General features: G+C 42.3%; 422 protein-coding genes, 1 tRNA gene, 2 pseudogenes and 1 riboswitch (2 of these 426 cut by a window edge). Of the genes and pseudogenes, 164 read left to right on the forward strand and 261 right to left on the reverse strand.

The features are described from left to right. The 5 genes from FET73_RS03480 to FET73_RS03500 all read right to left on the reverse strand — a co-directional run. Nucleotides 1–267, reverse strand: the beginning of a protein-coding gene (locus FET73_RS03480; RefSeq protein WP_154222512.1) for a VIT domain-containing protein. 1,863 nt of this gene lie to the left of the window's left edge; 267 of the gene's 2,130 nt are visible here — the first part of the coding sequence; its start codon is at nucleotides 265–267; the stop codon falls past the left edge of the window. A 121-nt stretch (nucleotides 268–388) separates the two neighbouring features. Further along, nucleotides 389–1,108, reverse strand: coding sequence for an SPOR domain-containing protein (locus FET73_RS03485; RefSeq protein WP_154222513.1), 720 nt, complete (start codon nucleotides 1,106–1,108; stop codon nucleotides 389–391). Nucleotide 1,109: 1 nt separating this feature from the next. Then, nucleotides 1,110–2,213: a 3-dehydroquinate synthase gene (aroB, locus tag FET73_RS03490; protein ID WP_154222514.1), complete on the reverse strand. Its 1,104-nt coding sequence runs from the start codon at nucleotides 2,211–2,213 to the stop codon at nucleotides 1,110–1,112. After that, nucleotides 2,194–2,784, reverse strand: a complete 591-nt coding sequence (locus FET73_RS03495) for a shikimate kinase (RefSeq protein ID WP_218944255.1) — start codon at nucleotides 2,782–2,784, stop codon at nucleotides 2,194–2,196. The genes aroB and FET73_RS03495 overlap by 20 nt, the downstream gene beginning before the upstream one ends. Before the next feature lie 163 nt (nucleotides 2,785–2,947). Next, nucleotides 2,948–4,660 (reverse strand): hypothetical protein, encoded by a 1,713-nt coding sequence (locus tag FET73_RS03500; RefSeq protein ID WP_154222516.1) that lies wholly within the window; start codon nucleotides 4,658–4,660, stop codon nucleotides 2,948–2,950. Between the two features lie 171 nt (nucleotides 4,661–4,831). Between FET73_RS03500 and FET73_RS03505 the strand changes: the two genes are divergently transcribed. Further along, nucleotides 4,832–6,568, forward strand: a complete 1,737-nt coding sequence (locus FET73_RS03505; RefSeq protein ID WP_179952090.1) for a winged helix-turn-helix domain-containing protein — start codon at nucleotides 4,832–4,834, stop codon at nucleotides 6,566–6,568. Between the two features lie 127 nt (nucleotides 6,569–6,695). Here FET73_RS03505 and hutF read toward each other — a convergent pair whose 3' ends face one another. Continuing rightward, nucleotides 6,696–7,952, reverse strand: a complete 1,257-nt coding sequence (gene hutF / locus FET73_RS03510; protein WP_154222518.1) for a formimidoylglutamate deiminase — start codon at nucleotides 7,950–7,952, stop codon at nucleotides 6,696–6,698. A 57-nt stretch (nucleotides 7,953–8,009) separates the two neighbouring features. On the opposite strand from hutF, the gene hutI reads away from it, so the two are divergent. Next, nucleotides 8,010–9,209, forward strand: coding sequence for an imidazolonepropionase (gene hutI / locus FET73_RS03515; RefSeq protein WP_154222519.1), 1,200 nt, complete (start codon nucleotides 8,010–8,012; stop codon nucleotides 9,207–9,209). Between the two features lie 241 nt (nucleotides 9,210–9,450). On the opposite strand, the gene FET73_RS03520 is transcribed toward hutI, so the two are convergent. The 12 genes from FET73_RS03520 to cutA form a co-directional block, all read right to left on the reverse strand. After that, complete coding sequence (locus FET73_RS03520; protein ID WP_154222520.1) at nucleotides 9,451–10,056, reverse strand: hypothetical protein; 606 nt, start codon at nucleotides 10,054–10,056, stop codon at nucleotides 9,451–9,453. A 241-nt stretch (nucleotides 10,057–10,297) separates the two neighbouring features. Next, a complete protein-coding gene (gene trhA / locus FET73_RS03525) occupies nucleotides 10,298–10,948 on the reverse strand; it encodes a PAQR family membrane homeostasis protein TrhA (protein WP_154222521.1) in 651 nt (216 codons plus the stop codon). A gap of 66 nt (nucleotides 10,949–11,014) precedes the next feature. Then, nucleotides 11,015–12,289: a phosphoribosylamine--glycine ligase gene (purD, locus tag FET73_RS03530; RefSeq protein WP_154222522.1), complete on the reverse strand. Its 1,275-nt coding sequence runs from the start codon at nucleotides 12,287–12,289 to the stop codon at nucleotides 11,015–11,017. A 15-nt stretch (nucleotides 12,290–12,304) separates the two neighbouring features. Next, nucleotides 12,305–13,879: a bifunctional phosphoribosylaminoimidazolecarboxamide formyltransferase/IMP cyclohydrolase gene (gene purH, locus FET73_RS03535; RefSeq protein WP_154222523.1), complete on the reverse strand. Its 1,575-nt coding sequence runs from the start codon at nucleotides 13,877–13,879 to the stop codon at nucleotides 12,305–12,307. A gap of 154 nt (nucleotides 13,880–14,033) precedes the next feature. Beyond that, nucleotides 14,034–14,339: a helix-turn-helix domain-containing protein gene (locus FET73_RS03540; protein WP_154222524.1), complete on the reverse strand. Its 306-nt coding sequence runs from the start codon at nucleotides 14,337–14,339 to the stop codon at nucleotides 14,034–14,036. Then, on the reverse strand, nucleotides 14,336–15,208 hold the full coding sequence (locus FET73_RS03545) for a zinc-ribbon and DUF3426 domain-containing protein (protein ID WP_154222525.1): 873 nt from the start codon (nucleotides 15,206–15,208) through the stop codon (nucleotides 14,336–14,338). Before FET73_RS03545 ends, FET73_RS03540 begins: the two co-directional genes overlap by 4 nt. A 72-nt stretch (nucleotides 15,209–15,280) precedes the next feature. Further along, a complete protein-coding gene (gene prmA / locus FET73_RS03550; RefSeq protein ID WP_154222526.1) occupies nucleotides 15,281–16,153 on the reverse strand; it encodes a 50S ribosomal protein L11 methyltransferase in 873 nt (290 codons plus the stop codon). Nucleotides 16,154–16,176: 23 nt separating this feature from the next. Then, the gene (gene accC, locus FET73_RS03555) at nucleotides 16,177–17,523 is read right to left on the reverse strand and encodes an acetyl-CoA carboxylase biotin carboxylase subunit (RefSeq protein WP_154222527.1); all 1,347 of its coding nucleotides are present in this window, start codon (nucleotides 17,521–17,523) and stop codon (nucleotides 16,177–16,179) included. Nucleotides 17,524–17,534: 11 nt separating this feature from the next. Beyond that, nucleotides 17,535–17,990 carry an acetyl-CoA carboxylase biotin carboxyl carrier protein gene (accB, locus tag FET73_RS03560; RefSeq protein ID WP_154222528.1) on the reverse strand — a complete coding sequence of 152 codons (456 nt, stop codon included), beginning with the start codon at nucleotides 17,988–17,990 and terminating at the stop codon, nucleotides 17,535–17,537. 11 nt (nucleotides 17,991–18,001) lie between these two features. Further along, entirely contained in the window at nucleotides 18,002–18,439 is a 438-nt protein-coding gene (gene aroQ, locus FET73_RS03565) for a type II 3-dehydroquinate dehydratase (protein ID WP_154222529.1), read from the reverse strand. 69 nt (nucleotides 18,440–18,508) lie between these two features. After that, on the reverse strand, nucleotides 18,509–20,698 hold the full coding sequence (locus FET73_RS03570) for a protein-disulfide reductase DsbD (RefSeq protein ID WP_154222530.1): 2,190 nt from the start codon (nucleotides 20,696–20,698) through the stop codon (nucleotides 18,509–18,511). Next, nucleotides 20,682–21,005: a divalent-cation tolerance protein CutA gene (gene cutA / locus FET73_RS03575; RefSeq protein WP_154222531.1), complete on the reverse strand. Its 324-nt coding sequence runs from the start codon at nucleotides 21,003–21,005 to the stop codon at nucleotides 20,682–20,684. The genes FET73_RS03570 and cutA overlap by 17 nt, the downstream gene beginning before the upstream one ends. A gap of 87 nt (nucleotides 21,006–21,092) precedes the next feature. Here cutA and FET73_RS03580 point away from each other — a divergent pair, with 87 nt between their 5' ends. From FET73_RS03580 to FET73_RS03670, 19 genes are all read left to right on the forward strand, one after another. After that, complete coding sequence (locus FET73_RS03580) at nucleotides 21,093–23,339, forward strand: sensor domain-containing phosphodiesterase (protein WP_154222532.1); 2,247 nt, start codon at nucleotides 21,093–21,095, stop codon at nucleotides 23,337–23,339. Nucleotides 23,340–23,548: 209 nt separating this feature from the next. Continuing rightward, nucleotides 23,549–24,166, forward strand: coding sequence for a thymidine kinase (locus FET73_RS03585; RefSeq protein ID WP_154222533.1), 618 nt, complete (start codon nucleotides 23,549–23,551; stop codon nucleotides 24,164–24,166). Further along, a complete protein-coding gene (fmt, locus tag FET73_RS03590; RefSeq protein WP_154222534.1) occupies nucleotides 24,163–25,089 on the forward strand; it encodes a methionyl-tRNA formyltransferase in 927 nt (308 codons plus the stop codon). The genes FET73_RS03585 and fmt overlap by 4 nt, the downstream gene beginning before the upstream one ends. After that, nucleotides 25,086–26,348, forward strand: a complete 1,263-nt coding sequence (gene rsmB / locus FET73_RS03595; RefSeq protein WP_154222535.1) for a 16S rRNA (cytosine(967)-C(5))-methyltransferase RsmB — start codon at nucleotides 25,086–25,088, stop codon at nucleotides 26,346–26,348. The genes fmt and rsmB overlap by 4 nt, the downstream gene beginning before the upstream one ends. Next, on the forward strand, nucleotides 26,345–26,899 hold the full coding sequence (locus FET73_RS03600) for a DUF4390 domain-containing protein (RefSeq protein WP_154222536.1): 555 nt from the start codon (nucleotides 26,345–26,347) through the stop codon (nucleotides 26,897–26,899). The genes rsmB and FET73_RS03600 overlap by 4 nt, the downstream gene beginning before the upstream one ends. After that, nucleotides 26,896–29,049: a sensor histidine kinase gene (locus FET73_RS03605; RefSeq protein ID WP_154222537.1), complete on the forward strand. Its 2,154-nt coding sequence runs from the start codon at nucleotides 26,896–26,898 to the stop codon at nucleotides 29,047–29,049. The genes FET73_RS03600 and FET73_RS03605 overlap by 4 nt, the downstream gene beginning before the upstream one ends. An 8-nt stretch (nucleotides 29,050–29,057) precedes the next feature. Continuing rightward, complete coding sequence (locus FET73_RS03610) at nucleotides 29,058–30,425, forward strand: aldehyde dehydrogenase family protein (protein WP_179952091.1); 1,368 nt, start codon at nucleotides 29,058–29,060, stop codon at nucleotides 30,423–30,425. A gap of 140 nt (nucleotides 30,426–30,565) precedes the next feature. After that, nucleotides 30,566–31,240, forward strand: coding sequence for a response regulator transcription factor (locus FET73_RS03615; RefSeq protein WP_154222539.1), 675 nt, complete (start codon nucleotides 30,566–30,568; stop codon nucleotides 31,238–31,240). Between the two features lie 11 nt (nucleotides 31,241–31,251). Then, nucleotides 31,252–31,644, forward strand: coding sequence for a hypothetical protein (locus FET73_RS03620; RefSeq protein ID WP_154222540.1), 393 nt, complete (start codon nucleotides 31,252–31,254; stop codon nucleotides 31,642–31,644). 8 nt (nucleotides 31,645–31,652) lie between these two features. Further along, complete coding sequence (locus FET73_RS03625; protein WP_154222541.1) at nucleotides 31,653–33,449, forward strand: hypothetical protein; 1,797 nt, start codon at nucleotides 31,653–31,655, stop codon at nucleotides 33,447–33,449. Further along, complete coding sequence (locus FET73_RS03630) at nucleotides 33,449–33,925, forward strand: Rab family GTPase (RefSeq protein ID WP_179952092.1); 477 nt, start codon at nucleotides 33,449–33,451, stop codon at nucleotides 33,923–33,925. Before FET73_RS03625 ends, FET73_RS03630 begins: the two co-directional genes overlap by 1 nt. A 56-nt stretch (nucleotides 33,926–33,981) precedes the next feature. Further along, nucleotides 33,982–35,331, forward strand: a complete 1,350-nt coding sequence (locus FET73_RS03635) for an ATP-binding response regulator (RefSeq protein WP_154222543.1) — start codon at nucleotides 33,982–33,984, stop codon at nucleotides 35,329–35,331. Between the two features lie 139 nt (nucleotides 35,332–35,470). Continuing rightward, a complete protein-coding gene (locus FET73_RS03640; RefSeq protein WP_154223075.1) occupies nucleotides 35,471–36,391 on the forward strand; it encodes an SPFH domain-containing protein in 921 nt (306 codons plus the stop codon). Between the two features lies 1 nt (nucleotide 36,392). Then, nucleotides 36,393–36,842, forward strand: a complete 450-nt coding sequence (locus FET73_RS03645) for an NfeD family protein (RefSeq protein WP_154222544.1) — start codon at nucleotides 36,393–36,395, stop codon at nucleotides 36,840–36,842. Between the two features lies 1 nt (nucleotide 36,843). Then, nucleotides 36,844–38,601 carry a hypothetical protein gene (locus FET73_RS03650; RefSeq protein ID WP_154222545.1) on the forward strand — a complete coding sequence of 586 codons (1,758 nt, stop codon included), beginning with the start codon at nucleotides 36,844–36,846 and terminating at the stop codon, nucleotides 38,599–38,601. A gap of 57 nt (nucleotides 38,602–38,658) precedes the next feature. Further along, nucleotides 38,659–39,189 (forward strand): gamma carbonic anhydrase family protein, encoded by a 531-nt coding sequence (locus tag FET73_RS03655; RefSeq protein WP_154222546.1) that lies wholly within the window; start codon nucleotides 38,659–38,661, stop codon nucleotides 39,187–39,189. 3 nt (nucleotides 39,190–39,192) lie between these two features. Next, entirely contained in the window at nucleotides 39,193–40,164 is a 972-nt protein-coding gene (locus tag FET73_RS03660; protein ID WP_154222547.1) for a hypothetical protein, read from the forward strand. After that, the gene (locus FET73_RS03665; RefSeq protein ID WP_154222548.1) at nucleotides 40,161–40,628 is read left to right on the forward strand and encodes a SixA phosphatase family protein; all 468 of its coding nucleotides are present in this window, start codon (nucleotides 40,161–40,163) and stop codon (nucleotides 40,626–40,628) included. The genes FET73_RS03660 and FET73_RS03665 overlap by 4 nt, the downstream gene beginning before the upstream one ends. A 3-nt stretch (nucleotides 40,629–40,631) precedes the next feature. After that, nucleotides 40,632–41,246 (forward strand): rhomboid family intramembrane serine protease, encoded by a 615-nt coding sequence (locus tag FET73_RS03670; protein WP_154222549.1) that lies wholly within the window; start codon nucleotides 40,632–40,634, stop codon nucleotides 41,244–41,246. A 55-nt stretch (nucleotides 41,247–41,301) separates the two neighbouring features. Here the strand turns inward: FET73_RS03670 and FET73_RS03675 are convergent, their stop codons facing one another. Genes FET73_RS03675 through FET73_RS03695 form a run of 5 tightly spaced genes read right to left on the reverse strand, consistent with a single transcriptional unit; the run spans nucleotide 41,302 to nucleotide 44,738 of the window. Beyond that, nucleotides 41,302–42,168 carry a pseudouridine synthase gene (locus FET73_RS03675; RefSeq protein WP_154222550.1) on the reverse strand — a complete coding sequence of 289 codons (867 nt, stop codon included), beginning with the start codon at nucleotides 42,166–42,168 and terminating at the stop codon, nucleotides 41,302–41,304. Continuing rightward, nucleotides 42,158–42,760, reverse strand: a complete 603-nt coding sequence (scpB, locus tag FET73_RS03680; protein WP_154222551.1) for an SMC-Scp complex subunit ScpB — start codon at nucleotides 42,758–42,760, stop codon at nucleotides 42,158–42,160. Before scpB ends, FET73_RS03675 begins: the two co-directional genes overlap by 11 nt. A 3-nt stretch (nucleotides 42,761–42,763) precedes the next feature. Next, the gene (locus FET73_RS03685) at nucleotides 42,764–43,609 is read right to left on the reverse strand and encodes a segregation and condensation protein A (protein ID WP_154223076.1); all 846 of its coding nucleotides are present in this window, start codon (nucleotides 43,607–43,609) and stop codon (nucleotides 42,764–42,766) included. A 25-nt stretch (nucleotides 43,610–43,634) separates the two neighbouring features. Next, nucleotides 43,635–44,252, reverse strand: a complete 618-nt coding sequence (locus tag FET73_RS03690) for an L-threonylcarbamoyladenylate synthase (protein ID WP_154222552.1) — start codon at nucleotides 44,250–44,252, stop codon at nucleotides 43,635–43,637. Next, nucleotides 44,253–44,738 carry an asparaginase domain-containing protein gene (locus tag FET73_RS03695; RefSeq protein ID WP_154222553.1) on the reverse strand — a complete coding sequence of 162 codons (486 nt, stop codon included), beginning with the start codon at nucleotides 44,736–44,738 and terminating at the stop codon, nucleotides 44,253–44,255. It lies immediately after the preceding gene. 81 nt (nucleotides 44,739–44,819) lie between these two features. Here FET73_RS03695 and FET73_RS03700 point away from each other — a divergent pair, with 81 nt between their 5' ends. Both FET73_RS03700 and FET73_RS03705 read left to right on the forward strand, forming a co-directional pair. Then, on the forward strand, nucleotides 44,820–45,614 hold the full coding sequence (locus FET73_RS03700; protein ID WP_154222554.1) for a hypothetical protein: 795 nt from the start codon (nucleotides 44,820–44,822) through the stop codon (nucleotides 45,612–45,614). A 52-nt stretch (nucleotides 45,615–45,666) separates the two neighbouring features. Continuing rightward, nucleotides 45,667–48,234, forward strand: coding sequence for a hypothetical protein (locus FET73_RS03705; RefSeq protein ID WP_154222555.1), 2,568 nt, complete (start codon nucleotides 45,667–45,669; stop codon nucleotides 48,232–48,234). 16 nt (nucleotides 48,235–48,250) lie between these two features. On the opposite strand, the gene FET73_RS03710 is transcribed toward FET73_RS03705, so the two are convergent. After that, a complete protein-coding gene (locus FET73_RS03710; RefSeq protein WP_154222556.1) occupies nucleotides 48,251–49,036 on the reverse strand; it encodes a M48 family metallopeptidase in 786 nt (261 codons plus the stop codon). A 131-nt stretch (nucleotides 49,037–49,167) separates the two neighbouring features. Between FET73_RS03710 and FET73_RS03715 the strand changes: the two genes are divergently transcribed. Next, nucleotides 49,168–49,689 carry a SixA phosphatase family protein gene (locus tag FET73_RS03715; protein WP_154222557.1) on the forward strand — a complete coding sequence of 174 codons (522 nt, stop codon included), beginning with the start codon at nucleotides 49,168–49,170 and terminating at the stop codon, nucleotides 49,687–49,689. Here the strand turns inward: FET73_RS03715 and FET73_RS03720 are convergent. Continuing rightward, entirely contained in the window at nucleotides 49,668–49,979 is a 312-nt protein-coding gene (locus FET73_RS03720; RefSeq protein ID WP_154222558.1) for a hypothetical protein, read from the reverse strand. The two genes, FET73_RS03715 and FET73_RS03720, sit on opposite strands and share 22 nt — an antisense overlap. A 124-nt stretch (nucleotides 49,980–50,103) precedes the next feature. On the opposite strand from FET73_RS03720, the gene FET73_RS03725 reads away from it, so the two are divergent. From FET73_RS03725 to FET73_RS03735, 3 genes are all read left to right on the forward strand, one after another. Next, nucleotides 50,104–51,468 carry an SEL1-like repeat protein gene (locus tag FET73_RS03725; RefSeq protein WP_154222559.1) on the forward strand — a complete coding sequence of 455 codons (1,365 nt, stop codon included), beginning with the start codon at nucleotides 50,104–50,106 and terminating at the stop codon, nucleotides 51,466–51,468. Nucleotides 51,469–51,733: 265 nt separating this feature from the next. Beyond that, a complete protein-coding gene (locus tag FET73_RS03730; RefSeq protein ID WP_154222560.1) occupies nucleotides 51,734–52,930 on the forward strand; it encodes an efflux RND transporter periplasmic adaptor subunit in 1,197 nt (398 codons plus the stop codon). Further along, entirely contained in the window at nucleotides 52,927–56,103 is a 3,177-nt protein-coding gene (locus tag FET73_RS03735; protein ID WP_154222561.1) for an efflux RND transporter permease subunit, read from the forward strand. The genes FET73_RS03730 and FET73_RS03735 overlap by 4 nt, the downstream gene beginning before the upstream one ends. A 72-nt stretch (nucleotides 56,104–56,175) precedes the next feature. Here the strand turns inward: FET73_RS03735 and FET73_RS03740 are convergent, their stop codons facing one another. Next, the gene (locus FET73_RS03740) at nucleotides 56,176–57,600 is read right to left on the reverse strand and encodes a DNA recombination protein RmuC (RefSeq protein WP_154222562.1); all 1,425 of its coding nucleotides are present in this window, start codon (nucleotides 57,598–57,600) and stop codon (nucleotides 56,176–56,178) included. A 47-nt stretch (nucleotides 57,601–57,647) separates the two neighbouring features. On the opposite strand from FET73_RS03740, the gene FET73_RS03745 reads away from it, so the two are divergent. The 10 genes from FET73_RS03745 to FET73_RS03790 all read left to right on the forward strand — a co-directional run bounded on the left by FET73_RS03745 (nucleotide 57,648) and on the right by FET73_RS03790 (nucleotide 70,373). After that, complete coding sequence (locus FET73_RS03745; RefSeq protein WP_154222563.1) at nucleotides 57,648–58,664, forward strand: SRPBCC family protein; 1,017 nt, start codon at nucleotides 57,648–57,650, stop codon at nucleotides 58,662–58,664. A 120-nt stretch (nucleotides 58,665–58,784) separates the two neighbouring features. Next, nucleotides 58,785–59,159 carry a GntR family transcriptional regulator gene (locus FET73_RS03750; RefSeq protein WP_154222564.1) on the forward strand — a complete coding sequence of 125 codons (375 nt, stop codon included), beginning with the start codon at nucleotides 58,785–58,787 and terminating at the stop codon, nucleotides 59,157–59,159. A gap of 10 nt (nucleotides 59,160–59,169) precedes the next feature. After that, on the forward strand, nucleotides 59,170–59,994 hold the full coding sequence (locus tag FET73_RS03755) for a hypothetical protein (RefSeq protein ID WP_154222565.1): 825 nt from the start codon (nucleotides 59,170–59,172) through the stop codon (nucleotides 59,992–59,994). A gap of 123 nt (nucleotides 59,995–60,117) precedes the next feature. Then, nucleotides 60,118–63,228, forward strand: coding sequence for a bifunctional proline dehydrogenase/L-glutamate gamma-semialdehyde dehydrogenase PutA (putA, locus tag FET73_RS03760; protein WP_154222566.1), 3,111 nt, complete (start codon nucleotides 60,118–60,120; stop codon nucleotides 63,226–63,228). Nucleotides 63,229–63,264: 36 nt separating this feature from the next. Further along, complete coding sequence (locus FET73_RS03765) at nucleotides 63,265–64,797, forward strand: ExeA family protein (RefSeq protein WP_154222567.1); 1,533 nt, start codon at nucleotides 63,265–63,267, stop codon at nucleotides 64,795–64,797. Nucleotides 64,798–64,799: 2 nt separating this feature from the next. Continuing rightward, on the forward strand, nucleotides 64,800–65,600 hold the full coding sequence (locus FET73_RS03770; protein WP_154222568.1) for a general secretion pathway protein GspB: 801 nt from the start codon (nucleotides 64,800–64,802) through the stop codon (nucleotides 65,598–65,600). Further along, nucleotides 65,597–66,229, forward strand: coding sequence for a rhomboid family intramembrane serine protease (locus FET73_RS03775; protein WP_154222569.1), 633 nt, complete (start codon nucleotides 65,597–65,599; stop codon nucleotides 66,227–66,229). Before FET73_RS03770 ends, FET73_RS03775 begins: the two co-directional genes overlap by 4 nt. A 4-nt stretch (nucleotides 66,230–66,233) precedes the next feature. Next, the gene (locus FET73_RS03780) at nucleotides 66,234–67,547 is read left to right on the forward strand and encodes a sigma-54-dependent transcriptional regulator (RefSeq protein WP_154222570.1); all 1,314 of its coding nucleotides are present in this window, start codon (nucleotides 66,234–66,236) and stop codon (nucleotides 67,545–67,547) included. After that, nucleotides 67,544–68,920 (forward strand): Trk system potassium transporter TrkA, encoded by a 1,377-nt coding sequence (gene trkA / locus FET73_RS03785; protein WP_154222571.1) that lies wholly within the window; start codon nucleotides 67,544–67,546, stop codon nucleotides 68,918–68,920. Before FET73_RS03780 ends, trkA begins: the two co-directional genes overlap by 4 nt. Before the next feature lies 1 nt (nucleotide 68,921). Further along, the gene (locus FET73_RS03790; RefSeq protein WP_154222572.1) at nucleotides 68,922–70,373 is read left to right on the forward strand and encodes a TrkH family potassium uptake protein; all 1,452 of its coding nucleotides are present in this window, start codon (nucleotides 68,922–68,924) and stop codon (nucleotides 70,371–70,373) included. A 13-nt stretch (nucleotides 70,374–70,386) separates the two neighbouring features. Here the strand turns inward: FET73_RS03790 and FET73_RS03795 are convergent, their stop codons facing one another. The 8 genes from FET73_RS03795 to queF all read right to left on the reverse strand — a co-directional run bounded on the left by FET73_RS03795 (nucleotide 70,387) and on the right by queF (nucleotide 79,402). Continuing rightward, nucleotides 70,387–71,643, reverse strand: a complete 1,257-nt coding sequence (locus FET73_RS03795) for a Y-family DNA polymerase (protein WP_343032269.1) — start codon at nucleotides 71,641–71,643, stop codon at nucleotides 70,387–70,389. Nucleotides 71,644–71,653: 10 nt separating this feature from the next. Next, nucleotides 71,654–72,076, reverse strand: a complete 423-nt coding sequence (locus FET73_RS03800; RefSeq protein WP_154222574.1) for a LexA family protein — start codon at nucleotides 72,074–72,076, stop codon at nucleotides 71,654–71,656. Between the two features lie 128 nt (nucleotides 72,077–72,204). Next, complete coding sequence (pnp, locus tag FET73_RS03805) at nucleotides 72,205–74,301, reverse strand: polyribonucleotide nucleotidyltransferase (RefSeq protein ID WP_179952093.1); 2,097 nt, start codon at nucleotides 74,299–74,301, stop codon at nucleotides 72,205–72,207. Between the two features lie 107 nt (nucleotides 74,302–74,408). Next, nucleotides 74,409–74,675, reverse strand: coding sequence for a 30S ribosomal protein S15 (rpsO, locus tag FET73_RS03810; RefSeq protein ID WP_154222575.1), 267 nt, complete (start codon nucleotides 74,673–74,675; stop codon nucleotides 74,409–74,411). Between the two features lie 163 nt (nucleotides 74,676–74,838). Then, nucleotides 74,839–75,966 (reverse strand): DnaJ domain-containing protein, encoded by a 1,128-nt coding sequence (locus tag FET73_RS03815; RefSeq protein ID WP_154222576.1) that lies wholly within the window; start codon nucleotides 75,964–75,966, stop codon nucleotides 74,839–74,841. Next, the gene (locus tag FET73_RS15380) at nucleotides 75,963–76,988 is read right to left on the reverse strand and encodes a J domain-containing protein (protein ID WP_154222577.1); all 1,026 of its coding nucleotides are present in this window, start codon (nucleotides 76,986–76,988) and stop codon (nucleotides 75,963–75,965) included. Before FET73_RS15380 ends, FET73_RS03815 begins: the two co-directional genes overlap by 4 nt. 2 nt (nucleotides 76,989–76,990) lie before the next feature. Continuing rightward, entirely contained in the window at nucleotides 76,991–78,676 is a 1,686-nt protein-coding gene (locus FET73_RS03825) for an Hsp70 family protein (protein WP_154222578.1), read from the reverse strand. 369 nt (nucleotides 78,677–79,045) lie between these two features. Further along, complete coding sequence (gene queF / locus FET73_RS03830; RefSeq protein WP_154222579.1) at nucleotides 79,046–79,402, reverse strand: preQ(1) synthase; 357 nt, start codon at nucleotides 79,400–79,402, stop codon at nucleotides 79,046–79,048. A gap of 116 nt (nucleotides 79,403–79,518) precedes the next feature. Between queF and smc the strand changes: the two genes are divergently transcribed. The 3 genes from smc to FET73_RS03845 all read left to right on the forward strand — a co-directional run bounded on the left by smc (nucleotide 79,519) and on the right by FET73_RS03845 (nucleotide 87,267). Beyond that, nucleotides 79,519–83,037: a chromosome segregation protein SMC gene (smc, locus tag FET73_RS03835; RefSeq protein WP_154222580.1), complete on the forward strand. Its 3,519-nt coding sequence runs from the start codon at nucleotides 79,519–79,521 to the stop codon at nucleotides 83,035–83,037. 46 nt (nucleotides 83,038–83,083) lie between these two features. After that, complete coding sequence (locus FET73_RS03840; RefSeq protein WP_154222581.1) at nucleotides 83,084–83,737, forward strand: ComFC family protein; 654 nt, start codon at nucleotides 83,084–83,086, stop codon at nucleotides 83,735–83,737. Between the two features lie 71 nt (nucleotides 83,738–83,808). After that, the gene (locus FET73_RS03845; RefSeq protein ID WP_154222582.1) at nucleotides 83,809–87,267 is read left to right on the forward strand and encodes a DUF11 domain-containing protein; all 3,459 of its coding nucleotides are present in this window, start codon (nucleotides 83,809–83,811) and stop codon (nucleotides 87,265–87,267) included. Between the two features lie 69 nt (nucleotides 87,268–87,336). Here the strand turns inward: FET73_RS03845 and FET73_RS03850 are convergent, their stop codons facing one another. The 5 genes from FET73_RS03850 to FET73_RS03870 form a co-directional block, all read right to left on the reverse strand. Then, a complete protein-coding gene (locus FET73_RS03850; protein ID WP_154222583.1) occupies nucleotides 87,337–89,961 on the reverse strand; it encodes a right-handed parallel beta-helix repeat-containing protein in 2,625 nt (874 codons plus the stop codon). Between the two features lie 124 nt (nucleotides 89,962–90,085). Then, nucleotides 90,086–91,786 carry an ABC transporter ATP-binding protein gene (locus FET73_RS03855; protein WP_154222584.1) on the reverse strand — a complete coding sequence of 567 codons (1,701 nt, stop codon included), beginning with the start codon at nucleotides 91,784–91,786 and terminating at the stop codon, nucleotides 90,086–90,088. A gap of 17 nt (nucleotides 91,787–91,803) precedes the next feature. Then, nucleotides 91,804–92,616: an ABC transporter permease gene (locus FET73_RS03860; RefSeq protein WP_154222585.1), complete on the reverse strand. Its 813-nt coding sequence runs from the start codon at nucleotides 92,614–92,616 to the stop codon at nucleotides 91,804–91,806. Further along, entirely contained in the window at nucleotides 92,613–93,542 is a 930-nt protein-coding gene (locus FET73_RS03865) for an ABC transporter permease subunit (RefSeq protein WP_343032270.1), read from the reverse strand. The genes FET73_RS03860 and FET73_RS03865 overlap by 4 nt, the downstream gene beginning before the upstream one ends. After that, entirely contained in the window at nucleotides 93,542–95,122 is a 1,581-nt protein-coding gene (locus tag FET73_RS03870; RefSeq protein WP_154222587.1) for a GMC family oxidoreductase, read from the reverse strand. Before FET73_RS03870 ends, FET73_RS03865 begins: the two co-directional genes overlap by 1 nt. Nucleotides 95,123–95,380: 258 nt before the next feature. On the opposite strand from FET73_RS03870, the gene FET73_RS03875 reads away from it, so the two are divergent. Both FET73_RS03875 and FET73_RS03880 read left to right on the forward strand, forming a co-directional pair. Continuing rightward, nucleotides 95,381–95,854 (forward strand): (2Fe-2S)-binding protein, encoded by a 474-nt coding sequence (locus tag FET73_RS03875; RefSeq protein WP_154222588.1) that lies wholly within the window; start codon nucleotides 95,381–95,383, stop codon nucleotides 95,852–95,854. Then, on the forward strand, nucleotides 95,851–98,139 hold the full coding sequence (locus FET73_RS03880; RefSeq protein WP_154222589.1) for a xanthine dehydrogenase family protein molybdopterin-binding subunit: 2,289 nt from the start codon (nucleotides 95,851–95,853) through the stop codon (nucleotides 98,137–98,139). Before FET73_RS03875 ends, FET73_RS03880 begins: the two co-directional genes overlap by 4 nt. 85 nt (nucleotides 98,140–98,224) lie before the next feature. Here FET73_RS03880 and truB read toward each other — a convergent pair whose 3' ends face one another. The 8 genes from truB to FET73_RS03920 all read right to left on the reverse strand — a co-directional run bounded on the left by truB (nucleotide 98,225) and on the right by FET73_RS03920 (nucleotide 108,917). Further along, on the reverse strand, nucleotides 98,225–99,142 hold the full coding sequence (gene truB, locus FET73_RS03885; RefSeq protein ID WP_154222590.1) for a tRNA pseudouridine(55) synthase TruB: 918 nt from the start codon (nucleotides 99,140–99,142) through the stop codon (nucleotides 98,225–98,227). Between the two features lie 12 nt (nucleotides 99,143–99,154). Beyond that, nucleotides 99,155–99,532, reverse strand: a complete 378-nt coding sequence (gene rbfA / locus FET73_RS03890) for a 30S ribosome-binding factor RbfA (protein ID WP_154222591.1) — start codon at nucleotides 99,530–99,532, stop codon at nucleotides 99,155–99,157. A 9-nt stretch (nucleotides 99,533–99,541) separates the two neighbouring features. Further along, on the reverse strand, nucleotides 99,542–102,274 hold the full coding sequence (gene infB / locus FET73_RS03895; RefSeq protein WP_154222592.1) for a translation initiation factor IF-2: 2,733 nt from the start codon (nucleotides 102,272–102,274) through the stop codon (nucleotides 99,542–99,544). A gap of 20 nt (nucleotides 102,275–102,294) precedes the next feature. Then, nucleotides 102,295–103,776, reverse strand: coding sequence for a transcription termination factor NusA (gene nusA / locus FET73_RS03900; RefSeq protein WP_154222593.1), 1,482 nt, complete (start codon nucleotides 103,774–103,776; stop codon nucleotides 102,295–102,297). Then, entirely contained in the window at nucleotides 103,773–104,237 is a 465-nt protein-coding gene (gene rimP / locus FET73_RS03905) for a ribosome maturation factor RimP (RefSeq protein WP_154222594.1), read from the reverse strand. The genes nusA and rimP overlap by 4 nt, the downstream gene beginning before the upstream one ends. A 132-nt stretch (nucleotides 104,238–104,369) precedes the next feature. Beyond that, a tRNA-Met gene (locus FET73_RS03910) sits at nucleotides 104,370–104,446 on the reverse strand. A gap of 51 nt (nucleotides 104,447–104,497) precedes the next feature. Continuing rightward, on the reverse strand, nucleotides 104,498–105,730 hold the full coding sequence (locus tag FET73_RS03915) for a cation:proton antiporter (RefSeq protein ID WP_154222595.1): 1,233 nt from the start codon (nucleotides 105,728–105,730) through the stop codon (nucleotides 104,498–104,500). Between the two features lie 97 nt (nucleotides 105,731–105,827). Further along, nucleotides 105,828–108,917: a TonB-dependent receptor gene (locus FET73_RS03920; RefSeq protein WP_179952094.1), complete on the reverse strand. Its 3,090-nt coding sequence runs from the start codon at nucleotides 108,915–108,917 to the stop codon at nucleotides 105,828–105,830. A 319-nt stretch (nucleotides 108,918–109,236) separates the two neighbouring features. On the opposite strand from FET73_RS03920, the gene FET73_RS03925 reads away from it, so the two are divergent. Beyond that, nucleotides 109,237–110,562 carry an alkaline phosphatase D family protein gene (locus tag FET73_RS03925; RefSeq protein WP_154222597.1) on the forward strand — a complete coding sequence of 442 codons (1,326 nt, stop codon included), beginning with the start codon at nucleotides 109,237–109,239 and terminating at the stop codon, nucleotides 110,560–110,562. Continuing rightward, the gene (locus FET73_RS03930) at nucleotides 110,563–112,095 is read left to right on the forward strand and encodes a sensor histidine kinase (RefSeq protein ID WP_154222598.1); all 1,533 of its coding nucleotides are present in this window, start codon (nucleotides 110,563–110,565) and stop codon (nucleotides 112,093–112,095) included. A gap of 71 nt (nucleotides 112,096–112,166) precedes the next feature. Here the strand turns inward: FET73_RS03930 and FET73_RS03935 are convergent, their stop codons facing one another. Genes FET73_RS03935 through FET73_RS03945 form a run of 3 tightly spaced genes read right to left on the reverse strand, consistent with a single transcriptional unit; the run spans nucleotide 112,167 to nucleotide 115,047 of the window. Then, nucleotides 112,167–113,591: an NAD(P)(+) transhydrogenase (Re/Si-specific) subunit beta gene (locus FET73_RS03935; RefSeq protein WP_179952095.1), complete on the reverse strand. Its 1,425-nt coding sequence runs from the start codon at nucleotides 113,589–113,591 to the stop codon at nucleotides 112,167–112,169. Beyond that, nucleotides 113,588–113,905 (reverse strand): NAD(P) transhydrogenase subunit alpha part 2, encoded by a 318-nt coding sequence (locus FET73_RS03940; protein ID WP_154222599.1) that lies wholly within the window; start codon nucleotides 113,903–113,905, stop codon nucleotides 113,588–113,590. The genes FET73_RS03935 and FET73_RS03940 overlap by 4 nt, the downstream gene beginning before the upstream one ends. After that, nucleotides 113,902–115,047, reverse strand: a complete 1,146-nt coding sequence (locus FET73_RS03945; protein ID WP_154222600.1) for an NAD(P) transhydrogenase subunit alpha — start codon at nucleotides 115,045–115,047, stop codon at nucleotides 113,902–113,904. Before FET73_RS03945 ends, FET73_RS03940 begins: the two co-directional genes overlap by 4 nt. A 178-nt stretch (nucleotides 115,048–115,225) precedes the next feature. Between FET73_RS03945 and FET73_RS03950 the strand changes: the two genes are divergently transcribed. Next, complete coding sequence (locus tag FET73_RS03950) at nucleotides 115,226–115,792, forward strand: nitroreductase family protein (protein ID WP_154222601.1); 567 nt, start codon at nucleotides 115,226–115,228, stop codon at nucleotides 115,790–115,792. Here FET73_RS03950 and FET73_RS03955 read toward each other — a convergent pair. From FET73_RS03955 to tsaD, 16 genes are all read right to left on the reverse strand, one after another. After that, nucleotides 115,782–116,813 (reverse strand): MJ1255/VC2487 family glycosyltransferase, encoded by a 1,032-nt coding sequence (locus FET73_RS03955; protein WP_154222602.1) that lies wholly within the window; start codon nucleotides 116,811–116,813, stop codon nucleotides 115,782–115,784. The genes FET73_RS03950 and FET73_RS03955 overlap by 11 nt on opposite strands. Continuing rightward, entirely contained in the window at nucleotides 116,813–117,319 is a 507-nt protein-coding gene (locus tag FET73_RS03960; protein ID WP_154222603.1) for a phosphatase PAP2 family protein, read from the reverse strand. The genes FET73_RS03955 and FET73_RS03960 overlap by 1 nt, the downstream gene beginning before the upstream one ends. Before the next feature lie 72 nt (nucleotides 117,320–117,391). After that, nucleotides 117,392–118,738, reverse strand: a complete 1,347-nt coding sequence (locus FET73_RS03965; protein ID WP_154222604.1) for a TRAP transporter large permease — start codon at nucleotides 118,736–118,738, stop codon at nucleotides 117,392–117,394. Further along, a complete protein-coding gene (locus FET73_RS03970; protein WP_154222605.1) occupies nucleotides 118,738–119,238 on the reverse strand; it encodes a TRAP transporter small permease subunit in 501 nt (166 codons plus the stop codon). The genes FET73_RS03965 and FET73_RS03970 overlap by 1 nt, the downstream gene beginning before the upstream one ends. A gap of 80 nt (nucleotides 119,239–119,318) precedes the next feature. After that, entirely contained in the window at nucleotides 119,319–120,623 is a 1,305-nt protein-coding gene (argH, locus tag FET73_RS03975) for an argininosuccinate lyase (protein ID WP_154222606.1), read from the reverse strand. Further along, complete coding sequence (gene argC, locus FET73_RS03980) at nucleotides 120,616–121,575, reverse strand: N-acetyl-gamma-glutamyl-phosphate reductase (protein WP_154222607.1); 960 nt, start codon at nucleotides 121,573–121,575, stop codon at nucleotides 120,616–120,618. The genes argH and argC overlap by 8 nt, the downstream gene beginning before the upstream one ends. Further along, nucleotides 121,568–122,920 (reverse strand): acetylglutamate kinase, encoded by a 1,353-nt coding sequence (locus FET73_RS03985; RefSeq protein WP_154222608.1) that lies wholly within the window; start codon nucleotides 122,918–122,920, stop codon nucleotides 121,568–121,570. Before FET73_RS03985 ends, argC begins: the two co-directional genes overlap by 8 nt. Continuing rightward, a complete protein-coding gene (locus tag FET73_RS03990; protein WP_154222609.1) occupies nucleotides 122,917–124,041 on the reverse strand; it encodes a M20/M25/M40 family metallo-hydrolase in 1,125 nt (374 codons plus the stop codon). Before FET73_RS03990 ends, FET73_RS03985 begins: the two co-directional genes overlap by 4 nt. Continuing rightward, complete coding sequence (locus FET73_RS03995; RefSeq protein WP_154222610.1) at nucleotides 124,038–125,279, reverse strand: argininosuccinate synthase domain-containing protein; 1,242 nt, start codon at nucleotides 125,277–125,279, stop codon at nucleotides 124,038–124,040. The genes FET73_RS03990 and FET73_RS03995 overlap by 4 nt, the downstream gene beginning before the upstream one ends. 1 nt (nucleotide 125,280) lies before the next feature. Continuing rightward, entirely contained in the window at nucleotides 125,281–126,300 is a 1,020-nt protein-coding gene (locus FET73_RS04000) for an N-acetylornithine carbamoyltransferase (RefSeq protein WP_154222611.1), read from the reverse strand. 360 nt (nucleotides 126,301–126,660) lie between these two features. After that, the gene (gene ppa, locus FET73_RS04005; protein WP_154222612.1) at nucleotides 126,661–127,209 is read right to left on the reverse strand and encodes an inorganic diphosphatase; all 549 of its coding nucleotides are present in this window, start codon (nucleotides 127,207–127,209) and stop codon (nucleotides 126,661–126,663) included. A gap of 96 nt (nucleotides 127,210–127,305) precedes the next feature. Then, nucleotides 127,306–128,619: a thymidine phosphorylase gene (deoA, locus tag FET73_RS04010; RefSeq protein WP_154222613.1), complete on the reverse strand. Its 1,314-nt coding sequence runs from the start codon at nucleotides 128,617–128,619 to the stop codon at nucleotides 127,306–127,308. Then, nucleotides 128,616–129,440 (reverse strand): purine-nucleoside phosphorylase, encoded by an 825-nt coding sequence (locus tag FET73_RS04015; protein WP_154222614.1) that lies wholly within the window; start codon nucleotides 129,438–129,440, stop codon nucleotides 128,616–128,618. Before FET73_RS04015 ends, deoA begins: the two co-directional genes overlap by 4 nt. Then, nucleotides 129,430–131,886, reverse strand: coding sequence for an aldehyde dehydrogenase family protein (locus FET73_RS04020; protein ID WP_218944256.1), 2,457 nt, complete (start codon nucleotides 131,884–131,886; stop codon nucleotides 129,430–129,432). Before FET73_RS04020 ends, FET73_RS04015 begins: the two co-directional genes overlap by 11 nt. Beyond that, nucleotides 131,819–132,772 (reverse strand): deoxyribose-phosphate aldolase, encoded by a 954-nt coding sequence (deoC, locus tag FET73_RS04025; protein WP_218944257.1) that lies wholly within the window; start codon nucleotides 132,770–132,772, stop codon nucleotides 131,819–131,821. Before deoC ends, FET73_RS04020 begins: the two co-directional genes overlap by 68 nt. 56 nt (nucleotides 132,773–132,828) lie before the next feature. Beyond that, nucleotides 132,829–133,866 (reverse strand): tRNA (adenosine(37)-N6)-threonylcarbamoyltransferase complex transferase subunit TsaD, encoded by a 1,038-nt coding sequence (tsaD, locus tag FET73_RS04030; protein ID WP_154222617.1) that lies wholly within the window; start codon nucleotides 133,864–133,866, stop codon nucleotides 132,829–132,831. A 150-nt stretch (nucleotides 133,867–134,016) separates the two neighbouring features. On the opposite strand from tsaD, the gene FET73_RS04035 reads away from it, so the two are divergent. Together FET73_RS04035 and bfr are read left to right on the forward strand one after the other, a co-directional pair. After that, nucleotides 134,017–134,244: a (2Fe-2S)-binding protein gene (locus FET73_RS04035; protein WP_154222618.1), complete on the forward strand. Its 228-nt coding sequence runs from the start codon at nucleotides 134,017–134,019 to the stop codon at nucleotides 134,242–134,244. Nucleotides 134,245–134,289: 45 nt separating this feature from the next. Beyond that, nucleotides 134,290–134,754: a bacterioferritin gene (bfr, locus tag FET73_RS04040; RefSeq protein WP_154222619.1), complete on the forward strand. Its 465-nt coding sequence runs from the start codon at nucleotides 134,290–134,292 to the stop codon at nucleotides 134,752–134,754. Nucleotides 134,755–134,826: 72 nt separating this feature from the next. Here bfr and pyrF read toward each other — a convergent pair whose 3' ends face one another. Further along, complete coding sequence (pyrF, locus tag FET73_RS04045) at nucleotides 134,827–135,630, reverse strand: orotidine-5'-phosphate decarboxylase (protein WP_154222620.1); 804 nt, start codon at nucleotides 135,628–135,630, stop codon at nucleotides 134,827–134,829. Nucleotides 135,631–135,705: 75 nt separating this feature from the next. Between pyrF and FET73_RS04050 the strand changes: the two genes are divergently transcribed. The 3 genes from FET73_RS04050 (at nucleotide 135,706) to FET73_RS04060 (ending at nucleotide 139,329) form a co-directional block, all read left to right on the forward strand. Further along, nucleotides 135,706–137,046: a Do family serine endopeptidase gene (locus tag FET73_RS04050; protein ID WP_154222621.1), complete on the forward strand. Its 1,341-nt coding sequence runs from the start codon at nucleotides 135,706–135,708 to the stop codon at nucleotides 137,044–137,046. 54 nt (nucleotides 137,047–137,100) lie between these two features. Continuing rightward, nucleotides 137,101–137,652, forward strand: a complete 552-nt coding sequence (locus FET73_RS04055) for a DUF5655 domain-containing protein (protein WP_154222622.1) — start codon at nucleotides 137,101–137,103, stop codon at nucleotides 137,650–137,652. A 75-nt stretch (nucleotides 137,653–137,727) separates the two neighbouring features. Beyond that, entirely contained in the window at nucleotides 137,728–139,329 is a 1,602-nt protein-coding gene (locus FET73_RS04060; protein WP_154222623.1) for an AbgT family transporter, read from the forward strand. Nucleotides 139,330–139,364: 35 nt separating this feature from the next. Here FET73_RS04060 and folB read toward each other — a convergent pair whose 3' ends face one another. The 4 genes from folB to FET73_RS04080 form a co-directional block, all read right to left on the reverse strand. Further along, nucleotides 139,365–139,715 (reverse strand): dihydroneopterin aldolase, encoded by a 351-nt coding sequence (gene folB, locus FET73_RS04065; protein WP_179952096.1) that lies wholly within the window; start codon nucleotides 139,713–139,715, stop codon nucleotides 139,365–139,367. Between the two features lie 5 nt (nucleotides 139,716–139,720). Further along, nucleotides 139,721–140,128 (reverse strand): hypothetical protein, encoded by a 408-nt coding sequence (locus FET73_RS04070; protein WP_154222625.1) that lies wholly within the window; start codon nucleotides 140,126–140,128, stop codon nucleotides 139,721–139,723. Between the two features lie 102 nt (nucleotides 140,129–140,230). Continuing rightward, nucleotides 140,231–140,689: a YiiD C-terminal domain-containing protein gene (locus tag FET73_RS04075; RefSeq protein ID WP_154222626.1), complete on the reverse strand. Its 459-nt coding sequence runs from the start codon at nucleotides 140,687–140,689 to the stop codon at nucleotides 140,231–140,233. A gap of 13 nt (nucleotides 140,690–140,702) precedes the next feature. Further along, nucleotides 140,703–141,062: a hypothetical protein gene (locus tag FET73_RS04080; RefSeq protein ID WP_154222627.1), complete on the reverse strand. Its 360-nt coding sequence runs from the start codon at nucleotides 141,060–141,062 to the stop codon at nucleotides 140,703–140,705. 137 nt (nucleotides 141,063–141,199) lie between these two features. Here FET73_RS04080 and FET73_RS04085 point away from each other — a divergent pair, with 137 nt between their 5' ends. Genes FET73_RS04085 through FET73_RS04100 form a run of 4 tightly spaced genes read left to right on the forward strand, consistent with a single transcriptional unit; the run spans nucleotide 141,200 to nucleotide 144,543 of the window. After that, the gene (locus tag FET73_RS04085) at nucleotides 141,200–142,204 is read left to right on the forward strand and encodes a sensor histidine kinase (protein ID WP_154222628.1); all 1,005 of its coding nucleotides are present in this window, start codon (nucleotides 141,200–141,202) and stop codon (nucleotides 142,202–142,204) included. Further along, entirely contained in the window at nucleotides 142,201–142,881 is a 681-nt protein-coding gene (locus tag FET73_RS04090) for a LytR/AlgR family response regulator transcription factor (RefSeq protein WP_154222629.1), read from the forward strand. Before FET73_RS04085 ends, FET73_RS04090 begins: the two co-directional genes overlap by 4 nt. Then, complete coding sequence (hemC, locus tag FET73_RS04095; protein ID WP_154222630.1) at nucleotides 142,878–143,798, forward strand: hydroxymethylbilane synthase; 921 nt, start codon at nucleotides 142,878–142,880, stop codon at nucleotides 143,796–143,798. The genes FET73_RS04090 and hemC overlap by 4 nt, the downstream gene beginning before the upstream one ends. Nucleotides 143,799–143,808: 10 nt before the next feature. Further along, the gene (locus FET73_RS04100; RefSeq protein WP_154222631.1) at nucleotides 143,809–144,543 is read left to right on the forward strand and encodes a uroporphyrinogen-III synthase; all 735 of its coding nucleotides are present in this window, start codon (nucleotides 143,809–143,811) and stop codon (nucleotides 144,541–144,543) included. Here the strand turns inward: FET73_RS04100 and FET73_RS04105 are convergent. Continuing rightward, nucleotides 144,522–144,986, reverse strand: a complete 465-nt coding sequence (locus tag FET73_RS04105; protein WP_154222632.1) for a hypothetical protein — start codon at nucleotides 144,984–144,986, stop codon at nucleotides 144,522–144,524. The two genes, FET73_RS04100 and FET73_RS04105, sit on opposite strands and share 22 nt — an antisense overlap. Nucleotides 144,987–145,053: 67 nt before the next feature. On the opposite strand from FET73_RS04105, the gene FET73_RS04110 reads away from it, so the two are divergent. The 4 genes from FET73_RS04110 to ubiM all read left to right on the forward strand — a co-directional run bounded on the left by FET73_RS04110 (nucleotide 145,054) and on the right by ubiM (nucleotide 149,592). Further along, nucleotides 145,054–145,413 carry a DUF2782 domain-containing protein gene (locus FET73_RS04110; protein WP_154222633.1) on the forward strand — a complete coding sequence of 120 codons (360 nt, stop codon included), beginning with the start codon at nucleotides 145,054–145,056 and terminating at the stop codon, nucleotides 145,411–145,413. A 1-nt stretch (nucleotide 145,414) separates the two neighbouring features. Beyond that, nucleotides 145,415–146,995, forward strand: a complete 1,581-nt coding sequence (locus tag FET73_RS04115; protein WP_154222634.1) for an FMN-binding glutamate synthase family protein — start codon at nucleotides 145,415–145,417, stop codon at nucleotides 146,993–146,995. A gap of 82 nt (nucleotides 146,996–147,077) precedes the next feature. Then, nucleotides 147,078–148,346: a dicarboxylate/amino acid:cation symporter gene (locus FET73_RS04120; RefSeq protein ID WP_154222635.1), complete on the forward strand. Its 1,269-nt coding sequence runs from the start codon at nucleotides 147,078–147,080 to the stop codon at nucleotides 148,344–148,346. Nucleotides 148,347–148,389: 43 nt separating this feature from the next. Further along, the gene (gene ubiM / locus FET73_RS04125; RefSeq protein ID WP_154222636.1) at nucleotides 148,390–149,592 is read left to right on the forward strand and encodes a 5-demethoxyubiquinol-8 5-hydroxylase UbiM; all 1,203 of its coding nucleotides are present in this window, start codon (nucleotides 148,390–148,392) and stop codon (nucleotides 149,590–149,592) included. Nucleotides 149,593–149,641: 49 nt separating this feature from the next. On the opposite strand, the gene FET73_RS04130 is transcribed toward ubiM, so the two are convergent. The 5 genes from FET73_RS04130 to mpl form a co-directional block, all read right to left on the reverse strand. After that, entirely contained in the window at nucleotides 149,642–150,001 is a 360-nt protein-coding gene (locus tag FET73_RS04130) for a hypothetical protein (protein ID WP_154222637.1), read from the reverse strand. A gap of 66 nt (nucleotides 150,002–150,067) precedes the next feature. Next, entirely contained in the window at nucleotides 150,068–150,436 is a 369-nt protein-coding gene (locus FET73_RS04135; protein WP_154222638.1) for a roadblock/LC7 domain-containing protein, read from the reverse strand. Next, nucleotides 150,437–150,955, reverse strand: a complete 519-nt coding sequence (locus FET73_RS04140; protein ID WP_154222639.1) for a GTP-binding protein — start codon at nucleotides 150,953–150,955, stop codon at nucleotides 150,437–150,439. It abuts the gene before it with no gap. Between the two features lie 15 nt (nucleotides 150,956–150,970). Further along, the gene (locus tag FET73_RS04145; RefSeq protein WP_154222640.1) at nucleotides 150,971–151,900 is read right to left on the reverse strand and encodes a hypothetical protein; all 930 of its coding nucleotides are present in this window, start codon (nucleotides 151,898–151,900) and stop codon (nucleotides 150,971–150,973) included. A gap of 181 nt (nucleotides 151,901–152,081) precedes the next feature. Continuing rightward, nucleotides 152,082–153,452: a UDP-N-acetylmuramate:L-alanyl-gamma-D-glutamyl-meso-diaminopimelate ligase gene (gene mpl, locus FET73_RS04150; protein ID WP_154222641.1), complete on the reverse strand. Its 1,371-nt coding sequence runs from the start codon at nucleotides 153,450–153,452 to the stop codon at nucleotides 152,082–152,084. A gap of 127 nt (nucleotides 153,453–153,579) precedes the next feature. On the opposite strand from mpl, the gene FET73_RS04155 reads away from it, so the two are divergent. From FET73_RS04155 to FET73_RS04175, 5 genes are read left to right on the forward strand one after another with little or no spacing between them, the layout of a single operon-like run. Next, entirely contained in the window at nucleotides 153,580–154,365 is a 786-nt protein-coding gene (locus FET73_RS04155; RefSeq protein ID WP_154222642.1) for a lysophospholipid acyltransferase family protein, read from the forward strand. After that, nucleotides 154,334–155,290: a YheT family hydrolase gene (locus tag FET73_RS04160; RefSeq protein WP_154222643.1), complete on the forward strand. Its 957-nt coding sequence runs from the start codon at nucleotides 154,334–154,336 to the stop codon at nucleotides 155,288–155,290. Before FET73_RS04155 ends, FET73_RS04160 begins: the two co-directional genes overlap by 32 nt. Continuing rightward, the gene (locus FET73_RS04165; protein WP_179952098.1) at nucleotides 155,277–157,268 is read left to right on the forward strand and encodes a tetratricopeptide repeat protein; all 1,992 of its coding nucleotides are present in this window, start codon (nucleotides 155,277–155,279) and stop codon (nucleotides 157,266–157,268) included. Before FET73_RS04160 ends, FET73_RS04165 begins: the two co-directional genes overlap by 14 nt. After that, complete coding sequence (locus FET73_RS04170; protein WP_154222645.1) at nucleotides 157,268–158,020, forward strand: undecaprenyl-diphosphate phosphatase; 753 nt, start codon at nucleotides 157,268–157,270, stop codon at nucleotides 158,018–158,020. Before FET73_RS04165 ends, FET73_RS04170 begins: the two co-directional genes overlap by 1 nt. Further along, entirely contained in the window at nucleotides 158,020–158,940 is a 921-nt protein-coding gene (locus FET73_RS04175; protein ID WP_179952099.1) for an alpha/beta hydrolase, read from the forward strand. Before FET73_RS04170 ends, FET73_RS04175 begins: the two co-directional genes overlap by 1 nt. Here FET73_RS04175 and FET73_RS04180 read toward each other — a convergent pair. Both FET73_RS04180 and FET73_RS04185 read right to left on the reverse strand, forming a co-directional pair. After that, nucleotides 158,906–159,244 (reverse strand): P-II family nitrogen regulator, encoded by a 339-nt coding sequence (locus FET73_RS04180; RefSeq protein WP_154222647.1) that lies wholly within the window; start codon nucleotides 159,242–159,244, stop codon nucleotides 158,906–158,908. The genes FET73_RS04175 and FET73_RS04180 overlap by 35 nt on opposite strands. 1 nt (nucleotide 159,245) lies before the next feature. Further along, nucleotides 159,246–159,908, reverse strand: a complete 663-nt coding sequence (locus FET73_RS04185; RefSeq protein WP_154222648.1) for an SDR family oxidoreductase — start codon at nucleotides 159,906–159,908, stop codon at nucleotides 159,246–159,248. A gap of 95 nt (nucleotides 159,909–160,003) precedes the next feature. Between FET73_RS04185 and FET73_RS04190 the strand changes: the two genes are divergently transcribed. Next, nucleotides 160,004–160,849 (forward strand): sulfotransferase domain-containing protein, encoded by an 846-nt coding sequence (locus tag FET73_RS04190; RefSeq protein ID WP_154222649.1) that lies wholly within the window; start codon nucleotides 160,004–160,006, stop codon nucleotides 160,847–160,849. An 80-nt stretch (nucleotides 160,850–160,929) separates the two neighbouring features. Here FET73_RS04190 and phoU read toward each other — a convergent pair whose 3' ends face one another. From phoU to phoR, 7 genes are all read right to left on the reverse strand, one after another. Next, on the reverse strand, nucleotides 160,930–161,643 hold the full coding sequence (phoU, locus tag FET73_RS04195) for a phosphate signaling complex protein PhoU (RefSeq protein ID WP_154222650.1): 714 nt from the start codon (nucleotides 161,641–161,643) through the stop codon (nucleotides 160,930–160,932). A 4-nt stretch (nucleotides 161,644–161,647) separates the two neighbouring features. Continuing rightward, on the reverse strand, nucleotides 161,648–162,553 hold the full coding sequence (gene pstB, locus FET73_RS04200) for a phosphate ABC transporter ATP-binding protein PstB (protein ID WP_154222651.1): 906 nt from the start codon (nucleotides 162,551–162,553) through the stop codon (nucleotides 161,648–161,650). A 19-nt stretch (nucleotides 162,554–162,572) separates the two neighbouring features. Then, nucleotides 162,573–163,847, reverse strand: coding sequence for a phosphate ABC transporter permease PstA (gene pstA, locus FET73_RS04205; RefSeq protein ID WP_179952100.1), 1,275 nt, complete (start codon nucleotides 163,845–163,847; stop codon nucleotides 162,573–162,575). Further along, complete coding sequence (gene pstC / locus FET73_RS04210) at nucleotides 163,840–165,234, reverse strand: phosphate ABC transporter permease subunit PstC (RefSeq protein ID WP_154222653.1); 1,395 nt, start codon at nucleotides 165,232–165,234, stop codon at nucleotides 163,840–163,842. The genes pstA and pstC overlap by 8 nt, the downstream gene beginning before the upstream one ends. 84 nt (nucleotides 165,235–165,318) lie before the next feature. Next, nucleotides 165,319–166,356: a PstS family phosphate ABC transporter substrate-binding protein gene (locus FET73_RS04215; protein ID WP_154222654.1), complete on the reverse strand. Its 1,038-nt coding sequence runs from the start codon at nucleotides 166,354–166,356 to the stop codon at nucleotides 165,319–165,321. A gap of 101 nt (nucleotides 166,357–166,457) precedes the next feature. After that, nucleotides 166,458–168,017: a GGDEF domain-containing protein gene (locus FET73_RS04220; protein WP_179952101.1), complete on the reverse strand. Its 1,560-nt coding sequence runs from the start codon at nucleotides 168,015–168,017 to the stop codon at nucleotides 166,458–166,460. A gap of 149 nt (nucleotides 168,018–168,166) precedes the next feature. Then, nucleotides 168,167–169,459 (reverse strand): phosphate regulon sensor histidine kinase PhoR, encoded by a 1,293-nt coding sequence (phoR, locus tag FET73_RS04225; RefSeq protein ID WP_154222656.1) that lies wholly within the window; start codon nucleotides 169,457–169,459, stop codon nucleotides 168,167–168,169. Nucleotides 169,460–169,626: 167 nt separating this feature from the next. On the opposite strand from phoR, the gene FET73_RS04230 reads away from it, so the two are divergent. After that, complete coding sequence (locus FET73_RS04230) at nucleotides 169,627–170,844, forward strand: putative porin (protein WP_179952102.1); 1,218 nt, start codon at nucleotides 169,627–169,629, stop codon at nucleotides 170,842–170,844. Between the two features lie 602 nt (nucleotides 170,845–171,446). On the opposite strand, the gene FET73_RS04235 is transcribed toward FET73_RS04230, so the two are convergent. The 26 genes from FET73_RS04235 to hisG form a co-directional block, all read right to left on the reverse strand. Beyond that, entirely contained in the window at nucleotides 171,447–172,697 is a 1,251-nt protein-coding gene (locus FET73_RS04235) for an inorganic phosphate transporter (RefSeq protein ID WP_154222658.1), read from the reverse strand. 11 nt (nucleotides 172,698–172,708) lie between these two features. Next, nucleotides 172,709–173,383: a TIGR00153 family protein gene (locus FET73_RS04240; RefSeq protein WP_154222659.1), complete on the reverse strand. Its 675-nt coding sequence runs from the start codon at nucleotides 173,381–173,383 to the stop codon at nucleotides 172,709–172,711. Between the two features lie 187 nt (nucleotides 173,384–173,570). Further along, nucleotides 173,571–173,894: a hypothetical protein gene (locus FET73_RS04245; protein ID WP_154222660.1), complete on the reverse strand. Its 324-nt coding sequence runs from the start codon at nucleotides 173,892–173,894 to the stop codon at nucleotides 173,571–173,573. A gap of 172 nt (nucleotides 173,895–174,066) precedes the next feature. Continuing rightward, entirely contained in the window at nucleotides 174,067–176,481 is a 2,415-nt protein-coding gene (locus tag FET73_RS04250) for a serine hydrolase domain-containing protein (protein WP_179952103.1), read from the reverse strand. Nucleotides 176,482–176,536: 55 nt separating this feature from the next. Continuing rightward, the gene (locus FET73_RS04255; protein WP_154222662.1) at nucleotides 176,537–177,388 is read right to left on the reverse strand and encodes a hypothetical protein; all 852 of its coding nucleotides are present in this window, start codon (nucleotides 177,386–177,388) and stop codon (nucleotides 176,537–176,539) included. A gap of 1 nt (nucleotide 177,389) precedes the next feature. Then, on the reverse strand, nucleotides 177,390–177,773 hold the full coding sequence (locus tag FET73_RS04260) for a GntR family transcriptional regulator (RefSeq protein WP_154222663.1): 384 nt from the start codon (nucleotides 177,771–177,773) through the stop codon (nucleotides 177,390–177,392). Nucleotides 177,774–178,017: 244 nt separating this feature from the next. Then, on the reverse strand, nucleotides 178,018–178,446 hold the full coding sequence (locus tag FET73_RS04265) for a hypothetical protein (protein ID WP_154222664.1): 429 nt from the start codon (nucleotides 178,444–178,446) through the stop codon (nucleotides 178,018–178,020). A 37-nt stretch (nucleotides 178,447–178,483) separates the two neighbouring features. Then, complete coding sequence (locus tag FET73_RS04270) at nucleotides 178,484–179,230, reverse strand: tRNA threonylcarbamoyladenosine dehydratase (protein WP_154222665.1); 747 nt, start codon at nucleotides 179,228–179,230, stop codon at nucleotides 178,484–178,486. Beyond that, on the reverse strand, nucleotides 179,227–179,991 hold the full coding sequence (locus tag FET73_RS04275) for a TatD family hydrolase (RefSeq protein WP_179952104.1): 765 nt from the start codon (nucleotides 179,989–179,991) through the stop codon (nucleotides 179,227–179,229). Before FET73_RS04275 ends, FET73_RS04270 begins: the two co-directional genes overlap by 4 nt. Nucleotides 179,992–179,993: 2 nt before the next feature. Beyond that, a complete protein-coding gene (gene cyoE / locus FET73_RS04280) occupies nucleotides 179,994–180,902 on the reverse strand; it encodes a heme o synthase (RefSeq protein WP_154222667.1) in 909 nt (302 codons plus the stop codon). Beyond that, entirely contained in the window at nucleotides 180,902–181,879 is a 978-nt protein-coding gene (locus FET73_RS04285; RefSeq protein WP_154222668.1) for a COX15/CtaA family protein, read from the reverse strand. Before FET73_RS04285 ends, cyoE begins: the two co-directional genes overlap by 1 nt. Before the next feature lies 1 nt (nucleotide 181,880). Further along, nucleotides 181,881–182,450 (reverse strand): hypothetical protein, encoded by a 570-nt coding sequence (locus tag FET73_RS04290; protein WP_154222669.1) that lies wholly within the window; start codon nucleotides 182,448–182,450, stop codon nucleotides 181,881–181,883. Then, entirely contained in the window at nucleotides 182,440–183,159 is a 720-nt protein-coding gene (locus tag FET73_RS04295) for an SURF1 family protein (RefSeq protein WP_179952105.1), read from the reverse strand. The genes FET73_RS04290 and FET73_RS04295 overlap by 11 nt, the downstream gene beginning before the upstream one ends. A 1-nt stretch (nucleotide 183,160) precedes the next feature. Then, entirely contained in the window at nucleotides 183,161–183,373 is a 213-nt protein-coding gene (locus FET73_RS04300; protein WP_154222671.1) for a twin transmembrane helix small protein, read from the reverse strand. A gap of 64 nt (nucleotides 183,374–183,437) precedes the next feature. After that, nucleotides 183,438–184,307: a cytochrome c oxidase subunit 3 gene (locus FET73_RS04305; protein WP_154222672.1), complete on the reverse strand. Its 870-nt coding sequence runs from the start codon at nucleotides 184,305–184,307 to the stop codon at nucleotides 183,438–183,440. A gap of 17 nt (nucleotides 184,308–184,324) precedes the next feature. Further along, nucleotides 184,325–184,894, reverse strand: coding sequence for a cytochrome c oxidase assembly protein (locus FET73_RS04310; RefSeq protein ID WP_154222673.1), 570 nt, complete (start codon nucleotides 184,892–184,894; stop codon nucleotides 184,325–184,327). Between the two features lie 3 nt (nucleotides 184,895–184,897). Then, nucleotides 184,898–185,059 carry a hypothetical protein gene (locus FET73_RS04315; RefSeq protein ID WP_154222674.1) on the reverse strand — a complete coding sequence of 54 codons (162 nt, stop codon included), beginning with the start codon at nucleotides 185,057–185,059 and terminating at the stop codon, nucleotides 184,898–184,900. Continuing rightward, a complete protein-coding gene (gene ctaD, locus FET73_RS04320; protein ID WP_154222675.1) occupies nucleotides 185,059–186,651 on the reverse strand; it encodes a cytochrome c oxidase subunit I in 1,593 nt (530 codons plus the stop codon). Before ctaD ends, FET73_RS04315 begins: the two co-directional genes overlap by 1 nt. A 13-nt stretch (nucleotides 186,652–186,664) precedes the next feature. Then, nucleotides 186,665–187,816, reverse strand: a complete 1,152-nt coding sequence (gene coxB, locus FET73_RS04325) for a cytochrome c oxidase subunit II (RefSeq protein ID WP_218944258.1) — start codon at nucleotides 187,814–187,816, stop codon at nucleotides 186,665–186,667. A 198-nt stretch (nucleotides 187,817–188,014) separates the two neighbouring features. After that, entirely contained in the window at nucleotides 188,015–189,244 is a 1,230-nt protein-coding gene (gene hisD / locus FET73_RS04330; RefSeq protein WP_154222676.1) for a histidinol dehydrogenase, read from the reverse strand. Further along, on the reverse strand, nucleotides 189,234–190,472 hold the full coding sequence (gene hisI / locus FET73_RS04335; protein WP_154222677.1) for a phosphoribosyl-AMP cyclohydrolase: 1,239 nt from the start codon (nucleotides 190,470–190,472) through the stop codon (nucleotides 189,234–189,236). The genes hisD and hisI overlap by 11 nt, the downstream gene beginning before the upstream one ends. A gap of 1 nt (nucleotide 190,473) precedes the next feature. Beyond that, complete coding sequence (gene hisF, locus FET73_RS04340; protein ID WP_484502564.1) at nucleotides 190,474–191,295, reverse strand: imidazole glycerol phosphate synthase subunit HisF; 822 nt, start codon at nucleotides 191,293–191,295, stop codon at nucleotides 190,474–190,476. Next, nucleotides 191,279–191,887: an imidazole glycerol phosphate synthase subunit HisH gene (hisH, locus tag FET73_RS04345; protein WP_154222678.1), complete on the reverse strand. Its 609-nt coding sequence runs from the start codon at nucleotides 191,885–191,887 to the stop codon at nucleotides 191,279–191,281. Before hisH ends, hisF begins: the two co-directional genes overlap by 17 nt. Then, nucleotides 191,884–192,456 (reverse strand): imidazoleglycerol-phosphate dehydratase, encoded by a 573-nt coding sequence (locus tag FET73_RS04350; RefSeq protein WP_154222679.1) that lies wholly within the window; start codon nucleotides 192,454–192,456, stop codon nucleotides 191,884–191,886. The genes hisH and FET73_RS04350 overlap by 4 nt, the downstream gene beginning before the upstream one ends. After that, nucleotides 192,453–194,093, reverse strand: coding sequence for an aminotransferase class I/II-fold pyridoxal phosphate-dependent enzyme (locus FET73_RS04355; protein ID WP_154222680.1), 1,641 nt, complete (start codon nucleotides 194,091–194,093; stop codon nucleotides 192,453–192,455). The genes FET73_RS04350 and FET73_RS04355 overlap by 4 nt, the downstream gene beginning before the upstream one ends. 21 nt (nucleotides 194,094–194,114) lie before the next feature. Further along, nucleotides 194,115–194,963 carry an ATP phosphoribosyltransferase gene (gene hisG / locus FET73_RS04360; RefSeq protein ID WP_154222681.1) on the reverse strand — a complete coding sequence of 283 codons (849 nt, stop codon included), beginning with the start codon at nucleotides 194,961–194,963 and terminating at the stop codon, nucleotides 194,115–194,117. Between the two features lie 386 nt (nucleotides 194,964–195,349). Here hisG and FET73_RS04365 point away from each other — a divergent pair, with 386 nt between their 5' ends. Then, nucleotides 195,350–196,798, forward strand: coding sequence for a cytochrome-c peroxidase (locus tag FET73_RS04365; RefSeq protein WP_218944259.1), 1,449 nt, complete (start codon nucleotides 195,350–195,352; stop codon nucleotides 196,796–196,798). Nucleotides 196,799–196,840: 42 nt separating this feature from the next. On the opposite strand, the gene FET73_RS04370 is transcribed toward FET73_RS04365, so the two are convergent. The 7 genes from FET73_RS04370 to FET73_RS04400 form a co-directional block, all read right to left on the reverse strand. After that, nucleotides 196,841–198,085, reverse strand: coding sequence for a pepsin-like aspartic protease (locus tag FET73_RS04370; RefSeq protein ID WP_154222682.1), 1,245 nt, complete (start codon nucleotides 198,083–198,085; stop codon nucleotides 196,841–196,843). Nucleotides 198,086–198,156: 71 nt separating this feature from the next. Next, the gene (arsH, locus tag FET73_RS04375; RefSeq protein WP_154222683.1) at nucleotides 198,157–198,873 is read right to left on the reverse strand and encodes an arsenical resistance protein ArsH; all 717 of its coding nucleotides are present in this window, start codon (nucleotides 198,871–198,873) and stop codon (nucleotides 198,157–198,159) included. A 112-nt stretch (nucleotides 198,874–198,985) separates the two neighbouring features. Beyond that, nucleotides 198,986–199,993 (reverse strand): ACR3 family arsenite efflux transporter, encoded by a 1,008-nt coding sequence (gene arsB / locus FET73_RS04380; protein WP_154222684.1) that lies wholly within the window; start codon nucleotides 199,991–199,993, stop codon nucleotides 198,986–198,988. A gap of 59 nt (nucleotides 199,994–200,052) precedes the next feature. Then, nucleotides 200,053–200,508, reverse strand: coding sequence for an arsenate reductase ArsC (locus FET73_RS04385; protein WP_154222685.1), 456 nt, complete (start codon nucleotides 200,506–200,508; stop codon nucleotides 200,053–200,055). Between the two features lie 35 nt (nucleotides 200,509–200,543). Continuing rightward, nucleotides 200,544–200,879, reverse strand: a complete 336-nt coding sequence (locus tag FET73_RS04390) for an ArsR/SmtB family transcription factor (RefSeq protein ID WP_154222686.1) — start codon at nucleotides 200,877–200,879, stop codon at nucleotides 200,544–200,546. A 227-nt stretch (nucleotides 200,880–201,106) separates the two neighbouring features. Beyond that, nucleotides 201,107–203,062 (reverse strand): TonB-dependent receptor plug domain-containing protein, encoded by a 1,956-nt coding sequence (locus FET73_RS04395; RefSeq protein WP_154222687.1) that lies wholly within the window; start codon nucleotides 203,060–203,062, stop codon nucleotides 201,107–201,109. 42 nt (nucleotides 203,063–203,104) lie between these two features. Further along, nucleotides 203,105–203,340, reverse strand: a riboswitch (cobalamin riboswitch). 97 nt (nucleotides 203,341–203,437) lie between these two features. After that, entirely contained in the window at nucleotides 203,438–204,796 is a 1,359-nt protein-coding gene (locus tag FET73_RS04400; RefSeq protein ID WP_154222688.1) for a substrate-binding domain-containing protein, read from the reverse strand. A gap of 106 nt (nucleotides 204,797–204,902) precedes the next feature. On the opposite strand from FET73_RS04400, the gene FET73_RS04405 reads away from it, so the two are divergent. After that, nucleotides 204,903–206,114, forward strand: a complete 1,212-nt coding sequence (locus tag FET73_RS04405; protein WP_154222689.1) for a cysteine desulfurase-like protein — start codon at nucleotides 204,903–204,905, stop codon at nucleotides 206,112–206,114. A 216-nt stretch (nucleotides 206,115–206,330) separates the two neighbouring features. Here FET73_RS04405 and FET73_RS04410 read toward each other — a convergent pair whose 3' ends face one another. After that, a complete protein-coding gene (locus FET73_RS04410; RefSeq protein WP_154222690.1) occupies nucleotides 206,331–206,729 on the reverse strand; it encodes a hypothetical protein in 399 nt (132 codons plus the stop codon). Between the two features lie 130 nt (nucleotides 206,730–206,859). Next, nucleotides 206,860–207,267, reverse strand: coding sequence for a hypothetical protein (locus FET73_RS04415; protein ID WP_154222691.1), 408 nt, complete (start codon nucleotides 207,265–207,267; stop codon nucleotides 206,860–206,862). Nucleotides 207,268–207,556: 289 nt separating this feature from the next. On the opposite strand from FET73_RS04415, the gene FET73_RS04420 reads away from it, so the two are divergent. Beyond that, nucleotides 207,557–208,792 (forward strand): DUF418 domain-containing protein, encoded by a 1,236-nt coding sequence (locus FET73_RS04420; RefSeq protein ID WP_154222692.1) that lies wholly within the window; start codon nucleotides 207,557–207,559, stop codon nucleotides 208,790–208,792. 271 nt (nucleotides 208,793–209,063) lie between these two features. Here FET73_RS04420 and FET73_RS04425 read toward each other — a convergent pair whose 3' ends face one another. The 8 genes from FET73_RS04425 to petA form a co-directional block, all read right to left on the reverse strand. Next, nucleotides 209,064–210,812 carry a hypothetical protein gene (locus FET73_RS04425; RefSeq protein ID WP_154222693.1) on the reverse strand — a complete coding sequence of 583 codons (1,749 nt, stop codon included), beginning with the start codon at nucleotides 210,810–210,812 and terminating at the stop codon, nucleotides 209,064–209,066. 151 nt (nucleotides 210,813–210,963) lie between these two features. Continuing rightward, entirely contained in the window at nucleotides 210,964–214,806 is a 3,843-nt protein-coding gene (gene hrpA, locus FET73_RS04430; RefSeq protein ID WP_154222694.1) for an ATP-dependent RNA helicase HrpA, read from the reverse strand. Between the two features lie 39 nt (nucleotides 214,807–214,845). Then, the gene (locus tag FET73_RS04435; protein WP_154222695.1) at nucleotides 214,846–216,036 is read right to left on the reverse strand and encodes a mechanosensitive ion channel family protein; all 1,191 of its coding nucleotides are present in this window, start codon (nucleotides 216,034–216,036) and stop codon (nucleotides 214,846–214,848) included. A 1-nt stretch (nucleotide 216,037) separates the two neighbouring features. After that, nucleotides 216,038–216,520, reverse strand: coding sequence for a ClpXP protease specificity-enhancing factor (locus FET73_RS04440; protein ID WP_179952106.1), 483 nt, complete (start codon nucleotides 216,518–216,520; stop codon nucleotides 216,038–216,040). Continuing rightward, nucleotides 216,510–217,142 (reverse strand): glutathione S-transferase N-terminal domain-containing protein, encoded by a 633-nt coding sequence (locus FET73_RS04445; protein ID WP_154222697.1) that lies wholly within the window; start codon nucleotides 217,140–217,142, stop codon nucleotides 216,510–216,512. The genes FET73_RS04440 and FET73_RS04445 overlap by 11 nt, the downstream gene beginning before the upstream one ends. 110 nt (nucleotides 217,143–217,252) lie before the next feature. Next, on the reverse strand, nucleotides 217,253–217,993 hold the full coding sequence (locus FET73_RS04450) for a cytochrome c1 (protein ID WP_154222698.1): 741 nt from the start codon (nucleotides 217,991–217,993) through the stop codon (nucleotides 217,253–217,255). Continuing rightward, the gene (locus FET73_RS04455; protein WP_154222699.1) at nucleotides 217,993–219,225 is read right to left on the reverse strand and encodes a cytochrome b; all 1,233 of its coding nucleotides are present in this window, start codon (nucleotides 219,223–219,225) and stop codon (nucleotides 217,993–217,995) included. Before FET73_RS04455 ends, FET73_RS04450 begins: the two co-directional genes overlap by 1 nt. Further along, the gene (gene petA / locus FET73_RS04460; RefSeq protein ID WP_154222700.1) at nucleotides 219,225–219,812 is read right to left on the reverse strand and encodes a ubiquinol-cytochrome c reductase iron-sulfur subunit; all 588 of its coding nucleotides are present in this window, start codon (nucleotides 219,810–219,812) and stop codon (nucleotides 219,225–219,227) included. The genes FET73_RS04455 and petA overlap by 1 nt, the downstream gene beginning before the upstream one ends. A 258-nt stretch (nucleotides 219,813–220,070) precedes the next feature. Between petA and FET73_RS04465 the strand changes: the two genes are divergently transcribed. The 4 genes from FET73_RS04465 (at nucleotide 220,071) to FET73_RS04480 (ending at nucleotide 225,191) form a co-directional block, all read left to right on the forward strand. Further along, nucleotides 220,071–221,141, forward strand: coding sequence for a S1C family serine protease (locus FET73_RS04465; RefSeq protein ID WP_154222701.1), 1,071 nt, complete (start codon nucleotides 220,071–220,073; stop codon nucleotides 221,139–221,141). Further along, nucleotides 221,141–222,520, forward strand: coding sequence for an MATE family efflux transporter (locus FET73_RS04470; RefSeq protein ID WP_154222702.1), 1,380 nt, complete (start codon nucleotides 221,141–221,143; stop codon nucleotides 222,518–222,520). Before FET73_RS04465 ends, FET73_RS04470 begins: the two co-directional genes overlap by 1 nt. A 9-nt stretch (nucleotides 222,521–222,529) precedes the next feature. After that, nucleotides 222,530–224,710, forward strand: coding sequence for a patatin-like phospholipase family protein (locus FET73_RS04475; RefSeq protein WP_154222703.1), 2,181 nt, complete (start codon nucleotides 222,530–222,532; stop codon nucleotides 224,708–224,710). Nucleotides 224,711–224,795: 85 nt separating this feature from the next. Beyond that, the gene (locus tag FET73_RS04480) at nucleotides 224,796–225,191 is read left to right on the forward strand and encodes a hypothetical protein (RefSeq protein ID WP_154222704.1); all 396 of its coding nucleotides are present in this window, start codon (nucleotides 224,796–224,798) and stop codon (nucleotides 225,189–225,191) included. A gap of 9 nt (nucleotides 225,192–225,200) precedes the next feature. Here FET73_RS04480 and ligA read toward each other — a convergent pair whose 3' ends face one another. From ligA to FET73_RS04495, 3 genes are all read right to left on the reverse strand, one after another. Then, on the reverse strand, nucleotides 225,201–227,222 hold the full coding sequence (gene ligA, locus FET73_RS04485; RefSeq protein ID WP_154222705.1) for an NAD-dependent DNA ligase LigA: 2,022 nt from the start codon (nucleotides 227,220–227,222) through the stop codon (nucleotides 225,201–225,203). Then, complete coding sequence (locus FET73_RS04490) at nucleotides 227,219–227,842, reverse strand: cell division protein ZipA C-terminal FtsZ-binding domain-containing protein (RefSeq protein WP_154222706.1); 624 nt, start codon at nucleotides 227,840–227,842, stop codon at nucleotides 227,219–227,221. Before FET73_RS04490 ends, ligA begins: the two co-directional genes overlap by 4 nt. A gap of 66 nt (nucleotides 227,843–227,908) precedes the next feature. After that, nucleotides 227,909–228,628, reverse strand: a complete 720-nt coding sequence (locus tag FET73_RS04495; protein WP_154222707.1) for a YebC/PmpR family DNA-binding transcriptional regulator — start codon at nucleotides 228,626–228,628, stop codon at nucleotides 227,909–227,911. Nucleotides 228,629–228,757: 129 nt separating this feature from the next. On the opposite strand from FET73_RS04495, the gene FET73_RS04500 reads away from it, so the two are divergent. Next, entirely contained in the window at nucleotides 228,758–230,932 is a 2,175-nt protein-coding gene (locus tag FET73_RS04500) for a pilin (RefSeq protein WP_154222708.1), read from the forward strand. Between the two features lie 495 nt (nucleotides 230,933–231,427). Beyond that, on the forward strand, nucleotides 231,428–231,553 hold the full coding sequence (locus FET73_RS15385) for a hypothetical protein (protein ID WP_281347590.1): 126 nt from the start codon (nucleotides 231,428–231,430) through the stop codon (nucleotides 231,551–231,553). Nucleotides 231,554–231,626: 73 nt separating this feature from the next. Here the strand turns inward: FET73_RS15385 and thrC are convergent, their stop codons facing one another. The 3 genes from thrC to thrA are packed head-to-tail and all read right to left on the reverse strand — an operon-like array spanning nucleotide 231,627 to nucleotide 236,410. Continuing rightward, on the reverse strand, nucleotides 231,627–232,934 hold the full coding sequence (gene thrC / locus FET73_RS04505) for a threonine synthase (protein WP_154222709.1): 1,308 nt from the start codon (nucleotides 232,932–232,934) through the stop codon (nucleotides 231,627–231,629). After that, nucleotides 232,931–233,926, reverse strand: a complete 996-nt coding sequence (gene thrB / locus FET73_RS04510) for a homoserine kinase (RefSeq protein WP_154222710.1) — start codon at nucleotides 233,924–233,926, stop codon at nucleotides 232,931–232,933. The genes thrC and thrB overlap by 4 nt, the downstream gene beginning before the upstream one ends. After that, a complete protein-coding gene (gene thrA / locus FET73_RS04515) occupies nucleotides 233,927–236,410 on the reverse strand; it encodes a bifunctional aspartate kinase/homoserine dehydrogenase I (protein WP_154222711.1) in 2,484 nt (827 codons plus the stop codon). Nucleotides 236,411–236,782: 372 nt separating this feature from the next. On the opposite strand from thrA, the gene FET73_RS04520 reads away from it, so the two are divergent. Further along, nucleotides 236,783–237,421 carry an alpha-ketoglutarate-dependent dioxygenase AlkB gene (locus tag FET73_RS04520; protein WP_154222712.1) on the forward strand — a complete coding sequence of 213 codons (639 nt, stop codon included), beginning with the start codon at nucleotides 236,783–236,785 and terminating at the stop codon, nucleotides 237,419–237,421. Between the two features lie 178 nt (nucleotides 237,422–237,599). Continuing rightward, a complete protein-coding gene (locus FET73_RS04525; RefSeq protein ID WP_154222713.1) occupies nucleotides 237,600–238,172 on the forward strand; it encodes a hypothetical protein in 573 nt (190 codons plus the stop codon). Between the two features lie 168 nt (nucleotides 238,173–238,340). Here the strand turns inward: FET73_RS04525 and FET73_RS04530 are convergent, their stop codons facing one another. The 10 genes from FET73_RS04530 to FET73_RS04575 all read right to left on the reverse strand — a co-directional run bounded on the left by FET73_RS04530 (nucleotide 238,341) and on the right by FET73_RS04575 (nucleotide 243,302). Further along, entirely contained in the window at nucleotides 238,341–238,634 is a 294-nt protein-coding gene (locus FET73_RS04530) for a type II toxin-antitoxin system RelE/ParE family toxin (protein ID WP_154222714.1), read from the reverse strand. A gap of 1 nt (nucleotide 238,635) precedes the next feature. Further along, nucleotides 238,636–238,857 (reverse strand): addiction module protein, encoded by a 222-nt coding sequence (locus FET73_RS04535; RefSeq protein ID WP_154222715.1) that lies wholly within the window; start codon nucleotides 238,855–238,857, stop codon nucleotides 238,636–238,638. Nucleotides 238,858–238,985: 128 nt separating this feature from the next. Continuing rightward, nucleotides 238,986–239,354: a VOC family protein gene (locus FET73_RS04540; protein ID WP_179952107.1), complete on the reverse strand. Its 369-nt coding sequence runs from the start codon at nucleotides 239,352–239,354 to the stop codon at nucleotides 238,986–238,988. Nucleotides 239,355–239,423: 69 nt separating this feature from the next. After that, nucleotides 239,424–239,972 (reverse strand): YdeI/OmpD-associated family protein, encoded by a 549-nt coding sequence (locus tag FET73_RS04545; RefSeq protein WP_154222716.1) that lies wholly within the window; start codon nucleotides 239,970–239,972, stop codon nucleotides 239,424–239,426. A gap of 56 nt (nucleotides 239,973–240,028) precedes the next feature. Continuing rightward, a complete protein-coding gene (locus tag FET73_RS04550) occupies nucleotides 240,029–240,442 on the reverse strand; it encodes an SRPBCC domain-containing protein (RefSeq protein WP_246172639.1) in 414 nt (137 codons plus the stop codon). Between the two features lie 38 nt (nucleotides 240,443–240,480). Then, nucleotides 240,481–240,861 (reverse strand): VOC family protein, encoded by a 381-nt coding sequence (locus FET73_RS04555; protein ID WP_154222717.1) that lies wholly within the window; start codon nucleotides 240,859–240,861, stop codon nucleotides 240,481–240,483. A 162-nt stretch (nucleotides 240,862–241,023) separates the two neighbouring features. Next, entirely contained in the window at nucleotides 241,024–241,368 is a 345-nt protein-coding gene (locus FET73_RS04560) for a hypothetical protein (RefSeq protein ID WP_154222718.1), read from the reverse strand. A gap of 287 nt (nucleotides 241,369–241,655) precedes the next feature. Further along, nucleotides 241,656–241,817, reverse strand: coding sequence for an NAD-dependent epimerase/dehydratase family protein (locus FET73_RS04565; protein WP_154222719.1), 162 nt, complete (start codon nucleotides 241,815–241,817; stop codon nucleotides 241,656–241,658). A gap of 27 nt (nucleotides 241,818–241,844) precedes the next feature. Further along, nucleotides 241,845–242,624 carry a peroxiredoxin family protein gene (locus FET73_RS04570; RefSeq protein ID WP_154222720.1) on the reverse strand — a complete coding sequence of 260 codons (780 nt, stop codon included), beginning with the start codon at nucleotides 242,622–242,624 and terminating at the stop codon, nucleotides 241,845–241,847. 171 nt (nucleotides 242,625–242,795) lie between these two features. Beyond that, nucleotides 242,796–243,302, reverse strand: a complete 507-nt coding sequence (locus FET73_RS04575) for a DUF2199 domain-containing protein (RefSeq protein ID WP_154222721.1) — start codon at nucleotides 243,300–243,302, stop codon at nucleotides 242,796–242,798. A gap of 211 nt (nucleotides 243,303–243,513) precedes the next feature. Between FET73_RS04575 and FET73_RS04580 the strand changes: the two genes are divergently transcribed. The 6 genes from FET73_RS04580 to FET73_RS04605 all read left to right on the forward strand — a co-directional run bounded on the left by FET73_RS04580 (nucleotide 243,514) and on the right by FET73_RS04605 (nucleotide 248,059). Beyond that, nucleotides 243,514–244,476 (forward strand): integron integrase, encoded by a 963-nt coding sequence (locus FET73_RS04580; protein ID WP_154222722.1) that lies wholly within the window; start codon nucleotides 243,514–243,516, stop codon nucleotides 244,474–244,476. A 234-nt stretch (nucleotides 244,477–244,710) separates the two neighbouring features. Beyond that, nucleotides 244,711–245,241, forward strand: a complete 531-nt coding sequence (locus FET73_RS04585) for a DUF924 family protein (RefSeq protein ID WP_154222723.1) — start codon at nucleotides 244,711–244,713, stop codon at nucleotides 245,239–245,241. Between the two features lie 66 nt (nucleotides 245,242–245,307). Beyond that, a complete protein-coding gene (locus FET73_RS04590; RefSeq protein ID WP_154222724.1) occupies nucleotides 245,308–246,201 on the forward strand; it encodes a hypothetical protein in 894 nt (297 codons plus the stop codon). A gap of 15 nt (nucleotides 246,202–246,216) precedes the next feature. Beyond that, complete coding sequence (locus FET73_RS04595; RefSeq protein ID WP_154222725.1) at nucleotides 246,217–246,756, forward strand: RNA polymerase sigma factor; 540 nt, start codon at nucleotides 246,217–246,219, stop codon at nucleotides 246,754–246,756. Next, nucleotides 246,753–247,163 carry a hypothetical protein gene (locus FET73_RS04600; RefSeq protein WP_154222726.1) on the forward strand — a complete coding sequence of 137 codons (411 nt, stop codon included), beginning with the start codon at nucleotides 246,753–246,755 and terminating at the stop codon, nucleotides 247,161–247,163. The genes FET73_RS04595 and FET73_RS04600 overlap by 4 nt, the downstream gene beginning before the upstream one ends. A gap of 299 nt (nucleotides 247,164–247,462) precedes the next feature. After that, nucleotides 247,463–248,059 carry a BON domain-containing protein gene (locus FET73_RS04605; RefSeq protein ID WP_154222727.1) on the forward strand — a complete coding sequence of 199 codons (597 nt, stop codon included), beginning with the start codon at nucleotides 247,463–247,465 and terminating at the stop codon, nucleotides 248,057–248,059. Between the two features lie 59 nt (nucleotides 248,060–248,118). Here FET73_RS04605 and FET73_RS04610 read toward each other — a convergent pair whose 3' ends face one another. The 3 genes from FET73_RS04610 to FET73_RS04620 are packed head-to-tail and all read right to left on the reverse strand — an operon-like array spanning nucleotide 248,119 to nucleotide 251,682. Continuing rightward, entirely contained in the window at nucleotides 248,119–248,613 is a 495-nt protein-coding gene (locus tag FET73_RS04610; RefSeq protein ID WP_154222728.1) for an MgtC/SapB family protein, read from the reverse strand. A gap of 37 nt (nucleotides 248,614–248,650) precedes the next feature. Further along, nucleotides 248,651–249,763 (reverse strand): acyltransferase family protein, encoded by a 1,113-nt coding sequence (locus FET73_RS04615; RefSeq protein ID WP_154222729.1) that lies wholly within the window; start codon nucleotides 249,761–249,763, stop codon nucleotides 248,651–248,653. 44 nt (nucleotides 249,764–249,807) lie between these two features. Next, entirely contained in the window at nucleotides 249,808–251,682 is a 1,875-nt protein-coding gene (locus FET73_RS04620) for an ABC-F family ATP-binding cassette domain-containing protein (RefSeq protein WP_154222730.1), read from the reverse strand. Nucleotides 251,683–251,758: 76 nt separating this feature from the next. Here FET73_RS04620 and FET73_RS04625 point away from each other — a divergent pair, with 76 nt between their 5' ends. Further along, nucleotides 251,759–251,980 carry a hypothetical protein gene (locus tag FET73_RS04625; RefSeq protein ID WP_154222731.1) on the forward strand — a complete coding sequence of 74 codons (222 nt, stop codon included), beginning with the start codon at nucleotides 251,759–251,761 and terminating at the stop codon, nucleotides 251,978–251,980. 590 nt (nucleotides 251,981–252,570) lie between these two features. Here FET73_RS04625 and FET73_RS04630 read toward each other — a convergent pair. Genes FET73_RS04630 through FET73_RS04640 form a run of 3 tightly spaced genes read right to left on the reverse strand, consistent with a single transcriptional unit; the run spans nucleotide 252,571 to nucleotide 253,996 of the window. Continuing rightward, nucleotides 252,571–253,017 (reverse strand): hypothetical protein, encoded by a 447-nt coding sequence (locus FET73_RS04630; protein ID WP_179952108.1) that lies wholly within the window; start codon nucleotides 253,015–253,017, stop codon nucleotides 252,571–252,573. An 8-nt stretch (nucleotides 253,018–253,025) separates the two neighbouring features. Further along, nucleotides 253,026–253,319, reverse strand: coding sequence for a hypothetical protein (locus tag FET73_RS04635; RefSeq protein WP_154222732.1), 294 nt, complete (start codon nucleotides 253,317–253,319; stop codon nucleotides 253,026–253,028). Then, nucleotides 253,316–253,996 carry a hypothetical protein gene (locus tag FET73_RS04640; protein WP_154222733.1) on the reverse strand — a complete coding sequence of 227 codons (681 nt, stop codon included), beginning with the start codon at nucleotides 253,994–253,996 and terminating at the stop codon, nucleotides 253,316–253,318. Before FET73_RS04640 ends, FET73_RS04635 begins: the two co-directional genes overlap by 4 nt. Nucleotides 253,997–254,055: 59 nt before the next feature. Between FET73_RS04640 and FET73_RS04645 the strand changes: the two genes are divergently transcribed. The 7 genes from FET73_RS04645 to FET73_RS04675 all read left to right on the forward strand — a co-directional run bounded on the left by FET73_RS04645 (nucleotide 254,056) and on the right by FET73_RS04675 (nucleotide 258,618). After that, nucleotides 254,056–254,547, forward strand: coding sequence for an RNA polymerase sigma factor (locus FET73_RS04645; protein WP_154222734.1), 492 nt, complete (start codon nucleotides 254,056–254,058; stop codon nucleotides 254,545–254,547). Continuing rightward, entirely contained in the window at nucleotides 254,540–254,911 is a 372-nt protein-coding gene (locus FET73_RS04650) for a hypothetical protein (protein ID WP_154222735.1), read from the forward strand. The genes FET73_RS04645 and FET73_RS04650 overlap by 8 nt, the downstream gene beginning before the upstream one ends. Before the next feature lie 37 nt (nucleotides 254,912–254,948). Further along, the gene (locus FET73_RS04655) at nucleotides 254,949–255,458 is read left to right on the forward strand and encodes a DUF4252 domain-containing protein (RefSeq protein WP_154222736.1); all 510 of its coding nucleotides are present in this window, start codon (nucleotides 254,949–254,951) and stop codon (nucleotides 255,456–255,458) included. 70 nt (nucleotides 255,459–255,528) lie between these two features. After that, a complete protein-coding gene (locus FET73_RS04660; protein WP_154222737.1) occupies nucleotides 255,529–255,771 on the forward strand; it encodes a type B 50S ribosomal protein L31 in 243 nt (80 codons plus the stop codon). A gap of 177 nt (nucleotides 255,772–255,948) precedes the next feature. Then, complete coding sequence (locus FET73_RS04665) at nucleotides 255,949–257,238, forward strand: citrate synthase (RefSeq protein ID WP_154222738.1); 1,290 nt, start codon at nucleotides 255,949–255,951, stop codon at nucleotides 257,236–257,238. A 3-nt stretch (nucleotides 257,239–257,241) separates the two neighbouring features. Next, on the forward strand, nucleotides 257,242–257,940 hold the full coding sequence (locus tag FET73_RS04670; protein ID WP_154222739.1) for a class I SAM-dependent methyltransferase: 699 nt from the start codon (nucleotides 257,242–257,244) through the stop codon (nucleotides 257,938–257,940). 114 nt (nucleotides 257,941–258,054) lie between these two features. Continuing rightward, the gene (locus FET73_RS04675) at nucleotides 258,055–258,618 is read left to right on the forward strand and encodes a hypothetical protein (RefSeq protein WP_154222740.1); all 564 of its coding nucleotides are present in this window, start codon (nucleotides 258,055–258,057) and stop codon (nucleotides 258,616–258,618) included. Nucleotides 258,619–258,686: 68 nt separating this feature from the next. Here FET73_RS04675 and guaD read toward each other — a convergent pair whose 3' ends face one another. Beyond that, nucleotides 258,687–260,000, reverse strand: a complete 1,314-nt coding sequence (guaD, locus tag FET73_RS04680; protein ID WP_154222741.1) for a guanine deaminase — start codon at nucleotides 259,998–260,000, stop codon at nucleotides 258,687–258,689. Continuing rightward, nucleotides 259,997–261,451 (reverse strand): peptide ABC transporter substrate-binding protein, encoded by a 1,455-nt coding sequence (locus FET73_RS04685; RefSeq protein ID WP_154222742.1) that lies wholly within the window; start codon nucleotides 261,449–261,451, stop codon nucleotides 259,997–259,999. The genes guaD and FET73_RS04685 overlap by 4 nt, the downstream gene beginning before the upstream one ends. Nucleotides 261,452–261,585: 134 nt before the next feature. On the opposite strand from FET73_RS04685, the gene FET73_RS04690 reads away from it, so the two are divergent. Next, nucleotides 261,586–262,935, forward strand: a complete 1,350-nt coding sequence (locus FET73_RS04690; RefSeq protein ID WP_154222743.1) for a glutamate--cysteine ligase — start codon at nucleotides 261,586–261,588, stop codon at nucleotides 262,933–262,935. A 36-nt stretch (nucleotides 262,936–262,971) separates the two neighbouring features. On the opposite strand, the gene FET73_RS04695 is transcribed toward FET73_RS04690, so the two are convergent. Next, a complete protein-coding gene (locus FET73_RS04695; protein WP_154222744.1) occupies nucleotides 262,972–263,655 on the reverse strand; it encodes an SDR family NAD(P)-dependent oxidoreductase in 684 nt (227 codons plus the stop codon). Nucleotides 263,656–263,892: 237 nt separating this feature from the next. On the opposite strand from FET73_RS04695, the gene FET73_RS04700 reads away from it, so the two are divergent. The 4 genes from FET73_RS04700 to FET73_RS04715 all read left to right on the forward strand — a co-directional run bounded on the left by FET73_RS04700 (nucleotide 263,893) and on the right by FET73_RS04715 (nucleotide 268,221). Next, on the forward strand, nucleotides 263,893–265,440 hold the full coding sequence (locus FET73_RS04700; RefSeq protein ID WP_154222745.1) for a peptide MFS transporter: 1,548 nt from the start codon (nucleotides 263,893–263,895) through the stop codon (nucleotides 265,438–265,440). Nucleotides 265,441–265,461: 21 nt separating this feature from the next. Then, nucleotides 265,462–267,009, forward strand: coding sequence for a peptide MFS transporter (locus FET73_RS04705; RefSeq protein WP_154222746.1), 1,548 nt, complete (start codon nucleotides 265,462–265,464; stop codon nucleotides 267,007–267,009). 79 nt (nucleotides 267,010–267,088) lie between these two features. Next, nucleotides 267,089–267,391, forward strand: a complete 303-nt coding sequence (locus tag FET73_RS04710) for an FmdB family zinc ribbon protein (RefSeq protein ID WP_154222747.1) — start codon at nucleotides 267,089–267,091, stop codon at nucleotides 267,389–267,391. Between the two features lie 74 nt (nucleotides 267,392–267,465). Further along, the gene (locus tag FET73_RS04715) at nucleotides 267,466–268,221 is read left to right on the forward strand and encodes a class I SAM-dependent methyltransferase (protein WP_154222748.1); all 756 of its coding nucleotides are present in this window, start codon (nucleotides 267,466–267,468) and stop codon (nucleotides 268,219–268,221) included. A gap of 83 nt (nucleotides 268,222–268,304) precedes the next feature. Here the strand turns inward: FET73_RS04715 and ypfJ are convergent, their stop codons facing one another. The 4 genes from ypfJ to FET73_RS04735 are packed head-to-tail and all read right to left on the reverse strand — an operon-like array spanning nucleotide 268,305 to nucleotide 272,551. Then, the gene (ypfJ, locus tag FET73_RS04720) at nucleotides 268,305–269,171 is read right to left on the reverse strand and encodes a KPN_02809 family neutral zinc metallopeptidase (protein WP_154222749.1); all 867 of its coding nucleotides are present in this window, start codon (nucleotides 269,169–269,171) and stop codon (nucleotides 268,305–268,307) included. Between the two features lie 46 nt (nucleotides 269,172–269,217). Then, a complete protein-coding gene (locus tag FET73_RS04725) occupies nucleotides 269,218–270,387 on the reverse strand; it encodes an ABC transporter permease (RefSeq protein WP_154222750.1) in 1,170 nt (389 codons plus the stop codon). Next, a complete protein-coding gene (locus FET73_RS04730; protein WP_154222751.1) occupies nucleotides 270,384–271,640 on the reverse strand; it encodes an ABC transporter permease in 1,257 nt (418 codons plus the stop codon). Before FET73_RS04730 ends, FET73_RS04725 begins: the two co-directional genes overlap by 4 nt. Continuing rightward, nucleotides 271,640–272,551, reverse strand: coding sequence for an ABC transporter ATP-binding protein (locus FET73_RS04735; RefSeq protein WP_154222752.1), 912 nt, complete (start codon nucleotides 272,549–272,551; stop codon nucleotides 271,640–271,642). The genes FET73_RS04730 and FET73_RS04735 overlap by 1 nt, the downstream gene beginning before the upstream one ends. 90 nt (nucleotides 272,552–272,641) lie before the next feature. On the opposite strand from FET73_RS04735, the gene FET73_RS04740 reads away from it, so the two are divergent. Genes FET73_RS04740 through ispF form a run of 3 tightly spaced genes read left to right on the forward strand, consistent with a single transcriptional unit; the run spans nucleotide 272,642 to nucleotide 274,127 of the window. Beyond that, nucleotides 272,642–272,950, forward strand: coding sequence for a septum formation initiator family protein (locus FET73_RS04740; protein WP_154222753.1), 309 nt, complete (start codon nucleotides 272,642–272,644; stop codon nucleotides 272,948–272,950). Continuing rightward, nucleotides 272,947–273,651 (forward strand): 2-C-methyl-D-erythritol 4-phosphate cytidylyltransferase, encoded by a 705-nt coding sequence (ispD, locus tag FET73_RS04745; protein WP_154222754.1) that lies wholly within the window; start codon nucleotides 272,947–272,949, stop codon nucleotides 273,649–273,651. Before FET73_RS04740 ends, ispD begins: the two co-directional genes overlap by 4 nt. After that, the gene (gene ispF, locus FET73_RS04750) at nucleotides 273,651–274,127 is read left to right on the forward strand and encodes a 2-C-methyl-D-erythritol 2,4-cyclodiphosphate synthase (protein WP_154222755.1); all 477 of its coding nucleotides are present in this window, start codon (nucleotides 273,651–273,653) and stop codon (nucleotides 274,125–274,127) included. Before ispD ends, ispF begins: the two co-directional genes overlap by 1 nt. A gap of 66 nt (nucleotides 274,128–274,193) precedes the next feature. Here ispF and FET73_RS04755 read toward each other — a convergent pair whose 3' ends face one another. Beyond that, on the reverse strand, nucleotides 274,194–275,054 hold the full coding sequence (locus tag FET73_RS04755) for an SGNH/GDSL hydrolase family protein (protein WP_154222756.1): 861 nt from the start codon (nucleotides 275,052–275,054) through the stop codon (nucleotides 274,194–274,196). 140 nt (nucleotides 275,055–275,194) lie between these two features. On the opposite strand from FET73_RS04755, the gene FET73_RS04760 reads away from it, so the two are divergent. Together FET73_RS04760 and folK are read left to right on the forward strand one after the other, a co-directional pair. After that, nucleotides 275,195–275,563 (forward strand): SirB2 family protein, encoded by a 369-nt coding sequence (locus FET73_RS04760; protein ID WP_154222757.1) that lies wholly within the window; start codon nucleotides 275,195–275,197, stop codon nucleotides 275,561–275,563. 27 nt (nucleotides 275,564–275,590) lie between these two features. Next, the gene (folK, locus tag FET73_RS04765) at nucleotides 275,591–276,082 is read left to right on the forward strand and encodes a 2-amino-4-hydroxy-6-hydroxymethyldihydropteridine diphosphokinase (protein ID WP_154222758.1); all 492 of its coding nucleotides are present in this window, start codon (nucleotides 275,591–275,593) and stop codon (nucleotides 276,080–276,082) included. Here folK and FET73_RS04770 read toward each other — a convergent pair. Then, a complete protein-coding gene (locus FET73_RS04770) occupies nucleotides 276,060–276,725 on the reverse strand; it encodes a DUF4097 family beta strand repeat-containing protein (RefSeq protein WP_154222759.1) in 666 nt (221 codons plus the stop codon). The two genes, folK and FET73_RS04770, sit on opposite strands and share 23 nt — an antisense overlap. Before the next feature lie 40 nt (nucleotides 276,726–276,765). Further along, nucleotides 276,766–277,308 (reverse strand): pseudouridine synthase, encoded by a 543-nt coding sequence (locus FET73_RS04775; RefSeq protein ID WP_154222760.1) that lies wholly within the window; start codon nucleotides 277,306–277,308, stop codon nucleotides 276,766–276,768. A gap of 145 nt (nucleotides 277,309–277,453) precedes the next feature. On the opposite strand from FET73_RS04775, the gene FET73_RS04780 reads away from it, so the two are divergent. Continuing rightward, nucleotides 277,454–278,089, forward strand: a complete 636-nt coding sequence (locus FET73_RS04780) for an energy transducer TonB (protein WP_154222761.1) — start codon at nucleotides 277,454–277,456, stop codon at nucleotides 278,087–278,089. Nucleotides 278,090–278,126: 37 nt separating this feature from the next. On the opposite strand, the gene FET73_RS04785 is transcribed toward FET73_RS04780, so the two are convergent. Continuing rightward, the gene (locus FET73_RS04785) at nucleotides 278,127–278,351 is read right to left on the reverse strand and encodes a hypothetical protein (protein WP_154222762.1); all 225 of its coding nucleotides are present in this window, start codon (nucleotides 278,349–278,351) and stop codon (nucleotides 278,127–278,129) included. 156 nt (nucleotides 278,352–278,507) lie between these two features. On the opposite strand from FET73_RS04785, the gene pyrG reads away from it, so the two are divergent. Genes pyrG through eno form a run of 3 tightly spaced genes read left to right on the forward strand, consistent with a single transcriptional unit; the run spans nucleotide 278,508 to nucleotide 282,264 of the window. Further along, on the forward strand, nucleotides 278,508–280,136 hold the full coding sequence (gene pyrG, locus FET73_RS04790; protein WP_154222763.1) for a CTP synthase: 1,629 nt from the start codon (nucleotides 278,508–278,510) through the stop codon (nucleotides 280,134–280,136). Between the two features lie 9 nt (nucleotides 280,137–280,145). Next, complete coding sequence (gene kdsA, locus FET73_RS04795) at nucleotides 280,146–280,988, forward strand: 3-deoxy-8-phosphooctulonate synthase (RefSeq protein WP_154222764.1); 843 nt, start codon at nucleotides 280,146–280,148, stop codon at nucleotides 280,986–280,988. Further along, the gene (gene eno / locus FET73_RS04800) at nucleotides 280,975–282,264 is read left to right on the forward strand and encodes a phosphopyruvate hydratase (RefSeq protein ID WP_154222765.1); all 1,290 of its coding nucleotides are present in this window, start codon (nucleotides 280,975–280,977) and stop codon (nucleotides 282,262–282,264) included. Before kdsA ends, eno begins: the two co-directional genes overlap by 14 nt. Nucleotides 282,265–282,334: 70 nt before the next feature. Here the strand turns inward: eno and FET73_RS04805 are convergent, their stop codons facing one another. Together FET73_RS04805 and FET73_RS04810 are read right to left on the reverse strand one after the other, a co-directional pair. Continuing rightward, nucleotides 282,335–282,592, reverse strand: coding sequence for a hypothetical protein (locus FET73_RS04805; protein ID WP_154222766.1), 258 nt, complete (start codon nucleotides 282,590–282,592; stop codon nucleotides 282,335–282,337). Continuing rightward, nucleotides 282,570–283,019, reverse strand: a complete 450-nt coding sequence (locus tag FET73_RS04810; protein WP_154222767.1) for a DUF6491 family protein — start codon at nucleotides 283,017–283,019, stop codon at nucleotides 282,570–282,572. The genes FET73_RS04805 and FET73_RS04810 overlap by 23 nt, the downstream gene beginning before the upstream one ends. 142 nt (nucleotides 283,020–283,161) lie before the next feature. On the opposite strand from FET73_RS04810, the gene glnA reads away from it, so the two are divergent. From glnA to FET73_RS04830, 4 genes are all read left to right on the forward strand, one after another. Next, on the forward strand, nucleotides 283,162–284,565 hold the full coding sequence (glnA, locus tag FET73_RS04815) for a type I glutamate--ammonia ligase (protein ID WP_154222768.1): 1,404 nt from the start codon (nucleotides 283,162–283,164) through the stop codon (nucleotides 284,563–284,565). Between the two features lie 118 nt (nucleotides 284,566–284,683). Further along, nucleotides 284,684–285,079, forward strand: coding sequence for a large-conductance mechanosensitive channel protein MscL (gene mscL / locus FET73_RS04820; RefSeq protein WP_343032271.1), 396 nt, complete (start codon nucleotides 284,684–284,686; stop codon nucleotides 285,077–285,079). A 95-nt stretch (nucleotides 285,080–285,174) separates the two neighbouring features. After that, nucleotides 285,175–285,624 (forward strand): GAF domain-containing protein, encoded by a 450-nt coding sequence (locus FET73_RS04825; RefSeq protein WP_154222770.1) that lies wholly within the window; start codon nucleotides 285,175–285,177, stop codon nucleotides 285,622–285,624. A gap of 95 nt (nucleotides 285,625–285,719) precedes the next feature. Further along, nucleotides 285,720–286,178 carry a hypothetical protein gene (locus FET73_RS04830; RefSeq protein ID WP_154222771.1) on the forward strand — a complete coding sequence of 153 codons (459 nt, stop codon included), beginning with the start codon at nucleotides 285,720–285,722 and terminating at the stop codon, nucleotides 286,176–286,178. Here FET73_RS04830 and FET73_RS04835 read toward each other — a convergent pair whose 3' ends face one another. Beyond that, nucleotides 286,179–290,399 carry an ATP-binding protein gene (locus FET73_RS04835; RefSeq protein ID WP_218944260.1) on the reverse strand — a complete coding sequence of 1,407 codons (4,221 nt, stop codon included), beginning with the start codon at nucleotides 290,397–290,399 and terminating at the stop codon, nucleotides 286,179–286,181. It lies immediately after the preceding gene. Nucleotides 290,400–290,464: 65 nt separating this feature from the next. After that, on the reverse strand, nucleotides 290,465–294,763 hold the full coding sequence (locus tag FET73_RS04840) for an ATP-binding protein (RefSeq protein WP_179952109.1): 4,299 nt from the start codon (nucleotides 294,761–294,763) through the stop codon (nucleotides 290,465–290,467). 92 nt (nucleotides 294,764–294,855) lie between these two features. On the opposite strand from FET73_RS04840, the gene FET73_RS04845 reads away from it, so the two are divergent. The 8 genes from FET73_RS04845 (at nucleotide 294,856) to FET73_RS04880 (ending at nucleotide 301,731) form a co-directional block, all read left to right on the forward strand. Beyond that, nucleotides 294,856–295,344: a DUF4442 domain-containing protein gene (locus FET73_RS04845; protein WP_154222774.1), complete on the forward strand. Its 489-nt coding sequence runs from the start codon at nucleotides 294,856–294,858 to the stop codon at nucleotides 295,342–295,344. A 6-nt stretch (nucleotides 295,345–295,350) separates the two neighbouring features. Further along, nucleotides 295,351–297,402, forward strand: coding sequence for a phenylacetic acid degradation bifunctional protein PaaZ (gene paaZ, locus FET73_RS04850; RefSeq protein WP_154222775.1), 2,052 nt, complete (start codon nucleotides 295,351–295,353; stop codon nucleotides 297,400–297,402). Between the two features lie 3 nt (nucleotides 297,403–297,405). Next, entirely contained in the window at nucleotides 297,406–297,966 is a 561-nt protein-coding gene (locus FET73_RS04855; protein ID WP_154222776.1) for a lysophospholipid acyltransferase family protein, read from the forward strand. Nucleotides 297,967–298,043: 77 nt separating this feature from the next. Continuing rightward, entirely contained in the window at nucleotides 298,044–298,571 is a 528-nt protein-coding gene (gene pal, locus FET73_RS04860) for a peptidoglycan-associated lipoprotein Pal (RefSeq protein ID WP_154222777.1), read from the forward strand. A gap of 96 nt (nucleotides 298,572–298,667) precedes the next feature. Beyond that, complete coding sequence (gene ybgF, locus FET73_RS04865; protein ID WP_154222778.1) at nucleotides 298,668–299,534, forward strand: tol-pal system protein YbgF; 867 nt, start codon at nucleotides 298,668–298,670, stop codon at nucleotides 299,532–299,534. Beyond that, a complete protein-coding gene (gene queE, locus FET73_RS04870) occupies nucleotides 299,531–300,187 on the forward strand; it encodes a 7-carboxy-7-deazaguanine synthase QueE (protein WP_154222779.1) in 657 nt (218 codons plus the stop codon). The genes ybgF and queE overlap by 4 nt, the downstream gene beginning before the upstream one ends. Nucleotide 300,188: 1 nt before the next feature. Then, nucleotides 300,189–300,890 carry a 7-cyano-7-deazaguanine synthase QueC gene (gene queC / locus FET73_RS04875; protein ID WP_154222780.1) on the forward strand — a complete coding sequence of 234 codons (702 nt, stop codon included), beginning with the start codon at nucleotides 300,189–300,191 and terminating at the stop codon, nucleotides 300,888–300,890. Further along, nucleotides 300,793–301,731: an MOSC domain-containing protein gene (locus tag FET73_RS04880; RefSeq protein WP_154222781.1), complete on the forward strand. Its 939-nt coding sequence runs from the start codon at nucleotides 300,793–300,795 to the stop codon at nucleotides 301,729–301,731. The genes queC and FET73_RS04880 overlap by 98 nt, the downstream gene beginning before the upstream one ends. On the opposite strand, the gene FET73_RS04885 is transcribed toward FET73_RS04880, so the two are convergent. Continuing rightward, complete coding sequence (locus FET73_RS04885; RefSeq protein WP_154222782.1) at nucleotides 301,681–302,754, reverse strand: YeiH family protein; 1,074 nt, start codon at nucleotides 302,752–302,754, stop codon at nucleotides 301,681–301,683. The two genes, FET73_RS04880 and FET73_RS04885, sit on opposite strands and share 51 nt — an antisense overlap. Before the next feature lie 23 nt (nucleotides 302,755–302,777). On the opposite strand from FET73_RS04885, the gene FET73_RS04890 reads away from it, so the two are divergent. Next, nucleotides 302,778–303,686 carry a DMT family transporter gene (locus FET73_RS04890; protein ID WP_179952110.1) on the forward strand — a complete coding sequence of 303 codons (909 nt, stop codon included), beginning with the start codon at nucleotides 302,778–302,780 and terminating at the stop codon, nucleotides 303,684–303,686. A 106-nt stretch (nucleotides 303,687–303,792) separates the two neighbouring features. On the opposite strand, the gene FET73_RS04895 is transcribed toward FET73_RS04890, so the two are convergent. After that, nucleotides 303,793–305,817, reverse strand: coding sequence for an FG-GAP repeat protein (locus FET73_RS04895; RefSeq protein WP_179952111.1), 2,025 nt, complete (start codon nucleotides 305,815–305,817; stop codon nucleotides 303,793–303,795). Nucleotides 305,818–305,981: 164 nt separating this feature from the next. Between FET73_RS04895 and nhaB the strand changes: the two genes are divergently transcribed. Together nhaB and FET73_RS04905 are read left to right on the forward strand one after the other, a co-directional pair. After that, on the forward strand, nucleotides 305,982–307,487 hold the full coding sequence (gene nhaB / locus FET73_RS04900; protein ID WP_154222785.1) for a sodium/proton antiporter NhaB: 1,506 nt from the start codon (nucleotides 305,982–305,984) through the stop codon (nucleotides 307,485–307,487). Between the two features lie 91 nt (nucleotides 307,488–307,578). Next, entirely contained in the window at nucleotides 307,579–311,973 is a 4,395-nt protein-coding gene (locus FET73_RS04905; protein WP_154222786.1) for a PA domain-containing protein, read from the forward strand. A gap of 87 nt (nucleotides 311,974–312,060) precedes the next feature. On the opposite strand, the gene FET73_RS04910 is transcribed toward FET73_RS04905, so the two are convergent. From FET73_RS04910 to FET73_RS04920, 3 genes are all read right to left on the reverse strand, one after another. Then, on the reverse strand, nucleotides 312,061–312,651 hold the full coding sequence (locus FET73_RS04910) for a hypothetical protein (RefSeq protein ID WP_154222787.1): 591 nt from the start codon (nucleotides 312,649–312,651) through the stop codon (nucleotides 312,061–312,063). A 24-nt stretch (nucleotides 312,652–312,675) separates the two neighbouring features. After that, nucleotides 312,676–313,272, reverse strand: coding sequence for a hypothetical protein (locus FET73_RS04915; protein ID WP_154222788.1), 597 nt, complete (start codon nucleotides 313,270–313,272; stop codon nucleotides 312,676–312,678). Between the two features lie 409 nt (nucleotides 313,273–313,681). Continuing rightward, entirely contained in the window at nucleotides 313,682–314,371 is a 690-nt protein-coding gene (locus tag FET73_RS04920) for a helix-turn-helix transcriptional regulator (RefSeq protein WP_154222789.1), read from the reverse strand. Nucleotides 314,372–314,495: 124 nt separating this feature from the next. Between FET73_RS04920 and FET73_RS04925 the strand changes: the two genes are divergently transcribed. After that, nucleotides 314,496–314,882, forward strand: coding sequence for a VOC family protein (locus tag FET73_RS04925; protein WP_154222790.1), 387 nt, complete (start codon nucleotides 314,496–314,498; stop codon nucleotides 314,880–314,882). Nucleotides 314,883–314,948: 66 nt separating this feature from the next. Here FET73_RS04925 and FET73_RS04930 read toward each other — a convergent pair whose 3' ends face one another. After that, nucleotides 314,949–317,060 (reverse strand): winged helix-turn-helix domain-containing protein, encoded by a 2,112-nt coding sequence (locus tag FET73_RS04930; RefSeq protein WP_154222791.1) that lies wholly within the window; start codon nucleotides 317,058–317,060, stop codon nucleotides 314,949–314,951. Nucleotides 317,061–317,222: 162 nt separating this feature from the next. Here FET73_RS04930 and FET73_RS04935 point away from each other — a divergent pair, with 162 nt between their 5' ends. Further along, a complete protein-coding gene (locus FET73_RS04935; RefSeq protein ID WP_154222792.1) occupies nucleotides 317,223–318,089 on the forward strand; it encodes an alpha/beta hydrolase in 867 nt (288 codons plus the stop codon). After that, nucleotides 318,086–318,979, forward strand: a complete 894-nt coding sequence (locus FET73_RS04940) for a TolB-like translocation protein (RefSeq protein ID WP_154222793.1) — start codon at nucleotides 318,086–318,088, stop codon at nucleotides 318,977–318,979. Before FET73_RS04935 ends, FET73_RS04940 begins: the two co-directional genes overlap by 4 nt. A gap of 52 nt (nucleotides 318,980–319,031) precedes the next feature. On the opposite strand, the gene FET73_RS04945 is transcribed toward FET73_RS04940, so the two are convergent. After that, nucleotides 319,032–320,132 carry a helix-turn-helix domain-containing protein gene (locus tag FET73_RS04945; protein ID WP_154222794.1) on the reverse strand — a complete coding sequence of 367 codons (1,101 nt, stop codon included), beginning with the start codon at nucleotides 320,130–320,132 and terminating at the stop codon, nucleotides 319,032–319,034. Nucleotides 320,133–320,375: 243 nt separating this feature from the next. Between FET73_RS04945 and FET73_RS04950 the strand changes: the two genes are divergently transcribed. Continuing rightward, nucleotides 320,376–321,209 carry a DUF2306 domain-containing protein gene (locus FET73_RS04950; protein WP_154222795.1) on the forward strand — a complete coding sequence of 278 codons (834 nt, stop codon included), beginning with the start codon at nucleotides 320,376–320,378 and terminating at the stop codon, nucleotides 321,207–321,209. A gap of 395 nt (nucleotides 321,210–321,604) precedes the next feature. Here the strand turns inward: FET73_RS04950 and FET73_RS04955 are convergent, their stop codons facing one another. The 8 genes from FET73_RS04955 to FET73_RS04990 form a co-directional block, all read right to left on the reverse strand. Continuing rightward, nucleotides 321,605–322,075 (reverse strand): hypothetical protein, encoded by a 471-nt coding sequence (locus FET73_RS04955; protein ID WP_154222796.1) that lies wholly within the window; start codon nucleotides 322,073–322,075, stop codon nucleotides 321,605–321,607. Nucleotides 322,076–322,091: 16 nt separating this feature from the next. Further along, entirely contained in the window at nucleotides 322,092–322,673 is a 582-nt protein-coding gene (locus FET73_RS04960; protein WP_154222797.1) for a hypothetical protein, read from the reverse strand. A 480-nt stretch (nucleotides 322,674–323,153) separates the two neighbouring features. After that, the gene (locus tag FET73_RS04965; protein ID WP_154222798.1) at nucleotides 323,154–323,525 is read right to left on the reverse strand and encodes a hypothetical protein; all 372 of its coding nucleotides are present in this window, start codon (nucleotides 323,523–323,525) and stop codon (nucleotides 323,154–323,156) included. 59 nt (nucleotides 323,526–323,584) lie between these two features. Then, complete coding sequence (locus FET73_RS04970) at nucleotides 323,585–324,211, reverse strand: hypothetical protein (protein WP_154222799.1); 627 nt, start codon at nucleotides 324,209–324,211, stop codon at nucleotides 323,585–323,587. Between the two features lie 321 nt (nucleotides 324,212–324,532). Next, nucleotides 324,533–325,153, reverse strand: a complete 621-nt coding sequence (locus FET73_RS04975; RefSeq protein ID WP_154222800.1) for a hypothetical protein — start codon at nucleotides 325,151–325,153, stop codon at nucleotides 324,533–324,535. A gap of 123 nt (nucleotides 325,154–325,276) precedes the next feature. Next, the gene (locus FET73_RS04980) at nucleotides 325,277–326,458 is read right to left on the reverse strand and encodes a ribonucleotide-diphosphate reductase subunit beta (RefSeq protein WP_246172640.1); all 1,182 of its coding nucleotides are present in this window, start codon (nucleotides 326,456–326,458) and stop codon (nucleotides 325,277–325,279) included. A 78-nt stretch (nucleotides 326,459–326,536) separates the two neighbouring features. Beyond that, nucleotides 326,537–329,410, reverse strand: a complete 2,874-nt coding sequence (locus tag FET73_RS04985) for a ribonucleoside-diphosphate reductase subunit alpha (RefSeq protein ID WP_154222801.1) — start codon at nucleotides 329,408–329,410, stop codon at nucleotides 326,537–326,539. 207 nt (nucleotides 329,411–329,617) lie between these two features. After that, nucleotides 329,618–330,967 (reverse strand): MATE family efflux transporter, encoded by a 1,350-nt coding sequence (locus tag FET73_RS04990; protein ID WP_154222802.1) that lies wholly within the window; start codon nucleotides 330,965–330,967, stop codon nucleotides 329,618–329,620. Nucleotides 330,968–331,004: 37 nt separating this feature from the next. Between FET73_RS04990 and FET73_RS04995 the strand changes: the two genes are divergently transcribed. Both FET73_RS04995 and FET73_RS05000 read left to right on the forward strand, forming a co-directional pair. Beyond that, entirely contained in the window at nucleotides 331,005–331,985 is a 981-nt protein-coding gene (locus FET73_RS04995; protein ID WP_154222803.1) for an NAD-dependent epimerase/dehydratase family protein, read from the forward strand. Continuing rightward, nucleotides 331,982–332,695 (forward strand): YjjG family noncanonical pyrimidine nucleotidase, encoded by a 714-nt coding sequence (locus tag FET73_RS05000; protein WP_154222804.1) that lies wholly within the window; start codon nucleotides 331,982–331,984, stop codon nucleotides 332,693–332,695. The genes FET73_RS04995 and FET73_RS05000 overlap by 4 nt, the downstream gene beginning before the upstream one ends. Here FET73_RS05000 and FET73_RS05005 read toward each other — a convergent pair. The 7 genes from FET73_RS05005 to speD form a co-directional block, all read right to left on the reverse strand. Beyond that, on the reverse strand, nucleotides 332,678–333,217 hold the full coding sequence (locus FET73_RS05005; protein ID WP_154222805.1) for a hypothetical protein: 540 nt from the start codon (nucleotides 333,215–333,217) through the stop codon (nucleotides 332,678–332,680). The genes FET73_RS05000 and FET73_RS05005 overlap by 18 nt on opposite strands. Nucleotides 333,218–333,228: 11 nt before the next feature. Next, nucleotides 333,229–334,965 carry an OPT family oligopeptide transporter gene (locus tag FET73_RS05010; RefSeq protein ID WP_154222806.1) on the reverse strand — a complete coding sequence of 579 codons (1,737 nt, stop codon included), beginning with the start codon at nucleotides 334,963–334,965 and terminating at the stop codon, nucleotides 333,229–333,231. Between the two features lie 138 nt (nucleotides 334,966–335,103). Continuing rightward, nucleotides 335,104–335,394, reverse strand: a complete 291-nt coding sequence (locus FET73_RS05015; protein ID WP_154222807.1) for a hypothetical protein — start codon at nucleotides 335,392–335,394, stop codon at nucleotides 335,104–335,106. 94 nt (nucleotides 335,395–335,488) lie between these two features. Continuing rightward, nucleotides 335,489–335,677, reverse strand: a complete 189-nt coding sequence (locus tag FET73_RS05020) for a hypothetical protein (RefSeq protein ID WP_154222808.1) — start codon at nucleotides 335,675–335,677, stop codon at nucleotides 335,489–335,491. Nucleotides 335,678–335,855: 178 nt separating this feature from the next. Next, complete coding sequence (locus FET73_RS05025; RefSeq protein WP_154222809.1) at nucleotides 335,856–337,043, reverse strand: type III PLP-dependent enzyme; 1,188 nt, start codon at nucleotides 337,041–337,043, stop codon at nucleotides 335,856–335,858. Further along, a complete protein-coding gene (speE, locus tag FET73_RS05030) occupies nucleotides 337,043–337,894 on the reverse strand; it encodes a polyamine aminopropyltransferase (RefSeq protein ID WP_154222810.1) in 852 nt (283 codons plus the stop codon). The genes FET73_RS05025 and speE overlap by 1 nt, the downstream gene beginning before the upstream one ends. Then, nucleotides 337,891–338,409: an adenosylmethionine decarboxylase gene (speD, locus tag FET73_RS05035; protein ID WP_154222811.1), complete on the reverse strand. Its 519-nt coding sequence runs from the start codon at nucleotides 338,407–338,409 to the stop codon at nucleotides 337,891–337,893. Before speD ends, speE begins: the two co-directional genes overlap by 4 nt. 216 nt (nucleotides 338,410–338,625) lie before the next feature. On the opposite strand from speD, the gene acs reads away from it, so the two are divergent. Continuing rightward, complete coding sequence (gene acs / locus FET73_RS05040; RefSeq protein WP_154222812.1) at nucleotides 338,626–340,578, forward strand: acetate--CoA ligase; 1,953 nt, start codon at nucleotides 338,626–338,628, stop codon at nucleotides 340,576–340,578. 12 nt (nucleotides 340,579–340,590) lie between these two features. On the opposite strand, the gene FET73_RS05045 is transcribed toward acs, so the two are convergent. From FET73_RS05045 to FET73_RS05085, 9 genes are all read right to left on the reverse strand, one after another. Next, complete coding sequence (locus tag FET73_RS05045) at nucleotides 340,591–341,481, reverse strand: hypothetical protein (protein WP_154222813.1); 891 nt, start codon at nucleotides 341,479–341,481, stop codon at nucleotides 340,591–340,593. Next, nucleotides 341,471–342,805 carry a hypothetical protein gene (locus tag FET73_RS05050; RefSeq protein ID WP_154222814.1) on the reverse strand — a complete coding sequence of 445 codons (1,335 nt, stop codon included), beginning with the start codon at nucleotides 342,803–342,805 and terminating at the stop codon, nucleotides 341,471–341,473. The genes FET73_RS05045 and FET73_RS05050 overlap by 11 nt, the downstream gene beginning before the upstream one ends. Beyond that, on the reverse strand, nucleotides 342,795–343,700 hold the full coding sequence (locus tag FET73_RS05055; protein ID WP_154222815.1) for a hypothetical protein: 906 nt from the start codon (nucleotides 343,698–343,700) through the stop codon (nucleotides 342,795–342,797). Before FET73_RS05055 ends, FET73_RS05050 begins: the two co-directional genes overlap by 11 nt. After that, entirely contained in the window at nucleotides 343,690–344,886 is a 1,197-nt protein-coding gene (locus FET73_RS05060; RefSeq protein ID WP_154222816.1) for a hypothetical protein, read from the reverse strand. Before FET73_RS05060 ends, FET73_RS05055 begins: the two co-directional genes overlap by 11 nt. A gap of 100 nt (nucleotides 344,887–344,986) precedes the next feature. Further along, a complete protein-coding gene (locus FET73_RS05065) occupies nucleotides 344,987–345,901 on the reverse strand; it encodes a hypothetical protein (RefSeq protein WP_154222817.1) in 915 nt (304 codons plus the stop codon). Next, nucleotides 345,891–347,177, reverse strand: coding sequence for an AAA family ATPase (locus FET73_RS05070; RefSeq protein ID WP_154222818.1), 1,287 nt, complete (start codon nucleotides 347,175–347,177; stop codon nucleotides 345,891–345,893). The genes FET73_RS05065 and FET73_RS05070 overlap by 11 nt, the downstream gene beginning before the upstream one ends. Continuing rightward, nucleotides 347,167–348,075 (reverse strand): hypothetical protein, encoded by a 909-nt coding sequence (locus tag FET73_RS05075; RefSeq protein WP_154222819.1) that lies wholly within the window; start codon nucleotides 348,073–348,075, stop codon nucleotides 347,167–347,169. The genes FET73_RS05070 and FET73_RS05075 overlap by 11 nt, the downstream gene beginning before the upstream one ends. Beyond that, on the reverse strand, nucleotides 348,065–349,375 hold the full coding sequence (locus tag FET73_RS05080) for a hypothetical protein (RefSeq protein ID WP_154222820.1): 1,311 nt from the start codon (nucleotides 349,373–349,375) through the stop codon (nucleotides 348,065–348,067). The genes FET73_RS05075 and FET73_RS05080 overlap by 11 nt, the downstream gene beginning before the upstream one ends. 34 nt (nucleotides 349,376–349,409) lie before the next feature. Continuing rightward, complete coding sequence (locus FET73_RS05085; RefSeq protein WP_154222821.1) at nucleotides 349,410–350,264, reverse strand: substrate-binding domain-containing protein; 855 nt, start codon at nucleotides 350,262–350,264, stop codon at nucleotides 349,410–349,412. A 97-nt stretch (nucleotides 350,265–350,361) separates the two neighbouring features. Here FET73_RS05085 and FET73_RS05090 point away from each other — a divergent pair, with 97 nt between their 5' ends. Further along, nucleotides 350,362–351,114, forward strand: a complete 753-nt coding sequence (locus FET73_RS05090; RefSeq protein ID WP_154222822.1) for a hypothetical protein — start codon at nucleotides 350,362–350,364, stop codon at nucleotides 351,112–351,114. 8 nt (nucleotides 351,115–351,122) lie between these two features. Here the strand turns inward: FET73_RS05090 and FET73_RS05095 are convergent, their stop codons facing one another. Genes FET73_RS05095 through hemL form a run of 3 tightly spaced genes read right to left on the reverse strand, consistent with a single transcriptional unit; the run spans nucleotide 351,123 to nucleotide 355,786 of the window. Beyond that, on the reverse strand, nucleotides 351,123–352,589 hold the full coding sequence (locus tag FET73_RS05095) for a multiheme c-type cytochrome (protein ID WP_218944262.1): 1,467 nt from the start codon (nucleotides 352,587–352,589) through the stop codon (nucleotides 351,123–351,125). Nucleotides 352,590–352,603: 14 nt separating this feature from the next. Further along, nucleotides 352,604–354,493, reverse strand: a complete 1,890-nt coding sequence (locus tag FET73_RS05100) for a DedA family protein (protein WP_154222824.1) — start codon at nucleotides 354,491–354,493, stop codon at nucleotides 352,604–352,606. A gap of 15 nt (nucleotides 354,494–354,508) precedes the next feature. Then, nucleotides 354,509–355,786, reverse strand: coding sequence for a glutamate-1-semialdehyde 2,1-aminomutase (gene hemL / locus FET73_RS05105; RefSeq protein WP_154222825.1), 1,278 nt, complete (start codon nucleotides 355,784–355,786; stop codon nucleotides 354,509–354,511). A 71-nt stretch (nucleotides 355,787–355,857) separates the two neighbouring features. Here hemL and FET73_RS05110 point away from each other — a divergent pair, with 71 nt between their 5' ends. Next, nucleotides 355,858–357,297, forward strand: coding sequence for a gamma-glutamyltransferase (locus FET73_RS05110; RefSeq protein WP_179952112.1), 1,440 nt, complete (start codon nucleotides 355,858–355,860; stop codon nucleotides 357,295–357,297). Nucleotides 357,298–357,309: 12 nt separating this feature from the next. Here the strand turns inward: FET73_RS05110 and FET73_RS05115 are convergent, their stop codons facing one another. The 4 genes from FET73_RS05115 to nadA are packed head-to-tail and all read right to left on the reverse strand — an operon-like array spanning nucleotide 357,310 to nucleotide 361,038. Then, nucleotides 357,310–357,771: a hypothetical protein gene (locus FET73_RS05115; RefSeq protein WP_154222827.1), complete on the reverse strand. Its 462-nt coding sequence runs from the start codon at nucleotides 357,769–357,771 to the stop codon at nucleotides 357,310–357,312. A 26-nt stretch (nucleotides 357,772–357,797) separates the two neighbouring features. Then, nucleotides 357,798–358,397 (reverse strand): pentapeptide repeat-containing protein, encoded by a 600-nt coding sequence (locus tag FET73_RS05120; protein WP_179952113.1) that lies wholly within the window; start codon nucleotides 358,395–358,397, stop codon nucleotides 357,798–357,800. Then, nucleotides 358,394–359,992, reverse strand: a complete 1,599-nt coding sequence (nadB, locus tag FET73_RS05125; RefSeq protein ID WP_179952114.1) for an L-aspartate oxidase — start codon at nucleotides 359,990–359,992, stop codon at nucleotides 358,394–358,396. The genes FET73_RS05120 and nadB overlap by 4 nt, the downstream gene beginning before the upstream one ends. Nucleotides 359,993–359,997: 5 nt before the next feature. Further along, entirely contained in the window at nucleotides 359,998–361,038 is a 1,041-nt protein-coding gene (nadA, locus tag FET73_RS05130) for a quinolinate synthase NadA (RefSeq protein ID WP_218944263.1), read from the reverse strand. Between the two features lie 214 nt (nucleotides 361,039–361,252). On the opposite strand from nadA, the gene FET73_RS05135 reads away from it, so the two are divergent. From FET73_RS05135 to FET73_RS05150, 4 genes are all read left to right on the forward strand, one after another. Continuing rightward, entirely contained in the window at nucleotides 361,253–362,413 is a 1,161-nt protein-coding gene (locus FET73_RS05135; RefSeq protein WP_154222829.1) for a hypothetical protein, read from the forward strand. After that, complete coding sequence (locus tag FET73_RS05140) at nucleotides 362,413–363,597, forward strand: heme biosynthesis protein HemY (RefSeq protein ID WP_154222830.1); 1,185 nt, start codon at nucleotides 362,413–362,415, stop codon at nucleotides 363,595–363,597. Before FET73_RS05135 ends, FET73_RS05140 begins: the two co-directional genes overlap by 1 nt. Nucleotides 363,598–363,945: 348 nt before the next feature. Beyond that, a complete protein-coding gene (locus tag FET73_RS05145; RefSeq protein WP_154222831.1) occupies nucleotides 363,946–364,422 on the forward strand; it encodes a hypothetical protein in 477 nt (158 codons plus the stop codon). Between the two features lie 151 nt (nucleotides 364,423–364,573). Beyond that, nucleotides 364,574–366,364 carry a tetratricopeptide repeat protein gene (locus FET73_RS05150; protein WP_154222832.1) on the forward strand — a complete coding sequence of 597 codons (1,791 nt, stop codon included), beginning with the start codon at nucleotides 364,574–364,576 and terminating at the stop codon, nucleotides 366,362–366,364. A gap of 55 nt (nucleotides 366,365–366,419) precedes the next feature. Here the strand turns inward: FET73_RS05150 and FET73_RS05155 are convergent, their stop codons facing one another. The 10 genes from FET73_RS05155 to polA all read right to left on the reverse strand — a co-directional run bounded on the left by FET73_RS05155 (nucleotide 366,420) and on the right by polA (nucleotide 375,172). Then, nucleotides 366,420–366,953, reverse strand: coding sequence for a hypothetical protein (locus FET73_RS05155; RefSeq protein ID WP_154222833.1), 534 nt, complete (start codon nucleotides 366,951–366,953; stop codon nucleotides 366,420–366,422). A gap of 198 nt (nucleotides 366,954–367,151) precedes the next feature. Beyond that, nucleotides 367,152–367,493, reverse strand: a complete 342-nt coding sequence (locus FET73_RS05160; RefSeq protein ID WP_154222834.1) for a 2OG-Fe(II) oxygenase — start codon at nucleotides 367,491–367,493, stop codon at nucleotides 367,152–367,154. After that, nucleotides 367,490–368,104, reverse strand: a complete 615-nt coding sequence (locus tag FET73_RS05165) for an acyl carrier protein phosphodiesterase (RefSeq protein WP_154222835.1) — start codon at nucleotides 368,102–368,104, stop codon at nucleotides 367,490–367,492. Before FET73_RS05165 ends, FET73_RS05160 begins: the two co-directional genes overlap by 4 nt. Before the next feature lie 6 nt (nucleotides 368,105–368,110). Continuing rightward, nucleotides 368,111–368,566, reverse strand: a complete 456-nt coding sequence (locus FET73_RS05170) for a DMP19 family protein (protein ID WP_154222836.1) — start codon at nucleotides 368,564–368,566, stop codon at nucleotides 368,111–368,113. A gap of 29 nt (nucleotides 368,567–368,595) precedes the next feature. Next, complete coding sequence (locus FET73_RS05175) at nucleotides 368,596–368,982, reverse strand: VOC family protein (protein ID WP_154222837.1); 387 nt, start codon at nucleotides 368,980–368,982, stop codon at nucleotides 368,596–368,598. 1 nt (nucleotide 368,983) lies between these two features. Next, nucleotides 368,984–369,475, reverse strand: a complete 492-nt coding sequence (locus tag FET73_RS05180) for a GNAT family N-acetyltransferase (protein ID WP_154222838.1) — start codon at nucleotides 369,473–369,475, stop codon at nucleotides 368,984–368,986. Between the two features lie 4 nt (nucleotides 369,476–369,479). Beyond that, nucleotides 369,480–370,076, reverse strand: a complete 597-nt coding sequence (locus FET73_RS05185) for a hypothetical protein (RefSeq protein ID WP_154222839.1) — start codon at nucleotides 370,074–370,076, stop codon at nucleotides 369,480–369,482. A 60-nt stretch (nucleotides 370,077–370,136) separates the two neighbouring features. Then, entirely contained in the window at nucleotides 370,137–370,577 is a 441-nt protein-coding gene (locus FET73_RS05190; protein ID WP_154222840.1) for a T6SS immunity protein Tdi1 domain-containing protein, read from the reverse strand. Nucleotides 370,578–371,062: 485 nt separating this feature from the next. Continuing rightward, nucleotides 371,063–371,650, reverse strand: coding sequence for a M23 family metallopeptidase (locus FET73_RS05195; protein WP_154222841.1), 588 nt, complete (start codon nucleotides 371,648–371,650; stop codon nucleotides 371,063–371,065). Between the two features lie 834 nt (nucleotides 371,651–372,484). Then, the gene (gene polA, locus FET73_RS05200) at nucleotides 372,485–375,172 is read right to left on the reverse strand and encodes a DNA polymerase I (RefSeq protein WP_154222842.1); all 2,688 of its coding nucleotides are present in this window, start codon (nucleotides 375,170–375,172) and stop codon (nucleotides 372,485–372,487) included. A gap of 166 nt (nucleotides 375,173–375,338) precedes the next feature. Here polA and FET73_RS15480 point away from each other — a divergent pair, with 166 nt between their 5' ends. Then, entirely contained in the window at nucleotides 375,339–376,964 is a 1,626-nt protein-coding gene (locus FET73_RS15480) for a tail fiber domain-containing protein (RefSeq protein WP_154222843.1), read from the forward strand. Between the two features lie 40 nt (nucleotides 376,965–377,004). Here FET73_RS15480 and FET73_RS05210 read toward each other — a convergent pair whose 3' ends face one another. Continuing rightward, nucleotides 377,005–377,940, reverse strand: coding sequence for a hypothetical protein (locus FET73_RS05210; protein ID WP_154222844.1), 936 nt, complete (start codon nucleotides 377,938–377,940; stop codon nucleotides 377,005–377,007). Between the two features lie 78 nt (nucleotides 377,941–378,018). Here FET73_RS05210 and FET73_RS05215 point away from each other — a divergent pair, with 78 nt between their 5' ends. The 4 genes from FET73_RS05215 (at nucleotide 378,019) to FET73_RS05230 (ending at nucleotide 382,488) form a co-directional block, all read left to right on the forward strand. Next, a complete protein-coding gene (locus FET73_RS05215) occupies nucleotides 378,019–378,855 on the forward strand; it encodes a hypothetical protein (protein WP_179952115.1) in 837 nt (278 codons plus the stop codon). Then, nucleotides 378,839–379,540 (forward strand): hypothetical protein, encoded by a 702-nt coding sequence (locus FET73_RS05220; RefSeq protein WP_154222846.1) that lies wholly within the window; start codon nucleotides 378,839–378,841, stop codon nucleotides 379,538–379,540. The genes FET73_RS05215 and FET73_RS05220 overlap by 17 nt, the downstream gene beginning before the upstream one ends. Before the next feature lie 173 nt (nucleotides 379,541–379,713). Next, a complete protein-coding gene (locus FET73_RS05225; protein WP_154222847.1) occupies nucleotides 379,714–381,651 on the forward strand; it encodes an acyltransferase family protein in 1,938 nt (645 codons plus the stop codon). Between the two features lie 87 nt (nucleotides 381,652–381,738). Beyond that, complete coding sequence (locus FET73_RS05230) at nucleotides 381,739–382,488, forward strand: sulfotransferase domain-containing protein (protein WP_154222848.1); 750 nt, start codon at nucleotides 381,739–381,741, stop codon at nucleotides 382,486–382,488. Between the two features lie 215 nt (nucleotides 382,489–382,703). Here FET73_RS05230 and FET73_RS05235 read toward each other — a convergent pair whose 3' ends face one another. Continuing rightward, complete coding sequence (locus tag FET73_RS05235) at nucleotides 382,704–383,390, reverse strand: class I SAM-dependent methyltransferase (protein WP_154222849.1); 687 nt, start codon at nucleotides 383,388–383,390, stop codon at nucleotides 382,704–382,706. A gap of 477 nt (nucleotides 383,391–383,867) precedes the next feature. Here FET73_RS05235 and FET73_RS05240 point away from each other — a divergent pair, with 477 nt between their 5' ends. Together FET73_RS05240 and FET73_RS05245 are read left to right on the forward strand one after the other, a co-directional pair. Beyond that, nucleotides 383,868–384,659, forward strand: a complete 792-nt coding sequence (locus tag FET73_RS05240) for a sulfotransferase (protein WP_154222850.1) — start codon at nucleotides 383,868–383,870, stop codon at nucleotides 384,657–384,659. Nucleotides 384,660–384,724: 65 nt separating this feature from the next. Beyond that, nucleotides 384,725–385,465 (forward strand): hypothetical protein, encoded by a 741-nt coding sequence (locus FET73_RS05245; protein WP_154222851.1) that lies wholly within the window; start codon nucleotides 384,725–384,727, stop codon nucleotides 385,463–385,465. A gap of 41 nt (nucleotides 385,466–385,506) precedes the next feature. Here FET73_RS05245 and FET73_RS05250 read toward each other — a convergent pair whose 3' ends face one another. Further along, complete coding sequence (locus FET73_RS05250) at nucleotides 385,507–386,538, reverse strand: acyltransferase family protein (RefSeq protein ID WP_154222852.1); 1,032 nt, start codon at nucleotides 386,536–386,538, stop codon at nucleotides 385,507–385,509. A gap of 306 nt (nucleotides 386,539–386,844) precedes the next feature. Here FET73_RS05250 and FET73_RS05255 point away from each other — a divergent pair, with 306 nt between their 5' ends. The 3 genes and pseudogenes from FET73_RS05255 to FET73_RS05265 form a co-directional block, all read left to right on the forward strand. After that, entirely contained in the window at nucleotides 386,845–388,395 is a 1,551-nt protein-coding gene (locus FET73_RS05255) for an LTA synthase family protein (protein ID WP_218944264.1), read from the forward strand. Next, nucleotides 388,385–389,290 (forward strand): sulfotransferase family protein, encoded by a 906-nt coding sequence (locus FET73_RS05260; RefSeq protein WP_154222854.1) that lies wholly within the window; start codon nucleotides 388,385–388,387, stop codon nucleotides 389,288–389,290. The genes FET73_RS05255 and FET73_RS05260 overlap by 11 nt, the downstream gene beginning before the upstream one ends. Before the next feature lie 165 nt (nucleotides 389,291–389,455). Beyond that, nucleotides 389,456–389,634, forward strand: a pseudogene (locus tag FET73_RS05265) (transposase); the annotation flags it as partial. Between the two features lie 42 nt (nucleotides 389,635–389,676). Here the strand turns inward: FET73_RS05265 and FET73_RS05270 are convergent. The 22 genes from FET73_RS05270 to ccoN all read right to left on the reverse strand — a co-directional run bounded on the left by FET73_RS05270 (nucleotide 389,677) and on the right by ccoN (nucleotide 412,326). Beyond that, complete coding sequence (locus FET73_RS05270) at nucleotides 389,677–390,507, reverse strand: sulfotransferase (RefSeq protein ID WP_154222855.1); 831 nt, start codon at nucleotides 390,505–390,507, stop codon at nucleotides 389,677–389,679. Next, on the reverse strand, nucleotides 390,504–392,588 hold the full coding sequence (locus FET73_RS05275) for a metallophosphoesterase family protein (protein ID WP_154222856.1): 2,085 nt from the start codon (nucleotides 392,586–392,588) through the stop codon (nucleotides 390,504–390,506). Before FET73_RS05275 ends, FET73_RS05270 begins: the two co-directional genes overlap by 4 nt. Continuing rightward, nucleotides 392,585–393,544: a glycosyltransferase family 2 protein gene (locus tag FET73_RS05280; protein WP_154222857.1), complete on the reverse strand. Its 960-nt coding sequence runs from the start codon at nucleotides 393,542–393,544 to the stop codon at nucleotides 392,585–392,587. Before FET73_RS05280 ends, FET73_RS05275 begins: the two co-directional genes overlap by 4 nt. Then, nucleotides 393,541–394,266: a class I SAM-dependent methyltransferase gene (locus FET73_RS05285; protein ID WP_154222858.1), complete on the reverse strand. Its 726-nt coding sequence runs from the start codon at nucleotides 394,264–394,266 to the stop codon at nucleotides 393,541–393,543. Before FET73_RS05285 ends, FET73_RS05280 begins: the two co-directional genes overlap by 4 nt. After that, complete coding sequence (locus tag FET73_RS05290; RefSeq protein ID WP_154222859.1) at nucleotides 394,263–395,729, reverse strand: hypothetical protein; 1,467 nt, start codon at nucleotides 395,727–395,729, stop codon at nucleotides 394,263–394,265. Before FET73_RS05290 ends, FET73_RS05285 begins: the two co-directional genes overlap by 4 nt. Before the next feature lie 43 nt (nucleotides 395,730–395,772). Then, nucleotides 395,773–396,723, reverse strand: a complete 951-nt coding sequence (locus FET73_RS05295) for a glycosyltransferase (RefSeq protein WP_154222860.1) — start codon at nucleotides 396,721–396,723, stop codon at nucleotides 395,773–395,775. Between the two features lie 30 nt (nucleotides 396,724–396,753). After that, nucleotides 396,754–398,886, reverse strand: a complete 2,133-nt coding sequence (locus tag FET73_RS05300) for an FG-GAP repeat domain-containing protein (RefSeq protein WP_154222861.1) — start codon at nucleotides 398,884–398,886, stop codon at nucleotides 396,754–396,756. Between the two features lie 45 nt (nucleotides 398,887–398,931). Continuing rightward, entirely contained in the window at nucleotides 398,932–400,170 is a 1,239-nt protein-coding gene (locus FET73_RS05305; protein WP_154222862.1) for an ABC transporter permease, read from the reverse strand. Beyond that, complete coding sequence (locus FET73_RS05310; protein ID WP_154222863.1) at nucleotides 400,167–401,372, reverse strand: efflux RND transporter periplasmic adaptor subunit; 1,206 nt, start codon at nucleotides 401,370–401,372, stop codon at nucleotides 400,167–400,169. The genes FET73_RS05305 and FET73_RS05310 overlap by 4 nt, the downstream gene beginning before the upstream one ends. Continuing rightward, on the reverse strand, nucleotides 401,369–402,319 hold the full coding sequence (locus tag FET73_RS05315) for an HlyD family secretion protein (protein ID WP_154222864.1): 951 nt from the start codon (nucleotides 402,317–402,319) through the stop codon (nucleotides 401,369–401,371). Before FET73_RS05315 ends, FET73_RS05310 begins: the two co-directional genes overlap by 4 nt. Beyond that, entirely contained in the window at nucleotides 402,316–403,263 is a 948-nt protein-coding gene (locus FET73_RS05320; RefSeq protein WP_154222865.1) for an HlyD family secretion protein, read from the reverse strand. Before FET73_RS05320 ends, FET73_RS05315 begins: the two co-directional genes overlap by 4 nt. Next, nucleotides 403,260–403,925, reverse strand: a complete 666-nt coding sequence (locus FET73_RS05325; RefSeq protein WP_154222866.1) for an ABC transporter ATP-binding protein — start codon at nucleotides 403,923–403,925, stop codon at nucleotides 403,260–403,262. Before FET73_RS05325 ends, FET73_RS05320 begins: the two co-directional genes overlap by 4 nt. A gap of 77 nt (nucleotides 403,926–404,002) precedes the next feature. Continuing rightward, entirely contained in the window at nucleotides 404,003–404,695 is a 693-nt protein-coding gene (locus tag FET73_RS05330; protein WP_154222867.1) for a sulfite exporter TauE/SafE family protein, read from the reverse strand. A gap of 2 nt (nucleotides 404,696–404,697) precedes the next feature. Then, on the reverse strand, nucleotides 404,698–404,919 hold the full coding sequence (ccoS, locus tag FET73_RS05335; RefSeq protein WP_154222868.1) for a cbb3-type cytochrome oxidase assembly protein CcoS: 222 nt from the start codon (nucleotides 404,917–404,919) through the stop codon (nucleotides 404,698–404,700). Beyond that, complete coding sequence (locus FET73_RS05340; RefSeq protein WP_154222869.1) at nucleotides 404,919–407,318, reverse strand: heavy metal translocating P-type ATPase metal-binding domain-containing protein; 2,400 nt, start codon at nucleotides 407,316–407,318, stop codon at nucleotides 404,919–404,921. Before FET73_RS05340 ends, ccoS begins: the two co-directional genes overlap by 1 nt. Beyond that, entirely contained in the window at nucleotides 407,311–407,514 is a 204-nt protein-coding gene (locus FET73_RS05345) for a FixH family protein (RefSeq protein WP_154222870.1), read from the reverse strand. The genes FET73_RS05340 and FET73_RS05345 overlap by 8 nt, the downstream gene beginning before the upstream one ends. Before the next feature lie 11 nt (nucleotides 407,515–407,525). Continuing rightward, on the reverse strand, nucleotides 407,526–408,944 hold the full coding sequence (gene ccoG, locus FET73_RS05350) for a cytochrome c oxidase accessory protein CcoG (RefSeq protein ID WP_154222871.1): 1,419 nt from the start codon (nucleotides 408,942–408,944) through the stop codon (nucleotides 407,526–407,528). 6 nt (nucleotides 408,945–408,950) lie between these two features. Further along, complete coding sequence (locus FET73_RS05355) at nucleotides 408,951–409,265, reverse strand: hypothetical protein (protein ID WP_154222872.1); 315 nt, start codon at nucleotides 409,263–409,265, stop codon at nucleotides 408,951–408,953. A gap of 32 nt (nucleotides 409,266–409,297) precedes the next feature. Further along, entirely contained in the window at nucleotides 409,298–410,179 is an 882-nt protein-coding gene (gene ccoP / locus FET73_RS05360; RefSeq protein WP_154222873.1) for a cytochrome-c oxidase, cbb3-type subunit III, read from the reverse strand. Then, the gene (locus tag FET73_RS05365) at nucleotides 410,172–410,327 is read right to left on the reverse strand and encodes a cbb3-type cytochrome oxidase subunit 3 (protein WP_154222874.1); all 156 of its coding nucleotides are present in this window, start codon (nucleotides 410,325–410,327) and stop codon (nucleotides 410,172–410,174) included. The genes ccoP and FET73_RS05365 overlap by 8 nt, the downstream gene beginning before the upstream one ends. Next, a complete protein-coding gene (gene ccoO / locus FET73_RS05370; protein ID WP_154222875.1) occupies nucleotides 410,324–410,938 on the reverse strand; it encodes a cytochrome-c oxidase, cbb3-type subunit II in 615 nt (204 codons plus the stop codon). The genes FET73_RS05365 and ccoO overlap by 4 nt, the downstream gene beginning before the upstream one ends. After that, nucleotides 410,935–412,326, reverse strand: a complete 1,392-nt coding sequence (gene ccoN / locus FET73_RS05375; RefSeq protein ID WP_154222876.1) for a cytochrome-c oxidase, cbb3-type subunit I — start codon at nucleotides 412,324–412,326, stop codon at nucleotides 410,935–410,937. The genes ccoO and ccoN overlap by 4 nt, the downstream gene beginning before the upstream one ends. Before the next feature lie 101 nt (nucleotides 412,327–412,427). On the opposite strand from ccoN, the gene FET73_RS05380 reads away from it, so the two are divergent. From FET73_RS05380 to ppx, 4 genes and pseudogenes are all read left to right on the forward strand, one after another. Beyond that, a complete protein-coding gene (locus tag FET73_RS05380) occupies nucleotides 412,428–413,156 on the forward strand; it encodes a Crp/Fnr family transcriptional regulator (protein ID WP_154222877.1) in 729 nt (242 codons plus the stop codon). 79 nt (nucleotides 413,157–413,235) lie between these two features. Further along, complete coding sequence (trxA, locus tag FET73_RS05385; protein ID WP_154222878.1) at nucleotides 413,236–413,562, forward strand: thioredoxin; 327 nt, start codon at nucleotides 413,236–413,238, stop codon at nucleotides 413,560–413,562. 245 nt (nucleotides 413,563–413,807) lie between these two features. Beyond that, nucleotides 413,808–415,061: pseudogene (gene rho, locus FET73_RS05390) on the forward strand (transcription termination factor Rho); the annotation flags it as partial. A gap of 39 nt (nucleotides 415,062–415,100) precedes the next feature. Further along, a complete protein-coding gene (gene ppx / locus FET73_RS05395) occupies nucleotides 415,101–416,591 on the forward strand; it encodes an exopolyphosphatase (protein WP_154222880.1) in 1,491 nt (496 codons plus the stop codon). Here ppx and FET73_RS05400 read toward each other — a convergent pair. Continuing rightward, a complete protein-coding gene (locus tag FET73_RS05400; protein WP_154222881.1) occupies nucleotides 416,584–417,003 on the reverse strand; it encodes a VOC family protein in 420 nt (139 codons plus the stop codon). The two genes, ppx and FET73_RS05400, sit on opposite strands and share 8 nt — an antisense overlap. Nucleotides 417,004–417,075: 72 nt before the next feature. On the opposite strand from FET73_RS05400, the gene FET73_RS05405 reads away from it, so the two are divergent. After that, entirely contained in the window at nucleotides 417,076–418,230 is a 1,155-nt protein-coding gene (locus FET73_RS05405) for a glycosyltransferase family 4 protein (protein ID WP_154222882.1), read from the forward strand. Here the strand turns inward: FET73_RS05405 and nhaA are convergent. Next, entirely contained in the window at nucleotides 418,227–419,414 is a 1,188-nt protein-coding gene (gene nhaA / locus FET73_RS05410) for a Na+/H+ antiporter NhaA (protein ID WP_154222883.1), read from the reverse strand. The two genes, FET73_RS05405 and nhaA, sit on opposite strands and share 4 nt — an antisense overlap. A 122-nt stretch (nucleotides 419,415–419,536) precedes the next feature. Here nhaA and pepQ point away from each other — a divergent pair, with 122 nt between their 5' ends. Next, nucleotides 419,537–420,814, forward strand: coding sequence for a Xaa-Pro dipeptidase (gene pepQ / locus FET73_RS05415; protein WP_154222884.1), 1,278 nt, complete (start codon nucleotides 419,537–419,539; stop codon nucleotides 420,812–420,814). Between the two features lie 91 nt (nucleotides 420,815–420,905). Here pepQ and FET73_RS05420 read toward each other — a convergent pair whose 3' ends face one another. Continuing rightward, nucleotides 420,906–423,083, reverse strand: a complete 2,178-nt coding sequence (locus FET73_RS05420; protein WP_154222885.1) for a carboxy terminal-processing peptidase — start codon at nucleotides 423,081–423,083, stop codon at nucleotides 420,906–420,908. Nucleotides 423,084–423,330: 247 nt separating this feature from the next. Between FET73_RS05420 and bamJ the strand changes: the two genes are divergently transcribed. Further along, entirely contained in the window at nucleotides 423,331–424,077 is a 747-nt protein-coding gene (gene bamJ, locus FET73_RS05425; RefSeq protein ID WP_154222886.1) for a BamJ family beta-barrel-assembly machinery protein, read from the forward strand. 81 nt (nucleotides 424,078–424,158) lie between these two features. Here the strand turns inward: bamJ and FET73_RS05430 are convergent, their stop codons facing one another. After that, nucleotides 424,159–426,327, reverse strand: coding sequence for a primosomal protein N' (locus FET73_RS05430; RefSeq protein WP_154222887.1), 2,169 nt, complete (start codon nucleotides 426,325–426,327; stop codon nucleotides 424,159–424,161). A 356-nt stretch (nucleotides 426,328–426,683) separates the two neighbouring features. Then, nucleotides 426,684–427,604, reverse strand: coding sequence for a GTP cyclohydrolase FolE2 (gene folE2 / locus FET73_RS05435; RefSeq protein WP_179952116.1), 921 nt, complete (start codon nucleotides 427,602–427,604; stop codon nucleotides 426,684–426,686). Between the two features lie 333 nt (nucleotides 427,605–427,937). Here folE2 and FET73_RS05440 point away from each other — a divergent pair, with 333 nt between their 5' ends. Then, complete coding sequence (locus FET73_RS05440) at nucleotides 427,938–430,298, forward strand: collagenase (RefSeq protein WP_154222888.1); 2,361 nt, start codon at nucleotides 427,938–427,940, stop codon at nucleotides 430,296–430,298. 84 nt (nucleotides 430,299–430,382) lie between these two features. Here the strand turns inward: FET73_RS05440 and FET73_RS05445 are convergent, their stop codons facing one another. From FET73_RS05445 to FET73_RS05455, 3 genes are read right to left on the reverse strand one after another with little or no spacing between them, the layout of a single operon-like run. Next, nucleotides 430,383–431,654, reverse strand: coding sequence for an NAD(P)/FAD-dependent oxidoreductase (locus FET73_RS05445; RefSeq protein WP_154222889.1), 1,272 nt, complete (start codon nucleotides 431,652–431,654; stop codon nucleotides 430,383–430,385). Nucleotides 431,655–431,684: 30 nt separating this feature from the next. Then, on the reverse strand, nucleotides 431,685–432,620 hold the full coding sequence (locus FET73_RS05450) for a proline racemase family protein (RefSeq protein ID WP_154222890.1): 936 nt from the start codon (nucleotides 432,618–432,620) through the stop codon (nucleotides 431,685–431,687). Further along, the gene (locus tag FET73_RS05455; RefSeq protein ID WP_154222891.1) at nucleotides 432,621–433,580 is read right to left on the reverse strand and encodes a dihydrodipicolinate synthase family protein; all 960 of its coding nucleotides are present in this window, start codon (nucleotides 433,578–433,580) and stop codon (nucleotides 432,621–432,623) included. It lies immediately after the preceding gene. A gap of 139 nt (nucleotides 433,581–433,719) precedes the next feature. Between FET73_RS05455 and FET73_RS05460 the strand changes: the two genes are divergently transcribed. Both FET73_RS05460 and FET73_RS05465 read left to right on the forward strand, forming a co-directional pair. Then, on the forward strand, nucleotides 433,720–434,466 hold the full coding sequence (locus tag FET73_RS05460) for an AraC family transcriptional regulator (RefSeq protein WP_154222892.1): 747 nt from the start codon (nucleotides 433,720–433,722) through the stop codon (nucleotides 434,464–434,466). Between the two features lie 28 nt (nucleotides 434,467–434,494). Further along, a complete protein-coding gene (locus FET73_RS05465) occupies nucleotides 434,495–436,012 on the forward strand; it encodes an aldehyde dehydrogenase (NADP(+)) (RefSeq protein WP_154222893.1) in 1,518 nt (505 codons plus the stop codon). A gap of 106 nt (nucleotides 436,013–436,118) precedes the next feature. Here FET73_RS05465 and groL read toward each other — a convergent pair whose 3' ends face one another. After that, nucleotides 436,119–437,765 carry a chaperonin GroEL gene (gene groL / locus FET73_RS05470; RefSeq protein WP_154222894.1) on the reverse strand — a complete coding sequence of 549 codons (1,647 nt, stop codon included), beginning with the start codon at nucleotides 437,763–437,765 and terminating at the stop codon, nucleotides 436,119–436,121. A gap of 27 nt (nucleotides 437,766–437,792) precedes the next feature. Then, nucleotides 437,793–438,083 carry a co-chaperone GroES gene (locus FET73_RS05475; RefSeq protein WP_154222895.1) on the reverse strand — a complete coding sequence of 97 codons (291 nt, stop codon included), beginning with the start codon at nucleotides 438,081–438,083 and terminating at the stop codon, nucleotides 437,793–437,795. Between the two features lie 241 nt (nucleotides 438,084–438,324). Between FET73_RS05475 and FET73_RS05480 the strand changes: the two genes are divergently transcribed. Then, nucleotides 438,325–439,764 carry a catalase gene (locus tag FET73_RS05480; RefSeq protein ID WP_154222896.1) on the forward strand — a complete coding sequence of 480 codons (1,440 nt, stop codon included), beginning with the start codon at nucleotides 438,325–438,327 and terminating at the stop codon, nucleotides 439,762–439,764. Between the two features lie 76 nt (nucleotides 439,765–439,840). Here the strand turns inward: FET73_RS05480 and FET73_RS05485 are convergent, their stop codons facing one another. Together FET73_RS05485 and FET73_RS05490 are read right to left on the reverse strand one after the other, a co-directional pair. Continuing rightward, the gene (locus tag FET73_RS05485) at nucleotides 439,841–440,611 is read right to left on the reverse strand and encodes an ABC transporter permease (protein WP_154222897.1); all 771 of its coding nucleotides are present in this window, start codon (nucleotides 440,609–440,611) and stop codon (nucleotides 439,841–439,843) included. After that, the gene (locus FET73_RS05490; protein ID WP_154222898.1) at nucleotides 440,608–441,531 is read right to left on the reverse strand and encodes an ABC transporter ATP-binding protein; all 924 of its coding nucleotides are present in this window, start codon (nucleotides 441,529–441,531) and stop codon (nucleotides 440,608–440,610) included. Before FET73_RS05490 ends, FET73_RS05485 begins: the two co-directional genes overlap by 4 nt. A 73-nt stretch (nucleotides 441,532–441,604) precedes the next feature. Here FET73_RS05490 and FET73_RS05495 point away from each other — a divergent pair, with 73 nt between their 5' ends. Further along, a complete protein-coding gene (locus tag FET73_RS05495) occupies nucleotides 441,605–441,775 on the forward strand; it encodes a rubredoxin (RefSeq protein ID WP_154222899.1) in 171 nt (56 codons plus the stop codon). A gap of 12 nt (nucleotides 441,776–441,787) precedes the next feature. Here the strand turns inward: FET73_RS05495 and FET73_RS05500 are convergent, their stop codons facing one another. After that, complete coding sequence (locus FET73_RS05500) at nucleotides 441,788–442,165, reverse strand: MerC domain-containing protein (protein WP_154222900.1); 378 nt, start codon at nucleotides 442,163–442,165, stop codon at nucleotides 441,788–441,790. A gap of 322 nt (nucleotides 442,166–442,487) precedes the next feature. Here FET73_RS05500 and FET73_RS05505 point away from each other — a divergent pair, with 322 nt between their 5' ends. From FET73_RS05505 to FET73_RS05520, 4 genes are read left to right on the forward strand one after another with little or no spacing between them, the layout of a single operon-like run. Beyond that, a complete protein-coding gene (locus FET73_RS05505) occupies nucleotides 442,488–443,450 on the forward strand; it encodes an integrin alpha (protein WP_218944265.1) in 963 nt (320 codons plus the stop codon). Next, nucleotides 443,345–444,097 (forward strand): integrin alpha, encoded by a 753-nt coding sequence (locus FET73_RS05510; protein ID WP_425481525.1) that lies wholly within the window; start codon nucleotides 443,345–443,347, stop codon nucleotides 444,095–444,097. Before FET73_RS05505 ends, FET73_RS05510 begins: the two co-directional genes overlap by 106 nt. A gap of 27 nt (nucleotides 444,098–444,124) precedes the next feature. Next, complete coding sequence (locus FET73_RS05515; protein ID WP_154222902.1) at nucleotides 444,125–445,501, forward strand: integrin alpha; 1,377 nt, start codon at nucleotides 444,125–444,127, stop codon at nucleotides 445,499–445,501. Nucleotides 445,502–445,533: 32 nt separating this feature from the next. After that, nucleotides 445,534–446,568: a TIGR03032 family protein gene (locus FET73_RS05520; protein WP_154222903.1), complete on the forward strand. Its 1,035-nt coding sequence runs from the start codon at nucleotides 445,534–445,536 to the stop codon at nucleotides 446,566–446,568. A 118-nt stretch (nucleotides 446,569–446,686) separates the two neighbouring features. Here FET73_RS05520 and FET73_RS05525 read toward each other — a convergent pair whose 3' ends face one another. Together FET73_RS05525 and FET73_RS05530 are read right to left on the reverse strand one after the other, a co-directional pair. Then, complete coding sequence (locus tag FET73_RS05525) at nucleotides 446,687–448,156, reverse strand: tetratricopeptide repeat protein (RefSeq protein WP_154222904.1); 1,470 nt, start codon at nucleotides 448,154–448,156, stop codon at nucleotides 446,687–446,689. A gap of 2 nt (nucleotides 448,157–448,158) precedes the next feature. Beyond that, nucleotides 448,159–449,391, reverse strand: a complete 1,233-nt coding sequence (locus FET73_RS05530) for an ATP-binding protein (protein ID WP_154222905.1) — start codon at nucleotides 449,389–449,391, stop codon at nucleotides 448,159–448,161. Nucleotides 449,392–449,686: 295 nt separating this feature from the next. On the opposite strand from FET73_RS05530, the gene FET73_RS05535 reads away from it, so the two are divergent. The 6 genes from FET73_RS05535 (at nucleotide 449,687) to FET73_RS05560 (ending at nucleotide 456,933) form a co-directional block, all read left to right on the forward strand. Continuing rightward, nucleotides 449,687–450,685 carry an ATP-binding protein gene (locus FET73_RS05535; protein WP_154222906.1) on the forward strand — a complete coding sequence of 333 codons (999 nt, stop codon included), beginning with the start codon at nucleotides 449,687–449,689 and terminating at the stop codon, nucleotides 450,683–450,685. Continuing rightward, nucleotides 450,685–451,989: a vWA domain-containing protein gene (locus FET73_RS05540; RefSeq protein ID WP_154222907.1), complete on the forward strand. Its 1,305-nt coding sequence runs from the start codon at nucleotides 450,685–450,687 to the stop codon at nucleotides 451,987–451,989. The genes FET73_RS05535 and FET73_RS05540 overlap by 1 nt, the downstream gene beginning before the upstream one ends. A gap of 38 nt (nucleotides 451,990–452,027) precedes the next feature. Continuing rightward, entirely contained in the window at nucleotides 452,028–455,072 is a 3,045-nt protein-coding gene (locus FET73_RS05545; protein ID WP_154222908.1) for a hypothetical protein, read from the forward strand. Nucleotides 455,073–455,227: 155 nt separating this feature from the next. Continuing rightward, nucleotides 455,228–455,941: a bifunctional 2-polyprenyl-6-hydroxyphenol methylase/3-demethylubiquinol 3-O-methyltransferase UbiG gene (gene ubiG, locus FET73_RS05550; protein WP_218944266.1), complete on the forward strand. Its 714-nt coding sequence runs from the start codon at nucleotides 455,228–455,230 to the stop codon at nucleotides 455,939–455,941. Further along, a complete protein-coding gene (locus FET73_RS05555; protein ID WP_154222909.1) occupies nucleotides 455,938–456,594 on the forward strand; it encodes an HAD family hydrolase in 657 nt (218 codons plus the stop codon). Before ubiG ends, FET73_RS05555 begins: the two co-directional genes overlap by 4 nt. Before the next feature lie 15 nt (nucleotides 456,595–456,609). After that, the gene (locus FET73_RS05560) at nucleotides 456,610–456,933 is read left to right on the forward strand and encodes a hypothetical protein (RefSeq protein ID WP_154222910.1); all 324 of its coding nucleotides are present in this window, start codon (nucleotides 456,610–456,612) and stop codon (nucleotides 456,931–456,933) included. Nucleotides 456,934–456,956: 23 nt separating this feature from the next. Here the strand turns inward: FET73_RS05560 and FET73_RS05565 are convergent, their stop codons facing one another. The 7 genes from FET73_RS05565 to FET73_RS05595 all read right to left on the reverse strand — a co-directional run. Continuing rightward, a complete protein-coding gene (locus tag FET73_RS05565) occupies nucleotides 456,957–457,496 on the reverse strand; it encodes a hypothetical protein (protein WP_154222911.1) in 540 nt (179 codons plus the stop codon). Between the two features lie 13 nt (nucleotides 457,497–457,509). Continuing rightward, nucleotides 457,510–458,193: a glutathione S-transferase family protein gene (locus FET73_RS05570; protein WP_218944267.1), complete on the reverse strand. Its 684-nt coding sequence runs from the start codon at nucleotides 458,191–458,193 to the stop codon at nucleotides 457,510–457,512. A gap of 51 nt (nucleotides 458,194–458,244) precedes the next feature. Next, the gene (locus FET73_RS05575) at nucleotides 458,245–458,859 is read right to left on the reverse strand and encodes a DUF4124 domain-containing protein (protein WP_154222912.1); all 615 of its coding nucleotides are present in this window, start codon (nucleotides 458,857–458,859) and stop codon (nucleotides 458,245–458,247) included. A gap of 4 nt (nucleotides 458,860–458,863) precedes the next feature. Next, a complete protein-coding gene (locus FET73_RS05580; RefSeq protein ID WP_154222913.1) occupies nucleotides 458,864–459,061 on the reverse strand; it encodes a YHS domain-containing protein in 198 nt (65 codons plus the stop codon). Nucleotide 459,062: 1 nt separating this feature from the next. Then, a complete protein-coding gene (fghA, locus tag FET73_RS05585) occupies nucleotides 459,063–459,947 on the reverse strand; it encodes an S-formylglutathione hydrolase (RefSeq protein WP_154222914.1) in 885 nt (294 codons plus the stop codon). 53 nt (nucleotides 459,948–460,000) lie between these two features. Then, complete coding sequence (locus tag FET73_RS05590) at nucleotides 460,001–461,122, reverse strand: S-(hydroxymethyl)glutathione dehydrogenase/class III alcohol dehydrogenase (protein ID WP_484502566.1); 1,122 nt, start codon at nucleotides 461,120–461,122, stop codon at nucleotides 460,001–460,003. An 80-nt stretch (nucleotides 461,123–461,202) separates the two neighbouring features. Continuing rightward, nucleotides 461,203–461,373, reverse strand: the final stretch of a protein-coding gene (locus FET73_RS05595) for an MATE family efflux transporter (RefSeq protein ID WP_218944268.1). 1,143 nt of this gene lie beyond the right edge of the window; the window shows 171 of its 1,314 coding nt (coding positions 1,144–1,314); its start codon lies beyond the right edge, outside the window — the gene reads right to left on this strand; it ends in the stop codon at nucleotides 461,203–461,205.

A 461,373-nucleotide genomic window follows, 5' to 3' on the forward strand; every position in this document is an offset into this window, starting at 1 on the left:
CATGCCGCTGGCAATGTCATCAAAATTAACTGCTTCACCGCCCGGCTGCTGTGCATGAACATTGATGTTGTACATCAAGCCAATCACCATGGTGAATGAAAAGATAACAGCATCTTTCCAGTTTAATTGTAAGCTCTGGTGTTTCTTGGGTGTGTTATCGACTGATTGACGTGCTTGCGCTTTTTGGCTATTTGTATCATGTGACTTACGCTGTGCAATACCTTCCAGCTGCTCACGGATGCTGTTTTTGTTATTTTGAGTTGCCATACTGACTCCTTGGTTAATGATGAGTCACTATTTAACCAAGTCAATGCGGCAACAAAATGCGCATAAAATGAAATGTTGTGGTGAATTATGTCAAAATTATGGCAAAGGCCAAAACCACTGATTAATCCAAAGTTGTGATGCCATTTATGGGTCTAGGCCAAGCTGAACTTGCCCAAGAAGCACCCTCATCAACAGCCGCCATTTTGAAGGCCAGCGCTTGTTCTCGATTGTCAAACAAGCCAACCAGGACAATATGCCAAGGCGCACCCTTTACCTCTGTGGTAGCAATTGACATCGTTTGATTACCTAATTGATTGTCTGTAATAAATCGCTCAATGTTGGATAAATTTGTGGTTCCGACAGCCTGTAAAGTCCATTGTTGGTTGTGGTTTGCTTTCCAGTCTGAAAACACATTACTTTGGTGCTCAGGTTGTTGTTCACTTTTTTGAGTCTGTTGAGGTGATGGGTTTTGATTGATAACCGTTGATTCTTTAGCAACTGTATTTTCAACTTCAACGCCACTGGATTCAATTGCATCTGAGGCATTGGCGGTGGTTGATTCCTCAATCACAACGTCATTCCATTCTTCTTCAACTGGAATGGTTTTGATAACCACATCGTCTGTTTGTGATTTTTCTTCTATCAAACGCATGGCTTTGTCTTTGGCCTGTTGTTGATCAGATGCTGGAGCACAAACCCACTTTTCCTTGGCCGCAAAACAAATGATTTCAGTTTCAGATGGTGGTGAATCTTTTTCTACCGGCAATTCTTTTTTTGCTTCTGCAGGCGCATTCAATCCAATCAAAAGGATGACAAGTATCAAAAAAGCGTTTTTTACCATATTACCTACAAGCTTCAATGGCTTTGAGCAAATCACTTTCCTCAACCCCAGTTTCTATGAACGCCTGACCCAGTCCTTTCATTAATATCAAACGGTGTTTACCCGATTGCACTTTCTTATCCAAGCGCATCAATTGCACCAATTTGTCAGCCGTGATTTCTTTATTAAGCTTAATCGGCAAGTCAAAACCTTGCAACAAGTTTTCCAGTGTTTTTCGTAGACCATTGTCACAAAAGCCCAACTGTGCTGACAGTTCAGCTGCCATTATCATACCCAATGCAACGGCCTCTCCATGCAAATAGCCCTCATAATTGGTTGCAGTTTCAAGGGCGTGGCCAAATGTATGTCCCAGGTTCAATAAAGCACGAATGCCTTGTTCTTTTTCATCTTGTTCAACCACCTGTACCTTAAAGTCACAACACTGCGCTATCAACTCAACCAAAACTTCAGGTGATTTGCTCATAATTGTTTGTTGCCGCTCACTTAACCAAGCAATGAATTGTGGCTGATTGATGCCGCCATATTTAACAGCTTCACCAATACCTGCTGCAAATTCTCGCTGAGGCAGTGTATTTAATGTGTCTGTGTTAATGATGACTGCCAATGGCTGATGAAACGCACCAATCAAATTTTTGCCTTTGGCGTGGTTGATACCTGTTTTACCGCCTACTGATGCATCAATCTGGGATAATAAGGTGGTTGGGATTTGAATAAAATCAATACCACGCATCCAGCTTGCGGCTGCAAAGCCTGTCATGTCACAAATCACACCACCGCCTAAAGAAACCAATACATCGGTGCGACTCATACCATGGTCAGCCATGTCGTCTAAAACCTTCAACCAAGACTGGCTGTTCTTGTGCACTTCGCCATCAGGCAAAACACATAAACTCACATCACATTCACCCAAAGCATCAATGACTGTATTGGCATACAAGGGAGCTACCGTTTCATTACTGACTAACAAGACCTTCTTGCCATTGAGTTTGTCTGAAACTGCGGCGAAATCAAACGATTGTTGGTTGATGATTATGGGGTAACTTCTGTCACCTAAATTAATGTTTAATTGCTGACTATCTGAAAGTTTATTGGCTGCTTTGTTCATCTTCTTTGTTTTGCTCCAACACATAATTAACCACTTTGACTGCCATTTTATGCGGGTTGGTTCGTCCACTGGTGAATGACAATTGCGCCACTGACTCATACAAAGGGTTTCGCATTCTTGCCATGTTCAACAAACGTTCACGCCGTCCTGTTCCTTGTAGCAAAGGCCGTTGTTTGTCACGCTTCAATCTTTGAAGTTGGTGCTTAACTTCGGTTTTTAAATAGACCACCAAATGACCAGTCTCTTGCAAAATATTTCTGTTTTCTTCCGTCACCACGATGCCACCGCCGGTCGCAATCACCGCATTTCGTTCATGCATCAGGTCTTGTAACATCTGTGTTTCACGAACACGAAACCCTTGCTCTTTTTCAATGTCAAATATTAAGTTCACAGACACACCGGTGCGTTTCTCCAGCTCCTGATCGACATCATAAAAAGATTTACCAAGTAATTTGGCGATGTGTTTGCCCACAGTGGTTTTTCCGGCGCCCATGGGGCCTACCAAAATGATATTTAAGTTGCTGTGGTCAAATGTGCTCATGGAGCAGGATTCTAACATTGCCACAGACATTTGCTCAGTTTTTTTTGAATGGAGTTCAATCGCTAGCAGAAAAATATTGCGATAAAAATACAGAGAATGAAGGTAATTAAAAGGGAAGTCTTGAGTAAAATAGCAAACCTGTCATCAGGCACAGCGGAAAACACCTGATGACTGTTTTGCTCCTATTTAATGCTTATTCAAAACCACTTCTGAAGATAATATCTGGTGCATATTCATAAGCTCCCGCATCATAAGTACCAAAAGCATTGTTCACACTGGCCATATCAAAGCCTCGAGGGTTGTTATTCATATCATTGAACTGAGCGGGAAACAAGCTGTTATCGCAAAAATCTATCGCATCAGATGCCAATGACGGCCTGTAGTCTGCGATAGCCGCATTGATAAACAATGGGTCATTGGTCAACACAGCACCTACATTACCGCTCAATGAGGCAGACTCATGAACAATTGTGCAATCTATTTGTGCAGTAGCGGGACCGTTAAAGTTAAATATCGTGCCGTTATCCCAGATGATGCTGTTAAAGACATTCAAAACTTGTCGCCCACTGATGTTATTCGCGGTAAAAATGCGATCAACATCGTTTGCAACCACAGTATTATATAAGTAATCAAGCTGGGAAGGCTCGCTTCCAGCTTCTCCAATATGAAATAAGGAATATGCTGGGCTTTGTCCAAGACCATCATTTTGTCTGATTAAATTACCTTCTAAACGCAGATAAGCAGCCTCATCAAGATTGAAAACATTCACCAAAATCGATTTATTGTGACTGATTTCAGTTTGAGAGATGTTTACTTCAGCATAATCACTGATATAACCCGCACCTCCACTGTAATTAACAACCTGAACCCAATTATTTGAAATTTGTGAACAGTACTCTGCTTCTAAATATTCACAACCTTCAGCTGCTTGACTCATATACAAAGTGGCATGATCTGTAACAACCATTCCCGCACCATGACCACTGGAATCATTGTTAATTATATGGCTGTTTATCAATACTGCAGTGGTGCCTTCGCCAGTCAAATAAAGACCGCCACCACTTAATCCATTGGCAGCATCAGTGTAATTACGCTTGATAATTCCAGGATAATAATAAGTGCCACTCATTTCTATTTGAGCCCCTGTTTGCAAGTATATTCCACCGCCTTTATTGGCAGTATTAAATGACACACCTTGCCTGTTCCGACCGTCCACTAACCAACCACTGTTATTCACAATGTCACAATCATTACCGCCAAATAAGCCACCACCATTTAAAGCGGCTTCATTGTCATGAATGGTAGAATTGCCATCAATATTTAAATGCGCACCATCAGAACAATATATACCACCACCATAGCCTGTCGCTGTGTTGTTCCTGACCACCGTATTTTCTAAAGTCAAAATGGCGTCTTCACCAAAAACATGTAGCCCACCACCTTCATTACCTCCATTGTCATAAATGATTGAATCTCTAATAATGACATTTGATTTGCCAGATACTTTGATACCACCTGCCCCTGAGGCAGATTCATTTTTACCGTCATAAATTTCAAAGTTTTCAATGATTACTGTTGCTAAAATAGCAAGATTGACATCCACTTCAATGACCGTATTATTCAATGCATTCAGACCACTCCATTTCGACTTTTCATTACCAACCACTCCAGCCTGAGCGGCCAAACAGTTGTCATAACCCCCTTTGATTATTTTAAATTTTTCAATAATAAAATTATTTGTAAACACCTGTTCATTGGTTACCCTGATTTCCAAATCATTGTCTTCATAAGCGGTAAATAAATTATTATAATCACATTCCTGACCCTGGCCTACCGTCACAAATGCATTAACCGTACCTGAAATCAATGTGATTAGGAGTGTGGCTAAATACTTAGCTTTGTTCATATGTACCTCTGCTTGTTAGAAAGCTAAATTTATACAATTTGAAATCTGAAACAGCCTGAAAAGATTCTGAATATAATTGCAATGCTGCCAATTTGTGAAACATTTGGCAGTTTTTGTCGGTTCAGGTATAATTTAAACACCACAATTAAAAGACCTACATTCAGCCCGGTAATGAAATTTTTTCGTAAAAACCAATTCAAAATCATAAAAAATAAAACTTATTGGAATGGTAAGGAGCTCTTACTTTCTGAAAAAGGTCATGCTTGTTTAATTATATTTTTAGAGTCCAAGCAACAAGTCATAAGTAAGGAACAGCTGATAAAAAGTTTATGGCATAAAGTGGCTGTCAGTGATGACTCTCTTTTCAAAGTCATACAAGAAATTCGAAAATCTTTGCGACAATTAGGTATCCAGGAAGACTTAATAGGCAATGTATATGGCAAAGGTTATCAATGGTTACAATCCGAAAAACCACCACACACAAAACCCTGGTTTATCTTTCCTGCTTTTGGCCTGATAATCATTGCTGTAAGCTTTTTCTGGGCTGGCAACAAAACCACGCCCCAAATAACTGAGCAAGCGTTCCAACAACTGGTGCAGCAACTGAAACATGGAAACAAAACTGTAGTAACCACCCAGCTAACTAATTCAAACCACCCATTGGACCAACTCAGAGCTTCCTACCTGACTGGGTATGCGTATTATCAGTCTGGAAATTATGAACAAAGCATTCAACAGTTAGAGCAAGGTATCACAAAATATGGCAACAATAAAACTTCAACTGTTTTAGCAGACAGCTTTTTACTGCTGGCTAAAATGTACATTTATCGTGATGACAAAACGACCTTAAAATCTTATTTAGCACAAGCACTCAAACACTATCAAGATATAGAAAATCCAAATGGCATCTTTAACACCAAAATTGAGACGGCTCGATACCACCAGGCCATTAATGAGTACCCAGAATCCATCAATCAACTGAATGAGATTTACGACGAAGCAAAAGCAGTTTCAAACACAAAAATACAACTTCGTGCATTGGCGAATTTAGCGCACTCTTATGAACAAACTCAACAACCCGAAGCTGCCATAAAGGCATTAGAGGATACTTTAGAGCTGGCCCTTTCAACTTCTGATGGGGACTATGCAGCCTATGCCCATGGTGCATTATCTACCAAAGCCATGAAGTCCCAAAATTATAATAAAGCCATGAAGTACGCTCAAGCGGCATTACAATTTTCACTCTCCCAACATGACACCAATCAGTTTCAACAAAGTTTCAGTGCATTTTATTTACTGCTGCTTCCTTTAGGCCATATAGAGCTGGCTGATAAATATTTGGATCTGGCACTGGAAATTCAAAACCAATTCAACTCAGAAGGCGTGCTATACCATGCAGAAATTCAAAAAATTGAATCATTGACCATACAACATCAACATGCGGAAAGTCGCGAACGGTTAAAACGGTTAAAGACTGAATCTCTCAGCCAGGTTGAACAACAAGAAGTTCAAGCATTAATGGCATTCAACAGTCACTTCCTCCAAGACAATATCAATGCTTATACCAAAGCCAAGCCCATTTTAGAAGACCACAACAGCAGCAACAAATTCAGGATTTATGCAGGTATGGCTTTTGTTTTAGCTGCTTTAGAATTAGAAAGAACCAACGAGGCTAAAACTGCATTTCAGCTTCTTGAGCAGTTACCCACAAGCCAAGACAATACTGTATATACGGCTTATTTAGATATGTTAACTCGGGTGCCAAAAGAGTGGATAAACCCTGACTCCCTTCAATTTGATGCGAAACAATTTGAACAGCGCATGGCTCACTTGCAAGCCACCACATCACCACAATCCGAACTGCTACAAACTTTAGATAGTTACATCCAAAACATCACATTGAATTAAAGCACCATGATGCTTATTGGGTGTGTATTTCAGGTGTTGCTGTAAAAGGAAGCGGTTACTCAGCCCATAAGCCAAAGCCTTTCGTCGTACAAAAGTAATAACCTCATCCAGCCGACAATATTGCAAATCATAACAACAACGACTCATGTATTACATGATCTGAAAAAACGTAAGCGTCTAAAATTGATTCGTGATTGGCTGCACCTACCACCCCGCTTTGCCCATCCAAACTGATCACATGTGCCTGCTCACCAACTTTTATACCATTGGTGTTTAAGCCACTGGCTTGTGAACCACCATCAACAGACTTTAGCCACATCCATGTCGCCACATGCGGCTGTTCTTCGTCACAACACACATTGCGTTGTTGCTGAGCCAGTCTTTGTGAATACTCCAGCATTTTTAATTCTTCGGCCGGATTCAGTTCAATGTGACTGTCTGAACCAATCGCCCAAACACCTTGCTGTGAAATAAAGCTTGGCATATCAAATATACCATCACCCAAATTCGCCTCTGTGAGTGGACACAGCACGACCACTGCTTTTGATGCTGCAATTAAGCTTTTCTCAGCTTCATCTAAATGTGTGGCATGAACCAATGACCAACGCCCATCCACATCAAAATTATCATACAACCATTGCACGGGTCGCTTACCATGGAAGTCAGTCGACTGATCAATTTCCGCCTGTTGTTCTGCAATGTGGATATGAACAGGTGCATCTTTTGGTAAAGCCGACAACACTTGTTCCATCATTTTTTTATTCACAGCTCGGATGGAGTGGAAACATATACCAACGCGCTGTTCAGGGAATTTGACACAGTTTAATTCCTTTGACAACTGTATGTATTCGTCTGCGGTCAGTTCAAAACGTTTTTGTTCAGGGTTTAAAGGTGCATCACCCACAGCTGAAAAAGCATACAACACAGGCAACATGGTCATGGGCAAACCCACATCATGTGCCGCTTGCATCACCGCTTTGGACATCTTCAGCGTATCAGCACTGTTTTCCAAGTCGCGATGAACATAGTGAAACTCACACACTGCACTGTATCCAGCATCTAACATGTTTTGGTAAACACCCTTTGCCAGCTCATAGAGCTCGTCAGCAGAAATTTTGTTCGCCAAACGATACATCAAATCCCGCCAAGACCAAAAGCTGTCATTGTCCTTCGTTTTGTATTCACTCAATCCAGCCATGGCCCTTTGAAATACATGCGAGTGTGCATTGGGCATGGCAGGTATCACCACTTTTTTCGACACATCTTCACTCTGCGGCTCCTGATTGACATCAACAGCAACATAACGACTACCCGCTACAACAACGCGGACCCCTTGAGACCAACCCTCTGGTAACAAGGCATACTCAAAAAAATAACTTTTCATGGCTTTTTGATTTTACAATAGCAAGCCTTACTCTAAGCAATACAGCAGCTGAACGCAATGACAAAATGTGACCTATTGATCAAACACGCCGAACTCATCACCTGTACCGATAATGGACAAGTCTGTGGCTTGATTTCAAACGGTGCTGTTGCGGTTTCTGATAATAAAATCATTTGGACAGGGTCAAGTGCATCCTGTAAAAATTTTGATGCGCTGTCCACAGTCGATGCCCAAGGCCAAGTCGTCACGCCTGCGCTGATTGATTGTCACACCCATTTGATTTTTGGTGGTAATCGGGCGAATGAATTCGCCATGCGATTGGCCGGCGCCAATTATGAAGACATAGCACGAGCAGGTGGTGGTATTTTATCCACGGTCAAAGCCACTCGAGAAGCCAGTATTGAAACACTGGTTGAAGCTGCTTTGCCCAGGGCTGAACACCTGATGTCACAAGGCGTCAGAACCGTTGAAATAAAATCTGGATATGGCTTGGACTTGGATAACGAGCTAAAAATGCTCAAGGCAGCTAAACTATTGGCCGAACACACTGGGCTTAAAGTATCTACCACACTGCTCGCCGCACACGCTTTACCACCTGAATACAAAGACAACCGAGCGGGATATATTGATTTGATTTGCAAAGAAATCATTCCACAAGCGGCCAAGTTGAAATTGGCCGATGCCGTTGATGCATTCTGTGAAGGCATCGGATTCACTGTTGACGAAACCCGTCAAGTCTTTGAGGCAGCAGCACGTTGGGGCTTGCCTGTCAAATTACACGCCGATCAATTAAGTAACTTATCAGGTGCCGGACTGGTGGCTGAATTCGGCGGCCTGTCTGCCGACCACATTGAATACACCGATGAAGCCAGCATCAAAAAAATGGCACAAGCCGACACAGTCGCGACTTTGTTGCCTTATGCCTTTTATGCGCTACAAGAAACACAAAAACCACCGATAGATTTATTCAGAAAACACGGCATTGACATGGCGATAGCCACCGACTGTAATCCTGGAACGGCACCGACCACCAATTTATTACAATGCCTGCACATGGCCTGTACACAATTTGGTTTGACAGTTGAAGAAGCCATTTTAGGTGTCACCAAACACGCGGCCAAAGCTTTGAACCTCGATGAAGCGCGAGGACAAATTGCAAAAGGGTTTGATGCACAGCTGCTTTTGTGGCCAATCAAAGATGTGGCCGATATGGTTTACTGGCAAGGCAATAAATTGCCACAAGTAATAACCGACTAAAATCAAGCAACCAAGAAACATTAAAGAACAGACGTTTAAAATCTTTGAATAGGGTTTAATGGGTACTGACCCATTTACTTGAAAATCTAGTCGAACAATCACAATACCTGTCAAATTTATAAAAAAAAGAGGCCAAAAAATTAATTTCAACCTCTTATGTAGTGCCTGCCCCAAATTAGTTTTCAAAAAAACGCTGAAATTATTTATCAGCGTTTTTTATTACAAATATTAGGAATATTCTTTAAGGCTCATCACACCAATGACCTGGGAGATATTTAAAACCTTTATTAACCCATCCAATAGAATTAGGGCCTATATTTTTACATTCATAAGTGTATTCAAAATAACCACAAGTACCTGCTTCAGTAAACTTGTAAATAGTTCCTACTCCATAACCATTACAGCCATACCATCCATTATTTTTTTCAGCCAATTGTCCTTCATCTATTGTATAGCGACTACCTGATTCACTTATAAACATAGCAAAATCGACAATAGAATCTGATTTATTCTCGGTAACAAAATTGTCATATCTATAAGGAATTGTGACTTCAACTCCTTTTTTCATGCCAGGCATTCTACCCAAATCATGGAGTCTATTGTCAACAGTAGACTTATCTTTGACTAAAATTGTTGAATCTTCTACTAACTTTACTGTTAGCTCTACTTTTATGACTTTATTGTCTGGGTTTTTATTAAAAACATCAGTAATAAAGTCTGTTAAAGATATATCACCTGGATAAAACTTTTCCATGCTTTTTTGATGTTTTTCGAATTCCTCTGAAGAAATTTGTGCTTTTATTGAGAAACTAGAGCACAACAACAGTAACAAAATTATTCTTTTCATTTTTCCTCTATATGTGTATGAGTTTTTTCATCATAGCAAAAACCTTTGCACAATAATAATATTCGTATATTGAAAAATTGTGCACATTTATTTTTTACCACAACAAAGACACATGATTTAAAATCAAGTAGAAACTCAACGACTATGGGCTGCAAAATAAAAGGAATCAGTACCCTTTATTCCTTTTGTTGTCTTATATACATAATACTTTACAAAAAAACACCCGCAAACTTAAACCCAGCTATACATACTTATAAATACAAACAAAGTGGCAAGCACTGCCTAGTAATACAAACAGATGGAATATGGCGTGATTGAAAGGGATGGCTTTGATGGCATAAAGTATGGCGCCTAGGGTATAAGAGATGCCGCCACCAATCAACCAATACAATCCTTCAGATGCCATACTGGCTGCCAAGGGTTTGATGGCAAAGGCAATGGCCCAACCCATAAACACATACAGCAAGGTTGATATCAAGGAAAAGCGGCCGGTAAAAAACAGTTTCAAGACAATACCTAATGCGGCCATTGACCATGCAGCGATCAAAATTCCATAGCCCAAAGTTACATATTCAGGGTGGCCAGCTAAAGTCACCAACATGATTGGGGTATAAGTGCCTGCGATTAAGACATAGATGGCCGCATGATCAAGCACCCGCAATCGCTGCCTGCGAACGGGGTCTTTGGCCAAATGGTATAAAGTAGAGGCGCTGTACAACACCACCAAACTGAGGGCGAATACCAACTTACCTAACCAGCCAGCCCAGCTGCTTTGTGCAGAATCAGTGGCCAACAATAACGGCAGTCCAATCAGCCCCAAAATCAGGCCCAATGCATGGCTGCCGATGTTCAGTTTTTCTTCAAAAGGCGGGTAAAATTTAACTTCAGACATAGGTTTTGACCACAAAAAAGGGCACTTGAAAAAGTGCCCATTCTAACAGTTAAACAAACGTTCAAACTATTTTATCGCCTTGAAACCTATGTCCGTGCGGTAGTATTCACTGCCCCATGAGATGGCTTTCACACCTTGGTAGGCTTTTTGTTGTGCTTGTTTCAGGTCTTCATCCAAAGCACAGACACACAACACACGGCCGCCCGCTGTCACTACATTGCCCGCTTGTTGTGCCGTTCCTGCATGGAACACCTTAATGTCGGCAGGCACTTCATTCAAACCTTGGATCACATTGCCCTTGTCGTTGCCTAGTGGGTAACCGGCTTCTGCCATCACCACTCCGATGGCAAATCTTGAATCCCATTGGATGCTGTGTTGATCTAATTCGCCCGCAATCGCTGCCAAACACAATTGATCCAAATTACTTTGTAAACGTGTCATGATGGGTTGGGTTTCTGGGTCACCAAAGCGCACATTGAATTCCAAGACTTTTGATTCACCGCTTGAGTCAATCATCAATCCTGCATACAAAAAACCTGTGAATGGCATCCCGTCTTTGGCCATACCCGCCAAAGTGGGCTTAATCACTGTTTCAACCACTTTCGCATCGATGTCAGCAGTCACCACTGGCGCCGGAGAATAGGCTCCCATACCGCCTGTATTGGGACCAACATCACCATTGTCTCTGGCTTTGTGGTCTTGCGAGGTTGCCATGGCCAAGAAGTTTTCACCGTCTGCCATGACAATATAAGAAGCTTCTTCGCCTTGCAAAAACTCTTCAATGATGATGCGACTGCCCGCATCACCAAAGGCATTGGCCTCTAACATGTCTTCCACTGTCGCTTCGGCATGTGCCAAATCTTCAGCAATGATGACACCTTTACCTGCTGCCAAACCATCAGCCTTGATGACAATAGGAAATGACTTGTCTTGTAGGTAAGTTTTGGCCTCTGCCACAGTGATGAACTCACCATAAGCCGCTGTTGGAATGTTGTGCTTTTCTAAAAATTGTTTGGCAAAAGCTTTAGAACCTTCCAGTTGAGCTGCCGCTGCTGAAGGACCAAAACATGGAATACCTGCTGCTGACAAATCATCCACCATGCCATCAACCAAAGGTTGTTCAGGTCCTACCACCACCAACGTGACGTTTTGTAACTGACAAAACTGAATCACTGCTTGGTGATTATTGACATCCAAAACCACATTATCGATGCCATCTTCAATCGCAGTACCTGCATTCCCAGGTGCCACAAAAACTTGTTCAACTGTGGTTGATTGTGCCAATCGCCATGCCAGCGCATGCTCCCTGCCACCAGAACCAATAACCAAAACTTTATTCATGTTTGCTACCCTTAATTAATGGTTAAAGTGACGCATGCCAGTAAAAATCATGGCAATGTCATGTTCATCAGCCGCTTGAATCACTTCTTCATCACGGATCGAACCACCGGGTTGAATCACTGCTGAAATCCCAGCTTGTGCTGCGGCATCTATGCCGTCACGGAAAGGGAAAAAGGCATCTGAAGCCATCACAGAACCGGGCACTTTCAATCCGGCATCATCGGCTTTCATTGAAGCAATACGTGCAGAAACCACACGACTCATTTGTCCTGCACCCACACCAATGGTTTGCCCGCCTTTGGCATAAACAATGGCATTAGACTTGACCCATTTTCCAACCTTCCAAGCAAACTGCATATCGGCCAATTCATCTCGTGTAGGCTTTCGCTTACTGACGATTTTAGATTGTTCAACATCTAACATATCAACGTCTGCATCTTGAACCAACAAACCACCACTGACACGCTTATACATCATCCATGGCTCTGGCTTATCTGACCATTCACCACAGCTGATGATTCTTAAATTTTTCTTGGTAGCAAATACAGCCAATGCTTCTTTATCAAAACTGGGCGCAATGATCACTTCGGCAAACTGCTTGTCCAAAATGCTCTCAGCTGTTTTGCCATCTACCACACCATTGAAGGCCAAAACACCACCAAAAGCCGATGTTGGATCAGTTGTGAATGCTTTCAAATAGGCCAAAGTCAAGTTACTTTCAACCGCAACACCACAAGGGTTGGCATGTTTAACAATCACACAGGCAGGCTCGGTAAATTCTTTGACACAAGACAATGCCGCATCAGCATCTGCAATGTTGTTGTATGACAAAGCCTTGCCTTGAATTTGTCTGGCATAACCTATGGTGCCAGCTTTGGCATTGGGCTCAATGTAAAAAGCCGCCGATTGGTGTGGATTCTCACCGTACCTTAATTCACTGCGATGCGTGAATTGAGTGGTCAAATAACGAGGAAACTCTTTTTTCTCTTCAGTGTCGGTTATGGCACTTAAGTAATTCGCAATCAAGCCGTCATATCGTGCGGTGTGTGCAAAAGCCTTGGCCGCCAACACATGGCGATTGGCATGTGACATACCGCCATAAGTACTGAACTCTTCTAGCATTTCTTGGTAATCAGCCGGGTTAACCAAAACGGTTACACGGTCATGATTCTTCGACGCTGCTCGTATCATGGCAGGTCCGCCGATGTCAATGTTCTCTATCGCCTCGCTCAATTGAACGTCAGCTTTTGCCACCGTTTCTTCAAACGGATATAAATTAACCACCAACAAGTCGATGCCTTCAATGTCATGCTGCTCCATCACATCTTCATCGACTCCTGAGCGACCTAATAAAGCGCCATGTACTTTAGGATGTAAGGTTTTTAAACGGCCATCCATCATTTCAGGAAATTGGGTATACTCTGATATTTCTGTCACCACCAAACCCGCTTCTGCAAGTAATTTAGCCGTTCCTCCAGTAGAAAGTAATTCGACACCTAATTTACTTAAGCCTTGGGCCAATTCAATGACATTGGTTTTATCTGAAACACTGATTAAAGCCCTGCGGATGGGCACACGATTTTGGGTCATGGTTCTAAAGAATTTTCAAGAAGGTGGCTATTATAACGCCAATTGAACAAGCCGCATCAGATTGGTAAAAAAAATACAGCATTTAATGTGGATTTACTGATTTCTAATTGAGGACGACACAAGTCACCTGCTCAATAGATGGACAACCTGACAATTACAGTCCAAGTTTTCTGATTTTATTTCTCAATGTCGTTCTGGTAATGCCCAACAATTGAGCCGCTTTACTTTGGTTGCCTTTACACCAATCAAGCACTTCTAAGATCATGCCCTTTTCTGTTTCTGCGATGACCAAATCATAAAGGTCATTGGTTACCGTTTCATGACCATTTAAGTTTTTTAAATAATGGTGGACGGCACGTTGTGTACACCCTTTTTGAGACTTGCCATCATGCTCAGTTTTTTGCGCTTTAAAGTCATTGACTAACTGATTATTATCTTGCTTGGAATTAATGATTTTCATGGCTGAACAAACCCAATCTCAAATGCCACGGCATTGTCACCAGGGCTCTCAATTTCTAAGCTGAAAGGCACCAAAGTGTTTTTTACAAAGCCACTGGCTATGATTTCATCGGAAACATATTCGTCAGGCAAAAACCTGCGCATTCCAACCACTTTTCCATTCAAGTCAGATAATTTGATTTCAAGCACTGGGAATTGTGCGCTGCTTTCATTTGCATTGATCATACTGGCTGAAATCATCAAAGCTTGGTCTCTACCTGGGTGTGGTCTGATGTTCCTAGAAACCAATGAAATCGCTCCCAAATCCACCTCTTTTTTAATTTGAGCACAAGCAACCCATGAACAAACAGCTTCTGCCCATGGCTTCTCTGGCAATTTCAAAGTACCATTTTGTAACACCAAAACCAACTGCCAACAAATCAATACCACCATGGCTGTAGCCAACAAACCCCAAAAGCCCGAACCAGTAGGTGATTTTTCTTTCTTGACCTTGTTTTCTGTGAACATCGGCGCAACTTCTTCAGCTGACTCTTGTTCATCACCCCATTCCTCTGCATCACCAACAACTTCAAAAGGCTGTTCGTCAATTTCATTAGGGGGTAAATTTTCTGGTAGCAGGTCGTTCAATACTTGCAGCACATCATCATCTGGCTCGACATCCATATCGTAAACGTGAGTCAATAAAGGCGGCGCATTATCAAAATCATGCAACAACAAATCTTCATCTTCAAGAGGTTTTTCTGCACTCAAAGTTTCCAGTGCATCAAACACTGTGCCACACATGTTGCAACGCACTTGGCCACGTGAATGCACCAACTGCTCAACTTCTAGGATGAATTTTTCTCCGCAACCGCGACATTGGGTAAACAAAATATTTGGCCTGTCTTCAGGGTCATGGCCCTGATTTCTGATTCAACCCGTTTTAATCGGGTCAGTTACTCCTCAACGCTTACGCGCACTCACTCGACACCAATCTTGTTCAATTTTTCCTTCAATGTCAACAAAACATGATTCATATTTATCCATGACCTGTTTTTGCTGCTCTGCCAATATACCACTGAGCACAATAAAGCCTTTGTCTTCCAGCATTTCAGAAAACACTGTCGACAACTGCATCAAAGGGGCTGCCAAAATATTGGCCAATACACCGTGTTGGTTTTTTATGCTGGCTACTTGATCAGGTTGAACCACCTTGATGCCATCAGCGACGCCATTTTTGGTCGCATTTTGAAGCGTGGCCTCAATGGCTTGGTCATCAATATCAACACAGATAACCTCTTTTGCGCCGTGCAATAACGCCATAATAGCCAATACCCCTGAACCACAACCAAAATCAACCAGGCGTTTGTCTTTAACATCATGTAAATCCAACCACTCTAAACACAAAGCAGTGGTAGGGTGTGTGCCCGTACCAAAGGCCAAGCCTGGGTCAAGAATCAAGTTAACCGCAGATTCATCAACCACATCAAATCCATCTGGAACCACCCAAGAGTTTTGTCCAAAACGCATGGGTTTGAAATGGTCCATCCAAACACGCTCCCAAACTTGATCTTTTAACTTGGTTGCCAACACTTCTAACTGTGGAAATTGAACTTGTAACCATTGCTTAGATTGTTCATAAAGCTTTAAATCATCATATAAAGCAATGACCTTGATATCCTCCCAGAGTGGCATTTCACCTGGCAAAGGCTCGTATATAGGAGCGTCTTCGGCGTCACTGTATGTGATCCCTACTGCACCCAACTGGGTCAGCATGGCATCCATTGCCTCAACCTGAGGTTGAGGCAATGACATGGTGAGTTCGTAAAAATCCATTTTTTATTTCTGCCTCTGTGGCCTTATTTTTGTTGGTTGAGGCGTTTTTCTAAGTAGTGGATGTTTTGTCCACCAGTAACAAACCCTTGATCTTGCATGATGCGTTGCTGCAAAGGAATGTTGGTTTTGATACCAGAAACCACAGTTTCTGCTAATGCCAATCGCATGCGACGTATTGCTGTGATTCTGTCTTCACCATGTGTGATGATCTTGCCTATCATTGAATCATAATTAGGTGGCACTCGATACCCATCATAAATATGTGAATCAACACGTACACCAGGCCCACCTGGCGCATGAAAAATATCCACAGTTCCAGGACAAGGCATGAATGTATCAGGATCTTCTGCATTGACTCGGCATTCTATTGAATGTCCAGAAATCACAATGTCTTCTTGTTTAATAGACAAAGGCTCACCTGAACCAATCAACAACTGTTGTTTAATCAAATCGACACCTGTAATCGCTTCTGTGACAGGATGTTCCACCTGAATGCGTGTGTTCATTTCAATGAAATAAAACTCACCATCGTCATACAAAAACTCAAACGTACCCGCACCTTCATATTTGATGCGTTTACAGGCTTCCACACACACTTGGCCAATGGCTTGGCGCTGTGCCTCTGTGATACCTGGGGCTGGCGCCTCTTCTACCACTTTCTGGTGACGCCTTTGCATTGAACAATCTCGTTCACCCAAATGAATCGCATTGCCAAATGCATCTGACAACACTTGTATTTCAATGTGGCGTGGGTTTTCTAAGAATTTTTCCATGTAAACGGTATCATCACCAAAAGCCGCTTTGGCTTCTGTTTTTGTGGTGCTGATTGCATGATTTAATGCCGCTTCTGTATGCACCACTCGCATACCACGACCACCACCGCCTGCTGCTGCTTTGACAATCACAGGATAACCAACTCGCTTGGCAATCTTGATATTTTCCTCAGGATCATCTCCCAATGGGCCACCAGAACCGGGAACACACGGCACGCCAGCGGCATTCATGGCATCAATGGCTGCCACTTTGTCGCCCATCAATCGAATAGTTTCGGCTTTGGGTCCTATGAATTTAAAACCCGACTCAACAACAGACTCTGCAAATTCGGCATTTTCAGCCAAGAATCCATAACCTGGGTGAATCCCTTCCGCATCTGTCACTTCAGCTGCAGCTATGATTTTAGGAATGTCTAAATAAGATTCCAAAGAAGATGGCGGGCCAATACATACCGACTCATCGGCCATGCCCACATGTTTTTGGTTACGATCGACCGTAGAATGAACGGCCACCGTTTTGATGCCCATGGTTTGACAGGCCCTGAGAATCCTCAAAGCAATCTCACCACGATTGGCAATCACTATTTTACTGAACATGATGTCCCCCTTTATTCAATTTCAAACAAAGGTTCATCAAACTCAACTGGCTGACCGTTATCAACCAAGATGCGTTTCACAGTACCTGAAAACTCTGATTCAATTTGATTGAACATTTTCATCGCTTCAACCATACACAAAGTGTCTCCCGCTGCTACTTTTTGACCCACTTTAATAAAGGGTTCAGCATCAGGAGATGGTGCGGCATAAAAAGTACCAACCATAGGACTTCTCACCACTTGACCACTCAAAGCAGGTGCCTCATTTGTCACTGGTGTCGCCTCAGCCGCCGGCGCAGCAGAGGCAACAGGTGCCGCTTGCGGAACGGCAAAAGTTGCTTGGGCAGGTGCAGCCATTTGACTGGTGCGAGACAACTTCACTGTTTCTTCACCTTCGGTGATTTCCATTTCTGTTAAAGAGGAATGCTCTAACAGCTCAATGAGTTTTTTAATTTTTCTGATATCCATTGATAGACCTTTTATTTAATTGTGGTGGAAAAGTAGCGAAGCGCCGCCAAATAACCTTCAGAACCCAAGCCTGTGATTGTGCCCAATGCAATATCAGAGAACCAAGAATGGCTTCTGAATTCCTCACGTGCATGCACATTAGACAAGTGCACTTCAACAAAAGGAATCTGAGTGCCCAATAGTGCATCACGCAAAGCAACACTGGTGTGGGTGAAAGCAGCCGGATTGATAATGATACCATCAACGCCTTGTACTGACATCTGATGAATAAAGTCAACCAACTCATGTTCAGCATTAGATTGACAAAACTGCGTTTTGATATTCAGATCATCGGCCAGTTGAGTGATACTTTGATTGATGTCATCTAATGTTTGGCTGCCATACACTTCTGGCTCTCGTGTACCTAACAGGTTCAAGTTAGGCCCATTGACAACAGCAATTTGCATCATATTTATTAAAACTTCGCTTCTAAGTGCGTCGATTTTGAAGCAAACGTCTTCGAATGTCCAGAAACTTGCTTAATTTAATATTTTTTCAAACGTTTGTTTTAATTCCTTTGCTGACTTATAACCAAAGAAATTATGCTGAACCAATGGCGCACCACCGGCTGCAAAAAATAAACTGGCAGGCGGGCCGACAATTTGAAAGTGGCCCATCAATGCCGCATCGATTTCATCATTGGCAGTCACATCTGCCTTTAATAGCGTCAATTGCGAAGACAAGGCAACCAAGTCTGGATCTTGAAATGTGGTTGCCTCCATGCGCTTGCACTCGGTACACCAGTCAGCATAAAAATCAAAATACACAGGCTTGTCACTGGCTTTTAAAGCCGCTTGCAACGCTTCAAGTGATTTGATTTTGGTGAACTCTAGTTTCTTAATTTCTGCTTGACCAACAACTGAAAACACACCTTTCAATGGTTTAATTGGGTCAGTCCCTCCAGCCATTGCACCTACAAGTTGTGCAGCACCAATTAATACCCCCACTACCTTCACTGCATCAAAAAATGAGGCCCATACACCTGTTAATCCGTTGTTTTTTGCATAAGCACTCCACATGAATGCGGAAGTTATGATTAAACCCGCCCACATAAACAACACCACATTGGCATCCAAAATTCGCGACATAAACCAGATTGCCATACCCAATAAAGCGATACCAAAAAATGCTTTAACCACATTCATCCAACCACCTGATGACGGCATCCACTTACCCGCAGAAGTGCCAATCGCAATCAAAGGAATGCCCATCCCCATAGACATAGCGAACAAAGCCAAGCCACCCAAAACGGCACCACTATGCTCTGTAGAAATATAAATCACAGCGGCAGCCAAAGGCGGTGCCACACAAGGACCAACAATCAATGCCGACAAAAAGCCCATCACAGCCACTCCTAAGATGGAGCCACTTTTTTGTTTGTTAGAAATATTGGATAATTTGTTTTGCCATTTGGCAGGCAATTGCAGCTCATAATAACCAAACATCGACAAAGCCAGTAACACAAAGACCACACTGAACGAAATAATGATCCACGGCTTTTGAAATATGGCCTGTAAATTAGCGCCCATCAAACCCGCAACTATGCCCACAACCGTATAGGTCAATGCCATCGCCAACACATAGGTCAATGACAAAACAAATGCGCGTGAGGTACTGGGGTTCTTTTGACCAACAATCAAGCTAGACAGGATGGGAATCATCGGAAACACACAAGGTGTTAGTGACAGCAGCAAACCAAATCCAAAGAATTTTAAAACCGTCAACCACATTGGGTTTTGAGAGATGTTTGCTGTTAATTGCTGTGTTTCCGACAATGACTGAACCTGAATTTCTGGTTCAACAGTTTTTAAAGGTGCCACTTCCAACTGTTCTGCTTTAGGCAAATCTACAGCCACCATTCTTGAATCAGGTGGATAACAAATTTTACCGTCTTCACAACCTTGAAAGGCAACCTCTATATCAACTTGAGACAGTTCAACGGAACGCGAAAATGGAACAGTAATTTCAACCACATCATAATAAACATCTACCAAACCAAACTCAGGGTCGTCTTTCTTCACTGCAGGTGGAAATTCAGGTGAAGCCAAAGCGATACCTTGAGTATATGTTGAAAACTGAATCTGATCTTTGTAAAGATAAATATGAGGCGCCATCGTAAACCTGGCACTCAACGCCTTATCCGACAAGGCAATCACTTCAAATCGAAAAGCTTCACTGACTGGTAATGAAGTGGCACCGCCAAAGAATGAATTCCCTTCATTTGAGAATGACAAAGTAGATGATGTGCTCGAAACCAGCTGATCTCTTGACTCAGGCACATCAAACAACCGTTTCTGCGGCGGGTAACAAATACCCGCATCTGCACAACCTTGGAATTTGACTTCTAATTGTGACCCTGCTTGCGCATCTTGATAAGGGATGTTGATGACCACTTGTTTTCGGTAGGTTTCCACTTCTCCAAAAAACTCATCAGTTTTTTTCTTACCCTGAGGAATCTGTGCTTCAGACAATGAGACTCCCAGTCCATCGAACTTAAATGCATGACGATACAAATAATACCCATCAGCGATATCAAAGGTAACCGCTGCCATACCATCAATTGCAACAACTGTTTGCTTAAAGGCCTCATCAACAGGCAATATTTTTTCTTCAGACCACACCGGCCCAACCAACAGCCACAAGGCCAGCACATTAAATAGTTTCTTCATCTATCCACTTCTTATAAGGTTTTGATAGCGCCACCAGAGGTGTGGCAATTATTTCTGGCACATCATAACTGTGTTGTGTCAAAATTTCCTGTTCTATCCGCTCAAACAAGGCTTCTTTTGTTTTTAATAACAACAAACATTCGTTAGCAGATGCTATTTGACCCTGCCAACGATAAAATGATTGCATTGAATCGATAATTTGTCCACAGGCCACCAACCTTTGGGACAACAACAACTTGACCAAAGCCACTGCCTCCACATCTGACGAACAGCTCACAGTCACCTGTATGTACTTTTCTTCTGACATATTAATCTCGTTTCTGTTTCAATTTATTTAAAATTTAACACAAGCATTTTTGTAATCAAAGACAACTGTGGTTAAACTGTTTGGTCTATGCCTGATATCAGCCACCAAAAATTAAATCAAATTTTAGACGCGCAAAACCAAGCTTTGGGGCTGGTTGTTTCAGATGCGCCATTAACTGACTGTTTAAATCAAATTTGTTTGCTGCTTGAAAAATCGATTCAAAACAAAGACATTATCGTCGGCATTTCAATTCAAAAAGACGACTTTTTCAATCACAGAATTTGTCCCAGCTTACCGGAAGTTTGCTCGCTCAGCATACAAAGAGAATCCAGCCCTTGCACTACACTTCAGTCGATACTTAAAAACCAACCCGTGTTTTCTCAAAATATCAGTACGACTGAACACTGGATATGTGGGCAACAAGTTTTACAGAAAGCAGGCATAAAGGCTTGTGGTTCTTGGCCTATTTCAATCACTGAAAATGAAGTTTATGGTAGCTTAGACATTTACCTCAAATCCCATATGGAACCGAATCGTTTTGAAGTGGCATTGACTCAACACTACGCGCAATTTGTTGCTGTCACCATCGAAAAAAATCAGCTTCATAAAAAACAAAAATCTTTGACTCAGTCAATCCAAGACAGCAACCACCGAATGAAAGCTTTTTCTAAACTGATCCCTGACTTGATGTTTGTACTAAACCATGATGGCACCATAGAAAATTTATTGGGAGGCAGCCCAGACTTGTTGATGATGGCTGAATCTGAGTTTATAGACAAAAAGTATAATGAAGTTCTTCCACCCGATGTCTCCACAAAAGTGGAACATGGCATCACTCAAGCACTGGATAACAATAAAATTCAAGTCATTGAATACAGTTTAGATTTGCCTATTGGAAAAACAGATTTTGAAGGTCGCATCATTCCTGCCGAACAAGACAGAGACACACATGAAAGGCGCCTGCTTTATATGGCGAGAGATGTTACCCAACAAAACAAAGACAAAGCACAAATTGAAGAGCTGGCCTATTATGATTCATTGACTCAACTGGCTAACAGAAGTTATTTAATGGAACGCCTTGAAGAAAAAATTCAGCTGGTGGCCCGCAACCAACTTCATGGGGCTTTAATTTTCGTTGACCTTGATGACTTCAAAAAAATCAACGATTCACTTGGCCACAGCATTGGCGATGAATTCTTGATAATGATTGGTTTAAGGCTAAAACAAGTCATACCTTTGAACGCCGCTTTGGCTAGAATTGGTGGTGATGAGTTTGTCATCTTACTAGATGATTTAAGCATTGACGCTGAACAGTTGAAGTCACATGCAGTAGCACTTTCAGAAATGTTGATTAAACAGGTCAGCAAATCCTTTTTCTATAATAAAGCTGAGTATCAGATTGGTTGCAGTATTGGCATTTCAATATTTGACGGCAACCAAGCGGCCACTGCAGACCAGGTGCTTCAACAAGCTGACATGTGTATGTACCAAGCCAAAAAGATGGGAGGCAAACAATTGGTTGTGTTTGACCAACAATTCAGCGACAACACAGCTCAAAGATTTAAAATTGAGAGTGACATACAAAAAGGCATCAAAAATCATTCCTTTCACGCCTACTTTCAACCGCAATTTAATCATCACAATCAAATCATTTCAGCTGAAGCACTGATTCGCTGGCAAGTGGGCGGAAAAACGGTAGTACAACCTTCCGAATTCATTCCCATTGCTGAAAACTCGGGGCTAATCAACCAATTACAACAAATCATACTTAAGCAATCCTGTCAGCTTATCCAGCAAATAGACTGCCTATTGGGTCATCAAGATTTCACTTTAAGTATCAACATCAGTACCACTCAGCTGAGAACAAAATTGGGGCAGATGTTATTACAAACCATCATGGAACACGGACTTGAGCCCCGTCGGTTCAAATTAGAAATCACAGAGTCGATACTGTTAGATCGATCTCAAGTTGTATCTGAACAGATTGAAGTTTTACAATCGATGGGCTTTCAGTTTTCTATTGATGATTTTGGCATGGGTTTTTCGTCTTTGGCCTATTTACATGATTTACCCATACAAGAGCTTAAAATTGACAAAGCCTTTATCGAACAACGAACCAACCACAAAAAACAACGCGCCATAGTCAAAGCCATTACCACCTTAGCCAATGAACTGGATTTGAATGTCATTATTGAAGGCGTAGAAACAACCCAACAACACCAATTGATTGAAGGACTTAATTATACAGCCCTCCAGGGGTTTTTGTTTGCCAAACCCATGCCCATCAGTGAATTCATGGCATTAATGAAACAAACAGCAAACACGGTCATATAAAGGAACCTTCCCCCCTCTTCTTTTGCCTTTCAAACAAAAAAGCTGCTCAAGTTGACGTATAACTCAACAATTATCCCTGTAACACGCCATTATTTGTAAGACATTCAGCACAAAGCAGTTCATTTTTAAACTTTTTAACTTGATTCACGAATCAAGCAAAGGCCTCTTGTAGTAAAATGCCTGTTTCAATCAACCCGAAATTTGCCACAATGGCCAAACTGTATTTTTATTATTCAGCAATGAATGCCGGTAAAACAACCCACTTATTGCAGTCCAGTCACAACTACCGAGAACGAGGAATGACTTCTCTGATATTGTCTTCATCCATTGATGACCGGTATGGTCAAGGTGTCGTCACGTCAAGGATTGGGCTTTCTGCACCTTCAATTATTTTCAATCAAAGTGAAGATTTGTACGACTTGGTGAAAAGCCAGCCACCGGTTGATTGTATTTTGGTGGATGAAGCACAGTTTTTAAGCAAAGCACAAGTTTTTCAACTGGGTGACATTGTTGACCAAATACACGTACCCGTTCTCGCCTACGGTTTACGCACTGACTTTCAAGGAGAATTATTTGAAGGCAGCCAATACCTTTTGGCATGGGCTGATGAGTTGAAAGAATTGAAAACCATTTGTCATACAGGTAAAAAGGCCACCATGGTGGTGCGGATTGATGATGACGGCAAAGCCATTAAAACGGGCGCTCAAATTCAAATAGGTGGCAATGAAAGGTATGTTTCCGTTTCACGCGCTGAATACAAAAGAATTTTTCATGACGAAGGCAGCATCAAACCTTCACAAATTTCATTACCATTGGACGACATATGAATATTATTTTTTGTGGCACGCCTGACTTTTCCGTTACAGCACTTCAACATCTGATAAACGCTGGACACCACATCCAAGCCGTATTCACTCAGCCAGACAAACCCAAAGGCAGGGGACAAAAAGAGCAAAAAACGCCCGTCAAACTAGAAGCAGAAAAGCATGACATCCCGGTATTTCAGCCAATAAACCTTAAAAGTGAGGTTACACAAGAACTGCTGGCCTCTTTTAAATGTGATTTGATGGTTGTAGTGGCATATGGTCTGATCATTCCCCAAGTAATTTTGGACATGCCCAAACACGGCTGTTGGAACATACATGCTTCAATTTTACCTCGTTGGCGCGGAGCGGCACCTATACACAGGGCCATTTTGGCAGGTGACAAAAAAACCGGCATCAGCATCATGCAAATGGAAGCGGGGCTAGATACTGGGCCTGTTTATAGGATTTATTCCACTGACATCGATGCTCAAGACACGGCCCAAACCTTGCATGATCGCTTAAGCGACCTGGGTGGAAAGGCCATTGTTGATTGTATTCAGTCGCTTGAAAACAAAACATTAGGCAAAGCAGAGCCTCAAAACAACAACCTGGCAACCTACGCACATAAATTACAAAAATCAGAATCTGTTATTAATTGGCACCAACCTGCAGCAGTGATTGAAAGACAGATTCGTGCATTCACACCTTGGCCTGGTAGCAGCTGTGAAGTGGCAGGAGAAGGCTTAAAAATTTGGCAAGCTGAGGTCGTCACAACAAACAATGAAAACACAAAAAACTCTGGAGACATAGCCTTTGCAGATAAAAAACAATTGCATATACAATGCCACCCTGGCCAATTGTCTTTACTCGAAATTCAAAAACCGGGGAAAAAGCGCATGCCCATCACCGCATTGATGGTCAGTAAACCATTGTGGTACACATGAAGAACACATCAAAAAACAACCGGGTACTCAGTTGCCAAGTGCTATATCAAGTGTGCTATAAACACCAACACATCAAACCTGCTTTAATACAAGTTTTACCCAGCGACTTGCCCCAACAAGACAAAGCTTGGATTCAAAACTGTTGCTACCAAACCATGCGTCATTTTCAGGAAATGCAAGCAAGGTGGCAAAAATTTGTGCCTAAAGCCATCAAAGACCAGTTGGTGGATTTGATATTAACCCTCAGTGTGACACAAAAATTTGTCATGGGCGCACCTGACCATGCAACTGTCAATGAAGCCGTCAAAGCATGTAAAAAGTTGAAAAAGCATTGGGCCACAGGGCTGGTCAATAAAGTGTTAAAGAAAGCACTGAATGACACTGCATTTGAACCTCAAACAGCTTCACAAAAGCACAACCACCCAGAATGGTGGATTAAGCAACTCAGAAAAGACTGGCCAGAACATGCAGACCAGATTTTGCATGCCAACAACCAAAAGCCACCTTTGTGGCTGCGAGTCAAAAACCCGGATGCAGCTTTACCACCTGGCCGCCCGCATGCATCAATGAAACAAGCTTGGTTATGTGAAGATGCATCAATTGATATTGGCCAACTATTGAAGCAAGGCGACGTTTCTGTTCAAGATGCAGCGGCTCAATTTACTGCCAGCTTGTTAGACCCTCAAGCAGGGGAAAGAATACTTGATGCCTGTGCAGCACCCGGCGGGAAAAGTTGTCACCTGCTTGAATACCAACCACAAATCATCCTTGATATCCTCGAGTTAGATCCTGATAGGATGAAACTTGTTGAACACAACTTGCACCGCCTGGGCTTGTCAGCCAATCAACTGCTGGTTGCCGATGCTGAGCGTCCTGACAAATGGCATGATGGTCATGCTTATGATAAAATTTTGTTGGACGTGCCTTGCAGTGCCTCTGGCGTAGTCAGGCGAAACCCAGACATGAAAGTGATGCGCCAAGCGGGTCATATCAAACCATTGGTCGACTTGCAGCAATGCATCCTGCATGCCCATGCCGAAATATTAAAACCCAAAGGCAAGTTACTGTATGCCACATGCTCTATGTTTAAGGCTGAAAATGAACGCCAGATGGCTCGCTTTTTAAAGTCCCACCCGCACTTTCAAGAAATACCTATCACTGTTCCAGGAGCGGTTGTCGGGAAGCACGGGCAACAAATCATCACAGGTACAGATGAAATGGATGGTTTTTATTACTGCCTATTGGAGCGTTGCGAATGAGGTTTATTGGTTTCATTTTTTGTCTCATCTTGTCCACCCATTCTCAAGCCGGTGACATACAAGTTCAAAGCATAGAAACTCAGTGGGGTGCGCTCCAACTAACAGTCAACCCACATTACAACATAACGGCCTCAGAAGTGATTAACGAAGCCATAAACAGTGGCATTGTGCTGTCTTTGATTGCCAAGTTACACAGCCGCCAAAGCCGAGACTATTGGTTTGACAACACCATCAGTAAGCACCAACAAACTTTTGAGGTGCGGTACTTCTCACTCAGTGGCCAATATCAACTTCACAACACGGACAATGACGAAAGAAACAGCTTTGTTTCTCTTGCTGATTTGTGGCGTCACATAGAACGCCGAACAGAATTTAAGCTGCCTTTAAATTTGGCCCAAGAAACTGACTATTTTTCTACCCGCTTGCGATTGGATGCGGGGGCTTTACCTTCAGCGATGCAACTTCCAGTGCTCTTATCAAACGACTGGAGATTCAAGTCAGACTGGTTTGAAAGTCCTTTGGACAAACCCAAGTCAGCACAACGCCCATGAACGCCAAACTCAAGCAACTACTGACCAAATCGATTCCCTTACTGATGTTGGTGGCATCGTTGCTTTTGGCTTTGTATTTTTTAATTTTTGCCATCCAAAGTTCTGACCAATTCAATCGCATGTATTTGTGGTTGTTTGGAGCGTCAGTTTTGGCCGTCGTGGTATTGGTGGTTTTAATATTACAACGCATTGTGTGGCTGATCATCAGGCGAAAACAAAATGAACCAGGCATCCAATTAACCACAAGGCTGGTATTGATGTTTGCGGGCCTTTCCTTGCCACCAGTCATTGTGGTCTATTTTTTCGCCAATTTGTTGGTCACTCAATACATTGACACTTGGTTCAATGTTGAAACAGACAGCGCGCTGGAAGATGCCATTGAATTGGGACAAATTTTTCTCGACACACAAACCAAAACACACTTAAACGACGGCAAAGACATGGCCGCTCAATTGGCAGAAATTGACCCACTGAGCCAAAGCATTTACCTCGATCGAATCCTCGATGAAAGCCAGGCTTCTGCATTGAGCTTACACAGCAGCGACGGTCAAATGCTGGCTTCTAGTCAAATTGACCCACTGAAATTTCAACAGCCTGTCTTGCCCAGCAGGGTAATCAACGAAGTGGGGAATAGCAGAAACTATGCTCGCATTGAACCCTATGGTAAAAACGAGCTTCAAATTCGTGTCGCCCTGCCCATTGATAATAAAACCAGTTTAAACATAGGTCAAAAACGTATTTTACAAGCACTGTTCTCTGTACCTAGTGAATATGAATCACTGGCACACAATATCGAAACCCAATACCACCAATACAACAAACAAGCGTACCAACGACAGCAGTTAGAAAACACTTTTGTTATTATTTTAACAGTGGTCCTTTTGATCAGTGTATTTCTGGCGATGTTGCGCGCCTTTTCATCTGCTCGTCGCTTGGTGGCACCCATTAAATCACTGTCAGAAGGCACGAAGGCCATTGCCGAAGGTGATTTCAGTCGCATCATCCCTGTTGAGTCAAACGATGAGCTAGGATTTTTGGTTCAATCATTCAACAGCATGTCGACAGAAATTGCCAGTTCCAGTGCGTTGGCACACCGTGCACAATCTGATGCTGAAGGACAAAGAACTTACTTAGAAAAAGTGATGTCACACATTTCCAGTGGTGTCATCAGTATCGACCAAGATCAGTTGATTCGATTAAGTAACGAAAGTACTAACAGGATTTTGCATTTAGCAGACCGAAGTCTAATTAATCAAAACATAGACTTTTTGGCAATGAAAAACCCAACTTTGACACCTTTGGTTGATTTAATCAAAAGCAAGGTCAGCTCAAAGACACCTCATTGGCAACAAGAGGTTTTGATCGCGGAAGATTCTCTCCGTCGAATTTTATTGGTTCGAGGTAGCCACATCAGTCATGATGAAATTGAAGGCGGCGCGCATGTTGTGGTTTTTGATGACCAAACCATCATCAACCAAGCACAAAGAGATGCCGCATGGAGTGAAGTGGCGCGCCGCTTGGCACATGAAGTAAAAAACCCACTCACTCCTATTCAGCTGTCCGCAGAGCGTATGCAAATGCGTTTTGAAGGTAAGCTGTCAAAAGATGAAGATGAAATCTTGAATCGTGCCACTCAAACCATAGTCGCTCAAGTAGAAAACTTGAAAACGTTGGTCAATGCATTTTCAGATTATGCCAAACCTCCAGAATTGAAAAAAGAATTAGGTGGCTTGAACGACCTCATCAATGAGGTCGTTGATCTGTACTCCATTTCTCACCCAGGGATACATTTTGAAGTGCAACTGGCGCATCCAGAACCTAACTTACTTTTGGATAAAGGGCGAATGACGCAGCTGCTCACCAACTTGATAAAAAATGCACAAGAAAGTGTTGATGAAGGCGAGGTAAAAATTAACATCACTACCCAACAAAAAGACAATCGCTTGCAAGTTTCAATCCAAGATAACGGTCATGGTTTTAAACAAGAAAATTTATCTCAAGTTTTTGAGCCTTATGAGTCAACCAAAACACGTGGTTCTGGCTTAGGACTGGCAATCGTTAAAAAAATAGTAGAAGAACACGGTGGTGAAATCAGCGTTAAAAACCATGACCAAGGCGCGCTGATCGACCTCTTTTTACCCATAGCATAGGAATGTCCATGAAAAACGAACTTCAAAAAAAATTAAAACAAATGAAGCAACTGCCACCCTTGGAAGTTCCGAAACGCAGTTTGTTATTAAAAAAATTAGCTCGCTGCATCAAACAACAGCAATCCAAAATCATTCAAGCCATAAGTGAAGACTTTGAACACCGCAGCGCCAATGAAACTTTGTTGGCAGAAATCATGGTAAGTTTAGAAGAAATTCACCACAACATAAAACACATTGATCAATGGGTCAAGCCACAAACCAGGCACAGCAATTGGAAATTTTATCCTTCAAAGTGCGCAATTTCGCCTCAACCTTTAGGCGTTGTTGGCATCATGGCACCATGGAACTACCCATTTAATTTAGTCATGGCACCGTTAGCGGCCGCCATCAGTGCCGGTAACCGCGTGATGATAAAACCATCCGAAGTCACGCCCAAAACGTCACTACTCATCCATAAAATCATAGCCGATGTTTTTCATGATGACGAAGTGTATGTAGTCCTGGGTGATGTCAGTGTGGCCAGTGCGTTCAGTCAATTGCCACTTGATCACATTTTATTCACAGGTTCCACTCAGGTAGGTAAAATCATTATGCGCAATGCAGCAGAACATTTAACTCCAGTAACACTTGAGCTGGGTGGCAAGTCACCTGTACTCATTGACGACAAATACGATTTGAAAGCAGCCGCAAAAAGCATAGTTGGGGGCAAGTGGTTTAATGCCGGTCAAACCTGTATAGCACCCGATTATATTTTAATCCATAAGGACCGCAAGAAGGCACTCATCAATGCACTGACACAGCAAATTAAAGCCGCCTATCCTAACATCACGGCTAGCAAGGACTACAGTCACATTGTTAATTCATCACATCACAACCGCTTAAATAAATTGCTTGATGGCATTGCAGAAGACCAAATCTTCGCACCACTTGGTACAGATGCACCTGGCAGAATGATGAAACCAGTAGTGGTTGATGAACCGGCTGCGGACAGTCCATTGATGCAAGAAGAGATATTTGGCCCCATACTGCCCATAATTGCAATAGATACGATTGAAGACGCGCTTCAATATGTTAGCCGAAGGGCACGACCATTGACCTTATACCTTTTCAGCAACCACCCTCGAACCATTAAAAAAGTGAGAGAAGAAAGCATTTCTGGCAGCCTCGCCATCAATGATACTTTGGTGCAGTTTGCACAAGAAGGGTTGGCATTTGGTGGCGTGGGAGCCAGCGGAATGGGCGCTTATCATGGCCATCAAGGGTTTCAAGCCATGAGTCACATGAAGTCAGTCTATTACCAATCCAGACTGAACTTTAACTTTATGGCCCGTGCACCTTTCACCAAGCTGAAACAAAAGTTTATCAACATGTTATAAAATGATTGAACTTTCATTTCTAAAAACTGAATTTAAAAGTAAAACTTACAGATTCAACACTAAGTGTTTGAAATGATAAACTTTTGTGGCAGAATAACAAAACAACAATGGGCCGCTTTCCCTTAAGCTGAACTTAAATAATGAAAATATACATACTAGAAGACGATACTGATCAAGCACTGCTGTTGCAATTGTGGCTGAAAGAAAAAAACCATGTCAGTGAAGTTTTTGAAACCGGTCGCGAACTGATTGATCGATTACAAGTCAAACAACCCGACCTGTTGTTACTCGACTGGAACCTTCCTGGCATTTCAGGGTTGGATGTCATGCGCTGGATTAAGTCTAATGGCCATGAAAGCATTCCCATCATTTTCAATTCATCACGAAACAGCGAAGAAGCCGTAGTAGAAGCCCTGACTTTGGGTGCTGATGACTATTTAACCAAACCCGTTAAACAAGCGGAATTAATGGCGAGAATTTCAGCAGTTTCTCGACGTTACAGCAAAGTGTCTCAGAACACAGACACCAGCCCTTATGAATTCTTAGATACCACAAATGAAGTTAACATGAATGACGAAGTCATTTCACTCACAGAAAAGGAATATCAGCTGGCAAAGTTCCTTTTTGGCAATGAAGGCCAAATCACAAGTAGAGATGTTTTATTAGAGTCCATATGGTCTAAATCACCTTCATTATCAACTCGCACAGTAGACACGCACATCAGTAGATTGCGTAAGAAACTTCATTTAGATGGTAACAGTGGCTGGAAATTGGTTTCAATTTACCACAAAGGTTACCGATTGATTAAACTTTAAAAGGAGACATCATGACAGAAAAAAACAATTCAGTTGATCAAATTAGGGACATTCTCTTTGGTGAGCAAACCAAAAAGATTGATAAAAAATTTGCTCAACTCGAAAAAGACATCTCCGCCCAATTCAGTGGTATCAAAAAGCAGCTAGAAGCACTGAATATTCATTTAACTAACAATCTGGCCTCTGCTGAAAAAAACAATGAGAATCATTTCAATCAATTGGTACAGGATCATGAAAAGCACTTAAGCGCTTTAGAAAAGAACCTCAGTAATAAAATCATTGATACCGAAGCCAGCATTTTAAATGAACTACAAACTCAAGTCGAAGACATCAATGGCCGACTGACTCAAAAACAAGATTTGGCACAGTTATTAAAACAATTGGCCGATAAAATTTCCGAGTAAGTGAAAACATGAGTGATGACTATGAAAAGCTGAAAACTTTGCTTTTCAAAGACGAAATAGCTGATTTAGCAGCCTTCCGTCAACTGTTAAATGATGATGATGCCTTGGCACAAAAGCTCAGTTTAGTATTAGAGCAAGCCAGTGACTTAACGTTAAAAAACAACCCAAGCTTCCAAGACAAATTTACCAGCAGTAAACCAGAACACTACCTCAACGCGTTAAAACGCGACCCCAAAGGCCTCACTGCATTATTAACACCCATCATTTCTCCCGTCATCAGAAGTGCGGTCATTCAATCCATGCGCAGGTTCATTTCTGAAATCAATAATACATTGGAGCAAGGGCTTTCACTTAAATACATGAAATGGCGCTGGAAAGCATTTCGCTCTGGAGTCCCTTTAAGCGAAATTGTTTTTGAAAACACCATACAGTACCAAGTCCAACAACTTTTTCTGATAGATAAAGAAACTGGCTTACTGGTTGAATACGCTGGCCAAGAAAGCGATTTGATTCAAGACAAAGAGGCCATGTCAGCCATGCTAACGGCAATACAAGACTTTGTCAGCGATTCTCTGCATACAGATACGGGAACACTTTCGGCTGCAGAATTAGGAGATGATTTACTGTGGGTTTTTCCTGGCAATAAGTTTAATTTAGCCGCACTGATTAAAGGCGCGCCCTCAGGCAGGTTAAGAATCCAACTGGCCGACTTATTAAGCCATGTACACCTTAAATATGGTTTAGATTTTGAAGACCAAAACCTTTGGAATAACCACCTGGCCGCCCGCCATGACTTATCTGAGCATCTGATACAGAAGAAAATACAAAGCGAAAAAAAATTAACCTTATGGCCTTGGTTAATCATTTTAACCCTCGTGATTGCGTGGTTCAGCTACAGCAGATATCAAAAAAACAAAAACACTACAAACAAGCTCAATCAGTTAAAAAACATACCTGGATTGGTAGTGACTGACATCACGTCCAAAGATAATCGATATTTTGTCACAGGCTTTAAAGACCCTTTGTCAGTCGTTTCACATTTGAATGATGTCACATTCAACACAGTATCATTTTATTCGCTTGATGACTCATTGATTGAAAAACGGGCCAATCAATACATCAATCAAGCCAACATCAATACCAGCTTCAAACAAGGGACCATCACACTTTCAGGCGAAAGATCCAAAGACAGTCAAAATGATTGGCATCATTTGACCCTATTACCTGGCATCAACCAGGTCATCAACAACACCACAGCTCATGACCCCAAAGATTTGTCATCACGCTTACAACAATTTACGAGCTCGTATCCGCCACCCAAAGGTGTTGAACTATCAGCAAATGGAAATCAAATCAACGCCTCAGGAATGACACCGGCTACCTTGTGGAATCAGTATTTGAGCAGATTAAAACAATCATTTCCTGACATCAACAGCCAACAATTAAAACCAGTACCTAATAGAGCGAGCCTCGTTGAACAAATCAATAACCAGGCAGTATTAATTCACAGCTTAGAACAACTGAGTGATCAAAATAAAAAACAAATCTTAAAAATTGTTGAGTGGGACAATCAAATTAATCAGTTTTATGAAAAAGGGCAACTCACCCTACATGCCAGAAGTGACTGTCAAGGCTCAATTGAGGAGAGCCTACTCAATAACCAAAAAAGATTGACTATGGTTCATGACTTTTTATCCGAGTCAAACAGCACATTGGCATTGTCAGATTCAGTTAACGAGGCGTGTGAATCTTTAAATCAACAAATAAACCCCAAAAAAATTGGCGTGTGGTTCGAGAAGCAATGATGTTATCAAAAAAAATATGTATGGTTGGTCGTTTTGGTGTAGGAAAAACTTCTTTAGTTGATCGTTATGTTAAAAATCATTTTTCAGAGAAATACCACACCACAGTAGGCGTTAGCATTTCAACAAAAATTGTCAGTGAGCATATAAAGCTGATTATTTGGGACATTGCTGGTTTTGAGCAAGAAAATCATTATGTACCTTATTTAAGAGGCACTCATGGGATAATTTATGTAGCTGACTCTACCAACCCTGAATCAGTCAGCACGCTGGCAACCATCCAAGAAACCAATCCACAACTGAGTGAACTTCCCAGCATATGCTTTATCAATAAAAAAGACTTAACTGACCAAAGGGTATGGGGAAGTGAGCAAGACAGTGTCATTCAAACACTGACAAACAATAGCATATGGACCAGTGCAAAAACCGGTGAAGATGTTGAAAAAGGGTTTATTATACTTTCCCAATTTCTCAAGTGAGTCTGCCAGTAAATATACAAAACCACCTCTTCAAGCATTATCAACTGCATGATTACTTGCTGGTTGAAATAAACAAAAGTGGCGTGATTATTGACTATCAAGGCAACAAGAGCATCTTGCCTGATATTAATGTTAACCACTCGATTCAGTCGCTAATCCCTGGCTTAGAGACTGAAAGCTATGACGAAAACTTTTTGATTCCTTTTTATCAATTAAATCAACAACAAGTGGTTGATTTACACCACCATATTGCAAATTCCCGCCACCATTTGATTTTAATTCCTCAGGACCAAGTCTTTAAGGAAATACAAACAAAGCAACAAGTGGCACTCGAATCACAACTTCAAAATCAGAACCTTCGCATTATGCTGAATGCTTTAGAAAAAGCGCAGCAACAATTAAAACAAGCCAATCAGGACAAATCATTTTTAATCTCTGCGCTGTCACATGAAATGGGCACACCATTGAACAGCATTCAAGGCCATGCTCAGATGGCCCTCAAAGACCCAAACACCACAGAACAAGCACTTGAAGTCATCATAAGAAACAGTCATCATTTACAAGAAATCATAAAACAAACACTTCATATTGATAAAAATGAAGCGGTATCAGAAAAGCAATCATTTAACCTTTCAGTTTTATTGCACGATCTCCATGACAGCTTATCGCCACTGGCAAGCTTTAAGGCTTTGGCTTTTACAATCAACTGTCCCAAGTCAGTTACACTGTATGCCCATAAGGCACAATGGCAACAAATCCTTACCAATCTGATAAGCAATGCCATCAAATACACAGAAGTGGGTAAAATACATATCGAAGTACAGGCAGGAATTAAAGGACTGGCCGTTGATGTTATTGATACCGGTATAGGAATAAGCCCTGACTTTCAAAATAAACTGTTCCAAAGCTGGCAGCGAGAACGACAAGGGCACGCCAAAGGTTCAGGTATAGGCTTGGCAATTGCAAAAATGTTAGCAGAAGGAATGAATTTGACACTGTCTTTAGCATACAGCTCTGATAAAGGAAGCTGCTTTAGAATCGCCTACCCTGAGTTTAAACACAGCACACAAAAGGTATTATTAATAGAAGACGATGATGATTTACGCCGCTTGTTTGCTTATTATCTACATCAACTTAACCTAGACATTGATCAAGCTGCCAGTTGGCAAGAAGTCAAAAAAAAATATAAAACTAGAAAGTTTGACGTGGTCTTAACAGACAGAAATTTATCAGATGGACAAGCTGAAGATCACATTAACCTCCTAAAGCAATTGGCTGATAAAGTATTGGTCATGACAGGTAATCCCAACAAAAATCAAATCGAAGTTTTGTACCAAAAAGGGTTTGACCAAGTGTTATCAAAACCATTAAACCAATCACAATTGACCCAAGCCTTGCTGAATTGATGCGTGTCACTAATGGCACATGCTATTTTTCTGCCAATCATTTATCATAATTAGAGTTAAACGCGTTACAACTTAATACTGCCTGGTTTAAAATCATTGCTCAATTTTTACCATGCCTTATAAATTATTGGAGGAATCTATGGAAGTAAACTATTTTTATGTGGTCTTGGCCGTTTTCGGCATTGTTTTTTTGAAAAGCGTCTTTGTCATCGTACCCCAAGGCTTTGAATATACTGTTGAACGATTTGGTGAATTCAAACGGGTGTTTCCACCTGGATTGGGACTGAAAGTGCCATTCGTTGAACGCATCGGTAGAAAAATTAACATGATGGAACAAGTAGCCAATGTCCCATCACAAGAAGTCATCACTAAGGACAATGCGGTTGTTACAGTTGATGGCGTGGTGTTTTATCAAATTTTAGATTGCGTTAAAGCAGCCTATGAGGTGAATCGCTTAGAGTATGCCATTTTAAACTTAACCATGACCAATATACGTACGGTTTTGGGCGCCATGGATTTAGACGAATCCTTATCTAAACGAGATGAAATCAACCACCGTTTATTGGCTGTTGTTGATGAAGCCACATCACCTTGGGGTGTTAAAGTGACTCGGATTGAAATCAAAGACATTAAACCACCACATGATTTGGTTGCGTCTATGGCCAGACAAATGAAAGCAGAACGTGAAAAACGTGCCGAAATTTTGGAAGCTGAAGGTCACAGACAATCTGACATACTACAAGCTGAAGGTCGTAAACAAGCCGCCATTTTAGAAGCCGAAGGTTTGAAAGAGGCCGCTTTCCGTGAAGCTGAAGCCCGTGAACGATCTGCAGAAGCAGAGGCCAAAGCAACGCACATGGTTTCAAAAGCGATTGCAGCAGGCGACGTAAATGCCATTAACTATTTTGTTGCTCAAAAATACTTAGAATCTTTTGGCAAGTTTGCAGATTCTCCTAATCAAAAAACCATGATTTTACCAATGGAAGCGACCCAAATATTGGGTTCATTGGCGGGCATCACAGAATTGGCCAAAGGCATGAAAGACGATAAGGCATCTTGATATGATGGAGAATATAGTTAACATGACACCTTGGCATTGGCTCAGCATCGCCGTTGTGATGCTGGTCATTGAAATGATGGTGGGAACGGTTTATATGTTATGGATCAGCTTTGCAGCTGCCGTCACCGCCGCTTTATTGTGGGTGTTTGGATTTGGTTGGGAAATGCAAATACTGGTATTCACTGTGGTTTCGATTTTATCGGTTATTGCTTGGCATAAATACGACCTAACAAGAGATAAAACCTCAACCAGACCCAACTTAAACAAACGTGGCCATCAATATATTGGCCGAACATTTCAACTCAGCCACGCCATCGAAAATGGCGTAGGTAAAATCAATGTTGATGACTCCACTTGGAAAGTCCGAGGTAACGACGCCCCTGTTGATACCAAGGTCAAAGTCACTGGCATTGAAGGCACAGAATTAATTGTAGAAATTATTGGAGCATAAGATGAAAAAAATATTAACCATGGCTTGTATGGCCAGCGCATTGGTCGCCTGTTCTGACGACAATGCAGAAAATAAAACAACAGCAGTCGCGCCTGTTCAAGCCACAGCCCCACAGGCTGATATTTTGAACTACATCCCCAGTGACACACCTTTATTGGCTTTAAGTGGCATAAGCAGCAACCAGTATCCTAAGCGCTATATCGAAACCATGGATACATACATGGGCAACATGAGCGAATACATGAAAACCATGATAGATGAAGGTTTAGAAGCGGCAATGAAAAAAGGTGGTACTGATCAAGCTGCCATAGAACAAAAAGTCAAACCGTTCATCGACAAATGGTTTAATAACGGCGACATGTCAAAATTGGGTTTCAAAATGATGGAATCTCAATTGGCTATGTATACGGTTGATTTATTCCCAGTCATAAGGATTAAATTATCTGCTGACAATCAACTCGAAGCTTTATTGACGGAAGCACAAGGCGAATTTGACATCCCTTTCACAGCCAGTGAAGTGAGCGGCATGAAAGTCCGTGAATTAGCAGCGGATCAAGCCACTGTATTCATTGGTTTGGATAACGATTACTTGGTTATGTCATTGGCACCCACTCCCATCAAAGATCAAATGTTAAACGTTTTGATGGGCTTAGAAAAACCACAAACCTCGTTGGTTCAAGACAGCACCATCATGAACCAAGTCAAAGATAAGTATGGCTTTCAGCTGAATGACATGATGGTCATAGACATGGCGGCTGCTGCCGACTATTTTATAAACCCAGGCCAACACAATTCGGCCATGTTAAATTTCATGCAAATTGAAGACAACATGCTATCAAGTGAGTGTAAAACTGAGTTTACTGGCTTGGTTAGCAACATGCCTCGTATGGTTGCGGGTATCACAAGCATGACTGATGACAGCTTTAACACACAGTTTATCTTGGAAACTGATACAGAAATTGGCAGTGATTTGGCCTCAATTGCCGGACGCGTACCAGCAGGTAATACCCAGTCTGCATTTGCATTTGGCATGAGCTTTGATTTATTGGCTGCGAAAAAAGTAGCGTCTAAATATGTACAACGATTGGTCGAAAAACCTTACCAGTGTGAACATTTAGTACAACTGAATCAAAATGCCTCTCAAATGCAAGCACAATTGAATCAACCCATTCCTCCATTTGTAGGTAATTTCAAAGGTTTCAATTTTTCTATGGATGACTTAAAACTTAATCCAGCAGCTGTTGACTCCGGACAACCAGAGAAAATCGTTGAAAGTTTTAAAGCACAAGTTTTACTCGCCGTTGACGAAGCCCAAGGCATGCTGGGCATGGCACAAATGATGATACCCCAATTGGCTGAAGTCAAATTAAATACGGATGGCTCATTGGTTCACTTAGGAGATAAATTGCCAGTGTCTGGTAAAAACATCCCTTTCGATGCAGAATTTTTCTATGGTGCATTAACAGATAACACAGTTGGCTTATCAATTGGGCATGAAGACGGTGGTGGATTAAGCGAATTAGTCAAATCAGAAGGTGCCAATAAACTCATGACATTCAGTGCTTCTGGCGAAGGTTACAAACGCATCATGGAACAAGTTTTTGCCATGGCCGAAATGCCTGGACTACCTGATGACATCAAAAAAGAATTGATGGTCCAAAAGGACATGACTTTGAATATGATTTACTGGAAAGATGCCAAAGGCAGCTTAAACTTTACAGACAAGGGCCTGGTCATTGAATCAAACATGACTTACTGATATCACCCTTTGATTAAAAGCGCCCTGATATAGGGCGTTTTTTTATGCTAGAAAACCATGAACATCAGAAATTTTAAGCACCACCAACCCAAGATCGATGATTCAGCTTATGTTGACGAGGCTGCAACAGTTATTGGGCAAGTCACGCTGGGCAAAGATGTGTCTGTTTGGCCGGCTACGGTTATACGTGGAGACGTGAATCACATCGTGATTGGAGACCTAACAAATGTACAAGATGGCAGCATCCTACACGTCACACATGTCGGCCCTTACGATCAAGACGGAGGCCCTTTATCCCTAGGCAAAGGCGTAACTGTTGGACATGGCGCGATTCTACATGCCTGTGACATTGGAGACTTTTGTTTGGTTGGCATGGGCTCAACCATATTAGACAAGGCACAAATGGAACATCACAGCATGCTGGGCGCTGGCAGCGTACTTCCACCAGGCAAGGTCATCAAAAGCGGTGAATTATGGGTGGGCAATCCTGCCAGAAAAGTCAAAGACTTGACGGATAAACAAATAGAATGGCTAGAATATTCTGCTCACCATTATGTTAAACTGAAAAACCAATACATGACTGAATAAGCAATGATTGAAGTGGCGCAAGTAGATGATGTTGAATCACGAATTGTGACTTTTGACGAAGCACAAGAAGTGCTCGCTTGTTTGCCTAATGGTCATCCAAAATTAGATATTTGGCACAACTGGGCCCAAGTTCAGTTCAAAGGAAAGCACTGGTTGGCTGAGTTAATAGAAGTTGTAACGATTTGTTATGCACGAATGGCGATGCGCAATGGCAGTCTCAGTGCCAATCCCAGGGCATACCACAACGAACGACACATCAATGAATTGTTATTGCGTTTGGTCAGGTGTACACAAAGCCAACACAGTACCCACTTATCACTCACAGGACTCGCCATTTTATCGGTGTTTGCTGCCAGCCATGATTTACGCCAAGCCGAACCAAGTAAAGACGCTGATGATGAATCTTTGGTAGGAGCCAATGAGGCCGCCAGTTACATTGAAGTAGAACGACTGATAAACCAATACCCAGAAAGCACACTCTGGAACTCACATAGACTGATGCTCTTGATGACAATGATTCATGCCAGCACATTTGGTACCGCCGGCAAAAGAAGCACTAACTTTTTCCAAGGGAATTTATCTCGCCGTCTGCTGGCTCAATTACGCTTTACCGAACAAGACGAAGAATTGGTTTATTTAGCTTGTGATATTGATACAGCCAATGTCAGCCTGCCTTTGAATAAATATGCAAAATCTGCCATCAAAGTCTTTGATGAATTGGTCAGTCATCAAAAGGCCAAAATTCCGCCTCAACAATTTTTTTCACAGGCACAAATGGCCTACTTTTTTGACCAACAACATTTCCACTCCAAAACAGCCAGATCCATTTTTCAACCCGAAAAATCCCGCAATGCCAAACGAATCACTGCCATTTCAAAAACAATCAAAGACATGGACGCACAAAGCAGTATTGAAGCGGTTAAAAATAACTTCATCCAACAAGCCCAAACCTTGAGTAAGCCTGCACCCGAATGAACATCAATTTATTTATCGTCCGCCACGGTCACTCTCCTTTTCTTGGAAATGACGATTTCAGTAGACCACTTTCAGAATCAGGGTGTAATCAAGCGTCTCAAGTGGGCACATTTATTGCACAAAACATCCTCAACGGGAAAACAAAAATCATCACGTCTGCGGCTCAAAGGACCTTAAGCACAACAGCAAACATCTGCCAATCATTAACCGCCTTTGAAACCATTGAACTGAGGCATCTTTATTCAGCCAGTGTGGGGGATTGGTGTGATGTCATTACAGAACATGCAGCAGAAAACTTGATACTTGTGGGACACAACCCGACAATCAGTCAACTTCATCAATACCTGACACAAAGTCAGTCACAGGGCTTTACACCTGCCACCACCGGTCATTTAATCCTTGAAATAGCCAGTGATGGCCTCAAATTACCAGCACATTCTCAACAAATTTTTCTCCCAAACTAAAAAATGAACAATCAAAACCCCATTGCAAATATTCCCACAGTTACCAGAAATGTTTTGATTGCCATCGTGGTGATGTTTGTGGCAGAAAATTTATTGCAAGCCATTACTCAAAATGGCGTATACATTATTCACAGGTATTTCCCGCTGTTTCCCATCCAAAGTGAATACTTTTATCCTTGGCAACTGATAACCTATGCCCTGCTGCATGGCAATTTAATGCACTTATTTTTCAATGGCTTCGCTATTTGGATGTTTGGCTCTCAAATCGAACATTACTGGGGAGAAAAAAGATATGCCATTTTTATCATTGCTTGCATACTTGGCTCAGGCTTGGCCAATGCATTGTTCAGTCCCTATCCAGCCATTGGTATTTCTGGGGCGGTTTATGGGTTGTTGATTGCTTATGGCATGATGTGGCCTAACCATACCATCATGTTGGTTTTGCCTCCCATACCCATCAAAGCCAAATACTTTGTCATGATCATTGCAGGCATGTCTGTCTATAGCAGCTTGGCTGCCCGACAAGATGGTATCGCCCATTTGGCTCACTTAGGTGGCGCTATAACTGGGTTTTTATTGATTCAATATTGGCGAAAGAAACCACCTTTTAAATGGTAATAAAAAAAGCCGTGGCCTGATAAGGTCACGGCCTTTATTCACAGCTTTTGGTCTACTAAGCGCGCCCTTTACGCAGTGAGTTGACCACCAGTTTTTGGGTCGCAGGCTCATAAGATGAATCTTTAAAAAGTAAAGCCAACTCTTTGGCATTCAACTCTCTGCAATCTCCTTGTCGTAAATTCTTTGGTAAAAAGACACCGCCGTACCTGACCCGCTTCAAACGATTAACCTGAACACCTTGTGATTCCCAGAGCCTTCGAACTTCTCGATTTTTACCTTCCATCAAAGCCACATGAAACCACTTGTTACTGGTGTCTTCACCGCCAGCGGCCTGAACATCACTGAATTTTGCCACACCATCTTCCAACTCAACACCAGCTAATAAATTTTTCACTGCGTCTTCTTTAATTTCTCCAAAAATACGACATGCATATTCACGGTCAATATTGGCGCTGGGGTGCATCATGTGATTGGCAAAATCGCCGTCAGTCGTGAATAACAACAGACCTGTCGTGTTGATATCCAATCTGCCAATGTTCATCCACTTCTCTCCTTTGACTTGTGGCAGCTTATCAAAAACCGTAGGTCGGCCCTTCTCATCACGTTTAGTACACACCAAACCCAAAGGCTTGTGGTACATCAATACCTTAGGCATCATCACTTCTAGCTCAACTATCCAAGCGCGGTTTTTCCAACCTATCTTGTCACCAACCAAAAGCTTCTGACCCAAGGTAACTGGCTCTCGATTAATCGTGATTTGACCCAACTTAATTGCCGATTCAATTTGTCTTCGCGACCCCAAGCCACACCTGGCCAATGTTTTTTGAATGCGCTCAGTGGGTTCAACCTCAACTAATTCATCAATTTGACTGTCATCAACAACACCTTCAGTAGTTTGATTTTTGTCGTCTTTATTCTTCATCTGCTTCACTTTCCTGTGTTTCTTGCTCAGAATCAGTGGCTTCAAAAGCCAATTCAGGTTCTAAGGTTTCTATGTCTTTGATCGCTGCCAAAGACGGCAAATCTTGCAGCGAAGTTAAATTAAAATAATCTAAAAATGTTTTGGTTGTCCCAAGCATGGCAGGCTTTCCTGGCACGTCTCGATAGCCAAGAACCCTGATCCATTCTTTGTCCATCATATAATGTATGATTTTACTTGAAACTGCCACACCGCGTACTTCTTCAATTTCACCACGCGTTATGGGCTGACGATAAGCGATTAAGGCCAAGGTTTCTAACAAAGCCCTTGATAATTTTTTGGGCCTTTGTTGCCACATGTTTTGCAACCATGGCTGCATGACTTCCGTGGTTTGTAAACGGTAACCACTGGCCAACTTTTTCAATTCAATACCACGCCCAGAATAATCTGATTCGAGAGACAGTATGGCTTGGTTGATGTCATTAGCTGACAACTCTTGTTCTGGGAACAACTGTAACAGTCTCTTGATGCTCAAAGGTTCATCAGTGGCTAACAAAGCCGCTTCTAGAATATATTTTAGCTCAGTTACTTCCATTGATCATTGCCCCGCACTTTTGATATAAATTTCACCAAAGGCTGTATTTTGCACCAATTCCAAAGATTGTGCTTTCAATAGTTCTAAAATAGCCAAAAAAGTCACCAAAGCACCTTGCTTACCTTCTGACTTCTTAAACAGCGAACCAAAGCGCACCATTTTTTCTGATAGCAAAGCTTCTAATACTATCGCCATGCGGTCTCGAACGCTGAGTACTTCTCGCTCGATTTCATGAGATACTTTCAAATCTGCCCGTGCCATCACCTCTTTGAATGCCATCATTAAATCACGCAAGTCTATGGCTTCATCATCGCGTTGAAAACCTTGTTTATCAACATAAACCGAAGCCACCATAAAATCTCGATCCAATCTCGGCATGTGTTCAATCTCTTCTGCCGCTTGCTTAAAACGTTCATACTCTTGAAGTCTGCGAATCAATTCAGCCCTCGGGTCTGCCTCATCTTCTTCTTCACTTTCTTGCTTAGGCAACAACATTCGAGATTTGATTTCTGCCAACATCGCTGCCATCACCAAATACTCTGCTGCCAATTCAAAGTTCAGCTTGTGCATTAACTCTATGTATTCCACATACTGCTTGGTGATGTCCAGAATGGGGATATGTAAAATGTCTAAATTTTGTCGCCTGATCAAATAAAGCAATAAATCCAAAGGTCCTTCAAAAGCCTCAAGAATCACTTCCAAAGCATCTGGCGGTATATAGAGGTCTGTTGGCATCGTGGTGTAAGGCCGACCTTCAACAACGGCGAAAGGCATTTCTTGCTGTTGTGGTTCTTTTGGTAATGGTGCTGCATGATCCTCAGCATCAATAGCTTCGATATCAACACCCATTGGGTCTTTAGTATTTTGCTCTGATTCAGACAAAATCTACCGGCCCTTTACCTTCTCGAATCACATTAACCTCACCTTCAGATAAATCAATCACTGTGGTGGGTTCTTGTGCAGTATAGCCTGCACTGATGATGCTATTAACCCTGTTGCCGACTTTTAAATTGATGTCATCAACATCCAATTCATACATGTCTATGTCAGGGAATTCCAGTGTCGATGTCATCATGGGCTCGCCCAACTCTTCCAATAAAGCACTGACCACAGCATGGTCTGCGATTCTGACACCAATGGTTTTACGCTTTTGATGCTGTAATTTCTTAGGCACGCGCCGAGTCGCTTCTAAAATAAAAGTGTAAGCACCAGGTGTGTGTTGTTTAATCAAACGAAAAGCCACATTATCCACCAAAACAAATTCGGTCATCTGAGAAATGTTCCCGCACATCATCGTGAAGTGGTGTTGTGCGTCTATTTCTTTAATTTGACTGACAATTTTTGCAGCTTTTACATTATCCATGCTCCAACCAATCGCATAACCTGAATCAGTTGGATACACAATCAACCCACCATTTCGCACAGATGCAATCGCTGCTTTGATGCTTCTGGGCTGAGGATTGTCTGGATGAACCCTTAAAATATCTGCCATTTAAGCCTCCTCAAAACGGTTGGCTTTACGGTTTTTTCGCACTTTCATCGGATCCCAAACCAGCCCACTCATAATAACCCAGATACCGGGAGGCTGGGTTTGCACCGCAGATACAGCACAGCCTATGTTAAAAATGGCGTCAGTAGAATTAAACCTCGCGGGTGTCAAAGCGCCCGTCATAACAATGGTTTTCCCTTCTATACCTTGTAAATATTTGGCTGTATCGACCATGGTGTCTGTGCCATGCGTGATGAGAAAGTGTGTTTCATCTGATTTTTCAATCACTTTGCGAATCAAGTCGCGGTCATCGTCATTGATATAGATTGAATCTTTTTTTAACAACGGCACCACTTCGAAATCAAAGCCTACATGAAATGATTGTAACAATTCACCTATCACTGGCTTGCCAATTTGATACTCACTCAAATCGTCAAAATACATTTTATCAATCGTGCCACCTGTGGTGATGATTTTCAGTTGTTTCATGCTGTTCCTGTAAACGTTTGCTTCAACTCGCTATTCTAATGTCTTTTTACACAATTTGAATGGCGATTATTCAATTTTTGTATGACAGCTTATAGTAACATAGCCACCATGAACCGCTCATTTCAATTTGCTGCGCCTTATGTTGCCCTCATCAGTTTTATCATCTTTGCTGTCTCAATCTACAAACGCAATGATTTTACACAAACACTGAAAGCCTTACCCGAACTCTCATCAGAGCCAAAACAAAGTCCTATAAACCGTCCGGCCTTTTTGACAGAATATAATAAAGAAACATTTGAAGTCATCCCCAAATACGATTATGAAATATATGGATTGGTGGTTTCTTATCGCTTGCATGATGCCAATGGAAGCACCATGATTCATGACCTCAACAAGGACCATTTAAATGTGGCTGACTTTTGTGTTGTCTGGGGAACCTCGGCTGACCCCCAGCTGCTTAAAGCTATGGAGTTCAGCAATGGGCAATTCACATGCAATTATGGTGCGTCAAGTCACCAAGTTTGGGAAGATTTTAATCACAACCAACTCTCAAATAACCACCTATTGGCAACGGATGAAAACATCAGGTCAGCAATCGACCGCATCCGCATTGGCGACCAAATACACATCAAAGGTTGGCTGTCTCACTATGTCAACCCCATGGGATACGAACGAGGTACAAGCACAACAAGAACTGATACAGGGAACGGTGCTTGTGAAACGGTGTTTGTTAATGAAATTCACATCCTACAATCCATGTCAACTGAATGGCGCCACTTGATTTGGTTGTCTTTTTTGTCTTTGTCTGCTGCTTTATGGACCATATACCACACTCCAGTCGTGGCAAGACAATACGAGAAATCTAAGAACAAATAAATAAATCATCAAATCAAATACAAAACAGTTAACGCTTTGGTACAATTTCACCATGAAAATATATTGGTTAATTTGCTTTACAACACTGAGTTTCATCACCTGTGCACAAGAAACAACTGAGCCAGTTAAGCCTCAGTTCACAACACAAGATGCACATGACATCGCACGCTATTTACAAAAAAATAAAGACATTAAAACAGCGGTACATTTAACTCAAACCGCTTGGAAAATGACCACTTCTTTTGCGTCAAATGAACAGTTGACCAGCCAATGGGAAGATGCTTTAGACACTGAAATAAGGCCAATCCCATCTTTCCCTAAAATTAATTCACACCTGACTGCTGGCCAGTTTTTAATTCAATTCAGTGATGGCATGGATCTGGATGACTGGCGATTGGTAGACCTGCCTTTGCTGCCTGCTTTTGAAACTGACGCCGAACAAACTTCAGCCAGTGACTATTTCAGTTATTACATCAACTTACCTCTGTACTGGGAGCAGTTGATGTCAAACATGAATGGTTCTGCCACTTGGTTAACAATCCCTGATTTCCAATGGATTGTACCTAAGCAAAAGAAAAACAAACAAACCAGCCAGTTGTACCAAGTTTTAAAAGCCGTTCAAGGCGAAGTACCCTTGTCTGAAACCATCAGCAGTCAGGCATGGGACAACACAATCAGCCCGATTCAAACAGCCTTACTCAGGGCTCAATACCATATCCAAAATGCCCGTTGGTTATCTCTTTTTTACGATTGGTTAGAAATTTACCAATTGTCAGAAAACAGCACACAGTTGCTGACAGCTGACCAACAATTACAGTTCCAACAGGTCATTGATAACACCCAAGAGGTTTGGCAAAACAATCAAGCTGAAATTGAAGCTATTGATAACCGCATTTACCCATTGATGCTGTTAATTTTGAACCAAATTCCTGAAAAATTTAAAAACCCTGATCATTTCAATGAAAGTTTAAATTTGAAAGTTTTTGAGCTGGTGTGGGAAATGGAGCAAGCCGCAGATTATGCCAACCATGTTTTGCGCCAAGACATAAAAAATAATTTAGAAATTTGCCTCAATTTAAGCGCCGAAGAAACACCCAACCCACAGCCCGCCATGGCAAAAAAACAATTCCAAAGCTGTGTTAATGAATTTGCTCAATGGGGCATTCAGCGGGCAACCAACTCTGCTCTTTCGGGTAAACTGGTTAGATTAGATGGCGCTTTGGCATTGTCTAGGGCCCTGGAGCTACCACACTTTCAAATCATCAACTTTCTCGCCATGAGTACTGACAGTGATGAGAGCTGTCAGAAATCCATGCAATTACAAGCGAATCCTGTTGAATGGACATTGGCCGCCGAATCAATGGCTTGGTTGCACGACAGGTGGCCTGGCCTGATGTCATCTTGGGCGGATAAGAACCAACTGGTCAGTTTATACAAAAACGGTCAAGCCATCTACAGAAACCCTGACTGTTTGGTATCAAATCAAGTGCTTCAAAATCAATTTGAAACCGTCAAAACACAATGGCTCAAACTCAAAGCGGCGATCAATGATCAATTAAAAATCTACCGTGACTCGCACCTGGCTGAAAACAGTCAGATTGATTTTTTTCAACCCGTCAATCAATACACACAACTGGCCTCTGACAACATCAAAATATCACCCTGTGATGTTGCCAAAGCTTGTGGTGCTTTTGTTGAGTTACCCGCCAGTACAGCCTTGCTGGACCTGTTTCCTAACCACCTTAAAATGGCTCAACAGTTTGGTTTAGGTGAATTAAAACTGTGCTATGACCAAGTCGAATGGAAGCAGCGCCAAACCGAACCCACACACTTAAACAACAACAGCATAGCCAATTTTACTGGTCAACTGTCGTTACAATTAACCGGTAAATACCAAGAACAAACCGTTTTCACTAAACTGATTGAGGGAGAAACCCGACATTTGTATTTATTTGGAGAGAATTCAGAAGAGGTTTTGAACATGGACTGTCCATTACCTATCGTTGGAAAGCAAATAAACACCCAGTTAGAACGAGGCACATATGGCTTATTTCCCAATCGCCTGACTTTTTTAACAGCCCAACGCACCAATATAAACACCGTTATTGATAACAATTGGTCTGATGGAGAGAACTGGCAAAGTAAATTTGCTGACGAAAACCACTCAGCCATTTTATTCTATGACGAAATGACAGAAGTGAAACAATCGGTGAATGAAGCCTTTTTACGTCATAACAATGCAGTACAACAACAAATTTACCGAAAACTGATGTATTCTAACGCCGCCAGAATCAATGATTCCGCCTTGTCTCTCGCCGTTTTTGAATACCTGACAGAACGCCAATTGTTTAACAAAATGACTCAGTCATTGTTTCCACAATTGTACTTACAACCTGAAATTCGATCTGTTCTCAAAGGCAATCAGCGCTTGATGGACGAGGCATTCTTCAAATTAGCATTTGAAAACCAATCAAATTTATTAGACATGCTCAACAAAGGAGATGAACTGATTTTCAAACACCAAAGCATCTGGACACAGTTATCAATGCCTTTGCCCGCTGGAAACCTCAGTAGCAGTAAACAACAGCTCAAACAAGCCATTCAATTCAGCCCGAATTAAATCATTACAGAGCCTGTCACAGTTGGCAGTTTGGCTTTCGCCCACTGTTTTGATACAACGGCAAGGCCTTAGGCATACGCCTTTGTAAGCGTTGGATTCTTTTTTGTGGATTGGGGTGCGTCGACATAAATTGTGGCTGCCTTTGGCTGCCTGACGCTTTGTCCATGTTCTGCCACAGCGACACACTTTCTTGTGGATTGAACCCCGCTTGAGCCATCAAATCCAGCCCAATCACATCGGCTTCTGACTCATGCTCTCTAGAATAAGGTAACAAAACACCCAGCTGTGCACCCAGACCCAGCCCAAGCATTAACATCTGACGTTCCGTTGAACCTTCAATCTTTTGGCTGGCCATGACATCTGCCAGCTGTAATCCAGTTTGTGTGGCTAATTGATGCGAAACCCGCTCTGCACCATGACGAGATAACACATGCCCAATTTCATGACCGATAACAGTCGCCAATTGTGCTGGCGTTTCAGCTACAGCCAATAAGCCAGTATGAACACCAATTTTCCCACCAGGGAGTGCAAAGGCATTCGCACTCGGCGCTTCAAAAACCACCACTTCCCAATCTTGCCCACCTTGAGGCATGACATCTAAAATGGCATTGGTGACACATTGAACATATTGGTTCACTTCACGGTCTCTACTGATTGTCTGGGACGTTTTCATTTCTTGAAAAGAAGTGATCCCCATTTGTGTCATTTGGCTGTCTCCAACTAAAATTAGCTGTTGCCGCCCTGTCGGTGAAGTCGCACAAGCGGTTAAAAAAACACAGGCTATGATGATCAATTTGTTCATGGCGAATCCAATCTGTTTAAAACGTCTATTTTACACAAGCCATGGTGTGATAGATGTCAAAACATGTAACAGCCATTTGAACACACGAGCAACTGCTGATTTGTTACAATGGTATTTTTTGTGAATTGACAATGAAACTGATTACCCTGTTATTCTTGCTCAGCACCACTTGTGCTCACAGCGCAACACACTACTTTGTCAGACATGCTGAGAAAATCACCAATGATCCTGCAAACAAAAATCCAGAATTAACATTAAAAGGTCAGCAAAGGGCACAAAACTTGGCCTTGCTACTTTCACAAGCTGATATCGAACACATCTACAGCACTGCCTACAAAAGAACTGAGCTGACGGCACAACCCCTTTCAGACAGGCTCGGCATTCCGCTTAAGCACTATGACCCCAGAGCACTTGAACTGCTGGTTAAAGAATTGAAAGGACTTCAAGGGAACACTTTAACTGTTGGACACAGCAATACCACAACGGAGGCTGTTTCATTGTTGACCCTGCAGACAATGAACGGCCTCACTGAAGAAGATTATGGGGATGTTTTTCAAGTGGTGATTGAAGGTGACAAAGTGGTTTTAAATCACTTGAAATTGCCACCCGATTCGGTACTAAAGGTTAATTCTCAACCCATTAATACCAAGTAAACTTCAACAAAACCCAAGACGAAAAAGAATCCATAGATACCCAGTGCTTTGTTATATTGACTTCGCACTTGGGAGTCTGTCTGCACTTTGCGCATGTTCAACATCCAGACCAGCTCCAATAAAATCACAAATACAAACAGTAAAATAAAAACAACAGCATAGATTCCCAACGGTTCAGACCAAGCAGCCGATGGATTTAAATACGCCACCAAAGCCATCACATTGGCCAAGACCACAGCGACCATCAAAGCCACACGTAAAGGGGTAAATACATTGGGTTTTTTATTCATGATTGAAATTGATTTTTCAAAATGTGCATTATAACAAATAATGCTGATTTTTTTTGACCCATTGGCCTATGATTTTAAAGTTTAGCTATGATAATATGACCATTCTTCACAAGCTCTATATACAATGAAACTCAAAAAATCAATCACCATCATACTCTTCTCATTGCTACTTTCTGGCTTTGCTCAAGCCGACTTTTTAGATGGCATTGAAGCATATGAAAACAAAGACTACGTGACTGCATTCACTACTTTTTCTGAATTAGCCACACTGGGTAACCACCGGGCACAGTTCAATTTGGCTGTGATGTACATGAACGGAGAAGGTGTGCCAAAAGACCTTGAACTGGCCTATGCGTGGAGTAAATTAGCGCAACAAGATGAGCACACTGATTTCGCCAAAGTTGCCGAAAAAATTCTTGCTGATACCGATAAGAACCAACACCCTATATTAGAAGAGAAAGCCGCCCAAATTCAGGCTCAATATGGAAAAGAAGCCATACTTCACAAGTTGTCACCGAACGAATACATACCCAACAAAGCTCAAAAGAACAAGCTGCACGCAGTGGTTTCTCCCATAAAAAGAACCGCTCCTCGCTATCCTAAAGAGGCGCTCAATGACAGAAAGCAAGGCTGGGTCACAGCAATGATGGACATCCACCCAGATGGCAGTGTCAGATCTGTTGAAATCATAGAATCTTTCCCAGACACAGTTTTTGAGAAACCGACTGTAGATGCTTTATCTACATTTAAATTTGATGTCAGTTTCCCGGAAGGCGTCGACCCTTATGTTGTCCAAGCTAAACAAACCTTCATTTATGAATTGCCTTTGCAAGCCAGCCAAAGCAAAATCAATGACTTATATGAAAAAAGACTGACAACGTTAAAAGAACATGCCAGCCAAGGTCACCCAGATGCACAATATGTTTATGCGGTTGCGGCTCGATCTCACATCGTTCCTGAACAACTAAAAATTGATCAAAAAGAAGCCAATCATTGGTTGTTAAAAGCGGCTCAAAACGGCCATGTTGAGGCCCAATACTTATTAGGTAAAAACATCCTCCGTGGAAAAGGCTGTCAAGTTGAAAAGCAAAAAGCCGTGGATTGGATAGTCTATGCTGCAGAACAAGGCCATGATAAATCTGCCCGTGAAGTTCATCGCCTATTAACTGAGTATGACAACCTGAACCACACTGAAAAATCTCCTCATAACTGGCTCAAACTGTCAGCTGAATCTGGCAACCCTGAATCCCAGCTTGAGTATGCCCAATTTATAGCCGATTCTGAATCACCAACTGAGGAAACACTAAAAATAGCAGAACAGTTTTTAGCCAGTTATACTGATCACAGGAAAAAAAATGTGTATTGGTATCAAACAGCAGCCCAAATAGAAATGATCAAAGGCGACGCTAAGCTAGCCCAAAAATACCAAAAGAAAGCCAAAAAAATGGCTAAAAAATTAGGTTGGGATCTGTCTGTTGCATCATTATAAAACAATCATTTAAGTACAATTTCCCTTGTTGGTATCTTCTATCATACCAACAAGGAGTTTTGTAACATATAACCTAGGTGCTACTTCAACTTTCTCAAGCGCCAGCTAAGCCTAAAAGCCCAATCAATAAACTCCTGCGATAAACCAAATTAAATGAACAAGCATTCATTCATAACTTCTTACACACTGCATTCAAAAACAGATAAGGTATAATACGCGCATTCAAAACAACACCAAATCAGGCATTTGCCTTTGGAGTCTTAAAATGCAACACATTCAAAACCAGACAAAACCGTCACTGCTCAAACGCATCATGCCTTTTTTCTTGATTCTGGCCGTATTTATTGTATTGATGATTGTGATGAGCATGTTCAAGAAACCACCGGCTGTTGTTCCAGACAGACCTTCTGGTTTTTTGGTTGAAACTGCCACATTAAAACGCAATGATTTGAATGTAATGGTTAATTCACAAGGGTCAGTTAAAGCGAAGCGAGAAATCGCTTTGATGTCTGAAATCTCTGGTAAAGTCCGGTCTTTGAATGATGTCTTTGTGGTAGGAGGTCAATTTGCTGCCGGTGATGTCTTGGTCAGTATCGATGATGCAGATTATCGCGTATCGGTACAAAGGGCCAAAGCAAACCTGGCAAGTGCCCAAGCCAATTTAGATTTAGAACAAGCCAAATCGGACCAAGCATTAAAAGACTGGAAATCATTTGGAAAGCAAGGCAAACCCAGTGACTTGGTACTAAACATCCCTCAATTAAATGGCGCAAAAGCCAGCGTCAAAGCAGCACTTGCCGATGTGGCCAAAGCTGAAAGAGACCTCGCTAAAACACAAATCATTGCGCCCTTTGACGGCACCGTTTTAACCAAAAGTATCGATATAGGACAATACGTTAACATGGCCGGTCAACTGGGCACAATAGCCAGCACTGCTGTGGCTGAGGTGCGCCTGCCATTAACTGCCAGTGACATCAGCAAGTTGAAACTCAGTAAAATCAACTTAAACACAGACCCTATCCCGGTACAGTTCACAGCCAGCAATACAGATGATGTGATTGAAGGGTTGTTAACCCGACTTGAATCTGCCAAAGACAGCAAAACTTTATTGAATTACGCCGTTGCAGAAATCAATCAGCCACTTGCCAAAGGTTTATATTTCAACACGTTTTTATCAGCACAAATTCAAGGTGAATCACTCACTGATGTGTTCGCTGTTCCTGCTGCATGGATGATGGCTAATAATCAAATTGCGGTTTACAGAAACGGTCAATTAGAGATTCTCGATTTGAATGTGGTCCATAAAACCGATGATTATTTCTATGTCAGCTCAGGTTTAAGTGAAAAAAATCAAATTGTCATCACGCCAATACAAGCACCCGAAGCAGGGATGACATTGCGCCTAAAAGGTGAGCAAGTTAAAGCAGAAAAAGTCACTGAAACAACAGAGTCGCAGTCATGAAAAAGCGTTGGGACCAAGGACTGATTTATTGGTTCGCCAACAATTCAGTCGCGGCGAATCTACTGATGTTTTCTTTGCTTTTGGCCGGCTTGTATGTGGCCAGCACTTTGAAAAAAGAGATCTTTCCTGCCACCACCACCAATATGGTCACTGTTACCATGGCCTACCCCGGTGCGGCACCTGATGAAGTGGAAAAGGGCATCTGCTCAAAAATTGAAGACGCGGTCACTGGACTGGAAGGGATAGACAAAACCACCTGTGTCTCGAACGAAGGCTTTGCGCGCGGTACTTTAGAAATTGGCAACGATTACGTAGTAAAGGACGTGATGGCGGAAATCAAAAATCGAGTTGATGGCATCAATTCATTCCCAGTCCAAGCTGAAAAACCGGTTATCAGTGAAATCTTGATTCAACAGCCTGTGATGTTTGTTTCAGTTTATGGTAACGTGCCAGAACAGGATTTACTGACCACAGCTCGCTTAATTCGTGATGACATCATTGATTTACCAGATGTGTCAATGGCCCAACTGCTGGGCGAAAGACCCTATGAGGTGGCGATTGAAGTTACAGAACAAACCATGCGCCAGTATGCTTTGACTTTTGATGAAATTGCATCTGCCTTGCGTGCCAGTTCCATAGACATGCCAGGTGGTTCCATTAAAACAGATCGCGGTGATGTACTGTTGCGTTCAGTCGGTCAGGCTTACACGGGCAAAGACTTCGCTGATGTGGTGGTTCGCACCAACCCGGATGGTTCGCGCTTGATGATGCGTGACATCGCAGAGATAAAAGATGGCTTTGCCGAAGGTGGTGGTATGGCGACTTTCGACGGTCAGCCAGGCATCAGTATTCAAGTTCAATCAGTAGAAAATGAATCTGTGCTCGATATATCAGAGCAAGTGAATGCCTATGTGGCAAAGAAACAAAACAACATGCCAGATAACATGTCACTGGCCACCTGGTCTGATTCTTCTCATTATGTTCGTGGTCGTTTAGAAATGATGCAACGCAACATGTGGCAAGGTGCATTATTGGTTCTGATCATCCTGACTATGTTCCTGCGTTTGCGCGTGGCATTTTGGGTTATGGTCGGGTTGCCAGTGGCATTCTTGGGTGCTTTCATGTTGTTACCTGCTGTGGGTGTGAGCATCAACATGCTGAGTATGTTCGGATTCATTCTGGTCTTAGGTATTGTGGTGGATGATGCCATTGTCATCGGCGAAAGTTCTTATTACGAAATTCAGCACCACGGTCATTCACTTAAAAATGTGGTGATAGGTGCACAAAAAGTGGCGACTCCGGCTACTTTTGGCGTGTTGACGACAGTGGCAGCTTTCTTGCCTATGTTGTTTGTTGGCACCATGTTTGGTTCATTTTTTGAATCCATCGCTTGGGTGGTGATTTTGTGTTTGTTGTTCTCTTTGGTGGAATCAAAACTGATCTTGCCTTCGCATTTGGCACACATGAAAACTGACGACATTGGCACCGACAATCCAGGTGCTTTGTTGCGTTTTCAAAGAAAAGTGAATACGGCATTAGAACACTTTGTTAAAACCAAGTACCAACCTTTGATTGAAAAAGCCATTGCCAGACCGGGCGTGACTTTGAGTATTTTTGTAGCCGTATTTTTTCTCAGCATTGGCCTGATAGCCAATGGCATAGTGCGCTTTGTCATGATGCCTGATTTTGTTGCTGATTTTGTCCAAGCAGATTTTGCTATGGCACAGGGTACGCCACAATCACGAACCGATGAAGTGTTGGCAAAAGTAGAACAAGCATTGGTAAAATTGGACGAAGACGTCAGTAAAGAACATGGAAAGGATTCAGGCATGGTTTTCAGCCACCAGCTGGCTTTCACAGACTCACAAGTTTCTGGTCGTGTGATTGTGGAATTGGTGAAAGAAGAACATTCAGTCATCGATGGTAAGGAAATGCTCAAGCGTTGGGGTGAGTATATAGGTGAAGTACCCGGTGCCACGCACATCGGCACCATGGCTTTGACTGGACCGGGACAAGGACCTGACATTAATTTGAAACTCAGTGGACCGGATGTTGAGCAATTGCGCTTGGCTACTGATGAAATTGCAGCGGTGTTAAAAAATTATGATGGTGTCTCTGACATCAGAAATTCTATTGAATCGGGTAAAGATGAAATCAAGCTGGAATTGAAACCTTTAGGTCGAAACTTAGGGTTGAGTCAAGCCGACTTAGGTCGTCAAGTGCGCCAAGCTTTTTATGGTGAAGAAATTCAGCGCATGCAACGTGGCAATGACGAAGTCAAAGTGATGTTGCGTTATGACCGTGAAACACGAGAATCATTGAATTCTTTGGATGAACTGCGCATCCGCACGCCACAAGGTGAACAGCTGCCTTTACACACCGTAGCGACAGTGACTTTAGGTAAATCGGCCAATGCCATTGAACGTGTGAACCGCAAACGAGCAGCAAGGTTAACCGCAGTGGTTGACAAGGCCATTGGCGACCCGCAGCAAATAGCGCAAGAATTACAGGCTATTCACATCCCTGAAATTAAAAAGAAATTCCCAGGTGTGCGTTCTGAAACTGATGGTGTGACTAAAGAAATGGGTGAACTGCTGTCTAATTTAGCCATAGGCATGTTGGCTGCTTGTTTGGTGATTTATATTCTGATGGCGATTCCTTTGAAATCCTATGCCCAGCCTTTGATCATCATGTCGGTGATTCCATTTGGAATTACAGGTGCCATTGTTGGTCACATGATCGTCGGAGAAACCTTCAGTATGATGTCATTATTTGGTGTAATAGCCCTCTTTGGTGTGGTGGTGAATGATTCTTTGGTGATGGTGGATTACGTCAACAAAGAACGTGCCCAAGGCATACCTTTGTTGGAAGCCATCAAGCATGCCGGCTCAAAAAGATTCAGGGCCATTTTATTAACCTCTTTGACCACATTCTTCGGCTTATTGCCAATCATGTTTGAGCCATCATTGCAGGCGAAAGTGATTGTACCAATGGCTGTGTCTTTGGCTTTTGGTATCTTGTTCGCTACGGTCATCACCTTGATATTGGTGCCGGCACTGTATGCATTGTTAGAAAGATTGAAATTTCGTTTCATCAAGATTGATGATTATCAAAGAGCGCAACAAACAACTGCAGCTGTTGAGACTGAAGCGCACCATAACGATTTGGTATAAAGTGAAGCTGGAGAACAACCAACGGCGCATGATTCATTGAAATCATGCGCCATTAAATATGGTCTTGATTATTTATTCTGAAGATAGTTTTTTGGTGTTTTTAGCACCGAGGTCAGCCAGTTGTTCCATCTGGCGGTATAAATTGCCAGAACCCGTGCGAAGTTTCTTGTCAGCGGTTTCCCAAGTCCGCTCCATACTATCTAACTGCCCACGGATCTTGTTAAAGTCTTCGTAAAAGCCTGAAAATTTGTCGATTAACTTGCCGGCTCGTGAAGCGATGTCACGGGCGTTTTTGTTTTGTTTATCATTTTGCCAAAGTAAAGAAACGGTACGTAAGGTGGCGAGTAAATTACTTGCAGATACCAATAGGACATTCTTGTGGTATGCATTCTCTAACAGCATGGTGTCTTGATTGACAGCGGTTAAATAAGCCGGTTCAATGGCAACAAACATGAGAACGAAATCCACAGTTTCTATGCCTTCAAGCTGTTGGTAATTTTTAGCTGACAAGCCGCTGATGTGTTGATTCAAACTTTGTAAATGGCCTTTGAGTGCAGTGTCACGAATTTGGTCATCTTCTGCATTCACATAACGTTCGTAGGCGGTAAGCGAAACTTTGGAGTCAATGATCAGTGTTTTACCATCAGGTAAGTTGACCAAAACATCGGGGCGTTTTTGCTTGCCACTTTCTGTAAAACTCACTTCTGTTTGGTATTCCCTACCCTCTTCAAGCCCTGCCAAATCCAACAGCTTTTTCAAAACCATTTCACCCCAGTTGCCTTGAGTTTTGCTTTCAGACTTCAGCGCATGGGTTAAATCTTCAGCTTTTTTACTTAAAATTTGGTTCATTTGATTGATTCTGTTCAATTCAATTTTAAGCGATTCACTTTGTACTGCATTTTCTTTGTTACTTCTGTTCACCAAGGTACTGAAGTCTTTGAGTTGATCATGTAAAGGTGTGACAAGATTTTTTATGTTTTGTTTATTTACTTCAGTGAACTTATGGGTTTTTTCATCTAGAATTTTTTGTCCCAAGTGGTTGAACTGATCTTTCAATTGCTGCTGTGCTTGTTCGATAAAGTTTTGTTGCGCCTTTAGCCTTTCTTGGCCTTGCTCTTGTGCAGACTGCAATGCCGTATTATTTTTTTCTAATTCCATGATGCGCACCCGCATCTCGGGAATCTCGTCTGCCAACTGCTTTTGTGCTTCGAACTGGGTTTTGAATTGTGTGCTTAAATTTGTTAACTTGTTTTCTCGATGTTGAAGCACTTCATTTTTTTTATTCAATGCCTCAATCGTTTCATTTTTTGAAGAGAGTTTAGATTCAACTTGCTCCAAAGCACTTTTAAACTGTTCTTGTTGATGTAAAAACAGTAATTCATGCTTACTTCTTTGTAACCTGTAGACAATAAAACTGCCGATCATCAGCCCTAAAATGCCTGAAACAAGCAAACTTTCCAAGGTGTAAATTTGTATGACGCTGAGTAAATTTTCCATTCGAATATGCTATCATTTCACCCAAATGAACACAAAGGTATTCCTACATGAGAGTTTTTAAATATTTGTTTTTCGCACTGCTGTTTTTATTGTTGGCTTTTTTCGCCTACGGTTTCTTTGTTTTAGAAGACAAAGTTCAAGTTAAACGCAGCATTGAAATCAACCGTCCAGCAAAAATGGTCTTTAAGGCCGTCAATTCAATGCATCATTTTAACCAATGGTCACCGTGGTCCGAACTTGATCCTGATGCCACCTATCAGTATACTGGCCCAGAAACTGGTGTGGGTTCAAAGATGGCATGGCAAGGTAACCAAGAAGTTGGTACCGGTACCCAAGAAATCATTGAAAGCACACCCTATGAAAGCATCAAAACTGAATTGTATTTCGATGGGCAAGGAGATGACCCATCATGGTCTTCGATAATCATCACTGAACAAGGTGAAGGTGTAAAAGTCGACTGGGTTTTTGATGCCGATTTCAATGGCAACATCTTGGGCCGTTACTTTGGCATGATGATGGATGACATGCTGGGTCCACAGTATGAAAAGGGCTTGAGCAAACTTAAAACTATGGTTGAATCACAGGTTGTTTATGACTTTTCAGGGTTCAGTATAGAAGACGTAGCCGCACAAACCATTCTTTATGTGTCTTCAAAAGGCAATATGAACGAAGATTTAAGCCCAGTTATTGGTGCCGCTTATGGCCAAGTGATGGCTTTTATGGGTGCCAATAACATTGAACAAGCGGGCAGCCCCTTAACCATCAATCGCAGTTGGGGAGAGGGTATATGGGAATTTGATGCTGGCATTCCCGTCATGATTGACGGTATAGAATCGACCGCTGACAACCCAGTTAAATTGGGCAGCACTTATGCTGGGAAAGCAGTTAAATACGTGCAGGTGGGTCCCTATGATCAAGCTGCCGCCTCCTATGAATTATTGGACGCCTATATGGCAGACCAAGGGCTAGAAAAAAATGGAGACTCTTGGGAAGTATATGCAAACGATCCAGGCAGTGTCACAGAGGCTGAATACCTGACGTACATTTACCAGCCCATCAAATAAAAATTTCATACTATTGATTAAAGGCGCTCTTGTAGCGCCTTTTTTTATGCCTCACTTGACAAATTTACCGTGTTAGGTGTACCATTGGTACAAATGGTACATTAATACAAGAATATAAGCATGAACATTGTCATAAATACAGAAAGCCCAGAGCCTTTATTCGCTCAGCTGGTTGATCAAATCAAGCAAGCTGTCAGTCGCGGGCACATCAAACCCGGTGATCAACTGCCCTCGATCAGGCAGCTTGGCAATGATTTAGAAATCAACAACAAAACCGTAGCCAAAGCTTATGCACTGTTAGAGCGTGATGCAGTGATCGTAGCCAAAGGTTATCGTGGCAGTTTTATTCACCCTGATGCGGTAAAAAATTGTGATATTGATATCAAAGGCATCGCAGAAAATAAATTGGCTGCGGTGGTTCAAGAATTAAAAACTTTAGGTGTTACTGACAGTGAATTGCGTTTGTTATTTGCTGACATCATCAACAAAATTTAAGGAGTAGGTTATGAATCATATAGACATGTTACACATAGCATTTTTAGGGCAAATCATTGTTCTGTCATTGTTGCTACCTTTTTTAGTGGTCAATAAAATCAAACAAACCATCAGCAAACACCCCAAAGACTTGTTTCCTGAGTTGTATCCTGAAACACCTGAGCACATTATCAGACAAAGTCATATATACCTCATACTCTGTGCCATTATAGGCGTTTTAGGCGTGGCGCTTTTGGTCAGAACGCGCCACTTGGGATTGACAGAGTTCCTCAACTGGGACAGCCAATCAGTGATCATGCTTTACTTTTTATTGCAGTATGCTCCTTTTGTTTGGCTGTCTCATGTCAGTAATCAGTTCAGTAAAAAAATGCGACTGCTGAATAAAGCGTACATCAAAACGGCGAGTTTAAAACCGAGAAAAGTTTTTGACTATATCAGCACTTGGCAGTTATTGATGTTGTCTGTGATTTGGTCAGTTTTTGTTGTTGTGGTTGTCTTTGTCAACATGGACCCCTTTGAGGGATTTGCTGGATTAGGAAATTTATTGGTACCCATTTTTGTTAACCTGTTTTATTGGTTTATTTGTCACCGCATCATTCAAAGTAAAAAGTTCAACCCCAGTCAAGACCGTGAGCATTATTTACATACCTTATGTCAAACAATGGTCATCATCAATGCTTTAAGTGGTGTTTATATAACATGGAGCCTGACACAGCATTTGTTGGATTTAAGACCTTACAGCGACGTGTTCCAATCGTATTACCTACAAATCATTGGAATCGTCACATTCACATTACTAACCAAACAAGCCAAGACACCCACTCAGATGGTTTAAAACAGTAAAAACACCGGATTCGCCACTGTTGCTTAGAAAATAAAAGCAGCAGTGGCAACTTTGATTGCATTACAAGGAAAGCGTTCTTATAATTCGGCTCTTTGCTAATTTAAGGAATGTTTCATGTCTGTTTCAGCTTTACCATTTTCTGATCATTATTTGGCAGATGAAGATGCATTGATTAATCAATTGATTGATGCCGCCAATCCCGGTGCACATGTTCGCTTAGAAATTAAAAAACTGGCAGAACAATTAGTCAATAAAGTTCGTGACCAAATTGATGACATGGATGGTGTCGATGCCTTGATGAAAGAGTACGACCTGTCATCAAAAGAAGGTATTTTGTTGATGTGTTTGGCTGAAGCCTTATTACGAATTCCAGACAAAGACACTGCAGACAAACTCATCAAAGATAAAATTGCTGATGCCGATTGGAAGTCACATTTAGGTAATTCTGACTCATTGTTTGTCAATGCCTCAACATGGGGGTTGATGTTAACCGGTAAAATCGTTGATGTCGATGACAGCAAAAAAGGCATGTCGCGTGCTTTAGATAAATTCATCAACAAAACAGGCGAGCCAGTCATTCGCCAAGGCATACACAAAGCCATGCAAATGATGGGCAAGCAGTTTGTTATGGGCAGAACCATCAAAGAAGCCATCAAACGAGCCACTAAAAAGGGATTTAAGCAATACCGTTACTCCTATGACATGCTAGGAGAGGCCGCCTTAACTCAAGCAGATGCAGACAGGTATTATGAGGCTTATATGACCTCCATTGCGAGTATTGCCGATGCCAATAAAAAGAAAAACATTCAAGATGCATCCAGTATTTCGATAAAACTTTCTGCCTTGCATCCACGCTATGAAGTGGCAAATGCCCAACGCGTTCTGGCAGAGTTGGGACCAAAGGTCCTGGCCATTGCTGAGCATGCCAAGTCATTGAATGTTGCAGTCACCATTGATGCTGAAGAAGCAGACAGGCTGGAAATATCCTTGCGTATTTTTGAATCCGTATACCAGCAACTGACTGATTATCAAGGCTTTGGCCTGGTCGTTCAAGCTTATCAAAAACGCGCCTTAAAAGTCATAGAGTGGCTGGCTGAGCTGTCACAAAAACACGGCAGATTGATACCCATTCGATTGGTTAAAGGTGCTTATTGGGATACCGAGGTCAAACGCGCACAAGAACAAGGTTTGTCTGATTACCCGGTATTTACCCGCAAAGTGAATACCGATGTGTCTTATTTGGCTTGTGGTCGATTTTTGTTAGACAACCGCCATTTATTTTACCCTCAATTTGCAACACATAATGCCAACACAGTAGCCGCCATTGCCACACTGGCTGGCGACCAAGGCGGCTATGAATTTCAACGATTACATGGCATGGGACAGGCTTTACACAACCACACCGTAGCCGCAGATGGATTAAATCGACCTTGTCGTATTTATGCACCAGTCGGCTCTCATGAAGATTTGTTACCTTACTTGGTTCGTCGCTTGTTAGAAAACGGTGCCAATACTTCGTTTGTTAATCGCCTGACTGATTTGGAATTGGGTATCGATGAAATCACTCAGGATCCCATTGATAAAGTGCGCAAACATGACAACCATAAGCACCCTCATTTACCACTGCCTGAAGCCATCTTTGGTGAAGATCGTTTGAATTCAAAGGGGGTCAACTTGGGTGACATCAGTACGGTTGAGGGGTTGCAAAAAGAGTTAATGTGTTTGGAATCTGATCAATTCCATGCTGCCAGCTTGATTGCCAATATGCCAAATCAAGATGATGAAGCTGTCAAAGTGATGTCTCCTGCTAATTTACAAAAACAAGTAGGCAGTTACGTCAGAACACGAACCGAAGACTTAGATTTAGCCTGTGCTGAAGCCAAAACAGCTTTTCCTGCTTGGCGCGATGAACGCATGGCAACGCGCGCCCAATGCTTATTCACGTTAGCAGACTTAATGGAAAAAAATAAAGCAGACCTGATTCATTTATTGCGCCATGAAGCAGGTAAGACACTGGCCGACTGTATTTCGGAATTACGCGAAGCCGTTGACTTTTGTCGCTATTATGCGAACCAAGCCAACCAAGAATTTGCAGCTGGTGAGAAAATGCCGGGACCAACAGGAGAAAGTAATTACCTGTACCACCAAGGCAAAGGTACATTTGTATGTATCAGCCCATGGAATTTCCCGCTGGCTATTTTTACAGGTCAAGTTGTTGCCGCTTTGGTCACAGGAAACTGTGTGATTGCCAAACCGGCTGAACAAACTTCATTAATTGGTCATTATGTGGCCGAATTAATACATCAATCTGGTGTTCCTAAAGCGGTGTTCCAGTTGATCATTGGTGAAGGGCGTCGCATTGGCAACCATTTATGTCACAGCCATGACATCGCTGGCGTTGTATTCACAGGTTCTACGGCCACTGCACAGGTCATTAACCGCAACTTGGCCCTGAGAGAAGGGGCTTCAATTGCCACATTAATTGCCGAAACAGGTGGTCAAAATTGCATGATTGCAGATTCTTCATCTTTACCTGAACAACTGGTAAATGACGTGATTAATTCAGCCTTTTTAAGTGCTGGACAACGCTGTTCTGCCTTGCGCGTTTTGTTCATCCAAGAAGATGTGGCTGATAAAGTGATTCACATGTTGAAAGGTGCCATGGAAGAATTGGTCATTGGCCACCCCAAACACTTTTCAACTGACTTGGGTCCGTTGATTGATGAAAAAGCATTGGCTTCTTTAACGCAACACCGTGAACGCATGGCGATAGAAGGTAAGCCCATCAAGGCCTTAGAACTACCGGAAGAACAAGGTTATTATTTCCCGCCCCATGCCGTAGAACTGTCAAGTATTGACCAATTAACCCATGAAATATTTGGCCCTTTCTTACACGTCATCAGGTTTAAGGCCAAAGAATTGGATCAAGTGATTGATGCCATTAACTCGACAGGTTATGGCTTAACCACAGGCATTCATTCACGAATAGATAAGACTATTGAATATGTCGCCAGCCGAATTCAGGCAGGTAACTGCTATATCAACCGCAACATGATTGGTGCAGTTGTGGGCGTTCAGCCTTTTGGTGGCATGGGCTTATCCGGCACCGGCCCTAAAGCAGGCGGGCCTGGGTATTTACGCCAATTCATGACAGAAAGAACCATCACCAATAACATTTCAGCTGTTGGCGGCAATGCTGATTTGTTAGAATTAACTGATGATTGATTGAACCAATAACAAGGAGCTGTGGCCTGAGACTGCATGTATTTAGAATATTTTCATTTAACCCAAGCACCATTTTCGATCACACCTGATCCCGAATTTGTTTACTTGAGTGAAAAACATCAAGAGTCTTTGGCCCACCTTGTTTATGGTGTCACCCGTGGTGGTGGCGCTGGATTTGTCCAACTGACTGGAGAAGTGGGGACGGGTAAAACAACGATCAGTCGTTTGTTTTTACAGAAATTACCGGAGGACACACAAGCCGCGTTGATTTTAAACCCCATCATAACGCCATTGGAGTTACTTGAGAACATATACAAAGAGTTCAAACTCCCACTCAAAGGCGTTGAAGGCCAACTCAATGCGATGATTGATCGGCTCAACCAGCATTTACTTGAATGGTATGAACAGGGCAAAAACACCATTGTCATCATTGATGAAGCACAAAACATTCCTCGGGACACCTTAGAGCAACTGAGACTGTTGACCAACTTAGAAACCAGCCAACAAAAACTATTACAAATAGTATTGATTGGTCAACCCGAGTTAAAAACCACCATGCAACGTCGTGATTTGCGTCAGTTATCACAACGCATCACATCAAGATTTCACTTACAAGCATTGTCTGTTACTGAAACTCAAGCTTATATCGCTCACCGTTTGTCGATAGCAGGTGTAGAGCACCCGCTTTTTTCAGTTGGTTGCTGTCAAAAAATTCACGCATTCACAGGAGGCACTCCGAGGTTAATTAACACCTTATGTGACCGCGCTATGTTGGCTGCATTTGTCGATGAAAGCGATGTGGTCAAAATCAAGCATGTAAAACAAGCAGCAAAAGAAGTGTTAGGCATTGAAACCAAACCTTTAGGGCTCAGCAAAGGCATGCTGGCATCTGTATTGGTAATATTGGCGATCGCATTCTTCCAACTATGGCAGGTTAATGCTGTAGTTCAAGAAAAAGTGTTTGAAGTTCCGGCCGTTTCGAATACGCAGAAAACTAAGGATGTGCATGATGAAGTTGAATTAACTCAAACACCTAACAACAGTCATTCTTGGCAAGCTTATTTAAACTTGTGGCACCCAGATGAACACCTCAACTGGAACCAAAACCAATGCCCTGACAGTGCGGATTCAGGCATGTCATGCTTGCGACGACAAGGCAATTTCAATCAAATAACAAGACTTAACACCCCTGTTCTACTTGAACTTTCAAATCAAAAACTGTTGTTACTCCAAGGATTTAAAGATGGGCATTGGCTAGCCTTAACCTCATCGGGCTTGCAAGCATTCAGTCAAGAAGCGATAGAAAAAAACTGGTTTGGAACCTATTTTGTTTTGTGGCCCCTGGCTGAAGAACTGATTGGTGATACAATGTCAGAAAATATTGCTGCTTGGGTTCAATCTGTTGCTGCAGTGATAGAAAACCGTCCTTTTACCGCGGAACAAAGCCAAGCTTGGGTGGTCGAATTTCAACAAAATAACGGTTTGTTAGCAGACGGTATCGTCGGTAACGAAACACAAATGGCTTTGGCCCTACAAGCCTACCAAGGCCCTAAACTCAAAAAACAATAAACATGTCATCAATTTTAGAAGCATTAAGAAAGTCAGACGACAAAAGAAAACAAAGCCAAGATGGCGGTGTTGATAAAATCCAATTCAGTGAATCACAACAGCCAAAACAATCACGCAAAGGCTTTTATTTACTGGTGCTGTTTTTACTCTTGATAGCTGCAGGCGTTTGGGCTTATCAGGCAGGTTATTTGTCATCACTCAAAAGTTTACTGACAGCTGAAGAATCAGTCACACCACCCCCCCTTCCTCAACCCAGCAAAGCGGTCACCAAGCCAGAAAATCAAATCACCCCAGATTTAAAAAAAGACAACAGTAACACTGAAAAATCGTTACAACCACCAAAACCTAAAAACATCAAAAAGCAAATTGCAGCAGTTAAAAACCAGTCAACTGAACCAACACAAATTGACCTTAAGAAAGAGTCCAAGACCGTCAAAGAGTTAACCAAAAAAATACAGGACAACAAGAAAAAAGGCCGTTTAATTGTGGATGGCACCAAGGCTTCAAAGGTGAACAGCGACAAATCCAATCAAACAGACAAGAAATCCGCCGAAGTAAAAGCCGATTCAAAACAACAGTATTTGCTGATGCATCAATTGCCTTTTGCCATCAGGCAACAAATGCCAAGCATCAAAATCAATGTTCATGTTTTTGACCCCAATCCCGACAACAGACTGGTCATCATCAATGGCATTGGCTTTAACATAGGTGACAGCATAGAAGAAGTGGCAACCATCAAGGACATCACTTCAGAGGGGGTGGTTATTGACCTTTCAGGTACGGTGTTTTTGATACCCAAGTGATCAATTTTTCCAACAAAAAGCGCAAATACATCCCCTATTTGTCATCTCTTGTCGGTTTGGCATTACTTGTTGTGATGATTTTGCTGGTCAGGGCAGAAGACAGTCACAACATATATGCCAATTGGGCCATCAAAACCAAAGACTACTTGACCTTGGTTTCATCCCATCCTTGGGAGTTGAAGCGCCTTTTTTCATCTTTATTTTTACATGGTAATTGGTCACACTGGCTGATTAACTGCTCGGTATTTGTGTTATTGGCATTCTCAATCGAGCGTGTTTTGGGCTGGCAGCGCTTCATGCTGTTGTATTTTGGTGCTGGCATCATCGGCAACATAGCGGCCTGTGTGACCTTGTCCAGTTCGAGCCAAATTCTTTTAGGTGCCAGTGGCGCAGTTTCTGGCTTAATCGGTGCTTGGTTGGTGCTCTTTCCAGGCAGGAATATACGCTTTATTTTCCCCATAGGTTTGTACTTGCAGAAAACATCATTACCTTTAACATTGGTCGTCTTTTTGTGGCTCAGCATCCAAATTGCGCTTCAATTTATGGCCACCAATTTATATAACGTGGCATGGATTAGTCACATCGCAGGATTTACGTCTGGTTTTTTACTGGCGCGGTTTGTAAAATAAGCCAATGAGTAAATCACACATCTTAATCATTGATGACGAACCAGACATTCGAAGTCTGATTTCTGACATTTTGTCAGACGAAGGTTATCAAGTCAGCACGGCTGAAAATGGTGCAACCGCACAACAACAGCTCAGTGAGTTCACACCTGATCTTGTTTTATTAGACATTTGGATGCCCGATGTAGATGGCATTTCCTTGTTGAAAGGCTGGCATGATGCAGGAAGCTTACAGTTTCCAGTGGTCATGATGTCTGGACATGGCACCATAGAAACAGCCATAGAAGCCACAAAAATGGGCGCTAAAGATTTTGTTGAAAAACCCATATCATTGGCCAAACTGTTACAAACAATTGAACAAACACTGAGCAGTTATGCCAAAGACCTAAGCATAAAAGCAGACAACCCTTGGCAGTTTTATGAGCCCATTGGTAATTCAGAACACAGTAAACAGCTTCGCAGCCACATAGACAAACTTGCCAAAAACAACAATAACACGGTCTTTGTTGGCGACAGTGGTACAGGCAAATTAACTTTGGCCATGTTGCTTCACAGCAGACGAAATGCAAACCAACAGGCAGCTGCTGTGATTGATGCCTTACAGCTCAAAGCAGAAGATGCGGAAGCACAACTGATACAAATGGGAAACCAATTGTTATCGCTCAACCAAAATGTTTCTTTAATCATCAGCAACATCGATTGTTTAACACAGGAATTACAACAACAGCTGTTGGCTTGTGTGAAACAATGGTCCTCACCCGAGTTGGCACTGTTAACAACCACACAACAAGACATCAAAGCGCTGGTTAACAGCGGTGAGTTTTCACGTGAGTTGTATGATCATTTAGCAGAAATCACCATCGTGGTGTCCTCCCTTTCGGAACGCAGTGATGATGTACCTGAGTTGTTGAACTTTTATGTCAACCACCTGCCCGACCATGAACAAACGCCCTACAGAAAAATGTCCTTTGCCGCGCAAAATCATTTACGTAATTACACTTGGCCAGGCAACATCCGTGAATTAAAAAATTTAGTCCGACAATTACAATTGCTTGGCGGTGAAGGTGATATTGAGCTTGATGAAGTCACTGACTTATTAGAGGCTGAGCACGCACAACAGCATGCCCACGGTAACACATGGTATGATTTAGACTTACGTGAAGCCAGAGAAGCTTTCGAGCGCGATTATTTGATGCACCATTTAGAAAAAGTAGAAGGAAAAGTGGGGGATTTGGCTAAGATTGTTGGTATGGAACGTACACATTTGTACCGCAAACTCAGGGCACTTGACATCAATCCCAAAGCGGCGACCCAGTCATGAAAATCATCATACTCGGTGCTGGCCAAGTTGGTTCTTCAATTGCAGCCCATTTGTCACGAGAGAATAATGACGTCACAGTGGTTGATACCAACATTGAAAAACTCAATGAAATGCAGAATCAATTAGACATCCGAACTGTACACGGTTATGCCTCACACCCTTCTGTATTAATCAGGGCTGGTGCCAGTGACGCTGACATGGTGGTGGCTTTAACCAACTCAGATGAAGTCAATATGGTAGCCTGCCAAGTTTGCTACTCTTTGTTTCATACCCCTACAAAAATTGCCCGAATCAGAGAAGCCGAATACGCCACACACCCTGAAATGTTTGAACACGAACACGTACCCATTGACTTTCACATTTCACCTGAGCAAATGGTTACACGGCATATTTATGGCATGATTGAATATGCTGGGGCCAAACAAGTCATGGATTTTGCTGGTGGCAAAGCCCAATTGGTCACCGTCGAAGTTGAAGCAGGCGGCCCTTTGGATGGTCAACAGCTGCGAGAATTCAATCACGTCCTCCCAGAAAATGTTGGCGCCCGTGTGGCTGCCATCTTTAGGGGTGATAAATCAGTATTTCCTGAAGGGGAAACAGTGTTGAAAACTGGTGATTTGGTGTTTGTGTTGGCTGCCAAAAAACACATCAAAAAAATCATGGAGCTATGGCACCAAGGAGAGAAGCCTGCCAACAAAATCATCATTGCCGGTGGTGGTAACATTGGTTTTAATTTGGCAAAAGCCTTAGAAAGAGACCACTCTGTTAAAATCATTGAGTACAACAAAGACAGAAGTCGTTTTATTGCTGAAGAATTAACCAAGGCACTGGTGATTCGAGGCGACTGTACTTCTGAAGAAATATTACATGAAGAGAACATCAACCATGCTGATATTTTTTGTGCTTTGACCAATGACGACCAGGCCAATTTATTGGCCGCATTACTGGCTAAAAAACTCGGTGCTAAAAAAGTCATGACTTTGATTAACAAACAAAGTTATGCACAATTGATTGAAAAAGACACCATTGACATTGCCGTTTCTCCTCAACACATCACCATGGGTGGCATATTGGCTCACGTTCGTGGCGACTATACGGCCAGAGTCCACTCTTTAAGACAAGGCGCTGCTGAGGCCATTGAGGTTGAAGTGAAAGGTGATGCCAACTCGTCTAAAGTGGTCGGTAAATTGGTACAGAATATCAATTTGCCTTTGGGCTGCACCATTGGCGGCATTGTCAGAAACAACAAGGTCATCATGGCGCACCGCAACTTAGTGATTGAACATTTAGATCACCTCATCATGTTTGTTACCGACAAACGCAACATCAACGACCTCAAACGCTTGTTTGAAGTTGACGCTTCTTTTTTGTGACATGAATCCCAGGCTGATAGCAAAAATCATCGGATTGCTGCTGCTGGTCTCCAGCGGCATGATGCTTCCCCCTGCTGTCGTTGGTATGATTTATCAAGATGGTGACATCATCCCTTTTCTTGAAGGCTTCTTGTTTTTGGCTTTAATTGGTGGCAGCTTATTTTTCACTTATCGACACATTTATGCTGAGCTAAAAATCCGCAGCGGTTTTCTTGTCGTTGGCTCATCTTGGCTGATCGTAGGATTGGCAGGCGCCGTACCTTTGTATGCATCAGACTTTCTAGACTTAAGCCTTATTGATGCCATATTTGAATCCATTTCAGGGTTAACCACTACAGGTGCTACCATCTTGACTAACATCGATGACCTGCCGCATTCAGTGAAGTTTTATCGCCAACAAATGCAATGGTTTGGTGGCATGGGCATCATCGTATTGGCTGTTGCTGTTCTGCCCATGTTGCGTATTGGTGGCATGCAAATATATAAAGCAGAAACACCAGGCCCAATGAAGGACCAAAAGCTCACACCTAGAATCACCGAAACTGCCAAAGCACTTTGGTACATCTATTTAGGGATTACCATCACCTGTGCCGTGTGCTACTTTATGGCGGGTATGTCACTTTTTGATGCCATATGTCATGCCTTCTCTACCATATCGATTGGAGGCTTTTCACCACATGACGCTTCTATGGGTTACTTTAATAACGCCCTAATTGAAGCCATTGCGGTAATCTTCATGATGATTGCAGGAATTAACTTCGCCTCACACTTTATGGCGTGGAAAGCGGCCTCAATCAGGACTTACATGCTGGACTCTGAAGTCAGGGTGTTTTTGGGCTTTATGGTGATTGCTTCTATTCTGACCTCTTTCCAGCTTTATGTTACAGGCACGGCAGATTCTTTATTTGAATCAATCCGTCAAGGTACGTTCCAGGCTGTCTCAGTTGGCACCACCGCAGGCTTTACCACAGAACCCTTTTATTTATGGGCAGGCGCATTACCTATCATGCTGATGTTGTTCAGTACCATTGGTGGCTGTGCAGGTTCAACTGGCGGCGGTTTTAAGGTCATTCGGATGATTTTACTCTTTAAAATGAGCATGCGTGAATTGTACCGCTTGATTCATCCCCACGGCAAATACCTGGTCAAAATCAATGACAAAACGGTCAACTACCGTGTACTAGATTCTGTTTCTGCTTTCTTCGTACAATTCCTCTTTCTGTTGTGCGTTTTTTCCATTCTTTTGGCCGCATTTGGCGCCGATTTGACCACCGCCTTTTCATCATCATTGGCTTGCCTAACCAATTTAGGCCCAGCGCTTGGTGAAGCCGGTCCTCATTACGCTAATATATCTGAAGGCGGCAAGTGGGTGTTGTCATTGGCAATGATTTTTGGCCGTTTAGAATTGTTCACTTTGTTTATTTTGCTGATTCCCGCCTATTGGGAGTTCTAAATACAGCGGCTGACTAACTGATTTTAATCAAATCTTCCCAGCGACTGGTGTAATGTGGTGACATGCTGTTGGCACGCATGGCCCAACGCTTATCAAAACCCAGACTGGCAAATTTCAGCGCATCACGACCATAACGCTGGTTGATTTTATCCAAACTGTCCATCAGTTCAGGTCGCGCCTTGATGGTGTTGAATAAATCACCTTGATGCCCTTTTCTTGGGCTCAAGGCATTCAGTAAAATGCCTGCCTTCTTATACTGTTCATTGTGCTTATACAATCGCCTCAAGCCAGCTTCAATGGCTTGAATGAACACGCCCGTGTCATCACTCGGCTCAGCTAACATAATGGTTTGACTGGGTTGGTAAAGGTAACGGTCTTGCTGTCTTTTCGCATATAAGTAGAGTGTGATGCTGCGCGCCATCGACTGCTGGGCACGAAGCTTTTCACAACAACGACTGACGTGGTAAGACAAAGCTTCCTTCAAGTCATTGTAGTCTGTGATGCTGTGACCAAATGAACGTGAATTAAGTATCGACTTTTTGGGCTGTGGTACTTCATCAAATGCCAAACAACTGACACCACGCAGTTCCAAAATGGTACGCTCCACATTCACCGAAAAGATGCGTTGCAACACCGCATGATCGGCTTGGTGTAAATCCCAAGCCGTGTGGATGTGTATCTTGGCCAAGCCCAGACTCAATTGCCTGCCAATGCCCCAAATTTTCCCCACTGGAATTTTGGGCAGCCAATATCGCCTGGCTTTTTCAGTACTCAGGTCAACCACACCATCAGTCAGAAGCTTGTTCTTCTTGGCAATATGATTGGCCGTTTTTGCCAGCGTTTTACTCGGGCCTAAACCGACACAAACGGGCAAAGACAAACAGCGCCACAAATCATTTTTGATCCGCAGGCTGATGTCACGCAACGGCTCTGGATACTGATCAAAACTCATGAATGATTCATCTACCGAATACGAGGCGACTTGCTCACAATGCTGTTCTAGAATCCAGTTAAAGCGTTGAGACATGTCTCCGTACAACCCATAGTTGGATGAAAAAGTCACCACGCCATGCCTTTTCAACAAGCCTTTGACTTTAAACTCTGGATCCCCCATCTTGATACCGATGGCCTTGGCCTGATCAGAAAGCGCAATGATGCAACCGTCGTTGTTACTCAACACCACCACAGGCATATCATTCAGCTCAGGACGAAATAAACGCTCACAGGAAACGTAAAAGCTGTTGACGTCACATAAGGCAAAAGTCTTCACCATAAAGCGCTCAAACCAATGACCTGGCGATCCCTGTCACCACACCCCAAATCACCAGTTCGACTTCACCTGTGACCTGAATATCTGAGTAATGCGGGTTTTCCGCCTGTAAACGCAAACCGCCGTGGGTACGCAAGCGCTTAACGGTGAATTCATTGTTCAATAAGGCCACCACCACGTCCTTGTCCTTGGCTGTTAAAGAGCGATCGACAACCAATACATCATTCTGCAAAATACCGGCACCCTGCATAGAATCCCCTTCCACTTTGGCAAAAAATGTGGTCGCTGGATGCTTAATCAACAACTGATCCAAGCTCAAGCTGTCTTCCATGTGCTCATCCACCACACCTGGAAAACCAGCCGAAACCTTGCCTGAATACAGCGGCACTTCGCTGTATTGACCACTGGGTTTTAATAAAGTCACTTTACTCATGCTGATATTTTACGCCCAGCCGATAGACAATACCAATCATGCTTATGCTTTTACTTCTTTTTGACTTTATTACAGCCACAAAAAAACCCGCAAGATTGCGGGTTTTTTTAATTCAAAGCTTAGGCTGATTACTCAGGCTTGGCTTCCAAAGCTTTCATTGACAAGCGCACACGGCCTTGTTTGTCCACTTCCAAAACTTTCACTTTAACCACGTCGCCTTCTGACATTTTGTCAGTGACTTTGGCAACACGTTCGTGACAGATTTCTGAAATGTGAACCATGCCGTCTTGGCCTGGTAACAAGTTAACGAATGCACCGAAGTCCATGATTTTAACCACTTTACCTTCGTAAATTGCACCCACTTCAACTTCAGCAGTCAAATCTTCAATGCGTTTCTTGGCCAAATCACCGTCTTCACGGTTGATAGAAGCAATCGTTACCGTACCGTCATCATTGATGTCAATGGTGGTGTTGGTTTCTTCAGTCAAAGCACGGATCGTTGCACCACCTTTACCGATGATGTCACGGATCTTGTCAGGGTTAACCTTGATGGTTTCCAAACGCGGCGCGTAAGCTGACATTTCTTGTCTGTGAGAAGAAATGACTTTGTTCATTTCACCCAAGATGAAGTTACGACCTTCAGTCGCTTGTTTCAAAGCGATTTCCATGATTTGTGACGTGATGCCTTGGATTTTGATGTCCATTTGCAATGCAGTGATACCTTCTTCAGTACCGGCCACTTTAAAGTCCATGTCACCCAAGTGATCTTCATCACCCAAGATGTCAGACAATACAGCAAAGTCATCACCTTCTTTGATCAAACCCATGGCAATACCAGCAACAGGTGCTTTCAATGGTACACCCGCATCCATCATAGACAATGATGAACCACACACTGATGCCATAGAACTAGAACCGTTAGATTCAGTGATCTCAGCAACAATACGCTTAACGTATGGGAATTCTTCTTCTGTAGGCATAACAGCCAACAAACCACGTTTAGCCAAACGGCCATGACCGATTTCGCGGCGCTTAGGACCGCTCATGAAGCCTGCTTCACCCACACAGAATGGAGGGAAGTTGTAATGCAACATGAAATCGTCTTTGCTTTCGCCTTCGATACCGTCGATCAACTGTGCATCACGACCAGTACCCAATGTAGTGGCTACAATCGCTTGTGTTTCACCACGGGTGAACAAAGCTGAACCATGAACGCGTGGTAAGATGCCCACTTCTACAGAGATTGGACGAACCTGTGTGGGATCACGACCATCGATACGTGCTTCACCAGAAATGATCTTGTTACGAACGTGACCTTTTTCTAATTGACCAACCAACTCTGAAACTTCTTTTGGACAGTGTGTTGATTCTTCACCTTCTGGAAAGTAATGGGCATTCACTGCATCACGCATTTCGCCCAAAGCCGCATAACGTGCTTCTTTTTCTTGGTTAGCGAATGCCGCTTCGATTTGTGAACCGAAATTTTTGTTGATATCAGCCAGTAATGCTTCATTGGTTTCAGCAGCTTCCCAAACCCAACGTTCTTTGCCCGCTTCTGCAGCAAATTCTTTGATGTTCTCGATCACAGTTTGCATCGCATCGTGACCAAAGTTTACCGCACCCAACATCACTTCTTCTGATAACAAGTCAGCTTCAGACTCAACCATCAATACCGCTTGGTCAGTACCCGCAACAACCAAATCCAATTGAGATGTTTCTAATGCTTCCAAAGAGGGGTTCAATAAATATTCACCGTCAGCATAACCAACACGTGCCGCACCAATTGGGCCGTCAAATGGTAAACCAGAGATGGCCAATGCCGCAGACGTACCAATCAAAGCTGGGATGTCTGAATCGATGTCTTTACTGAAAGACATCACTGTCGCAATCACTTGCACTTCGTTTTTGAAACCTTTAGGGAATAAAGGTCTGATGGGTCTGTCGATCAAACGACAAATCAATGTTTCTTTTTCAGTAGGACGTCCTTCACGTTTGAAGAAACCGCCTGGGATGGCGCCTGCTGCGTAAAATTTTTCTTGGTAGTTAACTGTTAATGGGAAGAAGCTTTGATCTGGCTTGGCTTCTTTTTTACCCACTACTGTAACCAATAAAACAGTGTCGCCCATGCTGACTTTAACCGCACCTGATGCTTGTCTTGCAATTTGACCTGTTTCTAATGTGACTGTGTGTTCACCGTATTGAAATTGTTTTATTTGTTTATTCACTTTTTTTTCCTGACCTGCGAATGGCCTGTTATTTTCTTATTTCCGAATATGCATTCCCATGAATACATACAAAAAACCCGCAACAATGTGCGGGTTTTGAGCCAATCTTATCGTCTTAAGCCAAGACGTTTGATGAGGTTTTGATACCTCACTGTGTCTTCGCGCTTAACGTAAGCCAGCAATTTGCGACGTTGATTAATCAACTTGATCAAACCGCGTCTTGAGTGTTTGTCTTTTTTGTGTGACTTGAAGTGTTCCGTTAAGTTGTTAACGCGAGCGGTCAATAAAGCCACTTGTACTTCAGGTGAGCCAGTGTCGTTGTCACTGGTTTTGTAATCAGCAATAATTGCTTGTCTTTGTTCAACTGTAATCATGTTATTTCTCGTTGAAGGAGCTTGTCCAATAGGGCATGAGCTCGTTTAAAAAAACCGACGGGCCGTCAGACGATCGTACCAGTCAGAATATTGACTTAATGGCCGTGCCATTAAGTGCGCGTATTCTAATCTTTTGATATGGCAAACTCAAGCATTGCCACAGTTATTTCAGCATTATTGTCCCAGACAGCCAATCATGTAGTAGTTGCTTATTTTTAAACCATAAAATAACATTAATTATCAGCAAAAAAGCGGCGACTGGAAACATGAGTGAAACAAAATATTCGGCATCATATGCCGACAAATACACTGGGATCATAGAAACATGATAGGTCAGAGTTCTGATGATTTTTGACTTTAAACTGGGTTCATTCAAGTAAACATCAAACAATTTAAAATCCAACATGTACTGCATGCTTGACATACTGATGCTGGACAACGAAGAAAAACTGTTAAACAAAATATAAGCCATAATGATGAGTAATTCTTTATCAAGGCCAAATGAAGGCTGGTAAATGATACCGATAAAAATCACCGTCATGATAATTTCTATAAACACACCAAACGGCCTGTTATAAAATTTTTCACCTTCTTTTTGTTTTCCCTTCATTTCAAGTAAGCTGAATACGTGCTGTACATAATCTTCAGGGAACAGTTGGTGAAATTCTTGCCATTGCGACTCCCATTCCAACACTTCCGCAACCAACCGAACCATAGGCTGATTTAACAACAACGATTTATTCTCTTTGAGCTGGAAAAAATTGTATTCGGCTACCCGCTTGAACAGCTCTTTTGACAATGAATCTCGCAGCTGCAAATCCTGAATCTCATGGTATTGATTAAGGAAGTTCCAACTTTCCGCTTTCTTCTTGCGCTTGTACTCCGCGAAAGCCATCTGATGAAACTGTTCTAAAATGTCATTGGCTAAATTTAATTCAGTGTCATCTTCCTCTACTTCTTCAATAACATCGTCAATTTCTTGGGTATGAGTAAATTCACTCACCACTGATTCCACTTCAGCCACATCATCAGCCACATCAATCGGTGATTCTGTCTGTACTTCTTCTGATTCGTTTTTTTTCGGATACTCAGGCGTTACAGCCACCACGTCATCATCCGCCTGATTACTTTTCAGCAAAGTCAAAGCATATTGATAAGCTTGATTGATTTCTTGAAATTTCTCAGGCGCTTCATCTGGCCTGTATTTTCTTATCAGTTTGGCATAGGCCTTTTTGATGACTTTTTTGTCATTTGTTTCTTCTGTGCCTAACACGTCCCATGGGTAATTCATGATGTTTTAACCATTTTTATTGAAGCCAATTCATCATGGATATATTTCTTACCTCCTAAAAAAGCTATAACCCAAACTATATAAAGAAGAATCACTACCATCCCCCCCTTCAATACCAACTGCTCATTACCCAGCAATATCATATAAATAGGGGCAAACATCATATGAAATGCAGCCAATCGTATAATTATTTGTTTATATGAAATCGAAGTATAAAATTGACTGTTTGCTTTGTAATTAAGCCATTTACAACCCAATGTTTCACGTCGCAAAATAAGCTCAATAATAACTTGATAGAAAACGAAAGAAAATACAAAAAACCCAACAAAATCTTCTCCTGCGGTTAACCACAGCCGTAACAAACATATTGATGAAACCAAGGCTATATCAATCAGTAAAGCCATTATTCTTTTCCATGGTTCTACACCAAAAGAATCAGCAGAATATTCACTGTTTCCCTCTATTAGATTAAAATTTAGCCTAATACAATCTAGAGTAAAGCAGTATTGGTATTCTTGCCAACGGCCTGTCCAATGAAACAGCGAATCCAAATACTGAAGCGTACTTTCAGTGATAATGATTAATCCAGTTTCTTTGATGTGGTTATTATTAATATCATAACATTTCTGAAATGCTAAATAAGCCACATGGCTTCTTTCCTCAAAAGCCATGTCAACCAGCAAGTTATCAACCACCTCCCAGTTTTTTATATTATTGACATCTTGAATTTTTCCATCAAGAATATTATTTACCTGTTCAATGCAAGCGTTGACTTTAAAGTTGTCATGAGTAACGTTTTGCTTTTCTTCTTTTTGATTGTCACACTCTGTTTCAAACTCTACTCCAATAGCTTCCGTGCCTAGTTCTAAGGAATTCAATGCGAACTGATACGCTTCATTGATTTCTTGAAATTTCTCAGGCGCTTCATCTGGCCTGTATTTTCTTATCAGTTTGGCATAGGCCTTTTTGATGACTTTCTTGTCATTTGTTTCGTCAATGCCGAGCACATCCCAAGGATACATTTTTACAGCCACCTGTTGGCATCGAATGATTCCAGTGCCTCGGACATGTCTTGAACAGCTTGGACGATTCTTTTCGGGTCTTGGCTGTCTATAACAGATTGAAATCTGGCTATTAATTCGCTCAGCTCAGCACGCTCCTGATCCAAGCTATTTTCATAAATACTTTCTGCACGCCACATCACTTCTTTGACCGCTTCGTTGTCTCTTGGATGCACCTTCAGTAATGACAGTTTTTTCTTTGAGGCTGCAACCTGCTCTGGGCTTAACTCTTGGGGTGAATTGTTGATCAATAAGTTAGCTGTTTCGCCAGTGGAACCCACTACAGCATCTACTTCTAATATGCCATTGATGTCATAGCTGATGCGTAAATCTACGCTTTCTTCACCTGCTTTGGCTTTGGGCACCGCTAATTCAAACTCTCCTAATTTGATGTTGTTCTTTACCAAGCGACTTTCTCCTTGGTAAATTTCCATCTTAAGCTTTGTTTGGTTGTCTTGTGCTGTGACATAGGACTGAACTCGACTGGCTGGCACCACCGTATTGCGTTCAATGATTGGCGAATACAACAAACTGTCATCATACACACTGTTTCCTATAACGCCAGTTCCCAAGGTGTAAGGGCACACATCTGTCAGCACCACATCTTTTAAGTCTTTGTCTTTGCCCTTGAGCGCCCCTTGAATGGCCGCGCCATGTGCAATAGTCAAGTCTGGGTCTATGTCCGTTCGTGGCATTTTTTTGAATATGCGTGTGACCAAGGTTCTTAAAAATGACAAACGGCTGGAACCACCTACCAATATCACTTCATCAATTTCAGCAGGAGGAAGCTGTGCGTCTTTCAAGCAAAGCTCTATCGCTTTGATGATTTTTTTGACCAATGGCTGACAAGCCCTTTCAAATATTTCTGCTGTGATGCTGATGTCACTTTTTACTTTTTTGATGAAAGGTTCAATGACAGATTGTTTGTTGATTTCTTTTTTGAACAATTCCATGCGAGCATAAACAGCTTGTCTGTCTTCAGCATTGAGTTTATTTAATTTAATTTTGGATTTTTCACAATAAATATCGACCAAAATTTGTAGAAAATCCTCTCCTCCCAAATGGTTATCACCACCTGAGGCTTTGACTTCCAGTATGTCATCAAAATATTCCATGATTGACACGTCAAATGTGCCCCCACCCAAATCAATAATCATGAAATCTGTGTACTCAGGTTTATTTTGTAATCCGTATGCAATGGCAGCAGCAGTCGGTTCATTGATTAGCTTCTCTACTTTAAGGTCTATCATTTCAGCCGCCTGTATCGTGGCTTTTCTTTGTATGCCATTAAAATAAGCAGGCACCGAAATCACCGCTTCAGAGACTTTCTCTCCTGTGTGTGCTTCTGCATCAGCAACCAGTTTTTGTAATACCAATGAGGACAGCTCTACTGGAGAATATTTTTTACCATGTATCTTATAAACTTTCTCTGTTCCCATGTATCGCTTAAAGTGAGCCACTGTTTCTTCTGGATATAAAGCCGCTCGGGTTCTGGCTGATTTTCCTACATGTATGGTGCCATCTTTTTCAAAACTGACACAAGATGGGGTCAGTTTTTCATTGAAGCTGTTGGGAATGATGTTTACTTCTTGTTCTGAGTAGGCGGCGCAAACTGAGTTTGTTGTCCCTAAATCGATACCTAATATCATTTTTTATTTATTGTGTTTATAAAAGCAACCCGTTATATCAAAAAAAATATATATTTTCAGTAAGAGATTATTATACCTGAGCGCAAGATTGTGCTTGAAAATTGAAACACATCCTAACATTCGTTTCAATAACGAAAACTCATGTGCTTTTTTGATGTAAGTTACTGAAGGCTGACTAATCAGCCACAAACAATACCAAATAATCAGCAAAATATACCGAAAATAGCATTTCTAAGACAAAAGCGATTGCATGAGAAAATATTTTCTACAAATACTAAAGCCACTTTGAACAATTTATATTATGTTTCATAAAAAACCCCACAATTCTGTAGGGTCTTTTGTTTCTTGTCTAAAACCAAAAAACTTTGTTTATTTTTTATTGTGTTCAACAACAACGTCTGTATAGATGCCGCCACGAACATTAAACTTCATGGTCAACTTCATCCAACGTGGATCAGTGGCTGCCACTAAATGGTCAATGATTTCATTGGTAACGGCTTCATGAAATGCACCACGTTCACGGAAAGTCCACATGTACATTTTCAAAGATTTCAGCTCGACACATTTCTCATCAGGCGTGTACTCTAACTTCAAAGTAGCAAAATCAGGCTGGCCTGTTTTAGGGCACAAACATGTGAACTCTGGTATATCAATAATGATGGTATAATCCCTTTCAGCGTTTGGATTAGGGAATACTTCTAAGTCTGAACTTGGTTGTGTGCTCATGTTAATTCTCGTGCATTAAATCAAGGCGGCAAGATAACCAATTCATAATAAAATAGCAAGAATAAGTGCTAGAATTAGTACCAAAAAGAGTGGAAGCATAAGCGAAAGGACAATCCATGCGATTATCTAAAATAAAAATAGCCGGATTCAAATCATTTGTAGACCCGACAGAAGTACTGTTACCCAGCAACCTGATTGGCGTGGTAGGCCCCAATGGTTGTGGTAAATCCAACATCATTGATGCCGTGCGTTGGGTAATGGGAGAGACCTCTGCCAAGATGCTGCGAGGCGCCTCTATGACCGATGTCATTTTCACAGGTTCTGCCTCAAGAAAGCCTGTCAGCCTAGCGACTGTAGAATTACTTTTTGATAATTCAGATGGACAAATTCAAGGTGAATTCGCCACCTACAATGAAATATCAGTCAAAAGGCAAGTGAACCGAGATTCACAATCCTTTTACTACCTCAACGGCAACAAATGCCGCAAAAAAGACATTGTTGATCTGTTCCTTGGCACAGGCCTTGGCCCAAGAAGTTATTCAATCATTGAACAAGGTATGATTTCGCAAATTGTGGAATCCAAAGCCGAAGATTTGCGCGGTTACATTGAAGAAGCGGCCGGTGTTTCTAAATACCGAGACCGCAGACGCGAAACCGAGCGTCGCATCAAACGCACAAGAGAAAATTTAGAGCGATTAGATGATTTGCGCACCGAAGTTGGCAAACACATTCAACACTTACAAAGACAAGCCAAGAACGCCGAGCGTTATAAAAAACTGAAAGAACAATACAAAGTAATTCGCGCTGAAGTGTTGGCGCTTCGCTGGCACCAATGGAATCAACAAGCCGAAGGCAGTGAGGCACAAGTCAATCAACTCAAAACCGCTTTGGAACAAGCCCGCTCTGGACAAACAGATGGTGAGAAAAACATAGAAGCCCAACGTGCCGCTCACCAAGCTTTGGTCGATGAAAACAACAAAGTGCAAGAACGCTTGTACCATATCAACAGTGAAATCGGCAAAATTGAGCAAGCCATCGCGCATTCTAAAGCCTTGTCTGAACGCCACAAATTAGACTTGGAACAAACGGAACACGGTATCAGCCGTGCGCAAGAACAAATTGAAACCGACCAGGCTCAATTTGAAGAACAGCAAATGGCGATTGAAAACCTGACACCTGAAATCGAAGCATTGGAAATGCAGTTAGAAGAAATTCAGGCGATTCATGAAGAAAGCGAGTCAGGCCAAGAACAGTGGCGTACCCAATGGGATGAAAACGCACAAGCACTGAATGAAAAAAACCGCACCATCGAAGTGGAACGCACCAAAATTCAATCGTTAGAGCAACAAGTCATGCGTTCTTCCGAACGCCTTCAAATGCTGCTGCCCATAGACGGTGAAAGCGAAGATGTGGCATTGCATGCTGATTTGGAGCACCTACAAGAACAAAACGAACTGCAACAGGCCAAACACGAAAGCTTGGAAGAAGCCTTGATTGAAGCCAAAGAAGCACAGCAACAACTAGACCAACAAGGTCAATTATTACGCCAAACCATTGACCAATGCCAAGAACAATTACACCAAAACAAAGGTCGACGTGGCTCCTTATTAGCCCTACAACAAGCCGCACAAGCCAAAGACAATCCCGCATTGAAACAATGGTTGGCGGACAACCCCAAACTACAATCAGAGCGGTTGTCTGATTTGATCAAAGTTGAAGCCGGCTGGGAATTGGCTGTCGAGACGGTGTTACAAGATCGGCTTCAGGCTTTTGTCACCGATCAGCAAGATTGGCAAACGGTGATGAAAGATTGGACCTTTGGTGCTGCAACCACTGTTCAAAACAGCCAAGGTCACTTAGCCGCCAATAAAGGTACTTTATCAGAATGTGTCAAAGCACCTGATGCGGTATTAGATTGGTTCAACAGCATCAAAATATGTCCCGATTTGAGTCAGGCCCAAAGTTTAGTCAACGGTTTGGCCGCTGGCGAATCTGTGGTGACAGCCGACGGCCACTGGTTAAGCCAACACTGGTTGCACATCAACCAAGGTGGTTCAGAAGACAGTTTCTTGTTACGCCAAAAGGCATTAAAACAACTGGACCAAAACATTGAAACTGATGAAGTCAGTCTACAACAAGCGCAACAAGACAATGAACTGGTCAAAGCCAACAAGGTCACTCAGCAAGGGCAAATTGAACAACTGCAACTAGACGTCAACATGTCGCACCGTAAGCTTTCTGAGTTGAATGGTTTAATCCTTAATAAACAACAAATGATCGAGCAGTTGAAAAAACAAGCCGCTCAAAAGGACGAGGAAAGCAATCAAGTCAGAAAAGCGTTAGCAAACGATGAAGCGGCGATCAAAACATCACGCGCTTTGTTAGAGCAGGCAATGAATGACTTGGTCGCGGTTGAAACCAACAAATTAGAACTACAACAACAGCAACAAGGCATCCAAGGGCAATACCAACAAAGTAAGTCGCAGTTGAATGACATTTCAACCCGTTATTATCAACAAAAAATAGGCCTGGCTGCCCACCAGAATAAAGCCCAAGCACTGCAACAAGGCATGACCCGTACACAAGATAATCTGGCACAATTAACTGCGAGGAAAGACCAATTGTTACAGCAAATGAGTCAAGATTTGGATCCGATGTCTGGTAAACAAAATGATTTAGAACAGTTGATTGCGGACCGCATATCTACAGAAAAAATACGCGATGAAAAACGCCAAACAGTGCAGCAGTCTCAATCTGAATTGGATCAATTGGAACGTGCACGCTCAGCACACCAGAGCCAAATTGATCAAGCCCGCAGCGCCTTGGAGCAAGCCAATTTAACGGCGCAATCTAATAAAATGAAAGCCACAGGTTTTTATGAACAACTGAAAGACCAAGGCTTCCACGCCGCCCAAATGGTTGAAGACATGGAAGAAGCGGGACAGTTGAGTCAGAATCTGGATCAACAAGTGGCTGACAAAGAAGAACAGGTGGAGCGCTTAAACCGAGGCATCGTTCGCTTAGAACCTGTTAACCTCGCCGCGATTGAAGAGTTTGAAGAAGAGTCCAAACGGAAAGCCTATTTAGATGAACAAAACAGCGACTTAGAAGCCGCTTTAGGTACGCTTGAAGATGCCATAGCTCGCATCGACAAAGACACCCGTACCTTATTCAAGGAAACTTTTGAAACCGTCAACAACAACATCAAAGAAATCTTCCCTCGCCTGTTTGGTGGCGGCCATGCTTATTTAGAGTTAACGGGTAATGACTTGCTCACTACCGGTGTCACCATCATGGCCAGACCGCCGGGTAAACGTGTTTCAAGTATCCAGTTGTTGTCAGGTGGTGAAAAAGCTTTAACTGCTGTATCACTGGTGTTCGCCATCTTCAACCTGAATCCTGCACCTTTTTGTATGCTGGACGAGGTTGATGCACCATTGGATGATGCCAATGTCAGCCGCTTTTCAGCCATGGTCGCTGAAATGTCTGAAAAAGTGCAGTTCTTGTTTGTCACCCACAACAAGGTGACGATGGAAATCGCCAATCAATTGATGGGCGTTACCATGCGGGAAGCTGGTGTTTCTCGACTGGTATCGGTAGATCTAGCAGAAGCTGAAGAAATGGCACTTCAATAATTAATGACACACAAGGCATGATGACAATATCAACGGACAGCCAGTCATGATGCGCCGTTGTTCTGTATGTGCCTCGCCCGCACCAAATGCATTGTGCCAAGCTTGTCGCACTTTGTTGGTCAAACCAGATTTCAGTTGCCTAAACTGTGGCAAGCCCTTGCCCAATGATGACAGCGACACTTGTGGCGAATGCCGCACTTCTCAACCTGCATTTGATGCGGTGATTTACGCCAGCCTTTACCAATACCCTATCGATCACTGGGTACATCAGTTGAAGTTTGGTGGACAATTAACTGCCGCTCAAATCATGGCAGAAGCTTTGATTCCATACCTTGAGTCAACAGACGTAAACACACCAATTATTCCAATGCCTTTACACCCCTCCCGCCTCAGGATTCGGGGTTATAACCAAGCGGCAATCATCGCCAAAATCATTGCAGAAAAACAAAACCGTCGCTTATTACAAAACGCCTTAATTCGAACCAAAGCAACAAAAATGCAAGCCGAATTGCGTGAAAAACAAAGGCAAGCAAATGTTGCAGGAGCCTTTAAATGCCCAGAAAAACTCAACCACGAAACCGTGTTACTGATCGATGATGTACTCACCACCGGACAAACATTAAGGTCGGCAGCAAAAACACTCAAAAAAGCAGGAGTAAAAACCGTGATAGCCGCCGTATTTTCACGATCCAAGGGATAACGGCAATTACAAAAGCAAATTCTCTCGCAATCAGCTACAATAAATAACACTTCAATTTTTTGGGTGTGTTTATGAAATTTAAATTATTTGCCAGTTTCTTTGGTTGTCTTTTATCAGGTCTCTTATTTGCACAAGAAATTTACGGTGTTTTTGGCTTACCCAATCCCAATATTGGACAACGACAAATCGGCACCATAAACCAATCAACCGGTGATATTTCACTTTTAGGCAACAACAACTCTGTTGACGCTGGCACACTGGCCATGACCACTGGCGCGACTGCATTGAATGTAGCAGCAAACCTGTCTTATTTTGTTGCCCGAAATGCAGCCAACGAAGACCGGATATACACCGTAGATTTAACCAACGGTACAACAACAGCCAATCCACTGCTGACGGCAGGTTACACAACCAGCAACAACTGGGGTGTTTGGTATGATGAACCCAATGGCGTGTTATATGGTTTGTTTGATCGCGGGGTGAACATCGAAATCGCCACCATCGATCCAACAACCGGTACAGTTACACCCCACCACGCCACGCTAGAAGCTTCAGGTATGGCATTAGGCAGTGGTTTAATGAGTGGTGATTCAACAAACAATAGAATTTTCGTTCTGATTGAAGCCAGCCTTTATGTGATCGACACACAAAATACCGATACGCACTATGCGTTGCTGTTCGAAGATTTTTGGGAAGAATATACAGTCAGTGATTTTTTTGGATTGGAATGGGATACCGGCAATGAAGCATTGTGGCTGGTTTATAACCCGGGTGGCGGCGCAAGAAAACTCACTGGATTCACTGAAATTGAAGATGGCGGTGAACCTGGGCAAATAGCAGACATTGAACTTGAATTTGGTGACCCCATCACCACCAGCTCTGGTTTATCCGCGATGGACAGTCAGTCTGGACAATTCCTGTTTATTGGTAGACCCAATGGCGGAACTTGGAGTTTATTTTCCGTAGATACCGCAACAGAAGGCTATACCATCACTGACATAGAAGATACAGCCACCGTACAAACCAATGGTTACCAAGGTATAGAAGTGTTACCTGGACCCGAATTGAGCTTAACCAAATCAGATGGTGGCATAACGGCAGTCCCAGGCGGCAACATTTCTTACACATTGAATTACAGCAACGCACCTGGTACTGGTGCCACTTCCGGATTGACTTTAACTGAAACGGTACCTGTTGATACGGTATTTTTACCTGGAAGCAGTACCGCAGGCTGGAATTGTGTGCCAGGTAACACGGCAGGCAGCAGCTGTACGTTGACACCGGCTGAACTGGGACCAGGTGGTAATGCACAAGCCACTTTTGTTGTTCAAGTTTTAGATTATGTGTCAGCAGCAACAACCACCATAGACAATCAAGCCAGTATCACAGCCAATAACACAGGGGATACTATACAAAGCGGCACCATGACGGCAGTGAACGCAACAGCTGTTTTGTCCTTATCAAAAACTGACAATGACATTTTAATTACTGCACCCGGTGACAACATTGTTTACCAATTAAGTTTAAGCAATACTGGCAACCAAGTCACTGATGCAGCAGTCATCACAGAAACCGTTCCAAACTTGACCACCTTCAATGCGGGCTTGAGTCATGCTTCATGGGTATGCGCTGATGTGACTGCTGGTTCAGAGTGTACCTTGGATGTTGGCAGCTTATCAGGCACGGCATTTGAAGCTGATTTTACAGTCACGGTCATTCCTTCCGTTCCAGCAGGAACCACTGAAGTCAGTAATATTGCCTCTGCTATTGCCAACAATGCCGCACAAACCTTGGCCAATGACACAACACCAGTCACGTCATTAGCATCACTGACAATCACTAAATCTGATGGCGGTCAATCGGTCGAACCTGGGCAGTCTGTTGTTTATGTTTTGAATTATGCCAACATAGGCAACCAAGATGCTGCCAACACAACCATCAATGACACCATATTAGCCCAAACAAGTTTTGATCCGGATAACAGCAGCCCAGGTTGGGTGTGCGTGTTTGGTGCTTGTGTTTATAACATTGGAACATTAGGCGGTGGCGAAAATGGAACGGTAAATTTTGCTTTGCGATTAAACAATCCTGTAGATGAAGTCATCACAGAACTTGATAACACAGCCAAAATATTTGCTGACAATGCCACATTGGTTGATGCCAATGACACCACACCCATCATTGCCGACGCCCTACTTCGTCTGGTTAAAACTGATGGTGGCATCACCGCTGGATTAGATAGAATCATCAATTACACCTTGATATATTTTAATGACGGTAACAGAAATGCTGTAGGAGTTGAACTGACAGAAACGGTGCCAGACCACACCACTTTCCAACCAACAAGTAGCACACCTGGCTGGACATGCTTACCTGACAATCAGGCAGGATCAGATTGCACACTGTCACTGAGTGATTTGAATGGCAGTGCAAAAGGTACGGCTTTCTTTGCGGTTAAAACTGATGCACAAATATCAGCCCCCATAACAGAATTAAGTAATGTGGCCACTTTAAATGCCAGTAATGCGCCCTTTCCTGATTCTGACTCAGTTGATACACCAATTGATATAAACAAACCCAGAATGACAGCTGTAAAAGACGGCATATCAGACACCAACATAAGCCAATGCAATCAGTATGATTTAAGCACCAATCAATTGGTCGCTTCATTTTTGGATGACCAAGGCAACTTGCAAGGACTTGATGACTACAACAATTACTACTTAGTCAATACAGGTCCAGATTTTGATGTACAAACATTATCTTGTGGCATTGTACAAGGTGATGACAGTGAAGTAGTCATTTCTCAACTCACCGTATCAGATAGCAGCAACGCACCTGAAGTGACTATTGATTTGGCAGAAACGTTAACCCCTGGCGTCTATGCCCTACTCTTTTGCGATGGCATCACCGATGTGGCCAGCAACCCGCTACATTTCGCTAACAGTTTTTACTGGGACAATGACCACTTGGTATTTCCATTTCGCATAGAACACGGGAATTTATTTGAAAATGCTTATCTTGATGAATGTGGCCCGATTGGCATTTCTCCACCACCATGGGAATGGCAACCAGAAGTTGATGGGCAATCTTGGATCAATGAATCAACAGACACAGATCGCCATGACTCCTTTATTTCACGCAGCGTCGAAGTCATAAGCCCCAACGGCTCTGAAGTCGGCGCATCACAATGTCAAGCAGTCAACAGTGGTTGGCCATATCGCGTGGGTGCTTCTTTGCTGGGTGATTTGATGCAAATGGAAGATGGTGAAATCAGCATCCAATGTCATTCTTCATCGCAAGCAGATTGCAGTGACGTGCTATCAACTGATGAAGTATCACTGATGCAATCATCCGCGCCTGGTCAATGGCTGGCCTATGAGACCATCATTTGGACAGATCAAGCAGCTGTGGCCGCACGTTGCAGCATCACCCTCAGTAATTCGACAGAAGCAGCTATGGGCCACCTTGATGAATTCAAATGGCAAGATGCTGACTTGATATTTGCCGATGGGTTCGAAAGCCCTTAAATAATTTAAGCCATAAAAAAGGGCGGACCATAAATAATGAGCCGCCCTTTTAAATTTCAAACAATTGTTTTATGGCACAACACCTTCATCAAAACCATCTTTAAAAATCAAATCATCTTCATGCACTGAATTCAGTTCAACCGCACCTACATCACACAATGAAACACCATCTGAATTCCCATCCCATGGACGAATAAACCCTCGCTGATCGACTCTATTTAACTCACAACTTGAACTGCCTGAATCTATGGCCAAACCGCCGAGAATTGGCAAGTGAGTCATTGAGGTGCCTCCATTATCAACCAATATTGGCTCAATGACGGTGTCAACACTTCCAGGTGGTGTAACATCAGAAAGATCAAACACATGGTTGGTACCACTGTTGCCATTTTGGCCAATGATATTATTTCTACTGACCAACAGTGGAGTGCCAGATACCACCATATTCATTTCAGCATATCCTGTTCCACCGCCTTTATCCCCAGCAGATGGAGGTGGAATCACCAATATATTTCCAGATATGATGTTATTAGACAATGTCACATTGTCAGCATCTGAGCCATAAAAGCCACCTACACTTTGGCCTTCATTTTTTGTGATTGTATTGTTAGTGATCAGTCCTTGGTTTTGTGCCATCTGTAAACCACCCAATGTAATACCCTCATTACCAGAAATGGTATTATTCTTAACAACCATGTTCATGTTCCCTGATAACTGCGCCCCTCCAATTGCTGTGCCTGAATTATTCGAAATCAGTGTTTCACTCAATCTAAAATTGGCACTCTGAAGCCCAACTAGCCCCGATGGTAAATGTGAAAATTGAGCCTCACCCATGTTATTAGAAATATTTGATTTTTCTATGCCGCTGATGTGATTTAAAACTGATAACACACCCATTGTTTGATTACCTATCACATTCGAATTAAACAATTGGATTTCACTGCCATACCATGACGCCACAGCAGCTAATCCAGTATTGGCACCAGTCACGGTTACATCATTTAAAATCAAACCATTTTCATCAGCTACTGTAAACAAGTTAAAATCTTCCAATGACGAAGTGTCTCGCTCTACCAATGAGTTGTTTCCATTTATGATCATGCCGCTTCTAACAACTGGCAATCCAGAACCAAAATAATACTGATTTTGAAGATTATAAACATCTGCCGCGACTGTATGAGTGTGTGTACTCCCTTCTGGTAATTCAATAATATCATGCCCATTGCCAGGTTGACAGCCACCCACACTGGCGTCATTGTTAGCAGAAACCATGGCGTTTTGTAATGTACATGCACCACCATTTACAATGATGGGCAAAGAATGCTCAAATGCGCCGGCATCACAGATAAAAGAGCCATTTGTATCACCATCAATACCCCTGCCTTTTCCTTCTTGATCTAAGACCAAGTTTTGGTAACATGATTTAGCCAGACCATCAATAGCAATACTGCCATGTTTTAATGGTTGAACAAATTGACCATTTGTTAAATTGAGGGGATATAAGTTGTCACTTACTGAATTGGTAAAAACAACATCTGATGCTCCCATTGGTAGGCCATACACTTTAGTTTGGCCATTATCACCGATAAAATTATGTGCATCTGTAATTACTGCGGATGCTCCGATAACATAGCCATTGGCATATTCTGGCAATGCTTCAGTTTTATTTCCTGAAATAATGGTAGCTTCTAAAGTCATCGATGCCAGGCTGGCGTTCATAGCAAAACCACCGACATAACCTGTATTGTCAGACAATGTAACATGGCTGATCAATGTTGAATAACTTGGACCGCCTTTGTTTGAAACATTACCCTTATTTAAATGCTTACTGATAGCTGGTGGCACTTGCTCCGTTATAGTTAAGCCACCTATAAAGCCTTTGTTTCCACTGATGGTGCTGTTGATTAATTTTGATTCAGAGTTAATTAACTGTATACCACCAGCAACAGGGCCTGAGCCCCCTCTTTTTAAATCTATTTTACCCTTGCTGCTTCTTTGACCCCATAAAGGCGGAATTTCTGTAAGTCGATTGTTTATCACACTACTGTTGTTCAGCTCAAACAATGAACTGTATGCAAAGATGCCAGCAGCAGTATTACTGTTATCTGCAAAATTACTTACAACAACAGAATTATTAAGGCTTGTTTGACCATACATACTGGCAACAGCACCATGGTTATCACTTAAAGTAGAATTGTTTACCTCTAAGAATCCTGCATAGTTTAAAACGCCACTTCCTATGCCTAAACCATCATCACCACCGGCCACAGTCACATCGTTCAAAATCAATGTGCTGCCTGCTGCTAACTCAAAAATTCTGAAAAGGTTTGAACCAGTGCTGCCTTGAATCGTATTACCTTGGCCGTCTATTGTGATGTGGCTGTTAATAATTGGCAAACCTACGTAAGTGCCTGGGATGGCAGTTGATGCTTCATGCTGTGAGTTAACACCGAAACTTTGTAACGGGCTATTAACAGGAGGAAGTTGTATTATGTCATCTCCATTACCTGATACACAACTGTTGACTACCGCATCAGTATTTGCTGCTTCAATCGCTTCCACCAATGAACAATCACTACCCACTTGAATTAAAGCTGATTGCCCCAAACCACTCAGTGCAAATAAGACGCTGCTGACCAGCGCTTTCCTTTTCAAATGATATTGATTTTTTATTTCTTTAGTTTTAATTTTCATGTCCCCACTCGTTTAAAGTGTTGATTATTCTACATTAAAACATTTGACTTTTCACTTCATAAATCATTGAATTTAAGATGATTTTAAAGGTACCACAGTTTAATAATGGTGGATTAATGTACCTTCAAAAGCCTCGAGGAATCGCTGCCAATAATTTTTTCGTATAGTCCTTTTGTGGGTTTTGATAAATGCGTTCGGCTGTATCTATTTCAACAATTTTACCTTCACTCATGACGCCCACGCGGTCAGCGATGAAATTAACCACAGACAAGTCATGTGAGATAAAAATATAAGTCAAATTAAGTTCTTGCTGTAATTCTAACAACAAATTCAATACCTGAGCTTGAACTGACACATCTAAGGCAGACACAGATTCATCACAAACAATAAATTCAGGTTTGACGGCCAGTGCCCGAGCAATACAAATCCGTTGTCTTTGGCCACCAGAGAATTCATGAGGATAACGGTTCAATTGATTACCATTCAGCCCCACTTTTTCAAGCAGCTTTACCGCCTGCTGAATTTTTTCTGCTTTGTTACAAACCGGCCCGTGCAATGTCAAAGGCTCCATTAAAATATCAGCAATCGTCATGCGAGGATTCAATGAGGCAAAAGGATCTTGGAATATGATTTGCATCTTGGAACGTAAGGCACGCATCTGCGACGGATCTTGCGCCAAAACATCCACACCATCGTAATACACTTCACCGGCTGTTGCGCCCTGTAAACGGAGGATAGTTCGACCTAACGTGGTTTTACCGCACCCTGACTCACCCACCAAGCCCAAGGTTTCGCCGCGACGCACGGTAAAACTCACGTTATCAACGGCTTTCACATGCCCTTGAGTACGACCAAATAGGCCGCCTTTAATCGGAAAATATGTTTTTAAATTATTAACTTGAAGTAAAACTGGATTATTGCTTTTGTCTTTTTTCTGTTGAGGCTTTAAGCGTTCAGGTGCAATGGTTTTTTCTTTACCAGCATCTTTGCTCATGAAATCTGAAACAGTCAACAACCGCTCTGGATTGGCACCCAATTGCGGCCGGCAAGCCAACAAACCTTTTGTGTATGGATGCGCAGGGAATTTGAATATATTTTCTGTCGTGTTTTTTTCCACTAATTGACTGCGGTACATCACCACCACATCATCGGCCAAGTCTGCAATGACGCCTAAATCATGGGTAATAAACAACATGCTCATGCCCATGTCTTTTTGTAAATCCAACAACAATTCAAGTACTTGCTTTTGAATCGTCACATCCAAAGCCGTGGTCGGCTCATCACAAATCAACAGCTCAGGTTCACAAGCAATCGCCATGGCAATCATCACCCGTTGTTTTTGACCGCCTGACATTTCGTGTGGGTATGAACGAATTCGCCTTTGTGGCTCAGGAATACCGACCATGTCAAAAAGTTCAATGGTTCTAGACAAGGCCTTTTTTCTGTTCAACCCTTGGTGTAGTCGCAGTACTTCAGCCACCTGATTCCCAACACGAAAGACAGGATTCAAAGAAGTCATGGGCTCTTGGAAAATCATTGAAATGCGATTGCCTCGCATGGGCCGAAGTTGCTTTTCTTTTAAGGTCAATAAGTCTTGTCCTTGGAACCAAATTTCACCACTTTTGATGACACCTGGTGGTTGAGGTATCAGCCCCATAATGGCCAAAGATGTAACTGACTTTCCAGAGCCCGACTCACCCACCAAACCCAAAGTTTGACCTTTGGCGATATCAAAAGACACGCCATCAACAGCTGTGACCAATTGATCTTGGGTTTTAAATTGTATGCTTAAATCTTTTACCGAAAGCAGTTTTTCTGTGTTCATATGATGTTTTGTATTATTTATGTGTTCTTTGGATCCAAACAATCCCTCAGCCCATCGCCCAGCCTGTTAAAACTTAACAAGGTTAATGACAGAAACAGCCCCGGGAAAATCAGTGCCCAAGGTGCCAGCTCCATATTCTCAGCACCCTCGCTGACCAAAACACCCCAAGAAGTCATCGGTTCTTGTACACCCAGCCCTAAAAAGCTCAAGAAGGATTCTACCAGAATCACCTGCGGAATGGTGAGCGTTGCATAGACCAAAATTACAGGCAGCAAATTAGGTAATATGTGGCGGCTCATGATTCGGACGCTCTGTTGTCCCATGGCAAAAGCCGCTTCGACAAACGCCTGCTGTTTAAGCGCTAAGGTTTGACCCCGCACAATACGCGCCATATCTAGCCACATATAGGCACCAATACCAACAAATATCAACCACAAATGCTGACCAAAGAACACCAGCAACAAAATAACCAAAAACATAAAAGGCAAGGCATACATGACATCGACTATTCGCATCATCACCGCATCAATGCGACCGCCATAAAAACCAGCAAGCACCCCATAAACCACCCCCATAATGACACTGACCAATGTGGCTATCAATGCCACCATAAGTGATGTTTGACCACCCAACAAGGTTCGCACCAATACATCACGCCCCATCACATCGGTACCCAGCCAAAAATCACTGTTTGGACCCATTGCCATCACATCCCAGTGTATGGTTTCAGGTAAATAATTGCTCATCAATGGCCCAAAAACACTGACTAATATAACGAATAACAACCACAACATCGCCAATTTCATGCCCCAATTCTTATCGCTTATCATGACGCTTGATCCTGTTGTATCGCCGGATTGAGCCAGCCAAATAATAGGTCCACAATCAGATTGAACAGCACCGTCAACAAACCCACCCACAACACCACAGCCATCACCAATGTATAGTCACGGTTCAAAGCCCCTTGAACAAAATACCGGCCTAAGCCTGGCAGTCCGTACAATTGCTCCACCACAACAGATCCTGTCATCAATGCCGCAGCAGCTGGTCCTAAATAAGAAACCACAGGCAGCATGGCCGGTTTCAGCGCATGACGCCACAGCACTTGTCTGGTCGTCAGTCCTTTGGCGAATGCCACTTGAATGTAAGGTTGTTGCCACACTTCTAACAGCGATGTGCGCATCAATCGGGCAATGTACGCAATGAATGGCAAAGCCAAAGTCACCACAGGCAGTATCATGTGTAGCCATTCACCACCCTGCCAGCCACCGGCTGGCAACCATTGCCATGTCACCGCCAGCCACAAAATCAACAAAGGCCCAATCACATAATTGGGGACTGATAAACCCACTACCGCCAATAACATGCTGGCCCCATCTGGCCATTTTTTGTGATTAACTGCAGCCACCACACCCAAAGCGACACCACACACCAATGCCAATAACAAAGCCCATAAACCCAGTTTCAAAGACACCGGCAAACCTGAAGACAATAACTGGTTTACGGTAAAGTCGGGGTATTGAAAAGATGGCCCTAAATCGCCTTGCAGCACACCTGATAAGTAGGTGAGGTATTGATCGTGCAATGGCAAATCCAGGCGGTATTGTGCCGCTATTTGTGCTTCTATCTCTGGACTTAAACTGCGCTCGACATCGAAAGGCCCTCCAGGCGCTAAACGCAACAAGAAAAATGTCAGGGTCAAAATCAGCCACATCACAGGCACCGCCCACAACAGCCGCTGAATGACCATCTGCATCATTGATTCAAAATGTCATCACTGATTTTTTCTGCCATCATGATGGTTGGTGCATTGGTATTACCCGAAACCAAGGTAGGCATCACAGAAGCATCCACAACACGCAATCCTTTCAAACCATGTACTTTCAATTTTTGATCTACCACTGCCATTTCGTCTTGGCCCATTTTACAGGTGCCGATCGGATGATAAATAGATTCTGATTTCTGACGTATGAATTCAATTATTTGTTCATCAGTCTGAACATCACTACCAGGGAACAATTCATCATCTCGGAATTCATCAAATGCCTTACTGGCCAGAATTTGTCTTTGAATTTTAAAACCGGCAACCATCAACTCTAAATCGTGCGGCACTGATAAATAATTGGCTTCTATTTTGGCATGTGCTTTGGGGTCTGCAGAATGCAAAGTGATTTGCCCTCGGCTTTCAGGGCGTAATACACACATGTGAATGGTATATCCGCTGCCTTTAATTCTGTTTCTGCCATGGTCATCAAGCATCGCAGGCACAAAATGAAACTGTAAATCAGGTCGGTCATCCTTGGCCAATGGGCTTTGCCAAAATCCACCGGCTTCAGCCACATTGGATGTGCCCGGCCCTTTCTTGAATAAGTAATATTTCAAACCGACAGTAATGTCGTTCAAAGTGTCGTATGTAATCTTTTGTTTACAGCGTTGCACCAAACAAACATCCAAATGATCCTGTAAATTTTTACCCACACCCGGCAAGTCATGTTGACATTCAATCTCATGTGCTGCCAACTCAGCTTTCGGACCAATCCCCGACAACAGCAACAACTGCGGTGAGTTTATCGCACCACCAGACAGTATCACTTCTTTATCAGCATGCACTTCAAATGTATTGTCACCTTGTGCCAAAACAACACCCTTGACCACACCATCCTCCAACAGCACTTTGTGGCAGGCTGTTTTGGTCATTACAGTTAAATTGTCTCGGTTTTGTGCCGGTTTTAAATAAGCTTGTGCCGTAGAGTGTCGTTTATTGTCTTTTTGTGTGACTTGATAAAAACCAAAACCACGCTGATGTTCACCATTGAAGTCATCGGTTTGATCAAAACCACATTCAACCGCACCATCAATAAAAACCTGACTTAAAGGATTGGTGTAAGACAAATCTGACACCCACAACGGTCCATCTTGGCCATGAATGTCATTGTTTATGCGTTGGTTGTTTTCGGCTTTTTTGAAATAGGGCAGTACTTCATCATAAGACCAGCCCTCGTTACCCATATCCTGCCAAAGATCATAATCTTTGCGGTGACCACGACAGTAACACATGGCATTGATTGACGAAGAACCACCCAACACTTTACCGCGTGGCCAGTACATCTGGCGCATATTCATGTGCGTTTCAGGCTCGGTTTCATAGGACCAATTGATAGACTTAATTCCCACCAATTTTGCCAAACCTGCTGGCATATGAATCAAAGGATTCCAGTCTTTGCCACCGGCTTCCACCAGCAAGACTTGCTGTTTTCCATCAGCGGAGAGTCTATTGGCCAGAACACAGCCAGCCGAACCGGCGCCAATGATAATGTAGTCAAATTTTTTATTCATGTTGAGTTGGGGTTCTGCCTTTCCGGCTTTTGTTATTCAAACGTTTGTATTATAGCTTAATGAACCAACCTTACCAGTTTCAAACAATGAATAATTGACTCACATCAACGGTAAAGCTACAGCAGCCACATAACTAAAAAATCAAACTGTCTAAAAACATGACTTATGGCTTTTTTGTTTTTAGCTTAACAGGCTACAATAGAAAGGATATGCTGATTGCTTGGCAATTTGCTTTTGATAACAGATATGGGGTAAATGATGATCAAACTGAACATAAACGGTAAGTTAACTGAATTAGATGTGGCTGATGACATGCCGTTGTTGTGGGCTTTGCGAGATGTTGCCAAATTAACAGGCAGTAAATACGGTTGCGGCAAAGGTTTGTGTGGCGCTTGTACCGTTCACATTGATGGCCAAGCAACCCGAGCTTGTATCACCCCCATGTCTTATGCCGCAGGCAAAAAAGTGACCACCATTGAAGGCCTGTCTGATGACGGAGAACATGCTTTGCAACAGGCTTGGCAACAATTCAATGTGGCTCAATGCGGTTACTGTCAGCCGGGACAAATCATGTCAGCAGCTGGCCTTTTAAAAAACAACCCCAACCCAAGTGATGCCGATATCGACCAAGCCATGAGCGGTAACATTTGCCGCTGTGGCACTTACCCCAGGATACGCCAAGCGATTCACCAAGCAGCCAAAGTAATGGCTGGCAATGGAGAGCAATCATGAAAAAAGATGGCAATCTAACTAACAGCAAGATCAAAAAAGTCACACGAAGAAGTTTTTTACAAGGCGTCGGCTTGTCCGCTGGCGGTTTGACTTTGGGGCTACAATTTTCTGTTGCACAAGCAGCAACCGATGCCGTCACATTGGAGCATAAACCTTTTGAGCCGGATGTATTTGTGTCGATTGCCGAAGATGGACAAGTGACGGTTATTTCACACCGCAGTGAAATGGGACAAGGCATTCGCAGCACACTACCCATGTTGGTCGCTGACGAGCTGGAAGCCGACTGGGATCGTGTTACCGTTGAGCAAGGTTTGGGTGACACCAAATACGGCAGCCAAAATACCGACGGTTCACGCTCTGTACGTAAAAACTACATCAAATTAAAACAAGCCGGTGCCACAGCACGCACCATGCTACAACAGGCCGCTGCCAAAATTTGGTCAGTACCTGTCGGTGATGTCACCATCTACAACCACCAAGCCAAACATGCGTCAAAAGGCACACTGGACTTTGCTGACTTGGTTAAAGTGGCGGCCACACTGGATGTGCCAACAAAAGACACTTTAAAATTGAAAACAGAAGCCGAACACCGGTATGTTGGTAAAGACAACATGGCATTACTGGATGGCAAAGACATTATTACAGGTCGAGCCATGTATGGTTTTGATACAGAATTACCGGGCATGAAGTATGCCGTGATTGCCAGACCGCCTGTGGTTTACGGCAAGGTCAAATCCTTTGATGACAGCGAAACCTTAAAAGTACCGGGTGTCATCAAAACCGTTGAGCTTCCGGCTTTGACGCCACCTGTGATGTTCAAAATGCTGGGCGGTGTGGCCGTGATTGCCGAAAATACTTGGGCCGCTCTTCAAGGCCGCGACAAACTGAAAATCGAATGGGATCATGGTAAAAATGCCAACTACAACACCAAAGAACACGAAGCAGTTTTCATCAAAGCGCTCGAAAACCCAACAGAAACACCACGTGTCCGTGGTGATTTCGATGCCGCCAAAAAAGCGGCCAAACAAACCATCAAAGCGGCATACCATGTCGCTGGTTTGGCACACGCCACCATGGAGCCGCCGGCTGCAACGGCACAAATTGATGGAGACATTGTCAACGTTTGGGCCTGCACCCAAACACCACAAGGCGCCCAAACCAATGTCATGGGCACTTTGGCCATAGCCAAAGAAAACATTGCCAACATCAAAATCAACGTCACATTGCTGGGTGGCGGTTTTGGACGAAAATCCAAACCTGACTATGTCGCAGAAGCTGCGTTTTTAGCCAAAGAAAGTGGGCTGCCCATCAAGGTTCAATGGACGCGAGAAGACGAAATCAAACACGGATATTACCATTCACCGAGTTATCAAGAACTTGAAGCCAGTTTAGACGAAAACAACAATGTAACAGGCTGGTCACACGCCATGGTTAACCACCCCATCATGTCAACCTTCAACCCAATGGCAAAAGCCGCTGGTATGGTAGATTTGGGCTTGGGTGATGTGATGTATGACATCCCCAACATCAAGATTGCACTGGGAGAAACAGAAACCTTCATGCGCATCGGTTGGGTACGTTCGGTCACCAACATCAACAATGTTTTTGCCGCTTCATCATTTGCTGATGAATTGGCAGTCGCCAGTAAAGTTAATCCCAAAGATTACTTACTCCAATTGATTGGCAAAGACCAGCATGTAGACTTCAGCAAAGACAATTACAAGTACACAAACTACGGTGAAAGCATTACTGACTACCCCGCTGACACGTCGCGTTTAAAACATGTGATTAATTTAGTGGCCGAAAAATCAGGCTGGGATAAAAAGTCTAAAAATGGAGGCTTACCCAAAGGCCATGGTATTGGCATAGCGGCTCACCGCAGCTTTTTAAGTTATGTGGCGATTGTGGTTCATGTTTCAACTGATGGTAATAAAGTCAAGATTGAAGACATTCACATGGCCGCAGACATCGGTAAAGTGGTCAATCCTGATCGCGTGCGCTCACAATTAGAAGGCGCTGCCATGTTTGGTGCCAGCATCGCTTTTTACGGAGAAATCACAGCCAAAGATGGTATTGTTGAACAAAATAACTTCAATGATTATCAGCTGGTTCGTATGAATCAGATTCCCACCATTCATACACATTTGGTGGCGAGTGAAGAAAAACCGACTGGTGTGGGTGAACCAGGTGTACCACCTTTTGCTCCTGCATTGTGCAATGCCATTTACAATGCCACGGGGAATCGTAACAGGCGCTTACCGATGAAGCATTTGAGCTTGGTATAGCTGCGAGGTTTAACAGTTTGTGAGGGTCAATAACGTCTGATAAAAAAGGATTTTTGACCCTTCAATTCAGTTAGGAATTGAAAGATTAAAGGCCTTGATAAGATTTTAAAAAAAGCTTTTTAACTTTCAAAATGCCATTGGCATGCAAATCACCCATGCCCAAGAAACGATCATTTTGATCATACAGTCGGTACATATCAGTCTGACCTTCACATTCAATGGTTTTTCCATGAATCAGGTCTTGTGTTTGTGCGGCGGACAATGATTGTTTGGGGTATTCAACCAATGCACCATCCATTGGAATGAGGTGGTCCGACAAATTTTCTGAATCAGATAATGCATCTAAAGTCATCATGTCCTCACCACTGAATATACCAGTTGCCGTTCTATGCAAAGCCGACATATGAGCAACCGTACCACACGCCTTGGCAAAATCTTCTAGCAAAGTGCGAATGTAAGTGCCTTTAGAAACTTTAATCTCAAAATCAATATGTGTGGCTGTATTTTCTAATAATTTGAACTGGTAAATGGTGGCTTTTCTTGGTGGCCTTTCAACAACCTTACCTTCTCTGGCCAATTCATATAATCGACGGCCATTGTGATGTAAAGCTGAATACATGGGTGGCACTTGTTGAATATCACCTGTCAGAGATTCACATGCTGACAACACTTCTTCGTCACTCAGCTGTGTTATACCCGCAGTTTCTATCACTTCACCCGTTGCATCACCAGTGTCTGTTTGACTGCCTAAGACACAACGTGCGACGTATGTTTTGTCTGAATTTATCAACAAATGTGCGACTTTTGTCGCATCACCAAAACAACATGGCAACAAACCAGTCGCCATCGGATCTAGGTTGCCGGTGTGGCCTGCTTTTTTCGCTTTGAATAAGTGACGTACTTTTTGTAAGGCCAAATTAGAAGAAATGCCTGTGGGTTTGTTCAACAGAACGATGCCATGCAAATCTGGGTAATTTTTCTTAGCCGAGCGTTTTTGAGCCATATGGCGATTGAACTATTCTTCGTCGTCAGGGAGGTTGGGGTCGGTAGCACGTGCTTTTTGAATCAAATATTCAAGTTTTTGTCCATATTCCAATGAAGCATCATACTTGAATCGCAATTCAGGCACTTTTCGCATGTTCATTTCTTGTGACATCACTTTTCTCAAAGCCTTGGCGTTCAAACGCAAAGTTTGTAACGCCAATTTTTCTTGACTGGGGTCCAAAGTATTTATGAATATCGTTGCCACAGATAAGTCGCGCGTCACTTCAACGTCTGAAATGGTTATGAAAGAAGTGTCTTCATCAGGTAAGTTTTGATGAATGGCAGTCGCCATGGTGCGACGCATTTGCGCCGCAACCCTGTCACTTCTTTTAAAGTCTCTGAATCCCATATGCTGATTTTAGTCCAGTGTTCTTTGTACTTCAATACGCTCGAAACATTCTATTTGGTCACCCGGTTGAACATCTTTGTATTGTTTAACGCCAATACCACACTCGGTACCAGATTTAACTTCAGCCACATCGTCTTTGTGACGGCGTAATGACTCTAACTCACCTTCGAAGATTACCACATTATCACGCAATACACGGATTGGGTTGTCTTGTTTGACCACACCTTCGGAAACCAAGCAGCCCGCAATGGTACCAAATTTCGAAGAGCGGAACACGTCACGAACTTCAGCTGTGCCCAAAATATTTTCTTTGGTTTCAGTACCCAAAACACCCGTCACAGAGGCTTTGACTTGGTCAATTGCTTCATAAATGATACTGAAATAATGAAGATCCAAATCACTTTCCCTGATGATTTCTCTGGCGGTTTTATCAGCACGTACATTGAAACCAATGATTATCGCATTAGATGCCGCTGCCAACTGCGCATCAGCATTTGTGATGCCACCTACGCCAGCTGAAACCACACGAACATTAACGTCATCATTAGAGATATCTTGTAATGATTCTTTCAACGCTTCAACCGAACCCTGTACGTCAGCTTTAACCAATAAGTTAACTTCAAGTTTCGCTTCTTTGCCCATTTGTGACATTAAGTTTTCTAACTTAGCCGCTTGTTGGCGCTTCAATCGTTCTTCACGAACACGTTCACGATTTTCTTGTGCCGCTTCACGCGCTTGTTTCTTGTCTTTAACGACTAAAAACTCATCACCTGCGATGGGTACGCCTGATAAACCAAGCACCACTGCGGGAATTGAAGGGCCCGCTGAGGCAATGTCTTTACCGTTCTCATCAATTAATGACCTGATGCGACCAAATTGCTCACCACAAAGAATCATGTCACCTTTCTTCAGGGTGCCGCCTTTAACGAGAACAGTAGCAACTGGACCACGACCTTTGTCTAATGATGACTCAACCACAATACCAGACGCAGATGTGTCATCAACGGCTTTAAGTTCCATGACTTCGGCTTGTAAAGAAATCGCATCCAATAAGTCATCGATACCTTGACCAGTTTTTGCCGATACTTCAATAAACTGTACATCGCCACCCCAATCTTCAGGGACCACTTCAAGTCCAGCCAAATCTTGTTTAACACGATCTACGTTTGCTTCTTCTAAATCGATTTTATTGACAGCGACGATCATAGGAACACCAGCTGCTCGAGCGTGCTCAACACCCTCTTTAGTCTGCGGCATAACACCATCATTGGCAGCGACAACCAAAATCACAATATCTGTTACTTGAGCACCACGGGCACGCATGGCAGTAAATGCCGCATGGCCTGGTGTATCAATGAATGAGATCACACCTTTATCAGTCGTAACATGGTACGCACCAATGTGCTGCGTAATACCACCGGCTTCTTTATCAGTTACTTTTGTTTCACGGATGTAATCAAGCAGTGACGTCTTACCATGATCAACATGACCCATAACTGTGACAACAGGTGGTCTGACAGTCGCATTTTCATCATCTACTGTTTTACTGGCTTCTTCTTTTAATAACTCAGCCTTGGTTTGCTCATTCGCAGGTGACGCATTATGACCCAACTCTTCTGTAACCAAAATTGCTGTTTCTTGATCCAAAGGTTGATTAATCGTTACCATCATCCCCATTGTCATCAACTCTTTGATGATTTCTGACGATTTAATTTTTAAGCTTGAAGCCAATTCACCCACAGTAATGTGCGAAGGCACCTCAATGGTTTGTACCGCAATAGCAGTTGGCTTTTGGAAGCCATGCTCTGTTGGCTTGTTGCTGATGTGTTGTGGACGCTGTTGCTTTCCACGACCACGGGGGCCTTTCACATGCAACTGTTTTCTTCCACCACCGGGTGGTTTGTTAGGTCCAAAGTTGCGGTTCGGCGCACCTTTTTTGTTACCTGTATTGGCATTCGCATTAGCCGGAGTGTTTGGATTGCGGCTGGTATTAGTCCCACCACCACCTTGAGCTTTCTTCTTGCGATTGGCACGATCAGCAATGGCTTTTTGAACCTGTTTTTCCACCATGTCATCGTGTTTTTTCTTGCGCTCAGCCTCTAACCTTTCTGCTTCGCTCACCTTATCTTCTTCTGGAGTCGCTTCTTCTGCTGGTTTGGCTTCAACAGCATCATCTGACTCAGAATCTTCTGGGGTTTGCTTGGCCGCATTTTCAGCATCTAGTTTGGCTTGAGCTGCTGCTTCGGCCGCTTCTTTTGCTTCACGTGCTGCCACATCTTTTTCAGCCTGCGCTCTGATTTCAGCTTCAATTTTGTCTTGTGCTGCCTGCTTTTCCTGAGCTTCAACTGCTAATTGGTCCTTACGTGCTTCCAATGCTTTCTGCGCTTCTAAACGCTCTTTTTCAATTTCAGCCATCTCAGAAGCTGAAGGGCCGGAAGACAATTTTTTCTTCTTAACTTCAATGTTAATTTTTTTTGTCTTCGACACACCCGAATTGGTGCTTGAAACTTTCAATACCTCTTTAGATTTGCGCTTCAAAACCACCTTTTTTCGAGGTGACAAGCTCTTCTTTTCTTTACCATGTGAGCCGCGTAAAAAGTCTAACAACTTCATCTTATCATCATTGCTGATGGTGTCTGTTTCAGACTGGGCGGCAATTCCCGCGCTGGTTAATTGACCCAATAATTTCTCGGTCTCTATGCCCAGTGCTTCGGCTAAATGTTTTACTGTTTCATTAGACATTGTTTGTCCTCCCGTACTGTTTATTCAAACCAGTGTTGTCTGGCTTCCATAATCAAATCAGATGCTGCTTGCTCTTCAATTTCAACCAAAGCCATCAATTCGTCTGTGGCTAATTCAGCCAAATCATCTCGTGTTCGGATGCCTTGGTCTGCCAATTGAAATGCCAATGTGTCATTCATCAATTCTAAATTGAGCATGTCTTCATCTGGCTTCTTACTTTCTAACTTTTCTTCTTTGGCTATCATTTGAGTTAACAAAGCATCGCGTGCCCTCTGTCTCAACTCCTCAACCAAATCTTCATCAAAACCATCAATGTTCAATAATTCAGACTCTTCAACATAGGCAATTTCTTCAATGGTCGAAAACCCTTCTTGGACCAACAAAACTGCCAAATCTTCATCAACATCGAGTTTTTCTTCGTAGTCACGAACAAAACCCATGGCTTCTTCTTCACTTTTCTCTTCCGCTTGCTCTTTAGTTAATACGTTGATATTCCAACCGGTTAACTCACTGGCTAAGCGTACATTTTGACCACCACGGCCAATCGCTTGTGACAATTGAGACTCACTCACTGCCACATCTATGGTATTCTTCTCTTCATCAACAACAATTGACTCTATTTCTGCAGGTGCCATGGCATTGATGATAAATTGCGCTGTATTTTCATCCCATAATACGATGTCAATTCTTTCATTACCCAATTCGTTGCCCACAGAAGTCACACGTGAACCACGCATTCCTACACAAGCACCAATTGGATCTAATTTTTTGTCATGAGAGAAAACGGCAATCTTAGCCCTATGCCCTGGATCACGAGCCGCACCTTTTAACTCAAGAAAACCTTGCGAAATTTCAGGCACTTCCATTTTAAATAATTCAATCATGAATTCTGGACTGCGACGTGACAGCGTCAAAATGGGGCCACGGTTGAATTTATTCACCTCAACCAACAATCCTTTCAATCGATCACCACGCTTCACTTTTTCACGAGGTATACCGTATTCTCTTGGAACGATGGCTTCATTTCCACCACCCACATCTAAGAAAATATGGCCACGTTCAAAACGCTTCACAATACCTGACAGCACTTCACCAATGCGGTCTTCAAACTGTTCAACCACTTGCTCACGTTCTGCTTCACGTACCTTCTGCAAAATAACCTGCTTTGCAGTTTGTGCTGCAATGCGTCCAAATTCAACTGAATCCATGGCTTCTTCAAGCACGTCACCTAAAACGACTTCTGGATTGGTTTTTTGAGCGTCTTCTAAAATAATTTGACGGTCTTCGGATTCAAACTCTTCATCAGTCACAATCGTCCAGCGTCTGTAACTGTCGTATTCACCCGTGGTGCGATCAATATCCACACGTACGTCCATGTCTTTCATGTGTTTTTTGCGTGTAGCTGAAGCCAGCGCCAACTCAATGGCTTCAAAAATAACCTCTGAATCTACGCCTTTTTCATTAGATAAGGCTTCGGCCACATATAATATTTCTCTGCTCATTTTTTCACTCCATCAAATACAGGCTTCAATCTGGCCTTCATGACGTTATCAAATTCGAATTGGTAATCTTTTTGTTCGTTGCTTACTGTAATCAGCTCACCATCTACCGCTGTGATGTTACCTTTGATGTTACGCGCACCATCAACCGCTTGTGCCAGTTTTACTTGGACTGGTTGACCCATATAGTCAGCAATTTGTTTGGCTGAAAATAAAACACGATCCATGCCCGGTGATGAAACCTCTAAAATGTAGGCACTGCTGATGGGGTCTTCAACTTCTAATACCCCTGAAATTTCCCTGCTGCACTTGGCACAATCATTGACGCCAACACCGTTTTCTGCATCAATAAATACACGCAACATGGCGCCATTTTTTTGAGGCAGGTATTCTAAGCCCCAAAAGGCAAAACCCAAATCTTCAACAATGGGTGCAATCAATTGTGACAACAGTTTTTCTTTCATAAATATACAGTGTTTTGCTTTTTATTTGAGCGCTCCGAGCCAATCAAGCTCCGCAAGGCTGTGAATTATCGAATGCTCAAAATTCAGCAACAAAAAAGGCTCCCAAAGGAGCCTCATTATCTTTCAATAAATTGGTTGCGGGGGCAGGATTCGAACCTACGACCTTCGGGTTATGAGCCCGACGAGCTGCCAGACTGCTCCACCCCGCATCATCAAGACGGCATATGTTACTACATTTTTTTTGAAATGCAACCTCCATTTCATTGTTTTGCTAATTTAGCCAATTTACCCACAGTCATGCCTTGCACCAAAATACTAAATAGCACAACTGAATAGGTTAAAGCCAACAAAGGACCTTTTTCCGGCACATCAGGAAGCGACAACACCAAAGCAACCGAGATCCCGCCCCTTAAACCACCCCAAGTCAAAATCTTAATGGCATGTGGAGAGAAACTTCTTCTCAGCTTGAGCAAACTGACCGGCAAACCCACTGAAATCCATCGAGCCACCACCACGGCTGGAATAATTACCAATGCCGCATAAAAATAATCTGGCATAAAATCTATCAACAACAATTCCAATCCAATCAACAAAAACAGGACCGAATTCAGTATTTCATCCAACAATTCCCAAAAATTATCCAGCCTGACTCGAGTGGTATCACTCATGGCCAATTGCCTGCCTTGGTTGCCTATCATCAAGCCAGCAACAACAATCGCTATAGGGCCCGACAAATGAAACACTCCCGCCAAAGCATAACCACCTGTCACTATGGCCAGTGTAATCAAAATTTCAACCTGGTAATTATCTATAGATTTGAGCGCCCAATAACCCAACAAACCCAAAATAAAACCAAACACACCGCCACCAATTGCTTCATGAATAAACAACAAACTGATGTGACTGAAACTGGCTTCAAACTGACCTGTTGCAATGCCTAATACTGCAATGAACAACACCACTGCGACGCCGTCATTAAATAACGACTCACCGGTAATCTTTACCTCGATTGACTTAGGTGCACCTACCTTCTTTAATATCCCCATGACGGCAATAGGATCCGTTGGTGAAATCAACACACCAAACACAAGACAGTAGATATATGAAACATTTATACCAAACCAAGCCAGTATGTAATAAGTGGCAACACTGACCAACAGTGCAGAGGTGATTACACCAATGGATGCCAAAATAGCAATGGTCTCCTTGTGCTCACTCAGGCGATTCAAATTGACATGCAATGCCCCCGCAAAAAGCAAGAAACTTAACATCCCATTCATCACTGTTTCATCAAAATCTATTTCAGACAGATGATGCTCAACTGTTTCAGTACTGAACCAGCCAATTTGGTTCATTAAGATCAACAACAAAGACAAAACCAAACCAATCAACATGATACCTATACCAGTTGGCATGCCTATAAAACGGTGGTTAATATAGGCAAATACTGCCGTCAAAGATAACAGCGCTGCTATGATTTCAAATAAGGTCATGGGGTCACAATGTGTGTAGAACTTGGATTATACCAAAGCAAAAAAAAAGCGGCTCATAAGAACCGCTTTTCCGACAATAAAGTCTGAACTTCAAGGCTTACCAATCTAAACGGAAACCCAATTGCGCACGCCATTGCGAACTATTTGTAGGTCTGATTGAATAAGGTGTTCTCCAATCAATCACATAAGTACCGTCATCCATGATGCTGTCTAAGCCATAAGGAGACTCACCTTTGTAATAACCTGTATAGATTTGACCCCAATCACTGTTGATCATGTTACCCAAGTTCTTCACATTGAAGAACAACGAAGCACGAACAGGACCCCAAGCAGGCAACTCTTGAGACACGTTCAAATCAATGGTGTTGATTCTTTTTGTCTTGAAGCCATTTTTAGGTGCAATTTGACCACGGTACTGATCCAAGCCAGTTGCCGCCAAATGCGCTTCAAATGCAGCGATTTCAGCATCAACAGCATTTTGGTCAACGTTATTGCCAAGAGCACTACTCATAATGTATTCATCAGGCATTGGAACGTATACCAAATCATTGGTGTTGCGACCATCACCGTTTACGTCATTTGAATAACGGTAAGTGAACGGTTCGCCATCTTGAGAAATCCATACCAAACCAATGTTGGTGATGGTGTCACCGAAGAACATGTTTTGGTAATTTGCTGAAAATGTAAATGCATTTTCAATTTCATAAGCAGAAGTACCAATCAAAGGCTGATTTGGGTTAATCGCTGGGTTATAACCCCAGTTGGAACCCGCTGTACTTGAAGAACCATTTGATACCGCATCAGCATCAGTAAATGTATAAGATGCTTTGGCATGCCAATGCTCAGATTGTGGCAACTCTAAGCTGAACGTCGCACGCTTAGTGACACTGCCACTGGCATTCGTCAAGTAATGTACGTCATTAAAATCACTGTTTGAATTAGCACGACGACCAGATAACTCATATGGATCAGCGTAGTAAGACAAGCGACCATCAGGTAAAGTACCTGTAGGATCACCCAAGTTCAGGTGTTGGTAATGAATTTCATTTCTTGATTTGATGTATTCCAATTCAGTCGATGCAATCAAACCCCACCATGGCAATTCAACATCTAACGCCAAGTTAGATTTGATGACTGTTGGCATTTCAAAATCAGGATCTAACACATCAACATTTTGACGTGAATAGCCAGCAAAAGTAGGTTGGTTATCAGGATCGATTGTGAAGATTACACCGTTTCCGTCACCTGCTTCACTGCCGTAGTTAACTGTGTCACCACCTGTGTTGGTGTATGAGTTAGACAACCACACATTTGGCATGCCACCAGAGAACAAACCAACACCACCACGCAATTGCATGTAACGTTCGTCAGACAAGTCATAGTTAAAACCAAACCTTGGTTGGATAACACCGGTGTCAACAACACCGTTGTTGGCAAAACCATAGGCATCAAAAAAGTCTTGATTGAAACGAGGTTTTTTACCTACGCTTGGCAGGTCATAACGCAAACCATACTGAACAGTCAAACGTTCATTTACCATCCAGTTATCCTGGATAAAGAATGCCGTATTTGTCCAAGACCAGTCAGCAGCAGGGAAAGGATTCGAAGGATCCACACCTAAATTCACCTGATAATCATCATGAATACCATTGGCAAAATCATCGATGCTAGCAAATTGATAAGTGCCTAATGCATGTCGGATATAGATGTTGTGAATGTCTTGTTTCTTGTAGTCCACACCAAAAGTCAATGTGTGATCGCCCATGAAGTATTCACCAGCCGCATAAAAGTTGTCAGTATTAACATTCAACTCATTGGCGTGTCTGCTTTGCTCTGTACCCATGTAAACCGTACCAGAATCAACTTCCACAGAAACCTCAGGCATACGAACACTTACACCTGGATCTTTATTGAATTCAGAGTTAGAAACACGAATTTCAGTCGAGAAGTTTGAAGTCCAATCAGAGTACAAGTTTAAGTTGTATGATTTATTTTCAAACAACACATTATACCAATGTGAATTGAAAGAAATTTCACTGCCACCAAAATCAGCAAAACGAGGATCAATGTCTTCATTTTGTTGGTATTTGAATGAGGCACGGTGGTAATCATTGATGTTCCAGTCTAATTTCAATACAACAGACTCTTCTTGAATGATACTTTTGCCTGGTGCAGTCAATGTACCTGGGTTAAATCCCCAAACACTGTTGGCCACATCAGCAACAGCTTGTGCTTCAGCAACATCTACATTAGATGTGTTAGCATCACGCGTTCTTTCTTCTTTTTCATAGGCTAAGAAAAAGAACAATTTATCCTTAACGATTGGACCACCTGCTGAAATTGAATAAACTTCATTGGTGTATGGGCTTGAATCGTCTTTTTGCAAATCTTCATCTGCGTAAAAAGTTGAAAAACGACCACTGAATTCATTGGTACCTGATTTAGTTACCGCATTGATGTTGGCACCTGTGAAGTTACCCAAGGTCACATCGTAAGGAGACAACTGAACATTCAATTGTTCAATAGTATCCAAAGAAAAAGGTTGAGAAATACCTGGTGAACCACCCGCTTCCAAACCAAAAGGGTCACCAATTCCAACACCATCAATAGAAATGTTATTGTAACGGTTGTTAACACCTGAAACTGAAATACCGCTACCGAAATCTCTGATGTTAATTCTTGAGTCCAATCTGACAAAAGACTGAATGTCACGATCAACTGTTGGCAAATTAGTCAACTGTTCTTCTGAATAGCTTGAACCTGAACCCATGTTGTCAGGATTGAATGTTGCAGATTGTGCAGCCACACCAACCGCTTTCACTGTGTCTAATGCAATCGCATCTTCAACCAATACAGCATTGATGGCACGATCTTCGCCCAATTTAACGTAAACGTCGTCTTCTTCAGCTTCAGAGTAACCTTCATAGTTTACTTCGATGCTGTAAGGACCACCCACACGCAAACCACGTGCTGAGTAACGACCCGCTTCATTAGTGGTCAATACTTTTCTTTGGCCTGTTGGCTCGTGAACAACCACAACCGTAGCACCTGACAATACATTACCTTTTGAATCAACGATGGTTCCGTTGATTGAAGAGGCAGTTTCTTGTGCTAAAGCTGTACCCAGTGGTAACGCAGTTGCCAAAGCAATCGCAGCTACCAGTTTCGCTTTTCTCATATATTTCATTACAAAAACCTTCATTAAAAATTTGTTGAAATTGCGATTAATGCAATTTCTTAACAGCTTATAACGTGAACCCGAAAAATCGGTTTCATTGAATCAATCAATGAAACAAACGTTTGATTATTTTGGTGCTCGCTTTAAACTCTGGTCAGAAAAAATTCCGATTGGCATTTTCTCATATCGAATCGCATGGTAAAAGTTTTTTGTGAAGATTGCGTTAAAAAAAGGCCAATTTTGTTATAGGCCGTATGAATTAAAGTTCAGATGTGACACATTTCGGTTAAAATCTGAACTTCTTTTGACATTCTGATAAGAAAAATTAATGCGAACACTCATCCTATTCATTCTACTGTCTGCCCCTCACGTCGATGCAAATACCATCAAATCCGGTCCCATGCTCGGTCACACCACATTAAGGGCTGCCAATATTTGGGTCCAAGCTAAAGACAAGGGAGAAGTTAAACTGCATTACTGGGAAAAAAACCAACCCAAAAATATCACAAAACTTTCTGCCCTGCTCAACAGCGAACTGGGAAACATTCATACGTTTAAACTCAGTAACTTATACCCTGCCACTGAATACCAGTACCAAGTTTTTTTCGGTAAGAAGCCTAAAAAAGCCAAAACATTTTCTTTCACCACACAGAAACTGTGGCAATGGCGAGAAGATCCACCCGAGTTTTCAGTATTAACTGGTTCATGTAATTTTGAGAATGAAGCTGACTTTGATCGCGCAGGAAAACCCTACGGTGATGGCTGGGAAATTTTTTACCGCATGGCAGAAGAAGATGCTGACATGATGCTCTGGCTTGGCGACAACTGGTATTACAGAGAAGTTGATTATACAGCTGAACAAAGCCTGCTCCATCGCGTCATGCGAGACCGTTCATGGCCTCATCTTCAGCCCTTGATGCACAGCATGCCTAACTACGCCATTTGGGATGACCATGATTATGGTCCTGATAATGCTGCAAGTGACTTTATCTTCAAAGAAAAGTCGCTGGAATTGTTCAAAAACTATTGGGCCAATCCAAGTTATGGGATGCCTGAAGCCGAAGGCATATTCAGCAAGGTTCAATTCAATGACGTAGACTTTTTCCTGATGGATGGCCGCTACCATCGCTCGCATGAAAAATTTCCAGACGGTCCCGAAAAAATCATGTATGGCAAAGCACAGCTGACATGGCTGAAAAATCAATTGATCGCATCAAAAGCTCCCTTTAAATTCATTGTCGGTGGTAACCAAATGCTCAATGACCATCACCCTTGGGAAGGTTGGGACAAATACCGTCACGAACGCGATGCTTTTTTACAATGGCTTGACGACAACAAAATTCCCGGCATCATTTTCCTCAGCGGCGACAAACACCACAGTGAATTACTCAAGGTTTACAGAGGGGGCAATTACCCACTACATGAGCTGACCTGCTCACCATTCACTGCTGGCACGCATGAACATGCACTCGAAAACGACCTTAAAAACCCCAGTTTGGTTAAAGGCACACTCGTAGGCACTAAAAACTATTGTAAACTGGACTTCAAAGGCCCACGCAAAGACCGACGCCTCGAAATACAAGTAATCGGTCCCGAAGGGCAAGTGCATTGGACCAAAACCATCAACAGCAGCCTGTTAACATCAAAAGAATAAATGCTTAATGACCAAGACAAAATAAAGTTCCACAAACTGGAACGAAGAAACCTGCAAATTTTAAATTTGTTTCGTTTGTTTGTGGCTTTGTATTTCTTTGCTCTGGCACATAACAGCAGCTTCAATGCTTTCCATGAAATCACCACATTCCATCACAATGTCAACTTAACCGTTGCCTTTTATATTGTTTGTGCGTTAATGGTTGCTGTCATCAGCTACGTGTCAAGCCAAGTAGATGCCACAAGAATCAGTAAATTTACATTATTCGTGGATTTATTTGTGATGATTTATATGGCCTATGCTACCAATGGAATCAGCCAAGGCCTTGCCATATTGCCTGTACTGGTCATTGGATCATCTTCGATACTTTACCGGCGTGCTGCTAACATTCTATTGGCGCCGACCTTAGCGTCCATATTGTTATTGACCATGCCCAGTATGGTCAGTTTCGCCAGCTTAGATGACATTACACAGTCCAGTAAGTTACTTCATATTCTAGCCTATTTCGTTATTGCGTTATTGGGCATCAGACAGTCCATGTCGTACACGAGTACTCTGAGCATGTACCGCGCGCAAAGTAAAACCATTTCTGGACTGGAAAATTTAAATCAAATCATCATAGAAAAACTCAGCCAAGGTGTAGTGATTTATCAAAATGACCATGTCATTGTCCACGCCAATCAGACCGCCAAAGAATTGCTCAACATAGATGATGACATTTTTTTGCCACAAGATGTCATTGAGGTGATTGAGAATAATGCCGATGGGCAAGTTTATCAAAACGCCGATAACAACAACCTGTATTTGCGGCCTGCTTTAATTGATGAAGAGCAAAACATCCATTTGCTTTTTATTGAAGACTCAAGCTTTTTGAAAAAAGCAGCCCAACAATTGAACCTCGCTTCATTGGGCAAAATGTCCAGTTCAATCGCGCATGAAATCAGAAACCCTTTGGCTGCCATCAACACCGCTTCAGAACTGTTAATTGAATCTCCTGACTTAAAAGAACAAGACAAAGAAATCAGTCAAATCATTGTCAACAATGTGTTGCGAGCGAACAGCATCATTGAAGACATTTTACAAATGTCTCGTCGCTCAACTGCCGACCCAAAAGATTTATTAATCAAAGCGCTGTTAGAAGAAATCAAATCTGACATGGTGATGCAAAAACAAGCCACCATCACACAAATAGAAATTGAGATGGATGACACCGACAAAACCATCAGTTTTGACTCCAAGCACATCAAGCAAATTTTGTGGAACTTAACCACCAACGCCTTAAAACATGGTGAAGATGGCATACTTAAGATAAAAGTCAAAGACCAGCACATAGACTTCATGAACAAAGGAAAGGCCTTTGACGAAGAAAAAATCAACAACCTGTTCGAACCCTTCTTTACCACCCACAGTCGCGGCACCGGCCTGGGATTACACATCTGTAGGGAACTGTGCCACGACAACCACGCCAAACTCAACTACTTATACGATGAACCCTACCACATGTTTAGATTGACATTTAACCTGTCAAAATAAACATCATATGTAAATAACCACAAAAAAGGCCGGAAATACCGACCTTTGAAATGGTTTGAATTAAACTGCTTTTAAATCGCTTTTAACCCTTGGATCAATTTCCCTATGGCATCTTGTGCATCGCCATAAAGCATTTTGTTATTCTCAGCGAAGAACAAAGCATTCTGAATGCCTGCGAAGCCCGTACCTTTACCTCGCTTGATAACAATAGAGTTCTTGGCTTCATCAACATTCAAAATAGGCATACCATAAATCGGGCTTTCTGGGTCGGTTTTGGCCACCGGATTAACCACGTCATTGGCACCTATCACCAAAGCCACATCAGTCTGACCAAACTGGCCATTGATGTCTTCCATGTCTTCAATTAAATCATAGGGCACACCCGCTTCAGCCAATAACACGTTCATGTGACCCGGCATGCGACCGGCGACAGGATGAATGGCGAATTTCACATCAACACCACGCTCCATCAACATTTCTGTCATTTCCCACAATTTATGTTGTGCTTGTGCTACTGCCATGCCGTAACCTGGGATAATCACTACGCGGTCAGCAAAAGCCATTTGAATCGCCGCATCTTGTGCTTGAATTTCCTTCATCTCACCTTCGATGGCAGCGCCTCCTGAACCACCCATCGAACCAAACAGCACCGAACCCAAAGAACGGTTCATCGCTTTGGCCATCAGCTGTGTCAGCATGGTACCCGCGGCACCTACCAACATACCGGCAATGATCATGGCTTCGTTTTGCAGCACATAACCTTCGAAAGAAACCGCCAAACCAGTGAAAGCATTGTAAAGAGAAATCACCACTGGCATGTCCGCGCCACCAATCGGCAAGGTCATCAACACACCAAGCAACAAAGACAGGCCAAAGAACCACCAAATGTATTGCGTACTCAATTCCTGAGTCAAATAGGCACCAATCGCCAATGTAGCCAAAGCCACCAATCCATTAAACACATGTTGGCCTTTAAAGGTATAGCTCTTGTCTATCCAGCCTTGTAATTTACCGAAAGCAATCAAGGAACCACTCAATGATATCCCACCGATAAACACACCAATCGCAGCAAAAGTCATGCTGACACCGGTTAAACAATCATGGGCAGAAACAGCAATACCGGCCTCACAAGCCGACATGTGATCGACACCATTGAACAAAGCCATGGCACCAATAAAGGCCGCTGAACCACCACCCATACCATTATACAAAGCCACCATTTGCGGCATATCGGTCATCGCGACCTTTTTACCACTGACCCAAGCCAAAACAGTTGAAGACACCAAGGCAGCAATAATCAACGGCATGTTGTGCATGTCAGGTGCAAAAAAAGTGGCAACCGTGGCAATCAACATACCCACACCAGCCCATACAATACCGCCTCTTGCGGTACCCGGCGCACTCATGCGACGCAGACCAGTAATAAACAATATCGCCGCCAAAAAATAAGACAACTTGACCACTGTTGGCAAATACTCTTGAATCAATTCCATCATGAACCACCTCCATTTTCTTTACCTTCTGGTTTTTTAACCCTGGGCTTAAACATTTCTAACATCCGTTCAGTCACCACATAACCGCCAGCGGCATTACCCGCACCGAGGAACACCGCAATAAAACCAAACACTTTTTCCAGCGTGTTGTCTGCATGGCCCAAAGCAATCATGGCGCCAACCAGCACAATACCATGAATAAAATTTGAGCCTGACATCAAAGGCGTGTGTAAAACCACGGGTACTTTTGAAATGATTTCAAAACCTAAAATGGCCGCCATGGTTAAAATATATAATGCAATAAAACCATCAATCATGATGCCTCTCCTGTTGATTGTTCAAGGGATTCTTTAACAGCGGGATGAACCACTGCTTTGTCGCGTGTCACCGCACATCCAGCCAAAATATCATCTTCCCAATTCAAAACAAATTCGCCTTCTTGATTCATCAATGACAATAAATTCCACACATTGCGTGAATACATTTCACTGGCATGCAAAGGCACCGTGGCAGATAAGTTTTCAGGACCGATGACTTTCACACCACCGACCATTTTGGTTTGACCTGCTTCAGTTGGCTCACAGTTGCCACCGCCTTCAGCTCCCAAATCAACAATCACGCTACCCGCTTTCATTTCACCTACCATATCAGCGGTGATGATGCGTGGCGCAGGACGACCTGGAACGGCCGCTGTGGTGATCAGCACATCGACTGACGATAAATGCTTTTTCAAATTATCTTGTTGTAACTGTTTTTCTTCATCAGTCAGTGCGCGTGCATATCCTCCTTCACCCACGGCCTCAACGCCCAAGTTCAGAAACTTCGCGCCCAAAGACTTGATCTGTTCTACCGTTTCTGGTCTGACATCATAGCCTGTCACATTCGCACCCAGGCGCTTGGCCGTGGCCATCGCCTGTAATCCTGCGACACCCGCACCAATAATCAAAACCGAAGCCGGCCTGATGGTCCCTGCAGCCGTGGTCAACATCGGAAAGAACCGCGGTGCTTCTGTCGCTGCCAATAACACCGCTTTGTATCCAGCCACAGATGCTTGTGACGACAACACATCCATCGCTTGAGCACGTGTGGTTCTAGGAATTAATTCCATCGAAAAAACCGTTAAACCCTGTTTCGCCGCTTGAACAAAACGCTGTTGGTCTGCATAAGGTGAAACCATGCCTATAACGACTGCATCGTCGCGCATTTCAGCCAAGTCAGCTTCGTCCAATGCATGGACACCCACAACCACATCAGCACCATTCAGCACATCACTGCGTCGCTTGGCCATTTGTGTCATTTCAGGATAGGCATCATTAGGAAAACCCGCTGCCTCGCCAGCATCAGGTTCCATCAAAACTTGCCAACCCAAATCAATAATTTTTTGTGCCGTCTCCGGCACCAAGGCGACCCGCGACTCGCCTGCTTTTTGCTCTTTTACAAAGCCTATTGTTTTCGTCATATGGTAATGTCCCCATTGAGTTTTGTTATGTACCTTTTAAGTATATCAAAAATCGTGAATTTCGTTTTGTCGTTTTTTAGATCGATTTATTCGTAAATTATTATGCATAAGCTAATCAACAAAAAATCATGTCTGTGATGCTGTGATAGAATTCTATTTTTTAATTTTTTACAAAACCATGAACTCATCTGTCATCGACTTTATGCACAATCGCCGCTCTGTATTGGTCAAGAACATGTCAGAACCCGGCCCAAATGCCGATGAACTGAACACCATTTTAACCATAGCGAGTCGCGTGCCTGACCACCGCAAACTGGAACCTTGGCGATTTTTGGTGATTCAAGGTGATGCAAGACAACGTTTGAGTGAAGAATTGGCTGAAGTCAAGTCGCAACAAATGGACTTGGAACCTGAACAGTTGGCAGCAGAAAAAACATGCTTTGCGCGTGCGCCGTTGGTGATTGCCGTAATTGCCGCACCTATCGAGCACAAAACACCAAAAAATGAACAAATCCTATCAGCAGGTGCAGTGTGCCAACACATCAATATTGCTGCTGGTGCCATGGGCTATGCCAGCCAATGGGTTACTGGTTGGTCTTGTGAAAACCCCGACGCACAAAAGGTCTTGGGGCTGGCTGGCCATGAGTTCATAGCCGGTTACTTATACATCGGCAGTTGTGATGAACAGCCTACAGAAAGAAAACGCCCCGATTTATCTGAAAAAGTGGTTTGGCTTAACGATTAATAACCACTGACTGCCAGCACTTTTGATACCAAGAAGGTGTTCTTTTGGGCATCCCTTTGGCAATCCACTGGGCGATATAATCCGCCACATTGGGATAGGTAATTTGTGTTGACTGACTTTCATTAAAAAACCGAGCAACAACTTCTGCATTTAATTCTTGCATGGCTTGACCATAAGTTAAACTGATCAAAGCCAATGCATTAGACTGTTGTTCAGATTGTCCTTTGAGCGGCCTCACCAATAGTTTTTTGCCTAAAGACAAGGCTTCAGAACTGAGTTCAAAACCCGCATTGGCAATCACATATTCGCATAACTTAAGGTCAGCTTGAAAACCGTTTCGAGACAAAGTCTTGAAAGTAATATGAGGGTGTTGGCTTGTTTTACCACTTGCTGTGTAGACAATGAATTGATGTGCTTCAAATGGGGACAACAGTTCTTCGACTTGCTGCTGACACTCTAAAGGCAGGTACACCAGCACGCTGTCTTTCTTCAATTGAGTCGATCCATTGTGCACTTCAACAATCGGAGGCAAAATGGCGCTGTCATAGTGGTGCCAATGTAACGCCAAGGCATCATCCACAGGTGCAAAATGCTGATAAATTTGACGCGTGACCAAAGAGGGCCTTTCCTGAGGAACAGGGTAATCAAAAACATACTGATGACCAATTCCCAAACAAGGAGTTTTGGATTTCAAACAGGCCCAAGCAGTTACTGGTTCAAAATCAGTCAACACCAAATCATATTGATTGGCCCTAAGTGACCTGACATCTTTTCTGAATTGCAGCACATTATTACCGACCAGTGTTTTACCATGGCATACTCGGCCATTCTCTGTATGAAAGGTCAAACCTCGACGGTATGAACGATTGGCAAAACATTCCATATCAAAATAATCACCTTCTGGCCTGCCTGTAAATACATAGTCAACTTCAATACCTGCGGCTGACAGCGCTTTAGACATCACCCGTGCCCTGGTAATGTGACCATTACCTGTGCCTTGAACTCCGTACAAAACCCTCATCAAATAACCAGTTGTGCCAATCCAACACCCAAAACCGCACCCACAAGAACATCCGTAGGATAATGTACACCCAAAATGATGCGTGAGAGTCCAATCAAACTGGCAAAGAGCAACAAGGGCCAAAGCAACAGTGGAAAATAACTGGCAGTCACAGCCACAAAGACAAAAGCACCTGAGGTGTGACCTGATGGAAAACTGAATTGGTCAGAGGGTTTGACTTGATTTTGAATTTCTAAAACTTTAAAAGGACGATCTCGTCGCAAGCTGTTTTTTAAAACATAGTAAACAGGCCGTTCAATGACAAACGCCCAAAACAAAGTCATAAAATAGCCATATTCCCAACCCTGTGTCAAAAGTGACAGCAGTCCTGCCAATACATACAGCCAACCATCACCCAATCTAGATAAGACTATGGCCACAGGTAATACGCGTTGATAATAACGGGCACCAAAAAGTTTGGTAACCAATGAACTTTCATAAAACTGAATCAATGCCAATGGTTTCATTGTTGACCTCCTACAATTGGTCAACACCGTACCAAACCATTATGACACCAGAATCAAATCTTCATGAATGCTTTATGACAAAAAATCAACCAAGCTTGGCCACAACAACAAGATTCCCATCATCAATATTTGCAGCAGAATGAAAGGCATCACACCTTTGTACAATGTACGGGTTTCAATGTCTGCCACACCACGCAGGTAAAATAAAGCAAAGCCAAAGGGTGGCGTTAAAAACGAAGTTTGTAAGTTAATGGCGATCAACACACCCAACCACACGGGGTCAAAACCCATAGCCAACAAAATAGGCCCAACAATAGGAATCACGACAAAAGTGATTTCAATGAAGTCCAAGATAAAGCCCAACAAGAACAGCACCAACATCACAACAAACAAAGCAGCGTATTTTCCGCCGGGTAAATGATTCAACAAATCATGTACCGCTTCATCACCTTTGAAGCCTTTGAAAACCAAAGAAAATAAAGCGGCTCCAATCAAAATCATGAACACCATGGACGTGACTTTGACCGTTTCTTTCAAAGCAGAACGCAACATCTCCAGCGTCAATGCCTTGTGCCATGCGGCCAAGACCAAAGCCCCCACTGAGCCCACTGAAGCGGCTTCTGTGGGTGTTGCCATACCAGAAATGATGGAACCCAACACCGCCAAAATTAACAACAATGGTGGCAACAGTGCCTTAAGCAAATCCCCCAAGCTAACTTGTTCACTAGACTCAATCGCTGGCATCGCCTCTGGCCTGCGAAAACGCACCCAGAGAAGGTACAAGGCATACAACACAACCAACATCAAACCCGGCACCAAGGCACCCATGAATAAGTCTTGTACCGACACTGTTTTGGGGTTGAAGATATTTTGATCTAACTGTGCTTGTTGGTAGGCATTGGATAACACATCACCGAGTAAAACCAAGACAATCGAAGGTGGAATGATTTGACCCAATGTACCCGAGGCGCAAATGGTTCCGGCAGACAAGGCTTCGTCATAACCATTTTTCTTCATCACCGGCATGGCCAACAAACCCAGGGTGACAACTGTCGCACCGACGATACCCGTACTAGCCGCCAATAACATACCGACTATCAACAAAGCAAAAGCCAAACCACCGCGCCTACCACCCATCAAAGCGGCCATATTTTGCAACAAAGAATCAGCCAGTTTGGCGCGTTCCAATACCACGCCCATAAAAACAAAGACCGGCACGGCCATCAAAGTGACGTTATTCAATATGCCATTCAAACGATTCGGCATGGCCGCCAAAAAATCGATATCAAACCAACCAGTCAAATAACCAATCCCTGCAAACCACAAAGACACACCACCCAAGGTGAAAGCCACAGGAAAACCCGCCATCAAAACAAGCGTCACAGCGAAAAACAACATCAAAGCCCACCAAGCTTCCATCAGCTGGCTCCGCTGTTGTTTTTAATTGCTTTCAAACTTTTGAATACATCGACCACAAAAGCACCAATTAGGGTCAATGGCATGGCCAATAGCAAAGTCTTGAACAACCAGACCAAGGGCAAACCGCCAGTTTCACCTGACTGTTCCATGCGCGCCCAAGCATCGGTGACATAAGGCAGGCTGGCCAAAAAGATAAACACCATCATTGGCAAAGCCAAAAACAACAAGCCAATGACATTGACCCAGCGTTTTTTATTGTCTGAAAAACCTTGGTAAAAGACATCCACACGTACGTGCTTGTCATGGCGCCAAGCATAAACCATGCCCAACATCAAAGCCGCAGCGTGACAATACAAAGCCAGTTCTTGAACGGGAATCCAGACCACATCAAAAACATTACGACTGACCACAGTAACAATACTGAACAACACCATCAGCAAGGTCAACCAACCCAACATGGCGCCATATTTTTCAAGCCAAATTCTCTTTTCCCTTGCCATCAATCGCACACATTCAAAAAGGAAAAGATTGTAGCACAAGGCCAACCCATTCAAAAAAACAGCTGATTAATTTCAGTTTATTAGGCCAAAGCATTCAGTCGTTCTTGGATAACATCCAAACCCAAATTTGCAGCCCCGCCCAGCGACACGCGGTTGGCAATTGATGACGTTACCGAGATGTCACCTGATTGATTATCGCTTTTGGCAATTAAATAAGCATCCCTGAAATGCGCCCCTTTTTTTACTGCTTCCAAAGCATGATCGGTGGCCAGCATGTCATCGGACACGGCAGCAGCCATGTTTTCAGTTTTGAAGGTCATCGACTTAAGCAAATTTGGCATCAATTCCAAAGTCGCTTTGGTGGTTTCAATGCCTTTGATCAACGGGCCTTTGCTCAACTGTAAATCCCTTTGGTAACCCGAGGGCAAGGACATCAGCGATTGAATTTGCATCATGCTGCCTTCGATCACCGACAAACTGGCTCGCATCACCTCTATCACATCGGGGTTGTTCTTATTCGGCATGATGGATGAGCCGGTGGTGTGGTCTTTGGCCAAACTGACAAAATCAAATTCTGCCGTCATGAACAAACTCAAATCCCAAGCCAAACGCCTCACATCTGACATCACATGGTGACAACTTTGTAAACACTTCAACTCAAATTTGCCTCGGCTGTTTTGTGCGTACACGGGATTGATTTGCACCCTGTTAAAACCCAACAAGGACGCGGTCAATTCACGGTCCAACGGCAAAGGCACACCAAAACCAGCCGCGGTGCCCAAAGGCGAAGTATTGAGCAAATCTTGTGTGTATTTGATTTCACTCAAGTTATCCACCAAACTTTCAGCAAAACCCGCTAACCACACCGCCACGGTATTCGGCATGGCCCTTTGTAAATGTGTATAACCGGGCATCAAAGTGGCTTTGTGTTCATCAGCCAAGCCCAACAACACCGCTGCCACTTCAGCCACAACAGCTGAAATTTGCTTTAACTGATCCAGCATATACAGGCGCAAACAGGTCAATACTTGGTCATTCCTGGAGCGGCCAGTGTGGGCTTTTTTACCCAAATTACCCAGCTGCTCAGTCAAATACATTTCAATCGCTGAATGACCGTCTTCATATTGTTCATTGAGTTCAAATTCACCTTTTTGATAGGCAGAAGTCAAGTCCGCCAAAGTCTGTTTAAACAACAGTAATTCTTTATCGGTGATGATATCGATGGCAGCCAATCCTGTGACGTGTGCGGTGGTGGCTTTGATGTCATACAAGAACAAATATTGATCCAGTATGATGTCTTCGCCGGCCAGATAAGCCATCACGCCGGGCGCCATTTGGTCTGTGCCTTGCGCTGACCAAAGCAGCGCATTGTTTTTTTCAGTCATGATAAATTCCTATGTTGATGTGTTGTGTTTTTTGAGTGGTTGCTAAATTCATGTTTTGTATCGCCTGCGTGGCAGCACCTTTGAGTAAATTGTCCAAACAAACATTCAGCACAAAGTGGCCAGGTTCTTGTTGAGAACAATCAAAGCCACCAATCACTACATGGTGCTTGCCAGCGATTTGTTGCAATTCTGGCGGTGCAGATTGGATGCTGATCAAGGCATCGTTTTGGTACTCTTGTTCAAACAAATTTTGTAATTCACCATCGGTCATTGAGTGTTTAAGTCTTCCTGACAGCGTCACGTGGATGCCACGGAAATGCGAAGCCACATGCGGCATAAAGCGTATCTGCTGACTCAGCACATGACTCACTTCTTGTTCATGGATGTGACCAGTGGCTTGGTAGGCCAACAGGTTGTCTTTCAAACGATTGGGGTCATTTTTGTCACTGGCCGTGGTGCCTGCACCGCTGTAACCGGACACACCAAATGCGGTGGGCACTTCTTTCAAATACGGCAACAAGGGTATGATGCCCAGCTGGACAGCAGTGGCATAACAACCCGGATTGGCAATCAAACGGGCCGTTTGTATCAAATCATTTTGGGTTTCTGGCTGCCCATAAACCCAGTCACCATGAAATCTGAAATCGGCACTCAAATCAATCACCACCGTTTTTTGTGACATCGACTGCCACATTGTGTGGAGTTTTATAGCGATGCCATTGGGCAAAGCCAAAAAGAGCACGTCAAGATTATGATCAGCCAATTCAGTAAAAGGAATGTCTTGATATTGCAAATCTTCATCTGAAAATTGCGACACATGATGTTTTACCTTTTGCCCCGAAAAAGCACGCGAACCAGCAAAGGTCAGTTGGGCGTTTGGGTGCACATCAATCAATTCAATCAACTCTTTACCGACATAGCCACGAGCGCCGATGATTCCTACCTTAAGCATGTTGAACCTCTTGTATGGTATCGCACCAACCAGGGTCGATTAAAAATGCCTGTGCTGTGCAAGCAGTAGCCACAGCTGCGGTTAAACCACAGGCAAAACCAATCCAGTCTCCTTGTTCTTGTTTGACTGAGAAATCTGCTTTTTTGTGGTACCAAGGATTGATCTCGTTGTTGTAACGTGAACGCCAATACAAGCTGGGGTGATTTTTGATGATTTCTTGCCACAAACTGGCAGCCAAACCTTCACCTTGCGCTTCAGGTGTGACAGCGAATTTATCTAAATAAGGCACATTATCGTGACCTTTGCATACCACTGCAGCGGCCCGTCCTGACTCGGCAATAAACACATTCAATAAGGTTAAGTCTTGCCACCAATCGACTTTCAATTGGCGACCAAAGCTGCACTCTAAAATACCACTCAATTCAAGCCAGTCAATTTGGTCACTGTCTGAATTGCAGCTGATTTTTTCACCCAAGCTGATATAAGTGCCAGCCCCTTTGTGGGTAAACAGTTCTTTGACCAAATTTTGACAACTGGTGATAGAAACAGAATGGCTTGAATCCATCATTTCAAGCAAACGGTTGATCTGCTGTAATTTCAATTTCATGCCAGAATGCAGCCATTTTTGTGACATCAAATGATCGTAATCATGACGCAATTGAATCGCTGAAATGACTTGATTTTTCTCATTCAATAAGCCACCGGTGGGTGTAACAAACAAGGTTTTGTGGGGCTTGATGGCGGCAACCAAAGCACGGGTTGCCGTATCGGCATTGATGTTTACCGCCTGACTGGACTCAGGAATATACCCCAAACAGGAAAGCACAGGAACCACACCTTGAGCCAAGCATTTCTTGACTGCAGCCAACTCCAATGCAATCACTTCGCCGACTGAACCGTATTTCGACTGGTCGATTAATTGGCAGGCAAACACCCCATGAGTAAAGCTTTGAGCTGGCACAGACCACTTTTTCAAGCTGTCTACCACCAAGGCGTTTATCTTGGACATCAGTTGATCAATTAAACGCATTTGACGGCTGGATGTCACACGCAAACCGTCTTTTTTGACTGATGAGATGCCCACTTCAGCCATCGCTCGATCTATCTGCGGCCCACCGCCATGAATGATGATGGGCGTCAAGCCCATTTGAGACAGTATGGCCAAAGATTCCGTCAAACTGTTCAGTTCATCTGCAATGATGCCGCCACCGACTTTAACCACGGCAAACTTTTGTTCATCGTCATGGTAACGTTTTAAATAGTGCTGGGCTTCTCGGCTGTCATTAAAATGTGACAACACTTTCTTAATCATCTGTTGCGCTTTATTTGTTGCTGTAGTGTTCATCGAATCAACCCCAAATAAATGTCATGACAGCTTTGCAACTGATTCAAGGTAACCCATTCATCGATGCTGTGCGCTTGGGCTATGTTGCCTGGCCCCAATACCAAAGCTGGGATGCCAGCTTGTGCAAATAAGGCCGCTTCTGTCCAAAAGTTCACCGCGTCACCTTGTGCTAATTGGTGTTTTTTACAAAAGGCCAAAGCCGGTTTGAGCATATGTGCTTGTTCTGGTAAGGCCGGAGCCATCATGCTGTGCTGCCAATCAATATGCTCACCCTTGGCCAATGCAGTGAACTGCTTGTAAACCTGCTCAGACTTGAGGCCTGGAGGCACGCGCAAACTGAATCCCAAGGCACAATCGCTGGCTATCATGTTGTTTTTTTCACCACCTTTGATGTGACCTAAATTAAAACAAACACCCGCTGGGTTGCTTTCATTACAAGCTTTTTCAGCCAAATTTATAGCCTGTGCCATCCATTGATTGGCTTGGTGAATGGCATTGCCCTTTAAGGCATTGACTGAAGATGAATGGCCATTTTCCCCATGAAATTGACCTTGCGCTGAAACATAGCCCCTGTGGCTTAATCGTGCCAAGCAATCAGTGGGTTCCGCCACCACCACTTGCTGGTAGGATGACAAATCATTTGATGCAATGAATTCGCTAACACAGCAACTGTCAGTGCCTTCTTCATCGGTGGTAAACAACACCGCCATGTCATGGTCTGTACTTTCAGCCAATGCCATCAAACAAGCCACAGCACCTTTGATGTCACATACCCCTCGACCATAAGCCTTGTCTTCAACAACGCTGCACTGCAAAGGTGGGTATTGCCATTGGCCAGTTATCGGCACCGTATCCAAGTGAACATTAAACAAAATATCTGGCTTGCCCCTTTGAGCGAACAAAGAAATTCTACCTTTGTCATGGTCTGTCAAACTCACGGCAAAGCCTTGGTTTTGAAAAAACTGCTGGGTTTCAATAAACAAGGCATCATCAAGCGACAACAAACGCGGTGGGTTACAACTGTCTTGTGTCACCAAGAATGACAAGTGTTCCACTATTTGTTCAATCACTTGTTTGCCGTTCACTTTATTGGCATACACCATGTTATTTGTGGCCGTCATGAGGCTTTTCTACGCACCTTATTGGCCATCACACTGCTTTGGCCAGTCAATTTAATGTAACCCACAGCCTGCTCTGGAGACCAAGAACATGACTGGGCATAAACCGCGTCACTGTCTTGAATTATCCAAGGAGATTGAACAGCTGTGGCGAGTAAATCCCCACCTTGGGTTGTGATTTGCACTTCGCCTGTGACGTGAGATTGGCTGCTGGCCAAATAGGCTTCGATGTCATTCTTGTGGGGCTCATAGAAAAAGCCTTGGTACACCAATTCAGCCCACCTTTCTGACATTTGATGGCGAAATTGATTTTGCAATTTAGAATTCACCACATCTTCTAAGGCTTTGTGTGCCGCCATCAGTGCATCAATGCCAGGACATTCAAACACAATGCGACCTTTGATGCCGATGCTGACATCACCTGTATAGATGTGCCTGCCAACGCCATAAGCGGCAAAGGCCTGGTTCAGTTGTGCCAGTAAATCTGCCCCCGCCAGTTTTTCACCGTTCAAACTGACTGCCTCGCCTTGCTCAAAGCCTATGCTCATGTTGAGCGGCACATCAGGCCATGCTGCCCTCGGTTTAACCCAACAGGCACTGCCCTCCTGAGGTGTTTGAAATTGATCGATTTCACTGCCTGATATGGTGACACCCAATAAATTTTCATTGATGGAGTATTGTTGGTGTTGAGCTGTGGTCTCAAAACCTGCATCAGCCAAAACCTGTAACTCATGGTCTCTGATGTTGCCACTGATGCTGGCTTGTAAATCCCTGATGGGCGCGTGTATCTGGTAGCTTCCCAGAGAAAGGATGGTTTGGTCAAACCTGAATTGATCGTTACCCATGACAGTACAACCGTGGGCGATATGCTGGGTACCTATTTGATCACAATAAGCCAAACACAATTTGACAATAACATAACGGTCTGAACACAACAAAGGGTAATCATCGCGCATTTTGGCCCTGCTCCAAATCAAGGGAACAACAAATTCCTGCCAAATCTCCTGGCTTGCATCTATGGTTTGGTGACAATCGCTGCCCAACTCTGTGGCACGGTCAGCGATTTCATTGACTAGTCCATCACTGAGGCCACCAGAATTAACGAAGACGGTGTGCACTTGATGGCCAGATTGTTTCAATTGGTGCAAACAGAAACTGGTGTCTAGGCCACCAGAGAATGCCAAAACGATGGTGTCTTTTTCAATTGAATTGGATTGGCTTGTTTTGTTAGTGGTGTTCATCTTATTTCTCTGTATTCAAAGGTTGGTTCATTAAATTGAGCATCATGGCTTTTTGCACGTGCAAACGGTTTTCGGCTTCTTCAATGGCGACACAACAATCTGCATCCATCACTTCATCGGTGGCTTTAACATTTCGCCTCAAAGGCAAACAATGTGAAAATTTGGCGCCATTGGTTATTGCCATTTTTTCACCATCAACAATAAAATGTTTGTATTGAGTACGCACTTTGGCTTCGGCTTCTGGCTGGCCATAAAAGGGCAATGCTCCCCAGCTTTTGGCATAAACAAAATCAGCATCTTGGTAGGCAGTCTTGATGTCATGGGTGATGTTGAATTGGCTTCCGTGTTGCTGACAATATTGTTTGGCCAACTCGATGTAAGCTTGATCCAAAATATAATCCGGGCTGGGACACAACAAGGTCACATCCATACCAAACTTGCTGCTGATGAGTAATGCCGAATTGGCCACAGCGGTATTCAATGGTTTGGGGTGATAGGTCCAAGTCAGAACAAACTTTTTTCTTTTGACCACTTTGAGGTGATTTTTGATCGTCATCATCATTGCCAACTCTTGGCAAGGATGAATAATGGTTTCCATGTTGATCACCGGCACTGTGGCATGGGCTGCCAAGCCTTTGATTTTGTGATCGAGCTTATCGACTTGCCAATTTTTGAACTCAGGAAAAGCCCTGATGGCGATCATGTCGACATAGGATGACAGTACTTTTGCCACTTCTTTGATGTGCTCTTCTGCATGGCCGTCCATGATTTGACCCGGCTCAAACTCAATGCCCCAAGCATCTTGACCCGGCTGTAACACGATGGCTGTGCCGCCCAATTGACTCATTCCTAATTCAAAAGATGTTCGTGTGCGCAATGAGGGGTTCAAAAACAACAGCGCAATCGACTTGCCATTGAGGTGATTGTGTAACGGCTGTTGTTTCAGTTGGACGGCGTCTTCAAGAATCCTGTTGAGAGACTCTTGACTCCAGTCGGCGGTGCTTAAAAAGTGCTTTATCATGTTTCAATCTCAATAAAGCCATTAAGCCGGGTATAAAAAACCCAGCTCTTTGGCTGGGTTTTTAGAATTAAATGTTGTTATTTATTCATGTGCCTAACCAAAGATCCGATGTCTATTCACGGGGCGGCGGCGAACCACAACATTGATGTTCAATGTTGTTACAACAGGTGTATTCATGCTGTATTTTTGGTTCTTCATGTTAATAAATATTTTGTCATTGGCTTGGTAATTGAGCCCATACTAGGCAGGCTAAACAATAAAAACAAGTAAAATATTTGTATTATGCACTTTTGATATAAACTGGAATAAAAAAAGCCCCAGCTATGCTGAGGCTTTTGTAAATACAGAATGTATTTTCAATCAGAAGTTGGGTTTGTCTTCTGAGTTTTCAAAGTTTTTGATTGAATCCAGGATTTCTTTCTTGGCTTCTTCAACACCACCCCAACCTTCGATTTTAACCCATTTGCCTTTTTCTAAATCTTTGTAGTGCTCAAAGAAATGGCCAATGGTGTCCAAAGTCACAGGGTTGATGTCACGAACGTCGCTGACGTTGCGGTAAAGTTCACTCACTTTGCTTACTGGTACGGCAATGATTTTTGCATCTTCACCACTTTCATCGGTCATTTTCAAAACGCCAACTGGGCGACATTTGATAACAGAACCGGGTAACAATGGTGTTGGCATAACCACCAAAACGTCAACAGGGTCACCGTCACCACACAAAGTGTGAGGAACGAAACCGTAGTTACATGGGTAGCGCATCGCTGTGTTTAAAACACGATCAACCATGATCATGCCTGAATCTTTGTCCACTTCATATTTGATGGCTTCGCCATTGCGTGGAATTTCGATCACTACATTGATGTCATTTGGGACGTCTGAGCCCACTGGAACTTGTTTGATTGACATGTTATTTGCCTTGCTGTGTTAAAAAGCGGCGTATTATAACGGCCGCTTTGAATTGTTGCATGATTTTGAGCTAAAAAATGTGCTTTGAGGTGAAAATCACACAGTTTTTATAATCGCCTGAGGTGTTTTCACCTGTTCTGCACTGATTTTGATGCTATTTTTTATGGTTTTAACTGCTGCTTTTAAGCTGTCTTCATCATTGGCATAAACTGTGGCCAATGGTGTGTTCGAGTCAATGACGTCGCCTATTTTACAAAAATCTGCATAACCGACACTGTGGTCAATGACATCACTTGCCACTTTTCGGCCGCCACCTAATTGGATTATTGAAAGGCCTATATCGCGGCTGTTCATGGATTGAACATAGCCTGCCGTATCTGCAAAAACAGCTTGCTTCAACGGTGCATGTTTCATGTATTTATCCGGATTATCCATCAAATCATTCGGCCCACCCAAAGCACTGACCATTTGTGCGAATTTTTCAGCGGCAGCTCCATTGGCCAATACCTGCTCTATTTTTTGTGCTGCTTCTTTATGGTTGTCAGCCAGCTTACCCAAGCACAACAGTTCAGAACACAAACTCACCACCACATCGTGCATCAAAGGTTCCTTTAAATGATCGCCTTTCAAATATTCAATCGACTCAATAACCTCAGTCACATGTCCAGCCGCATGCCCTATCACTTGATTCATGTCAGTGATGATCGCCGATGTCGGAATCGGTGACACAGCAACAATACTTTCAGCAATGCCTTCGGCCATCTCCATGTTGTCAGCGAACGCGCCATTTCCAAACTTGATGTCCATTACCAAGCCCTCTAAACCAGCGGCCAACTTTTTAGACAAGATAGATGCCGTAATCAAAGGAATGGATTCAACTGTCGCCGTGATGTCACGCGTGGCATAGACACGGCGGTCAGCGGGTGCAATGTCTGGTGTTTGTCCAATGATGGCACAGCCCACTTGTTTGGTGACTTTTTGAAAGGTGGCAAAATCTGGTGTGGCGTTATAACCTGGAATGGTTTCAAATTTATCAAACGTTCCACCTGTATGTCCCAAACCCCGTCCGGAGATCATCGGTACATAGCCACCACATGCGGCAATAATCGGCCCCAACATCAATGAAATTTTATCACCCACACCACCGGTAGAATGTTTGTCTAAAACCGGCCCATTCAAATCCATTTTTGACCAATCGAGCACTTTCCCTGAAGTTTTCATGGCCATGGTTAATGCGGTGGTTTCATCACGGCTCATTCCACGAAAAAATGTGGCCATAGCCAAGGCACCAATTTGTCCTTCACTGATGTACCCTTCTGTGATGCCTTGAACAAAAAAATCGATTTCTTGTTTACTGAGTTCGGCACCATCGCGTTTGTGTCGTATGATTTCTTGAGGCAAATAATTCATGTATTTAAATATCCTAATAGTCCATTGATTAATGTGCGGACATCTGCCGCTGTTTTGGGCGCATAACTCAAAGTTTGGTCATGGCTTAATCGTGCATCATCCATGCCTGCACCATAATTGGTAATCACCGATAAAGCAGCAACCTTGATGCCAAAATACCGGGCCAAAATGGTTTCCGGTACTGTTGACATACCGACGGCATCTGCACCCATCATTCTGATGGCTTTGATTTCTGCAGGTGTTTCAAATTGAGGCCCAGCCATCCATGCATAAACTCCTTGTGCCAATTGAATACCCGCACCTGCCGCAGTCTGTTTGATTTGGTCGGAGATGCCCTTGTCATAGGCTTCACTCATGCTGACAAAACGGCGGTTATCTTTGAGGCCAAATAAAGGAGACTGGCCCGTAAAATTGATGTAATCCTTAATCAACATCACAGAACCTGGGGCTGAATTCAACAAAGAGCCTGCGGCATTGGTCAAAACCAAAACTTTGACACCCAAACTGTTCAAAACTGAAATCATCGGCAGCATGGCACTGGCATCACCTTGCTCATAATAATGTATGCGTCCACTCAATACATAAATTGCTTTTCCATTCATCATAGCCAAAATCAATGAACCAGAATGCCCTGAGACACCTGTGCTTGGAAAACCAGGAATGTCTGCATAAGGAATTTCTGCAATCACTTCAACACCATCTGTCACTGCGTCTAAGCCTGAACCCAAAATCAACGCCAAGGCCGCATCAAAACCCTTTGCCCTGCTGCGAATCGCAGCTACCGCAGCCTGGGCGGATGCTGTGTTGTCGTTATTCTCCATAAGGTGTCCATATATTTTTTACTTGTGTGGCCTGTCTCAAATACAACTGGCCTTGGGCCTGTTTCGAGTCGCTCCAGTTAATACCATTAAGTGCCCAAGTTCGTTTTAAATTTCCCGCAGAAGCCCGTTCAATCAAAGCGGCTTCCTCATCGTCAACCGCATCACTGGCAAACCAAATCGCATCCACATTCATGTGACCTGCCAAAGGCAATGACAAGTCCGCTCGCAAACCACTGATGATGTTAACAGTCCCTGCAGGCACATCAGAAGTGTTGAGCACTTGATAAAAATCCAGCGCCGACAATGGAAAAGCTTCTGATGCGGTCATCACCACACGGTTACCCATCGCCAAAGCCGGTGCCATCAATGAAACAAAACTCAATAAGGGCGACTCTTCTGGACATTGGATGCCCAGCACACCAATCGGTTCGTGCATCGCCATGGCGACGCCGCGCATCGGCACCGAATGAACCTGCCCATCATATTTATCACACCAAGCGGCGTAGTAATTCAGTGTTTGAATGGCGGCTGCCACTTCTTGCTCGGCCTGTTTTTTGTTTTGACCACTTGACTGTAGTCTGTCGGCAAACTCACTGGCTCGATAAGACAAATTTTCAGCCATAAAGTACATCACTTGCTGCCTTTGGAAGGCCGTCATTTGTGTCCATTTCTTGCTGGTCGCTGCGGCTTCCACCGCATTTCTGATGTCCTTTCTGCTGCCCAATGGGACCTGTGCCATGCATTGCTCATTGCCATCCAGCACATCATAGGAATAGCCACTGTCTGGACGCGTTTGCTTGCCACCGATAAACATTTTGGCGGTTTTATCCATGCTTGATACATTGTTTTTTTCTTGTTTTTTTGATGCTTTGGCAGCGGGTTTTTTATTAACAGTTTTGGCCTTACTTGGCTTGTGCTGCAAATATTCAAACATGCCTTCTTTACCACCTTCTCGACCAAAACCTGACTCTTTAACGCCACCAAATCCAGCGGCGGCATCAAATTGATTGGTACAATTAATCCACACCACACCGGCTTGAATCAGAGGTGCCAAATGCATGGCCATGTTGATGTTTTCGCTCCACACACTGGCTGCCAAACCATACCTGGAGTTGTTGGCCAAAGCCACCGCTTCATCGGGTGTTCTGAACGTCATTGAAACCAATACGGGCCCAAAGATTTCATCTTGAACCACCTGGTCCGAAGGTGAAACATCAGTCAACAGTGTGGGCGGATAAAAGCAACCTGATTCTGGCAAGTTGGTTGTCGATTGGTGCAAACAGGCACCTGATTGAACGCCAGCATCAACCAATGCACTGATTTTTTCTTGTTGTCGAGGGTCAATTATGGCCCCCATGTCTATGGACTTATCCAATGGGTCTCCGACGCGCAACTTGTGCATCCGTTGAATTAACTTCTTCTGGAATCGCTCGGCCACAGCTTCTTGCACCAGTAATCGAGAGCCTGCACAGCAGACTTGCCCTTGGTTAAACCAAATCGCATCAACCACACCTTCAACAGCAGCATCCAAATCGGCATCGGCACAGACTATAAAGGCAGATTTTCCACCCAACTCCAAAGACAGTTTCTTACCCGAGCCTGCTGTCGCCTCTCTGATCCAACGACCCACAGCAGTCGAACCGGTGAAGGCAATTTTTTTAATCTCTGGGTGGTTAACGATGTGTTTACCCGTCTCACCATCACCGGTCACCACATTCAATACACCCGCTGGCAAACCCGCTTTTTCACACAAGGATGCGAACAACAAGGCAGTCAGCGAAGTGAATTCGGCAGGTTTTAAAACCACGGTATTACCCGCGGCCAATGCCGGTGCCACTTTCCAAGCCAACATCAACAGTGGGAAATTCCATGGGATAATCTGTCCGACCACACCCAAGGCTTCTTGGTCTGGAAACTCAGTCTCCATTAATTCAGCCCAACCGGCATGGTGGTAAAAATGACGCACTGCCAGTGGCACATCTATGTCTCGGCTTTCTCGAATCGGCTTACCGTTGTCTAATGTTTCTAACACCGCAAACAGCCGCGCATTTTTTTGAATCATGCGGGCCAAGGCATACAGGTGTTGACCGCGCTCATGCCCTGACAAGGCCTGCCAAGCCACTTGGGCTTTGGCTGCCGCTTTGACCGCTTGGTTGACTGTTTTTTCATCCCCTTGTGCCACTTTGGCCAACAAATCGCCTGTGGCGGGATTGTTGCTATTGATATGGTTTTTAGCTTGATACCATTCACCATTGATGTGGTGATTAAAGGTGTTTTTATGTTGAGCCAACCATGTCAATGCGGCTTCTTTGCTTTCTGGCGCTGTGCCGTAATCCATGTTGTTCATAATGTCTTTGATGTTCATATTGCTGCGTTCCTTATCCGATGGCATGGCGATGAGCCGCTGAATAATGGCCTGTGACGTGGTGTTCCAGTTGACGTTCAATGTCTCCCAATAAACTGGAAGCACCAAAGCGGAACAGCTCTGCTTGTAACCAATCGTCTCCCAACTCTTCCTTCATCATCGCCAAATATACCAAAGCATCTTTGGCCTTGCTGATGCCGCCAGCCGGTTTGTAACCCACTTGATAACCCGTGCGTTCATGGTATTCGCGGATTTGTCTGATCATGGTTAAGGACACGGGCAAGGTGGCGTTCTCAGATTCTTTACCTGTTGAGGTCTTGATAAAATCAGCACCAGCCATCATGCACACCATTGAGGCTTTGGCGACATTCCTTAAAGTTGAAATCTCACCAGTGGCCAAGATGGTTTTCATGTGGGCCTCTCCACAGGCTTCACGATAGGCTTTCACTTCATCATACAAGGCTTGCCAATTTTCTGAAAACACGTGTTTTCGGGTGATAACTATATCGATTTCATCGGCACCGGCTTTGACAGATTCTTTAATCTCTTCCACTTTCAAATGAAAAGGGGTCAAACCCGCTGGAAAGCCAGTAGAAACAGCAGCCAAATGTACGCCACTGCCTTTCAATGCAGCCGCGGCCGTTGGTAACATGTCATGGTAAACACAAATGGCGCCGGTGGTGATGTTCAAATCTTCAATGTCCAATGCCTTAATCAAATCATGGCGCAAAGGATTCATCGCCTTGGCACACAAACGTTTGACACGCAACTCGGTGTCATCGCCAGCCAATGTGGTTAAATCAATCAAGCTAATGGCTTTTAACAACCAAGCAGCTTGGTGTATTTTTTTGACACTGCGTCTGGTTGACAAGCTTTGTGCTCGCCTTTCTGTGGCACTCTTATTGACTTGAATGGCTTCAATCCAGTCTAAATTCAAGTCCATCCCAGGGTTTCTATCAATATTCATACAGGGCATTTTACAACACTTGTTTTGAAACAGGACTTGACCTATGTCGGCTCAAGCTAAGAAAGTTGTTCAAGATTCCAACGTGGGTAGGCTTTGATGGTGGCTTCACCATAAGATGCGTATTGATTAGCAGCCATGCGCATGGCGCCAGCAAAAGCGATCATGGCACCGTTGTCTGTGCAGTATTTAGGGCTGGGGAAAAAAGGTTTGAAACGGTGTTTTTGCCCTAAAGTACTTAGCATCTCGCGCAAAGCCACATTGGCACTGACGCCACCAGCAATCACCAATGATTTCAAGCCGGTTTGTTTGATGGCACGGACACATTTTTTGCTTAAAGTATCCGTCACGGCCAGCTCAAAACAAGCAGCAATATCGGCTTTAAGTTTTTGCTTCTCTTCATCATTTGAACACAATTCAACTTCAGTTTCCCAAGTCACACGTGTGAAGGTTTTTAAGCCTGAAAAGCTGAAATCCAATCCGGGCCGGTTCATCATTGGCCTAGGGAATTTAAAACGGGTGTTGTCACCTTGGGTTGCCAATTCAGCAATGTAACGTCCACCAGGATAAGGCAAGCCGAGTAACTTGGCCGTTTTATCGAAGGCTTCACCTGCGGCATCGTCCAATGTATCGCCTAAAATTTTATACTCACCCAAAGCCTGGACATCGACCAATAAGGTGTGACCACCAGAAACAAGCAATGACAAAAACGGAAACTCAGGCTTGTCATCTTCCAGCAACGGTGCCAATAAATGGCCTTCCATGTGATGAATTTCTATCGCCGGCTTATCTAAGGCCCAAGCGACCGACCGCCCAACACAAGCACCCACCAACAAAGCACCAATCAAACCAGGCCCTGACGTATAAGCAATGCCATCTAAATCATCTAAGGTTAAACCCGCCTCTTCACAAGCTTGCTCAATCAAAGGCACAATCTTGCGCACATGATCACGCGAAGCCAGTTCTGGCACCACACCACCATACTGCGCATGCAGCTCAATTTGACTGTATAACTGATCTGCCACCAAGCCTTGATCGGTGTCATAAATGGCAATACCCGTTTCGTCACAAGACGATTCTATACCTAATATTTTCATGGCGTGAATTGTAATTCCAAAGCCATTAAATTACCACAACATGACAATCACTCTGTTTAAGCCATAAATTAATGCCTATGCTATTGACAATCATTCTTATTTAGATTTACAATTCGTTTTGTTCGATAAACAGAATATCTGAGAAGTATTATGTACGTTTGCATTTGTCACGGTGTGACTGAAAAACAAATTCAAAAAGCTGCCAAAAATGGTGTCACCAGTTTGACTCAATTACAAGCTGAAACTGGCTGTGGTACGGGCTGCGGTTCTTGTGTTAATATGGCGATTGAAACCTTGATGCAAGCGCAAAACACACCTGACTTTCTCAACGTTCGTAACCAGCAAAACAACACACAGCCTTTGCCAAGCTTCGCTTGATTCCGCTATAATCAAAGCCACCTCAATTTAATCAAAGGAACGACCATGAAAGGCGACCCTAAAGTCATTCAGTTGCTGAACAAAGCACTGTACAACGAACTCACTGCCATCAACCAATACTTCATGCACGCCAAAATTTTGGAAGACATGGGATTTACAAAATTGGCAAAAAAAGAACGTGAAGAATCAATCGAAGAAATGGAACACGCTGACCAATTGATGGAGCGTATTTTATTCCTTGAAGGATTACCCAATTTACAACAATTAGGCAAGCTGCGAATCGGCGAGACTCCTGCTGAGATGTTGACTTGTGATTTGGCCTTGGAAAATGATGCCATTCCTGATTTGCGTGATGGCATTGAATACTGTGAATCGGTGCGTGATTACATCAGTCGTGATTTGATGCAAAAAATTTTAGACAATGAAGAAGAGCATGTTGACTGGTTAGAAACACAGTTGAGTCTGATAGAAAAAGTGGGCGAGCCTAACTACCTACAATCGCAAATGTGATTTAAGCCATACAATTTGAAAGCAAGAGGCCGGTTAGTTGATCGGCCTTTTTTGTTCTTGACATCAATTGATTCACCTGTGGTTGTTAATCAGTTGTTGTAATTCAGCACAGGCCTTTTGGGCAGCAGATTCAAAATTTTCAGCCGTGTTACCGGCATAAATGATGCCACGTGATGAAGATATAATTAAACCTTTACCATCTGGCCTCAGACCGGCTGACAAAGTCGCTTGGACATCACCACCTTGGGCACCGATACCAGGAATTAAAAACGGCATATTCCCCGCCAATTTCCTGATACTTTTCAACTCTTCAGGATATGTGGCACCAACCACCAGCAACAGATTGTTATTGTCATTCCAGTTTTGGTTGGCGTTGATCGCCACTTGCTCAAATAATTTATGACCATTATCCAAGGTCAAATTTTGCAATTCACCAGAACCTGCATTGGATGTTTTACACAAAACCACCACACCTTTATCAGCACGCTCTGAATAAGGCTGTAAAGTATCACCGCCCATGTATGGATTGACAGTGACCGCATCGGCATCATATCGATCAAAAGCTTCACTGGCATATTGCGCTGCTGTGGAACCAATGTCACCACGCTTGGCATCTAAAATCACTGGAACATGGGGATAATTGTCATGAATGTAATCAATGATGTCAGCCAATTCGTCTTCAGCATTCAGTGCAGCAAAATAGGCAATTTGGGGTTTAAATGCACAAACATGTGGAGCCGTGGCATCAACAATCGCCATCAACCAATCATCTAATCCAATATCAAGTTCATTGATTTTATCAATGTTAGGGTCTAAGCCCACACAGACCAATGAGTTGTTTTTTTCTTGTGCAGCTTCTAATTTTTCGATAAACATGGCTTGAAAAGATGATGAACAGCCGATATTTTACAAGGATTGAACCTGATTGAGAAAAAATACTCTAAGCAAAGCATGAAATATTTGATTATCTTATTAGTATTCACCTTGAGCGCCCCAACTCAAGCCGCGTTACCTGCCGCCATCAATGGAGAACCACTGCCATCGTTGGCACCTGTTTTAGAACAGGTCACGCCTGCAGTGGTAAACATCAATACCCAATCAGTACAGTACGTGAGGTCACGAAATAACGACTTCTACAGCTGGTTTTATGGTTTACCCAGCACCCCACGCGAACGGGTGACGCAATCTTTAGGCTCAGGTGTGATCATCGATGCCGTACAAGGTTTAATCCTGACCAACCACCATGTGATTAATGATGCCGATGAAATATCTGTGGTCTTGCATGATGGCAAAACCCATCAAGCAACCTTGATTGGATCGGATGAAGGTACTGACGTGGCTTTAATTCAAATTGAAGCGGAAGGCTTAACCGCGCTGCCACTCGCAGATTCTGAAACATTACGGGTGGGCGATTTTGTTGTCGCAGTAGGCAACCCCTTTGGATTAGGACAAACTGTGACATCGGGTATTGTCAGTGCTTTAGGTCGCACCAGCTTATCTGGCCTCGGTTTTCAAAATTTTATTCAAACCGATGCATCAATCAACCCAGGTAACTCAGGTGGTGCTTTGATTAATTTGCGCGGTGAACTGGTGGGCATCAACACCGCCATTTTTTCACCCTCAGGTGGTAATGTCGGCATTGGCTTTGCCATCCCTTCATCACTGGCGGAACGCATGATGCGACAACTGCTCACATATGGTACGGTCCGTCGTGGATCATTGGGCTTGGAAGTCCAGAATTTAACACCACGCTTGGTGGCCGCGTTTGACTTAGAGGATGACCAAGGCGTTATGGTGACTGCAGTAAATCAAGGCTCGCCAGCTGATCGTGCGGGCATCCAAGCAGGCGACGTCATCACACAAATTAATGGCCAGGTTATAAGAAGTCAAAAACAATTTGAAAACCAACAAGGGTTAATTGAACTGAATACCGATGTGGCGATTGGCTTTTGGCGCAATGGTAAAGACAAACGCATCATGACGCGCATTTCTGAAGTAGACAGAAATGAAATGGAAGGCATGGAATTGCACCCTGCACTCAAAGGCGCTGCTTTAACCAACTTACCTGCCAAATACCGTGATCGCTATCAAGGCGTGTTATTTGAAACCATTCAACAAGGCTCGAAGGCTTGGGCTTTGGGTTTGCGTTCTGGCGATTTAATCACTGCTGTTAATAACGATGAGATCATTAATTTAAAACAATTAAACGAAAGACTGGCTGCCAACAAAAACGAACCGTTACTGAAAATTTACAGGAATGGTAGATACTATTTATTACCACTGGAAAAATAAAAACCTTGTCATGATAAACTGATAAAGACAATTGAATAAAATAAAGGTGTTTTGATGAATCCGCAATTACAAACCATGATTAAAAACATGCCTGTGAAAACAGGCAAGTCACTCGCTGAATGGCAGGCCTTATTATCACAAGCCGGGCACGAGAAACATGGCGACATCATGAAATTACTCAAAGGTGAATACGGTGTCACGCATGGCTTTGCTAATACCATCAGCACCTTATTTCGTGAGCAATCAGCTGGCGGCCCACCACCTGAAGCTGATTTAGTCGCGGCACAATATGCCAAGAAACCACATTTCTTGCCCGTCTATGAAAAATTGATTCAACAGGTTAAGGCTATGGGCAATGATGTCACGGTGGCTCCAAAGAAAACCTATGTCAGCTTGGTGCGAGGAAAACAGTTTGCCATCATTAAGGCTTCAACCATGAAACGAATGGACATTGGACTCAATTTAAAAGGCGAAGTTGAGACTGATCGCTTGCAACCAGATACTGTATTCAGTGGCATGTGTTCTCATAGAGTCGCCCTTTCAAATGAAGGCGAAATTGACGAAGAATTAATCAACTGGATAAGACAAGCTTACGAACGCGCTTAAATTTACACTGCTGCGTTTGCAAATCATTCTGAATTAAGGAACAATGTTCAGCTTTGTTTGACAACGCAGCGTATTATGAATCAACATGTAAAAAATCAGTCACCGGCTGAAAACAACCATCAGGCCACTGGTTGGTTTGCCAAATTCCTTGGCTTTGTCGAGTGGTTAGGCAATTTATTACCTCACCCCATCACACTGTTCGCCCTTTTCTGCATATTTATTGTTTTGTTCAGTGGTTTAGCGGAATTCATGGGTTTAAGCGTAGCAGACCCTCGACCAGAAGGTTCTTCCAAAAGAGAGCTTGATGGCATTATTCAAGTTAACTCACTGATGTCAGCGGAAGGTTTGAGGTGGATAGTCCAAAACCTGGTCACTAATTTCACCGGATTTACGCCTCTAGGAACAGTTTTGGTGGCGCTGTTAGGTGTTGCTGTGGCTGAACATTCGGGCATGTTATCGGCTTTGATGCGCTCATTGGTCATTGGTGCTTCAAAACGCATGGTCACTGTGATGATTGTGTTTGCTGGCGTCGTTTCAAATACAGCTTCAGAACTGGGCTATGTGGTATTGATTCCCATGGCTGCGTTGATTTTTCATTCATTGGGCCGCCATCCACTGGCTGGTTTAGCTGCTGCTTTTGCAGGGGTGTCTGCAGGTTACAGTGCCAACTTATTAATTGGAACAGTTGACCCTTTGCTGTCAGGAATCACGCAAGAAGCTGCACAAATGCTCGACCCAACTTACCTCGTAGGTGCTGAAGTCAATTGGTACTTTATGATTGCCAGTACTTTTCTGATTGTTTTTATGGGCGCTTTTGTAACAGAAAAAATTGTTGAACCCAGACTGGGCCAGTACAACAGCGATGAAGCCAGTATTGAACTGGGGCATCAATCTGTTGATGAAGTCACCGCAGCAGAAAAAAAGGGCTTGCGCATGGCTGGTCTTTCGTTCCTGATCTTGGCCGCCATTCTGGCTTTGACTGTCGTTCCTGAATGGGGTGTTTTACGCAACCCAGATACGGGTGGCGTTAAAAACTCTCCTTTCCTGAAAGGCATTGTTGTTTATATATTCATAACCTTTGCAATCCCTGGGTTTGTCTACGGAAAAATTGCTGGCACAATGAAGAATGACCGTGATGTGATTGATGCCATGAGCAAAGGCATGAGCAGTATGGGTATGTATATCGTGCTGGTGTTTTTTGCGGCCCAATTCGTAGCCTTTTTCAAATGGACAAACCTGGGTACAGTGATGGCCGTTAAAGGGGCTGCCATGCTTCAGATGATGGGCCTCGATGGCCCCATGATATTTGTATTTTTTATCATGTTGTGCGGCATGGTAAATTTATCATTAGGCAGTGCATCTGCTCAATGGGCTGTGACGGCACCCATTTTTGTACCCATGCTGATGCTGATAGGCTATGCACCTGAGACCATTCAAGCGGCTTATCGAATTGGCGACTCTGTCACCAACGTCATCACACCAATGATGAGCTATTTTGGTTTAATTCTTGCCGTTGCTACCCAGTATCAAAAGAAATTAGGTATTGGTACTTTAATTGCGACCATGCTGCCATACAGCATCATGTTCTTTGTTGGATGGACTGTCTTGTTTTACCTGTGGGTGTTTGCCTTTGGCTTGCCTGTCGGCCCAGGTGCAGCAACTTATTATTCGCCTTAAAACCAATCACAAAAATTGTTGCTATATCCAGTTGGTCAGGCTTTCCTGACCAACTGAACCGCAACAGATTGTGCATTGGGCACAGCTTCAGGTTTAGACAGTGTTAATTTTACTTTATTGACAGGAAATTGCTTTAACAAAAGCTGACAACAGTGTTCTGCCAATGCTTCTATCAATTCAAAATGGGACAAACTGATAAAATGCGACAACTTCTGACTGACAGCAAAATAATCTAAAGCATCTTTGATGTCATCACTTTGACCTGCTGCATAACAGTCATAACTCAAATCCACATCTAAAACCACAGGTTGTTTGATTTGCTTTTCCCAGTCGTGAATGCCAATCGTGGCATCGACTTTTAAGCCCCTGATGAGTACTTTGTCCACGCCGATCAATGAACCAATTTAGGCAGGCCACTGACAAGCCACCACTTTTTCAACTCATCATCGTACTCCCAAACCTGCTCATCAATCACCACCTTTTCTCTTTTGGTGTGTTTGTTATAGAGCTTGATTTGAACATTTTGAATGATCGCATTATCTGTTGTGCCAGGCATGATTGGAGAGGGTACATAAGAGCTGACGCTGAACTGATTAATCCTGTCTATATCGAGTCTTTTAGGCTTATTGATTTCATCAATTTCAGGGCTAAAAAAGCTCAAAGCAGTATTAAAATCAGACCATCTCATAACTTTAGCATACTGGTATAAGGTGTGATCTAAGGATTGCTTTTTGCTCATGCGGCCACCGCAAGCGACAACCAATAAACACAATAAGATAATAATGACAGACTTTTTCATGTGAGGTAGGTACTTTTAAGTTCTACAAAAGTATGTCATAAGTCATGTTAAAAATACATAAAAATATCACAACACCCAAATCAAATTAGCTAAGACAACAAACTATTTAATGGCTAATATCACAAAGTCAGCAGACATAGAACATGTCATAATTGATGCCGACAAGCCTTGAATAGACAGTTTCAAATGTTGGTTTTTATTCTGATTCAGCAGCCCATCCTTGACTGCATTCCAATCAATAGTTTCATCAAAATCACAGCGTATTTCCATTAAACCAGTTTGGGGTCGTAACCACTTATTATGACTTTGATGAATCACAACATCATTGTGAACAGCCATTTGTTCCAAGTTGTATTTGATTAAGGACCAAGCACTGATGGTCATCAAGGCAGCAGAAGCGCCACCAAAAAACGTACCTTTATCATTAACGTTAGGACCTAGAGGTGCACTGGCTCTTAGTTTATTGCTTGTGACTGTTTCAATTAGCCAACCCATTGTTTGGGTTAATGGGATGTCATGATGAATGCGTTGAACAAACGCTTCAAGTGCATCATATTGCATTGACAGTTGTAACTTATCTGGCGGGATTTCTGAGTTTTGCAGGTATCAGTAATTGAAACATGCCGCCCAGTTTAGAGCCCATATCAGGCGTGTCTTCCTCAGTTCCCTCTACAACTTCATTTTCATCGTGAACAACCACTTGTTCTTCGGGGACGTTTTTGACTATTTTAAATCGATCAGCCTTTGCCATGACTTCAGGCAATGTGAGATTTCTTTGACTGATGATGCGATTCAAATCTTTATCACCAGGTTGTTGAACGGCTTTATTGAATTGGCCTTGGCTTTTGTATAAATTGACTTCGCAAGGGGCATCATTTGCCGACGCATTAAATGCAACGGTCGTCAAAAAAGAAATTATAATCAGATATTTCATAGGCTCCACAGTCATTCCACCAAGCACGACATTTTCTTTTAATATTCAGAATAAATCAATCAAATCTCTGATAAATTGGTCTTAAATAGTTCAATTTTGTTAAAATCACCCAACTATGAACAAAATAAAAACAGCTCATGAATAAACTTTGGCTGGCTGATTTTTCAGACACCATGCGTATTTTTACAGTCATTGTGGTGACTGAAATGATGGTGGTTGTTTACAGTTTAAGCTTCCTCTCTTTGGATATGGTCTACTTAAATCAACTGGCTGTACTCAGTTTACTGGCACAGTTGATTGCCATCACTTTGATTATTATACTTTCAAAAGTCAGTCATTTTTTAAACCGCTATACTTCCTATATCGGCCTTTTAATGTTGACGATTATCACCATAGTTTTAACTTCATTGTACACACAAATACTGGCTAAAGTGGACCATGCACTGGGGTTTGAACTGATAGAAAATGCCAACTTATTGAACATCAAAATCACTTTGGCTACTTTAATGACCTTAATGGCTTTGTTGCGGTATTTTTATGTTCAAGATCAATGGGCATGGCAAGTCAAAGCCCATGCAGATGCCGAAATCAATGCTTTACAGGCTCGAATTAAGCCGCACTTTTTGTACAACAGCTTAAACTCTATTGCCTCATTGATTGCCATTGATGGTTCAGCTGCAGAAAAGGCCGTGTTAAATTTATCCAGCCTGTTCCGCAAAGCATTTTCTAAAAAACAAAATCATGTCCCATTACGAAAAGAACTGGAATGGGTTAATGAGTATTTGGCAATAGAGAAACTCAGGTTTGCTGACAGGTTGATGTTTGAATCATCCGTTGACGAATCTTTACTCGAAATAGCTGTGCCAGTCTTGTCCTTACAACCTTTGATAGAAAATGCCATTTTACATGGCATAGAACCAGCCAGCGAACCCGGCTCGGTCAAGCTAGTCATCACCAGAGACAATCACGCTATGATTATCACAGTCAGCAACCCCTTCCATGAAAACCATCAATCACAAGGCACGGGGACTGCTGTAGAAAACATTAAAAAACGACTGAAATTAAGTTATGGTTCTCAAGCCCAGTTAAATCAAAAAACCGAAAACGACTTATACATCACACAAATGGTACTCCCACTATGAAAATCCTCATTGCAGATGACGAGCCATTGGCTCGGATGCGGTTACGTAACATGTTACAGCATGCAGGCCACAATGATGTCATAGAGGCACAAGATGGAGAAGAAGCCATCAAACTTACCGACCAACACATGCCCGACCTGCTATTTTTAGACATACAAATGCCAAAAAAATCTGGCCTAGAAGCGGCACAAAGCATCAAAGCGAAGCACCCTGCTCTACCGATAGTTTTTTGTACCGCACACGATGAGTTTGCACTGAAAGCCTTTGATTTATCCGCTGAAGACTATGTTTTAAAGCCAGTCACTATGGACAGATTAAATCAAGCACTCCACAAGGTTGGCTGTGTTGAACAGCAAGAAAAGATTGTTGTAAAGCAAGGCGTCAACAGCCTGGCCATTCCCGTTGATGAAATGATTTGCTTCGTCGCAGAAGATAAATATGTGGTCGCGCACGTCAGTGACAACAATTTTTTATTAGACTGCACCTTGATTCAACTAGAAAATAAATACCCGCAGTTATTACGTCTTCACCGAAATTGCTTGGTTCACCGCGCCTTTTTAAAAGGCATACATATTGATGAAAATCACAAAGCCCATGCTTTATTGAAAGATTTAGATTTACAACCGGCCATCAGCAGAAGACAATTGGCGGCAGTAAAAATTGAACTGAAATCATGACAAAAACAATCACCATCGCAACACGCGAATCAAACTTGGCCATGTGGCAAACAAAATACGTGGCGGCGTTGATCGAACAACACACTCCATACCAAACCCAATTGTTACCCATGACCACCGAAGGTGATCAGCGCCTGGAAGTCAGCCTGAATAAAATTGGTGGTAAAGGCCTGTTCTTGAAAGAGCTAGAGCAATCCATGCAAGCAGAAGAATCAGATATCGCTGTGCATTCAATGAAAGACGTTCCAGCAGACTTGCCAGAAGGCTTCACAGTTTGTGCTGTGTTTCCAAGGGCCGACCCTGCTGATGCTTTTGTATCTAATCAATACAAACAGTTGTCAGATCTACCACAAGGTGCCGTTGTTGGTACTTCCAGCCTTAGACGCCAGTCTCAGTTGTTGGCTTTGCGACCTGACTTAGACGTTCAGCCACTTCGAGGCAATGTCAATAGCCGTTTGGCCAAACTCGACGATGGACAATATGATGCCATCATTTTGGCAGCTGCCGGTCTTCAACGCTTGGGCTTTGATGACCGCATTGCCAGCCGTCTGATGGCTCCTGACTGGTTACCTGCGGTTTCTCAGGGTGCCATTGGCATAGAGTGTTTAAGTTCACGCACTGATTTGATTCAAGCTTTGTCAGTTTTGAATGACGAAAACACTTGGCTTGCGGTTCAAGCAGAACGTGCACTCAATGCGGGGCTCAATGGCTCTTGCTCTGTTGCCATAGGTGCCTTTGCTGAGTGTGTTGATGATGAAGTCAGTATCCAAGCTGCTGTCTTCAGCCCAGATGGTGAGCAAACATTGGCGGCACACACTCAAAATAGCGATCCTGTGGCTGCTGGAAAGGCCGTAGCAAACACATTACTAGCCGCTGGTGCACAAGCCATTTTAGACTTGGCCGAAGAGACAGGTTGAGGTCAATTCAATGACAACGGTCATCATCACACGACCAAAAAGCAAACAACAAGCGGCGTTGAAAATCTTCAAGGCACAAGGATTTGAAGTGCTTTCGGCGCCCTGTATTAACGCTACTTCTAACCCTAATATCAAACTTCAGTGGATTGAACAAGCTGGACAAACTGAGGTGTTGATTGTGTTAAATAGCCATGCCATCGATGCCTTATTAACCCGATACCCTGGGTTCTCAGTCAGCGACAAAACACAAGTCATAGGGATTGGTAAAGCAGTGACCAGTCATTGGAAAAAACACCTTAAAGCGCCAATAACTGAAGCAAGTGGAAACTCAGAGTCTGTGATTGCTATTTTAGACCGTATCAAACCACGCAACATCACGGTACTCACATCTCTCGGCGGCAGAGAATTAATCAAAGCTTACGCACTCGTAAAACGCATCAACTTTACACAACTGAACTGTTATATAAAACAACAACTGCCATTGGATTTGACTGCTTGGCAAGCCGTTTTAGCAAATCAAAAAGGCGTCATACTGACGGCTAACAGTGGTCAATTATTACACCTCATTCAAAGCCAATTACCAGATCATTTGTGGCAGCAATTATTAAGCAGCCCATTAGTTACAGGCGCATCGCGCATCACTGAAATGGCAACACAGTTAGGGTTTAAAAACACACATACAGCCCAAAGCCCCAGCAACCAAGACATGTTACGAGCCGCCATTCAAATAAAATCCGTTGGATAAGCATGTGCCCACTTGACAGACCTGACTAAAAACCTTCCTTCATTCCGCACCAGAAGCACCTCAAATTTCATCAACTGCGCCCGAGCTCCAGTCAGTTGAGTCAAATCACCAATGGGCGAACCAGCCAATGCCGCCACCACAACCAAATGTACTTCATTATCGCTGCGCCAATCAATGTCTTTCACGACCTTAGTGATATGGACTGTTTTGTGCTTCATAAACCTGAAATGTAACATGCGCTGAATATCTTTTTTGTTCCAGCCGCCTTCATGCTTGAAACGGTCATCCAAATAGTCCATCAAATCACTGGTATTCTTTTCTTCGGCTAACAACTCCATCTGATCTAAATCTGCTTGTAACTGCTTTTCTTTACTTAACGGCTCTCCACCGCAAGAAACCAATAGCAGTGTCATATAAACGATAAAAAATTGTCTCCAAGTCATTTGTTTTCTTTTCCAATTGTCTGGCCTTCATTGTATCATTGAAGTGAAATCAATTTTGAGAACGAAGATGCCAAAAAATATCGTCACAATGTCTCTTATGCTGGCAAGTGCAGTCTGCGCAGCCTCCGAGCCTCCTCAGGATGTTAAAGCACCAATTGACGCCGCTGCAGAGCAACAAAGCAAACCTTTGCCCATCAAAGCACCGATGTTAGCCAAAGAAGACGCCACAGAAATTAAAGTGATTGTTGAAAAAAACCGCACCGTTGAAGAATACCGCCATAGGGGCGAGTTAATTATGGTCAAAGTCATACCGAACAAAGGCAAGCCTTATTACATAGATCCTCTAGAAAATCGCCAGCAAGGGTCAGCCAAAGAATTGATGGATGCAGGTGTTAAGCCTGTCCACTGGGTCATCAAGGAGTTTTAAAATGACTGTGAGGCAAAAATTTGTCATATTACTGGTCGCCTTACCCGCATTAACTGTGCTTTGGGCACAATATTGGCCAGCTGCACTGTGGCTATTTACGCTATGGGTACCTTTAGGCTTGATTGGCTTAAACGACATGTTCCAAACCAAAAGGTCGATCCGCAGGCTTTACCCCGTGATTGGTCACATGCGCTACTTTTTTGAATCCATTCGTCCAGAAATTCAACAATATTTTGTTGAATCCGACCTCAATGGCACACCTGTTCCACGCGAATTTCGATCACTGGTTTACCAACGTGCCAAAGGCCAAAGAGACACACGTCCTTTTGGCACCATTTTAGATGTAAACCAAGATGGTTACGAGTGGATTAACCATTCTCTGGCTCCATTACACCACCATGACTTTCAACCTAAGGTGAGGTTTGGCGGCCCAGAATGTAAACAGCCATACGATGCATCTCCGTTAAACATTTCTGCCATGAGTTTTGGTTCATTGAGTAAAAACGCCATCATGGCACTGAATTTGGGCGCAAAAAATGGTGGTTTTGCACACAATACAGGCGAAGGCGGTATCAGCCCATATCATTTACAAGGCGGCGATTTAATATTCCAATTTGGCACGGGTTATTTTGGCTGTCGCGACGAAGAAGGCAACTTTTGCCCCAAACTGTTCAAAGAAAAAGCCCAGCTAGACGCAGTAAAAATGATTGAAATCAAACTGTCACAAGGCGCCAAGCCTGGTCATGGCGGCATTTTACCCGCAGTTAAATTGACTCAAGAGATTGCCGATATCCGACACGTTTCACTAGGAAAAGACGTCATCTCACCGGCTGCACACACTGCGTTTTCCACCCCAACTGAAATGATGCAATTCATTAAAAAATTACGCGATTTATCAGATGGTAAGCCCATTGGATTCAAGCTCTGCATTGGTAAAAAAAGTGAATTCCTGAGCATTTGCAAAGCCATGATAGATACTGGCATCAAACCAGACTTTATCACCATTGATGGCAGTGAAGGTGGCACCGGTGCTGCCCCGATTGAATTAACCAATTCTGTCGGCACCCCGATTCGTGATGCCATCATTTTTGTCAACCAAACCCTGATTGGTATGGGCTTGCGCGATGAAATCAGATTGATTGCATCCGGTAAAGTGTTGTCTGCATTTCATTTGCTTAAACTCATTGCTTTGGGTGCAGATACTGTTAATGCAGCTAGAGCGATGATGTTTGCATTGGGCTGCATTCAATCACGTTCTTGTAACACTGACCATTGCCCGACTGGCATCGCGACTCAAGACCCTGCCAGGGTGAAGGCTTTGGTCATCGAAGACAAAGTCAGGCGAGTGTCGAACTACCATCGCCAAATGATGAAGCATTTGATTGAATTGGTTGGCGCCGCCGGCTTACAAAGTTTACAAGACTTAAAACCAGAACACATCATGCACCGTTTTCAAGGCACTGATGTGCGCTCTTATGAATCCATGTTTCCATCTATAGAACCCGGGTCAATTTTAGATGAGACCAAGCGACCAGAACCTTGGCGCGAACCTTGGCAACGAGCTTCCTCAATTTCTTGGTAAGTCTCATGCCCTGATAGCAGACCCGCTACAAAAGGCAAGCATTTTGGGTTAAGATGTTTGCCTTTAATCAAAACCACAAACCATGACCCTTACCAAAAAAATCATTATTTTCATGATAGCCGGTGCTGCACTTGGCTTGATTCTTAACATCACCGAACTGAACCAGAATGTTCAAGTAGATACTTATTTAACTGGTGGCTTGTTTCACGTGATTGGCCAGTTGTTTATCAAGGCCTTAAAAATGATGGTTGTTCCTTTGGTGTTTGTTTCTTTGTTTTGTGGCACCACTGCATTGAGAGAACCAGCCATGTTGGGGTCATTGGGTGGTAGGACTTTAGGTTTTTATTTATTAACCACAGCTATCGCCTTGGTCGTTGCACTTTCATTTGCCATGTTAATCGGAGTAGGCGTAGGTTCAGAAATTCCAACCAGCATTGCTTATCAAGCAAAAGCCGACAAGCCTTTGATGGATGTGGTGCTTGATATCATTCCCAGTAACCCAATCATGGCCATGGCGGAAGGCAACATGTTGGCAGTGATTGTTTTTGCTATTTTACTGGGCCTAAGTGCCACACAAGCAGGAAAAGCCGGGGATAAAGTCATTGAGTTTTTCCAAGCATTTAATGAAGTGGTGATGAAACTGGTCATGATGATCATGAACTTTGCCCCTTATGCTGTTTTCGCCATCCTCGCAAAAGTATTTGCACAATTGGGCATCGATGCCATACAAACTTTAGCAGGCTATTTCTTTACCGTATTGGGGTTACTGATTTTCCACGCACTGGTGGTGTACCCAATCATTTTAAAATTATTTTCAGGCCTGAACCCACTGACGTTTATAAAAAAAATGGAGAGTGCTGTTTCTTTCGCTTTTGGTACATCCAGTTCAAATGCAACCATTCCAGTCACCCTAAGAACAGTGACAGAGCGCCTTGGCGTCAATAAATCAGTCGCGTCTTTTACCATTCCTTTCGGGGCCACCATCAATATGGACGGCACTGCCATCATGCAAGGCGTTGCTACCGTATTTATTGCCAATGCCTATGGTGTTGATTTAACCACCACACAACTGTTAACTGTTGTACTCATGGCTACCATGGCATCTGTCGGTTCCGCAGGCGTGCCCAGCGCTGGACTGGTGATGTTGCAAGGTGTGTTATTACAAGTGGGCCTGCCCATAGAAGGTATTGGTATCATCTTAGGTATTGATCGCTTGCTCGACATGACACGCACAGCCGTCAACATTACGGGTGATGCAGCCGTAACATGTATTGTTGCCAAATCTCAAGGTCAATTTGATGAAAGCATTTTCAATGACCCACATGCTGGTGAAATCAAGTCCACATCTTAAGCTATTGACCTGAGTCAATGCAGACCAGCTTGTAAACGATATCATGTCTTTTTTTGTGATGGAAAAAGACATGACTTACGATGTTGTTGTGATTGGTGCAGGCCCTGCTGGGTTAAGTTTCGCTAAAGCATTGAAAGGCAGTGGCCTAAAAGTATTGGTTATTGAACAAAACCAAGAACAAGACATTCAATCACCGGCTTATGATGGCAGGGAAATTGCATTGACTCACAGCAGTCGAACCATTATGCAAGCATTAGGTCAATGGGATACCATTGATCAACAAAACATTGGATTTATCAAAGAAGCCAAAGTCAGCAGCGGTAATGCACCACTTACACTTGATTTTAATAGCCAAGATAGTGGATTGGATTGTTTGGGATTCATGGTCTCCAACCAAAATATCAGACATGCCTGTTTTGCAGCAGTTGAACCAGATGAACACGTTGACTTTTGTTTTGGTCAAAGCGTTCAATCAGTCAAAACTTCCGACAACATGGCTCAAGTGACACTTTCAGATGAACAAACCCTTTCTACCCAATTGGTGGTGGCTGCAGACAGTCGCTTTTCTCAGAGCCGCCGCCAAATGGGTATTTCTACAGATATGGTTGATTTTGGCCGGACTTGTATTGTTTTTACCATGACCACAGAAAAACCCCACAATCATGTCGCACATGAAATGTTCAGGTATGACAAAACCATTGCAGTTTTACCCCTGGTTGACAATCAAGTCTCTGTTGTAATAACAATTGCCAGTGATAAAGCGGATGACATCATACAAGCACCTGCTTTGGCTTTGGCTGCTGAAATCAGCCAAAGCGTTGACCACCAGCTAGGGGTTATGACAGTTAACAGCGAGTTATATTCTTATCCACTTGTCGCAACAATGGCTAGCCAGTATTCTGCCAAACGTTTCGCATTGATCGGTGATGCCGCCGTTGGTATGCACCCTGTGACGGCACATGGGTTTAATTTAGGATTGAGCAGCGCATGGCAATTGGCCAAAGGCATAAAAAAAGCACGGCAAGACAACCAACCTTTTTATCAAGATCGCGTACTGCGCCGCTACCATCACAGTCACAAAAGACAAAGTGTCCCCATATACAAAGGGACCAATGTTGTGGTTAAATTGTTCACCAAAAACCAACTTTGGGCAAAAGCAGCAAGACATGCTGTATTAAAAGTCAGTAAACACGTGAAACCCATTTCACAGTTTATCACCAAGCAGTTGACCCAAGAGCAAATATAAAAAAAGGCCTGTTACGACCAGACCTTTTAGGGTGTGCAGTTGTTAGATGTTATACAGCTAAACCTTCTTCAATATTTTGCACTTTACGACGGGCCAAGGCCAAATTGGATTGTTTCTTGTCTAATACCAAGTATAGGAACAATCCTTTTTGTTTTTCCATTGGACGAATGATATGGTATTGGTCACCCAATGTAATCAAAATATCTTCCAACTCTGTCTTCAACCCCAAAGATGACATGGTTTTTTGCTTTGCTTTGACCACCTCAGAGTTACCCGCAGCAGCCAACTCCATATCTACACCTGAGCCATCTTCACCCAAAACCATTCCAGATGAGCCATCGACCAAAGAGCAACATTTCGCGCCGTCAACATTCATCAATTCTGCTAAACTTTCTTTTATGTTAGCCATACTTTTTCTCCTGTTCTACATTTAATTTAAACTTTTACTTACTGTTATTTTTTTATCAGTGACAGTTCACTGTTTTGAAACCAGTTGTGCAATTTGCTTAGTAAAGTACCTGGCATGACCAATGTTTTCTTTAACCCCAGTGACTATGCATAGAACACACTTTTTGTCGTTATATTGGGTATTACACAAAAACATATTGCTCGTACCCGTTTCTATGGTCGTACTTTCTAAAGCATGTCCCATCATCTGCTGTGCTGCTGCATTACTGAGCGATATCAAAGAACTTGAAACAGCCGCCACCTTTTCATCTTCAACATGAAAACGGTTGTTAACATGACAATATATGGAAAAACCATCCGCAGTGGTTAATGAAAGTATTTTTAGATCTGCAAATTTGCTTTGTACTTTCTCAAAAAATTGTGTGAGGTTAGTCATTTATTCTGTTTCCTTGATTGCTATCAATGTATTCATAATCAACATGGCACTCGATTTACTTCGTGCATCCACATGGTATATGGGTAAATTAACTTCCATTTTTTCAGACATTTTTCTCACTTCTTGTGTGAATCCATCATTTTCTTTCCCCTCAGCATGAGTGATACCGACCACACAAGTACTGTCTTGATTAATGCCAAAATACTTCATCAAATAGGCCATATCATCCAAAGAGTCTTGGTCCCCATTTTTTATTAGGATGACCACAGCCCATAACCCTTCATTGACAAAGTCCCATACAAATGAGAACCTTTTCTGACCTGGCACACCGTACAACCCTATAGACATGTCATCACCTAAATTAATGTGACCATAGTCAATTCCAACTGTTGTAAATTGCTTACCAATATCAACACTGGATTCAACATCAGTGTTGACCGTGTCTATGCTGCTTAACTGGTTTATTATGGTTGTTTTGCCTGAACCGACACTGCCCACAAACGCGACTTTTTTATGCATTGTTCCCCCTGTTTTTCATGCGCCACTTCTGAATAATTTTTGTTTGAGTTTGCTTAAAAAACCCGATGGCTCTTTGGGTTTTTGCACAAGGGGTACCACACTGTTATCTTTTGAAGTACTGACAATACATGCGCCTGACAAACTCATTGCATTTAGAAATGCAATGAGTTCATTTTCTGTGAAGTTGTGGTTTTCCTTTAAAGAATCAAATGACTCGGCTCGACGCCAAAGTAAAGCACTCATTGTTATGAAGCTGTTTTCAAATGGTATGCATCCGTAATCAGGCCATTTAGTCTGCTTGAATCTGACATGGGATTCATAAAAGTCTGGTTGCAACAGCGCTTCTGTTTGGAGCAACCCCATCTGCCAAAAAAAGTGAGAGGCTTTTCCACTGAATTTCAAATCCTTGCTGCCAAATTCTTTTGCACATTCTGCGTAGCCTATATTGACTTCATTTGTAAACAATTCGTTTTTGATCAATGATTTTAGCAACGGCACATTTGAAACGATTTTATTGGTTTGCTTATCAATGACAATTTGCAAACCAGATGCAGTTGAAAAACACATCTTAACTTTGACTTGAGAAGACATGTACCGATAAACATGCTTTAACAAAACTGCTTTATCTTTGGCAATGGCTGAATAATCCTTGTCAATTTCAGTAGATAAATTACCAGCTCCCAATTGTTCAAATAATCGCCTCAAAATTTTGGGGTTGATTTGTGTGCCAATACTGATTCGTTTACCGTGCTCTTTGATCAGTGCATAATATTCTGAGCCATTTTGATAAAAATCTTGTGAAATGAAAATTTGATGGTGGTCATCATTGCTGTATTGCCAGTTGCAATCGCCTTCCCCTGCATAGTCAGAATGCAATATATTAATGACTGACTTTAACAAAGCTAAGTCCCGGCCTTCTAATGAGCTGGATACATTTAGTTGCATAAAATTCCTTGTTTTTCATACATCAATGATGATGTAATTTGAGTTGAGCTATACAGAATGCTTTCACATTCCTTGTGTATTTATTATTCTCCTAAATACGAAAAGAAGTCAACTGAAAAGTTTCATCTTTGTGACCGACATCACAAAGACGTATTTATGCCTTATAATAAAGGTTTATACCTTATTCGCTTTCATTACTCATTAAATTATAAAATTTTGTAAATACGCCATCAAAGCCGCCGTTACTCATAAAAACCACTACATCTGTATCCATAACAGTACACTTTAATTCCTCAATCAGTCTGACTGTATCAGGGAAAAATAACACGCCCAATTTGTTTAAATTACAAATTGCATCTGTACTCCAATTATTTTGTTCATCATTGACCACATAGCATAAGTCGGCCTGAGACAATGATGCTGGTAACGCTTGAGCATGAGCCCCTGCCCTCATGGAGTTGCTTCGTGGCTCTAAAACAACGATAACACGACTGCCAGGGTGAGCAGATTTTGCGCCTGCGATGGTTGTTGCAATCGCCGTTGGGTGGTGCGCAAAGTCATCATAGATGGTCACACCTTGTGCCACCCCTATCAGCTCCATTCTGCGCTTAACACTCTGAAATCGTGTTAAAGAGTCTGCAGCTTGCTTGATTCCGATACCCGCTTCTCTGGCAGCCAAAACAGCAGCCAATGCATTCAATTGATTATGCTGGCCTGGAATTTGCCAATCAATGGTCGCCAACTTTTGCTCATCTTGCATGACATGAAAAGTCGTGGCTTGCTTATCATCACTTTGTACCCAGTAATCTGCACTGTTATCACTTCCAAATGTCACTATGGGTGTCCAATGACCTAGCTCCAATACTGCTTTGAGGTTGTCGTCGTCGTTGTTAACCACCAAACAACCATTATTCGGTACAGTACGCACTAAATGATGGAACTGCTTTTTAATGGCGTCTAGATTTTCAAAAATATCAGCATGGTCAAATTCAAGGTTATTCAAAATCACCACATCACCATGGTAATGAACAAACTTAGAACGCTTATCAAAAAAAGCAGCATCATATTCATCTGCCTCAATAACAAAAGCATCGCTGTCGGTTAACCTTGCTGAATGCTCAAAATGATGACACACCCCTCCAATCAAAAAACCGGGGTTAATACCATGATCTTCTAGTATCCAAGCCAACATGGATGATGTGGTGGTTTTTCCATGGGTTCCTGCCACGGCATATACTTTTTTATGCCGCAAGACATGCTCACCTAACCACTGAGGGCCAGATACATAACTGAATTGACTTTTTAACAGTGATTCGATAACAGGCATTCCACGCGTCATGACATTACCCACAACCACCTGATCTGGCGCCAGCGACAGTTGTTCCGCATCATAGCCAGAATGAATGGCAATTCCCAATTTTTTCAACTGAGTACTCATGGGTGGGTATACATTTTTATCCGCACCTGAAACCTGATGATCAAGTTGGCGTGCAATGGCGGCAATGCCCCCCATAAATGTTCCACATATTCCTAGGATGTGAGTTTTTGGCATGATTTTCAAACGAAATAAAAAACAGTATAAGCCTTCCTTCAGTTTTAACAACACACAATTTGCTTCTGTTTTATGTAAGGCATGCCTATAATGATGCGATTTAAACCAACCCCAGTTTGTTCATATTTTGAGTTTATTTGTCCATTTATTGCGCTTCATTTGTCGCTTGATACTTTTTGCCTTGTCTTTACTGCTGGTTTTACCACTGGTAATATTGGGTATTATTGTGGCCAAAATATTCTCCATGCCAAAGTTAAACCAGTGGGTTTTAAAAACCTGGTCTCGACTGGTCTTACATGTGTGTGGTTTAAGCGTTTCAGTTCATGGAAAACTACCTGATCACCCAATTTTTATCCTTGCTAACCATGTTTCTTGGCTCGACATACCTATTATCCACAGCTTGACCTTGGCGGGCTTTGTTGGCAAGCATGAAATCAAATACTGGCCTATCCTGGGTTGGTTAGCCATGCTTGGAGACACTGTATTTTTACAAAGAGGAAACCAAAACTCGCGCCAACAGGTTATACAAGCATTAGTTAAACGTTTAAAAAAAGGACGCTCTGTTGCTGTTTTTCCTGAAGGCCGTGTCACAGACGGCAGTCACCTTGGACGCTTCCATAGACAACTGGTACATGCTGCCGTAATGACGGAAACCCCTGTTGTACCCATTGCCATCAAATTCATTAAACAAGATGGTCACCGCAATGCAGATGTCTGCTTTAAAAATAATGAATGGTTTATCGTTCATGTCTGGCGCATATTAAGCCTTCCGAGCTCACATGTCGAAATACATTGTGGAGAAGGTTTGACAGATGACAACCACAGCACCCGCGCTGTGACCATGAAAGCCCACCAATTTGTTGAACAAAAACTTTCAGAAAATGATTATTTGCCAACCACCCATTCGGCCTAAGAACCCACACTTACAATCATTCTTAGCATCCAGTCGACTTCGCCTCAAACGATTGACACAAAATCCGCCGTTTCAAGCAGCAGCCAATGAAGTAAAAATCACCACACCGCTGGCTGATTTACAAGGTATTCATTCTCCACAAGCTGAATCAAACCACTTGGTTGTATTGATACATGGCTGGGAAGGCAGTGCCCAGTCTACATACATACAGCTTCTGGCAGACAGCTTATACAATGCCGGACATGCTGTTTTTAGGCTAAACATGCGAGATCATGGTGACTCTCACTCTTGGAACGAGCCTTTGTTTCACTCCTGTAGGTTAGATGAAATGCTCGCCGCATTAGATTGGATAGCTGAAAACAACCCCAACCATAAACTCAGCCTGTGCGGGTTCTCTTTGGGCGGAAATTTTGCATTACGCATGGCGGCACAGACAACACAAAACCTACATAAAGTCATCGCTGTTTCACCGCCAATTAACCCCAAAAACTCTATGCAAGCCATCCAAGATTTACAGTCATATCAAAAATACTTTCTCAAAAAGTGGCGTCGATCTTTGGCCATAAAACAAGACTATTTTCCGCATTTATTTGAAGGTCACAACTGGAAAGAAGAGCAGTCATTGGCAGCTTTAACTGCACAATTTGTTGAAAAACACACCGAATTTAATCATGTTAATGATTACTTCGATGGCTATACGATAACACCCAAGGTGATCAGAAAGCTAAAAACACAGGCTCAAATCATCACTTCATGGGATGACCCCGTGATTCCTGTCAAAGATTTGAGTACAATAGACCGTTTACCACAATTGAAGTGTATCACCACAGCACATGGTGGCCACTGCGGATTTGTCCAAGGCCTATCCATGCGCTCTTGGGTTGAACAACACATCGTCAATGAGATCACAAATGAGTCAACTTGAACAATTTAAGGAACTGCACCAAAAAGGACAGTTCAAAGAAGCCATTGAAGGCTATAAAACATTATTAAAAACAGACAAGGATAACGATGACATACATTTTTCTATGGCATTGGCCTTAGCCAAAACCGACCACCTAGAAGAAGCACTGACACATGTGAATGCTGCAATTGGTACGCAACCACATGCAGAAAGGTATCATCAATTCAAAGGTCAAATTTTAATGGGACTGAGTCAGTTAGACCAAGCTGCCAAGGCCTTTCAGAATTCACTCAATGAAAATCCAAACATGTTTTTTTCTTATTTGGCATTGGGGGATATATACACCATTCAACAACAACCACAGAAAGCCAAAAAGCAATTTGAATTGGCTTTAAAAGTACATGAGTCTGGCGTCCCCGCAATCATCAAACTGGCAAGATTAGAAATCATGCAAGGACAGTGTGATGTAGCATTCGACACTTTACAGGAAGCTGTTTTACAACATCCAGATGACTTAGAACTATTGCTTCAAATGGGCGTAGCTAAAATTGAATCTGGAGAACATGCCTTGGCCGAAATGTATTTCAGACAAGTCATCAAAGCAGCACCTGAACATTTAATAGCACACGCTTATTTGGCCATCAGCTTGGTGCCTACAGATCAACAAGAGGCGGCGCAAATTGTTACTGCATTGACAAAAAATCAAGCCAAACTGCCAGAAGTTATCGTTGCGATGGGGCTTCTTTACCATCACACAAACAAGCACCGACAAGCTTTGGTATTTTTAGAGCCCGCGGCACGTTCAGGGTTGGCCATGCCAAGTTGGGTAATGGCTTATGCCAAGTCCTTAACTATATTGGGGCAAACAGAAGAGGCCATAGACATTTTGAAACATCAGTTGGAGCAAGGCAATAATCCACACGTTATGATGCTTTTGGGCCAAATATTTCAACAAAACAACAATTTGGCTAAAGCCGCGTATACATTCCAAGGGATTCCCAAGTCATCGCCTTTATATGCACAAGCGCAAACCAAACTTTCTGAAGTTCTGTATCACAAAGGTGACTATGAAAGCAGTTTAAAAGTTGCAAATCGCATGCTTAAAAATGACCCGCAGCATCCAGCAGCATTCAAACTGGCTTTAAATGACTTATCAAAGCTTCAACGCAATGAACAAGCTTTGACCTTGTTAGAACAAATAGATAAAAGCAAACAAAGCGATGATTTCAATCAACTGATGTATTTTTATGCGGGCTTGTTACATGATTCAGTAGGCCAGTATGAACAGGCTTGGGAGCAGTTTCAACAAATGGAACGACCTGAAAAAGCTGAATTAGAATTATTAAATGCTGAGCAGGAAAAAATGGTCGCATCATGGCCATCACAATCTGCCACTTCTGACGTTGTGTTTTTATTTTCAGATGCCGCCACGGGACAACATGAGTTCGTCAATTGGTTATTGAACAACCAAAACACCGTTTTACTCGACCGCTTTTCAGAAACTCGAGGCGATGTTTTTGACAACATTAAAACATTCAATGAACTGGATGAGCTGGATGAAACCAAAGTACACCTTTTGCGTAAAAAATATTTAAAACGTAACCGCACAATGGTGAAACCAGAGGCCGTAAAAATTGTTGATTGCCTGCCTTTTTCCATTGCACATGCGGCCATCGCCAAAAAAATATTCCCAGGCATTAAGGTGGTTGTATTATCCAGAAACTTTGCCGATTATCGTTTACACAACCAAATATTTGGTACTGACCAGGTTCATTTCTCTCAATCAACCAAAGTCATCAACCAAATGATTGCCATGGGATTAGATCTGACTGTGGTTGATGTCGATGAATGGCAAGCCAATGAGCCTGCTGTTTTGGCTGAAATGCAAAAAATATTTGGTGCACAATCACAAGCTTACCAACACAAAACACGCTCGAGTTTAGAGCGTTTCATGATGCCCCATATGCACTGGAAAAACTATAAAGAGCTGATGAATTAATGGCTGATTGGCTACAATGGCTGGGTTTGGCCCTGATTCAGGGCCTGACCGAATTTTTGCCAATTTCTTCTTCTGCCCATTTGATTTTGCTGTCATATTTTGCGGGATGGGAAAAGCAAGGTTTGCTGGTGGATATTGCAGCACATTTCGGCAGTTTACTGGCCGTATTACTGTATTTCAGAAAAGACATCATCGAAGTGCTTTTAGGTCGTGATAAGACCTTGTTCCTGTATTTAAATGTTTCGGCCATACCATTGGCCATCGCAGGATTATTACTCGCAGACTTTGTGGATTCACAATTGCGAACGCCTTTGATTATCGCCTTGGCTTCTGCTGTATTGGGCGTGGCATTGTATTTGTCCCAAAAGAAAGCGGTAAATCAGAACCTAAACTGGCGCATTGTGACTTACATGTCCCTGGCACAAGTTTTGGCCTTGATTCCAGGCGCCTCACGTTCTGGCGTGACGATGACAGCTGGGATGTGGGCAGGTTTAAGTAAAGAAAAGGCCGCTTCTTTTTCTTTTTTAATGGCCATTCCAGCCATATTGATGACCACCGCTTATGGTGCACTCAAGTGGTACCAAAATCCTGCCGAACAAAACATACCTATGATGTTGACTGTGATGACCTTGAGTTTTGTTGCTGCATACGCCTGCATCCACTTTTTTATGAAGCTTATAAAGCGCATAGATTTTATTTGGTTTATGCATTACAGGTTGATATTGGCTGCATTGATTTTGATGACCATATGATGAATCCGAAAGAAATAGCATTTGAAACCCGGTTTGGTCAAATAACAGGCCTTCAATGGGGTCAAGGCAATAAACAACAAATTGTTGCTTTTCATGGCTGGCTCGACAATGCCGCCAGCTTTTCACATTTAGCGCCTTTTTTGGCGGAAGCTGGATATGAAGTTAACGCCATTGATTTTCCAGGACATGGCCACTCTGACCACAGAGCACCTGGGCACAATTATGGCTTTGTTGATTATGTTATCGATATCCAAGCAGTAATGGAAAACTTCAAACAGCCTGTTATTTTTTTGTGTCATTCTATGGGTGCCGCCATTGGCCAGCTTTATGCTGCCGCATATCCTGAACATGTCAGTCATTTGGTCTTGATTGAAAATGTGGGGCCCATTCCTGCGTATGTGAAAGGCACTGCAGCCAAGTCTTTGCGTGAAGCTCTGGATATATGGAAACCACACAGCTTAGTGCACAAAAGATGCTATTCATCAGTAGATGATGCGGTCAAAGCACGCTTACAAGCCACACCCATGGATGGCGAAATCATCAGACCTTTGGTCAGGCGCGGATTAAAAAAATCTGAAGAAGGTTATCATTGGCGAACTGACAAGCGGTTGAAACTGAGAAGTTTTTTCAGGATGTCAGAAGAGCAAGTACAAGACTACCTTTCTTCAACCCAGATGCCCTGTCAATTGATTATGGCAGAACCTAAAAGTTACGCCTTAAATTACGCCAGTGTTGAAGATCGAATAGCCGCATTAAACCCTCAAGTCATTTCTGCGATGCCTGGCTGTCACCACTTGCACATGACCCAAGCCAAAACGATTGCCAAAGAAATTCTGGCATTTATAGATCATTACAGTCACCCGGAGCAGAACGACAAGCCAGAACCTAAACAGCATCCTCGCCCGTTTCACCCGTTCTGATTCTAACTACTTGCTCTAAATTACTGATAAAAATTTTGCCATCTCCCACTTTACCGTTGCTTGCTGTCGCTATTAAGGTATCAACAATCCGTTCCACTTGATCATCACTGGCAGCTATTTCAATTTTTAGCTTCGGCAAAAAATCGACAACATATTCAGCACCACGGTACAGCTCGGTATGACCTTTTTGGCGCCCAAAACCTTTTACTTCCGTGACAGTAATTCCTCGAACCCCAACTTGCTCTAGAGCATCCCTAACATCATCCAGCTTAAATGGTTTGATGATGGCTGTTATCATTTTCATCTTACCACTCCAAAGCGTCGCCATTGGTGTGCCAAAAACCACCGGTATTGTCTAAATTCAGTTGTTCAATCAACGATACCAAGCCATTAGCTGATTCTGCTGTATCTATCAAGCCATTATGAGAAGTCATGTCTGTTTTGACATACCCAGGATGTAACAAAGCCACAGCAATACCTTTGGGCTTTAAGTCAACAGACAAAGATTTACCGGCCATATTCACAGCAGCCTTACTCATTCTATAACCATATTGTCCACCGGAATCATTATCAGCCACAGAACCCATACGACTGGTCACAATGGCAACCTTTCCTCCTGATGTCATCAGTGGCAGCAAGGTTTCAGTCACTTGTAACGGTGCAACCGCATTGATGGCAAATTGCCATTTCACGATGTCATAATCAATTTCTCCAAGGCTGTTGCTGGCTAAGACTCCTGCATTATTCAACAACACATCTATCTGGCGGTTTGACAATTGTTGTTTTAATTGGTTTAAATCTTCTGTGCGACTGACATCACAACCTGAAATGACTTCGACACCCAAAGCATCTAAAGCTTCACTTGATTGCCGGCATACAGCCAACACTTGATAACCTTTAGCTTTAAATTGTCGACTCAATTCTAAGCCGATGCCGCGATTTGACCCTGTGATTAAAATTGTTTTCATTTGATGTTAAACTTGGCATTTTAAAAGACTGATTATAAACCATTCTATTCCGAGTGGCTCAATCGTAAACAAACAAACAACATTCAAGGATCATCATGGGCAATATTTTATGGCTGGCTTCATACCCAAAATCTGGAAACACATGGCTGCGGGTCTTTATAGAAAACTATTTAGCCAACCAAAAACAAGCCATTGACATCAATCAAATCCATAAAAATTCTATTGATGAAGTCAAAGCTTTCCGATACCAAAAATATGTTGGCGGCGGTCAACAAACCATTGACCTCACTACCGAGGAGTTGTGTGCTATTCGACCATTGGTTCATGCCGACATTGCCGCTGATTCTCAGGGAACTGTTTTTGTCAAAAGCCATAATTTTCAGGGTGAATACAAAGGTTTTCCATTACATAACTGGCAAGTATCCTCAGGTGCGATTTATGTTGTCAGAAATCCACTTGATGTGGTCATTTCAATGTCTAATTACTTTGATCAAACCATAGATGAGGCGATTGACTATTTGGCTGAAGACTTGACAGGCACACCCAATGAACCTGAAAACGCTCCTCAAATCATCACCTCATGGTCTATGCATGTGAAAAGTTGGACTGAAAATGAAGACGAGCGTAACAAACTGGTTTTGCGTTATGAAGACATGCTGGAAAACCCGCGCAAAGCATTCAGAAAGGTTGAGTCTTTATTGGGTATGAAACGCAACCCTGCACGTCTGATGCGTGCCATAAAACACGCATCTTTCAACCAAATGAAAGCCCAAGAAGAAAAGAAGGGCTTTGTTGAAAAACACGAAAATGCCCAATCCTTCTTCCGCAAAGGCCGCAAGGATCAGTGGCAAGATGTGTTGACTCCAGAACAAGTAAAACGTATTGTTGAGCGCCATCGAGAACAAATGGAAAGATTTAAATACATCCCCAAAGGCTATTGAACTAAAAACGGCCTTTGCTTATGTTATTAAGCAAAGGCCGTATACATAAAAAAGAACATCCCTATTCAATCAATTTGAAGTCAGTCGAACAATTTATTTTTTACCTGCTGAATGTCTTTATGTCGGATGTCCTTTCCTTTAACCAAATATATGGTGTATTCACAGATATTTTTTGCATGATCTCCCATGCGTTCCAAAGCCTTGGCACAATGTGACAGACGCAATAAAGCTTTTATTTCATGTGGTGATTTCACCATTTGATTGATGATATGGTCATTTAATTCATTAAAATGTGCATTGATCATTTCATCTTTTTGGACCAAGTCTATGGCCTGATCTGCATCTAACCTCGCTAAAGCATTGAGGGAAGCTGACAACACACTCAATACTTTTTGCCCCAAATGGTCGATTTCAACAAAAAATGGACTGCTGTAATCAAAACTTATCAAATCTTGGGCAACATATGCTACTTTTTCTGCTTGATCACCAATCCGTTCTAGATCGGTGATGCTTTTCATAACCGCTATGATTAATCTTAAGTCACTGGCAGCCGGCTGTCGTTTGGCAATGATGCGAATACATTCTCCATCTAACTCAATTTCCAAGTCGTCAATGGCATCACCCTTTTCCAATACATCTTGCACCAAATCAGCAGACTTTTCCTTCAAACTGAGCATGGCTTTTCTTAATTGATTTTCTACCATGCCGCCCATTTTCAATAAATGATTACGAATATCTTCTAGTTCGTTGTTATATTCTTTTGAAGTGTGTTGATCAAATTCTAAGTGTTCCATATGCTTATCCAAATCGGCCTGTGATGTATTTTTCTGTTAGTTCATGTCTCGGGTTTGTAAATATTTGATTGGTATCACCCACTTCTATCAATCTGCCCATATGAAAATAGGCTGTTCTTTGTGAAACTCGGGCTGCTTGTTGCATCGAGTGTGTCACAATCACAATGGTGTAATTTTCTTTCAACTCATTGATCAGCTCTTCAATTTTCGCTGTCGCAATGGGGTCCAATGCCGAAGCTGGTTCATCCATCAATATCACCTCTGGTTGAACAGCAATGGTTCTGGCAATACACAACCTTTGTTGCTGCCCACCAGACAAACCTGTGCCCGGTCCATGTAAACGGTCCTTGACTTCATCAAACAAACCCGCTTTGACTAATGCTTCCTCAACCAAGTCATCCATTTCTGCTTTATTTTTTGTCAAACCATGAATTTTAGGCCCATAAGCCACATTGTCATAAATCGACTTAGGGAAGGGGTTGGGTTTTTGAAAAACCATTCCTACCCTAGCTCTCAGTAATACTGGGTCTTGCTTTTTACCATAAATATTTTCACCGTCAAGATTGATTTGACCATCAATACGACATATATCAATGGTATCATTCATGCGGTTCATACAACGAAGAAAAGTTGACTTTCCACAGCCAGATGGCCCAATCAATGCAACCACTTGATTGCGACCCACATCTAAGCTCACATCATGAATCGCTTGATTATCTGCATAATAAACATTCACATTTCTGGTGCTTATTTTTGCATCTTCACAGCGGTATTCACCCACTGTATCTGTATATTCTACATCTAGTATATCTTTTTTAGTTTCGTTCATTGGCTTAGCCTTCATATTGGTGGCGCCCACTTCATTGCTCATTGTGGCATCCATATTTAATTCTGTTGCTGTTTTATTCATGATTGTCTCTATGGGCTGATTACCATTTTTTCTCAAATTTCTTTCTCAACTTAATGGCAACCGCATTCATTGTAATTAAGAATACCAACAACACCAAAATTGCCGCTGATGTTTTCTCTAAGAACCCTCGTTCTGGCGCGTCTGCCCAAAGAAATACCTGGATAGGCAAAACTGTTGATGGATCTCCAATTGATTGTGGGATATCCACAATAAAGGCCACCATACCAATCATCAGTAACGGGGCCGTCTCTCCTAATGCTTGTGCCATTCCAATGATAGTACCAGTTAATATGCCTGGCAAGGCAGCTGGTAACACATGATGGAATACGGTTTGCATTTTTGATGCCCCAAGACCCAAAGCAGCTTCTCTTAATGAAGGTGGAACGGCTTTAATTGCAGACCGTGAAGCAATAATAATCGTCGGTAATGTCATCAATGACAAAACAATACCACCGACCAAAGGTGCCGACCTCGGCATACTGAAAAAATTAATAAACACAGCCAAACCCAACAAACCAAATACAATAGAAGGCACCGCAGCCAAGTTATTGATATTAATTTCTATGAAGTCAATGAATCGGTTTTTTGGTGCAAATTCTTCTAAGTAAATGGCCGCTGCTACCGCAACTGGGAAGGACAAAGCCAATGTCACCATTAAAGTGTACAACGAACCTAAAATGGCACCTTTTATCCCTGCCAACTCAGGTTCTCGTGAATCACCTGCAGAAAAGAACAACCAATTAAAAGCCGTATCTATTTCACCAGATGTTTCCATTTCCTCAATCCATGACAGTTTCAAGTTCTTAACACGTCGATCAGATTCAGGAAGTTCACGATCAATTGCCCCTTTAATCACTGCGTCAACATCATCATCAGCTATAAAATCATAAGTTAAAGTGGTGCCAATTAAACTGGTATCTTCCAAAACCAAATCACGCAATTGATACTCTGATCCAATACTGACTAAACTGTACAACTGTTTTTTGTCGTTTCTTTTGGTCACCCCATCAAATCGTTTTTTTAACGCATCTCGAATAGGCTGTCTGAAATCCGCTTGCATGATGTCGTCTACAGAACTGTTCTGATTCAAATCCAACGCTTCAGCATTTAGCTCTACAGTCAATGTGACTTGAGTTTGCGTGAAAGCAGGAATGGCCTTGGTAATAACATCAGTTAACAATACCAATAAAAACATAAAGGCGATTCCAATGGAAACAATCCCTGCAGATTTAAAAAGCTTTTCTTTTAAGTAACGCTTTTTCAACCCTTTTTTAACCAACACGGTGTTATTCATATTGCTCTCTATACTTTCTGACCACATACAAAGCGATCATATTTAAAATCAATGTGGTAATAAACAACATCAAACCCAAAGCAAATGCAGCCAAGGTTTTGGTACTGTCAAATTCCTGATCACCCGTCAACAATGTCACAATTTGTACGGTAACAGTTGTCACTGCTTCTAATGGGTTTGCCGTTAAATTTGCAGCCAAACCTGCAGCCATAACAACAATCATGGTTTCACCAATCGCACGAGATGCCGCCAATAACACACCACCGACAATACCAGGTAATGCGGCAGGTATCAGTACTTTAACAATCGTTTCAGATCGTGTGGCGCCCAGTCCCAGAGAACCTTCACGTAAACTTTGAGGTACTGCTGACATCACATCATCTGCTAATGAAGATACAAATGGAATAATCATGATCCCCATTACCAAACCTGCAGCCAAAGCACTTTCTGATGCCACAGACATGCCGATACTTTCGCCCATATCGCGAATAAATGGTGCCACAGTTAAAGCTGCAAAAAATCCATACACGACCGTCGGGATTCCCGCTAAAATTTCCAGAACAGGCTTCGCGACTGCACGCACTGAACGGCTTGCGTACTCAGACAGATAAATCGCTGACATTAAACCCAGTGGCACCGAAACGAATAAAGCAATAACGGAAATTAGCATGGTACCCACAAATAAGGGCACAGCTCCAAAGGCAGCTGAAGAACCCACTTGGTCCGCACGAATGGCAGTTTGGGGAGACCATTCCGTTCCAAACATGAAATCAACCACTGGAACGTCACCGAAAAACCTGACAGACTCAAATAATACCGACAGCACAATGCCTACTGTGGTCATGATGGCAATAGAAGCCGCTGCCAATAAAATCCATTCCAAAGTTTTTTCAAACAACACCCGAGCTCGTGTGTCGATATTAATGCGCTTTAAAGCCAACAACCCCAATAAAACCGACAGCGATAAAACCACAGCAGTTTTACCCCACTGGGCAGTATTAACAATGCGTTGATAGTGTTCATGAATGACTTTCTTTTCATCGGTCAACGCCGCCACTTCACGATCTGTTGTTGCATTTTTAATGTCATTCAGAAACAAATCAAGGTCGCTACTTGATTGAACCTCTGACACAGAAAGTCCTGTATTGATTTCCTGACTTATTTGGTGGTTAATCCAAGGTGTTTCAGCCACCTCTAAAATCAACAACACAAGCAAAGCTGGAATCAATGCCGCCAGCCCTGCCACATATCCAAAATACTTAGGCAAAGTTGTAATTCTGGGCTTATCGCTTTGTAGCTTATACTGCAAATGGATTTTTTGACGTCCAATAAAAAATCCAAAAGCGGCCAAAATGGCCAATAACAATATCAGTGCACTGATGCTCATTTCATGTTTTTCCTTATTTTTTCTACAATCAAGTAAACCCCGTCACTGTAGCAATGACGAGGTTGGTTATGCATTCTGACTTGATCAGAGCGACATTGGATTCAACTCTTTGCTGTCTTTTCCAACTTGCTTGAATTTTTCTTCATCTAAAGGAATCAAGCCTTTATCAGTTAAATAGCCTTCATCACCCATGGCTTTTTTGCTGGTGAATTCTTTCAAGAACTCAGCCATTCCTGGTATTTGTGAAACATGTGCTTTTTTCACATAGAAATACAATGGTCGTGATACTGGATATTTACCTGTAGCAATTGACTCAAATTCAGGCGTTGCTGAATCTACTGTTGCCGCTTTTACTAAATCAGCGTTTTGATCTAAAAATGAAAAGCCAAAGATGCCCAATGCATTAGGGTTTTTTTGCAATTTTTGGATGATTAAGTTATCGTTTTCACCCGCTTCAATATATGCACCATCTTCGCGAATGGTATGGCATAATGATTTATAGGCAGATTTGTCAGTTTTTTTCAAATCTTTGATCCAGTCAAACTTTTTACAACCACCTTCCATGGCCAATTCAACAAAAGCGTCACGTGTACCAGATGTAGGTGGCGGACCCAAAACTTCAATTTTGATTGCTGGAAGCTCAGGATTCACTTCATTCCATTGGGTGTATGGGTTTTCAATTAATTCACCTGATTTGTCAGTAGGAATTTGTTTGGCCAGAGCCAGAAAAATGTCTTTGCGAGTTAAAGCAAACTCATGTGATTTGATGTCATTTGCCATAACAATACCATCAAAGCCAATCAAAACTTCAACAACATCTTTAACACCGTTGTTTTGACACATTTCCAATTCACTTGCTTTTATTCTGCGTGATGCATTGGTCACATCAGGAGTATCTACACCCACACCTTTACAAAACAACTTCATACCACCACCGGTTCCAGTTGATTCTATTTTAGGGGTTTTGAAAGTTGTTGACTTACCAAAGCGCTCAGCCACAACAGTAGAAAAAGGATAAACAGTTGAAGAACCTACGATACTGATGTAGTCACGACCTGCAGCCCAAACACTGCCAGCTGATAATAAAGCCAGCGCTGCTGCACCAATTTTGAAATTTTTCATAGTTAAACTCATTTATAAGATGAGCGCATTGTATGAAGGGAGTGTTACAGCTTTGTTACAGCTGTAACAAAAATGTCAAAATTGAATTTCTTTAATCTCGTTTAATCAATACCGAACACACCACCTTTGCCAGCCTCCTTACCCACCAACAAGGCGGCGTCTGCTTTTTGCAACATTGCTTCTGCATTCATACCATCACCTACCTCACTGACAAAAGCACCTATGGTTGTTCTAATTTGTTTTACCTGATGACCCAATTTAACCATTGGCTGTTGGCTGGCTAAATGAATATAATGTGTTCGCTGTTGAACCAAATCTTTGCTTTCTAATAAACAAGCAATACAGAATTCATCTCCACCGTACCGGCCCAGTAAATCATGACCTTTCAATATTCTTTGAATCCCTGTTACAGTTTTCTGAAGTACTCGGTTGCCCTCAGCATGTCCTAGATTGTCATTGATAAGTTTAAAATCATCTAAATCCATCATCATGATTAAAACAGTTTCTCCATTAATTTCCGCACGTGCCTTAAGGTCATTTAATTGTTGAACAAACACATGTAATCGTAAGGTATTGGTTAATGCATCCATGGTCGCTTGATCGTGATTGATCCTGTTCTTATGAGCCAGAATCATGGTCACCACCAAAGACAATAGCAATAAAGCCCATGGACCAAGTAAAAATTGGCGACCTAAGTCTGTTACTTGAAAAAAATCCAACCAAATATCCGTACTCCCAAAGATGATGTATACCATAAGTACTGACACCATAAGTTTGGCATATGGTTTGTTGGCTTTAACAGCAGAATAAAGCAACCATGAAACCATTAAAATAGTCGGAATGGTTAAAACTTCAATGACTTGTAAAGGCACATATGCCATACCTGGTTCTGGTAATAACATCACAACCGGAATAGCCAGAAATGTGATTAACAATATCAACTTCAACATCAATGGTGGGCGTATGTTAAAAAACTGAATGATAAAAACTGGAAATAAAATAAAAATAGCAAAAAACAAAGTGACGTTTAATTTAAACAACAGGCTCATTGACAAACCACTTCCTGATGCAAAACCACTGTATGTCCATAAATAGGCCACCCAGACCAATGAGAACATGCCAAAACTGAAATTTGGTAATAACTTTTGATTGAAAGCATAATGAATCAAATGCATGATGCCAATCATCAACAAGGCAACCATGATAGTCAGTGTAATGGTATTGTTTTTAGTGATATTTTCAACCACTTCATCGTGAACAGCAATATATGGCTGGGAATTGGCCATGCCTCCAGATCGGGCATCATTAAATACCCAAATTTCAATTTTATTCACTTCATTGATTTTGAGCAGTTGCATCGGAATTGGGTATGCCCTCGCATACAATACGGCTTTATCAAATTCAGGTGGGAACTCCCCCATCTCACCAATCAAGTGACCATTAACAAAGACCTTATCTGCATCTCTGATTTGCTCAACATAAAAATCGAGGCGCTGATTCTTTTTCAATAACTTGAACTGATTATGATAGACAGCAAAACCATCATAATTTGGCATCACCGCTTCCCATGCTTGGGGAAGCTCAGTTTCATGGCAGGACATACTACTGACGTCTACGTCTGGGGTATAAGCATCGCTTGGACAAACCAACCAAGGGTTCATAAATTGAACTGCCTGCTTAGGTGTTGCAAGACTGACTCCACTCAAACACATGAGTATACAAAGTAAAATTAACCTTATTTGATTAAACATGGTTACTAATCATAGCGAGAATTCACTTTATTGCAAACCTTTTACGGCATATAAAATGTTCATGAAATTGCATAAGGAAATTGAATTTTAAAAGTCGTTCCTTCACCTTTTTTGCTGTCAATATCCAACGTGGCATTGTGACTTAAGCAAATATGTTTCACAATTGCCAACCCCAAACCTGTACTTTGTATGTTTTTGGTGCGTGAATTATCTACCCTATAAAAACGCTCTGTTAGGTGTGGAATATGCTTCCCATCAATACCTTCACCATTGTCACTGATCCACAAATTGGCACGATCTTCATCATCTTTAAACCAACGCAGATGTACCCTTGTTTGATCTGGCGTATGGATAACTGCATTGCGCAACAAATTCAAACACACACTGGCAATTTCTGATTCATTACCTTCAATCCGCATGCCCGAATCTATTTGTGCTGTAAATACATGAGTGCTGGCTTGTTGGCTGTTTTTTACATCATTGAACAGCTTATTTAGCAGCAAAGGCATGTCTATAACTTGACTGCTGCCTTCAATATGCCTGTCATGTTCAATCGTAGCCAACTTCAACATATCAGCTATGATTTGTTCCATACGATTACTCTGATACAAGGTTTGTTCAATCGCTTCTGACCAATCTTCTGGTACTTGACCTGAGCTTTGAATCATCTCCAAATATCCAGATATAACTGTCAGCGGCGTACGTAATTCGTGAGAAGCATTGGCAACAAAAGCCTTACGTGATTTTTGCAAAGCTTCCTGCGCACTGATGTCACTGGCAACCAACAAATGCCTGTACCTGTTCAACTTAATTAACCGCAATTGGAGTTTTTTATCTGGGTCAATTGGGTGATTTAACTTCAATGACTGGTCACTTTCGCCATTACCCAACATAGAAACAAAAGCCGGTTCACGAAGGGTATTACTCACCAATTGATGCAAATCTTTGGGTCGAATATTTAACAACGATCTGGCTCGCTCGTTGCTCCATTGAATCTCAAAACGGTCATTCAATAGCACCGTTGCAAAAGGCAAGGCTTGGGCTGTAGTATTGAATTGTTCGATCAAATACTGGTTTCGCTTTTGTGACAGAGCCGTTTCTTTTTTATTATGCAAAACCAATGTGGTTAACACTTCAAAAATACCATTGTTCATAGGCACATCATGTTTGGGTGCACCACTTTTATACCATTGATAAAAACGTCGAAGCTCTAGGTATTTCCATATAAAAAAAACAGTAGACCAAACAAAAAAACTGACCAGCCAAAACTGACTGACTGCACCTGTTATGACAGCAAAAACAAAAAAAATAAAGGCAGCAATTTTGTCATCTCGCCAATCGCTGGTTGTCATAATATATGTGATCCTTTCAGAAATTAGCGCCCATTTTAGCCCATCAAAAAGTGTTTGAGCGCTGAAATCTGCCTTTGAAACCACAATTCAACCTAATTGTCACAAATGTCATACAGCTGTAACAATTGACACATAAAATTCACCTTTTTGTCATCATGAGTAAACACATGAAAAAATTTGCTTTAATATTGTCTGTGCTATTGAGCACCACATTCGCTTCAGCTGCCGATGATTCTGCGGCAGAATTAGCCGCTTTAAAGGCACAACTCCAAATCTTGACGGAACGCTTGGCTACTCTCGAAGCCAAGCAAGAAAAAACTGCTGTACAAGTTACTGAAACCTCTACACAACTTGCTGAGCAAAAGCCTGAAGTACAGAAAAAAGACTGGACTTCTCGTATAGCTTTGTCTGGCGATTTAAGAGACCGCATGGAGTATATTGATGAAAGAGGTAAAGCAACCAGAACCAGGAATCGTGTTCGCGCCCGCTTTGGTGTCAAAGCGGAAGTTAACGACAATTTAAATGTTGGTATTCAGTTGGCCACTGGCAGCGATGACCCCACTTCGACCAACCAAACACTGGATGGTGCTTTTTCAAGCAAAGGCATCAACCTTGACCTCGCTTACTTTAACTGGAAATTATCAGATGACTGGTCATTGACTGGCGGTAAAATAAAAAACCCTTTGCACAAAGCAGGAAAAGCACCTCTGATTTGGGATGGTGACTTGAATCCAGAAGGTGCCAGCATGCAGTATGACAACAATGGATGGCAAGCCACCGCATTTGTATTTTCTGTAGATGAACGCAAAGCAAGTAAAGACGCATTACTGACCGGTGCCCAAATCCTCAAATCATTTGACATGGGTGACAACAGCATGAGTGCTAATTTGGGCTACTTCAGCTATTCACAGCTGAAAGGCAGCACGCCATTGATTGATGGCAAAGCGCGTGGCAACACATTGGATGACAACGGCAGAATCGCCAATGACTTTGATTTGTTAGAAGGTGCTGTTGAATTCAACACATCAGTGGCCGACATGCCTTTGAACTTATTCGCATCATTTGTCGAAAACACCGCTGCTGATGAAGAAAATCAGGGTTATGCACTGGGCTTTAATTTAGGCAAAGTGAAAAACAAAGGCTCGTGGAGTTTAGGATATTCTTACATGGATGTTGAAGCCGATGCCGTATATGCTTTGTTCAATGATTCAGACTTTGCTGGCGGCGAAACCGATTCAAAAGGCCACATCTTAAAAGCCGGCTATGGATTGAATAAGAACATGTCCTTTGGCTTGGCATACATTGCTTCAAAACAAGACCAAAGCAAAGACCAACAAACCGCTTACGATCGCTTACAGCTTGACCTGAAGTTTCAGTTTAAATAAAAACAGCTTAGTCCAAAACCTAAAAAGGCCTCACTTGAGGCCTTTTTTATTTACAATTCTGTATTCAGATCCAACCACTCTTGACTCACCAATGCAACCGAGGCATAAACAAGCCTGACTCATTCTTATCCAATGCTGCTTTTATATTTGCTTACCCTTACGCTAAATCATGCGAATCTATAAATTTATTATCAGTCCTTAAAGGGGTTGATTTTGAGAGGATAACGATTGTCATAAAAAGAGGTTCTTGCTGGGTTGGCCGGTTTCGCTCTTACCAAATGGTTTTAGGTAGAGAAACCATTGGTGTAATTATCCATGGTGAAAAAAGAGTTCGAATTACAAAAAAAACCCATGAGCTAAAACGGATGATTGATTGGTACAACAGCAATTCATTGAACACCACCCATGCTGATGATGTGCGGTTAAAACTTGAATGTGGTAGCCACCTAGGGGTTAAAAGCTTTCTTAGCCACATTTCATATATTCAAAAGACCAGCTTGTGGCTAAACCAAAGTGACTGATTATTTAAGGTAATTGTAATAATAAACACTCAAAAAAAGGCCTCACAATGGAGGCCTTCTCTTTTGAATGTTGAGTATTTATCAACCAAATATCCCCTTCAAGATGAAGAAGAAAACGATAGACAATGAAGCACCTGCTGGAATCGTTACAACCCACGAGGCAAAAATACTGCGCACCACACCCAAATCAATGGCAGAGATACCGCGTGCCATACCAACACCTAATACTGCACCAACCAAAGTTTGTGTGGTTGAAATGGGCATACCTGTACCTGAAGCAACAACAATGGTTGAGGAAGCAGCTAATTCAGCAGCAAATCCACGCGAAGGCGTCAAATGGGTGATTTTTTGTCCTACCGTACGAATCACACGCACACCGTAAGTCGCCAAACCAATCACAATACCAATACCACCCAACAACAAGACCCAAGCATCAACACCTGCTTTAGCCGCAACAGCTCCTGATTTGGCAGTGGCCACAATTGCTGCCAAAGGACCCACTGCATTGGCCACATCATTTGATCCATGAGCAAATGCCAATCCACTGGCAGTAATAACCATCAAAACACCAAACACTTTTTCAACTGTATGAAAATGAAATTCCTTTTCCTTTTCTTTATCTACTTTAATTTTTGATACGAAGAAAGCACCAATCAAAGAAACGACCACACCTGATATTGCTGCATAGAGATATGCTTCATTGTCAGAAACCGTCAAACCCACATGCTTTAAACCTTTCTTGATTGTCACCAAAGTCAGAATAAATGCTGTAATGAACATATACATTGGCACGTATTTTTTGGCTTTTTCTAAAGGATTTTTTTGCTTTAAGATCAAATGATGAACAGTTTGAAAAATCATGAACGCCAAAATGCCAGCAATCATAGGTGTAATAATCCAAGACAAGACAATGTCACCCACTTTGCTCCACTTGATGGCTTCTGTGCCAATACCAACAGCAGCAAAACCAACAACTGCACCAACAATCGAATGCGTAGTTGAAACAGGCCAGCCTTTTTTAGAAGCAATCAACAACCAAATTCCAGCTGCCAATAAAGCCGACAACATACCAAATATCAACAATTCTGGCTGGTCAACAATAGAACTTGTATCAATAATTCCTTTTCGTATGGTAGAGGTAACCTCACCACCAGCCAAAACCGCACCGGCAAACTCAAATACAGCAGCAATGATAATCGCTTGTTTAATCGTGATTGCTTTAGATCCAACAGAAGTTGCCATGGCATTCGCCACATCGTTGGCACCAATACCCCATGCCATGAACGCACCAAAAATGCCCGCCAATACAATATATGTAACTTGATAATCCATAGTGATACTCCTTATTTAGCCAACAACAGTTCTAGACGTCGGCCAATGCGCTCAGCCATATCAGCGACATCAGCGACTTGATCTATTAATTTATAAAGAAACATCACTTCCACTGGAGGTAAGTCCTGCTCCATGACAAACAGGCTTTCTTGTAAAGACGCTTGCATCACATCAGTTTCCGTTTCAATCTTGTCTAATTTGGCAATCAACTTCTCAACCACTTTTACTTCAGCACCACGGAAACCTGTTTCATACAGCTCATCTAATTCATTGACACTTTGTTTGGCCTTCATTGCCGCATCAACACTGCGTTTTACAAATTCGATGAAAGCATCAAATAAAGCACCAGGAATCTGCATTTTTCTGCGCATTACCACACTGCTTATGGTTTTACTTAAGTTAGCCACTTTATCTTGCACCAAAACCAACTCTAATAAATCCTGTCTTGGTACGGGCATAAATAAACTTTTAGGCAAATTTGAACGGATGTCCAATTTCATTTCATCGGCATCATTTTCTAACTTCCTGATGTCACTGTTGATGCTGGCAACCTTGTCCCAGTCGTTTAAATTTGCCGCCTCAAATAGAGAAGGCAAAAGTTGCGCAGCTTTGCAAGCTGTTTTTATGTGTTCTTGTAAAGGTGCCACCGGAGAGCGTGACAGCATGTCAGAAATCAGAAATCCCATAATTTTAAACCTGTGTTTTAGTCGCGACATATTATAAGAGAATCATCAAGTCAAAAACTGACAAATTACTCAATTGAGCACTTATTAACCACTTGTGTGACATTTAGATGAATTTTTGTAACACAAATGTCATATAACTGTCATTTTTCTATTGAGAACAGATATGCAATTCATTCACATACACTACTTAATTTTCCAGTTTACTTTGCTGGACATTTTTTCTACTGCTTATAATTTCTTCGTAAACCACAACTGAACTGACTATCAAACCCATATTACACAAAGCAAACAAGGCCAAACCAACATTTCTTGCGTTAGGCCTTTTAGTTTTCACCACTTGTTTTGGTAGATAGTCCACCCGTAACCTGTAAGGCGTAAGATCCTCCAAAGTTTTCAATCTATTAGCCAATGTTTGTAATTGCGGATGACCTGATCGTGATGCTTTGAGTAATAACTTCCTGCGTGAATCTCCATCATTTAACAACCTGTTGACTGAAACCCTGGGGCTCATTTGTTTGTGAAGCTGTTTTGTAAGAGAAATGAACTGATTTTGATACATAACCATTGACCTCGGTGAATTGAGGCCAATGTAAACGCCTTGTGTGGCATGGCTGTTTCAGTTGGATGATGATTTGTTGAACAATCTACAAGTGGCCCCAACTTATTGAGGCCACTCTAAGTATTTAGTGATCAGGCTGACTCACACTGAAAGTATTTTTATTAAACTTTTGCTTTAGTTTTACTTGGTCTAAAGTGATGACTGTTTCACCCATCATCGGGTTATTGATGTTGACTTTATATGGCAACCTCAAGCCTTTCTTTTCGCGGTAGTCTTCATAGGTCGTTTCTACTGACACGCTGCCCATAGACGGCATCATGACTTTCGTTTTCGCCTTGAGCACGTCACCCGTTTCGCTGTCTATATACGCCACAGTGGTTGGTAAATCCTCAACTTTGAGTGAAAGTTGATACACTTTTCTACTTTCACCATCACCCACAGTCAATTCCGACGTACCTACCACTTTGATTTCCTCATAGTTACCCGCTAAGTCAAACCAAACCGCAGGGTTTTCTCTTTGCGCCTGTTTCAAATACTTGCCCTTAAATTCAGTATATGGGTTGATGCCATAGGTGCTGCCTTTGTCATCATTAATCACCACATTGATGTCACCGAAAATACCAAAATCAATCGCTTGCTTAAAATTACCTTTGGTATCAAATTGAGAAGTGATTTTTCCAGTGATACCTGAGCTCTTAACCAGAATGCTGCCACTCATTGAAACGCCACTTTTTTTCTTCAATGCTTTCAGTCGCTTTTTAGATTTTCTCAGTGCCATGATGTCTTCAACCGTTGGTAATACTTCTGTTACTTCACCCTTTATTTTCGGCACGGTCTCAACCAATTCAGTTTTATTCTTCCAAAGCTCAAAAGCAGTGACTGTTCCCGCCTCATCTATGACGAATTTGACACTGGTGTCTGATTTGATTCTGAATTCACGAAACCCCGCTTCGTCTGGTAAATGAAGTTCAAAAGCCATCTGATTGGGGACATCCATGGTCAGTCTGTGGTTTTGAATCTTGGCATTGATGACGCCGTTCAATTTCTCAGAATCATAACCTCCCAAAAACGGTCTCAATAAAGCTGTTTCTATTTCCGGTTTGATTTCAACGCCTTTGCGTGGCAACTCAAAATTCATGCCATTTTGTTGCATGCGCATGGCAGCAACTCCGCCGTCGTTGTCTAAATCAAACGACACAGATATGGCATTGGTCAATGCAAAGAACCATTTTCCTCTTTCATCAGGGTCTTTCAATTCATACAACATTTGTCCAGGCACATCCACAGCCGGCTTACCGTCGTCTTTCACTGAAAAAGTGAATATGGCATCTTTGAATGGGCCAAAGTTGGCATGGTATTCACCCACGTATTTTTGATAATCAACCTTTGTTGATGGGTCTGCTGTGGACTGCTGACCACCTAACAGGTGCTCAAAAACAATACCAATCGAACCTTGCTGTAAAGGCGTCGCTGTAACATTGGTCAACAACACATAGCCTAGATTTTCTTCTGGTATCAAACTCACTTGGGCACCAAAACCATCGATGTTACCGCCATGTTCCACGACTTTCTTGCCTTGCCATTCTTGCAACATCCAGCCCATACCGTAACCGGCCATTTGGCTCATTTTTATTTGTTCCTCGTGGGTTTCTAGCAGCTGTTTTTCAGATAACAATTGTTCCGATCCCACCTTGCCTTTGTTCAACTGAAAGCGCAGCCACTGAGCCATGTCATTGACATTGGAATAGATGCCACCGGCTGGTGCTATATTGTTTAAATTGCGCGTTGGCATCACATCGTGTGATTCAGTTTCTTCATTCCATTGGTAGCCTTTTGAAATATTTTTATCTGTAATCGCCGTGGCGTGATTTGATGTAGCGCCTTTCATGCCCAAAGGTTTCAACAACCTGCTCATCAACAAATCGTCCCACGACTGCTTTGATATTTTTGCCGAAGCCTCGCCTGCTGCCAAAAACATCACATTGTTGTAATAGAATTTTTTTCTGAATTCATCAACAGGCTCTGCTCGAGTCGCCGTTTTTAAGATCAAATCCCGACTCGCTTGGCCATTGGCCCACAACAAATCATTGCGCGTATAACCTGTGCGGTGTGACAACATGTCCCTGAAAGTGATGGGCAGCACTTCACCCTCCACTTTGAACTCATAATCTGGTAAATAATCTGTGACCAAATCATCCCAATTCACTTGCTCATCATCTACCAACATGCCAAACAACGTCGCCGTGAAAGCCTTACTGCTTGAACCGATGGCAAATAAGGTTTCTGACGTCACCGCTTTGTTATTAGCCATGTCCATTTGGCCGAAGCCTTGAGTTAAAATAACTTGATCATCCTTCACCACGGCCAAAGCCATGCCTGGGATGTGAAACTCTTGGCGTTTCGCCTCCATGACTTCAATCAGTTTATTTAATTGTTCAGAATAAACCGTTTCTTTCGCAACCGCCAAGGTAGGCAGCATCAATGAGAACATCATTGACACTAACAACATAACGGCTTGAATGCCTGACTTAATTTTCATTTTAGTTTCCTCTTTTAAATTTAACATACTGAAATAACCTGCCAATGAATTCAAATTATTCAGCTTTGTAGACATCAAAATCATTGTCATCAATTTTATTATTCTGCAACAAATACCCCATGGACATGACCACCAACAACTGTAAAAACAGGCTCATAGCCACGGGTAAATAAGCACCCAAACCATAACGCTCATGCGCGACCAGAAAAGCCAGAAAAACGGCTGTCATTATCATGGTAAAACACTGGGCTTTGATTGCCACCCGTGCTGTTCTTATGCGGTCGTCTTGGCTTTGATAGGGGTCAACTTTTTTGCCATATATGATCCACAAAATGATGGCAAAGAAAAAAGCATAGCCAAGCAAAAGAACCACACACAAGCCTATGGTTGAACCCAGGACATCTGCCCCTACATCCATAATGGCAAAGGCAAACCATACAAAGCCCACATAGGTGGCAATAACTGCCCAAAACAACATGGGTGGAACATAATCAAAGAACTTTCGGCGCTTTAATTCCACACTTTTGATCTTGCGAGTGTCAGCTTCTTTCATCAACTTTGCAAACTTGAAGCCGGAGAATTCTAGATATTGTGATCCAATCATTTGCAACATAAAATAACCCCATGGCAGCATCGGGTGAACCCTGCCTTCACTTAAAAGCACACCTTTTATCACAAGCAAAAGAATAGCCCACCCTAAAATAAAATTAATGACATTGATCCAAAGGAATATATTTGTCGCCCGCTTAAACAAGTTTTCACTCTTAGGGTACAAACGAGGGTATGTCGATTCGGGATAATTTTCCATCACATAACGTATGCGCATCAAAATCCGCCTGGGAAAATAAAAAGACAGTAAAAGTATTTGTAAAATGAATACCACATAAAATAAAGTCTGTTCTGGCATGTTATTCTCCTAAAGGTTTGTTAAGTGCATTGGTAAATGCAATCCTGATTTCTGGGTCGGTCACCCCTGCTTTTCTTAATGCCGTTACCATTTCTGTGGCCTGTTCATTAGCCCAAGCGTTCACATCAAAAGTACAGTTGGCCAAAGCATCGGGGTGAATAAATGAACCACGATAACCTTTGGCTTGAACCACGGCATCACGCTCAAGCAAACGATAAGCTTTCGCCACCGTCTTGCTGTTCACCTCTAAATCATTCGCCAATTGGCGTATGGAAGGTAATGGGTCACCCGCTTTTAATTGACCTTTTTGCACAGCTTGTTTAATCTGCATCATCAGCTGTGTGAACATCGGAACGGTGCTTTCTATATCTACTGTAATCTTCATAATTATATGTACCTCATGTACCGCATACTCAAATGGTACAACTGGTACATGCTCAATTGCAAGAACTTTTAGATAATTAGGGATAAATTGATATGAAAGAGGACTAGAACACGCCCTTTATTGAGGTTCAGTACATGAAATTGAAGAGATTAATAATAATATCAGAAGTGGTTTTCTGTAAAAATATAATAATGACATCAGTGTTAAAAGTGATGATCAAGCCACGTCATGCTTTTTATTTTAATTATTTGACTGTTAACTGAACTGGGACAAGCCTGCATGGATCATCTACACTCTTGTTAATTCTTATCTCAGAAAATCTTTGAATGTTGCCACTTTTTTCTACAACCACATCATAAATACCCTCTGTGCACCCCCATACACCTATTGGCATGATGCGTGAATGAATACGTGTCTTTTTATTGGTTATTCTGTCACACATAAAGTGAAAACCAGGCTTGATGTGATTTACCAGTTTTTTACCTTCAAATACTTTTACATCGATGTTTTTACAATCAAAAGGCACTTCAACACCCTTTGCATCTACTTGTTGCAGCGTGATACTTGGATAGCCTACTAAAGGACATAAAACCCCTTTCAGTGGCTTCCATGGTTGAGCGTTTGAGTTTGAAAAACCAAAGAACCATAAAACAATAAATATAACCGCCTTCATTACATTCCAAAGATTAATTGTATATTCAGACTTGGAATTATTTCAAAAGTTCAGAAATCACCACATCAGCAGCCCGGATACCAAAGTGGCTGATGATGATGGGGCTGGTGCCGTAGCCGGTGTTGCAATCTAGTTTTCGGTTGTCTTTTTGATTTTGTTGCGACTCATCAAATATCGGTGACATGATTTCTTGGTTTGAAAAAATCGCTTTGACTTTCAGTTTTTTTCTGACTTTTAATGTTGGGTTCTTGCGCAGTTCTTTTCGCACCCTTCGAAGCAAAGGGTCTCTGATGGTTTTCGCCAAATCGGCCACTTGTATGCGACTGGGGTCGGTTTTTCCACCTGCACCACCTGCCATTATCAAGTTGATTTTTTTGAATCGACATTGCATGAACAGTAGAATTTTATGTTTGACTGAGTCTATGGCATCGAGAACCACGTCATAATCAGCAGCCAACAATTCATCAGCCGTGCTTTCCATAAAAAAAGATTCATGCACAATGACTTCGCAGTCTGGGTTGATGTCTTTGATGCGTTCGGCCATGGTCAAGACTTTAGATTTGCTCACCGTAGAGTCTAAAGCATGAATTTGTCTGTTGATGTTCGTTACACACAATTCATCTGCATCTATCAATGTCAGTTTCCCAACCCCTGAGCGTGCCAACATTTCAGCCGCCCAACAACCCACACCACCCACACCAACTATCGCCACATGCGATTTTTGAAGTTTTTCAAAGCCCGCAATGCCATATAAGCGTACTATGCCACCAAAACGCTCTTTCATATCTTGAATAGCTTTTTGATGTTGTTGTTACTGGCCGTTGCCAAGGCTTCATAGCTTATGCCTTTCAGGCTCGCCATTTCCTGACAAATCCTGACCAAGTCTTTGGGGATGTTACGCTCACCAGCTTTATCAAAAAAAGGTTGATCAGGCGCATCAGATTCCAACATCAAATGCGATAAAGGCATCACCTTTATTAATTGGTGTAGTTTGGTCGCTTTTGGGTTTAGACCTGCAGCGCCCATACCAACATAAATCCCTTGTGATACAATCTGTGCCGCTTGGGCCGCTGAACCATTGAAACTGTGCATCACCGCTTTAAAATAATCATGGCGTTTCAATCGTTGGAACACCGCATCAACCGCACCACGAACATGGAGTATCAATGGCAGGTCTCGTTGTTTGGCAATTTCAATTTGGGCATCAAAAAACTGCTGTTGTTTACTTTTACTCAATCCTTTGATGTAAAAATCCATGCCGCACTCACCCACAGCTATGGGATCATAAATATCTATCATGCTTTCCAGCATGGTCAGATCAGATTCTTTATGATCTGCTATCCAGTATGGATGTAACCCCAATGCCACATGTATTTTTTCGCTTTGTAATGACACCGTTTTGTTGAAACGGTCCGCTTTAACGGCAGGTACTATAAATTGAGTCACCCCTGCTGCATCTGCCTCGGCAATTAAGACCCCTCGATCTATATCAAAACGCTCATCATCCAAGTGGATATGTGAGTCAATCAAACCACTGACCGACATCATTAACTCCAAACTGGCTGTTGAAATAATTTCGGCATCACATCACCCCAAGGTACATAGTGATCAAGCAATAACAGCGCAAATAAAATCATTAAATACCAAATCGAATACTTAAATGTTTGCCAGGCCAAAAGTGGGCTGCTGGTTTTTTTGAGTTGTATTGCCATCCACAGGAATTTTCCACCCAACAATATGGCACCAGTTAAATAAATCAATCCTGACATGCCAATCAAAAAGGGAAACACCGTAACCAAAACCAAAATGATGGTGTAAAGAACAATATGCAACTGTGTAAACTCTACGCCATGAGTTACCGGTAACATCGGAATGGCCGCCTTGGCATAATCTTCTTTGCGGTAAATGGCCAACGCCCAAAAGTGCGGTGGTGTCCATGCAAAAATGATGCCGAATAACAACAAAGAATCCGCTGTCACTTCACCTGTAATACTCGACCAACCCAACACCGGTGGTGTGGCACCTGCTGCACCACCAATCACAATGTTTTGTGGTGTGGCTCGCTTGAGGAAAAAGGTATAAATAAAAGCGTATCCAATCAATGATAAAAAGGTCAATACGGCAGTCAAAATATTAATGAAATAGACCAATACGAACATGCCAACAACGGTCAAGGTCAAAGCAAACAACAACACTTTAGTGCTGCTTAATTCACCTGAAGGTAATGGCCTGTGCTGTGTGCGTTTCATGATGGCATCAATTTTTTGATCTGCCCAGTGGTTGATAGCGGCAGCGGCAGCGGAAGAAAAGCCGATACCAATCAAACCCCAAAACATCAAATCCATCGGCGGCCAATTGGGAACAGCCAATAACATGCCCACCCAAGCAGTAAATAAAATCAATAACACGACTTTGGGTTTGGTTAATTCTAAATATTGTTTATATGCAGTTGACATCAGATCGTTGAACCCCTGGTTTTATACAGCAAGATAACAGTGGTCATCAACAACAAAGCGGCCACACCATTGTGCATGGTAGCTACAACCAAAGGTAACGCCATGGTCACATTAATGATACCCAATAAAATTTGAGTCAATAACAAAACACCCAGAGTTACCCCCAAAGGCATCAGTTCACGGTTCCTAGTTAATTTGAAAATCAACCAAGAAAAATACAAAGTTACGACCACAAACCCTATTCTGTGCATCATTTGAATGGCCATTCGAGCGGGGCCATCTTTGACGCCGAATTCATAGTTTGGGCCATACTTTTTGAAAATATCCAATGCTTGAACAAAATCCATTTGAGGCCACCATTCTCCATTACAAGCTGGAAATCCCTGGCAAGCCAAAGCCGCATAGTTGGCACTGGTCCAACCACCCAAAGCAATTTGTAAAACCAATAACATCAATGCAATGATCACCATTCCTTGTTTGACATGTCCCGCATATCGATATGGCGTGATACCTTCAGTTCTAGAACATGCCAGCCAGGTCAGCAATGAAAGCATCAGCATGCCTCCCATCAAATGGCTCATCACTATGCTAGGATGTAACTTCAGAGTGACGGTCCACATACCTAATGCAGCTTGAAATAAAATGACAAAACACAAAGTCAGTGGTAAAACATATGATTGTTTGTCACGTTGTTTGAAGGCCCAAATAAATAAACCCAACACCAACAAACCCAATATACCTGCTAAATAGCGATGCACCATTTCTTTCCAGGCTTTGTGCGGTTCAGCGGCGCGTTCTGGGAATGCTTCGTTTGCGGCTTCAATTTCATGTGCCTCATCAGGCCAAGCCAAATGACCATAACAACCGGGCCAATCAGGACAGCCTAAACCGGCATCTGATAATCTGACATAGGCACCCAATACAATCACACACAAGGCCAAACCTACAGCCAACCAAGCTAAATTTTTATATTTCATCTCAACCACCTTTACGCTTGAGTAGTAATTTGATGTCCTGACTGATTTCTGTACTGGTGTTTTCTTTTTTAAACGCCATCATCAAATAACCTTCAGGCGCAACCACATACAAACCATTTCCATCTCCATGTGAAACCTGACTCAATTCATCCATGGTTTGATTTAAACCCGTTAAATCTTTGGTAGTGATTTTTAAAACATGTTGATAGGCATCTTCAGTTGGCATGGCTTTGAAATCTTCAGCCCATAACATCAGTTTTAATTTGTCAGCTCGATGACCCATGGTTAAACGATAACGATGCAAGTTATCTTCCAGCTTGACACAGGATGCATCGCATTCGCCTTTGACACGGTAAACCAGTGTCCAATGGTTATTGAACTCATTAGTCCATTCATCTTGTGAAAAGTCAGCAACTTTGACAGGAGGAGTAATAAATTCTCCATGATTTTTTGTACTGTCAGGTTGATAACTGATGGCCCCAGAACTCATTAAATAAGCCACAACCACTGGAGTTGCAAATAACAAAACGATGGCAACTATGGACAACCTGTTTTTAGTCTTAGCTTGCATGATTTTTCCTCAAAAACACCAAATAAAGCAAAAACAACACCAGTGACATGGTAAACCATTGTACCGCATAAGCTTGGTGCTTTTCTGGCGGCATCATCTGGCTTTTCCAATCACGTTCATAACCGTCCGGCATGAGTTGATTGAGCTTAAAAATAAAGGGCAGGATTATACAATCTTTGTTGTTTTTTTGCCCACAAAAGCGTGACTTTAACCATTTCTTGGTCACATCTTCAGTTAAATAGGTGACTTGCTGCTTTTCATCATCTGTTAAAGTTTGTTCACCCAACTGAACGCCCGGCCGTGGCCAATCACCTTGTAATAATGTCCAAACTTGTCTTGCTGTCACTGGATCCTTTGCTGCAGAAATTTGTTTAACCCAGCCACGATTAACCAAAGCAAAAACTGCACCATCAAAAAATGACATCACACTATATACATGAAAGCCAACTTGTCCATCATGGAATTGATTTTCAAGATAAAATGCCACTTCACTGTCCCATTCACCTTTCACCTGAATGGTTCTAAATCGAGGTACTTTTGACACACTTGCAGCGTCAGTCACTTCAAGTGGTGTGGATTCAGACAAGTGGTCCAACAGTTCGCGTTTCTCTTCAGCCCGATTTAATTGCCAAAACCCCAAACGCAACATCAACAAAAAGATGGCAAGCCATAATGCAGTAAATAACCAAGGGAAACGCCTTTCAGCCATATCAGCCCGGAACCATTTTGGTACCATGAGGTACCACCCATCCCATTTTCATGGCCAACAGAAGCAGCATAAATAACAGAACAGATGCGACAATTCGAACGGTCAAAAATCGTACAGTATTTTGGCTTTTACCCTTACCTTTCACCATATAAAACAAGGCTTGTCCCAGACTGAACAAAATGAAAAGGAAAGCAATTATAATTATGTATTTCATAAATTTATCTCATAAAAAAAGCCCAGCAGAGCCGGGCTTCCTATTTTAACTGTTTGTCGGATGTTTACAAAATATAAACGAAGATAAACAAGCCCAACCAAACCACATCAACAAAATGCCAGTACCAAGCAACCGCCTCAAAACCAAAATGATTCTCTGGTTTGAAATGTCCTTTAGCAACTCGAACAGTGATGATCGCCAACATAATGGCACCTAAGGTCACATGCATGCCGTGAAATCCCGTCAATAAAAAGAATGTAGAACCATAAATACCTGATTCAAGTGTCAAATTCAAATGGTAAGCTTCAATGTACTCAGCAATTTGGAAGTACATGAATATCGCACCCAATAAGACTGTAGCCGCCAACCAAATAACTGTTTGCGTGCGGTTGTTAATTCGAATCGCATGGTGAGCAATGGTAACAGTAATAGAACTGGTCAATAACAACATGGTATTGATCAAAGGCAGGTGAAATGGATCTAAAATTTCAAATTTGCCGCCTAAATCAGCCGGACCATTGGTAGGCCACACACCTTCATAACCGTTCCACAACTCATTGTTGGTACTTAATCCAGTGCCTTCACCGCCCAACCAAGGCACTGACAAACTTCTGGCATAGAACAATGCACCAAAGAAACAAGCAAAAAACATAATTTCAGAAAAAATGAACCAAATCATACCCATTCTGAATGATGTGTCTACGTCGGTGTTATATAAGCCAGCTTCACTTTCCTTTATGACTTCACCGAACCAACCAAACATCATAACGATCATGATGAGCAATCCTGCATACATCAACCAAGGAGTCATGGCTGTTTCTGAATTCAGCAAGTGTGCTGCGCCAACAACAGTAGTTGTTAAACCCACTGAGCCCACGATGGGCCATTTGGCTTTGTGTGGAACAAAATATTGATCTGCTTTTACTTCAGACATGGTCTTAGCCCCTATATTTAAATCTTTTCATGAGCATCACTGCCTTCAGCTTTTTGCTTGGCGGTCATGCTGTTTCGGTTAAAAAATGTGTATGACAAAGTCAATACATCAATGTCTTTCGGAATGTCCGATCGAACAATAAATGTCACCGGCATGTTTTTTGACTCACCCGGCTTTAACAACTGTTGGGTGAAACAAAAACATTCGGTTTTATCAAAATAAATCGATGCTTCATTAGGGGCCACACTGGGAACAGCTTGCCCTGTCACATCAAAAGTCGCTAAATTCTCAGCAACATATTCGGCGGTGTACATTTTACCAGGAATCACTTCCATGGAAAATTTAACGGGTTTGAATGACCAGGGTAATGCACTGTTCACAGTACCATCAAATTGAACAGTGACCCGGTGATTTTCATCAATAATTTGACGTGACAAAGTTTGCTCTGTCGCCACACCTGTCTTCCCATTCAATCCTGTGATGTCACAAAACACATCATACAAAGGAACCAAAGCATACCCAAAACCGCCCATGAACAAGACGACTATCAAGCACTTCTTCAAGGTTTTTTGTGTTTTGGCATCCATCAGTTAAACCCCAGCCTTTTGTAAAACCACAAACACAGACCAGACAGCAATACCCACTGCCAACACACCCAACACAACCGCCGTTTTACGGGCTTTCTTGCGTTGTGCAATCCAGTGAGCTTGCTGGTCTTTGTCCTTTTGGTTCATATGATCTTGTTCAGACATCAGTGAACGTCACCGTGTGCCATTTTTTTCAAGTCCACAGGACCGAATTCTTCAAACGTGTGGTGTGGCGCAGGAGATGGAACAGTCCATTCTAAACCTTTCGCATCACCCCAAGCATTGGCTTCAGCTTTCTTACCACCGCGAACAGTTTTGATCACAATGTATACGAAGAACACTTGTGCCAAACCGAAGGCGAAACCACCGATACTTGACATCATATTAAATTCTGCAAACTGTGTTGAATAATCTGGAATACGACGTGGCATACCCGCCAGACCCAAGAAATGTTGAGGGAAGAACAGCACATTCACAGAAATGGTTGACCACCAAAAATGAATCTTACCCAGTTTTTCACTGTACATGTGACCAGACCATTTTGGTAACCAGTAGTAAGCACCTGCAATAATTGCAAATACCGCACCAGGAACCAACACGTAATGGAAATGCGCAACAATGAAGTAAGTGTCATGATATTGCAAATCAACTGGCGCCAAAGCCATCATCACACCCGAGAAACCACCGATTGTGAACAAGACAACAAAAGCCAATGAGAACAACATCGGTGTCTCAAAAGTCATCGCACCTTTCCACATGGTCGCAACCCAGTTAAAGATTTTTACACCCGTAGGTACAGCAATCATCATGGTTGCATACATAAAGTACAACTCACCACCTAATGGCATACCCACTGAGAACATGTGATGCGCCCAAACGATGAATGACAAGAATGCGATACCTGCTGTTGCATAAACCATAGAGACGTAACCAAACAATGGTTTACGAGCAAAGGTAGGAATGATTTCTGAAACCACACCAAATGATGGCAAAATCATAATATAAACTTCAGGGTGACCAAAGAACCAGAAAATGTGCTGGAACAATACAGGATCACCACCACCTGCTGCATTAAAGAAGCTGGTGCCGAAGTATCTGTCAGTTAACAACATGGTGACAGCACCTGCCAAAACTGGCATCACAGCAATCAACAAGAATGCCGTAATTAACCATGTCCATACAAACAATGGCATGTTCAAGTAGCCCACATTTGGTGCCCGCATGTTCATGATGGTGGCAATCACGTTAATCGCACCCATGATGGATGAAATACCCATCAAATGCACAGCGAATACCAAGTAAGCAACATTATGCCCGCCTTGCAATACCAATGGTGGATACATGGTCCAACCACCGGCTGGCGCACCGCCATCCATAAATAAAGTTGAGCCCAATAAGCTGAAGGCAAAAGGTAAAATCCAGAATGACCAGTTATTCATGCGTGGTAATGCCATATCTGGCGCACCAATCATCAATGGAATCATCCAGTTAGCTAAACCAACAAAAGCCGGCATCACCGCACCAAACACCATAATCAATGCATGCATTGTGGTCATTTGGTTAAAGAAATCAGGTTCTACAAATTGTAAGCCTGGTTGAAACAGTTCTAAGCGAATAATCATCGCCATGGCACCACCGATGATGAACATCGCCAATGCAAAAATCAAATACAAAGTACCAATGTCTTTGTGATTGGTGGTTAATAACCAACGGTTAACGAACCCTTTTGGCTTATGATCGTGTGAATCGTGACTCATAATAACTCCTCAATTATTTCAAGTTCTTGACATCTGTAGGCTGAACAATATCGCCTGCAGTGTTGCCAAAAGAATTTCTGGTGTAAGTGATGGCAGCAGCGATGTCAGTCTCTGACAAGATGTTGCCAAATGCAGCCATGGCCGTACCTGGCTTGCCATTCAATACCAAACCGATCTGGTCAGCTGCTGGCCCATTAACAAAATCACTGCCAGCTAAAGCAGGGAACGTCGGTGGCAATCCTGCACCGTCAGCTTGGTGACATGTGGCGCATTGCTGGTTATAAACCGCCTCACCTTTAGTCATCAACTCTTCTTTGGTCCATGTTTTTTCTGCCATTACAGCTTCTTCAGCTTGGCCGCCTTTTTGTTCAGCTACCCATGCCGCATAATCTTCTTTACTGACGGCTTCAACTACCACTGGCATAAAACCATGATCCTTACCACACAGTTCAGCACATTGGCCTCGGTATGTACCTGGTACTTTTACATTGGTCCAAGCCTCATTGACAAAGCCAGGAACCGCATCACGCTTCCAACCAAAATCAGGCACCCACCAAGCGTGAATCACATCATCGGCAGTCAACAAAAATCGAATATTGGTATCGACTGGAATCACCAAAGGCTTATCAACATCTAACAAGTAGTTGTCTACTGTTTCTGGCTTGATACCAGAATCTTTTTGACGGGCAATGTTACTGTCTTTGGCCAGGGTACTCAAAAAGCCAAAACCTTCATCCATGTAATCGTAACGCCATTTCCACTGATATCCCGTGACTTTGATGGTCATGTCCATGTTCATGGGCTTGCCGGCTTCATCAGTTGGGTTTTCCATCTGTATCAAAGCTTTTGTTGCAGGCCAGGCCATGGCAGCCAAAATCACAATCGGTATGATGGTCCACAATATTTCCGCAAAAGTGCTGTGCGAAAATTGCTCAGGGGTCACACCTTTAGACTTTCTGTGAGCAACAATTGAATACAACATGGCACCAAATACAATAATACCTATCACCACACAAATCCAAAACGCCAGCATGTGCATGTCATAAGCGGTTTGACTGTAGTCAGTGACACCCTTCCTTAAGTTCAATCCATATTCAGCCCATGTAGCAGACGAAAACAGTAAACCTGTTACCAACCACATCAACTTAGTCTGTGCTTTTTTCATAAAATCGATACCCTAATGAATTTTTGAATATATTGACCTAAATCAATGCGACTTTTTGTCGCACAGGTCAAACGGCGCAATTCTACCACGCGGACAAATAAATATCTCTATCCTGTTGTTATTTTTTTGTTAGGCAGGCGAAATGTTAAGGCAAGATTTGAAGCCAAGAGCAACATCCTCTTGGCTTGCAAAACAAATTTATTTACGAATTTCTGAACTTTTTTGGTGGTAAATCAAACCCTCAGCCTCGGCCAATGTGGCCGCATGTTTTGACAACTGGACACGGCCGTTATCGTTGATTTTCTGTGTAGATTGGACTTTCAGGAATTGGTGTACGCTCAAGCCGCCTGAAAATTTGGCCGCCCCTTCGGTTGGCAAAGTGTGGTTAGGCCCAGCACAGTAATCACCAAAAGCCACTGCAGAATTTTCGCCGACAAACAAAGAACCGTAGTTGGTCAACAAGCTGCAATCAAAACCTGTATCACACACTGTCAAATGCTCTGGCGCATAATCATTGATGAATGCCACCGATTCTTCTTGGCTCGCTGACAAAACCAGAACAACATTGTCATTGGCTAACAATTGCTTCCCATCGTCATGATTCTCTAACCCCGTGTAAAGATTTTCTAACAGCTGTTCAGACTCACTCACTACCACGCTGACGGCATTCGCATCATGCTCAGCTTGCGCCAAAGCATCGAGCATCAACCACTCAGGCTCTGCCACTTCATTCGCGTAAATCAACAACTCACTGGGACCTGCCAAAGTATCAATAGCAGTGCGACCTTGGATTTGAGCTTTGGCTTGATTCACATAGGCGTTACCCGGACCGACCACCAAATTAACCGCGGCCGTGTCTTTATAACCATAACTCAAAGCACCAATCGCTTGTGCGCCACCTAAATGCAGGAACTCTGTGGCACCAGCCAAACTGGCCGCGGCCAATAAAGCAGGGTGATCCGAAGGCGAACAGGCCACCCGCACTGGACAGCCTGCCACCTGTGCTGGTGTCAGTGTCATCATGGCGGTAGATATCAGCGGAAATTGACCGCCCGGAATGTAAGCACCAATACGCTCAATCGGCTGGTAAATGTAACCGAACTCACCGATGTCATCAGAGAATTCATCGCTCTTGAGGTCTTTGATTTGAAACTGGCAAAAGTTCTTGATGCGCTGGTATGCAAACTGAATCGAAGCTTTAAGCTCATCTGACAAGTCATATTCATCAAAAGGTTTGAGCGTGATGTAACCTGCTTGGCGACCATCAATTTGTTCAGTCCAACGATCAACCGCCGCATCACCTTCATTTTTGATGTCACTCAAAATTTCAGAAACCGTGGCAGCGACCTGCTGGTTGCCTTTCAAAGCCGGCCTGACATAATCAGCAGCTTTGATAACGTTTAATTTATTCAAGCCCTCAGCGTTCATTGTTGCGGCTCCGCAAGTCATTGACCAACTCTTGCACCGTGACGCCTTTGGCTTTGGCCATCACCAAAGTAAAGAACAGCAAATCTGCAGCTTCCCAACGCACATGATTGTGGTCGGTGGCTTCAATCAACTCTTCACACTCTTCACGCAATTTTTCAATTTGCAAATCATTGGAGGCAAATAACTGTTGTGTGAAAGACGGCTTCTCGTTCTCTTCGGCTAAACGCGCATCAAACACTTCGTTCAAGTAATCTAAAGTATAATCATTGCGCTGACTGGCGAAACAACTGTATCGTTCAAAGTGACAAGCATTGCCCGTTTGTTTGACCAAAAACAACAAAGTATCTCCATCACAATCGATATCAACTTGCACCAATTCTTGGGTGTTGTTACTGGTTAAGCCTTTGGTCCACAATTCGCGACGCGACCTTGAATAGTAAACACCTTTGCGCTCGTTCAACGCTTTTTTCAGTGACTCCGGTGATGAATAGGCCAACATCAGCACTTTCCCTGAATCGGCATCTTGAACTACGGTTGGCAACAACGGCGCTTTATCAAAATCAACCAAAGACATGAAGGCTTGATCCAAGTGCATGCTGCCAGAATAAATCGCCATGCCGATTTGTGAATTGGCACCCTTGGCATTGATCCATTGCAAATCTTCATAAGTGGTGATGCCGCCAGCCACCGTTACTGGCACGCCCGATGCTTTGATTACATCTTCAATTCTCGGCTGATCAATGCCTTGCATCATGCCTTCTTTCAACACCTGCGTATACAAGAACTCACCACAACGCGTGCTCCATTCAGCAATGATGTCCAAAACCTTAACGTCTTGGGTTTTTTTCCAGCCGTGGGTGGTCAAAAAATCACCTTTGGCATCAATGGCAAAAACCAGTGACTGACGCGGTAGCTTGTCTACCCATGCCTCTTTGGCCGATGTACCTAATATGATTTTACTGGCACCGGCAGCCAAGTAGGCTTTGGCTGTTTCCAAATCACGGATACCACCACCCACGCGACATTTTCTTTTGCGCAACATCTGTTCAATCAAATCTTGATTGCTGCCTTTGCCCATCGCCGCATCCAAATCAATGATGGCCACTTCGCCATACAGGGCAAATTCTTCCAATAATTCAAAAACGTCTTCACGTTCAATGATTTTTTTATCGCCTTGTTGTAACTGAACTGCCTTGCCGTCCATGAGGTCAATTGATGGAATTAACATGTTATTTTCTAACCTTTATTTTATTGTTTATTAAGTAATCTTTGATGTCACCGACGGTATATTCTCCTCGGTGAAATAAGCCTGCAGCCAAAACGGCATCGGCACCTGCAGCAATCGCGTCGACAAAATCTTGTGGCCCTTTGGCACCACCTGAGGCAATCACCTGCACTGGAAAATTAGGGCCGAAACTTTGCAGCAAATCACAATCGAATCCACTGCCAGTTCCATCTTTGTGCATGGCCGTCAACAGTATCTCGCCTGCACCACGATCGACGACTTCTTGAATCCAATCTTGGTAATTGACATCGGCCAATTGGCTGCCACCGTGGGTATAAATCGCCAAGTCGTTGTTTTCATTTTTGTTGACATCAATGGCCACCACAATGCTTTGCGAACCATATTTGCTAGAAATCTGGCTGATCAACTCTGGATTTTGTACCGCCGCCGTGTTCAATGTGACTTTATCAGCACCGGCATTAAAAAATTTATCTACATCGTCAATGGTTTTGATACCGCCGCCAACAGCAAATGGAATACTCAAATGCGTCGCCACTTGATAAACCATGTCGAGTGCAGATTGTTGGTTATCGACACTGGCTTTGATGTCCAAAAAGACAATCTCATCAGCGCCCTGTTCTTCATATTTTTTGGCCAATTCAACAGGGTCACCCATGTCAACCAAGCCTTTGAAATTAACGCCCTTGACTACGCGACCCAATGCAACATCCAAACATGGAATGATCCGCGGAATCAAGTCTGATGCGTAAACGCGATTATCTACTGACATATTGTAGTTCGCAGACTGCTTATTGTTCGCAGACATAGGCAATTAACTCCCGGCCAAATGAGCCTGATTTTTCTGGGTGAAACTGGAACCCGTATAAATTGTTTTTTTGTACTGCGGCACAGAACAAATCACCATACACAACCTTGGCGGTACAATAATCGCTGTCAGGTGCAGCATATGAATTAACGAAATAAGCAAATTGGTTTTGCATCGACAATTTATATGAATTCAACTTAGCCCAGCCGACCATCGGCGCTTTTGGATGACGTAATCGTTTGACCGACCCATTAATTAATGCCAAGCCTTCAGCATCTGGATCTTCCTCGCTGGACTCAAACAGCACTTGCATACCGACGCATATTCCAATCAACTTTCGGCCTGCCCCCACCCAATCGAGTAAAAACTCACGCCAGTTAAGCGTATCAATTTGCGATGCAACAAAAGCAAAACGCCCCTGCCCAGGCATCAACAACACATTGACATCATCATCCAATTGATCTGGTGTTTGTACCACCTGCAATTGAAAGCCGGCTTCTTTTACTGCCGTTTGAATACTCAGCAAATTACCAGAATCTAAATCAATGATGGCCACTTTGGTGCCTGCACTCTTGACTTTAGCCACTGTCATAGCACACCTTTAGTGGTGGCTTCTGTTGCTGTCGGCTGCAAAGCTTCTTTCAAAGCATATGCCAAAGCCTTAAAAGCACCTTCAACCAAGTGGTGATTATTAGAAAAATACATGTTCTTGATGTGCAAAGTGATTTTGGCATTGACAGCAAAACTGTAAAAGAAGTGCGTCCACATTTCGGTATAAATGCCACCCACAGTACTTTGTGAAAAGGGCAAATCCGTGATGCAATAAGCACGACCACACAGGTCAACAGCACACAAAGTCAGCGCCTCATCCATCGGTAACAACCGCTGGCCATAACGGGCATTGGGGCTGTTTGCTTTCCAGGCTTGATAAAAAACCTCACCCAAACAAATCGCCGCATCTTCTATCCCGTGGTGATCATCAACCTCGGTGTCAGCTTTCATGGACAGCTGTAAATTCCAACCCGCATGTGAGGCCAATTGATCCAACATGTGATCAAAAAAAGGCAAACCTGTATCAATTTTTGACAATGATTTATCACCCTTAATATCGAGTGACAATTCAATTTCGGTTTCTTTGGTTTTTCTGTTTAAAGTAATCATGAGAACAAAGCCTCTAATTGGTTGATGTTGTCCAGCACCACATCGGCACCGGCTTGATAAAGCACTTTTTCTTGTTGTTCTGAGCCACCTGAAATACCGACACAAATGCATTGCGCGGCATTTCCTGCTTGCATGTCATCGACATTGTCACCACAAAAATACATGCCATCATTATCAGACAGTTGCCATTGCTGTTTCAGCCACAAAATACCTTCAGGATCGGGTTTGCCATTTTTAACGTCATCTAAACTGACTACGAAAGCAGGCGCTATGCCCAATTGCGACACGCCTTGTTTGGCTTCAAATCTTGGCCTACCTGTGACTACGGCACGCTTCTTGCTGGTTTCAAACAAAGGCGATTCATTGCGCAACAAATTCACTTCGTCCTTGAACCGACCGCGTTGCGTTTCTGTGCCCAAGTAGAATGTTTGAAACACATCGGTGACTTTTTGTAAGTCTTCCACTTGTCCCAAATCTTGAATCATGGCTTGCGCCAACACCCAATCATTATTGTAACCACCTTGGCTGCGTTTGCTGACAATTTGTTCAATTGTCACCGTTTTACCAGTGAATGATTCCACTGTATCAACGATCGCCAAATCATAACTAAAGGAAGTATCAATCAAGACGCCGTCCATATCAAAAGCAACTGCTGCCGGCTCAAAAATCTGTTTCAAAGCCGACATGACAGGATTTAATTGATAAGGAATGGTGATACGCAAACAATCAGGCAATCCACCCAAAGCCGTTTTGATTTGAATCCCTTGTTTTTTCAACACATTGGCGATTAATGTTTTTTGTTGGTCCGAAACACGGAACAGTAAAAAATTACCTTGAGCCGGACAAACAAACAAACCTTGAGACGCCAAATAATCATTGACCAGCGACCTGTTTTGTCGGATTTGTTGACAATACTCAGACACCGAATCCCTCTGAGCCCAAGCTTGTGCTGCAATTTGCAAATTGGCTTGAGACACGTTGAAGGGCATGGTGAGTCTGCGAATGCGGTTAATCAACTGCTCATTACCTAAAACATAACCCACACGTACGCCAGCCAGGCCAAAAGCTTTTGAAAAGGTGCGCAAGCAGATGACATTATCATATTCGCTGTAATAATTAACCTCATTGGCTTCAGCGAACTCAACATAAGCCTCGTCCAAAAACACCCAAGCACCTTTGGCAGCCGCCGTTTCTATCATGTCGCGCAACACCTCGTCAGCCAAGAATTCCCCTGTTGGGTTATTGGGACGGGTTAATATCACACACTGTCCGTTTTTTATTTGGGCTTTCACCGCTTTGGTGTCGATGGACAAATCAGCTTGCGCCGGCACAAAAGTGACTTCATTTTGCCAAACACCCTGGTTGTGCGTGTACTGACTGAAACAAGGCTCTGGAATCAACAATGGCATGTCTTCCAGTTTTGACAACTTATACAATAACTCAATGCTTTCGTCACCACCATTGGTAAGCAACAGTTGCGACGCATTGAGCGCCAAGTCTTGTGCCATTTTGGCTTCCAAAGCTTGGCGATTGGGGTATTGCCACAAGTCCTTGACTTGTAGCTGGAACTCACCCAACCACTCAGGCAATTTATCGGCCCGTTCATTAAAGTCTAGTTTTAAATCAACAGTGTTCATGTGTTTTATCAATTAACTGAATTAAATGGCTTTGCGGATTGGCGTTTCTAAGATATCGGTCGCACCCGCAGCAATCAATCGTGGTAACAAATCTTTGGCTTCCGTGCGCAAAATCGCCGCTTTCACAGAGAAGGCATCAGACTTGTACAGTTTGCTGACGGTGGGTGAACGCATGGCTGGCAACAAAGCGACAATTTTCTCGATGTTGTCTTGCTGACAGTTCATTTCGATCAAAACACGCTTGCGACCATTAAGCACACCGCCCATCAACATCAACATGTTTTGGATGATGGCGTTCTTTTCAGGGTCAGCCATGGTTTCGGCATTGGCAAAGAATTGTGTAGATGACTCATAAACGGTATCAACAATCTTCAAACGGTTGGCTTTGATGGTTGTGCCGGTGCTGGTGTTATCAATCACCATGTCAGCATCTTCAGGCGGGAACACTTCCGTGGCGCCATATGAACGCAACAACTCGGCATCAAAACCGTTATCAGCCAAAAACTTTTTGCTTAAAGCTTTATACTCTGATGCGACAATGATCTTGCGTTGTTTCAATGCGTCGTAATCCCAATCTTCAGGAATACAAGCGACGATTTTAACTGGGTTGAAACCCAAGTCTTTCAATACCACCACATTGGCACCTTGTTCTTCAATCCAATCCTTGCCAGCAAAGCCAATGTCGTGTTGGCCCAGTTCAACCAAAGATGGGATATTTTGACTTTTCAGCAACTTCACTTCAAATGTGTCGTCATTACACACAGGGCGGTAATTGCGGTCATTGCCCTGCAAGGTCAAACCGATGTCAGAAAGCAGTTTAACGATCTCTACTTGTAATTTCCCCTTCGGGATGGCCATTTTGATTGTCATGATGTTCTCGCTTTAAAATAAGTTAAGTTAATAATTTAGATAATATGTTTAATAAATTTTTGCCAAAAAAAAGCCCCGTTAAATAACGAGGCTTTTTGGAATTTTGTGTGTTTTTTAAACGCGCAAGATCAAACCTCGTTGGCCACGAAGTGATGGTGATGGTTCTGTGCGTTAAAATTTGTCATGTTCCGCATCATATCTACATAATTTTTTGAAGTCAACACATTCTTAGTCTTTGAATAAAGTAAAGTACGCCATTCATTTGATGTGAGCTGAATTATTTTTTAAAATTGAGTGGTTATTTAAGAACATGTCTTAAATGATGACTAATTGTCTGACACAAGGCAAAACATAAAAATATCAATTTAGAAAACCAAGGGGAAAATATGAAATTTAATACTAGACATGCCATCTGGATGTTCTTGCTGCTTCTGACTAATTCCAATGTGAACGCGCAATCATCAAGTTACTTATTAAAAGTTTTAGAAGACATCATTGAAATCATCAATCAATCTACAACCCAAGTACCTATACTTAATACATTAAATCAACTTCCGCCACCACTGACTGATGAAGACTTTTTTCAGTACAGTGACGAGATGGTACATTTGGGTAATGTTTTATTTTATGACAAAATTCTCAGTGGCAATAAAAACACCTCGTGTGCCAGCTGCCATCATGGCTTAGCTGCCACGGGTGATGGACTCTCTTTGTCAATTGGGGAAGGCGGTAGTGGCCTAGGTGTGACCAGAGATACCGGTTATGCAGATGATGCTGTCCATGAACGGGTTCCCAGAAATGCACCACATGTATTCAATGCGGGCGCCAAAGAATTAACTGTTTTTTTCCATGATGGCAGGGTGTTTGCTGATTCCAGTCAACCCAGTGGGTTCACTTCTCCAGCGGGTTTAGATTTACCATCAGGATTAGACAATGCTTTAGCGGCTCAAGCCATGTTTCCTGTAACTTCAGCCACAGAAATGGCTGGTCAAGCAGGTGAGAACCCTGTCGCAGATCAAGCAGCAGCTGGACAGCTTGCAGGCCCAGGCGGCGTTTGGGACCTGCTGACACAGCGTATCAGAGACATTCCAGAGTATGTAGATTTATTTAAACAAGCTTTTAATGACGTCAACGCTGCAACAGACATTAATTTTGTGCATATTGCCAACGCTTTGGCGGCTTTTGAAGCTGTTATTTGGCGAGCAGACAACTCAGTTTTTGATCAATTTCTTAGAGGAGATAAAGGTGCGATGAGTCCAAATCAAATTGCAGGCATGAACCTGTTTTATGGTGATGCCGGTTGTGCAGAATGTCACTCAGGACCATTATTGGGCCAGTCTGACCAATTCAAATCTATTGCCATGATTCAGCTGGGGCCTGGCAAAGGAGACAATGCACAAGGCTATGATGATGGGCATGATGACTTTGGCCGAGAGCGCGTCACAGGAAATCCACTTGATCGATATAAGTTCCGGGTGTTGTCGGCCAGAAATGCTCCACTCACAGGTCCATGGGGACACGCAGGTGCCTATGATGATTTAAGGCTGTTAATTAAGCACCACCTAGACCCCATTCAAGCAACCGCAGATTATGATAGAACTCAAGTTAAATTGCCCAATCGAGCAGATTTAGATGCCATTGATTTTATCGTATTCGACGATGCTATCCGCAATGATCTGATCCTCGCCTCATCTGACATCATGCCTCGATCTCTGAGCGAACAACAAATTGATCGCTTAATCGACTTTCTAGAAGCTGCAACAGACCGTAAAAGTGTAAACCTCAGAAATGAGGTACCAAAACGTGTACCCAGCAGCTTACCAATATTTGACTGATAAAAACATGAACTTGAGGGGGCACCTCCCCCTCTTGCTCGTTTAAGGTTTGTCTGCAAATAAAATCACACCATTTTCCCTTTCTTGACGATCAAAAACGGTAAAATAACTGGCAATCAAAGGCAAACCCAGAATGCATTGATTCGGCCAACCTTCCAGCACCGCAAATTGAAATGAGGCTTGGTTCGGTTCTGGTGCATGTACCTGCCAATAATCACTCGACTTCAACTCCAAAGTCACAGCCTCACCATCCAAACCATCCAATTCAAAAAATATGCTGGGCCAATGCTTTAAGTCAATCAACGACATATCGACGCCCACTTCTACACCGGCAAATGTTTCATAAGGGTCAAGGACAGCCTTAAAATTCGGGTTAATAGCCAACATTTCATTAACCATAAAACTGAACATGGACCTGGGTAAGATGATAAACGTGCAACCACTGTCAACTATGCCGTTTGTTCTGTGGTTCAAATCTTTTTCATCCAGTTGCGGCGCCACCATAGGCTCGCCATCCCCCACGCGCATTGACCGCACGTTGACGTTATAGTACTTGTCATCCAAGACTTTGACTTTTTTGAACTTGCCTTGGAACAAATGGCCATGCAGCCTGGGCTTACCCATGACAAAAAAGCCACGATTCAATGGATGACGATTTAGTTGGGCTGCAGTTTTTTTACTGTTGGTTTGGTAAATGCTTGAGCGGTGAAGCAAGAAAGCAAATTGATCTCCGACCACGCCTTGCTCTTCTAGGTGTGTGAAATAGGGCGTTAAATATGACTTGGGAAATTGTTTTAAAAAGGTTTTGAATTCCCTGACCGTATCATCTTGTTCATCGTGCGCCAATACCCAGGGGAATGTTTTGGCAGGGGTCACATCATTGGCCACCAAATAATCTGTCAGGTCATAAGCGCGATTCAGTTCATGATAAGCCAAACCCATGATACCATCGGCGTCTGCAAAACTTTTTTGCTGTTCTTTTTTTGTTACCGCCACATACATGCCATCGCTTTCCACAGAGAATGGTCCGTGCCCCATAGTGACGGTGGTTTGCACCACTGGCCCATACCAGCCACCCAGTCCATAAGTGACATCTTGCGCAAAAGACGTGCTTACCAAGTGTTTGTCATCACCCGGCTGGTAATCCTCACCTTGAACCACCAGTGAACTGCTGCCAGTATCTAAAACCAAATTGGCTGTAGCACCTTCGCTACCCACTTTAACTTGGGCAGTATAGCCGCCGTTGGCAAACACGTTGGTGATGGGGATGATGACGGAATGTGGCATAGATAAGTTCGATTTTGAAGCCAAATCATCCTACCAAATTTTAAATCCCCCGTCACCCGACAAATATTAACCTAATCAGATTTTCGTTCAGCTATACGTTTCTTGAAAGCATCCAATGTTTCTTTGCGCTCTGAATACCGGTCTACCAAATGGTCTTTGATGTCACGAGTCAACAAAGTGAACTTGACCAGTTCTTCCATCACATCGACTATGCGATCATACAAAGACGAGGTTTTCATGCGGTTGTTGTCATCAAACTCTAACCAAGCCTTTGGAATTGATGATTGATTGGGAATGGTTAAACAGCGCATCCAACGACCCAAAATGCGCAGTTGATTTACCGTATTGAAAGATTGCGATCCTCCACTGACTTGCATCACCGCCAAGGTTTTACCCTGAGTAGGCCTAACCGCTCCAATAGACAAAGGAATCCAATCGATTTGAGATTTCATCACGCTGGTCATTGAACCGTGACGCTCTGGCGAACACCACACCATGCCTTCGCTCCATGTGACCAATTCACGTAAATCTTGTACCTTGGGGTGGGTTTCATCACAACTGTCAGGCTGCGGCAAACCCAATGGGTCAAACACTTTGGTTTCGGCACCTAAATGCTTTAAAATTCTTGCCGCTTCTTCATTGGCCATGCGACTGAAAGAACGCTCACGCAATGAACCATGTAACAACAAAATCCTTGGCGCATGTTTTGAAACACCGACATTAAACAATGATTCCTTATCTGTTTCTTTGATGCTTCCTGCATCGATATTCGGTAAGTTTAATTTCATAAAATCTTCCTTTAAAAATTCGTCATCCTCGGGCTTGACCCGCGGATCCAAAGCGCAGCGGACTCGAGACAAGCTCGATAATTCAGGTTTGATTGCCAGTCATTCATCATAATCATTCAAACCAATGGCGTGTTCTGTTGGCAAAAGCCACCAAAGACAACATCACCGGCACTTCAACCAAAACACCAACAACTGTGGCCAAAGCGGCACCCGAATTCAAACCAAACAACGCAATCGCTACGGCCACGGCCAATTCAAAGAAGTTGGAAGTGCCTATCATACAAGCAGGTGCGGCAATTTCATGCTTCAATTTCATGCGCTTGGCAATGAAATACGCGATAAAGAAAATGCCATAGGTTTGAATCATCAAAGGTATGGCAATCAGCACAATGGCTTGCGGCTGCCCAATGATTTTTTCAGCCTGAAAGCCAAACAACAAAACAACCGTCGCCAAAAGACCAACCATAGACCAAGGTTTCAGCTTGGCCAACAAAGGTTCAATGCCCTGCTTTTTATCCAAGACTTTGCGCGTTAACCAACCGGCCAACAAGGGCAGCACCACATACAACACCACCGACAACAACAAAGTTTGCCAAGGGATGCTGATGTCATTGACACCCAATAAAAAGGCAGCCAATGGCGCAAAAGCAAACACCATGATGATGTCATTCACTGAAACCTGAACCAATGTGTAATTGGGATTGCCTTTGGTCAACTGACTCCAAACAAACACCATGGCTGTACACGGTGCCACGCCCAATAAGATCATGCCAGCGATGTATTCATTGGCCGCTTGCGGATCGACCAAACTGACAAAAAACACTTTAAAGAACAACCAACCCAGCGCCGCCATGGTGAATGGCTTAATCAACCAATTAATCACAAGGGTCAAAATTAAGCCACGCGGATTACGCCCTGAATCTTTCACAGCGGCAAAATCCACCTGCACCATCATTGGATAAATCATCACCCAAATCAAAACCGCAATCAGGATATTCACATGCGCAAATTCCCAGCCCGCAATCACAGCAAACATACCCGGGAACACGTTCCCTAACACCACCCCAGCCACAATACACAACGCCACCCAAAGTGACAAATACCTTTCAAACAATCCCATAACTATTCTCCTTACAACGTCATTCCCGCACAGGCGGGAATCTCTCGTCAACAATTGAATTAACCCAAATGCCTTTCAAAACTTTCAACAAACCCCTTAATCTCATCACGAACCCGACGGTAACAATCCAACTGTGCATCAATATCACCACCATCTTCGGCCAGTTCAGCTGCCAACTTTGGCGGATCATCAAAACCCACATGAACAACTTTCGCATCACCCAAAAAAACAGGGCAATTTTCATGAGCATGACCACAGACCGTTACCACATATTCCAAAGACTGGCCTTTGGACTCTAGATTCTTCAGCACATCATCTAACAAAGAAGATTGATGACTTGAAATATCAACACCCACCTCAGCCATCACTTTCACCGCATTGAGATTCAAACCATGGGTTTCAATGCCGGCTGAATACACCTCATAATTATCACCACGCAAAGCCCGTAACCATCCTTCTGCCATTTGCGAACGACAAGAGTTACCTGTACACAAAAACAACACTTTCTTTTTCATTTTTTCTCTCTTCAAACAAGAAATAGGCAAGCCATTCAACAGCACACCGCCAACTTTACTTTTTGTAAGCGTTTCAAGTCCGCTTGTAACAAACTATCTTTCTGAGCACCAGCCACCACCAGTGACACAACAGCCATAATCTCACTAGGAACATCAGCATTAACTTGGTAGTGCATCCATTGATTTTCACGAAAACCCGAGACCAAATCAGCATCACGCAACAATTTTAAATGCCGAGAAACGGTAGGCTGTGGTAATTGCAGCACTTCAAATAAATCACAAACACACAAACCACCCTTTACGATCAACAAATGTAAAACACGCAAACGTGTCTCATGGCCCAACGCCTTCATCAGTTCAACCATTTCCATAAAACAACCCCACTCAAAGCATCATCTAAATATAAATACGCATATTCGCATATATGAATATGCGTATTTATATCACATGAGGCACGGCAAGGTAAATAATTATTATACTTAACGACATTGTCATTCAACCTAAACTAAAAAACCCTTGAAGCATGGCCACAAGGGTTTCTAATAAATCACATACTGAAAGCAGTACTTCAGCTCACTCTTATAGTTGTAAAACCAGCTTAGAAGTTGGTTTTCACACCGATATAATAACCGGCACCTGGACGGGCATAACCAAGGACTTCTTCATTTGATTCATCGAAAATGTTTTGGCCTTTAACATAAACTTTTGTTGCGTCTGTGAAATTCCAAGTAAAAGTCAGGTCAACATTGGTTGATGCATCTAATTCAGTCGGTACTGCTGCATAGGTAACAGGGTCGAAGAAAGTATCGATTTGCTCACCCAGGTAACGTGCTTGGGCATACACATTGGCACGATTTTCTGCAAATTGATAATTCATGGTCAAATTAGCCATGTGCTCAGGGCGTCTGATTTCAGTTGCATAATCAACACCAGAAGCTGCTGTAACCAACAACTGCTCTTCAGCATCGGTATAAGTGTAATTGAAATCTAAATTCAAGTTATCAGTCATTTGACCTAACCAGTTCAACTCGATACCTGAACGTTTACTTTCACCTGGCTTATTAACAGCAGTGAACATGCCTGATACACCATCGAATGCAAAGCCATCAATTTCATTTTCTAAGTTTTGATCAAAATAAACCACACTGAAACGGTTCGCATCGTATTGGTATTCTAAGCCCAGCTCCCAAGATTGTGATTCTTCTGGCTTCAAATCAGGGTTTCCTAAAAAGCTGTTCGGTGTGTAACCAAAACGCTCAATGAATGACGGTGCTTTGCTGCCTGTACCCACGGCGGCTTTGATACGGAATGCGTCATTGATTTGATAGGAAGCAGCGGCATTGTACATAGACACATCTTCAAACTTATTGAATTCATCTTGTCGTGCGCTGATGTTCCAAAACAAGGCTTCAGTTACTTGTTGAGCATATTCTGCTGCTAAACCTAACACACTGTATGATTGTGCTTGGTTTGGATCTCCGTAGGCAGATGCAACACCAGTTTGAGCAAAGTCCACATCACGGTGGTCTAACAACACAGAAACACGTTGGTCTTGACCCAAATTGAAACTGTTGTTGAATTTAAACGTTCGAGTTTCTGCTTCAGTGCTACCGGTACTGACTGGGCTACCATCAATAAAGCTCAGACCAAAGTTATCATTATCAGATTGCGTGATTTGATACGCCAAATCAGCATTCCAGAAGCCGTTATCTGGTTCAATCGCCAAAGCCACTTGCCCTTGGGTCAATGTCGCTTCAGTCCAATCATCACTGTCCGCTGGAAAACCCGTGGTAAAGTCTGTGCCGTCGTATTCATTCATAGAATCGTTATGATTCGCTTGGAATGTCCACGCCATCGCATCCGTTGCTTGGTATTGTGCTGACACATTCAGGTTGGTGTTTTCAAAACCGTCTTCTTCACTCCCTTGTCGAGAAATATTAGTACCTGCCGTGTCAGTTAATTGCACACCACCATTCAATTGAAATTTCTCTCCGGCTGTTCCACCAGTTAAGCCCAGTTTTTTGCTGTTAAATGAACCGGCTTCAACTTCCAAAGCACCGTAAGTGTCTTGTGCTTTCTTGGTGATGATGTTGACCACACCTGCCAAAGCATCTGAACCCCACAAAGCCGACTGAGGGCCACGAATGATTTCAATGCGCTCAACATTTTGTGTCATCGCATAATGAGACAAAAACTCATCGCCCAAGGCTGGGTCATTGACACGAACGCCATTAACCATAACCAAGATGTGGTTGGCTTCTGAGCCACGCACGCGGATTTGCGTTTGTGTACCAATACCACCAGATTGACTGACCGCAAAACCAGGTACTTGACGCAAAACGCCTGACAAATAAGTGGCGGCAGCAGCTTCTATTTGTTCTGACGTGATAACAGTTAAAGAACCACCAAACTGATTCGCCTGAATGGCTTCAGCACTGGCGCTAACAACCATGCTGTCAATCACTTCCGGAGTTTCTGACTGTGCAATAGCAGCTGTTGATAAAATACTTGAAATGGCCACACACAGTGCGGCACGACGATGTAATCGTGACATGATAGTCTCCTGTTCTCACCCGAACTAAAAAATGGAATGTATCCAAAAAATATTAAACAGGCCGGTCTCCGGACTCATGAATTCAAATCATTACTTTTTAAAAGCACAGCCTTCCCATGACATCGTCACAGTGGCTTTACTTAATGAGCAATAACAATCATTTACCGTTGCGGGGGCAGTGTTGGGGTTATTACAATTCAAAAATGCAATGCACCAACTTCCCGTTTCACCGAATGCCATAATTCAAAACATTCGACACCTGTTTGCTGTGTCGCGCATGATAGAAGTGACCACTGACTTTGTCAATCAATAGAACAAATAAGTCTGGCTTAGTGGCTAAAGGAAGCATTTTGTGTTTTTTAAAGCCATCCTGAATCATGAACGACTGACCCAAATCTCAGTGCGGTTGTTTTTAAATCTGCCTTGTGCGCTTTGGTTACTGTCTATGGGAAGCTGCGAACCCATGGAAATAATTTCCACATTCCTGAAACCATATTGTCGGAGTTCATAGGCGAGTAATTTACTTCGAATATAGGCCCGCTTTTGGTTTCGTTCAGGTCCTGACTCATCTGCAGAAAAGCCGACAAGAATGATCTTTTTAGGTGACAACTTTTCAAAATATGCCACCAGCCGCTTGATGTCCTGCATCGACTTGGTATCAATCGTCGCCCGCTCAGCACGCAATCGGAAAGTGGTTGATAACCTGTTCGCTTGCTGCGCCAACTGCCGATATGCTTCAGGCGCATCATCATTTAAAATCAACTGAGACTCGCTTATCTGTTGTGCTACGAATCCCACATTAGCAACGACCTTTTGTGATGAAAGGGTTTTAGCAAATTCAATAAATTTCGCCACATGAGGGTTACTATTTTTTTCCGTATTTCCATACAAGAACAAACGCCTGGCCAGTGGATAGTCTTCAGAGGCTACTGAAAAAATGTCTGGTTTTATTTCAGGCAAACCCTTTGCTGCCGCAATTTTAACCAATACCTGATCAGGTGCATAAGCCAAACCCGTGAATCCAATTCCACCTTGGTCTTGCATCACCTGTTCCACCAATTGACTGTTAGATTCAAATCGTTTGGCATCTTGGCTTAACTTCTTTTTATGACTTTTTAACACCAGCGATTTGAAAGTGTCATAAGTACCCGAAACATCATCTCTTGCATATAGGTTTATGGCCAAATCCAACCCACCCAGTTGCTTCCAATTATTTATTTCTCCTGAAAAAACCGCGGCCAATTCGGACAAAGTTAAGCTTTTCACAACATTACTTTCATGTGTGACTATCGCCAAGCCATCTAGGGCAATCACATGTTCATTTACCGGAGTCGTTAAATCACCCCAGAGACCCATCAACATCAAATTTTCTTCGTGTTTGATTGGCCTAGATGACATGGCTATATCTGCAGCTTGCCCTATTAAACCCTTAAAACCTGTTGATGAACCATGTGCATGTATGGAGATGCTTTTACTGCTTTGCGTATTAAAATAACCGGTTATGACCATTTCATTGGCATTTGACTTCATGACTTTTTCTATATGAACCGCACCCAATTTTTCTAAATAATCGCCCGCCAGCCGCGGTGCCAAATCAGCGCCCACTGTATTTGAACCATGAAGGGTTAATATTTCTTCAGTTTGAGCGGTGCTTATCCACATCACAATCAATAACAACCAAAACTTTTGCATCAATACAACCAAAATCAAAACAACCGCTATTGTTGAAAACATTAATGACGATCATGTGACAATCACCATGACTTTTTGGCATTGACAGCTTCGCCATATGGCTGCACAATCTGTTGCAGTATATTGACTGGCAACAACATAAAAACCCATGACTTTTCCAATAGATTTCGTACGCTCACAATTTCCTGGCCTTAACAACGACATGATCCTGATGGACAATGCCGGTGGCTCGCAAACTTTACAAACCGTTGTTGACCGCATCGGTCATTACTTGATCAACCACGATGTTCAATTGGGCGCCAGTTACACGACTTCGCAAGCTGCAGGCGAAGCATTGGACGATGCCGTGGCCTCGGTGCAGCTGTGGATCAATGCCAAGGCAAAAGAGGAAGTCATTATCGGCCCATCGACCACGGCATTGTTGCACATCTTGAGCCTGTGTATTTCAAAACAATGGCAAAAAGGCGATGAAATCATCATCACCGATGTCGATCACGAGGCTAACCGCGCCTGCTGGAATTCCCTGGCAAAACAAGCTTTTGTCATCAAAACATGGTGCATCAATACCAACAGCATGCAGTTAGAAACCGACGATTTATTGGACTTGATGACCGACAAAACCCGCATGGTCTGCGTCACTCATGTGTCCAATGTGCTGGGCAACATCAACCCGATCAAAGATTGGGCCCAACTGGTTCATGACCAAGGCGCTCAAATCTGTGTCGATGGCGTGGCATTTGCACCACACCGTTCCATTGACGTACAGGATTGGGATGTCGATTACTACGTGTTCAGCACCTACAAAACCTTTGGTCCACACCAAGCCGTGATGTATGGCAAGCAAGCTTTGCTTGAAGACATGCCCGGTTTAAATCACGAATTCATCACCACCTCGCCCTATAAATTCCAGCCCGGCAACGTCAATTATGAACTGGCTTATGGTCTCAAGGGCGTGGTTGAATATTTGTGTCGACTGGGCAATTCTTCAGGCAAATTGAGCAGGTCACATTTGTCGCTAGCCTTTCAACAAATTGCTGTACATGAAGCGCGATTGGTACAAAAGCTGGTGGATTTCATTGCCACCAAACCACAGCTACGCATCATCGGTGCCAACACATCCGACCCCGAACAGCGAGTCGCCACCTTGTCTTTTGTCCACGAAATCATGAATTCCAAAGACATCGTAGAAGCCGTTGACCCACACCAAATCGGCATCCGCTTTGGTGATTTTTACGCTGTCGAATTGATTAAAACCCTAGGTCTGGCTGAGCAAAATGGCGTGGTACGCATCAGCTTGGCGCATTACAACACCGAAGCTGAGGTTGAAAAGCTGATTGGGGTTTTGGGTGAGGTTGTTTAACTCGTAAAATTTCAATCATGTTGAGTTAATTCGATAAAACCTTTTTGAATCAAAATTGCTTTTATGTGTGAATATGGAAAGAAAAACTTTCAAAGATGACACACCCCTAAATCCCCTCTCGAGAGGGGACTTAGGGGTGTGTTTTTTGATGATGCCGGCAAGGTAGGGTAGCTCTGCCCACCATTTTATATTTTAATGGGCAGAGCCCTCTCTACACTACTCAAAAAGTTCGATTGCATCTTCTGTCAGCGCCCAATCTTTCATGTCTGAAACTATTTGGTGCGAAAGAAAACCAAATACATCTTCGAATTCCGCATTAATAATATCCCAATCTCGCTTAGATTTACCTGTGGTAAATGTCGGATGAAACACTAAGACTTTGTCTGTAACTAAGCCATTACTAATTTCTAAGCCTGCAAATTTATCTTGGTCTTGTCTACGAGCGAATACAAATACTTTTCTATTTTTGATGTCTTCATTAGAAAAGGCCTGTGCAGCAAAAGCAAACTCTTTTGGCTGAGAAAGAAAATACCAGGGACAAAACTTTTCTGTATTTTGAACTAAAAACCAACGTAATGCGTTAGGCCAATTTGAATCGATAATTTCAGGTTTCATCTAATCCCTAAGATACGTATAACGCCCTGCTCAGCCGAGCACAACGCGGAAGTTGCCTTGTGTTAAATTGAGAGCGAAGCGATCCAATACAAGGCAATTGGAGTGTTGGACTTCGCGCTGCAGCCGTTTGTTAGGTATTTGACAATCCTATTTCTGGATGAATACTAGAATTCTGCCAGAAGTAGCTTTCTTCATTAAAGACTGAATCATTGCCTGAGCGAAGTAAACCACATTTGTGAGCTGCCTTAATGAAGCGATCATCTATTGGCTTCAATGCTTCTTGCAAGCTCGTGCTATTTTCGCTGCCCGCATTCTCAAGTACCAGCTGAAGCCAATACCGCACTCCTAAATCGTGATTGTATTCGGAGGTATCCCAACCATCCCAATCGGTGTCAACGAATTCAGCCCAAGAATCAAAAAGCTGATGAAGTTTTGAGCCGTCGAAGTCATTAGCAATAGCTTGGGACTTTCCCCACGCTACAATTACATTTCTTATAATAGATAGTTCTTCATCCGATAGGAAAACGCTCAGACTCAACTTCCGTACTCTCATCGGGCCCCTTGCCTAACAATTTATTAAACACACATTATAACCCTATATTGACACCAGCAAATTGAAAAAATTAATCACTTACATCCGCATGGGGTTGTTTTTTGTGTCCATAATCACCTAAAAATGCGTTTTTATCTGAAAATACCGGGGTAAAAACGCGTTTTTTTGTTTTTAAGATTTGTGGTGGGCGGAGCCCACCCTTGCAAAATTTAGCAGCTGGCGTTTGAATATCCGAACACCCCATTTCACAAGTGTTTTGATATACAATATATAGATGTCATTAACAAACCAGTCAACAGCCGAATTCTCACCAACCATCAAGCAACGGTACCACATTCTTGATGCCTTAAGGGGATTTGCCTTATTTGGCATTTGCTTGGCCAATCTTTCGGTATTCAGTGGCTGGATTACTTTGCCACCTCCTGTAAAACAAAACATCGATTTCGCTGATATTTATGACCTTTTCATAACCATGACCGTCGATGGTCGTTTTTATACCATTTTCAGCCTACTATTTGGTATCGGCTTTGCTTTGCAACTGGAACGATTGACCCAAGCCAATGGCAAAGCCAGCGCTTACCTACGCCGTTTGTTTTATTTGTTTTTGATTGGCGTGATTCATATATTCTTACTTTGGCAGGGCGATATCCTGGCTTTGTATGCGGTGATGGGCTTGTGCTTGTTTCTTTTAAGGGGTTTAAGCGACAAAGCCGTTTTGATACTTGGCTTTTTACTCTTGTTGTTACCATTGCTTGGCTATACTTTATTCTGGCAATTGGGTATTGACCCTGATCTGGGCATTTACGAAAAAACCAGTGTGGCTTTGGGCGGTGATGGCAGCTTACCTTTTTTCTTTCAAGGATTTGCCTTGAATTTAAGCACAACAGATTGGGGCGTATTTTATGAAACTCAAAAAGGTATGGCTTATTTCAGGCTGGGTTATTTGATCGAAAGTTGGCGAATTCCTAAAGTCTTGGGCATCATGCTGATTGGCATGTGGGCAGGGCGTCAGTTAATCAAAGGCCAGTTGCTTGAAAACACTGTACTACAAAAACGTTTGTTGATTATTGGTTTGGTCATTGGCATACCAGCGAGTTTATGGCTTAGCCATTTGGGTGGTTTAAGTATTTTCAGTTCACACAGTACCAATGGATTACTGTCTGTATTGGCTTATACCTTGTGTGTTTTTCCCATGGCTTTGGCTTATGTTGCCGCCTTCGCCTTGTTGTGGCATAAAGCGCCAAAGGTTCTGAACCTCTTTGCAGCGCCTGGCCGCATGGCATTGACCAATTACCTGACTCAAACAATCATAGCCATGATCATCTTCTATGGCATCGGCTTCGGTCTAGGCACACAATATTCACCTTATATTTTGCTGCCGCTGGCTGTGGCCATCATAGTAACCCAAACGGTTTTATCTACATTGTGGCTTAAACGATTCAGATTTGGACCGGCTGAATGGATTTGGCGTTGTTTAACTTATGGCAAGCGATTGCCGATCAAGCGGTGAACTAAAAGCAAACTGTTGCTTCACACCATTGATGACAACACCTCATCTCGTTCCTAAGCTCCAGAGAAAAATTTGAAGTTAATTGATTGGAATATGAGTTGACGCCATGTGAATTTAACAATTCAGAGGTTCAGATACTTTTGCCGATTCCATCCAACCATCTTGTTTACCCTAAAAATAGTACGGTTGTGGACATTATTTGGTATGTGATTTTCCGGTTCCCCAATCAAAATACAGAGGAACCGAACAGTCTAAGCCAGCGCTTGCTTAATTATTTTTTTGAGGTGTAGCAGGTTTCTGTACCATCGTAGTTGTTATAACATTCGGTTCGGTAGCCACTGTTTCTGTTATTGTTATTTTGCTGTGATTGTTTCCTCATTGATTCACCCCATGCGTTGAGCCCTTGTGCAAACTTTTCTGACCAGCTTTTTTGATTTTGTTTAGGATGTGCCGCCAGATAAGCTTGCTGTTCTTGCCATTCGCGTTGAGCTGCTTCCATTGCAAGTTTATATTCTTCATCTCGACGCTGTCTGGCCTCTGCTATCCTTTGTTCATGGGCCCTTTTACGTTCCAGTTGATCCGCACGAAAATCCAAAGTGTCTTGATATGAGTACTGAATAGCACTGTACTTCTCTTTCCAACCTTTTTTATTTGGTCCTTGTATTTTGGAATAATATACTTTTTCATCAACGTTTAATACATTATGCCTTCTGTGGTAATTGGGGAATATGTGCCAATTTTTTGGGTATGCATTGGGTTTGGGTGTTACACCATCTGCTTCATATGCCGAGTAAAACTGAATAAAATTCGAATCCCAGATGTGTTTGATGTAAGGCAAATCCAGGTTACGAAATTCTCGGCGGTAATCAAAACCAGCAAGCATGACATAGTCAGCCTCTGAAGCCAAAATACTGATGGGCGAATGGACTGAGTTTTTCCCAACTGGTTTGCTGGCAACACCAGCAATTTTATAACTGAATCCGTTAGGTGTTTGATAAATGAGTAACCAGTCTTTGTGTTTCTGTATTTTTGTATCGTAGTACCATTTGTTGTCGTACAGAGGCGTCATACCTATAAAATTATCAGGGCCTGTAACAGGCTCACCATTGGCATCAAGAGGCAAGTAAATGGTTTGGTTAGGCAGATCAGTTTTGATAGGAAGCCGACCAATTGCTTGCATCAAATAGCTTCTTGACTTTTCTCGACCAAGGTCATAGAAAGTTTCGATAAAATCTACTTTGGGGAAATAACCCAGAAAATCGCCCATGGGCCCCCAGCGCATCGATACTTCATGCCCAGTTTTTGGGTCAATCCCTTTGGCAAACACCAACCCCGTTTCATCTTGTGTAAAAAAAGTTAATTTAGCATCTGTTACGATGATGTTGTCGTAGCTGGCCACCAACTTACCATCCGGTCCCAGTTGTTCGATGTTGTGGGTATTTTTATTGGGGGACATTTCTGATCTTCCTCGATTAACAAACACTTTGATCGGGTTTTGCATTGAATAACCACCCACAAAATAAAGGATGTTCTTTTTGCCAACCGGCTTTCCAAGTTTTGTGGTTTTCCCATCTATCGGAACCAAATAGTAAGGGCTGTCATAAACGCTATGAAGATCATGTGGTTGAGCCAATGCATATTGGTCAGAGATTGGAATTATTTGGCGATAAATTGGTGGTTCAATTGGCTTATCTCCATTGGTTTCGATCAAACCCCAGGCATTCTTTGATTGATAATATTTTTTGTCACGTTTGATCATTTTTCCACGAAATCCAAATGAACGTGATGCTTTCTTTAGCTTTTTTTTACCTGGTTGGGTTTTGACAAAGCCAATAACTTTTGTACCTGAGCGGTCAGATTTCATCACCAACCAACGTTCATTGGCTTCTCTACATATATCGGGATTGCTCTTTAGCGGTGTGCAGGGGCCTCCCAAAAATGTACGAATAGGGCCTGCGGCATGCGCAGAAAAGGTCAATAATAGCGTCAGCAATGAAATAATGAGTGTAATTGGTTGCATGAAAAGCTCAGAAAAAACAATAGAAATTGTAGCAAAGTATCTTTGATAAAAGCACCAACTTATTGTTTATTTCATATTTTCAGTGACTGCTTTACTAGGCCGATCTCGGAACGTTATTTTCACAATCGAAACAGCATAAACAATCAGGGAGCTATAAATCTAATAAGGCCGCTTTCAAGCGTTTTTCCGAGACTTTTTGTTTGGTACCAAGGTTCTGAGCGAACAAGGAGATGCGGTATTCTTCGAGTAGCATCAAGCAAGCTTGGTGTTTTTCGGTGAAGACATCGACTTGTTCGCATTGCTTATAAAAGTCCAAGCTGACGCGTTTTAATTGTTCTAGTTTTTGGGCTTCTTTGGCAGGTGAATGAAGGGCCGTTTCTATCCTTTGGTGTAGGCCTTTGATGAATCGAGGGAAATGTATGAGCTGTTCAAACTGTATGTGTTCAAAGCAATCGGCATAAATCAAATAATCCAACTGGTACTGCATGTCTTCGTAGCTGGCTTCTGTCAAATGTGCTGATTTTTGTTCCAAGAACTGCCAGCATTCATACCATTGGCTTAAAATCGGATTGACCTTTTGTAGCCAATCGTAACTGCTTTTATAAAGCTTCGATTTGAGCACATCGGCTACCGCATCGAAACTTTTTTGACTCAAGGCGCGCGGTTGTTCAGCCAAGTGTTTATCGACCAATGCCATCATCAAGTCATGGTTCAACGTGTTTCCTGTGTCAAGTGATTGCCAAGCCATGTTGGCTTTTAAATCTGTGGTCGCGTGCAAGGCCTGTTTGAAAATTTTGGGGTATTTGATTTGGAGCAGCTTTTTGATGCCGGCGCGGTGTTTGTGTTTCGCTTGGTGTTCGGTTTCAAATAACTGTAAACCCACAGATTTGCCTTGGTCCACAACGGCTGGATAGGCCAACAGGCCATTGTCCAACAGCACTTCAGATTCTATTTCACCAAACACCCAATCCATCGCGCCTTTGATTTCTCGACTTTGACTGGCTGATTTTTGGAATGACTTGTTTGCTTGCTTTTTAAAGCCTTCACTCAAATCAACAAAGTTGCGGCTGACTTTGAGTATTTTGCCTTTTTCATCATGCACTTCAAAGCGCATACGCAAATGATCTGGCAATTGAATCTGTGTCCAGTCTTTCAACTGAGTCACCAAGCCATTGATCTTTTTGACTAGTAAGACCACTTGCATATAAAATTCTTTTTCCGGGTCCAGCTGTTCTGCCAACAATTCGGCATAATTGCGCGCGGGAATCAGGCCACGTCGCATGCTTTTGGGCAGACCTTTGATTAATGTTTCAATTTTTTCTACCAACAAACCCGGTACCAAGAATTCAAAATCATTGGCGTTCAAGGCATTCAACCACGAAAGTGGTAAATGCACAGTGATGCCATCTGCTTCATGGCCAGGTTCAAACTGGTAGCTGGCTTTGATGCTCAGCGCACGGATTTTAATTTTTTCAGGGAATGCCGTGGCTTGTGGTACTTCTGCTTGTGAGCGGTAGAGTTGCTCAGGGCCGAACCTGAGCGATTCATCACCGTGCTTTTTCACCCAACGGCGCAACTGTGCTTCGGAATACATGTTCTCAGGTATCACTGCATCGTAAAGATCATACAAGCGGCCTTGATCTATCATCAGGTCTTTTTTGCGGTGGCGATCTTCTTCGGCATGAATCGACGCAATTTGTTTGGCGTTGTGGTGATAAAAACCCAAGCGGTTTTGCATGTTTTGTTCCACCAGGCCTTTTTCGATGAATAGATGGCGTGAAGTTTTTACGTCTTTGGGGCCGTAATGTACGCGCTGTTTTTCTTCTAAGGTCATACCCAGCATCACCACACGCTGATAGCCCATCACGCTGCCTTGTTTCTTTGACCAGAAGGGGTCATAAACACGGGCTTGTATCAGGTGCTTACCCACGTCTTTTATCCAAGCAGCTTCGACTTTCGCCACCATGCGAGCGAAGACTTGTGATGTGTGAACAATCTGTGCTGCCATGATCCATTTGGGCAAAGTATTGAACAAACCTGAGCCCGGGAAAATCATGAATTTTTTATTTCTGGTGCCAAGGTAATCTCGATCGGTTTGGTTGACTCCCACATGCGAAATAAAACCTGACAACAGGGCTTTGTGTATTTGCTCATAATCGGCTTTCTGGTCACTCAAGCGCATTTTTTGTTGCTTGACCAAATTACTCAGCTGGCGGTGAATGTCACGCCACTCCATGTAGCGTTTGATCGAAATAAAATGTTTTCTACACCAATCTTTGAAGGCTTTGTTCTTCAGGTCTTTGCGTGTTTGGTTCAGTACCTTCCACATCGTCAACAATGACATGAAGTCTGAATCGTCGTTGGCATATTTTTGGTGCGCCTTGTCAGCTGCTTGCGCCCAATCCAATGGCCGCTCTCGTGGATCTTGGATTGACAAGGCGGAGACGATAATCAATGCCTCTTTTAATGCACCCACTTGATTGGCCTTAATCAGAATTCGACCCAACTGCACATCTATCGGCAAATGCGCCATGGTGCGACCAACAGCGGTCAATTGCTGCCCTTCATCCAAAGCTTCCAGTTCAGTCAACAACTGATAACCGTCGTTGATCATTTTGTAGTCAGGCACATCAATAAAAGGAAAATCCGCCAAATGACCCAATTTCAACACATGCGTTTGTAGAATAACGGAGGCCAATGAGGTGCGCAGGATTTCTGCATCTGTGTGTTCTGGCCGTGCCTCAAAATCATCTTCGCTGTAGAGTCTGAAACAATGGCCATCGGCAATACGCCCACAACGGCCTTTACGTTGATTGGCACTGTCTTGGGCAATCGGCTCAACCTGTAAACCTTGAATCTTGCTGCGGGCAGAATATCGACTGATGCGCGCCAAACCTGAATCAATCACATAATGAATGCGCGGCAAAGTTAAAGAAGTTTCAGCTACGTTGGTACTAAGGATGATGCGTCTTTTGTACTCTGGATTGAATATGCGCATCTGTTCCTGACTGGTCAAGCGCGCATACAAAGGCAGCACTTCGGTGTTGGGAAATTGTTTACGCTTGAGTTGATCCATGGCTTCATTGATTTCTCGCTCACCAGGCAAGAAAATCAACACGTCACCACCACCTTCGGAATCTTCCATGGCATAGATTTCGTCCAAGGAACGGATGATGCCCTGATTCAATTCAATGTTCTTTTCATCCAAAGGTCGGTAATGCACATCCACTGGATAAGAACGGCCCGATACATTGATGATGGGTGCGTCATTGAAATGTTTAGAAAATTTGTCGGTATCGATGGTGGCCGATGTGATGATGAGTTTGAGGTCTGGCCTTTTGTCAGCCAATTGTTTCAAAAAGCCCAGTAAGAAATCGATGTTCAAACTGCGCTCATGTGCCTCATCAATGATGATGGCATCATAATCATTGAGCCATTTGTCGCGCAAAGTTTGTTGCAACAAAATACCATCCGTCATGAATCTCACCCAACCTTTAGGGTCGTATTTTTCATCAAAGCGAACTTGATAACCCACGGCTGTACCGAGTGGGGTTTTCATTTCATCTGCAACTCGTTGCGCCACCGACTTGGCAGCAATCCTTCTCGGTTGTGTACAGGCGATTTGACCGGTTTTACCCAGGCCTGCCTTGAGGCAAAGTTTCGGGATTTGTGTGGTTTTTCCAGATCCCGTTTCACCAGCAATGATGGTGATTTGGTTGTTCTGAATGGTTTCGATGATGACATCGGCTTGTTGGCTGACGGGCAGGTCTTCAGCCAAAGGCACTGCTGGTTTACTTTCCCAGCGTTTACTACAAGCGAGTCGGGCTTGTTCTATAGCTGCCAGTGTTTTTGTCAGTGTTTTATTGTTTTGGGTTTTATTTTTTTGAACCTTACTGTTTTGGCTTTTGTTCAGTGCGCGTTTGAGCTGAAACAATTCGTTCCGCATCACATGACCTGGCATCTGCGCCACCAGCTTTTTGATTTCTGCTTTCATGGATCATTAATTACAAGCGACGATTAATTTACCCTAACTTCAGTTTTGGCTGTCTTGTTTCGGATGAGGAAATTCTTTGATATACAAATCTTGCTTGGCATATGGAATTTCAATACCCGCTTCATTGAATGCGTCGTATACCGCCATGTGTAACTCGTGTCTCATTCGACCACGTAACACAGGTTGGGCAATCCACGCCAGCAACTCAAAATCTAAACTGGATGCGCCAAACTCACGCATGCGAACTCGTGGAGCCGGATCCTGTAAAACTTCTGAGTGCGACTGAGCCACTTTAACCAATACATCACACACTTGTTTTAAGTCAGAGCCATAAGCAGCACCCACTTTAACCCTTATTCGACTTTTTTCCCAACGACCTGAGCTTTCATTGACGATTTTGGCATTGCCAATCACATTATTAGGCACTGTAATTTCAATGTCATCACGGGTTAATAATCGCGTTGAGCGAATACCCACATGGGTCACTTCACCGCGCTCTCCTGAAGACAAGATAACAAAGTCACCGACCTTGTAAGGAGAGTCAGCAATGATAAAGAAACCCGAAAATAAATTGGCCAATGTATCTTTGGCTGCAAAACCAACAGCAATACCCACTACACCCGCTGAAGCCAGCCATGCGGTTGGGTTAATACCCCAAACCAACAACAATACGTATGAACCCAAGCCGATCAGAAGCAGCTTGCCTACCAATTCAAACAATGGTATGGTTTTGGGCTGAATGATTTCGTATTTATTTTTGACCCGTGACAAGCTGTCTAACAACAAATGCAGTACGCGGAATCCACGCATCATCCAGGTGAATGCAACGATGGATGCCAGAATGCGAATCAAGTTGGTTTCCATTGACGCAGACAAACCCAGAGTTTTCACACCCATACCCATGAAGAACAGAAACACCGTTAAAAACATCGGCTTTCTTAACACGTCTATCAAGTGGTCATCCAAATCAGTTTTCGTTCGCTTGGTTAACTGCATGGTTACTTTGCTAAAGAGCCATATACCTATTTTGGCAAACAAATAACCCAAGGCCAGTAGCACAAAAAAGCCCACAAAAGGCACATCTTGTATTTGTTGCCAATAGCCTTGCATAGATTCAGGCAAGTAACTCTCTATCCCTTCTATAACTGCGGTTACATCTGGAACCTCATTGGCAGCATTTTCTGTCGCGGGAGTTTCTTGAGTGTTGGCTTTGCCGTCTTCTTGATGCATATCAGTCTACAATAGTTAAGTGGGGTCTTTTGCCGCTGGGCTTGTTCTCTTTTGGTTTTGATTTTTGGGGCGTTTTCTCTTGGCTTTCAGTATCTTTAGCTTCTTTTAAAGTTGGCTCTGCCCCTTCTTTAGCTGTTGAAGTCGACTGTGACGGCTCCGTTTCCACTTCAAAAACCATGCCCTTGCTGTTTTCACGGGCAAAAATACTGATGATAGATTCCATCGGTACAATCAAAGCTTGAGAGCGTCCTGAAAATCGAGCTGAAAAAGTCATCAACTCTTCATCCATATTCAAATGGTCTGTTGCACCCCAGGAAACATTGAGGGTAATTTTACCCTCATCGTCAATTCCTGGTGGCACACGCAACCCTTCGAAATTGGCATCAACCACAATCAAAGGGGTCAAACCATTGTCTGAAATCCATTGGTGCAAAGCTTGAATAAAATAAGGCTTTACGGGCGTCATGTCGGGATCAAAAATCAAATCTATATTCTCTTTCAGTCTCAGTGATCGACTTTTTGAACGCATTACTTTGGAACATGCGATGGGCATAGTTTCGCAATGATTTAGGTAATGCTTCCCAGTCCAAACCGTAATGCTCTAAACGCCATAAAAAAGGAATCAAGTGTGTATCAACCAATGTCATGTCAGGACTCATAAAATAGTCATGCTCTGCAAATAATGACTCATGTGATGCCAATTCCTCACTCAATTCAGTAATCAATTTTTTTCGATTGTCTCCAACCGACTGTTCAATCTTATTGACATAAGTGAACCAACCATTGTCCAAGCGGTAAGCTGTGAAACGCAAACGGGCTCGGGTCATTGGATCTGGTGGCATCAGTGGAGGATGGGGGTAGCGCTCATCTAAATATTCTGTGATGACACTGACGCCATACAACAACATATCTCGATCTATGAGTGCTGGAATTTCTACATCTTCACCACGAGACAACAAGTCTTCTGGCAAATTGTTTTTATCGACATCTATGATTTTACAATTGATGTTTTTAGTTGCTAACAAAAATCTGATTCGGTGAGAATCAAAAGATTCTTTTTCAGAATAAATCGTTATCAAGGAACGTCCGCGTTCGATAATTGACACCTGATAGTCCTCCTGTTTTAGGCTTATATTGAACCTTTAAATAAAAAAGGCTTCTGGGGCAGATGCCCCAGAAGCCTTGCAGTATATCAAATCATTAATGATTTGTTAAATCAGTGTACATCTCTGAAGTAATTGACCTTTAACATGTAGGCCAAAAATGTAAATATTGACACAAATAACAACACCCAAGGCGCATAAGACATTCTGATTAATTTTGCTGGCTCTGATGAATAATCTAAGAAGTTAACCAAGTCACGCACTGTGTCTCTGTATTCTTCTTGGCTCATGCTGCCTTCAGCTATTTGATCAAAATTTTTAAACACTTCGTGTTCATTGCCATCTTTATCAGTTTCAACAACAAAGTTAGCCTTTTGAATACCTTGCATTTCCCACAAAATGTGAGGCATGGCAGCATTGGGCAATGTTAAATTGTTCCAACCGTTGGCTTGCTTTTCATCTTGATAAAAATTAACCAAATAACTGAACAACCAATCAACACCACGCGCTTTGGCAATCACAGTCAAATCTGGACCTGCTTTACCAAACCACTTGTTGCCTTGCTCTTCAGTCATGGCAATTTCCATCTTATCAACAAATTTTGCATCTGTTAAAACCAATGACTCCATCATCTCATCTTCTGTCAGATCTAAATCTTTTGCCACACGGTTGTAACGCTGAAAATTCATGGAATGGCAGCCCATACAGTAATTCATATATGTTTTGGCACCACGTCTTAACGAATCTGTTGAACGGATGTTGTTGTGTGCTTTTTCATTAACAAAGCTGTCACCGGCTGCGATTGACATCGAAGATGCGCTCAAAGCCAACAATAAAATAATAATCTTTTTCATCAGTGTTCAATCCTCTCTGGTACTTCATGGTATTTTTCATTGCCGCTGTAGAAAAACAGCCAAATGAAATAACCAAAGTAATAAACGGTAAAGAGTTGTGCCATCAGTTTGTAAGTTTCTGTTGCTGCCTGCATGCCGAGCCAACCCAAGGCAACAAAAGACAAAGCAAAGCCACCCAAAGCCACCTTGTAAGGCCACCTTCTATAACGAATCGATTTCACAGGAGAACGATCAATCCATGGCAAGAAGAACAATACCACGATTGCCAACAACATCACCAAAGCACCCAACTGCAAATCTGGAACTGCACGCAACATGGCATAGAAAGGTGTGAAATACCACACTGGCTTAATTAGCGCAGGTGTCACGGCTGGGTTTGCTGGTACATAGTTATCATGCTCTAAAAACAAGCCACCAAAATCAGGCTTAACAAACACAATAAACAAGAACACCAACAAGAAACAACCCACACCAAATATGTCTTTAACAGAGTAATAAGGGTGGAATGGAATGCCATCTAATGGCTTGCCATTTTCATCTTTGTGTTTCTTGATATCAACACCTTCTGGGTTGTTAGAACCCACAGTGTGCAATGCAGCAATGTGCAACACAACCAAAGCAACAATAGCCAAAGGCAATGCAACCACATGCAAAGCAAAGAAACGATTCAAGGTCGCATCTGAAATCAGGTAATCACCACGCACCCATTCAACCAATGAATCACCAATAAATGGAACCGCACCGAACAGTTGAGTGATCACTTTAGCACCCCAGTATGACATGTTACCCCAAGGCAATACATAACCCATAAAGGCTTCAGCCATTAAAGCCAAATAAATGATCATACCGAAGACCCATACCAGCTCACGTGGGTTCTTGTATGAACCATATAAGAGGCCACGGAACATATGGAAATAGACAACCACAAAGAATGCCGAAGCACCTGTGGTGTGTAAATAACGAATTAACCAACCCCAAGGCACATCGCGCATGATGTATTCAACCATGCCAAAGGCTTGTGCCGCATCAGGCTTATAATGCATGGTCAACCAAATACCCGTCAGGATTTGGTTAACCAAAACCAATAAGGCCAATGAGCCAAAGAAATACCAAAAATTAAAATTCTTTGGTGCGTAGTATTCTGACAAATGGTCTTTGTAGAATTGAGTCACAGGCAAACGCTTGTTCAACCAACCCATGAATCCTTTTTGTGTAGAAGCTTCAGTTCCCATCACGCATTCTCCTCATCCATACCAATCATGATGGTGTTGTCATCTAAAAACATGTACGGAGGTACATCTAAGTTTCTGCTGGCTGGTGAACCTGCAAATACGCGGCCAGAAATATCAAAACGTGAACTGTGACAAGGACAGAAAAATCCACCTTTCCATTCACTGTCGAATTGTTGTGGTACCAAATCTGGGTAGAACTTCGGAGAACAACCCAAATGCGTACAAATACCAACTACAACAAAAAGGTTATCCCTGATAGATCGATTGATATTTTTCACATAAGGAGGCTCAATGGCTCCCTCTGACTCAGGATCTTTCAAGCGGTCATTCAAAGTAGGTAAAACTGCCAATTGTTCTTCAGTTCTGTTAACAACAAACACAGGTTGTCCACGCCACAAAACGTTTAACATCTGACCAGGCTCAACCTTAGAAATGTCAGCTTTAACTGGTCCGCCCGCGGCTTTCGCTCGCTCAGATGGCAACCAGGACTTTATAAATGGAACCGCTGCAAAACCAGCACCAACCACACCAACGGCGGATGTGCTGAGCAACAAATTACGACGGCTTTTATTGACGTTGTCAGTCATTGAAATAACCCCTAATCTTGAAATTAAACTGCCCACATGTATCGGCAGAAACTGTCATTCAGTATATCAATTTTGCCTTGACCGCAGTCAAAACATCAAACATACATAGCAAATCCGCGCAATTTTACAAGATGTTAACGACTTTTCATAGCGACGTTTTATTTTTATTAAATGTTCCAAATGTCACTTTTCTAAAAACTTTACCCACTTTCGGTTGTCCATGTTCTAATATCCTATTATCTAAACACGTTTCAGACGATGAAAAAGCACCTGATTTTTGTTGGCCAGTCGGTGGTCATTGGTTTGGCTGTCGCCTTTACTTACCTGTGGAGCACAGGCCGCATAACAAGCCACACTGAGAACAGCGTCAATACACCTGCAACAGGGCAGAGTTACGCCAAGGCAGTTCAAACCATTGCACCTGCTGTAGTCGGCATTTACGTACAGAGTCACACTCAAATCCCAAACTCAAATCCCGGCATTTCGCCCGCAGCGCCATATGTGACCCGTAATTTTGTTGGCTCTGGTGTGATTGTTTCTCCAGACGGACACATAGTCACCAACCATCATGTCACCGCGGGGGCTTCCAAAATCTATGTCACTTTGTGGAACAACGAATTGTTTGAAGCGCAAATGGTTGGATCAGACAAAGAAACAGATTTGGCTGTGATTAAAATTGATGCCAATAACTTAACCCCTGCACACTTCGCAGACAGTGAATACAGCAACACAGGCGACGTAGTTCTTGCTATTGGTAACCCTTATGGACTCAACCAAAGCGTCTCTCTGGGTATCATCAGTGCCACAGGCCGCAAAGGCTTGAATATCAGCAGCTATGAAAACTTTATTCAAACAGATGCCGCCATCAACGAAGGCAATTCAGGTGGCGCATTGGTAAACTCATTGGGTGAAGTGGTCGGGATAAGCACCGCCAGCTATATTCAACATGGTGCTGAAGGCATTAACTTTGCCATCCCATCCAACACCACCAAACAAATCGTAGATTCAATCATCACCTATGGCGAAGTCAGACGCGGCTGGTTTGGCATCTACTTTTACAAACCTGAAATATACTTTATTTACGGCTTAAAACGACCAGAAAAAGGGGTGCAAGTGGCACGTGTTTACCCTAACAGCATCGCCCTCTCTGCTGGTATTAAAAAAAATGACGTCATCACTCATGTGGATGGCGAAGCGGTTAACAGCTTTCTTGCATACGATAAGAAGCTGAATTCTTTGACAGTTGATGATAAAGTCATCATCAACGTGATTCGCGATGACAAGCCATTTGAAGTTGAACTGACTGTACAACCCCGCCCTGAAACTTGATGCTGAAACTTAAAAATCAGTTTAAGCCAGTTCATGCCATTGCTGTTCCTATGGTTTTATCGGCCATCAGTTTGCCATTGCTGGGCATTGTCGATACCGCCATTTTGGGCCACCTTGACTCTGAAATTTATTTGGCATCGGTTAATATCGGTAGCAGTGCATTAAATATGCTGCTTTGGGGCCTGGGGTTTCTTCGCATGAGCACCACCGGTCTGATAGCCCAGTCACACGGTGCTAACAACCCAACACAGTCGGCTCAACACATGGCCAGGGCGCTGTTTTTAGCGACCTTTTTGGGGTTATCATTGGTTGTGTTACAACCTGTTTTGATTCCTTTGCAGCTGTATTTGTTGTCTAACGGTGGTGATGTGGCATTGCTGGCCACTGATTATATGCACATCCGATATTTTGCCATGCCATTCAGCTTGTTGTTGTTTGTGATGAATGGTTATTTTTTAGCCACCAATCAAGCCGGCAAAGTCCTCAAGCTGATGCTGGTCTCGCAAATCACCAACATATTATTAGATGCATTGTTTGTCCTCGTTTTCCATTGGGATGTCAAGGGTGTGGCCTTGGGTTCATTAATCAGCGAAATGTCAGCGGTTTCCTTAGGTGGTTATTGGCTGGTCAAATCTCAAATCTTAGACAAACATCACTTTCATCAGCTGTGGCGCAAACACTCACCCAACAACACAGAACACTCGTGGCTTAATTTTTTTAAATTGAACAGCGACATATTTATACGCACTGCCTGCTTGATTACGGTTTTTACCTACATGACCAAACAAAGCGCCATTCAGGGCGACTTGATTTTGGCAAGCAATGCCGTATTAATGAACTTCTTTTACTTAACTGCGTATGGCTTGGATGGTTATGCCCATGCCGTAGAATCAATATGTGGTCGCCATTTAGGTAACAAAAACCACAAACAACTGGCTGAAAGCTTTTATGCCAGCATGTTCTTTGCAGGCACAATGTCTTTATTCTTGAGTCTGATGTTTTTGTTTTTTGGCCAAAGTATCATTGACCAATTAACCCATTTGGAAAACATACGATCAACAGCAACGGACTATTTACCTTGGGTTATTGTACTACCTGTCATCAGTTTCAGCGCCTTTGTCTACGACGGGCTTTGTATCGGCACCACACAGTCAAAAGCCATGCGAAATGCCATGTTATTGTCGGTTTTTGCTGGCTTTATACCCACATGGTATCTCCTGAGCTACTATTTTCCAGATCACTTGAACCACATGCTTTGGCTCAGTTTTTCGCTTTTTTTCATTCTCAGGGGGGTTGGAATGTACTGGTTTTGTGAATCATTTGTGGATTCTGATGGTGATACATTAAAAAACATTGAACTTGAACAAAACGCTCAATAAAATAACTGCATGCGACCTGGCACCACACATTTCTTAATTTTACTGGCTCTTTTGCTCACATGCTCAAGCCCCTCTTTGGGTCATGATCAATCGACAAACAAAAGACCCAAAATTGGACTGGCCTTGTCTGGTGGTGGTGCCAGAGGTTTGGCTCATATTGGTGTATTGCGCGCATTGGAAGAAAAGCAAATCCCTATCGACTATATTGCTGGCACCTCAATGGGCAGTATTGTTGGCGGCTTGTATGCCACTGGCATGAGTCCCAATGATTTAGAGTGGGTTGTTCATTCTATTGACTGGGAAGATGCCATGAATCCCTCTCCCAAAAGGCAATTGAAAAACTACAGACAGCGGCAAGTTGAAAAAGATTACATAGCAGATCTAGAAATTGGCATCGTTGATAACGCTGTTAAAACAGGCACAGGCATTGCCAGTGACCACAAAATCATGCTTGAATTACAGCGCATTGTTGGCTCTTTTCAAACTCAAAATTTTGACGATTTTCCAGTCCCTTTTCGTGCCATAACCACCGACCTCAATGCAGGCGAGCCTTATATAATTGATCATGGTGACTTGGCCATGGCCATGCGTGCATCTATGGCAGTTCCGCTTTTGTTTGGCCCAGTAAAACACCATGACAGGATGCTTGCGGATGGCGGTATCTTGAACAACCTGCCTGTGAATGTAGTCAAAGACATGGGGGCAGACATCGTCATAGCTGTCAACATTTCATCACCCTTGAATCATGTTGATGAAAACTCATCATTGATTTCTGTCACCTACCAAAGTATTGATGTCAGTTTGGTACAAAACACCAAGGTTTCAGCCAAACATGCAGACATTTTAATTACACCCGACTTAAAAAAATTAACTTCATCTGATTTTACTGAGAGTGAAGCTTTTGCAAATTTAGGTTACTTGGCAACTTACCTGAACTCATCAAAACTGGAACCATTTAGGGTGACAGAACGTCAATATTTGGCACACTTAGAAAGCAGAAATTTCCTGCCCAGAGAAATCCCCAGCACCATTCAGTTTGTTGAATTCAATGGCAATGAAAGAACCGCCACTGAACGCTTACAAAATAGTGCAAAATCATTGATTGGAAAGGCCTTTGATGCCAAAGAAATTCAAGTCATAGCAGACGCCATTGTTGCCCACGAAGAAGACATTCAAGTCATCACTTACCATATTAAAGAACGAGACAATAAAAAAGGCATCAACTTCACAGTAAAAGAAAAGCTATGGGGGCCTGATTATTTGAAGTTTGGGCTGCAAGTCGCAGATGACTTTGACTCTAACACCCGATTTTCACTGTTGGTACGCCACCAAAGACACAACATCAACACCAAAGGTGCCACTTGGAGTAATGCACTCAGCCTTGGGTCAGAAATCTCATGGCAGTCTCAACTCTACCAGCCACTGGATTTCAAAAACAAATACTTTGCCACTGCAGATTTGATACTGGCCAAAGACAACAGGCGATATTATAAAGGTATCAAAGCAGTTGGTGAGTATGACCTGAAAGAGTATGGCTTTGGTATAGGCCTGGGCTATAACCCTTCAGAAACCACTGAATGGCGTGCAGGTCTTTGGTATAAGGATGAAAGCGTGGTTGCCACGATTAATTCAACAGCCTTTAATACTGCTGTTGACCAAACTGTTGGTATAAAAATTAACTACGGCAATGACACGCTCGAAAAAGCTGTAGCACCTCGTTTTGGTCATGACATTACCACAGAACTGGGGGTATTCGATCGCGTCCAGTGGATCTCATTTAACGGATACCAACGACTTCCAATGCTGAAACGCTCTGCGTTACATTTGAGTTTAAAAACCACTTTAACGCACCTAACAGATGATGACGAGTATTTCCTTGCCATGGGTGGTATCAATGATTTTGCAGGGTACCCAACACACTCACTGTTGGGTTTGAATGCCTTTATTGCTGAAGTGGGCTGGTTTACAGAACTGCCCATGATTAATTTACCAGTGATTGGTAGTCCCGATTTTCGTGTCAAGACGCATTGGGGTAACGTCTGGCAAAGACACATCAATCTTGATGACATGAAATATGGTGTATCATCAGGCATATCTTTTGATGTATTGGATACCGTTTTATTCCTTGGCACAGGCTACAGTCGGGGTGGCGATGTTCAGTTTTACTTGCGGATAGGTACTGGATTCTGAGCAGATTAACCCTATTTTTCGTTTCATTTCACAATTTCCTTTCAATCCAGTCGCTATGATTGGATGGCGAAATTGGAGAAATGATTTGAAAACAAAAACTTTTGTGTTGGGTTTGTTGGCCTGCACATTCACTCATGCAGCCCCATCAGAACACACAGAAGGCGAACCTATCGCCTCTAAAAATTGGCTGGTTTTAGACGATGTGGCTTATTTAATATATGAAGACATCAACATAGATTTTAGCAATCAGGAAGTGCTGGCCCTCAACAATGACATCAATAACTGTACTCAATTCAATTCCGACCCACCATTTAATACCGGCCTATTTACCTTGGTTACCGACACCCAAGAAATAGGGCTTATTGGTGATGTCAGTTATGACCTGGGCCGCAAAGCCATCATACTCACCAGTCAAACAGGAGATTTGATTTGCGATGGTGCGTTTGAGTTCGATCGGATATATTTTGGTGATTTCGATTAAAAAGGCTGATCAATTCAGTTGATTAACTAACCATTGTTCATCAACAACTTTAACACCCAAGTCTTGGGCTTTGGCTAACTTTGACCCGGCATTTTCACCCGCCACTAACAAGTCAGTTTTAGCAGATACAGAGCCCGTGACTTTTGCACCTAAACTTTGTAGTGCTTGTTTGGCATCAGATCGGGTCAGTTGACTCAGCTTTCCTGTCAACACCACCGTCTGCCCTTCTAAAATCAACTCAGCTGATTCCGGCGCTTTGATTTCTTGCCAAGTAACACCCGCTGACAACAGCTGTTCAATCACCGCTAAATTGGATTCTTGCTTGAAATAATGCAAAATTCTGGCTGCCACTATTTCACCCACATCAGGCAAAGAAACCAATGTTTCTTGATCCGCAGCAATCAAAGCTGCCATGTTTTTAAACGCATTAGCCAAAGTCAAAGCCGTTGCCTCTCCGACTTCTCGAATACCCAACGAGTATATAAATCGAGGCAATGTATTCTGTTTGCTTTTTTCAATGCCATTAAGCAAATTTTGAGCCGATTTTTGGGCCATGCGCTCAAGCCCAGACACTTGTGCTTCTTTCAATTTGTACAAATCAGCAGGTGTTTTGATCAAACCAGCATCAACCAGTTGTTCAACCAATTTGTCGCCCAAACCATCAATATCCATGCCCTTGCGTGAAGCAAAATGTTTGATAGACTCTTTCCTTTGGGCGTCACAATTCAATCCATTCAAACAACGCAAAACAGCTTCTCCATCTGCTTTAAATAACTGACTGTCACACACCGGGCAATGGGTTGGCATATCAAATGGCACACTGTCATTTGGACGCTTACTTTTAACCACTTTGACCACTTCGGGAATCACATCGCCGGCTCGACGAACAAAAACCGTGTCACCAACACGCACGTCTTTTCGCCTGATTTCATCTTCATTGTGCAAGGTCGCATTGGTGATGCTGACACCACCAACGGTAACAGCCTCTAATCTGGCGACGGGTGTAATACTGCCTGTGCGACCCACTTGTACATCAATATTTTCTATAACTGTAGTCGCTTCTTCTGCTGGAAATTTATGTGCAGTGGCCCACCGTGGTGCCTTGGTGACAAAACCCAAAATGTCCTGCTGTGATAAATCATCAACCTTATAAACCACACCATCAATATCAAAATCTAGGCTCGAACGCAGTTGTCCTACCTTTTGATAAAAAGCCATACAACCGGCAACACCCGATACCACCTGATTCAAGTGGTTGATTTGAAAACCCAAAGTTTTCAGCGCAGCCATGATGTCAGAGTGCTTATTAAATTCAAAGTCAGCAGACACGTCACCAATGGAATAAGCAAAAAAAGACAACGGCCTTTGTGCTGTTTTTCTTGGGTCTAATTGTCTTAAAGAACCCGCAGCGGCATTTCTTGGATTAGCAAAAACTTTTTCATCATTTTTTTCAGCCCAAGCATTATAAGCATCGAAACCTTTGCGCAACATCACCACTTCGCCCCGAACTTCCAATACCTCAGGCGGAGTTTCAGTTTTCAGTTTCAGTGGAACCGATGGCATGGTTTTGACATTGGCGGTGATGTTTTCACCTTTTTGACCGTCTCCGCGTGTAGCCGCTTGAACCAGCAAGCCATTTTCATAGCGAATACTGACAGCCAGTCCATCCAATTTGGGTTCAGCTGCATAGTGAATTTCACCGCTGTCACCCGACTCTTCACTCAGTATTTTATTAATGCGCTCATCAAAAGCATTCAACTCTTCTTCAGAAAACACGTTACCTAAAGACAGCATGGGTTTGGCATGCTGTATCGAATCAAAATGTGACAACGGTTGATCTGCCACACGTTGTGTTGGGGAATCTGAAGCCACAGCATCAGGGTGTCTTGATTCGAAATCCAACAGTGAACGATAGGCTGCATCATATTCAGCGTCACTGATCTCAGGATCATCTAAAACGTAATATTGCTGCGCGTGGTGGTTGAGTAATTCAACTTGCGCCAAATATTCGGCGAGATTTTTGAGTTTCATTCGTTGTCGTGATCGATTTGACGCATTTCCTCTCGCATTGAAGCAATGCGCTGTCTTGAAAATGCAGAATGGTTATCATCCGTCAAATATCCGTCAAGAATTTCTGTCATTCGGGTGGCGACAGGAAACATGGTGTCCCACATATCCAAAGCGTTCATGGTGCCGGGCACTTGCATGATAAATGCGAGCCCAGTGGTTCTCAAATCAACATCAAACACACCTGGCTTCAACATGTTAGCCACCAAAAACAGCATCTCTTGCTCACTGCCAATTCGACGGTAACGGTAAAACAAATGATCATCACCATACTCTAAACCGGCTTTGGCCGCCGCATCTTTGATTTGGTGCCAATCAAATTGAAGGCCGTCTTTGGCATGCAAGAATAAAGTCACGATTTTACCGTGACTTTGGGTGTCAATGTTTGGCTTAGGAATTGCAGAACTTTGAACTTCTGGTTCCGACATAGCAGAACCTTCCGGCTCCAATACAGGATCAATTTGAAACAACTCGTCTTCATGGTAATCACTGCGAGTCATCTTTGGCTTTCTGGTGCCAAAATAATAGATCAACGCCAGAACAATCAGGCCGATAAAAGCAATCAATAATCTCAGTTCCAGCATAGGTTTATTGCCTATTAAATAATGTTATTTATCATACAAAAATGAAGCATCAACTGCAACTCAGAATTACACTTCAGCTGTGTGGTAAATGTTTTGCACATCGTCCAAATCATTGAGCATGTCGATGAACTTCTCAAACAAAGCCAACTGCTCTTCATCAGTAATAGGCGAAGTGTTTTGAGGCACAAACTGAATTTCATCAACTTCCCAGTCAATTTCACCAAAAGCTTCTTCCAGTGCCTGTTTCGCTTTGAAGTATTCATTGTGCGGCGCAAACACGGTCAACATACCGCCTTCATTCTCTATGTCACTGACATCGACATCGGCTTCCATCAAGGCTTCTAATGCCGCATCTTCATCATCACCTTTGAACACCAATATGGCACAGTGATCAAACATGTGCATGACCGTGCCTTGTGTACCGATTTTGCAATCTGTTTTGGTGAAGCACAAACGCACATCACCAAAAGTGCGGTTCGGGTTGTCAGTCAAACAATCAACAATCACCATACAACCACCCGGGCCATAACCTTCATAACGTGCCACAGCGAAATCTTCGCCGCCGCCACCTTTGGCTTTGTCGATGGCCTTGTCTATCACATGAGCAGGTACTTGGGCTTTTTTGGCACGATCCAATAAGCTGCGCAAAGCCAAGTTCGCATCTGGGTCGCCGCCGCCTGCTTTGGCACAAACGTAAATTTCTCGACTGAATTTGCTGTAAACCTTGGCATTGGCATCCGATGTTTTTGCCATGGATTCTTTTCTGTTCTGAAACGCTCTTCCCATGTTGTTACTCGTGTTCTAAAGCCGCTATTTTAACCACTCACCGGACGATTAGAAAGCCCGTGCAGCAAGTTTCATGCATTTGGTGACTTTTGGGGTATAATTTTTCACTTTCTTAGCTCAACACAAAACATGCAGAATCACAAAATCCGCCAAACCTTCGTCCTTATTTTTGCTGCTATATTAACGCTCAGCGGTTGTCAAAATAACGACAACAATGCCAACAACAGCAACAACTCAACCACACAATTCAATGAACGTGGCTATTCTTTTGAGGCCAACAAAAGCAGCTGGCTGAGAAATCACTTACCCGAACAAACTGTTGCCTATGCCAGCATACCAAACCTATGGAACACATTGTTTGACCCAAAAGCCGACAGCTTACATCCGATTCAAGAGCGCCCAGAATTTCTAAAGCAAGTGGCACAAATTAAAAATTCAGCGGCTGAAAAATACCTCAAGTTGATACCCAGCGAGCAACAAGCACTGGTCAACACCTTGTTGTTACACCACAGTGGTCCGATTGAACTGGCCATGTTGAATTATTCGGCAGCTTCTTTGATGCCCAATGTCGCTTTAGCCACCAGTTTTGATGGGCTAACAGCTGAGCAATTAGACCAATTGATCAACCAATCATTGCAGTTGGTATCACCGCAACTGAGCAGCGAAGCGACCAAGGAAAACAACTTAACCCAATGGCAATTCAATGTACAAAGCATCACCAATCACATTCAATACGATGAAGACAGCGGCCAGTTATTGGTACTTTCTGGCTTGGGTGCGAATAAAAAGAAATTGGATGCCTTGTGGCAAAACAAAACAGCTGCCACTTTAAACAAAATCATGCAATTGGACAAAACATCAGACCCCAGTGGTTTAAATTTAAAAACTTGGGTGGCGGTATCAAAACTTTATCAACTGGGTGCTGCATTTTTGCCTCCTCAACAGCGCATGGCAGCAGAAAAACTGGCCGTCGATCAAATGGAATACATTTGGTTGGGCACCGAATCAGCCAGGGGTAAATCCGCATTGAGCATGCACGTATTGATGCCTGAAGCGGGCTGGCGTTTGTTTATGCCGCGCCTGTCTTCGCAAAGCAGCTTTGACGTCAGTTTGGCTGGTAAGCCCGAAAGTGTGTTTCAAATGGCACTACCGACCATTGACCAAATCAAATCAGCCACAAACATGATGTCTTTGAATACCAAAAACAACAAAACTTGGAATGAAATTTCAGCTAAATTTTCTCAAGTCATGGGTTTTGAAGCCGCTGACTTATTGAAAGCCTATGAACAAAAATTGTTGATGGTTAATGACCAGGCAGGCCGCTGGATGGCACTCAAAATTAAAGACCAAAGCACACACCAAAATATGTTCAATAAATTCAGTTCATTGGTTGATGCAAAAGCTGGTTCACAAAGCTTCGCAGGTGTTGAAATTAACCAAATGCACTTTTCAGGTTTACTCCAACTGTTCCTAACGCAAAAAGAAGCAGAATTGCCCAAAGACTTTGAACAAATCAGTCAAGTCCTTGGCATGTTCAAACAGCACAGCTATTGGGTTCGTAAAGGCGATGTGATTTACTTTGCAGCCGTGCCACAAGTATTGGCCGAAAAATTCAACAGCAATGAAACACAGCAATTATCAGACTGGTTGAATCATAACCAGAAGGTCAACTGGGACAGCGCCATTTTGGCCTATGGTAAAGAAATCGACAATTTACCCAAGGACATTTACCACATCTACTTATCGGTGATCCAAGTATTGGGCGACATGGCAGGCACACATGTTGATCTGTTTCAATTACCCACCGCCAGTGAATTAAAACTGCCCAAAACCGGTCGCATGAACATGGCCTTGAGCTCTGACAGTGAAAAAGTGTCACTCAAGCTCGCCTATGAATATTCTGTACTAGAAAGCCTGCTCAGCAGTGAAAGCAGCATGATGAGCCTCTACACCGTTTCAATCATGATGGCTTATGCAGTACCCGCATACCGCGATTACACCGTGCGTGCCAAAATTGGCAGCGCCTTAGCACAAGCCTCAATGCATAAAATAGCGATTGCAGAACATGCCTTAAACACAGGCAGTTTACAAGGGTTCGATCTGGCTTCTATTGAAATGATTGACGGCATTGAAATTGACCCAGAATCTGGCACCATCATGATTGAATTGAATTATTGGGACGGACAATTAAACCCTGATGATTATGTTTATTTGATTCCTGATTTCAGCAGCCAAAGTTACGTAGAATGGCGCTGTGAATCGAATGCAAAAATCAGGTATTTGCCGAGTATGTGTAGGCATTGATGAAACTCATAAAGCAAGCCTAAACAACCACTTCGACAAGCTCAGTGAACTTCATACTGTAATTTATGTAAAAAACAAGCCGGCTGAGCTTGTCGAAGCCTTCATGAATTAACACAAATTGAATGAACTTCACCTGTAACTGCACCCCTTGCAGGTGCCTGATCTGGTGTGTTACCTAACCCAAGCCATTAACCACCAGTTCTTTCATAACAAACCATATTGCGATGCAAAGGCAGGGACAAGTCCTGCGACTACGAAATACACAACAACCCGTCATTTCGAGGGAGCCTCAGGCAAGTTGAGAAATCTCGTGTTTATCTTGAGATCCATTCGACTCACGCGACATGCCATTAAATACAATTCACAAGAATACAGTTCTTTCCACTTATTTTAGATATGGTGTCATGAGTTCACGGCCTACGGCATTCCAATATCGCTTCTTGTGCTTCGCCCAAACCGCAATATTTCCATCACCTGACCTCAGGAAGACAGCACATGGCTTTATTGTGGAGCAAAGGCAGGGGCAAGCCCTGCAGCTACAAAACTTACCAGTCTGGTTTGACTGTAGTTGTACCCCTTGCGGATGCCCGATCTGGTTTGTTATCCAACCCAAGCCATTAACCACCAGTTCATTTCATAACAAAACCATGTTGCGGTGCAAGGCAGCGACATGCCTTGCAACTACAAATAATTTTCACCGCAACAAATACGTTTTCAAGGCATCAATATCTGCTTTCATCGACACGGATAAATCGGCTTTGTCTTTTACAGCGTCAATCTCTGCGGGAAGTGGTAATTCAATCGATAAGATGTCTTCAACAGATGATTTGAATTTCGCGGGGTGTGCCGTGCCGAGGAACAGGCCGGTTTCACCTTCAACCAAAGATTGATTCAATCCATGATAAGCCACAGCCGCATGCGGTTCGCTGATGTAGCCTTGTTGTTGCATCTGTTTCATGGCTTCAGCGGTTTGGCTTTCAGTCACCGAAACACCGTTCAACAAATCGGCATCAAATTGACCCGATGTGACCAAATACTCAATCCGCGGCCAGTTATTCGGCTGACTCACGTCCATGGCATTCGACAAGGTTTCGACAGTTTCATTGGGTTGCCATTGGCCCGTTTCTAGATAGCGAGGCACCGTGTCATTGGCATTGGTCGCTGCGATGAACCGCTTGATTGGCAATCCCAAGCACTTGGCAATGATACCAGCGGTCAAATTACCGAAATTTCCACTGGGCACAGCAACCACCACATTCTCTCGCTCTGTTTCCGACAATTGCCCAATGGCATCAAAGTAATAACAAACTTGGGCATAAAGGCGGCTGATGTTAATCGAATTGGCCGAATTCAAACCCAAAGACTGGACTAATTTAGCATCATCAAAACACTGTTTCACCAACTTTTGACAATCATCAAAAGCCCCATCAATCGCCACTGTTCTGATGTTTTCCCCTAAAGTGGTGAACATCTTTTGCTGCAATTCGCTGATTTTTCCTTTGGGAAACAGCACCACCACATCGATGTTCTCCAAACCGTAAAAGGCTTGCGCTACAGCCGCGCCTGTGTCACCCGAAGTGGCGGTCAATATGGTGATTTTGTTGTTAGAACTGCTTTCTTTACTGATTTGGTTACTGATTTGGCTGAGGCAATTGGCCATATACTTGGCACCAAAATCTTTGAACGCCAAGGTTGGGCCATGAAATAACTCCAAACAATATGCAGCACCCTTTTTATCGTCCAATGGTCGCAATTTCACTGGTGTGTCATAGGTTTTTTCCACAACTGCATTGAGCTGTTCATCTGTCAATGCATCACCAATTAAAGCCCTGTGAATAATCACATTTCGCTCAAACACTGGCATGCGCAACAGCTCATCCATGTTTGTTAACCGTGGTATTTTTTCCGGAAAGAACAAACCTTGATCTCGACCCAAGCCCATCTTGATAGCCTCGTCAAAATTCACCGACTGTGACCGTTCTTTTAAATTATAAAGTTTCATTTCGCTTCCCCTGATTGCGCATCCTGTTGTTTTAATTGACGTGCACCACGCACATCGGCCTGGCAAATACTGACAAAACCGCCACCTTTGCTGGAACCCCTTTTGTTGAGATAATTGGCTGCTAACCAATCGGCCTGGGCTTTCGCTTTTTCTAGGTCATCACAAACTGAGAATAAGGTCGGCCCAGATCCTGAAATACCAACCGATAAACTGCCCATGGCCAACAACTGTGCTTTGCTCTCTTTGTATTTTGGAATCATACTTTCACGGTGCGGTTCGGCTATCACGTCTTTCATCAAGGCAAATGCGCTGTTCTTGTCACCGCGATGACAGGCATCAACAAAGCCAGCCAAATGCTGTGCAAACTGAATCGCTGTAGCCCGCTCAATTTCATCAGGCAACAGCGCTCGAGCGGCTTGGGTACTGACTACCACATCAGGGTAGGCAATCACCCAGTACACACCAACCAAATTCGGTAAAGTTTGCGTTACCGATTCGCCCGCAGGTAACATCAATTGCATACCGCCCAGATAACAAGGCGCGACATTGTCATAATGTAAACTGCCTGAAATCTCGGCTTCGGCTTGTCCCATTATGTATAACAACTGGTGTTCATTGAATGGTTTTTGGTACCAGTTATTCAAAGCCACGAAAGCCGCAACCACCGAACAAGCACTGGAACCCAAGCCACTGGAAACCGGGATGTTTTTCTCTAGTGTGATTGAACAATGTTTGGCATTTATTTGTCGTTTTGACAAGGCTTGCTTAAACTGCTGTAGCACAAACCAAACAATGTTTTTTTCTTTCTCCGATGGCAAATAATGGGCATGACTGCCCGCTAAAGTGAACTGATCTTGTCCACTTGGGCTGTCATCCACATGCACCACATCCCCAAATGGTTCACCATGTATCGGCTCTAATGCCAATCCCAAACTGTCAAAACCAACACCCACATTGCCCACTGAAATTGGTGCAAAAACGGAAACCTTCATTCAATACTCCCGACTCAAAGTGTCTATGCGCATCAAGTCACCAAACAAACCCGCTGCCGTGACTTCCGCACCCGCGCCATAACCACGAATGACAAATGGCTTGGGCTGATAATATTCAGTCAACATCGCCAAAGCATTTTCACCTGCTTGAATGTCATACAAAGGATGGTCACTGTCCACTGCCTGAATAGCCACCCGGCATTGGCCATCAGTGATGCTGGCCACATAACGCAAGACCTGATTGTTGGCTTCGGCCTGTTTCACCTTTTCACTAAAAGCATCATCATAACTTGGCAAGGCCTGCATAAAGGCATCGGCTTCGCTTATTTGTGCCAAATCATCTGGTACCACCGCGTCCAACACAACGTCTGATAATTCCAAGGACAAACCCGCTTCACGAGCCATTAAGAGCACTTTACGAGCCACATCCAAGCCACTGAGGTCTTCGGCTGGGTTTGGTTCGGTATAGCCCAAGGATTTGGCCTTCGCTGTCGCTTCTGACAAACTCATGCCTTGGTGTATGGCGCCAAATATATAGGACAATGCCCCTGACAATATGCCTTCAAACTGCAACAATTCATCGCCTGCCCGGCGCAAATTCTGCAAATTATTGATCACCGGCAATCCGGCACCGACATTGGTTTCATACAAAAACTGCTTTTGTTTTTCCGCGGCCAATTGGTGCAAAGCCACATACCTAGACATGCTGTCCGTATTGGCTTTTTTGTTGGCCGTCACCACATGCAAGCCTCCGGCCAGATAGGTTTCATAGTCTTGCGAAACCGATTCGCTGCTGGTGCAGTCGATGACCACTGGATTGATCAAATGTTGGTCTTGTGCCCAGTCAGCCAAAGCTTGTGCATTCAAGCTGGCCGGTGCTGAGTCTAATTGTTGTTGCCATTGGCTTAAGTCCAAACCTTGTTCGGACAGCAACTGCTTCTTGCTGTTGGCAATGCCCACCACACGCAAATCAATTTGTTTCTTTTTCAACCAAGCTTGTTGTTTTTTGATTTGGCCAATCAATGCCTGTCCAACCGTGCCACAACCGATCAAAAAGGCATCCACACGGGCTTGCTTAGAGAACAAATAATGGTCACAAACTATCACTGCATCTTCAATTCGTTCTGAACGCACCACAGCAGAAATGCTGTGTTCTGAGGCATCTTGTGCAATCGCAATCACATTCACACCGGCATGAGCCAAGGCGGCGAAAAAGCGACTCGCGGTGCCTTTGTGCTGGTACATGCTGTCACCGACCACGCTGATCACCGACAAGTGGTTTTGGCATTGAATCGGCTTAATCAATTGCAAACCGATTTCCAACTCAAAACAGCGATTCAACACGTCAACGGCTTGTTCTGCTTGCGCCCCTGAAACACACAGACTGATGCCGTATTCTGATGAAGTTTGACTGATCAAAACCACCGAAATTTGGGCCTGACTGATGACATCGAACACCCGCGCGGCCATGCCGACCATACCTTTCATACCGGCACCACTGACATTGATCATCGACACATCAGATAAATTGGAAATCGCTTTGACGGTTTTTTTGCTGGTTCTGTTGTTTGAAATCATACTGCCTTTGGCTTCAGGGTTCTGGCTGTTTTTGATCACACAACAGATGTTTTGTTGCGCCAGCGGCAAGACGGTGTTCGGGTGCAGTACCTTGGCACCAAAGTATGACAGGTCAATCGCTTCTCTGAATGACAAATGTTCGATCAACTGCGCACCTTCTACGATCCTCGGGTCGGCATGGTATATGCCATTAACATCGGTCCAAATTTCACACGATTCAGCATGGGTACAAACCGCCAAAACAGCAGCCGAGTAATCTGAACCATTGCGACCCAAAGTGTGTAATTGACCCTGTTGATCCTCACCATAAAAACCCGGCATCAAATGTACCATCGGTGCCAAAGATAAAGCATCAAAACGCACGCTGCTTTCGCTGACATCGACCAAATCTTGATCGCCCACCAGGATAAAATCAGCGGGATTCAATTTCGCAGATTCACAACCCAGCTGTGACAAATGTGCTTGCATTAATAACACACTGAACTGCTCACCGGCCACTGACAAGGCTGTGGCTACCGGTGCCGGACAAGAACCCAATAACTGACACCCTTTGACCTTGTCTGACAAATCATTCAGCAACGATTTCAGCTGATTTTCAGCCACCATCCAGACAGCATCAGATAACAGCGGCTTGCTGTCGTTAAGTAATTGTGAGGTTCGTTGTTGAAAAGAGTGTAATGTATTGATGCCGGCATTGGTGTTTGTAGCTGAATCTGTACCATCGACTGCCCCTTCATTCAAAGCCGTCACCATTTGGCATAATTCATTGGTCACACCAGCTGGCGCAGATAAAACCACATATGGCGGTCCTTGTAACCGGTCTCGTTCAGCAACAATCAAATGTGCCACCGAAGCGAATCGTTCAGCTGAGGCCAGAGAAGAGCCTCCAAATTTCATTACTTTCATATTCTTTTCACAACTTTATATAATCTTTAGGGCAAAAAAAAGCCCGTGATTCCTGAGGAAGTCACGGGCTGGGTAAATGAAATAATTTAAATCAGCGCATGACCTCACGACGAGTCACGGTTGTGATCGTTGTCGTAATAATTAAGGCAGTGCGTCTGTTAAAAATCATCATTCAAGGTTTTTGTAGTGCTTTCATTAAAACGGCTTTTCCCAGTCTTGTCAATCCTTATGCAAAAAAGGCATAGGCCTTTTCATGAAGTTGCCATCAATTTATCATCAGTACACCCCATCACTTCAAGTCATTGCTGATGAAATGCAATGAACAAGATATAATCTCATAAAACAATCTCCACATAAATTATCAAACAACCCATGAGCACCCCATCATTCGACAACGACTTGTTTGATACACAAGCAGAAATAAGCAAAGACATCTATTTGTTCAGAAACAAAGTGTCATGGACATCATGGGCCGATGACTTCAAAAAAGTGGTTAAACAAGCACCATTACGCTTCATGCACACGCCCGGTGGAAAAAGGCTCAACATTTCCATGACCAATTGCGGTGACAAAGGTTGGACCAGTGGTCAGGCAGGTTATCGATATTTACCCAATGACCCCAAAACTGGCAAAGCATGGCCCAAAATTCCGCAAGCATTCATCGAATTGGCCCAACAAACCGCCATTCAAACAGGCTTCAACAATTTCAAACCCAATGCCTGTTTACTCAATCACTACCAAGCCAGCCAAAAACTCAGCGCCCACCAAGACAAAAACGAACCCGACCTGTCCAAACCTGTGGTCTCAGTTTCTCTCGGCATGAGCGCCACATTCTTGATTTACGGTGACAGCCGCAACAACCCCGCAAAGAAAATCACCCTAAACGATGGCGATGTGATGATTTGGGGCAGAACCGCCCGCCTGATGTACCATGGCGTAGAAACCAAAAACACCCAACCCCATCCAGAACTAGGCTTTCATCGATTCAATGTGACCTTAAGGCAAGTTTGAATCAACCAAGCGATATTCTTTGATATGATGCTTTATTCATCTTTTTATTCCTGATATTTAGATAAAAAATGGGCAGTACTTAATCAACAGGAACACTTATGACACTCGGCGAACTAATCAAACTGAACAGTCATACTTATCTAAGCTAGAAAATGACAAATGCAGCCCATCTTTTGAAGTGATTCAAAAGGTTTCGGCTACACTGAATCAAGATGCCATGTCTTTAATCACCAAGCTCAGTCCATCATACATCAGTAATCATTTAGCGCACCTGCCAGAAGTGGCTGCTGAGTTCTCAGCAGTAAAGAAACAACAACTGAAACGTCTAAAACAACGATTTATCATGGCCGCTTTGGTTGTGGTTTCTGGACTGGGTCTGTTTATGATCGGCCAATTGTCTCTGGCATTTTCAGAAAAATCATATACCTATATTTCTGACGGTGTAATCAAGGAAGGCGAGCCGTTGATGCTATTCAGTCAATATAGGATGGATGAATTAGGTGAAACAGCAGATCAACAAAGGGCCAGATTGCAAGGCAACACCAAACGATTTGATCGCGAATACTTACTGTTACATAAAAAGCAAGCCAGACATGTCGTTAAAGATGTAGCAGACGGCAAGCGACTTTTTGAATTAACAGATACTAACAAAAACCAAGACATTCGCAATGACTTATTGAGCATTTTAGGGATGATGGTTACCGTAGTCGGCATGTTTGGATTTTGGTATGTTTTCAAGTTCAAAGACTAATTCAAAGCATGCCATTCATCACCTCCTTTGATTTGGGGGTGATGTTTATGTATGTGCGAGTAAATTCTACCACTTAATCTCTTGACCGAACATGATCCTGTGTCCTTCGGGTGTCGAGATTCCAAACTCCCTCAAGCCCCAGGGTTTATCGGCCATTTCTTGATCGAATTAAATACGGTCTTCCCAATAGCCTGGTTTGCGGCTGTTATGCATAACAGCATAGATAATAATTTGTTGCGCTTCTACTTCGAACACAACAGAGAACGGAAAACGGCTTAATAAAAATCTTTGAAAATATGTTTGGTACTTAGGCCAAACATCTGGGAGGGTTTTAATGCTGTTGAAAGCCCTGTCGAGTTCTGAAATAAAATCGATGCCTAAACCGCTGGCTTGGGCCTCATACCAGTCAAAAGAAGCTTTAATTTCTTCTTCAGCTTCAGGAAATATGAATAAATCTAACAAATTATTCTAAAATCCTTTTTTTCATTTCATCCCAGCCACTTAACTTAACCGTTCCAGATTTATACTGAGCTCGCCTAGATTCAATGACAGCCAACCATTCAGAGTCGATGTCTTCATTGTCATTTTTGTCAAGTGCACTCAAAATACAATGCGCTGCCAAGGCCTTCTCACTTGAAGACATGTTTTCAATATTTTCTAATACAATTTTCAAGGCATTTGACATTCTTATCACTTCACATTTTTCAATACTTAAATTGTATCACCAATTAATACGTAAAGTCTTCTCAATCAATAATCTGTTAAAAAGGATAACTTACCTTTATGCAGAGGATTCTGTCGTTCAAGGCACCACTATTGCTCTATCTCTTGCCCAAACATAATCCTGTGACCTTCTGGTGTAGAGATTCCAAACTCCCTCAAACCCCAAGGTTTATCTGCCACTTCTTGAACGAATTGAACACTTGCTGCTTTGTATTGTTGAAACAAGGCATCGATGTCTTCACAGTTTACATAGGCAAAATACGAATGGTTGTTGGTTTCCCGTGCAGGCACTTCATCTGCGCAATGCCCCAGCATCACATGAAAATCCTGAAGACTGATAAAAGACCAGCCATCCACCCTGAATCGCAACTTGAAGCCCAGCTTTTCAATGAAATACCGCTCTGACTGTTCTAAATCATTAACCGCCAGAACATGTTGGGTAGCTTTTACATTAAACACGGGTTACCTCCCTTGAATATGATTTTTGATTTACAACATTATATTAAATTAGGATGGGGTTATCTCTCATTAACTATACTCTTTAGGTGCGCTGAAGCTTTTACTGTAATGGCCAGATGAATCAAAACAACAGACACGCTTATTCCCTGAAGCCAGCATTTCACAGCCATTAAGCACCCGCTTGCCTCTTGTCGTTGATTGCTTGGCTGATTCTATCCAATGAATCCAATCCACACGCGCCAAAGTGCTGGTCTTTTGCCATGTGATCATGGCTTGTGGATCAGATGCCAAAGCCTCACTCAAGTCTGAGGGCAAGTCTGGCTCAGGTTCTTTTTTTACTGGCGCAAGAGATATAGCCACTGAATCACCTGTTGTTGCAGCAGCATCCATCATTTCGGTAGTCACTTTCAGCCAATGGCTTAAATGACCATCTGGCTCGAGCCTGGCTTGGAAAGGGTAATCATTCAAAGTGCCTTCAACCGAAGTCCTGCCTCGTCTGGGCAAAGTGTCACTGACCTTTTTAGGTAAAACAACAAATGCCCAAGCTTTTTGATCTCCACAGTCAGCAGGCCGAAGTAATGTGCCCTCAAAAAATGAAGTTAAACTTACTTTATCCATAAGTTACTTGATACAAATAGCTGCTTCATTCCCAATTCACCGCAAATTTCTGTAACTTACAAGGTTTCAACATATTGTTTAAAGTTGTTTAAAATACACTGCCAACCTGCTTTTTGCTGCGCCGCTGAAAATTCATTTTCTGCCTCAAATGTTTCAACCAATCTGATACCTTGTTCTGTTTGAGCAAAGGTAATCAATACTTTTCGACCATCTGCAAGCTCATATTCTATTTTACTTTCAGGTTCTATATCAGTAAAAACACCCTTAAAATCAAAACCCATTGAACCATCTTTGGCTTCCATCCGATAATTAAAACCAGCACCAACCATTAAATCAATTTCAGCCCTTGGACACAGCCAGTCATTGGACGCAAAATTCCATTTACTGATATCTGAAGCTGAGACCCAAGCAGACCAGACGTTGGTTAAAGGTGCATCGATTAACGCTTCAATTGATATTTCCATACTCATAATTTTTCGTACGCTGTAAGACTCAATACAATCAATCCCTACTTCTGAGAATGTAAACCAAACATATTGCCTTCAGTGTCAACTGCCAATGTGATGAAACCATAGTCACCTATCGCCATTTTTGACTGATGTACTTTTCCACCTGCTGTTTCAATCCGCGCTTCTTCAACCGCACAATCTTCACAAGAAAAGTAAACCAAAGTGCTGTTACCACCAGCTGAAAAGCCTTCCGTCTTAACCAAAGCCCCTGAAGCACCATACTGTTCCATGTTGGATGAAAACGCCTTCAATACCACATTTGAATCAGTGGGATCACCCAATGCCTCAAGCGCAACATTTAAAACCGTCTGATAGAACTGCTCAGCCCTTGCCATGTCATCTACATATATTTCGAACCAACCCACTGGATTACCATTCATCACCGTCTCCTCTAGTTTGATATTGGATTCACATTATTATAATAATAGAAAGGGCTCCGCCCATAACTTATTACCCAAAGTTTTGAAGAATGACAATAGACAAAGAAACTAGGCTGAAGTAGCCAACCAACCTTGCTAAAAAAACCATTCTTAGTGAATTGATTAGTTGGGTTTTTTACTCACTAAATCCTGAGCTACCAAAAGTTGTATTTGATTGGAGCGACTGAGACCATGCATATATTCTTTAAATTCAATTCGCTTAATTATCGGAGGATTTTCTAGATTTATCCGGTCGAGTTCTAAACAAATTATATATAAACCATCTACAAGAATCACATATTTATCTTCACCTTGATCTGGAATCCAGCGCAATACACATGCTTTATCAGTAGAATGTCCTTCAGAATCAAGCGCGTCTCGAAGCTTTGATTTTGCAACAAAACTGTCATTAGAGTTTCGCAACTGCTCACGATTTTCATTTTCTATTTTGCTGCCTATTAATTTCATATTTGAACACTGCTCAAAAAATAATATCTAAAAGTTTTGTGATGGCCCGAGCCCAACATTTGATGGTTGGCTAACAAAACTTACTCCTTGAAAAGAGTGGTTGTTATCTTTAAATATTAGAAGTTTATGGTGTAATTGAAGGTCTGATGTTGGGCTGCGCGTTGCTCGCCTAAAGCGCCTACTTTTGGTAGCCCACCCTTGTATGCTACCCATTCACTGAATAATCCAATCCCAAACACATAATTTCATACTAACTCAAAATAAAAATAGTTTCTTTAACACTGCTTTCAACTTCTCAATCGATGACTGTCCTGTATTACTTCAGAAGTATATTCCACCGGACGCCGCGTCACCGCCACCACTTGATCAAAACCCGTTGATTCCACCAAGCGACTCTCCAAATGACTGCCCACCAAGCCGGTTGCACCCAAAACGATTGCTTTTTTCATTGAATCAAAACCACATCATTTTGCCATTCATTCCGCCAGCAGTGATTCGATGGCATTTTTGATGTTGCCCATGTCACTGGCACACATCTTATGTAATTCAGAACCATTGTCTTCGTGGTATTCCATACCGGGATGGACAAAACGAATCACACCGGATTTGTCCAAAATGAACGTCACTGACGTACCGGGTCGTTTGGGTCCGGTGAGCCACCAGTCTTTTAAAGTGCCCTTACGCCAATCCCAATCAATGGCCACGGGAAATTTGAAATTTCTCGCTTCCACCACACGCGCCACTCGCTCTTTGTCCAACGGATCATCACGTCCAGCCTTGGGATGAAAGACAGCAATCATTTTCAAGCCTTGGTCTGTGTATTCATCATACAATTGCCGCAAGCCAGGCGCGCTGCTGGCACAAAAAGGGCAGGTGTCGGTGAACCAACGAATAAAGACCACATGCCCTTTCAAATCATCCAAAGCCAATGGTTCTGAATTCAACCAACCGTCAAATTGAAAGGGCGGCGCTTGCAAACCGATTCGATCTTTACCCGCAGCACGGTCCATGGATTGGTAAGTGGTCAGCCAGTCTAAAATTTTGCCATCCGCCTCGGCTTCAGTCATTCCACTTGAAAGCAAAACCTGTTTTTGGTGATCCCATGTCTGCATGATGACGTAGTCTTTTGGAGATGATATTTCATGATGGTGCATGTCATGGCCACCACTTTCGGCATCATTGGCAAAACCTGACGGCGAAGCTAAAGCCAGCACCAAGACCGAAAAAACCAAAGGCATTAAATCAATTTGTTTCATGACAATTGATTATAGAAAACTTCCGATAATGACTCAATCTAATTTAAAACTATTGTCATCCTGCAACGCCCGCTTCAGCTTCGCCGAAGCCGTAGTGTTTTTGTGTTAATGTTTGAGCGCAGCGAGTAACACAAAAACGCGGAGGTTTTGGCGTCAGACTGCAAGCGTTTGTTAGCTGTGCATGCACTTTTCTGCAATCTCCTGAGCTCTTGCAATACAAATACCATTTTCGTAATCGACTACTAGTTGATGCTCAGATTCATGTGGAACAAGCTGCGGCCTTTGATTATTGTCTTGAGGTTGAACATCTAGTTTGAGCGCATACGTACTTTCATAATATGGTAGATAGTTAGACAAGTACCCAAAAAAACAATCACCAGTATCAGGACAATCATATGTCTCTACATAGCGCTCATAACTTGCTTTACTTAATGAACTCCAAATGCCCCACATGAACGGCTCGCTCACACCATGGATAGGTATTTCTAATACAGCACGCACAAAATAGTGCGTGCCGTCTTCATCGGTATAAAAACAAAGGTCTTCCGTAAGCTTTCCCTGACCTTTAACCTCATCGCTCTGCTCCAAGTATGGGTCAGGTGCATTAAAACCAAAACTAGGTGAACCTTCATGAATCTCTTCACACGAAGAGCATTTAAAACTAAATATTCCCGCCATGTATGATCTCTAATATACTGCTAACAATTTATTAAATACACATCTTATACTATTAACAAAGGTGAAATGCTTCAATTTTGCTTATTTTTTGGGCTTTTTAGTCAATAATTAACCGTATACTCACAAATTAATAGATTTAATTCGCTTAAATCATGATATATATGCATATATGCGCTAATATCTTAAATATTCTTGATTATAAGGCGTATAAATGAAATTACTCGACCAAGTCAGGGTGAAGATTAAATTCCTTCATTACAGCGATGAAACAGCAAAAATCTATAATTATTGGATCAAGCAGTTTATTTTATTCCACGACAAAAAGCACCCCACCAGCATGGGAAAGCAAGAGATTGAACAATTCTTGACTTATTTGGCTACCAAACGTCAGGTCTCAGCCAGCACACAAAATCAAGCGTTCAATGCCCTTTTGTTCCTTTATCAAAAAGTACTGGATATCTCTTTAGAGGGCCAAAACATCAATGCATTGCGCGCCAAGCAAAGGCTGCATTTACCTACTGTTCTGAGTACCCAAGAGGTCAAGCAGCTGATTGATCAATTCGATGAGAATATTTATAAAACCATAACCCAGACCTTATACGGTTGTGGACTGCGAATTTCTGAGGTATTGGCTTTAAGAATCAAAGATTTGGACTTTGATTACAATCGCATGATCATTTGGGACAGTAAATCTTTACATGACCGATCCGTACCGATGCCCAAGCAACTGATAAAACCCTACCAACAGTTGATTCAAGTGAATAAAAGAACACATGACAGAGACTTAGCCAAAGGTTATGGAACGGTTGAACTGCCCAATGCTTTACAAAAGAAATACCCAAAAGCTGAAAAGGAGTTTAAATGGCAATACCTTTTCCCAATGAAAAAGGTCTCCAAAGACCCTAAAAGTGGCATCATTCGCCGACACCATGTTTTGAACAGCACTTACAACCGCAACCTAAAAATAGCGGTGAACCATTCAGGCATCAACAAAAAAATCACTGCCCATACTTTAAGGCATTCCTATGCGACGCACTTGTTACAGGCAGGCATCGATGTGCGCACCATCCAAGAGCTGATGGGACATAAGAGCTTAGAAACTACCATGATTTATACCCATGTGGTGAAAGAATTGAGCGAAAAGAACCGATTCAGTCCCCTAGATTATTTATGAAAAACCTTTGGTCAATTGAAAATGACAAACTTGAAAAATATCGCATTTTAATGAATTTTGGCTATTTTCAAACTTCGTTTGAACCCGCTTCGCTATGGATTACCCGGTCAAGCCGGGTAATGACGGTGTTTCTCGTTGGAAAAACTCCCAAATGCACCACGAGTTAATGAAGATTATTTATAAATATTATTTGTGATAAAGTGACTTATTAAGAAAACCAACAAAAGCATCAGCATGAAAGCTCAAGACATATTAGATTTCTGGTTTGAAGAACTGGAACCCAAACAATGGTGGGTTAAAGACCTTGCATTAGACCACGCGATTAAACAACGTTTTGAAGACACTCACCTTGCGGCGTTGGCGGGTGAGTTATTTCATTGGCGAAAAACACCTGAGGGCCGTTTGGCTGAGGTGATTGTTTTAGACCAGTTTTCACGCAACATGTACCGTGACACCCCCGCCTCTTTTGCCAGCGATCCTTTGTCATTGTGTTTGGCTCAAACGGCAGTGGCCGTGGGTGATGATTTGAAATTGACCGATCAGCAGCGTTCATTCCTTTATATGCCGTATATGCACTCTGAATCTTTGTTGATTCATGATGAGGCGATGCGTTTGTTCAAAGGGTTGTCAAATTTAGACTTTGAAATCAAACACCGTGACATCATCGTCAAATTCGGTCGTTATCCACACCGCAATGACATTTTAGGTCGCGAATCAACAGCAGAAGAAAAAGCATTCCTGACGCAACCTGATTCAAGTTTTTAAAAAAGTTGTAACCTTTTCACCACCTCCTGACTATAAGAAGATACAACACAAACATCAGGAGATCACATGAAAACCTTTTTCAAAAAAACATCAATCATCTTCGCGGCCGTCGCGACTTCTTTTACAGCGCATGCTGGTGGCTTTGATGATGCCACGTGGTACGTCAGTTTAGATATTGAACAAGCCAGAGCCAAACTCATCCCACACCTTTCTGAGCACACCAAAAGCAACAATAATTTTGAGTTCACTGCTTTGACTCCTGTTGGCGTCAATCAAGTCACCATGTATGGTCAAAGCAAAGAGTCTTCTACTTTTACCATGGTCTTATCAGGTCAGTTAGGTGATTTTTCTGCCGTTAACTTTATCAACGAATTAGAAAAACAAGCCGGCGAAGATGCCCGAGTGACTTTAAAAGAAAGTACCAAGAACAATGGCCACACCATAGAACACTTTGTCATAGCCGGTGACGAAAACAATAAATCTTTTTACACTGCAAAGTTAACCGACAACACCATGGTTGCAAGCTTTGAAAGGCAGGAGGTGTTTAATTGGACAAGCAATAAATACAACACCCTTGGTTTGCACCAAACTGGCCTGGTCACTGTTCAAGTTAACATCGCCTCAGCGATGATGCACATGGGTGCTGACATTGACCAAGGTGCTGAACCTTTTCAATCCCACATGTTTCAAAAAATCAACCAGGTATCGGCCAGCTTGACCGAAGATCAGGATGATTTGCTGATTGAAGTGGCTTTAGTGACTGAAGATGAAGCCGCTGCCAAACAGGTCAACGCAGTGGTCAATGGCTTGGTTGCTATGAATGCCTTGTCTGACGCTTCATCGAGTAACAAAGCTGTAAGCGCATTATTGGATAACTTAGACATCAGTAACAAAGGCAACCATGTGATGATTTTAAGTCACCTGCCTTTGGCAATACTAGCTGAAATTGACTTTAATTGATTTCGACACAGTGATATGACCGAACAGGAATTGATACAACAAGCCCAAAACGGCACCACCGATTGCTTTACGCAGTTGGTGGTTTTGTACCAACCGCGTTTGTACAGTTATTTATTGGCCCGATGCCATAACCGCCACGATGCCGATGATGTGTTACAAGACACTTTCATCAACGCCTACAAATACCTTAAAAGTTATGACGCACAGTGGGCTTTCAGTACCTGGCTGTTCACAATCGCCAACCGCCAATTACACAAAATATCACAGTCAAAAGCCAAACATGTTCAAATAGCTGCACTTGAGAACACCACACCGTCACCAGAACACAATCACTTTCCTGATGAAAACAACCTCTGGTTACTGGTAAAAAAACACTTGGACAGCGCCAGCCATGACCTGTTGTGGTTTTTCTATATCGAAGACATGCGCATCAAAGACATCGCCCACGTCATGAAAAAAAGTGAATCGTGGGTGAAAACCACACTGCATCGCAGTAGAATAAAATTAAGCAATAACCCCGCTTTCCAACAATTTAAGGCAGGAGTGATTTTATGAACAAACAGAATGAGTCAATACCACAAGACCTGAAGCAACAATTAAAACAAGATGCACTATGGTTTCAGCAACAGTCGGAATTACCTGATAAGCAAGCAGACTTGTTGGCCAACATCGAATCACAGTTACACACCACAACCATGGTTGAGCCTAACCACAAAAGTACTTCGCGTACCAAGTGGCTTTTGCCATTGGCGGCGGCCGTCAGTTTGGCCCTTTGGCTGGGTAACAACAATGTCACCCCCCATTCAGTGGAAACTGCAAACAAAGGTAGACTCAAGCTGGCAGCAAAATTTAAAGCATTGCCCACTGCTTTAGAAACAAAAACACACAATGCCTATCAGGCTGAGCAAGAAGCCATCATTGTTGACATAAAATCATTAAAAGATCGGTGGCTTAACATTTAACCTTTCAAAAAGACCATAAATAAGTCAAAAAGAAACCATTTTAAAGTGCATTTGGCGACAGTTTTAGCTTATATATTTATTCATATAAGAATATGTATCGCTTTCCCCCACTTCAAATTCTCAGTTATTTGGATCAATTCTTAAAAAACTTAAAAGCATTTATTTTCAACAACTTAAGTGAATCTAATAAAAGCCAATTAACACTTCATTAACTTTTTACATACATCAAATTTACATTGTTGTGCTAATTTAGAAAACGCCTGTTCAACGACAGGCTTTTTTAATTACAGGAGAAAATAATGAAAATTAATACACAGAAGACAAAGACAGCAATTAAAACTACTTTATTCGCCGCCACGCTCGCTGTGACTCCAATCGCATTTGCGGGAAATAATGGACATTATGACAGCGATGACAAATTAAAAGATGCATGGCTGGACGGAAAAATAGAAGCTGCCTTATTGGTGAACCGTCACCTCAATAACTTTGCCATTGATACCGATGTCAAAGGACAAGTGGCACACTTGTCTGGTACCGTCAACTCGAACATTGACAAAGAGTTGGCCGAAGAAATCGCCAAAGGCATTAAAGGTGTGTCCAAAGTGAAAAACAATTTGGTTGTTGACGAAAAACAACAACCCAAAAAAGCAGTTAAAGGAGAAGAGCGTTCATTTGGTACTTGGTACGATGATGCCACTACCACAGCAGCAGTTAAGTCCAGTTTGTTGTTGAACAAGGAAGCATCGGGCATGAAGGTTAATGTAGATACTTTATATGGCATCGTGACCTTAAGCGGAGAAGTCAGCACTGCTCAAGAAGTTGACCTGATCATCAAATTAGCAGAAAACACTTCAGGTGTGAGAGATGTAAAAAGTCAGCTGAAAGTCAAAAGCTAAACCATCAGCTGTAAAATGTACAGAAAGCAAGGGCTTCTCAACCCTTGCTTTTTTTTGGCCTAAATATCAGCCTCGTCTTCATTCACCTTGTCCTCATCACAAATGGCTTGCTTGGCCTCAAAGCCCAAACGCAAGATCAAGAAATTGATGGTAGCAATGATCAACGCTATTTCAAACCGCTGCCACGCCACAGCCATACCAATGGCACCCGTGTTCCAAATACTGGCGGCATTGGCCAGCCCAGACACTCTAGATTTAGCCTCTGATTTTAATATGGCTCCGCCACCAATAAATCCAATACCTGTGACGATACCTGCCATAAATTTACCGATACTTTCACCATCTCCTAAAACATCCATCGCCAACAAGGTATAAGAGCAGGTCGCAATTGCCACCAATGGATAAGTCCTTAAGCCGGCACTGTTGCTGTTGTGTTCACGGTTATAAGCGATAGGGAACGACAAAACCAAAGCAATACCTATCAACACCAAGTGTTTGACCACCGTTTGCCACTGAATCAGCTCATCACCATGGGAAAATAAAAAATCTAACATTTGAAGCGGGTCCTTTTTAGTTTCACAGCTTAATAGTTTACACTGATTTTTTCCTCAATCCAAACAAGCGGCGGCTGATATTGAAAGGATAAACCAACAGCAAACACAAGGCTGAAGTAACAACAAAAGCCGACACCAGCAACACACTGGCTTTAAATGACAAAGACCAGCTCATTTGGATGACAAAATAGCCCAGCACCACGATGACGGTTTGATGAAAAATATAAAACGGATAAATTAATTCATTAGTTAACTTAAGCCATTTGGGTCTGTTATTTAGGTATTGCTGACCATATCCCAGCAGCGTTAACAAAGCAGACCAAGCCACCAAACTACAGACCACCCACCAAATGGCCCAACGCATGTTCAAGGAAAGGTAAGGACTTAAATCAGGAGAATAATAATAGCCATAAAACAGCACGGAGCTGACCACCAAACAAATCAAATGTGGCTTCCTGTGGCTTAAAAGCTTGGCCCAAATCTTGGGGCTCTTAATCATCCACATACCAGAGACAAAAAACCACAGGTAAAACAATGACAGTGATAAGTTAGTCACACTGTGCCCGTCATCGGGAATAAACCACTTCAACAGCACCCGCAAAGCAATTAAAGAAAACACCCACGAAAACAAACCCAAGGGGCGCATAGAAAAAGATTCAAACCTTCGGAAACTTTTGTCAAAGAAGTCACTTTGGGTCAGTTTAAAAAGCGGCACAGCCAATAAAGAAAAAACAACCAAAAATTCAATAAACCAGAGGTGATTAGGCTGGAATTTCAAAGCCAGTTCAGGATAAGCTTGCCACAATGATTCAAATGCTTGTGTGTCTTCAAAGTAGGTTTGCGGCGGCACCACCACCATCATGCCGACCACAAAAGGGATAAACAAACGCAGAAACTTGTCTTTGATAAAAGCTTTGCTGTTTATTTTTGACAACAACAAATAACTGCCGGCACCGGCAATAAAAAACAAAGCCGGCAAGCGAAACTGTTCGAAATACACCATGATGTCATCTAAAAGCTTGCTGCTTTCATTATTCATGATGTGCCAGTCATCACCGTTAAATGGCATCAAAACATGGTGGATAAACACGGCAAAAATCAACAGCACCCGCAACCAATCTAATTCGTAAACCCTGTTCCTTTCTGTCATCTGCTGTTTATGTGATTAAACCATTGATGATAACAGCAAGTCGATCAAGCTTCCATCGCTTCTGACAACTCCATCCATTCTGTTTCTGCGTCATCTAATTGCTTCTTCAAGTCACCCGCTTGATTCATCCACTCGGTTAATTGTTCGGCATTTTCAGGCAAATAAGCCTCATCTGAACTGAGCTTTACATTCACTTGATCCAATTTTTCAGTCAATTGATCAACCATCTTTTCTAATTTCTGGATGCGATTTTTTTGTGCCTTGCCTGCTTTGTGGTTGGCTTTTTTGCTTACAGGTTCAGCGCCAGTGCCATTGGCTTCTGCTTCATTCGCTTTAAGCTCGTTAGCCTTAATTTGGGCCTTAATAAAGCTTTGGTATTCGTCCAAATCTCCATCAAAAGGATGAATTTGACCATCAAGGATGTAAGCCATTTCATCTATCACGCTGTTCAGCATGTGTTTGTCATGCGAGACCAGTATCACAGCGCCTTCATAACTTTGCAAAGCAAAACTGATGGCATCCCGCATGTTCAAATCCAAATGGTTGGTCGGCTCATCAAGCAGTAACAAATCAGGTTGCTGGTATACAATCAAAGATAAGGCCAAGCGTGCTTTTTCACCACCCGAAAAAGGTGCTATCGGCGTATCGGCTTTTTCTCCTTGGAAACCAAACCCGCCCAAAAAGTTTTTCACTTCTTGTTCTGAAGCCTTGGGATTCAGTTGCAACACATGTTCAATCGCGGTCGCTTGTGAGTCCAGTTGGTCTAATTGATGCTGGGCAAAATAACCCAATTTCAAATCTTTGGCCGTTTTCAATGTCCCTTTTTTCAAAGGCAAATCACCAGACATGGCTTTGATTAAGGTAGATTTACCGGCACCGTTTCTGCCCAACAAGCCGATTCGGGCACCCGCGGTGACTGAGAATGTCAGGTCTTGAAAAATATTCACATCCCCATATCCAATGTCAGCATGCTCTAAAGTGACAATCTGATGCTTTAAATTCTGACATGGCAGGAATTGAAAATGAAACGGGTTTTCCACCTGCGCAGCGGCAATCGTGTCCATACGCTCCAATGCTTTTAAACGACTTTGTGCCTGTTTGGCCTTGTTGGCCTGATACCTGAACCGATCAACATAAGATTGCATGTGGGCGATTTGTTTTTGCTGCTTTTCAAACATCGCTTGCTGTAACGCCAGGCGTTCCATGCGCGCTTTTTCAAAGTCAGAATAGTTACCTGTGTACAAGGTTAATTTTTCATGCTCAATATGCAGGATATGGCCCACCACATTATCGAGAAAATCACGGTCATGCGAAATCAGTAATAAAGTGCCTTCATAGCGTTTCAACCAATCGGCCAACCAAACCACAGCCTCTAAATCCAAATGGTTGGTTGGTTCATCGAGTAACAACAAATCAGAGCGACACATCAAAGCCTGTGCCAAATTCAGTCGCATGCGCCAACCACCAGAAAAAGATTTGACCGTTTTTAACTCTTCTCCCGCTGCAAAACCCAAACCATGTAACAAGCGACCTGCCTTGGCATGTGCCGCATAGCCATCAATGTGTTCCATCTCGGCATACAACTCTGCCAGCTTGTCATGCTGTTCTTTTTCAGTCGCCTCGTTAATGGCTTGTTCAATCGCCCTAAAGGTCACATCACCATCCAACACATAATCTAAAGCCGTGCAGTCAAGTGAAGGCGTTTCTTGTTTAACATGGGCAATTTGCCATTGCTTAGGCACACTACAATCACCCAAGTCCGCATGCAAGTCTCCCATCATCAAAGCAAATAAACTGGACTTGCCTGTACCATTGGCACCAGTCAGCCCCGCTTTTTGACCCGGATGGATCATTAAACTGGCTTCTTCAAAGAGGATTTTATGCCCGCGACGCAGGCTGAGGTTACTGAGGTTTATCATGGCGGCTTATTCTGTCGAACTTGTCATCAGAAATCAATTATAATTAACTTTGTCTGTTATCAAATGTACCACTATTATGATTGAAGAAAAAATACTCGGCTTACTCTTTGTGATTGTCTCTCTCTTTATTTTATTGGCCGCATTCTTTTATAAATTGATGCGCCAAACCAATGAAATCAATGACAGCCTCAAAGACATCGCCAGATCGCAACGCATCCTCGCTAAAAACCCCAAAGATTTTGACGAAACCAGCATCATTAAAAAGATAGAAGAAAAGTACAAGTCTCCCTATGATTGAGGGATTGCTGCGAGGCCACTTCTTTTTGCTTAGTATAATGATGTGAAAATTTAAAGTTTATACTAAGCAAAAAACCGTAACCTCTTCGCAGGCATTTATGAGTTTTGCTTTTTGACTCGCAAGCTCGCCAGTGCAAAACATTACACCGATCATTTGGATTCTATCCAACTACTGTGTGGTTTGTGAGTCATCACTCCGAATTGCCACTTCTTTTTTGATTTTAAAATTATGTCAAAAACCTAAAAGCGTATTTTTAAAACAAAAAAATCGTAACCTCTTCGCAGGCTTTAATGAGTCGTCCTATTAGGCTCGCGCTTAAGGCGCCTACTGTTGGCGGGCTCGCCAAGGGTCGACATGGCACCGATCATTCGAATGCTATCCAGAAGCTGGGAGGTTTGTGGCTCATCACTTTGTCAGGTTTTATTAAAAAAGAATTGTCTTCCTGAGCGAGCAAGTGATAAGTTGCTGCTTTTTATTAATACGACCTATGTGTTTGGGTATCTCAGGGTGATGGATTGAACGCGAGTCGAATGGACCTAAGGCACACGCTCAGAACCTTTGTTAAATCGCAACCTCTACCACTTCATTGACTACGTTTGTGTCTTGTCATCACTTCTAACCAATCGATAACCAATAAAAAACAGGATACCTGCCAGTAACCAGAGCCAATTACTGACCGTGCCGAATTCATTGAGTCGTTCGGGGAATCGAAGCCACAGTTGGATACCGAGTATGCCCCTGATGACACATGCTACTGACATGAAATAGATGACCAAACCGAGCAATGGCAATTTTCGAATAAATTGTGCCGCTGAGAGGGCATAAGCTGCCATCAGAAGAAATAAAGCGGACACCACAAATGCGCCTATTGGTGCCAACAAGGTGCCAGCCTTGGCTGATTCAACAATCACCTCAGGTGCCATTTGATATGAATAGCAGGCCGGCCCAAAATACAAACAAGACATGTGCATCACAGCCGGTATAACCGCAATCACAGCAGCAACCACCAACATGACCACACCTTTTCTTTTATTCACACCAGACCTCACTGACAATGTTTTTGATGAAACGTTTTGATGAATTGATCCGCTTCATCATTTTCAGCCGACCAATAATAACCAAGCATTCCTTCGAACCCAGCTTTGATTTTACACTGTCCTTCTATATAATCTTGGTAGATAGATTCAAACGGAGATCCAGTCCCAATTACTTTTCCTTCTCTTTTGAATCCATACTTGAGCACCAGCATGAAAGCAATTCGCCACGATACCCAATACCCTTTGGTTTCCATGTTCATATGTTCAGATGTATCTGATGTCAGTGTCACGCCTTTGATCATGAATCTATCGCTTGCTCCCACTGGTCACTTAAAAAGTTCGGTACTGACAATAAATTAATTTTCAGGTCACCTTTGCGGCTGGCAAGGCACAGGTTGGCGGCATCGCCTGCGATGTTTTCTTGGGTGAGGTTGATGCAGGGGTCGTTGCCCGCCATGGTGTTTAAGGTTTCGTTCATTTCATGGGTGCTGATGATGTGGTTGACCAATTGGCGTAAGGCGGAACAGCCTTTGATGTCAGTTAAATTTTCACTTTGGCATTTATTGAAGTTGATGTCACTGGGTGCGACCAGTAATTCAGCACGTTGTAGTATGCGGACTTGTTTGCCTGTTTCTTGACGGTAAATTGGATGTGCGTATGCCCAAAGCAACATTTGTTTGAGTATGATTTGTTGTTGTAAGGAGTAGTGGTGAATGTTCTTTAACAACAATTTACTGTTTGAAACCAACCTGTAAGGCTTTTCCTCAATCGCTAATTGGTATAATTGCACCACATTGAGGGTTTTTCTTTTGTTGTTAAGTATGGATTTGTGCTGTGTGATTGCTGCATTGTCCTTGGCAACCAAGGCTTGTATCAATGCCGCTTTAGGGCTCAAAGGCTTTAGCTGAGGTCCGCCACCGCAGGCTGAAAGCAGCAGAACAGCCAAAACAGGTAAAATAATTTGTCTTTTTTTTATCATATGTGTAACCATTGGAACAAAGCTTCGTTGTAGAAGCGAAATTATAACAATATTTGATAATGAGCATTTGGTACCGACTTCAAGTAAATCAAAACCAAAATGGCCTATATGCACTGGCATACCGTATGCTGGGCAACCAATTAGAGGCCGAAGATGTGGTGCAAGATACTTTCATTAAATTGTGGGAAAGGCGCGAACAAGGTTTAAAGTTTGAAAAGGCTTGGTTGTATAAAGTCACACGCAACCAATGCTTGGACATCATCAGGCGCAGAAAACATGCGGCTGAATACCAAATTGCCAAAGCGGTAGGGGCTGATGTGGTACCCAGTGCCGCTGACCACGTTATCAATGAAGAGCTTGGTGTTGAAATTACCCAAGCCATCAATGAACTGGCAGAACCTTACCAATCATTGATCGTGATGCGAGAAATTAATGGACTCAGTTATCAAGTATTGGCCGATGCATTGGACTTGAGTTTGTCTCAAACGAAAGTCTATTTACATCGAGCCAGAAACCAATTGAAAGAAAAATTAGAGCAAAGTTATGCGTAAAGAATCAATAGACCAACAAATCAATGCAGATCTGACCGATTATTTCGAGCAAGCGAGGCGACAACAATGCCCGCCCAGCATGAAACAAGGTTTGTATCAGCGCATTGGGGTCACCAAAACTAAAAGCACTTTCATGCAAACCTGGTTCAAACCCGCCATGGCATTTTCATTTGTCACCTTGGCGACTGGTGGTCTGTTGTGGCAACACCACCAAGATCAAAAACTCTTGGCCGCTGAACAAGAAATGCAATTGGCCATGCATTACATGCAAAAAATCAGCAACAAAACATTAGGCGATGTGAACACCCATGGCATCAAACCCGCCATCATCGTTCCATTAACAAAATCCATGGCAAAGATATAAAGTATTGTATATATTAAGGAGTAACCAAGGAATCAACATGAAAAAATTACTGTTAATGTGTTTGTTTTTGAGTTTTCAAACTCAAGCACAAGATATCATGCAACAACTGCAAGACATGATAAAAACCGAACCCAACGTTGAGGTCAACTTGGGCGCTGGCATGCTGGGCTTACTCAGTGGCATGACCCAATCTGAAGGTGAAGTCGCTGATGTGATGAAAAACCTGACAGAGATTGTTGTTAGGGTTTATGAATTAGACGACGATTTTGATGGTGACATCACCCAGATTAAATCTTGGGTTAATGACACTGCCAAAGGCATGAAAGCCAGTGGCTTTCAACAACTGGCTGCGATTCGTGAAGATGACAGCACTGTTTTTATCTTGGCAGAAATGGACAAACAAACCATGAAAGGCTTGTCGGTGATGGCTTTAGATGACGAATCTGAATTGGTGGTGATTAAAATTGGCGGCCAAATACTTTTAAAAGACCTTGGCGTGCTCATGGATCGCTTTAATGTAGATATTAGTGATATTGATATCAATTAACGCTTTACAGCAGTAAACAGTGGCATTATAATCCGCCGTCTTGTTTGAACATAGAACATCGGAAACAGTTATGAAAAAAGATATTCATCCAGAATACAGAGAAGTGGTATTCCAAGACGCCAGTGCAGATTACACTTTCTTGACACGCTCTTGTATTCATTCGAAAGAGACCATTCAATGGGAAGATGGCAATGAGTATCCGCTAGTTAAAATCGAGATTTCATCAAAATCACATCCTTTCTACACCGGTAAGCACAAAGTGGCTGACACTGGTGGACGTGTGGATCGATTCAAACGCAGATACCAAAGATAACCTTTTCTATCGAATTCATGCAAAAAGCCCGATATCTTCGGGCTTTTTTGTGGAAAATTGACCTATGTCTATCCTAGACATGCCCGTCTTCTGATAAAATTACCCGCAAAAATTCACCTGTGCATGAATCGTTACACGATTCAGCCACGGAAAATCACTAATTGGAGAAACACCCACATGAGTCAAGATGTTGTTAAAATAATCACACCCGAAGGACAAACGGCTGAATTACCTGTGATTCGTTCAGAAATGGGACCGCCCACTTTTGACATTAAAACGCTGAATAAACAAACCGGATACTTTACTTATGATTCTGGTTTTGCGGCCACAGGCTCTTGTACCAGTGACATCACTTTCATTGATGGTGGTAAAGGTGTGTTGTTGTATCGTGGTTACCCAATTGAACAATTAGCAGAACAAAGTAATTTCATGGAAGTGACTTACTTGTTAATGAACGGTGAACTGCCCAATCAATCTCAATCAAATGCTTTCAACGATGAGATAACACGCCACACCATGGTTCATGAAAAAATTCATGCATTCATGAAAGGTTTTCAATATGACGCTCACCCCATGGCAATGATGATGAGTGCGATTGGTTCTTTAGCGGCTTTCTATCATAACCACATGGACATGAACAATCCTGAAGACCGCCGTTTAGCAGCGATCAGATTGATTGCAAAAATGCCGACGGTGGCTGCCACAGTTTATAAAAACTACATTGGCCAACCATTCATGTACCCAAAAAACAGCCTCAACTTCACTGAGCGTTTATTGCACATGATGTACGGTGTACCCGCAGAACCTTATGAAATCAACCCAGTGGCTGCTAAGGCTTTGGATTTGTTGTTTATTTTGCACGCAGATCACGAGCAAAACGCATCAACTTCTACTGTTCGCCTGGTAGGCTCAACTGGCGCCAATCCTTTTGCCTGTATTTCTGCAGGCATTGCTTCTTTATGGGGGCCAGCACATGGCGGTGCCAACGAAGCGGTATTGAACATGTTAGATGAAATTGGTGACGTTTCTCAAATCGACAAATACATTGCCAAAGCGAAAGATAAAAATGACCCGTTTCGTTTGATGGGTTTTGGTCACCGTGTTTACAAAAACTTTGATCCACGTGCCACCATCATTCGCAAAGCTTGTCATGACGTGTTAGGCGAATTGGGTGTTCAAGATCCACAGTTAGAGTTGGCCATGCGTTTAGAAGAAATCGCATTGAAAGACGAGTATTTTGTCGCCCGCAACTTGTATCCAAACGTCGACTTCTATTCAGGCATTATTTACAAAGCACTGGGCATCCCCGTTCAAATGTTTACGGTGATGTTTGCCATCGCCAGAACGGTGGGCTGGACATCACAGTGGTTAGAACAATACGAAACACCAGACACACGGATTGGTCGTCCACGTCAAGTTTACCGTGGCGCCAAAACTCGTGACTTCGTGCCATTGAACAAAAGATAATTGATGACAGTATCCGCCCACTTAAACGCCTTAGGCGTTGACAGCGAGCAGATACTAGCACAATTACCAAAAACACTGACCCTGTCCCTTTCGGACGGGGTTTTGTTTTTACAAGACTCACAAAACCCCAAACTGAAAGCAACAGTCGACTTCCTTAAAGGTCGATTGGCTTACAGAAGTCAACAACACATTAACGGTGAAAACCTGGTCAAAGCCTGCCGCATCAAAGGTCAAAATAATGTCAGCGTGTTAGATGCCACATGTGGCTTTGGTAAGGATGCTTTCTTGCTTTCCTGTGCCGGTTTTGAAGTGACTGCCACAGAAAGCAACCCTGTGGTATGCGCTTTATTACAAGATGCGCTGCACCGGTATTTACAAGAAACAGGATTAACACCGTTTAAACTTCACCTCAATTGGGCACAAAAACTCACACCAGTAAACTGGCCACAAGTGATTTACTTAGACCCCATGTTTCCAGAACGTGAAAAGTCTGCAGCCGTTAAAAAAGACATGCAATTATTTCACCGCTTACACGGTCTTGCTGCTCAAGAAGTTGAACAGTTGCTCAAATGGGCATTAGACCATGCTGAACAAAAGGTAGTGATCAAGCGACCTGTAAGGTCAAAAATTGTCAATAACTTAAAGCCAACCTATCAAATTACAGGCAAATCATGTCGATTTGATGTCTATCAATGTAAATGAACACGCTTTTATTGTTTTTCGACGCATATAAGCACAAAAAATCATTGCATTTTGTGATTTAGGCTACATTTTTTATTATAATAATATTTCTTCAATACTATAAAAACTATCCAAATGAAAGAAGACAAGAACCAAAAAAACCAAGCCACCATCAGCAAGTCAATTGAAAAAGTTGCCAAGGTGATGGCCAAAGCCACATTAGCCTATGACTTCTCGTACAAAGAATTCATGGAATACTATAAGATGCACATCGTTAAGGAATGCAAACAAGCCAAACCCCGAGCTACTGTTGTAGAAATTTCTGCCCGCACCGGCATTGACAGACGCTTTGTTGCACCTTACATCGTTGCTGAAGAAGCCAAGTTGAAACCCAGTAAAGTGGATTTGATTTTTGAAGATGTTCAAGCCATCTGCGCCAAAAATGACACTTTCCTGATTCCTAAAATTGAAGACAAACAATCATTTGAAGTGGTTTGTCGTAAGCATGCCAATGGCAGCTTGACCCCTAAGTCAATATTTATTGAATTGTTCAGACAGGGTAAATTACGTGACTCAGGTGAGTATTACGAATTGATGAAACCTAAACACAACAGCAACCGATTAGAAAATGCCGCCAAAGGCATGAGAAAAGTCTCAAAACAATTGGTTGATTCTGTTGCTGACCAAGATTGGGAGTAAGCTCAGATTTTTTAATAAAAAGGCCGCTCTTTCAGCGGCCTTTTTTAATTCAATCGAACAGCTCATAATCATGATGACTGATAAAGGCACTTTCCAGCCACATAGGTCGCTTTTATGGCGCGATCATCACCCAATGTCATTTGTATAAACAACGCCTCCTCCAGACTTTCGCAATAACGCATGCGGTATTCAATTGCGGCTGTAGATTTGGTATTGAGCACCACCAAATCCGCCTCGTTTCCGACTTCAATACTGCCAATTTTATCATCTAAATACAGAGACTTGGCTGAACCTCTGGTGGCCAGATAGAAGGCAAGTCCCGCGGACAATGGGTAGCCATTTAATTGTGCTACCTTGTAAGTTTCGTTCAATGTTTGCAACATAGAAAATGAAGTCCCAGCACCCAAATCAGTGGCCAATCCCACGCGAACTGGACGTTCGGCCTGGGTGGCGTTTTTCAAATCAAACAAGCCTGAACCTAAAAATTGATTTGAGGTAGGACAGTGTGCAATCGCTGTACCTGTTTCATGGCAACGCTGTAATTCTGACTCACTCAACCACACACCATGACCGTATATGGCACGAGGTCCCAGCTGCTGATATTTATCGTACACATCCAGATAACCCTTACACTTTGGATACAAAGATTTAACCCACTCAATTTCACCCTTGTTCTCAGAGACATGTGACTGTAAAAAAGTGCCGGGGCTTTCTTGCCAAAGCTGACCCGCCATGTCCATTTGTTCAGGTGAACTGGTCGGCGCAAATCGAGGCGTCACGGCATACAATTGCCTACCATGTTCGTGCCAACGGTCAATCAATGCCTTAGACTGGTCATAACCTTGCTGAGGTGTATCCAACAACGCTTCAGGTGCATGGCGATCCATCAGCACTTTACCGGCTATCATGCGCATATTTAACGCCGATGACGCTTCAAAAAAAGCATCCACTGATTGGGGGTGAACCGTACAAAAAACAGATGATGTGGTTGTTCCTGCCTTTAAACATTCTTGCAGAAATACATTTGCGACCTCAGCAGCATGTGCTTTGTCTTCAAATTGTTGTTCGGCGATGAACGTGTACTCATTCAACCAATCAATCAGCTGTTTACCATAGGCACCAATGATTTGTGTTTGTGGATAATGCACATGACAATCGATGAAGCCCGGCATGATGATATGATCCTTGTCATAACTTTCAACCTTCACTCCTGAAGGCAGTGTGGTCATCACTTCGGTTGCGGGTCCTGCTTGTGTGATGTGCCCATTCTCAATAACGACCATACCATCAGATTCAAACACCATCGTGTCTTCAACACCTTTTATAAAAGCATCACCCGAAAAACTGAGCGTCTGTCCTCTGAGCACTGTGAGTTGATTCATTGTTCATTCCTTTGTTTCAAATAGCGACTTAAATGTTGGTCCAATGGATTATCTTCAAAGCCCTTGATGCCAGACCTGACCAAATGCCTGGACACATAATGGTAAAGCGGTATCATAGGCGCTTCATCAGCCAGCACACGCTCCGCTTGTGTAATCAGTGTGTGTTGTTCAGCTGGCTCGGCTTTAAGCAACCGTTGTAACAGTTCATCATAAGCAGTTGAGTTGAATCCATAGTAGTTGAACTGAGATGCGGAGTGAAACAGCTGTAAGAAGTTCATTGGGTCATGGTAATCAGCAACCCAGCCACCCCTGAACACCTGTTTGCCAGGTTTTTTTCGACTGCTGACAAACACTTTCCACTCTTGGTTTTTCAGCTGTGTCTTGATGCCCAAATTTTGTCGCCACATGGCCGCCACCGCAAGCGCTACCTTCTTTTGGTTTTGGCTGCTGTTATAAAGCAAAGTTAACTTGTTGGTCTTGACATCAAAACCACTGTTTGAAAGTGCAGCTTTTGCCTTGATTAGGTTCAGCCCATTGTTTTGCTTGCTACCAGGAATCAAACTGAGGGCAGGCTTTTGACCCGATTTCAGCACCTTTTCCACCAAAATATTTCGATCAATTGACCAGTACAAAGCCTGTCTTAAATCCACATTTTGTAACCACTGATCTCTGACATCCAAGCCGAGAAAGAATGTACCATAATAAGGTGCAATGCGTAATTCATTGGGCATGTTTTGTTTCAACCATTCAATCTTGGCATCAGGAATGGTTTCAGTGATGTCCAATTCACCTGACCTGAAACGGTTCAGTTCACTGTTTTGATTTTCTGTTACCCAATAGACAATTTCATTAAAATACACTGCCGAAGCATCCGCATAATGTAGGTTCTTGGACAAGGTTATTTTTTCCTGTAGCTGCCAATCGCTGAGTATGTATGCACCATTAAATACACCTTCTTGTTTGTGTGTAGGCATAAACACAGGCAGCACCAATTGTGCCGAAAACATGGGGTTGGCCTGATTGAGCCGTACCTGTAAACTAAAATCAGAAAGCCGTGTAACTTGTAATTTTCCTTTGTCCTTCAAGTTATCAAACAAACCACCGTACGGGGCTGCTGTTGCTGGGTCACTTGCTTGCTGCCACCCACGCAAAAAATCACTGCTGGTCACAGGTTCACCATTCGACCATTTGGCATCAGGACGCAAGTCAAAGGTCCATGTTAAGCCATCAGCTGACACTTGATAAGCTGCAGCCATCGCTAACACCGGCGTGCCATCTACACCATATCGAAAAAGGCCTTCATAAAGGTCATATAATATGTGGTGACTGTTCAGTCCTTGGGCTTTGTGTGGGTTGAGGGAGTCCGGCTCGCCACCATTTCCACGGTTTAAAGTCTGTGCATCACTGTTAAAAACAAGCAACAACAAGGCCACAATAAATATTCTGTTCATGGCCACATTGTAGCCCAATCAAATACACTTTAACCACATACCTCTGCGTGCTTCAATATCAAATTTATCCCAATCTGTGACAACAAGCGACTCAAATTTTGGTATGATTTCTGACATTTACCACAGTACAAATCATGAGCGACCAACCCACTTTGACCCGCGAAGACCTGATTAACTACTTAGCAGACGGCTGCAAGCCTAAGTCTGAGTGGAAAGTAGGCACTGAACATGAAAAATTTGGTTTTCATGACAAAAACCTGAAACCCTTGGGTTATGAAGAACCCGGTGGAATCCGTGATGTACTCAATGGATTGGCAGAACAATTCAATTGGGAGCCTGAATATGAAGGCGAGCATGTGATTGCCCTCAAACGTGATGGCTGTTCCATCACATTAGAACCAGGCGGGCAGTTAGAGTTGTCAGGTGCGCCATTGGCTGATGTTCACCAAACCTGTCAAGAAACCGGCACCCATTTAAAAGAAGTCAAAGCCGTGTGTGAAAACTTGGGCGTGTCATTTCTTGGCATGGGATACCACCCAAAAGCAAGCCGAGAAGACATCAGTTACATGCCCAAAGGTCGCTATAAAATCATGAGCAACTACATGCCCAAAGTCGGCACCTTGGGCTTGGACATGATGAAACGGACTTGTACCATTCAAGCCAACTTAGACTTTTCTTCAGAAGCTGATATGGTGCAGAAATTTCAAGTGTCATTGGCCTTACAGCCTATTGCCACTGCTTTGTTTGCCAACTCTCCTTTTAAAGAAGGTCATGACACCAATTTTGTCAGCTTGCGCTCACATATTTGGACCGATACGGATGCCGATCGTTGCGGTGTATTGCCCTTTGTCTTTGAAGAAGGCATGAGTTTTGAACGCTATGTGGACTATATGCTCGACGTACCCATGTATTTCGTTTACAGGAACGGTGAGTACTTGGATGCCACAGGACAATCATTCCGTGACTTTATGCAAGGTAAATTACCTGTCTTACCAGGCGAGTTCCCTACCATGAAAGACTGGGAAGACCACTTAACCACTGCATTTCCAGAGGTGCGTTTGAAGAAGTTTTTAGAAATGCGCGGTGCCGATGGTGGCCCATGGCGTCGCATTTGTGCCTTACCCGCTTTGTGGGTTGGTTTATTGTATGACCAAGACTCTTTGGATCAAGCATCAGCTTGGATCAGCGACTGGACCATAGCAGAACATGAAATGCTCAGAACAGAAGTGCCTAAAACCGGCCTTGCTACATGTTTCCGCAACCAGAAAGTACGTGATATGGCATTGAAAATGCTGGACTTATCTCGTCAAGGCTTGGAAAAACGCGCCATCAAGTCATCCTGCGGAAAGGATGAAAGCTGTTTCTTAGAACCTTTACAAATCATTGCTGATACAGGCGTCACACCAGCAGAACGTAAACGCGGTCAATTCCACGGTGTCTGGCAAGACAACATTGATGAGTTGTTTGAGATTTATGCCTATTGATGCTGCTGTTAATCAGCACCGACTAACCCTAAAACCTTAATTCAGTAGTGCGTCGATATACATCGGCGCCACTTCTGATGGCTTTTTCAATTTATCAGGATTTTCAGCAGGCCAAGCTTTGGCGCGTAACTGGGTATGCATTGGTGGAGGTGTGATGACTTTGACTTTAACACCTTGGTTATCACATTCTTTTTCTAAAATTTTTGCAAACTGTTCAATCGCTGCTTTACCTACACCATACTGCCCCCAATATGCTTTTGATACTGTGGTCAAATCATCCGATGTAAATAAAATGGTTCCCTTACCTTTCAAAACCAACGGCAACAAGGCTTGGGTTAAAAAGATGGGTGAGTTGACATTCACCTGCATTTCTTTCAACCAGCGTGACGCTTCATACAGCAAAAACGGAGTCAAACTGCCAAATTCAGAAGCCGCATGAATCAAACCATCTAACTGACCAAAGTTCTCTTTCAATAATTTTGCCAGCTTTAAATAATCATTCGGTGTCGCACCGACCAAATTCATTGGGTAAATCACAGGCTCTGGCAAATTACGCTTGACCAATTCATCACACATCTTATTCAGTGCTTTAGGATTCTTGTCACTGATGACCAAGTTGGCACCTTGTTGTGACAGTTTCAAAGCAATGGCCGAGCCCAAACCGCCGCAAGCACCGGTTAAAAATATCGTTTTTCCTTTGAATTGATCGCCTTGAGTCATCGCTGCTGTACGTGTAAGTTAACAGCGAATTGTAGCAGTTTTCTTCAGATTTGGGCTTTTTTTCCTTTCATGAATTCATTTTCCTTTTTAAATGAGCCAAATTAATTTGAAGCGCTTCACATTGTTTTAACGAATCTGGTCACTTGTGGTATCATCTATGGCTTTTGTCGTAAGGCAAAAAATACATTTCGCGTCATGAAAAACACATGATTTTTTTCCACCACATTATTTGACCTTATGAGTACAACTAATCCTTTATCAAATTCAACAAACAACATCAACCCAGAGGTACTAAACCACCCAGCTGGCTTGTTCATTTTGTTTTTCACAGAAATGTGGGAACGCTTCAGTTATTACGGTATGCGCGCCTTGTTGGTGCTGTTTCTTGTTACTGCCATTGATGGCGGTGGTTGGGGCTGGTCTCGTGAAGATGCCGGTATCTTATACGGGCTGTATACTGGCTTGGTTTATTTGACACCTTTGATTGGTGGCTGGATTGCTGACCGATTCACCGGTTTTAAAGCGGCAGTGGTCATAGGCGCTTTGTTGATGACTTTGGGTCATTTGTCTTTGGCTTTTGATACACATGCCACATTTTATTTGGGCCTGGCTTTATTGATTGCTGGTAATGGTTTATTCAAGCCCAACATTTCTTCAATGGTTGGTGGTTTATATAAAGAAGACACCAAAAAAGACGGCGCTTACACCATTTTCTATATGGGCATCAATGCCGGAGCCTTCTTGGGCATCATGTTGTGTGGTTATGTTGGTGAAACAGTCGGCTGGCATTATGGCTTTGGTTTGGCTGGTGTGTTTATGTTCTTTGGTTTGCTACAATTCTACTTTGCACAAGCAGTATTCGGCACCAACGGTGATAAACCACAGCACAATCTGGATGATCAAACCATTAATGAAAAACCAAAATTAACCTCTATTGAAAAGGATCGCTTATTGGTTGTGGGGGTGTTTGCATTTTTTGTTATCGTATTCTGGTGGGCATTTGAACAAGCGGGTTCCTCTATGACTATTTTTGCCAATGATTATACCCAGCGTGTTTTAACAGGCACTTCAGCCACAATTTATATCTGGACAAACTTCTTTTTAACAGTGGTTCCGATTGTTGTTGTTACTGGCGTGTTAGGCTTATTGATTAAGGCGACCCATAAAGACATTCCATTGTCTAATTCTTTTTTGGCTTTAAGTTTCGCCATTATTTGGGCCATTGTAATCTGGAAAGTTTATACAGAATTCTCTTCAAGCAACGAGATTGAAGTACCTGCTTCTTGGTTTGGTATATTGAACTCATTCTTTATCATCACATTAGCACCTTTGTTTTCTAAGATGTGGGAAACTAAATTCAACCCATCAGGCCCTGCAAAATTTGCTTTAGGCTTGATGTTATTGGGTATTGGTTTTGCCTTCTTAGCCTACGGCTCAATGGGTATCACCCAAGGTGCAACTACCGCATCGGTTTCTATGTTCTGGTTGATTGCTGCATATTTCTTCCACACTGCTGGTGAGCTTTGCTTGTCGCCTGTTGGCTTATCTTATGTGAGTAAATTAACACCCAAACGTCTATTGGGTATTATGTTCGGCGTATGGTTCTTATCTAGCTTCTTTGCTAACACTTTGGGTGGTTTTACAGCCAGCGCCATGGACCGCATCAATGAAGCCATCGGCTTGTCAGGTTTCTTCTTGGTGTTTACTGCTATCCCAGTAGGTGCTGGTGTCATTATGTTGTTACTGACACCTTTCTTGAAGAAACGCATGCATGGCATTAAATAAATAATACAAAAAGGAGAAAAAATGAGTACTACTGAAATTAACCCTGAAGCACAAGAAGAGCTCTTTGGTCATCCAAAGGGTTTGTATGTGTGTTTCTTTACAGAACTTTGGGAACGCTTTTCGTTCTATGGCATGAAATTTTTATTGATTTTGTACCTAACAAAGTATCACTTGTTTTCTGACTCAGCAGGCTTAGATGTATTAGGTGCTTATGCCGGTCTTGTTTACACCATTCCTTTGATTGGTGGCATGTTGGCTGACAGGTACCTCGGCCCAAGAAAAGCCGTGTTATTCGGCGGCATCTTATTGGTTTTGGGTCATTTATTGATGGCTGTAGAAGGTGATCAAGCCACCATGGTGGCTGGCGAAGTCATCAGAGACACTGCTGCATTGAATGTTTTCTATATGGCTTTGGCTTTGATCATTCTCGGTGTTGGTTTTTTGAAGCCTAACATTTCTACCATTGTTGGTAAGCTGTATGCAGATAATGACCCACGTCGTGATTCTGGTTTTACCATTTTCTATATGGGTATCAACTTAGGTTCATTTACAGCCACCTTATTGTGTGGTTGGTTAGGCGAAACTTATGGTTGGGGCTATGGTTTCGGTGCAGCCGGCATCGGTATGTTCTTGGGATTGATCTTCTTTATGTATGGCCAGAAATATTTGTATGGCCACGCCGACCCAACCGAGCCTGAAAAATTAAGCAAAAAAGTCTTGGGTCCCATCAATGTAGAATGGACCATTTACTTGTTGTCTATTTTGTCATTGCCACTGGTGTGGTTCGTGGTTCAAAGAGAAGCATGGGTACATTCAGGCCAATGGATATTTTTGGTAGTAGCTGCAGGCTTCATGATGTTTTGGGCTTTTGCTAAATCAACGCCAGTAGAACGCCACCGCATTTTCGTGTTGATCGTTTTGATTCTTTCTACCATTGTGTTCTGGGCCTTGTTTGAACAAGCCGGCGCTTCAATGACCTTCTTCGCTGACCGTGTAATGGACAGAAACATATTTGGCTTTGAAGTTAAAGCGTCTCAATTCGGTTCATTGAATGCAGGCTTTATTATCTTATTGGCACCTGTTTTTGCCTGGATGTGGGTTTGGTTATCTAAACGCAATTTAGAACCTTCAACTCCAGCAAAATTTGGCTTGGGCTTGATTCAAGCAGGCCTGGGTTTTGGTGCCTTGGTTCTTGGCGCAACCATGCCAGAAGCTTCGGGTAAGGTGGCGTGGATTTGGTTGGTACTGGCTTATTTGTTACACACCACAGGTGAACTGGCTTTATCGCCAGTAGGCTTGTCTGCTGTTACAAAGCTGGCTCCTAAGAAAATTGTCGGTTTCTCTATGGGTACCTGGTTCTTGGCCACTGCCTTGTCAGAAACTTTAGCAACAAGACTGTCTAAGTTTGCTGCCTTTGACGGTGATGCAGCTGCCACCATGTCGATGGCAGAACAAGTCGCAAAATACAGCGAACTGTTTAATTTCTTGATGTGGTTAGGTATTGGCATGGGTGTATTCATGCTGGTTATCACACCATTATTGAAAAAAGGCATGCACGGCGTACATTAAACCTTGTAAAAACGATAAAAAGCACCAATTTAACAATTGGTGCTTTTTTTATGCCCATTTAAAACCTCAAGAGAAAACCATGCCAACATATCACTACCAAGCTTCAACTGAGAATCACTGCGACCATTGTGTTGAAGGCTTTGATGTGATGCAAAAACTGGCTGAGGCCAAACTGACACAATGTCCTGAATGTGGTGCTGATATCAAAAAAGTCATTTGCGCTCCTGCTTTAACTTCTCAATTAACCCGTGACAGCAAAAAAACCTTGAGCGAACAAAACATAGAAAAAAATGGCTTCACGCAATACCGCAAAGTGGGCAATGGTAAATATGAAAAAACCGCAGGCAAAGGCCCCGCCACCATTGACCGCGAAAACTTGTAAACCTTCACGCATCCATCATTATCATTTGTTACAATGTTTGTTTTTTAACCCATTAATAGACGAGAGACAAACAAATGAAATTACCTGCATTACTCATTACCTCATTATTGGCAGGCTCTGCTTTCGCCAGTGACTTCGAAGCCACTGAAGCGAAAATCAAAGCCGCCATGAAGTCAGACATTCGTGTAGAGGCTGACACCAAACGCGATCGCAACCGTATGCCTGTTCAAACACTTAAATTTTTAGGCTTGCGTGATGATATGAAAGTCATCGAGCTGCTACCTGGTGGCGGTTGGTATACCAAAATTTTAGCACCTGTGCTTAAAGAGAATGGTGAGTTGCATTTGGCTTATGGTACATCGCGTGCCGCCAAATTAGCTGAAGCCAATGATTCAATGTCAGAAGTAAAACTGGCTGCTAAAGAAGCCAATATTTACCGCAAAGAAGGTGCCAGATTTTATTCAATTGAAAATGCAGAAATTGATGTTAAAAAAGCAGACATGGTTTTGACCTTCAGAAATTACCATAACTTTGCTGAAGATGGTCGACAAGCCATGAATGATGCCGCTTGGAATTCGTTGAAAGTGGGTGGTATTTACGGTGTTGTAGATCACACTCGACGTCACATGGAAGGTGAAAATGATGAAAACCGTCGCCGCTTTGACCCTGTGAAAGCCATCAAAGAAATTCAAGCAGCCGGTTTTGAATTTGTAGACTATTCTGATTTACATTACCGCGCTGATGATGAGTTGGAATACGAAGTGGGAAGAAAATCAGTCACTGGCAATACTGACAGGTTCACGTTGAAATTCAAAAAAGTTAAGAAATAAATTAGATGAGCAAAAAAAAGGCCCTTGTTTCTTAGACAAGGGCCTTTTTTATTGCCTAATCTTTTACCGCAAATTGAACACAATCAAACACCTTCTGAAAAGGTGTTACAGGCATCATAATTACCTGTTTTTAAACCCCGGTTCAACCATTGCATCCTTTGCTCTGATGACCCATGAGTGAACGCTTCAACATTTACCCTTCGGCCTGCTTTAGATTGTAATGTGTCATCACCTATAGAGGCGGCGGCACGCAAACCTTCTTCTACGTCACCGGTTTCTAACATGTTTTGTTGTTGATTGGCATGGTGTGCCCAAACACCTGCCAAACAATCGGCTTGTAATTCCATCATCACTGACAATTGATTGACCTTATATTTTGAATCTGCTTGCGACTGCCATTGACGCACTTGTTTGGCCGTTCCTGTGATGTTTTGAATGTGATGTCCCACTTCATGACCAATCACATAAGCCCGGGCAAAATCACCTGGTGCACCCATCTTTTCTAACTGCCTAAAAAAACTCAAAGACAAATAAACATTTGAGTCGGCTGGACAATAAAATGGTCCCACGGCTTCTGAGTTAACACCACAACGAGACTGTACTTGGCCGTCAAACAGCACCATAGTTGGCGCCTGATATTTTTGGTTAGATTTGGCAAATACTTGAGTCCAAATGTCTTCAGTGGATGCAAAAATAACCGATGAAAATTCAGCCTGTTCTTTTTCTGCCTGCGTTTGTTGCTTGGGTATTTGTACTTGTTGTTGTGAATTACCACTCGGTTGGGACATCATATTACCCAATAAAGACAAAGGGTTTTGTCCCGTCACCAGAGAATAAATGATGGCAATCACAATCATGGTGCCACTTAATTTAGCCCCGCCCTTTGCTACGCCACCACGACCTCGCCGGTCATCTATTCGTGTGCTTCTTCTTTTGTTTTTCCAGCGCATTCAGTATCCACAAATATAAAAACATCAGTATAACCTAGAATTTTTCTCAACCTTTAAAATCTGGGTTAAATTTTGTGAAAGCAAAATACAAAGAGATGACAGCCAAGGCATACAAGGCCAATTGGTGGTTAACCACCGAGGACAAATCACCACCAAAATACATCAGCTTGTGCAAAGCATCCATCACCCAACCTGTTGGTAAAAACATCGCCAGCTGCTGCATCCACTCAGGTGTGATTTCTATTGGCCACCAACAACCACCCAAGGCCGCCAACAACATAGAGACCAAAACAGGTATTCCATTGATTTGACCTTCATTTGTAGCCAGTGAACCCATCAATACGGCAAAACCAGCACAGACTGCTGACCAAGCAAACAGCAAAATAAACACCATCAACCAATGCTCACCCCAGTGAATTTTGAATAACAGCATTCCCATGATCATGCCATAGATTAATTGAACGGTAGCCAGCATCAATTTACCCAACCACTTTCCTAATATCAGCTCCTTGCGACTGATGGGTGCTGCAGCCAATCGCCTAAGCACACCTGTTTTTCGCTCAAGGAATAAACTGAAAGCACCGCTGGTCAAAGATATCATCATGATAAACATGACCAAAATGCCAGGCACGGCTTGTTTGAATCCATTCGGAATTTCATGTTGTTCACCGCCTTGACTGACATCTAATGTGATCAAGTCTGGTAAATTATTGACGACAGAGAAGTCCAATGCTTTGGCTGCTTGATTGTGGTGCATTTTCAACACCAAGTAATCTCCTAACGTTTGATAGACCGCTTTTTGCAATTTGAATTCGTTCAACTGGGCACCCATGTCATCGTCTTTGAACCGGTATTCAATTGTGACTTGCTCACCACTTTTTAATGTGCTGCCCATATCAGTTGGCAACCACAGTTGACGACCATAGTCTTTGAATTCATATTTTTCTTTATACAAAGGATTGGCTTCGCTGAAATACCGCAAAGCAAAATCTTCAGCCGCTAACCTTTGATATATTTGCTGAGCCACAGGATCATTTTCATCTCCATCGTACCAAATGGCCAATGTCACATTTTGACCGCCACTGGAAAAACCGCCAGTGGTGGTACCAATGAAAGCAAAAAACACCAATGGCATGATGAACATCCAGATCAAAACAGTTTTGTCTTTCAGCAAATAGATAAAATCTTTAATCGCTATGAATTTGATGTTGTTCATAGTTTTGCTCCCTGAGCTAAGCGTTTGATGAGCTTTTGATTAAGAAACCAAAGCACTGTGATCATAAAAGCACCAATCAAAAAGGGTATCAATAAAGCCTCTTGCATGCCTTGCCCCCTAACCAAAACGTCTTTGATGGCTTTCAATAAAAAGCCATTGGGTAAATAGCTACCAATATTCGCCAACCAATCAGGCATCGCTTCTGATGGGAAAAACGCACCACCCAGCATGGCCATAGGAAGGACTGCCGCATTAACAACGATATTGGCAGACTTTCTGCTGGGCATCAACAAACTGAATACCAACATCAACAACCAAATAACCGCACCAGAAAAGACCACCCAAAGTAGCATGATGGGAAATAATTGGATTGAGATATCAAAAGCTGCCACGCCGACCAACAACAAAATAAACCCCAATAACACGAACGTCAAAATCGCATGCATCAATTTACCATTTACATATGCCCCCAAACCACCCGGTGAGGCCGCCAATCGCGGTAATACGCCATTCGCTTTGTCATCCCAAACACCCATCGCCAAAGCAACAGAAGCAAACAACAAACTCATGAATATCGCACCAGGGTACATCAACATCACAAAGTTGAAGCCAGGCTTTTCTTCAGCATCTGAGGCCGTTACCACCCGCTCTTTTAATTTAATCTTGGGCGGGAAAATCGTTTTTTCTGCCTCATCAATGCCTTTTTTAATCGCCAAAGTTAACACCACCAAATCCGCATCATTGACTTTACCTGTTGTCACCATTTGATTCAGTTTATTCAACTCATCAGCAAACAACATTTGAAGATAATCGGCGGCATCAACCATCAAATTCATTCCTGTTTCCACCATGCCTGGTAGAATGGTTTGTGCAGGGTTTTTCACCAATCGCAACTGACTCGGCTTTTTATTTAAATAATTGTCCATGAACCCCGCTTCGACCACAAACCAAGCCGTGGCTTCACCATCGTTCATGATGACTTCACCCTCAGTTTCATCAACCGTTTTTACCGTAAAAAATTCAGCCATAGGCCCTTGGCCCAAGCTGCCCACCAAAAACTGAGACAATGTTGAATTATCATGATCTGTAACCAATAAGCGACCATGAGGTTTCGGACTGGACCCGCCGCCACTCATCAAACTCATCAAAAACACAATCATCAAAGGTATGGCCAACCATGAAATCAGCCCCCATTTTTCTCGCAACACCCTTTTGAATGACTGTGTTGCAACCGTATATGACAATTGATTCATCAGTCTCTCAACGCCCTACCAGTTAATTTAATGAACAAGCTTTCCAAGTTGGCTTGCTGAACCGATGTTTCTTTAATTCTGCAATCCTTGAATCGTGACAACAAGTCAGACAACTGCTCTGCGGCATTGGGGCATAAAAAACGCACCGCTTCATCAGTCCATTCCAATACCTCAAAATCCGATAACAAATCCTGACTGGCCCCGCTGAAATCACCGCGCAAAGAAATCAAATCTTTTTCACCCATTTGTTGGCGCAGTTCACCAATTGTACCTTGTGCTATCACATGGCCTTTATCAATGATAGCAATACGATCACATAAACGCTCTACTTCTTCCATGTAATGTGAGGTATAAATTACCGCAGTCCCTTTTTGTTTCAATTCACCAACAGCCGTCAACAAGTGCTCTCTCGATTGCGGATCAACACCAACGGTGGGTTCATCGAGTAACAAAGCCTTGGGTTCATGCAAGATGGCACAAGCAAAGTTTAATCGCCTTTTCATCCCTCCTGAGTAGGTATTCACAAGGTCTTTTTGGCGGTCACTTAATCCCACTTGTTGCAAAACCGATTGAATGCGTTGATTTAATGTTTTTCCTGACAGACCATAGGCCTGGCCCCAAAAATTTAAATTTTCTAACGCTGTAAGGTCTTCATATAAGGCCAACTCTTGGGGTACCAAGCCCAATGACTTTTTGGCATTGATGCCATCACCTACCATGGGGTGACCATCTATTGAGATGTCACCGGAAGTGGCCTCGAGCAAACCAGAAAGGCAGTTGATGGTGGTTGATTTACCGGCACCATTAGGGCCTAACAAGCCAAAAACTTCACCTGCTTGGACATCAAAAGATACAGCATCTGCAGCCGTGAATTGACCGTACGTTTTGGTCAATGATTGGATTTTAATCATTAATAATTGCCATGGATATAAAGTAGGTTAACGATTATAAACCGCCAGTGTTACAATGTGCTTTGATTTTTTATAGACTTTTTCCATTCCATGAAGTGGTTTAACAGCGCCTTACTTTTGTTCATCTGCATTGCCCTTTATTTGCTTTGGCTGGGCAATGGCGGTCGCATTGAACTCAAAGAAAAGCAATTGATTCTAGAAGAAAAAGCCGCAGAAATAGTTGAATTAAAAAAACGCAATCAACTGTTACAAGCAGAAGTTGAAAGCTTAGAAAATGGCTTAGACGCGATTGAAGAACGTGCTCGTACGGAATTAGGCATGATAAAAGACGGCGAAACCTTCATTCAAATTATTAATGAAGAGTTACCCAAGCGTCAAAGAACCCACAAAAAACAATGAGTAAGCCCTGTCATTTTCATGTGTTAATAACTGCCGCAGGCATTGGGTCGCGTTTTGAATCCCAGTCTGGCCTGCCCAAACAATACCATCAGATAGGTGACAAAACGGTTTTGGCTCACACCATTGAAGCGTTTAATGACATCGATTGTGACATCGTCATGGTGACTACTCACCCTGATGATAAGTGGTGGCCTGAAATCAAGTTTCAATCCAAGCAACTTGTTAAATCCTGTATCGGTGGCTCATCACGAAAACAGTCTGTAATTAATGGCTTATTGGCCATTAAGGAAAAGGCGCAGGATACGGACTGGATTTTGGTCCACGATGCGGCTCGACCTTGTATAACACCAGATGACATCAACCGGCTGATTAATGCGGTAAAATCACATGCTGTTGGTGGCTTGTTGGTTAAACCGGTTACTGACACCATCAAAAAATCCACTGACAAATCTCACTGTCAAACCACCATCGATCGCGACCAACTGTTTGCGGCTTTAACACCTCAAATGTTCCGTTTGGGTGATTTATTACATCATTTACAACAAGCTGATGACGATAAAACAACGGACGAAGCCTCTGCTTTTGAACAAGCGGGAAAACTGCCATTGATGGTTCTAGGAAACTGCCAAAACATTAAAATCACCTACCCAAGTGACTTGGCATTGGCGCACTTTTATCTACAACAACAAGGGAGACTTTAATGCGTATAGGGCAAGGTTTTGACGTACACGCTTTTGGTGAGGGTGATTTTTTAACTTTGGGTGGTATTAAAGTACCCCATAACAAAGGCTTCATCGCCCATTCGGATGGCGATGTGTTGATCCATGCGATTTGTGACGCCTTACTTGGCGCATTGGCTTTAGGCGATATTGGCATCCACTTTCCACCCTCAGATGCACAATGGAAAGATTGTGACAGCGGCGTGTTCCTAAAACATTGTTACCAATTAATTCAAACCGAAGGGTATCAAATCGGTAACATTGACTGCACTTTGATGGCTGAAATGCCCAAAATCAAACCACATGCTTTGGTCATTCGTGAAAATCTAGCAGGTTTGTTAAATATTGAAACCAACCAAATCAGCCTCAAAGCCACCACCACTGAGAAACTCGGCTTCACGGGTCGTAAAGAAGGTATGGCCGCTTTGGTTGTGTGTTTAATGACACCCAGCAGTTAATCATGCAGGCATAAAAACACCAAGCCGAAGCTTGGTTCTCAGCGTAGCGTGTAGTTTTATTTACCTTTATTCAAACAAGGATTTGTGAATCGTATCAAATCTATAATGGTAATACTCTTCGAACAAGGCTTGAACCAAAATGTCATATCCCGGCGCTCCCAGATGAAAACAGTCTCGCACCAATCCAAAATGTAACCTCATGGCCTCTAATGGACTGGTTAAAGTAAAATCACCTGGAAGTTGAATGTCACCTGGTTGGATTCCATTATCAGGCCAGCCATAAGCATTTTGCATGCGGCCCCAATGTGGTACATGAAAAACCTTTGGGTTTTGGTCGGCGATTTCGACAAAAGCTTGTGTGAAATCTAATGCCAGGTTGTTAATTTCTGTAGGGGTTGGGTTCTCCATGTCATTATGCAAGCCAGCACAGATAAATCCTGTGATACCACCTGTTGTTTCTTCAAAATTGGGGTAGTCATAAAAACTCATGATGATTTCAATATTGATGTCCACAGCCAAAATCGCATCAACAATGGTCTGAATGTCGGCCACAATGCCCATCTTCAAAGCATCCACTTCCATCATGGTCATACTTTTATACCAATTATTCAGGAAATCATTACCTCCAATGGTCAATTGCACCGTGTCGACACTGGGGTTATTAACCAAGGCATTGGTGATTTTTGCCAACTCTGTAGGTACTACCCAATCTGCGGCTGTGGTGCCATCAATGGCCACCAAGTCAGAATCTGCATTCCTCAACACTTGAATGCCTGGATAACCATTGACATCAAAAACAGCATCGTGGACGTCATCAGAATATTGTTGTTGTGCCCAACTGTCACCAACGATCAAAACTTTGGCATTTTGTGCCTGAACGGTAGTTATTGAAAAAATTAATAAGCAGATTGATAGTATCAATTTCATTGTTGCTTCCTCCCCAGAAGTCAGATTTTTATAAAATGTAAGGCCAAACCTTGATACACTGTGGTTCGAATGTTTCATTATTTAAATTGTGGTGTATGCCACATCCGATTAACAAAAAGATAACACAAAATTAAACAAATATGTACCCTATTTTAAAACACAGTCACATGACCCTGGTGCTGATCAGCATCATTTTATTTGAGATTCGCTTTTGGCTTTTTGCCTTAAGAAACAAACCCAAGAATAAAATATTAACCATAGCACCGCATGTCATTGATACTTTATTACTCGCCAGTGGATTGACTTTGGCTGTTATGCTGGGTTTTTCGCCAGGTAACTCACCGTGGTTAATGTATAAATTGATAGCCTTGGTTGGATACATTGCTTTCGGGATGGTGGCCATGAAGGCCACTGGTACCAAGCGTTGGTTTGGATTTTTTGCTGCCACTTTGTGCTTTGTTTATATGTTGATGACTGCCATCACCAAAAACCCAACATTTTTTATCTGACTCTGACAAATTCAAAGAGATCGTGTGATGGCTGAATTTTACCTCGGTATAGGCAGTAACAAGAACAGGACGCACAACATCAATTCCTGTGTTACGTACCTAAGCGCTTCATTTTCTACACTCAAGTGCTCACCCGTTTACCAATCAAAGGCGTATGGCTTTGAAGGACAAGATTTTTATAATTTAGTCGTCAAACTACAATCCGCCTTTGACCCTTGGCAAATGAAAGCATGGCTACAAAACTTAGAAGATTTACTTGGACGTGATCGCAGCCAGCCCCGTTATTCAGATCGTTTGATTGACATAGATTTGTTGTTGGTTGACGACCTTATTATTGATGATGGTGTGGTTCAAATTCCTCGACGTGAAATTTTAAAACGCGCCTATGTTATCAAGCCCTTGTCTGACTTAGCACCTGATTTAATTGTACCTGGACACAAAAAAAGGCTTGCCGATTTATGGCAAGCCTTTGAACTTAAACAAGACATTCAGCCAGTTACATGTCTACATCACCGATGACATCGCCTGTTTTTGCACTCTCGTGAAGTTTCAATTTAACTTTCTTTTTAAAAATCAAATCACCTTTAACAACCACATTTTCACCGATAGATACAGTTGGTACTTTTTTGTTGCTATTAAAAAAACCATTGGATTTATGAATCACTAAATCACCTGTCACAACAGTACCTTCTGTTAATTTAATGTCACCGTTGGTGGTTTCAATGTTGCCATCAATGCGGCTATTGACTGCAGAAATGGTGCCGTTCACGGTTTCCATTTTGCCCTGAATCTCACAACCATCACCTGCTTTGATTGAACCATTAACCGTTTCTGTATGGCCTTGAATCAAACAGCCAGAGCCCAAAATCAATGCACCATTGACTGCTTCAACACTTTCAGCGGTGACGTTGTCTTTGAATTTCACACTCCCATTGACCGTATCTACATCACCCACTGTGCTGCCATGACCCACTTTTATAGAACCGTTAACTGTATCCAAATCATCTACGTGGCTGTTGCTGCCTACCGTGATGCTGCCATTGACTGAATCCAAGTCCTTTTCTGGTGCATTAACGTCGTCACCGACTGATTCACTGCCAAACAATCCCGCTTGTGATGTGATGCCTAAGGCCATCAAAATACCTATAATTAAAATTTTCACCATAACCTCTGTTGTTTTGTATGACTAAGAAACGCAGTTCTTAATCAATTGTTACAATTTTTTTTTCGCCCGTACCTAATCCGTCTAATTTCCATTCACCAATTTGCGTTCTGATCAACCTCAAAACAGGCAAGCCAACCGCTGCCATCATGCGCCTGACTTGTCGATTCTTTCCTTGATTCAATGTCACTTCTACCCATGAAGTTGGCTTGTTTTTACGCGCACGAATTGGAGGAGTTCTTTTCCATACAAAACTGGGTTTTTTGTGTAACAAAGCCACATCCACTGCCTTAGCCATATAGTCTTGTACCTTCACACCTTTCCTCAAGGCATCCAGTTGCGATTTTCTTGCCAAACCCTCTACTTGTACTAAATAAACTTTGTTGAATTGACTGCTGGTGATGCGATTTTGTAACGGCCCATCATCAGTTAAGAGTAACAAGCCTTCAGAATCATAATCTAAACGACCAGCAGCATAAACGCCCTTTTCAGCGACAAAGTGACCTAAATGTTGACGCCCTTCTTTATCAGTAAACTGACACATCACTTGAAAGGGTTTGTTGAATAACACGAGTTTTTTCATTTATTTATCGTTCATCAGGTTGTTGTATTGTACTTGATGACTTCTACGAATTAATTCATAAATAATTTTGAACTTTGTTTATATGCCGAAAGTCATAGTTTTAAGCCACATGATTTTTTGTGGCTCTCAAACTGGAGAAAACTGAATGAATAGCTTGATGAGATTTTCCGTGGCGGGTTTACTGGGTATAGCAGTGACTTTCACCTTGTTTTTAATCATGCAAAGCCTGCTAGGAACACAAAAAAACTACCGCAGTACAGAGACAGCCAACATCAACTTTGGTTTTGTTAAAAACTTTGAACCACCAGTGGTCGCCGATCCCATCAAAAATAAATTACCAGAACCTAAAGAAGCATCACAACCACCTGCAGCCCCTGCATTAGATGTCAGTCAAAACCCTTCTGATACTGACAGCTACTTGCCACAAGGCATAGACACCAAGGCTGAGTGGAAAATGATTACTGATATACCCATGGGCCCCACCGGTCCAGCAAGCGGTAACCCAATGGGAGAAGGTGGTACGCTGAAAGCCGGAATAGCGCCCATGTACCCTCCCACTTTATTGCAAAGACAAGTGGAAGGCTGGGTAGAGGTGTTAATCACCGTGAATGAATTAGGCCGTGTTGATGACATTGAGGTTTTGGCCAATAAACCCAACCGTGCTTTCAATAATGCGGCACTGAAAGCTGTTAGAAAATGGACTTTTCACCCTAAGATCATGGACGGTAAAGCAGTGCCTTTCAAAGTGAAACAAAAAGTTGAGTTTAATATCAATAAATAATCAAAAACTCAGGCTGAAGTTTACTGCTTCAGCCTGATTAACTACCAATCCAACAAAAGGGAAGCAAGAAAAACAACAACAATGGCAACAGCAATATTTTAAAAATCAAAGTGAAAACAGCACCAAAGAAAAACAAAAACCCCAAAGCAATGGTGGCAAAAAAACCAATCACCAATAAAAAGGGTAAAGACAAAATAAACAGCATCAGGGCAAAGACTTTAAATAAAATCAATAAAACCAAAATACCTATAAAAACTTCCACAACTTTTCCAATAAAGAGAGTACCAATTAAAATAGCACAATGACAGCTGCTTAAACAGTGCCAAAAGTCAGTGGAAAAAACCACAAATCATAGCAAAAGGCAAATGCTTCCGCTATAATGCAATTCCTTTCTGAGCTTCACATTTCTCTAAGCAGCATGGCTAAATTTGTATTTGTCACTGGTGGTGTGGTTTCATCACTGGGAAAGGGTATCGCAGCAGCTTCTCTGGCATCTTTGCTAGAAGCACGCGGTCTAAAAGTCACTTTAATGAAACTGGATCCATATATCAATGTTGATCCTGGTACCATGAGTCCATTCCAACACGGCGAAGTTTTTGTCACCGAAGACGGTGCTGAAACGGACCTTGATTTGGGCCACTATGAACGTTTCGTGCGCACCAAAATGTCGCGTAACAACAACTACACCTCAGGCCAAATTTACGAATCGGTGATTCGCAAAGAGCGTCGTGGTGATTATTTAGGTGGCACCGTTCAGGTAATTCCGCACATCACCGATGAAATCAAGTCCAAGGTGCGCCAAGCTGCCGAAGGTTATGACGTTATCATGGTCGAAATTGGTGGTACTGTCGGTGACATTGAATCATTGCCATTCATGGAAGCTTTACGTCAAATGGGCGTTGAAGAAGGTCGAAATAATGCCTTGTTTGTTCACTTGACCTTAGTGCCTTACATCAGCGCTGCTGGTGAACTGAAAACCAAACCAACGCAACATTCGGTGAAAGAATTGCGTTCCATCGGTATTCAGCCAGACATTTTACTGTGTCGTGCCGAACACCCGATTCCAGAATCTGAACAAAGAAAAATTGCTTTGTTTACTAACGTTGAAGAACGCGCAGTGATTCCTGTAATGGATTGTGACAACATTTATCAAATTCCTGCAGAGTTACAAAAAGAAGGCTTTGATGATTTGGTCGTTGAACGTTTTGGTTTGGATTGTGGTGAAACTGATTTATCAGAATGGCAGCGCGTTGTTGATGCTGAAGCGAATACTGAACATCAAGTGACCATTGGTATGGTGGGTAAATACCTTAATCATTCTGATGCCTATAAATCTCTGAATGAAGCGCTTCGCCACGCCGGCATTCCCAATTCAACTAAAGTGGACATCAAACACATAGATTCTGAGGATTTGGGCAACAGCAAAGACACATCAGTTTTCTCTGATGTCGATGCCATCTTGGTTCCTGGTGGCTTTGGAAACCGTGGATTCGAAGGCAAAATATTTGCTGTTGGATATGCAAGAGAAAACAACATCCCTTACCTAGGCATCTGCTACGGCATGCATGCAGCAGTGATTGATTACGCACGAAATGTTTGTGGGTTATCAGACGCCAACACCACAGAAAATGACACCCAAACTGACAACCCTGTGATTGGACTCATCACAGAATGGATGGACAGAGCCGGTCAGAAAGAAATACGCAGCTCACAATCTGATTTGGGCGGCACCATGCGTTTAGGCGCACAAAACACTTTGATTAAAGAAGGTACTTTGGCCCATAAAGTGTATGAAAACACCATTGTTTCTGAACGTCACCGCCACCGTTACGAATTCAACAACAACTATGCTGATGTTTTAAGCAAAGCGGGCTTGGTATTTTGTGGTCGTTCAGAAGACGAGAAACTGGTTGAGATGGTAGAGTTACCAAACCACCCTTGGTTTTTGGCTTGCCAATTTCACCCAGAATTTAATTCAACGCCTCGCGATGGACACAAGCTGTTCGCCAGCTACATTGCCGCGGCATTGAAACAACAACAAGCATAAGAGGTTCTCATGAAACTATGTCATTTTGAAGCTGGATTGGATAAACCATTCTTTCTGCTGGCCGGCCCCTGCGTGATTGAATCATTGCAATTGGCCATCGACACCGCTGGACATTTAAAAGAAGTGACTGACAAACTGGGCATCCCTTTTGTCTTTAAATCTTCTTTTGACAAAGCCAACCGAACCTCGCTGAATTCATTCCGTGGCTTAGGTATGGAAGAAGGCTTGCGTATTTTGTCTGAAGTACAAAAACAAGTGGACGTACCCGTTATCACCGATGTACACGATGATTCGCCTATTGAAGAAGTGGCTGATGTGGTTGATATTCTACAAACGCCTGCATTTTTAGCCCGACAAACCAATTTCATCTTACGCGTTTGTGCCGCAGGCAAACCCGTTAACATCAAGAAAGGCCAATTCATGGCCCCTTGGGACATGGTGAATGTGGTAGAAAAAGCCCGTTCAACTGGCAACAAACAATTGATGGTCTGCGAACGTGGCGCCAGCTTTGGTTACAACAACTTAGTCTCAGACATGCGCTCTTTGGCTGTGATGCGTGAAACAGATTGTCCTGTGGTATTCGATGCCACACACTCTGTCCAACTACCAGGCGGCCAAGGTGGCACTTCTGGCGGACAGCGAGAACACGTTCCTGTATTGGCACGTGCAGCCACAGCTGTTGGTGTGGCTGGTTTGTTTATGGAAACCCACCCAGATCCAGCCAATGCCAAGTCAGATGGCCCAAATGCAGTGAAACTCGACCAAATGGCTGGCTTGTTAGAAACATTAAAAATCATTGACCAAACGGTTAAATCAAAACCACTACAGGAGCAATCTGATGACTGGAATTAAAAAAATCCACGCCCGCGAAGTTCTTGATTCACGTGGCAACCCCACTTTAGAAGCTGAAGTCACCTTGGAATCAGGTGCATTTGGTCGCGCCATCGTACCATCAGGTGCCTCCACTGGCGCGCGAGAAGCGATTGAACTGCGTGATGGCGACAAAAGCCGCTACTTAGGCAAAGGCGTTCAAAAAGCTGTTAATAACGTCAACACCACATTGGCGAAAGCCTTGATTGGTCGCGATGCCAATGACCAGGCTGGTTTAGACCAAGCCATGCTCGATTTAGACGGCACCAACAACAAAGGTAATTTAGGTGCCAATGCGCTGCTCGGCATTTCTTTGGCCAATGCCCACGCGGTGGCCGATGACAAGCGCATTCCCCTTTATCAGAGCATTTCGACCCAAGAAGAATTCGTATTGCCCGTACCGATGATGAACATCATCAACGGTGGCGAACATGCAGATAACAACATCGACGTACAAGAGTTTATGGTGCTGCCGACAGGTTTCACATCATTCTCAGAAGCTTTGCGTTGTGGTACAGAAATATTCCACTCATTGGCTAAAGTTTTAAAAAGCAAAGGCTTATCAACGGCTGTGGGTGACGAAGGTGGTTTTGCACCTAATTTGCGTTCTAATGTTGAAGCGGTTGACACCATTTTAGAAGCGGTTCACCAAACGGGTTATAAAATTGGTGAAGAAGTTCATTTGGGCTTGGACGTGGCCAGTTCTGAGTTTCACAAAGATGGTTTATATCACTTAACAGGTGAAAACAAACAACTAACGTCTGAACAATTCACAGACTTTTTGGCCTCTTGGGTTGATCAATACCCGATCATCAGTATTGAAGATGGTTTGGATGAAGCCGATTGGGCAGGTTGGAAGCATTTGACCGAAAAACTGGGCGACAAAGTACAGTTGGTTGGAGATGACTTATTCGTAACCAATACTTCAATATTCAAAGAAGGCATCGACAAAAACATCGCCAACTCCATTTTGATTAAATTCAATCAAATCGGCACCTTGACTGAAACCTTGGATGCCATCGACTTGGCTTACCGTTCAGGTTACACCGCCGTCATCTCTCACCGCTCGGGTGAAACCGAAGACAACACCATTGCTGATTTGGCAGTGGCAACTTCAGCAACACAAATCAAGACCGGCTCTTTATGTCGTTCAGACCGCATAGCCAAATACAACCAACTGCTGCGCATCGAAGAACAACTGGGCAAAAAAGCCCGCTTCGCAGGTGCATCAGCTTTTGACTTGTTGAAAATTTTATAACATTTGACTCCACCAGCTAAAAAAGCCTCAATATGAGGCTTTTTTAGCTTCACCGTTCACACAATTATCGTTATTTTGGCAGAGTATCCATGCCAATCATAACACCACCGTTACAAACTGAAATTGTGCCGCTAATTGACTCTCCATGAACTTTATAAAAAAGAGTTAGCACACCATTCACAATAAATTCATCAATAAAAATAAAATCATTTACTGTAAAAATATTAGCTTGATTTTTCCAATCCGCACCAAAAAATTCTAAATTGAAATAAACAACAATATCGGGGATATATGATTCTGGGCTTTCAAATTTCACTGCTTTTTTCAACTTTCACACTGCCATTGATATCACCTGAAATCAATTGGTCTTTTTGTTCTTTGCTTAAGGGATAGATGTTTTTGATGGTGCATTTTTGGTTGGGGTCGCTGTCCACAATCACCGAGTCGAATTTGCTTTGTAGTGAGCTGGACATGGACTGATCCAATCGCAAAGTGTGACCGTATTTAAGGTCTGGGCAATAGCCCATCACTTCAATTAAATAGTTTCTTTTTCTTGATGCGTTGAGAATAAAAAATCGTTCGTCTAGAGACTGCCAACGGGTCATTCTGAATTGGGTTATTCGGTTCACCGACTCTAGCCGTTCTTGGACTACAAAATTTTGATAATTGACCCTAGGGCCTTTTGCTTTGTTACTGGCACAACCACTTAAAACTAAAGCAAAAGCCAAAATAACAGTCTGAATGTGGTTTCTCATATTTATCTCCATATTATTCAGTAATAAAGCTCATCTTATCTTTTTAATACTGAATAAACGGTTAATTTTCGCAGAATTGCGTATGTTTTTATCCCAGTCACTTCATTAAAATAAGCTTTTTTTAAAACAGCTGGATATACCAATGAGCGACAAAATTTTAGATCTAATCCAAGAAGAAGGCATTGAATTCGTTGATTTACGGTTCTGTGATACAGGCGGAAAAGAGCACCATGTGACTTTACCTGTTTCTCAAGTGAACGAAGAAATGTTTGAAGATGGCAAAATGTTTGACGGTTCATCTATTGCTGGCTGGAAAGGCATCAATGAATCTGACATGGTTTTGATGCCAGATGAAACGACGGCATTTGTCGATCCGTTCACACAATACCCAACTTTGGTGATTCGTTGTGACATCCTTGAGCCAAACACCATGCAAGGTTATGAGCGTGACCCACGCTCTATCGCTAAACGTGCTGAAGCTTACCTACAACAGTCTGGTATGGCTGATGAAGCATTTTTCGGCCCAGAACCTGAGTTTTTTGTATTCGACGGTGTCAGCTGGAGTAATGACGCCAACAAAACAGGTTATGAAATTTATTCACAAGAAGGTGCTTGGGAATCAGGCTCTGATGCCAAAGAAAACCCAGGTCACAGACCTCGTGTAAAAGGCGGCTATTTTCCAGTTCCACCTGTTGATACTTTGAATGACTTGCGTTCTGCCATGTGTAAAGTGATGGAAGGCATGGGCATAGAAATTGAAGTGCATCACCACGAAGTGGGCACAGCGGGTCAATGTGAAATTGGCGCGCGTTTCAATACTTTGGTTAAAAAAGCCGATGAAGTTTTGATGATGAAATACGCGGTTCATAATGTGGCTCATGATTATGGCTACACAGCAACCTTTATGCCTAAGCCTGTTGTCGGTGACAATGGTTCAGGTATGCACGTTCACCAATCATTGACTAAAGATGGTAACAACTTGTTCATGGGTGATGGTTATGGCGGTTTGTCTCAAACGGCTTTGTGGTACATCGGCGGTATTTTCAAACACGCCCGTGCTTTGAATGCTTTTGCCAATTCATCTACCAACTCATACAAACGTTTGGTTCCAGGTTTCGAAGCACCTGTGATGTTGGCTTACTCTGCCAAGAATCGCTCAGCGTCAATACGTATTCCATTTGTTAACAACCCGAAAGCGAGACGCATTGAGGTTCGTTTTGGTGACCCAATGGGCAACCCATACTTGATGTTCGCCTCTATGATGATGGCCGGTCTTGACGGCATCAAGAATCAAATTGATCCAGGTTCAGCCATGGATAAAGATTTATATGACTTACCTGCAGAAGAAGCCAAAGCCATTCCTACTGTATGTCATTCATTAGACCAAGCTCTGGAAGCTTTGGACAATGACCGTGAATTTTTGAAAGCCGGTGGTGTATTTACTGATGATGTGATCGATGGTTTCATTGCTTTGAAAATGGAAGAAGTGAACCGCATCCGCATGGCAACGCATCCTGCTGAATTTGACATGTACTATTCACTGTAATTCTGTTAACAATGTTTAAATCAAAAGCCACGTCAACATGCCGTGGCTTTTTTTGGTTTATAATTTACTGTCTCAGAAACTATTATTAACACAAAAACAGGAATTAAACATGGGTATGATGAGTGAATTTAAAAAGTTTGCCGTAAAGGGCAATGTGATGGATATGGCTGTTGGTATCATTATCGGTGCCGCTTTCGGCAAAATTGTTGCTGCCTTTGTCAGTGGCGTCATGATGCCACCTTTGGGATTGTTATTGGGTGGCGTTGATTTTTCAGACTTGGCTATAGTGCTCAAAGAAGCCACAGAAAATTCTGAAGCTGTAACTCTTAAATGGGGCGCATTCATTCAAACTGCCATCGACTTCCTGATTGTAGCCTTTGCTGTTTTTATGATGGTTAAAGCGATGAATAACATGAAAGCCAAAGAGGAAGAAAAACCTGCCGAACCACCCAAACCAAGTAACGAAGAAGTGCTGTTGACTGAAATTCGCGACCTGTTGAAAGCAAAACAATAAGTAAACCGGCAATAAATAACTAATTTCCAATTGGGCGCTTGTCTCTCAAGCGCCTAACCCCATATAGGCAACATATCAATACACCAAATAAATCAATGAAAGACTCATATGCTTTGTTACTGAAACAATTGGAAGCCTTGATTTCCTTTGAAAAAGACCCAATGGCCAACGCAGCCAACTTGTCCGCTTTTTTGTACCACAATTTAGAACAAGTAAACTGGCTGGGCTTCTATTTTCAACAGGGTGATGAATTGGTGTTGGGTCCGTTTCATGGCCAACCTGCCTGTACCCGCCTACCCATAGGCACTGGCGTTTGTGGCACCGCTTTTTCACAAAAAGAGACACTGGTAATAGATGACGTCCACGCCTTTGAAGGTCACATTGCCTGTGACAGCGCCAGCGAATCAGAAGTGGTTGTGCCATTCTTTACTGATAATTTGAACGGTGTTTTGGACATAGACAGTCCTGTTTTGGCGAGGTTTACAGCAGATGAAAAAGCTTTGTTTGAACAAGCCACTGCCATCTATGTGAACACCTTAAGCTGATTTTTCTGCTCAAATCATTTTCATGACCATAGGCCCATGCAATTTAGAACTAAATTGCGCTATGATAATTGAGTTCTATTTGCCTCATAAGTATCATGTCAAAATCAAAAGAAACCACAGAGACTGAAAATAACAACCAGCGATCAGAAGTTATTCGTGACACCTTGGTCCTTCAATTAAAGTTAATTGTTGATGGCTTTCGTGATTTGGCTTTGATGCCAGTTTGCTTGGTTGCCAGCTTGATTGGTTTAATCAAACACAAAAAAGACCCAGGCCGCTATCTTTATCGGGTCCTCAGCTATGGTCGCCTTTCTGAAAAATGGATTGGCTTGTTTGATGAAGCTCAGAAAGACACCATGGCACCCTTGGAATACGAAGAAAAAAAATTTGATGATTTATTGCACAAGACCCAGTCCGCCTTTGAATCTAAATACGTCGATCCTAAGAAAAAAGAACAATTGGTAGAAAAGCTCAATGCGGCTCTGAATGACATCAACGGCAAACTCTCACCGGCCCAACAAGCGGCAAAAGAAAACGAACAAACACAACCTTAATCAAGCATTCAACAAGTCATCCAAACGGTTCAAATCCATAGGTTTTGTGAACACGTCTTTTATCTTGTGTTCGTGACACAAGGCCAGCAATTCATCTGACACATCTGCCGTTAAAATGGCACAAGGTACATCTGGAAGCATCGATCGTGCTTGATTGATGAATGCAATACCATTAACGTCAGGCAAATGATAATCCACCAACATCAAGTCACAAATTAACCCACCTTGCAAAGCTGCTAAGGCATCCTTGGCATGGTCAAACATGTGTACTTTATGGCCTGCCTTTAGTAACAAATGACGCATCAATTCTTGGTTAATGGCATTATCCTCTAGCACCAAAATGTCCTTCTTGTGACCACTTACATACTTGTCATTCAACGCCGCTTTTTTAGCTTGCTGGCTTGAATCATTTAAAAACAATGATTTTAACTGTGATGTTTTAAGCGGAAATACAAAAATAGTGACTTCTTCTCTCAAAGGCACTAACACCAATGAACTGGGTTTAACTATGATGACTTGATGCCCAGAGCTGACCAGTAATTCTACCTCTTCACTGATCTTTTGGGTTGCTGATTCAGTAGTTAAAACCACCATGATTGTGCTCTGATAGTCAGTTGGGATTTCTGATAAATCACTGTATTTTACAGTCAACCCCGTCAGTTGACATTGGGCCGCAACCGCATTGCCTACTGCTGTATTATCAGCAACCAAAATAACGCATGGGGTAATGTTTTTTTGCAGAGGCGTGATCGATTCACCTGCGGGTATGTCCAAAATACATTGAAATGTACTGCCTTGGTCCAATTTGCTGGCCACAGTCACAGTGCCGCCCATCAATTCACACAATTGCTTCACTATACTCAAGCCCAAACCAGTACCGCCATGGGTGCGTGTTATGGAAGAATCGGCTTGTGTGAAGGGCTCAAACAAAAACTTTTGATGTGCTTCAGCAATGCCTGTGCCGGTATCATCCACAGAAAAAGTAACTGAGTCTTGTACCTGACGAACAGTCAAAACAACATGCCCCTTCGCGGTGAATTTAAATGCATTGCTGAGTAAATTCATCAAAACCTGTTTGACACGCAGGGCATCACCGATTCTGCTAGGGGCCATACCTGATTGATAATCTAAATAAAACATCAATCCTTTCTGCTTGGCCGTGGCACTGAACAAGCCCAAAACTTCATCCAACAGTTCAATTAAGTCAAAAGTTTGACGTTCTATCGATAAGCGGCCAGCTTCTATTTTTGAAAAATCCAAAATGTCATTAATGATTTTCAACAGGTGCTGCCCAGACTCTGCCACCGCCTCTGAATAACTGCGTTGATCTTGTGACAACCCTGATGCCAACAACAATTGATTCATGCCCAAAATACCGTGCATTGGCGTTCGTACTTCATGCGATACCTGCGCCAAGAATTCACTTTTGGCTTGACTGGCAGCCTGTGCTTTTTCAGCCAGTGAGTTCACCTCTGAATACAAACGGGCATTCTCTAAAGCCAAAGATGATTGTGTCGCACAGGCTTTGGCTTTGACTAAATCATTGCGACTGAATGGTGCATTGTTGGCCAACTGAATAAAACCAAATCGTTTATCAGAGTGGTTAAACCACACCGTTAAAAAATAAGTTTTGCCATTGTCATGAAAGCTGTGTGTTTCATTGTTCTGCTGCATCCTTTGCGCGAATACTTTTAAGCTCAATTGCTTTTCGAGTGGTATTTTTTCACTGAATGCCGACCACTGACCCTCTTCATTCCAAAAAGCCACCAACACACTTTCCACTTTCACTTGGTTTGATATGACTTTTTTGATTTTTTCTAGTAAAGCCTCTGTTTCGAGCGCACCGACCAATGAACTGGTTAAATCTAATTGGGTTTCTGCAAACTGTTGGCGGCTAAATGCCTCAGCCAAAGTTTGTCGGTAAAGCCACCTTTTTCGCAAAAAAGTCTTCATCAGCCACACCAAAACAATCAATATAAGTCCATAGGCAATCCATGCATTTTGACTATACCACCAGGGTGGTTTAACAACAAAGTTCACAGTGATGGGTTCAGACCAGAGACTCTGTTCACTTTTCCCTCTCATGGCCAGTTGATATTCACCTGGTGTCAAATCATGTAATGACAACACATGGGCATTACCCAAAGTTTGCCACGGCCCTTGTGCTGTCAGTCGGTATTCAAAACGGTGGCTGTTGGGCTGGTTATAAGATGCCAAAGCATATTGAAATTGAATCAAACCATATTGGTAATCCAGCTTAAAATTTTGTGTCTGTTTAATCGCGATATCATTCAATAGAATGGATTCGATATTAAGTACAACTGACTGAGGTTTGGTGGCAAACAAATCATCAGAAATATGTACCACACCTTTACTGCTGACCAACCAATGGCTGCCATCAGGTCGATGATATACAGCAATCACTCGCGGACTGGGCAAACCTGTATCGGTATCAAATAAACGCCAATGCCCTTTTTTTGGGTCATACACTACCAAACCATTTTCACTGATCAGCCACAACCGCCCCAATGGATCTTGACTCATCTGTTTAATCACGAAGTGACTCAAGTCTTTTGGCCAATCAAATGGTAAGCTGTGTAATGTATTACCTTGCCAATTCATCAGTTTCAGAACACCGTTTACAACCAGCCACAACTTTTTTTCAGCCACAGCAATGTTGTTGATGAATTGAGGCGTTTCATACAATGAATGCCACTTTTTAGAAGCGGTATCATAAAGCCAAAGCTGGTGATCATGTGCCAACAACATGTGATCCTTTGAAAGCCACTGCATATCGACCAAATCTGCAGCTTTTATCGGCAATGCGATTTGAATTGAAGGCGTTCGCCTGTCTATTCGCCATAGCTGGTCTAGGCCATGGGCATGTACCCATAAGTCATTGCCATCACCCATCAACATTTTATTAACAGTGAATGCCTTGTCACTAGCCTCACTCTGCAATGCAACATTTTGAACGCTTTTATCTACCGCCTGCCAATACAAACCTGAAATGCCGCCAATCCACAAACCTTGCTCTTCGGCTAATATCACATTCGGCTTTAACTGACTTGCTTCACTGTTTTCTTGCCACACACGGTAATCAAAACTTGGCTTACCCTTGCTGTTTTCAATCACCTCAATCTTAGGTGAAAACTCATGGCTTAAGTATAACGTGTCACTTCCTGCTTGAGCATGCACAGCTGCGGCCTTGAAGCTTTCTCCCTCTTGTGTCAACGCCAAAATGTTTTGGTGTCGCCATTGATTCCCAACAACAAAAACACCATGTTCCATGGTCAACACCCATAAATTATTTTCATGGTCTTCAAACACCTTATTCACATATATGTTTTTTATGTGCTTTTGTGTTGTTGTCATCAAGGTGACTGAATGTAACTCTTTATCTTCAAATCGCAACAAACCCTCCAGTGTTGCCAACCAGAGTATGCCCCTTCTGTCGTGGTAACTGCTCCTTACTGAAACATGCTTTCCAAAATGATTGGTGATTTGCTTTTCTGACACTGCACTCGAAAATACCCCTTTTTCTTCATCAAATTGAAAAACGCCAGCATACCCAGAAAGCCAAACCTGGTTATTGGCATCGATTGTGACATCATACAATCCATTGGCGCCTGCCCTGGCGTCATCCACCACTTGAAACCAACGTTGGTTGTTATTATTCAAGTCCCAATGCAATGCTTTTCCATCTAGGGTGATTGCCCAAAGTTGGTTTTCAGCACTGACCTCAGCATCAAAAAACATCAAAGACTCAAGCCAAGAGGTATTTTCATCGGTGTAATGAGTGAATTGTTCACTGTCCATTTCCTTTACCGATATACCGCCATTGAATTGGAAAACATATAAACGATCATCTGAGTCGCTTGTGATGGCAAAGATATCTGAATTTAACAGCTGTGCTGGCGCCTTATTTTTTCCACTCACTTTGTGTTTGAATTGTTTTTGCTTTGACAGATATTGTGACAGTCCCATCTCCTCTATCAAAAACCACATGTCTTGGCCCACCAGCGCTATAGATGAAATACTGTTGCCTAAAATGCTGTTTTCATTTCCCGGTTGATTTCTATAAACCTCAAATGCTTCACCATTAAACCGGGTCAGTCCATTGGATGTGCTGATCCAAATTTGTTGATGCGCATCTTGTACAATATCTAAAGCAGCCTGATCAGGCAAACCCTGTAAAACCCCGTAATGACGTGCAGACAAATGGTTCTCAATGGCCAGACTTTTCGCTGCAAAACACAGAGAAATTAAACACCATAAAATCCGTATTAACATAAAGAAACCATGTGTTGAATGGCTGATATGTCAATGGGTTTTGTGAACACGTCATCAATTCGATGTTGATGACACAAGGTCAAAAGTTGGTCTGACACATCTGCTGTCAATATCGCACAGGGTACAGTCGGTAACAACAACCGTGCTTGATTGATAAATTCAATACCACTGACATCAGGCAAATGATAATCAACCAACATCAAATCACAGTCCAAGCCCTCATTCAATACCGCCAAAGCATCTAAAGCATGATCAAACATGTGTACAGTATGTCCTGCCTGCTGTAACAAATGACGCATCAACTCTTGATTGATCGCATTGTCTTCTAAGACCAAAATACTTTTGGGTTCAGTTTCGACTTGATCAGCCACATGTGAAACAGCAGGATCCTTGTGTTCCCAGAGTTGACTCAACTCAGCACACTTAACCGGAAAGTTCAGGATATTGATGTTTTGGTGATTTAAATAGAAAGGCACGTTTGCCGCTTTGATGACAGTGAGCTGTTTGCCGTTTTGGCATAATACTTCAATTGAATTAAGTAACTCATCATCAACTGGTTCAGTTAACAACATCACCACCTGCTCTGTTTTATCAGTTTGCGCCTGAACATCTGAAAATGGAAAAATTTTGATTTTTCCTCCGATTAACTCACATTGTGCAACCAATGCAGCAGCCAAAGCTGAGTTGTCGGAAAGCAATGTCACTTGATTTATGTTTTTGTTGTCTTCGGCTGTTCGTATTGTTTCACCTGGAGGAAAAGGTAAATAGCAACTGAATGTACTTCCTGCACCCAACTCACTATTAATTGATACATACCCACCCATCAGTTCACACAATTGTTTCACTATGCTCAACCCCAATCCAGTTCCACCATGGGTTCTTGTAATCGTCGTGTCTGCCTGTATGAATGGCTCAAACAACTTATCCAGTTGATCAGCAGCAATACCAGGTCCAGTATCAGAAACTGAGAAAACCACATATTGATTGTCTTGATTAACCTGTAATTTAACACACCCCTCTTGGGTAAATTTAAATGCATTACTCAGTAAGTTCATCACCACTTGCTTCAAACGCACTGAATCTCCCATTCTAGACGCGCACAATTCTGGATCAACATCTAAATAAAACAACAACCCTTTGTGTTTAGCCATGGCACGGAACAAACCCAAAAGTTCATCAATCAATAAGGTCAAGTCAAATGCCCTGTACTCTAATGACAACTGCCCTGCTTCAATTTTTGAAAAATCTAAAATGTCATTGATTATATGTAACAAATGCTGGCCAGACTCTGCTACAGCTTCAGTATATGCTCGCTGAGTTGCTGTCAACTCACTGTCCATCAGCAATTGGTTCATACCCAAAATGCCATTCATTGGCGTCCGCACTTCATGTGAAACCTGAGCCAAAAAATTACTTTTGGCTTGGCTTGCCGCCTGAGATTGTTCTGCCAAACTATTCACTTCAGAAAATAACCGCGCGTTTTCCAGTGCCATGGCCAATTGAGAAGCAAAGGCCTGAGCCAAAAGCACTTGATTGTCCTTGAAAGGTGTTGCTTTAATGATTTGAATCAATCCCAAGCGATTTTCTGACAAGTGAAATCCAGCCAAAAGTTCATGCCCTTTAGGGTGTGTTCTTAACACCGTTTCATCACCATCCTTAAACATCGCAAAAGCTTGTGAACCCAAATCTAACTTGTCTTTTTTACTGATTGCGACATGGCTGAACACTTCATATTGGGTTTCACTGTTCCAATAGGCCACTTCAACATCAGCTTGGGGAATCTTTTCACTCACCCAGCTTTTAATCTTTTCAAGCAAGGCATCCATTTCTAATGCACCAATAACAGAACTGCTTAATGACAATTGAGCTTGAGCAAATGCCTGCTTTTCCTTGGCCGCTGCCAGGCTTGATTGGTATTGCCAACGCTTCCTCAACAACCAAACCAACATCAGCAATAACAAGGCTGCAATCACCGCATATAACAAATACGCCGACTGGGTTTGCCAAGGTGCTTTGTTCACCACAAATGGGACAACAATACTTTTTGACCAATCGCTGTTCTGGCTCTTTCCTCGCAACTGTAACTGATAACTGCCTGCGGGTAACTGATAAAAAGTCAATTGTTGCCCTGTGGCTTTCTGCCATGACTCGCTGTTGTGTAAACGGTATTCAAATTCATGACTTTCGGGGTCAATGAATGACATCAGCTGATAATCCAATGACAAGGCACCATACTGGTGAGGCAATTCAAATACAGAGGAAACAAATTCATCATTCAATTGAATGTGATTGATACGTAATTCGGGAGTGACAGCAACAGGACTTTCAGGGTTGTATTGCACTTGAACCAACCCTGCTTTAGTAACCACCATATTCTTTCCGTCATGCATCACAATCACATCTACAATCAAATTGCTCGGCAACCCATCTTTGACAGTTAAATGTTGAATGCCATCTTCACTTTTGATAATCAAGCCGTTATCAGAGCTCAGCCACAACCGGCCCTGACCATCTTCAATCATCTTTTTAGCAAATAACTGTGAATAATCACCACCCAAAACATTGTCTTGATTCAGTATCAGTTGCTGGTCTTGGTATTGATATGATTTGACTCTACCGTTACTTAAAACCAAGACCAACTCGCCATCAGAAGACTCTATAACATCACTGATGCCTGTTTGAACAGTTAATAAGGTTCGACTGTTTGCACCTGTTGCATTAATCGCCTGCAAGCCGACATCACCAAACAACCAGTAATCACCTGACGCCATTTTTTTGATACCATGTAGTACTTTATTGATCGAATGGGTTGAAACCACCGGACTCACTTGTTGATTTGACTGGTCAATTTGATAAAACCGTGTGTCACCATAAACAGCCACCCACAACTTACCGTTTATTTCAAACAACCCAGTGATGGCACTTGCTTCTTCTGGTAATGGGAATGATTCAAATTGATCCTTTGCTTGGTTCAAGAAATACAAGCCATCGGCTGTGGCCAGCCACAACCTAAACTGAGAATCCAGATAACTGGCGTTGATTTGTTGAGGCAATTGCTGAGCCGCACCATAACTTCTTACGTGATTGATCTGGCCTCGCTGATAACGACCCAGCCACATTTCTTGCCTTTTATCGTTCAATGCAAAAATCAAATCTTCACTGCGTCCATGATCGACCAATACAGCTGCCAAGTTATTACCGTTTTGCGCTGCATCATTGAATGGCAAATGTATCGTCATCTGTTGCCACTGGTTGGCTATTTTAAAAACACCTTGTTCATCTGTGGCCACCCACAACTGATGTTCTTTGTCTTCGAAAACACTGCGCACATGAATGTCTTGAGGTATGGCCTGGCCTCGTTCTAAAAAGGCCATCCGAGTTAATTGTTTTTCTTCTAACAGCATCAACCCTTTGCGCGTAGATAGCCACACCCTGCCCATACTGTCTGCCAATACATGACGCACTGGCTCTGCCGCTCCCATGACCAATTTGATGTGTTCTTGAAATACCACCAAATCAAATTTTTCAGTATCAGGACTCCAATGATGCAATCCGTTATAAGCTGCTGCATACACACTGCCATCTTGGCTTATAGACAACCCATACACCCTACCTGTCTGTGGTTGATTTTCGTCAAAACTGATGTCATGAACAATGGCTGTTTTCGCATCGGGATCAATGACCAAAATAAGGCCATCCAAAGTGGCCACCCAAATGTTTCCATCGGCATCACGTTTGGCATCAAAAAAACGAACAGATGGCAACCAATCAACATTTTCTTGTGTGTAATGGGTAAATGATTTTTGATCTTGATTCCAAACAGACACACCTTGTTCAAACTGAAACACCCAAACATCCCCATCTGTGTCTGTTTCAATTGCAAACACAATGTTATTCATTAACGCTTGAGGTGTTTGACTTTCATCTACTGGGAATAAGGTAAAATCTGATGTTTGATAATCGTAATAAGATAAGCCAACATTATTCAAAGCCAACCACAAACCCTGCTTGGCTTCTTTGAACAATGAAATCTGGTTGTTTGCTAGGGCATTAGCTAACTGGTCACTTTGCTGATACAGATTAAATTTTCGTCCATCAAACCGACTCAATCCATTGTGACTGGCCAACCATAAAAAACCAGTTTCATCCTGTCCAATTTGTGTCACTTTATTTCCAGCCAAGCCACTGTAGATATCCAAGCGCTTAACATTGACATACCGACTGTGATCAGTCTGGGCTAATGTTGCACCATAAAAGAGCAACAAACAAACCAGTAAAGTGACTTTTTTCATAACCATTCTCAAGACAATCTTCTTTATCCTAAACCATTTTTGGCACTTTTTCAGAACATAATCGCTTCAATAATTCATGTTATAATTCGGCCATGACCAAAAAACTAGAATCCGCAGGCAAACAACTGTATAACTTGTGGCAAAAGTTACAAAATAAACCCGCAGGTAATTGGCTGTTTAACCGCATCATTGCATGGAAAATTCCTTACTCTGGCAGCATCAAGGCACAGGTCGTTGAACTGTCGCCTGGACGCTGTAAAACGCTGTTGAAGTTCCGTAAAGCCAATACCAATCACTTGAACTCAGTACATGCATTGGCACTGTCAAACCTGGGCGAATTAACCAGTGGTTTGGCGATGTTATGCGGACTGCCCTGCAGCATTCGCGGCATTGTGACCCAAATCAACACAGAATATGTTAAAAAAGCCCGTGGACACTTATCTGCCATTGCCACTGTGACTTTACCCGAAGTGACCGAGGCTAAAACTGAGTATTGGATACAGGCAGACATTTACGATCAGCAACAGGACCTTGTCACCACAGTGAAAGTACGCTGGTTACTTTCACCGATTGAAAAATAAAACACCATGAATAAACTCAAATCATTTGCAAAAGGCCAATGGCACCAAGCCACAGACGGTTTTAAAAACTGCCACAACGCCATCAATGGCGACATAGTCGCCCAAATTTCCAGTGCCGGATTAGATTTTTCTGGCATGTTAGATTACGGTCGAACGGTCGGCCAAAAATCACTTCAAGCTATGACGTTCCATGAACGTGCTTTGATGCTAAAAGAACTCGCTTTGTACTTACTCAGCCGCAAAAAAGAATTTTATGCGCTGTCTCGAGCCACTGGTGCCACCAAAGTCGATTCTTGGATAGACATCGAAGGCGGCATAGGTACCTTGTTTGTTTATTCTGGTAAAGGCCGGCGTGAATTGCCAGACCACCACATCATGATTGATGGCCCGCCTGAGCACATTTCACCCAATGGCACCTTCTTGGGACAGCACATTTGTACCTCGCTTCAGGGTGTAGCCGTTCACATCAATGCATTTAACTTTCCTTGTTGGGGCATGTTAGAAAAACTGGCCCCGACTTTATTAGCAGGTGTACCGGCCATCGTCAAACCCGCATCAGACACGGCTTATTTGACTGAATTGATGTTCCAAGCCATGGTTGACTCAGGTGTGTTACCTGAAGGTTCTGTACAATTGATTTGTGGCTCAACTGGCAATTTATTAGATGAATTAACTTGCCAAGATGTGGTTGCTTTCACAGGCTCTGCCACCACTGGCCAATACTTAAAATCCAAGCCCAACATCACGGCCAATGCGGTTCGCTTCACCATGGAAGCCGATTCATTGAACTGTTCAATTTTAACGCCTGATGCGACGCCAGACACACCAGAATTTGATCTTTACGTCAAAGAAGTGGTCAAAGAAATGACCGTCAAAACAGGTCAAAAATGTACCGCAATCCGCCGTGCCATTGTGCCGGCCAACTTGATGGATCCTGTGGCTGAAGCCATCAGCGCCAGACTGGCAAAAATTTCAATCGGCGATCCTGCAAATGAAGCGGTTCGCATGGGGCCATTGGCCAGCAAGGCGCAACAACAAGAAGTGCGTGAACGCGTGACTGAATTGGCAGAAACCTGTGACATTTTGTATGGCAATCCTGAACAAGTCGAAGCCATAGATGGTAATGATGCTGACGGCTCGTTTATTTCACCTGTACTGTTAAGGAACAACTCGCCTTTTGGTGACTGTTTGGCACATGATGTAGAAGCTTTTGGCCCCGTATCGACATTGATGCCTTATGACACTTTAGAACAAGCAGCTGCATTGGCCAATCGCGGCCAGGGTTCACTGGTCGGCTCGGTTTTTGGACACGATGATGACAACGTATCAGACATTGTTAACCGCGCCGCTTGTTTTCACGGTCGCATGGTTTTGATTAACCGCGATTGCGCCAAAGAATCTTCGGGTCACGGATCACCCTTGCCTCACTTGGTTCACGGTGGCCCAGGTCGTGCCGGTGGTGGAGAAGAAATGGGCGGTATCCGTGGTGTTAAACATTATATGCAGCGCACCGCTTTACAAGGTTCACCGACCACTTTGATGCGCATCACTGAAAAATACATGCCCAAAGCGAAAACCACAGCAACAGAAAAGCATCCATTCCAATTGCATTATGAAGAATTGAAAGTGGGTCAAGCTTTGACCACGGCTTCTCGCACCATCACATTAGAAGACATCGAAGATTTTGCCAACTTATCTGGCGATCGATTTTATGCCCACATGGACCAAGATGCAGCGGCTCGAAATCCGTTCTTTGACGGTCGAGTCGCACATGGTTATTTCATTGTTTCAATGGCTGCCGGTTTGTTTGTTGCACCCGAAGAAGGCCCTGTTTTGGCCAATTACGGTTTGGATGATTTGCGTTTTACCGAACCTGTATATCCAGGTGATGAAATCACCATTCAATTGACCTGCAAACAAAAATCATACCGCCGAGGCAAAGGCTATGGCGAAGTGCGTTGGGACTTACAAGCCACCAACCAAGATGACGAAGTCGTGGCGGCCTATGACATTTTAACCATGGTGGCATCGAACACCGAACCCTTTTCAGAGGACTGAATCATGTTTGGATGGATTTGTAAGTGGTGGCTGCGCCTGTTTGGCTGGAAAGTAGACAACCAACTGCCAGATTTTAAAAAATACGTTTTGATTGCGGCACCACACACCAGCAACTGGGATTTCATTGTCGGTATCATGGCCCGCTATGCAGCCAGAACCAAAATGAGTTTTTTGGGCAAAGGTTCATTATTTAAACCACCGTTTGGTTGGCTTTTTCGGGCTTTGGGTGGCATTCCTGTTTACCGCAAGCAAAAATTAAATATGGTTGATCAAATGGTCAAAGTGTTCAATGAACGCCAAGAGTTGATCTTGGCCATGTCACCCGAAGGTACCCGTTCAAAATTAGACCATTGGAAGTCAGGTTTTTACCACATTGCCAACAAAGCCAAAGTGCCCATCGTGATGGCCACTTTAGATTTTAAGAATAAAACCGTCACCATGGGCAGCAAATATTTGACACCCACGGGTAATATTCATGAAGACATGAAGATAATTCGCGCTTTTTATGAAAAGGTACAGGGAAAAAACCCTGCCAATCAAGGGCCGATTCAAATCAAACAATAAAAAGACTTAAATAAATACTGTATTGTTGTAAACTATGTCTTCGAATATTTACAAAAACAACGCCTTGGAGTTTACCAATGAACAAAACAATGAAATTATTGATGGTACTGTTTATCGCTTTTGGTATCAGTGCTTGTAGTAACAAGAAAGAAACTACACAACCTGTAGATACAGACACAGAAACTACACCAGTTGTAGACACGACCCCAGTAAACAATGGTCCTATCTGTTGTAACCCAGCTGATTTGGAAAATGGTGAAAGTTTGTTATCAAAACGTGTCATCTACTTTGATTACGATCAAGCGACGATCAACTCAGAATACCGTGAGTTAATCGCCTTACACGCCCGTTACTTGAGTGAAAACCCAGGTGCTCGCATGACTTTAGAAGGCCATGCTGACGAACGAGGTTCTCGTGAATATAACTTGGCTTTGGGTGAAAAACGTGGTCAAGCAGTGGCTAACTTGATGCAAGCACAAGGTGCAGGCAGCAACCAAATCAATGTGGTCAGTTACGGCGAAGAACGTCCAGAAGCCACATGTAGCAACGACTCTTGTTGGTCTCAAAACAGACGTGCTGTCGTGGTTTATACTGCTGTACAGTAAACTTTAAGCACAATCGTTTGTCCAAAACCCGACCCCACAGTCGGGTTTTTTGCTTTTAATAATCGACCCCTTTAATAACCGAACACAGGTGAACCAATGAAAAAAACTACCTTATTCATTTCAACACTCATCATATTGGGCACTTCCGTCTTGGGTGCTGCATCAGCCCAAAAGCTGTCCATTCAAGAGCGTTTAAGTAAACTGGAACAACAGTCAGGTGGCTCAGGAAATGCGGCTGACTTGGTTTATCAAATCCAACAGTTACAACAACAGTTGGCGCAAATGCAAGGCACCATTGAAGAACAGAACCACCAGATTAATCAACTTAAAGAACGCCAAAAAGTATTGTACGTTGATATGGATTCTCGCATCACACACATTGAAGAAGCGATGGGTGGCAAACCCAAAAATGAACTCACTGAAGACAGCGCCATCAATGATGACAGCAACCAGGCAACCACACAAGCTGTTACCATAGCAGCACCTGTAATCAGACCCACTGTAGATGCACAGGTCAACACACAAACACTCAACAACAGCAACGTCACCGCCACATCAGAGCCGGTAGAAACTGCTGCAAAAACACAATATTTAGCTGCATTTAATGAGCTCAAAGCCGGCCGATCAAACGAATCGTCACGTTTGTTTGAAGACTTTATTCAAGCCCATCCAAACACCGATTTAACTGACAATGCTTACTATTGGTTAGGTGAATCTTATTATGTTTCACGAAACTACCCTTTGGCTTTGGCCGCTTTTCAAAATTTAGAACAGAAGTTTCCACTCAGCAGCAAACTGGCCGATGCATTACTTAAAATTGGCTACACTTACCATGAGTTGGAAGACTATGCCCAAGCACAAACGGCACTTGAAAAAGTCGTTGATTCATTTCCTAATCAACCTGTGGCCAGAATGGCGGAGAAACGTCTGAACTTGCTGCGACGAGAAGGAAAACTGAATTGAACGAATCGCGTGACAAACAGTTAAAAATCCATGAAATCTTTCACTCTTTACAGGGTGAAAGTAACTCATCAGGCTGGCGTACCGTTTTTGTCAGATTAACCGGCTGTCCCCTGCGTTGCACCTGGTGTGATACTGAATATGCTTTCCATGGTGGCCATTGGATGGACTATGATACCATCATTGAAGAAATCAAAAAGCACGGTACCGATTATGTGTGTATCACAGGTGGAGAACCACTGTCACAAAAACGCGTACATGGCTTGATGGATAGGTTGGTCGAAGGTGGATTCAATGTCAGCATCGAAACTGCTGGCGCTTTGCCTGTGCGTGACATCAATCCAGCAGTCACCAAAGTGGTTGACATGAAAGCACCCGGCTCTGGAGAAGATAGCAAAAATGATTACAATAATTTGGACCATTTGAGCCCCAAAGACCAGGTTAAATTTGTGATTGCCGATGACACCGATTACCAGTGGTCAAAAAACTTGATCGATAAACACCAATTAACCCAAAAATGCACGGTATTGATGTCGCCAGTGGCTGACCACATGCCAGAAACTGAACTGGCTGATTGGATCATCAGAGATCAGCTTGATGTGCGTTTCCAAATACAACTTCACAAACTGTTATGGGGCAACAAGCCCGGTACTTAATATGAACACCCCTACTCAAACAAACACAACCAAAAAAGCAGTTGTCTTGCTCTCTGGCGGTTTAGATTCGTCCACCTGCTTGGCCTATGCCAAAGACCAAGGATATGATTGTTATACTTTGGCCATCGACTATGGACAAAGACACCATGCTGAAATACAAGCCTCAGAAAATGTGGCAACCGCCTTAGGCGTTAAAAGACACCAAGTCATGCCTATAGACTTAACTCAAATCGGTGGTTCTGCATTAACCGATGACAGCATGGCTGTGCCCGATTTTGGCGAAGAAGACAGCGAAGTCCCGAGCACTTATGTGCCTGCCAGAAACACCATATTCCTATCAATTGCATTGGCATATGCTGAAGTGGTTGGTGCTGATGCCATGTTCATAGGCGTTACAGCGGTCGATTATTCTGGCTATCCCGATTGTCGCCCTGAATACATCAATGCCTTTGAAACCATGGCCAATTTGGCAACAAAAGCAGGTATTGAAGGTAACAAACTACACATTGAAACACCCTTGATTGATTTATCCAAAGCCGAAATCATTAAACTGGGGCATGGACTCGGATTTGATTATGGCATGACTGTCAGTTGCTACCAAGCAGATGAAGAAGGCAGGGCTTGTGGTCATTGTGACTCATGCCATTACCGCAAACAAGGTTTTGAACAAGCCGGCATTGCCGACCCAACACGCTATGCTTGAAGTGGTTGGACTTTACTGCTACCCAATAAAATCTTGTGGCCGAGTCACCCTTACAAAATGTGACATCACACCCATGGGGTTGGTGGGTGACAGACAGTGGATGCTGGTCGATGACCAAGGCGTGTTCCTCAGCCAAAGAACACTGCCCATCATGGGATTAATTGACATATCGCTGAATCAATCCAATCACCACCTGACCCTCAATGCACCTGACATGCCAACACTCACTGTCACTCCTGAACAAACTACAGGCTACATGAGTGTGATTGTATGGAAAGATCATGTGAAAGCAGAAGTGGCTGAGACACACATCAATGACTGGTTCAGTGAATACTTAAACCAACCGTGTCGTCTGGTTCGGTTTGGCCAGACCAGCCAAAGACTGGTTGATCCTGAATTTACAAATGGCAACAAACAAGTGGCCTTTGCTGACGGCTTTCCGTTATTGGTCACCCACATGTCTACACTAGAGCAACTCAATCAACAGCTACAGGCACAAAACCATCCTCACGTAACCATGCAACGTTTCAGACCCAATATAGTGGTAAAAAGTGACTTAAAACCACAGGATGAATACCGATGGGACAGTATATATAACCAGCAATTCAAAATAGATTTGGTCAAACCATGTAGCCGCTGTCTGGTCACCAATTTAGACCCAAAAACAGCAAGCAAAACAGGTAACACTGTACTCAGCACCTTGGCTCAAAGACACCGTCTGAATAACAAAGCCATCTTTGGCATCAACGGCATCAGTAACCAGTCGGGCGCCATCACACTGGGTGATCAATTAGAGATACATTACCAAAACACCACTGAAGACCAATTGACAAGCAAATAGAACCACCCCCATTACCATCAAACGTCCACCGCTTTGCCGAATGTTTTGCCATTGGATTTGCGCACCAATCGCCACCAGTGCCATGCACATCAAAACATCTGAAATCTGATCTAACACATCCAGTGCCCCTTGCGGTAATTCAAACCACAAACTGCATAAAGCGCACAACATAAAACCCCATATGAAAACTGGAATCAAAGCCAACCAAGGCAAATTTTGTTTGAGTGCCTCATTGTGATTTTTGTCGTGCCGATGTTGCCACCAAGCCAACAAAAACAAAACCGGTAACAACATCAAAATTCGCACCATTTTTACCCAAACAGCGGTTTGTGCTACGTCATCATTAACTGAAAAACCTGCAGCCACCACATGTGGCATTGACTGTAAGGTGTTACCAATCAACTGGCCCGCTGAAAAATCATCTGCTGGAAAATATTGAGCAATCAAAAAAGGTGTAACCAATATCCCTAATAACCCCAATAAATTGACCACAGTAACGACCATTGCGGTGTCTGCACGGTTGGATTGAATGATAGATTGTGTCGCCATCACAGCAGCAGAACCACAAATGCCATTTCCTGTCGCCATCAAAAGGCGTTGCGAATGACTCAGCCGAAAAACTTTTGACAGCATCATAGCAATGACAAATGTGAACAACAAACCCAGAATCACCAAAATCAAAACCTGCCATCCTGAAGAAAACAGCGCTTGCCATGGCATTTGGAAACCCATTAATGCAATCGCCAATCCCAGCCCCTGACGTTCACCCCATGCAAAACCCGCCTCCCACAAGGGGCGATGCTTTGTCATTCGACCAACAGAGACACCAAAAGCAATACCAAAAAGCAAAGCCAATAATGCCCCGGAAATTCCCCATTGTGCACTGCAAAATTGCGCCAATAGGGCCAGCATCAGGGCCAAGACTAATCCGGGTATTTGTTTATAGCGGTGAATCATTTGGGCATTGTACCTGATACAATGTATCCCACTCGATGAATTTATGGCATCAGACCAATGGTTCATCCTTCCAAATACAAAGGTCAACGATGCCAAACAGTAACAAAACCCTAGCCAAAGCCATCATGATGATGCTGATATCCGCCTTTGCTTTCAGCTTGATGACTGTGTTGATACGCTGGTCCGCACAAGCATTACATCCTTTCCAAATTGCCTTTTTCAGGAACTTATTTGGACTCGTTTTTATGCTGCCATGGATCATCCAATATGGCATAAAAATATTTCAAACCGATAAACTGAGCATTTTTATCATTCGTGCCATTTTAGGTTTAATGTCTATGTTCAGTTACTTTTGGGCACTGACTGTTTTACCCCTTTCAAAAGCCGTATCACTCAGTTTTACTGTGCCGATATTTGTGACCCTAGGCGCTGCCCTGTTCCTCAAAGAAAAAGTAAACATCAGGCGGTGGTTGGCCATCATTTTCGGCTTTATCGGCACCTTGGTTATTTTAAGACCTAATTTGTATCAGGACATTTCTGGAGAAATGTTTGCATCACTGGTGGTGGTCTTGTCTTCAATCACCATGGCAGCCTCAGTACTGATCATCAAAAGCCTTTCCAAAACGGAAGCCCCACACACCATTGTTTTGTTCATGGTACTCCTGATGACACCCTTGTCATTGCCCGTTGCGATTCCTGTTTGGCAATGGCCTGATTGGCCGATTTGGCTGGCGGTGATTGCCGTTGGCTTTATGGGCAGCTTAGCCCATGTGATTTTCACGCATGCCATCAAGATGGCTGATGTCTCTATTGTGGTGCCTTTTGACTTTGCCAGACTACCTTTTGTCATCGTATTGGCTTGGTTTATGTTTGACCAAAGTGTTGATTACCTGACTGTACTTGGCGCCAGCATGGTCTTTGCATCAGGTGCTTATATTGCACACAGAGAGGCACAACTTAACAAGAAACGTGCCACAGCAGATAAAATCACCGGTTAAAAAGCTTCTTAAAAAAATTTAAACCAATCGTTGGGTTTAATTGCACAACAATACAAATAAAAAGGACACGCTGTCGGCATGTCCTTCTTAAATGTTAAAAGTTCAATTACAAATCACCACAGTCCGTGCCTTTCAAGAAGGTCAAAGCCATTAAATTGAGCTCACCGGTTCCAAATCCACTGACACTCAAGTCATAATCACCCGTCGCTTGATCACATGCTGCCCAGGACAAATTCATAGAGCCCATATCTTGACTTCTGCCCTGTCCATCAAGAAAGTCCGCCCCGTCAAAAGAGACCAACTGCTCAATAGCTACACTTTGGTTCGTTACATTACCTGTCCCTGTCAAGAACATTTGATTGCCGTTGTTGTCATAAGTAAACCAAGACACTTGTGCTTTTTGTACACCAAGTTCTTCAAACAGGAACAAACTGAACCCTTCACCAGATCGGCCAGGATTGTACCAAGAACCTGATACTCGACTGGGTAACGCTTTGTTTATAGAGTCACATTCATTACCCGGGGTTTCTGTCACTTTATTGATACTGGCTTCACCTGTACCAATACCAGTAAAGTCATAATTAAATACCGCATTTTTGCATGCACTGAAACTGACCATAGCCGTTCCCAATACATGTGTCATCACTTGACTGCTGTCAAAACTTCCACCAAAGGTTGCGCCACTGGTTGAGAAAACTTGATCAAACATCATGGTATCCCCTTGATATGAACCCACAGCAGTCACCCAAAGCATGTCACTTTGATGGTTGAACTGACCATACATGACCACACGATCATCAGGCAGCACCTCAAAACTGAGCTGTTGAGCAGTGGTTCCAACTGCATAAACACCAGACGACTTACTGTTAACAGCATAACTTCCACCACCTGAACCACCACCGGCTCTTGAGTAATGAGCCAACTCTGTTTCAGCGCCACCCAATGTCCCGCCACTGGTGTCATTGATGATTAAATCAGTTGCGTTAAAAATCAAATTTCCACCATGTTGATCATTGAGGCCGTTACTGAATGCACCGGTAATCTTTTGGGTTTCCATATATTGACCGTTGCCATCTTTTTTAAATACATAGGCACCACCAATGCTAGGGTCAGTGCTTGTTGCACTGGTGGCTCCTACCACCATTTCGTCACCAAACAAACGCAATGCAATACCAAATTGATCATTGAACCTGGCATCACTGGCTTGAATAAATTGGGCTTCTTGCCATTGACCACCAGATTGCTCAAAAATAGAAACGGAACCAGAACCACCTGCTTGAACTGCACCTACAGCCAATGTATCGCCAAGAATCTCGATTTGATTTCCTAAGTTTGAGTTTCTTGTATCTGTAATGGTTTGAACCAAACCCCAAGATCCACTGCCTTTTTCATAAACATAGACTTGACCTGGCGCAGTCAGGGTTTGTTCGCCCCAGGCACCTACCACGATTTGATCATTGCCATAATCAAAATCTTGACCATATAAATGAAAATTTTCTTCCAGTTTTTGGGTTTGGGCAAACCCTGATCCTGAATTTTCAAACACATAAACACCTGTGCTGGTAATAAAAGAAAATCCAAAAATGCTGTCATATTCATTGGCATGAGATAAAAGCACATCACCTTCTAATACCAACTGCATTCCCATACCTTTACCATTTCCCAGGTCATCTGCTTGTAACACTTCATCAAGCACCCAATTGCCATTATCAAAGTGTGTCATGAACACAGCTGAATCTGCATCAACACCAGCACCGGGCTGTCCCATTCCTCTTCTTGCACCTGCAGGCATACCAATGGCCAAGCGGCCTTCATCATATGCCAAGCTGAATCCAAATCCGTCACCTTCGGTACAACTTCCTTGTAAACTTTCTGCCGTCATTCGGGAAATTTCTTCAAACTTACCGGATACTTTCATATATGTGATGACTTCACCACAACCACTTGGCTGAGCACCTGAAAGTGCGTCTTCAAAAACTTTAGGCCAACCCACAACCAGATAATCATCAAATAAGACCATGTCAGTCCCATAATCCGATGAAACTGCACCATCGGGAGCCAAATCAGAAACCAACTCCCAATCTTGAGCCATTAATGGAAAACTTACTAACAACAGTAACAACACCTTCATATTCATCCTCTTTTAAAAAACAATATATATTAATTCATTAAAATTAAAAGTACCATATTGTCATATTACAAACGCCATGTTTTTTTAAAATAATAACCATTTTCAAAGACACACCACAGCTGTCATCAGTCTTCTACAAATCTCTGTCACTTTTAAGGTAAAATATGCCGCTATTTAATAATCTTGATGGAGATACCGTGTTAAAAGTCGCATTTAATGAGTTTTTAGGTAACAGCCCTAAATGGTTTAAAATGACCATTCTTGGGTTTTTAGTTGCCTGTTATCCCTTAAACTTAGTTCTAGGGCCCACAATAATGGGCTGGGCATTCATTGCCATGTTCATCATGACCTTGGCTTTGGCTTTAAAATGTTACCCACTGCAATCTGGTGGTTTATTGGCCCTTGCCATATTGGCCTTAGGCCTGACCACACCAGAAACCGTCTGGCATGAAATAAACCAAAACTTGGGTGTCATCATGTTGTTGGTATTCATGGTGAGTTTCATCTACTTCATGCAGCCTTTGTTGATTTTCCTTTTTGGTAAAATATTAATGAAAGTGCGCAACAAAGTGGTCTTGTCTTTGATGTTCTCTGTTGCTGCTGCTGTCTTGTCAGCTTTCTTGGATGCCTTGACTGTTATGGCGGTGTTGATCACCGTATTCGGTGCCTTGTATGGTGTGTATGAGAAAGTGCATTCAACCATGAACATCGATTATGATGACAATGACATCAAAGACCGTCAGCAATTGGGTGGTGACACTTTGGCTGAGTTTCGTTCATTCATTCGTTCATTGATCATGCACGGTGCTGTAGGTACGGCTTTGGGTGGCGTATGTACACAAGTAGGCGAGCCACAAAACTTGTTGATCAGTGAAAAGATGGGCTGGGATTTCGTGACTTTTGCATCGCAAATGGCACATGTCACCGTTCCTGTTTTCTTTGCAGGATTGGCTACCTTAATCGTTTTGGAATTGACCGGAAAATTTGGCTTTGGCGCTAAATTAGATGATGGCGTTCGTGCCATTTTAGAAAATTATTTGAAAGAACAAGACGAAAAGCGCACCGCCAAAGACAACTATTCATTAGTGGTTCAAGGCATTTGTGGTATTTTGCTGATCGTTGGTTTGTATTTACACTTTATGGAAGTGGGACTGGTTGGTCTTTCACTGTTAGTCGTCATCACCGCACTAACTGGAGTAACTGAAGAGCATCGAATTGGTCATGCTTTTGAAGAATCACTGCCATTCGTCTCATTGCTTTGTATTTTCTTTGTTGTGGTTGGCATGATTCATGACTTACATTTGTTCACGCCTGTGATTGAACAGGTTTTAGCAATGGATTTAAACCTACAGCCTCAAGCCTTCTTCTTAGCCAATGGCGTCTTATCTGCGATTTCTGATAATGTGTTCGTAGCAACGGTATACATCAATGAAGTGCAACTGGCGTTTGAACAAGGTCGCATTTCACGTGAACATTTTGAAACATTGGCTGTGGCCATCAACACAGGTACTAACTTACCTTCTGTAGCCACACCTAATGGTCAAGCGGCCTTCTTATTCTTATTGACCTCTGCATTGGCACCCGCTATTAAATTAGGGTACATGCGCATGGTTTGGATGGCTTTGCCATACACCATTGTTTTGACAATTGTTGGCTTTATATTCCAATAAAGGTCGACCAAAGGTTTAAATATAAGGCAGTCATTTATGACTGCCTTTTTTTGTGCTAAAGTTTCTCTTTTCTATCATCAAAAAGAGAGTCATGAACCAATCTATCAAAGCCTTGTTGGCATTGGGTGCTTTTGTTGGCACCAGTTGGTATATCGCCGATCAATCAACACCCACATCGGTAAAAAAAACAGCCAATATTTATAAAGAAACCAAAGAGTCAAAACGCTATGACCAACCGGGTAAGGCCGCTGCATGGCTAGCCGCTCGGATGAAAACCGACAAAGGCACCAATCCCGCATTGGAAAACATCCGCATCAAGCAACAACTCACTCAACAGCTCAAATCTAAAAAAGCATCGGCCGACATGCTGCCCTTGGCTTTCGAAGAAATTGGTCCTGGTATCTTTGGTGGTCGCATTCGCGCTTTTGCCATTCACCCAGAACAAGAAGGTGTGTTATTGGCAGGCGGCGTTTCAGGCGGCATGTGGAAGTCAACAGACGACGGAAAATCCTGGCAAGCCAAAACCGACTTCCTACCTAACATCATGATCGGTAGCATGACCACAGACCCTGATAACCCCAACCGTGTGTTCGTAGGCACTGGTGAAGGTTTCTTTAATTTCGATTCTGCTCAAGGTGCCGGCATCTATGTCTCAGAAGACTTCGGTGAAACTTGGTCGGTATTAAGTGACACATTGAATGATAATTTTTATTACGTCAATCGCTTAGCCAGGGTTCCTGATTCTGATGTATTACTGGCTGCCACTAACAAAGGTATCTTTCGATCTGAGAACTTAGGACAAACTTGGTCAGAAGCCAGTGGTCACACAGCAGCAGGCAGGGGTTTTGTCGATTTGAAAACAAACCCCACTGATGGCAATCACATTCTGGCCGTGCATTATGGCAATCCCAATGATTCTTTAAAACTCACCATCAACAGCCCGGCTAATATTGCTGGTAACTTCAATGCGGTACCAGCATCATTTGGTCCAGAGTTTTCATCAGCAGGTATCAATAACCAAGTTATTTTAACAGATGATAACAGTGGTTTTACTGACGATGGCTGTCAATCAATCAGTAATAATATTTCTGGAAAAATTGCACTGATACAGCGCGGTACTTGTGATTTTACAGAAAAAGTCAAAAATGCCCAGATTGCCGGTGCTTTGGCTGTTTTGGTTTTTCAAAACAATTTAGATGACCCATTCAGCATGGGTGGTGAAGATGACACCATAACCATTCCTTCTGCAATGATCACTAAAGAAGTCGGTGACAACATTAAAGTCTCTAATACCACAGTAAATGCCAGCATTAAACCTGAATTATCAGACCCCTTGGGGCGTTTTGTAATGGAATCAACCAACGGCGGTAACAGTTGGCAAATCTCAGATAACAACGGTTTACCAGCATTCAACTTAGGTCGCATGGAACTCAACTTTGGTTCTGATGGTGTCATTTATGTGGCTGCTTCAAATGCAGATGATGCCACGTTGGGACTTTGGCGCTCACCAGGCAAAGGTCAGTTGTTCACCAAAACCAATTCAAACACCAATTTTATCGAAAGACAAGGTTGGTATGATCTGGCGATTGGAGTCAACCCCAGTAACTCGAGCCATGTCATCATGGGTGCTGTTGACCAATATGTCACACATGACGGTGGTAATACCATCGGTATCAATACTTATTGGTCTCCTAATTTAGGCCAGTCTCCCCAGTATGTTCATGCCGACCACCATGGTTATTTCTTTAGCCCACACAATGCCGAGCATATTTATGTCGTCAGTGACGGTGGCGTATCAAAATCTGAAAATGGCGGTGAGACGTATACCAGCCTCAATAATGGCCTGAATATTTCACAGTCTTACGGAATCGCTGTGAGTCCATCCGGAGACAAAGTAACTTCTGGTACTCAAGACAATGGCTCTCAAATGTATTATGGCAACAGCAGTGATTGGTTCGAGTGGCAAGGTGGCGATGGTGGCTACAGTGCTTGGGATCAGCAGGAAGGCAGGTATGTTTATGGCTCTTATGTTGAAGGACAAATGTATGGATCAGATAACCAAGGAATGTCAGCTCAAGCCATGGTATTACCTGATACAGACGGTGCATCCTTTATCCAACCTTTTGTTTTAGATGACAACAACGGCAACCGCATGATGGTCGGTACTGACAATGTTTTTTACACCAGCAACGCCCGTTCTTTACAAAACGCCACATGGACGGATGTCAGTGATAACCTTGACGGCTCTTCAGTTTCAGCATTGGCCTTCAACCCCAATAACAGCAGCCAAGCTTTTGTCGGTACCTCTAGAGGCAACATATACCGCATCGATGGCTTGGGCTCTTCTAACACCGTCACCCAAATAACACCGGCTGTTGTAGCCGGCGTTTCGTTCAAGAAATCTCAAATAACGGACATTAAAGTTTCACCAAGTAACCGAGTTTACGCCACCTTAGGAGATTACAGACACCACAGGGTAATGTCTTCAGATGGTACCAACAACACCTGGGAATCTGAATCGGCAAACTTACCTGACATGCCTTTGTACCAAATCGCCTTTGACCCCACTGATGCATCACGCATGTTCTTGGGCAGTGAATTGGGACTCTGGGTTTCTACCAATAACGGTTGGGAAAAGTATGATTATGGTGTGGCCTTCACTCGAGTCATTGATTTGGTGTGGCACGGTGAAGACACCTTGTTCGTTGGCACCCATGGTAGAGGTACTTTCAAAGCACACCGCAGCCCAGTCAATATGTCCCTAAATAAATTTGTTGCCAACAATTCAAGCTGTGATGACGATGCCTTCTTAGATGGCGGAGAATCCGGTACAGTGCTTGTAGAAATCAGCAACAACTCAAACATCGATTTAACAGGCGTTCTGGCTTCTTGGAACAACCCTGTGGGTTTGACCTTTTCATCATCAAACATGAACTTAGGCACATTGTCTGCCAACAGCAGCAGCATGTTACCCATACAATTGAACATGGACTCCAGCAACAGCTGTTTGTCTGATGTTGATTTAGATCTCACAGTGGCTTACCAGGGTGGCTCACAAACCCAAACCATCACTTTAGTCACTGGTGCAAATCAAGCCCTTCCAAGCAACAGTTTCAAAGACAATGCCGAAGGCAATGCGCGAATGACTGCGGCTCTTGACCTGGGTAACTCTAACTGGCTGCATGTTAGAAACGAATCTTTTGAAGGTGAAAAGAGTTGGTTCACCACCAACGAAGGCAACTATTCTGATAAGTCATTGACCTCACCTTGGTTAACCTTAACCACAGGTGGCAATGAACTGAGTTTTGCCCTGCGTTACGACATGGAAGGCGATGCCTCTCAGTTATGGGATGGCGCGGTTCTTGAGTTTCGCACTGAAAATGGCAGGTGGCACGATATAGGTAACATGAGCTCTGTACCTTATGATGGCTTGTTGTATACCAATACCAGTATTCAAGCACGCTCGGCATGGTCGGGTACACAACTGTCTTGGCGTGAAGGTGCTGTTGACTTGGGTGAAACTTATGCCGGTCAAAAAGTACAGTTTCGCTTCCGCGTGGTATCGGATGGCAACACGTCTCATGCTGGCTTCTGGGTAGATGACATTCAATTATCTAACGCATACACTCCAGGTACCGTTTCTTGTGATACTTGTATTAGCGATGACAGCAATCCCAGACCCAACAAAGGCATGTGGTTTGACCCAAGCCGAAATGGACACGGCTTTGTGATTGAAAACATTGACTACAAAAACACCTATTACACGCTTTTCTATACGTTTGAAAATGACGGCACCAACGAATGGTATAACTCTGTATCTGTGTTGAGTAATGGGGTATTGAATGAAAACTATGAGGCGGGCACATTAGATCGACCTTTATGGGATGCGAATACCAGTACTTTCAGGCCCGATCCAACATTAACTGATGGCCGTCTGAGCATTAACTTCAATGCCGACCAAGCTGCCGCACATCCAGCCTGTCAGGATGGTTTTGCTGGTCGTGTTTTGTCACAATCGGCTTTGGCCACTTGGAAAATCAATAACACCGAAGCCACTTGGTGTATTCAACCTATAGTTGCAGAACAAAGCAAGCCTGCGAATGATTTTGGCGGCACTTGGTGGGGTGGTTTAGATGAATCAGGCTGGGGGTTTTCAATAGCTCAAGCCAATGACTTGGTCACCGGTATCATTTATTATTATGATGCTGCGGGCAACCCAAGGTGGTCAATTGGCAGTGCAGTTGGATTTGAACCAGGTCAAGAACTGTCCATCCCAATGGCAGAAATCACTGGTTTTGGACGAATGGCAGCACCAGTAGACTTTGCCGCAGAAATAAATGGTCAACTTGACTTAACCCTGAAACACACCAGTCGTGATTGGAAAATAGATGGTCAAGCCGATTTGGTTCTGGACTTTTTGGGAACCGGTGGCGGCAGCTGGGACAGAAGTGAATTACCCATAGCTATCTACACTGCACCGCATTAATTTTATATATAAGTAAAAAAAAGCCTGTGATAAGTAATCACAGGCTTTTTTATTCACTTCAATTAACTAAATAGTATCTTTATTTTGTTAATACTCTAATCTAGATGCAAAGATTACATCATCAGCTATATCAAATGGTATATAACCTATTCTGACCAAACATGGATCCGCACTGGGTGTGGCACCAAGTGTAAACCGTGCAACTTGATACTCAGAAGCTGTCGTAACCAACCATGTAAAAGCACCTGAAGAACTTGCACCATTTACAGCTGGAGCTGATACATTAACAGAACTTCCAATACCATTTTGTGCATCATAATTCTGAAGTACAAAGCTAGAACCACCGTCGCCATTGTCCCTATAAAAGAGACCCACAGAAACAATCGTTGAGCCGATTGGAATATTTGAATTTATACTCTCATCCATCCACATGGTAGAATTGCCGCTGTTTGAAATACAACCTGCACCCGCATATGTGTATGTATTACTGCTATAAAGCGGTTGTGCACTTGATGCTCCATAAGTAGCAAACTTAATGGCCCCACCGGTGGTAGCCAGTCCACGATTTTCCTTAAGAGACACTTCGTGAGAATCAACCGCCCATTCTGAATCAGAATTTGCACTGATGTATGGACTCACCAATAAAAGTGATGCTCCTATAAATTTAATAATTTTCATCATATTTCTCCTTTTATTGATACATTAGTTAGAAGAAACAACAAATCTAACTCCACAAGGTTCAACCTGTGTACTGTCTTTCAAGCCATACCTTAAAATAAGCGCCCCATCTGTGTTGTTTACAACATAATTCATTGATGCACCCACAGATGCAAAACCAGTATCTGTATTAGATGTTCTCGTTTCTAGCGTAGAAAAGTTGCCATCGCCATTCATTATCATTAAATTTGCGGCAACTGTGTCTCCTGCATCTGCATCGTTATAGTAGAAGCGCATGAATGTAATGGTGTGCCCATCTGGAATGTTGATGTTTTGATCAAACCAAGCAGTGCCAACATTACCTGACGCATTCATACAACCCGCGCCACCATAGTTATAGGTATAACCACTTCTGTATGGAGTCGCGCCAGAAGCACCTGTAAAGACCCAATAGGTGGTTCCACCTGCTTTCATGTCCTCAACGGCTTTCAGTTCTTCCGGGCTTAATTTGACATCCCATTTATCTTTGACGCCTGTACTGGATGCATTCCAATCTTCCGATGGCTCATATTGTTGCGCAAAACCCACGCTGGTAGATACCAATGATACTAATGCAATTGATTTCAATAAATTATTTTTCATTTTTCACCTCGATTATTTTTAATATTTAAAACAGTTGATTTGTAACATTTTGTCAACTGACGAATCTATTGTACTTTTTAAAATCATTTATGCACAAGCAATACCGTGACTTTCATCACATTCTGTAATTCTAATTGACTTTTTTTTAAATTTTCACAAAAATTTGCATGTGATTGATGTTGGTTTCATGCCAAAAACTAAAAAAACAGAATGATTTCAGGATATCAATGGAATGAAAATTATCACTTCATCAAGGGCGGCTATGCATCTGACCTTAAACACCGTCATACCATGTGCCTTAGTAGAATTTACAGCTTGTTTGTCACGCCAATTGATGATCGACCAGATTCAAGTAAGCTCTAAAAGATGAGGCTCAACTACTAAAATTAAAACAGTGTACTCAATGCACTTACTTTTGACACACACCCACTGATGCCAAATACGCAGTCAGGTTTTTATCAGGTTCATCTTCAAAGCATTGATCACTGCCTGTCACTGCTTTGATTCTGTCAATGCGAAAGTTTCGAAAATCATTTCGCTTTTCACACCAACCCGTCAATAACCACACCGGATTAAAAAACAACAAAGCCAATGGTCGTATAGTGCGGGTGGTTTCTTGTTGTTTTTCGTCTTGGTATACCATGTTGATTTTGCGTTGGTCACGAATGAATTCTCGTAATTCTGAAAAATTAACAGTCCATGGCGTCTTTGGTCGATTGGGCACAGCATAAGTGGTGATTTGTTTCAACTCACCTTGTAGCTCAGCAGGTAACACGGCGGCAATTTTTTCAAGTGCACTGTTGGCTTTTTCAGCGAACCGGTCGTCAGTCCACAGGCGCACCATGCTGATGCCTAAACCAATGGCTTCCAATTCGTCAGCATCAAAAGTGACTGGTGGAAGGTAATATTTCTTATCAATGGTATAACCGACACCGGCCTCTCCTCGAATCGGCGCACCGGTATCCATCAAACATTCAATGTCTCGATACACAGTTCTTTTACATATGCCAAATGATTCCGCTATCTGTTGCGCAGTCACTGCTTGGCGCCTTTGCCTCAAAAAGTGTGTGATTTTAATCAACCTGTCCGCACGTCTCATCGCTTGAAAATAAATACCCTAAAGAATCTATACAGTTTAACAAAATACTGCTGACACCATGCTGTCAGCAGCCCTTTGTTAAAGTGGATTTTTTAACAACAACTTGCTTACAGGAGAATTTAATATGCTTGGCTACGTCACATTAGGAACCAACAATTTACCACGCGCCACCGCTTACTATGATGCTTTGTTTGAAACCATAGGCGTGGGTCGTTCTATGGAAGAGGAGAACTACTTTGTCGCCTGGTCACCGGGTCAATTGTCACCCGGCATTGCGGCCACCATACCTTTCGATAAAAAACCTGCAACCGTCGGAAATGGCATAATGGTGGCATTGATTATGGAAACACCTGAACAGGTTGATGCACTTTACCACAAAGCATTGGAACTTGGGGGCAGCGACGAAGGCCAACCTGGCTTCAGACCAGAAGGTGCCGACAAGGGCTTTTATGCCGGCTACTTCCGTGATTTAGATGGTAATAAACTGAATGCCTTTTGTATGGTGGAATAATCAACTTAGCAATGCTGAACCTGATTTGTCAGGTTCAGTGTTGTCAGCCTTTGTTTACTCTTGAACTTACTTACCCACAGTCAGTTCCACCACTTCTTTTTTGGCTGACATCCTGACCCCAAGCAAAACGTGGCTTTCACTGACATCTGTTAAATAGTCAACTTCTTCTCGAACCTGGCCCAACACAGTAAATAACCGGGTATTGAGGTCATATGACCACAACTGGTGCTGGCTGTTGATGGCGTAAATAACATGACCTTTAATAACAAAACTGTTCGCCCTGTCTCCTTGATGGTCTAGATCCAGAATCTTTTCTGGTTCTACAGCACCAGGCTGCCAAAATCGATCTAATTTGTCCTTATATATCAAGCGACCGTCAGCAGTTTTTGCTGCCCATTTTATTGCTGTGTCAGCTATGCTTTTACTTGTTGAGTGGTTCAAATCATATTCAAGATATTGGCTCACGCCCTTATCAAACACCTCTAGCAAAGCCGTATTGTTCTCACTGTCCCATTGAAACAGTTGCCACACAGCATAGGGCATGGGGAATATTGTACGTTTGCCATCTAAGTCAATTTTGTTTAGCACCCCATTGGCATTGACCAGTAAACTTTGGCCATCAGCCGCCCAGTCTATACCACGAATAAAACTGTCGGTTGGAAAGTCTGTCAGCATGGTTAATGTATTGCCATCACTGATCCACAGTTGTTGTTCACCTGACCGTTCAGACCAAAACGCCATCAATGATCCACCAGGCTGAAAAATCGCATAATCTTCTCCCAACGTGGAACGTTCGAAAGATTCATAAGTTTCTGATGGTGGGTTCTGATTTTGTAGTTCATTCAATGGCAACTTAACGATGTCACTGTCATACGGCCCTTTGATTAACAGCAAGCGGTCACCGTCAGGATGAAATACCGGTTGTATCATTCTGTCATCAAAAGGCAAGTTGATTTTGGTCACTTCACCTTGGTAGGAAAGGGTGAACATTTGCCTGCCAGTGCTGAAAATCAACTGGTCATTCATGGGATCGAAGTTGGGTCGAATGCGGCGATGCTCTAAAACCTCGGGTGGTCGTTTTATGGTGTGGCTTGATAACAGCTTACCATCAAGGTCTAGCATTTCAATGTATTGTTGATTGTCACTGTGGATGCGGGTCACTGCGAATAAATGCTTTTGTGGCGAGAAGGCAAAATCGATTAAGCCACCTTCAGTTGGATTATATAAGTCTGTACTGAGGTTATCACTGATCGAGTATTTGATTAACTTCCATCGTTCAGATTGCTTTTGAAACATGACAATATGGTCATCGCTGATCCATTTGGGCTTGACCACTTTTGACTGCTTGCATTGCAGTATGATATTGGGTTGTTGCGGACTGTGTAAAGCCTGCTCAAAATCTAAAGTTACCAAATCATAACAATCCTTTTGGGTCACGGGTGCATCACAGGCTTGGGTCGCAAAAAACACCAGCTTTTTACCATCCGGTGAGAAATCATGACTGCCATAAGAACCCCAATCCTTTGTCAGTTGAATTTCCTGTTGACTGTCTATGTGCTTGGCCCAAATCCTGTCTTTACACAAAGTGCCTAAATAGCGATGGAAAACAATGTATTGACCGTCCGGCGAATAAGTCGGATCAAATTCCTTGTCATCCGTGGCCGTCAGCAAATGCAATGCATCAAAAGTGAGGCCAGCTGATGGTTGAGGCTTTTGGTATGAGAACCCCCACAATCCAAATACCAATATCGCAACGACAACAAATACCGTCCTAACAGCCGAAGCCTTCGTGCTTTTTTCCCCTGTTTTTAAACCTTCTTGGTTTGGCAGTTCGTTTTTATTGTGACTGTTTGAAGTATGGTCTTGCCATTTGACCTCACACTCCAAACTGTATCCTTGTTTGGCGTGGGTTTTGATGAAAGATTGCCCTTTACCATCATCTCCAAGTGCTTTTCTTAATTGGGCGATGCTTCTTTGTAAGGTATTGGGAGACACCACAGTATCAGGCCAAACTTGAGACAACAAGCGGTCCTGACTCACTACTTGACCATGACTTTCAGCAAGACAGGTTAAAACCGCCAACGCTTTAGGTGCAAGTGTCTGAACTTTTGTGTTTTGGGTGATTTGATTTCTCGATAAATCCACATAAAAATCACCAAGCCAATACTGTTTTGCCATAAAAAAATAACCTGTTTGATGTCATCAATTGTAACTAAATTAAACAGTTTTCATTTAAAAAAAGTTAAATCAGCAAAAAATCAGCCAGAATTCATTATGCCGTCAGGTGTTTAAACGCAGCGTTCCGTAAGATCAGTACTTTAATCAACGGACATTAATCTTATGAAGAATAAAACACTGCTCACCTTATTGTTATTACTAACAGTTTTTACCGCCTCCGCCGACAAAGGCAAAACGTATGACATACCAGGAACCCAAGTCATTCCGATCAGGGATTCGGTTAAAGGGTATCAATATGAACTGTATATCAAATTGCCTGGTGACTATGAAAATGATGAAAAGACCAGCTATCCAGTGATTTATTTCACCGATGCGGTATGGCACATCGAAGGCTTATCAGCCGCCACTGCTTATCTCATGGAAAACAGTATTTTGGTCGGCATCTCATGGCAGAAAGACATCGATGAAGATTTAATCAAAGATGTTGGCAAACATGTCAGCAGAAACAGAGATTATACTGCCCGCAAATCAGATAAACCCGAACGCCAAGCCAAATTCAAATTTGGACAAGCCAGTCAGCATTTGAATTTCATCCGCAATGACGTCATCGCTTACATCGAAAAAAACTACCGTACCGATTCTGCTCAACGCAGCTATTTTGGATATTCACTTGGTGGAGAATTCGGTATTTACGCACTGCTGACCCAACCAGATACTTTCAACAATTACATCCTCGGCAGCCCCTCACTTCGTGAAGCCGGTGTTACATACTTTTCAACATTAGCCTCGCAGAATGCAGCAAAACTCGAAAACTTAAATGCCCAAGTGTTCATTTCCTACGGTACATTGGAACAAAAAGCGGCCGTGCACATTGAATCGTTTATTGCTTTATTAAAAAACATAAAATCTACTGGCTTGTCATTAAACCACCCTGTCATTGAAGGCAATCACCAAACTGCGTTCCCCTTGACCGTGGTACGCGCCGTTACTTGGTTAAACAACAGCATAAATTCTGGAGAACAACTATGAGAACAACTGTGAAAGTCAAATCACTATTGATGTCCTTGACGCTCACCTTTTCTATCAACACCCACGCCAATGTAGAAAGGGACTATCCCGTCATGAAAGGCCCACTGATGGGACAAAAACCACCCGGCATGGTGGCAGAGCCTTTTGCACCAGGTATCATTTCTCAGTCTGGCTGGGATATTGAAGGTGTATTCGCCCCAGGTATGAAAGAATTTTATTTCACCACGCGCAGCGGCGAAGGACAGCCCATTACCGTTACAGGGTTTCGTCAGCAAGATGGTATTTGGAAAAAGTACTTACAATTCAAAAGAAAAGGTGAAGTCAGCTTCTCACCAGATGGACAACGCATGCACTTGGCTGAAGGCTATAAAGACCGTGTCGCTGACGGTTGGTCAGATCGCAAAAGCTTGGGCCCTGTTTTTGATCGAGCAGATTGGGGCATCATGCGCCTTACTGCCTCGGCCAAAGGCACTTATGTCTTTGATGACTATAAAAGTAAAGACGTCATACGAATTTCAACAGTTGAAAATGGTCAACGCCAAGCACCCCAACTGATGGGCCCTGAGATAAACAGTGGAGAATGGACCGCACACCCTTTTATTGCACCGGATGAAAGTTACCTGATTTGGGACAGTGAACGTGAAGGTGGTTTCGGGGACTCTGACCTCTACATCAGTTTCAAGCAAAATGATGGCTCATGGGGCCCTGCCATCAACATGGGTGAACAAGTAAACTCCGCCGGTTGGGATGCCTATGCGACGGTTACTTCTGATGGAAAATACATCTTGTTCAACCGAACTGTAGCAGAAGGTAATACCGGTATTTATTGGGTCGATGCCAAGGTTATTGAAACACTCAGGCAGCAAAATCAAATTGAAACAAAGCATTAAAACCATGCATCAATTTTAAAAACGTACTTTAACTGTGCAATCAAATCACCAGTTAAATCTTATCGATATTGACTAGGCGGTATTGGCTTGGCGTTTTATCCGTGTATTGTTTGAATGCCCTGTTGAATGGCCCTAATGAGTTATAGCCACAATCAAAAGCGATGGTGGCAATGTTCAGGTGGCTATTCTCAGGGTTTTTCAGCATGTTAAGCGCACGGTCTATGCGATACTTATTAACCATGTGATTGAAATTTCGGTAATTCAGGGTGTTGGTAATACAACGTGTCACTTTGTATTCTTGCTCATCAATATAATCAGCCAAGTTAGAAACTTTCAGATTGGGTTGAGTGAGCAAGGCTTCACTTTCAATCGCTCGAATGACTTTATCAGCGATTAAATTGGCATCACTAACTGAGCTTAATTCATCAGCTGATTTTGCTAAAGCATGTGTTTCTATCAATTGAGAACGCGAAGATTGAGAAAGCAAAGTACGCAATCGATACGCCACAGCCAAGCGACTGCCAATCATCCCGGTCAAAGCACAAAACGTCATCAGACCATTGTTCCATTCAGATGCAAACGTTTCAGCTTTTGCACCCATTACCCACAGCACAGCGACAGCAACAATAAAACTGAAGACACTCAAAAAAGCAATTCTGAAGCGACGCTCTGGTTTTGAACGAATTTTACTGAAACCATTGAGGGTTTCATTCCAAACATAAACGATTGCGGCTATGCAGACCAAAGATGTCAAATTATTGAACACCCTAGAGAATTCATTCATCGCGCCGTTACTGCTTGCTTGTGTCATAAGTGCTTCAACGGCCTCTACTGCAATAACCACCGGGACAATCCAAACTATTTTCGAATACAAGACCATACTGTCGCGGAAAAGCGCTCGACTCAATAACCAAAACCAAACACAACCCCCTGAGCCCAACACCATCAAAATTCCAAAAGTAAACCCGCTTGATACTGACAAATATCTGGCCAAAGTACCGCATAAAATACACGTGGCCAAGCACCACCAAATCAATTTCAAATGCTCTGTTTGTTTGATTTGGCTCACTACTTTTTCAAAAGCAGCCTTCAAATACGAAGTGGATTCTTGGTCTGCAATGAGCTCTTTGTTAACGTGATTGGTTCGATTCATGTCATTTTTTAATTTTTTACATCTATTACTGGCCGATTTCCAAATCGGCGCGATTTAAACCACCGATTCCAGAAAATGAATGAACTGTCCAGCACACAGTTTCAAGTGTAATAAATAATAGCACACCCAGAATGATGCAACAGTATCGTTGGTCATGGAATGATGCCGTAGACGGGTTTTAATCAAAAAATGACACAGTGACAGTTTAACTTACAGCAAAAAATCATCATTGAGGATTTAAAAATGACGACACAAACATTATCAGGCCCTTGGTGGCTGTCTGACTCATTCGCCAAAAAAGCATTGAATGGATCAGCTAAATTTTGGTTCGCAACCGTCTTGGTAGGCCAGGCGATATTTTCATATTACATTGTTATGTTTTATTACCTAGCCACAGCAAACCAAGATATAGAGCGATTCAATGAAATCATGCCTGGAGGGTACATACAAGGCGACTTTTGGGGCAACATTGCTGTGGTGGCCCATGTGCTGTTGGCCGCCGTTATAACTGTTGGCGGGTTGATACAACTCATCCCCATCATACGCAGTAAATGGCCTGCCATACACAGGTGGAACGGTCGCCTTTATGTCATGACAGCCCTGGTCATAAGTTTAACTGGCATGTTCATGGTCATTACACGATACGACAAAATAGTCGGCACCTTGATAGGACACACAGCTGTCATGATCAACGGTTTCATCATTGTGGTGTGTGCTGTTAAGGCCTTTAAATATGCCCGCATGAGAAAATTTGCGCTACACCGCATTTGGGCGTTGCGTTTGTTCCTCGCGGCCAGTGGTGTCTGGATGTTTAGGGTCGGTATGATGGCTTGGTTGAGCATTCATGGCAAACCTGTTGGTTTTGACCCAGTCAGTTTTTCAGGACCTTTCTTGACTGCGCTTTACGTCACCGTCTATATCCTGCCCTTGTTCTTCTTGGAAATTTACCTGCGTTCACAAAGAAGTCGATCTGTGCCAAAGCAGTTTTTGACAGCCACTATGGTTATTTTAATCAGCTTCATCATCATACTCGGTGTCTTCGGTGCCGCCATGGGGATGTGGCTGCCAAGAATATAAGGCTATTCGCATTAAATGCCATAATATTCGAGCGCTTATTTGAGGTTCAACACCTCAAGATTGAATGAATTGACTTAATTAAGTGTAGGTTGGCGCAGAGCGAAGCGATGCCCAACCAAGCTGGCTTTCTCGACAGCCCTAATTACCTGTTTCATGCGGTCGTAAATTGCGATGGGTTCTGGGTTATCAAGACTTAATATAAATTGGGTACTAGTGCCTGATGTGCATTAGTGGTAGTGTTCAAATAATGGGTGTTTTTTAACACCCCACTCCGTTATAAACATCAATAAAAATCAAAAGACCACAAATTTAATTATTGTCTTTTGATTCTTATTTTTAGAAACGCCAGCTGTAAATGCCAAATAAAATTATGGCACTGCCTATATTATTTCTTGTTACTTTATCATGCAAAATATAAGTTGCATGAAAGCCTCGTTGCAAGCATCTGCTAGATGATCCAAAATTTCTTCACTCGCACCGTTCTCAATTGCTCTTTGATATACTCCCATAATTTGGTCCAAATTATGCCAAAGTCCACCACAACTTCTTTTGCTATAGGTGGAATAAGAGTTGAGATTATAGATTGGTAGTTCTATCTCACCACTAAGAGGATGTCTCTTTGTTTTAGGATAATATTTATGTTCTATATACTTTTTATCATCTATATAAGTGGTAACAACTCCATTTTCAGCATCAAAAACTGACCTGTACTTATTTTTTTTAACTAATGATGTATATTCAAATTTACCAACATCTAACCAATTTACCTCTGTACCCTCAGTATGTAACTGACCCACCTCTGCAATACCAGCAAATACATTACAACTTAAAACTGTTAAGCATATAAATATAATTTGTTTTTTCATTTCAACACTCCCTTTTTTATTTTCTCATACATGACATTAAACTATTCATCGCAAGTATTGCTGCATTCATCAAACTACCAATAATAGGTGATTGTGGGCTAACTCCATTATCAATCAACCCTTCAATTAATATCAAAATATCGTCAAGAACCTTAAGTTGAGAGCCGCAGCCACGTTTTTCATTGTTGTTTTTGTTGAAAAATATTCTTTCTTTTCCCATTAATTGCAAATCTTTCCCAATCTTTATATTTTCAGAAGGAAAATATAAAGTACCTGTTTGATAAATATTTTCCTTGAATGTTTTTGTATAATTCAATTCTCCATAGTTATAGTCTATTTCTATCAGTAAATTTATGTTTTCACGTTCTACTTCAAAGTCAAGAATTCCAACTTTGCTATATGATACTGATCTCGAAATATAATCATCTGATAGAATTTCTTTACCTTTAAATAAGTGTTGTGGTCTTTCATATGAAAAACCTGATAAGCCAGCATCTTCATAGTATGAAGATAATGTAAGGTCTTTTACTGCGTACCCATTAAATGAACATGCTATTAATAAAAGCATTATTTTGAGCGTTAGTGAGGATTTTTTCATTTGTGTTTCGTTGTTATAAAGTTTAAGTACTTTAAACTTTAAAAAAATAAATATCAATAATTTACAATTAACATGATCAAAAAAACACTTAACAGCCAATGTGTTTGTCTACTGCGGATCTAACTATGGCTGATACATTCTTTGGCTCTACATTATTTCGTTTATTAACCAACGCCATATCTTCAAGCTTCTCAAGCACAGATTTATTTATAGTAATAGATGTTGTTACAAGTGTAGTGGTACAGTGAAATTGGCCACCAACTTAGAGGTGATATATGATATCACTTCGGACAAGAAGGTGACATATTCCAAGGCGGCTGTGCCGAAAAATTGATGAATTACGACGACAGTTTGAATGTGTATCGGTTGCAGTAAAAGCATACATCGTTTTATTGTAGGATGGGCTCTGCCCATCACATAACTGGAAAACAATAGGGTTATGATTTAGCTTTAAGGGCTGAGCCCATCCTTGTATGCTACTTATTCACAATGCTCAACCAATTTAACATCAACTCTACCATACGGGCTTATTGCTCCAAGTAATATTAAATCCTCAGTATATTGAATAAATTTCCCTCGGACGAAAACACAGTAAAACTTACCTGGAATATACTTTTCTCTTGGCAAAATTTCTAAATCAAATGCCAAGTCTAAATATATTTCACCTTTAGGAATGTGATATAAAGATATATTTAAGGATTCTGATATGTGCAGATAACCTTTTACAGATATTACATTTCCATCATACCTTTCCATAGCTTCAACGACGTCACTAACAAGGTAGTTACCTCTATGGTTAGCACAAGCTGTTATAAAAACAGCAATAGCATATATAACTAAAATTCTTTTCATAATTTATTACCTGTTGTTTTTTTAGTTATAGACTTGTGAACAGGCCTATCCATATTTAATTATTCTAAAATAACTCCATGATCTAAATATGCATAATCACCTATTACTGAATAGCACTCTGAGTTTCTATAGAATCTTTCATGAATACCCAAAGAAATTGGATTACCAATCTTCTCACCAAGATATTCGTTTCTTAAATTTAATAAACTTTGAATTTTATTTCCAAGAGAACAAAAGGCGAATCCTTTATCTTTTAAGGAAAATACCAGTTCGGATTCAACAAGGAAATATCCATCATGTTTTTTTGTCAAAAGCAACAACCATTTAAAGTCATAATCTGCTGTCAACCCATCATACTTTCTTCCAACAAATGGTTGTTCATAATAATGATTACAATTTAAAACTTTTATAATTGGGCCATTGATTTCCAACTCCCCTTTAATTTTTTTTATTACTTCAAATTGTGAATTTAACTCAAAATCAGTCATGTTACATATCCTCGTATCAGAGTCATCTGTAACCATATGTTCAGCTAAAACTATTTTATAATCTACTTTGTGTTGAAGTTCCAATTTATCTACAGATTTGTGGTCTTGTGTATATTTCGACTGATTTTTTGAACATGACTGAGTTAAACCCAACAAAAAAATTAAACATAAAGTAATGGTTAAATCATTTCTGTTCATTATCTTTTCCTATTCATCAGGTGACGGTACTAAATTAGTTAGCAGATTACTTAGCACACTTCGACTTAATTGCCATACCTATGTTAGATTTTTTGTTAGTTTAATGCCTGTCCTTGATCTCCCTAATGCCAACGTTGGGTACTGAGGTGCTACTCTTTCAAGAATTTGATAGGTCGATCTTCAAGAAGTTTTTTATCTTTTGACTCCTTAACAACACTTATTTCTGCTGTAAATGCTGTGGTGACAAACACATACAGCATTGTCATTGACATCATAACTTTTATCATTTATTTTTTTCTTTTGGCGCTAATAAAGGGGCGATTATTCAATCTCTTTTAACCTGAGCATGAGTTTTCCAGTGGGAGACCTTTCAAGCTTGATGTTTGCACCACTTCCTGGCATATAATAAACATTATTTCCCACGTTATACGAAATCATTGTGGGGGGTATATTTGCATAGTTGTCACCTTCTTCAAATTGAGCAGTAAAAACTACCATGTATTTTGAATCAGGTGAAATTTTAAACAATCCCTTCATATTTGCATTCTGCTCCCCAAATAAATTTGAATTAACAAACCGTAAATTTAAGGAAAACACTTCTAAAACTCGGTGATTCTTATCTAAAGTCATAAATATGGGGTCAAAATACTGTCCAATCATCATGCCATTAAAGTAACTTTTCGCTTCAAAATACTTGCCTTCGAAGTCAGGCAACTCGAACGCTGAAAAATAACTTTTTGTTTCACCAAACCTAAATGCTGGTGACTCAGAGTCAATTTTAAATTTGTTTTTCTTTGTAGGATGAAATTCTAGGTATGGCAATTCGCTTAGATCATCACAACAAACTGTCTTTGAATTCAATGAATCATGCTGTTTAACCAGCGGTTTGGCACAAGATTGAAGAAAAACCGCCAAAAATAGGATGTATATTTTAAATTTCATTTTGTTTAGATATTTGAATTTAAAGAATCAGAATCAGTAGCTTCATATTCATTATTACTAATTTTGAAAAAAAACCCGACACATTTCTGACCGGGCTTTGTCTTTTATACACTTAATACTTCATCAATCCCAACTCAAAGCACCACCTGTCTGGTACTCAGTAACCCGCGTTTCGAAGAAGTTTTTCTCTTTGCGCATGTTGGATTGTTCGTCTAGCCAGGGCAAAGTGCATTCGGCACCGGGGAAGGGTTCTTCGATGCCCAGTTGGCGGGCGCGTCTGTTGGCGATGTAGCGGAATTGTTCTGAGTGGTCGTCCGCTGAATAGCCGAGGATTGGGCGGCGCAGCAGGTATTTGGCGTAACCGACTTCGGCGGCTTCTGATTCGTCCCACATTTCGCGGATTTTGGCTGGGTCTAATTTGACGTCGTTTTCTTCGATGATTTGTTTCACCACGCGGATGCCGAAGGAACAATGCATGACTTCGTCGCGCATGATGTATTGCAGCTGTTCGGCGGTGCCTTTCATCAGGCCACGTCTTTGCAAAGCGAAGATAGGGCTGAAGCCGTTGTAGAACCAACAACCTTCAAAGATCGCACCAAAGAACATGTAAGCCAAGACGAAGTTTTCTAACTCGTCTTTGTCATTCAGGTCGATGCCGGGTCGCATGATGGAATCAAGTCGGCGGTTAGCGACTTGAATCTTTTGGTTGATTTCAGGCACAACACGATAACGGTTGTATATTTCGCCTTGGTCCAAACCAATGGTTTCAATACAATGCTGGTAAGTCCAAGTGTGCAAGGCTTCTTCATACACCTGACGCGCTTGGTATATTTGTAACTCTGGGGCCGACATTTTTTCCATCACGGCCAAGCCGATGTTGCGCATCGCCAAGATGTCTGAGGTGGTCAAATAGGACAACACATTTTGGTAAACGTGCTTTTCGTCTTCTGTCAGCTTTTTGTTGTAGTCATGTACGTCTTGGGTCATGTTGATATCCAAAGGCGTCCAGTGGTTTTTGTTGGCATTCAAAAAGAATTTCCAAGCCCATGGGTACTTGAACGGTGCCAGTTGATTGACGTCCGTTAAACCATTCACCACACGCTTGTCTTCAGCGCGCACTGGTTCAACACCGCTCATGGCATTTTTAATAGTGTTTTCTGGTGTGACGTTGATTGCCTGCTCTTTTTTGGCTTCAACCGCTTGTTGTGTTTTTGCTTCCGTTGCTGGCTTTTCTGCCACTTTAGGTTCGGCCTTAGATTCTTGCGTCTCTTGTCCAGTGCCTAATGGATCATCCCAATTCATCATGGTTTACTCTCTCCTCAGATAAGTTTTAAGCCCCGCGTTCATCATTATCTATGTGACGCGAGGCTGTGTTATTTTATGTTATTGACAGGCTTCGCAGTCAGGGTCAAGAATTGAACAAGCCAAAGGTGCTTGTGAACCCGGCGTGTTATCTACTGGTGCGGCTGTTGAACTGGCATCGACACTTTTCTCAACGTGTGTGGCGCCAATTGAACGCAGGTAATAAGTGGTTTTCAAACCACGAACCCAAGCCAATTTATACAGTGAATCCAGTTTTTTGCCAGAGGGTTCAACCATATATAAGTTCAATGATTGCCCTTGGTCAATCCATTTTTGGCGACGTGAAGCTGCTTCAACCAACCAGCGTGAATCCACTTCAAATGCGGTGGCATACTTTTCTTTCAAGTTGGCCGGAATGCGGTCAATCGGCTGTACGCTGCCATCGAAGTATTTCAGGTCATTGACCATCACATCATCCCACAAGTCCAAGGCTTTCAAGTCTTCAACCAAGTATGGGTTAATCACCGTAAATTCGCCCGACAGGTTCGATTTAACGAACAGATTTTGGTAAACCGGTTCAACAGATTGTGACACACCAGAGATGTTTGAAATCGTTGCCGTAGGTGCAATCGCCATGGTGTTAGAGTTGCGCATGCCTTGGGTTTTAACCACTGCACGCAAAGCATCCCAATCCAGCGTGCTGCTTTGGTCTTGTTGGAAAAATTGACCACGCTCTTGCTTCATCATTTCGATGGAATCAATTGGCAAGATGCCTTGTGACCACAAAGAACCTTCGTAAGATGGGTAGGTACCTCGTTCAGCCGCCAAATCACTTGATGCTTTGATGGCATAATATGAAACCGCTTCCATGGTGGTGTCAGCGAAACCAATCGCTTCGTCACTGGCATAACTTAAATCTTGTTTGTACAAAGCATCTTGAAAACCCATCAAGCCTAAGCCTACTGGACGGTGACGCAAATTAGATTTTCTCGCTTGCGGTACGCTGTAGAAATTGTAATCAATCACGTTATCCAACATGCGCATTGCAGTGGTGATGGTTTTTTCTAATTTCTTGTGATCAATACCGTTCTCGTTCACATGGTGCGGTAAGTTAACCGAACCCAAGTTACATACTGCAATCTCATCATCCGATGTGTTCAAGGTGATTTCTGTACACAAGTTAGATGAATGCACCACGCCGACATGTTGTTGTGGCGAGCGCACATTACATGGGTCTTTGAATGTGATCCAAGGATGTCCTGTTTCAAATAACATGCCGAGCATTTTTCGCCATAAGGTGTTGGCATCGATCACTTTGAAGTTGATGATTTCACCTGCTTGGGCTTTTTGCTCATAATATTCGTATTTTTCTTTGAACGCCTTGCCATACAAGTCGTGCAACTCAGGCACTTCTTCAGGCGAGAACAGGGTCCAGGGTTTATCCGCTGCAACTCGTTCCATAAACAAATCAGGAATCCAATTCGCCGTGTTCATGTCATGGGTGCGGCGGCGATCATCACCTGTGTTTTTACGCAACTCTAAAAATTCTTCGATATCCACGTGCCAAGATTCAAGGTAGGCACACATGGCACCCTTTCTTTTACCGCCTTGGTTCACTGCTACAGCTGTGTCATTGGCAACCTTCAAAAACGGCACAACACCTTGAGATTCACCGTTGGTGCCTTTGATGTGTGCGCCCAAGCCACGAACACGTGACCAATCATTACCCAAACCACCGGCATATTTTGATAACAAGGCATCGTCTTTGATGGCACTGAAAATTCCGTCCAAATCATCTGGTACAGTGGTCAAGTAACAACTGGACAATTGAGGACGTAAAGTACCTGAGTTAAATAAGGTTGGTGTAGAACTCATGAAGTCAAATGAACTCAACAACTCATAAAATTCAATCGCACGGTCTTCTCGGTTGATTTCATTGATGGCCAAACCCATTGCCACACGCATATAGAATGCTTGTGGTAATTCGATGCGGGTTTTACCCATGTGGATAAAATAACGGTCGAATAAAGTTTGTAAACCCAAGTAAGTGAATTTTTTATCACGTTCTGGTTTGATGGCTTTGCCTAGTTTTTCCAAGTTGTATAAGGTCAATTCACGGTCCAACAGTTTTAAATCTGCTGCGCGGTGAATGTATTGTGAAAAGTATTCAGGATAAATACTTTCCATGTCTTTTTGTGTCGCTTCTTTTTCTTGGTTGTAGATAAAGCTTAAGGCTTCACGTCTGATGCCATCCATCAACAAACGCGCCGTCACAAATGAATAATTGGGGTCTTTTTCAATCAACACACGCGCCGACATCACAATCGAGGCATTCAAGTCATCTTCAGCCATGCCATCAAAGATATTGCGCTTCACATCTTTCAAAACCAAATCTTTGGTCACACCTTTCAAACCACGTGTGGCTTCAGCTACCACTGTTTCAACACGAGAATAATCTAAGGCTTTGCGGTTACCGTTTTTATCAATCACATGCAGAACAGGTGCTTCAACCACTGTTTCTTGTTGTTTTTCTTCGCGGGCTTTAGCTCGAGCACGTTTTTCAGCTTGTTTGGCACGGTATAAAACATAATCTCTGGCGGCTTTGTGCTCACCTGCACGCATCATGGCCAATTCAACTTGGTCTTGAATGTCTTCAATATGCACCGTACCACCGTCTTCCATATGACGGAACAAAGCTTGGTAAACTTGTGCGCCTAATTTCTCGACTGTTTCCCTGACTCGACGTGAAGCCGCGGCCTGACCGCCCTCCACTGCCAAAAACGCTTTGGTCATCGCCACTTCAATTTTCGACTGATCGTAATCTGTGACCTTGCCGTTTCTGCGGATGACGCGGAATTTTGAGGCTGCTGCATTTTCTTCGACAACAGATTGTTCTTTTGATTCAGCAGCTTGGGTAAGCTTTGAATCAGATTCTTGGTGCTCTGTATGTTGCATAATGATTTGTTTGGTTGGTGATTGACGGCGGCCAAATGTGAATTTTTCGAAGCGATATTTGGCCTGACTCCCCCGCTTCAAGCAGTCATATTAAAACATGAATAATTGCGCTGGCAAGGACAATATTTACTAAAAATATAACATCAATGACTTAGCAAATTTACCTCAATTGTCTAACAACTTTGCCAGTTAAGTGGCGCCCCTTTTCTAAAAGTTAATTATTTTAGTTTTGTACCAATATCGACTTAAATTAAGTACGGCCGCAGAAGTTAATCCCACTATCAAACCCATCCACAAGCCCTTGACTCCATAACCTGCTTCAAAACATAAATACCACGATGCCACCAAGCCCAAAGCCCAAAAAGAAAAGACGTTACTGAGCATGATAAAATTCATGTCCTTGATACCACGCAAAGCACCAGCGGCGGCCACTTGTATGCCATCTGACAATTGAAAAATAGCCGCATAAAGCAACAACCCCAATGTCACTTCAGTCACCAAAGGGTCTGCTGTGTACATGGCAACCACCCAACTACCAGCAAAAATGATCACAGCAACAGATACCATCTGAGTAATCAAAACCAGTGCCACACCATACAGGCCTGCATTCCTGATGTCTGTTGGGTTTTTTCTGCCCACCGCATTGCCCACACGAATGGTGATGCCCATGGAAAGGCCCAACGGCACCATGAACAACAGTGAGGAAAAGTTCAAAGCGATTTGATGTGCAGCGACAGTCGCGGTACTCAACGACGAAGCCAATAATGTCACAACAGAAAACAACCCCACTTCCGCAAACATCGAAACGCCAATGGGAAAGCCTAATTTAAAGAAACGCCATATTTCTTTCCAGTCAGGGCGATCTAACTTGCCAAAAACATGCAAATTACGTATTACCCTGTGGTGTTTAATCACAAAAGCGTAGGCCACCATTTGAATCACCAACACCAAAGCCGATGCATAGCCACAACCCGCCGCACCCATGGCAGGCACACCAAATTTGCCATACATAAAAATCCAATTGAGTGGAATGTTACTCATTAATCCCAAAAAACTCACCATCATGGTCGGCTTGGTGATGGACATGCCATCAGCCAAATACCTGAAAGCAACAAAGAACGACAAAGGCAACACACCCCAACTGATGCCATTGATATAACCTATGGCGTGTGGAATCACATCTGGCTGTGTTTTAAACAATTCAAAAACAGGGTGCATTTGACGCAGCAACAGCGTGAACAATAAGCCCAGAATCAAACACAACCACAGTGCTTGTCGAATGAAAGGTCCCACTTTATGGTGGTTTTTGGCGCCGTCCATTTCAGAGACCACCGGCGGCACGGCCATCAGCAGCCCAAAAATAAACAATATTGCTGTTGCCCATACTGAACTGCCGACAGCCACAGCAGCTAATGTTGTGGGTCCTAAATTACCCGCCATCACGGTATCCACAACACTCATGGCCACCACAGTGACTTGACTGATGATTAATGGCATCGACAATTTGATGGTTTGACTCAAATGTCTTTTTATTGGCAAAGGTTTCTTATCACTCACGGCTTAGGTTAAACTGTTGATTTTGTATGAAAACACCATGAAAACTGCTTTTGTCACTGGCGCCACTGGTTTTTTAGGCGGCCATTTATGCCACCTTTTGGTTACACAAGGTTGGCAAATCACCGCTTTGTGTCGAAGCATACCAAAAAACCCCATTGCAGGGGTGAACTATGTCACTGGTAATTTACTTGATGCCAGTTCAATTTCTGATGCATTAGAAAACAAAACCGACGTGTTATTTCATGTTGCTGCTGACACCAATACTTGGCACAAAAACAACAGCCAACAAACCAGTACCAACATCCAAGGCACCAAAAACATCATTGAAGCTGCCGTTGCTAAACAAGTCGGCACTTTGTTATACGTTTCCTCGATAGTGACCTTTGGTGTAGATCACCACGGGTTGGTCAATACAGAAGAAAGCAACACACAGACTGGTATCGATTCATGGGTTAATTACGTTAAAACCAAAAGTCAGGCTGAACTGCTGGTAAAAAGTGCACCTTCACAATTACGCACCGTCATCACCAACCCCACACACATCATTGGTCCAGCTGATCAACAAAACTGGATACGCTTATTCAAAATGATCATCAACGATGCTTTGCCCACCATTCCACAAGGTGCAGGATCCTTTGCCGATGTGCGTGATGTGGCCAATGGTTTGATTTTGGCAGCAGAAAAAGGGAAACACAACGAGAACTACATTTTAGGTGGCAACAACTTGAACTTCCCTGATTTTATTCAACATGTTTGCCACGTTTTTGGCTGTAAAATCACGGCCAAAGTGCTGCCACATGGATTGGTCAAAATGGTGGCATACCTCAAATCCAGGTTCGCCCCGGCTGGTGGTAAAGCACCTGACATCACACCCGAATCCTTGCAAGTAATTTCACACGAATATGCCGTTTCCAGTAACAAAGCCAAAACCGAACTGGGTTATACCATCAAGCCATTAGAACAATCACTGGAAGACATCAAAGCCGACTTGATTGAAAGAAAAATTCTCACGCCATGAACCACAATAAGCCTTACAAAAAACTCATCTTCGATGCCGACAACACCCTGTTCGACTTCAATCGTGCCGAAGCCACTGCATTGGTTAACACATTAAATCATTTTGAGTTACCTTGCCCTGAAGGCATGGTTTCACACTATCGGCAGATGAATGTGGCATTGTGGGCACAATTGGACAACAAAGAAATCGACATCAAAACACTAAAACACAAACGCACAGCTGCCATCTTTGATCACATTGGTGCCGCTGTTGATGAAGCGGCTTTTGCTCACCAGTATTTAGATCAATTATCAAGCTGTGACTTCTTGTTACCTGGTGTCAGTGAAACTTTAGACCAACTTTCTGAACATTGCGACATGATGATCATCACCAATGGTTTGTCTCAAGTGCAACAACCCCGATTAAAGGCCTCCTCAATCAAAGACCATTTCAAACATTGGGTGATTTCTGAAGAATTTGGACACGCCAAACCGCAAAAAGAAATTTTTCACCACAGCTGTGAATTGATGGGGTGGACACCCAATAAAGACATTTTGATGGTGGGTGATAATTACCGCTGCGATGTACAAGGTGCCAAAGCCAGTGGTTTATCGGCTTGTTGGTTTAATCTATTTAAGCTGAATTTAGGCCAAAAAAAAACGGATTTCACAGACCATGACCATGAAATCCGTCAATTTTCTGAACTACTCGATTTAACTGTGTTCAGCTAATGCTTTATTGAACTCTTCTTGTGCGTGTTGGAACTGCTCGTAAGCGCGACCCACATACAATAAAACTTCATCCACATAACCATCTGTTGATGCCGACCACACACGGTTGATGTAGCGTTCACCAGCAGCAAAACTCGACATGATGTCAGCAAAATGCTGAATACCAAATAAATGTTTCATGCTGTCTCTGGCATCGGCGAAGCTGAGTAAATCATCTCTGAACAGTTTATCGATTTCAAAACGCATGTCATAGGTAGGAATGTTTTCCTTTTTGCCATTCAGTGTTTCTAAATTTTTCAAAATGCGGTTCATCGACAAAATTAAAACCTGTTTGTTGTTTTGTAACAAGTCGCCGTGTTTGGCTTCTTTATTGGCCGTGCTTTTATAAATGAAAGCACCAATAAAACCCAAAACCACAACGGGAATAAAATAAGCCCATTGCACGGTTTTTTCATCCAGTGAAGTCAAATAAGCACCAGCGACAAAAGCCAGGGCAACAAATATAAATGATAAATTTTTCATGATATGCTCCTTTAACCTGCCTTCATAATGACATAAACGGCGTTACCTACACCAACCAAAGCTTCTCCGACAATCAAGCCAGCGGCTATCGGTATGCCCTTGCTTTCTGACCACGATTTGCCTTTGGTGCGATCAACCACTTCACGAATCAAAGTACCCACGGCATAAGTCAAAACAATATTAAATGGCAGATAAAAACCCAAGCCAACAGTGATTCCCAAGCCCGCTTGAAGCATCGAAAGCAAACCACCCAACAATGCACCAGCAACATATTTTTCTGTCGGTACATCACCACCGGTGATGCCTTCAACCATGGAAGCCAAAGCTTGCCCTTGAGGTGCTGGGAACTCATCAGATCCCAACCCAAAGGCCTTGTCCAAAGTGAATATCAAAACAATGATCACAATCGGGCCTAACCAAGCACCAATGAATTGTCCCATTTGTTGTTGTCTGGGCGTAGCACCTACCAGGTAACCGGTTTTCAAATCCAGCATCAAATCTGTGGCCTGACTCATCGCAACACAAGTTGCCGCGCCTACAGTAACCGCCGCAACAATGGCAGGACCTGTATTCATGCCACCAAAAGTTTGCGTCACCATAATCAACAGGGTCACCGCAATCAAAGTCATACCCGACAAAGGCGACCAATTGGTTCGACCAATGGCTTCAGACAAAATGATGCCTGCCATCCAAATCCAAAGTGTACCCAATACGGCCATCATCAAGCCACGAACGATGCCCACTTCTTCAGCTGAAGTCACCGCCATCACACAAAGCAATACAGCCGCACCAACAACTGCCATGTACAACAACTTGATGGGCATTTCATCTTTACTCATGGCACTTTCCGCTTTGGCCGAAGAATGCATGGATTTCACTGCTGATTTAATCAAAGGTAAAGCGAACATCACACCGACAATCGCACCACCGATTAACATGCCAATACCTGTGGGCCTGAATAACATCAAACGCAATTGATTAGGGTCTGTGATTTGTTCACCGGCTTCATTGACAGGGAATGAATTGGTCAAATCCAACAAAGGTGCCAAGCCCCAGTAACATACAAAACCACCAATGATAAAGGCCAGACCACCGCGACCAGCAATAAAGGCCACACCCACGGTCATCAAGGACAGATACCAGGTACCATTCAAATAATTAGGCAAGCCCAATTGATCAAATAAGTGCCAGTTTTCCACGCCTGTGTACAATGTAATCACATGCACCAAGCCTGAAACCAACATCGCTATCATCAAGAATAACGCCTTACTGATACCGGCACCGGGTGATTTAAGAATCGAAGCAACCGCCACACCACCAGGGTAAGTCAATCGCTCGTAATCAATCATTTGCTTGCGCAGTGGAATAATAAAAGCGATACCCAAAAAGGCACCAGCAATGGCACCAAAGGTTAAAACATAAGGATTAAATGACGTGCCATAACCCAAAATAAAGATGGCAGGCACAGAAAACATCATGCCAGATGAAGCGCCATTAACTGCTGAGGCCACCGTTTGCGTGACGTTGTTCTCTACAATTGAACGTCTGCGCAATAAGCCACGCAGAATACCAAAGCCTAAAATGGCCGCCAATTCAGAACCCTCAATTGAAAAGCCCAGTTTTAAAGATGCATAACCAATCGAAACTGCCAGCACAATACCCAGGAAATAACCCACAATCACGGCATGTGGTGTTAATTCTGGATAGGCACCACGGGTGATTGGACCAGCTGCGTGCTGTTCACTCATGTTTTATCCTCTTTTTATTAATGTTTTAGATATTTATGCCAAGACGGCGGGGAAAGCAAGACAAGAATCTCTGTTCTTTGTGCTCACTGTCAAACCGACCTTAACCGCCAAAAGTATAGCACAGAATCTATCAATGGCTTATCGCCTTGGAAAGGCCAAATACATTAATTTAGGTTCTAAAACAATTTCACAGAATACTTGGTCCACATCAAGCTGAGCACCACAAACGCACCGCATGCGGGGTGTCACTTCAACCCATTGAATAGGCTTATGGTATATGCGCTCGCACTCCACACATTGCATAGCAATCTGATCTGAAAATTTTTCTTTCACCACCTTCTCACTAAAAGAAGCCAACAAAAGTGTGGTTAAAGCCAAAGTCGGCATCAACCACGCCCCAGCTCCGGCCCAAGGATGGGCGACTGTCATTCGATATTAAGCCAAAAGTTTTTATTCGCAAAATGATTTTTGAAATTTTGAACTGTGTTTTAGTGGTTCAACTCAAATCATTAGATTCAGCAGCTTAAAACCTTGGATACAAAAGGTACGATTCTTTTTTTTCAGCAAGGATGTCACCATAGACTTCATCCACATCCAAGACGGTTCCACAAACACAGGTCATTTTAGAGGCTTGCTCAAGCCACAAGAACGGCTTCAGGTATTTGCGCTCACATTCAACGCACTGTAACATCACTTTTTTGCTTTTTTTCATTACCTTCTCTCCACAAGAAGCCAACAATAAGTGGTTTTAAAGACTTGAAAAACCACCGACCAATTGAAACAGAACCTACCGAATCAATTCACATAAATCATATGCTTAGACTGAAATAAATCAACAATTTTCAATCAAAACAGCCATTAAATATGTCATTTAATGGCTGTGTTCTCTTTTATTTCATTGCCGCGGCTTTCAAGCACAAACTTTTGGGCTTGGCATACAAATTAAACACCGTTGCAGAAGCCATTGTATAAGCACCCACTTGGCTTGCCACCAATAAATCCCCCACAGCCAATTCTGGTAACAGTTTATCTTCATCAATCACATCAATGCTGTCACATGTGGGTCCCGCTAAAACACTGGGATACACTGGATTAGTGATGTCAAATGTTTTCAACGGTTTGATTGGGTACCTGGCATGATCAAACATTTGACCACTGAGGGCACCATAAACACCGTCATCTAAATAATACCAAGTGCGTCCACCTCGATGTGCTTTGCCTACCACTGACATCAAATGTATGGCACTGGGTCCAGCAATAAAACGACCCGGTTCAGCCAGCAAACTCATGTGAGCCGGCATCAATGACAAGGCTTCATTGATGGGCTGGCAAAAAGACTCAATATCCATGGCAGGGCCATTGTATTCAATAGGAAATCCACCACCTATGTCCAAGATACTCCAATCAACCGACGGCATACTTTGAAATAATTCGGCACACATTTCAATCGCCTCAACATGGGCATAAGGTGATGGCACTTGTGAGCCCACATGAAAAGACACGCCCGCGATTTTTATCCCTAAATTTTGTGCGTGCCTCACCAAATCGGGTACATGTGTCAACACACAGCCAAATTTTCGCGACAAATCCACCACGGCATCTTGATTTCGAAAGTTAACCCGAATCAACAGTTGAACCTGAGATTTATAGTCAACAAATTTATCTATTTCAGCCATGTTATCGACAACAAATATTCGACAGCCAAAACCAAGTGCGTACTGAATGTCACCGTCTTTTTTAATTGGGTGGGTGTGAATTGTTTGATCGGCACCTATGTGACAACTTTTCAACAAATCTATTTCACCATTGGTGGCTATATCAAAACCACAACCCAAATCATGTAAATGACGCAACACTTCAGCATCAGGTAAAGCCTTGATGGCATAGCGCATTTTAACGCCAGGCAATGCCGAACTCAGCGCTTGGTATTGTGCCGCAATTTTGTCTTCATCTACGACAAACAAAGGGGTTCCATATTGTGCCGCCAATTCACTTAACTTGGTTGCACTGTAACCTTCGATCACATCTGATACCAGTTGATCGGCCAGGTGGTTTTTTAATTCAATAACAGCAGACATCACGCTACTCCTTTAATGGCTTGGTTAATATAGGCAGGCAATGCAAAAGCCGCCACATGAATATCAGGGTTGTAATAATGGCAATTCAAGTCACAAACCCGTTGTTGCAAAACACTTGAATCCACCGATTTCAAGGCCAAATTGTTCGTTGCCCAAGCAAAGGCCATGATGCCACCTACATAAGTTGGCACAGCCGCTGTATAGAAAGCGGCCTGTTTGAACTCAGATGACAGGCGTTGATAACTGGTAGTGACCTCATCCAATTGCATAAAGCTGACGCCATTTTGAGCAACAAATACACCACCCTGATTCAAGCAGCGATTGACGCCTTGATAAAAGGAGGATGTGAACAGCACTTCGCCAGGACCTATAGGATCAGTGGAATCAGAAATGATGACATCAAACTGAACTTCTGTTTGATTAACGAAATGCACACCATCATCGATCACCACTTCAACCCGCGGGTCATCAAAAGCCCCTTGGGAATGGCCAGGCAAAAATTCGATACACATGTCGATCACAGCTTGGTCAATTTCTACTTGAATCACCTGTTCTACTGATTTATGTTTCAAGACTTCACGCAGAATGCCTCCGTCACCGCCACCAATAATCAAAACATTTTTAGCAGACCCATGGGCCAACATCGGCACGTGTGTCATCATCTCATGGTAAATGAATTCATCTTTTTCGGTGGTCTGAATGATGCCATCTAATGCCATTACCGTGCCCCACTGTTGGTTATTGAAAATAACCAAATGTTGATGATCAGTCCGGTGTTCAAACAACACTTCTTCAACTTTAAACTGTTGGCCCCAGCTTGGGTATAAGCGCTCTAAATACGAACCATTCATTTCATTTTTCCACGACGGAAGTTATCCACATCTACGTTATTTGGCGTGAAGTATTTTTCCAATACTTTAATCGCTTTTTCAGGTTTTGCATCACCACACATGAACACATCAAATGCAGCAAAATTCTTCTCCGGCCACGTGTGAACGCTGATGTGCGACTCTGCCAAAACAGCGACTCCAGAGATACCACCATTGGGCGTAAAATGATGTAAGTGAATATGAAGCAATGTGGCACCAGACTGTTTTACAGCTTCTCGCATCGCCGCCTCCATATGTGCCAACTCGTCTAATCGAGAAGCTTCCCAAAGGTCAATGATTAAATGGGTTCCAGCAAACACTTCACCATCACGGTGGATAAAATGATCTAAGCGGTCATCAGCTTCAGCTTGGTTGAAAGTTGGCCATTGATTGGCTTGGATGTCGTTTGCCACTTGTTGCAGTGCTTCGACATTGTGTACCCTATCCAGATTAACTGGGGCCTGATCAGGCGCATTTATGATGTTGTTTTTGTTCATCATTTTTCTCACTTAAAAACACCAAGACCTGAACAGCCTTGAAAAAAGTCCGGCATGGTATTTAACCAGCCTCGCAAAAAAAACCAAGCACCCTGAAGCACTTGAAAAAAAGTGCGCGAATTTTCTACAGATTCGAAAATAAAAGCAAGAAAAAAATTTCACTTTTAACATGATACAATCAAAATTAATTTTCACCCGTTTGACCCAAATTCCATCATGAAAAATTTGTACCCAGCCAACACCACAAACCCCTCGCACTGTAAGCCTGATGAATACCAACAAATGTACAAACAATCGATTGAAAACAATGAAGCTTTTTGGCAACAACAGGCGCAACATAGACTTCACTGGGATAAAGCATTCACACAGGTCAAAGATGTGTCTTTTGACCTTGATGACCTGCACATCAAATGGTTTGCTGATGGTGAATTGAATGCCTGCTACAACTGTGTAGACCGTCATTTGGATAACAAGGCTGATCAAACAGCCATCATCTGGCAAGGTGATGAACCAAGCCAAAACCAACACATCACATATACCGACTTGCATCGAGAAGTGTCTCGCTTTGCCAACACATTGAAAAAACTCGGTGTGGTCAAAGGCGACCGCGTGACCTTGTACATGCCAATGATTCCTGAAGCGGCTTATGCCATGTTGGCTTGTGCCCGAATTGGCGCTGTACATTCTGTGGTATTTGGTGGTTTTTCTCCTGAAGCTTTGGCCGGCCGAATCATAGATTGTGACTCAAAGCTGGTCATCACAGCTGACCAAGCCGTTCGCGGCGGTAAAGCCATTCCCTTGAAAGCCAATGTCGATGCGGCGGCGAACAAGCCCGGTGTCAAAGACCATTTAAAAGCGGTGCTGGTAGTTAAGACCTCAAATCAAGAAACCGAATGGCATGATCACGATCATTGGTACCATGAAGCTTCAAAAGATGTCAGTGAAGACTGCCACTGTGAAACCATGAATGCCGAAGACCCACTGTTTATTTTATATACATCAGGTTCAACTGGTCAGCCCAAAGGCGTGCTGCATACCACCGGTGGCTATTTATTGTATGCAGGCATCACCCATGAATATGTGTTTGATTATCAAGCAGGCGATGTCTATTGGTGCACAGCTGATGTTGGCTGGATTACAGGCCACAGTTATGTGGTTTATGGTCCTTTGTCGAATGGTGCCACCACTTTGATGTTTGAAGGCGTACCGAATTACCCTGATGAAAGCCGCTTTTGGCAAATCTGCGATCAACACCAAGTCAACATCTGCTACACCGCACCGACCGCCATCCGCGCTTTGATGAAAGCTGGCGATGAAGCCGTCTCAAAAACCGACCGCAGCAGTTTGCGCATACTCGGCACCGTCGGTGAACCCATCAACCCAGAAGCTTGGCGTTGGTACCATGAAGTGGTTGGCGACTCACGCTGCCCTATTGTAGATACTTGGTGGCAAACCGAAACCGGCGGCATCATGATCACACCTTTACCCGGTGCCACAGACTTAAAACCCGGCTCAGCCGCGCGACCCTTTTTTGGTATTGAACCGGCTTTGCTTGATGCCGATGGCAACGAAGTGTTGAATGACTCAAAAACAGGTGAGGCTAAAGGAAACTTGGTCATCAAAGGCTCATGGCCTGGACAAATGCGCACCGTTTATGGCGACCACCAACGCATGAAAGACACTTATTTTTCAGCATTCAAAGGCGTTTACACCACCGGTGATGCAGCCAAACGCGATGCAGATGGTTATTATTGGATCACAGGGCGCACCGATGATGTACTGAATGTTTCTGGCCACCGATTGGGAACGGCTGAAGTCGAAAGTGCTTTGGTTTCACATCCGAGTGTCGCAGAAGCGGCCGTGGTCGGTTGTCCCCATGACATCAAAGGCCAGGCGATTTATGCCTATGTTTCCCTGATGGATGGCGTGTCAGAAAGTGATGATTTACGCAATGAATTGGTTCAATGGGTGCGTCAAGAAATCGGCCCGATTGCCACACCAGAACACATCCAATGGGCACCGGCTTTACCGAAAACACGCTCAGGTAAAATCATGCGCCGCATCTTAAGAAAAATTGCCGCCAATGATTATCAAAACCTCGGCGACACTTCGACCTTAGCCGAACCTGCTGTTGTTAAAGATTTAATCAATAATCGGCAGATTCGATAATCTGGACATACCTCACATGTTCTGACTGTAATAAGCTTTCAAAGCCTCAACATCCATTCTCATGCCGGGCGTCAAAAAAACATCAGCCCATTGAGGGTACGTTAAACCACAGGCTTTTGGCATTTCTAAGCATGTTGACATCATAAAATGACTGCTTGCTATGCATTCATATGTCGACCCACGTTCACAAGCCATCAAACGCAGCGTAACGTCAGCCAACTGCCTCATATAAATAAATTGTCCACCTAAAATATCTTGCTCTGGCCGCCTTTGCTTAACCCCCCAGCTTTGCATGCCGCGTGAAGCGACACTCAATGCTTCAAAATCACCAGTTTGCTGCGCAGCCACAAGGTCTGATTGGGCTTGTTGAAAACCTTCAAGAGCGTTGAATGGCTTGTGACTGCCTGATTGACGTTGAAGATTGGCTGCCTTTAAAGATTTTCCCTTTTCTGACGTGGCTGGAATGCTGTTGATTTGCTGCAAGTTTGAGGCCAAAACAGGATACTGTTCAGTCCAGCTCAGACATTGCGCTTCATATTCAATGATCAAAGGTTTCAGCTTCACATAGTCGTTTCTTTTTGATAATTTTTCATCAAAATCAATTTGTTTACATTGATTCAAACGGTTTTTAATGGCCAAAGCTGCCAAAAAGGGATCCTCATTTAATTCTGATTGACTGACTTCTTGATAAATAAGATCTGCCACATTTTCACGTTTTGGAGCATCACCTTTGTTTTTATTAACAACCAAAGGTGCTGATATAACTTCTGACTGAAGCTCAATGGGTTTGCTAATCACATGAGTTGGTTTCTCAGGTTCAACCTTTTGCTGATTCTGTGCGAACCCAAACCATAAAACCAGAAGCCCAATGACAATTAATACAACGATTAACTTATGGTGCATAAAACTGCTCCATAGCCACCAACATCCAATCGACATCAAATAATTGACCAGCGGTTAAATGGCCATTGAAATAATAGTCCATCACACTTAGACCACAGGCATCGTTTTTACCAGCACCATACAAGCCCAAACACTTGGATATCATGATTGGACTTTCTGGGCCACAATCGGCTCCCAAACCACAATAATACAGCTCGTTCACTGCGACCATGGTGATAAAGTAAGCGAACTTGTTACCCGATGTTAAGTTGACCGCGTGCATGAATTTTGAACTTGGTGTTTGGTATTGATATGTGTAACTGTTTTGCTCATCTAATAAATAAAAATATTCAGCCAAGTTTTTGTGTGAAAAACCATACATCACTGAAAAACCCGGGGTCAGCTCTAGAATGAATTTTGCCAATAAATAGACATCAGGATCATGACTGAAGATTTGCTTTTCTGCTGCCATCAGAACGGCTTCCAAATCATTGATCGCCGCTTGGGCAAGAGAAACACCTTTAAATTTTTGTTCTTTGAGTTGTTGGTTAATCTCAGCAATTTGTGCGTATATTGGTTTATTGTGTGCAATTACAGCCTCATCGTCTAATGCGCCAATGGTTATTACTGTAGAAAACAGTTGCTTGACTCTTTGCTTTGCTTCTTGGATTTGTTGTTCAGTCCAAGTGTCTTTTCCTTGCATTGATTCAACCACTTTTGTCGTTAAATCAGGTAATTGTTGCTGAATTTTCAACAGGGCTTTGAGCTGTTTTTCTTTTTTCGACGCCGTTTTTTTAATCAACAACATATTCAACAATGAAACATCCATATAACTGACATAAGTATCTTGTGCTGCAGTTGCTTGCCACTTTTCAATCAATGATTCACACTGGTTCGCATAGGCTGTCGCCATTGCTGCTTTGGGCTCTGGCAAGGATAAATCCATGGCACCATATCCCTGCCTGACTAAGTTTTCTTGTTCCTTTTCCCAAATATGATCAACATAGTCAAACGCTTTTTTCTCATACTTTGCCCTGCGCCAACTTATGATATACCTTTCACAGAGCAAAGCTTGACGGTACATGCGGTACAGCGCCATAAAAGACAAAGCATCAAAGTCAATGGCGCCCTCTTTTACTTGGTATTCTGGTATTACAGCTTGTTCTTGATCGCTTGTCTTTTTTTCCTTTGGCTTTTTATTGTGTTCTATTTTTTCTTTAACATTTTCCTTTACAGGTGATGCTGGCATAGGCGATTTCTTGTTGTCGGTTTCAGCCTTAAAAAGCAACCAAACTAATGCAAAGAGAACAACTATTTCTACAACAAGAAATCTCTTATTTTTCATTGATATACTGCCCTTGGGCTTTTAAATGTTCCAACACCAATACCACGTCTTGTTTCATCCCCGGCATGAAATTTTGCTCAAACCACTGTTGATAAGTTAGCCCGCAATATGACTCATTTGATGAGCATTTATTGAGCATCAGCCAACTCCCAGCACCACAAAATTCTTCTTGGCTATATTCACAAGAGAGTAAATCCACCGCCGTGCTGAATACCAAGTCTGAATAAGCATTGTTTTGATCAAAAGCTGCGGTCAGTTCTTCATCCACATAAACTGAATGGGTCATGATGTAATCCAAAACATAAGGGTTTTTTTCTTTCAAGCCTTGCTCAAAAATATCTGCCGCATAATTGACCCGTTCAATTGGGTCGGTTAACTGAGTGAATGCCCTGATCAAATGGCCTAATTGACTCATTGCTGGTAATTCATTGCTTTTTTGGTTCCACATCAGTTTGGCAGACAACATGGGAAACCGGGCTTTCCACTGCTGACATTGCTCTTGTTTCTTGCTTAAAATACCTTCACCTTTTTCGGATTTGCTGAGTTGATATTTCATAAATTCAGCATCAAGCAAATCACATTCTGTGGCCCTTATATGCAATGAAAATCCTTCCACATAAACATCGTCACTGAACAACTGCGATGATGCTTCTGACACCAGTAAATCTTCGTCTTCTGCGGTGAGGCCCGTTACAGCAGGCAAATAATCCAACACTGTTGTTGGCTCGGGTAATGGTTCGGCTTCAATTCTGGGCTCAGCAACCTTTGTTACTTTTTCTTCTTGATTTAAAACCTTTGGCTGAATTTGTGGCTTTGTTTGAGACGTTATTTTGGACATGTAAATCCAAGACGTCAAAGCCAATATTATCAACACAATGATCACCCTACGAACCATATTCCACCTCCATCAGCTCCATGATCAGTTGAACATCTTGCATCAGTGCGGGTGAAACATAACCAGAGTTATAAAAAGTGACCAAGTCCTTACCACAAGCGGCTTCGGTCTTTTTAAATCCACCAAAGCCCAAACAATATGAGGTCATCAGCAAACCATTCTCGCTACAATCTTCTCCCAATGCACACAGGTATAATACCCCTGCTGGTACCGCAGCTTGGTTCAATACATGACGTTCACTCATGCCCAACAGCTTTAACATCCTTTCACCTGGCGTGGTGTATTGAACACCGTATTCTTTACGAAAGAAATCATACCAAAGCACACCCAAGCCAGAATAATCAGACTGCATTTCTGCTGTGGTTTTGGCCAAATAAAACACATCAGAATCAATGCTTTTTAATTTGGCATTAGCCTCTGCATACAAAGCCATTAATTCGCCAATAAGATACTTGATTGCTGTTTTGTCTTTATGTTTTTGTGAGGCTAATTGTTGCATCAATGTTTTTAGTTCTTGCTTCAACTCATCATTGTTTACTGTGTTCTGCGCATTGGCCGCCATTTGTTGCATCAGGTTTTTTATGTTTTGTTCTTGTGCTGCAATTTCAGCACCTGTCCAAGTATTTTCACCCTGGTGTAAGGCGATGATTTCCGCTTGCACGCTAGTAATACCTTGCTGAACCATCAACATGGCCTTGATGCTTTTTTCTTTATTGCTTTCAGCAGCCATGTCCATCAAAACATTAAGCAACACAATTTTAGGGTCACTTTTGGCCAATGCATTCGCTTTCAGTGACTGACTGCTTTCAAACTTTTCAACGAACGCAATCACTTGATCACATTCAGCAATATAGGCATCCAGCCTGTGTAACTGTTCATCAGATGTTACTTCAGGTTCACCCAAACGCCTTTGTGTTGCCGTCATTTGAGCCAAAAAGTGAGTCGAATAATCAAACACCAAAGCATTATCATCACCTTTATGTCGAAAAGGTGAATTTAAGTAAGGTTGGCACAACTGCGCCCATTGGTATTTGCGATAAACTTGTAAATAACTTATCTCAGCAACAATCACGGTTTTTGGTTCAGTAACTTTTAAAGTATCATTCGTAACAGCTTGGGTCATATCTTGTGATTGATCAATCACAACTTTACCCGCGTTCTTGGCAGAATTTTTAACAGCTTGCAATGTAACAAGGTTTGCTGAATTGTTTTTTTGAGGTTGTTCCTGATAGCTGAAAAAAAACCACAATAAAAAAGCTGTTATCAACAAAACCAAAAGGATACGCTTAATCAACATCTTCTCCATTAGCAAAGGCCTTCAACTTTGTAAGCACCAATGCCACATCTTTTTTAACTCCTGGCATGTGGTTTTTTTCAAACCATTCAAAAAATGGCATGCCACAATCATTCGGTGTTTGGTAACAACTTTCTGCTATGATTCCACTGGTTGGCCCACATAAACCATCGGCATCCCAATGACATATCATGTGATCAAATGCCAACTGGGTGACTCTGTGCTGATAACTTTTATTACGGGTTCCCAACCATTGCCCATAATTGAATGTATTATCTATCCCTGTATTTTGCAATGACAACTGTAACCAATGTGCTTTTTGACTTCTCAGGGCTAAGCGCACCAGCACTGTTGCTTTTTCACGCCTTTCTGCAAAAGGAATAGATCTCAGTGCTTTCACTTTTTCCCCCCATTCAGATGTGGCAGGTATCCAGTCCATAGGCTTCCCAGTAAAACTGCTGACCAACACATGTGGGTGTTTATTTCTTTTCGCAGCACAATGCTTTTTATATTGTTCATCCCATGCGGTGTTCTTTATCTTCCCTTCTAATTCCGTTCTCAAAAAACCACGCGTGAACATTTCACAATACATCAATTGATCCATTTGCATGGTGGTTTCAATATATGGGTCTTCACTGTACTCAGGTGTGGCAATTTCTTTCATTACCATTTCAAGTCGGTATTCTTGTTCTGATGTCAGTTTCTTTTCTGTTGGTTTTTCTTGGGGCTGTTTTATTTTTGGTTCTTTGGGTACTTTATTGTTCTCAGTTATTATCTGAGGGTCATTTGATTTAACCTTTTGGCTGGGTTCTTGTGACTTTTTTAGCCGCACTTTTTCCGGGTATTGAAGTAAAAACCAGATGATCCCCCCTATTAAGACCAAACTCATCCATCCTTTATGTCGCATAGTTGTCTTCCATCCATTGATACAAAATCAGCACATCTTCAAGTAAATTTGGAGACATGGCATGATTGAGGTAAAAATCCTGTACCGAAACCTGACACGCCTCTGGCATGTCCAGGTAATAGCCTAAACACAACTGCATCGCCAAAACACTTTCGGCAGAACAATCATAGCCCAAGCCACACAAATACAAAACCGCTGCTGGTTGTGCCGCCTCAGCAAAAGTATGAGCTGCTTCAATTCCAAATGATTCCATCATTTGTTCACCCGGCGTTCTCAATGGAAACCCCTGCTCTGATCGATAATAAGAAAAAGACATACCCAGCCTTGAAATATCATTACTCCATTCCGCAGCCAGTTTAACTAACTTAAACACATCTGGGTCATCCCCAATCAAACGCACTTGCAGCTCCATCCACTGCTGTAACAATTGTGACCACGCTGCCTGATAAGCTTCGTTTTCAGTGTCATAAATGTTTACCAGTTGATCATCGAGTTTCTTGATTTCTGCCACCAGAAACTCATATGAAGCCAAGGCCTCCTGGCTGTCTAAGCTGTTTTCTAAATCATTGATCTCCTCACTTAACGCCCTCATTTCACTATATATACTGGACTTTTCTTGATCATTTAATTTGACACTTTGCTTTTTGACTTCTTCAAGGTTTTTTCGAGCTTGGTAAAATGACTTTGTAAGCTCAAAATGTGTTTTAATGTGTTTTTCTTTTTGGGTTTTCGCGGGAGTGGTTTCAAGTAAGTGTTCGAGCTCAAGAAACACTGTGTTACCTTGATTCACTTCACTTTCATCTACTTGGGCATAAGTGAAAACAGCAGTCTTTAACCCCTCACAATATTCTTGGTAACGTTTCAACCCTGAAATCGCACGAGGATCTAATTCAGTTTGTGCATCTTTTTGATGATGATTTTTTGTTAAGGTCGTAACAAAATCTGAAGATGGATTGCCCTTATTACGAAAGGCAAACCAAAAATACCGGCCACAGACATTTGCCCATTCCATACGACGATAAATGGCCAAATAGCTCCAGTCTTTACTTACTTGATTATTAGATTGAACAACATAATCAGTGACTTCTTTAGAATTAAACGACTTGTTTTTTAATTGCTGTTTGATGTTCTGAATATTGATTGTTTGTTCAATGGTATTGGTTTTTAAACTGACAAGGTTGGCTGTTTGTTTTTTCTGCTCATCTGTCTCAAGCAAGAAAAAGGCCATAACGACCAACAAAACCATCACGATAGCAATATAACGCTTATTCTTCATTAACTTTTTGTTTCAAATAGTCAATCACCAATGCCACGTCTTTCTGTTGGCCTGGCATGGTGACTTGATGGTACCAAGTCTGAAAATCCACACCGCAATGTTTTTCATCTGCAACACATTTTTGTAACATAAAGAAGCTGTTGGATCCACAACTGACCCCATTTTGAAATTCACATGACAGTTTTTGCGTTGCCAAACTGATGATGTAAGCGTGGTATGACCGGTCTGTTGATTTAAAAATGTTTTGACCCATTGTTATAGGTTCATACCTCATACCATAGCGAAACCCCAAGCCTGATGCCGCAATGACAGGGCCACTTTTTGTTTCTACAGCAGCCAAAACTTCATCAGACATAAGCTCACTTTGTGATCGAGACAAATCACGTTGTTTTTTAAGTCTGCCATATTTGGAATTAGGCACCAAAGCTTCTTTGTGTTTTTTATATTCATCAATGTCACTGATGACTGGATACTGTTTCATAAATTCTGGGCACACCAAACGTGCTTTTTTAACCTGTGCCAAAGCGGCATCAGTCGCTTGTTGGCCAAAAAACAGCAAAGCCTCTAAATCTGGTAAACATTGAAAGTGTTGAAATACAATAGACTCCATCTCAACAATGGGGTCTTCACTGTATTGTCTGTTTTGAAGTTCTTTCAGGATAGCCGACTCCGTTGATGCTTTTTCAACATCAACATCACCTTTAACTGCAGTGGTTTTCTTGAGCTCAATTTCTTTTAGCATGGGCTTATCTGTCATTACTGGTATGGTGACAACTCCTACAGTTTCATCATTTGGTACAACAGCTGTTTCAACCGGCAATGTTTTTTTCCAAACCAACACGCCGCAAAAACTCACCACGATAAACAACAATGCAACCAGCATGAATTTACGATCCATATTGTGCCTCCAACCAATCAACAACGTATCGAATGTCCTGTAACTGGTGCTGTCCTAACCACCGGGTACGCATGAAATTTTCAACACTTAAACCACATGCAGCTGGCTCTGTCCTGACGCCATAAAAAGGCAAACACAAGTTCCTGATCAATAATGAATCTGCCAAACAATCACCACCCAAGTTACAGTAAATCATGCGATCAATATGATCCCCATTAATGGCCAACCATTCTGTATCTATACCGCCTATTAAAGTTTGTGTAATTTCCATCGGGAAAACGTATTCAGGCACCAGTTCATCGACAGACATGTTTTTGATCTGTTTTTTACCAACATAAGTAAACATCAATTGTTTTGATGCTAAATTCAGTGCTTGATTTACTTCAGCAAAAACTTCAGGGCCATTGCTGTACAACATATTAAACAATTCGTCTGTTTTTTCATGCAGTGCTACCATCACCTGATTTCTCAGCGTTTCATCAACCCGTTTCTGTGCAGACAATTGTGCTTGTATAGCTTCAATTTGTAGCGTAATTTCCATTTGCAATTTTGAGTTGTTTAGCGCCGTTGGTTCATACCTGCTTTTGTTCAGCGCCTTAAGTTGATTGACTAATTCCAACACAGCTTCGGCTGTCAAAGTGTCATCACCCTTTGAAATAAATGCCACTTGAGACAACAAATCTTTCCATGTTTCAATCAGATCCAGAGCACGTGATAGAGCCTGTTCTTTTTCTGATTCAGGTTTTGTTAGTGACAACTGCTCTGCTAATTCTTCTACCAAGATATGTTGATTGAACGAGTTTGACTCTTGATCCTTGATAAATACCTGGTTTGACAAACCCATCACATGCTCTTTCAAGTCTGAGCACTCTACAATTTGTTGATGCAACAAATCGAACTGTACCCTTGACGGTTGATACAGTTCATCCTGACTCACATTGCGCATGGTTTCTGTCAACCAGCGATCAAAATCTATGTTTTCATCCGTCATCAATTCTGAAAAGATGGATTGACAGCTTTTAGCCAATTGAAGTTGCTGATACACCTGTAAATAACTGAGCGCTTTTTGAGTTTCAACCGCATCAGGCTGACGTTCTGAAATTTCAAACGACTCTACTGAATGCTGTGCTTTTGGTTTGACCCGTTCATTTTCAGTTTGTTTAACCTGGTTGTTCAAATTGATGCCGTCTGTTTTTGAAACCAGATTAGGCGTTGTTTTAAACTCTTTTTGTTCTTTTGCGGTCCAAAACCACAGCAAAACAGCAATAACAATGATTACCAGTAAGGATAATTTTTTCATGAGCGTGTGTAAGTTTGTTTTATCAGCTTGTAAATTACAGTTTGTGATATAAGTTTTTGGGAGTGAATTTTTGATGCACCAAGCCCAAATCCTTTAATGTCTCTGTGGTGTCATTAAGTACGCCTTCTTTCAAGTCGATTGACGCGCTCCATTTGGTATAGGACAACCATTCGGCCACATCTTCTGACTTTAAATCATACAATTGTGCAATTTTTTCAACTTTATCAGGATCAGCGGTTAATTTTTGTGCTTGCCCAAATGCGGTTTCAAGCAAGGCTTTGACTTTATCTGCATGCAATGCCAAGGTTTGTTGGCTGGCAACGACGACAAAACAGGACCAGGGTGTTGGACATTCACCAATGCGTCGGAATTCTCCACTGTCCACATAAGGCTTGGTGGTAAACTTTTCCCAAAAGAACACATCGGCTTTTTCTTCTTTGAATGCCAAACGTGCACCGTCTAAATTATTAATCACTCGGAACTGAAGTTTATGGACAGGCCAATCTTGCTGGCGGGCATGAACATACGGCATCAAATGTGAGCCCGAACCATAGCGACTGATGGCATACCTGTGGTGGTATATTTCATTGACGTCATGGATATCAGATTCGGCCGGCACATGAATGCCCCAGATGATAGGTGAGTCAGTATAAAAAGAGACGATTTTATAGTTGGCACTGCGTGAAATGCCTGAAATAGCACCCTCAGTCAACAATATAGCCATGTCGAGTTCTTCATTTTTGATGGCCTGAATCATACCACCTGTGCCTTCATAAAAATCAGTCCACTCTGCTTTGATGCCCTTGGCTTCTAATTCACCGCTCTTCAGCGCCATGTGCCAAGGCAAATTATAATGTTCAGGTACACCGCCTATTCTTAATCTGATCATGATTGGTTTTTACTTTTAAAAGACTCATTATATCAACAAAACAGCATCCTCTCATGTGCGTTAAGCCACAAATTGCAAAGCATGTTAAACTCATTTCATGAAATACTTACTGCTACTTTTATGCTTTTTAAATACAGCACATGCCAACGCCCCCATCAAATTGTTAATCAAAGGTGGCGTTCAAGAAAAAACCCAGTTTTATGTTTTACCCATCACTTATAAAGGTGATGGCGTGAACCCCAGCTATGAAGTAGAAGAAGCCATCAAAGTAGCGATATCTGGTGCTGGACTGTTCTCAATGTCATCTCGTTTAAAACCTCCTCAAAATGTAGAAAACCTCAATCAATGGAATTTTCTTGGCGTGCGTTTTATTTTAACTGGACAGTTATTTGAAGAGAAAAACAGTTTGATTTTGCGGTTGTCTGTTCAAGATACTCTAACCCAAAAGGGGCTACAGGTTTCTTCAGTGTTGATGCCTGATCGGCTCAAATTCAGCGTGCAATTATTTGCCGATCAAGTTTATCGGACCTTATTCTATGCCGCACACACCAACTTAGATACGTTTGAAATCATGCAAAATGAAGACACAGCTTTGACCAATTACATGCACAGCATTGTCAAAACTTTTAAAAATGCCTGGTCAAAAACTGACAACAAAGGATCGTGTTTGGTACACATAAACCAAATGCCCGGTGGCGGTATTTTTACCCATAATATGCAAGAAAATTGCTTCCATAATCAAACCTTTGCAGAGGAAATAAGCGAAATGGTTCAACAAGTTGAAGTTTTACCCTATGAACATTACCAAGAACAATTCAATAAAAGCATCCACATCACCTTTTCAAGGTAAACCTTGAGTCAGTGTTCTACATTGTCTGAATTGGCATTGCGCTGTAGGTGTAACCCTAGGTCAACCAAATGTTTATCCATTCCCCATTCTCGCAAATGCTTAACCGCCCACTCAGGACTTTCATCAGCATGACATTCATTACAGGCATTGGGCGAGTTTTCCAAGCCCATGCGTTGTGACAATAGCGGGTTTGGAATGGTGCCAATGTTATGCGCACGGACAAAATGTGGCACACCTGAAACTTGGTTCAACATGTTTTTCGGCATGTGACAATCGTAACAATAAGAGCCTTCAGTGCCAGATTTGTGCTTGCTGTGTGCACCTGAATTTTTCACAATGTCCATATGGCAGTCGCTGCAAAATTGATTGCTTTGCACACTGGGTTGCAGCAGGCCTTTAGCCGTTGGTTTTTTATTGTCATGCGGGTTATGACAATCATAGCAACGCATGTCGGTTGCTTGATAATGCTTAGAGTCAGCAAAAGAACGGAACAAAGTGCCCAAGCCTTTGGGGCGCCCATCAGGCCAAACTTCAATCGTCGGAATGGTTCTGCCCGGAACCAGCTCCGCTTCTGCGAAATAGGGGGATAAATCATTTAACTGCCCATGTTCATCATATCCTGGGCGGTAATTTCTATACAAGTCCATGCGTGTGCGCAAGATGTCAGCACCATGGCAACGCGCACAAACGCTCAATGCCACCCCCTGATCTTGCTTTGTCGCATTCATGATAAATGGTGCTTGCTTGTCAAAGATCCGTTGATCTAACCATGAAGCCAATCGGTTCATCGGCTTGTCATCCATGTATTCAACATGATCACTTCCTGGTCCATGACACACTTCACAACCGACACCCAGTTCTGTCCATTCAACATCTGCCTGGGTATGCGCACGGTCTTTATCATGTTCTTCCAAATTCGTGGTGTGACAACGGGCACAATAGAGGTTCCATGCCGAATTGAGTGGCTTCATTTGCTCCCACATGTCATGCACCGAGTGAATGCTTTGTTCCTGTTCATTCCAGTAAGCGAAAAACTCATTGCGTGGCACCGACCATTGAATCGGCAAACGACGCAACACGCCACCATTTTCTTTGGTCAGGAAAGTCTGTCTGTATTGAAAACCAATCACTTTATCAATCTTCATCTCAGTAAATGTATCAGCACCTATGTCACGCAACGCCATAAAGTATTCACCATTGCGGTTATACATTTTAGCCGCAGGCAAATGGTCAAACTGGGTTTTTCGATGCTTTTCAGGGATAAAGAAAGCACCTTCACTGAAATTAGCAACAAATGCATCAGGCCCTGATTCACTGACGATGTGGTGATGAGGTGACTGTTTCCATGCAGCAAAATTAATGAAATGACAATCCCCACACACTTGACTACCGACATAATCGGCATGAAACACTTCTGGCGCAGGATCTCGTAATAGGTAAATAACAGCTATTGCTACAGGTATGATCAAGAGCATCAGAGCCAGTTTTTTCACTTTCTTTTTTGTATGATGCGAAGCTGTTGGTTTGGCTCATTTTCAATCACAAAACGGGATCCTGCCAAATTTTTGGTTAACACAGCATGGTTATCAGCCATGCCTTCAATGCCCCAATAATGAAACCAATAAAGTGTCGTTTGCTCTTTATCGGATGACAAATAACCCTGCCAAAAAGCATCATTGCTGCTGTGCTGCCATAAACGCAAGACCAACAGATTATCACCCTGTCGTTTACTCATCATCAACTGTTCTACTTCACCCATATATAAGCTGCTCATCACAGGCTTGTCTTCGTCAGACTCATCCACCAACAAGGCTTGATACAAATTACCCCAGGTTCTCACGGCTTCAGACGACCAACCTTGCGCCTCAAGCTGTGAAAGCAACACGTCAGCATCAGCTTCTACTTCAATATTTAATGAATACCCACTGTCAGTTTGTTGAACGGCCGAATTTTCTCCAACCTTTTGTGCCAACCAATCCGGTTTATTGGTCTCAATATTTTGCGGAAACAACAACCAAGAAAGTAAACTCACCAAAAGCACCGAAATGATGAATATGGCTTTAACAGGCCAGCCCAAAAATTGTTTTCTGTTGCGGGTCCTGAATGCCAAACCCACCAGCATTGCCCAAACACCACCAGTGAATATGGAAATCAGCACCACACCCAAACTGAGTTTAAAGAAAAACAAGGCAGCAAAACTGTGCAATGAGACCAAAACACCCGCCAAAACATAAGGCCAGCTTCGCCATTTAATCGGGTATGCACCCGAAACCACCACAGCCCAAAAGGTAGCCAAAGCAGCAAACCAAAACACATGCGCACTACCAAACCACAACCACTGTCCCGCGGCAAAACGAACCACCAACACGGCAAAAATATAGCTGCTTAAGGACAAAAACAACCAATGCCAAAGCACAATAGTCAACCGCCTGAACAACAACCATGCTGCCACCAAAAGGGTGGTCACAATCAAGGTCAAATCATGGCCCAAGTACATCAACCATTTCATCGGCAGTTCAGTCCATGGGTTATGGAAATGATAGAAAAACACATCACTGCTTTGGTTCCATGCGACCACGCCTTGGTGATCAGCCATTAACCAGATTGCCAAGCCCAAAAACAACAGCAACAGAAAAGCCAACATCGCCAAAGAACCTTTTTCAGATTCTCTTGGATCAACCAAACCTGAAGTCAACTTACCCAATTTGGGATGCCTTTGTGTCCAGGCTAATAATTGACTCAGTAAGCGGTAAGCACGTGGGACCAACAACATATAAACCATGCTGATGAGCCAATAAACCACCCAAATCAAGGCCACCAAAGCCAATACCAAGACTGCCAACTTACCAGCTATGGCTGCCATTTGATCCATCGCAGAGCCAAACAACATCCCAGGCAGCAGGTAAAATGGGGCCCATAAAATCGAAGCCACCAAACTGATGGCCACATAGAGGCGAACGTTCATCCCCATCATGCCGCCAATGGCTGGAATCACAGGGCGAACAGGCCCTACAAAACGCCCGATAAACACACTGACGCCGCCATATTTTTTAAAAAAACGCTCGCCTTTATCAATCAAATCAGGGAATTTATACATCGGCCAAATTTTCAACAAACGCCTTTTGTATTTATGCCCAATCCAGAAACTGATGCCATCTCCAAAAAAAGCACCCAAAGACGCCCAAAACCAAGCAGGATAAAATTCTACAGCACCCAAACCAATCATGGTGCCCAAAGCCAATAAAAAGGCTGCACCAGGCAAAATAATACCGACCAACAAAATCGATTCACCAAAGGCAAACAAAAATATCAGTATGCCTGTCCAGTTGGGGTGTAATTGCACCCAATCGAAAATGTCTTTAATCCAGCCTGATTCCATCGCTTATTTATTCCATTACAATGCTTTGAACGATTCCTGTGCCGCTTTGATGGTCAAGTCAATCAAAGCATCATCATGTTTTGAACTGATGAATCCTGCCTCATAAGCCGAAGGCGCCAAATAAACTCCACGATTTAACATTTCATGGAAGAATTTTTTGTACAAAGCTTCCCCTTCAGAAGTCAATTCATCGAAACTGTTGGCTGGCTGTTCAGAGAAAAACAAACCAAACATGCCGCCAATGAATCGCGTTGAGAATGTCACTCCCGCATCATCGGCTGCTTGTTGTAAACCTTGGATCAAACGTTCACTTTTGCCTGCTAAATCTTGATAAAAACCATCAACTGAAATTTCTTTCATCATTGCATATCCCGCAGCCATGGCTAAAGGATTACCCGATAAAGTCCCTGCTTGATAGACAGGTCCAACTGGCGCAATGTAGTTCATGATTTCTTCACGACCACCAAAGGCACCCACAGGCAAGCCACCACCAATGACTTTACCAAATGTCGTCAAATCCGGCGTGATGTCATAAACCGCTTGTGCGCCACCTAATGCCACACGAAAACCCGTCATAACTTCATCAAAAATCAACACCGAACCATATTCGTCACACAAATCTCTCATGCCTTGTAAATAACCCGGCAAAGGTTCTATCATGTTCATATTTCCAGCAATAGGCTCAACAATAATCGCAGCCACATCGTCACCACAGGCTTTCATCAATTCAGACAACTGGTCCAAGTCATTGAAGGGAACGGTAAGGGTCAAATCAGCAACTGCATCTGGCACGCCAGGTGAACCAGGGATGCCCAATGTTAAAACGCCACTACCGGCTTTAACCAAAAATGAGTCGGCATGACCATGGTAACAACCTTCAAATTTGATGATTTTGTTGCGACCTGTAAACCCACGTGCCAAACGAATCGCACTCATGGTGGCTTCAGTTCCTGAATTCACCATTCGGACTTTGTCAATGGATGGAATCATTTGGCAGATTTTTTCTGCCAATGTCACTTCAGCTGGTGCAGGTGCGCCGAAACTCAAACCATTGTCCACCGCAGCATGTACCGCTTTTAAAACGGCCTCATTACCATGACCTGCAATCATTGGCCCCCAAGAACCAATGTAGTCAACATAACTGTTGCCTTCCACATCAAACATCTCGGCGCCTTTGGCGTGTGAGATAAACAAAGGCTCACCACCCACGCCTTTGAATGCGCGAACGGGTGAATTAACGCCACCAGGGATGACTTGTTGGGCTTTTTCAAATAAATCGTGATTTTTGCTCATGAAATGACCATGTTTGTTTTCAATGGCAGCATTATAAATCTTTTGCAATCCATATGGCATGAATTACAATGATGTCTTGCAGAAAATTGACTCGCATCATGCCAGCTTACGCCATCGCCTCAGGACATTATGAAACCAGCCACGCCGCTGCAGAAATATTAAATCAAGGCGGCAATGCCTATGATGCTGTACTGGCCGCCATGATGATGTCTTTTGTTGCTGAACCTTTGTTGTCATCACCTGGTGGTGGCGGGTTCATGTTAGCAGGTAAAAAGGGACAACAGCCCAAAGCCTATAACTTCTTCCCACAAACACCCTCAGTTAACCCCATAGATCTCGACCCAAAGTCATTAGACTTTTATCCCATTCATGGCGACTTTGGCGACCGCCATCAAGAATTTCACATAGGCGCAGATGCAGCGGCGGTCCCGACGGTTGTAGCGGGTATCTACAAGATCCATGAACAACTGGCCTGTTTACCGCTCAGCACCCTCGCACAACCCGCCATAAAAGCCGCTCGCCGAGGTGTTAAAGTCAATACCCAACAGGCTTTTGTGGCACAAATATTACAGCCCATCACCAGTAACAACGAAACGGCACATCACTTTTTTGGCCGCATGAAAGCCGGCGGTGTTTGGAAAAATGAACAGTTGGCCGATTTTCTTGACAGCCTAACAAAAAACAGTCATGACTGGTTTTACCAAGGTGAAATTGCACAATTCATCACCCAAAACAGCCTGTTAACAGCTGCTGATTTTGAAAATGCCCAAGCCTCTGTAAGCGATGCCTTACACCTAAAATTCAGAAACACTGACATTTACACCACACCAACGCCCAGCAGTGGTGGCGAAGTCATCATCCAACAACTGCTGGCCAGTAAAGAGGCTGATAATCAAACCATAAGCCACAATTTAATTCGCCTAAAATCAATGCAAAAAGCGGCGCAACAACGCCAAACAGCAGAAGTCACACGCGGCACCAGTCACATTTCAGTGACTGACACAAAAGGCAACCTGGCCAGCATGACTTTATCTAATGGCGAAGGTAACGGCATTGTTTTGCCAGAGCATGGTTTCATGTTGAATAATTTTCTGGGTGAAGAAGATTTGAATCCAAACGGTTTTTTCAAATGGAAACAAGGCGACCCTTTAAGGTCAATGATGGCACCCAGTCTCATCATCAATAACCAGTTTCGCATGGCCTTAGGCTCTGGTGGCTCTAACCGCATCAAAACCACGCTTTTTCAAGTTATTGACAGAATCTGTCACGGAGATACTTTAAAAAATGCCATCAACGCACCGCGCTGCCATTATGAAAAAGGCCACTTGGATATAGAACATGGTTTCAATGCAGCAGACACAAAACAACTGAAACAACACTGCCCAAACCACATACAGTTTGAACAACCCAGCTTGTATTTCGGCGGGGTCAATGCCGCACTATCAGGGCCACAAACCTTGGGTTACGCCGACTTCAGACGCCATGGCTGCGGCATCACCGGAATATCTTAACCCTCAATCATTTCAACGCAGCTTACTGACACCGTTGAATTGAGATTTGATGTCATCGAAATGTTTAAACAATAAATCCAATGCTTCGTGGCTTGCTAGCAACCCATCATGAAACACCGGCGCGTATAACAAACCCCGTGCCTGCTTTGCCAAAACACACGAAGTGATCATCAAAGCCATGATTTCTTGCGCATTTGAAAAACAGTTGAACATGGCAACTGCCTCACAACCATCAAACCGAGCCTCATCTTCATCTGACCACGACCAATCTTTGTGCTGGTAATCTGCCAGTGCATAGTCAAACACACAGGGCAAAGTTTCAAATTCAGCATCCACCCGAAGCAAAGTTTCACTGGTCAGATCAAAAGAATCAGGCAGACTCAAAGCCAATTCATGCTGATTCAAGGCACTTTCTAAATTCGCCCCTGATAACAGTTGCTTGTCTCTTAAAAATACAAAATTTTGAATACTCATAGTTCTTTACACCCTATAGAAACCACTCAATCCACCAAATCTATACCTAAAGAGGCCAACAGGTTCACAGCTTCAACCCGCTCAAATCGTGCGTCCTTCAGTTGGTTGTTATTGACGTCCAATTGCACACCACGTGTCCCAATAAAATTCACCAAACGCAGATCACTGTGGGCAAAAAGCGCATGAACCAAATCACTGTTTTCAAAATCAGCCGCTTCCAATTGAGCCTCCCTAAAATCAACACCCCTGAGCTGACAGTCAATCATTTTGAGCGACTTCAACTCCAAACCAAAGAAGGAGCCTTGACTTAAATTACAGTTTTTGAAACTGAAGGGCGCATTCAAAATAAAACCCGACCAATCAGCTAAAGTCCAATCAACACCACTCACATCACAATCATAAAACACAACTTCCTGAAAACGTGACATACCGAATTTGACCCCCGCTAATTGGCAATCAATAAACTCACAATCGATAAATTCACACTCACGAAACTGTACACCAGAGAATTCACAGGCCACAAACCGACAACCATCGAACTGAACACCTGTCAAAGCGACATTTGGACATGAGTTTGATTCAAACACCTGTTCTGAGTGGTGTTTTTTTGTTTTATCTAAATTCACTGCACCGCATCCTCTCTGAAATGACAACCCACACTGCGTTTATTAGACCACGCAGCCAAAGTGATGATAACACTGGTTCTGACCATATTCCTCAGACCAATCAATGCATCAGACACTTTGTTATTGCGATAAAATTGTTCAATTTCTGTTTCTAAATTTCTCAGCTCCCTCAACGCCCGAATCAAGCGTTCAGGTGAACGTGAGACGCCGACATAATTCCACATGATGGCACCTATCCTTTGCATGTCATGCTGTATCAAAACTTCGTCAGCAAAATGATCAGTCTTGGCCTCCCACACCGGAATGTCTGATTCCATAACAGCAGCGACACCTGAAGCATGTTTCACCACATCATTGGCCGATTCAACACCCCAAACCAGCCCCTCTAACAATGAGGTACTGGCCAATCTATTGGCACCATGTAATCCAGTACAAGCCACCTCTCCTATGGCATACAATTGCTTGATGTCCGTTTGCCCTTTTTCATTCACCCACACACCGCCACAAGCATAATGCGCCGCAGGTGTCACAGGCACCAGTTGGCGGGTGGTATCCACACCATGTTCCAAACAAAACTGATGAATATTAGGGAACCGACCTGTGATTTCATCAGCCGATAAATGCGACTTCAAATCCAAGTACATGCACGGCGAATCGGTGCGTAACATTTCATTAAAGATAGCACGTGACACCACATCCCTGGGAGCCAAATCAAACCACTTGGGTGCGTATTTTTGCATGAATGGGCGGCCTTGAGCATCAACCAACTTTGCACCTGCACCGCGCACCGCTTCTGAAATCAAAAAATTAGGCGCGCCTTTTTTATAAAAGGTGGTCGGATGGAACTGAACAAACTCTGTGTTAATGATGCGCGCTCCGGCACGATTTGCCATCGCTATGCCATCACCTCGTGAGCCTTTGGGGTTACTTGTGTGCATATAAATTTGACCCAAGCCGCCACTCGCTAACAAGGTGTTTTTAGCCAAAATACGCTTCACTTTTTTGTGCTTTTGATCCAAAACATAAGCCCCAACACAACTTTTAGGTTGGTACATACTTAAGGGGTTGACACTGTGGTGGTCAGGCGTGATCAAATCAATCGCCGTGTGAGCCGTTAGCACATCAATCAATGGCTCTCCCATCACCGCTGCACTCAAAGCTTTTTGAATCGCCAAACCTGTGGCATCTTTGGCATGGATGATGCGTTCAGTAGAATGGGCCGCTTCTTGGCACACCGCCAAATCACCTTTTTCATTTCGATCAAAAGGAACAGCCAATCGCTCCAGCAACAATTGATGCAAATGGCCTGGTCCCTTTTCGGCCAACAGGCGCGCAATTTCGGGCTGGCAAAACCCAGCACCCGCTGCCAATATGTCCTTCAGCAACAACTCAGGGCTGTCTTTTTCAGTGGTATAAATGATGCCACCTTGTGCCCACCTGGTGTTACAATCATTAATGGCTTTCGCACGCGTGATAACAGTAACTGATTGGCCTTGATCGGCCAAGGTCAAAGCTGCGGTTAAACCCGCAATGCCACTACCAATGACCAGTACATCATCGACACACAATTCTTCAAAAGCTGGTGCTTTATCCATCCTGATTAACCTATTTTCAACATCCTATCAACAGACTGAAATGCCCTTTGGCGAATGTCTTCTGGAATGGTGATTTCATATTGGTTGTACTTCAGCGCGTCGTAGGTGTCTTTCAATTGAATTTGATTCATGTGCGGGCAACGAACACTGCACATGCGTAACATTTCACGGTTGGGGTTTTCGGCATGGATGTTGTCGCCCATGGCACATTCAGTCAACAACAAATACTTAGGCAACTCATTGTCCTGAATATAACGAATCATTTCAGTGGTGCTGCCAGAAAAATCAGAGGCTTCGACCACTGCAGGCTTGCATTCTGGGTGTGACAAGACCTTGACATCAGGGTGTGAGGCACGCACATTTTCGATGTCTTCGACGGTGAATTGGTCATGGACTTCGCAACGGCCATTCCAGCCAATCATCTGCACATCCACACCTTCAACTTTCGGGTATGTCGTGCCCTTGGTTGGCAGGATAATATGTTTGCCCGTCTCTCTTGCAATGTTACCCGCCAAATATTCATCAGGTAAAAAAATCACCGCATCACCGGGTAAAGATTCCACCACCGCTTTGGCGTTGCCCGATGTACAACATATGTCCGTCTCTGCTTTCACATCGGCATAGGTATTGATATATGTGACCACAGGAACACCAGGGAACTGTGCCTTGATTTTTCGCACATCTTCAGCCGTTATTGACGAAGCCAATGAACAACCGGCTTTATTTGATGGCACCAAAACCGTTTTTTCAGGACTTAAAATTTTGGCCGTCTCTGCCATGAATTCTACCCCACAAAAAACAATAACATCTTTGTCAGTTTGTGCAGCTTTGCGAGATAACTCCAAAGAATCGCCAGTGAAATCTGGGACCGTATGGAACAAAGCAGGTTCCATGTAATTGTGGCCTAAAATCACTGCATTTTTTTCTTCTTTAAGGGCAATGATCTCTGCGGCCATTTCGGCTTTGAGTATCAGCTCAGCTTCTGAGTATTGGTCGGATAGTTTGTGTGATAATTTTTCGAATAATTGATCAGTGTTCATTGTCATGTGACCCCATTGTTTTTTTACAACGTCTTGATTAAAAAGGTTTGATTCCACAGACTGGCAAGCTATGGGAGTGCATGGTGACACAGCTCCTATAAAAATGCCAATGCTTTTTAGAAACACCCTTGGATTCAATCAAGCAACAGGCAATTCATTAAAATTCAAACAAAAAATTTTGATGGTGATAAAATGTCACCAAAGAACTGACAAAAGCACCATGGATCAAGATAAAAATAACAACACCGGCGAGACAGATAGCGAAGTTATCATCGAGGCAGGTCAAGCACAAGAAACCGACATGGATAACGAAAGTGAAGCCATTGACTCACCTTCATTAAGCGAACCCAAAATCATCATCAAAAAATCGAGTAATAAACTGGCCCTGTTTTTATCTTTACTTGCACTCGCTGCGCCTGCATATCTACTCTACATCGAATTTCTCAGCAATCAGGAAACTTTAGATACCGCAGTTTTCGATAACCAAATTCAACAATTGGGCGAAGCCAACAAAAAGCTCAGCGACCAACTTCAATCACTGACCACCCGTTATGACAATGAATTGACCGGGTTAAAAGACCAGCTCAATCAAATCAAACAACAACCGGTTCAAGCCAATGAATCCAATGCTTTTGATAACAGCAAAAATGAAGCCGCATTATTACAACTAGAACAACAATTAAACCAACAGATCAGCGATCATGCTACCGCTTTGTCCTCGCTGAAACAAAGTATCGCAGCAGCTCAAGAGACAAACCGCATTGCCAAAGAAGTACTCCCCACTGCGACTGATGCCTATGATACACAACGCGCCATTGATGCTTTGTATGCCGCGGATTTATTGCTTCGAACCAACCGCCTACCTCAGGCCATCAGCACCCTGCAACAGCTGCAAGCAACTGCTCGACTGAAAACCAGCACACAACAACAAATCAAACACTTGTTGACCCAATGGCAACAAGTTCAACAACCTGATAACAGCATACTGTTCTCAGAACTCCAATCATTAAAACAGCAGGTAAAAGCGCTCACATTATCAACGCAAAAAGCCGACACCTCAGAAGACAGTTGGTATCACCGCTTCATCAGTGTCAAAAAGATTGAAACCGATGGCACCCTAGCAGACAGCCATGAACTGCACCTGCTCAAAGCCCAACTCACTCAACACCTACTACAAGCAGAATGGGCACTGACATTACAACAAGAGTCAGCTTGGAACCAACAACTTAAGGCTGCCGCCATCGCACTGAGGGAACAGATGCCAAAACAAACAGCGTTGGTAAAACAATTGAACGACTTGGCTACCAAACGAATCATTGCACTGTTACCGACGCCGTCTGGTATTCATGATGTCATCAATGAATTGAAAGGATTGCGCTGATGATGAAAACCATAAAATTTATTTTACTGCTGGCTGCTATTTTGGCAGTCGCGTGGGTTACGCCTGCTTTATTACGCAATCCCGGCTTAATTCAAGTGGAACTATTGGGTTATCAGGTCCAAATGACGGCGATTGCAGCAGCACTTTTGGTAGCTGCTTTGTTCTTAATCATTTGGGTCGCTTATGCCTTGTTCAAAGCACCAAAAACTGCCGTTAAGAACATCAAAGCCAACGTCGGTCGCAAGAAATTTGCTCGTGGGTTGTTGGCCTTGAGCGAAGGCAAATGGGCTCAGGCTGAAAAGCTATTGATCCAATCGGTCAAACAAAGCCCAACACCCGAATTGTCTTACATGGCAGCAGCCAGAGCGGCCGTATCACAACACAACATTGAAGCCGCAGAGCAATATTTAGACCAAGCTGAAGCCCTCATCGACAATCCTTTAACGGTGGATTTAACGCGCTGTGAAATTTGGTTAAAAACCGGCCAGGCCGACAAAGCCATGCCGCTGTTAGATTTGATCTTAAAAACCTACCCAAACAACCCAAAGGCGGTTCATTTATTAACCCAAGCCTCACAAGATTCAGGTCAGTGGCAACAGTTAAGAAACATTTTACCCAAGGCTGAAAAATTAAAAATCATCAACCCTGAACAGGCCCAATTACTTAATTTGCAAGCCACTGAAGCCCGCTTCCAAACTTTGGACAGTGTTGAGCACCTGATGGCTTTATGGCAAGGCTTAAACAAAAAAGAGCAGGCACACTATTTGAACCAATTTTGTCAGCATGGCATTCGAGTAAGCGCTTTTCAGCAGGTCACTGAACAGATTGAAAAATCACAAAAAACCCAATTCAACAATTTATTGGTCGATTTTTGGTCCGAATTACCACACAACCTCAACCACAGACTCAAAGTGGCTGAAAAATGGTTGTCACAACACCCCAGCAACCCACATGTGCTGATGTGTAATGCCAAATTACAAATGGCAAAAAAACAATGGGATCAAGCCGAATCGCTGTTACTCAAAAACATGGCCATTTCGCACAGCCCAGAAAGCGTTAAAGAAACCAACCAGCTGTTAGGTCAAGTTTATCAAGAACAACAACAACCTGAAAAAGCACTCACACACTATCGCCTGGCCGCAAAAAGCAGCCAAGCCATCACAGTGATTGACCAAAACCACTGAAGTCATAAATCACAACAAAAACGAAAATGCCAAACAGTGAAGTGTTCAGTTCGGCATTTTTTTGTTTTATATGCTAAGTGCTTATTGAACAAAACTTTATCTCGTTTGAGTTGATATAAATCCACACACCCATTCAAGCAATAACCTGTCTAACAAAAAGTCGCAACTATTCCTCTCAATATCAACAACATAAATCAATTGTATTCCAGTTTTTACCACCAAAAACCCAAACCTGTCCACCTGATTTCTTTGCCTAACTTATTGACGCTTATATGCTTGTACCCAAGTGGCAAATGCCATTGTTTATCAATCAACGACCGAAACAGGTCAAAAATTAGAGGTCATATTATGAAAGTCAATCATTTGAAAAAAGTCATCGGATTATCAGTCTTAATCGCTGCCCAAGCATCAGCTGTACCTTGGTGTCATAACGGCACCATCGTTCAAGTAGCCAGCGTCAACTGGTCTGGTACCACCACAGTCGCCATGGCTGGCGGCATCACAGCACCACCGTCTGTCACTGATGAAGACCGCTACCAAGTATTCCATGCCACCAACAATTATTGCCAAAGCTATGCCGGTGGTGGCGGCCCCATTTGGGGACCCAGCGTTCCTGGTGCCGGCTCTGTCACCACCATACAAACTGCCCCATATATTTTGACTAACACCGTCAATGATTATGACTTGAGTATGGGTGTTTCGTTCAATTGTAAGAAGTGTTATGCCATCCCTCCTTTAGTCGCTATTAAAGACTTCAAACACATTGCACCACTGCCTGGCACAGAGGGAAAAGAAGAGTATGAAGAAGTGGTCAGAGACCGTTAATTATCAATCTTCATTAAAAGACAATCCATACCAGCTATGGATTGTCTTTTTCTATACAAAGGATAGCTTTCTATCGCTTAACCGCATAATGCATCACTGTTAATTACCCCATTTCACGTTAAAATAAACAGCTTTTATTATTTCTGTCTGTATGAAGTTGTTTGTTTTTTACATCATATTGCTGTCATTTGCCGCCGAAACGACAACAAATAACGCCACAGTCACCCATGGCTCATGTGAAACCAGTATTCAAACTGGAAATTACCCAAAAGCATTACAGGTCTGTAACCGTGCTTTAGACCAAGCTGATAAAAATGAAAAAACAACCGCACGTATCTACTTACAATTGGCAACCATACATCACGAGTTAGGTAACAAAGATGACGAATCCTATTACTTAGCTAAAATCAAGTCGCACCCTCGCTTTATTGAGGACATCAAAATACAGTATGAATGGCACAGAAAAGTCGGCCAAAAATATTATTTTTCAGCCCAATACGAAGCCGCAAAAAATAATTTGTACCAAGCACTCACTGTTGCTGAAAAAGAAGACCAGCCATTGTGGTTGAGTAAAAGTCATAATGACATGGGCTTGGTTGAATTTAAGTTAGCCAACTTCAAGGCTGCCTTACTTCATTATCAAAAAAGTTTGGAACTTAAGAAAAAACACGGTAACAATTATCAAATTGGAAAAACGCTGAATAATTTAGGGTTAATTCATTTTAAATTAGAGCTGTTTCCTGAAGCGGTGGCATATTATGAAAATGCCATCTCACATTACTTGAATTACTCTGAACAAGACCATTTTGACGAAAGGGTCTTTTATGACATCGCTCATATTTATGAAGACTTGAACAGGGCCTATTCTGCTAACAACAATCCACAAAAAGCAGGTGAATACGCTGAAGCCATTATGACTTCACTGAAGCTAAAAATTTCTCCTCAAGAACAGACCCGAGCTTTACTCAATTTGGCCATGTGGCACAGTAAAAAAAATCACTTCAAACTGAGCCAATTATTTTTGAATGAAGCCAACGGCTTACTAGCAAACCAAGGCAACAATGAACTCAAGGCACAGTTTTATTTTTTGAGCAGCGAACTTAACTTGAATCAAGGACAAACACAGCTGGCTGAAACCAATGCCTTGACAGGGTTATCTCTGGCTAAATCATTAGAAAATGATCTGCTCATCACTGACGCCTATGAATTGTTAGGCCATATTTACCAGTCTTCTGATCCTACAAAGGCTTTGGATGCCATGCAACAATACCAAGCTTATCGTGAGGCATTCCTTAAAAAGAAATACGATTCTGACCTCAGATCTGTTCAGCATGAAATTGAAAAACAACAAATAGAACAAAAACTGTTGAACCAAGAGTTAACCAACATCGAGCAGCAGCATCAGCTACAACAACTCACCAATCTGGTTTTATGGGCTGTGATATTTTTGGTATTGGTCATTGCCATATTAATTATTTACCACATCAAAAGAAAAAAAGAAAAAGAAGACCTGATCAAAGCCATTCACTACCACAAACAGCAACTGATATTGTTAGAGGCAACACAAAATCAAACTGAATCAGAACAATCTGAAAATGACCCCAGCCGGTTTAAAATCCAATTGAAAGAACAGTTGGTCACCGCCATGATTGATGCCGTTAATATTTGGGAAAAGAACACCCAAACCACGCAAATTGATTTGGCGGAACAATCAAAAATTTGGACGGTGTCTGTAGACAATGGCACGCTCAGAACACGGTCTCTGGATAAATACCTGTCTATAGACAAAATACCTCAAAACCCGAGGTGGCGAAATGTCGTCAAAACCTGTCACTTTATCCTCAGTCATGACCAATTAAACAGCCAGGACAGAGGTGAACTCAACAACCACCTAGAACGCATCATGGACACGGTAAGAAATGTATCACTCAGCAATTCTTAATCGCCTTTGCCCAATCCGCATCAATCAAACACGGGCCAAACAAAGGCAAGCAGTTTTATTTTCTGACTGAATAAGGCGCTTTTTTCAATAACAGCTCAACACAATTAAACTTCAAACCATGTTCATATTTATAGGCTGTGTGATGGTTTATTGAAGCCGTGCTGCCATCCGTGAACGTGTTTGGCGCAGTAAATTGAGGTACCAAGCCATGCGGATATTCGGCTGCGTGTGATAAAGCATACGCATTACACATATCTATGGCTACGCTTCTTGATGCACTGAAGTGATCAAACACCCCACAGGTTTTATTCATGCCTTCAGATTCAAAATCACAATCGGTGGCACCCACTTTTTTAAACTCTCTTGGATTTGAGCTGCCAGATCGCTTGACCAACTTACCCAATTCGTATTTTGATTTTTTAACATGCAATGCCGTTAGCAAATCTTCCTCACTTAATTCATATGACACAGCAACATGATACGGGTTGACCGCATAATCATCACTGAACACCAACATTTCAGTTAAAAACTCATGTGACCAGGATGTACCACATAACAACAAAGTCGCTAACAAACTCATTTTTCTCATTATTTTCACCCTAAATTAATTGAAGCAATTATTTTAGCTTCGAGCCGATAGAAAGTGTGGATAAACAATGGTAAAAACTGGAATTATTTACATAATATCTTTTATCATCAACAGGATACACAAACAAACCCAACTACTTAACCCTTAAGAAAAACAAAAAAAACAAGCCCTTTGAGATCAAAAGTTTACCCAGCCACCTCAGCTTCGTTTGATCCAACCTATGCTCAGTACCCACCGAGCGCCTTGTTTAACTTCGGTCACTTGGTGCAGGTGTAAATCTGGGCGAAACAATTTGATCCGCTTGGTTTCATAAATCGTTTCATCACAAACGAATTCACCGCCTTGCTTGGCCTGTTTCAAAACCACATTCAAACGCACATGTTTGCCCTTTTCATTTTTATCAGTGTGTGGCGGAATAACCGAACCTTGATTGAAACGCAACAGGTAACAATCAAAAGCAATCGGCCAAGACAAACCGGCCAAAAACATTTTGTCATAACCTGTTTTTTGCCTGCCTTTTTGCCACCGCAGCCACTTCATATCAAATAATTATTGCTTTGACTGCCCAAAGGATGGTTTTTGAAATGTTCAATCAATTGAGGAAAAAATTGCAAAAAGTCAGATTCAAACTGCTCATAAGTTGACTCTATGGTTGGCACATAATGATTCATAGAATCCTTGGCTTTAATCCGATCTGAAAGGCGCAATTCAACGCGCAATAAAGCCGCGACAAAACCACTGAATTCAGCATAACTGCCCAACATATTGGTTTCTATCACCCGGCTGATGACGCGGTGGGCTTTGGGTGGAAAATCAGCAATCAATAAATCAGACTCTTGATGAAAAATCGCCAACATGTTATCCAATGGGGTTTCACTAAAGGACTGCCAATGCACCGCCAAAAAATGGTCATACAACAAATCCACAACCACACCTTTTAAGTAACCTTTAAACTCAAAACGCGATTTACTCTTCGCAACCACCGCATGTGAATCTGTGAATGCATCAATCGCCTTGTGCATCAGCATGCCCTGCTCGATGCTTTGTGGCGCACCATCCCAAACCCGACCTTTCATTGGATCGGCCAACAAATTCCCCAGCTGATACTCAACATCCCTTTTCGACAACAAGACATGAGCCAGCCAGTTCATAAGGGCTTACACTTCGCTCACTGAATAAGCATCCGCTGCTGAATCAAAACCGCCGCGCTCTTCTTCAATGGCCACGGCCATGGCATCTTCTTCTGTTTCCATGGGGACAGCATTTTCACCATGGCTTTTATAATAAGCTTCAAAGACTTCGAGTCTTTTTGTCCGATCACGTGGGTAATCATCGCCAAAAAACAACATGGCTTGTTTTAGAATATTTGAAGTTTTGGGCATGCCCAGTGTTTGAAACGCAAAAACAGCCTCAGGTGCCAACACACCAGTAGAATTATCAAAAAACTGTCCCAAACCACCATTCATGATTTCAGAGTTTGCCCAATGGCCTGCCAATAAAATTTGCTGTTTATTCGTTAAGACATCAAACGACTTGAGAAACATCTCCTCACCATCATAAATATTCACATCATCCCAAATGGGTGCTATTACATCCCAATAGTCATCACTCATAAGTACTGTTCCTTTTGAATAGTTAACACTTAATCAACTACAGCCACACCCGGTGGATAATACGTGACCTCAAAACGAATGCCATCTGGGTCTTTCATAAACAAGGCTTTCACACCGCCAAAATCTTGAATCTCAGGCACATCAAAACCAGCTGCTTTCATTTCTGTTTGCACCTTAACAACAAACTCAGGCGTCGGTGCAACAAAACCCAAATGATTCATCCCCGCACCATAGCGTTGATAAGCACTGGTACCAGATTTCGCTTGGTTGAACTGAAAAAAGAAACCGGCTTTGTCTGTCCAAACCCACTCTTTGACTTGCGTAAAGCCAACCAATTCAAGTAGCTTGACATAGTAAGGCATGCTCTCTTTTAATGAGCTTACCAAAATGGTCATGTGATCTATTTTAAGTGTCATGTCAGCTCGCTTCCGCAGCTTGTAGCGAAACCAGTTTGATGCCGTCTGCAGCTGTTTGCGTACCCACTTCTTTGAAACCAAAACCTTGATGGAATTTGAGAGAGCCCACATTCAGCGGTTTAATATAAAACTCACAAGTCAATACTGGAACTTGTTGCAATCGTGCACATTCAAACAAATCTTCATACAAAGCCGAACCCAAGCGCATCCCAGCAAAATCCTTTGAAATCACAATCCGGTCAATGTATACAAAACGCTCATAACGTGACTGAAAAAAAGCAAAATTATCATTCTCATAATCCGCCGATTCATCCATAGCAAACAAAAAACCCGCCACCACACCATCCACCTCAACCACCTTGTGATAACAAGCCAAAGCGTCCAATGCCTCTAACCGCAACCCATCCATTGGACTGGTTTTATCCACTTCTGATTGGTTTAATTGAACAATGGCATTGAAGTCAGATTTTTGGGCGTTTCTAATATTTTTCATGATTTTATTCACTGCATTCTTTATCTAAATTTTCAGCATGACTTTGTAACAATTGCTTTAAATCATAATAATCAATTGCATCAATTTCATACTTTTCATTGCTATCTTCATCCAAAAAATCGAACTTTTTATTTTTAAATTCAAAGTTAAAACAAGGTAACCATGATATTTGATTGTCATCCATCTCAATCACTTTCAAGTCATTTAAATCTACATGTACAGCATGTCTTGCATATCTGGGCATAACAAACCCTGTACCATCAGTCTTAATTTTCACAAGCCAGAGCTGGTCTTTTCCATACCAGTAATAAACATCTCCCGCATAATGATCCGTCGTTGCTATAGTGAAAAACTGAGGCAATTGTGCTCCAGTAATTTGTTCTATTACTTCTGCCTTCAAAGCCAATGGAGGTGGGTCCATACAAATTGCCTCTCCATTGGTGCACTTTTCAAATTCTTCCAAAAACCACTTTTTATTAACCTTTATTAGAGCAACACTGTATGCGACATGCTTTTGGTTTAATGTTGGGTATTTTTTAAGCTTAGGGTTCATACCACAAGCTGACAGCATCAAAATGACTGTAAGAATTATGTTTTTCATAACTTAATAACTTTAATTTAGAACTCAATCACTAAAAGTTTAGCATTTAACCACTAACACCTAGTACGAAAGGGGCTTGTATTTGATTTCAGCACCGTCCGGCTTTTCCTTGATTTGCTTACCAATGGCGCCTGAAAACTTAATGATTGCTTCAAAAGGTGCCATTTTCACATTTGAACCACCATACTCACCACCCAAGGCACCCGGCACCACCATATAAAACTTATGGCCTGGCTTGAGTTTCCCATGTTTTTTGATGGCTTCATCCACCATCGCAGACATAAACCAATCTTCAACAAAAGCTTCGTCTTGAATCAGCGTGTTGTAATCATCAATTGACTCCGCAACCACTTCACAAGAAACATCTTCAGGCGATAAACGCCAAAACCTATTCTCAGGGTCTTTTATGATGACATTGCCAAATTCATTTTCTACAACTACCTCTTGCGGCTCAATACCAATCCAACCCCAAGCATTTTTGATTTCTTTAATAATATCCATTCAGCCATTATCGCTTAATTCTTTGGTTTATTAATACAATTACAGTCAGAGTTTGGAGTTTTTTAATCAATCGCCAATAATCTCTATGCATTTCCAATCTGGAGATTGTGGGCAAGAAAAACAGCTACAGAAAATCATTATTAACCAGCATCACCCCAATAAATAGAACCCACAACATGGCAATGAAAGTCATTATATGAAACAAATGCAACCACTTGTTCCCTTTAAAATAATTTAAGCATGCGATTATTGATGCCAAAGGCCATAAAAAAAGCAAAATAAATAAGTTTGTAAGCCAAGAATAAACAATGCCATTTACATTTATCAAATAGGCCAGACCAAACAGCATTAAAACCAACAAACCATGTGCTGAAACAGCCAATCGAATTCCAGCTGGATTTGAGTCTTTTGCCCAAAACAACACACTGATGAAAACCAAATAACCATAAAAGATGATCGCATGAAGCAGTTCGTTGTTAATTAATTCATTTAGTAATCTTTACTCTCGAATTCAAACCAATCGTTTTCTGATTAAACTGAATTTGCAAAGGCTTTTCCTTTTTGTCCCAAGCCGCAATATGAACATGTGGGTTTCTTGAATAACCGTTGTTGCCAACTTTGGCTACCACCTGTCCCGCCTTCACTTGATCACCAACGACCACTTGAATATCACGCACATGTGCAATCAGGATATTAACGCCTTCTGCATTTGTGAAGGTAATTGAACTGGCCCTTCCTGGGTTCATAATCCCAGGTTTATTGGTGGTTTCGTTTTCATGAACAGCAGTGATTTCACAATCACAGGGTGCCAATACATTTTTATTGAAACCAAACCAATCCTCGTTCTCAAAACCCTGATTTTTAAAAGGCCTCATAAACATGCGGGTTTCATCTTTGTACCAATCTTGAATAATACAATCCGTACCCAAAGCATCACCCACCCACTTAAATTGACCATCCCAATGTTCTGTACATGAGAAGGACACTGCATGTGGCGCATGAATTTTGATGTCTTGAGCCGAGGTAGTCATGGAGCAAAGGCACAACAAGGTAATATACTGGTAACTTTTCATGGATTTATTGTACTACAAATAATCGAGATTTAAACCCTGAATGCAGCCACATGAATTAACCCTAAAATGCGCCAATACCGTCATGCCGAGAGAGCCAAAGGCGAGCCGAGGTATCTCATAGGGTCTTGTGATATCACTCGTATTTGTTAGAGATCCATTCGACTCGCGTTCAATCCAATAAGTAAGTTTCACAAAACCCAAAGTCCTTTCCTATTTTTAAGCAAAGACAAAACTTGTGCTCGCTCAGAATGACATGCTGTTTTTTTGTAGCATTCTCCGACATACCTAACTGCTCAAATACCACTAACCGCACAGCTGCCGGATAGAATCCAAATGACCGGTGTTATGTTTTGCCTTGGTGAGCGAAGATCAGGCAATGTAGTTATTGCGGTTTAACCGGAGGTTAAGAAGCATTAATGGAATGCCGTAGAACGTGAATCAGACAGCAAGATTAAGTGCCTTGCTTCCCTTCTTTTGACCTTCGGCCAAAAACCGGCTTTACAAGGTTATCAATTGTCGCAAAGCGACTCAGCATTAAAGCCTGCGAAGAGGTTACGGTTTTTTGATTGGTATGAACTTTTAATTCTTCACATACCATACCAATCAAAATTAAGTGCTTGCGGAGCCCCACCTGATGGTAATGATGAACCATTAACCGCACAGCTGCCGAATAGAACCCAAATGACCGGTGCCATGTTTTGCACTGGCGAGCCTGCGAGTCAAACAGCAAAACTCATTAAAGCCTGCGAAGAGGTTACGGTTTTTTGCTTAGTATAAACATCAAATTTTCACATCATTATACTAAGCAAAAAGAAGTGGCCTCGTAGCAATCCCTCAGTGCGCTTGATCCCAATTATCCCCCACACCATAATCCACCAACAGCGGCACGGATAGTTCCACCACGTTTTCCATCGTTTCTTTGATGCGTTGACACCATGACTTCACGGATTCGTCTTTGATTTCAAAGACCAGTTCATCGTGGACTTGCATCACCAAGCGGATGTCGTCTTTGCCTTTGACTTCGTTGTAAACGGCAATCATGGCTTTTTTTATGATATCGGCAGCGGTGCCTTGCATTGGTGCGTTGATGGCGGCGCGTTCGGCGCCCGCTCGGACTCGGGCGTTGCGGTTGTTGATTTCTGGGAAGTAAAGTCTGCGGCCAAATTCTGTGTCCAAGTAGCCTTGCTCTGCGGCTTTTTCTTTGACTGAGTCAATGAAGCCTTTCACTTTCGGGTATTGAGCAAAGTACTGTTTCTGGTAATTCGAGGCTTCTTTTCGGCTGATGTGTAACTGTTTACTCAAACCGAAAGCACTCATGCCGTACATCAGGCCAAAGTTGATGGCTTTTGCAGCACGTCTTTGTTCACCGGTGACTTCATCCAATGGTGTGTCGAACACTTGTGAAGCGGTTTGGCTGTGGACATCGACACCTTCTTTAAAGGCTTTGAGCAGGTTTTCGTCTTGAGACAAATGTGCCATGATGCGCAGTTCAATTTGTGAGTAATCTGCTGCCATCACCTGCCAACCGTCAGGTGCGATGAAAGCGGTTCTGACTTTTCGACCTTCTTCGGTTCGAATCGGAATGTTTTGTAGGTTTGGGTTGTTCGATGACAAACGGCCTGTTATCGCCACGGCTTGGTGGTATGAGGTGTGTACACGACCTGTTTTGTTGTTGATTTCCAGTGGTAATTTGTCGGTGTAGGTGTTCTTCAACTTACTCAAAGAACGGTAGGATAAGATAGTAGATGGCAATTCATAGTCAGCAGACAGGTCTTGTAAAACATCTTCGGCTGTTGACGGTTGACCACCGGGTGTTTTTTTCAATACCGGCAAGCCCTGCTCTTCAAACAGGATTTGTTGTAGCTGTTTCGGTGAACCGAGGTTGAATTCTTTTCCTGCCAGTTCATAAGCTTTGGTCTGAAGTACCGCCATCTTTTCTGCCAAATGTACGCTTTGTTTTTTCAGCTCATTGGCATCTAAATACACGCCTGTTTGTTCCATTGAAGCCAACACTCGAACCAAGGGCATTTCGATGTCTGTGAATACTTTGGTATGCGGCTCTTTTTCTAACTGTTCCCACAAGGCCAAATGCAGTTTTAATGTGATGTCGGCATCTTCAGCCGCGTAGTGAGTCGCCACATCAATCGCCACATCGGCAAAGGGAATTTGTTTTGCGCCTTTGCCGCAGATTTCTTCGTATTTGGTGGTTTTTTCGTCCAAGTAAAAACTGGCCAATGAATCCATATCATGACGAGAAGCCGAGGCATTGAGTACATATGATTCCAACATGGTATCGAAGGCCAAGTTATCGACATCGATGCCATAATTCGACAGCACATTCATGTCGTATTTAAAATGCTGCCCAATCAAAGTCACTTCTTTTAACACGGGAATCACGGCATCAAGCACGTCCTGTAAAGGCAATTGCTTGGCACCTTCTGTAAACATCGGGTTGTGGTCCACTGGCACATATGCCGCTTTTTCAGGAGCATACGCAAAGGACATGCCGATGATATTGGCACCAATCGGATTCAACGAATCGGTTTCCAAATCGAAGGCCACCAAGCCTGCTTTCTTGATTTCGGACAACCAAGCATTCAAAGTATCCATGTCTTGAATACAAGTGTATTCAACCACTTTCTTCGGTTCTGCTGGCGCATCAGCTTCACTGAGTTCAAATTCAGCAAAACGCTTCATGTCATATTCTTTGCCAATTTTATTTAAAGCCGCTGCATCTTTGGGTGTGATGGCAAAATCACCGACTTTATAGTCGACTTCGCAATCTTCTTTAATAATCACCAACTCACGTGACAGCTTCAATTGATCAATGCCTTCTCGCAGGTATTCGCCCACTTTCCCCTTGAATTCATCAGCACGCTCAATGATGTTATCAACGGTTTTGTATTCTTGTAGCCACTTGACCGCTGTTTTTGGGCCAACTTTTTGAACACCTGGGATGTTGTCTGATGTGTCACCCACCAAGGCCAAATAATCTATGATTTGATCCGCTGTGACACCGAATTTATCCACCACACCTTGCTTGTCCATCACCACATTGGTCATGGTGTTGACCAAGGTTACATGGTCTGAAACCAATTGCGCCAAGTCTTTATCACCTGTTGAAACCAAAGTTTCAATGCCCAAGACCTCTGCTTTTTTTGCTAAAGTACCAATCACATCATCAGCTTCGACATGAGGGATTTCAAGCATTGGAATGCCCATGGCCTTGACCAATGCTTTGGTCGGCTCCAATTGCATGCGCAATTCATCGGGCATCGATGGCCGCGTTGCTTTATACTCCTCATACATGTCATGACGAAAGGTTTTGCCCTTGGCATCAAACACCACCACCATGTGTTCAGGGTGATATTCATCAATCATGCGTTGTAACATGTTGGTCACGCCGTACATTACACCAGTTGGATGACCACTTTTGCTGGCCAAACGTTTTAAATTGGGTTGAAAAAAAGCACGGTAAAGATAAGAAGAGCCATCAACCAAATACAGTGTTTTGTTTGTCATGATAATTTGCGTCAGTCAAATCTCACCATTGTAAACGCAAAAGGCCATTTTCCTAAGACGATATTGAATTGAATGAAAAGTCGTTGCCTGTGTGATTTTTTACATGACAACGTCCGCATTTTTCTGTAACATTATTTAACTTTAAATAAGACAGAGGGGAAATCAAGTGAATCACCGCAAAACATTTTTAGCTGTAGCTTTAGCAGCGACATATATGGGCTCAGTTTCAGCAAAAACTGAAGTCTTGGCTTTCAACAATCAAGTTGAGTTTTCTGGACTCAACCCTGCAAACCATTACCAAATTGAAATTAAATTACCCAATGGTTCATTAAAAACCCTACCATTTCATTCTGCAGAGACGTTGTCACTGGCGGCCACTGATTTAGATATGAAATCTCTTCAAGATGGCCAATACAAATATCAAATCAGGTCACTCAGCAAAGAAAAATCATCTAGAAATGACGGCTCAGCGAACACCATCACCAAGCCAGCTTCACAACCAGACTTAAGCAGTGGCGTCTTCACGATCAAAAACGGTCAAACCATTACTGATCAGGACGATGAAAATCGTGATCAACAAATCCTAGATGACTTGATTGTTGACGGTTCGGCTTGTATTGGACAAGATTGCGTCAATGGTGAGTCTTTTGGTTTTGACACTTTACGATTAAAAGAAAACAACCTGCGCATCAAATTTCAGGACACCAGTAACTCAGCCAGCTTTCCAAGCAATGATTGGCAACTAACCGCCAACGACTCAAGTAATGGTGGTGCCAACAAATTTTCTATTGATGACATAGACCATGGCAGTACACCTTTCACCGTTGAAGCGGGCGCACCGTCACATTCATTGTATGTAGATGATGGCGGCAGAATCGGTTTCGGCACCTCAACACCTGTAGTCAGAAACCATTTAGTTGATGGTAATACACCCACAGTGCGTTTAGAACAAAATGGCTCGCAAGGCTGGAGTCCACAAACTTGGGATGTCGCTGGTAATGAAGCAAACTTCTTCATTCGTGATGTCACCAATGGGAGTAAATTACCATTTAGAATCAAACCAGGCGCCCCCAACGATGCATTTTTTATAGCTGCTGACGGAAAAATTGGTTTAGGTGACAGTACACCAGATGATTCATTGGATGTTGAGTCTGGCAGTATAGTTGTTCCAAATGGAAGAGTTGGAATAGGTACAGAATCACCAACTAATAGGTTGCATATTGCCAACCCCTTGAATGCTGGCATAACTCTAGAAAGCCAGTCACTTGGTATTTCATGGAAATTTGTCAATAAAGGCAACTTATTTTCAGTATCAAAAGTGGGAACATCATCATCTGAATTTCAGGTTTTTGATACAGGAGCAATGATAGTCGGGGCTGGTGGTGCAACACCAAACTTTGATATGGATGCTAGTGGAAACGTAGTAATACAAGGTGCCTTAACCCAAAATTCAGATGTCAATACAAAAGAAAATATACAATTGGTCAATACATCTGAAGTTTTGAATAAGGTTATGTCTTTACCAATTTCTGTGTGGAACTATAAATTTGATGATGATTCAGTTAAGCACCTTGGCCCCATGGCTCAAGATTTTTTTGAGCAATTCAACTTAGGGCATACTGAAACCAAAATTGCTACCATTGATACTTCGGGTGTTGCCTTGGCTTCAATCAAAGAATTGGGCACGCAACTGGCTGATAAAGAAAAACAAATCAATTCTTTAAAAGAAGAAAATCAAATTTTAAATGACAGACTCACCGCGATTGAAGAAAGGCTAAAGAATATTAAATAATATTTTCTCAATTAGGCGGCTTAAAAGCCGCCTATTGTTTTTAACACTTAAATTCTTCTTCTATTTCTGGCATTAAAGGCAACTGTGATTTCAACCATTGATATTGTTCTGATAGCTTATCTTCATCTGAAGTAACATGATCTAAGAACTCAGGGTGTTGAAACCATTTGTGATAATGCACATGGATCAAATCTTTAAACTTAGGGTGGTTTTCCCTGTTATTCATAATAGGTCTGAAAGGGATAGGGTAATTATATGTTTCTGGCAAAACCTGCAAAAACTCTTGGTATCTTGTTGCTGTCACCGCCAAAGCCACTTGATCCAGGCACCTAAAATCATCACCATCTCTTGAAGTCCAACCAAAAGGTCTTAAATCAGACTCAATAATTTGAATAAAATCATCATACCATTGCTGAAAAAATCCCTCCAACTTATGAGCCCAAATAAATCCAGCGTTAAAATAATTTCTAATCAATTTGGGGCGAACAGTTGTCCAAATAGAAGGTTCCGGTAATTCAACCCCACATAAACGATACACATTTTGCCAAAACACATCATTCGGATCATTAACTCCTTCTGTACCTGGTCCTTTGTTATCAACAGGGCGCAAAAAAAGTGATGGTTCTGTCAACACAACTCCTGTGGATAAACTGTTTAAAAACACTGTATCAGTATCAGAAAATAAAATTGATCCATTTGTTGCTTGCTTGCGTTCCAAATCTAAACAGGCCAATAATTTATTTGCTATAGGGTATAAAATGAAATCTTCATTGATCTTTTCATTGTTTGTGTATACTCCTTTTCCCTCTAAAGCTGTTAATGTCTGATGACTTGGCTGGTTATTTTTCCTGGGACAATATGCATGAAGTTTAACGTGATCTTTTAGATTTTTATTGATTGAATCCACCAACAAAAGCGACTGACACTCTAAAATACCTTGCTCTACACATATTACCATATCCGTAATTTCATTCATTTTTTAACTAATTTTTTGAGATATTCTGGAAAGTATAAGGTTTTTACTTATAATACAAGAATTTTGTTTAAATCAACCATGATATACGTACTTACCATCCATTGGCAATCCGAAGCATGGATTGACATTCAATTAGAATATTTAAAAAAGCACATCAATGAACCATTTAAAGTATTCACTTTTTTGAACAATGTACCAAATTACAATAACCATAAAAATAAATTTGATTACTCATCAAATGAAAATATCAAATCTCATCCAATCAAATTAAATTTACTAGCTGATTTAGCTTCTTTTGACTCAGAAGATGAAAATGATTTGTTGATGTTTATTGATGGAGATGCATTCCCAATAAATTCAATTTCTCAGTTTAAACAGAATGTATTATCAAACCACCAGCTTGCAGCAGTTCAACGACTTGAAAATGATGGTGACACTCAGCCACACCCTTGTTTTTGTATGTGTACTGTCAAATTTTGGAATGATATACAAGGGGACTGGAAAGCCGGCAAAATAACTTGGGATGATAAATATGGGAATAAAGTTTCTGATGTCGGTGGACAAATGATAGAAAGAATGAAAACCCACAATGTTGATTGGTATAAGCTAACTCGAACTAATAATCATAGTTTACACCCCTTATTATTTGGAGTATATGATAATTTAATTTATCACCATGGCGCTGCATTCAGAGTTCCCGGCACACGAGTCGATAGAAATAATGTTAAAAATTATAACGCCAGACTAAAACGATTTAGGTTTGCTAAAAAAATAATGCCTAAAAAGCTAGCAAGGAAATTATTTTTACCCTTAAAACATGAAGTGACTAAAAACAATAAAAACAGTGCTTTAATTTATAAAAAAATTCAACAAAACCACTTATTTTACACTGAACTTGGTGAAAAAAATGATTGATGCAATAATTATATTAGGTATGCACCGAAGTGGCACCAGCTGTCTGACTGGTAGCTTAAAAACTTGTGGTTTAAATTTAGGTTCCGTTTCTGATTTCAACAAATACAACCAAAAAGGCAATCAAGAAAATCCCGAAGTATTTAGATTGAATGAAGCACTGTTGCTTCACAACCAAAGTGCATGGAATAAACCAAACAAAAAAGAATTGGAGTGGGACGAATCATTTGAAAAAAGAAGAGATAATGTCTTAAAAACATACAATGACCTACCTAAACCTTGGGGGTTCAAAGATCCCAGAATGCTGTTGACCTATAAATTCTGGCAACACAGCTTACCAAATCATTCATTGATTGGATCTATTAGACACCCTAAAGCCGTAGCTATGTCATTGGCAGCGAGAAAAAATTTAAGCGTGCCAATGGAATCAGGATACAACCTTTGGAAAGTATACAACCAAAATTTAATCAAGATTTATCAAGAGCGACCATTTCCTATTGTTAATTTTGACGCTCCAAGATCAGATTACATAAATCAAACCGAATCTGCATTCGAAAAACTTGGTTTGACAGTCAACACCAGTAATAGTTTTTATGACCAATCTTTAAAAAATCAAACCAGTTATAGTATCGATAACTGCCCCTCAGAACTTACAAACTTGTATCAGCAATTGCTGGAAATGGTTTAATAGCGATTACCTACAACAAGAAATCTCACCATCCATTTAATTCTAAAAGCTGACATAAGTAACATTTTATCTATAAAATAAACCGATTAGATATACATTAACTTCTTAAACTTTTCATATGCTTCACTTTTCATTAATTTTAATTAAAAACAGTCTTCTGCTGGTGAGAACAATTGAAATATAGACCGGATATTGATGGTTTAAGAGCACTGGCTGTTATTTCTGTCATTTTTTATCATTTAGATATTCAATTGTTTTCGGGCGGGTATGTTGGCGTTGACATCTTTTTTGTAATATCAGGCTATTTGATTACCGAAATCATCATTAAACAAATAACTTCCAAAACTTTTTCTTTCAAGCAATTTTATTATAAAAGATTCAAAAGAATAGTACCCATATTGGTTTTTACAATGTCTATGTCTTTTTTTGTCGCTTATTTTGTTTTGTTACCTAAAGAGCTTGATTCGTTTGCCAAATCAATTATTGCTACTCTTATCACGGTACCAAACATTTTTTTCTGGACACAAACAGGCGGTTATTTCGAACTCAACGCAAAATCCCTACCATTGATGCATACTTGGTCACTAGGAATCGAAGAACAATTCTATATGTTTCTGCCGTTTACACTGTGGCTCTCAAACAAATATTTTAACTTTAAAACCTGCAGAAAGCTTATTGTCATATATTTTATCTCTTCTTTATGTCTAAGCATTGCCCAAACTGAATCCCAGCCTGAACTTTCTTTTTATATGATTCACACCAGAGCTTGGGAATTATTAGCTGGGGCTTTGGTGTCACTTTACACGCAAAAAAAGAAACCCATCACACCATATTTAGCTGAGTTATATTCTCTAACGGGAATCTCAATGATCTTTTTCACAGCACTTACTTTTACAAACCAAACCATATTCCCAGGGGTGCATGCCTTAATCCCTGTTTTGGGATCCGTGATGATTATATATTCCGGCATCCATAACTCAAATACAATAATAAACAAGGCATTAAGCATAAAACCTTTGGTATTCATTGGCTTAATATCTTACTCATTATATCTTTGGCACTGGCCTGTTATTGTTTTTAGCCAGATGATTTACACCGAGCATAATTCTGTCAATACAATACTATTGTGTTTGGTTACAATTTCTATAAGTAGTTATTTCTTTATCGAAAAAACCTTTCGTGAAAATCTTACACGTGCAAAACTAATAATTCTTTCTTCACTCATTTTTTCATTAATTGCAATATCACTTATTGCAATTAAATTTAAAGGCATACCTTCTAGATTATCCAACGAAGTCCTTGATTCATTAGAGACAAGTCAATACATGCCAAACCACAGAAGCTGTCACAGGTTACTAAACAAACAATTTTTAGAACACAAATACTGTACATTTGGCGCCGATAACAACCAACCCAGCTTTGTTCTGTTGGGCGACTCGCACGCCGAGGCTCTTAAATTTGGTTTATCAGAAGCAGCAACTGCAACAAACACTTCGGGAATTCAATTAACTAGAGCAGGTTGTAGGCCTCTTCTGGGGGTATATAGTAGAAAAAATAGAGAATGCCAGAAATTTATCGATATTTCTTTAGATATTATCATCAAAAATAAATCCATTAAAACAGTGTTTCTTGCTGGGTATTGGTCCGTACCTTATCATGGCCATGGGTATCGCAATAAAAGACTCAAAATATACGATGCTTTTGCTAATGAGTCTGACACCTATACCAATGAAGTTGTTTTTATAAAAGGCTTTGATCGATTGTTAAGCAAACTGGTTTCTGAAGGAAAAAAAGTCTATTTATTAGCAGACACACCTGAACTTGGGTTTCACCCTAGGAAAATATATAGTCGAAAAATAATGCTAAACCAACCACTCTATTCAATGACAGCAGAAGTTAGTTATGGAATAAACCCCTTGATTAAAACTCTTGTTGAAAAGCACAAAGATGCCGTTACTTATCTTCCAATAGATAAAATTATTTGCCCAACTCCTTTCTGTCATATAATCAAAGAAGGAAAACTTATTTTTAGAGATGGTGACCATATTTCGAAATACGGATCATCGTTACTTAGCAAATCTTTTGAAAATATACTTAAATCAATCCAATAATAAATCGATAAATTTTTTGCGGTGTAACTTTAGATGTAAACTATAAGCATAGCTTATTCTCTTTATCATATATTGAACCAATCTGTTATGAATCAAAAAAAAATAGTTAGCTTTCTTATTGTAGGAGCTCAAAAAGCCGGAACATCTGCATTAGACTACTACCTGAGAAATCACATTGAGATTCAAATGGCTTTAAGAAAAGAGGTTCATTTTTTTGACAATGAAAAAATATTTAAATCAAAAAATATTGATTATAGCGAATATCATGATTATTTTGACTGGTCTGATGCAACGCTATTGAGGGGCGAGTGCACCCCAAATTACATGTACTGGGAATGTTCAATGCGAAGAATATTCCTTTACAATCCTAAGATTAAAATTATTGTTTGTTTAAGAAACCCAATAGATCGAGCATATTCAAGCTGGAATATGGAAAAAAATAGAAACAATGACCACCTCTCATTTATCGATGCACTTAGACAAGAAAAAGAACGATGTCGATCAAACCTTCCATTTCAAAACAAAAACCACTCCTATATAGACAGGGGTTACTACTCAGAACAAATCCGTAGAATTAGGCGATATTTCCCAACCAACCAAACTTTATTCATTAAATATGATGATTTACTAAATAACCAAAATGCAGTTTTAAATCAAATATCTTCTTTTTTAAACATCGGGCAATTCACCCTAACTGAATTTGTTAGAGTTAATTCAATTCAATATACTAACCAAATGAATGAAAACGACAGAGCCATTCTAAAGAAAATATTTAAAAATGAGATTAAGGAACTTGAATATATGCTCGGCTGGGATTGTAAATCGTGGCTACAGTAATTTTATTCTACCAACACCCACAAAAGACTCACCTCATTGACTGAACAATAAAATTTCAGTTAAAGTTTGAGACTTACTCAAAACCGATCCTGTACAAGCAAAATTATTGAAATTGATGTAAGCTAAATCCAACCCAAACTTCTACATATCACGCTACCATATAGAAAATATAACATAAATTATAGAAATTGAACTTTATAAGGCAGGCTGAATTATCAATATTTCTCAAACTTTACCATTTGTTGCCCTCTTGGGTGACCCCAATCTCCAATCAATGTTGTCTTAAGCCCACAATTTGAACCCATTCTTTTGATTTCATCAACTGAATAATGAAACGGATCTTGGTCATAATGGGTGACAATATTACCTGGTTGATGACAGATTGGTTTAAGTTCAATTGATTTTTCACTGATAAAGAAAGTCGAAAAGTATTTTCCATTGGGTTTTAAATTTTCAGACACTCGTTGTAGACACCTTATGATGTTATTGACTGGCAAATGAGTAAAAACAGACACTGAAATCATATAATCAAACTTGACTTCAAACTTATGAAACTCAAACTCGCTGTTCAGCATCAAATTTGGGTTTCTATCGACCAAATTAGCACGGTTTATCTCAATTTCAGCAGCAGCCAATAATGAAGCATTTATATCCATCCCATAGTAATTTGAAGCGTTTAAAAAAGGAATAAACTTCACTCCACCTCTCAAACACCCACAACCAATATCTAGTAAGTTATTATGAGCCTCTAGACCATTTCTAAGCATAAATTCAAATTGCAACTGACCAATTTGCTTCCAAAGTCCACCTACTTTCAAACGATGAACCCTCTGTTCAATCTCCTCTTCGCTCAACTGATAATCATATTTGTTAATTCTTCTGGTTGTCGAAATTTCATTCATTTTAGTCTCCTTATAACTTTTATATTTTTTATAGCATTGTGAGTTTTCACAATAGATTGCCTAAAAAAATTTATGCCTATCAATATAAATTAAACTTATTTTTAGTAGTTAGAAAAGCATACCGAGGTCTTTTTTTAAATTCGAATTGATCAATTAAAGCTATTTTAACTAAAGCAAGACTATGAAAAACATTGATATATAACATACCTGCTAATCTTATAGTAAAGCCAGATGCAATTATTCGATTTTAAAATAGGTTCAAATTTTGAGTGTTCCTCAAAACTGCAATTAGTTTTATAGCAGTTAACTTCTCTATAACTTACATTTAATCATATTATAATCTGTAAAAATTCCGACTTGTTGGAAGTAGCATAAACCCTTTTTTCACACACTCCAAAATAAAAATATCCGAGTTTTTTTGAATTTTTTTATCGGCAATATAGCTTATAATAAAGTTTCTTCTCTAAACTGATTTTTATGACCGCCTCATTAACCAAAAACAAAATAGAAGAGATATGTCGTCAAATTACGCCTGATCATATATCCGGAGTTGAAAGTTTCGTCGTGTTTCTCGGTCATGCACACAGCGGGCATAGTTTGATTGGAGCTTTACTTGACTCACACCCTCGTGCTGCAATAACCAACGAAATCAATGTCGCGAAGTTATTGGTTGATCATGATTTAAATTCTGAACAAACTTTGTCTTTACTCTTGAGTACCAGTTTTGAAAACCAGCACCCTGATGCATGGAATAATACAGGTTATAGTTATAAAACGACAACCGGCTTTCAAGGTAACACGACACATCCCTTAGTTATCGGTGATAAGAAAGGTGGTGGCAATACAAGAATTATAAAGAAAAACCCCCAAGTGCTAGAACGTTTACATAAGTTATTTGGGGGGAAATTAAAGTTCATTCAGGTTATCAGAAATCCTTATGACAACATTGCAGCATTTTCTCATTATTGGCAAGAACCCATAAACATCAAACATGTAGAACGCTATTTTGAAAACTTAGAAACAACTCAATTTATAGAGTCGACTGGGATAGGGAGCTTTTATAAACTTGATTATACTTCATTCATGCAAAATCCAAAATTAGAATACACTAATTTATTAAAATTTGTCGAGCTCGAAATCAATGAAGAATTAATTAATTTAACTTTAAAAATCGTCAATAAAACTGAACATAAAAGAGCTAAGAAATACGATTGGCCACCGGATATTCTTGCAGCAATTGAGAAAAATATAAAAATTTTTAATTATTAGTGACCGATAATTAATTCTACTGTCGTTATTAGTATAATATACAAACTTTTAAAGAGGAAAATAAAATGAAGAAAACATTATTAACCGCAATGATTCTAGGAAGCTTTCAAGCTTTTGCTGGTGGCACATGTGATAACACAAATTTAAATGCTTGGTCTGTTGTTACTGCTCCAGATGCTGGTGCTTTGACTGTAAGTGCTGGTTCTGCAATGGCTGGAACTGATTGCGGCATGGAAGTTGCTGCCAAGGCAGCTCGAAACAGAAATTTTGTACAAGATTCAAGTCCAAGTGCAGAGCAACGTTACAGAGCTGCTTTCTATGTTGACCCTAACGGTATTAACTTGCCAACAACTAATGCCAACAGAAAGGTAAAACTACATATGGCTCAATGTACTGCTGCAATTGGAGCATGTCCATTCAATGGTATCGTACAAATTAAATTAGCTGCTACAGCTGCCAATGGTTACGTTCTAGATAATTTTGTTATCGATGGTGCCGGTAATGACGGTACTAAACGCTTTACTGTAGACATTCCTGATACTGGCGCGACCAGAATAGAATATGACGTTGACTTAACTACTGGTAATTTTAAGTTTTGGGTTAATGCAACCTCTGAGTCAGATCCAGCAGCAATTAATTTAGTTGATAGCATGCCTGTTGACTATACTGGCTTAGATATGTCTACTCATGCAGGCGTACAAAGAGCTCGTTTAGGTTTTATGAACTCTCCAGCCAGGGTTCCTCTTGATGAGCCTGTATACGTAGATGAATTTGAATCTCGTAGACAAACCTTTATAGGCCAATAAAAATAATATCTGATATTATTTATAGTGTTTTTAAAACCCTTTCAGCTTTGAAAGGGTTTTTTTGTGCACCATGATATTACTTTAGCCAAAAGGATAATTCCAAATAAATAAATAATACTGAATCCCAATATATATAGATCACTATCCAATGACTTTAACCATGGAATAAATGGCTTTCGAATAAAGCCATTAATAAGAAACATATAAAGAGAAAGCTTTCCAACTTTAGCTATAATAGTTTCAGATGTTTTGCTTAAGCCACTTATTAATGAATGTGTATACAGTGAAATAAAAACAATAGATATGCCTGAAAAATACCACGCTATTTTATAAAAATGGCCAAGTAGAAAGATAAGAAAAAAGAAAAGAAAATGCAATTTTTTAATTTCAAAATGCTCTTTATTTGCTAGATACAACCCTAAGCAAAATTCAGGCAAATGACCTATTGCGTTATATAATATAATTTTCTTGCCAGATAAAATTATATAACTGTAAGCCAGAACTGAAATTATTAATAGAACACTATTACCGTATTTCTTACTCAACTTATACAAAAAGGGGAAAATTAAATACAACTGAATAATTGCCGCAAAAAACCACCATGGTCCCACTGGTGACAGTCCATAACCAGGAATATTAATCGCCAACAGCTTTAGTGTAAGCGCATACCAATTTTTATCCCATATTTTTGCAACCGTTTGATTATTGACTAAATATTCAAAAGCAAACCAAAAAAGTACCACTAACAAAAATGCTTTGTAAAGTTTACCTGCATGGTGAATTATAAATTGAGGGTAATTTATATCCCGTTTAAGATATTTTTTTGCTAAGCCATATGCGCTAAGAAAAATAAACAACTTAACACCATAATGACCATAAAATGATATGATAGCTCTCAATGAGTCTCCAGTATCATTCAATATAATATGATATAAACCTTCTGATTTAAACCTTTTAAAATGAAACTCATTTTGAGACGGCAATGGCCTGATATTATGCACAAGGTTGTGAATAACAATACATATTATTGCCCATCCCTTTATAACATTAGAGTCTTTTATTCTTAAATTCATTTTCACTGATACTTTATGGATTCAATTAAATATTTACAAAAACTTTTGATTACTTGTTTTTGTCCATTGTTTTTATTTTTATTTCTAGCAAGTTTGATACACAAAGAATTGATTGTATATTTTTTTTCTGGTGTCACAAAAACTAGACTGTTTTTATATGATTATTCATTAATAACAGAAACTATAATATTATCATTGTTTTACTTTCTGACCCTTTTTATTTCTTCTAGGGTTTTATTCAGTATGCTTTTTACCATATTGACTTATTGTTTCTTTGTTTCAATTTGTGCCCTCAAGATTTATTATTTGGATACACCTGTTCTTCCCATTGATATCATACAAATTAGGGAGCTTTTACAATCAGAACATTTGATGGCAAGTTTTATTCCCATTCTTCTGGCTGCTGTATCTTTTATCTTTCTTGTTTCTGCATTTGTATATAAATATGACAAACCACTGATTATTACTCAAAACAAATACTATTTATTGGCGTTTTTATTACTAGTCACTTCCTTATTTTTAACCTTTAAGTCCAACATCAATCAAAACTTAAGGAAAAATGGAATCTTTTATAAAAAGAATTCATACCTACCAGCTCATTACCTTACCAAAGGTATCGCTACATCTTTTTTTCAAATTCTATTTTTTAGTGAAAACTACCCAAAACCCAAAGGCTATTCTAAACTTGCAATTCAAAACATCATTAATAAATACCAATTAAATGTCAAATCCCACACTCCCAAAATATCACCTAATTTAATTATATTGATGGTTGAGTCGCTTACCGATCCTAAATATTTTGGCTGGAAAACTAATCAATCGAACATGCAGACGCTTCATAAATTGACCAATGAAGGGCGTCAATCAACCGCCTATTCGCCTGTTTACGGAGGTAAATCAATCAATGCCGAATTTGAACTTTTAACAGGAATGTCTCTTCGATATACTAACCCTGAATCTTTGGTTTATAGGGAGTCAATTAAACAGCCTGTTCCTTCAATTGCACAAACACTCAGAAACAACAAATATAATACATTTGCATTCAGAGATGAAAGAATTGGAGAGTTTGGTTTTAAGAAAATTTATGATGAGTTAGGTTTTGAGCATACGTATTCGTTTGTAGACAAGGGTCACCAACAGGACCCAACAGGCAAATATACATCCAGCATTGCAATTGCTGACAAAATTATTGCCACAGTAGAAGAAAATGCACCCGCTTTTGTATTCACGTTTACCATGTCTTCTCACGCCCCCTGGAATGGGAAAGAGTATGATTCTCAGCTAGACTTCCTCTACCCTAAAGGAATCTCCAAAAATGAAAAAAGAAAAATGAAAGGCTACTTGAATGCAATCAACCACATGGATAAAGGGATTGAAAAATTAATTCAACACTTTAAACTTTCAGATAAACAAACAGCTCTACTGGTTATTGGTGACCACCAACCACACTTGAAAGTTTATAATAAAAACATAAAGACTCAATTAGTAAACAACAACATAAAGCGAGTGATTAAAAAGCACTCACTCCCCTACTATTATTGGGATAATTTCACAACTACTAAACAGTTATCCAGTGTACCCATCAGCTTTAACTTCGTTTCATCATTGTTGTTAAACCAGTTGCAAATTAAATCTTGTGGTTTGCTTAAATTCAATGCTTATTTCCATCAATTTTATGAGGTATTTGGCTCATATATTAAATTAAGTAAAAAAGGCAACAATTCTATTGAATTTGACACCCTAAAAGCTGATTATGAATTATTACAGTATGATGTTGTATATGGGGAAAACCATCAAAATTATTTATTGAATAAATCATGCCAATCAAAATCACAGGCTATATCAAATGAAAGATAATTACATTAATGAAGCCCCCATTTTATTCATAGTTGGCTTACAAAAATCTGGCACTACATTATTAAATCGGTTGATTTCTAGTGTAGATGGAACCATTGATCCATTTAAACCTGAAGGTAGATTCTTTTGGGGAGATTTCCCCCCATTCAACCCAGAATTGCCACCTTGTGGAGAGCTCTTTCAAAAATCAAAAGGCTTATATGGACACCATTTGACTTCTTTAGATTATCTGCCTCAACACAAAGAAATACTGATAAAAAAAATTAATGAAATCACTGATCACTATAAGCTGTTAATAAACAAAAACCCTTATAACTCCGTAAGAATTGACTGGCTCAAAGCCATATTCCCAAATTGCAATATAATTGGCATTATTAGGAACCCTGTTTCAAACATTTACTCTCTACAAAAAAAATTTTCACTTCATGAAAACTCTGGCTTTCCTCCAGAGAACAATTGGTGGGGGGTAAAACCAAAGCACTGGAAATCACTCATCAACAAATCAGATTTGATCAAACAGCTATCATTACAATGGAAAGCCATTAATTTAGAAATTTTAAAGAACAAATCACACATATCAGCTTTGATAGACTACAAACATCTCTGCTCTGAACCGGAGCTCACTTTAAATAATATCCTTGATAAATATAATCTTGAATTTGATTTGAATGGCATCAAAATTAACCACCAAGACAATGAATTTAAAACAGGCAGTAGGCTGCTGTCCAAGAACAAGGAATTTAACCATTCTGGATTTACATTAGAACTGACTGAACAACCAATTGAGTCACCGCCATTCAACAATCAAAACATCTCTGAAATTGATCAAATTTGCGGCCCATTATGGAGTCAAATTAAATCTGAATTTATGTGTAAAAGTTCCGACTTAATCTGACACTTTGCTATTTTAAAGGTTGCAAAAAAGAGAGTTACCCATTTTGATGTAACTACGACATTAATCAAAACATAAATAGGTAACTCTCATGATTCATACTAACGAAAAAATCATTAAACAGTTCGAAGTCTCCCATGGGATAAAGTCAGCTTGTTAAATTTAGCCAATGAGATAGAATCGCTGAATTCTGTCATCAGAAAGCACTCAAAAAACGGAAATTATTCCCAACTGATGACGCAGCCAAAAAGATTATTTACTTAGCCATAACCGATTCATCTAAAAAATGGACCATGCCGATTCGCAACTGGAAATCAGCTTTGAATCGGTTCGTGATAGAATTTTAAGATCGCTTTAGCGATTATATTTGAGATGGCGGATACACAGAATTATTTACAGGGTCTATATTCTGGGTAAAAATACTCAATATTTTTAAATTCATTGTTTAACAATGTAGCTTCCAATTTTTTTTTATTCTCAGTTGAATAAAATTCATTGTTGTTTTTGTTAACTATTTCCTTGAATTTAAAAGACTGATCCAAATAAGGGTTTAAATTGAGCTGTGGCTGGCACACCAATTCTTCGTATTTTAGGGTGCTTATTGCACCCTCCATTTTCCTGTATTTGTAACAAAACCAATCATAAATTTGAATTTGTTTCATCAACAGTTCAGGAGCATTAACCATGTCAGATAACGACTTACTGAATTTTAATCCAGACTGCACACGACCTTTACTCACGGGGATATTCAAACTCAACCAAGAACAAATAGTAGACACTGGATCCCTTATTATTGCTATCACCTTAAAAGGATGCACCAACGACTCTAAACAAGAAGTAAATAATAAATTGTTTTTTATAATAAAAACTTTATCAAACATGCTGTTGTTCAGGGTTACCTGTGTCTCAGTAGAAACCTTTTGGATCAATGTTTCACCATTCGTAACGTCCCTTTTAAAGTAATTATCTGGCAATTCATGTGAATCTTTTTTTACCCTTATCATGACTGGTTCACCGATACTAATTTGATAACGCAAGGCATCGATTTTTAAAATTAATTGATTGGTTACATCAGCTTTACAATTGGCATTCTGTTTAATTTCCCTCATAAACGAAGGCTCGCTAAAGCAGATATTGGCTTTGTTTTTAGACAACAAACTCATAACCAGTGAAGTGCCACTTCTTGGAATACCTGTGATCAAAACATTTTCTGCTTTCATTCTTTTAAAGTTATTTCTACAACTTTTGCTTCAGGCTTGATATGGATTAAACCATCGAATAATCCAATATATCGACCACCAGTAATGCCAGACATGACCTGTTTTGAAATTTTAACTGCGATTAATGAGTCGCTTGCAAAGGATTTCATGTTAACAATAATTTGATTTTTTTTATTTTGAATTTCAACGGGCATGAGATTGATGGTTTTATTAACATAAAAATTAACATCTTTTGTTGGTGTTAACAAGACCTCTTTAGAGTTTTGAAAATCATGACAATATGATAATAATTTTATCTTATTCTTTGTATACTCCGCGGTGGCATTCCTCACTTGCCAATCAACATTTTCCACCTTAAATATAATGCTTGACTGCGCCCCCCTAAATAACAAATCGCTGCGGTGCTTATTGTTTCCCGGTAAAATTGAATGCTTATCTTCTGATATTTGAACATCATTATTATTCACACTTAATACCATTTTTTTGTTGCTATCCACTTTCTTAGAAACTGCTATTGAATTAGCAACAAATTTCTGTGGGAATCCATCTAGCCTAAGGGAAAACTTAATGTATTTTGAATTTTTAGAAGGTGATTGAAATTCTGGAATTATTAGACTGAACTCAAACAGACCATTGTTTTGATTTTCAGGGACAATTAATTCAGATTTGAACAATTCTTCCTGAGTTTCATTATAAATAACATACTGAATAGAGCCTTTTGCAGAATTAAGTTCTTCTTCAGACAATTCAAATTGTGCCTTAATTAAGTATGTATCTCCAACCTCAGTTCTGAAATAACTTCCTCTTGCCATAAAGTTATGCTTAGTGAATTTGTGATTTGGGAATTGAACCATCATATGGTTTTGCTTTGAGTTACTTTGGTTAAGAAATAAACCAGAAGCTATAGAATCTCTCTTAATTTCACGTGGCAACAATTGATAACCTACTAATCGTTTTGTTCTTTTACCAATGAAAAACAGCTCTGTGGTTAAATCAAAAGTATGATTGTCATTAATGACTGTTTCATCATTTTTATGAGTAAAAATTTTCGTTGGTTTTTCACTCAAATAATGATTTCTTAATTTGTATTCAATATTATCTGATATTTGACCGTGCCCGTAGTAATAATTACATTTTCCATTGGGATCAAATGATGTGGGTTTTATAATTTTATTTGATAAGTTCATAAACCCAAATTCATCAAAAAATTTATTTTCTTTGGCACTGAAACACCTTACACTTAATCCTTTGCTGTTAACTGTAAAGTACACACCACCCAAGTGCCCTTGACCAAAAGGCCCCCATTTATTCGGAGGGTTAAATCCACCTATCCGCCCATTTGAAACATACAATCTACCCACTTTTTTAACCACTTCATACTGATGGTTGTGTCCATGAAACCAACCTAATACATTGGAGTGTTTATCTAAAATTTTAAGAACTTCTTTGCTATTAATAACTACTCTGTAACCATTTTCATTGTTGTCAAATGTTGTGCCTTTAATGCTGTTGTGAGAAAAAATTAAAGTGGTTTTATTTTTATTTAATGACAGATCATGCTCTAACCATTTAAGGCTTTCTATGTTGATTAAAATGGTATCTGTCAGTTGAGGTAAAGATACAAAATGTATTCCCTTATAGTCAAAACTATAATAAGGCCTAAAATTCATGCTACCTATCTTAGCTGCTGTTAATTCTGTATCTCTGGGACCTTTTCCTAATTCGTGATTACCTGGAATATAATGAAATAAAGAGGTGGAAAATTGATTAGCCATTTTTGACAGCCAAACATTCCTAGCAACATTTCTTTCTTCTTCATTCAAATAGCCATGATGAATATCTCCAGTGTCAAAAACCAAATCTAAATGATTAAACCTAGATTTTATCACTTGGATGGCTTTTGACTGTTCGTCAATGCTCGGCTGATCTTTCCCTCGCCAACCTATGTGTGCATCAGAAAAAATAAAACCTGACACTTCTTCTACACCACCTTTAATCGACTTCGCTCGCAACGAGGTTGGTAATAATCCAGCAGTAGAAGAGGCCAATATAGATGATTTTATAAAATTTCTTCTTTTCATTGTTTGTCCTTATAATCACTTTCTTTTTTGTTACTTAAAACAAAACGTGGACGTGCTTTTATTTCATTAAAAATTTCAGCCAAGTATTCACCAATCAATCCTAAACTGAAAATTATCACACTTCCAATGCCTAAAATCAGTAAAATCACTGTAGGAAAGCCTTCAGCCGATGACCCATTTATTTTTTTTACTAAAGTATCAATTGTCATAACCAAACTGAAGAAAAATAAAAACAAGCCTAACCAAGTTATGGACTTTAATGGCAAGTCACTGAAACTTAAAATCGTGTTTTTAGCATATTTGATTAGCTGCAAATTTCCCCAACTTGTTTTATTTCCTGGTCTTTCATTTATTTTAATATTGATGTTCATAGAATTGTAACCAAGCCAATTTACTAACCCTCTATAAAACTTATTTTTTTCAGGCAAATTAATATATTGTTTGACCACACAAATATCTAAAAACTTAAAATCTGTGTGGTTTTTGAGATTCATTCCACAACTGAAACTAAATACTTTATAGTACAAATGTATAAGCGCGGACTTAATGAAAGGTTCTGTTTGCCGAGTTTCTTTAAGTGCATTAATTATATAAACATCCTTATTATTTTTCCAAAACTCTATCATTTTGGGAATTGTGTCAACAGGATGCTGTAAATCTGCATCTAATGTAACCACTGCATCACCTGTGCAAACATTAAATCCAGATTCAATAGCAGCCTCTTTTCCGAAGTTTTTTGTAAAACGAATTCCTTTAACTTGTACAGAACTGTTTTCTATTAATTCCTCAATGACCTCCCATGTTTTATCTTTTGAACCATCATCAATGTATATTATTTCAATTTTTCCATTATTAATGCCTATCAATTCATCATGCAATTCAGCCAAATTTTTCTCTTCATTCAAACAGGGAATTACAATTGATAATTTGTCTAACACCCGACCACCTTTATTCATAATCTATCTTCGTTTCCGCTATACTCTTGATGATAAATATCACCATCTAACACCTCTGTGTAATCATTTTTAAACTTCTTATTAAAAGAAACCAACTTTTTAAATTCATAAACATACGGAAAAAAGTGTACATGCAAATCAAAAGTATATTTATAAGGACGCTGTTTTGGTACTACTATTATTAGATTTGACTTACACACTCTTCTCAATTCGCTCAAAGCTGTATGTATGTCTTTTACATGTTCTAAAGTGTGGCTACAAATAACTGTATCAAAACTGTTGTCACTAAAAGGTAGCTTTGTCACTGAAGATGAAATGAATTCAACGTTGGGAGAGTTGATTTCAAAGTGTTCACTTTTAACAAAATCAACACCTGTAACTTGATGATTTTCCTTTAATAAATTAGTTAAAAACCCCCTTCCACACCCTGCATCTAAAACCTTTTCTCCACAAATGTTATCCATAATTTTTTTGATACACTTTGAATTTAAATCTGTTAGCCTAGAAAAATGAACTGAAGATGTTTCTTTATAAATTTTAGAAATTTCATCATCATCTAAATTATTAAAATTATTTTTGAAATTAAAAAACGCCTTGCTTTGTTTTCCAAAAATCACTCTAAATGGCAACCACATAAACCACTTCTTGTCTCTTAAAATAGGTGGTATACATTCATCTAATATAAACCTTATGGCATTAGTCAAATTTCTTGAAAAATTCATTTAATAATTAGTTTGTTATTTGAGTTGAGAACTATTGAATTTACAGGGTAAATCATAACAGATGCATTATGGCAGTCTATAATTTGTTCAGCCATGCCAAATCGTTTTTCTATTTTTTCTTGTTTAAAACCACGGCCATCAATACTGTTAACTATAAAACCCGAATAATTTTGGTTAAACCTTTGTGTATTATTTACAGTTAAATCCTTTGAAAAATTCATTTTATAAGGGTCTACTTGAATTTTTTTTGATAGAAAGGAATAATGCCTTGCAGCCCAATAGTCTCCAACCAAATTAATAACACCCAGTTTTTCCATAGATGTGTCAATGCAGTTCACATGATTTGGATAAAATGCACCATTGACTTCTTTTCTCGGGGCACTCCATACTAAACCAATAGACACCAACACTATTATCAAAACCCCTATTTTTTTTGGAATTTTTTTTGCAAGCTGCGGGATACAACAAAATGAAAACAATATAGGGGCAAACAAATAAGGAAGCATATACCTCCCTAAAACATTGCGATCGCTTAATACCAATACCGTCAGTGTAACAGTCAATGACAACAAAAGAAATGGCAGCCAAATTTGTTTATTATCTGACTTAAAATAAGTAATCGTCCCTCCCAAATAAAATAAACAAGATAAAATAAAAATAGTGGGATATTTATTTAATAAACCAGCAAGAAATACATTGATTTTTTCAATGCTAGGGTCGAATAATTGATCTATTTTATATTCTGGGTGAACTATATTGTTATTTAAGAAGTGATGAATAAAGGTAGCAACTAAAATTACCAAAATAAATTGACTTGCAAATACTAGTATCCTTTTTTGCATTGCTGACTCACTATTATTCCACACCATACCACTCCAAATCAAACAAGGCAGAACAAAGTGAATTAAATACAACTGATCAGAAAGGCTTTGAAAAAATGCGAAAACAAATAACATATTTTTCTTTTCGCCTTTATCTAAAAAGCAATTAAAGCAGTATAGTGAAAAAACGCATATCAAAAACTCCAAATAATGATGTGCCGTTTTCATTACGACAAAAAATGGATGGTATTGTTGAGTAACTATAATGCCTAAAAACAAGATAGAAAGAGAAGTAAAAACCGCTGCTTGATCAAATGTGAAAAAAGACTTATACACAATAAAAACCAAAAGGGTTGTTAGTGAAATTTGGATGATAGAAAACACAAATATACTGATATGCGAGTCGAAAAAAACACCTATGATGTAAAAGATAAGAATATCAATAAAACTGGCTGCTCTGCTGAAATTCCAATGAAACAATTGTGTCAAATCACTGTTAATGTTTCGTACTAAATCAGGAACATAAAGTGCATCAGCATTATAAAAGGCGCCCATTTTGAATCCGCCTCCAAAATAATATAAAAAAATCACAATTAAAACCAACAATGTGGTTATTAAAGGAAGCAGTTTGAACTTATTCATAGACAATATTTCTCAAGTCTCATTTCTCTGTTTTCAAAACTTATTATTCAAAATGATCACACAGGTAATCCAGTAAAAGATGCCACTGAGCCCTTTCATTCTTTAAACTATAAAACGCCGCTTTTTTGTGACTATTCTTTGAAATTAAAGATTTTTCGCTTGGTGTTAAGTTCAATACATTTAATAATGTTTGATATATTGAGCTTAGATTATATTCACAAATAAAACCATCTAATTCATGGGAAACATAAAACCTGTTTCCAATACAGTCTGGCATAATTGTCACTGCACCCTGGAGCATGCTTTCTAAGCCTGGAAGATAATGAGCCTCCACTTCTTGTGGTAAGTGAATCACTACCTTCGCATTAGATATTTTAGAAATATATGTATTTCTGGCAACAGGCTTATTGATAACGTCTATGTTTAACTTATTTGTTTTATTAATTTCTTTTAATAAATTTATTCCTAAGGCATTGTTTTTTATACTCACAATTAATATGTCAACTTTCTTTGATTGAAAATCAACTCCCAAATATTCTGTTTTATCAACCCCGTTTGGAATGAAAACAACTTTTCCTTTCACACCCTCTAATTGTTCAATCTGTTTTTTTAGCTCTGGATTTGGAACAACTCTTAATGCCTTCCTTTTTAATAAATCAAAGGAATAATGAGCTTGATTTAATACCCTGAAATTCACAATAGGACAAATAATTTTTGCATCCTTTGGTATTCCAAAAAGTTTTTCAAATAACCTCCAGTCATTCCCTCCCTTCAATAAATAGAATTCTGGCTTATGTTGAATTTGATGGCCAGTCAAAACATGGTGTTTATCCCAAGGTACAACCTTAGACCATTCAGAATCAGGATGAAATGTCATTAAAGGCAAATAGTTTTTATGACTTTTTATGTGATTATAAAAATCCCACGTCTTTTGCTGTGCTCCACGGAACCCATTTTTTAATGAGATTTTTGTAAATAATTGAATGGATTTCATGCACCTATGATTTAGATTTATATTGTTGCATTATAGCTCAAACGAATCTTTATAAATCAAATCCCTTAAAATGTATTGCTTTAATGAACTTTGAACATGGCCCCCTGCTAAAAATGATAACTCATTCGTAATTTTTCCAAGAAACTTAACGGCATGATTTCCTGATTTAGACTGAACTACTTTTGAGATGTGAAACTGTTTAGATAACAATGGTTTTATCAAATATACGCCTCCATCTTCTGCCAATGAAGAAATTATCACAGATACACGTCCATTTTTTATTTGAGAATCTATCATTCTTGGACGAGATATATCTTTGCTTACTAAATAATCTTTAAATTTTCCATTTTGATTTTCATGTAACCAAATTTCATTTGCAAAAGTAGCTGTTGATAAGACATCCATATCTCCATCTTGATCAATGTCTAAAGCATGGACTGCATATGGGGTCTCTTTATTTGATGAAATGATTGATTTTACAAATCCTACCGCTTCTGATTGAATTAAAACCACTATGTCTCCATTGATATAATCACTTAATACAATATCACTCAATTTATCTCCGTTCATATCTGCAACATCAATAGCAAAGGATCCGTAGACGTTTACAGGAATTGTCTTTAATTCATTGGGTAAAACAAGCAATAGATTGTCTTCGAATGTTGAAACAACAACCAAAGCTTTTTCTTTTGAAATACCAAGCTCCAATTTATCAATATTTACAGGAAATGACAGTCCACTGGCTTCTATTGTTGTATAATATTTACCTTTCTTCTTTTTGTGTCTAAACACTGTTCCGCTTTCAGAATTTAATGAATACAATTGTTCTTCATTTTCCACTTCTTCAAACAACACCCCCCTTGTTCCTTTTATTCCCTTGTAAATAAATTCAATATTATTTTTAAATATATAAATGCTTCCTTCTTTAAAAGCCCCAAAAGCCACTTGCTGATTGTTGTTAATACTGATGTCTAATAAGCCATCAGGAAAATCTTGCCAAATGACTTGCTCTTCATTTTGAGCTTGGGGTTGATAGATTAAGTTTCGTTGTTGAAAGTGCGCTTGGGTAAGGATTTGTGGTTGTTGGTTATGGTTAAAATCGGCAGCATCTAATGTGATGTAGCCATCTCTGGTGTTGGCAACCAAGTTGGGGGTGAAGCCTTGGTTTTGAAAGTAGCTATAAATATTACCTGTTTGGGCATAAATGGCGGCCAAATCCATTTCACCATTGTTGTTTAAATCCTGGCACAATACAGCGTTTACAGCTAAAGCGGCATCATCAATGATTTTAGGGGAGTATGGCCAACTGCCGAAATTGTAATAAGCAACCAATGCATTCTCATCCGTATGAGAAACCACAACATCTTGCAGTCCGTTGCTGTCCAGGTCGCAAGCAGTGAGGTTTCTGGTGCCAAGGGCATTACCAGTTAATAACCTTTCACTCCAGCCAACTTGAGATTTGTTAAACAGTATCCGTACACTGCTGTCTTCTTGTGAAGCAACAGCTACATCTAAAAAGCCATCTTGATTCCAATCTGCGACGCTCAGTTTTCTAGGCCTAAGGAAATCGGTGGCGATCACTGAGGTTTCAAAGCTGCCATCGATCTGTTGACTGTGTTGATAGACTTCACTATTCTCAAATGACAAGCTGACCAAGTCCATTCTTCCATCACCATTAAAATCTCCTGCCCCTACATCCGTGGGCAATAGGATATCCACAGCCACTTCAACTTTGATAAAACTGCCATCTATCTGTTGTACGTAACTGATGATTTTTTGAGACTCAACGTTTGTGGCTATGAGGTCTGGTCTGTTGTCGTCATTGAGGTCCTTACTGATGATGCGGTAAAGACCTACTTCGTTTTCATCTATGATTTGTTGTGGAAAGTTTAAATCTGAACCTGTAACCGCTTGACCATGATTCAAATAGGCTCTGATACTTCCATCATCAATGGATATTGATACCACATCTATTAAGCCATCGCTATTCAGGTCAACAGTAATCGAATCAACAATCCCAACTTGCGATGGGCCATGAATGTTGGTCACTTCCCACTGATGGCTGACATCAATAACAGGAGGGTTTTCTTTGGCTTGAGAATGTGCGTGATTGGTAGCGTGTAAGACAGTCACAATCAATAACATCAAATGTTTAATGTTCATGATATTGATTGTGTCAAATTTACCTGACTTTTACTAAAGGTTTAGTTAATTTTTTTGAAGCGCTTCAATGGGATCGAGTTCTGCTGCTTGTTTCGCTGGATAGTAACCAAATACCACACCTGTGAGCAAACAAACACCAACGGCCAAAACAATGGCAAAAGGGCTCCAAGCCACTGGCCAGTCAGCAAATGATTGAATCAAAAAGGAGAGCACTACGCCCATGACGATGCCGAGCACCGCCCCTGCGGCCGCAATGGTGGCACTTTCGATCAAAAATTGGTTTTTGATGTCGGCTTTTCTGGCGCCTAAAGCGCGCAATAAACCAATTTCCTTGGTGCGTTCTAATACCGTTGCCAGCATGATGTTCATGATACCAATACCACCAACCAACAGTGAAATACCCGCAATACTCGACATCACGATGGTGAAGATTTGTTGCGTTTGATTTTGTTGATTCAACAAAGACGCAGGAACGATAATCTGGTAGTCATCAATGTTGCCGTGACGCCGTTTTAACAGTTTATCAATGGCCAATGAAGCCACTTGGGGTTTAATTGACTCATCCAAACCCACTCGAATGGTGTCAATTTGACTTTCTAAGGTTTCATATTTCAAACGCTTAAATGCTGTCTCTAAGGGTAAGAATACTTGATTATGCTCAGCACCTAATTTGATACCTTGAATTTCATCTTTTGATAAATCATCCTTTTGTAGCACACCAATCACCTCAAGCCACAAGTGGTTCACTTTGATGTTTTGGCCAATTGGATCTTGGTCTGGAAATAAGTGGGCAGCCATTTCAGATCCTATGACAGCCACTTGACGGAAACGGGTGTTGTCTTCTTCTGTAAATAAAGCGCCTTTGCCAATTTGTAAATTGGCCATCTCAAAACAAGCCGGAGATATGGCTTTAACCGAACCATCCGAATTGGCATGCGGTGAAAATAAGCTCCAAGTTTTCACCGTTTTCTCACCACAAGATTTGTTAATGAATGGCAGGCTTTCAGCCAGTGCTTTGATGTCGTTACTGTGTAACCCCAATGTGTCTTCACGAATTTCACGTAAAGATTCAGTATCAAACTGCTTTTCCTCTATCACCAAGTTACGTAAGCCCATTTTTTCAATTAAACGCGTGGCTTCCGCTTGGGCTCCTTCACCAATACTCAGCATGGCTATGACTGCTCCTACACCAAACACCATTCCCAATAGGGTTAATAAAGTCCGCAGCTTGTGGTGAAGCATTTCCGAAACTGCATGTTGTAAGTTGATTTTCAACGTATTCATGTTCGTTCGCTCCCTTTGCCTTCATCTGGCTCACTTAATGCGATGATTTGACCACCCTTCAACCCTTTTGTCACGGTACACAAAGTGGCACTACAGAACCCTGTTTCTATAGGCTGTCTGACAAATTTTTTCCCTTCTTGTAGATAGACCCAAACGGCCCCGTCTAAACGAAATATTGTTTGTATTGGCACCACCAATCCTTTGGGTTCTTTGATCACACTGATCACCGCAGAAAGCCGCTGACCAGGCTTTAATACTTCGGGGTTTTGTTCATTAATATTCACCATTACGGTAAAATATTTAACTGGATTATCTCGCTCTTTGGGCTGAGCAGTTTTGCTGATTGATGTCACCTCACCAGTCAAAGACAAATCAGGTTTCGCATGCAAGTGTAAACTGACAACCAAGCCCTCTTTGATACCAATTGCCTCCACTTCTGGTACAAAAATTTTGGCTTGCATTTCACTCAAGTCAGGCAAGGAGCCTAATTTTCCACCAGGGAATACCGCTTTTCCGGGCTCTGGTAAAGAGCCGTCCCAACTGGGCTCTAATACGAACAAGCCATCATGAGGCGCAACCACTTCCAATGCACTTAAACTGGCTTGGTTCATCGCCAACTTGCCTTGTTGTACTTTTTGTTCACTTTCCAAGACTTCAATTTCAGCTGCCGACTTGTCTACGTAATTTTTCTCTACTTTGTCTATGTGTTCAGCTTTGGCTTCTAAAAATTGTTCATTGTCAGCTGCATCAATCATTTCTATTTTGGTGTAAAGCAGTGGATCATCTATGTTGAATTGTTTAGCCAACTCATGCTCATAATCAATCACCTGTGATTCGGCACCAAAACTGTATTTGCTGTTGTCGATTTCTCGGTCTTTGGACATCATGGAATACATTAACTTTTGAATCTCATAGGCTGATTCTTCAGCCTCCAATTGAAAACTGGTACCATCAAACCTGGCCACCACATCACCTTTTTTTACGGCTGAAAACTGCGGCAAGATCCAAGCCAATGTTTGCGGTCTTCGGGTCGCAGCAGGCGCGGTCAAAGCGGTCGATTTTACGGCTTCCAACTCACCTTCAGATTTGATTGAAAAATGAACGGGTGACTCGTTTATAACGATGCTTGGCGTCACAACCGCCTCCTCTTGTTTACAAGCTACTAACACCAATATACAACTAATAATGATTAAACGCTTCATGAATCACCCGTCATAATGGTTGCTTTAATGCTCATGCCTGGTCTCATGATGTCTAGATTAGTGGCATCAATTGCCACCTCAGCATCCAGAATTTTAGAAGGTTGAAATTTTGACTTGGTTCGAACCACCTTAGATAAAGACTTAATTTCACCGTCAAAGCTTAAGTCAGGATAAGCGTCCATTGTAAACTTTACCTTTTGACCCTCTTCTACTTTTGACATGTCATTTTCTTTGATTTCCAGTTTCGCTGTGATGTTTTCTAAATCAGCCACTTGTGTGACACGTGCACCACCCCAAACCGAGTCACCCACCGCATATTTATTTTTAGAATGGTCAGTTTGATGCATCACAATACCTTTGCGTTTTGACATGATGCGCATGGATTGTATCGAGCCATTTAATTCCGCCACCTCTGCTTTTAACTTGGTTATGCGTGCGTTTAAAATATCTTCTTCCGTTTGTAACTTTTCTTTGGTTAATTGCATGTCAGTCAATGCATGCTGGTATTGCAGTTTTGCTAATTCATGCTTCAATTGATTTTCTTCATATTCATTCAATGCCACAACACTTTTGGGCAATTCTGCTTTACGCATGGCTTTGTCCAGTAACATTTTCTTTTCTTCTATTGCCAAAGTCTTATCCTGTAGCGTTTCTACTTCTGCAACTTTGGCTTTTTTTAACTCACTGAGTTTGATCTCCAACTCGCCATTCTTGTCCATCAGCCGTTCTCTTAATTGATCTGTTTTGAACATCAAGACAGGTTGGCCTGGGTTTACTTGACTCCCATCCGGTGCCATAAAAGCAATGGTGTATTGCCAAATCCTGCGTATCTTCGGAGGTGAATAACTGTCAGTTTCTACAGCCAATAATTCACCATTGGCCTTTATTTCACCCGCCGATAAGTAACCACTGAAACACAGCACTAACATTAAGCAAATGTTTTTCATGACTTCACCTCATCTGTAATCGCAACTTGCGCACTCATCCCTGGTAAGAGTGGCAAGTCATCGGCGTCCAGTAGTTCAATATCAATTTCATAATACAGGCCATTGCCCCAATCTTTTTTGTCATGCCCTCCTGAAGAAATCATGTTGATTTTTCCATCACTGGAAACGTTTGGTAAAGCATCAAACTTCACCATTACTTCTTGATTCAATGTGATGTTTTCAACATCAATGGCATTAATCCATGCCTTGACTTTCATGCCTTCTTTTTTAGATATCTTAAGCACTTCCATACCTGTTTGAACTTGATCTCCTGCTTGATATTTGCTTCCTGTCCAGGGGTGTGATGAATAAATAACATATCCAGACTGTTCGGCATTAATCGTTAAACCTGCTAATCGGTTTTTCCAATAATCCAGTTCATCTTTCTTTTGTTTCATGCCAAGCACAATTTCTTCTTTTTTCTCAACCATCTCCTTTTTCAAGGCTTGCAGCTTATTGCGGTTGTCCGCTAGTGTTTTATTGGCTTTTTTTAAGGTCAATTGCCTTTCTTTGTATTCAAGCTCTCCGATAAAATTGACAGGAACTTGGGCTTTTAATTCAGCCACCTTTTTATCAACAATGGCCTTTTCGTAAGCTAAATCCGCATTGTTTAATTCTATTTTTAATTGAATCACATCTCGATCAGAACTCGCTTCAAATACATCAAGCTGCTCCTTTTTACTCTCAATGGTACTGTCCAGTTCACTGCCATCAATGCGTGCAACAAAATCACCGGGCTTAACAAAACTGCCCTCTTCTACCAGCTCACTGACCTTGCCTTGAAATGACCTGACTAATGGCATCACAACATGTTGAGTTTCACTGGACTCCACAACGCCGGTTACCAATAAGCCTGATTGACAGCAAGATGACACCAATAAACCTAAAAACATTATTTTTTTCATGCCACTATCTTCCCATCTAAAAAGTGAATCGTACGACCTGCATTTTCTGCGATTTCTGGCTCATGCGTGACCATCACTATGGTTTGACCCGCTTTATTCAAATCAGTTAGCAAATCAATAATTTGTTGGGAAATGGCCGAATCTAAATTACCAGTAGGCTCATCCGCCAATAACACTTCAGGTTGGTTAATTAATGAACGTGCAATTGCCACACGCTGTATTTGTCCTCCAGACATTTCATTCGGCATGTGGTGTACTCGTTCTCCCAAACCCACTTGTGTCAAAAGCTCTTTAGCCCTTTGTTCACCACCTTGTTGTTTGGTTTCTGATGCATATCGCAATGGTACCATGACATTTTCCAAGGCTGTTAATCTAGGCAACAAGTGAAAGCCTTGAAACACAAAGCCAATGTGATCATTACGGATTTGTGATAACTCATCATCATTCAATACACTGACGTCTTTACCCGCCAGTTGATATTGGCCTGATGTCGGCTTATCCATACAGCCCAATATATTGAGCATGGTTGACTTTCCGGACCCAGATCGACCCATAATGGCAACAAACTCACCTTGATCAATATTTAAATCAACATGGTTCAATGCGGTGATGGTTTCACCCTGAGTCTTATATATTTTTGTTATTTGTTTGAGGTTTAGCATAGCCTAAGCAGTTTATTAGAACTTGTTTGACAACACATTATGCCAAAAGTCACATCTATTTTTTGTGAAAACGCAATTCAGGGAATACAACGCTCTAAAACTAAAGATAATGACAACAACCAAGGGCTGTCTTGAGGAATTAAACGATGGGCAACCCAAGGCGATATGATTGTCCAAAGGCCGATGGTAAATATAAATATTGCGGCTACCGACTGTCCTTTGTTTTGCCAGCGTTTTAGTGCATTTTGACTGATTAAGAGCGGCATAACAGTACCCAGACCAAATGTAAACATAAACAAGCCACCTTGCCATGCACTTCCCGTTGTTGCAGCTACCAGCAGCATGCCATAGAGTAAACCACAAGGCAACAGACCCCATAACAAGCCTTTATACCACTGCACTTTCGCAGTTTGTTGTTGGTTTAAGTAAGACAGCTTTTGACTTGCTTTGTGCCAAAGTGGTATTTCAAATTTAATCGCCATGGCTGTACTTTTTAACCACAAGGCCAAACCCGTTAACAGTAAAGCCACACCCATCAGTGTTCTGAGAACTAAGGTAAACAATGCGCCATCAAGTTGAAGAGACGCCCCTTGAATGACACCCGCAAACAACAAACCCAATAAACTGTAAGTGCATATTCTGCCAAAATGGGTCATTGTTAAGTTTTTAGGGGTGTTTTTTTGACAAATGACTGAACACAGGCCGCCACACATGACAATGCAGTGAAACCCTGAAAACAATCCAATAACAAAAGGCGTCAAAACCCACATGACTACTCCTTGGGTGGCGAACCGTCTTGATTTTGGTCAGCCTTTTCATCTATGCTTTTAACATGATCTTCAGTGAAATCTTCAGCTGGATCGTCTTTTAAAATTGACATCGCTGGGCTGTCTAGGTCATCAAATTGATCACTGTTTATGGCCCAAAAAAAAGCCCATAAAGCGACACCAGCTAACACCAAACTCAACAATACCAATATCACTACCATGTTCATTATGAGACTCCTAAAACGCGCCTTGAATTCAAAACCACCAACAACGATGAAGCCGACATGCCTATAGCAGCTACCCAAGGTGGCAGCAAGCCCATCATGGCTGCTGGGGTGATGCTCAAATTATACAACAAGGCCCAGATTAAGTTTTGTTTTATGATGTTTTGGCTAGTTTTGGCCACACGTATGGCATGACTGATAGGCGTTAAACTTTGCCCCAAAATAATGAAATCAGAAGCTGCATGCGCTAAGTCAGCACCTTGTTTTAAGCTGAACGAAACGGCAGCTCTGGCCAACACAGGCGCATCATTCACTCCATCTCCCACCATCGCAACAGGTCCTTCAGTTTCAACAATGATTTGTTCTTTTTGTGGTGCTGTTAACCCACCTTGATACTGCTTTATGTTCAAGCTTAATGCACATTGTTTGACGGCATCAGAATTGTCTCCACTGATGATATTGGTAACACATCCTTGCTGCTCTAACTGTTGACACAAAGCCACTGCACCCGGTCTGAGCTTACTGCTCAATTCAAAAACTGACAATAATTGGGTTTCAGTGGACAAATAGACCAAGGTATTTCCATGACTGTTTTCTACTTTGGGTAAAAGAACACCCATCTGCTCTAACCATTGGGCACTGCCCAAAAAGTATTCAATCCCATCATATGTACCTGAAACCCCTTGTCCTGGGTGGTTCTTAACCAGCACCTGGTCTGATGAAGGGTCTTGCTCTGCCCCTAATATCAATGGAAAAGCCGTGGCTATGGGGTGATTACTGGCTTGCTGCAAATAGGCCGTGATGTGCTGCAAATCAACTTTGTTTTGAGTGCTCCGCCTGAAGTCATGCGTTTTAACCACCGCCAACTCACTCGAAGTCAATGTACCCGTTTTATCAAAATACCAATGTTTAATTTTTGACAAGTCAGCAATCGCTTCTGTTTTATGAATCAACAGGCCATGTTTAATCAAATTCATACCAGCAGCGGTCAACGCGGTTGGCGTCGCTAATGACAAGGCACAAGGACAGGTAGCAATCAAAACCGCCATCAAAGCCGTCATTGCCATACCCGTATCAAGCCACCAATGTGCAACACAAGTCACCACAGCTAAAACAAGTACCACGGCAACAAAATAACTGGCAATGTGATCTACCAACTGCAATTGTTTCGGCTTTTGGCTTTGAGCTTCAGCCATCATGTCAGCCATTTGTGACAATAAACTGTCTTCGTTATTTTGGGTCACTTGGCATTTAAATTCGCCTTTGATCACCTGTGCGCCAGCATAGACTCGCTGACCCATTATCTTTTCTACAGGCCGTGCCTCACCCGTTAAGATGGCTTCATTGCATTGACCATGACCGGCCAATATCACTCCATCTGCTGCCAATGTATCACCTGCTTTAACCACCAACAAATCACCTTTTTTAATTCGCCTTAATGGCACATCTTCTAGGTCACCATTGGCTAATTCACGGACGGCACTGACAGGTACCAATGCGGTCAGTGCATTCCTGGCATTCAAACTTTGTTGTTTAATTCGTTGTTCTACATGGCGGCCAACCAACAGAAAAAAGACAAACATGCTCAAGGAATCAAAATACACATGACCTTGTCCTTTGAAGCTTAAATATACACTGGCAAAATATGCCAAAGATATCGACAACGCCACCGGTACATCCATGCCCAAATGTTTGTTTTTGAAATCCCTGAGGGCGTTTTTGACAAAACTTTTTCCAGCATAAAAATACACCACGGTTGCCACAACCATGCTGAGCATCAAAAAAAACCTGCGCATCAATGGCGCTTCAACAAGCAATGTTTCAGAGTACAGCGGTACAGACAAGGTCATAATGAACATCATGCCCAAACCGGCAACAATAATTTCTTTCAGTTGTTGTTTTCTGCTTTTGCTGACCTGATCTTCTACATTCAACTGTAATGGCCGATAGCCCAGTTTAGCTATTGTTTGATATAACTGGCTTAATTTAACCCTTGATGGAATATAGTCAACCTGTACAGATTGGGCAACAGTATCAATCTGAACGCGATGCACACCCGGCACTTGATTCAATACTTTGTTAATCAACCATGCACATGCGCTGCAGTACATCCCATCTATTTTAATTCGAGTTCGAACCAACCCATCAGGTCTTGGTTGAGTGAATTGTGAATCCACCAAATCCATCGCTTCATAATCATTGCTCAACTCTTGGACTTGTTCGTGTGGCTTTTTATCTTGTCTGAATTGATAAAAATCTTGATGATGATTGTCATGTAAAAATTGTGCAACAGCCCGGCACCCATGACAACAAACTGCTTGATTTACACCTGATATTTTAACCGTCAGCCGCTTTCCATGCGGTAGTGACTCTCCACAATGAAAGCACAGTGCTTCATTCACCTTCTTTTTTGTCCATCTGAAAACGGTTTTGTTTTACTATGACAGTCGGTGCATTTTCGGTGGCGATATACACCGTAAATAAACTGGCCACCACTGCAGAAGCGGGTAAAGCAATCATGAACCAAACCCAAGGGTATCGATACCATGCTTTACTTTGATTGGTGCTTTGACTTTGTTTTTGGTTGCTCTGATTCATGGCATTACCTGTTATTTGTTGTAACCAAAATATTTGATTGATTTGCTGTTGTCTTTGTCAGGATTCAACGAATCATTGACTCGAAGTTCAATATTATGAATGCGTTGGTTTGCGGCTTTTTTAGGCGCCCTGATTTTGATAGGAATGGCAATCAGCTCACCTGGACCTGCTTTAAACATGGTGTCGTCAACATCAGACACCACTTCCAAACCATCAAGTCCTGTTGCGCTTAATTCATAAGCAGCAGGGGTTGTTCCTTTGTTCATGACCTTTAATGTATATACGTTCTCAATTGTGTTCAAATCAACCACACGATAAAAAGTGTTTCTGTCATGCAAAACATTCAACTCAATCTCATTGCGGTTAATGAAGCTCACTGTAAAACCTGTCACCAAAGCCAATAAAATGCCTGCATAAACAAATATTCTTGGACGCAGAATTTTACTTTCTCCACCTTGTAAACTATTTTCCGTGGTGTAACGAATCAAGCCTTTTGGCATGCCTGACTTCTCCATCACTTCATCACACGCATCTACACAAGCGGCGCAGGCAATGCATTCATATTGCAAGCCATCCCGAATATCAATTCCCGTTGGGCAAACCTGAACACAAAGTGTGCAATCAATACAATCACCTGGGTTACTTTCTTCCCTGCGTTTTTTACCTCGCATTCTCGGTTCACCACGTTTTTCATCATAAGATATGATTAAAGTGTTGTGGTCGAACATCGCACTTTGAAAACGCGCATAAGGGCACATGTACAGACACACCTGTTCACGTAAATAGCCTGCATTCCCATAGGTGGCTAAACCATAAAAAAACAACCAAAACGTTTCCCACGGACCCAAGGTCCATTGCCATACATGCTCGGCCAAAACTTTAATGGGCGTAAAAAACCCAACAAATGTAAAACCTGTCCACAAAGCAAAAGTAATCCAAAGAAACTGTTTGCTGAATTTCTTCTTGAATTTGGTTACTGTCCAAGGTGCTTTATCCAACTTCAATCGCTGGTTTCGGTTACCTTCGGTTATTTGCTCTAACCACACAAACACTTCTGTCCAAACGGTTTGTGGACAAGCATAACCACACCACAGCCTCCCACCCAAAGCAGTAAAAAAGAACAAAGCAAATGCCGCCATGATTAACAGCAGTGCAAGAAATATAAAATCCTGAGGCCACAAAGTCAGGCCAAACAAATGAAAACGGCGATTAGGCAAGTCAAACAAAATGGCCTGCTGGTCACCCCAGTCTAACCATGGTAATAAATAAAAAAGGCCTAAAAGAACAAACACCGCCCACTTCCTGAGTGTTTGGAAACGACCTTTGATTTCTCTTGGGTGAATTTTTTCGTGGGCTTTATATAACTTCAGCTCTATGGCTTCGGTGTTTTCCGACTTTTTGCTATTGCCCGCTGTATCTTTGTGTGACATAAGGCCTCACCTTTCGCCTGGTTTTTTTGCCAATTGTGTACGTGGTAGCGCCATCACAATACCAATGACATAACCTGAAATAAAAGAAAAACCCCAGAAGAACACGAAACCCAATGCATAACCTTGCCAGTGATTCAGTTCCATATGCCAACTTGAAAGTTGACCTAAATAGACTGGATCAAATAAAGCAAAAAACACCATGGTTTGCATTGCGGCGGCCAAAAAAGACACCCAAACAACAGTGGCCAAGCGACGGATAAAAATCCTTTTTATCTGTCGCTGGTTAAAGTTTCTATTTTTTACAACGGGTTGTGTGGGCATATTTATTCTTATAGTAAATGATTTTAGAACGGTTATTTTTTACTCAAAGAGTAAACATAGGCCGCAACCAATTTCACTCGATTTTCATCCAAAATATCAGCATGTGCTGGCATTTGACCATTCAAACCTTCATACATCGCCGTTTCTATGATGTCTGAAGATCCATGTAACCAAACATCATCTGTTAAATTCGGTGCACCAAACATCGCATTGCCTTTGCCTTCAGGCCCATGGCACGCGGCACAAAACATGGCAAATTTACCTTGTCCTTCAGTCACCAAAGCGGCATCTTGACCTTCTGATGATAAACTGCGTACATAAGCTGCAACCTGTTTAACACCTTCATCACCCAAGGCAGGACCTAAGGCCGGCATGATACCATTTCTGCCTTGTTTAACCGAAGTCAACACTTGCTCAAATTCACCGCCCCAATTCCAATCTTTATCTGCTAAGTTAGGAAAACCTGTGGCACCCTGTGCATCAGAACCATGACACAATGCACAGTTATTGGCAAAAATTCTACTACCAATCAACATCGCATTTTTATCTTTAATCATTTCATCAATTGGCTTATCAATAAACCCTGCAAATGATTTATTCCGTGCATCCGTTACTTTTTTATAATTAGCCTCAAACTGGTTATGCTGCGTCCAGTCCAAGGACCCTTTGTAATTTCCTAGTCCTGGATAAGCATATAGATAAGCCGCAGCAAATATTATCGTGCCAACAAACAACCATAACCACCAGCGCGGCATTGGGCTGTCGAGTTCCACAATACCATCCCACTCATGACCTGTGGTATTGGCATCATTTTTAGGAACTTTTTTCTTAGAAGTTGCAAATAACAACCACAAATAAGCCACCATGTGTAAGACCACAATGATGATGACTGTCCAGTGCCAAAAATTACTCATGATTTACCTCACCTTTATCTGGGCGATCTTCCTTTAATGGCATAGCAGCCATGTCTTCGAATGTTGATTTGTTACTCTTGCTGTAAGCCCAAGCCACAATGGCTAAAAAGACAATCAGCAAAAGGGCTGTATATAAACCGCTGATCATTGGTAACTCCTGGGTACCGCTGTACCTAAGTTTTGTAAATAAGCCACCAACGCCTGTAATTCAGTTTTGTCTTTGATCATGTCCGCCGCGGCGGCAATCTCTTCATCACTGTACGGATGACCTAAACCTTTCAATACTTTCATACTGGCAACTGTTTCTTCCACATCAATCGGCGTTTCTGCCAACCATGGGTATCCAGGCATATTAGATGTGGGCACAACAGTACGTGGGTCTATTAAGTGAATTTCATGCCATTCATCAGAATAACGGCCACCTACACGTGCCAAATCAGGACCTGTACGTTTTGAGCCCCATTGAAATGGACGGTCATAAACAGACTCACCTGCCAATGAATAATGACCATATCGTAGGGTTTCATCGACAAACGGCCTGATTTGTTGTGAATGACAACCATAACAGCCTTCAGACACATAAATATTTTGTCCCGCTAACTCCAAAGCATTTCGTGGCTTCATACCTTCAACAGGCTCCACCACACTGGCTTGAGTCATCAACGGCACAATTTCAATGATGCCTGCAAAACTGATAACAATGGCCACCAAAACGCCCATCAGACCAATATTTTTTTCTATTTTTTCGTGGTTAATCATGCTGATGCTCCTTTAGTCTTGCCTTTAATGGTCATCATAACGTTATATACTTGAATACAAGCACCTGCCAAAAACATCAAACCACCCATAAACCGAATGGCATAATAGGGGTATGTTGCTTCAATACTTTCAACATGCGAATAAACCAGAGATCCATTGGCATCCACTTCACGCCACATCAAACCTTGCATTACGCCCGCAATCCACATTGAAGCGATATACAACACAATACCTAAGGTAGCTACCCAAAAATGCACATTGATTAACTCAGTTGAATACATTTTTTCTTTTTTCCACAACAACGGTACCAATGTATATATTGAAGCCATGGTCATCAATGCCACCCAACCCAAGGCACCAGAATGTACGTGACCAATGGTCCAATCAGTGTAGTGAGACAACGCGTTCACAGTTTTGATAGACATCATCGGCCCTTCGAAAGTACTCATACCATAAAAAGACAAAGCCACAATCATCATTTTAATGATGGGATCTGAGCGCAATTTATCCCAAGCACCTGATAAAGTCATCATGCCGTTGATCATGCCACCCCAAGAAGGTGCTAACAAGACCAAAGAAAATACCATACCCAGAGACTGTGCCCAATCGGGTAAAGAGGTGTATTGCAAGTGATGAGGACCAGCCCACATATATGTAGAAACCAAAGCCCAGAAATGCACGATAGACAAACGGTAAGAATACACTGGGCGTCCTGCTTGTTTAGGAACGAAATAATACATCATGCCCAAAAAGCCTGCCGTCAAGAAAAAGCCCACGGCATTGTGTCCATACCACCATTGTGTCAAAGCATCCACAGCACCAGAATAAATAGGGTAAGATAAATGCCAATTCACTGGGATGGCTAAATTGTTGACAATATGTAAAACCGCAATGGTAATGATGAAGGCGGAATAGAACCAGTTAGCCACATAAATATGTTTTTCTTTGCGGCGTGCAATGGTGCCAAAAAATACGATGGCATACATCACCCAAACTACAGTCAATAAAACGTCCAAAGGCCAAATCAACTCAGCATATTCTTTTGATTGGGTAAACCCAAAAGGCAAGGTTAAAACTGCACCAACTATAACTGACTGGTAGCCCCAAAACGTCCAAGCAGCCAATTTATCTGAAAACAAACCCACGGCACAGGTGCGTTGGGCCACATAAAGTGACGTACCCAACAAAGCATTACCACCAAATGCAAAAATGACTGCATTGGTGTGTAATGGTCTCAAACGGCTATAAGTTAACCATGGAATGTCAAAATTTAATGCGGGCCAAGTCAGTTGTGCCGCAATCAATACGCCTACCAACATCCCAACAATGCCCCACATCAGGGTGGCAATGGTGAATTGTTTTACCACTTTATCGTTATAAATACTCATGAAATATGTGTGCCTTTTTTAACCAAAATATCGTCGGTTTGAATTATAATGAGCCTTCTAGTTTTGGTTTTTGACAAATGTCAAAAACATAAGTGAAAGCAATGAATTTTGACCAATATAACAAATCAGACAGCACCTATCAAAACAATTGTGGTGATTGTGAACTGTGTACTCACACAGTGAATCGCAGACGCGTTCGGATTGACTCTGAAGAAATTATGGCGATAGAAAACATCATCCAGTCACACACACAAGCTGAAAAGGGCCAAGTCATTTACAAAACTGGCCAGCCCTTCACCCATTTGTATACCGTTCATTCTGGTATGTTTAAGTCTATATATATCAATGGAAAGGGTGAAGAACGGATTGTAGAAATATTCATCCCAGGACAAGTCATGGGCTTTGATGGCATCAGAGATGGCCGCTATAAAACCACAGTCAAAGCCATAAACTCAGGATCTTATTGTGTTATCCCTTATCAACAATTGAATGAACTGGCTTTTAAACACAAGTCCATTCAAAACCGTTTGTTCAAAATGATGAGCGAAAAAATCTTACAATTTGAAATTTCTAACAGTGAATTCAACGCCAGACAAAAACTGGTTCATTTCGTTAAAGATGTTTCTGACCTGTACTACTCACGTGGTTTTTCACCTAAACAGTTTCCATTTCCTGTTTCCCAAAGGGATTTGGCTAACCATTTAGGCTTGGCTGAAGAAACACTGAGCAGGACTTTTGCCAAACTCAAAAAAGAAGAGGTGTTGATGTTAAAAGACCACCAAATAACGATTTTTGAGATAGAAGCTTTGGAAGACATATTAAACACTTGAAAACCACAACAGTGACACCACATTAGCTACTAACTTTTATATGGCCACAAGCAAACGGCCAAATTATTTGGAGAACAACATGAGCGAAAACATCATCAACGCCACAGACGCAACTTTTGATGAAATCATTAATTCTGACACACCTGTCTTGGTTGATTACTGGGCAGAATGGTGTGGACCTTGTCGCATGATTGCCCCTATTTTGGAAGAAGTAGCAGGTGAAATGTCTGACAAAGTCAAAGTGGCCAAAGTTAACATTGAAGAAAACAAAGACATTGCAGTTAAAATGGGCATCCGTGGCATACCCACTTTAATGGTATTCAAAAATGGTGAAGTTTTGGATCAACATGTTGGTGCCGTATCAAAAGGCCAGTTGGTCGATTTTTTGAACAAACACACAGCATAAACACCTGATTCATTGAATTAAACGCCCAAACAGGTCACTGTTTTGGGCGTTTTGTCCAATTGGACTGGACAGTTTTCTATTAACATGATAATTTATGCACCATCGAACGGGTATATCCTATTGCCCTAAGTTTCACCTTAAATTTTATTAAATGATATGGACAAACCATAGGCGCATGGCGCTGAATGATTTAACAACCTTCTATTAGGCTTTTCTGCCACTTACATTTCTACTGAACATCTATGAATCTTACTGAATTAAAACAACTGTCATCTACCAAGCTCACGCAAATTGCAGCTGATGTGGGACTGGATACCCGCAACCGCGTTCACAAACAACAACTGATATTCTCTATCTTGAAAAAAACCGCCAAAAAAGGCGATGACATTTTCGGAGATGGTGTATTAGAAGTACTGCCTGATGGCTTTGGTTTTTTACGTGCCCCAGAAGGTTCGTATCAAGCAGGTCCAGATGACATTTACGTATCTCCCAGTCAAATACGACGATTTGGCTTAAGAACCGGTGACACAATTACTGGCAAAATCAGACCTCCTAAAGATTCAGAACGGTATTTTGCCTTACTTAAAGTGGGCACAATCAATTATGAGCCACCTGAAAATACCAAAGGAAAAATTGTATTTGAAAACTTAACGCCCCTGTTTCCAACAGAACAGCTTAAGATGGAACGTGGTGACGGTTCTCGTGAAGATTTAACCACCAGAATCATCGATTTGGTTTCACCGATTGGTAAAGGTCAACGTGGTTTGATTGTTTCACCGCCAAAAGCCGGTAAAACAATGATCTTACAAAACATTGCCACTTCAATTGCACAAAACAACCCAGAAGCTAAGTTGTTTGTGTTGTTGATTGATGAGCGTCCTGAAGAAGTAACAGACATGCAACGCACTGTAAAAGGTGAGGTAATTGCCTCTACTTTTGATGAGCCAGCCACACGACACGTGCAAGTTGCTGACATGGTAATAGAACGTGCTAAACGGTTGGTTGAGCACAAACAAGACGTCATCATTCTATTAGATTCCATCACCCGGTTGGCGCGTGCCTACAATACCGTAACACCAGCTTCAGGTAAAATTTTGACCGGTGGTGTCGATGCCAATGCATTACACAGGCCTAAAAAATTCTTTGGTGCTGCACGTAATGTTGAAGAAGGTGGCTCATTGACCATCATTGCAACCGGCTTGGTTGAAACAGGCTCTAAAATGGATGAAGTCATTTTCGAGGAATTCAAAGGCACAGGTAACATGGAAGCGCATTTGGATCGTCGCGCTGCTGAGAAACGCATCTGGCCAGCTTTGAACATCAACAAATCAGGCACCCGTCGTGAAGACTTGATTGTCAACAACGAATTCCTCCAAAAAGCCCACATTCTGCGTAAGATTTTGAATCCTATGGACGACTTGGCTGCGATTGAGTTCTTATTAGACAAGCTCAAAGACACCAAAACCAACGAAGAATTTTTCACTTCGATGAAGCGTTAATTTTCAAACTTTTGTATCGACATTGGGTACAATAACCCCATGTCGATACAACCCAAAGACACTTTCGCCGCCATAGACCTCGGGTCTAATTCATTCCATTTATTGGTGGCAACTTTCAAATCAGGACAGCTGCAACAGATTGATAAAGTCAAACAAATGGTCCGTTTGGCAGCAAATTTAGATCACAAAAAACGCATCACCCAAGCAGGCTTGGTCAGTGCTTTTGAATGCCTGTCCATGTTTGCCCAACGCATCAAACACATTCCAAGCGAGAATATCAAAATCGTCGGCACCAACACCCTCCGAGTGGCCAAAAATGCTGAACATTTTTTACAGCAAGCAGAAGACATTTTAAATCACGACATAGACATCATTTCAGGCCGTGAAGAAGCGCGCCTTTTATACCTCGGCGTAGCACAATCCATGTCTGAGCACTTAAGTAACAAATTGGTGATGGACATTGGTGGCGGCAGTACCGAGATTATTACCGGCAAAGGTTTTGAATCTAAACAAAGGGAAAGCTTACACATGGGTTGTGTCAGTTACACCAAAAGGTTTTTTTCTGATGGCAAAATCACACAAACCCAATGGTCTGATGCTTACACCCATGCCCTGCAAGAATTATCACCGGTCAGTAAATCTTTTAAAAAAATCGGATGGGAACATGCCATAGGCGCATCAGGTACCATGCGCGCTGCTGCCAAGATACTGGTAGCCAATGACTGGAGTCAAACAGGTATCAGTCGAAAAGGGCTTGAACAATTGATTCAACAATGTCTGGGCATGGGAGAAATTAAGTCACTCACTCAAATATCTGGCTTAAGTGAACGGCGACGTCCAGTTTTTATTGGCGGGTTGGCCATCATTGCTGCATTGATGGATGAATTGGGTATTGAACACATGAGCGTCTCAAGTGGTGCCTTAAGGGAAGGCATTGCTTATAGCTTGTATGGCGAATCAGGCCAAGAGTTGGTCACCGAACGCAGCATCAACAAACTCAAAGCTCAGTTTGATGTTGACCAAAGACAAGTCGATCGGGTCAAACACCAAGCGAAAAACTTAATCAAAAACAGTGACATCACTTTAAATGATAAAGATTGGTTTTTGCTTAATGCCGCCATCGAATGGCATGAACTGGGCTTGTCTATTGCTCACAGTCAATTTCACAAACACGGTGCTTACGTGGTGCAATATGCCGATTTGCCCGGTTTTTCAAGACAGCAGCAGCTAATCATCAGCCAGTTGATTCGATACCAAAGACAAAAAATCAGCAGCCAATCCAATTCACTTTTGAACAACAAGCAATGGCATAGGTTTGAACCCATGCTGGCCATACTGCGTTTGTCACTGATTTATTCTCGTGATCGTCAACAACATGACATCCCTGTTCAATCATTTACCATAGAACCCAAGCGATTAAAAATACCGCAAATTTGGCTTCAGCATCACCCTTTGATACACGCTGATTTAAAAGAAGAAGAACCCAGGTGGTTGAACATTGGCAGTTGCTTTGAATTAATACCTACTTAGCAAACAGCTGAGATTCAATATCTGCAAAGGCCTTGAATTCTAATGCATTGCCTGAAGGGTCAAGGAAAAACAAGGTGGCTTGCTCTCCTGGCTCACCCTTAAACCTGATGTGAGGTTCAACAATGAAAGCCACACCTTTGGCTTGTAAACGTTCAGCTAAAATTTGCCAATCATTCATCTCAAGCACGACACCAAAATGCGGCGTAGGCACAGACTTTCCATCTACATCACCGTGGTGATTGACCACTTCCATGTCTTTATTTTCGTGACAAACCAATTGATGACCATACAAGTTTAAATCCACCCAGTGCTCAGATGAACGGCCTTCATCACAACCCAGAACATCCCCATAAAAATGTCGTGATTCTGATAAATTTTTAACCTGAATGGCCAAGTGAAACGGTTGTGTCATTTTGGTTTCCAAAAACTGAATGTTAAAAGTAAATAGCCCAAAGTATTGTATCTCAAATGCTACAATGACCAAATGAAAATTATTTATAACGTCGATGCCATCACCGAACCTTTGACTGGAATCGGCCGCTATGCTTTGCACCTTGGACAACAACTGTCACACATGGCCCATGCCGAACACAGCAAAATAGAAGACATCTGTTTTTTTTCTAGCAACCGATGGATAAGTGATATTTCTACAGCTGCGACAGGCAACCAGTGGATAGCCAAGCTACGTCAGTATGTGCCCTTTAAACACGCGGCATTGAAACATTACCACACCATGCGAAGCCGAAACCTGGCACAATTAAGCCAAGGCATGAAAGGGCATATTTTTCACAGCCCCAACTTCATTTTAATGCCTTTTGACGGACCGTCAGTGGCTACATTTCATGACTTGAGTTTTGTCCATTACAGAGCAACCCAACCCGACTATCGCCTTCAGTTTTTAGACCAAGAAATACCCAAAACTTTAGCACAAGCACAACACATCATCACGCCATCAGAACACGTTCGCCAAGAAATAACATCACATTACGGCTATCCTGAAGAACAAATCTCAGTGACACCATTAGGCGTTTCCGAAGCATTTCAGCCTCGCACTAAGGCTGAATGTCATAACACACTAGCAGTTTTTGGCTTGTCATTCCGTCGATTTATTCTCTCAGTAGCCACGAGCGAACCGCGAAAGAATTTATTGCGTTTGATAAATGCATACCACAACCTACCAAGCACATTAAAACAAAAATACCCATTGGTTTTGGTTGGCGGTGATGGCTGGAAAAATAAGGAAATCAAAAAACTGATTGATCGGCTCACCCTAAAAGGCGAAGTTGTTTGTACCGGATATGTGAACCAGGAACAATTAACTCGCCTGTACGCCAGTGCCAAATTAACTGCATTTCCTTCATTGTATGAAGGTTTTGGTTTGCCCATCATAGAATCTATGGCTTCAGGCACACCGGTATTAACTTCAAAACATTCTGCCATGGAAGAAGTTGCCGCAGGTCATGCTTTGTTGGTTAATCCTGAAGATTCTGATGACATAAAGCAAGGCTTAGCAAGGGCCTTGAATGATGAGCAATGGTGTATCGATGCATCAACCACCGGTGTCAATCAAGCGCAAAAACACCAGTGGCATGATTGCGCTCTCAAAACGTTAAAAGCTTATCAATCAATCAACAACTAAACAGCTGTCTCAGGTTTTGATAACGCCTTTTTCAACACAACAAAACCCAAAAGGCCAGACAGCAACGAACCAATCACAATCCCCAGTCGTTCATCAAATAGCATATTCACTCCAGTCTCTTCAAAAGCCAACGAACCAATGAACAAACTCATTGTAAATCCAATACCACAGAGTGCAGAAACACCAAATAACCGCATGCCATTCATCCCCTTAGGGTAGCTGGCAAACTTCATTTTCACTGTCAACCAACACAAACCAAAAATACCGATTGGCTTACCCAAAAATAATCCCAGTGCAATGCCCATCGGCACGCCGTGCAAAAGCTGTTCTAAACCCATGCCTGTAAAACTGATGCCCGCATTGGCAAATGCAAAAACCGGTAAAACAAAATAAGCCACGGCAGAATGTAAGTCATGCTCCAAACTCTTCAGTGGTGAGTGTTCTGGGTGAGACTTCGACCTCATTGGGATAAACATCGCCAAAACCACACCAGCCAGTGTCGCATGTACACCAGATTTTAACAGTGCAACCCACATGATAATACCTATCAAAAGGTATGGGCTGTTAGATTCAATGCGTCTGTTGTGTAATATAAATAAAACTGGAATACATGCCAATGCAACCATCAAACCAGTAATAGAGATTTGTGAGGTATAAAACATCGCAATAATGATAATGGCTCCAATGTCATCAAATATAGCCAACGAGGTCAGAAATATTTTTATTGAGGTCGGCACATTGCTTCCCAAAATAGCCAAAACACCCAAAGCAAATGCAATGTCAGTAGCAGCCGGAATCGCCCAACCTTGTACAGCGACCGGGTCTTTATAATTAAAAATCAGGTAGATCCCCGCAGGAATCAACATCCCACCAATGGCGCCAACACCCGGTAAAATGATGTTCTTTTTTTCAGACAGTTCACCTTCTAGTAACTCACGCTTTAACTCCAATCCCACCAAAAAGAAAAAAACTGCCATCAAACCATCATTAATCCACAGCAACAAAGGTTTAGCAATTTCAAAATTACCCACTTTCACTTCTACTGCTGTGGATAAAAGTTGTTGGTAGTAAACATTCAACCCTGTGTTGGCACATATCATCGCCAGCAATGCAGAACACATCAGCAAAATACCACCAGATGATTCCAATTTAAAAAACTTTTGTATGAAATTAGTTTGAGACATGACCTTATCAAAGATTAACAGCCCATAATGATACCAAATCAGTGTGCAAAAGGCGTCGAAAAGTAATGGTAAAAAACACAACGAGTTGATACGCTTAAGGTTTATCTACATTAGACTCAATCATGAAACTTTTTCAACAACACATAGAGAAAGTGGTGGCAGCCACCACCCATGCACTGGCACTGTCTGCTTATGATGGTGTTTGGATATATTCAGGCCATCCAGAAAACAATTTTCTCGATGATATGGGCCCGCCACATAGCATCAATCCCCACTTTAAATGGTGGGTTCCTGTTCCTCACATCACCAGCAGTGTCCTTCACTTTATCCCAGGCCAAAAGCCCACCGTTTATTTGCACCAACCCGCTGATTTTTGGCATAAAGTCATCGATAACAGCCAAGACAAATGGGCACAACACTTTGATGTAAAAGTGATTGGTCACTATTCTGAATTACCCGATTTCAAAGCCAACAAAAACCACGCATGGATAGGTTCAAAAGAATTACAACCTTTAGACGACAAAGACACCAATCCAAAAGCGTTACTTGATGCTTTGCATTTTGCTCGTATTCAAAAAACTGACTATGAAATTAACTGCATTCGCCAAGCCAATATCACTGCAATGAAAGGCCACGAAGCGGCTCGCTTGGCGTTTTATGATGGCTGTTCTGAATATGAAATACACATGGCCTATCTTCAAGCATGCCAGCACAATGAATATGAAATGCCCTATGGAAATATCGTTGCCCTGAATGAAAACCCATCTGTTTTACATTACCAGTTCCAAAGTCGAGAGCACATTCCCAGCAACGAATTAAAATCATTCTTGATTGATGCCGGTGCCAGCCACAAGGGCTATGCGTCTGACATCACCAGAACATACAGCTTTCAACAAGATGCTTTTGCAGACATGATCACTTTGATGGATGAAAAGCAACAGGCATTGTGTAACCAAGCGGTCGCAGGTCAAGATTATGTAGACCTACACCTCAAAGCACACTTGTACATCAGTGAAGTACTGCATCAGTTTGGTGTTTTCAAATGTGATGCAGAAACCGCAGTATCTCAAGGATTAAGTAGTACATTTTTCCCGCATGGACTGGGTCACTACTTGGGCTTGCAAGTTCATGACGTCAGCGGACATGTCATTGATGAAAAAGGCACTGTAAAATCCCCGCCTGAAGCCCATCCATTTCTGCGATTAACAGATACATTACGCGAAAACGCCGTCATCACCATTGAGCCTGGCTTGTATTTTGTACCGATGTTAATGAAAGAAATTGCGGGGCATAAAGATGTGAACTGGGATAAGGTAGCTGAATTTCAACCCTTTGGCGGCATTCGCATAGAAGACAATATTGTGGTTAAACAAGGCGGCATCGAAAACCTGACCCGATAATTTAATAAAACCCTCGAATAATTAATGCAAAAAGCCGCTTCAAAATGTCATTGGAGCGGCTTTAATTCATACCTAGTTTTTGTTTAAATCTTTATTTATCGCCTTGTTTAGCCAACAGCGCCTTCATTTTTAGGTCAATATAATCACCTAAAATCCTCGCCGTTTCTTGTAACCTAAAGTCAACAAACAATTCTTCTTCATCTTCATCAGCATTCTCTTCTGCTTCAGCCAATGCCTCCGCTTCAACAGCCAATGTATCTTTTGACTTATGCGTGTCATTTGAATCAAAAAGGGTTTCCACTTGATTTAATATGCTTTTTCCTTCTTGTGCTTTTAATAGCGCTTCTCTTTTTGCTTTACGGGCTTCTTTTCTTGCTTTACTTGCTTCACTCTTTGCCTTGCGCTCAGCTTCGGACAACGAAATACTCTTGTCGTCTTTTTCTGCTTCATACAGTTCAATTTCTTTTTCTAAAAATGTGAATTCGAAATTGACTTTATTTCTGGCCCTTGATTTCTTCTTCAAGAAAACAATTTCATCTGATAAATCATCAAATAATGTATAGTTACTTGCTTGAATACTACTCCAAGGCAAAGCATTATCATATGAAGATTCACCATACTCATCCAAGCCCGGCGCTGCTGGAAATTCAATATCAGGAATCACTCCACGATTTTGGGTGCTGCCGCCGTTGATGCGAAAGAACTGAGCAATGGTCATTTTCATATGTCCTAACTTTATTTCACGGTCATAGGTGTAGTCTTTTAAAGGCAGTACATTTTGAACCGTGCCTTTACCAAATGTTGGGTCACCAACAATCACAGCACGACCATAGTCTTGTAAAGCAGCAGCAAAAATTTCAGAGGCCGAAGCTGAAAAGCGATTCACCATCACCATCACTGGACCGTCCCACGCCATCTGTTTTGATTGGTCTTTTTTAACATCGACTTTACCATCAGAGAATTTAGTTTGAACGACTGGCCCATGATCAATAAATAGCCCTGTTAATTGAATAGCCTCAGTTAATGAACCACCACCATTGTTTCTTAAATCAACAATCACACCCTCAACACCGTCGGCTTTCATTTTGGCTAATATGTCTTTAACATCTTTGGTTGTACTTCTGAAATCAGGATCACCATCTCTATACGCTTCAAAATCCATGTAAAAGGTAGGCAAGTCAATCACACCCACCTTGCGCTCCCCTTCTTCACCTTTGACTTTAAGAATTTGATATTGAGCTGCTTGCTGTTCTAACTTGACTTTGTCTCTGACTATACTGATGGTCTGCGGCATTTCGCCAGGCTCTTCATTTTTTCCTAGAACTTGCAACCTTACAATTGAACCTTTTTTACCTCGGATTAATTGCACCACATCTTCTAAAGCCCAACCCACAACATCTTCAAAGCTGCCTTCGGCATCTTGACCCACTGCGACAATTTTATCGCCTTTTTTTAACGTACCTTCAAGCTCAGCAGGACCTCCTTTGACCACCGTATCAATCGCCGTATATTCTCCGTCATTACCCAATACCGCACCGATACCTTCTAAAGACAAACTCATGTTGATTTCAAAATTTTCAGATGTGCGTGGTGCCATATATCCCGTATGAGGTTCAATCAAGCTGACATAAGCATTCATATAAAACTGAAACACGTCATCACTTTTGCGTTCGTTGATGCGCTTAGCCATCAATTTATAGCGCTTACTTAATATTTCTTTTATTTTTGCAGGTTCTTTATCAACCAACTTCAAACTCAAATAATCATTCTTAACTTTTTTAGTCCACAATGCATCCAAGTCCTTTTCACTCATTGGCCACTCTGCTTTTTCTCGGTCCCAGGCAAATTCATCATCTGCACCGAATGTCATCTCTTCATCTAGCTGTTTCACAGCAAAATCAATCCGATTTTGCATTCTCTTTTTGAATAGATTAAAAATATCATAGGCTGGTTTTAAACGACCTTCTTTAATGAAGTCATCCATTTTAGATTTCCAAGCATCAAACGCCAAAATGTCTTTTGACATGAAATACATTTTATTGGGATCTAAAATAGCGATGTATTTATCCAGAATTTCTTTCGACATCTCATCATCTAACTCAGCATTCTTGTAATGATAATGTTCAATCAGCCTGACCACTAACTGGCTTTCTTTGGCATGTTTTTCTGCCGGTGCCAGAGTATCAGATTTCAGTAATGCATGCGCTTCAAAGGTAAACAAGGCCAAAGCCATGAGGGTAGTTATCGCTGCATTTTTTATGCCATTCATTGTTGATCACTCCTTATTATTGAACTTTATAAATATGATGATGCCTTATACACTGTTTAAATGATATAGGTCAATCGTCACCAAAACAAGGCATCAGTTACAAATCTGAGACCAATTTTGGGATTTTTGGTTCAATTTTAATAATTCACCGTTGCGCAAATGCAACCACAATAAATATTGTATATAATCGCTGCCTTTGTGACTCTTTACTGGGTTCGCATAACAAAGATTAACTTGGAGAAATATAATGAAAAAATCAACTTTGGCTCTGGCCACTGCTGCGGCTTTATTTGCCACCACCTCTTGGGCCAACATGGAAACAGAAAATGGTCAAATCAATTACAAAGTAGGTACTGATGTAGGTAAATATTTAAAAGATTCAGAAATTGGATTTGATAACGAAGCTTTCATGACAGGCTTAGAAGATGGTTTGGCAGGTCGTGAGTTGCGCTTAACCAAAGAGCAGCTAACTGCTATTCGTGGTGTTATCCAACAGAAACAACAAAAAGCCCAAGAAGTGCGTCGCGCTGAAATGATGGCTGAAATGGAAAAACAAAAAGTTGAAAACAAAGCCGCTGGTGATGCTTTCATGGCCAAAAAGAAATCAGAAGATGGTGTCAAAGCCACTGACTCTGGTATCTTGTATGAAGTACTAACCGAAGGCACAGGCCCCAAACCTGCTGCTGCTACTGATACTGTAGTTGTACATTACACAGGTACTTTGATTGATGGCACAAAATTCGACAGCTCTGTTGATCGTGGTCAGCCAGCAACTTTTGCCTTGAACCAAGTCATCAAAGGCTGGACTGAAGGCGTTCAATTAATGAATACAGGTTCTAAATACCGCTTTTACATTCCTTCTGAACTGGCCTACGGTTCTGATGCCCGACCTGGCAGCCCAATCGGCCCTAACAGCACTTTGATTTTTGACATCGAATTAATCGAAGTTAAAACACCTAAGGCTGAAGTTCAAGCTGAGCCTACTAAACAGTAATCAACTGTTATTTATCTCTAAAAAGCCTCTCCATTCATTTGGTGAGGCTTTTTTATTAGAAAAAAAGCCTCTTTTAATAAATCAAGAATCTAACAAAATTGGGTCAACATCCACAATCCATCGCAACTGGCTTGGGAGTTGTTTTCTTACTGCAAATAAATACAGGTGCAATGCTTTTCGGCTGTTGGCATTGATGATGATTTGCATGCGGTGCATTTTTTGTTTGCGTTGAATCGGCGCTGGCAATGGTCCTAAAACACTGACATCTGGGTGTGAATCCTGAATCACAATCGCGGGTTGTAACTGCTGCATCAATTCAAGTTCATCGCGGTGCTGTGCATGAATGATGGCCATGTGACTGTAAGGAGGAAAGGCCATGGCTTCTCTTTCCTGCAATTGTTCTTGCGCAAAAGTTTGATACCCTTTCTTCAATAGCAAACCAAAAAACTCATGGCTGGGGTTCTGGGTTTGAATGATCACTTCACCCCGTGTGTCCGCTCGGCCTGCGCGACCAGACACTTGAATCAACAACTGCGCCAAATGTTCAGTGGCCCTGAAATCTGTTGAATAAAAACTGTTATCCACATTCACCACAACCACCAAAGATAATTTTGGGAAATCATGCCCTTTGGCCAACATTTGTGTTCCAACGATCACACAAGGCTCACCTCGCCTGACAACATCTAAGTTCGTTTGCCAATCTTTAGCTGATTTAATGGTGTCACGATCAAACCGCAAAATGGTTTCATCCTTCAATGACTGAGTTAACCCCGCCTCAATGCGCTCCGTTCCCACACCCAACACATCAGTTTCTTGTGATCCACAGTCTGGACAAAATTCTGGGGTAGTGTAGCGACGTTCACAATGGTGACAAGTCAAACGGTTGGTGTGCTTGTGGTACGTTAAATAGGCATCACAATCATCACATTTGGCAATCCATCCACAATCTTGACACAACCATTTAGGTGACCAACCTCGGCGGTTAAGAAACACCAACACCTGTTGACCCAGTGACAAATGTCTCTTGATGTGATCCAAGGTGTCGTGGGTTAAACCATTTTTAAGCGTCAGTTGAGTGGTATTTTGCACCACGGTTTGTGGTAATGGCTTGCGATTCGTTCGGGTGCGTAATTTCAGCCACTGGTGCTGACCTTTCATTGCCAGCGCCAATGACTCCATGCTGGGTGTCGCCGAACCCAATATCACAGGCACATCAGACAATTGACTGCGCAACAAGGCCAAATCTCGAGCCGAATATCGGATGCCATCTTGCTGCTTATAACTCAAATCATGTTCTTCATCTACAACTATCATGCCCAGCTGTTTGAACGGTGTAAAGATACCCGAACGGGTGGCAACAACCACATCCACTTGGCCCAAATTGGCCTGTTGCCATACCCTCGCTCTGGCGCCATCTGACAACCCAGAATGCAATACAGCCATGCGACCGGTAATGCGCTCACTGATTTCATTAAACAACTGAGGCGTCAAACCAATTTCAGGCACCAACACCAACACCTGTTCACCCTGTTCAATGTGCTTTTGAACCAGGCGGATATAAATTTCTGTTTTTCCAGAACCGGTAATGCCATCCAGCAAAAAACTTCTGAACCCTTGTGAATGATTGATTGAGTTGATGGCTGCCGTCTGGTCTTCAGTTAGCGTAAAATCAGGTGTTCTTAACGACTCACCGTCAAGAAAACACAACTCAGATGATGTGACCAAACCTTTTTTCTCAAGCTGCTTCAACTGATGTGATGCATTGGTGCAAATATGAGTGATTTCTTTACTGGTCAGTGGTTGGTTTTGTTGCAAGTATTTAAAGACCGACTGCTGGTGTTCTGAGCGTTGTGTTTGCGTCTCTGCCGTTTCCCAATCAACAACGGTCTTCCACCAATATTGCTTGGGCACTTCTTGGTTTTTAACTTGCCTGAACCATTTTGGCAATGCCATATGAACCACTTCTCCTAATGGCGCGTGGTAATAACTGGCAGCCTTTCTTAACAAAGACAAAATATTTGCACTTAATAATGGAGAAGCGTCCAATACTGAATCTATGGGTTTAAGCTGCTTATGAACACTGTCACTCGATACAGCCAACACCACACCAACTGCCGGTGTGCGCGCACCTAATTTAACCAAAACCCGGCAGCCCACTTGTGGTTGCTCACAACCCTCTGGTAGCAAGTAATCTAAAAAAGGCGCAAAAGGCACTTTTAAAGCAATATGTAATACGGTTTTATCGCTCACAGTTGTTCAGGCGTCATGAAAAAATCAGGAACAAAATCATAACAGAATCTGACCGACAAAAAGCCGAAATTTGTTAAGTGCTTGTTTTGTTAAGACTTTTTAACTTGTCCACAAAGCCTGTGGATAACTTTGTTGATAACCACTGTTTAAGTGATTCAAATCGTTGCCAGCAGTACCACAAGCTCAAAATGGTTAATTTTTAACCACACTCAATATTTCTTTATATATCAGTGCTTTAGTGATTTATTATAATGTTTGTTTTAACAAAAAACAGTTAAACCCTTGTTACATGACATTTGGCTGTCAACTTGTGTATAAATTAAGAATATCAAGAAAAAAATGAATTATTTTCAGGCTCATTCACTGTATGCTTCAGCAGTAGCATCATGTGGGTGTAGCGATTCATGGTGAGTGACCCTTAAATGAAATGTTTGAACCAGTTCACATTTTATCAATGCTTGCTTAATTCGCCTCGCAGCATCTTCACAAAACATCAAATTCTGACCGTTTCTCAGTGCAAAAGCTTGTTCATCAGCCCGTTTGACAGCTGCTTGAACAGCAGTTTGCAATGTGTTTTCAACCACATTGATTAACTGCTCTACTGGCACTTCTTTTTGCGAACCTGGTAATTTCACTTTAATTACAGCAGATGATCGTTGGGAGTGTGGCGTCGCATTGATGCCTTGCTCAGAACCCAACCACGCCAAAACCGCTTCTTTATCCAGTGACTCTCCTTCAAAGTGATCAGCAAAATTATCTTGAATCAATTGTCGAGCCAATGCCGCAGAACATGGGCAGGTACTCGAATAAGTTACTTGAAAACTGAGGTATTTAGACAGGCCTGTTTTTTGACAGTTCACCACAGACAATTTAATTGGATAGGCACGCCAACCAGCATACTCGCTGACCAAAGCATTGCGCCTCAACAAAGCTTCTGATTCAACTTCAATCAAAGCATTTTGGCTCAAGTCTTTATGCGTCTCGATAAAACGATCGGTTAATGAATGCAATACAGCAAAATCAATGGCTTGAGCCGTGAACACTTCATCACAAGCCAAATACAAACGTGACATGTGAATGCCACGCGACTCCACATCATCCAAAGACACTTCAGCTCGCACTTGGGCAATACTGGTTTGCATATCTGTGTCTGCATTAAGTTTTAGCGGCATCTCCATGTCGCTCATGCCGACCCACTGTAATTGGCCTCCTACTTTGGCTTTTTCTTCGGCAGCAATGTCTGGCAAGGTACAAGATTGGTTGGATGAGTCTAACACGTGATTGGCTGGTGATTCAAAGCCCCTATCATGCGGTCAGTGGCCGTAAAATTCAAGTCTAAACACGCATTAAGTCCACCGACTTTTCCCATTACCAACACTGAATTAGCAAAAGTACATAACAAGCCTAAACCACCTTCTTTCCATTAATAATTATGCTAAACCCCAATAAAACCATCCTAAATCGTTTTTAATTCGAGTTTACATTGTATTATCTGACCATTTATTAACGCATTAAAAAGCTAAACTGGTGACTGGTAAATACAACACCTGTCCATGTGACAACAAATATTTACTGTATAAAAATAATATATAAAGAGAGGAATAGACACCATGAATATCAAGACACTCATGTCACTTGGCTTATGCGTTATCAGCAGCACCAGTATGTCAGTGATGAACACTTCACCTGATAAACTCATCACAGATGCAAGCCTTATAAAACATGCCGATGGAATCAACCACAAATTCAATACCAAAGTTGAACATGGCATACATGCCAAAAACATCAATCACATCGCATTAAGAATAGTCAAAAGTCCACAAAACAAAACCACTGAAAGTTTGGGCGCTTGTGATGACAATGCATTCATCACTTCAGGCAGTGATTTATTAACCCAAATCAGCATTCAAGGGCATGACTGCGTTGAACGTTTATTTGGCGCCGCTTCTGAACAAGTCAGAATAGGCACTTTTACAGAAGCCAACATTGCCACTGTGACCGATGAAATCATCACCCAAGCAGCCACTTATGACGGCACCGATCCAGGGCGCTATATGACCTCGATGTATTATTGGATTAAAGCTTTTTATTACTATGGGAACAGGCAGTTTTTAACAACAAACAACCAAGAGTGGACGAAGAATGCAATCAACGCACTCGTTAACAATGCGCATTTTTATGACAAAACAGCAGAACATGCCAAAGTGGTTTCATATGCCGTAGCAGACATTAATAACGCTTTAATTGGTGATAAAATGATTCCATTGGTCGATAACATGCTGGATAATTTTGACCCCTCATTCAATGCCATTGATGACTGGGCTGGCGTTTTTGCTACTGTGGTTTGGGACTCAATGAACCAATGTGCATGGGATGCAGCATGTCGAGCTGCTGAACACAATGCCGCTTTAGTCAAAAAAGTTGGTGACTATATCAGTGATAATATGGCTTGGCTTGATCGTACTGATGCCGACTTTCATTTGCACAATCTGGGTGCTCAACTATCTAACTTCTACGTTGGTGATTTATATGCAGAACCACACTTTGAGCTATTGAGGCCTGAACTTGAGTTACAGTTAACTAGGATATTCGATGATTTAGGCCCGTTAAAAACAGATACAGGCAGGCGTGCTTATTTACAAGCCATGGCGGGCGTTGATTATTTCCAAAAATGCGCCGTGTATAACTTGTGTAATGCCAAAGAAGACATCATTGCAGCTGTACTTAATGACCGAATGGTTTGCCCATCCAACACCTTGTTTTTTTGGGCACAAGACATGAATCACGAACAATTAACTTGGGCATGTAATTCTTTAGGGCAACACGAAGCCTATTTTCACAGCACCTTATTGACCAATAACACGCCCGTTGTACCAGATGACAATGATGATTTACGTATGGTGGTATTTAACAACAGTACCGAATGGCGCATTTACGGCTATGCACTTTTTGGAGCCAGCACCAACAACGGCGGCTTATACCTCGAAGGCGACCCAAGCACCCCCGGTGACCAAGCCACATTCTTTGCTTATGAAGACGTACCTGAACGGCCTGTTTTTGATATTTGGAACCTCAGACATGAATACATGCATTACTTGGATGGTCGATTCATAACTCAGGGTGACTTTGGTGATGTGAATGGTGCAGGACGCACAGTTTGGTACGGGGAAGGCGTGGCCGAATACATCTCACGAAAAGATTGCAACACCGGTGCAGCCACAGCCGCGGCCAATGGCACCTATGATTTGAGCACCATTTTTACCAATGAATATGGTGTCGGACAAGACCGCATTTACACCTGGGGTTACTTAGCCGTACGCTTTATGTTTGAGGAACGTAATACTGAGTTTTTTGACATGTTAGCACTATTCAAACAGGGCAACTACTCAGCGTATAGAAACAACTTGGTCGACCTTTGGGTGTCCAATGAAACATTCAATAATGAGTTCAATGCCTGGCTGCCTCAAGTACAGTCCAATGGATGTACCATTGACAACACCAGACCCGAATCTCCTGTCGAACCCATCAATGTTGATGACGTTCAAGGAACAGACCTACCAGGGATTGATGCCTGTGCAATAGGTGACCCAGTGAGTGATGATAATTCACTCAGTGCTGGTGTGGCCATCTGTCTTGAAGATACGGTCGATCCAGACTCACAACAAATTGCTTTATATGTTCCCAGCGGGCTGGTTAATGTCACGTTAGAAGTCACTTTAAGACACGGCACAGGTGAAACCAAACTGTTACACCAATTCGATGGGTGGCCCAGTCATAACAATTATGACCACATGTCAGATGAACCCGGAACGGAACAAACCATATTAGAGTCCCCTGTTAACAGCGGCTGGAATTACATCCGGGTTTTTGGAGAACAAAGTTTTTCGGGTGTCACCTTACTGGCCAGATATATCCAAAATGAAGAAGTTGTTGATGATGTGATATTCGACAATGGCTTTGAAAGCCCCTAAAGTATGAACAATTAATTTAACCTCAAGGGCTGTCAAAACAGGTAATTTTGCCAGTCCTTTTATCGTTTACAGCATGTCTTACTGTTAAAACCTACCAGCTGAATAAGGACTAGAATCTATGTCAGTAGACTCTCCTGCCACCAAAGAAGCCACCATTTTTCCTGTCGCGGGTGCCAATGTCATACCCAACATATTGTGCCCAGTAGCCAGCAATGAATTCTTCATGCCCGGAACATAGCCTATGATAGGTAAGCTGTCCCAAGTCATCGGTCGCCAGCCGCACCAAGCCTGTTCATGCTTGCGGCTCAAGTTTGATCTTAAGTAGGGCGATGCTGAATTGAAAAGCTGATCAATTCTTGGCTTTGGAATTCGGCTATCAAAGCCTGAAAATTCAATCATAGAACCCAGCCTCAAAGTCTTATCGAATGGTGTCACACCCACACCGTGCTCTGTAAATAACATAGGTACTTGGGGACAAACCTCCGGACGATCGACTGTCACTGAAAAACCTTTGCAAGGCTCTACGGGTATATGACACCCCAGTGTTGAAGCCAAGTGGCTGCTCCAAGCCCCCGTTGCAAATACAAAATAGTCTGCAACCATTTCACCTTGAGATGTCAAAATGCTGTTTATCCGATTACCAGCCTTGTTGACCTGTGTTAACCGACAGTTTTCTATCACATTCAACCCTGACTCAATCAGGTTTTTTGACCAATTGTGAACCAGCTCATGGGGTGACAATGAGGCGTCATTCTGAAAATGAAAACCACCTGCTAAACCACTTTTTAACGCAGGATCAAATGCAGGTAAATCATCACCTGGTATATATTGAGCCTTGGTATTGAAATGTTCGCTGAGTAACTGACTGAATGAAGCAAACGTTTTAAGCCCCCCTTCACTCTGCATCACATAGCAAAGCCCGCTCTTTTTCCATTGCGCTTCAAACGAGCCATTGCTTAATAGCGACTCATACTCTTGTCGAGAATCATCTAAGATGGCTTTTAAATGACGACCACCTTCCATCATGTCGTTATGGTTGCACCTTTTGGCAAATTGAAACAGCCAGCGATACAATGCCATTCTAAATTGGGGCTTGATTTTAAAAGGGGCTTGGCTGTTAAATAAAGAGACCAAACCTTTTTTCACCATACCAGGCTCAGCCAGGGGCAGCATATGACTGGGACAAATGTAACCACAATTGCCAAAAGAACTGCCACTGCCCACACTTTTTTGTTCAATGACAGTAACTTCAAAACCTTTCTGAATCAAATAATGCGCCGTAGCAATACCAATCACTCCACCGCCAACAACCACGACTTTCTGCGCATTAAACTGTTGCTTTCCTGTTGTACTCAAAACTTTTTCCACCTAAAGCCAGTCAAATGACTATACACTAAAAATACCATGCCGAAACGGATCATCAGATTCAAAAACCAACGAAGATTCTGCTGATATGTATGCCCGCCCCGTGATACTGGGAATCACTTGGCCTTTTTCACCCCACTGATAGCTGCCATAAAACCGACTGCCAATGATGCTTTCTTGAACCCATGTTTCACCGGGTTGTAATTGATTCTTTGCTGCTAAACAAGCCATTTTAGCACTGGTCCCCGTACCACATGGAGAGCGGTCGTATGCACCGCCTGGACACAAAACAAAATTCCTGCTGTCAGCCGATTCACTTTCGGCACCAGAAAAAAACTCAATATGGTCAATAACAGCACCATCAATGCCGGTAACACCAGCCTCCATAAGCGCTTTTTTGATTTGTATTGCAGCCTCAGTTAATTGCTGACAATTTGCTAACACCAAAGCCACAGGTGCATGTTCAGTTAAAAAAAACCAATTACCCCCCCAAGCCACATCGCCTGAAATTTCTCCAAGACCTTTCACATTAAGACAAACATCCGCTTTGAATAAATAACTGGGTACATTTTCAATCGTGGCACCTTCGGCATAATCAAATGTGATTTTAATCACACCCACAGGGGTTTCTATCAACACCTCACTTTCTGGAGCCATCCCTAAATATTGTAAAGTTTTAGCAACCCCCAATGCACCATGCCCACACATCCCTAGGTAGCCGGTGTTATTAAAAAATATAACGCCTGTGACACAACGCTGATCTACAGGCGGGCACAACAAAGCGCCGACCAACACATCTGAGCCTCTGGGCTCTAATATCACAGATTGCCTGAAGTGATCATGATGTGACTCCAGTTGCGCCAACCTTTCTTTCAATGAACCACTGCCCAAAGCGGGTCCGCCAGATACAACCACACGTGTTGGTTCACCTTCTGTGTGTGAATCTATGACTTTCATTCAATGCTTACCGTTATACGTTTTTCCCGGCCAGGTTTGCCACCAGGCTTTAAATTGATGCCATGCTTGTGTAATAAAAGCTTTCTGCGAATCACTCAATTTATCATCAGCATTAAAATGGTGCTGGTATTCTGGGTAACCTGCCAAAACCATCAAATACTTATAATAAAGTACCAAATCAGGTCCCTCATCAAATTGTGATAATACGGTTAAAGCTTGGTCTAATTCATTGGCGAATTGCATCGCTTGGGCATCACCGGTCGCGGCAAGCCTGCACAACTCAGAAAAATGTAAAATCTCATCTGGCAGCGCATTACCCACACCGGTTATAGCACCCACAGCACCACAACGGACAAAGCCATGTACAACTTGTGTATCAACACCAATCATCAGAGATAAAGTGGGATCACCCGATGTGATTTTTTCAGCCGCATAGCTCAATGCTTCTTGGCCTCCAAACTCTTTGAAGCCAACCAAATTCTTATGCTTCTTCCTCAACTCAAAAAACAAATCCGCCTTGGTTTCATAGCCATAATATGGACTGTTATAAATCACAGCAGGTAAGTCTGGAGCAGCAGATAACACTGCTGAAAAATGGTTTCGCTGGGCAGCGACAACAGTTCCTCGGGAGAGTAATCGAGGAATCACCATCAAACCCAGCGCCCCCACTTGCGCTGCATGATCTGCCAAAGCCACGGCTGCGGCTGTGTTTTGAGCACCTGTACCGACGACAGTAGGCACGCCTGAATTAATCAATGCCTCAACACCCTGTTGTCTTTGCTCAATACTTAACAAAGGCCAATCACCCATGGAGCCACAATAAACAACCCCAGTCATGCCTTTTTCAACCAAAGACTGACCCATTTGCGACAGGGCTTCAAAATCAGGAACACCATTTTCATTACAAGGTGTCATCAATGCGGGCATACACCCTTTAAAAACTAGATCAAATTCAGCCATAAGTGCTCACTTAAATTTTGGACATATTATTAAAATTAAAAAACGCTTGATTTTTATTACAAAACACCGTCTATAATACGTATCAGATTATTTTTAATCTGTGTTTATATTCTAGTTAAAACTTCAATTATGGCACAATATGAAAAATATCACTTCATCAGAGCAAGTTTCAAGCTTGTTATTACATCCTTCAATTGCTGAACAGTTGTTCGACCACCTGCCAGACATTGTTTTTTTCATCAAAGATTCAAGTGGCCGTTACTTGGTGGTCAATCAAACCTTAGTTGAACGATGTGAGGCCCAAAGCAAGGGTCAAATCATTGGTCTGGATGCAGCAGAAGTATTGGGTGAAGAATTGGGCCACAGGTACATTGAACAAGACAACAAAGTCTTGAAAAGTAAAAAACCCCTGATCCAACATTTAGAGTTGCACAATTATCAATCGCAAGAGTTGGGCTGGTGTTTAACCACAAAAATACCATTAACTGACAACCATGGCGCTTGCACTGGTTTGATCGGCATTTCTCAGGATTTGAAACTACCGGACGCCACCAATGACTTATTCAGTAACATCCATGCTGCTGTTAAATATGTTGAAGAAAATTTGGACAAGAGCCCAACCATCACAGCCATGGCCAAACTGGCCAACATGTCCCATTACCAGCTTGATCGCCGCATGAAATTGGCGTATGGGCTCAGTGCGGGTAAGTGGCTCATTAAAACACGGGTGTCTCAAGCCAGTCAGCTGTTAATTGATACCAACCACTCTGTTTTAGACATCGCTTTTGCTGTCGGCTATTCAGACCAAAGTGCTTTCACCAAACAATTCAAGAAAACCACCGGCGTCAGCCCCCTCAAATTTAAAAAAATAAACCAAAAAAAATGACAAACCAACCTATTATCAGGAGCTTCAAATGACAACTGGACAACATTTAATAAAAGACCAATGGGTTAATGGCCCATCAAGTTTTGAATCCGAAACACACCAAGGAACAGGCCACAACATTCAACGTGCTAACACTGCAATCGTTAACCTTGCTGCGGAAGCTGCCAGCCAAGCCTTTCAATCTTTTGGGTTCAGCAGTACCAAAGACCGAGCCAAGTTACTCCGCACCATTGCATCAGAAATCAATGCCCGAGGTGATGAAATCACATCAGTTTGCAGTAAAGAAACCGGCCTTCCGTCAGCCCGATTGGTTGGCGAAAGGGGAAGAACAACCCAGCAATTAGAATTGTTTGCTTCATACATAGAACAAGGTGATTATTTACAGCCAAGTGTTGATAAAGCACTACCTGAAAGAACCCCGATTCCTCGCCCTGAATTAAAAAAGACCTTGCGACCTTACGGCCCTGTAGCTGTTTTTGGAGCCTCTAATTTCCCCTTGGCCTTTTCAACTGCTGGTGGTGACACCGCTTCTGCATTGGCTGCGGGCTGTCCTGTGGTGGTCAAAGGCCATCCGGCGCACCCGGCCACATCTGAATTGGTTGCCCAGGCCATATCTGCCGCGATTAAGCAGTGTGACATGGACCCAGGCATTTTCTCGCTGATTCAAGATGATGGCATTAAAGCCGCACAACATTTGGTCAAACACCCTAAAATTTCTGCCGTTGGCTTTACTGGCTCACTGAAAGCTGGCCGAGCCCTGTTTGACTTGTGTAACCAACGCCCGGTTCCCATCCCTTTTTATGGCGAAATGGGGTCACTTAACCCGGTGTTTATCCTACCTGATGCCTTGGCACAATCTTGTCATGAAATTGCTAACGGCTGGGTTGATTCATTAAACTTGGGTGTTGGACAGTTCTGCACCAAACCCGGCTTGCTATTCATCCCTCAAGGCGAAGCAGGTGATGCTTTTATTGAAACAGCAAAAACCAAACTAGAAAACAGCACCGCAAACCAGCTCTTAACAAAAGGCATCGCCACCGCTTTTGTTCAAAGCACACAAGACATCAAAAACAAGTCAGGAGTCACACCTGTTTATAACCCCACAGTTACCGTTGATGCCATCTACCCCAATGTGTTCACAACCACCGCCACCACATGGTTTGACTCACCCGAATTGCATCAAGAAATTTTTGGGCCCTATGCCTTAATTGTCAGAACAGCGAATCATACCGAAACATTAAAAGCGGCAGATGCGCTCGAAGGACAATTAACCAGTACATTGTTTATTACTGAACATGACTATGAAATGGCCAAACCCTTGCTACAAATTCTAGAACAAAAAGCAGGCAGAATATTAGCCAATGGTTTTCCGACCGGTGTTGAAGTTGCAGAAAGCATGGTTCATGGCGGTCCCTATCCTGCCAGCACCTTTGTCGGCACCACCTCTGTCGGCACCACTGCCATTCAAAGGTTTTTGCGCCCTGTGTGCTACCAAAATATCCCCAAAAACCTGCTGCCATCAGAATTACAAGAATTCACTGACTAATTGGCAGCAACACCAGGCAGCACGAATACAAAAATTACAATTAAAAAAGCCCCAAGGCGTTTCCACCTTGGGGCTTTTTAATAGCTTAAAGTAGCTGGGGTATGATTTACATCATGCCGCCCATACCACCCATACCGCCCATGCCACCCATATCAGGCATTGGTGCTGCATCATCTTTAGGTAATTCAGCAACCATACACTCTGTGGTGATCATCAAAGCCGCTACAGAAGCTGCGTTTTGCAAAGCGCTTCTGGTTACTTTAGCAGGATCCAAAACACCTTCAGCAATCATGTCAACATACTCGCCAGTACCGGCATTGTAACCGTAATTACCTTTACCGTTTTTCACTTCATTGACAACCACTGATGCTTCTTCACCACAGTTGTTGATGATTTGACGCAAAGGTTCTTCCATTGCAGTCAATGTGATAGCAATACCGACATTTTGGTCTTCATTAGCACCTTTCAAACCTTTCACTTCAGCTTGTGCTCTGATCAAAGCCACGCCGCCACCAGGTACAACACCTTCTTCAACAGCTGCACGTGTTGAATGCAATGCATCATCAACGCGGTCTTTCTTCTCTTTCATCTCAACTTCAGTGGCAGCACCGACTTTAATCACTGCAACACCGCCGGCCAATTTAGCCACACGCTCTTGTAATTTTTCACGGTCATAGTCACTTGAAGCTTCTTCAATTTGAGCACGGATTTGCGAAACACGGCCTTCAATTTCAGCTGCTTCACCAGCGCCATCAATGATGGTAGTGTTGTCTTTGTTCACTTGGATGCGTTTAGCAGAACCCAAGTCATCGATGCCGGCCTTGTCTAATTGCAAGCCCACTTCTTCAGAAATCACAGTACCACCAGTCAAAACAGCAATGTCTTCCAACATCGCTTTTCTGCGGTCACCGAAACCAGGTGCTTTAACAGCACAAACTTTAACCGTACCACGCATGTTGTTAACAACCAAAGTAGCCAAAGCTTCACCTTCGATGTCTTCTGCGATGATGAATAATTTCTTACCTGTTTTAGCAACAGCTTCTAATACTGGAAGCAAGTCGCGGATGTTTGAGATTTTTTTATCGTGTAACAAGATGAAAGAATCATCTAAGTCAGCAGTCATCGTCTCTTGATTCGTTACGAAATAAGGAGACAAGTAACCACGATCGAACTGCATGCCTTCAACAACATCCAACTCGTTACCTAAGCCTGAACCTTCTTCTACAGTGATAACACCTTCTTTACCCACTTTTTCCATCGCTTCAGCAATGATTTCACCGACTGATGCATCAGAGTTAGCAGAAATCGTGCCCACTTGAGCAATCGCTTTAGAATCAGTACAAGGTGTAGATTGTGCTTTGATGGCTTCAACTGCTGTAGCAACTGCCAAATCAATACCACGTTTCAAGTCCATTGGGTTGCGGCCAGCAGCAACGGCTTTCAAACCTTCACGAACGAAAGCTTGTGCCAAGATGGTAGCAGTGGTTGTACCGTCACCGGCCACGTCGTTAGTTTGCGACGCCACTTCTTTAACCATTTGAGCACCCATGTTCTCAAACTTGTCTTCTAATTCAATTTCTTTAGCAACAGATACACCGTCTTTGGTTACTGTTGGTGCACCGAAACTTTTTTCTAATACCACGTTGCGACCTTTAGGGCCTAAAGTGACTTTAACGGCATTGGCCAATACATTCACACCACGAGCCATTTTGGCACGTGCGTCTTCTGAAAATTTTACTTCTTTAGCGCTCATAGTAATCTCCTTTGTTTATAGTTGATGTTACTCAACGATTCCAATGATGTCTTCTTCTTTCATGACGACATATTTCTCACCGCTAACTGTTACTTCGTTAACACCATATTTTTCTTCGAACAAAACTTTATCACCGACTTTAACGTCTAAAGGTCTTTGTTCACCTGAAGCCAAAATGCGACCGTTTCCAACAGCCAGCACTTCACCTTGTACAGGTTTTTCAGTGGCAGAATTAGGTAAAACAATACCGCCTGGAGATGTGGTTTCACTCTCAACGCGTTTAACAATCACGCGGTCATGTAAAGGACGAATATTCATGTTTCGAACTCCTTAAATTAAAAATAAAGATTAAGTTTGCAGCAATCGACCCACGTCAATCACCAGATGATGCTTCATATAAGGGTGTTGGTTTTTAATTCAAGCAAAATTAGATAAAAATCCCACATACTTTTTTAGACCGTTCTGTTTTTACGAATGTATCAATAGAATCATTCTGTTTTACAAATGATGTGCCGATATTTAACATGGAACTTGAATTTACAAAATCAGGAAATCAACAATGAAAACACAGTTAACTACCAGTTCTGGAACACCTGTAGCCGATGACAATAACAGCATCAGCGCAGGTGAAAGGGGCGCATTGACATTCAACAATGTTCATCTTTTTGAAAAACTGGCTCACTTCAACCGAGAACGCATTCCAGAAAGGGTGGTTCATGCACGCGGCACCGGCGCTTATGGTACTTTCACTTTAGAAGAATCTCTTTCTGACCACACCATTGCCGACTTCCTACAAGAATCTGGTCAACAAACTGAAGTCTTCGTCAGGTTTTCTACAGTCGGTGGCGGCCAAGACTCCAGTGACTATGCACGCGATCCTCGTGGTTTTGCGATCAAATTCTATACCAAAGAAGGTAATTTTGACTTGGTCGGAAACAACACACCGGTGTTCTTTTTGAACGATCCCATCAAGTTTCCAGATTTTATTCACTCACAGAAAAAGAACCCCAAAACCAATACAGCCGACCCCGCTGCGATGTTCGAATTCTGGGCCAATCACCCGCAGTCGCTGCATCAAATGACCATTTTGATGTCAGACCGTGGCATACCTTTGAATTACCGACACATGCATGGCTTTGGATCACACACTTTCAGCTTTTGGAACAAACAAGGCGAACGCTTTTGGATCAAGTGGCATTTCAAAACACAACAGGGCATCAAAACTGTCCGCAGTGAACAGGCACATGAGCACCCAGCTGACGGCGCTCAAGCAGACCTGGTTAATGCCATTGAATCTGGCGACTTCCCGAAATGGACAGTACAGCTACAAATCATGACCGAAGCTGAAGCACAAAAATACCACATCAACCCATTTGATGTGACCAAAGTATGGCCACATAAAGATTTTCCATTGAAAGATATTGGTACCTTAGCGCTTAATCGAAATGTGGAAAACTACTTTACTGAAACGGAACAAGCCACTTTTGCGCCAAGTAACTTTGTACCTGGCATTGGGGCCTCTCCAGACAAGATGCTACAAGGCAGGTTGTTTGCTTACCAGGACGCACACCGCTACAGGGTTGGTGTTAACCACAACCAAATTCCGGTGAACCAACCTAAATGCCCAGTTAACCACTACCAAAGAGACGGTGCCATGGCTGGAGCCTGTCCAGTCACTGGCCATGCCAACAGTTCAGTCAATTTCTATCCCAATGATCAGATAAACGAAGGTGCACCCGTACCCACACCGGCAGTGGCAGAACCGCCCATGCCGATTGAAGCAGATGCTCACATCCAAGCCTATAGCCAAGATAAGGATGATTATTTCAGCCAAGCAGGTGAACTGTTCCGCCTCATGAGTGCCGATCAAAAAGCACAACTGACCACCAACATCGCAGGCGGATTGAGTCAAGCCAATCAAAGCATCCAACAAAGGATGTTAACGCAGCTTGAACAAGCGGACGCTGACTATGCGCAAATGGTGAAAGCACGACTGTAAAAACATCACAGCAAAAAAAAGCCCGCAGCACATATCTATAAAATGCTGCGGGCAATATTTTTTTTCAAAAGTGTTTTTAAGAACGAAGACCCAAACCTTTGTTCAATATGTGCAGTGAAATGGCACCCAGTACAACTACAAAAGTCAGGATGATGCCATAAGCGACACCAATATTGATGTCAGACACACCCAAAAATCCATAGCGGAAGGTGTTCACCATATACAAAACAGGATTAGCCAAAGACACACCTTGCCAAAAATCAGGCAACAAGCTGATGGAATAAAACACACCACCCAAATAGGTCAAAGGCGTCAAAATGAAGGTCGGAATGATGGCAATGTCATCGAATTTCTTGGCAAAGGCTGCATTGATAAAACCGGCCAATGAAAACACAATCGAAGTGAGAATCACCGTACTCAACACAATACCAATGCTGTGAATTTGAATGTCAGTGAAAAACATCGCCACACAGGTAACAATCAATCCCACAGTCAAACCACGGAACAAACTGCCAGCCACATAGCCGACCAATATCGCCCAATTGGGCATCGGAGAAACCAAAAGCTCTTCAATGTGCTTGGAAAATTTGGCCCCGAAAAACGAGGACACCATGTTGCCATAAGAACTGGTTATGACTGACATCATGACCAAGCCGGGCACAATAAAAGACATATAATCAAAGCCACCCATTTGACCAATTCGTGAACCAATCAAGTTACCAAATATGACGAAATACAAGGTCATGGTAATGGCGGGCGGTAAAAAAGTTTGTGACCAAATGCGCACGATGCGATTGACTTCACGGCGCAATAACGTCTGGATGCCGACTAAAGTGTGATTGCTCATAATTGCGCTCCTTTTGATTCTGTCATTTTGACAAATAATTCTTCCAGTCTATTCGCTTTGTTTCGCATCGAGGTGACACAGTAACCGGCTTCATCCAACTCTCTGAACACCGCATTGAGGTTCTTGGATTTGGGTACATCTAATTGAATCGACAAATCATCTTTACGTATCGCGCTTAGTTGTTTCAATATCGCGTCACCTGGTTCTTTGTCTAAATCAAAAATAAAAGTCTCGATGTCCAAAGTGGTCAACAATTCCTTGATGGTGGTGTTTTTTACAATTTGGCCATGATCAATTATCGCAATGTTCTTACACAACTGCTCGGCTTCTTCTAAATAATGTGTGGTCAGAATAATGGTTGTGCCGTTGGCTGCAATTTGTTCAACGAATTCCCACATAGAACGGCGAATCTCGATATCCACACCAGCCGTTGGTTCATCTAAAATCAACAGTTTAGGTTCATTGACCATCGCACGCGCAATCATCAAACGGCGCTTCATGCCACCCGATAAACCACGAGATATGGCATTTCTTTTATCCCATAACTGCAGCTGTTTTAAATATTTTTCAGTGCGTTCCAAAGCCACTTTTCGCGGCACACCATAAAAACCGGCTTGCTGCGCGACGATATTCATCGGCGTTTCGAACATGTTGAAATTGAATTCTTGAGGGACCAAGCCAATGCTCGCTTTGACCTGTTGGCGTTCTGATTCTAAATCATGGCCAAACACTTTTACCTCACCGGATGTGGCATTGACCAAAGATGAAATGATGCCAATCATGGTTGATTTACCGGCACCATTGGGGCCCAATAAAGCGAAAATTTCACCCGCTTTTACGGTCAAATCAACCCCTTTCAGGGCTTGGGTGCCGTCTTTATAGGTTTTGACTAAGTTTTTTATTGCTAAAGCGTTTTCCATAATTTGTTCATCAATTGTTGATTTTTATCGGCTTGACCAAATATCTGCATCATCTGTAATTTGATGATGAAACATGGCAACTGATTTTAAAAAATATATTTGTGTGGTTTGCGGCTTGATATATGACGAAGCCGAAGGCTGGCCTGAAGACGGCATCGTACCAGGCACTGCATGGGATGACGTTCCAGAAACTTGGATGTGTCCTGATTGTGGCGTCACCAAAGAAGATTTTGAGTTATTATAAATCACCTGACAATCACTTGACTGTTTTAACGGCGCAACCTGATAACCTGTAGTTGCGCCAATGCGCCACCACCATGGCAAGCCCACCCAAAACAAATAAACCAGACTCAACCAATATGGGCACTTGATCTTCCAAAGCCGTGGCCACCAAAAGCACCGCATAACCCACCAAAGCAATGACAATCACCTTAATATCTTTGTGTTTTTTCCAACCCGTTGCAAAAGACCACAAAGCAATCGAACCAATCACGGTCATCCAAATCCAGCCATGGCCAAAGTGCGCCCAGCCGGGCACCACAGCAGACACGCTGAGTATGATGGGCAGCATGGCGCATTGAATGGCACAAAGGCCAGACAAAAACATGCCTAATTTATCGGTCCAAGCTCGCATTGAATTGGTTAAAAGAATTGCTAAGAGGTCAATATATGCTTAAATCCCAAGCAATCAAGCAAAATATCGGCATTAACTGAAAAAACCAACATAATCGTTTATATTCAGGCTTGAATGCTAGCACCTACATCACTACAAGCGACATACACTCATTTATAGGTCCAGTATCGAAGCATCACTCTACACCTCCTGAGCTCTGCCTCTACCCTTCTCTAACAACCGTAACCATTATTTAATGGCGCTTTTTCTGGTATTTTTTTAACCTTAAGCTTTATAGTTTTAGGTACCAAAAGTTAACAATCCCATAAACAAAATATAAGTTATGATTATACATCGTAAAAAAATCGTATTTTCTATCGCCTTGGCGCTGGGATTAAATCACAACCCTGGCTATGGACAAGCTGAAGGGGATACAGCGCTTATTGATTTAAATGGCAGTAATGGCATCACAATCAATGGCGTGACGGTCGGTGATGGTTCAGGTGGAGCGGTCAGTGACGCAGGTGATTTCAATGGCGATGGCTTTGATGATGTCATCATTGGAGCCAGCAGTGCTGATCCTGGAGGTAACAGCTCTGCTGGCAGCAGCTATGTGGTATTTGGTTCAGAGAATGGTCTTCCCAATCCCTTAAATCTGGAAGACCTGAATGGTCTAAACGGTATAGTTATCAATGGGGCCAATTTCTTTGATTATTCTGGCGTCTCAGTCAGTGCCGCCGGTGATGTCAATGGGGATGGCAATGATGATGTGATCATTGGGGCTGACGACGCGGAATCCAATGGCAATTCCGGCGCTGGCATCAGCTACGTCGTGTTTGGTTCTGTCGACCCTCTACCCAATCCGTTAAATCTTTACACCATCAATGGCATCAATGGCTTTAGCATCCATGGAAGTGAAAGTAATGACCGATCCGGTCACTCAGTCAGACCCGCTGGTGATGTGAATGGCGATGGACTTGATGACATCATTGTCGGGGCTTTTAGGGCTGATCCAAATAGCAACAATCAAGCTGGCAGCAGTTATGTAGTGTTTGGTTCAGACTCTCCCTTCCCGAATCCTTTTTTCTCAACACCATCAATGGCAGCAATGGTTTTGTTATCAATGGGGTTGCTGCTGGAGACAACTCAGGTCAATCAGTCAGCGCCGCTGGTGATGTCAATGGTGATGGCATTGATGACATCATCATTGGAGGACCCGGAGCCAATCCCAATGGGAACGATTCAGCTGGCAGAAGTTATGTGCTGTTTGGCTCAATCGCCCCCACAGCTAATCCCTTCAACCTGACTGACCTCAATGGCAGCAATGGCTTTGTCATTAACGGAATTGCGGTCGATGACCAATCAGGCATATCTGTCAGTGCTGCAGGTGATGTCAATGGCGATGGACTTGATGACATCATCATTGGAGCCGATGGTTCAAGTCCAGGAAGCAACACGGAGGCTGGCAGCAATTATGTGGTGTTCGGTACTGATGGACCCATATCCAATCCCATTAATTTAAGTGATCTCAATGGCAACAACGGTTTTGCCATCAATGGCGCTGCTGAATATGATTATTCTGGCACCTCAGTCAGTGCTGCCGGTGATGTCAATGGTGATGGTATTGATGACATCATCATTGGCGCTTCCGGAGCGGACCCTAATGGCCATACAGAAGCTGGCAGCAGTTATGTGGTGTTTGGCACAGACGGACCTATAACAAGTCCTATGAACCTCAACGACCTCACTCATTCCAGTGGCATAAACATCAGTGGCGTTGCGATTAATGACCGTTCAGGAACATCAGTAAGCGCCGCCGGTGATGTTAATGGTGATGGATTTGATGACATCATCATAGGAGCACCCGGCGCTGACCCCAATGGCAACAGTTATGCAGGCAGCAGTTATGTGGTGTTTGGTCATGACATCATTTTTAAGAATAGTTTTGAATAAAATAAAAGCACAAACATAAGAACAGATATGGTCATACATCGCAAAAAAATCGTTTTTTCTATCGCCTTGGCTCTGGGATTAAGCCACAGCCCCGGCTATGCACAATTTGAACCGGAATTAGAGCTTATTGATTTAAATGGTAACAATGGCTTCATCATCAATGGGATTGCAGCGAGTGACCATTCAGGTATATCGGTCAGCGCTGCCGGTGATGTCAATGGCGATGGCATTGATGATTTTATCATTGGGGCAGAAAGAGGAAACAGCAACACTGGCAGCAGTTATGTGGTATTTGGCACAGCTGGAACCATAACAAGCCCCATCAATCTGAGCAACCTCGATGGTTCCAATGGCATTGTTATTAATAGTGGGAGCATCTATTCTAGTGATTTTGGGGCGTCAGTCAGTGCAGCGGGTGATATCAACGGCGATGGATTTGATGACATCATCATTGGAGCGCCATTCGATCACCTTGGGGGTCAATACATGAATGGTGGCAGTTTTGTGATCTTTGGTTCAAACACACCTTTTACCAGCCCCCTCAACACAGCTTCTCTGAATGGCTCCAATGGTTTTGCCATTCATGGGGAAGAGGATTTTAACTATGCTGGTCATTCAGTCAGTGGTGCAGGAGATGTCAATGGCGATGGCATTGACGATATCATCATTTCAGCACCAGATGCTAATGACGGCGCTGGCAGAGGTTATGTGGTATTTGGCACTGATGGACCCGCACAACACCCTTTGAATCTCAGTGACCTTAATGGCTCCAATGGCATTACCATCAATATGGCAGATGTCTTTTCACCGAATAATAATCCAGTCAGTGCTGCTGGCGATGTCAATGGCGATGGTATAGATGACATCATCATTGGCGTCGATAGAGGGGATTCTTATGGAAATAACAACGCTGGTATCAGCTATGTGATATTTGGCTCAGATGAAGGATTACCTCATCCGTTTAACCTCTACACCATCAATCGCCTCAATGGTTTTACCATCCATGGGGTTGCTGAACATGACAATTCGGGTGTTTCAGTCAGTGCCGCTGGTGATGTGAATGGTGATGGTGTTGATGACATCATCATTGGCGCTTATAGAGCTGATCCAGACGGGAATGATGGTGCCGGTAGCAGTTATGTGGTGTTTGGCTCAATTGATCTCCCACCAAACCCCTTGTTCCTGAGCGAACTCAATGGTACCACTGGCTTTACCATACATGGGGTTGCTGCTGATGACAATTCGGGAGTATCAGTCAGTGCCGCCGGAGATGTGAATGGCGATGGTTTTGATGACATCATCATAGGCGCTGAAAGAGCAGACCCTGATGGAAACAATGAAGCTGGCAGCAGTTATGTGATATTTGGTCAGGAAAAGCCCATTTTTAAAAATGGTTTCGAGTAGTGCTTATAAACCACATTAAATAAAACATAAACATGACCAATCGACTCGAACTCAACGGCTCAAGACAGTTTTGTAGCTGGCTCAATGAACACCAAATCAGTATCAGCTTTTCCACTTATCAAGCGGGTAAATTATTTTTTATCGGTATGCAAGATGCGCAGAAAATGTCGGTATTCGAACGGACTTTCGCACGCTGCATGGGCATAGGCTTGGACCCAAAAACAGACAGCCTCTGGGTGGCTAATTTATATCAGTTGTGGCGCTTTGAAAATGCTTTAAAACCTGGACAGTCACACCAAGGGTATGACCGGGTTTATGTACCCCAAGTTGGCTATACCACCGGTGATATCGATGTCCACGACGTGGCCATTGATGATCAAGGTGTGCTGTTTGTGAACACCTTATTCAGCTGTTTGGCTCGCCCCAGTGAAACACACAGTTTTGAACCCATATGGCAACCACCCTTTATCAGCAAACTGGCTGCTGAGGATCGCTGTCACCTCAATGGACTGGCGGTCAAAGACGGTAAAGCGGCCTATGTCACCTGTGTCAGTCAAACTGATGTCAATGAAGGCTGGCGCGAACACCGTCAGGATGGTGGCGTGGTGATTGATGTACAACATAATGAAGTGATTGCTGATGGACTGTCGATGCCACATTCGCCCAGGTGGTACAGAAACAAACTCTGGGTACTCAATTCCGGCCAAGGGGAGTTTGGCTATATTGATATGAAAACAGGCCAATTCGAAGTCGTGGCTTTTTGTCCAGGGTACTTGCGCGGCTTGAGCTTTCAGGGTAATTTTGCTGTGGTGGGCCTTTCCAAACCTCGGGGCAACAAAACTTTCGAGGGTTTGGCCTTGCATGATAAGCTCAAACATAAAAAAGTAGCGCCACGCTGTGGTTTACAAGTCATCAACCTCAACACTGGTGACATTGTGCATGAACTGAGAATTGAGGGGATAGTAGAGGAACTGTATGATGTTTGTGTGTTGCCCAACACCCAACGACCCATGGCCATAGGGTTTATGAATGAAGAGATCAGAAGGGTGTTGTCACTTCCATTTTAAGAGCGGCTGATCTCATTACGCAAACACAGTCACTGTGCTCACTGTGTGATAGCGTATAGTTGGCATACATAAACATGCACTAAAGACTGACTTTTTTGACGGCTAATAAAGCTCACAATCATTTTTCAGCTTGTTTGAAAACCGCAAACCTGAGTGGAAAGATCATTCGGTAAATTAAAAAATAAGCAATGTTAAAAACCAGCACCATTTGAATATAAATCAGAAACCAGCCTTTTTGTGGAAAGACATTGTGAATGATTAATGGCACCATAGACAACAAGTAAACCCAACCCAATGTACTCAACCTGGTTCTTTGTTTCGTTTTGGTTGATTCATAACCCACACTTTCAATGTATTCTTGTAAGTATTCCATGCTCGAATGGCTGGAAAGTTCGATGGGCAGCTTTTTTCCAGAAAACTTATATTCTATGATCATTTCAGTGCCAGAAAACTTGATGTAGCCAATTTTTTTATGGGGTATGACCTTAGGTTTCTTTAATAACTTTAAATCCATTTCATATTGAAACTGATCGATTGGGGCCAACACGCGTTTAGCCAAAACAATGCCTTCATGAGTCAGTTGAATGAATTGGTGGTCTGTTTTGGCCTTAGGGTTCCACAACAAGACGCCATCAAAGCAATCAAGCACAGTGTCTGTCCCTGCATTAAGTTTTCCAAAATCAGGGTCTTGAGAGCGTTTCCTTAACATCCGTTCGTTATTGAAAATTTCTTCAGCCAATGAAAATGGTGCCAATATAATGGTCATAACAGTGGCCAGCAACCAAGCCAAATAGAGCCATAGCCTTAAACCAATTTGCTCAAACCTGGCCCAAACGCCCAACCTGATTTTTCGCCGCTCTATTAAACCAGCCATTTGAACAACCCACTCAGCGGGATTCAAACCGAAGTTACTGGCAAACAGTTTTTTTTCTGATTTTCTGAGTAATTCCAACAATATTGGATTTTCTGGATAACTGCGAATTGCGCCCAAGGCCACTTGAATCGATTCACGGTATTTCTTTCGCCTGAATAAATCCTCGGCCAATACTTGCTGTGTGATTTCATTGTCTGGATACTCAGCCACCAAGCGACTGAGGTATAGCTGTTGCTCTTCAGTGCGCTTCAGATGCTGAAATATTTGATAGGCCAAATAGAGCGTATCATGATCACTCCCAGCTTTTAAGGCGGTTTCGATTGATGCCAGCATTTCTTCATTGTTACCAATGTGGTAAGTAAAACACATAAAAGCAATGGCATAGTAATAAAACGAATGCTCCGGATACTCCGCAATCATGGCTTTCGCCGTTTGATAAGCCTGTTCTGCGCGGGCAACAAGGTACATATTGACCCAAACCCAGTTGTGAATGACCTGTTCATTTTGTGGGTGTTTATGTAAAATTTGATCAGACAATTCGCTTGCTTCATCAAATCTACCTAACATAAACAGCGCGACATTCTGTAACAGAAAATGCTCTAAATTTGCCTCATTTTCAATTGATTGAGGATGGTTTTCTAAAATTTGTAAGGCTTTATCTGGTTGGTTGGCTTCTTGGTAATGATGAGCCAATTGCAAATAATTATCGTCCATCATCACAACAGCTTGTTGGCCTTCAAGTACAACTCGACACCTTGGTAGGTTTTATCAGAACCTGCATATTTAACTACGTTTCTTGCAGTGGCTAACCAGTCATTGGTACTAGAATTAACCGACTTGAGCACCTGATTAAAATCTTTCATGGTTAACGCCTGCTCCTGACCTGATTCTATGTAACGCTCAACGGTTAACTCTCTCAACACTTCGACCAATCCATCAATATCAGCACCTGAGAAGTTAGTTAACTGCTGGTTTATTTTTTTTAGGTCTATTTTTGCCAGCGGTAATTTTTCAAGTTTGTGCTCAAGTAAGTAAGCCCTTGCGGTTTCATCTGGTGGCGGAATAAAGATTTGACGAGAAAATCGCCCAGGTCTTTTCATGGCTGAATCGATGTCCCAAGGCATGTTCGAAGCCGCTAAAAATAAAATGTCACTGTTGTCATGTCCCATACCATCCAGTTGATTGAGAAACTCATTGACCAATGTTCTGCTGTAGTCTGACTGTGACTTTCCCCGAGCATAGGCCAAAGCATCCAGCTCATCAAAAAACAAAACAGTGGGTGTGCTGTGCCTGGCTTTCTCAAAAATCAGCCGTAGATTGGCTTCACTTTCACCTACGTATTTGTCTAAAATATCGCTTATGGCCACAGGAATAAAAGTTGCATTGCATTCGTTGGCCACAGCACGGGCCAGCATCGTTTTTCCGCAGCCAGGCGGACCATACAGCAAAACACCACCGCCCGCTTTCTTGCCAAACTTCTTAAAGATTTCTGGGTTTTTGAATGGTTCAATGATCTGAAGTTTCAATGTTTTTTTAACCGCCTCCAAGCCAGCAATGTCATTAAAACGTGTTATTTCTTCTGACAAATGATGAATGGAAACCACGTTGTCATCAGCTGGCGATGGTGTTCCATTTTGTCCACCACTGATGACGGTCAAGTTTGGGGAGGTGTTTTGCGGTTCGCTTGTAACCTCTGAAACCACTTCTTCGGGGGTGATTTGATCCCTACTTTTTTGTTCTGGTTCCTCACTGATCTGCGTATGAGTTGCGCACTGTTTCATCAAAACCTGTTCAATGTTCTCAAGTGGCCTTTGTTTTTCAATCAAGCTATATTGTTGATGGGCTTTATTCCACTGCCCTTCATTAAAGAACACCGAGGCCAATTCAGACCTGGCCTTGCAATCAAAAGGGTTCTCTAAAAGATGTTCCATCAATTGTTCTTTATTCATGTATATGCGCCCTCGATTACTTGTTCTTTGATTTTAAGGTTTAACATTATCACCATCTTGAATTTTATGTGCAAGATTGCTGTGTCAATGTTAAGAAAGAAAATTTCCAGTGATTCAATTAAATCACCTACTTGCAAACAAAAATCCAGCCAAACAATCAGTCAATATTTGCCAAAGATTTATTGGCTTCACGGTATTAAATAAAGTCACCATTGGTTCTGTAATGATGATAACATTTTAGTTATATAACATTGTTTTAAAAACCTGCATATCCACAACCATCGACTCAAAACGCATGACACCCAATGATCTTAAAAAATTTTTAGCCCAACTGATTCAACACAATATCCAAAGCAGTGTAATGATTTGGGGACCACCAGGAATAGGTAAATCAAGCGTGGTTAAACAGCTTTCTGACGAGCATGATTTTGAATTCATTGATATCAGACTAAGTCAACTCGCACCCACAGACTTGAGGGGAATACCTGTACCTGAAAATGGCATCACGCATTGGGCTTCGCCAGAGTTCCTTCCACAAAAAGGACAAGGGATTTTGTTTCTTGATGAAATCAATATGGCCCCTCCTGCCATGCAAGGAGTTGCTCAGCAGCTCATTCTTGATCGCAAAGTGGGTAGTTATCGTGTACCTCCAGACTGGTATATTTGGGCTGCCGGTAACCGAAAAGAAGACCGTGCTGGGGTGTTTGAAATGCCAGCCCCGCTGGCCAATCGATTCATTCACTTGGAAACAACATGTGAAATCAACAGTTTCAAGCAGTATGCACTTCAAAAGGAGTTGTGTGAAAGAATAATCGCTTTTTTGGCCTTCCGTAAAGATTTGCTTCACCAGATGATGCCCAACGAGATGGCCTGGCCATCTCCCAGAAGCTGGGTAATGGCTGCCGGCTTACATCAGGCTGGACTGCCAATTGACAGTGCAGTCGGTCACGCCGCCGCCGCAGAATTCGAAGCTTTTTTATCCGTGACTGAAGACATACCTGATGTGGACGGCATCGTCAATGGTAAGGTCAAGCCAACATTCCCAAGCGAAGTGTCACTTCGTTATGCGACCACCCTGAGTCTGGTGGCTCGATCAGACGATGCAACCAAAGCATTGCATGCCTTGAGGTGGTTGGTGAATCAAGCCAATCCAGAGTGGGTACAATTATTTGCCGCTGATGCCTTTCCATTGTTCAGAGCAAAAGGTTTCATGGATGACTTACAGCAACAAATCATGAGTGAGCCCAAACTCAAAGCATTTTTAACCACTTATGTTCAGTTATTAAGCAGCTGATGGATCAAGCCATCAGCAAATACTTGCTTCAGTTGCGCAAAGCCAATCCGTTTTTGGCCACTTTGTCTTTGATGGCTGATTATCGCTTTGACAACACTTGTCAGCATTTTAATACCGACGGCCAAGTCATTCGAATCAACACCACATACTTTGAGAACCTGAATGCTGCCGAAAGGACAGGACTGTTATTACATTTAACATTACACTCGGCATTACTCCACCCCATCAGGCGAGGCCTGCGAGATACACAGGTATGGAACATGGCTGCCGATGTAGTGGTGAATAACATCATCACAGAATCCGGAGACTTTTTACCACCCAAAAACACCGCTTTAGAGCCACAATATAGCGACCTATCGGTGGAACAGGTTTATGAAAAACTGATCGATTTACCACATCAAAACACCCAGCTGGCCGCCCTTGCCAAGCAGTGGATGGATCAAGGTTCAACTGCCAAACAAAACAACACCCAAACCACAACTGAAGATGAGGTAAATAAACAAGACAAACTGGAGCAATCACAAAATGATCGCCTCAGTCAAAATCAGGTCCGACAAATTTTGATGACCATGTATCCGCACCATCCAGACTTGCAAACAAACAAAGAAAACGCACAGCAATTACAATCAGAAAAAGAGTTCAAGACTGCGATCAAACAACACTGGCAAAATGCACTGCGAAAAGCCCAGGCAGCTCATCAAGTGACCTGTCGTGACCCAGGCATGATACCTGCCGGTTTGATGTTAGAAATCGATAAAATGATGAACCCAGAAATTGATTGGCGTTGGTTACTGTGGCATTTTGTGGTCCGCACCCCGAATGACTATGAGGGTTATGATCGCCGGTTCGTCCACAGCGGTTTGTATCTGGATAATTTGATGTCCAATCAATTAAAGGTGTTGGTGGCGATTGATACCAGTGGTTCAATTGACAAACACGAATTGACTCAATTCATGAGTGAATTACTTGCCATTAACGCAGCTTACCCGTTCATTGAACTGGAACTGTACTATGTGGATGCCACCATCTACGGACCTTATTCAGTTAACAGCGACTCTGTCAGTCACCTGCCTCAAGGTGGTGGAGGCACAGATTTTTCCGTTTTTTTTGAGCGTGTGATTGATGCAAAGCAACCTCATGAAACGGATGTCATTGTCTATTTTACCGACGGTTTTGGTCAATTTCCTGATCAAAAACCCGAAACAGAAACCCTTTGGCTGGTAGTCACTGGCGGCTTAGAAAGTGAAGCTTTTCCATTTGGTCAAGTGGTACGATTAAGTCAAACCAATGCCGAGGACAATTAAACTCTTGAGCTAATTAATAACATTCAGGAATACTCAATATGAAAAAAAATCAGCCCAGCCTACATTCAATATTAGTGACCTTATTAAACCCAAACGCAACAGAGACTGAGCTTGACAATGTATTGCAACAGCTGGCTGATTTGGACCAAGCCAAAGGCTTACCACCGCTGGAACAGCGCCCCAAAAACAAAAAAGCAGTTTGTGCTTTGCTTGCCAGACAATCACCTGACACCAGTCTGGCTGAGTTGGAACACTATTTAGATCATTATTATAAATCCATAGAAGTGGCGCGGTTGGTCGCCAGACACCCCAATATAGATATGTGGTGGATGGCTCGATTCAGTTATTTTTTGCCTACAGACGCCAAAGCGAACCCAATGTATGCACAACACAGCCAATCAGAAAAATGGACTTCATTGATAGACCAAAAGCCTACCGAAGCCAAACCTGGATCGTGGAGCAGAAGCTATGAGTCATTCAAAAGATTCACCATACATGAAGACCGGCCCCACTATTTCAAAATTCCCTATTGGTTGGAAAATGGAACTTCCGCTGATAAAAGACACATCGCTGGGTTAAACCGAGTCGATGAATCTCTGCTTCAACCCTTGATAAAAGAAAAGTCTGCACCTGTTCGTAAAGCCTTGGCTCAACGGAAAAACCCCTCTCAGGCCTTGGCCAGTTCTTTAGCGCAAGACCAAGCAAGGACTGTTCGACAGGCGTTGGCTGAAAATCCAGCTTGCCCACCTGAGGTTCTAGAGTTTTTGTCTCGTGATGACCATGAGCTGGTCAAACAAGCCGCATTGAATAACAGTGCCTGTCCCTCCGAAGCGGTACAGGCGGCAAAATTCCTAGAACAATTGACCCCTGAACCTGACCAAGTTCCCACTGAGCAGCTTGACCCGTCCGGCGTCATTGACTTGTTAGGCAATGAAGAAACCACAGCTGAGCAGCTACAAGTGATTTCAAAGCACACTGAAGCCTGTTTCAGATCAGGTGTTGCCTTACATCGGAACTGTCCTACAGATTTATTAAATATTTTGTCAAATGACAACAACTTTGATGTCAAGCTTTCGGTTGCTTTTAATCCAAACACCGAAAAGGACACATTGCAAAAACTGCTTGATTTGAATGACGAACGTTATCACATGGCATTGGCCACAAACCCTTCATTAAGTGAGCAACAACAATTAACTTTGGTCGACCAGGGCAGTGAGGAAATTCGTTTGGATTTGGCCAACACCACAGAATCTGTCGTGGTTTGGCAAGCTTTGAGGGATTCTGAGCCCAAAGGAAAACAAAAAAAATCTTCCAAAAACAAAACATGGCGGGAATGTATTGACTTGTGCCTTGACCCCAAAGCCAAAGGATTATATGCCTTCCAGCGCAGCACCAAATACCGCTATTCATTTGTCAATAAATTGATAGCCAGACATCCTTTGTGCCCCAAGTCATTGTACGCAAATTATGCATTTTACTGCTTCCCCTCATTGGCACAAAACCCTGAGTTGACCTTGCTCTTGTTAGAAAACCCCAATGCCATCAAAGCAGAGGAGTATGCTGAGTGGAAAGTGTTGGAATGGTTGAAGTTGGATGAAATACCAGGTCATGTCGCCTGCCACTACCTGCATCACAATCACCCCAAGATCACCCGCAAAGTGGTGCAAAGCAAAGCAGCGCTTTTGGTTGACATCCAACCCCATGTATATGACGAGGACATTCACATCAGGAAAAACATTGCTGGATTAGAACAATGTACGCCATTCATGTTTGGTGTTTTGGCACATGATGAAAAAGAATCTGTCAGGGCAGCTGTGATAAACAATCCAAAATGTCCCGCTGATGTTTTGACTCGCTTGTCAGAGGACCCTGTGGCAGCAATTCGTGTCAGTGCCCAAAGTCATCCGAACTTTAAAAAAGCCACCGGTGGTAAGAAAAAAATAGAGTCACTGAAAAACAAGGGCACCAAAGCAAACCGCATCAAACAAGCCAAAACCACACAATCACTCAAAGTCATGCGGGACTTGGTGGAGGATCAGTCCACTGCAGTAAGAAAGGAGCTGGCAGCACGGAAAAAAGCACCACTTGATATATTGGAAAAGTTACAACATGATCAAGATACAGACATCAGGGCATTGGTGGCCGCTCACCGCAATGCATCTCTGGAAATACACCAGCATTTGGTCAACGACAAACAAGAAAGCGTGCGCAGACATGCCTTGTCAGGATTGGTGTATCATACAGCCATACACAACCCGGATGAATCTAAGCCAACTTACTCAGAACTGCTCTACGATGAAAACTTATTCATGCAATACCAAGATGACCCAAGTGACACCATCAGGGCCTTCATCGCTCAGCGCTCTACCCATGACAAAATACACCACACTTTTTTAAGCGACTCCAGTGAAAAAGTGAAAAAAGCATTGGCCACAAACCCAAGCATCAGTCACTCCATTGCTGAGGCGCTGTTAAAACAAGAACAACAGTGGGTAACACAAACACTGTGTCGCTATACACCGCATGTTGAAGTGTTTTTAAAATGCATGCATTACGATCAGTGGGTTGCCAGCACCATGGACCAAAATGACAGCATGATGGAAGTACCTGAAGTGTTGTATGCCATGGTTCGGAACAGCAACCCAGTCGTCAGGCGCCATGCGGCATACAGAGTCACTGATCCATCTGATATTGATTTACTGGTTCATGATGAAACATATGAAATCACAGAGGTCATCGCTGGCAACAAACTGCTCAACGAAGAGCAAATCGAACATTTATTGCTCAAAGCAGACATGCCGATAGCTGAAAGCATGACATATTATCAAAAGAAATACTTCAAAAAGCACCTCAGTTCATTACTCAAACACAGCAACCCTTGTGTCAGGGCAGCCATACCAAGAAACTTAAAATTATCAAATAAAGCCATCACTGAACTGATTGCTGATCCATCCCCAGCTGTGCGCTCAGCTGTTATATCAAGTAGTGAAAATAAACTCACACCCAAACATTTGAGCATTCTTAAAAACGATATGGATAAATCGGTACAAAGCTATTTAACTACTTATTACCCTAAAAAATGAAACGCATCAGTAACCATTTTTATGACTTCAGCTCAAGGATGAAACAGGTTATACAAGTAAAAATACTTAGGCAATCCAGCTAAAAATAACTCTCAATATGGTTATGATTGAAAACGTGTAAAATGTCACTCCGAAACAACAAATAAAATAGCATAATGAGCAACAATCACAGCCAAGCAGAACTCGATCAATTCAACAGCCAAGCGGCTTTTTGGTGGGATAAAGATGGGCCTTTCAAGACTTTGCATCAAATCAACCCTTGCCGGCTGGCTTATATCGAGCAGTTCACTGCTTTGAAGGACCAAAAGGTGCTGGACGTCGGTTGTGGTGGCGGGATTTTATCAGAGGCCATGGCGGCTCAAGGTGCAAAAGTGACTGGCCTTGATTTGGCTGAGGATTCTTTGAAAACGGCGAAGATGCATTTGTATGAATCGGAATTGAAGGTGGATTACCAACTACAAAGCATTGAAGACCATGCGTCGGCCAATCCTGAGCAATATGATGTGGTGACTTGTTTGGAAATGTTGGAACATGTGCCTGATCCTGAAAGCATCATTGATGCCTGTTTGGCGGCTTTGAAACCGGATGGTTGGTTGATTTTATCTACTTTGAACCGAACACCCAAAGCCATGATGCTGGGGATTGTTGCGGCTGAGCATGTGTTGCGCATCGTGCCCAAAGGCACCCACCATTATGCCCAATTCATCAAACCCTCGGAAATGGTCGCGGCACTGAAAACCAAAGATGTGGACATCAAAGATTTATCAGGCATGCGTTACAACCCGTTCACTGGTACAGCGACATTGGACAAGCAAGACTTGGACATCAACTATTTCTTAGCTGTCCAGAAAAAAAGCAAGCAATCATGAAACCAATCAAAGCCGTACTGTTCGATCTGGATGGCACCTTGGTCGATACCGCCATCGATATGATCAAGGCACTGGAAACCTTGGCCAAAAACCATGGCATCGAAAAAACACTGCCAACCGCCGATTACCGCCAGTACATCTCAAAAGGTTCGGCCGCCTTGGTGCATGCACTGTTTCCTGAATTAGAACAAGGCAACAAAGAAACCCTGCGCTTAGAGTATTTAGACATCTACAAAAAACAACTCAACAGCCACAACCAACTGTTCGACGGCATTCCTGAATTATTAAAGCATTTAGATGACAACAACATCCCTTGGGGCATCGTCACCAACAAACCCGGCTGGTTGACTGCACCATTGGTCGCCACCATTCCAGAATTCAAAACCGCTCAAGTAGTGATTTCGGCTGATGAAGTCGGTGTCAGTAAACCAGACCCCAAACCTTTGCAGGTGGCCGCGGAACAGATGAACATAGACCCAAACACCACTGCCTACCTCGGTGATGCCGAATCAGACATCACCGCAGCCAATGCCGCCGGTATGGTCTCCATGATCGCAGGCTGGGGTTATATTGCGCCAGATGATTCGCCCGAAACTTGGCAGTCTAACCGTGAATTTAACCGTGCTGCCGATCTGGTGGCATCATTTGATTAAAGGCAAAACAAAACCATGTTAACAACCAGACAAGCAGCAGATACGTTTGCATTACACGTCTTCCAAGGCGCTTACAGCGAGGCGGCGAATATGCTGTCACAAGAAGCCCAAGAAAAATGGACTGAAGAACTGATTGAAGAAAACTATCTGGCCATGATCAGGTATTTTGATGAGGGCGAAATAGAAGTCATCACCAACTGGGATGAACTGGAAGATGTGGAAGTGGACAATGGCATGATGCTCTATGTACCGATAGAAGCAGACGGCGAAAGCGAAGCCATCACCGTGGTCATAGACGAGGAACATAAAATTGTCGATATAAGCTTTGGCCGGCCTTAACCTGATTCACTGCCCTCAAGGTACTACCATTTCCACCATACCTCATTAACCATTGGATTTTCCCCCTTTGGAATAACCTTCGGTTTTGCGCCCCTAGGAACATCAAGCATCTTCCATAGTTCTTTTGGCTTAAGAATTGATGTTTCGCTGACTTTTGATAACCTGTTGATTAAATCATTATCATAACTAACAAAAAAATCGCAGTTTAATACTTCTGCTTCAGAGAGAATCTTACAATCATTTTTTTTCGGGTGATATTGCAAATATTTTTCAGTATATAAACTAATTTTTTCCGATGATAAACTAGAATAATATGGAGATAATGTTGGGATTAGAATTTCATTTACGTCATTATGTTGCTTATATTTTGCAATATCCTTTATTTGTTTCCACTCTTCTTCAACCGTAGGTACTATTGATAACTCAACTTCTCCATAGACAAAACTCCTAAACAAAGCGACTTTTTCTTGAGCTAAATCACCAAGAGGCTCTTTTTGATTAAAGAAAGTTAAAGCCAGATAGGTAAAACATTGAGAATCTAAAGTGATAATTAGTTGCTTCACTGATTCTTCTTCCTTATTTTTCCGCTCGCGCAATCACCCAAGGCTCTTCATCGGCATCACGTTGCCAAGATTGCCAAGCCTCCAGTGACTTCATGGTATCACAATAAGTTTTGGTGCTTGGTTTACAGTCGATGTCATAAGCATACAACCTGTTGACCACTGGCGCGTACATGGCATCTGCTATGCTGAACTCACCGAATAAAAACGGCCCTTGGTATTTTTCCAAACAATCAGCCCAAATGGCTTCAATCCTTTCAACATCATTTTTTACACCGTCTGACATAGTGATTTTACTTGGCTCGCGACACATGTTCATGGGACATTCGTTTCTTAAGTCCATAAACCCACTGTGCATTTCTGCCACAATGCTTCTGGCATGGGCGCGCGATTTCGGGTCTTTTGGCCACAGGCTTTTTTCTGGGTACAGTTCAGCCAGATATTCCATGATGGCCAATGAATCCCAGACCGCCAAATCACCCTGTTGAAGGGCGGGTACTTTTCCTACAGGATTGAAGTCTTTATACCGTTGATTGCCTGTTTCAAAGTCAAGCGGCACCAGTTGCTCCTCAAATGGGATGGCTTTCTCTTTGAATAAAATCCAAGGCCGCAGCGACCACGAAGAATACTTTTTGTTGGCAATAAACAGTTTCATGTTTTCCATCTTGTTTATCTCATGTTGTTCGTTGAGCTTCATCATAACAACATATCAAGCCATTATTGACAGATACATGATGTGGCTTGTTGTTGTTTAATTGGCATAAAGCATGGTGAGCATTTTCAATGCCGATACGGCTTCCTTGCATTTGCGTTTTAATTTGTCTTTGCCAGCTGAAGCATGTTCACGGTCCATTTTATCCAACATGCCTTGTAAACCATCTGTCAGTTCTTTACCTGTTTGGCTGATGTTCTTTTCACCCAGTTCGGCATGAATGCCATGGGTGTAATAGTATTTCCCCAATGCAATGATGTCTGATGCATTCGATTGATATTTTGCCATGGCTTGTTTTACAGGCGCACCACAATGCTTCACAGCCACGCCATGAATTTGAGTGAAGGCATAACTTTTGGCTGCATCGGTCATCGCCATGACTTCCGCCGCTTTCTGTATTTTAGGGTCATTGGCGCCTTTACCTGACTCTTTTGCCAGCTTAGCCAAGGTTTTGGCCATTACGACTTTGAATTTGTCGTTATTGAAACTCGGTGGTTCAAATTCAATGGCACCACCATCACAAGGGTGGTCTTGATAGGCTGTAGCACCATCTTCGTTTTTACATTGGTATATCGTACCGGCTTGAATTTGACACCCAAAAAACAAGACAAACAACACACACCCCTTCGCACTCAATAGCATTTTATTTTTCATTGCTTTAACTGTTTTCCTTTATCAACACATCAAAATAAGCACGGTCTTTGGGACAGGCTTCAGGATTGTTTTTTGTTTGTTCAGCAAAATCTCCGCTGCAACCGGGATTACAAAAACCGGCGGTGTGACCACGGTAGCTGACCAAAGAATCAGCAGCGATTTCTTTGCCCGACCTTGGGCAGTATTTATTGATAGCTTGCACCTTATTCTTCTTCTGTTGTGTCACCACTGCCTGATTGCGATTCGGTGATGAAGTGCGTGTGGTGAAATTTCAGGTGAGACTCAATAAAACTGCTGATGAAAAAGTAGCTGTGGTCGTAGCCTTGGCAGAAATTTAAAGACAAAGGCTGACCACTTTTTTCAGCAGCATCAATCAAAGCTTGTGAACCCAACTGCTCTTCTAAAAACTGGTCATCAGTACCTTGATTGACCAATATAGGCATTTCACCATCTGCTTCTAAAAGCAACAAACTGGCATCGTATTGTTGCCATTGTGCTTTATCATCACCTAAGTAAGCAGCAAATGCTTTTTCACCCCATGGGCAATTTGTGGGGTGACATATCGGACTGAATGCCGAAATGGAACTGTATTTTTCTGCATTCCTTAAACCAATAACCAATGCGCCATGACCACCCATGGAATGCCCTGATATGGCTTGTTGGCCATTGACTGGAAAATGGTTGTCTATCAATTCTGGTAACTCGCTGACCACATAATCATACATGTGGAAATGCGCTTTCCAAGGCGCTTGAGTCGCATTGACATAAAAACCTGCGCCCTGTCCTAAATCATAGGCTTCATCATTGGGCACATCTTTGCCATCAAAATCCATCCCGCGCGGACTGGTGTCTGGCATCACCAGCATCAAACCCAGTTCAGCAGCAGCCTTGAAAGCCCCTGCTTTTTGGACAAAGTTTTCATCTGTACAAGTTAAACCTGACAACCAATACACCACAGGCAAGTCCTCAATTTCAGCTTGCGGAGGCACAAAAACGGAAAACCGCATGATGCAGCCGGTGGATACTGAGGCATGTTCGAATCGCTTCACCCAACCGCCGTGGCATTTGTGTTGATCTAATAATTCCATAACTTATCTCTCTAACTTTGGCCTGTGTTTAATTAAATTGTAAACCGCAATGCTTAAACTTTGTGGTCAAAATGAATCACCGAACGGATGCTTTTGCCTTCGTGCATCAAGTCGAATGACTCGTTGATTTGTTCTAGCGACATGGTGTGGGTGATGAAATCATCCAAAGCAAATTCACCCGCCATGTACTGTTCTACAATTTTGGGTAATTCTGAACGGCCTTTTACACCACCGAAGGCTGTACCACGCCAAACACGACCTGTAACCAATTGAAACGGTCTGGTTGAAATTTCTTGTCCCGCGCCGGCGACACCAATAATCACAGACTCACCCCAACCTTTGTGACAACACTCTAAAGCAGAACGCATGACATCGACATTTCCGATGCATTCAAATGAATAATCTACGCCGCCGTCAGTTAATTCAACAATCACCTCTTGGATCGGCTTGTCATAATCTTTGGGGTTAATGCAATCGGTGGTACCGAGCTTTTTCGCCAAGTCATATTTTGACTCATTGATATCGACACCAATGATGCGACTGGCTCCTGCCATCTTGGCACCAATCACAGCTGATAAGCCTATGCCACCCAAGCCAAAAATGGCCACCGTGTCTCCTTTTTCCACTTTGGCCGTGTTCAATACCGCGCCCATACCTGTGGTGACACCACAACCGAGCAAACACACTTCTTCCAATGGCGCTTCTTTACTCACCTTGGCCAATGAAATTTCAGGCAGCACGGTGTATTCAGAAAAAGTCGAACAACCCATGTAATGGAAAATCGGCTCGCCGTCTTTATAAAAACGTGTGGTGCCATCTGGCATCAAGCCTTTGCCTTGGGTTTCGCGAATTTTTTGACACAAGTTGGTCTTTCCAGAAGTACAGAATTTACATTCACCACACTCTGGTGTGTACAAAGGAATCACATGATCGCCGACCGCAACAGAAGTCACGCCTTCGCCAACCTGCTCAACGATACCACCGCCTTCGTGGCCGAGAATTGCTGGGAATATACCTTCAGGATCTTCACCTGATAAGGTGAATGCATCGGTGTGGCAGACGCCAGATGCGATGACTTTCACCAACACCTCACCTTTTTTCGGCAGCATCACATCAACTTCTTCGATGGACAAAGGTTGGTTGGCTTGCCAAGCAATGGCGGCTTTACATTTAATGAACTGGTCAGTCATGGGTCTTAGTTTGAATTAAAAAATCTATTTTAGCCCATGCTCCCTATACTTTACAGCGTTTCACATCAGAGTTTTCTCAACTGCCTTTCGGTGTAAACCAGCATCAAGACCGCACTGCTCAAAACAATACAAACGATGGCCCAAAAGATGGCATAAACATCATAATCCAGCACCACTATCAATATGAAGTTTGCCAATGTCGGCAACACCATTTGTCGCAACACACCAATGACCAT

It is taken from the genome of Marinicella rhabdoformis (assembly GCF_009671245.1).
Classification (GTDB): domain Bacteria; phylum Pseudomonadota; class Gammaproteobacteria; order Xanthomonadales; family Marinicellaceae; genus Marinicella; species Marinicella rhabdoformis.

Excerpts from the sequence above, each read along its gene's own strand:
- FET73_RS03485 (WP_154222513.1), bottom strand. The coding sequence starts at position 1,108 with ATGGTAAAAAACGCTTTTTTGATACTTGTCATCCTTTTGATTGGATTG.
- aroB (WP_154222514.1), bottom strand. The coding sequence starts at position 2,213 with ATGAACAAAGCAGCCAATAAACTTTCAGATAGTCAGCAATTAAACATT.
- FET73_RS03495 (WP_218944255.1), bottom strand. The coding sequence starts at position 2,784 with ATGTCTGTGGCAATGTTAGAATCCTGCTCCATGAGCACATTTGACCAC.
- FET73_RS03500 (WP_154222516.1), bottom strand. The coding sequence starts at position 4,660 with ATGAACAAAGCTAAGTATTTAGCCACACTCCTAATCACATTGATTTCA.
- FET73_RS03505 (WP_179952090.1), top strand. The coding sequence starts at position 4,832 with ATGAAATTTTTTCGTAAAAACCAATTCAAAATCATAAAAAATAAAACT.
- hutF (WP_154222518.1), bottom strand. The coding sequence starts at position 7,952 with ATGAAAAGTTATTTTTTTGAGTATGCCTTGTTACCAGAGGGTTGGTCT.
- hutI (WP_154222519.1), top strand. The coding sequence starts at position 8,010 with ATGACAAAATGTGACCTATTGATCAAACACGCCGAACTCATCACCTGT.
- FET73_RS03520 (WP_154222520.1), bottom strand. The coding sequence starts at position 10,056 with ATGAAAAGAATAATTTTGTTACTGTTGTTGTGCTCTAGTTTCTCAATA.
- trhA (WP_154222521.1), bottom strand. The coding sequence starts at position 10,948 with ATGTCTGAAGTTAAATTTTACCCGCCTTTTGAAGAAAAACTGAACATC.
- purD (WP_154222522.1), bottom strand. The coding sequence starts at position 12,289 with ATGAATAAAGTTTTGGTTATTGGTTCTGGTGGCAGGGAGCATGCGCTG.
- purH (WP_154222523.1), bottom strand. The coding sequence starts at position 13,879 with ATGACCCAAAATCGTGTGCCCATCCGCAGGGCTTTAATCAGTGTTTCA.
- FET73_RS03540 (WP_154222524.1), bottom strand. The coding sequence starts at position 14,339 with ATGAAAATCATTAATTCCAAGCAAGATAATAATCAGTTAGTCAATGAC.
- prmA (WP_154222526.1), bottom strand. The coding sequence starts at position 16,153 with ATGGATTTTTACGAACTCACCATGTCATTGCCTCAACCTCAGGTTGAG.
- accC (WP_154222527.1), bottom strand. The coding sequence starts at position 17,523 with ATGTTCAGTAAAATAGTGATTGCCAATCGTGGTGAGATTGCTTTGAGG.
- accB (WP_154222528.1), bottom strand. The coding sequence starts at position 17,990 with ATGGATATCAGAAAAATTAAAAAACTCATTGAGCTGTTAGAGCATTCC.
- aroQ (WP_154222529.1), bottom strand. The coding sequence starts at position 18,439 with ATGATGCAAATTGCTGTTGTCAATGGGCCTAACTTGAACCTGTTAGGT.
- FET73_RS03570 (WP_154222530.1), bottom strand. The coding sequence starts at position 20,698 with ATGAAGAAACTATTTAATGTGCTGGCCTTGTGGCTGTTGGTTGGGCCG.
- cutA (WP_154222531.1), bottom strand. The coding sequence starts at position 21,005 with ATGTCAGAAGAAAAGTACATACAGGTGACTGTGAGCTGTTCGTCAGAT.
- FET73_RS03580 (WP_154222532.1), top strand. The coding sequence starts at position 21,093 with ATGCCTGATATCAGCCACCAAAAATTAAATCAAATTTTAGACGCGCAA.
- FET73_RS03585 (WP_154222533.1), top strand. The coding sequence starts at position 23,549 with ATGGCCAAACTGTATTTTTATTATTCAGCAATGAATGCCGGTAAAACA.
- fmt (WP_154222534.1), top strand. The coding sequence starts at position 24,163 with ATGAATATTATTTTTTGTGGCACGCCTGACTTTTCCGTTACAGCACTT.
- rsmB (WP_154222535.1), top strand. The coding sequence starts at position 25,086 with ATGAAGAACACATCAAAAAACAACCGGGTACTCAGTTGCCAAGTGCTA.
- FET73_RS03600 (WP_154222536.1), top strand. The coding sequence starts at position 26,345 with ATGAGGTTTATTGGTTTCATTTTTTGTCTCATCTTGTCCACCCATTCT.
- FET73_RS03605 (WP_154222537.1), top strand. The coding sequence starts at position 26,896 with ATGAACGCCAAACTCAAGCAACTACTGACCAAATCGATTCCCTTACTG.
- FET73_RS03610 (WP_179952091.1), top strand. The coding sequence starts at position 29,058 with ATGAAAAACGAACTTCAAAAAAAATTAAAACAAATGAAGCAACTGCCA.
- FET73_RS03615 (WP_154222539.1), top strand. The coding sequence starts at position 30,566 with ATGAAAATATACATACTAGAAGACGATACTGATCAAGCACTGCTGTTG.
- FET73_RS03620 (WP_154222540.1), top strand. The coding sequence starts at position 31,252 with ATGACAGAAAAAAACAATTCAGTTGATCAAATTAGGGACATTCTCTTT.
- FET73_RS03625 (WP_154222541.1), top strand. The coding sequence starts at position 31,653 with ATGAGTGATGACTATGAAAAGCTGAAAACTTTGCTTTTCAAAGACGAA.
- FET73_RS03630 (WP_179952092.1), top strand. The coding sequence starts at position 33,449 with ATGTTATCAAAAAAAATATGTATGGTTGGTCGTTTTGGTGTAGGAAAA.
- FET73_RS03640 (WP_154223075.1), top strand. The coding sequence starts at position 35,471 with ATGGAAGTAAACTATTTTTATGTGGTCTTGGCCGTTTTCGGCATTGTT.
- FET73_RS03645 (WP_154222544.1), top strand. The coding sequence starts at position 36,393 with ATGATGGAGAATATAGTTAACATGACACCTTGGCATTGGCTCAGCATC.
- FET73_RS03650 (WP_154222545.1), top strand. The coding sequence starts at position 36,844 with ATGAAAAAAATATTAACCATGGCTTGTATGGCCAGCGCATTGGTCGCC.
- FET73_RS03655 (WP_154222546.1), top strand. The coding sequence starts at position 38,659 with ATGAACATCAGAAATTTTAAGCACCACCAACCCAAGATCGATGATTCA.
- FET73_RS03660 (WP_154222547.1), top strand. The coding sequence starts at position 39,193 with ATGATTGAAGTGGCGCAAGTAGATGATGTTGAATCACGAATTGTGACT.
- FET73_RS03665 (WP_154222548.1), top strand. The coding sequence starts at position 40,161 with ATGAACATCAATTTATTTATCGTCCGCCACGGTCACTCTCCTTTTCTT.
- FET73_RS03670 (WP_154222549.1), top strand. The coding sequence starts at position 40,632 with ATGAACAATCAAAACCCCATTGCAAATATTCCCACAGTTACCAGAAAT.
- FET73_RS03675 (WP_154222550.1), bottom strand. The coding sequence starts at position 42,168 with ATGAAGAATAAAGACGACAAAAATCAAACTACTGAAGGTGTTGTTGAT.
- scpB (WP_154222551.1), bottom strand. The coding sequence starts at position 42,760 with ATGGAAGTAACTGAGCTAAAATATATTCTAGAAGCGGCTTTGTTAGCC.
- FET73_RS03685 (WP_154223076.1), bottom strand. The coding sequence starts at position 43,609 with ATGGGTGTTGATATCGAAGCTATTGATGCTGAGGATCATGCAGCACCA.
- FET73_RS03690 (WP_154222552.1), bottom strand. The coding sequence starts at position 44,252 with ATGGCAGATATTTTAAGGGTTCATCCAGACAATCCTCAGCCCAGAAGC.
- FET73_RS03695 (WP_154222553.1), bottom strand. The coding sequence starts at position 44,738 with ATGAAACAACTGAAAATCATCACCACAGGTGGCACGATTGATAAAATG.
- FET73_RS03700 (WP_154222554.1), top strand. The coding sequence starts at position 44,820 with ATGACAGCTTATAGTAACATAGCCACCATGAACCGCTCATTTCAATTT.
- FET73_RS03705 (WP_154222555.1), top strand. The coding sequence starts at position 45,667 with ATGAAAATATATTGGTTAATTTGCTTTACAACACTGAGTTTCATCACC.
- FET73_RS03710 (WP_154222556.1), bottom strand. The coding sequence starts at position 49,036 with ATGAACAAATTGATCATCATAGCCTGTGTTTTTTTAACCGCTTGTGCG.
- FET73_RS03715 (WP_154222557.1), top strand. The coding sequence starts at position 49,168 with ATGAAACTGATTACCCTGTTATTCTTGCTCAGCACCACTTGTGCTCAC.
- FET73_RS03720 (WP_154222558.1), bottom strand. The coding sequence starts at position 49,979 with ATGAATAAAAAACCCAATGTATTTACCCCTTTACGTGTGGCTTTGATG.
- FET73_RS03725 (WP_154222559.1), top strand. The coding sequence starts at position 50,104 with ATGAAACTCAAAAAATCAATCACCATCATACTCTTCTCATTGCTACTT.
- FET73_RS03730 (WP_154222560.1), top strand. The coding sequence starts at position 51,734 with ATGCAACACATTCAAAACCAGACAAAACCGTCACTGCTCAAACGCATC.
- FET73_RS03735 (WP_154222561.1), top strand. The coding sequence starts at position 52,927 with ATGAAAAAGCGTTGGGACCAAGGACTGATTTATTGGTTCGCCAACAAT.
- FET73_RS03740 (WP_154222562.1), bottom strand. The coding sequence starts at position 57,600 with ATGGAAAATTTACTCAGCGTCATACAAATTTACACCTTGGAAAGTTTG.
- FET73_RS03745 (WP_154222563.1), top strand. The coding sequence starts at position 57,648 with ATGAGAGTTTTTAAATATTTGTTTTTCGCACTGCTGTTTTTATTGTTG.
- FET73_RS03750 (WP_154222564.1), top strand. The coding sequence starts at position 58,785 with ATGAACATTGTCATAAATACAGAAAGCCCAGAGCCTTTATTCGCTCAG.
- FET73_RS03755 (WP_154222565.1), top strand. The coding sequence starts at position 59,170 with ATGAATCATATAGACATGTTACACATAGCATTTTTAGGGCAAATCATT.
- putA (WP_154222566.1), top strand. The coding sequence starts at position 60,118 with ATGTCTGTTTCAGCTTTACCATTTTCTGATCATTATTTGGCAGATGAA.
- FET73_RS03765 (WP_154222567.1), top strand. The coding sequence starts at position 63,265 with ATGTATTTAGAATATTTTCATTTAACCCAAGCACCATTTTCGATCACA.
- FET73_RS03770 (WP_154222568.1), top strand. The coding sequence starts at position 64,800 with ATGTCATCAATTTTAGAAGCATTAAGAAAGTCAGACGACAAAAGAAAA.
- FET73_RS03780 (WP_154222570.1), top strand. The coding sequence starts at position 66,234 with ATGAGTAAATCACACATCTTAATCATTGATGACGAACCAGACATTCGA.
- trkA (WP_154222571.1), top strand. The coding sequence starts at position 67,544 with ATGAAAATCATCATACTCGGTGCTGGCCAAGTTGGTTCTTCAATTGCA.
- FET73_RS03790 (WP_154222572.1), top strand. The coding sequence starts at position 68,922 with ATGAATCCCAGGCTGATAGCAAAAATCATCGGATTGCTGCTGCTGGTC.
- FET73_RS03800 (WP_154222574.1), bottom strand. The coding sequence starts at position 72,076 with ATGAGTAAAGTGACTTTATTAAAACCCAGTGGTCAATACAGCGAAGTG.
- rpsO (WP_154222575.1), bottom strand. The coding sequence starts at position 74,675 with ATGATTACAGTTGAACAAAGACAAGCAATTATTGCTGATTACAAAACC.
- FET73_RS03815 (WP_154222576.1), bottom strand. The coding sequence starts at position 75,966 with ATGAATTACCCATGGGACGTGTTAGGCACAGAAGAAACAAATGACAAA.
- FET73_RS15380 (WP_154222577.1), bottom strand. The coding sequence starts at position 76,988 with ATGTATCCTTGGGATGTGCTCGGCATTGACGAAACAAATGACAAGAAA.
- FET73_RS03825 (WP_154222578.1), bottom strand. The coding sequence starts at position 78,676 with ATGATATTAGGTATCGATTTAGGGACAACAAACTCAGTTTGCGCCGCC.
- queF (WP_154222579.1), bottom strand. The coding sequence starts at position 79,402 with ATGAGCACACAACCAAGTTCAGACTTAGAAGTATTCCCTAATCCAAAC.
- smc (WP_154222580.1), top strand. The coding sequence starts at position 79,519 with ATGCGATTATCTAAAATAAAAATAGCCGGATTCAAATCATTTGTAGAC.
- FET73_RS03840 (WP_154222581.1), top strand. The coding sequence starts at position 83,084 with ATGATGCGCCGTTGTTCTGTATGTGCCTCGCCCGCACCAAATGCATTG.
- FET73_RS03845 (WP_154222582.1), top strand. The coding sequence starts at position 83,809 with ATGAAATTTAAATTATTTGCCAGTTTCTTTGGTTGTCTTTTATCAGGT.
- FET73_RS03850 (WP_154222583.1), bottom strand. The coding sequence starts at position 89,961 with ATGAAAATTAAAACTAAAGAAATAAAAAATCAATATCATTTGAAAAGG.
- FET73_RS03855 (WP_154222584.1), bottom strand. The coding sequence starts at position 91,786 with ATGAACACAGAAAAACTGCTTTCGGTAAAAGATTTAAGCATACAATTT.
- FET73_RS03860 (WP_154222585.1), bottom strand. The coding sequence starts at position 92,616 with ATGATAAGCGATAAGAATTGGGGCATGAAATTGGCGATGTTGTGGTTG.
- FET73_RS03865 (WP_343032270.1), bottom strand. The coding sequence starts at position 93,542 with ATGCAGATGGTCATTCAGCGGCTGTTGTGGGCGGTGCCTGTGATGTGG.
- FET73_RS03870 (WP_154222587.1), bottom strand. The coding sequence starts at position 95,122 with ATGAATAAAAAATTTGACTACATTATCATTGGCGCCGGTTCGGCTGGC.
- FET73_RS03875 (WP_154222588.1), top strand. The coding sequence starts at position 95,381 with ATGATCAAACTGAACATAAACGGTAAGTTAACTGAATTAGATGTGGCT.
- FET73_RS03880 (WP_154222589.1), top strand. The coding sequence starts at position 95,851 with ATGAAAAAAGATGGCAATCTAACTAACAGCAAGATCAAAAAAGTCACA.
- truB (WP_154222590.1), bottom strand. The coding sequence starts at position 99,142 with ATGGCTCAAAAACGCTCGGCTAAGAAAAATTACCCAGATTTGCATGGC.
- rbfA (WP_154222591.1), bottom strand. The coding sequence starts at position 99,532 with ATGGGATTCAGAGACTTTAAAAGAAGTGACAGGGTTGCGGCGCAAATG.
- infB (WP_154222592.1), bottom strand. The coding sequence starts at position 102,274 with ATGTCTAATGAAACAGTAAAACATTTAGCCGAAGCACTGGGCATAGAG.
- nusA (WP_154222593.1), bottom strand. The coding sequence starts at position 103,776 with ATGAGCAGAGAAATATTATATGTGGCCGAAGCCTTATCTAATGAAAAA.
- rimP (WP_154222594.1), bottom strand. The coding sequence starts at position 104,237 with ATGAAAGAAAAACTGTTGTCACAATTGATTGCACCCATTGTTGAAGAT.
- FET73_RS03915 (WP_154222595.1), bottom strand. The coding sequence starts at position 105,730 with ATGACCTTATTTGAAATCATAGCAGCGCTGTTATCTTTGACGGCAGTA.
- FET73_RS03920 (WP_179952094.1), bottom strand. The coding sequence starts at position 108,917 with ATGAAATATATGAGAAAAGCGAAACTGGTAGCTGCGATTGCTTTGGCA.
- FET73_RS03925 (WP_154222597.1), top strand. The coding sequence starts at position 109,237 with ATGCGAACACTCATCCTATTCATTCTACTGTCTGCCCCTCACGTCGAT.
- FET73_RS03930 (WP_154222598.1), top strand. The coding sequence starts at position 110,563 with ATGCTTAATGACCAAGACAAAATAAAGTTCCACAAACTGGAACGAAGA.
- FET73_RS03935 (WP_179952095.1), bottom strand. The coding sequence starts at position 113,591 with ATGATGGAATTGATTCAAGAGTATTTGCCAACAGTGGTCAAGTTGTCT.
- FET73_RS03940 (WP_154222599.1), bottom strand. The coding sequence starts at position 113,905 with ATGATTGATGGTTTTATTGCATTATATATTTTAACCATGGCGGCCATT.
- FET73_RS03945 (WP_154222600.1), bottom strand. The coding sequence starts at position 115,047 with ATGACGAAAACAATAGGCTTTGTAAAAGAGCAAAAAGCAGGCGAGTCG.
- FET73_RS03950 (WP_154222601.1), top strand. The coding sequence starts at position 115,226 with ATGAACTCATCTGTCATCGACTTTATGCACAATCGCCGCTCTGTATTG.
- FET73_RS03955 (WP_154222602.1), bottom strand. The coding sequence starts at position 116,813 with ATGAGGGTTTTGTACGGAGTTCAAGGCACAGGTAATGGTCACATTACC.
- FET73_RS03960 (WP_154222603.1), bottom strand. The coding sequence starts at position 117,319 with ATGAAACCATTGGCATTGATTCAGTTTTATGAAAGTTCATTGGTTACC.
- FET73_RS03965 (WP_154222604.1), bottom strand. The coding sequence starts at position 118,738 with ATGGAAGCTTGGTGGGCTTTGATGTTGTTTTTCGCTGTGACGCTTGTT.
- FET73_RS03970 (WP_154222605.1), bottom strand. The coding sequence starts at position 119,238 with ATGGCAAGGGAAAAGAGAATTTGGCTTGAAAAATATGGCGCCATGTTG.
- argH (WP_154222606.1), bottom strand. The coding sequence starts at position 120,623 with ATGACTGAAAAAAACAATGCGCTGCTTTGGTCAGCGCAAGGCACAGAC.
- argC (WP_154222607.1), bottom strand. The coding sequence starts at position 121,575 with ATGCTTAAGGTAGGAATCATCGGCGCTCGTGGCTATGTCGGTAAAGAG.
- FET73_RS03985 (WP_154222608.1), bottom strand. The coding sequence starts at position 122,920 with ATGAACACTACAGCAACAAATAAAGCGCAACAGATGATTAAGAAAGTG.
- FET73_RS03990 (WP_154222609.1), bottom strand. The coding sequence starts at position 124,041 with ATGACGGCCACAAATAACATGGTGTATGCCAATAAAGTGAACGGCAAA.
- FET73_RS03995 (WP_154222610.1), bottom strand. The coding sequence starts at position 125,279 with ATGAACACCACTAACAAAACAAGCCAATCCAATTCAATTGAAAAAGAC.
- FET73_RS04000 (WP_154222611.1), bottom strand. The coding sequence starts at position 126,300 with ATGATAAAGCACTTTTTAAGCACCGCCGACTGGAGTCAAGAGTCTCTC.
- ppa (WP_154222612.1), bottom strand. The coding sequence starts at position 127,209 with ATGTCAATCAAACAAGTTCCAGTGGGCTCAGACGTCCCAAATGACATC.
- deoA (WP_154222613.1), bottom strand. The coding sequence starts at position 128,619 with ATGAATTATTTGCCTCAAGAAATCATACGACACAAACGCGATGGTGCC.
- FET73_RS04015 (WP_154222614.1), bottom strand. The coding sequence starts at position 129,440 with ATGGAGAATAACGACAACACAGCATCCGCCCAGGCTGCGGTAGCTGCG.
- deoC (WP_218944257.1), bottom strand. The coding sequence starts at position 132,772 with ATGAATATTGATAGAAACCCTGGGATGGACTTGAATTTAGACTGGATT.
- tsaD (WP_154222617.1), bottom strand. The coding sequence starts at position 133,866 with ATGAAAATATTAGGTATAGAATCGTCTTGTGACGAAACGGGTATTGCC.
- FET73_RS04035 (WP_154222618.1), top strand. The coding sequence starts at position 134,017 with ATGTACGTTTGCATTTGTCACGGTGTGACTGAAAAACAAATTCAAAAA.
- bfr (WP_154222619.1), top strand. The coding sequence starts at position 134,290 with ATGAAAGGCGACCCTAAAGTCATTCAGTTGCTGAACAAAGCACTGTAC.
- pyrF (WP_154222620.1), bottom strand. The coding sequence starts at position 135,630 with ATGTTTATCGAAAAATTAGAAGCTGCACAAGAAAAAAACAACTCATTG.
- FET73_RS04050 (WP_154222621.1), top strand. The coding sequence starts at position 135,706 with ATGAAATATTTGATTATCTTATTAGTATTCACCTTGAGCGCCCCAACT.
- FET73_RS04055 (WP_154222622.1), top strand. The coding sequence starts at position 137,101 with ATGAATCCGCAATTACAAACCATGATTAAAAACATGCCTGTGAAAACA.
- FET73_RS04060 (WP_154222623.1), top strand. The coding sequence starts at position 137,728 with ATGAATCAACATGTAAAAAATCAGTCACCGGCTGAAAACAACCATCAG.
- FET73_RS04070 (WP_154222625.1), bottom strand. The coding sequence starts at position 140,128 with ATGAAAAAGTCTGTCATTATTATCTTATTGTGTTTATTGGTTGTCGCT.
- FET73_RS04075 (WP_154222626.1), bottom strand. The coding sequence starts at position 140,689 with ATGCAATATGATGCACTTGAAGCGTTTGTTCAACGCATTCATCATGAC.
- FET73_RS04080 (WP_154222627.1), bottom strand. The coding sequence starts at position 141,062 with ATGAAATATCTGATTATAATTTCTTTTTTGACGACCGTTGCATTTAAT.
- FET73_RS04085 (WP_154222628.1), top strand. The coding sequence starts at position 141,200 with ATGAATAAACTTTGGCTGGCTGATTTTTCAGACACCATGCGTATTTTT.
- FET73_RS04090 (WP_154222629.1), top strand. The coding sequence starts at position 142,201 with ATGAAAATCCTCATTGCAGATGACGAGCCATTGGCTCGGATGCGGTTA.
- hemC (WP_154222630.1), top strand. The coding sequence starts at position 142,878 with ATGACAAAAACAATCACCATCGCAACACGCGAATCAAACTTGGCCATG.
- FET73_RS04100 (WP_154222631.1), top strand. The coding sequence starts at position 143,809 with ATGACAACGGTCATCATCACACGACCAAAAAGCAAACAACAAGCGGCG.
- FET73_RS04105 (WP_154222632.1), bottom strand. The coding sequence starts at position 144,986 with ATGACTTGGAGACAATTTTTTATCGTTTATATGACACTGCTATTGGTT.
- FET73_RS04110 (WP_154222633.1), top strand. The coding sequence starts at position 145,054 with ATGCCAAAAAATATCGTCACAATGTCTCTTATGCTGGCAAGTGCAGTC.
- FET73_RS04115 (WP_154222634.1), top strand. The coding sequence starts at position 145,415 with ATGACTGTGAGGCAAAAATTTGTCATATTACTGGTCGCCTTACCCGCA.
- FET73_RS04120 (WP_154222635.1), top strand. The coding sequence starts at position 147,078 with ATGACCCTTACCAAAAAAATCATTATTTTCATGATAGCCGGTGCTGCA.
- ubiM (WP_154222636.1), top strand. The coding sequence starts at position 148,390 with ATGTCTTTTTTTGTGATGGAAAAAGACATGACTTACGATGTTGTTGTG.
- FET73_RS04130 (WP_154222637.1), bottom strand. The coding sequence starts at position 150,001 with ATGGCTAACATAAAAGAAAGTTTAGCAGAATTGATGAATGTTGACGGC.
- FET73_RS04135 (WP_154222638.1), bottom strand. The coding sequence starts at position 150,436 with ATGACTAACCTCACACAATTTTTTGAGAAAGTACAAAGCAAATTTGCA.
- FET73_RS04140 (WP_154222639.1), bottom strand. The coding sequence starts at position 150,955 with ATGCATAAAAAAGTCGCGTTTGTGGGCAGTGTCGGTTCAGGCAAAACA.
- FET73_RS04145 (WP_154222640.1), bottom strand. The coding sequence starts at position 151,900 with ATGCAACTAAATGTATCCAGCTCATTAGAAGGCCGGGACTTAGCTTTG.
- mpl (WP_154222641.1), bottom strand. The coding sequence starts at position 153,452 with ATGCCAAAAACTCACATCCTAGGAATATGTGGAACATTTATGGGGGGC.
- FET73_RS04160 (WP_154222643.1), top strand. The coding sequence starts at position 154,334 with ATGATTATTTGCCAACCACCCATTCGGCCTAAGAACCCACACTTACAA.
- FET73_RS04165 (WP_179952098.1), top strand. The coding sequence starts at position 155,277 with ATGAGTCAACTTGAACAATTTAAGGAACTGCACCAAAAAGGACAGTTC.
- FET73_RS04170 (WP_154222645.1), top strand. The coding sequence starts at position 157,268 with ATGGCTGATTGGCTACAATGGCTGGGTTTGGCCCTGATTCAGGGCCTG.
- FET73_RS04175 (WP_179952099.1), top strand. The coding sequence starts at position 158,020 with ATGAATCCGAAAGAAATAGCATTTGAAACCCGGTTTGGTCAAATAACA.
- FET73_RS04180 (WP_154222647.1), bottom strand. The coding sequence starts at position 159,244 with ATGAAAATGATAACAGCCATCATCAAACCATTTAAGCTGGATGATGTT.
- FET73_RS04185 (WP_154222648.1), bottom strand. The coding sequence starts at position 159,908 with ATGAAAACAATTTTAATCACAGGGTCAAATCGCGGCATCGGCTTAGAA.
- FET73_RS04190 (WP_154222649.1), top strand. The coding sequence starts at position 160,004 with ATGGGCAATATTTTATGGCTGGCTTCATACCCAAAATCTGGAAACACA.
- phoU (WP_154222650.1), bottom strand. The coding sequence starts at position 161,643 with ATGGAACACTTAGAATTTGATCAACACACTTCAAAAGAATATAACAAC.
- pstB (WP_154222651.1), bottom strand. The coding sequence starts at position 162,553 with ATGAATAAAACAGCAACAGAATTAAATATGGATGCCACAATGAGCAAT.
- pstA (WP_179952100.1), bottom strand. The coding sequence starts at position 163,847 with ATGAATAACACCGTGTTGGTTAAAAAAGGGTTGAAAAAGCGTTACTTA.
- pstC (WP_154222653.1), bottom strand. The coding sequence starts at position 165,234 with ATGAGCATCAGTGCACTGATATTGTTATTGGCCATTTTGGCCGCTTTT.
- FET73_RS04215 (WP_154222654.1), bottom strand. The coding sequence starts at position 166,356 with ATGAAAAATTTCAAAATTGGTGCAGCAGCGCTGGCTTTATTATCAGCT.
- FET73_RS04220 (WP_179952101.1), bottom strand. The coding sequence starts at position 168,017 with ATGAACCCTTGGTTGGTTTGTCCAAGCGATGCTTATACCCCAGACGTA.
- phoR (WP_154222656.1), bottom strand. The coding sequence starts at position 169,459 with ATGACAACCAGCGATTGGCGAGATGACAAAATTGCTGCCTTTATTTTT.
- FET73_RS04230 (WP_179952102.1), top strand. The coding sequence starts at position 169,627 with ATGAAAAAATTTGCTTTAATATTGTCTGTGCTATTGAGCACCACATTC.
- FET73_RS04235 (WP_154222658.1), bottom strand. The coding sequence starts at position 172,697 with ATGGATTATCAAGTTACATATATTGTATTGGCGGGCATTTTTGGTGCG.
- FET73_RS04240 (WP_154222659.1), bottom strand. The coding sequence starts at position 173,383 with ATGGGATTTCTGATTTCTGACATGCTGTCACGCTCTCCGGTGGCACCT.
- FET73_RS04245 (WP_154222660.1), bottom strand. The coding sequence starts at position 173,894 with ATGAGCCCCAGGGTTTCAGTCAACAGGTTGTTAAATGATGGAGATTCA.
- FET73_RS04250 (WP_179952103.1), bottom strand. The coding sequence starts at position 176,481 with ATGAAAATTAAGTCAGGCATTCAAGCCGTTATGTTGTTAGTGTCAATG.
- FET73_RS04255 (WP_154222662.1), bottom strand. The coding sequence starts at position 177,388 with ATGCCAGAACAGACTTTATTTTATGTGGTATTCATTTTACAAATACTT.
- FET73_RS04260 (WP_154222663.1), bottom strand. The coding sequence starts at position 177,773 with ATGAAGATTACAGTAGATATAGAAAGCACCGTTCCGATGTTCACACAG.
- FET73_RS04265 (WP_154222664.1), bottom strand. The coding sequence starts at position 178,446 with ATGAAGGCGGTTATATTTATTGTTTTATGGTTCTTTGGTTTTTCAAAC.
- FET73_RS04270 (WP_154222665.1), bottom strand. The coding sequence starts at position 179,230 with ATGAAAGAGCGTTTTGGTGGCATAGTACGCTTATATGGCATTGCGGGC.
- FET73_RS04275 (WP_179952104.1), bottom strand. The coding sequence starts at position 179,991 with ATGTCGGTCAGTGGTTTGATTGACTCACATATCCACTTGGATGATGAG.
- cyoE (WP_154222667.1), bottom strand. The coding sequence starts at position 180,902 with ATGTCAACTGCATATAAACAATATTTAGAATTAACCAAACCCAAAGTC.
- FET73_RS04285 (WP_154222668.1), bottom strand. The coding sequence starts at position 181,879 with ATGAAATATAAAAATTTAGCTTGGTTGGCTGTAGGTTTGGCCTTGTGT.
- FET73_RS04290 (WP_154222669.1), bottom strand. The coding sequence starts at position 182,450 with ATGCAAGCTAAGACTAAAAACAGGTTGTCCATAGTTGCCATCGTTTTG.
- FET73_RS04295 (WP_179952105.1), bottom strand. The coding sequence starts at position 183,159 with ATGGCTGAAAGGCGTTTCCCTTGGTTATTTACTGCATTATGGCTTGCC.
- FET73_RS04300 (WP_154222671.1), bottom strand. The coding sequence starts at position 183,373 with ATGAAATACATAATTATAATTGCTTTCCTTTTCATTTTGTTCAGTCTG.
- FET73_RS04305 (WP_154222672.1), bottom strand. The coding sequence starts at position 184,307 with ATGTCTGAAGTAAAAGCAGATCAATATTTTGTTCCACACAAAGCCAAA.
- FET73_RS04310 (WP_154222673.1), bottom strand. The coding sequence starts at position 184,894 with ATGGATGCCAAAACACAAAAAACCTTGAAGAAGTGCTTGATAGTCGTC.
- FET73_RS04315 (WP_154222674.1), bottom strand. The coding sequence starts at position 185,059 with ATGTCTGAACAAGATCATATGAACCAAAAGGACAAAGACCAGCAAGCT.
- ctaD (WP_154222675.1), bottom strand. The coding sequence starts at position 186,651 with ATGAGTCACGATTCACACGATCATAAGCCAAAAGGGTTCGTTAACCGT.
- coxB (WP_218944258.1), bottom strand. The coding sequence starts at position 187,816 with ATGAAAAAAGCACAGACTAAGTTGATGTGGTTGGTAACAGGTTTACTG.
- hisD (WP_154222676.1), bottom strand. The coding sequence starts at position 189,244 with ATGAACGCTGAGGGCTTGAATAAATTAAACGTTATCAAAGCTGCTGAT.
- hisI (WP_154222677.1), bottom strand. The coding sequence starts at position 190,472 with ATGTTAATTCCATCAATTGACCTCATGGACGGCAAGGCAGTTCAGTTA.
- hisF (WP_484502564.1), bottom strand. The coding sequence starts at position 191,295 with ATGTCTGCGAACAATAAGCAGTCTGCGAACTACAATATGTCAGTAGAT.
- hisH (WP_154222678.1), bottom strand. The coding sequence starts at position 191,887 with ATGACAGTGGCTAAAGTCAAGAGTGCAGGCACCAAAGTGGCCATCATT.
- FET73_RS04350 (WP_154222679.1), bottom strand. The coding sequence starts at position 192,456 with ATGATTACTTTAAACAGAAAAACCAAAGAAACCGAAATTGAATTGTCA.
- FET73_RS04355 (WP_154222680.1), bottom strand. The coding sequence starts at position 194,093 with ATGAACACTGTTGATTTAAAACTAGACTTTAATGAACGGGCCGATAAA.
- hisG (WP_154222681.1), bottom strand. The coding sequence starts at position 194,963 with ATGACAATCAAAATGGCCATCCCGAAGGGGAAATTACAAGTAGAGATC.
- FET73_RS04365 (WP_218944259.1), top strand. The coding sequence starts at position 195,350 with ATGAAATTTAATACTAGACATGCCATCTGGATGTTCTTGCTGCTTCTG.
- FET73_RS04370 (WP_154222682.1), bottom strand. The coding sequence starts at position 198,085 with ATGCCACATTCCGTCATCATCCCCATCACCAACGTGTTTGCCAACGGC.
- arsH (WP_154222683.1), bottom strand. The coding sequence starts at position 198,873 with ATGAAATTAAACTTACCGAATATCGATGCAGGAAGCATCAAAGAAACA.
- arsB (WP_154222684.1), bottom strand. The coding sequence starts at position 199,993 with ATGGGATTGTTTGAAAGGTATTTGTCACTTTGGGTGGCGTTGTGTATT.
- FET73_RS04385 (WP_154222685.1), bottom strand. The coding sequence starts at position 200,508 with ATGAAAAAGAAAGTGTTGTTTTTGTGTACAGGTAACTCTTGTCGTTCG.
- FET73_RS04390 (WP_154222686.1), bottom strand. The coding sequence starts at position 200,879 with ATGGAAATGGTTGAACTGATGAAGGCGTTGGGCCATGAGACACGTTTG.
- FET73_RS04395 (WP_154222687.1), bottom strand. The coding sequence starts at position 203,062 with ATGTCACGATTACATCGTCGTGCCGCACTGTGTGTGGCCATTTCAAGT.
- FET73_RS04400 (WP_154222688.1), bottom strand. The coding sequence starts at position 204,796 with ATGTTTTCAACAATAGCGGTTGTTTTGATTTTGGTTGTATTGATGCAA.
- FET73_RS04405 (WP_154222689.1), top strand. The coding sequence starts at position 204,903 with ATGACTTTTCCAATAGATTTCGTACGCTCACAATTTCCTGGCCTTAAC.
- FET73_RS04410 (WP_154222690.1), bottom strand. The coding sequence starts at position 206,729 with ATGAAACCTGAAATTATCGATTCAAATTGGCCTAACGCATTACGTTGG.
- FET73_RS04420 (WP_154222692.1), top strand. The coding sequence starts at position 207,557 with ATGTCATTAACAAACCAGTCAACAGCCGAATTCTCACCAACCATCAAG.
- FET73_RS04425 (WP_154222693.1), bottom strand. The coding sequence starts at position 210,812 with ATGCAACCAATTACACTCATTATTTCATTGCTGACGCTATTATTGACC.
- hrpA (WP_154222694.1), bottom strand. The coding sequence starts at position 214,806 with ATGAAAGCAGAAATCAAAAAGCTGGTGGCGCAGATGCCAGGTCATGTG.
- FET73_RS04435 (WP_154222695.1), bottom strand. The coding sequence starts at position 216,036 with ATGCATCAAGAAGACGGCAAAGCCAACACTCAAGAAACTCCCGCGACA.
- FET73_RS04450 (WP_154222698.1), bottom strand. The coding sequence starts at position 217,993 with ATGAAAAAGATTATTATTTTATTGTTGGCTTTGAGCGCATCTTCGATG.
- FET73_RS04455 (WP_154222699.1), bottom strand. The coding sequence starts at position 219,225 with ATGGGAACTGAAGCTTCTACACAAAAAGGATTCATGGGTTGGTTGAAC.
- petA (WP_154222700.1), bottom strand. The coding sequence starts at position 219,812 with ATGACTGACAACGTCAATAAAAGCCGTCGTAATTTGTTGCTCAGCACA.
- FET73_RS04465 (WP_154222701.1), top strand. The coding sequence starts at position 220,071 with ATGAAAAAGCACCTGATTTTTGTTGGCCAGTCGGTGGTCATTGGTTTG.
- FET73_RS04470 (WP_154222702.1), top strand. The coding sequence starts at position 221,141 with ATGCTGAAACTTAAAAATCAGTTTAAGCCAGTTCATGCCATTGCTGTT.
- FET73_RS04475 (WP_154222703.1), top strand. The coding sequence starts at position 222,530 with ATGCGACCTGGCACCACACATTTCTTAATTTTACTGGCTCTTTTGCTC.
- ligA (WP_154222705.1), bottom strand. The coding sequence starts at position 227,222 with ATGAAACTCAAAAATCTCGCCGAATATTTGGCGCAAGTTGAATTACTC.
- FET73_RS04490 (WP_154222706.1), bottom strand. The coding sequence starts at position 227,842 with ATGCTGGAACTGAGATTATTGATTGCTTTTATCGGCCTGATTGTTCTG.
- FET73_RS04495 (WP_154222707.1), bottom strand. The coding sequence starts at position 228,628 with ATGGGAAGAGCGTTTCAGAACAGAAAAGAATCCATGGCAAAAACATCG.
- FET73_RS04500 (WP_154222708.1), top strand. The coding sequence starts at position 228,758 with ATGCAGAATCACAAAATCCGCCAAACCTTCGTCCTTATTTTTGCTGCT.
- FET73_RS15385 (WP_281347590.1), top strand. The coding sequence starts at position 231,428 with ATGGCTTTATTGTGGAGCAAAGGCAGGGGCAAGCCCTGCAGCTACAAA.
- thrC (WP_154222709.1), bottom strand. The coding sequence starts at position 232,934 with ATGAAACTTTATAATTTAAAAGAACGGTCACAGTCGGTGAATTTTGAC.
- thrB (WP_154222710.1), bottom strand. The coding sequence starts at position 233,926 with ATGAAGGTTTCCGTTTTTGCACCAATTTCAGTGGGCAATGTGGGTGTT.
- thrA (WP_154222711.1), bottom strand. The coding sequence starts at position 236,410 with ATGAAAGTAATGAAATTTGGAGGCTCTTCTCTGGCCTCAGCTGAACGA.
- FET73_RS04520 (WP_154222712.1), top strand. The coding sequence starts at position 236,783 with ATGAGCACCCCATCATTCGACAACGACTTGTTTGATACACAAGCAGAA.
- FET73_RS04535 (WP_154222715.1), bottom strand. The coding sequence starts at position 238,857 with ATGTCAAATGCCTTGAAAATTGTATTAGAAAATATTGAAAACATGTCT.
- FET73_RS04545 (WP_154222716.1), bottom strand. The coding sequence starts at position 239,972 with ATGGATAAAGTAAGTTTAACTTCATTTTTTGAGGGCACATTACTTCGG.
- FET73_RS04550 (WP_246172639.1), bottom strand. The coding sequence starts at position 240,442 with ATGAGTATGGAAATATCAATTGAAGCGTTAATCGATGCACCTTTAACC.
- FET73_RS04555 (WP_154222717.1), bottom strand. The coding sequence starts at position 240,861 with ATGAATGGTAATCCAGTGGGTTGGTTCGAAATATATGTAGATGACATG.
- FET73_RS04560 (WP_154222718.1), bottom strand. The coding sequence starts at position 241,368 with ATGAAATTAATAGGCAGCAAAATAGAAAATGAAAATCGTGAGCAGTTG.
- FET73_RS04565 (WP_154222719.1), bottom strand. The coding sequence starts at position 241,817 with ATGAAAAAAGCAATCGTTTTGGGTGCAACCGGCTTGGTGGGCAGTCAT.
- FET73_RS04570 (WP_154222720.1), bottom strand. The coding sequence starts at position 242,624 with ATGAAACAAATTGATTTAATGCCTTTGGTTTTTTCGGTCTTGGTGCTG.
- FET73_RS04575 (WP_154222721.1), bottom strand. The coding sequence starts at position 243,302 with ATGGCGGGAATATTTAGTTTTAAATGCTCTTCGTGTGAAGAGATTCAT.
- FET73_RS04580 (WP_154222722.1), top strand. The coding sequence starts at position 243,514 with ATGAAATTACTCGACCAAGTCAGGGTGAAGATTAAATTCCTTCATTAC.
- FET73_RS04585 (WP_154222723.1), top strand. The coding sequence starts at position 244,711 with ATGAAAGCTCAAGACATATTAGATTTCTGGTTTGAAGAACTGGAACCC.
- FET73_RS04590 (WP_154222724.1), top strand. The coding sequence starts at position 245,308 with ATGAAAACCTTTTTCAAAAAAACATCAATCATCTTCGCGGCCGTCGCG.
- FET73_RS04595 (WP_154222725.1), top strand. The coding sequence starts at position 246,217 with ATGACCGAACAGGAATTGATACAACAAGCCCAAAACGGCACCACCGAT.
- FET73_RS04600 (WP_154222726.1), top strand. The coding sequence starts at position 246,753 with ATGAACAAACAGAATGAGTCAATACCACAAGACCTGAAGCAACAATTA.
- FET73_RS04605 (WP_154222727.1), top strand. The coding sequence starts at position 247,463 with ATGAAAATTAATACACAGAAGACAAAGACAGCAATTAAAACTACTTTA.
- FET73_RS04610 (WP_154222728.1), bottom strand. The coding sequence starts at position 248,613 with ATGTTAGATTTTTTATTTTCCCATGGTGATGAGCTGATTCAGTGGCAA.
- FET73_RS04615 (WP_154222729.1), bottom strand. The coding sequence starts at position 249,763 with ATGACAGAAAGGAACAGGGTTTACGAATTAGATTGGTTGCGGGTGCTG.
- FET73_RS04620 (WP_154222730.1), bottom strand. The coding sequence starts at position 251,682 with ATGATAAACCTCAGTAACCTCAGCCTGCGTCGCGGGCATAAAATCCTC.
- FET73_RS04625 (WP_154222731.1), top strand. The coding sequence starts at position 251,759 with ATGATTGAAGAAAAAATACTCGGCTTACTCTTTGTGATTGTCTCTCTC.
- FET73_RS04635 (WP_154222732.1), bottom strand. The coding sequence starts at position 253,319 with ATGATCAAAGGCGTGACACTGACATCAGATACATCTGAACATATGAAC.
- FET73_RS04640 (WP_154222733.1), bottom strand. The coding sequence starts at position 253,996 with ATGATAAAAAAAAGACAAATTATTTTACCTGTTTTGGCTGTTCTGCTG.
- FET73_RS04645 (WP_154222734.1), top strand. The coding sequence starts at position 254,056 with ATGAGCATTTGGTACCGACTTCAAGTAAATCAAAACCAAAATGGCCTA.
- FET73_RS04650 (WP_154222735.1), top strand. The coding sequence starts at position 254,540 with ATGCGTAAAGAATCAATAGACCAACAAATCAATGCAGATCTGACCGAT.
- FET73_RS04655 (WP_154222736.1), top strand. The coding sequence starts at position 254,949 with ATGAAAAAATTACTGTTAATGTGTTTGTTTTTGAGTTTTCAAACTCAA.
- FET73_RS04660 (WP_154222737.1), top strand. The coding sequence starts at position 255,529 with ATGAAAAAAGATATTCATCCAGAATACAGAGAAGTGGTATTCCAAGAC.
- FET73_RS04665 (WP_154222738.1), top strand. The coding sequence starts at position 255,949 with ATGAGTCAAGATGTTGTTAAAATAATCACACCCGAAGGACAAACGGCT.
- FET73_RS04670 (WP_154222739.1), top strand. The coding sequence starts at position 257,242 with ATGACAGTATCCGCCCACTTAAACGCCTTAGGCGTTGACAGCGAGCAG.
- FET73_RS04675 (WP_154222740.1), top strand. The coding sequence starts at position 258,055 with ATGAAAGAAGACAAGAACCAAAAAAACCAAGCCACCATCAGCAAGTCA.
- guaD (WP_154222741.1), bottom strand. The coding sequence starts at position 260,000 with ATGAATCAACTCACAGTGCTCAGAGGACAGACGCTCAGTTTTTCGGGT.
- FET73_RS04685 (WP_154222742.1), bottom strand. The coding sequence starts at position 261,451 with ATGAACAGAATATTTATTGTGGCCTTGTTGTTGCTTGTTTTTAACAGT.
- FET73_RS04690 (WP_154222743.1), top strand. The coding sequence starts at position 261,586 with ATGAGCGACCAACCCACTTTGACCCGCGAAGACCTGATTAACTACTTA.
- FET73_RS04695 (WP_154222744.1), bottom strand. The coding sequence starts at position 263,655 with ATGACTCAAGGCGATCAATTCAAAGGAAAAACGATATTTTTAACCGGT.
- FET73_RS04700 (WP_154222745.1), top strand. The coding sequence starts at position 263,893 with ATGAGTACAACTAATCCTTTATCAAATTCAACAAACAACATCAACCCA.
- FET73_RS04705 (WP_154222746.1), top strand. The coding sequence starts at position 265,462 with ATGAGTACTACTGAAATTAACCCTGAAGCACAAGAAGAGCTCTTTGGT.
- FET73_RS04710 (WP_154222747.1), top strand. The coding sequence starts at position 267,089 with ATGCCAACATATCACTACCAAGCTTCAACTGAGAATCACTGCGACCAT.
- FET73_RS04715 (WP_154222748.1), top strand. The coding sequence starts at position 267,466 with ATGAAATTACCTGCATTACTCATTACCTCATTATTGGCAGGCTCTGCT.
- ypfJ (WP_154222749.1), bottom strand. The coding sequence starts at position 269,171 with ATGCGCTGGAAAAACAAAAGAAGAAGCACACGAATAGATGACCGGCGA.
- FET73_RS04725 (WP_154222750.1), bottom strand. The coding sequence starts at position 270,387 with ATGAACAACATCAAATTCATAGCGATTAAAGATTTTATCTATTTGCTG.
- FET73_RS04730 (WP_154222751.1), bottom strand. The coding sequence starts at position 271,640 with ATGAATCAATTGTCATATACGGTTGCAACACAGTCATTCAAAAGGGTG.
- FET73_RS04735 (WP_154222752.1), bottom strand. The coding sequence starts at position 272,551 with ATGATTAAAATCCAATCATTGACCAAAACGTACGGTCAATTCACGGCT.
- FET73_RS04740 (WP_154222753.1), top strand. The coding sequence starts at position 272,642 with ATGAAGTGGTTTAACAGCGCCTTACTTTTGTTCATCTGCATTGCCCTT.
- ispD (WP_154222754.1), top strand. The coding sequence starts at position 272,947 with ATGAGTAAGCCCTGTCATTTTCATGTGTTAATAACTGCCGCAGGCATT.
- ispF (WP_154222755.1), top strand. The coding sequence starts at position 273,651 with ATGCGTATAGGGCAAGGTTTTGACGTACACGCTTTTGGTGAGGGTGAT.
- FET73_RS04755 (WP_154222756.1), bottom strand. The coding sequence starts at position 275,054 with ATGAAATTGATACTATCAATCTGCTTATTAATTTTTTCAATAACTACC.
- FET73_RS04760 (WP_154222757.1), top strand. The coding sequence starts at position 275,195 with ATGTACCCTATTTTAAAACACAGTCACATGACCCTGGTGCTGATCAGC.
- folK (WP_154222758.1), top strand. The coding sequence starts at position 275,591 with ATGGCTGAATTTTACCTCGGTATAGGCAGTAACAAGAACAGGACGCAC.
- FET73_RS04775 (WP_154222760.1), bottom strand. The coding sequence starts at position 277,308 with ATGAAAAAACTCGTGTTATTCAACAAACCCTTTCAAGTGATGTGTCAG.
- FET73_RS04780 (WP_154222761.1), top strand. The coding sequence starts at position 277,454 with ATGAATAGCTTGATGAGATTTTCCGTGGCGGGTTTACTGGGTATAGCA.
- pyrG (WP_154222763.1), top strand. The coding sequence starts at position 278,508 with ATGGCTAAATTTGTATTTGTCACTGGTGGTGTGGTTTCATCACTGGGA.
- kdsA (WP_154222764.1), top strand. The coding sequence starts at position 280,146 with ATGAAACTATGTCATTTTGAAGCTGGATTGGATAAACCATTCTTTCTG.
- eno (WP_154222765.1), top strand. The coding sequence starts at position 280,975 with ATGACTGGAATTAAAAAAATCCACGCCCGCGAAGTTCTTGATTCACGT.
- FET73_RS04810 (WP_154222767.1), bottom strand. The coding sequence starts at position 283,019 with ATGAGAAACCACATTCAGACTGTTATTTTGGCTTTTGCTTTAGTTTTA.
- glnA (WP_154222768.1), top strand. The coding sequence starts at position 283,162 with ATGAGCGACAAAATTTTAGATCTAATCCAAGAAGAAGGCATTGAATTC.
- mscL (WP_343032271.1), top strand. The coding sequence starts at position 284,684 with ATGAGTGAATTTAAAAAGTTTGCCGTAAAGGGCAATGTGATGGATATG.
- FET73_RS04825 (WP_154222770.1), top strand. The coding sequence starts at position 285,175 with ATGAAAGACTCATATGCTTTGTTACTGAAACAATTGGAAGCCTTGATT.
- FET73_RS04830 (WP_154222771.1), top strand. The coding sequence starts at position 285,720 with ATGTCAAAATCAAAAGAAACCACAGAGACTGAAAATAACAACCAGCGA.
- FET73_RS04840 (WP_179952109.1), bottom strand. The coding sequence starts at position 294,763 with ATGAAAAAAGTCACTTTACTGGTTTGTTTGTTGCTCTTTTATGGTGCA.
- FET73_RS04845 (WP_154222774.1), top strand. The coding sequence starts at position 294,856 with ATGACCAAAAAACTAGAATCCGCAGGCAAACAACTGTATAACTTGTGG.
- paaZ (WP_154222775.1), top strand. The coding sequence starts at position 295,351 with ATGAATAAACTCAAATCATTTGCAAAAGGCCAATGGCACCAAGCCACA.
- FET73_RS04855 (WP_154222776.1), top strand. The coding sequence starts at position 297,406 with ATGTTTGGATGGATTTGTAAGTGGTGGCTGCGCCTGTTTGGCTGGAAA.
- pal (WP_154222777.1), top strand. The coding sequence starts at position 298,044 with ATGAACAAAACAATGAAATTATTGATGGTACTGTTTATCGCTTTTGGT.
- ybgF (WP_154222778.1), top strand. The coding sequence starts at position 298,668 with ATGAAAAAAACTACCTTATTCATTTCAACACTCATCATATTGGGCACT.
- queC (WP_154222780.1), top strand. The coding sequence starts at position 300,189 with ATGAACACCCCTACTCAAACAAACACAACCAAAAAAGCAGTTGTCTTG.
- FET73_RS04880 (WP_154222781.1), top strand. The coding sequence starts at position 300,793 with ATGAAGAAGGCAGGGCTTGTGGTCATTGTGACTCATGCCATTACCGCA.
- FET73_RS04885 (WP_154222782.1), bottom strand. The coding sequence starts at position 302,754 with ATGAACCATTGGTCTGATGCCATAAATTCATCGAGTGGGATACATTGT.
- FET73_RS04890 (WP_179952110.1), top strand. The coding sequence starts at position 302,778 with ATGCCAAACAGTAACAAAACCCTAGCCAAAGCCATCATGATGATGCTG.
- FET73_RS04895 (WP_179952111.1), bottom strand. The coding sequence starts at position 305,817 with ATGAAGGTGTTGTTACTGTTGTTAGTAAGTTTTCCATTAATGGCTCAA.
- nhaB (WP_154222785.1), top strand. The coding sequence starts at position 305,982 with ATGCCGCTATTTAATAATCTTGATGGAGATACCGTGTTAAAAGTCGCA.
- FET73_RS04905 (WP_154222786.1), top strand. The coding sequence starts at position 307,579 with ATGAACCAATCTATCAAAGCCTTGTTGGCATTGGGTGCTTTTGTTGGC.
- FET73_RS04910 (WP_154222787.1), bottom strand. The coding sequence starts at position 312,651 with ATGAAAATTATTAAATTTATAGGAGCATCACTTTTATTGGTGAGTCCA.
- FET73_RS04915 (WP_154222788.1), bottom strand. The coding sequence starts at position 313,272 with ATGAAAAATAATTTATTGAAATCAATTGCATTAGTATCATTGGTATCT.
- FET73_RS04920 (WP_154222789.1), bottom strand. The coding sequence starts at position 314,371 with ATGAGACGTGCGGACAGGTTGATTAAAATCACACACTTTTTGAGGCAA.
- FET73_RS04925 (WP_154222790.1), top strand. The coding sequence starts at position 314,496 with ATGCTTGGCTACGTCACATTAGGAACCAACAATTTACCACGCGCCACC.
- FET73_RS04930 (WP_154222791.1), bottom strand. The coding sequence starts at position 317,060 with ATGGCAAAACAGTATTGGCTTGGTGATTTTTATGTGGATTTATCGAGA.
- FET73_RS04935 (WP_154222792.1), top strand. The coding sequence starts at position 317,223 with ATGAAGAATAAAACACTGCTCACCTTATTGTTATTACTAACAGTTTTT.
- FET73_RS04940 (WP_154222793.1), top strand. The coding sequence starts at position 318,086 with ATGAGAACAACTGTGAAAGTCAAATCACTATTGATGTCCTTGACGCTC.
- FET73_RS04945 (WP_154222794.1), bottom strand. The coding sequence starts at position 320,132 with ATGAATCGAACCAATCACGTTAACAAAGAGCTCATTGCAGACCAAGAA.
- FET73_RS04950 (WP_154222795.1), top strand. The coding sequence starts at position 320,376 with ATGACGACACAAACATTATCAGGCCCTTGGTGGCTGTCTGACTCATTC.
- FET73_RS04955 (WP_154222796.1), bottom strand. The coding sequence starts at position 322,075 with ATGAAAAAACAAATTATATTTATATGCTTAACAGTTTTAAGTTGTAAT.
- FET73_RS04960 (WP_154222797.1), bottom strand. The coding sequence starts at position 322,673 with ATGAAAAAATCCTCACTAACGCTCAAAATAATGCTTTTATTAATAGCA.
- FET73_RS04965 (WP_154222798.1), bottom strand. The coding sequence starts at position 323,525 with ATGAAAAGAATTTTAGTTATATATGCTATTGCTGTTTTTATAACAGCT.
- FET73_RS04970 (WP_154222799.1), bottom strand. The coding sequence starts at position 324,211 with ATGAACAGAAATGATTTAACCATTACTTTATGTTTAATTTTTTTGTTG.
- FET73_RS04975 (WP_154222800.1), bottom strand. The coding sequence starts at position 325,153 with ATGAAATTTAAAATATACATCCTATTTTTGGCGGTTTTTCTTCAATCT.
- FET73_RS04980 (WP_246172640.1), bottom strand. The coding sequence starts at position 326,458 with ATGATGAATTGGGATGATCCATTAGGCACTGGACAAGAGACGCAAGAA.
- FET73_RS04985 (WP_154222801.1), bottom strand. The coding sequence starts at position 329,410 with ATGCAACATACAGAGCACCAAGAATCTGATTCAAAGCTTACCCAAGCT.
- FET73_RS04995 (WP_154222803.1), top strand. The coding sequence starts at position 331,005 with ATGAAAACTGCTTTTGTCACTGGCGCCACTGGTTTTTTAGGCGGCCAT.
- FET73_RS05000 (WP_154222804.1), top strand. The coding sequence starts at position 331,982 with ATGAACCACAATAAGCCTTACAAAAAACTCATCTTCGATGCCGACAAC.
- FET73_RS05005 (WP_154222805.1), bottom strand. The coding sequence starts at position 333,217 with ATGAAAAATTTATCATTTATATTTGTTGCCCTGGCTTTTGTCGCTGGT.
- FET73_RS05010 (WP_154222806.1), bottom strand. The coding sequence starts at position 334,965 with ATGAGTGAACAGCACGCAGCTGGTCCAATCACCCGTGGTGCCTATCCA.
- FET73_RS05015 (WP_154222807.1), bottom strand. The coding sequence starts at position 335,394 with ATGACAGTCGCCCATCCTTGGGCCGGAGCTGGGGCGTGGTTGATGCCG.
- FET73_RS05020 (WP_154222808.1), bottom strand. The coding sequence starts at position 335,677 with ATGAAAAAAAGCAAAAAAGTGATGTTACAGTGCGTTGAATGTGAGCGC.
- FET73_RS05025 (WP_154222809.1), bottom strand. The coding sequence starts at position 337,043 with ATGTCTGCTGTTATTGAATTAAAAAACCACCTGGCCGATCAACTGGTA.
- speE (WP_154222810.1), bottom strand. The coding sequence starts at position 337,894 with ATGAATGGTTCGTATTTAGAGCGCTTATACCCAAGCTGGGGCCAACAG.
- speD (WP_154222811.1), bottom strand. The coding sequence starts at position 338,409 with ATGAACAAAAACAACATCATAAATGCGCCTGATCAGGCCCCAGTTAAT.
- acs (WP_154222812.1), top strand. The coding sequence starts at position 338,626 with ATGAAAAATTTGTACCCAGCCAACACCACAAACCCCTCGCACTGTAAG.
- FET73_RS05045 (WP_154222813.1), bottom strand. The coding sequence starts at position 341,481 with ATGCACCATAAGTTAATCGTTGTATTAATTGTCATTGGGCTTCTGGTT.
- FET73_RS05050 (WP_154222814.1), bottom strand. The coding sequence starts at position 342,805 with ATGAAAAATAAGAGATTTCTTGTTGTAGAAATAGTTGTTCTCTTTGCA.
- FET73_RS05055 (WP_154222815.1), bottom strand. The coding sequence starts at position 343,700 with ATGGTTCGTAGGGTGATCATTGTGTTGATAATATTGGCTTTGACGTCT.
- FET73_RS05065 (WP_154222817.1), bottom strand. The coding sequence starts at position 345,901 with ATGCGACATAAAGGATGGATGAGTTTGGTCTTAATAGGGGGGATCATC.
- FET73_RS05070 (WP_154222818.1), bottom strand. The coding sequence starts at position 347,177 with ATGAAGAATAAGCGTTATATTGCTATCGTGATGGTTTTGTTGGTCGTT.
- FET73_RS05075 (WP_154222819.1), bottom strand. The coding sequence starts at position 348,075 with ATGGATCGTAAATTCATGCTGGTTGCATTGTTGTTTATCGTGGTGAGT.
- FET73_RS05080 (WP_154222820.1), bottom strand. The coding sequence starts at position 349,375 with ATGAAAAAATTATCCTTACTGGTAATCATTGTTATTGCTGTTTTGCTG.
- FET73_RS05085 (WP_154222821.1), bottom strand. The coding sequence starts at position 350,264 with ATGATCAGATTAAGAATAGGCGGTGTACCTGAACATTATAATTTGCCT.
- FET73_RS05090 (WP_154222822.1), top strand. The coding sequence starts at position 350,362 with ATGAAATACTTACTGCTACTTTTATGCTTTTTAAATACAGCACATGCC.
- FET73_RS05095 (WP_218944262.1), bottom strand. The coding sequence starts at position 352,589 with ATGCTCTTGATCATACCTGTAGCAATAGCTGTTATTTACCTATTACGA.
- FET73_RS05100 (WP_154222824.1), bottom strand. The coding sequence starts at position 354,493 with ATGGAATCAGGCTGGATTAAAGACATTTTCGATTGGGTGCAATTACAC.
- hemL (WP_154222825.1), bottom strand. The coding sequence starts at position 355,786 with ATGAGCAAAAATCACGATTTATTTGAAAAAGCCCAACAAGTCATCCCT.
- FET73_RS05110 (WP_179952112.1), top strand. The coding sequence starts at position 355,858 with ATGTCTTGCAGAAAATTGACTCGCATCATGCCAGCTTACGCCATCGCC.
- FET73_RS05115 (WP_154222827.1), bottom strand. The coding sequence starts at position 357,771 with ATGAGTATTCAAAATTTTGTATTTTTAAGAGACAAGCAACTGTTATCA.
- nadB (WP_179952114.1), bottom strand. The coding sequence starts at position 359,992 with ATGGATAAAGCACCAGCTTTTGAAGAATTGTGTGTCGATGATGTACTG.
- nadA (WP_218944263.1), bottom strand. The coding sequence starts at position 361,038 with ATGACAATGAACACTGATCAATTATTCGAAAAATTATCACACAAACTA.
- FET73_RS05135 (WP_154222829.1), top strand. The coding sequence starts at position 361,253 with ATGGATCAAGATAAAAATAACAACACCGGCGAGACAGATAGCGAAGTT.
- FET73_RS05140 (WP_154222830.1), top strand. The coding sequence starts at position 362,413 with ATGATGAAAACCATAAAATTTATTTTACTGCTGGCTGCTATTTTGGCA.
- FET73_RS05145 (WP_154222831.1), top strand. The coding sequence starts at position 363,946 with ATGAAAGTCAATCATTTGAAAAAAGTCATCGGATTATCAGTCTTAATC.
- FET73_RS05150 (WP_154222832.1), top strand. The coding sequence starts at position 364,574 with ATGAAGTTGTTTGTTTTTTACATCATATTGCTGTCATTTGCCGCCGAA.
- FET73_RS05155 (WP_154222833.1), bottom strand. The coding sequence starts at position 366,953 with ATGAGAAAAATGAGTTTGTTAGCGACTTTGTTGTTATGTGGTACATCC.
- FET73_RS05160 (WP_154222834.1), bottom strand. The coding sequence starts at position 367,493 with ATGAAGTGGCTGCGGTGGCAAAAAGGCAGGCAAAAAACAGGTTATGAC.
- FET73_RS05165 (WP_154222835.1), bottom strand. The coding sequence starts at position 368,104 with ATGAACTGGCTGGCTCATGTCTTGTTGTCGAAAAGGGATGTTGAGTAT.
- FET73_RS05170 (WP_154222836.1), bottom strand. The coding sequence starts at position 368,566 with ATGAGTGATGACTATTGGGATGTAATAGCACCCATTTGGGATGATGTG.
- FET73_RS05175 (WP_154222837.1), bottom strand. The coding sequence starts at position 368,982 with ATGACACTTAAAATAGATCACATGACCATTTTGGTAAGCTCATTAAAA.
- FET73_RS05180 (WP_154222838.1), bottom strand. The coding sequence starts at position 369,475 with ATGAAAAATATTAGAAACGCCCAAAAATCTGACTTCAATGCCATTGTT.
- FET73_RS05185 (WP_154222839.1), bottom strand. The coding sequence starts at position 370,076 with ATGAAAAACATAATTCTTACAGTCATTTTGATGCTGTCAGCTTGTGGT.
- FET73_RS05190 (WP_154222840.1), bottom strand. The coding sequence starts at position 370,577 with ATGGATATTATTAAAGAAATCAAAAATGCTTGGGGTTGGATTGGTATT.
- FET73_RS05195 (WP_154222841.1), bottom strand. The coding sequence starts at position 371,650 with ATGAAAAGTTACCAGTATATTACCTTGTTGTGCCTTTGCTCCATGACT.
- polA (WP_154222842.1), bottom strand. The coding sequence starts at position 375,172 with ATGACAAACAAAACACTGTATTTGGTTGATGGCTCTTCTTATCTTTAC.
- FET73_RS05210 (WP_154222844.1), bottom strand. The coding sequence starts at position 377,940 with ATGAATGAAATTACGGATATGGTAATATGTGTAGAGCAAGGTATTTTA.
- FET73_RS05215 (WP_179952115.1), top strand. The coding sequence starts at position 378,019 with ATGATATACGTACTTACCATCCATTGGCAATCCGAAGCATGGATTGAC.
- FET73_RS05230 (WP_154222848.1), top strand. The coding sequence starts at position 381,739 with ATGAATCAAAAAAAAATAGTTAGCTTTCTTATTGTAGGAGCTCAAAAA.
- FET73_RS05235 (WP_154222849.1), bottom strand. The coding sequence starts at position 383,390 with ATGAATGAAATTTCGACAACCAGAAGAATTAACAAATATGATTATCAG.
- FET73_RS05240 (WP_154222850.1), top strand. The coding sequence starts at position 383,868 with ATGACCGCCTCATTAACCAAAAACAAAATAGAAGAGATATGTCGTCAA.
- FET73_RS05245 (WP_154222851.1), top strand. The coding sequence starts at position 384,725 with ATGAAGAAAACATTATTAACCGCAATGATTCTAGGAAGCTTTCAAGCT.
- FET73_RS05250 (WP_154222852.1), bottom strand. The coding sequence starts at position 386,538 with ATGAATTTAAGAATAAAAGACTCTAATGTTATAAAGGGATGGGCAATA.
- FET73_RS05260 (WP_154222854.1), top strand. The coding sequence starts at position 388,385 with ATGAAAGATAATTACATTAATGAAGCCCCCATTTTATTCATAGTTGGC.
- FET73_RS05270 (WP_154222855.1), bottom strand. The coding sequence starts at position 390,507 with ATGAAAGCAGAAAATGTTTTGATCACAGGTATTCCAAGAAGTGGCACT.
- FET73_RS05275 (WP_154222856.1), bottom strand. The coding sequence starts at position 392,588 with ATGAAAAGAAGAAATTTTATAAAATCATCTATATTGGCCTCTTCTACT.
- FET73_RS05280 (WP_154222857.1), bottom strand. The coding sequence starts at position 393,544 with ATGAATAAAGGTGGTCGGGTGTTAGACAAATTATCAATTGTAATTCCC.
- FET73_RS05285 (WP_154222858.1), bottom strand. The coding sequence starts at position 394,266 with ATGAATTTTTCAAGAAATTTGACTAATGCCATAAGGTTTATATTAGAT.
- FET73_RS05290 (WP_154222859.1), bottom strand. The coding sequence starts at position 395,729 with ATGAATAAGTTCAAACTGCTTCCTTTAATAACCACATTGTTGGTTTTA.
- FET73_RS05295 (WP_154222860.1), bottom strand. The coding sequence starts at position 396,723 with ATGAAATCCATTCAATTATTTACAAAAATCTCATTAAAAAATGGGTTC.
- FET73_RS05300 (WP_154222861.1), bottom strand. The coding sequence starts at position 398,886 with ATGAACATTAAACATTTGATGTTATTGATTGTGACTGTCTTACACGCT.
- FET73_RS05305 (WP_154222862.1), bottom strand. The coding sequence starts at position 400,170 with ATGAATACGTTGAAAATCAACTTACAACATGCAGTTTCGGAAATGCTT.
- FET73_RS05310 (WP_154222863.1), bottom strand. The coding sequence starts at position 401,372 with ATGAAGCGTTTAATCATTATTAGTTGTATATTGGTGTTAGTAGCTTGT.
- FET73_RS05315 (WP_154222864.1), bottom strand. The coding sequence starts at position 402,319 with ATGAAAAACATTTGCTTAATGTTAGTGCTGTGTTTCAGTGGTTACTTA.
- FET73_RS05320 (WP_154222865.1), bottom strand. The coding sequence starts at position 403,263 with ATGAAAAAAATAATGTTTTTAGGTTTATTGGTGTCATCTTGCTGTCAA.
- FET73_RS05325 (WP_154222866.1), bottom strand. The coding sequence starts at position 403,925 with ATGCTAAACCTCAAACAAATAACAAAAATATATAAGACTCAGGGTGAA.
- FET73_RS05330 (WP_154222867.1), bottom strand. The coding sequence starts at position 404,695 with ATGTGGGTTTTGACGCCTTTTGTTATTGGATTGTTTTCAGGGTTTCAC.
- ccoS (WP_154222868.1), bottom strand. The coding sequence starts at position 404,919 with ATGAACATGGTAGTGATATTGGTATTGTTGAGTTTGGTGTTAGCTGGT.
- FET73_RS05345 (WP_154222870.1), bottom strand. The coding sequence starts at position 407,514 with ATGAATCAGAGCAACCAAAAACAAAGTCAAAGCACCAATCAAAGTAAA.
- ccoG (WP_154222871.1), bottom strand. The coding sequence starts at position 408,944 with ATGTCACACAAAGATACAGCGGGCAATAGCAAAAAGTCGGAAAACACC.
- FET73_RS05355 (WP_154222872.1), bottom strand. The coding sequence starts at position 409,265 with ATGCCCACACAACCCGTTGTAAAAAATAGAAACTTTAACCAGCGACAG.
- ccoP (WP_154222873.1), bottom strand. The coding sequence starts at position 410,179 with ATGAGTAATTTTTGGCACTGGACAGTCATCATCATTGTGGTCTTACAC.
- FET73_RS05365 (WP_154222874.1), bottom strand. The coding sequence starts at position 410,327 with ATGATCAGCGGTTTATATACAGCCCTTTTGCTGATTGTCTTTTTAGCC.
- ccoO (WP_154222875.1), bottom strand. The coding sequence starts at position 410,938 with ATGATTAACCACGAAAAAATAGAAAAAAATATTGGTCTGATGGGCGTT.
- ccoN (WP_154222876.1), bottom strand. The coding sequence starts at position 412,326 with ATGAGTATTTATAACGATAAAGTGGTAAAACAATTCACCATTGCCACC.
- FET73_RS05380 (WP_154222877.1), top strand. The coding sequence starts at position 412,428 with ATGAATTTTGACCAATATAACAAATCAGACAGCACCTATCAAAACAAT.
- trxA (WP_154222878.1), top strand. The coding sequence starts at position 413,236 with ATGAGCGAAAACATCATCAACGCCACAGACGCAACTTTTGATGAAATC.
- ppx (WP_154222880.1), top strand. The coding sequence starts at position 415,101 with ATGTCGATACAACCCAAAGACACTTTCGCCGCCATAGACCTCGGGTCT.
- FET73_RS05400 (WP_154222881.1), bottom strand. The coding sequence starts at position 417,003 with ATGACACAACCGTTTCACTTGGCCATTCAGGTTAAAAATTTATCAGAA.
- FET73_RS05405 (WP_154222882.1), top strand. The coding sequence starts at position 417,076 with ATGAAAATTATTTATAACGTCGATGCCATCACCGAACCTTTGACTGGA.
- nhaA (WP_154222883.1), bottom strand. The coding sequence starts at position 419,414 with ATGTCTCAAACTAATTTCATACAAAAGTTTTTTAAATTGGAATCATCT.
- pepQ (WP_154222884.1), top strand. The coding sequence starts at position 419,537 with ATGAAACTTTTTCAACAACACATAGAGAAAGTGGTGGCAGCCACCACC.
- FET73_RS05420 (WP_154222885.1), bottom strand. The coding sequence starts at position 423,083 with ATGAATGGCATAAAAAATGCAGCGATAACTACCCTCATGGCTTTGGCC.
- bamJ (WP_154222886.1), top strand. The coding sequence starts at position 423,331 with ATGAAAAAATCAACTTTGGCTCTGGCCACTGCTGCGGCTTTATTTGCC.
- FET73_RS05440 (WP_154222888.1), top strand. The coding sequence starts at position 427,938 with ATGAATATCAAGACACTCATGTCACTTGGCTTATGCGTTATCAGCAGC.
- FET73_RS05450 (WP_154222890.1), bottom strand. The coding sequence starts at position 432,620 with ATGAAAGTCATAGATTCACACACAGAAGGTGAACCAACACGTGTGGTT.
- FET73_RS05455 (WP_154222891.1), bottom strand. The coding sequence starts at position 433,580 with ATGGCTGAATTTGATCTAGTTTTTAAAGGGTGTATGCCCGCATTGATG.
- FET73_RS05460 (WP_154222892.1), top strand. The coding sequence starts at position 433,720 with ATGAAAAATATCACTTCATCAGAGCAAGTTTCAAGCTTGTTATTACAT.
- FET73_RS05465 (WP_154222893.1), top strand. The coding sequence starts at position 434,495 with ATGACAACTGGACAACATTTAATAAAAGACCAATGGGTTAATGGCCCA.
- groL (WP_154222894.1), bottom strand. The coding sequence starts at position 437,765 with ATGAGCGCTAAAGAAGTAAAATTTTCAGAAGACGCACGTGCCAAAATG.
- FET73_RS05475 (WP_154222895.1), bottom strand. The coding sequence starts at position 438,083 with ATGAATATTCGTCCTTTACATGACCGCGTGATTGTTAAACGCGTTGAG.
- FET73_RS05480 (WP_154222896.1), top strand. The coding sequence starts at position 438,325 with ATGAAAACACAGTTAACTACCAGTTCTGGAACACCTGTAGCCGATGAC.
- FET73_RS05485 (WP_154222897.1), bottom strand. The coding sequence starts at position 440,611 with ATGAGCAATCACACTTTAGTCGGCATCCAGACGTTATTGCGCCGTGAA.
- FET73_RS05490 (WP_154222898.1), bottom strand. The coding sequence starts at position 441,531 with ATGGAAAACGCTTTAGCAATAAAAAACTTAGTCAAAACCTATAAAGAC.
- FET73_RS05495 (WP_154222899.1), top strand. The coding sequence starts at position 441,605 with ATGGCAACTGATTTTAAAAAATATATTTGTGTGGTTTGCGGCTTGATA.
- FET73_RS05500 (WP_154222900.1), bottom strand. The coding sequence starts at position 442,165 with ATGCGAGCTTGGACCGATAAATTAGGCATGTTTTTGTCTGGCCTTTGT.
- FET73_RS05505 (WP_218944265.1), top strand. The coding sequence starts at position 442,488 with ATGATTATACATCGTAAAAAAATCGTATTTTCTATCGCCTTGGCGCTG.
- FET73_RS05515 (WP_154222902.1), top strand. The coding sequence starts at position 444,125 with ATGGTCATACATCGCAAAAAAATCGTTTTTTCTATCGCCTTGGCTCTG.
- FET73_RS05520 (WP_154222903.1), top strand. The coding sequence starts at position 445,534 with ATGACCAATCGACTCGAACTCAACGGCTCAAGACAGTTTTGTAGCTGG.
- FET73_RS05525 (WP_154222904.1), bottom strand. The coding sequence starts at position 448,156 with ATGGACGATAATTATTTGCAATTGGCTCATCATTACCAAGAAGCCAAC.
- FET73_RS05530 (WP_154222905.1), bottom strand. The coding sequence starts at position 449,391 with ATGAATAAAGAACAATTGATGGAACATCTTTTAGAGAACCCTTTTGAT.
- FET73_RS05535 (WP_154222906.1), top strand. The coding sequence starts at position 449,687 with ATGACACCCAATGATCTTAAAAAATTTTTAGCCCAACTGATTCAACAC.
- FET73_RS05540 (WP_154222907.1), top strand. The coding sequence starts at position 450,685 with ATGGATCAAGCCATCAGCAAATACTTGCTTCAGTTGCGCAAAGCCAAT.
- FET73_RS05545 (WP_154222908.1), top strand. The coding sequence starts at position 452,028 with ATGAAAAAAAATCAGCCCAGCCTACATTCAATATTAGTGACCTTATTA.
- ubiG (WP_218944266.1), top strand. The coding sequence starts at position 455,228 with ATGAGCAACAATCACAGCCAAGCAGAACTCGATCAATTCAACAGCCAA.
- FET73_RS05555 (WP_154222909.1), top strand. The coding sequence starts at position 455,938 with ATGAAACCAATCAAAGCCGTACTGTTCGATCTGGATGGCACCTTGGTC.
- FET73_RS05560 (WP_154222910.1), top strand. The coding sequence starts at position 456,610 with ATGTTAACAACCAGACAAGCAGCAGATACGTTTGCATTACACGTCTTC.
- FET73_RS05570 (WP_218944267.1), bottom strand. The coding sequence starts at position 458,193 with ATGATGAAGCTCAACGAACAACATGAGATAAACAAGATGGAAAACATG.
- FET73_RS05575 (WP_154222912.1), bottom strand. The coding sequence starts at position 458,859 with ATGAAAAATAAAATGCTATTGAGTGCGAAGGGGTGTGTGTTGTTTGTC.
- fghA (WP_154222914.1), bottom strand. The coding sequence starts at position 459,947 with ATGGAATTATTAGATCAACACAAATGCCACGGCGGTTGGGTGAAGCGA.